We start from the raw sequence: 461373 nt of genomic DNA on the forward strand, positions 1-461373 counted from the left end.
AGCTGCTGCCGCCATGGGAGGCGATATGCTGTCGGGAGACAGCTTCAGTATGGTGGAGCTGGGTAATGGCACCTTTGCCGTCTCCATCAGTGACGGAATGGGCAACGGGGAGCGGGCCAGGATGGAGAGCAGCGCTGCGTTATCCATGCTTGAGAAGCTGCTGCAATCGGGAATGGATGAGAAGCTGGCGGTGAAATCCGTCAACTCCATTCTGCTGCTGCGCTCCCCGGATGAATTCTATGCAACAGTAGATATGGCGCTGATCGACCAGTATTCGGCGCAGACCATCTTCATGAAGATTGCTTCCGCTCCAAGCTTCATCCGGCGGGGCAGCGAGGTGATTCCCGTGACGGCCAGCAATCTGCCGATCGGCATCATCAAAGATATCGAGGTGGATCTGGTCACCATGCAACTGCGTCCCGGTGATATCCTCATCATGATGACCGATGGGATTTATGATGCGCCCGGATATGCCGTTAATAAGGAGATATGGATGAAACGTCTGATTCAGGAGCTGGAGGGCGATGATCCGCAGGATATGGCGGACGAGCTACTGGATAAGGTAATCCGTTATCAGGGGAATGAGGTTCATGATGATATGACTATCGTGGTAAGCCGTGTGGATCATTACCACCCGGAATGGTCCAGCCTGCATATGCCCGGCGTCGGCCGGATGGAGCGCCCGCGTACGGTTAGCTGACGCAGCTATCTATTGACCTGACAACTAATTAGTCTATTGGGTAAGTTAAGTAAGCTGCAAATGTTGCACATAATGCAGCTTGACGCTGAAGATACCCCGGTGTTTTAGTGGATTGTTGCATAAATTGCAATATTCATTCGGCTAATTGACTTACGGGGGGAGGATTCCTGCCTTTTGTGCAACATTTTCCATACAAGGAGGGATTATTGAGAGGAATGTTGCATTTTAGGCAGGATTACTGGATTCGGCGAATGCATTCCAGCCACTCGCCAGCCCTTGCTCCGCTCCGTTTCAACCGCCGCCGGCTCGGCGGCGATTGCCTTCGGATTGTGATCTTATCGTGAGGTTAAAGGAAAGGGAAGAAATTGTGGAACTGTAGAAGCGTCAGCGTTCGCCTGAAAGCTTTCCGCAGGAAAGCTCGCTTCGGAAGCATATGCAGTCTTCCGATTTCAACCGCAAACCGCGGTCTCAAATCAGGAAATCGGAAGACAACAGCGATCGGAAGTCCACAATTCTTGCAGTGACCCTTAGCTCACCTAGATTTCATTCCAAAGTTTTTCAGCTATAGGCGGCGTTTGAAATCTCTCTACCTTGGCAATGCTAGTAACTAGACAAGGAAGGGAGGAACGGTCATGAAGCAAATTCTGCTGATCACGGACGGTTGTTCAAATGTGGGGGAGAGTCCGGTGCTGGCGGCTGCACACGCCCGCCAGGAAGGTATCACGGTCAATGTTGTAGGGGTCGTAGATTATGGAACCATCGGTGAGCTGGGCAGCCGGGAGATTGCCGATATTGCCAAGGCAGGGGGCGGGATCAGCCGGATCGTGGGAACCCCGCAGCTGGCCCAGACCATTCAGATGATGACACGCAAGACAGTGGTTCAGACCATTCAGCAGGCGGTTAATAAAGAGGTGCAAAAAATTCTCGGCGACGGCTCGCTGGCGGAGTTGCCTCCGCTGCAGCGTTCACAGGTGGTTACTGTGGTCGACGAGCTGACCGAAACCTCGCCGCTGCGCATAGCGCTTTTAATTGACGCAAGCGCCAGCATGAAGCCGAAGCTTGGTGCGGTGGAGGACGCCATCCGTGATCTGGCGCTCAGCCTCGAGGCCCGGGAAGGGAGCAGCGAGATTGCCGTGTTTCATTTTCCCGGACGCTCGGGCAGTGAGGATGCCATGCTGGATATCGACTGGACCCGGAATGTGTCCGAGGTCCGTTCCCTCTTTTCCAGATTGAAGATGCGGGGAGCTACGCCGACCGGACCGGCTATTTTCAAGGTGCTGGAACATTATCGTTATGATAAACTGGAGAAACATCGCAATTATCTTCCAGGGGAAGATGACGGGGCAAGAGAAGGGATGATTGATGGGTATGTCGTCTAATCCATCCTATCCGGCAGGCACAGTGATTACCGGCAAATGGCGGGGGAACCGTTATGTCGTGGAGCGTGTGCTGGGGAAGGGGGCAAACGGAACCGTATATCTGGTGCAGCGGGAAGGCAGACGGGAGCGGTATGCGCTTAAGATCGGATACGATACGCTGGAGCTGCAGTCTGAGATTAACGTGCTGACCTCCCTGCAGTCCTGCCGCAAGCGCAGCGAGCACCGGGCCCGCAAGGAGTCGCCGTTATCCTCCTATCTGCTGGAATCGGATGATTTCAAGGACCGGGACCATACGCCCTTTTATGTGATGCGTTATGTGGAAGGAAGGCCGCTGCACCATTTCCTGTCCAGGAACGGCGCCTCCTGGCTGGGGCTTGTCGGAATGACGATTCTGGAGAAGCTGCAGACGCTGCATGAGTGCGGCTTCGTATTCGGAGACCTGAAGCCGGAGAATGTCATGGTATCCAGCTACGGGGAAGCCGAACTGATTGATTACGGGGGAGCAAGCCCTATCGGACGGAGTGTGAAGCAGTTCACCGAATGGCATGACCGCGGATTCTGGAATGCCGGCAGCCGGACAGGCGACCAGAGCTATGACCTGTTTGCTTTTGCCGTCCTGTGCCTGCGTCTGCTTAATGAAGAAGGGCTGAAGTCTGCCGCCCAGCAGCTTCCGCAGACAAGGAGCGTAGAGGAGCTGATGAAGCTGGCCCGGGAGCTGCCGGATAAGAAGCTGTCCTCCTGGCTATGCCTCGCGCTCAAAGGCGGTTTCCCCGGTTCCGCGCAGGCTGCGGAGATCTGGAAAAGCCACATCTACAGAGGACGGAAGACCGGACATGAGACGATGGCAACCCCGCGCTGGCTCAAAAATGCGTTCGCGTTGTCTTTATTTCTGCTGGCATTCACGCTATACTGGGTTTTCCGCTTCTGATATCTGTAATAAGCAATCGTACATAATCACCAAGATGCTGACCGCCGGAGCAGGCCGTGTAAGGGATGGCAGGAAAGGAAGCCCCTATGGAGCACAGGAAGGAACTGGTGGAATCCGTAATGGAGGCTGCGGCTGAATATGAGCTGTGGGCGCCTCATGACACCATCGTAGTCGCAGTTTCCGGAGGGCCGGACTCTGTGGCTCTTTTGCGTATTCTGCATGAGATCTCCCTGACCCGGATGCCGCTGGCGCTGATCTGCGCCCATGTCAATCACGGCTTCAGAGCCGAATCGGCAGAGGAAGCAGAGCTGGTGCGGGCCCTCGCGGCAGAGCTGGGCATTCCCTTCGAGCTGGGCGAATTCGATATTCCGTCCATCATTAAGGAGAGCGGGCTTGGCCCGGAAGGGGCTGCACGGGAGAAGCGTTACCAGTTCCTGATTGCTACCGCACACCGTTATCAGGCGCGCTCGGTGGCGCTGGCCCATCATGCAGATGACCAGGCCGAGACGGTGCTTATGCGGCTGCTGCGGGGGAGCGGGCCCTCGGGCCTTGCCGGCATGCGCTGGAAACGGACCGAAAAAAAGGTGGAACTCATCCGCCCCTTCCTGCGTATTAACAAAACGGCTCTTGTCGGCTTTTGCCGGGAGGAGGGCCTGGCTTATGCGGAAGATGCGACCAACCTCCTGACGCAGTACAAGCGGAATGCAGTCAGGCTGGAGCTGCTGCCTATGCTGGAGCAGCATAATCCGCAGGTGAGACAATCGCTTCTGCAGCTGGCCGAAATTGCCTCGGCGGAAGATGAATATATGGAGGCGAATGCGGCAAAATGCTTTGATGAGCTGGTTTTCACCGAGCATGGAAAATACACCTTGAAAAGAGCTGCCTTTGCGGCCATACCCTCCGCTTTACAACGGCGTTTGATTAAACTAATATTAAATTATCTGTCGGCGGATTCATCATTCATGGATTTTTCCAAGATTGAAGCAGTACGCCGGGGAACGCTGCAGGAATACCCTACCGTCTGGATGCTCGATATGGGTGGCGGTTATGTCTGCGTGCGGCAATATGATACCATTGTGTTCTCGTCCAAGCCCTTGACCCGGCAGGTAAGTTATACATACCGGCTGTCTTTGACTCATCCCCGGATTAAGCTGATGGAGATAGGAAAGGTTATGACGATGAGGGGGCTTGCGGGAGAAGTTTTTTGTGCACAGGAGGAGGATTACGGGAAGAACTCGGCTTGGTTTGACGGGGATGATCTTGTCCTGCCGCTCACCATTCGTTCCCGGTTGCCTGGAGATACCATAAGGGTTATGGGATTAAACGGAAGCAAAAAGGTAAAAGATATTTACATTGATGATAAAATACCTTCTTCCGAACGGCCTGCAATTCCCCTCGTATGTGATGCACTCGGCAATATCGTCTGGATTCCGGGCGTAAGGCGTTCGGTGCATGCCGCAGTTGGGCGGCACACGGCCACGGTTCTGCTCCTGACCCTGGAAGACATGGAACAGGGCGAAGAGTCGTAATGGCCGAAGTAAGTCTTTCATAAGTATATCTTAGGAGGTTCGCAAGTTGCAGAATGATATTCAGGAAATCTTGATCAGCGAAGAAGAAATTCAACAAAGAATCAGGGAGCTTGGCGCCCAGCTGAGCAAGGAATATGCAGACCGCACACCTTTAGTGATTTGTGTACTCAAAGGTGCGTTTATTTTTATGGCGGATCTGGTTAAAGTGATTACAGTACCCGTTGAAATGGACTTCATGGCGGTATCCAGCTACGGCGGTACAACCAAATCATCCGGCGTAGTCAAAATCATCAAGGATTTGGATACATCGGTTGAAGGCCGTGATGTTCTGATTGTCGAGGATATTATCGACAGTGGCCTTACACTCAGCTATCTGATTGACATGCTGCAGGGGCGCAATGCCGCTTCTGTCAATGTAGTCACTCTGTTCGACAAGCCGTCAGGCCGCGCAGTGAATCTTGAAGCCCAGTATACCGGTTTTGTGATTCCTGATGCATTCCTCGTAGGCTATGGACTGGACTATGCCGAGCTGTACCGGAACCTCCCTTACGTCGGTGTACTGAAGCCTGAGATTTATACCAAATGAACTACCCGACAGCCTTAGATCTACGGATCACTTTTCTGGATTTCCTGACAATTTGAGGAGTCCGGTCAGGCTATGGTACAATAACTTGAGCGTTGCGAGAGGAGGTAGGGGATGAATCGGTTCATCCGGAATTCTGGTTTTTATTTGATTTTATTTTTAGTCGTGGTGGGCATAGTCCAGTTTGTAAGCAATGGAAATGAATCCGCCGATCTCCCTAGATATGATGAGTTGCGGCAGGAGATCTCGAACAATAATGTGAAGAGCATGACGGTTCAGTTTGAGGGGAATGCATTTCTGGTTACTGGCGAATATAAAGAGCTGCCACCCGAGGCTAAATCGAAGAATTTCTCCACTTATGTTCCTCCTACAGACGAGGCCCTTAACCAGCTTGTGGCTGCCAGCGATAAGAACGGCATAGAACTTAGCCAGAAGAAAATGGAAGGTGACAGCATCTGGCTGACATTCCTCTCTTCCATGATCCCACTGGTTATTATGTTCATCCTGTTCTTCTTCCTGTTCAATAATGCACAGGGCGGCGGCGGCAAGGTAATGAACTTCGGCAAGAGCAAGGCCCGGTTATATAATGAAGAGAAGAAGAAGATCAGCTTCGAGGATGTTGCAGGAGCTGACGAAGAGAAGCAAGAGCTGGTTGAGGTTGTTGAATTTCTCAAGGACCCCCGCAAATTTGCAGCGGTGGGTGCCCGGATTCCGAAGGGGGTACTCCTTGTAGGTCCTCCGGGAACAGGTAAAACCTTGCTGGCCCGTGCAGTTGCAGGGGAAGCAGGCGTTCCGTTCTTCAGCATTTCCGGTTCCGACTTCGTGGAAATGTTCGTCGGTGTCGGCGCATCCCGCGTTCGTGACTTGTTCGAGAATGCGAAGAAGAACGCACCTTGTATTATCTTTATCGATGAGATCGATGCTGTGGGACGTCAGCGCGGCGCAGGACTTGGCGGCGGACATGACGAACGTGAACAGACCCTTAACCAATTGCTCGTTGAAATGGACGGCTTTGGCGGCAACGAAGGCATCATCATTGTCGCGGCTACCAACCGCGCAGATATTCTTGACCCGGCGCTGCTCCGTCCGGGCCGTTTCGACCGTCAGATTACGGTTGACCGTCCAGATGTGAAGGGCCGCGAAGCTGTATTGAAGGTTCACTCCCGCAACAAACCGCTGACTAAGGATGTAAGACTTGACGTTATCGCCAAGCGTACTACCGGCTTCACCGGTGCGGATCTGGAGAACCTGCTGAACGAAGCGGCATTGCTTGCTGCACGCCGTAACCGTAAGGACATTACGATGCGTGAAGTGGATGAAGCGATTGACCGTGTCATCGTTGGTACCGAGAAGCGCAGCCGCGTCATCAGTGACCGCGAGAAACGGATTGTCGCTTATCACGAAGCAGGCCATACTATTGCCGGCTACTTCCTTGAGCATGCTGATGTGGTACACAAGGTAACCATTATCCCGCGCGGCCGTGCCGGCGGATATGTCATTATGCTTCCTAAGGAAGACCGGATGATCGTTACCAAGCAGGAGCTGCTTGATAAGGTAACCGGACTCCTGGGCGGACGTGTTGCAGAAGAGCTATTCATTGGTGAAATCGGCACAGGCGCTTATAGTGACTTCCAGCAGGCTACGCGCATTGTGCGTGCTATGATTATGGAATATGGGATGAGTGATAAGCTCGGGCCGTTGCAGTTCGGTGCAACTCAAGGCCAAGTCTTCCTGGGCCGGGATATCGGACATGAACAGAATTACAGCGACTCCATTGCTTATGAGATTGATCAGGAAATGCAGAACCTTATCCGCAGCAGCTATGAGCGCTGCAGAGATCTGCTGACCAAGCACTCCAAAGAAATGCACCTGATTGCCAACACCCTGCTTGAGAAGGAAACGCTGGAACTTGATCAGATCGCAGAATTGATTGAGCAAGGCTACCTGAGTGAGGATGGCAAGCCAGAAGAAGGCGTAGCCATTACCAATGAAGCGGGCGAGCCGATTATTGATTCCATCGGTGATGTACGTGTCCGGATTCAAGGTAAGAATGGCGAAGAATCCCCATTAGACCTGTCTAAGGATATTCCGAACAAGCCGGACCCTGAAGAGGGCAACGGACCGGATGACGGGAATAAGGGCGGCGGAAGCCTAGTCTAAGCTGTATCGCACAAATTGTGTAATTTAGCCCGGAGAACCACTGGTTCTCCGGGCTTTTCTTTTACAATATAAGAATGTATAGGTTTCACATGGTAACTTGTCCTCCGGTTTCGCTCTGAAGCAGAGCACCCGCTTGGATTGACAGGGGGTGGAACGTTGTGTACATTAGTGAATAAATATTAAATTTATCATTTATAAGAAATGTATTGGCGGCAAGCCATGAAGACATAAGGGGGAGACTGACCGTGGAAGCTCTGGCGCTTGAGCGCAAGCAGGAACAGAATCGTGAACTTCGTGTGCGCCTCGAACAGCTTAAGAAGGAACGGAATGCTATTATTCTGGCTCATTATTATCAGCGTGATGAAATTCAGGAAGTTGCCGATTTCCGGGGAGACTCTTTTTTGCTGGCCCAGAAGGCAGCGGAGACAGAGGCAGATGTAATCGTATTCTGCGGCGTTCATTTCATGGGGGAAAGTGCCAAGATTCTGGCGCCGAACAAGACGGTCCTGATTCCTGACGAACGTGCGGGTTGCCCGATGGCTGACATGGTCAATGTGGATGGGCTGCGGAAACTGAAGGCGCAGCATCCGGGTGCGAAGGTAGTAACCTATATCAATTCCTCGGCAGAGATTAAGGCGGAGACAGATATTTGCTGCACCTCAGCGAATGCGGTGAAGGTGATCGAATCGCTCGATGCTGAAGAAATTATCTGGGTGCCCGACAAGAATCTGGGTCAATATGTGCAGGATCAGACCGGCAAGAAGCTGATTATCTGGGAGGGCTATTGCAATACTCATGACATGCTTACTGTCAAAGATGTGATGGAGATGAGAGCCAAATACCCGGAAGCTGAATTTGTTGTACATCCCGAATGCCGCCCGGAAGTCGTGGCAATGGGGGATTATGTAGGCAGCACTACCTCAATTCTGGAATATTGCCGGAAATCGGACCGCCGGCAGTTTATTGTGGGTACTGAGGATGGAACCGGGTATCAGCTGCGGCTGGACAGCCCGGATAAGGAGTTTCATTTTGCCACCAAATTCCTGGTGTGTCCTAATATGAAGGTTAACAATCTGAAGAAGCTGGTCAAATGCCTGGAGACAATGAAGCCGCAGATCTATGTACCGCCTGCAGTCGCCGACAAAGCCAGAACATCCCTAGAGCGCATGCTACAAGTCCGGTAGCATGCGCTACTCTTTCGTTGAAACAGGTGAAAAGTGGTCATGATTCCACAATATTTGGTTGATTTTGATCTTCAGGGACTTCCTGTAGTTAAGACAGACTGCCTGGTCATTGGTTCCGGTATTGCCGGGTTATTCACAGCAATTAAGGCCAGCGAAGACCGGAAGGTTATTATGATTACGAAGAAGACCGTAATGGAGAGTAACACACGGTATGCTCAGGGGGGAATTGCTGCCGTGATTTCGGAGGATGATTCGCCGGCGTATCACCGTCAGGATACCCTCATGGCCGGTGCAGGATTGAACTCCTCTGCGGCTGTGGATGTGCTGGTCAATGAAGGACCGGAGGGCGTCCGCGAGCTGATCCGGCTTGGCACTATTTTCGATAAAGAGAATGGAGTACTGGCCTTAACCCAGGAGGGGGCACATAGCCACCGCCGTATTTTACATGCAAATGGGGATGCTACAGGATATGAGATTGTCCGCGCACTCGCTGAACAGGCTGCGGGGCATGAGAATATTGAGACCTGGGATGACCATTATGTCATTGACCTGATTACGGAGGGCGGAGAGTGTCTGGGAGCGCTTGTACAGCGGCCTGACGGCGGACGGTTGTTCCTGCAGGCAGATGCAACAATCCTATGCTCCGGCGGAGCAGGACAGCTATACCGTTACACGACCAATCCTGAGGTGGCCACCGGAGATGGAGTAGCTATTGCCTACCGTGCCGGTGCCCATATCCGGGATATGGAGTTCATCCAGTTTCATCCGACAGCACTCAGCTATCCTGGCGCTCCGCGCTTTCTGATCTCTGAGGCTGTGCGGGGAGAAGGGGCGGTCCTGCGGAACATTAACGGTGAGCGGTTCATGGAACGTTATCATGAGCTGCAGGAGCTGGCCCCGCGGGATATTGTTGCCCGAGCCATTGTAAGCGAGATGGAATTGACCAAATCAACCTTTGTCTATCTGGATATTACGCATGAACCGGCGGATATGGTTAAACACCGCTTCCCGACCATTTATGCGACCTGCATGAGCTACGGGCTGGATATTACAAGTGACTGGATTCCGGTGGCTCCTGCTGCGCATTATATGATGGGGGGCGTGAAGACCGACCTGAGTGGAGAGAGCACAGTTGCCCGCCTGTTTGCCTGTGGTGAGGTATCATCTACTGGTGTGCAGGGAGCTAACCGGCTGGCCAGCAACTCCTTGTCGGAAGCCGTTGTGTTCGGCCGCCGGATTATTGAACGCATCCGCCAGCTTCCGCCGCTTGACCGGGATAACCTGCCCTCAGCCTATCATCAGGCAAGGGTGGAAGCTCCTGCACAGGCGATTGTAGAACGGCGGCTCAAGCTGCAAAAGGCTATGGTGCGGTATGCCGGACTGCGGCGGAACCAGGAAATGCTGAATAAAGGCCTGGATGAGATAAAGCGCCAGCTGCCGATTTTTAAGACCAGACTGACAACACGGGAAGAATACGAGTTCGCCAATATGCTTACATGCTGTCTGCTGATCACCGAATCGGCCCTGGCAAGGGAGGAGAGCCGCGGTGCACATTATCGTGAGGATTATCCGCTGCGCAGTGACGCACAATGGCAGAAGCATCTGCTCCAGATTCGCGAACTTGGAATAGTGGAGGAATTAAGTGATGATGTTTAACGGATACAATGAAGACCTGCTTAAGGCTATTAAGGGCTGGCTGCAGGAAGATGTCGGCTCTGGGGATATTACTACCCGTACAACCATACCCGCAGGGCATGAGTCCAAGGGAATTATCCATGCTAAGGAGGACGGGATTATTTGTGGAATCCCCGTGGCCGAGCTGGTGTTCGAGGTCGTTGATCCTGGTCTCGTATTCACGGCAATGGTCCAGGAAGGACAAGCTGTCTCCAAGGGCACTGTGATTGCCGAGGTAGAAGGCAGTACCCATGCCATCCTGACTGGTGAACGGCTTGCCCTCAACTTGATGCAGCGGTTATCCGGTGTGGCTTCGCGCACGGCTTCTTTTGTTGAGAAGCTTCAAGGGCTGCCGACCCGCCTGGTGGATACCCGCAAGACCACGCCGGGCCACCGGATGCTGGAGAAATATGCAGTCCGCATAGGCGGCGGAGCCAACCACCGTTACGGTCTGTATGATGCTGTAATGATTAAGGATAATCATATCAAGGGGGCCGGCGGCATCCGTCAGGCAGTAGGGCGTGCACGTGCTAATATCCCGCACACCATGACCATTGAAGTAGAGACGGAGAGTCTGGAGCAGGTGGAGGAAGCGCTCGCGGCCGGAGCGGATATTATTATGCTCGATAACATGTCTCCTGAGCAGATGGCTGAAGCCGTGAGAAGAATTCGGACCAAGGCGAAGCATGTCACCATTGAGGCATCGGGCAATGTATCTCTGGAGACGGTCCGGGGCATTGCTGAATCGGGAGTGGATGTGATTTCGGTAGGACGTCTAACATATTCCTTCGCCAGTCTCGATATCAGCCTGGATCTGAACGCCAAGAAGGAGGGAACCCTCTGATGATACTTGTCGTTGATATCGGTAATACGAACATCGTGCTGGGCGTCTACCGGGGCAGTGAGCTGCTGCACCATTTCCGGCTGAGCACTGCCCGCGGGTCCACTGTCGATGAATACGGTGTGATGATTCATAATCTGTTCAGCATGTCGAATCTGTCGTTCAGGGATGTCGAGGGGGTTATCATCTCTTCGGTTGTTCCGCCGCTCGTACAGGTCATCGTGGAGATGTGTGTCAAATTTATCGGCAAGGACCCGCTGCTGGTGGGACCCGGTATCAAAACCGGGCTTAATCTGCGTTATGAGAACCCGCGCGAAGTGGGAGCGGACCGGATTGTGAACGCCGTTGCGGCGATTGAGCAGTATAAATGTCCGCTTGTCGTCGTTGATTTCGGCACGGCAACCACCTTCGACTGCATTGATGCCGGGGCCAATTATCTGGGCGGTGCTATCGTGCCGGGTCTGGGCATTTCCACGGAGGCCCTGTATCTGCGGGCATCCAAGCTGCCCCGGATCGAGCTGGAAAAGCCGAAGAAGGTAATCGGGCGCAATACCGTACATGCGATGCAGGCAGGGATCATTTTTGGCTATGCCGGTCAGGTTGAGGGTATCGTCAGACGCATCAAGCAGGAGATGAACGCCCCCGTTCTCAAGGTTATTGCTACCGGAGGGCTGGCCTCATTGATTGCCAGTGAGACAGAATGTATCGACGAGGTTAATCCGATGCTGACGCTTGAAGGATTACGCATTATTTACAACCGTAACAAATAATCTTAAAGATGAACCTATACAGAACAGATAGATAGGAGGAGTATGCACCCAATGGATAATAAGAAGGACCGGCTGGTCCGGGGGACGGCGATGAACGGAAGAGTCAGAGCGTTCGCTGTCCGTACCACAGAGCTTGTCGATGAATTGCGGCGCAGACATGATACGTATCCGACGGCTACGGCAGCGCTTGGACGTACGGTTACGGCCGCAGCTATCATGGGGGCCATGCTCAAGGGGCAGGAGAAACTCGCGATAATGGTCAAAGGAAACGGTCCACTCGGGCAGATTACGGCTGAATCCAATGCCCTGGGAGAAGTTCGCGGCTATGTGCACAATCCGCATGTTCATCTGCCAAGCAACAGTATGGGCAAGCTGGATGTCGCAGGGGCGGTAGGAACAGAAGGCTTCATTGATGTCAGCAAGGATCTGGGGATGAAGGAGCCGTACCGCGGCAGTGTGCCTATCGTTTCAGGAGAGCTGGGTGAGGATTTCACTTATTATTTTGCCCTCTCGGAGCAAACGCCTGCTGCTGTTGGACTTGGAGTATTGGTGGAGACCGATAATTCGGTCAGAGTTGCCGGAGGCTTTATTATTCAGCTGCTGCCCGGCCTGACCGATGAGCAAATTACCGAGGTTGAGCAAGCGGTTGGAGCCATGCCTTCGGTTACGTCCGTGCTGGATCAGGGGCTTGAGCCTGAGGAAATGCTGCGGCTGCTGCTGCCGGATGCTGTGATCCTGGATGAGCTGGAGGTCCGTTTTGTGTGTCAGTGTTCACGGGAACGGATTGAGCAGACTCTGGTCAGTCTGGGTGAGCACGAGCTGGAACGGCTGATTGAAGAAGATGATACGGCAGAGGTCGTCTGCCATTATTGTAATGAGAGCTATGTATTTAACAAGGATGAACTGCAGGTAATCCTCGATCAAGCGAAGTCTTAGGGCTATGAGATGGTGACAAGACAGGAGCGCGCGCTGCGCAATGCCGTTATATTACTTGCCGTGGCAACGCTGGTACTGGGAGGATTATTATTCTGGAGCCTGCGTGCCATGGCACTGCTGAAGGCAGAGACGGCTGAAGGAGAAGCCTCGGATGTCGCTGCTGCCGGAGGCCAGCCGGTCACGGAACAGGAATGGATAGAGGAGCTTCAGAAGAAGCACGGGGAAGAAGTGCTTCTGAACATGCTCAATCATATTGTGGTGGGTAAGGAAGCCGCAGCGCTGGGAATTACGGTCACGGATGAAGAGATTGAGCAGGAACTGCTGCGCGGTATCTCCGGTTATAGCTCAGAAGAGCAGTATTATCAGCAGATGGAGTCTGAGCTTGGACTATCCCGCCAGGAGCTGCGTGAGGAGACGGCATACCGGTTGACACTCCAGGCAATAGCTACGGGCGGGATTACGGTCAGTGAAGCGGAAATTGATGATTATCTGAAGCAAAATAGCGAGAGATTCATGCCCCGCAAGCAAATGCAGCTCTCTATCATCCAGACCTCCACCTATAACGAGGCCGGTACAGTGATGGACCGCCTGGAGCAGGGGGAGGATTTTGCAGAGCTGGCCCGGGAGGTCTCGATCGACAAGGAAAGCCGCCAGCACGGCGGCAGTATCGGAACGGTCGAGGAGAAGGACCCGTTCTGGCCTGAGGAGCTGCTGGAGACAGCAGCCGGGCTTGAGAAGGGGGATATCGCAGGACCGCTGCAGATTGACGGCGGGTATGCGGTGATCCGTCTGGAGAAGCTGATCGATCCTGTGAAGCCGGACCAGGAGGAGCTGCGCCGGATGATCGGCCAGCAGCTGAGACTGGAGCAGGCAGCGCCCTTGCAGCAGGTGGAGCGTGAATTACGGGCCAAATACGATACAGCAATATATATTGACAACAGCCTGCAAGATTGATAATATGAAATTAAATATAAAACCTACTGATTTAGTCGGGAATATTAAGCGGTACAATTTCAACTGTTAGTTACCCAGGCATTGCGAACCGGGAGCTACGGTAATATATGCTGATAGCATCTGTCATAAGTTCCGCACCCTAATTCATTTATCATTCCAAGGAGGTTTTTACTCATGGCTAAAGTCGTCAACAGTGTAACAGATTTAATCGGTGGCACACCGCTCGTCCGCCTGAACCGGATTGTTCCGGAAGGTTCGGCAGAGATTTTCCTGAAGCTGGAATACCAGAATCCAGGCTCCAGTGTGAAAGACCGTATTGCCATCAGCATTGTAGAAGAGGCTGAGAAAGAGGGCCTGCTGAAGCCAGGTGGTACGATTGTAGAAGCGACCAGCGGAAATACAGGGATCGGCCTGGCGCTTGTGGCAGCTGCCAAAGGCTACAAGGCCATTATTGTTATGCCGGAAACGATGAGCCTTGAGCGCCGCAACCTGCTGCGCGCCTACGGCGCTGAGCTGGTATTGACTCCGGGATCGGAAGGAATGAACGGTGCGGTTAAGAAGGCTGAGCAGATTCTGAGCGAGAATCCGGACTATTTCCTTGCAGAGCAGTTCAAGAACAAGGCTAACGTGAAGATCCACCGCGAGACCACTGGACCTGAGATCGTTGAAGCGATTGAATCCGTAGGCGGCCCGCTGGATGCATTCATTGCCGGTGTTGGCACAGGCGGAACGATCAGCGGTGCCGGTGAAGTGCTGAAGAATCAATATCCGGGTGTGAAGATCTATGCGGTAGAACCTGCTGCTTCACCGATTCTGGCTGGAGGCAAACCGGGCCCGCACAAGATTCAGGGGATCGGCGCTAACTTCGTGCCAGAAATTCTGAACCAGGATATCTATGATGAGATTATTCATGTTGAGAATGATGAAGCGTTCGAAACTGCCCGCCGCGTAGCCAAGGAAGAAGGCGTGCTGTCCGGTATTTCCTCCGGTGCGGCTGTATTTGCTGCACTGAAGGTAGCGAAGGAACTGGGCGCAGGCAAGAAGATTGTTGTCATCATCCCAAGCAACGGCGAACGTTACCTGAGCACTCCGCTCTATAACTTTGAAGTATAATTGCTGAGAATTCCGCTCGTTAGAAGAGCCTGCCCTATCCGCTTCCACAGGGATACCGCAGGTTCTTTTTGTGAAATATAAGAATTTATATGTTGCACACGAATAATTATCCTTCTATTTCTCGCTGAAACGGTACCGTCCTTTTAAAGGACGGTAAAGCCGTTTCCACTTGAAAATATAAGAATGTATATATTTCATGCGGCGTTTGGGCTTTTCAAAGTAACCCTATGTACAGTATACTGACAGGCAATAAACTATCGATGAGGCGGGAGAATGGTTGTGGAGATCTTAACGGCTTGGCAGGACTGGGAGCAGTGGGCAGAGGCAGATGAAGCCTGGAGCACCTTGCCCCTGATCCTGAGGAAACGGCAGGACAATCAGGGCTTGCCCCGCAGCTGGAAGCAGGCCTGGGAACAGGCTTCCCCCTATTCGGTTGTCCTGGAGAGCGGCAAGGGCGGGCGCTACACCTATCTGGGTCTGAGCCCTGTCTCCATCATTGAAGGCCGGGGAGCTGTTGCACAGAGCTATACTCCCGGAGCCAAGGCTTCAGGGCAAATAGAATCTGCCGTAACGAAAGGCCAACCGCTGCAAGTGCTGCAGGAATGGATGAGGGAATATACGTCTCCCCGCCTGCCGGTTGACGGTCTGCCGCCATTCACCGGAGGCTGTATCGGATTTCTTGGCTATGATGTGGCCCGTTCCCTGGAGAAGCTGCCGTCGCTTGCCAGGAACAACCCTGAATTTCCGGATTATCTGTTCATGAGACTGGAAGAAGTGTGGATCTACGATGAGCAGGAGCAGCAGCTCTATTGTGCAGTTCATGTTCCTGTCCCGGATACTGTATCCGGTAACCTGGACGGGCTAAGGAGTCTGTATGAGGCTGCTGTGCACCGTGCGGAGCGCATGCTGGAGCAGTGGAGCCTTCTCTACGCACTGGCGGAGCCGGAAGAAGCCGCCGCTGCAAGGTTCGCCGGGCTTACCCGCAGGGTGGAGAGCGAGGCCGAGATCACCGGCGAATGGCCCGGCATGAGCTCGGATTTCTCTGCCGGGCTCTTCCAGCAGGCTGTGCTGAAGGTCCAGGAATACATCCGCGCCGGAGATGTCTTCCAGGTGAACCTCTCGCTGCGCCAGCAGGCACAGCTCAAATCCACACCCGAGGACGTCTACGAATGGCTCCGTAGACTCAACCCGTCCCCGTACATGGGGCTGCTCCGCACGCCCGGCTTCGCGCTCTCCAGCGCATCGCCGGAGCTGCTCGTCAAGCTGCACGGGGACAAGGTCAGCGCCCGCCCCATTGCCGGCACCCGGCGGCGGGGCCATACTCCCGCGGAGGACGCCGCCATGGAGGCGGAGCTGCGCGGGAGCGAGAAGGAGATCGCCGAGCATATTATGCTTGTCGATCTGGAGCGCAGCGACATCGGCCGTGTCGCTGCCTACGGAACGGTCAGCGTGCCGGAGCTGCTGACCGTGGAGCGATACTCGCATGTGATGCATCTCGTCTCGCAGGTCGAGGGAATCGTCGCACCCGGCAGGGATGCGTACGATGTCATTGCCGCCTTGTTCCCCGGCGGCACCATCACGGGCGCGCCCAAGGTGCGCACCATGGAGATTATCGAAGAGCTGGAGCCGGTCCGCCGGGGGCCATATACTGGATCTATGGGCTGGATTGACTATAACGGCAATATGGAATTAAATATAATCATACGCACGCTCGCAGTGAAGGACGGAATCGGCTACATTCAGACAGGTGCTGGAATTGTAATTGATTCAGATCCTTACCGTGAGTACCGGGAATGCCACAACAAAGCCAAAGCGGTAGTAAAAGCCATTCTCTGCAGTGAACGCGAGCAGGAAGAGCGGGCTGCCCTCGGCGCCGAAGGAGGAAGCGCAATATGATCTTGGTCATCGATAATTATGATTCCTTTACGTATAACCTGGTGCAGTATCTGGGTGAGCTGGGGGAAGAGGTTAAGGTAGCGCGCAACGATGAGATCAGCATTGAGGAAATTGAAGCATTAGCCCCGGATCATATTCTGATCTCCCCGGGACCCTGCACACCGAATGAGGCAGGCATCAGCCTCGCGCTGCTGCAGCATTTCAAGGGCATCATCCCCATATTCGGCGTATGTCTCGGACACCAGGCGATCGGACAGGCTTTTGGCGGTAATGTCATCCGTGCAGAACGCCTTATGCATGGCAAAACCTCGCCCATCCATCATAACGGTACCTCCGTATTTGAAGGGCTGGAATCTCCTTTCACAGCGACACGTTATCATTCACTGATCGTGGAGCGTGAGAGTCTGCCGGATTGTCTGGAGATTACCGCCGAGACCGCCGAGGGCGAGATCATGGCCTTGCGGCATAAGGAATACCCGATTGAAGGGGTACAGTTCCATCCCGAGTCGATCATTACGAATCACGGGCATACCATGCTGCGCAATTTCCTGAAACGGAGAGCCGGAGAACCGGCATGAAATATATAGGATTTAACAACAAAGCAGTCGACGCCAAAGACGCCGTGGTCTCCGCTCTGGATCACGGCTTTTTGTACGGCATGGGCCTGTTCGAGACCTTCCGCACCTATGGGGGACAGCCTTTCCTGCTGGAGCGCCATCTGGGCAGAATGACAGCGGGCTGCCGTCAGCTGGGCATTCCTTTCGAGCCGGATGTACAGGAGCTGCGGGAATGGATTCGGCTTGTAATGGACAAGAATGAGCTTAGTGACGCGTATATCCGCTACACCGTTACAGCCGGTGAGGATATTCTGGGTCTGCCATCTGCAGCCTATAAGCAGCCTAATCATCTGCTCTATATCAAAGCTTTGCCGGTCACACCAACCGGCTTATACACGGAAGGCAAAGAACTTCAGCTTTTGAACCACCGGCGTAATACCCCGGAGGGACCGGTAAGACTCAAATCGCTGCACTATATGAACAACATTCTGGCAAAACGTGAATTGGCCGGATATCCGTCCGCAGAGCGGGGGGCCGAGGGATTGATGCTGACCGCACAGGGAGAGCTCGCCGAAGGCATTGTGAGCAATATTTTTTTCATCTCCAATAAAAGGCTCTATACCCCCGATGTAGCCACCGGGATTCTACCGGGAATTACCCGGGAAATGGTGCTTGAGCTGGCAGCGGCCAGCCTTCAGCCGGAACAGGGCTTGTACCGCTGGGAGCAGCTTGCGGCTGCCGATGAAATCTTCCTCACCAATTCGGTGCAGGAGATTGTACCGGTAAGTACATTATGGAATGGAGACCGGCGGGTAACCATAGGCAGCGGGCGCTGCGGAGAGCAGACGGCTGGACTTATGAGGCTGTACAGAGAAAGGACGGATATGCTGATATGAAGCCGATCATCTATGAGCGGACTTACCGCTGCGGAAGCAGCGAGCTGAAATTGGGCAAGCGTACGCTGATTATGGGGATACTCAATGTGACGCCGGACTCCTTTTCGGATGGGGGGTTGTGGACAGAGCTTGATAGAGCGGTAGAGCATGCGCTGCAAATGGCGGCAGAGGGTGCCGATATTATCGATATAGGTGGAGAATCGACGCGTCCGGGTCACCAGCCGGTGAGTGCTGAAGAGGAATTGGCCCGTGTACTTCCTGTCATTGAGCGTATCCATCATGCCGCCCCGCATCTCCCACTATCTATTGATACCTACAAGGCGGACGTCGCCCGCCAGGCAATTCAGGCCGGTGCGCATATCATCAATGATGTATGGGGAGCCAAGGCCGATCCGCAGATGGCGGCGGTTGCTGCGCAGGCAGACTGTCCAATCATTCTAATGCATAACCGCCATGACCGTCATTATAAGAACTTGATCAGCGATATGACGGATGACCTGAGCGAGAGTATTGAACTAGCGCTGGCAGCCGGAGTGAAGCCGGAGAATATTATTTTGGACCCGGGAATCGGCTTCGCCAAGGACTATACAGAGAATCTTCAGGTCATGACGGGACTAGACGCACTGACGAAGCTGGGATATCCGGTGCTGCTGGCCACTTCGCGCAAAAAATTCATCCGCACCGCCCTCGGTCTGCCCGCAGATGATGTCCTGGAGGGGACTGCGGCTACTGTCGCCTTCGGGATTGCCCAGGGCTGTCAGCTTGTGCGGGTTCACGATATTGCGGCGATGAAGCGTACCGTAAAGATGTGTGACGCCATGTTATATGCAGGGTCACCTGAGCTCAGCGTATAGATAATATTCTTCAAGAGAAGGCAGGTACCCTTAATGGATAAAATGAAGCTGCACCGCATGGAGTATTACGGTTACCACGGAGTGTTTGAAGAGGAACGGAAGCTCGGCCAGCGTTATTATATCGACCTTGAGCTGGAGCTTGATTTGCAGGGAGCAGGGCTCAGCGATGATCTGGAGCAGACCGTGAATTATGCTGAAGTTCATGTTGAAGTCAAAAAAATTGTCGAAACCCAGTCCTTTAAGCTGATTGAAGCTTTGGCGGAACGTATTGCATCCGGGTTACTGGACACTTATACTGTTATCAATGCAGTAACGGTCCAGGTGACCAAGCCGCATCCTCCCTTTGATATTCATTTTCAGGGAGTCACTGTAGAATTGCGCCGGACGAGAAAGTGAGACAGACTGATGAACATACCTTCCACCTCTGAGGCATCAGAGGCTTATATTGCTTTAGGGGCTAACCTGGGTGACCGTCAAGGCACGTTGAGAGAAGCCCTGCACCGGCTGGAGCATCACGACAAGATTGAAGTTGTGCGCACTTCCCGGGTCTACGAGACGGAGCCTGTCGGCTATCTGGATCAGCCTCAGTTTCTTAACATGGCGGCTGTTCTGCGCACCACACTGGCACCGGAGGATCTGCTTCATGTGATGCTGGACACGGAGAACCAGCTCGGCCGGGTCCGGGATGTGCGGTATGGACCGAGAACGGTAGATTTGGATTTGTTGTGGGTAGAAGGGCTGACCCTGGACACGCCGGATCTGACGCTGCCTCATCCGAGGATGCTGGAGCGGGCGTTTGTCCTTCTGCCGCTAAGCGATATTCTTTCGCCGAACGAAGAGACTTCCGGATTCCGCAGACTAATTACAACAGCGCTGCAAGACATAGACGGAAAGGCAGGAATTCGCCTGTGGACAACAAACGTATGGGAAGACGGGTCAGAGCATTCCGGAAGCTGAAGGGCTATACTCAGCAGGAACTGGCGGATTCTGTCGGAATATCACTTGCTGTGCTTGGTGCAGTGGAGCGGGGCAACAGACGTTTGGAAGATCAAATTTTAAATAAAATTGCGGACTTTCTGGAAGTGACAGTAGAGGAATTGGCCCATCCGGCACCATAAGACCGGGCTGAACGTTACAAATTGAGGTAGGGAAGTGATGGGGCCATGCTGAAGATTGGTGATATTGAATTGAAGAATCAGGTCGTGCTGGCGCCTATGGCTGGCGTATGTAACCCGGCATTTCGTCTGATTGCCAAGGAATTCGGGACTGGCCTGGTCTGTGCGGAGATGGTCAGCGGCAAGGCGATCGTACATGGCAACCAGCGCACGCGTGAGATGCTGTTTGTCGATGAACGTGAGAAACCGCTGAGTCTGCAGATTTTTGGCGGGGACCGGGAATCGCTGGTGGATGCCGCGAGAATTGTCGACAAAGAAACCAATGCCGATATCATCGACATTAATATGGGCTGCCCGGTGCCGAAGGTGACCAAATGCGATGCCGGAGCACGCTGGCTGCTGAATCCGGACAAAATCTATGAGATGGTATCCGCAGTAGTCGAGGCCGTGGACAAACCGGTCACCGTGAAGATGCGGATCGGCTGGGACAGCGAGCATATCTTCGTTGAAGAGAATGCGCGTGCGGTGGAACGGGCCGGCGGAGCGGCCGTCAGCGTACATGGGCGGACCCGCGAGCAGCTCTATACAGGACGCGCCGACTGGAATTATATCCGTATGGCTAAAGAGGCAGTATCCATTCCGGTGATCGGCAATGGCGATGTGAATACGCCGGAGGATGCGCGGGCAATGCTGGACCAGACCGGCTGTGACGGTGTAATGATCGGGCGTGGCGCACTGGGAAACCCGTGGATGCTGTACCGGACGATTCAATATTTGGATAGCGGTGTGCTGATGCCGGAGCCTGGCGCAGAAGAGAAGATTAAGGTGGCAATTCTTCATATGGACCGCCTGATTGCTCTTAAGGGTGAAGCGGTGGCTGTCCGCGAGATGCGCAAGCACCTGGCCTGGTATTTGAAGGGCTTTAAGGCGGCGGCCCGCGTGAAGGACGTTATTATGGAAGAAACGAAACGTGATGAGATGGTGCGGATTTTGAATGATTTTGTCGGTCAGCTTAAGCAGGATGAGGAGCAGAATAACGCGGATAGCGCGCTTTTCGCCGTATGAGCCTCACATAATCCTGGGACTAAGCCCCGTTCCTGTGCGCTTTATTGAGTATCGCTAAACATTATATGGGGCGTCATTGACATTTTGTAGCGGTTCCAATATAATTTCACAGTATAAAATCGCCGTTACAGCAGGAGCAATGGTGAAGGAGGGTTCTGATCCCTCCGGATTCGCATATAGTATGGTGTTTTCAATAAATGTATACGACAGGAGAATCGGTTGAGATGAGCGATAAAGAAGTCATCCTTACACCGGACGGACTTAAGCGTCTGGAAGAAGAACTGGAGACCCTCAAATCCGTGAAACGCCGCGAGGTAGCGGAACGTATCAAAGTGGCCATCGGCTACGGTGATATCAGTGAGAACTCGGAGTATGAAGACGCGAAGAATGAACAGGCTTTTATTGAAGGACGGGTTCTTACTTTGGAGAAGATGCTCCGCAATGCCCGTATCATTAATAGCGATGAGATCGTGACAGATGTGGTAAGCATCGGGGTAACGGTGAACGTTGAGGATATGGAGTATGGCGACATTATGGAGTACACCATCGTGGGTACTGCCGAATCCGATCCGCTGAACAACAAAATTTCCAATGAGAGCCCTGTAGGCAGAGCGATCATCGGCAAGAAGATTGGTACGATTGTAGATGTTAGTGTCCCTGCAGGCGTCATTCAATATAAAATTCTTGATATCAAAATGAAGTAAGAAGGTTCCGAAGCTTCCTTAGGGAAGCTTTTTTCAAAAGATAAATATGGGTGAACACATACAGCTTATATTTTGTACCGGAACGGACTGTCCTCAAGATCGGGGCGGAGCCGTTTCTTCTTTTGTATAGTGAGTAAGAGAGGATGAAGAACATGACGGAAGAAATCAACAACGTCGAAGCTACTGAGAATGAATTAAGTGAATTGCTGCAGATCCGCCGGGGCAAGCTGGACGAGCTCCGCGCACTCGGGATCGATCCGTTCGGCAAGAAATATGAGCGTACCGCTGCTGCTGGCGATCTTCTGGCCAAATACGACGGGCAAACCAAGGAAGAGCTGGACGAGCTGGCGCTGGAGGTCAGTGTGGCCGGGCGAATTATGGCGAAACGGGTCATGGGCAAGGCAAGCTTTTCTCATATCCAGGACCTTAGCGGCAAAATCCAGATCTATGTGCGCCAGGACAGTATCCCTGAGTCACAATACGCAGCCTTCACTATTCTTGATCTGGGCGATATCGTCGGTATCCGGGGAACCCTGTTCAAGACAAAGACCGGCGAAACCTCTATTAAAGTGGATAACCTTGAGGTGCTGTCCAAGTCCCTGCTTCCGCTTCCTGAGAAGTATCATGGTCTGAAGGATGTAGAACTCCGCTACCGTCAGCGTTATGTGGATCTGATCATTAACCCTGAGGTACAACAGACCTTCATCATGCGTTCACGGATTATCCAGTCGATGCGCCGTTATCTGGACTCACTGGGCTACTTAGAGGTGGAGACGCCAACCCTGCATGCCATCGCAGGCGGAGCAGCGGCCCGACCATTCATTACCCACCACAATACGCTGGATATGCAGCTGTATATGCGGATTGCCATTGAACTGCACCTGAAGCGTCTAATCGTCGGCGGTCTGGAGAAAGTCTATGAGATTGGCCGTGTATACCGTAATGAAGGTATTTCAACACGCCATAATCCGGAATTCACAATGATCGAGCTGTATGAAGCGTATGCGGATTACAAGGACATTATGCATCTGACAGAGAGCCTGATCGCTCATATTGCCCAGGAGGTACTTGGCTCCCAGGTAATTAATTATCAGGGACAGGAAGTGGATCTGTCTCCAGGCTGGCGCCGCGTGACTATGGTGGATGCCGTTAAGGAAGTAACCGGGGTGGACTTCGGTGTTCAGATGACGGATGAAGAAGCACAGGCTCTGGCTAAGGAACACCGGGTTCCGGTGGAGAAGCATATGACCTTTGGACATATCCTCAATGCGTTCTTCGAGCAGTTTGTGGAAGAGACGCTGATTCAGCCAACCTTCGTAATGGGACATCCTGTAGAGATCTCACCGCTTGCTAAAAAGAATGAAGAGGACCCGCGCTTCACCGACCGGTTCGAGCTGTTCATTGTAGCCCGCGAGCATGCCAATGCGTTCAGCGAGCTTAATGATCCGATTGACCAGCGCCAGCGCTTCGAAGCACAGATTCACGAGAAAGAGCAGGGCAATGATGAAGCCCATGAGATGGATGATGATTTCATCCGTGCTCTGGAGTACGGCATGCCGCCAACAGGGGGCCTTGGAATCGGTGTAGACCGTCTGATCATGCTGCTGACCAATTCAGCGTCTATCCGTGATGTACTGCTGTTCCCGCATATGCGTAATAAAGACTAAGGGTTTCTCTTAGTCCGACCCGGATAACTAAGAGAGCTGCTCAGGCAGTTCTCTTGGCATCGGGGGATTAAATGCTCTGGTCAAATGATTTAGAAATAATGCTTGCAATGAATCTCTATCCGTGATATATTCTATTTCTGGCCGCGAAACATCAACGCCGAGCTCGAAAAGAAGTTAAAAAAGAGCTTGCATTGATCGGCTGGATGTGATATATTATAAGAGTTGCTGGTGACGCGATGAGCGGCGCTGACAACGAGCTTGATCTTTGAAAACTGAACAACGAGTGAGTATCTGGAGATCACTTCGGTGAGATCCAAATTAGAGGATGTAACAATTCTCGTCAGATGTTTCAAAATGAGCAATCGCTCTTTCTAAATACTAATTTGGAGAGTTTGATCCTGGCTCAGGACGAACGCTGGCGGCGTGCCTAATACATGCAAGTCGAGCGGAGTTTGAAAGGAAGCTTGCTTCCTTTCAGACTTAGCGGCGGACGGGTGAGTAACACGTAGGCAACCTGCCCTCAAGCCTGGGATAACTACCGGAAACGGTAGCTAATACCGGATAATTTCTTTCTTCTCCTGAGGAGAGAATGAAAGGCGGAGCAATCTGCTGCTTGGGGATGGGCCTGCGGCGCATTAGCTAGTTGGTGGGGTAACGGCCCACCAAGGCGACGATGCGTAGCCGACCTGAGAGGGTGAACGGCCACACTGGGACTGAGACACGGCCCAGACTCCTACGGGAGGCAGCAGTAGGGAATCTTCCGCAATGGGCGCAAGCCTGACGGAGCAACGCCGCGTGAGTGATGAAGGTTTTCGGATCGTAAAGCTCTGTTGCCAGGGAAGAACGTCCGGTAGAATAACTGCTACCGGAGTGACGGTACCTGAGAAGAAAGCCCCGGCTAACTACGTGCCAGCAGCCGCGGTAATACGTAGGGGGCAAGCGTTGTCCGGAATTATTGGGCGTAAAGCGCGCGCAGGCGGTTATTTAAGTCTGGTGTTTAAACCTTGGGCTCAACCTGAGGTCGCACTGGAAACTGGGTGACTTGAGTACAGAAGAGGAAAGTGGAATTCCACGTGTAGCGGTGAAATGCGTAGATATGTGGAGGAACACCAGTGGCGAAGGCGACTTTCTGGGCTGTAACTGACGCTGAGGCGCGAAAGCGTGGGGAGCAAACAGGATTAGATACCCTGGTAGTCCACGCCGTAAACGATGAGTGCTAGGTGTTAGGGGTTTCGATACCCTTGGTGCCGAAGTTAACACAGTAAGCACTCCGCCTGGGGAGTACGGTCGCAAGACTGAAACTCAAAGGAATTGACGGGGACCCGCACAAGCAGTGGAGTATGTGGTTTAATTCGAAGCAACGCGAAGAACCTTACCAGGTCTTGACATCCAACTAACGAAGCAGAGATGCATTAGGTGCCCTTCGGGGAAAGTTGAGACAGGTGGTGCATGGTTGTCGTCAGCTCGTGTCGTGAGATGTTGGGTTAAGTCCCGCAACGAGCGCAACCCTTGACTTTAGTTGCCAGCAGGTTGAGCTGGGCACTCTAGAGTGACTGCCGGTGACAAACCGGAGGAAGGTGGGGATGACGTCAAATCATCATGCCCCTTATGACCTGGGCTACACACGTACTACAATGGCCGGTACAACGGGAAGCGAAGCCGCGAGGTGGAGCCAATCCCAGCAAAGCCGGTCTCAGTTCGGATTGCAGGCTGCAACTCGCCTGCATGAAGTCGGAATTGCTAGTAATCGCGGATCAGCATGCCGCGGTGAATACGTTCCCGGGTCTTGTACACACCGCCCGTCACACCACGAGAGTTTACAACACCCGAAGTCGGTGGGGTAACCCGCAAGGGAGCCAGCCGCCGAAGGTGGGGTAGATGATTGGGGTGAAGTCGTAACAAGGTAGCCGTATCGGAAGGTGCGGCTGGATCACCTCCTTTCTATGGAGAATCGTTTCCTGCAACGGAAACATTCAAATCGGAAGCTTCGCTTCCAAACCAATCAGGTTTAGGCCTGTTACTCACTCGTTGGTCAGTTTTGAGAGTTTAAGCTCTCATCTTTACCTTTGATCCTTGAAAACTGGATACCGAAACGAATTTGCGTTTTAGAACATCTTTTAGCTGAAACTTGTGTAAGCAAGTGGAAATAGTTATTAGTTGCTACCGTGATTTTCCTTAGGGAAAACACATTGGTTAAGCTACTAAGAGCACACGGAGGATGCCTAGGCGCCAGGAGCCGACGAAGGACGTGGCGAACAACGAAACTGCCTCGGGGAGCTGTAAGCAAGCTTTGATCCGGGGGTGTCCGAATGGGGAAACCCAGCTGTGGTAATTCGCAGTTACTCGTATCTGAATACATAGGATACGCAGAGGCAGACCAGGGGAACTGAAACATCTAAGTACCCTGAGGAAGAGAAAACAATAGTGATTCCGTCAGTAGCGGCGAGCGAACGCGGAACAGCCTAAACCAAGAGGCTTGCCTCTTGGGGTTGTGGGACGTCTCACATGGAGTTACAAAGGAATATGGTAGGCGAAGAGGTCTGGAAAGGCCCGCGATAGAGGTAAAAGCCCTGTAGCCGAAATGGTATTCTCTCCGAGACGGATCCCGAGTAGTGCGGGGCACGTGAAACCCCGTATGAATCCAGCAGGACCATCTGCTAAGGCTAAATACTACCTGGCGACCGATAGTGAAACAGTACCGTGAGGGAAAGGTGAAAAGCACCCCGGAAGGGGAGTGAAATAGAACCTGAAACCGTGTGCTTACAAAAAGTCAGAGCCCTTTTTATGGGTGATGGCGTGCCTTTTGTAGAATGAACCGGCGAGTTACGTTTAACATGCAAGGTTAAGGTGAGAAGCCGGAGCCGCAGCGAAAGCGAGTCTGAATAGGGCGATTTAGTATGTGGACGTAGACCCGAAACCGTGTGATCTACCCCTGTCCAGGGTGAAGGTGCGGTAACACGCACTGGAGGCCCGAACCCACGCATGTTGAAAAATGCGGGGATGAGGTGGGGGTAGCGGAGAAATTCCAATCGAACTCGGAGATAGCTGGTTCTCCCCGAAATAGCTTTAGGGCTAGCCTCGGTGAATGGAGTGGTGGAGGTAGAGCACTGATTGGGTGCGGGGCCCGCAAGGGTTACCAAGCTCAGTCAAACTCCGAATGCCATTTACTTCTTGCCGGGAGTCAGACAGTGAGTGCTAAGATCCATTGTCAAAAGGGAAACAGCCCAGACCATCAGCTAAGGTCCCCAAGTGTGTGTTAAGTGGGAAAGGATGTGGAGTTGCACAGACAACCAGGATGTTGGCTTAGAAGCAGCCACCATTGAAAGAGTGCGTAATAGCTCACTGGTCGAGTGACTCTGCGCCGAAAATGTAACGGGGCTAAACACACCACCGAAGCTATGGCTAGATACTTTGTATCTGGGGTAGGGGAGCGTTGTATATACGTTGAAGGTGTACCGTAAGGAGCGCTGGAGAGTATACAAGTGAGAATGCCGGTATGAGTAACGAAAAGATCAGTGAGAATCTGATCCGCCGAAAGCCCAAGGTTTCCTGAGGAAGGCTCGTCCGCTCAGGGTAAGTCGGGACCTAAGGCGAGGCCGAAAGGCGTAGTCGAAGGACAACAGTTTGAAATTACTGTACCACCGTAATCCGCTATGAGCGATGGGGTGACGCAGGAGGGTAGTGACGCGGACTGATGGATGTCCGTCTAAGCAGTGAGGCTGGTGTGTAGGCAAATCCGCACACCGTAAGGCTGGGCTGTGATGGGGAGCGAAAATTACAGTAGCGAAGGTCATGATCTCACACTGCCAAGAAAAGCCTCTAGTCAGGAGAAGGTGCCCGTACCGCAAACCGACACAGGTAGGCGAGAAGAGAATTCTAAGGCGCGCGGAAGAACTCTCGTTAAGGAACTCGGCAAAATGACCCCGTAACTTCGGGAGAAGGGGTGCCTCGGTAGGGTGAATAGCCCGAGGGGGCCGCAGTGAAAAGGCCCAAGCGACTGTTTAGCAAAAACACAGGTCTGTGCGAAGCCGTAAGGCGAAGTATACGGGCTGACGCCTGCCCGGTGCTGGAAGGTTAAGGGGAGCGGTTAGGAGCAATCCGAAGCTGTGAACCGAAGCCCCAGTAAACGGCGGCCGTAACTATAACGGTCCTAAGGTAGCGAAATTCCTTGTCAGGTAAATTCTGACCCGCACGAATGGCGTAACGACTTGGGCGCTGTCTCAACGAGAGATCCGGTGAAATTTTAATACCTGTGAAGATGCAGGTTACCCGCGACAAGACGGAAAGACCCCATGGAGCTTTACTGCAGCTTGATATTGAATTTGGGTACGATCTGTACAGGATAGGTGGGAGCCGTGGAGGCAGGAGCGCAAGCTTCTGCGGAGGCGCCGTTGGGATACCACCCTGATCGTATCTAGGTTCTAACCTAGTGCCCTTATCGGGTACGGGGACCGTGTCAGGCGGGCAGTTTGACTGGGGCGGTCGCCTCCTAAAGAGTAACGGAGGCGTTCAAAGGTTCCCTCAGAATGGTTGGAAATCATTCGCAGAGTGCAAAGGCATAAGGGAGCTTGACTGCGAGACCTACAAGTCGAGCAGGGACGAAAGTCGGACTTAGTGATCCGGTGGTACCGCATGGAAGGGCCATCGCTCAACGGATAAAAGCTACCCTGGGGATAACAGGCTTATCTCCCCCAAGAGTCCACATCGACGGGGAGGTTTGGCACCTCGATGTCGGCTCATCGCATCCTGGGGCTGAAGTAGGTCCCAAGGGTTGGGCTGTTCGCCCATTAAAGCGGTACGCGAGCTGGGTTCAGAACGTCGTGAGACAGTTCGGTCCCTATCTGTCGTGGGCGCAGGAAATTTGAGAGGAGCTGTCCTTAGTACGAGAGGACCGGGATGGACGTACCGCTGGTGCATCAGTTGTTCCGCCAGGAGCATGGCTGAGTAGCTACGTACGGACGGGATAAGCGCTGAAAGCATCTAAGCGTGAAGCCCCCCTCAAGATGAGATTTCCCAATTAGTAAGACCCCTTGAAGACGACGAGGTAGATAGGTTGGAGGTGGAAGTGCAGCAATGCATGGAGCTGACCAATACTAATCGGTCGAGGGCTTATCCAAAAGCTACCCCAAAAAGTGAAGATGACGCTGACGAAGCGGATTCCGAGTACTTTCCGGGGGCCCCGTAAGAAGGGCAAACACAAATTCGTTTCGGATTCAGTTTTCAGGAATCAAATTCCTGAAGCATTTACGCTGTAAATGCCCGTTTGGTGGCGATAGCGGAGGGGTTCCACACGTACCCATCCCGAACACGACCGTTAAGCCCTCCAGCGCCGATGGTACTTGGACCGAAGGGTCCTGGGAGAGTAGGACGTTGCCAAGCACGTAAGACCACTGTTGAAATCTCAACAGTGGTCTTTTTGTATTTTCGGTGATGCCGCCGAAATTCGCTCAATTGTCCACTGGACACGGACTTTAGTCCAAGAATTCGCTTACTGGAGGGCGGATAGCCTAATCCCTTCACAGAGCGGTGTAATATTCTTGACAGGCCAAATACCCTTTGCTAAGATAGCTCTAATATATTTTTGGACAAGCCTCTCAAACCTTAACAGAAGACACAATTATGTATAACTCCCAGGCCACTACCGCTGTCTATCGGGTATGGACTTGACGCAGGAGTTTCTTTATTCATAAGTTGGCGGGCGGGTAGAGAAAAGAATTTAGAGGAGGAATGACCCAGGTGTGGGAAGATAAGTTTGGTAAAGAGGGATTCACTTTTGATGATGTGCTGCTGGTTCCGCGTAAATCCGAGGTATTACCTAAGGAAGTGGATCTAACCACTGTACTCAGCAAGAATGTGAAGCTGAATATCCCTTTGATGAGTGCAGGTATGGACACAGTCACAGAAGCCGCTATGGCGATTGCTATCGCCCGTGAGGGCGGGATCGGCATTATTCATAAGAATATGTCCGTAGAGCAGCAGGCAGAAGAGGTAGACCGTGTGAAGCGCTCGGAGAGCGGGGTTATTACCAATCCTTTCTCACTTACGCCGGACCACTGGGTATCCGATGCTGAAGTCCTGATGGGCAAATACCGTATCTCAGGTGTGCCTATCGTAGATGAAGAGGGCAAGCTTGTCGGTATTCTGACGAACCGCGATCTGCGTTTTATCCATGATTTCAATATTCAGATCAAAGAAGTGATGACTCATGAGAATCTCGTTACAGCTGCTGTAGGTACCACTCTTCAAGAGGCGAAGGGCATTCTGCAGCGTCACAAGATTGAGAAGCTGCCGCTGGTAGACGAGCATAATATTCTTAAAGGTCTCATTACTATTAAAGATATAGAGAAAGCCATCCAGTTCCCTAACGGTGCCAAGGATGCCCACGGACGTCTGCTGGTTGGAGCAGCAATCGGGATCTCCAAGGATACGCTGGAGCGGACAGAAGCATTGGTAAAAGCCGGTGTGGACCTGATTACTGTGGATTCCGCACATGGCCATCACATCAATATTATCGATGCGGTGCGTAAGCTGCGCGAGACTTATCCTGATCTGACGATCGTAGCCGGTAATGTGGCTACAGGTGAAGCTACCCGCGAATTGATTGAAGCAGGAGCTTCCGTAATCAAGGTGGGTATTGGCCCGGGATCTATCTGTACTACCCGCGTAATTGCCGGAATCGGCGTTCCGCAGGTTACCGCGATCTACGATTGTGCGACAGTAGCCCGTGAATACGGCATTCCGGTGATTGCTGACGGAGGAATTAAGTACTCTGGTGAGATTACCAAAGCCATCGCCGCTGGTGCTGCTGCAGTCATGATGGGAAGCCTGTTCGCTGGCACGGAAGAAAGTCCCGGAGAGTCGGAAATCTATCAGGGACGTAAGTATAAGGTATACCGCGGCATGGGCAGCATGAGCGCCATGAAGCAAGGCAGTAAAGACCGTTACTTCCAGGATGATGATAAGAAGCTGGTACCGGAAGGCATTGAGGGCCGTGTAGCCTTTAAAGGGCCATTGTCTGACACGGTTCACCAATTGATTGGCGGACTGCGCTCCGGTATGGGCTATTGCGGAACGAAGACATTAGAAGAGCTGCGCAATGATACCTCGTTCATCCGGATCACTGGAGCGGGCCTGCGTGAGAGTCATCCTCATGATGTACAGATCACCAAGGAAGCTCCGAACTATTCCCTATAAGCCGGGAAGACTCGCCTATTTTGTTGACAGGCAGGACTAATTTAGTCCTGCCTGTCTTTTTTTGCAGGTACCCCTGTGTTAGAATAGAACAAGCACTGATCTGAGGATTAAAGGAGAGTTAATCATTGAAGGCCAAGCGAAAACTAAGCAGTAAGCAAATTGTGATTAAGACTGTGGCAGCAGGTCTGCTTTTAAATATGTTGGCATTTCCTGCGGCTTCTGCGATGGCAGAGGCAGTGAATAAACCGGCTACCACAGAGGCTGGAACCAAGGCGGCGGCTACCCCTGCCAAAACGGCAGTAGCCAAGATTCCAACCGTGGAATCCCTAGGGCTGAAATTGAAATCTGCAGTATTGATTGAACCTACTACAGGTGAAGTTCTGCTCTCGCTTAATGCGGACCAGCCTATGCCTCCGGCAAGTATGACGAAGATGATGACAGAATACCTTGTAACAGAAGCGGTGAATAGCGGCAAGATTTCCTGGGATCAGAAGGTCATTATACAGGAGAATGCGTCCAAGCAGATCGGCTCACGTATTTTTTTGGCAGCGGGCGATGAACATACGGTTAAAGAACTCTACATAGCGATGGCGGTAGGCTCTGCCAATGATGCTACAGTTGCTCTGGCTGAACTGGTATCCGGCTCGGAGCAGCAGTTTGTGACCCAGATGAATGAGACCGCACAGAAGATGGGGATGAAGACGGCTTATTTCATTAATTCCACCGGTCTGGACCGGAAGGACATGCCTGCCAAATACCGGCCTGAAGAGGACCGTGAGACGGTAATGTCTGCAATGGATGCGGCTATTCTTGCTAAGTATATTGTTACGGACCATCCTGAGTTTACAGATTTTACGACAATTCAATCGTATAAATTCCGTGAGCGTGATTCCAAGCCGATGATTAACTACAACTGGATGCTGGAAGCCAATAAGGATATCCCCAATTTCAAGGCTTACGCTTATCCGGGACTGGACGGATTGAAGACCGGACATACGACCAACGCCGGTAACTGCTTCACCGGTACTGCGGTGCGTGACGGCATGCGTCTAATCAGCGTAGTAATGGGAGCGGACTCCGAGGCCCACCGTTTCACCGAAACGAAGAAGGTGCTGGATTTCGGCTTTAATAATTTTGAGATTAAGCAGGTAGTTGCACCTAAGGCCGTGATTGCCGGCACTGAGACTGTGCCTGTGCTGAAGGGCAAGAATAAAGAGGTATCCGTAGTGACGGATGCTGGTGTAACGTTCATGGTTCCTAAGGGTACTGTATCGCCGCAGATCAAGACTACTGTGGTCACGAATGATCCGGCTACGCTAGTCGCTCCGATTGCCGGAGCCAGCAAGGTAGGTAAGGTCACGTACTCCTATAAGATTGAAGGAATGTCTCAGACACAAGAGAAGACGGTGAACCTGATTACTGCCGAGGAAGCGGAGAAGGCGGGCTGGTTCAAGCTGCTGCTGAGAGCCATCGGTGATTTTTTCGGTGATCTGTTCAAAGGAATTAAAAACCTGTTCTAGCCTCACAGGGGCACTGGCCCCGGCTTCACGACAAAATCCCAGTAAATAGGTTGTGTATATTACAGCCTTGCGGTAAAATTACATGTTAGATTAGGTTAGATCTAACGGGAGGCGTAGATATGGAAACAGGAACTTCGCGAGTCAAAAGAGGCATGGCAGAAATGCAAAAAGGCGGCGTCATTATGGACGTCATGAATGCAGAGCAGGCGAAAATTGCTGAGGCCGCGGGCGCAGTTGCCGTTATGGCCCTGGAGCGTGTACCTTCCGATATCCGCGCTGCGGGTGGTGTCGCACGTATGGCTGATCCTACTATTGTAGAAGAGGTCATCAAGGTAGTAAGTATTCCTGTGATGGCCAAAGCGCGGATCGGCCACTATGTGGAAGCCAAGGTTCTCGAATCTTTGGGTGTAGACTATCTCGATGAGAGTGAAGTGCTTACTCCTGCCGATGAAGTGTTCCATATCAATAAACGCGAATTCACGGTTCCTTTTGTATGCGGAGCCAAGGATCTTGGGGAAGCGCTGCGCCGGATTGGCGAAGGAGCCTCTATGATCCGTACCAAAGGTGAGCCGGGAACCGGCAACATCGTGGAAGCGGTCCGCCATATGCGCCACATCAACAGCCAGATCCGCAAGGTGACTGGGCTGTCGCCTGATGAGCTATATCATGAAGCTAAGACGCTGGGTGTTCCTTATGAGCTGCTGCTGGAGGTTCACGAGCTGGGCAAGCTGCCTGTCGTTAACTTCGCAGCCGGTGGTGTAGCTACGCCTGCCGATGCCGCACTCATGATGCATCTGGGTGCTGACGGGGTGTTTGTCGGCTCGGGCATTTTCAAATCGGACAATCCTGAGAAGTTCGCCCGTGCCATCGTCGAAGCGACAACTCACTTCACGGATTACAAGTTGATCGCTGAAGTGTCCAAGAATCTGGGCGCTCCGATGAAGGGTATTGATATCGCCACGTTGTCCCCGGCTGAGCGCATGTCGGAACGCGGCCGTTAATAGAGAGAAGGCTTCCGGATGAGAATTGGAGTGTTGGCGCTTCAAGGCGCTGTTACAGAGCATATTGTCAGTATTGAGAAGACCGGCGCGCAGGGCCTGCCTATTAAGCGTATAGAGGAGCTAGACGGGATAGATGGTCTGATCATTCCCGGCGGTGAGAGTACGACGATTGGCAAATTAATGCGCAAATATGGCTTTATTGAAGCGATCCGTGAGTTCGCGGATCAAGGTAAGCCTATTTTCGGCACATGCGCCGGCATGATTGTGCTGGCAAAGCGGATTGCCGGAGATGAAGCCGGTCATCTGGAGCTGATGGATATTACCGTGGCCAGGAATGCCTTTGGCCGCCAGCGGGAAAGCTTTGAATGTGATCTGGAGGTTAAGGGGATTGCTGAGCCCGTACGGGCGGTATTTATCCGCGCTCCGCTTATTGACGAGGTGGGTCCTGATGTTGAGGTGCTTACGCTCTATAAGGATGAAATTGTAACCGCGCGCCAGGGCAATCTGCTGGCCTGCTCGTTTCACCCGGAATTGACTGATGATTACAGGCTGCATCAATATTTTGCCGGCATGGTAGAAGACAGTATTGCAGCCAATCTATAGAACCGCATATAAGGACACTTTGACTCTTTCAAAGCTGCAAGCAAAACAGCATTTTGAAAGAGTTTGGGCTGTTTTCAGGAGGGAAACTTTGTGTTAGATGTTAAAGTATTGCGCAGCGATTATGCAAGAGTAGAAGAGGCACTGAATAAAAGAGGAAAGTCGCTGGAGTTGATATCCGGCTTCCCGGCGCTGGATCAGCGCCGCCGTGAGTTGCTTCAGGAAACTGAAGGGCTCAAGAACCGCCGGAACACTGTATCCGGAGACGTAGCCAAGAAGAAGAAGAATGGTGAGCCTGCTGATGATCTGATCGCAGAGATGCGTACGGTATCTGACCGGATAAAGGAATTGGATGATGAGGTGCGTGAGCTTGAGGTCAAGATTGATGAGCTGACGATGAGCATCCCGAATATTCCGCATGAATCGGTGCCTGTGGGCACCTCCGAAGCAGACAATGTTGAAGTGCGCCGCTGGTCAGAGCCTACAGAGCTTGGATTCACTCCAAAATCTCATTGGGAGCTGGCACAGCAGCTGGATATCATTGATTTTGAGGCAGCGGCGAAGGTTACGGGCTCCCGGTTTGTCTTCTATAAAGGATTGGGTGCCAGACTGGAGCGTGCCCTGATCAATTTCATGATGGACCTGCACAGCGGGGAACATAATTATGAAGAGATGCTGCCGCCTTATATTGTTAATAAGGACAGCCTCTATGGAACAGGGCAGCTGCCCAAATTCGAAGAGGACCTGTTCAAGCTGCGGGATACAGAGTATTATCTGATTCCTACGGCCGAAGTGCCTGTGACGAACTATTACCGTGAAGAGATTATGACGGCTGGTGATCTGCCGAAGTATCATGTAGCCTACAGCTCTTGCTTCCGTTCTGAGGCAGGTTCTGCCGGACGCGATACCCGTGGTCTGATCCGCCAGCATCAGTTCAACAAGGTGGAGCTGGTGAAGCTGGCCAGCCCGGAGAGTTCCTATGAGGAGCTGGAGAAGATGACAGCCGACGCTGAGCGCGTGCTGCAGCTTCTGGGGCTGCCCTACCGCGTTCTGCTGCTCTGTACGGCGGATATGGGATTCACCTCTGCCAAGACGTATGACCTTGAGGTATGGCTGCCTGAGAGCGGCATGTACCGCGAGATCTCCTCATGCTCCAACACCGAGGACTTCCAGGCGCGCCGGGCCAATATCCGCTACCGTAAGGACCCGAAGGCTAAGCCTGAATTCGTGCATACGCTGAATGGCTCTGCGTTGGCTGTAGGACGTACCGTAGCAGCTATTCTGGAGAATTACCAGCAGGAGGACGGAAGTGTGCTGATTCCGGAATGCCTGCAGCCGTATATGCGTAATGTGAAATCCATTTCTGCAAAAACAGCTCAATAATAATAGTTGCATATTATTTGCGGGGCGTGGTATAATTCCTAATGCATGTGAAATTTCATTGCATTGGAGAGGTACCGAAGCGGTCATAACGGGGCGGTCTTGAAAACCGTTAGGGTGCAAGCCCACATGGGTTCGAATCCCATCCTCTCCGCCATTCCTTTACATCTAAATAAGTGCAGATAGAAGCCGTTCTCTCACGAGGACGGTTTTTTTGTATCCGCTAAGGTCTCTTTTTCACCGGAAGCTGTTCCAGCGGGAATAAAAATCCGGCTTTCTCCGCAATGTATTAGAGAAGGAGGCTGATGATAAAGATGGACCGACAATTGCAAGTAGATCAGCAGAGTCTGGTGTCTGCCTGGCAGGAGCGGCTGCCCGAACTGATGGAGAATGGAGATAGCTTCAGAGTGCAGGGGGATGCGGCCAACCAGAACAGTCTGCTTATTCATTTCAATGCAGCAGGACGGCAGGGGTATTCGCTGGATTTCCGCTGTACCTATGTGGATAGCCGCGAGGTTGCTGTAGATCTGCTTGACGCCGAGCAGGCCGGGGTGCATGCGGATGAACAGCTGGATGCTGTTCAGCTGTTGGCGCAGCAGTATACGAGACAGATTCATGAATGTGCCCAAGCCCTTCAGGGCTTAACCAATCCATAGGAGGCTAATCCAATGAGCAAACCCAAGAGCATGCCTGTACCCGGCGTACAGCAGGACAATCAGGGACCCCGCAAAGAGCGTCATTCTTCAGGTCCGGCGCCGTTATCCGGGTCTAAAAAGGTGAAGCAGGCCAACCATGTGGACCATCATAATCCGCAGGGTTAAATACAATTTTAAATGAAAATGAAGAGAAATGTTTCTCATAATTGCCAAATGGTTTATCATTAGGGAGGGGAAAGAATTTTTTTACATGGGAGAGGAGAAAAATAATGAACAAAAAGTGGGGGTTATCCGCTGCTGCGTTACTGTTAACTGCTGCAGTAATTCTGCCGGGATGTGCAAAGAAAGAGGAGCCTAAGGAGGCTCTGACTTCAGCTGCAGCCAAAGCTACAGCTATGACATCTTACGAAATGAAGACAAAATTAGTTATTAATGATCTGTCGATAGACACAGGTACCAATGAAGCAGATGCTTCAACGGGCCAGATGCTCAGCATGCTTAAGAACGCCGAGCTTACCATCGATGGAGTCTACCAGGCAGAGCCGATGCAGACAGAAATGACAACTGTTCTGAATCTGAAAGGGGACATGGCTATGTCCTTCACAGTTCCAATGGTGATGACCGGACAGAAGCTGTATGTCAAAATACCTTCGATTCCGTTCCTGCCGATCCCTGAGACGATCGTTAACAAATTCGTAGAGCTGGATCTGAAGCAGCTGGCTGAAGAGCAGGGGGCTGAATTCAATCCTGCACAGATGGATGCACAGAAGGTGCAGAAGCTGTCGAATGAAGTGATGAATACCTTGCTTGGTGAATACGATCAAGCCAAGTATTTCAATGATATCAAACCGAAGGATGCAAACCTGCCTGAAGGCGTAGAAGCCAAGCAGGTAGTTCAATTCCAGGTTACCAACGATAACGTCAAAGAGGCACTCACCATTCTGGTGAACAACGCTATGCCGAAGATTATTGATATTCTGGGCAAAGAAGAATACAAGGATCTGCTGCAGGTTGAGCCTGCCAAGCTGGCCGAAGCCAAGGAACAGCTTCAATCCAGTGAAGCCCGTGCAGAGTTCGACAAGAGCCTGGCTGATCTGAACAAGCACCTCACTATTAACCAGTTCCATCTGAATACCGCAGTCAACAAAGATGATTATCCGGTATACCAGGATATGCTCATGAACATCAAGGTTAGTGATCCTGACAAGGGTGAGAATGTTACCTTATCAATGAATGCAAGCAACCAATACAGCAAGATCAATGAGAAGCAGACCTTCAAGATTGGCATTCCGCAAGGCGATGATGTCATCACTCTGGAAGAGCTGCAGCAGCAGTTCGGGAACACAGGTACGAGTACTTATTAATACCATAGTTCCGCAAGCTAAAGACCCGTATGAGCGATTTCTGCTTATACGGGTCTTTAGCTTGCACATATGAAGGTTAAGGGGATTGCTGTTCCTCTGGCAGGAACTCCTCAGCCAGAATGGCGTAGGTGCGGTGATCCTGCCATTCGCCGTTGATCCGGATGAAGCGGCGTGCAATTCCTTCAGCCTGGAAGCCGTTCTTCTCCAGCACTCTGCGTGAACCGGTATTATGAGGCAGGATAGCAGCCTGTACCCTGTGAAGCCCCAGGGAGCGGAAGGCGTACCCGAGGATCAGGTGCACAGCAGCGCTGGTATGTCCTTGCCCTTGCTGCTCATGATCGATCAGATAGCCGATATCGCAGAATTGTCCGACTCCCCTCACTACGTTAGAGATCGTAATCTGGCCGATCAGCTCTCCGCTGAGCAGATAAATGCCGAACATATACGCCCGGTCCAGCCGGGCTTCCAGGATACGCTGGTTAATTAGCTGATGCTGGCTCTCCAGGGTGAAGTAATCTTCATCACGCAGGGGTTCGAATTGCTGGTGCGCGGTACGGTTGCGCAGACGAAGGCTTAGCAGCTCCTCAGCATCCTTAAGCTCCAGCAGCGAGAGATAGATCCCCTGTGCGTTGTTATACAGCTTGTAGGACATCTCGTATTCTCCTAATAAGTATAATATGTTAATGGACTTTCTAGAGCTTCGCAGGCCGCTTCCGCAGCTTGCGGAAGAAGGAGGTCAGCAGCTCCGCGCACTCCTCCTGCATCACGCCCTGGATGACCTCTGTGCGGTGGTTAAAGCGTGACTCCTCCAGCAGGTTCATCAGGGTCCCAGCACAGCCGGCCTTGGGGTCTGGCGTGCCATACACGGTAAGCGGCAGCCTGGACTGCACCATCGCCCCTGCACACATGGGACAAGGCTCCAGGGTAACATAGAGCCGGCAATCAAGCAAACGCCAGGAGCCCAGGACTGTACTGGCTTCCCGGATCGCCACCATCTCTGCATGGGCAGTGGAGTCGAGCGTTGTCTCACGCAGATTATATCCGCGGCCAATAATTTGGCCTCCGTGGACGACCACGGCACCAATCGGTACTTCGCCCAAGGCCTCAGCCTTGCGGGCTTCTCCTATCGCTTCTGTCATCCAATGTTCATGAATGGCCCGCTCCTCCGGCGGCAGTTCTTCAAGCCTGGTAATCAAATGCATCTTCCCTTCTTCTATGCCCATTGTCCAACGAACAAATATTCGTTCTTAACAAATTGTGCATAACTCTGTGGATAACGACCGACTTATACACAAAATTGTGCACATCGCGATTTAGCAAAATGTTTATATGTGCATAACCTGTGGATGGTTTCTTACCTATTGTAGAGAAAGTGTCCCGATAATTCAATATCTGCCAGCGCCCGGCTGTAGGGAAAGGCCTTTTCAAATGGAAGGGCAAAAGGTATGATTATGTTGAATGCCCGCTAGGATTTACCAGCGGATAAGAGGTGAACAATACGCTTGTCCATAAAAACGAAACTATCAGCGATTATTTTTGGCTCGGTGCTCTTAATCTTGATGCTTAATCTTACACTCAATCTTTATGCTGCCCGGAATAATCTGCGTAATGAGAGCGTAAGCAACATGAAGATCACTGCGAAGCAGGTTGCCGTATCGGTGGAGCAGAGCGGCTACAGCTCGAATTACGTGCAGGATAAAATTGCCCAGAACCTGCGGTTGACTGCCATTCTGGCGTCCTATGAGCTGGACCCGGATATCAGGAATATTACTAATCAACAATTGAAGGCGCTATCCACCAAGCTGGGGGTGTCGAATATCTCGCTGCTGGTGAAGACTGCGGATGATATTATCGTAGCCAAATCTTCAGATCCTGCAGAGATTGGACTTTCGACCAAGGGCATGGGTTTTTGGTATGTGGCTTTTCTGGAGCTGTTTGCAGGCCAGCGCGTATCTGTCGATCAGGGGCAGTCCCTGGAGAATTTCTGGTCCGGGCCGTTTGAATATTCAACCTCCAATCCGGAGTATATTGATAAATGGGGCTATTATTATGACGGGGCCCGCAATTATATCATAGATCCGTTCGTCCGGAGTACAGCGGTAAGCGATTATGTCAAAATTATGAGTCCTGATGAGATCATCCAGGAATCCAAAGCTGTAAATCCCGGGATTCTGGAGATTACGGGAATTAATCCGAAGACCTTCGGAGCCTCAAGCATGCTGCCTGATGGCACAGATCCCAAGAACACGAAGCTGCGGAACCGTCCTATTCAGTACGGCACCTATTCATATGGCAATATTACAGAGGACAAGGCGGCTATCCGTGAAGCATTGAATAAGGGCGAGCCGGTAACGCTGGATACGAAGGCGCTGGGTAAAAGAGTGCTCAAAAGCTTCATTCCGATTAAGCGCCCGGGAGCCGCGGATTATGTGATCAGTGTAGTCATGGACTACCAGGCGATCTCCTCGGTCATCCGGGAGCAGCTGTTCAATAATATCACTACCTCGGTGTTGCTGCTGATTATCTTCCTTCTGGCCAGTTATGTCCTGGCCGGTGTAGTTACACGCCCGATTCAGGATATACTGGCTAAGGTCAATGATGTGGCGAAGGGAAAATTTGAGCCTCCGCTTAATGTATCCAGCCGTGATGAGCTTGGACAGCTGGCCCAGCGCATCAATGCGATGACCTCACATCTGCTGCAGCATACGAACCGGCTGGGGCAGACACTGGAGGAGAACCGTGCGGTGAAGGAGCATCTGGAGTCAGTGATTAACGGCACTTCAGATGCCATCCACACCGTGGATATGGAGGGACGGATCATCAGTACGAACAGAGCCTTCGAGGACCTCTATGGATGGGGTGCTGCGGATGCGCTGGTCAAGCCGCCTTATCTGGTTCCTGCCACCGTGCAGCAACAGGAGAGTATACGATTGCAGCAGCTTAAGGACGGAGCATCTCTGTCGCCTGTTGAGACTGTCAGGCTGAAGCGTGACGGCTCCCTGGTAGAGGTCAGCGTCAGCAGCTCGGTTATCCGGGATGAAGAGGGCAACCCGCAGTCTGTTGTCCATGTATCCCGTGACATGACCGAGCGCAACCGGATTGAGGAGCTGCTTAGACGCTCGGAGAAGCTGACTACAGTCGGCCAGCTTGCGGCAGGCGTTGCCCATGAGATCCGCAATCCCTTGACCACCCTGCGGGGCTTCCTGCAGCTTCAGCAGGAGAAGAAGGTTCTCGTTCCGCTGCATATTGATCTGATGCTCTCGGAGCTGGACCGGATCAATATGATTGTCAGTGAGTTCCTGATTCTGGCGAAGCCGCAGGCGGTTCATTTCCAGCAGAGGGATCTGCGGCATATTGTCGGCGATGTCATCTCGCTGCTGGACAGTCAGGCCCACCTGTTCGGTATTGAATTCACCACGCATTTCTCGGGAGTACCCGCCATGGTGCATTGTGAAGAGAATCAGCTGAAGCAGGTATTTATCAATGTGATCAAAAATGCAATAGAAGCGATGCCAGACGGGGGAACGATTACCGTGGAGCAGCAGGAGCAGGCGGATTCTGTCGTTATTGTGATTACAGATGAGGGCGGAGGCGTCCCTGAGGATATGCTGCCTAAGCTGGGGGAGCCGTTCTTTACGAATAAAGAGTCCGGAACCGGGCTTGGCCTAATGGTCAGCCAACGGATCATTCAGGCCCATAAGGGCAGCCTGGAGATTAGAAGCGAGTATGGCCGGGGGGCACAGGTAATCATCAAGCTGCCTGAAGCGAAGGAGCAAGTACCTCCGGCCGGTATGAATATAGAACGGAGTGAAGACGAACATGAGAATCAATAAATTCATCAGTGAGACAGGCTACTGTTCACGCCGTGAAGCAGACAAGCTGGTTGAGGGAGGACGGGTCACCATCAACGGTGAGCCCGCTATGCTGGGCAGCCAGGCAGAAGCCGGAGATATTGTGCTGATTGACGGCCAGCCGCTTCAGACGGGCAGCAGGATCGTGTATATCGCGCTTCATAAGCCGGTGGGCATTACCTCTACCACAGAAGCGCATATTCAAGGCAATATTGTCGATTTCATAGGGCATGAGGAGCGGATATTCCCGATCGGGCGGCTCGACAAGGATTCAGAGGGATTGATTCTGCTAACCAATGACGGTGACATTGTTAACAAAATATTGCGCGCGGAAGGCAAGCATGAGAAGGAATATGTAGTCACTGTAGATCGGCCCGTTACGCCTTCTTTCCTGACCGGTATGTCCACCGGCGTGAGAATTCTGGGCAGCAAGACACTGCCTTGTGAGATTACGCGGATTAGTGAGCGGGTATTCCGTATCGTGCTGACCGAAGGCAAGAACCGGCAAATCCGCCGCATGTGCAGCGCCTTCGGTTATGAAGTGCGGCGGCTGCAGCGTATCCGGGTAATGAATATCCGCCTTGGCGCGCTGAAGACCGGAGAATGGCGGGAGCTGTCTCAAGAGGAGAAGCAAGAGCTGGGAGCTATGCTGAACTATCAGCTGCAATAAGCTGCCGGGAGCGGCGGGCAAACTAAAAGAGCTGTTCTGACGGGCCGGATAGGCCCTTCAGAACAGCTCTTTCTTTATTTGCCGGGAGCGGCCAACTGAGAGACATCCGTAGTCTCGGCAGCAGCATCCTTATATTTACGAAGGATGGACACTTCTACCCGGCGGTTCTTGGCCCGCCCGGCAGCCGTAGCATTGCTGGCTATGGGATGATATTCGCCAGAGCCGGTCGGGCTGAACTTCGTCGGGTCCAGGTTGGGATTTAGCAGAAGGATCTTCATGAATTGAAGGGCCCGGGCTACACTGAGATCCCAGTTGGAGGAGTACATGCTGTTGGAGATCGGGATATTATCCGTATGTCCCTGTACCAGCACTTCATAATCGGGAAATTGCTGGAGCATGTTGGAGATCGACTTGGCCAACTGGCGGGATTCATCCTTCACTACAGCCTGTCCCGAAGCGAACAGGGCATTATCGCTAATCGTGATCATCAGCTGGGACTGATTCAGCTTCGTGCTAAGCAGATCGGTCATTCCATTGTTCTTGATGTACTGGTCGAACTGCTTCTTCAGCTTCTCCAGATCTTCCTGCTCCTTGGCACGGAGCTTGGACAGATCGGAGGTGCCGGTATTCTTGGCAATCACGCTGTTCATTTTATCCTGCTTGCCCTGGTCCAGCTGGGTGTTGGTCGGAGAATCCGACCGGTACTCCAGGACGCCGCCGCCGCCGCTGAGTGCTGAATTGAAGGCTTCAGCCATCTGCTGGAATTTCACGGCGTCCGTAGCGCTCATGGCATACATAACAAGGAACAGAGCAACGAGCAGGGTCATCAGATCGGAATAGGGAAGCAGCCAGGATTCATCGGCATGCTCTTCATGTTCCTCATGCCTAGTCTTTTTGCTCACTGGAAGCCCCCTCCTTCTCGCTCAGCTTGGCACGCTCGGACGGAGTCAGGAAGACGGACAGCTTCTGGTTAATGGCAATGGTAGATACCCCGGATTGAATGGAGAGCAGGCCCTCCACCATCATCAGGCGGACTTCAATCTCGCGTTTGGATATCCGCTTCAGCTTGTTCGCCATAGGGTGCCACATAACATAACCGGTGAATATCCCGAGCAGGGTTGCAATGAAGGCACCGGCAATCGCATGGGCCAGGACGTCCATGTTACTCATATCCCCCAAGGCGGCAATCAGCCCGATAACAGCACCGAGTACCCCCAGCGTAGGTGCGTACATCCCGGCCTGGGAGAAAATCAAGGCTCCGGCTTTATGTCTGTCTTCAGTGGCATGAATATCTTCCATTAATACATCACGGACGAACTCCTGATCGTTTCCGTCAATAATCATCCGCATGCCGTTTCGGAGGAAGTTATCTTCAATCTCATCGACATTGGACTCCAGGGCAAGCAGCCCTTCGCGGCGGGTAATGGAAGCCCATTCCATAAACATGGTAATCAGTTCGGGCTTGCCGACCATTTTTTTCTTCGTAAAAAGGATTTTCAACAGCTTAGGGAAATTCTTGACTTCCGACATCGGAAAGGCCATGAAGATGGAGGCAGCCGTGCCAAGAAAAATAATGACATAGGCAGCGGGGTTGTTCAAGCTTGCAAGCGGAGCATGCTTGAGTATCATCCCCCAGATTACTGCGATCAGACCAAAAACCAGGCCTAGAATTGTTGAGATTTCCATTTATGCACCTCGTCCATGAGAATTAAGAAGTGATCGACTAACCGCGTAATTCGTCCTTGAACCGCGGGAGAACACTCTGTTCGTAACCAAATCACGTATATTCTTCTTTATCGACATCATTCCCTTTTTTGTGAAGTGATTTTTTCGGCTATAATAGATAAGGTAGGTTATTATTCATCAGCGAAGAAAACGGAGTGATTGATGTGGGAGTTAAGCATGGCAGAGATTACGGTGAAATTCTGGTTGAACTGACAGGAGCCGTTGGACGGATTTCAGACGGGTACATTTTTTTTGAAATGGAGCCTGAAGAGTGGACGAATCTGCCGGAGGAATCAAGGCAGGAGGTCTGGGAGGCGCTTGCGGAAGACCTGTTCTACGCGCTGGGCAATGAGCCGGTCATTCAGGTGGGCAGCGGAGTTGTAATGTACGATAAAGAAACACACCGCATTAATATTCTGCTGGGTGATGAGGATTTGGCTTCGGTCGTTCTTGTATAAAGCAGGGGAAAATGCGGCAGCGGGTTTGTCCCGGGCATCCGGCCATGTTAAAATTGGAAGTGGAGTACTAATTGCCGGGATGTCAGAATACATTTAATCAAAAATCTTTGGCCTGGCACATCCCTTGGACTTTCAGAAGCTGAGGGATGTTTTATTTGAAGGAAAGAGCAGGCTCAAGAAACCGTTAACTTAGCAAGGGAGGAAACGAATTGCAATTAACTGAGGAACAACTGCAGGAGCAGATCGGCAAGCTTGAGGGCTGGAAGCTGGAGAGGGATAGGCTGGTGCGCAAATATATGTTCAGTGAATATATGAAGGGGATTGCTTTTGTAGATGAGGTAGCTACAATTTCGGAGGCCTTTGACCATCACCCGCATATCACTATTGATTACAAGACGGTAGTTCTGCGGCTGGCTGCAGATGTGGAGAAGCTTGATCTCCGCCAGGCGCATGAATTTAATGAGGCATTCGAGAAGACCCGCTAGAGGACAAGGCCCCTATGAAGACAACAGGAATATCTGAATAATAGAAATGCCCGTGCAAGGATCATTCGTTATCCTAGTCACGGGCATTATACATTTGGAATGAGGAGCATGGTGTTAGTACAGGATGCGGATTATTTCTTCTCCGCCAGCCATAGAGCTACATTGGCAATCTCTTCAGGGGCCAGCCTGTCTTTGAAGGAAGGCATCTGTCCGCGGCCCTTGGTGACTATGCTGTAAATCTGAGCTGCGTCATGCGAAGCGCCTTCCTGCTGCAGGCTGGGTCCCGCCCCGCCCTGAAGCTGGTCACCGTGGCAGGAGATACAATTGGCCTTCACTGTGGCTTCTGCGCCCGCAGCGTCCAGCACAACTTCCGGCATAGTCGGCTTGTTCTGTTCGGCTACCTCGGATTTACCGGGTAAGGTAAACATTAAGATTACTGCAAAGGCACAGGCGGCAAAAAACAAACCGCTCATGATCCATTTCTGCATCTGCATCCGTCCCTCCATGTAAGCTGCTGACTCCATTATAGCGGATGGTGAAGCGTTATCATAGTATGTGTGTCAAAAAAATGAACACAAATGATCCATTTTTTGCAAAACAATCTGTTTCCGGTGCTATTCCTCATAGACCATGCAATAAAAAGGCTTATTGCCGGTCGGAGTGCGGCGTTCATAGGTATCCGTTATAGTGAACCCGCATTTCTGGTAAGCGCGGATGGCGCGCTGGTTCCAGGTCAGCACCTCCAGGTCGATCTCACGCTCCGGGTAACGCGCCCGTGCTGCCTGAACAATAGCTTTCATGAACAGATGCCCCATGCCGTGACCGCACAGCTCGGGCCGCATTCCAACACCAAGCCGGACTACCCCCTCCATCGGAAAGAGCTGGGCGAAGCCGCACAGATCCCCCTGTCCGTTCACTACAGATACATATTGCTCACTTCGCAGCTGCGGGTCTCCGAACTCCACGCCCAGCGCCTGCATCTGCTCCCAGGACATCCAGCCGTAAATATTATACGGAGGCTTGTAGCTCCACTCACAGATCTCAGCGGCATGCTGCGGCTCCATAGGCACCACATAAAAGGTTAGCGGGGAGCTTATCATTAGGCGAGGCCTCCTTCCAGACGAAACGGTACCATCCTTTAAAGAGGCGGCAAAGCCGTTTCTGCTTGTTCTTAATATTAATTATATACAAAAACGGCTAGTTTCGACGCAAATTCCTTGCGGAAATGCAGAAACTTGACAAACGCCAATAATTATTTTCCGAAAGTTCAGAATCGGTGTTTTACAAATATAGAGGCGGGTAAGTAATTTTATAGACAAAAAAAAGCCCTTCTCCAAGATTTCGGCAAAAATCTCGGAAAAGAGCGTTTGGTTACAAAGGATTATTGTACATCATCATTGTCTTGGGAATCCGAAGCTACATTCTTGTAAGCATCTGTACTCATGATTCGTTTGGCGCCAACGTAACGGTTGACGTAATAGCTGTCACTCAGCGAACTGATGGTTACACCACGTGAGGAAGAGGCATGGGCGAATTCGCCGTCACCGACATAAACACCGACATGAGACACGCCTTTACCATTGGTATTAAAGAATACAAGATCGCCCGGTCTCATCTCGTCACGGGACACGGCAGTGCCCATCTGATACTGGGAGCCGGATTGATGGGGCAGGTTAATGCCGATCTTATCAAAAACATACATTGTAAATCCGGAGCAATCAAACCCGTTAGTTGATGTACCGCCGGACACGTATTTGGTTCCGATGGCTTTGTCAATCACTTTATCCATTTTGGAATCCGCGAAAGCGCTTCCTGCTCCGATGGTGAAGATAATGGACAAGCTTAGTACTGCGGCTGCTAGCTTCTTCTTCAAAAGTAAATACCCCTTCCAATGCCTACGAGGTTAGCTTAAGGGTTCGGTTGAAGGTCCCCTATGACCCCTCTTAGAATAGGAGGTCAATTCACCCAAAGTGGTTCCCCCGTTTCCCTAATTCATTAGGGAACTCGGCACGACTGTTGATTAGGATTAGCGGTTCATTCAATACATGACAAAACCTTTGTTAAAAGCGATTCAATAATTACAAAAATGTTACTAAAAGCTCACTGCGATAATTGTAACAAAGACTAATGCGCTTGGCAATCACTTATAACATATTAATGCATCTTTTTTGCTGTTTTTTAGAGTTATAGCCCTTTCGAAAGACTCATATCTATGCGCAGGGATTATTTTATATGATTTTTTCTTTGTTTTTGCAATAAAATGCTGTTTCAAGGCTGTGGATTCGGGTAAAAGGTAGAATAAGGAAAAGGAAAAACCCGGAAATGATTACGGCAATAATCATCCCGGGCTCGTATAAGTTACATTTAGTTGTTAGAGGCGGAAATATTCGGGGTATGCTTCAAGGGTTCAATCGTAAGCGACAGCTTGGTAGGCTGTTGTGCTCATTACTCGTTTGGCGCCAACGTAACGGTTGGCCCAGTAGGACTGGCTCATCGAACTGATGGTTACACCACGTGAACTTGAGGACTGTGCGAACTTCCCGTTTCCAACATAAATACCGACATGGGACACTCCATTACCCAGGGTATTGAAGAACACGAGATCACCGGAACGCAGATTGCTCTTGGATACACTTGTTCCAACTTTGTACTGTGCTTTGGAGGTACGGGGCAAGGTAAGCCCGACATTTTTGAATACATACTTGGTAAATCCGGAACAGTCGAAGCCGCTGGTGGTTGTGCCCCCGGTTTTATAAGATGTCCCAATGGTTTTTGAAATCACAGTATCCATTTTGGAATCTGCGAAGGCACTGCCTGCTCCGAGTGTGAATACCATCACAAGACCTAGTGCTGCTGCGGTGCATTTTTTCTTGAAATTCTGACTAATCAAAAGATGTACTCCTTCCAGGGCCTGCGAGGTTAGCTTAAGGATTCGGTAGAAGGTTCCCCTATGACCCCTCTAAAGCGAGATCAATTCACCCAAAATATGGTTCCCCCACTTCCCGGTGCAGGGAATTCGGCGTTTTGTGCACCAGAACAGTGACTTATCGGCATTGATTAAATTGCAATAGTTACGGAAGATTTTGCTTTAAATATTACAAGTTTGTTACTACTAGTACAGCCATCATTGTATCAGAGGATTTAGCCTTTTGCAAATGCTTTTGTCCTCCGGTTCAAGCAAAAAAGAGTCCTGCTCCCTGATAAGGGGCTGTGACTCTCTTTAGTATGCCGCTTCAGCAGCTTATTATTGTGGAAATGATTTACTGGACCAGAGGTGATACTGGGCAGCGATTCCCCACATATTCAACAGCGTGGAGGGCAGCGGAGCTGCCTGGCGGAGCATAAGTGCCGGCAATCCGGGATAGAACAGAGCAGAGGCGCTGCAGAGCAGAATTACGGCCAGGCTTCCCGCCCCCAGAATGACGGAAATACCGATCGAAGGCATCAGCACCTTCAGGCAGATTAGCAGCGAGGAGAACATGCCGGTACCTGCGGTATAGCCGAACTGCATATAGAGCAGAAGCTTGCGGACAAGGAAGAGATAGAGCAGCCAGCCCATTACATAAGGCACCAGCCTGAGCAGGAGCTGTACATCGAGAACGCCGCTGAGCAGATGACGGTACATACGCGGAAGCAGCCAATAGAGCGGCAGGAGGGTTAGCGCCCATTCAGCGAGGCTGAACATCAGCACCGGCAGCCCATATTTTCTCATTCCGGGAAAAAAGAACAGTCCCCGCGCTCCGTCGCGCTCCTGGTGAAGCTCGTGCAGCAGCCCTGCACGGATAAAGGGAGTCACCAGCAGCCTTAGCACTGTCAGCGCCAGCAGCATCCATAGCCAGTGCTGGACGGCAGGGTCGGTGTGCAGCGCGGTCTGCCCTTCGATATAATACAGCAGCCTGCCTATTCCGCTGCCGCCGGCATTTGCATCCGGGTAGCGGAGCAGGACAGGGACAACCGCGCTTTTAATGAATTTGTACAGGAAATATCCCCAGAACAGCCGGTAGATAAATAGCAGAATCAGTATATAGAACTGCTCTTTCATGCTGATCCAACCGCGGGCAATTGAACTTTTCACCATTCCTTCACCTCACCAGACAAGAGTTCCGAGCAGGGTTTCAAGCAGAGCAGATGCGCTAAGCGTCCAGCGGGAGAGTGTACGCGGCTCGAGCTCCGCCATTCTGAAATTATTTAGATGCCTGCTCTCCAGCAGAATGGAATGCCCCGGATCGATCTCTGCGGAGACCAGCGGCGCTTTATATGCTAACTCAAAGGAGGTTGCCTTACCCTCGCCATTCCAGTATTGCTGCACAGTGTACCCGTCTGCGAAGGTGAATTTAACGGGAACATCGGGGTACAGGCTGCCCTTATTGCTTACATCGACCACAGCGCTATAGCGGCTGCCCCCGCCATCGCTGTTGTCCGGTTTGACCGTGAGCCTGATATCATCAACTGCGAAGTCGGGTGCACCCCCGCTATAGACATACCGTTCAAAATAAGTCTGCCAGGATTGCTTGGTCACTTTCTCCACAACCTTCTGGAAGTCGGCGGTGGACGGATGCTGGAAGCGGTATTTGCGGGCATAAGCGGCGAGGATGGCATCCATATTCTTGGTCCCCGCGATCCGTTCGATATCCTTCAGCACCAGCTTGCCGCGAATGTACACATTGCGTGTGTAGGCATCATCACCAGTATATTTCCAGGTCTCCAGCTTAAGGGGCTGTGAGGAGGACACCAGGCTGGACTGCAGCGGGAGGCTAGAGACAACACCATATTCCTGTTCCATCAGCCGGTCTTCGGCATAAGAGGTAAAGCTCTCATCAAGCCAGGCTTCTTCGAATTCATTACTGGCCACCAGACCGTAGAAATACTGGTGCCCGATCTCGTGGATGATTGTGCGCTCCAGGGAAGTGCCTGGTGAAGTATCCGTGGCGCCGAAGGCGGTAATCAGGGTCGGATACTCCATTCCTCCGGCTCCGTTGCCGGACTCCGGCGGGACAACAATCGACAAGGTTGAGTAGGGATAAGGGCCGTACCACTTGCTGAATGCCGTCAGTGCAGCCTCAGCCGCCTGGAAGTAACGTTCCTGGAGATGCTTGTGCAGCGGGTCCAAATAGAGCTTAATCTTCACCCCGGGCACCTGCGGGGCGGAGAAAGCCTTCTCCGCAACCACGAAATCAGGCGATGCCGCCCAGGCGAAGTCGTGGACGTCATCTGCATAGAATTGATAGATCTTGCGCCCCTTTACAACCTTGGCGTCCCTCACCGGAAACCCGGTTGCGGCGACCTTATACTCGGGCGGGACAGAAATCGCTACATTGTAAATCCCAAAATCACTGTAGAACTCGGAGTTGCCGTGGTATTGATGCAGGTTCCAGCCTTCTTCCTTGAGTCCTCTTCTGCCGGCAGGCTCGTAGACGCTAAGCTTCGGAAACCACTGGCCGGCCATCACGAAGTCGTCAGCGGTTCCCATCCGGGCGAAAATTTTGGGCAGCTTGACCTCAAATTTAAGCCTTACCGTCACGCTCTCACCGCCGTTCACCGGCTGCGGCAGATGGACCTTGAGCAGTGTTCTGTCATTGACATTGCCGTCGTCCGGCTGCACGTATTGTGTGCGCTGCATCAGCGAGACACCCTCGGAGGTCCGTAAATCTGTCAGCGTAATGCTCCCGTAACCTCCTGCAGGCATGGTGTCACCGCGAAGCGTACCTCCGGACTCCTTCATGAAGGTGGTGCTGGCGGATGCGAATGCATTGGGATACAGATGAAAGTAGAGCTCCTGAACCGGCTTTGCACCCGGGTGGGTCCAGGTAAGCGTCTCGGAGGCGACCAGGGTCTCCTTATCGGGCAGGAGCTCCACATCCAGGTGATATTCAACCACGCGCTGGCTTAAAGCTTCTGTCTCCGATGTGTAGATCGTATCGGAAAGATCGGACTGCACGGGCTGCTGCCGGGGGATAACGGCGGGGGACTTGGCCTCTTTTGGAACAGAGGCAGTCCATACGGCAGGGCTATGCCCTGACAGAAACCATATTCCGCCTCCAAGCAAGGTGAGGACAGCCAGTACTGCGAAGATGAGGGTATACCTTAATGAATGTGGCTTCATACTATGATTCCTCCCGTGACAAGCATCTACGGGATGTATATGTTTGCAATCGCCGCATTATTAGCTAAAATTAAATAATTAGTGAATGGAAAGGATGTGCACATGTGGATAACGTACAACCGGAGGGCAAAAAACAAATTGCCTTGAATATTGTGAACGCCAGAGCCAAGCATAAAGGCTTCGGTGCAGGCTCGATTGATCTGAACAATGTATCGCCTGTCATTATTGATCAGGGTATCGCTGTTATCGATATCGGTGCCATGCATGCCAAGAGCAAAGTGGAGAAGGGAATTAAATTCTCTATGAACCGGGAGGATGTTCCGGCGGGAAGACAGGTATGGGTCGTATGGGTCGCCGTTGACCGTACTCCGGAGGGGCAGTTCTACGGCGGAATTACCGCCTGTGAGATGTGGATTGACACCGAAGCGCGCCGCGGCTGGAAGATTCTTGCGGATCATGTCAATAAGCTGGACGCGGCCTTGAAGCGCAAGCTTATTCTGGATGGACTTGGAAGTACCGAGCGGGCAGCGCTGAAATCCCTGCTGATGGCTCATAATGAAGAGTGGTGGGCCGCTTCGCCTGAGGAGCTGAAGGCCGCACTGTCGGAATAGAACTTGCATTTGAACAAAAAATTAAGGCTTGGCCCCAGCGGGGCCAAGCCTTATCTGATGTCTAAGCAGGGATGAATGAATGAATAACGTTACTGCGGGTCTGTTCTGCCGGAAGTGTTCAGCTTGCGCTTGAGCTGGCTGACTCTGGCTTGACTGATGCCGAGAACCTCGGCAAGCTCCTTCTGGTTGGCATAAGGATGATCTTCGATCGCTTTCATAAGACGCAGACTCATTTCTTCGGTCTTGCTTCTCCGTCCCCCGCGGGCTGGCTCGGGATGCTCTTCTGCTGAACTTGGGGAGGCATGGATGGGTTCTGATCCGCGATCGGGGTCACTTAACTCCTTCAGACAGGTATTGCAAATGAACTGATCCTTATAGTAGGTCACATGATCAAGACTTCTGCAAAAGGTGCATTCTGTGGAGGTGTACTTTCGGAGGACAATGATATCCTCATCCAGTATAAAAAATTCGATAGGATCCCCAATGTCAATATTACGTGTCATGCGGATTTCTACGGGAACCACAATTCTTCCGAGACTGTCTAAGCTTCGGATCATGCCTGTATCTTTCATCCCATGTCCCTCATTTACATCATTATATTTTTTGTAGATATATATGATTATAGCAGTAATTGTAAGTTAAGAGAACGGGGGAAGCGTATACAAATAGGGGGATTTATTGTCATTTTATAGGAGTGTTTATCATTTTTTGGCGACTGAGAATGCGGAGATCAAAAATACAAGAAAAACCTCTCCGCCTGGGAAGTCCCAGGGGAGAGGCTGATTAGGGTTCTCTTATTAATACCCAATATACCACAGCCGAAACAGCAGTATAGGTCTTTAGAACAGCTTGTGGGGCTGTGCCTGCGGATCGTTGACCGAGACATAAGGATTGCCCCGCAGATAGAAGCGCCAGGGGAGCCCGGCATACTCTTCCGCATAAGGAATATTGATGCGCGGGGCCTGGACAATATCCAGGGACTCCGGGTCTTCCCCCTGCTCGATGCTCAGCGGGCCTTCCGGCAGATCGAATCTGGAATGGTTAAGACTCTTGTCAATCCGCAGCGCCCGGCACAGCTTGCCCGGCCCGCCGGAGAGGTCCGAGGGCTTCCTGACGGCAACTCCCCTGTATTCCTTCATAAGCTCGGCATCTCTCTCCGTAAGCGGCTCTACGGCCCGGATCAGAACGGCATGCGGCTCATCCAGGGCGGCAGTTACGACATTCAGGCAATGGTACATGCCGTAGATCAGGTATATATACACTGCACCTCCGGCGCTGAACATGACCTCCGTCCGGGCGGTCCGGCGGCTGCCATACGCATGGCTGCCTTTATCCTCGGCACCTCCGTAGCTCTCGGTCTCTACAATGCGGCAACGGATGTCCCCGTCTTCCGTGCGGCGGACCAGATGCTGGCCAAGAAGACGCGGCGCTGCTTCAACTGCCGCGAGCTTATAGAGCTCAGGCTGCAGCAGCTGTGGCGCTTCCGGCTCAAGGCCCGGGGAATGATTCGGCTTCATGAATGGGTGACACACCTTCCTGCGGCGGAGTTAGGCGGGCGTACGCCTCTGCCGGTCTCCCCATCGTAACGCAGGGCAGCGGGGGGCGGCAATCCCAGGTTAGTTCATCCACCAGCGCTTGATATTATTCCAAAGGGAATGCTCTTCCTTTACCGGGTCGGCAGAACCCGGAGGAGCGGTGCTGCCGGAAGTGCCGGGTTCACCGGAGCTATGCTGGTCACAATAACCGGTAGGCTCTGTGCCGCTGATGAAGGTCTCCAGCTTTTTCTCCGGACAGTCTGCTGTAGCCAGCATGCCGGACAGCGGATCGATATATACGCTGACTACGCCATCGGGAATGGGGAAAATCTTCGGCGGCACATTCTCCAGTGCTTTTTCCGTGAATCCGGCGAAGATAGGTGCTGCCCGTCTGCCGTCGGTGGTCGCAATATCACGGCCTTTATCGTATCCGACCCAGACGGCGGTTGAGAGCTCAGGCGTGAAGCCTACCATCCATCCGTCTGTATCTGTAGTGCCGGTCTTGCCGGCCACCGGACGCTTGATCATCGAGGCCACCCGGTTCCCGGTGCCTCCGCTCTCGAAGACCCCCTCCATCAGCCGGGTTAGTACGTAAGCCGCTGCCGGCTCAACCACGGGCTGACCCTCAGGCTGCGGAGCTTCATATAGAAGATGTCCGCCCGCATCGGTGATCTTCAGGACCGCAGTGACCGGCTGCTTCACTCCGCCACTGGCAATCACTGCGAAGGCTGAGGCCATCTCCAGCGGGCTGACAGGCGAGGTTCCTAGCGCCAGAGAAGGAACGCTCTGCAGCGGGCTGTTAATCCCCATGGCGGCCGCCATAGCGGCGACCTTATCAGCCCCGATCTTCATAATAGTATTCACTGCATAGATATTGTCGGACGCGGCAATGGCCTGCCGCATATTAATCTCTCCCAGATATTTATCCCCGAAATTCCGGGGCTGGTACGTCTTGCGGTTGTTATCATAATGGAACAGTGTCGGCTGACTGTTGAAGACGGATAAGCCTGTCATTTCTTTGGTCGACAGAGCTGCCAAATACATAATTGGCTTAAAGGAAGAGCCGGGCTGGCGCGTCTTCGCCAGCGCATGGTTGAAGGAGCTCGTCCGGTAATTCGTACCCCCGACCATAGCCTTCACATAGCCGGTGCGGGGATCAACAGAGACGAGGGCCGTCTCCAGATCGCTGCTGTGGTCCATGCCCTGATCCACCGCCGCTTCCGCAGCCTGCTGCATATCCGGGTCAAGTGTCGTATAGACATTTAGCCCGCCCCGGTCCAGCTCGTCACTGCTGATATGCAGGCTGTCGATCACAAGACTGCGTACATAATCGCGGAAATAGGGTGCAGCCACCGTGGTATCCTTTTGACCCTGCGGGCTTAGCTTCAGCTGCTCCTTAGCTGCCTCTTGTGCCTGCGATTCCGTAATATCCCCCGTATCGACCATAGCGGCCAGGATGATGCCTTGACGCTTCAAGGCGCTGTCCAGATGATTATACGGAGAATAATAGGTGGGTCCCTTGGGCACTCCGGCCAGGAGTGCACTCTCCGCCAGATCCAGATCTGCGGCAGCCTTGCCGAAGTACATCCGGGCCGCAGCCTCGATTCCATAAGCGCCGTGGCCGTAGTAGATCTCATTTAAATACATATTCAGGATTTCATCCTTAGAGTATTTCATTTCCAGCTGCAGGGTATATAGCGCTTCCTTAGCCTTGCGGGTCCAGGTCTTCTCATGGGTCAGGTACAGATTGCGCGCGAGCTGCTGGGTTAAGGTACTGGCTCCTTGCGTGCGTCTGCCCGCCTCCAGATTGGCGAGTACCGCTCTCCCCATGCCTTTCAGATCAAAGCCGATATGATTATAGAATTTCCGGTCTTCCACAGCCAGCGTAGCCTTGATGAGCAGCGGGGAAATCCGGTTAAGCTCAACAGGCTCGCGGCTGCGGCCGTCTGTAGTGAAGGTGGTCATCACATTGCCCCTGGCGTCAAGCAGTCTGGAGCGGACATCATCCCCGAGCGGGGGGAGCGGCTTCTGATATAGGTATCCAAGCAGAGCGCCGGCGGCCAGCACGAACAGCAGGGCGGAGACAACCAGCAGCCGAAAGAGCAGGCGGAATCGGCGTTTGCGGACTTTGGGTGTGGCGGAATCGCGCGTCATGGTATCAGGCTCCTTCGAATTCAAGCAGTAACGCAGGCTGGCACCAAGAGGGCTGCCGCTGCTTGTATCCTCATTATGGGAAAGGATGAGAAGAGATATTCACCATTGGCAGAGAAAGCGGATCTTGTCGAACCAGGCGGAGAACCGGGGAGCATGCGTCCTCTGCGCCATGTGTGATTTTGTGAACGGTTATGGTAAAATTTTAGATACTTATGAGATTGCATGTAACTATCATGCCCGGGAGGAATGCCGCCATGGCTTTTCGCGTATCTGCTGTACAATATCATCTGCACACCATCTCTTCCTTCGGGGAGTTTGCTGCCCAGTGTGAGCACTATATCAAGGCGGCCGGAGAGTACGGCGCTGAATTTATCCTCTTCCCAGAATTTCTTACGACACAGCTGATGTCGATCGGAGGCGGGGACGGGGAAGCGCTGGGGATAGAGGATCTGCCGCAGTTCACCGACCGTTACCTGGAGATGTTCTCCGGGTACGCCAGGAAGTACGCGGTACATATTATTGGGGGGACCCATGTGCTGCGGCGCAGCGGCAAGCTATATAATGTAGCCCATCTTTTTTACCCGGACGGAAGAATTGCCGAGCAGGCCAAGCTGCATATTACCCCTGCCGAGGTAGAGGGCTGGAATATGGGGGCCGGTGAGGAGCTTCAGGTATTCCAGACAGACCATGGGACCATTGCCATGCTTACCTGCTATGATATTGAATTCCCTGAGATTGTGCGCATGGCCCGGGCCAAAGGCGCAGATGTGATCTTCTGCCCGTCCTGCACGGATGACCGTCACGGCTTTCACCGGGTACGATATACGAGCCACGCCCGGGCTATCGAGAATCAGGTCTACGTGGTGCTGACAGGGACCGTTGGCTCCTTGCCTACCGTTGATCTGATGCGGGCCAACTTCGGTCAGGCAGCGGTAATTACACCCAATGACATTCCGTTCCCTCCGCAGGGTCTGCTGGCCGAAGGAGAGATCAACAATGATATGATCATCACTGCCGATCTGGATCTGGAGCTGCTGTACCGCGTCCGGGAACACGGGTCTGTAACCACGTGGCGTGACCGCCGCACCGACCTGTACACCGACTGGACGTAAGGGGGAGACTAACGTATGTATTATAAGAAGTTCTACGCTCTGGACGGCAAGACGCCGGTGCCTGCGGTGATCCGTTCCTATACGGAAGCTGACTTCACTGAGCTGATTACGATTCAGTCCGAGGCGTTCCCGCCGCCTTATCCTGCGGAGCTGTGGTGGAACCGGGAGCAGCTGCTGAATCACGTGACGTTTTTTCCGGAAGGGGCCTTATGTGTAGAGGTGGACGGGGAACTGGCCGGATCGGTTACCGGATTCCTGATGAATTTCGACCCGGAGGCGCCGGCGCTTCATCATACGTGGTCAGAGGTTACGGCAGACGGATACCTCACTTCGCATCAGCCAGACGGGAATACGCTGTACATAGCGGATTTGTGTGTCCGTCCCAAATACCGCAAGCTGGGTCTGGGCAAGGAGCTGGTCCAGTCGTTATACCATGTGGTCGTGGAACTGAAGCTGGAGCGGCTGCTGGGAGCAGGCCGGATGCCGGGCTATCACAGGGTGGCCGGTCAGCTGACAGCGGAAGAGTATCTGGCCGGGGTCGTCGCCGGAAGCTGGTCTGATCCGGTGATTACTTTTCTGCTGCGGTGCGGCCGGTCTCCGGTTAGTGTGGTCGCGGGCTATCTGGAGGACGAGGAATCAGGGAATTACGCAGCGCTGATGGAATGGCGGAATCCTTTTAAATAAATGAATACAGCCTATCACCTGGAGGAGATCCCTTGATTATGGAATATAGAAGAATTACAGATATCACAGACCCGTTGTTCAGAGAGGTGCATCAGCTGCTGTCGGATGTATTTCCGCCTGAGGAAGTGCTGGAGTATAGCCTGTGGAAGGAGCCGCTTGCCGATCCGGGAATACGTGTGTTCGCTGCAGTGCATGAAGGGAAGGTTGTGGGTACTACCGAATACCGGTATTATGCCGACTGGAATGTGGCGATGACCGATTTCACCATCATTGGCCGTGAGGGGCTGGGCATTGGCCGTTTTCTGGCGCGTCAACGCTTGAAGGATCTGGAGAAGCTGGCGGCTGAGAATCATACGGAGCTGCTGGGGATGTTCGCTGAGATCTATGATCCGTATCGTGTGGGGTATGATTTTGGCGGAATTAAGCCGATGGACCCGTACGTCCGCCGTGAAGTTCTGTCGCATTTGGGCTATAAAAGAATAGATATTCCCTATGTCCACCCTTCCTGGCAGGGGGATGGCGAGGCGGTGTCCGGTCTGGACCTCTGCTTCATGCCCGGAGATGAGGAGCTGGAGAGCATCGCGGCACCGCTGGTGGCCGATTTCCTGACCCGTTATTACGCCGTGCTTGCGGACAAGCCGGAAGCCTGGACATCGATGATCAGCCGGCTTCGCGGCAGGGAGAGTGTGGCGTTATTGCCGCTGTGAGGGCAGGGGCAGATGAAAAAGCGATTGAATTGCCCTCCTGATCTGGATATAGTGTACAATGGGAAAGCGAATATGACCTCTATGATTACAAGTACGAATAAGCGGGGAACGTGTGATGACTGAAGGACCGCAAGGCAAATACGGCGTTTCGGTAACGCTGGAGAGTGTGCAGGGTACAGAGCGCAGTGTGGTTCATGCTGCAGGAGAGGCTATTGCCAAGGGGCAGTCGCTGTACATCATTTATGAAGAGCAGCAGACCGGACCCGAAGGCACAGCGGCCGTGGTACGCAACACGCTGAAGATTTCAGAGGGCAGAATCAAGCTGATCCGCCATGGCGCTGTCCAGTCGGAGCAGTCCTTTGAGCCGGGGCAACCGCTGCCCGGATTCTACCGCTCGCCTTATACACAGTTCAATCTCACCACAGACACGAAGACACTGGACATCAAGCGCGAAGGAAGATCGCTTGCCGTTTCATGGGAATATGATCTCTACGTATACGGGGAAATATCAGGACAGTTCGCTATAAGTTTGAATATACAGGAGGAACCACAATCATGACACAATCTTTAAATCCGCTCCAGCTTGCCCATGAACGGGTGAAGGAGGCCATCGCCGATGCGGTTGTAGCCGCAGGTCTGGTGTCCCGCGAAGAGCTGCCGGCCATTGTGCTGGAAGTGCCGAAGGACAAGGCCCATGGAGATATGGCTACGAACGCTGCGATGCAGCTGACCAAGATCGCTAAGCGTAATCCCCGGCAGATCGCCGAGGCTATTATCGAGCATCTGGATACCGGCCGTGCTTCTATTGAGAAGGCGGAGATTGCCGGACCGGGCTTCATTAACTTCACTTTGTCCAAAAGCTATCTCTACCCCGTGATCGCACTTGTGGCCGAGCAGGGTGAAGGTTATGGCCGTGTGAACATAGGCCAGGGCAAGCGTGTAGAAATGGAGTTCGTCAGCGCGAACCCAACCGGCAGCCTTCATCTGGGACATGCCCGCGGCGCGGCGGTCGGCGATGCCCTGTGCAACGTGCTGGATTATGCCGGCTACAACGTGACCCGCGAGTACTACATTAACGATGCCGGGAACCAGGTCGCCAATCTGTGCAAATCCATCGAGACCCGTTACCTGCAGGAACTCGGCCAGCCGGCCGAGATGCCGGAGGACGGTTATCATGGAGAGGATATCAAGGGCTTCGCCAAGGAGCTGGTGGCGGAGAAGGGCGATTCTCTGCTCGCTATGACACCGGGCGACCGGGCGGCATTCTTCCGTACCTACGGGCTTGCCAAGGAGCTCGACAAAATCAAACGCGACCTCAGCCGGTTCCGGGTCAACTTCGATATCTGGTTCAGTGAAACCTCCCTCTATGAGAACGGAGAAGTGCTGCGTTCGCTGGATGAGCTCCGCGAGCGCGGAGAAGTCTATGAGAAGGAAGGCGCCACCTGGCTTGCGACCACCAAATACGGCGATGATAAAGACCGCGTGCTGATCAAGAACGATGGCACGTATACGTACCTCACACCGGATATCGCCTATCACAGCGACAAATACGGCCGCGGCTACGACACGATGATCAACATCTGGGGAGCCGACCACCACGGCTATATTCCACGGATGAAGGCGGCGATGGCGGCGCTCGGGAATGATCCCGAGAAGCTCGTGGTGTTGATCGCCCAGATGGTCAGCCTGTTCCAGGACGGCGAGAAGGTCAAGATGTCCAAGCGTACCGGCAAGGCCGTGACGATGGAAGACCTGATGGAGGAAGTCGGAATCGACGCGATCCGTTACTTCTTCACTATGCGCAGCATGGATTCGCACCTGGACTTTGACATGGATCTGGCGATTTCGACATCCAATGAGAACCCCGTATTCTATGTACAGTACGCACATGCGCGGATTTGCAGCATATTCCGCCAAGCGGAGGAGCAAGGGATTGTAGTGCCGGATGCTGACAAGATTGATTACAGCAAGCTGACTGCCGCACATGAATATGATCTGCTCCGCAAAATCGGTGAGCTGCCTGCGGAGATCACCATTGCCGCCGAGGGCTATGCGCCGCACCGCCTGGTACGCTATGTATACGATCTGGCTTCGCTGTTCCACAGCTACTACAAGGCAGAGCGCGTAATTACTGAGGATGCCGCTCAGACGGTAGCCCGCCTTGCCCTGCTGGGCGCTGCACGGACGGCCATTGCCAACGTCCTGCGGCTGGTCGGTGTTACCGCACCGGACCGGATGTAACTCTACTTGGAAAGCGCCGCCCCTGTTTTATGGGGGCGGCGTTTTTCTATTTCCCGCTGAAACGGTACCGTCCTTTACAGGGACAGCAAAGCCGTTTCCACTTGCGCCAAGGCATCCACATCTTAGGCCTGCCCTTAAGCTTTCACCATAGCAGCGGCCTTCGCCCCGCTGCTGCTTCCGCCGCCGCTAGCGCCGCCGCTGCCACCGGCTCCGCTGCCGGCGCTTCCGCTGCCGCGCCGGGCCCGGATGCCTACGCGCAGCAGCCGCAGCGCATCGGCCGCGCCGCCGCCCAGCGACGAGCGGCGCTGGCCCTTGCGCAGCCGCACCGGCGAAGCGGTGCGGCGCAAGAGCAGCTTCAGCTCGCGGGGCGACAGCCCCGGCCGCAGCGCGAGCAGCAGGGCCGCGGCACCGGTGACATGGGAGGTCGCCATGGAGGTGCCGCTCATTTCCTTGTACCCCTCCCGCAGCCAGCAGGAGGGGATGCCCTCGCCCGGGCCGTACACATCGATGTACGGTCCGCGGTTGCTGAAGGCTGCGACGCGCTGCCTTCTGTCAAGGGCGCCTACGGCAATAGTCTCCGGATAGCGCGCGGGGTAATCCCCGCCGCGCTTGCCGTCGTTGCCGGAGGAGGCGATGATGGCGATCCCGGCCCGGTAGGCCTTGATCACCACATCATGCAGAGCCTTGCTCCGGTTCCTCATCCCGAAGCTCATATTAATGATATCGATTTTGTTCTGCACGCACCAATCGATGCCAAGGACAATATCCGACACATAGGCGGAGCCGTTGTGGTCGAAGGCCTTGACCGGATAGAGCAGCGCCCGGGGGGCTACGCCCATCATGTTGCGCGCGCCCCCGGCTGCCGCCAGGGTGCCGGCAATATGCGTGCCGTGGCCGTTGTCATCCAGCGGCATCATGCCGCGGTTCAGCAGGTTGATCCCGGAGGCCAGGGAATGCCTGAGATCAGGATGGCGGAAATCGACGCCCGTATCGATGACGCCGATCTTCACATGCACGCCAGTAGATCTGGACCAGGCCTGCGGAGCGCGGATGGCCCTGATTCCCCAGGGCATCAGAGAGGAACCGCTTTTGTCCGCCAGGGGCGAGTGGACTTTAATCCGGTGGTCTTCTTCTATACAGAGGGAATCCGCATAACGGTTCATCAGCCGCTCTGCTCCTGCGGCGGGCACGAAGAAAGCCCGGATCAGGGTAGAGACCTGAACCTGCCGCAGGCCAGGCTTCTTACTCTTCAGAGCTTTCCACTGTGATAATGCGCCGGCATACATGCGGGGGTCGTTGAAGGTCACAATGTGCCGTGGTGCACTTTTGGAGGCAGCCTTCATTTCTTCAAGCAGCATCTGCCAAAATCCGTAATAATCCATAGGTTACGCCGTCCCCTCCTCGGTGCCGTGCTGACATATTGTATGAAAGGGGGATGGCGTCCGAATGGGAACTTGCCCTTTTTTAACGAAATAGGCTGCCCATCGTGTCAAAAGGCTGGAGTTGACATAAAATAAACAGAGGGAACCGCGAGGCGCCCTGCAACATCCCGTAAGGAGCCGATCCTTGGCGTGGATACAGTCATGCGCGGAGGGGTACCCCCTCCGCCTTTTTGGGGAAAAGTATAAGAATATATAGGTTTCACACGATAACTTATCCTTCTATTACTCGCTGAAACGGTACCGCCCTTTAATTAGGACAGTAAAGCCGTTTCCACTTGTATAAGTCTCTTCATGCTCATCCCATTTATTGCCCGGTCCAGGCGGACAAGCCTTCTGCCAGCGCCAGGGCCGCGGATTCTGTTTCCCCGATCTTGCTGCAATAGACTTGCAATTTACCCGCAAATAGGTTTTACTTAGTTTTGTTAATGGATATCATGAACGAAGCATGATTTAATGTGAACAATGCGCGAGAGGAAGTGTCCTTTAGTGAGTACGCCACTCAATTTAAAGCTGGACCCTGAGAAAGTAAAAGAAATGCCGATGGTAGACCTGGCCTTCCTGGTGCTTAAGGCAGCCAATACGCCTTACTACTACCGTGATCTGATGGTGGAGGTTGCCAAGCTGCGCGGGTTGACCGATCAAGAGAGCCAAGATACGATCGCCCAGCTATATACCGAGATTAATATTGACGGGCGTTTTGCCTGTGTCGGAACCAACCTGTGGGGCCTGAAGCGCTGGTACCCGCTCGAACGCTCCGATGACCCTGTCGGCAACACCAAGCGTGTGCGGATCATCAACGATGAAGACGACGATCTGGAAGATGACGACTTTACCGATGAAGAAGAGAATTATGCTGCTGAGGAAGAGGATTTCGATGCGATTGATGAAGATCGCGACGACCTCTATTCCGACGACGACAGCGAAGAGGAAGTTGACGAAGATGTGGTCATCGATGAAGACGACATTGACGAAGACGAATCGGATGATGAAGATTCCGAAGACGGCGAAGAAGACGATGCCGACGATGAGGACGAGGAAGATAAATTTTAGAACAGTCTTTGCAGCGGCGCAATTCCTCCCTTGACAGGGGCGGGACGCTCAGAGTAAACTATTGCATGGGCTTATAATGAAAGTTAATATTGTTTTCTAAAATAAAAAGTGCCCCGGGTCTACGGGTGTCACTTTTTTGTTTTTTTACAAGATAAGATGGATAGGATTCGCTTAATTTGTATGCCAAGAAGCTGCGGTTTTCCGCGGTTTCCAGGCTGCCGGCCTTGAATTTTGGCGAGTGGAAGCAACTTTCGGGTTCCCCGGTTGGATGATGGAAAAAAGGGATACGATAAGAGGCAAGCGTCCCCTGAATTTCTGGACTTTATTTAGGAGGGTTTTACAGTGACAAAGTATATTTTCGTAACGGGTGGCGTTGTGTCTTCCCTTGGCAAAGGCATTACCGCTGCTTCGCTGGGCAGATTGCTCAAGAACAGAGGTCTCAAGGTAACGATCCAGAAATTCGATCCTTACATTAACGTGGACCCGGGAACAATGAGTCCTTATCAGCACGGGGAAGTATTCGTGACTGATGACGGGGCGGAGACAGACCTTGACCTTGGGCATTACGAGCGGTTTATTGACATTAACCTGTCCAAGAACAGCAACGTAACCACAGGCAAAATCTATTCCTCGGTCATCAGCAAAGAACGCCGCGGGGAATACTTAGGGGGAACCGTGCAGGTTATCCCGCATATTACGAATGAAATCAAGGAACGTGTCTTCCGTGCGGGCCGTGAGACCGGCTCTGATGTAGTCATTACCGAAATAGGCGGCACTGTGGGCGACATCGAGAGTCTGCCGTTCATGGAAGCGATCCGTCAGATCAAGAGCGACATCGGCCGGGAGAATGTCATGTACATTCACGTGACCCTGATTCCTTATATCAAAGCAGCCGGAGAAGTCAAAACAAAGCCGACCCAACACAGTGTCAAGGAGCTGCGCAGCATCGGGATTCAGCCCAATGTGATCGTATGCCGTACGGAATATCCGCTCACCGACGATATGAAAGCCAAGCTGGCTCTGTTCTGTGATATCGATGCGAACGCCGTTGTGGAATGCCGCGATGCCTCGACGCTCTATGAGGTGCCGCTGAATCTGCGCGACGAAGGCCTGGATGAGATTGTCGTCAACCACTTGAAGCTGACTACTCCTGCGCCGGATATGCGTGAATGGGAGAGCATGCTGGAGCGGATTCAGAAGCTGGAGCGTACCGTTGAGATTGCTATCGTCGGCAAGTATGTGGCGCTGCACGATGCTTATCTGAGTGTGGTTGAATCCCTGTCCCATGCCGGATTTGCCTCCAATGCCGAAGTGAAGCTCCGGTGGGTCGATGCAGAGCTGGTGACCGATGAGAATGTGGACGAGCTGCTGGGCGGCATCGGCGGCATTCTGGTTCCAGGCGGCTTCGGCGACCGGGGAATCGAAGGCAAGATCTCGGCCATCCGCTATGCGCGGGAGCAGTCCATCCCGTTCTTCGGCATTTGCCTGGGAATGCAGGTGTCTGTCATCGAGTACGGCCGTTCCATGCTGGGACTGGCAGGAGCGAACAGCTCCGAGATCGATCCTGCGACTCCGCATCCGCTGATTGACCTTCTGCCAGAGCAGAAGGATGTCGAAGATATGGGCGGCACGATGCGCCTCGGTCTGTATCCTTGCAAGCTTTTGCCGGATTCCCTGGCTATGTCCTGCTATGACGATGAGCTGGTCTATGAGCGTCACCGTCACCGGTATGAGTTCAACAATGCTTACCGTGATGAGATGGAGAAGGCAGGTCTGGTTATTTCCGGAACCTCCCCTGACGGACGTTTGGTGGAGATTGTCGAGCTGCCGGGTCACCCGTGGTTCCTGTCTGTGCAATTCCATCCGGAATTCACCTCCCGTCCGAACCGTCCGCAGCCGCTGTTCCGTGAATTTGTCAAAGCCTCACTTACACATTCCGAGCAAATGTAATTATAGAATGACTAGGCCACACAGGCCTGTGGGAGCTCCCGGTAAGGGAGCTTCTTTTTTGAAAACACCTCCTTTACACAATAGCTCCCGGAATGCAAGGGGACTGTATTCCCGCTTTTTCAGCGGAATTCCTCCTTTATATGGCATAGATTTACGCATTTTAGCCAATTAGCAGGATTTTGGCTGCAAAGCACGAATAATAGGTTTCGTATAGACTAAGTTGAAGCGGGGCCGTTAGCTGTTGAGAGGGCGCGGTATGGACAATCTGCCTTAAACTCTGGGAGGGTATCGTATGGAAAAGAAGAAAGTGTTAATCGTCGACGATCAGAATGGAATCCGGATTCTTCTCATGGAAGTATTCAATAGTGAAGGTTATGCCACCTTTCAGGCAGCTAACGGGAAATTGGCGCTGGACATTGTCAGGAACGAATCGCCGGATATGGTCTTGCTGGATATGAAAATTCCGGGGATGGACGGACTCGAGATTCTCAAGCATCTGAAGGAGCTTAATCCGGCGATCAAGGTCATTATGATGACGGCCTACGGAGAGCTCGACATGATTAAGGAAGCGACTAAGCTGGGAGCCCTGATGCATTTTACCAAGCCGTTTGATATCGATGAGATGCGTGTTGCCGTCAATATGCACCTGCACAACAAATCAGTAGACCAATGCAGCTAGCTTAGAAAAATAGAGTTTGGGGACATCCTGTTATGGATACGCTAAAAGAGGAAATGATCCGCCGGCAAAGGGTTGGCTGAATATCGTCCCACCGGGACATTTTTTTGTGTATCCTATTTAGTATTTAACACAGGATGTGCTATAATAGGCCTGTATGTGATGTCGGCTTATATAAGCAACCCAATATTTTAGGAGGATTGAAACCATGCCATTAGTATCTATGACAGACATGTTGACCAAAGCACTTGAAGGAAAATATGCAGTTGGCCAGTTCAACATCAACAACCTGGAGTGGACGCAAGCGATTCTTGGTGCAGCAGAAGAAGAGAAGTCACCGGTAATCCTTGGCGTATCCGAAGGCGCAGCTCGTCACATGGGCGGCTTCACCACAGTAGTTAAGATGGTTGAAGGTCTTATTCATGACATGAAAATCACCGTTCCTGTAGCCATCCACTTGGACCACGGTTCAAGCTTTGACAAATGTAAAGATGCTATCGATGCCGGCTTCACTTCCGTAATGATCGACGGCTCCCACCACCCAATCGACGAGAACATTGAAATGACTAAAAAAGTCGTTGACTATGCTCACGCTAAAGGTGTTTCTGTAGAAGCAGAAGTTGGTACTGTAGGCGGACAGGAAGATGACGTTATCGGCGGCATCCAATACGCTGACCTTAACGAATGCGTACGCATCGTTAAAGAAACAGGCATCGACACTCTGGCTCCTGCACTGGGTTCCGTACACGGTCCTTACCTGGGCGAACCAAACCTTGGATTCAAGGAAATGGAAGAAATCCGCGATGCAGTCAACCTTCCGCTGGTACTTCACGGCGGTACTGGTATCCCGGTACATGACATTCAGAAATCCATCTCCCTGGGTACTTCCAAGATCAACGTTAACACTGAGAACCAAATCGCGTTCGCTAAGGTTGTCCGCGAAGTTCTTGCTGCTAAGCCGGATGCTTACGATCCGCGTACATTCATCGCACCAGGCCGCGATGCTATCAAGCAGACTGTTATCGGCAAAATCCGCGAATTCGGATCCAACAACAAAGCCTAAGTATTACCCTGCCGCATAACGTTTTTCCGCACAAGCTATTTCGTTTTCCTCAGAAACGGGTGCCGTCCTTCAGGTAAGGACGGCGCAGCCGTTTCTTCTTCTAATCACCAATCACGTGTAGTCCTTATGTCACCTTAAGCCACAACTGGTATTGCCACAACAAGCTGCAATACACGTAGGGGGAACCAGATAAATTTATGGAAAAATTAATGATTGGCGGCGGACGTCCGCTAGAGGGCGTTGTTACCATCAGCGGAGCAAAGAATAGCGCCATTGCGCTTATTCCCGCAGCAATTTTGGCGGAGTCTGAAGTTGTGCTGGATAATTTGCCTGCGCTTAGTGATGTTGCCGTTTACTCCGAAATTCTGGAGGAGCTTGGCGCGAGCGTGTCTTGGACAGGCAGCCAAATGAGAATTAATCCCTCCCGTATCGTATCCATTCCCATGCCTAACGGACCGGTGAAGAAGCTCCGGGCCTCTTATTATATGATGGGCGCACTTTTGGGCCGGTTTAAGGAAGCGACCATTGGATTACCCGGCGGCTGTAATTTTGAGCCCCGTCCGATTGACCAGCATATCAAAGGCTTTGAGGCGCTTGGTGCGACTGTTACCAATGATCATGGCTCGATTCACCTGTATGCCAAAGAACTGCGCGGTGCTAAGATCTATCTGGATGTATCCAGTGTCGGTGCCACCATTAACATTATGCTCGCGGCCTCCCGTGCCAAAGGCTCTACAATTATTGAAAATGCGGCTAAAGAGCCTGAGATTATAGATGTAGCTACCCTGCTCAACTCCATGGGCGCTGTTATTAAGGGCGCCGGTACCGAAACGATCCGGATTGAAGGCGTAAGTGAAATGCACGGCTGCCGCCATTCGATCATTCCTGACCGTATTCAAGCTGGAACATATATGATTGCCGCTGCGGCTACGCGGGGCAATGTCTTAATTGATAACGTGATTCCCAAGCATCTGGAGGCGCTCACTGCCAAGCTGCTGGAAATGGGAGTAGACATAGAAGAACTGGATGAGAGTATCCGGGTGATCGGCAAGGCCAAGTACCAGCACGCGGATGTCAAGGCGCTGATCTATCCCGGTTTCGCAACTGATCTGCAATCTCCAATGACGAGTATGCTGACTCAGGCTGAAGGCGTTAGCGTCCTGAGCGATTTCGTCTACAGCAACCGGTTCAAGCATGTTCCTGAATTGGTTCGCATGGGCGCTAAGATTCGTGTAGAAGGACGTTCCGCAATCATTGAAGGCGGTCCGCTGAATGCAGCCAAAGTGAAGGCCGCTGATCTTCGTGCAGGCGCAGCCCTGGTGATTGCCGGTCTTACTGTTGAAGAAGGTATCACCGAAGTGACAGGTGTAGAGTATATCGACCGCGGTTATGACAACCTCGTAAGTAATCTTCGCAGTTTGGGAGCCGATGTCTGGCGCGAGAACGAATAAGGAGAATACCCGGATTGGTATGGACAGAAATTGGCTGCTCAGTGCATATCTCCTTCCAATTCGGGTAATCCTATCCTAATAAGCATTTTCATAGACTCATAGTTTAGAACTCATCATACACAAATTGAATAGGTGGTTATAGCACATGGATCTTCAAATTTCCGATCTGGAAGAAATGAAGCTTACCGATCTGTATAAGCTGGCCAAGAAATACCAGATCCCTTATTACGGAACGCTTAAGAAGCGGGAGTTAATCTTCGCTATTCTTAGAGCACAGGCAGAGCAGAGCGGCCTAATGTTTATGGAAGGCGTGCTTGAGATTCTGCCGGAAGGCTATGGCTTCCTTCGGCCGATCAACTACTTGCCAAGTGCAGAGGATATTTATATCTCCGCATCGCAGATCCGCAAGTTTGACCTTAGAAGCGGTGACCTGGTCTCCGGGAAATGCCGGACGCCCAAAGAGAACGAACGCTATTTCGGACTCTTGCAGGTGAATGCCGTCAACGGCGAGAACCCGGCAACTGCAGCTGAACGGTTACATTTTCCGGCGCTTACGCCGCTTTATCCGCAAGATAAGCTGCCGCTCGAAACTTCCCCAACCCATTTATCGACCCGTATCATGGATTTGCTTGCTCCTGTAGGTCTGGGGCAGCGCGGTTTGATTGTAGCACCTCCCAAAGCAGGGAAGACGCTCCTCCTCAAAGAAATTGCCAACAGTATCTCTACGAACAATCCCGAGATTGCACTGTTTGTTCTGCTGATTGATGAACGTCCCGAGGAAGTAACGGATATGCAGCGTTCGGTTAAAGGTGAGGTAGTGGCTTCGACATTTGACGAGCTGCCGGAGAATCATATCAAAGTAGCAGAGCTTGTACTCCAGCGTGCGCTGCGCCTGGTAGAGCACAAGAAGGATGTTGTCATTCTGCTGGACAGCATTACCCGTCTTGCCCGTGCCTACAATCTCGTAGTTCCGCCATCCGGCCGCACGCTTAGCGGAGGGATTGATCCTGCCGCGTTCCATCGGCCAAAACGGTTCTTCGGTTCCGCACGTAACGTGGAGGAGGGCGGCAGCTTAACTATTCTTGCCACCGCACTGATTGATACCGGATCACGGATGGATGATATTATTTATGAGGAATTCAAGGGTACAGGGAACATGGAGCTCCATCTGGACCGTAAGCTGGCTGAACGCCGGATCTTCCCGGCAATCGATATCCGCCGTTCCGGTACACGCCGTGAAGAAGTATTGCTTAGCAAGGAAGAGCTGGATACAATCTGGTCGATCCGTAAAAATATGAATGAATCCTATGACTTCGTAGAAGGATTCCTGAAGAAGCTGCGTGACAGCAAGACGAATGCGGAGTTCCTGGCCTCCTTCGATGTGGCTGGAGGCAAGGACTCCTCGTCAGCAAGCGGTACGGCCAGCAAAGGCGGTACCTCGAACAGCGGCTCGTCCGCCCGCCGCACCACGCGTCCCAAGGCGCCTACTGTGCCGACTACCTGAGAATAGATAACAAGAGGAGAATAACATGTATTTGGTATATGCCGACGAACAAGGAAACGTATATGATCATCCCGAGCTGTATGGCCTGGCCCGCAGTGGCGATATGATCGTTGAGATACTGGAGGAAGAGCTGGTTCCGCTGCCTGAGGGGGCTACGCTGGTCGGGCTTCCGAGCACGCGGGCGATTGGGATGAATCCGGAGACCGGTGAGATGCTGCCCCTGCCGGCAGGTTCGCAGGCTGTCGGAGCCTTGCTGCCGCAGGGATACACCCGTCTGTGCCTTCCCGGTTACGTCAAGACAGACAAGACCTACAAGCTTCCGCTCTTTGGATATTCCGCTGTAGTATGGAAGGACGGCGGTTTCTATGTGGCGGCTGATCTTACTGATGATCCGGAGCAGTGGAACCCGCTTAACTGCGACCGGGACGATGTGAAGACCGGTGTGGGCGAACTGACTGCCAAGTACCCGGAGAACCGCCTGTATAATCACTTGTCCAACTGTGCGCTGGAATATGAATGCTTAACCTCGTCCAATACCTTCCTAGGCCGCTGGGAAGGGGCTGTTCCGGTCTCATACTCCTGTAACGCCGGCTGCTTCGGTTGTATCTCTGAACAGCCCGATGACAGCGGGTTTGTGTCCCCGCAGACCCGGATGAACTTCCGTCCGGCTGTGAACGAAGTATCGCAAGTGATGCTGGAGCACCTGAAGACGCCGGAATCCATTGTCAGCTTTGGACAGGGCTGTGAAGGTGAGCCTTCTACGCAGGCGAAGCTGATTATTGAATCTATCCGTGAAGTCCGGTCCATTACCGATATGGGCTATATCAATATCAACACCAATGCCGGCTTAAGCGATCATATCCGCGGCATTGTCGATGCCGGTCTTGATCTGATGCGGGTTAGTACCATCAGCGCGCTGGATGACCATTATAACGCCTATTACAAGCCTCGCGGGTATACGCTGGCTAACGTAGAGAAGTCGCTGAAGTACGCTGCCTCACAAGGCGTATATACCTCCATTAACTATTTGATTTTCCCGGGGGTTACTGACCGTGAGGAAGAGATTGAAGCGATGGTGGAGTTCGTCAGACGTACCGATCTTAAGCTAATTCAGATGCGTAATCTCAATATTGACCCGGAGAGCTATCTGGAGCTTATTCCCCCTGCACGGGGCGAGATCCTTGGCATGAAGACCATGCTAGAGATCTTCCGTGAGGAGCTCCCGGAGGTTGTAATTGGTTCCTTCACCCATGTTCCCCCTGCTGAGCTGGCCCGTGCCAAGCAGCGCAGAGTGCAGCTTTAGGCTTTAGGTTTTAAGAACGGCTGGCCTATTGCAGAGCCTGGGCTTCACATGCTAGAATGTAGCTTGCGTAATCATATAACTCTAGGCCCGCATGAGGCTTAGGGCGTGAGAGGTGAGATTTTATATGCAAACAACCATTCAACCCAAGTACAATGTAACGAAGGTAACCTGCGCTTGCGGCAACACTTTTGAAGCCGGCTCGACAGTACAGGAGCTTCGCGTCGAAATTTGCTCAAGCTGTCACCCGTTCTTCACCGGTAAGCAGAAGTTCCTGGATGCCGGCGGACGTGTGGACAGATTCAAGAAGAAATATGGCATCTAATATTGCACAGTTGATTTTTGCCTGTCTGTAAGCTATACTTATCTTCGCCGTGCTAGACGGGGAGGTAGCGGTGCCCTGTAACTCGCAATCCGCTGTAGCGAGGTTGAATTCCTGTTAGAGGTGCTGTCGATGTGAGGCCTTGGTTCCTATGGGCTGTGTTGACGGTTGGGTCCTCCGCAATGAGTGCTTGTGAACCTGGTCAGGTCCGGAAGGAAGCAGCCATAAGCGAGTTTGCTCTTGTGCCGGAGGGTGGCCTAGCCCGAGCAGTTTTGTAGGGTTACCGCTTGGATCGCAGCCATCAATAACAGGTGCACGGTTTAAATAAGGATGATGATAGCGTCTTTGCTACAAGCAAAGACGCTTTTTGTTTTTCTAGGTATGCTAGTTATTGTTCCTGCTCTGGCTGTTATCCTTCCTTATCGGATGGTGAGCCGCTTCTGCTTGGTCAAAGACTTGGGAATATAGTATAATAAATTAGCGACAAATGCCGGAAAGCGGCAGCCTGAGAGAGGGTAATGCATAGTGGAACATATCGCGCTGTACCGTGCCTGGCGGCCGCAGTCGTTTCAAGATATGGTAGGGCAGCAGCATATTATCCAGACGCTGCAGAATGCGATCCGTGAACAGCGGGTTTCGCATGCCTATCTGTTCAGCGGACCGCGGGGGACCGGTAAGACGAGTGCGGCCAAAGTATTGGCCAAGGCAGTCAATTGCGAGCGGGGCCCGGGTCCTGAGCCCTGTAATGAGTGTCCGTCCTGTCTGCGGATTACGGCAGGCAACATCATGGATGTCCAGGAGATAGATGCGGCATCCAACCGGGGCGTTGAAGAGATTCGCGATCTGCGGGATAAGGTGAAATATGCACCTACCGAAGTACGCCGTAAAGTGTATATTATTGATGAAGTGCATATGCTGACAACAGAGGCATTCAATGCCCTGCTGAAGACGCTCGAAGAGCCTCCGCAGCATGTGATGTTTATACTGGCGACCACAGAGCCGCACAAGCTGCCGGCTACGATCATCTCGCGTTGCCAGCGGTTTGACTTCCGACGGGTCTCGCTGGAGGAACAGACGGGCCGCCTGACAGAGATTTGCCAGAAGGAAGGCATTACAGCAGATGCAGATGCTCTCCAGTATATCGCCCGCCTGTCTGACGGCGGGATGCGGGATGCGCTTAGCATTCTGGATCAGATCTCTTCCTTCACTGACGGGAATGTGACCTATCAGCAGGTGCTGGGCATGACCGGGGGCATCCCCTCCGAGCAGTTCGCGCGTCTGGCGAACGCTATTCTTGAGAGTGACATGGGGCAGCTGCTGGAGCTTGTGGAGCAGATGATGCATGAGGGTAAGAGCGCAGATAAATGCCTGGAGAATCTTCTGTATTATTTCCGTGATTTACTGATGATCAAGATGGTGCCTGGAGCGGATCAGCTAACCGACCGCGTGTTGAATCCGGCCGATTTCCGCGATATGGCCAAGGCGTTTACCCGTGACCGGTTATTCCTGATTGTGGAGACGCTGAGCCGTTATCTGGGAGAGATGAAGTATGCTACACATCCGCAAACCATATTCGAGGTAGCGCTGATGAAGCTGTGCAGTGGTCCGCAGGATGCTGCTGCTCCGTCTGCAGGCGATCCGGCAGAGAGTTCTGCCGCGTCTTCAGCCGCGAATAGTTCTCCGCAGGTACAGTCCAGTGAGCTGGATCAGCTTAGACGGCAGATTGCCGCACTGGAGAAGAAGCTGGAGCAGGCTATTCAAGCTGGCGGAGTTGCCGGCGGCGGGCGTGAGCAGGCAGCCCAGCGCACTGCCCCGCCAAGCGCTCCGCGCGTATCCTCAGCCTCGAAGCTCCCCCCGCAGCTGGATAAGTTTATTGCGGGTAAGGACAGTCCTGATTTTAGCGCGGTCTATAAGCAGTGGAGTCTTGTTCTTCAGGGTGTGAAGGAAGAGAAGGTTACGGTACATGCGTGGTTTGTGGACGGTGAGCCTGTGGCGGTGATGGAGGATGCCGTGCTGGTTGCCTTCAAGAATACCATTCACCGGGATACCACCGAGAAGCCTGCGAACCGTCAGGTCATCGAGAACGTAATGAATGCCAAGCTGGGCAAGCCGTACCGGCTGGTTACTATGATGATGCGCGACTGGAATGAAGCGGCGACGAAGTCTGCGGCCTCGGCCGGAACAGAGGAGCTTCGTCTGGAGCATGAGCATGAGAGCGGCGAAGGCAAGTCCGAACCATGGATTGATGAGGCGATCCAGCTCTTTGGAGAAGACCTTGTTGTCATAAAAGAATAAGGATTCAGCTATCAGCGCAGAAGTGCGCATCCTAAAGGAGAGATGAAGTATGAATAATATGAACCAAATGATGAAGCAGGTTAAGAAGATGCAGGAGCAGATGCTAAAAGCCCAGGAAGAGCTGGGCAGCAAGACGATTGAAGGTTCTTCCGGCGGCGGCGTGGTTACCGTTCAAGTGAACGGACACAAGAAATTGCTGTCCATTCAGATCAAACCGGAGGTTGTTGATCCGGAGGATATCGAAATGCTGCAGGATCTGGTGATCACTGCTGTTAATGATGCTCTTACCCAGGCAGAAGAGTTGGCGAACAACGATATGGGTAAATTCACAGGCGGAATGAAGATTCCTGGCTTGTTCTAGGCTTACTCCACTCCCTGCCAAAGGAGAACCGATACTTTGTATTATCCAGAACCGCTAGCCAAGCTGATAGAAGCTTTTACACGTTTGCCCGGGATTGGTCCGAAGACAGCTGCCCGGCTGGCCTTTCATGTGCTTAACATGAAGGAGGATGAGGTGATTGATTTCGCCAAAGCCCTGGTCAGCGTCAAGCGTAATCTTCATTACTGCTCGGTCTGCTGCAACATAACGGATACCGACCCGTGCCGGATCTGCCAGGACAAAACCCGCGATGCTTCGGTAATCTGTGTGGTTCAGGACTCGAAGGATCTGGTGGCTATCGAACGAACCAAGGAATTTGACGGCTATTATCATGTGCTCCAGGGTGCAATCTCGCCGATGGAAGGCATAGGGCCGGATGATATAAGGCTGAAGGAACTGCTAACCAGACTCAGCGATGAGCGGGTGAAGGAGCTGATTATGGCGACCAACCCCAACATTGAAGGGGAAGCCACGGCCATGTATATCTCGCGTCTTGTCCGTCCTTTTGAGATTAAGATCACCAGGATAGCCCATGGCTTGCCTGTAGGCGGCGATCTTGAGTATGCGGACGAGGTAACCCTGTCGAAGGCGCTGGAAGGCCGTCGTGAGCTGTTCTGAGTGTTGTGCTGTTGTATTATAAGTGTAGGGAGCCCTCGGGCTCCTTTTTTTAATTTCGGAAGAACCGCTGATACGCTGTTAAAAGTTCTGCTAAGACCCCGCTCCCGGTTCTAAGTTTGTCCCTATTCCGATATGTATGAGATTAACGGGTGTGAATCATGGTTGCATCTGCAGTTATTCATATAACTTAGGAGGGATTGCAATGGGTTGGTGGAGTACCAAGTGGCTGAGCGGGAATACGGATAAGGCAAAGGCAGTGGAGACGGAAGAGGAATGGGGCACGGTGTACCAAGAGGTGCGTAAAGCGCAGTCTGAATGGGAGCGGGCTTACCTGATGTTTGATGAGGCACTGGGCCAGGATCAGATTGATTATGCGATCTATATTCTTGAGGCGGCTGAACGTAAATATCAGATACATCTTAAGGATGCCAAGCGGCTGGGGCTTAACCGGAGCCAGCTGCAAGTATGAACAGACCGAGTCTGCGAGGAGGAGAACGATGCTAAGAACTGTTGCTATGGGTGTACTGATTATATCTGCAGCGCTGCTGGTCCTGATTGTATTCAGGAAAAGACTGGGCTGGGCCTGGCTGAGTGTATTTGGAACCCATCTTATTTTGGCGGCGCTCGGCATTTATATCATCAATTTCTCAGGAGTTGTAAATGATCTGCACATTCCGCTTAACCCAACAACCATAGGTGCTGTGACCATTCTTGGGCTGCCGGGAGTGGTGCTATTATTGGGTTTAAAATTAACTTTGTTTTAAAGGTTGACGAAGGCTCCTGATTCATGATACATTAAGTCTCGGCCCTTTGGACAGGAGATCTTCGGATCACTTGCTGGAAGCTAAAGCGAAAAAAGAAATTAAAAAAACGCTTGACTGAAACAAGGGTGCTGTGATATATTATAAAGGTCGCTGCTGAGACAAACATCAACGACAAAAGATGAGACATTGATCTTTGAAAACTGAACAACGAGTGAGTGGGAAATCACTTCGGTGAGATCCAAAAATGAGAATGTAAATTCTCGTCAGATGTTTCAAAATGAGCAATCGCTCTTTCTAAATACCAATTTGGAGAGTTTGATCCTGGCTCAGGACGAACGCTGGCGGCGTGCCTAATACATGCAAGTCGAGCGGAGTTTGAAAGGAAGCTTGCTTCCTTTCAAACTTAGCGGCGGACGGGTGAGTAACACGTAGGCAACCTGCCCTCAAGCCTGGGATAACTACCGGAAACGGTAGCTAATACCGGATAATTTCTTTCTTCTCCTGAGGAGAGAATGAAAGGCGGAGCAATCTGCTGCTTGGGGATGGGCCTGCGGCGCATTAGCTAGTTGGTGGGGTAACGGCCCACCAAGGCGACGATGCGTAGCCGACCTGAGAGGGTGAACGGCCACACTGGGACTGAGACACGGCCCAGACTCCTACGGGAGGCAGCAGTAGGGAATCTTCCGCAATGGGCGCAAGCCTGACGGAGCAACGCCGCGTGAGTGATGAAGGTTTTCGGATCGTAAAGCTCTGTTGCCAGGGAAGAACGTCCGGTAGAGTAACTGCTACCGGAGTGACGGTACCTGAGAAGAAAGCCCCGGCTAACTACGTGCCAGCAGCCGCGGTAATACGTAGGGGGCAAGCGTTGTCCGGAATTATTGGGCGTAAAGCGCGCGCAGGCGGTTATTTAAGTCTGGTGTTTAAACCTTGGGCTCAACCTGAGGTCGCACTGGAAACTGGGTGACTTGAGTACAGAAGAGGAAAGTGGAATTCCACGTGTAGCGGTGAAATGCGTAGATATGTGGAGGAACACCAGTGGCGAAGGCGACTTTCTGGGCTGTAACTGACGCTGAGGCGCGAAAGCGTGGGGAGCAAACAGGATTAGATACCCTGGTAGTCCACGCCGTAAACGATGAGTGCTAGGTGTTAGGGGTTTCGATACCCTTGGTGCCGAAGTTAACACAGTAAGCACTCCGCCTGGGGAGTACGGTCGCAAGACTGAAACTCAAAGGAATTGACGGGGACCCGCACAAGCAGTGGAGTATGTGGTTTAATTCGAAGCAACGCGAAGAACCTTACCAGGTCTTGACATCCAACTAACGAAGCAGAGATGCATCAGGTGCCCTTCGGGGAAAGTTGAGACAGGTGGTGCATGGTTGTCGTCAGCTCGTGTCGTGAGATGTTGGGTTAAGTCCCGCAACGAGCGCAACCCTTGACTTTAGTTGCCAGCAGGTTGAGCTGGGCACTCTAGAGTGACTGCCGGTGACAAACCGGAGGAAGGTGGGGATGACGTCAAATCATCATGCCCCTTATGACCTGGGCTACACACGTACTACAATGGCCGGTACAACGGGAAGCGAAGCCGCGAGGTGGAGCCAATCCCAGCAAAGCCGGTCTCAGTTCGGATTGCAGGCTGCAACTCGCCTGCATGAAGTCGGAATTGCTAGTAATCGCGGATCAGCATGCCGCGGTGAATACGTTCCCGGGTCTTGTACACACCGCCCGTCACACCACGAGAGTTTACAACACCCGAAGTCGGTGGGGTAACCCGCAAGGGAGCCAGCCGCCGAAGGTGGGGTAGATGATTGGGGTGAAGTCGTAACAAGGTAGCCGTATCGGAAGGTGCGGCTGGATCACCTCCTTTCTATGGAGAATCGTTTCCTGCAACGGAAACATTCAAATCGGAAGCGTAAGCTTCCACAATAGAACCTTCGGGTTCGGACACTCACTCGTGTTCAGTTTTGAAAGATCAAGTCTCTTTCGTATGCGTTTGGTGGCGATAGCGGAGGGGTTCCACACGTACCCATCCCGAACACGACCGTTAAGCCCTCCAGCGCCGATGGTACTTGGACCGAAGGGTCCTGGGAGAGTAGGACGCCGCCAAGCGAACAATCAATTTATTGATTGCTTCACTACTGTAAGTTTTGTTATATGGGCTTTTAGCTCAGTTGGTTAGAGCGCACCTCTGATAAGGGTGAGGTCGGTGGTTCGAGTCCACCAAGGCCCACCATATAACACTTATGAATTGAATACCTATTTGGGGCCATAGCTCAGCTGGGAGAGCGCCTGCCTTGCAAGCAGGAGGTCAGCGGTTCGATCCCGCTTGGCTCCACCAAAACTTCTTTACAAAAGTATATGCAAGAACTTGATCCTTGAAAACTGGATACCGAAACGAATTTGCGTTTTAGAACATTCCTTTAAGCTGAACTTGTGTAAACAAGTTTTGAATTAATGGCGATGCTACGATGATCTTGATGGGAATACAGACGTTGAAGAAATTCATTGTCCGATAGTTTCCTGACGGAAAAATCGAGGTTAAGCTACTAAGAGCACACGGAGGATGCCTAGGCGCCAGGAGCCGACGAAGGACGTGGCGAACAACGAAACTGCCTCGGGGAGCTGTAAGCAAGCTTTGATCCGGGGGTGTCCGAATGGGGAAACCCAGCTGTGGTAATTCGCAGTTACTCGTATCTGAATACATAGGATACGCAGAGGCAGACCAGGGGAACTGAAACATCTAAGTACCCTGAGGAAGAGAAAACAATAGTGATTCCGTCAGTAGCGGCGAGCGAACGCGGAACAGCCTAAACCAAGAGGCTTGCCTCTTGGGGTTGTGGGACGTCTCACATGGAGTTACAAAGGAATATGGTAGGCGAAGAGGTCTGGAAAGGCCCGCGATAGAGGTAAAAGCCCTGTAGCCGAAATGGTATTCTCTCCGAGACGGATCCCGAGTAGTGCGGGGCACGTGAAACCCCGTATGAATCCAGCAGGACCATCTGCTAAGGCTAAATACTACCTGGCGACCGATAGTGAAACAGTACCGTGAGGGAAAGGTGAAAAGCACCCCGGAAGGGGAGTGAAATAGAACCTGAAACCGTGTGCTTACAAAAAGTCAGAGCCCTTTCTATGGGTGATGGCGTGCCTTTTGTAGAATGAACCGGCGAGTTACGTTTAACATGCAAGGTTAAGGTGAGAAGCCGGAGCCGCAGCGAAAGCGAGTCTGAATAGGGCGACTAAGTATGTGGACGTAGACCCGAAACCGTGTGATCTACCCCTGTCCAGGGTGAAGGTGCGGTAACACGCACTGGAGGCCCGAACCCACGCATGTTGAAAAATGCGGGGATGAGGTGGGGGTAGCGGAGAAATTCCAATCGAACTCGGAGATAGCTGGTTCTCCCCGAAATAGCTTTAGGGCTAGCCTCGGTGAATGGAGTGGTGGAGGTAGAGCACTGATTGGGTGCGGGGCCCGCAAGGGTTACCAAGCTCAGTCAAACTCCGAATGCCATTTACTTCTTGCCGGGAGTCAGACAGTGAGTGCTAAGATCCATTGTCAAAAGGGAAACAGCCCAGACCATCAGCTAAGGTCCCCAAGTGTGTGTTAAGTGGGAAAGGATGTGGAGTTGCACAGACAACCAGGATGTTGGCTTAGAAGCAGCCACCATTGAAAGAGTGCGTAATAGCTCACTGGTCGAGTGACTCTGCGCCGAAAATGTAACGGGGCTAAACACACCACCGAAGCTATGGCTAGATACTTTGTATCTGGGGTAGGGGAGCGTTGTATATACGTTGAAGGTGTACCGTAAGGAGCGCTGGAGAGTATACAAGTGAGAATGCCGGTATGAGTAACGAAAAGATCAGTGAGAATCTGATCCGCCGAAAGCCCAAGGTTTCCTGAGGAAGGCTCGTCCGCTCAGGGTAAGTCGGGACCTAAGGCGAGGCCGAAAGGCGTAGTCGAAGGACAACAGTTTGAAATTACTGTACCACCGTAATCCGCTATGAGCGATGGGGTGACGCAGGAGGGTAGTGACGCGGACTGATGGATGTCCGTCTAAGCAGTGAGGCTGGTGTGTAGGCAAATCCGCACACCGTAAGGCTGGGCTGTGATGGGGAGCGAAAATTACAGTAGCGAAGGTCATGATCTCACACTGCCAAGAAAAGCCTCTAGTCAGGAGAAGGTGCCCGTACCGCAAACCGACACAGGTAGGCGAGAAGAGAATTCTAAGGCGCGCGGAAGAACTCTCGTTAAGGAACTCGGCAAAATGACCCCGTAACTTCGGGAGAAGGGGTGCCTCGGTAGGGTGAATAGCCCGAGGGGGCCGCAGTGAAAAGGCCCAAGCGACTGTTTAGCAAAAACACAGGTCTGTGCGAAGCCGTAAGGCGAAGTATACGGGCTGACGCCTGCCCGGTGCTGGAAGGTTAAGGGGAGCGGTTAGGAGCAATCCGAAGCTGTGAACCGAAGCCCCAGTAAACGGCGGCCGTAACTATAACGGTCCTAAGGTAGCGAAATTCCTTGTCAGGTAAATTCTGACCCGCACGAATGGCGTAACGACTTGGGCGCTGTCTCAACGAGAGATCCGGTGAAATTTTAATACCTGTGAAGATGCAGGTTACCCGCGACAAGACGGAAAGACCCCATGGAGCTTTACTGCAGCTTGATATTGAATTTGGGTACGATCTGTACAGGATAGGTGGGAGCCGTGGAGGCAGGAGCGCAAGCTTCTGCGGAGGCGCCGTTGGGATACCACCCTGATCGTATCTAGGTTCTAACCTAGTGCCCTTATCGGGTACGGGGACCGTGTCAGGCGGGCAGTTTGACTGGGGCGGTCGCCTCCTAAAGAGTAACGGAGGCGTTCAAAGGTTCCCTCAGAATGGTTGGAAATCATTCGCAGAGTGCAAAGGCATAAGGGAGCTTGACTGCGAGACCTACAAGTCGAGCAGGGACGAAAGTCGGACTTAGTGATCCGGTGGTACCGCATGGAAGGGCCATCGCTCAACGGATAAAAGCTACCCTGGGGATAACAGGCTTATCTCCCCCAAGAGTCCACATCGACGGGGAGGTTTGGCACCTCGATGTCGGCTCATCGCATCCTGGGGCTGAAGTAGGTCCCAAGGGTTGGGCTGTTCGCCCATTAAAGCGGTACGCGAGCTGGGTTCAGAACGTCGTGAGACAGTTCGGTCCCTATCTGTCGTGGGCGCAGGAAATTTGAGAGGAGCTGTCCTTAGTACGAGAGGACCGGGATGGACGTACCGCTGGTGCATCAGTTGTTCCGCCAGGAGCATGGCTGAGTAGCTACGTACGGACGGGATAAGCGCTGAAAGCATCTAAGCGTGAAGCCCCCCTCAAGATGAGATTTCCCAGTATGTAAGACCCCTTGAAGACGACGAGGTAGATAGGTTGGAGGTGGAAGTGCAGCAATGCATGGAGCTGACCAATACTAATCGGTCGAGGGCTTATCCAAAATTTCTATCACGCAGATTCGTTTCGGATTCAGTTTTCAGGAATTAATTTCCTGTGCGGATTTACATGGCTACCATTAATTTGGAGAGATACCCAAGTGGCTATAAGGGGACCCTCTGCTAAGGGGTTAGACTGCGTAAGCGGTGCGAGGGTTCGAATCCCTCTCTCTCCGCCATTATAAATCCAATACTTGTAGTGTGGCGGCGTAGCTCAGCTGGCTAGAGCGTACGGTTCATACCCGTGAGGTCGGGGGTTCGATCCCCTCTGCCGCTACCATACATACCCGGAGGCTTAGCTCAGCTGGGAGAGCATCTGCCTTACAAGCAGAGGGTCGGGGGTTCGAACCCCTCAGCCTCCACCATTTTTATTTTTTGAAGATCTAATACCTTACACCGTGCCGGTGTAGCTCAACTGGTAGAGCAACTGACTTGTAATCAGTAGGTTGGGGGTTCAAGTCCTCTCGCCGGCACCATTTTTACAACTAATTGTGGAACCGTGGTGTAGTTGGCCTAACATGCCTGCCTGTCACGCAGGAGATCGCGGGTTCGAATCCCGTCGGTTCCGCCATTTTTTTGTTTTTAGGCTTTTTTCATGGCTCGGTAGCTCAGTCGGTAGAGCAAAGGACTGAAAATCCTTGTGTCGGGGGTTCGATTCCCTCCCGCGCCACCATACATGGAGGCTTAGCGAAGTGGCCAAACGCATCAGACTGTAAATCTGCTCACGTACGTGTTCGGTGGTTCGAATCCATCAGCCTCCATCCCTTTTTAGGAGCCATTAGCTCAGTTGGTAGAGCACCTGACTTTTAATCAGGGTGTCGAAGGTTCGAGTCCTTCATGGCTCATCTTAAGCCAAACGGTCATCACTTTTGAGTGGTGGCTTTTTTTGTATTTTGATACATGATTCAAGCATGCTCATAAGCGCAAATTCCGCATTTTACAGCAAAATATGATAAAATAAGCGAAAAAAGCAAAAGTGGTGGAGAATGGTGATGATGGATAGTGAGGGTTTGCGTCAAAAATTGGAGCAACTCACCGGAAAGAGGACCGGAATCAAACAGCTGGGCAGGCAGCATTCCGCTTCACTTTTTGGCATAGGTACGGACAAGGATCAGGAATTGCCGGTCATTCATGAGGGATATCTGTGGCTTCCCCTCTATGAGAATGATGGCCGTGTTACAGCAGTGTGGGTGGAGACAGAGGGGCTGTCTCCGCTCGAATTGCAGCTGGTGAATTATGCTGGGCGCAATTTTGCGGTAGCACTGAAGGCAACCGGATTCAAGGAAGAAGGAGAGATGGAGGCGAGGCAGCTTAGCGGATGGCTGAACGCTCAACTGGAGCAGGAGAAGGACGATGCGGAGATCCCGGATGAAATCTCACTGAAGGGCCGGCTGTTCGGGGATATGATTCCCTTCATGCTGGTAAGTGAGAATGTTCATAATCCGCAAATGACGTATCGCTCCTTAATGAAGCTGCTGCGCAGTTATTTTGAGAATGATGTATTGCTGGTTCCCCTGCAGGATAAGGAATGGTTAATTTTAGCCCGTAAGGAACTCCTCACAGGCGGAGATGATAAAGAGGATGAGGAAGAGAGTGCTGAGGATTTGCTGTCACAGACTTCTATGGGGTTACATGAACTGATTGCCAGCGAGTGGGTTGGCGTCTTTCATCTCGCGGTCTCTCCTGCCATTATTCCGGTTAAAGGTCTGACAGGAGCTGTGGCCTTGCTGCGGGAGACTATTCTTCTTGGACGCATCTTCCAGGTAGGGGATTATATTCATCTGCCGTGGGAGCTGCACATGGAGCGGCTGGTTAACAGTATTCCGGATGACCGGCGAAGACAGCTGCTGGGCCAGATCGGTGATTACACGGCGGTACTGGCGGATAAGGAAATGCTGCTGACGCTGGAGACTTTCTTTGAAATGGACTGCAATGTTAGTGAAACCGCCAAAAAACTGTACATTCACCGTAACACTCTGCTCTACAGGCTGGACAAAATCAAACAGGAGACAGGGGCTGATGTCCGCAGCTTCGGGGATGCCGCTATTGTGAAGCTTGCCATGTTATTGTATAAAGTGACGAAAAGAAAATAGGTTTTTTGTGAACCTTGCAAATAGCCATGAGGTCGGCTGTGGGGTAAGATAAGTGTACAAGAAAGCGTTTGATTTTCTATTCCAATAATAGACTCGAGGGGGAAATACAATGGCAGGCGTACGTTTAGAGCATATTTTCAAAAAATACCCGGGTTCCGATAAAGCAACAGTAATCGATATCAATCTTGATATTAAAGATAAGGAATTCCTCGTACTGGTTGGTCCTTCCGGTTGCGGTAAATCCACAACCCTGCGTATGATCGCTGGTCTGGAAGAAATCTCTGAAGGTAAAATGTACATTGGTGACCGTGTAGTGAATGACGTTGCTCCTAAAGACCGTGATATCGCGATGGTATTCCAATCCTACGCCTTGTACCCGCACATGAGTGTATATCAGAACATGGCTTTCGGTCTGAAACTGCGCAAAGTGAAGAAAGAAGAAATCGACAAGAAAGTACGCGAAGCAGCGAAAATCCTGGATATCGAGCACTTGCTGGATCGTAAACCTAAGGCACTGTCCGGTGGTCAACGTCAACGTGTCGCTCTAGGCCGCGCTATCGTCCGTGATCCACAAGTCTTCTTGATGGATGAGCCTCTTTCCAACTTGGATGCTAAACTTCGTGGTCAAATGCGTGCTGAAATCACTAAGCTGGTTAAGCGTCTTGAAACCACTTGTATCTATGTAACGCATGACCAGACAGAAGCCATGACGATGGGTGACCGTATCGTAGTTATGTACGATGGTATCATCCAGCAGGCAGCTTCCCCTGAAGAACTGTACAATGAGCCTACGAACCTGTTCGTAGCCGGATTTATCGGTTCCCCTACCATGAACTTTATCAACGGTACTCTTTCCGAATTGAACGGCGCTGTCCGTTTCCGTGCAGAGAATCTTGATGTTGAAGTTCCAGGCGGCAAAGCTACAATCCTGCGTAACAAAGGCTTCATCGGTAAAGATGTAATCATGGGCGTTCGTCCAGAAGACATTCATGAAGAGCCAGTATTCCTGGAAGCTTCCCCTAACACAATTTTCACTTCGATGGTTGATGTTACGGAAAACCTTGGTCATGAAATGCTCCTCTACTTGAGCGGTCTTGGCAATAACACTGTAATTGCGCGTGTAGATGGACGTTCCACTACCCGTGAAGGCAGCAAGCCTAGATTGGCCATTGACATGAACAAAGTCCACATCTTCGATAAAGAATCCGAACTTAACGTTCTGCTGGGATAAGATCTCTGCAGGGTGAACATAGTTTATAATGAAGAAAGCCGCCTGGTTAGGCGGCTTTTTCTTGTAATGATCATGGTGGAATGGAATGATAACCGCTGGGGTTAAGATTGCATTCACTGGCATAATCCATTAAGATAGCAGGAGAATTACCTGTAGCTGGAATGGATAAAGATGTAACCGGTATGCGGGGAAGCGGCATGAGCCGCGGGTGACGAAAGGACGGACATATATGGCTAAGAAGGTAAAAGTATCAGAATTGGTGCAGCATTTTCAATTAGAGGTAGTATCCGGACATGAAGGTCTGAAGAGACCGATTACAGTGGATGATTTGAACCGTCCCGGGCTGGAAATGGCCGGTTATTTCGAATATTATCCGGAAGAACGTGTGCAGCTACTAGGCAAAACAGAGCTGGCTTTTTTCTCTATGCTCTCAGAGGAAGAACGGAAAAGCCGGGTACGCGGTATCTGTAACGACAATACCCCGTGCATCGTCATTACCCGCGCGCTGGATGTTCCCCAGGAGCTTGTAGACATCAGCAACGAGAAGGGACTTCCTGTGCTGCGCAGCTCGATGGCGACGACGATTTTCTCAAGCAGACTGACCAGCTTTCTTGAGGGCAGACTGGCACCGACAGCAACAATTCATGGTGTTCTCTGTGATGTGTATGGAGTAGGGATGCTGATTACAGGTACCAGCGGCATTGGTAAAAGTGAAACCGCGCTGGAACTGGTTAAACGCGGTCATCGTCTGATTGCCGATGATGCGGTGGAAATTCGCCAGACTTCGGATAATCAGCTTCATGGTACCGCACCGGAATTGATCCGTCACCTGCTGGAGATCCGCGGCGTCGGGATTATTAATGTTATGACGCTGTTTGGGGCAGGCGCTATCCGTAATCATAAGCGGATTACTCTGGTGGTCAGACTGGAAGCCTGGCAGCAGGACAAGCAGTATGACCGTCTGGGACTGGATGAGGAGACTACACGGATTATTGATACCGATGTGCCGCTGGTTACTATCCCTGTCCGTCCGGGACGTAACCTCGCTGTCATTATCGAGGTGGCAGCGATGAATTACCGGCTCAAGCAAATGGGCTTCAATGCCGCGCTGCAATTTACGAATAAACTTACCGCCACCATCTCTGAAGATATGGATGATCTGGATTAGGAGTGTGAGAGCATGTTTTATTCACTAGCGATTGACCCGATTGTCTTCTCGATTGGTTCTCTGCCGGTTCACTGGTATGGCCTGATTCTGGGTCTTGGCGCGCTTACCGGGCTGTTCCTGTGTATTCAAGAAGGCAAACGCTTCAACATTCCACAGGAGTTCTTCATGGATATGCTGCTGCTGGGCTTGCCATCGGCTATTATTGGGGCGCGTCTATATTTCGTAGCTTTCAAGTGGGAAGACTATAAGGATAACCTGCTCGATATCTTCAAGGTCTGGAATGGCGGTATTGCGATTTATGGCGCCTTAATCGGTGCGATTATCTGCGCGATTATTTACTTCCGCTATAAAGGCTACCCGTTCTGGCGTATCGTTGATATCTGTGCTCCGGGACTGCTTGCCGGCCAGATGATCGGCCGCTGGGGAAATTTCATCAACCAGGAAGCCTATGGCGGCGTGGTAGAGGAATCGTTCCTGCGGGATAAGCTGCATTTGCCGGACTTTATCGTTAATCAAATGTACATAGGGGATGCTTTTCACCATCCGACCTTCCTGTACGAATCACTCTGGAGTCTGTTGGGCATTTTGCTCCTCTTGGTGCTGCGCCGCCAGAAGTTCGTACGTGCCGGAGAAATCTTCATGTCTTACTTCATCTGGTACTCCATCGGCCGCTTCTTCATTGAAGCTCTGCGTACGGACAGCCTTGCCTTTGACGGCAGCAGCGGTGTGGCATCCTTCATTAACGGGCTATGGAGTCCGATGAAGTGGATGGGCTTCGAGCAAGGATATCTTGATCCGGCTTACGGAAATATCCGTATCTCTCAACTGCTCGCGCTGCTCATTATTGTAGCTGCCATTGCGCTGATTATTGTACGGCGGGTAAGCGGTCAGCCGAAGGATCATTACATGGACCCGATCATCAGCACCAAACCGGCGGCAGCGGATGCTGTGGTTCCAGAGAGTGCTGCTAATACGCCTCAGAAGCCTTCTCAGCCTGTTCAGCCGGTGGAAGATCCCTCTGAAGATAAGGAAACAAAGGAGTAATACAATCAATGATAGAATGCGTGTTATTTGATCTGGACGGAACGATTGTGAATACGAATGAGCTGATTCTTAATTCATTCATGCATGCGCTGAAGGAGAATCATCTGCCGGTTCTGACCCGGGAACAGATCATTCCCCTGATGGGGACTACACTTCAGCAGCAGCTAGGCGCGTTCTCCGGCCTGGAGCTGAAGGATATAGAAGTGCTGGAACGGTCCTACCGTTCGTACAACAATGCGCATCATGATGAGCTGGTCCGCGCTTTTCCCCATGTGAATGAGACGATGGAGGAGCTGCAGCGCCGGGGAATCAAGCTTGGGGTGGTGACCACCAAGATCCGGCCTAACACATTGAAGTCGCTGGAGATGTTCGATCTGCTGAAATATATGGAGACGATTGTTACGGTGAATGATGTGACTCATCCGAAGCCGCATCCGGAGCCAGTGCTCACGGCAGTTGCCAATCTGGGTGTTGATCCGGCCAAGACACTGATGGTAGGCGACAGTGCTGTTGATATTCAGTCTGCGAAGGCAGCAGGTGTTCGTGTAGCCGCTGTGGCCTGGTCGCTTAAGGGTGAAGCTGTGCTGCGCACCTATGAACCGGATTACATCATCCAGGAGATGAAGGACTTGTACTCTATTGTAGAGCAGGAGACTATGCAACCGTGAGAAAGATAACCCGTTATCCCGTGGAGGGGCATAATGCGCTCTGGCATATTTACCGTACGGTCAGCCCATGGAAGGGTGTGCGCAATTTTATTTTTATCCAGATTGCCCGTTATTGCCCGATTCTGCCGCTCAAGAACTGGATTTACCGCCGGGTGCTCGGGATGAAGATAGGCAAGCACACTGCGTTTGGGCTTATGGCGATGGTGGATGTTTTTTTTCCGGAGAAGATCTCTATCGGGGAGAATACGGTTATCGGCTATAACACTACGATCCTGGCCCATGAGTATCTCATCAAGGAGTACCGGCTGGGTGAAGTTATTATCGGAGAGAATGTAATGATTGGGGCTAACACGACTATTCTCCCTGGGGTTACGATTGGGGATGGGGCTACGGTTGCCGCGGGATCGGTGGTTCACAAGGATGTTGCTGCTGGTTCGTTCGTCGGCGGGAATCCGCTCCGCGATCTGCGTAAACAGGAGGAATCATAATGGCTCAAAAGGAAAGAATACCACAGCTTGATATTTTTCGGGCAATCGCTATTTTTGCGGTGATCGCCATTCATGCCACTTCACGCACATTGGCTGAGACACTGGGCACTTCCATGTTCCCTCCGTTTCTGTTCATAAATAAGTTCAGCCAGTTTGCAGTGCCTTCCTTTATATTCTTAAGCGGGTTCGTCCTGTTTTACAATTATATTGACCGTCCGCTAGGCGGGAAGGTACTGGCCAAATTCTACAGCCGCAGGCTAATCTATATTATTGTGCCTTATCTTGTGTTTACGGTGCTTTATTTTGGACTCAAAATGACGGCCGGTCATACCTGGGGGATGCCTCTTCAGGAGATGGGCGGGAAGTTCTTCAAGTATCTATGGACGGGTACGGCGTATACGCATCTCTACTATATCATCATCATTATCCAGTTCTATCTGCTGTTCCCGCTGATACTCTGGTGCCTGCAGAAAGTGCGGCATCTCGCGGCCTGGGCACCAGTGATTGGACTTGCGTTACAGTGGGGCTTCGTGCTGCTTAACAAATATATGGTGAACCACGGGTATTGGCAGTTGTCCAAGGGGAGTCTGGCCATTACGTATTTCTCGTATTTCCTGCTTGGTGCGGCGATTGCGATCTACTACAGCTCTCTGAAAAAGTGGCTGGTTCCCTCCCGCGAAGGCTGGCGCTCAGGTAAAGGTATGGGCTGGATGGTACTGTGGCTGTTATGGGCCGCTGCCGGGGCTTACCATGTGGTATTGTGGTATAACAACTATACGAAGAAAACAGTAATCAACAGTCTGTGGTATGAAGGGTTCTCGAACCTGCATGCCTTGCTCTCTTGTCTGGTACTGTTCCAGCTGTCCTTCCTGCTGTACGGGGCAGGACGCAGCGTGCTGACCAGACTGCTGCTCTCGGCCGGGGCGTGCTCCTTCGGTATCTATCTGCTCCATCCGCTGCTGCTGTTCATGTACCGGAAGCTGCCGTTCCACGGCGGATCGCTGGCCTATACAGCAGCAATAGCGGGCGGCTGGCTGGTGGCCCTTCTGGGCTCCTGGCTGGTGGTTGCACTTGCCTTCCGTTATGTGAAGCCGGCCTGGATGGTGTTTGGCTCTGCACCGCAGAAGCCGGCAGCAGCGCCAAAGGCGACAGTGTAGACTTTGGCTTAGTTAATATATTGAAAGCGCCGGCTGGCCGCAGATGCGGCTGTCCGGCGCTTTGCTGTAAGCAGGCGTCTGAAGATTATGTTAGCTGGGCTGTTCCCCGGCTTGCTCGCGCTGGAAGTCGGCGATTGCCTGATACTGATCCTCCAGGCTGCGGTATACGGAGATGAAGATAGGCAGAAGCTGTTTGTAGGCTTTGGCGTGGGCAGTAACCGGCTCATGCCGGTGAGTGGAGCCAATCATGCTGTAGACAGCATCGAAGGAATCAATCCGCCGGATGGCGTATAATCCCAGGACGACTGCGCCGAGGCAAGAGCTCTCGAAGCTCTCCGGGACCACCACCTCCTGATCGAAAATATCCGCCATCATCTGCCGCCATAGCGCCGAGCGGGCGAAGCCGCCAGTTGCCAGGATTCTAACGGGCTCGCCGATGCATTCCTCCATGGCCAGTAATACGGTGTACATATTGAAGATGACACCTTCCAGTACCGCACGGATCATATGCTCCTTGCGGTGATTCATGCTTAGCCCGAAGAAGGAGCCGCGGGCATCGGGATTCCACAGTGGTGCGCGTTCTCCGGTCAGATACGGATGGAAGAGCAGTCCGTTACTGCCGGGCGGCACTTGCTCAGCGATCCTGGTTAATACTTCGTAGGGATCAATGCCCAGGCGCTTCGCGGTCTCTACTTCAGAGGCGGCGAACTCATCACGCACCCAGCGGAAGAGCATTCCTCCGTTATTCACAGGGCCGCCGATTACCCAATGCTTGTCTGTCAGGGCGTAGCAGAATATCCGTCCTTTGGGATCGGTCAGCGGATGGTCAACTACAGTACGGATGGCACCGCTTGTGCCTATCGTTGCAGCGATTACCCCCGGCTCCATGGCCCCTACGCCCAGGTTAGACAGAACGCCGTCACTGGCGCCTACTATAAATGGAGTGTCTGTGAGCAGACCAAGCTTTCCGGTAAGCTCTGGGAGCAGTCCCTGCAGGATATGAGTGGTCGGGACCGGACGGGATAGGCGCTCCGGAGTAACACCGGCAATCTGGAGCGCCTCCTCGTCCCAATCGAGCTTCTCCAGATTGAACATGCCGGTGGCAGAGGCGATGGAATGGTCAATTACATATTCGCCGAACAGCCGGAAGAAGATATATTCTTTGATAGAGATGAACTTGTAGGTCTGACGGAACAGCTCGGGCTGCTCCTCGCCCAGCCACATCAGCTTGGTGATTGGAGACATAGGGTGTATGGGCGTTCCTGTCCGCAGGTACAGCTCATGTCCGTTCAGTTCGTCCTTCAACCGCCGGGCACAGCGGCTGCTCCGGTTATCGGCCCAGGTAATGCAGGCGGTCAGCGGCTTACCCGCAGGATCTACAGCAATGACGCTATGCATAGCGGAGCTGAACGAGACCAGCAGAATGTCTTCAGGTGCGGCAAGGCTCTCCTGCATGACCGCTGCTATGGTATGAATTACGGCTTCCAGAATCTGCTCCGGGTCCTGTTCTGCGACAGAGGGGGAGGGCTGATGCAGCGGATAGCCCTGATTGCTCTGAGCGACAATCGTTCCGTTCTCCTTAAAGAGGACAGCCTTCGTGCTGGTGGTTCCAATATCAACGCCAATCATATAGGATGTACTCAAGCCGTCAGTCCTTCTTTCTGCTTCTGAATTAGATACCGGGAATACTTCATGGAGGAAATAAAGTACAATCATATTAACCTATTATATTCGCCGCTTATCCCGGTGGCAAAAGGAACTCTGGAATTCAAGCGAATTGTTGACGCAAAAGGATAGTCCGTGATACGATATTGCCACTACTTTACTTTGCTACCACTTTACCATGATAAAGCATTTAATGATACCCTTCAACATATCCGATGAGGTGAACAATGAAGATGGCCAAACCAAAGGGATTTGAAAAGCCTGCCGGCGTAAGAGATTATCTCCCGCGTGCGGTAACGAAGCTGCGCAAGATCGAGAAGGATGTACTTCACTGTATGAGCCGCTGGGGCTACCGGCAGATGATTACGCCTACTCTTGAATATTACGATACGGTCGGTGTAGCCAGCTCTACCTCCGATCAGAAGCTGTATAAATTGCTTAACAACCGTGGGCAGGCGCTGGTGTTGCGCTCAGAGATGACGGCACCTGTAGCCCGTGTGGTCTCCTCTCTATTGAAGGATGAGCCGCTGCCGCTGCGTCTGTCCTACCATGCCAACGTCTTCCGGGCGATTGAAGAAGAGGCCGGACGGGAGGCAGAATTTTTTCAGACCGGTGTGGAGCTTGTCGGTGATGATTCACCGGAGGCTGACGCGGAGGTAGTCGCGCTGGCGATTGCTTCCCTGCAGGCAGCGGGCGTAAAGTCTTTTAAAATTGCAATTGGACATGTCGGTTTCCTTGACGGCCTCTTCCAGGAGGCGGTATCGGGCTTGCCGCAGGCTCAAGAGGAGCTGAAGAGCCATCTGCTCAGCCGCGATTATGTAGCCTTCCGCGAGACGCTGCGGCGTCTTGAGCTATCCACTGCACAAAAGCAGGAGCTGGACGGACTGCTGCGGCTGCGCGGCGGGAAGGAGATCTGCGGACAGGCGCTGGAGCTGAGCAACCATCCGCTGGCGCGCGCGTCGATCGAGCATCTGTGCAAAGTATGGGAGGTACTGGTGGCTTATGGTGTCTCGCAGCATGTGCTGATTGATCTGACGATGATCGGTGATTTCTCTTACTATACAGGCATGACCTTCGAGGGGTACGCTTCCGAGCTGGGCTTCCCGGTATGCAGCGGCGGCCGGTATGACAACCTGCTGCAGCAATTCGGGCGTCCGATTCCCTCCACCGGCTTCTCTCTAAAGACCAACCGTATTTTGGATGGAGTCTCCGGGCTTCCGGAAGAGGAAGAGCTGCCGATTCTGGTCCAGTACGATGCACTGCGGCGCCAAGAGGGTTTTGCCGAAGCAGCGAGGCTGCGGTCGGAAGGGCATGTTGTGGTCACGCGGCTGGCGGCCGGTCCGGAGGAGCTGAAGACCGTGAAGCGGCTGGATGCGGATACTATTCAGGCAGAGGGCGAGCTGTACGGCGAGATCTACACCTTCGTGTCGTTTGTCAGCGAGCATGGGTGAACGGAGCAAAATTACGAAATGGAAACATGATGTCATATAGAAGCAGATGTTAAAGAAGCGGAAATACGAAACGGGGGCGGGTATTAATGGCACAGATTCTTAAGGTAGCCATGCCGAAAGGCCGGATTTATAATAAAGCGGCAGAGCTGTTCCGCCAGGCGGGACTGCCGATTCCTCCGGATGGAGAAGAGTCGCGCAAGCTGGTGATTTCATTGCCGGAGGCCGGAATGGAGTTCATCCTGGCGAAGCCGGTGGATGTGCCCACGTATGTAGAATATGGAGTGGCGGATATCGGGATTGTCGGCAAAGATGTACTGCTGGAGGAGAGCCGCGATGTGTACGAGCTGCTTGATCTCGGGATCGCCCGCTGCCGGATGTCGATTATCGGGCTTCCGAACTGGCAGCCGGGTATTCAGCAACGGGTAGCTACCAAGTACCCGAACGTGGCTTCGCGGTATTTCCGTGAGCAAGGCCAGCAGGTGGAGGTTGTGAAGCTGAACGGCTCCATCGAGCTGGCACCGCTGATCGGGCTGGCTGACCGGATCGTGGATATGGTTGAGACCGGCCAGACGCTGAAGGATAACGGTCTGGTGGAGATGAAGAGCATCTTCGAGATCACCAGCCGCCTGGTGGCGAACCGGGTGAGCTACCGGATGAAGAATGCGGAGATTCAGCAGCTGTGCGACCGGCTGCAGGCTGTGATTGCAGAACCGGGATTGCAGGTAAACTAATATAAGCAAAACTATAGAGCTCAAGGGGGAAGCGGCGGTGAAGATCCAGTCCAGTAAGGAATTTAAGCTGCAGCGTGAGGTGGAATACGGCACGCCGGAGCAGAACAAGGCCGTACGTGAAATCGTGGCCAATATCAAGCGGGAAGGCGACGCGGCGCTGCTCCGGTATACGGAGCGCTTCGATGGCGCTGTACTTACGCCAGCGCAGCTGCGCGTAACGCCGGAGGAGCTAGAGGCCGCCTATGGCCGGGTAGAGGAGTCCTTCGTGACGGCGATTCGCGCAGCAGCCGTGAATATTCGTGCGTTCCATGCGCGGCAGAAACGCAATTCCTGGATGGATCTGCAGCCTGACGGCACGATCCTCGGGCAGATCATCCGCCCGCTGAAGCGTGTGGGCGTCTATGTTCCCGGCGGCAAGGCGGCCTACCCGTCCTCGGTGCTGATGAACGTGATACCGGCACAGATCGCGGGGGTGCCGGAGATCGTGATGGTGACGCCGCCTTCGACGGGCGGCTCCGAAGGCATTGATCCTTATATTCTCGTGGCCGCCGCTGAAGCGGGCGTACACGAGATCTACCGCGTGGGCGGCGCGCAGGCGATCGCCGCCCTCGCCTTCGGCACGGAATCCATCGTGCCGGTCGATAAGATCTGCGGGCCAGGGAACATCTACGTGGCCCTGGCCAAGCGCGAGGTCTACGGCGCTGTCGACATCGACAGCATCGCCGGACCGAGCGAGATCGTCGTGCTCGCCGACGATACCGCCGAGGCCGCCTACATCGCGGCCGACCTGCTCTCGCAGGCCGAGCACGACGAGATGGCGTCGGCGATCCTCGTGACGCCGTCGCAGCGTCTCGCGGAGGCGGTGGCTGCCGAGGTCGAGCGGCAGCTGCAGGCATTGCCGCGCGAGGAAATCGCGCGGGCCTCGGTAGAGAACTACGGCGCGATTATCGTCGTAGACTCGCTTGAGGAGGGCATCTCCGTGGTGAACCGGCTGGCGCCGGAGCATCTGGAGATTGTGGTGAACGACCCGATGGGGCTGACCGGCGCAATTGAGAACGCCGGGGCGATCTTCCTCGGGCCGTACAGCTCGGAGCCGGTCGGTGACTACTTCGCCGGACCGAACCATATTATACCGACGAATGGCACAGCACGGTTCTCCTCCCCTGTAGATGTGGACGACTTCATCAAGAAGTCCAGCCTGATCTATTACAGCAAGGAAGCGCTGCTGCGGGACGGGGCGGCGATTATGGAGCTTGCCCGGCGCGAGGGCCTGGAAGGCCATGCACGCGCCATCGAAATCCGGCTTACGAACGAAGCGAAAGGTGGAGGCACAAATGGAGAACAATAACAACGATTCGGCGCTGCGTAAGGCCGGACTTAGCCGTACAACCAATGAAACGGACATTAAGCTAACCTTTGCCGTGGACGGCAGCGGGGTCTCCGAACTGGAGACCGATGTGCCGTTCCTGAATCATATGCTGGATCTGTTCACGAAGCATGGACAGTTTGACCTCTCTGTGCAGGCACGGGGAGATATCGAGATTGATGATCACCATACGGTGGAGGATATCGGCATCTGTCTCGGACAGGCTCTGCGGGAAGCGCTTGGCGATAAAAAAGGTATCAAGCGGTACGCCAGTGTCTTCGTCCCTATGGATGAGGCGCTTGCCCAGGTAGTGATCGACATCAGCAACCGGCCGCATTTTGAATACCGGGCAGCGTATCCTTCCCAGCAGGTAGGCAGCTTCTCCACAGAGCTGGTACATGAATTCCTGTGGAAGTTCGCGCTGGAGGCGAGAATAACGCTGCATGTCATCGTTCATTACGGCACCAATACCCATCACATGATTGAAGCGGTCTTCAAGGCGCTGGGACGGGCACTGGACGAAGCGACGATCGTAGATCCCCGGGTGAAGGGCGTGCCTTCAACGAAGGGAGTGCTGTAGTTATGGCCGTTGCAATCGTCGATTACGGCATGGGCAACCTGCACAGTGTCAGCAAGGCCGTAGAGCGGCTGGGGTATACGAGTCTTGTAACCTCGGATGCCGCTGAGATCTTGGCGGCAGACAGTGTTATACTGCCGGGAGTCGGTGCCTTTGGCGATGCGATGGAGCACTTACGGGAGAGCGGAATGGACGATGTCGTCCGGGCCGCAGCGTCAGCGGGCCAGCCGGTGCTGGGCATCTGCCTCGGAATGCAGCTGCTGTTCAGCAGCAGCGAGGAGCATGGCGAGCATAAGGGGCTGGAGCTTCTGCCCGGCGCAGTGGTGCGCTTCGCCCCCCGGGACGGCTATAAGGTGCCGCATATGGGCTGGAACAAGCTGAGCTTCCGCCAGCCGGAGAGTCCGCTGCTGGACGGCCTTTCAGAGAGCCATGTATACTTCGTGCACTCCTATCATGCACTCGCGGCAGACGGCGATCTGCTGGCCGTCACAGACTATGGACATCCCGTAACGGCTATCGTGGGGCGTGATAATGTCTACGGCATGCAGTTCCACCCGGAGAAGAGCGGGGAGCTTGGCATGAAGCTGCTGGGTAATTTCCTGAGGCTCCAGGCACAGCAGGCGTAGCCTGCCTGAATCACTAATTTGCAATGAAAGCGGGGAGTATTCATGTCTTCTTTTATCCTATATCCGGCGATTGATATCCGGGACGGCAAGTGTGTCCGGCTGCAGCAGGGTGATTATGCCCAAGAGACGATCTATAACGACAATCCGGTAGAGGTGGCTAAGTCGTGGGAAGAGCAAGGCGGGCAGTATATCCATCTGGTGGATCTGGACGGAGCCAAAGCAGGCTGCCCTGTGAATGATGCCATCATTGGAGCTATTGCTAAGCATGCGAATGTTCCTGTACAGGTCGGCGGCGGTCTCCGTACACTTGCCGATGTCGAGAAGCTGCTGAACCTCGGCGTCAGCCGGGTGATTATCGGGACGGCAGCCATTAATGATCAGACTTTTACAGAAGCGGTTCTTGCCAAATACGGCGACAAAGTTGCCATCGGTATCGATGCGCGTAACGGCTACGTGGCAACCCACGGCTGGCTTAATACCTCGGAGGTGCGCGCGGAAGACCTGGCTAAAGAGCTGGCTGCCAAGGGCGCTGAGACTTTCATCTATACCGATATCTCCCGCGACGGGATGATGCAGGGGCCGAACGTGGAAGGCATTCTGTCTATGGCCAAGGCAAGCGGCCGCAGCGTAATCGCCTCCGGCGGCGTGACCAGTCTTAATGATCTGCAGCGCCTGAACTTACATAGCGGCAGCGGGATCGGCGGGGCGATTGTGGGCAAGGCGCTGTATACCGGCAATATTAATCTGGCTGAAGCGCTGCAGACCCTGGGCCAATCCTCCGGATTGCGGTAAGTCTATACTAAGGAGGGGTCTTGGCATGTTGGCGAAACGGATTATTCCCTGTCTGGATGTGAAGGACGGGCGTGTGGTAAAAGGTGTGAATTTTGTGAATCTGCGCGATGCCGGAGATCCGGTGGAGCTTGCGGCGCTGTACGACCGCGAGGGAGCGGATGAGCTGGTATTCCTCGATATTTCCGCTTCTGTGGAAGGCAGGGCGACCATGATTGAAGTGGTGCGGCAGACGGCAGGTGAGATTGCCATTCCCTTCACGGTGGGCGGCGGAATCTCGACCCCTGATGATATGAAGCGGATTCTGCGTGCCGGAGCGGACAAGATCGGCATCAACACAGCCGCTGTAAATAACCCCCAGCTGATTCTGGAAGGGGCCCGTCACTTCGGCTCCCAATGCATTGTTGTGGCGATGGATGCCAAATATAATGAGGCTTGGGGCGAATGGGAAGTGTATACGCACGGTGGACGTACGCCCACGGGTATCCGGGCCTTGAACTGGGCCAAGGAAGCTGAGCGGCTGGGAGCCGGGGAGATTCTGCTTACGAGTATGGATGCGGACGGGACCAAGGACGGCTTCGACCTGAAGCTGACGGCGGCGGTCAGCGACCTGCTGAGTATTCCTGTCATTGCTTCCGGCGGGGCCGGGAAAATTGAGCATTTCTATGATGTATTTACGGAAGGCCGGGCAGATGCCGGACTTGCGGCAACCATTTTTCACTATAAAGAGATTGCTATTCATGATCTGAAGGCTGATCTGAAGCAAAGAGGAGTAGAGATCCGATGAGCGAGGACAAGAAGGATATCGCACTAAGCCAGCAGGAGGCAGTGTCCGGCATCCGCTGGAATGAAGCAGGCCTGCTGCCTGCTGTCATTCAGGATGCACGCACGCTGGAGGTATTAATGTTCGCCTATATGAACCCTGAATCGCTGCAGCGCTCACTTACGAGCGGCCAGACCTGGTTCTGGAGCCGTTCGCGCAGCGAGCTGTGGCATAAGGGGGGAACGTCCGGCAATACCCAGGCGATCACCTCGATCCATTACGATTGTGACAGCGATACGCTGCTGGTGAAGGTAGTGCCGGAGGGTCCGGCCTGCCATACCGGGGAGAACAGCTGCTTCTTCCGCGAGATTCCGCTAGATTCACCGGCAACCGTAACGGAGACTGCCGGGGCTGCCGTGAATGCTGCTGAAGCAGAGAGCGGCCGGTTTGCGGTACTCGGTGAGCTGGAGCGTGTCATTGCTGAGCGTGAGGTGAACCGTCCGGAGGGAGCGTATACCACCTATCTGTTTGACAAGGGCGTGGACAAGATCCTGAAGAAGGTCGGTGAGGAAGCCTCCGAGACGATCATTGCCGCCAAAAACAAAGATAATGCCGAGCTGCGCCTGGAAGTTAGCGATCTGATCTATCACCTGCTCGTGCTGCTGCAGGAGCGCAAGCTTCCGCTGGATGAGATTCTGGAAGAGCTAAGCGCCCGCCATGAACGGCCGCGGCGCGATTAGGAGGAGCTTTCAGCATGCACATCGATTATCATACCCATCATGAACGCTGCGGCCATGCGGTCGGGAAGCTGGAGGAGTATGTGCAGCGGGGCATCGCTCTGGGGCTTGAGCAGCTCGGGCTGTCGGATCATCTGCCGCTAATCCATGTCGATCCGGACCACTACTATCCCGAGATGGCTATGCCTCTTGCGGAGCTTCCGCGATATGTGGAGGAATGCCTGACGCTGAAGGAACGCTACCGGGGCAAGATTGAGCTGCGGGTCGGGCTGGAGGCGGATTATATTGAGGGATATGAGGAACAGATCCGCGAGCTTTTGGCACCTTATCCATGGGATTACCTGATTGGTTCGGTGCATTTCCTGGGAGAATGGGATATTACCGACCACCGGCAGACCCATGGCTGGGAAGGCCAGGATGTAATGGCGGTATACCGCCGTTATTATGATGCTGTACAGAAGTCGGCGTTATCGGGATTATATGATATTATAGGACATATGGACGTCATCAAAAGGTTCGGTTACGGCCCCCGGACGCCGGAGGGCCTGGCCGAGGCCAGAGCGCTTGAGCTGGATACGCTGAAGGTCATCGCCCGCAGCGGAATCGCCATGGAGCTGAATGCTTCCGGGCTGACCAAGCCTTGCGCCGAGATGTTCCCGGCAGAGCATGTGCTCGTCCAGGCGCTTGCGCTGGGCATTCCGCTCACGGTTGGTTCTGATGCGCATGATCCCATGAAGCTGGGAGACGGCTTACCAGAGGCCCGGGACATGCTCTGGCGCACCGGCTTCCGCGAACTGGCCGTCTTTGAAGGACGCCGCCGTACCAATGTGCCGTTAGCATTATAAATTATAATCCCAGGAGGGTACTATGCATCATCAATTACGGATTTTTTCCGGTTCGTCGAATCCGAAGCTTGCCGCTGATATTGCGGAGCGCCTTGGTGCTCCGCTTGGCCAGATCAAGCTGACCCGTTTCAAAAGCGGCGAGATTTATGTGCATTATGAAGAGAGCATCCGGAACTGCGACGTATTTTTGGTGCAATCCCTGGCTCATCCGATTAACGAGCTGTTTGTAGAGCTGCTGGTCATGATTGATGCCGCCAAGCGTGCATCGGCCAGAACGGTGAATATTATCGTTCCTTATTACGGGTACGCCCGGCAGGAGCGCAAATCTGCACCGCGTGAGCCGATCTCGGCCAAAATGGTAGCGGATGTGCTGACCACCGCCGGTGCAACGCGCGTAATTACCATTGATCTGCATGCCGCAGCCATACAGGGATTCTTCAATATTCCGGTCGATCATCTGACCGCACTTGATCTGATCAGCGGTTATCTGAAGGTGAAGGGTCTTACTGATCTGGTCGTGGTCTCCCCGGATGCGGGACGCGCATCCATGGCGGAGAAGCTGGCCAGCCGTCTGGATTCGCCGTTCGCTATCATGATCAAGAAGCGTCCGGCTCATAATGAATCGGTGATCACCCATGTCATTGGTGATGTGGAAGGCAGGACGCCGATCATTATCGAGGATCTTATTGATACGGGAACGACTATCGTCAATGTGGTGGAGGGCCTGAAGGAGCGGGGTGCGCGGAACAGCATCGTCTGTGCTACACACGGACTGTTCTCCGGAGATGCGCTTGCGCGGATGGACCATCCCAATATCGACGAGATTGTCATTACCGATTCCATTGCCCTGCCGGACGAGCATTCCAGCAGATTCGCAGTGCTTTCGGTAGCCCCCATGCTGGCTGAAGCCACGCGTATTATCATCGAGGGCGGTTCCATAGATAAGCTGTTTAGAGACGCAGGGATTTAACTCCCGCGTCTTTTTTTTGTGAATGAGATGACGATAACCAATCCTTCTATTTCTCGCTGAAACGGGTGCCGTCCCTGAAAGGACAGCAAAGCCGTTTCCACTTGAGCTTTTCCCTCCCGTCAGCACTCTCTTGAGATTGAGAATCTCGTTGCCACATGTGGTATACTGTGTGAAGAAGACAGCCGAGACCATAAATGGAAACGATCAGGTAAGGTGTAAGGCTAGGGAAGCTGACAAAAGGGAGGTGCCTTGCTTCCATGATTGAGAGAACTTCAGAGAATGTCGCGGAGAACAGTAATATCATTCCGGTCACTCTGGATGCCAATTTTTTCTTTGAAAGAGCCGTTCGGTCGCTGGACCGCTTTCAATATGATAAGGCATTAAGAAATTTTCGCAAAGCTGTTGAATATGAGCCGGATAATCCGGTGAATCATTGCAATATGGCGGGTATATTATCTGAGATGGGCAATTATACCGCATCTAACGAGATTCTTATCCATGTTTTGGAGAAGATCGACCCCGCTATGACGGAATGCCATTTCTATATGGCTAATAACTTCGCTAATATGGAAAGCTTTGAAGAGGCGGAGCGTTCGCTGGTCATTTACTTGGAAGAGGATGCAGACGGCGAGTTCATGACCGAATCCGAAGAACTGATGGAGCTCCTGCAATATGAGCTGAATCGGCCTGCTCCGCTGGTGCGTATCCGCAGCCGTGAGGGAGTTGTAGAGCATGACCGGGCGCGCAGTCTGCTGGAGGAGGGCAAGTTTCCTCAGGCTGTAGAGCTGCTGGAGGAGATCACTGCGAGCACTCCGGATTTTTTGGCTGCGCATAATAATCTGGCACTTGCCCATTTCTATATGGGCCGGTTTGCCAAGGCGAAGGAATGTCTGAATGAGGTGCTGAAGCAGGACCCCGGCAATCTGCACGCTCTGTGCAATATGGCCATCTTCCTGCAGTATGCAGGGGACAAGGAGCAGCTTGAGACGCTGCTGGGGATGCTTGAAGCAACGGTGCCGTTCCATCAGGAGCATGTATTCAAAATGGCTACAACCATGGGTATCCTGGGCCGGCATACCGCCGCTTACAGCCATTTCCGCCGTCTGCTGAAGGATGAGGAGGTCGCCGGAGACGCCGGCCTGTATCATTACTGTGCGGCGGCGGCAAGCAATAGCGGAAGACATGATGAGGCGCTGCGCTACTGGAGACAGGCAGCCAAGCTGGACCCTGCTTCCGCTGTCCCGGCGTTCTTCCTGTCCCAGCTCCAGCAGGTCCGGGCAGAAGGCCATCCGATGCCTACTGTCAGCTATAATTATCAGCTGCCCTTCCAGGAGCAGCTGAAGCAGTGGAAGGGCAATACAGGCAGGTTCACTGAAGAAGTGCGGAATAATCCGCTGCTGCGCGCCTCGTTCTTCTGGGCGCTGCGCTACGGCGATTCCGCTACGAAGCTCCAGGTGACCGAGGCGCTTCGCTGGATTGAGGACGAGGAGATGTCCGAGGTGCTGCGCGGAGTTCTGGAGCAGGAGCCGCTGCAGGAGGACCGCCTGCAGGAGGCAGCATTGTTCAGCCTCCAGCGGCTGATCGGGGAGAACCTGAATGAAGCCGGCAGCTCGCCGGGTGAAGAGCAGGAGCCTGTGGCTGCTCCCGGACCCAAGGGGATACTGCCCGGAACCGGCGGCTTAACGCCGTCCACTACCCGTATTTGAAGCCATTGTTGTTCTAAGACACACACCACTTGTAAGGAGGCCAATGTAATGTACAAAACGATTGTAATCGGAACAGGCCCGGCCGGGCTGACTGCCGCGATTTATCTGGCGCGTGCGAACCTGAGCCCGCTGGTAATTGAAGGCTTGCAGCCGGGAGGACAGCTGACAACGACGACAGAAGTGGAGAACTTTCCAGGCTTCCCTGAAGGGATTCTGGGTCCTGACCTGATGGACAATATGCGCAAGCAGGCGGAACGCTTCGGCGCTGAATTCAAGAACGGCTGGGTGGAGTCGGTGGACTTCTCACAGCGCCCGTTCAAGGTAACCGTGGACGGGATGGGTGTACTGGAAGCAGAGTCGGTTATTATTTCAACCGGGGCTTCTGCAAGATATCTGGGCATCCCGGGCGAGCAGGAGAATGTGGGACGCGGGGTCAGCACCTGTGCGACCTGTGACGGCTTCTTTTTCCGTAATAAAAAGATTGTCGTCGTCGGCGGCGGAGACTCCGCCATGGAGGAAGCCAGCTTCCTGACCCGCTTTGCGTCCAGCGTAACGCTGGTTCACCGCCGTCCCGAGCTGCGTGCCTCGAAGATCATGCAGGACCGGGCGCGTGATAACAGCAAGGTAACCTGGGCTTTGAACCGCACCCCGGTGGAAGTAGCGGTAGGGGAGACCGGAGTGAAGGGTCTTACGGTGCTTAATAATGAGACAGGTCTGACAGAGCTGGTAGAGGCAGACGGTGTGTTCGTAGCCATTGGACACACGCCGAACACAGCCTTCTTGGGCGGGCAGATCAATACGGATGCTAATGGCTATATCGTGGTGAACCCGGGTACTACCGAGACCAATATCCCTGGTGTATTCGCCTGCGGCGATGTGCAGGATACCCGTTACCGTCAAGCGATATCAGCAGCGGGAACCGGCTGTATGGCCGCCATGGATGCCGAGAAGTTCCTGGAAGGCACGATGGTGCACGACTGGAGCGAATCGCTGGACAAATAACGGGTTTACAAGAATTACCCGCACAGGTAAAATGTATTTAATTAGATAAGATACCCACTAGGGGAGCCTGAATAGGCTGAGACGGGAAAATTGAATTTCCGGACCCTTGAACCTGATCTGGATTATACCAGCGTAGGAAAGTGGAGTCGGACTTTTTTTGAATACAGTCTTATTTGGCTGTTCCTTTAATAAAGCCGCTCCAGGTGGAGCGGCTTTTTGATTTGTAAGAATCTATAGATTCTTCAGCTCAGTCTGCTGCGTGAAATCTTATCTGACAAGCTCATTAGAGCCAATAGGAGGAGATTAGAATGCCAGAAATAATGAAGAACGGCGAGGTGGATCTGTCCGGATTCCCCGCCAGCCGTAAAGTGTATGTGGAGGGCTCACGCACGGATATCCGGGTTCCGATGCGGGAGATCAGCCTCAGCAGAACCGAAGGCGTTGCCGGGGAAGAGGAGAATGCTCCGCTGCGTGTCTATGACACAAGCGGTATTTATACGGATGCCGCGGAGGAGACGGACATTCGGAGAGGGCTGCCGCCGCACCGTTCAAGCTGGATCGCGGAGCGTGGTGATTCGGAGGAATACACCGGAAGGGCGGTCCGGCCGGAGGATAACGGAATCCGCAGAGAAGGGGCAGCTGCGGAAGCTTGTCCAGGACTGAGCAGGAATCCCCGGCGGGCCTATGCAGGCGGTAATGTGACCCAGCTGCATTATGCAAGGCAAGGGAGCATCACACCGGAAATGGAGTATATTGCGATCCGTGAGAATACCCGGCCGGAGTTCGTAAGGGATGAGGTGGCTGCGGGCCGTGCTATTATTCCGGCCAATATCAATCACCCGGAGAGCGAGCCGATGATTATCGGCCGTAACTTCCTGGTGAAGATCAATGCGAACATCGGAAATTCTGCGGTCACTTCTTCTATAGAAGAGGAAGTGGAGAAGATGCGCTGGGCAACCCGCTGGGGGGCTGACACCATTATGGATCTCTCCACCGGCTCCAAGATCCATACCACCCGGGAGTGGATTATCCGCAATTCTCCTGTGCCGGTCGGTACAGTGCCCTTATACCAGGCGCTGGAGAAGGTGAACGGCATTGCCGAGAACTTAACCTGGGAGCTCTACCGTGACACCCTGATTGAACAGGCAGAGCAGGGGGTGGATTACTTTACTATTCATGCAGGGGTGCTGCGGCGCTATATTCCGCTCACTGCCCGGAGAATGACCGGTATCGTCTCCCGGGGCGGATCGATTATGGCGGCCTGGTGCCTGGCCCATCAGCAGGAGAACTTCCTGTACACACACTTCGAAGACATATGTGAGATTATGAAGACATATGATGTGGCCTTCTCACTGGGGGATGGCCTGCGTCCCGGCTCTATCGCCGATGCCAATGACGAAGCTCAGTTCGCCGAGCTGGAGACGCTGGGAGAACTGACGCTACTAGCCTGGAAGCACGATGTTCAGGTCATGGTCGAAGGTCCGGGGCATGTGCCGCTGCACAAGATTAAGGAGAATATGGACAAGCAGCTTGAGATTTGCCGGGAGGCTCCTTTCTATACGCTCGGGCCGCTGACTACAGATATTGCACCCGGCTATGATCACATCACTTCAGCCATCGGAGCAGCGATGATCGGGGGGCTCGGAACAGCGATGCTGTGCTATGTTACCCCAAAGGAGCATTTAGGCCTGCCTGACAAGAATGATGTGCGCGAAGGCGTCATTACCTATAAAATTGCTGCACATGCCGCAGACCTCGCCAAGGGGCATCCGGGAGCGCAGGACCGGGACAATGCGCTGTCCAAGGCGCGGTTCGAGTTCCGCTGGCGCGACCAGTTCCATCTCTCCCTGGACCCGGAAAGGGCGCTTGCGTATCATGACGAGACCCTTCCGGCGGAGGGGGCGAAGCAGGCGCATTTCTGTTCGATGTGCGGACCTAAGTTCTGCAGCATGCGGATTTCGCATGATATCCGTAATTCCCATAGGGTGGAGAAAATCACTGTAACTTAGCTGCTAATACAGCGGAATCATAATATTCTTAGGCTATCCCCCAAGCTGAGCGGCTTGCGGGGATAGTCTTTTTACAGTTAGTGATTACAATCACAATCCACCCCCGTACCCTATGCTAAGCTGTTACCTGAGAAGGATTCTCATTAGTGAGGTGTGCAAAAGAATGAGCAAACCGTTGAAGCTGGATGAATCGGTCTTTGAGCTGGTAACCAGGCACCCGGAAGTGGTTGAGATCATGGTGGAGCTGGGGTTCCGTGATATTGCGAAGCCTGGAATGCTGCAGACTGCAGGACGATTCATGACCCTGTCCAAAGGAATGAAATTAAAGAAAATAGAGCTGGAAACTGTTCGGCTGGCCTTTCAGCAGCATGGTTTCGAGATTATAGAATAGAAGGGGAGATTACGATGAGCGAACTGATTAATAACCGCGAGGTCGATATTCCGGAACAGACGCGCCGCCAGGCTATGCTGAGAGAAATCATCAAGGAGCTTCATGCAGGCAAAAGTGTGGAAGAGGTCAAGGCGCGTTTTGAAGAGGCGGTAGGTGATGTGACGGTCGCGGAAATCTCCGCCATGGAGCACTCTCTGATGACTGAGGAAGGGATTCCGGTAGAGGAGGTACAGCGCCTCTGCTCTGTGCATACCGCCATCTTCAAAGGCTCGATTGAGCAGATTCACCGGTCCGCGAAGCCTGAGGAGCAGCCGGGCCACCCTGTGCACACCTTCAAGCTGGAGAACCGGGAGATCGAGCGGCTGGTCAACTTCCGGCTCGCGCTGCACAAGGATAAGTTCAAGAAGAACGCTAGCGATGAGATCATCTATAAGCTGCTGGAGGACTTAAGCCTGCTGCTGGATCTCGACAAGCACTACAGCCGCAAGGAGAATCTGCTGTTCCCTTACCTGGAGAAGTACGGTATCTACGGCCCTACCAAAGTGATGTGGGGGGTTGATGACGGCATCCGCAGCATGATTAAGGAAGCCAAGAAGGTACTAAGCAGCTTCAACGGGGAGACGGAGCAGATTGCCGCCTCGCTGGAGGAGATCATCCAGGAAGTCAACGAGATGATCTTCAAGGAAGAGAATATTCTGCTCCCGATGGCGCTGGATAAGCTGACTGAGGATGAGTGGGTCCGGATCGCCCGCGAGAGTGATGAGATCGGCTTCTGCCTGGCCGCACCGGAGCAGGTGTGGGTACCGGAACGTGCGGCTGAACCGGAAGGTGCAGAGGTGCCGGCGGCAGAGGGAGAAGGACTGTCCCCGCAAGGCTTCATCCGGTTTGAGACCGGGCTGCTCTCGCTCCACCAGCTCGAGACGCTGATGAATCATCTGCCGGTGGATCTCACCTTTATCGATGAGAACGATGTCGTCCGCTACTTCTCGCATGGCAAGGAACGGATCTTCGCCCGGACGAAGGCGGTCATCGGCCGCACGGTGCAGAACTGCCATCCGCCGCAAAGCGTGCATGTCGTGGAGAAGCTGCTGGCTGACTTCAAGGCCGGGGTGAAGGATGCCGAGGACTTCTGGATCAACATCAAGGATAAATTCATCTATATCCGTTATTTCGCCGTGCGGGATGCAGACGGCCGTTATATGGGGACACTGGAATTCACTCAGAATATCGCACCGATCCGTGCCCTTGAGGGCCAGAAGCGGATTTTGTCGGAATAGCATATTTATTATAGAAGAAACATTTGGACTTTCACGCGGGTAGCGGCGCCTGAGAGTCTTTTTGCTACGCCGTGACCCGGGTGTATCGCCTTTCCTTGACCGCAGGGGAGGCTTCTATTATAGTGGGTACGTAGGATTAACTATTTTAGCATAGAAAAAGGTGGCTTGTAACATGTCTGAACATATCTACGTTGGCGTGGATTTAGGTGGTACCACGATTAAGGTTGGAATCTGTAATGCCGAGGGAAGCCTGCTGCACACTTACGAAGGTCCGACAGGGACTGCGGATGGCGTTGATGCTGTCATCGATAATATCGAGAAGTATGTACGCCAGATAGTGGAGGACTCTCCGTACTCCTGGGACCAGCTGGCTGGTGTGGGTGCGGGACTGGCCGGATTTACGAATATTCGTGAAGGTATCATCATCCTTGCGCCCAACATAGGATTTAGAGATGTGCCGATCCGCTCCATTCTGGAGGGTCGTCTGAACAAGCCAGTCAAAATAGACAATGATGCCAACGTGGCAGCACTGGGTGAAGCCTGGAGCGGGGCAGGGCGCGGCATAGAGAATTGCGTCTGCTATACGCTCGGCACGGGTGTCGGCGGCGGTATTATTATTAATGGTAAAGTGTATCAGGGCTTTGCCGGCCTGGCCGGTGAGCTGGGACATATCTCCGTGGTGCCCGATCTGGAAGCGATCCAGTGCGGCTGCGGGAACATGGGCTGTTTGGAAACCGTTTCCTCAGCGACAGGCATTATCCGTATGGCCAACGATGCTGTAGCACGCGGTGACCGGACCTCCCTGTCTACCGTTGAAAAAATCGCTGCGAAGGAAGTATTCGATGCCGCTAAGGCAGGCGATGAGGCTGCGCTGCGGATTGTGAACCGGGCGGCCTTCTACCTGGGCAAATCGATGGCTTCCGTCGCAGCGGTTCTGAACCCTGAAGTATTTATCGTCGGGGGCGGAGTCTCCAAAGCAGGAGATATTCTGTTCGATGAAGTCCGCCGGGTGTTCGCTAAGCTGGCACCAGCCCCTCTGCAGACCGGTGTTACGATTGTACCTGCAGCACTTGGCAATGACGCCGGTATTATTGGTGCGGCAGGTCTGCTCCTGCGTTCTTAAAAGACCGGAATTATTCATATACTAAACATAGGGAGGGATGCTGTAATGACCGACCTCGAGCAAACCCTGCCCGCCCATGCCACCCTGATTATCATTACAGGCATGTCGGGTGCGGGCAAGACGATTGCCGTGCAGAGCCTGGAGGATCTGGGATTCTTCTGCGTGGATAATCTTCCGCCTGTGCTCATCCCGAAATTCGCAGAGCTGATTGAGCAGTCCAAGGGTAAAATCGCGAAGGTGGCGCTGGTCATCGACCTCAGGGGGCGGGAATTCTTCACCGCCCTGTCGGAGTCTTTGGCCTACATCAAGGACGAGTCAACGATCGGGTGTGAGATCCTTTTCCTGGACGCCACAGATTCAGTGCTTGTACAGCGTTACAAGGAGAGCCGGAGGCATCATCCGCTTGCTCCCAAGGGCATGCCGCTGGACGGCATCCGCATGGAGCGCCAGATGCTGGAGGAGCTGAAGAACTCAGCTACCCTGTGTCTGGATACCAGCAGCATGAAGCCGGTCCAGCTCAAAGAAAAAATAGTGTCACGCTTCTCCCATCTGGGGAAAAGCACCCTCTCGGTTAACATTACTTCTTTTGGATTCAAGTATGGGATTCCGATTGATGCTGACTTGGTGTTCGACGTCCGCTTCTTGCCTAATCCGCATTATGTGGACCAGCTGCGGCCCAAGACAGGCCAAGACAACGAGGTGTACGACTACGTAATGAAATGGCCTGAAACGCAAGAATTCCTGACCAAGCTGCTAGATATGCTTCAATTCCTTATTCCGCAATACCGCAAGGAAGGCAAATCACAGATTATTATCGGTATCGGCTGTACGGGCGGCAAACACCGTTCGGTAGCCATCTCCGAATATCTGGGCAAAATGCTGGGGGTTAGCGAGACGGAGCTGGTAGCAGTCAGCCATAGGGACTCCGAACGTGACCGGCATTGATGAGAGAAGGGATAATTAGTGGCTGAAGAACAAGGACAGCGTCCGAAGATTGTCGTAATGGGCGGCGGAACCGGACTCTCCGTAATGCTACGGGGGTTGAAAGAGAAGCCGCTGGATATCACGGCGATCGTAACTGTCGCAGATGACGGGGGAAGCTCCGGGATTCTGCGCAGTGAGCTGCAGATGCCGCCGCCCGGAGATATCCGCAACGTACTTACAGCTATGGCTGACGTTGAGCCTCTGATGGCGCAGATTATGAAGTACCGCTTCAGCAGCGGAGAAGGCTTAGCCGGACATAGCCTGGGCAATCTGATTCTGGCTGCACTGACCGATATCTCGGGGGACTTCGTTACAGCAGTCCGGGAGCTGAGCCGTCTGTTCGCCGTTCGCGGCCGGGTGCTGCCTGCGGCCGGAGAAGCGGTAATCCTGCATGCCGAGATGGCGGACGGGACGCTGATTACCGGAGAGTCCAAAATCCCGGAGGCAGGCGGCGTCATTAAGCGCGTGTTCCTGGAGCCTGTGGATGTAGAGCCGCTGCCGGAGGCGCTGGAGGCCATCCGCAACGCAGATGCTATTCTGCTTGGTCCGGGCAGTCTGTATACCAGCATTTTGCCGAATCTGCTGGTGCCTAAGCTGGCGGAAGCCGTGGTGGCTTCAGAGGCCATTAAGATTTTTGTATGCAATGTAATGACTCAGCCGGGTGAGACGGATAATTACACAGTAAATGACCATCTACAGGCCGTATATGACCATATCGGGCTGCATCTGTTCGATTATGTAATCGTCAATGACGGGGAGATCCCGGAGCAGGTGCAGATCAAATACGCCGAGAAGGGCGCCCGTCCGGTACAGCTTGACCGTGAGGCTGTAGACGGCAACGGGTATAAGGTGATTGCCGACAAGCTGGTATTATTTAAAACCTATTTGCGGCATGATACAGATAAGCTCAGTCACCATATTTTCCAGCTGGTGAAGGATTGGATTGACAGAAAGAGTTAAATGAAAGAGGTGAGCCCCTTGTCTTTTGCGGCCCTTACCAAAAAAGAGCTGACGATGGTCGAGAGCCCGCCCTGCTGCGAGAAAGCGGAAATGTCAGCGCTGATCCGAATGAACGGTTCGGTGCAGCTTTCGAGCAAAAAGGTGGTTCTCGACATTTCGACGGAGAACGCCGCGATTGCAAGGCGGGTATATTCTTTGCTTAAGAAATATTACCAGGTCCATATCGAGCTGCTCGTGCGTAAAAAAATGCGTTTGAAGAAGAATAACGTCTATATTGTAAGAATCCCGAACCAGGTCCAGGAGATCCTGAAGGATCTGCGGATTGTCTCTGAAGGCTTTATTTTCACAGATGGGATTGATGAGGAGATTGTCGGCAAGAATTGCTGCAAGCGCGCCTATCTGCGCGGGGCCTTCATGGCCGGCGGTTCGGTTAATAACCCGGAGGGCTCTTCGTACCACTTGGAAATCGCTTCCATGTATGAGGAGCACTGCAAGGCGCTCGTTGAGCTGGCTGGTGAATTTCACCTGAATGCCCGCTGCATAGAACGCAAAAAAGGCTTCATCCTATACATCAAGGAAGGCGAGAAGATCATCGAGTTCCTCAGTCTGATCGGCGCTCATCAGGCGCTGTTCAAATTCGAGGATGTGCGGATCATGCGCGATATGCGCAACTCGGTCAACCGGATTGTGAACTGCGAAACGGCCAATCTGAACAAGACGATCAGTGCGGCAGTACGCCAGATTGAGAACATCAAGCTGCTGCAGCGCGAGGTGGGTCTGGAAAGTTTGCCGGATAAGCTGCGGGAGGTTGCCGAGATCAGACTGGCTCACCCCGATATTAACCTCAAGGAAGTCGGAGATATGCTGGGCGGGACGGTCAGTAAATCGGGTGTGAACCACCGTTTGCGCAAAATTGATGAGCTGGCGGACAAGGTCCGCGGCGGCTGATTATTTTTTTTCTAGTGCGGTATGCGTTATAATGATATAATATTATAAAATTAATGTGAAATTTTTGGGCAGATCTCAAATAGGGGGTAAGCGTTTCATGACAAAGCACCCGGTAGTTGTTCGGTTGAAGACGGGGCTCCATGCTCGGCCGGCAGCATTGTTTGTGCAAGAAGCTAATAAGTTTTCGTCGGAGATTTTCGTGGAAAAAGACGATAAAAAAGTGAACGCCAAGAGTATCATGGGCATTATGAGCCTTGCGATCAGTTCCGGTACGGAGATTCATATCAGCGCAGACGGTGCAGACGCGGAACAGGCTGTAACCGCTTTGACCAGTCTGGTAAGCAAGGAAGAGCTCGAGAATCAATAAATGCAATATGGTCTTACCAAAAGCCCTTAGGGGCTTTTTTTCATACCGGAATAAAAAATAAATATTGTACATTGCTCATGCAACTTTTACCATGCTGTCCCGTCTAGAGGGTACTAACACTTAAACGAATCGAAAGGGGATGGCAAGCATGAGAAAATGGGGTAAATCAATTGGAGCAGTATTGCTGGCAGGGAGCTTGATGATTGGAGGAATGGGGTTGAGCGGAGTGCTGAAGGGACCTGAAAAGGCTTACGCCGACGAGGTGCAGAAGAACATTGTGAGCGTTGTGGGCAAAGGTGAGCTGTCGATTAAGCCGGATATCGCTTATCTCTCCATCGGGGTGAGCACTACAGCGGATACTGCACAGGAGGCACAGAAGGGTACAGCGGCGAAAATCTCCAAGCTGACGGCATTGTTCAAAAGCACTTGGGGGATAGCCGACAAAGACATCCAGAGCAGCCAGTTCAACGTACAGCCTAATTACACCTACACGGAGAAGGACGGCCAGAAGGTCAAAGGCTATAATGCCCAGCACACTCTGGAGGTATCGTACCGTGATCTGACGAAGGTTGGGCAACTTTTGGACGCAGCCTCTGCGGCCGGGGCGAACAACATCGGCAATGTGCGGTTTGCCATTGAAGATCCCTCTGCCTTCGAAGCACAGGTGATCGAGAAGGCTATGCAGAATGCAGACGTCAAAGCAGCAGCCATAGCCAAAGCGGCGAAACGAGGAGTGGGCCAGGTGGTTACGGTGATTCAGAGCGATGACGGCAATCATCCGGTGGTCTACGCTGAAGCGGCCTCTATGCAGAAGATGTCCATGGATAACAATGCCGGCAGCTCTGTTGAACCCGGTCAGGTCAAAGTCACTACCCAATTAAATGTAACGTATGAACTGAAATAAACGTTTCGCATGAGGCGCTTGCTCTGCTGTTGTAGCGGAGCAGGCGCTTTTATATGACTATATGGATGTATATATATGCACACATGCGCTATCGAAAGCTCTCAATTTGTTTAAATTGAGGTAACAGGATCTTTAGATAATCATGGCAAACCTTAAGAAACTGTAAAGCGGATTGTAACAACCCCGGCACGTTCTTTTACTATAATAGGAACAGTGATAACGAGGAACACACATCATGAATAAACATACCACCAGGTGGAAGGAGAAATTACAATGAATATGAACTCACAGAAATACATTCGCAGATGGGGGGCAGGAATGCTCGCAGCCGGAATCCTGCTGGGTGGAACAGGAATACTCCAAGCGGGCATTACTGAGGCTGCTCCGGCAGCCGCTCAGGTCAAAGCCAAATCCTCCTCGGTAGTGCTGAAGGTTAACGGTAAAAGTACAGCCCAGACAGGGCTTCTCCAGGAAGGAAAGGTATGGGTTCCGGTAACCTTCCTGCGCGATGCGCTGGGGATGCCGCTCTCTTATGATAAAGCAGTGAAGACCTATACGATTGGTAGCGGTGCTGCGCAAATGAAGTTGGCGAACATGGATTACGGCATTATGATTAGTGTGAACAACTATTATATCGGCGAATATCAGGGCAAACAACTGAACAACCGGCTGTACGTTCCCTCCCAACTGATTAACGATTACCTGGGCTATAAGGTGGACGGGAACACGGCAGCAGGTCAGCTGAATCTGACGAAAAGAACGCAGAATGCGATCACCATCAAGACTGTGAGCTATGTGAAGGATCATAAGGATGCGCCTGTCCGGCTGGATTATCCGCAGGTCAGCGGCTTGGCAAGTGCAGAGGCAGAGAAGGCAATCAATGATACGATTAAGCAGACTGTCTTGAGCTTTGCGAAAAGCGCTGAAGATCAGATCAACAATAAAGCGAAGGATGACCGGCCGTACGAATTTGAAGGCGGCTATGTAGTCACTTATAATCAGGATGGCGTACTCAGTCTGGTGACTAATCAGTACGAATATACCGGCGGTGCTCACGGGATGACTTACCGCAATGCGTTCACCTTCTCGCTCAAAGACGGCAAGCGTCTGCTGCTGGGCGATTTGTTCGGGGCCAATCCCAATTACAAGAAGCAGCTCAATGCCAAGCTGACCAAGGAGCTTAAGGCTAACGGAGGCTATCTGGGCGGGTTCAATGGTCTGAATACGGAGAAGTATTTCTATTTAAAAGAAGGTAAAGCCGTGCTCTTCTTCCAGTTGTACGATTACACGGCATATGCTGAAGGCTTCCCGGAATTCACCTTCAGCTTCAAGGAACTCCTGCCGGACGGAAGCAGTCCGTTCGCAGCGCTTAAATAATAGATCTTCATAAGAATGCCCTTGTGCCTCCTCCGGGAGATGCAGGGGCATTCTTCATGTGCAGGGCCTAATCAGCCTGCCCTGCCGTTACCACTTCACCCGGATAGTCATAAGCTATAGAAGGCAAGCAGCTTATAACGGGGAGGAAAAGGTTATGGTCTATGCTTATACAGCAATCGGGGATTCACTTACAACCGGCTTCGGGGCACTGCCCGGTAACGGCTTCGTCCCCGTCTACCGGCGGATTGCGGAAGGGAGGCTGGGCACGCCGGTGGTGCCGGCCAATCTTGGTGTCAACGGTCTGACCACCGGGGGGCTGAAGCAACGGCTGAGGAGCTCCAATGTCTACCGGACAGCGGTGAAGGATGCGCAGATCATTACGCTGTCGATTGGCGGCAATGACTTGATTAAGGCAGCCCGGGCAGCCGGGCCCCGGCCCGGTGAATTCCAGGGCTTGCTGCAGCAGGCGCTTAGGGATTGCAAGCGTAACTACAGCGACATCATGGGTAGCCTGACACAGCTCAAAGCAGGTTCCCGCAGCCCCTATATCCTCCGGGTGGTCGGCCTTTATAACCCATATCCCCAGGTGGATGAAGCAACAGATTGGGTGCGGGAGTTCAACCGCTATGCCGCAGGCTACAGCAGTAATAATGTTGGGTTTGCTTCGATATATCATGAATTTGCCGGTAATGAGCGGGGGCTGCTGTTCCTGGACCATATTCACCCGAACGGCAGAGGCTACCGCGTAATTGCTGGCAAGCTTGATGCCCTGGGGTACGGAGGCTTGAGGTAGGCATGAAGAAAGAGGCTGTAACATGACCGGACCGGTCTGTTACAGCCTCTTCGTGTATGCATTGGAGCAGCTTACTTATACGCCTGTCGGCAGGGTCTTCTCAATTACCTTGTCGACGATGCCGTATTCGGCAGCGTCTGCAGCGCTCATGAAGTAGTCGCGGTCGGTATCCTTCTCGATCTTCTCCAGCGGCTGGCCTGTACGCTCGGACAAGATGCGGTTCAGCTTCTCACGCAGCTTGATGATGCGGCGGGCGCGGATCTCGATATCTGAAGCCTGGCCCTGGGCACCGCCTAGCGGCTGGTGAATCATGATTTCACTGTTCGGCAGGGCGAAGCGCTTGCCCTTGGCACCGGCGTTCAGCAGGAACGCTCCCATGGAAGCGGCCATACCTACACAGATGGTGGATACATCCGGTTTAATGTATTGCATTGTATCGAAGATTGCCATACCCGCTGTAATGGAACCGCCTGGGCTGTTCACATACAGGTGAATATCCTTATCCGGGTCCTCGGCAGCCAGGAAGAGCATTTGTGCGATGATCGAATTGGCTACCACGTCATTAACCTCCGTTCCAAGGAAAATGATGCGGTCCTTCAGCAGGCGGGAATAGATGTCATAAGCGCGCTCACCGCGGTTGCTCTGTTCTACTACCATAGGAATATAACTCACGTGGAAAACCTCCTTGAAATTGGTGCTTCGAATGTGTTCATTTTTTACTGTTACCGTATTAACCACATGATAAACAAATTCAAACAAAAAGTCAAAGAAAGTCAAACTTACTTTCAAAAAAAAGAGCCCTCAAGCGGCTCATTGGTTAAATATAATATAATCGGTACTAAATTATGTACAATCTTGAAAATAATGGCGCGCCCGCCAAGAATCGAACTTGGATCTCAGGCTTCGGAGGCCTACGTCATATCCATTGGACCACGGGCGCAACAGAAATTATTATAATATACTTCTCGGATAAAAGCAATGCGTATTAGGCATCCTGCGCAAAAATAGTTTTCTCTGCCTCCATTAATAGAGCCGGAAATGCGCCTCCTGCCAGTGGGCTGCCGAACAAGCCCATGTATAAGATGAAAGCGGGCTGAGAATTATAGTCTCGGAACACTTGCACTTGGCGTCAGTTTTGGGTAGAATATGGGTGGGACTTAAAAAGTTAACCCGGGACATTTTGAGACCACGAACAAGGGATAAGAGAAAGACGAAGTTGCAGGAGTGAAAGCATGCGTAATCTATTGGAAATCCAAAAGCAGCTTCTGCCTGATCTCATGGAAACCCTTAAGAGACGGTATACGATTCTACATCAGATCATGCTGTCCGATATTATTGGGCGCAGGACGTTAGCCGCATCGCTTGATATGACCGAGCGGGTGCTGCGCGCCGAGACGGATCTTCTGAAATCGCAGGGGCTCATTGAGATCGAGAGCGTCGGTATGCGCATTAGCGATGCCGGTCGCAGACTGCTTGACCTGCTGGAGCCGGTCGCCAAGAGCCTATTCGGCCTGGATGATCTGGAAGAGAAAATTCGTACAACGTACGGTCTCACCAAAGTAATTGTGGTACCTGGCGATTGTGAGACATCGCCGTTCACCAAGCGTGAGCTGGGGCGCGCAGGCTCCAAGGCACTGCTCAGCGTACTGCGCAGTGACGATACGATTGCCGTCACAGGCGGATCAACACTGGCCGAGATGGCCGATCAGCTGACCCCGCCGCTATCCCTTTCCTATAAGAACGCCTGGGTTGTTCCGGCGCGTGGAGGACTGGGAGAGAGCATGGAGATACAGGCCAACACCATTGCTTCAACCATGGCCAAACGGATTGGCGCCAATTACCGTCTGCTGCATGTGCCCGATCTGCTTAGCGGAGACGCATATGAGTCGCTTGCGCAGGACTCCAATATTGGAGAGATTGTACAAATTATCCGCAGATCGCGTATTATTGTACATGGAATAGGCGACGCCATTGAAATGACCCACCGCCGCAAGCTGGACTCCGGGACGATCTCAGAGATTCAGAGCGAGGGAGCCGTAGCCGAGTCATTCGGATACTATTTCAATGAGAATGGCGAAGTGGTTCATACGATGCGGACCATGGGGCTGCGCCTGGAAGACATTATCCGTACGGAAGTCGTTATCGGTATTGCCGGCGGCAAACGCAAGGCTAAGGCCATTCATGCGATGCTGCGGTTCGGGCAAGAGGATATTCTCGTGATCGACGAGGCGGCGGCTGTTGAAATCGGCAAGGAAATCGACACACAGCTACAAAAGGCCCTATAGATTCCATTAAATGGGGCGCGCGCAAAGGGTTTATGCATTATACTTAACATTGTTGTCTTGACGAGCCTCACGGCCTGTCTTGAATAAATAAAACGAACTCTAGGAGGAACTATTCAATGAGTGTAAAAGTTGGTATTAACGGTTTTGGACGTATTGGACGCCTTGCATTCCGCCGTATTCAAAATGTAGAAGGTATCGAAGTGGTAGCAATCAATGACTTGACTGACGCTAAGATGCTTGCTCATTTGCTTAAATATGATACAACTCAAGGTAAATTCCAAGGCGATGTTGAAGTGCATGACGGCTTCTTCAAAGTTAACGGTAAAGATGTTAAGGTTCTGGCGAACCGCAACCCTGAAGAGCTTCCTTGGGGAGAGCTTGGCGTTGATATCGTTCTGGAATGTACTGGTTTCTTCACAACTAAAGAAGCTGCTGAGAAGCACCTGAAAGGCGGAGCTAAGAAAGTAGTTATTTCCGCTCCTGCTACAGGCGACATGAAAACTGTTGTGTACAACGTTAACGATGACATCCTTGACGGTTCCGAAACAGTAATCTCCGGTGCATCTTGCACAACGAACTGCCTGGCTCCTATGGCCAAAGTTCTGAACGACAAGTTCGGTATCATCGAAGGCCTGATGACTACTATCCACGCTTACACAGGTGACCAGAATACTCTTGATGCTCCACACGCAAAAGGCGACTTCAGACGCGCCCGCGCTGCTGCTGAGAACATCATCCCTAACACTACCGGTGCAGCTAAAGCCATCGGCCTGGTTATTCCAGAACTGAAGGGCAAACTTGACGGTGCAGCACAACGTGTGCCTGTAGCTACAGGTTCCCTGACTGAGCTGGTTACTGTTCTGGATAAGAGCGTAACCGTTGAAGAAATCAATGCAGCCATGAAAGAAGCTTCTGACCCAGAAACTTACGGCTACACTGAAGATGAAATCGTATCTTCTGACATCAAGGGTATGACTTTCGGTTCCCTGTTCGATGCAACTCAGACTAAAGTACTGACTGTTGGCGACAAACAGCTGGTTAAAACTGTTGCTTGGTATGACAATGAAATGTCCTACACTGCACAGCTGGTTCGTACTTTGGAGAAATTCGCTAAGCTTGCTAAATAAGACCGATTTCATATAAGCAGTACAATAGAGCGGAAACAAGGAAAGTCTGTTTCCGCTCTTTCTAAATGAACTGAACTGGATTCGTTTGAAATGGCTTCGTGAAGGAACCAATTTTGGGTGTGGAGGAAATGTTAATCATGAACAAAAAAAGTGTCCGTGATGTAGAAGTAAAAGGCAAACGCGTATTCGTGCGTGTAGATTTCAATGTGCCAGTGGAAGACGGCAAGATCACTGATGATACCCGTATCCGCGAAACCCTTCCAACAATTAAATACCTGATTGAGAACGGTGCAAAGGTCATTCTGGCCAGCCATATGGGCCGTCCTAAAGGCGAATTCGTTGATTCCATGCGGTTGACTTCCGCTGCAGTCCGTTTGTCTGAATTGCTCGGCAAACCGGTAGCCAAGGCTGATGAGGCCATTGGCGAAGCGGTAAAAGCAAAAATCGCTGAACTGAACGATGGCGATGTGCTTGTGCTTGAGAATGTCCGTTTCTACAAAGGTGAAGAGAAGAATGATCCTGAACTGGCTAAGCAGTTCGCTGAACTGGCTGACCTGTTCGTCAATGACGCATTCGGCGCAGCTCACCGTGCCCATGCTTCGACAGAAGGAATCGCTCACTTCCTGCCTGCAGTATCCGGTCTTCTGATGGAGAAGGAATTGTCCGTTCTCGGCAAGGCACTTTCTAACCCGGAACGTCCTTTCACTGCCATCATCGGCGGTTCCAAGGTGAAAGACAAGATTGACGTTATCGACAACCTGCTGAATCTGGCTGACAATGTACTGATTGGCGGCGGCCTCTCGTACACGTTCACCAAGGCTCAAGGTTACGAAATCGGTAAATCCCTGGTAGACAACGACAAGATTGATGCAGCACTTGGATTCATTGAGAAGGCCAAGAAGCTGGGCAAGAACTTCGTGCTTCCGGTTGACGTTGTAGTCGCTGACAAGTTCGGTGCAGATGCCAACACCAAGATTGTAGATGCAACCGAGATTCCTGCAGACTGGGAAGGTCTGGACATTGGTCCTAAGACTCGTGAAATCTATGCCGATATTATCAAAAACTCCAAGCTGGTTGTATGGAATGGACCGATGGGCGTATTTGAAATCGACATCTTCGCTGAAGGTACAAAGGCTGTAGCTCAGGCTTGCGCTACTACCGAAGGCTACACTGTTATTGGCGGCGGTGATTCCGCAGCAGCTGCTGAGAAATTCCACCTCGCAGACCAGATGGATCACATCTCCACTGGCGGCGGCGCATCGCTCGAGTTCATGGAAGGCAAGGCTCTTCCAGGTGTAGAAGCACTGAACGACAAGTAATACCGAAGAGGGAGGCAATACATCATTATGAGTAGAACACCTATTATTGCAGGCAACTGGAAAATGTTCAAAACCGTTCCGGAAGCCGAAGGCTTCATCGCTGAAATCAAAGGCCAGGCGGAAGTGGCAGGCGTAGAGACTGTTATCTGCGCGCCATTCACTAACCTGCCTGCACTGGTTGCAGCAGTACAAGGCACCACCATCAAAATTGGTGCACAGAACCTGCATTTCGAAGATAACGGCGCTTATACAGGTGAGATCAGCGGCGTAATGCTGAAGGACCTTGGTGTAGAGTATGTTATTATCGGACACTCCGAACGCCGTGCTTATTTCGGTGAGACGGACGAAATCGTCAACAAAAAAATGCATGCGGCCTTCCGTCACGGCATTACTCCAATTGTCTGTGTAGGCGAAAAGCTTGAAGAGCGTGAAGCTGACCAGACTAAGGACGTATGTAAGGTTCAGACTGAAGCAGCATTTGCCGGTCTTAGCGCAGAGCAGGCAGCAAGTGTGGTTATCGCTTATGAGCCAATCTGGGCCATTGGTACAGGTAAATCCTCCACTTCCCAGGATGCCAACGAAGTTATTGCTTATATCCGCACCCTTGTTAAAGGCCTGTACGATGAAGCAACAGCTGAAGCCGTACGTATTCAATACGGCGGCAGCGTGAAGCCTGAGAATGTAACGGAGTACATGAGTCAAAGCGACATCGACGGCGCTCTAGTCGGCGGTGCCAGCCTGCAGCCTGCTTCCTTCGTTTCACTCGTTGAGGGGGCGAAGTAAGAATGTCAGCTCCAAAACCTGTAGCACTGATTATCATGGACGGCTTCGGACTGCGGAACACGGATGAAGGCAACGCGGTTGCCCAAGCCAACAAGCCGAACTACGACCGTTACCTGAAGCAATATCCGAATACTACGCTTACCGCTTGCGGCGAAGCTGTAGGTCTGCCGGAAGGCCAAATGGGTAACTCTGAAGTAGGGCACCTTAACATTGGTGCCGGCCGGATTGTATACCAGGACCTGACCCGCATCGACAAGTCGATACGCGATGGGGAATTCTTCGAGAATGAAACGCTGGTGGCTGCCGTAAGAAGCGCCAAATCAACCGGCAAAAAGCTTCACCTCTATGCACTGGTATCTGATGGCGGCGTACACAGCCACATCAATCACCTGTTCGCCATGCTCGATCTGGCCAAAAAAGAAGATCTGCATGAAGTCTATATTCATGCCTTCATGGATGGCCGTGACGTACCACCCGACAGTGGACAGAAGTTCATCCAGGACCTGGTCGCTAAGATTGAAGAGGTTGGCGTAGGGACGATTGCTACGGTATCCGGACGTTACTTCGCCATGGACCGTGACAAACGCTGGGACCGTGTAGAGAAGGCTTACCGTGCAATGGTATATGGCGAAGGCCCTAAATATACCGATGCCCTTCAGGCCATCACTGCATCCTACCAGAATTCTGTGTTCGATGAATTCGTGGAGCCAAGTGTAATTGTGGACAGCCAGAACAACCCGGTAGCGACAGTGGAGAGCGGCGATTCCGTCATTTTCCTTAACTTCCGTCCTGACCGTGCGATTCAGCTGTCACAAGTGTTCACGAACTCGGATTTCCGCGGCTTCGACCGTGGTCCTAAGTTCCCGCAAGGCCTGCACTTCGTATGCCTGACTACCTTCAGTGAGACCGTTCAAGGCTTCGTGGCTTACTCCCCGAAGAACCTGGACAACACGCTCGGCGAAGTGCTGGTTCAGCAGAACAAGAAGCAGCTGCGTATTGCAGAGACCGAGAAGTATCCGCATGTGACCTTCTTCTTCAGCGGCGGACGTGATGAGGAGCTTCCGGGCGAGACCCGTATCCTGATCAACTCGCCGAAAGTGGCAACCTATGATATGAAGCCTGAGATGAGTGCATACGAAGTGGCGGCGGCCTGCGTAGCGGAGATCGAGGCGGATAGACAGGATGCCATTATCCTGAACTTTGCTAACCCTGATATGGTAGGACACTCCGGCATGCTGGAGCCTACAATCAAGGCAGTTGAAGTAACGGACGAATGCGTAGGCATGGTTGTGGATGCTGTAGTTGCCAAGGGCGGCGTTGCCATTATCATTGCCGACCACGGGAATGCGGATATGGTATTCGATGAGAACGGACGTCCGTTCACAGCCCATACCACTAACCCGGTTCCGTTCATCGTTACCACTGAAGATGTAGTACTGCGTGAAGCTGGTATTCTCGCAGATGTGGCACCGACGATCCTGGATCTGATGGGACTTCCGCAGCCTGCGGAAATGACCGGACAATCTATGATTGCCAGCCGCAAATAAGCAAGACATCTGTTTTTGTAAACCCAAAAAACCATTGTATAAAAGGAGATTAAACTTACATGACTATTATTTCTGATGTGTATGCACGCGAAGTCCTTGACTCCCGTGGTAACCCTACTGTAGAGGTTGACGTATATCTGGAGTCCGGCGCAAAAGGCCGTGCTATCGTTCCTTCCGGCGCTTCCACTGGCGCTCATGAAGCTGTAGAGCTTCGTGACGGCGACAAATCCCGTTACATGGGTAAAGGCGTTCTGAAAGCTGTTGAGAACGTAAACGAAATTATTGCTCCTGAAGTAATCGGTATGGACGCTCTTGACCAAGTGGGCATCGACAAGCTGATGATCACTTTGGACGGAACTCCTAACAAAGGCAAGCTGGGCGCTAACGCAATCCTGGCTGTATCCATGGCTGTAGCACGTGCTGCTGCAACTGCTCTGGACATTCCTTTGTATGTGTACCTGGGCGGATTCAACGCCAAGACTCTTCCAGTACCAATGATGAACATCATCAACGGTGGTGAGCATGCCGATAACAACATCGACGTTCAAGAGTTCATGGTTCTTCCAGTAGGTGCTCCAAGCTTCAAGGAAGCTCTGCGTACTGGTGCAGAAATCTTCCACAACCTGAAATCTGTACTGCAATCCAAAGGTCTGAACACAGCTGTTGGTGACGAAGGCGGCTTCGCACCGAACCTGGGTTCCAATGAAGAAGCGATCACTACAATCATCGAAGCTATCGAAAAAGCCGGTTACAAACCAGGCGTTGACGTATTCCTTGGTATGGACGTTGCTTCCACTGAGTTCTACAAAGATGGTAAATACACACTTGCAGGCGAAGGTAAATCTTACACTTCCGCTGAGTATGTTGACCTGCTGGCTTCATGGGTTGAGAAGTACCCAATCATCACTATCGAAGACGGTATGTCCGAAGATGACTGGGATGGCTGGAAATTGCTGACTGAAAAATTGGGCGATAAAGTCCAATTGGTGGGTGACGACCTGTTCGTTACGAACACTGAGCGTCTGGCAACAGGTATCGAAAAAGGTATCGGTAACTCCATCCTGGTTAAGGTTAACCAGATTGGTACACTGACTGAAACCTTCGATGCGATTGAAATGGCGAAACGTGCCGGCTACACAGCTGTAATCTCCCACCGTTCCGGTGAGTCCGAAGACAGCACTATCGCTGACATCGCTGTAGCTACCAACGCTGGCCAGATCAAGACTGGTGCTCCTTCCCGTACTGACCGTGTGGCTAAATACAACCAACTGCTTCGCATCGAAGACGAGCTGGGCGAATTGGCTCAATACAACGGCCTGAAATCCTTCTACAACCTCAAAAGATAATTTCTTTTGAATCTATAGGTACTATGAGCCTGCCGGTTTCCGGCAGGCTTTTTGCTGCAGCCTGCTTGGTATAGAGAGAAAGGTAAGATTTTCATAGAGAGATAGGCGGGAATGCCGTCTGGAAGGTTGTATTCATTCTGTGGCTATGATAAAATAAGAATGCTGTTTATGAAACGGAAATTCTAATTTAGCATAGATAGTGATGCTTGGACGTAGGAGGTGGAAGTGAATGGATATCTTTTTGAAAGTGGTGCTTCTGATTTTTGCCGTAGGTCTGATTGCGGTCGTTCTTCTGCAAAAAGGGAAAAGTGCAGGTCTTTCCGGCGCCATCTCCGGCGGTGCTGAGCATCTCTTCGGTAAAACAAAGGCGCGCGGTATGGAGCTTGTGCTGCAGCGTGTAACAGTTGGTCTGGCCGCAGGATTCTTCATTATGTCAATCGTTGTAGCCATTGTAGTTGAATAACGGGTCTATAGTAAGCCTTCGCTCTGTTCTGAATGGAATAGACGGGGGCTTTTTTGTATGCAGATTTAATATTGTGAACATCATAACAGGGATGCCCGGGATTGATTTCGTGTATACTAGGGTATGAAGTATATAAAGGTAAATTTTACTTGAAATGATTACTGTGCAATAGGACAAGGCATACAGTATGCCGATGCATAGGAATGCAGCAGGAGGCTGAGGTGACGAACATGATAACACAGGAAATCTTACTTGATTTCATGCGGGAGACCGCTTATAAACCACTAACTTATGAAGAACTGGTGAGCCATTTCGCCGTTGAGGATAGTACCGATTTCAAAGCCTTTGAGGCTCTATTGATTGAACTGGAAAAGGACGGCCGGATCATATTGACCCGGAGCAGCCGCTATGGTGTGCCTGAGCGGATGGATTTGCTGCGCGGACGGCTGCAGGTTCATGCGAAGGGCTTTGCTTTTCTGATTCCCGATAACCGGGAGCACCCGGATGTGTATATCCACGCGAACGATCTGAAGGGCGCAATGAACGGGGATACCGTCTTGATCCGTATTACTTCGAAGAGTCCGTCCGGCGGGCGTATGGAAGGCGAAGTGGAACGGATTCTGATCAGAGGCGTGTCGCAGACGGTGGGTGTCTTCCAGAGCCTGGAGACCTATGGCTTCGTGCTGCCTGACGATAAGCGGATTAACCGGGATATTTTCATCCCCAGGGAGTCTTTCAAGGGTGCGGTTGACGGGGAAAAGGTGGTTGTCCGCATTGTGAACTATCCGGAGGGCCGTGCAGCGGCTGAGGGTGAGATCATTGAGATCCTTGGCCATAAGGATGATCCGGGCGTGGATATTCTGTCGGTAATCCGTAAGCATCAGCTTCCGGAGGCTTTTCCGGCTGAGGTGATGGCGGAAGCGGAGCAGGCGCCGGATTCGATCACAGATGAAGAGATTATCGAGCAGGGGCGGCGTGATCTGCGCGGGCTTAATATCGTGACGATTGACGGCGCGGATGCCAAGGATCTGGATGATGCGGTGAACGTAGAGCGTCTGGAGAATGGTCATTATAAACTGGGTGTTCATATTGCTGACGTAGGCTATTATGTGCGTGAAGGCTCTGAGCTGGACAAGGAAGCCTATGACCGCGGGTGCAGTGTGTATCTGGTGGACCGTGTCATTCCGATGCTCCCGCACCGGCTGTCGAACGGTATCTGCAGCTTGAATCCGCAGGTTGACCGTCTGACGATGTCCTGTGAAATGGAATTCGACGAGCAGATGAAGGTCGTGAAGCACGATGTCTTCACCAGTGTGATCCGCACGAAGGAGAGAATGACCTACTCTGACGTACGGAAGATTGTCGAGGATGAAGATCCTGAGCTGCTGGAGCGGTATGCTCCGCTAATCGGGGATTTCCGGCTGATGAAGGAGCTGGCGATGAAGCTGCGTGGTGCCCGGATGCGGCGCGGGGCGGTGGATTTCGATTTTGAAGAGAGCAAGATTATTGTAGATGAGGCCGGTAAGGCTATCGATATTGTAAAACGTGAGCGCTCTGTGGCAGAGCAGATTATTGAAGAGTTCATGCTGATCGCTAATGAGACGGTGGCGGAACATTTCCACTGGCTGAAGGTTCCGTTCCTGTACCGGATCCATGAGGACCCGGACCCGGAGAAGCTGCAGAACTTCATGGCTTTTGCGGCTAACTTCGGTTACCACGTGAAGGGCAGGGGTAATTCGGTTCACCCGCGTGCGCTGCAGGATCTGCTGGAGCAGATTCAGGGAACGAAGGAGCAGACGGTAATCAGCACGATGATGCTGCGCTCCATGAAGCAGGCGAAGTACGATGCCGAGAGCACCGGGCACTTCGGTCTGGCAGCGGAATTCTATTCCCATTTCACCTCACCGATCCGCCGTTATCCCGATCTGGTCATTCACCGTGTCATGCGTGAGGTCCTTGAGAATGGCGGAGCGCTAAGCGAGAAGCGTCACGAATACCTGGCCACCCGGATGCCGGATATTGCCCAGCAGTCCTCGGAGCGTGAGCGTGTAGCTGTTGAAGCCGAGCGCGATACCGAGCAGCTGAAGAAAGCGGAGTTCATGCAGGACAAGGTTGGCGAGGAATTCGAAGCTATGATCAGCAGCGTGACCAGCTTCGGGATGTTCATTGAGCTGGACAATACGGTCGAAGGTCTCATTCGCCTCAGTGCGCTGACGGATGATTACTACCACTTCGATGAAGCTCATATGGCGCTGATCGGCGAGCGTACCTCCAAGGTCTTCCGCATCGGCGATGAAGTGAAGATCCGCGTGGCCAAGGTCAACATGGATGACCACACCATTGACTTCGAGCTGGTTGATATGAAGCCGCGCGCGGCCGGAGACCACCGGAGCTACGGCGGACGCGGCGGCAAAGGCGGCCGTCCGGGCGCCGGAGGCTTCAGCAAGCCGTTTGCCGGTAAGGCTGGAGGCGGCAAGGGGCGGGGCGGCAAAGGCAAGCCCGGCAGCGCTGCTGCCGGAGGCAAGAACGGCGCCGGCAAGAAGAAGGGCGGCGCTTCGGGCGGCAGCTTCGGTGCTGCCGGTAAGGGCAAGGGCGGTGCGGCCGATGGCTTCGGCGGCGCTGTAGCAGAGCCGCGCCCGGATGGAGCGGCGGCGTGGGACATCGCCGGCGCAGCAGGCAGCGGCCGCAAGCGCGGGCGCGGGCCGGAAGCAGCAGCGCAGCGCGGGCTTGCCGCCGCGTCTTCGGCAGGCGCGGCGAAGGGTGACCGCCGGGGCGAAGCCGGCGGGTCTGGCGCTCCGCGCGAGCGCGGCAGAGGCCGCGGCGCGGAGGGCGGTGTCGGTGCCGGGGGCCGCGGCATCGCGTTCGGCTTTGGCTCGGGCAAGGGCGGCTACAGCGCGCCGAGCGGTGGCGGGTCTGAGCAGGCGGGCGGTGAGCTGCGCGGCGTAGACGCGGGCACACGGTTCCGCAGCCGCGAGGACCTGGGGCCTGACGGGCGCGGCGCAGCGCCCGAGGGCAAGGGCCGCCGCAAGAAGAAAGGCGGCGTGTTCATTGGGCCTTCCGTGACGCCAGGCAACGGGGAGTCCGCAGGCCAGGCAGGAGCTGATACTGGCGAGAAGAGCGGGCGCCGTAAGCGTAAGAAGAAGCCTAAGGCGTAGGTTGAACCACAAGGCTGGGGCGTAACCTAAACCTCTAGATGAAAAAAGTGGAATCTTAATTTAGATTCCACTTTTTTCATTAAATTCACAGCCATAAGGGCAAATCACACTTCATGTTCATTTTTTGCTTTTCATCACCCAATCTCCTGTATACAACCATAATTCTTCTTCTTCATGCATTAATTTTAGCTCCTGCCAGTCCCTTGGATCATCACTTTCTAACGTCTCCACAATTTTATATTCTGAAAATGCATTTTTTGTTTCTGGTAGCTTGGCAAAAATGTAGTCTTTGGGAGGATGTAATTGTAATAAATCGATTTGCTCAAGCCACTGAATAGCAGTGTCAAGTTCCAGCTTTTTTTCTAGTATTTGAGCATGATCCGCCTCGTGAACTGATTTTAGTGCATAAATGAGCTGTTCCCGTTCTACTTTTAGCCCTTGAATTACATTATCCATGTTTACCTCCTTGATAAGTAAATCCTTCAAATATATTGGCATGGTGAACATGAAAATACAATATTAGAGCAGCTATATAATAAACTTCGCACAGCCGCAGCATAGAGCGTTCCTTCCTTGCGCTGGCCGCTTGCCTTTTGATACAATATAGACCTGGTGTCCGTAAAGGATTGCCGGGAATTCAATGCAAGGAGTGACGCTCATGGGTAAAAAAGCAGACGGGAAAGTGCTCGCCCAGAACAAAAAAGCTTCCCATGATTATTTTATTGAGGATACGTATGAGGCCGGGCTGGTTCTGACAGGTACAGAGATCAAATCACTGCGTAATGGCCGCGCCAATATAGGGGATGCGTTCGCTACTATTCGCAATGGCGAGATTCATATCCACAACATGCATATCAGTCCTTTTGAACAGGGAAACCGCGCCAATCCTACCGACCCTACGCGCACACGTAAGCTGCTTATGCATAAGGAGCAGATACACAAGCTGCTGGGCTCGTCCAAACGGGATGGCTTCACCATTGTGCCGCTGAAGATTTATGTGCGTAATGGCTATGCCAAACTGCTGATTGGTCTGGGAAAAGGTAAAAAGGAATACGACAAACGGGATTCCGCCGCGAAGCGAGACGCTCAGCGTGATATCCAGCGTGTGCTGCGCGACAAACAAAAGGTAGCCAGATAGACGGACTGCTGCACCCACACCAAGGGGTTCCAGATTCAACCTTCAATTCCTTTAACCCGCGTGTTAAAGTGTTGATAAATGTGTTATACTGGGTAAGTAGATTTTTGCTTCTGAACAGCCATCTTAAGTCAGATCGCTGTGTACCGGATCAGCATTTGTGCTTGTGATTGATCCGTTAATCCGAAGCGCCCTTTCTAATGAGGGGCCGTTCTTGGATTCGACGGGGATAGTTCGAGCATGAGTAGCGAGTAGTGGGGACGCGTCCGCTTCATCAACGCTAAAGCCTATTAAACGGCAAACAACAAAACAACTACGCTTTCGCAGCCTAAGAAACTGTGTGCGTGCTTCTACTCTGCATCGTCCATGTGACAGGGCTAGGGGCTAACAAATAGTGGAATACGCTGTCTCATCTCCGCCTGGGGTGAGCTGAAGAAGATAATCAGGCTGACCCGAAGGGGACCCGGTTACGGGGGGCTTCTAGGGTGACATCAAAACTGTAACTACACTCGTAGAAGCTTATGTGCCGTTATCTTCGGACAGGGGTTCGACTCCCCTCGGCTCCATATGGAGTATCAGTGAAAGACACCTTAACGGGTGTCTTTTTTCGTTATAATGATTGTTTTATCATTTTTGGGATATCTGAAGAGGAGGGGGTCATCAGACAAAATACATTTGTAAACAAGAAGCATATGATCAAGCCATAGATAAGCTGAGTGTAAAAGAATATGAAGATTTGTTCAGCAGCAATTGCGGGCAAGGAAGCTATCCGATTGGCCAGAGAGTGCATTCGTCATAGGCGAGATTCTTCGATTGAAACGACAATAGCCGGCAATAATGCCACTCGTCTCATGCGTGAAGCATAGGCTGGCGAGTTTGAAATTAGTGGATTCGCACTCCCATGCGAGTGCGTGGATTGAAATTATTCATTGGATATTTCTAATGTCTTTGAATTTTTAAGCAGCGGACCAAACTGTCGAGTAAATTCTCGGCAGTTTGGTTTTTATTCGTGAGATTCAAATTGAAAATTGGAAACGCTTACTGATTCTGTTGGCCATAGTTGGACGGACGCTTGTGCGAGGCGGGGTTATTCGTCGCCAAACATTCCGTCCAGCAGCGCGAGGAACCGGGTAGCCGCGGGTGAGAGGTGGATGCTGCGATGATAGGCGTAACGGATGCCTCGCAGCAGCGATACTCCCGCGATTGGTACCACGACCAATTGGCCGTTCTGCACCTCATGACGGATCGCCAGGCTGGACACGATCGAGATGCCCAGTCCGTGGACGACGCTTTGCTTGATCGCCTCCAGATTACTGATTTCGATCCGCTGAGGGGGGGAGAAGCCGTAGCGACCGAACTCGCGCTCAAGGTAACTCCGGGTCGCCGACTGGTGAGGCTTGAGCACCCACATCTCATCCGCAAGCTCGGCTAGCGTGCAGCCAGACTCGTGAGCAAGGCGGTGTGCAGGATTGACGATCAACACCAGCTCGTCCTGGTAGAAGGTCCGGGCATGATAACGGTTCTCGTCGATCGGAATATGATCGGAGACGATCAGGAACTCGACCTTGTTGTTCTCCAGCATGGCGGTCAGAGCCCCTGAGGAGGTTATGTTCATATTGATCTTGATGCCGGGGGACAAGCTGTTGAACTCGCCAAGCACAGCGGGCAGCAGATGAGCGCCGACGAAGTTACTGGCGCCGAATGAGAGCGTCCCGAAGCTCAGGTCATCGAGTTGCCGGACATGCTCCTTGGCTGAGTGATACAGATTAATAATTTGCTCGGCATATGGCTTGAAGTGCTGTCCATGCTTCGTCAGATAGAGTTTTTTGCCGATCCGGTCGAACAGTGGCACCCCTATATCCTTCTCCAGGCTCTGAATCTGCATGCTAACCGCCGGTTGGGAGCAATAGAGTTGCTCGGCCGCCTCTGTAAAGCTCAAGCAATCCGACAAGGTGATAAAGGTTTGCAGTTTGCTAAAGTTCATCGGGGTCCTCCTCTGCAGACGATCTCTGCACGGCTCGTCGCGTGATCGTCCTTGTTTTTATTATACTATAACGTTTCCTTATAGTAATTCAAATTAAATCAAATTGTTTTATAGTATCTCCTTTCTTATACTGAAAGCGAATACACTTATGACCCGAGGAGGTTAAAGCATGGCCGACGAGAACATGCAGAAGAGCGGAGAGGCTGCTCCGCTCAAAAAGAAAGGACGCTTCGAAGCAGGAATGAAACGATGGGGTATCCCCTTGGCCGTGCTTGCGATGTTATTGCTCTTGATTATGCCGACGCCGGAAGGTCTTGATCCGGCTGCGCAGAAGTCGATTGCGATTTTCGCCGGTGCTTTGATTTTATGGGTGACGACGCCGATTCCGATTTACTTGACGTCGCTGATTGCGATATTGCTGCTGCCGCTCGTCGGAGCCGTCGAGGATCAGGAGGTCGCGTTCAGCACGCTGGGCTTTGACGTCATCTGGCTGATGGTATCGGCCTTCGTGCTGACCTCGGCGATGACGAAGTCTAATCTAGGGCGGCGGTTCTCGCTATGGATGGTGACAATGTTCGGCAAGACGCCAACCCAGACGCTGCTAGTGCTGGTGATCATTAACTTTATTCTTGCATTTTTCGTCCCGTCGACGACGGCGCGCGCAACGCTGATGATGCCGATCTGCCTGATCCTGTTAGATGTGTACAAGGCGATCCCGGGCCAGAGCCGACTAGGCAAGGTAATGATGCTGCAGGGACTGCAGGCGGATGCGCTGGCTACCTCGGGCGTCATGACCGCTACCGCAGGCAACATTATCGCTGTGGGCTTTATCAACGAGCAGGCAGGGGGAAGTATCGGTTACATGGATTGGCTGTTCGCGTCGATGCCCTCGGCTATTATTACGATGTCGCTGATCTTCCTGATCGGACTGAAGCTATTCTCGATCAAGGCAGAGGGCACGTTCGTCAACGTCATGGATTCGCTGAAGAGCGAGCTGCACAAGCTCGGGGCATTCTCGGTGGCGGAGAAAAAGGCGATGGCTATCTTCATCCTCACCGTCGTGCTATGGGCAACTGGGGATTATCAAGACGCCTGGTTCGGCTTCGAGATCAGCACTGAGCAGACGGCCGTACTCGCAGCGCTGCTCTGTCTGTTACCTAGGATAGGGATGCTGCAGTGGAAGGATGCCAATATCAAGTGGGAACTGATGATCTTCGCAGCAGGCGCTTATGCGGCGGGCAATGCGCTGGATAAGTCGGGCGGCGCCCAATGGCTGATCGGCAAGGTTGTGGATGGACTGGGCATCGACCGGATGAGCCCGGCCATGGTGGCGATCGTCGTCATCTTCCTCAGCATGTACAGCCATCTGATCTTTACGAGCAAGACCGTGCGGGTGACGATTCTGATCCCGGCGTTCATCGCCCTGGCGAAGACGCTCGGTATGGACCCGGTACCGTTGGCGCTGGCGGCAGCGACGACGATGACCTTTACGATCACGTTGCCGCCACATTCCAAGGTCAATACGATTTATTTCTCCACCGATTACTTCACAATCATCGATCAAGTCAAGTACGCTATCGTCACTTGCTTTATCGGAGCGTCAGTTATCTGTGTCGGGTACTTCACCTGGTACGGCTGGCTTGGCTTGTAAGCCCGCTGTTGATCACGTAGTTTGAATTTGTATAAGAGGAGGTGGGCGCATGCTCAGACGAAAAATGATCCTGGCAATTGCCGATGGACTGGGCGACAGGCCCCATCCGAAGCTAGGGAATCTGACACCGCTACAATATGCCGATACGCCGAATCTGGATCGGCTGGCTGCTGAGGGCATCTCCGGAATGATGGACCCGATCGCGCCGGGCATTCCGGTCGGCACGGATATGGGACATCTGATCTTGTTCGGCTATGAACCGAATTGTTATCCCGGCCGCGGACCGATCGAGGCGCTGGGTATCGGCATGGAGGTTCGACCGGGAGATATTGTGTTCCGCTGCAACTTTGCTACTGTGGACGACCGCTGCGTCGTCGTCGATCGGCGGGCGGGCCGGATACGGCAGGGGACCGAAGCGCTCGCCCGGGCGCTCGACGGTCTTGTGCTTGAGGGAGGCGTGACCGCCTACTTCAAGCAGGCTACAGAGCATCGCGCCGTATTACTTCTCCGAGGAGAAGGACTGAGCGACCAGGTCAGCGACTCCGATCCGAAGGCGCCCAATGACGGTCAGCCGTACCTCCGTATCCGGCCGCTCGACAAATCGGACGAAGCGGTCAGGACAGCGTCGGCACTCAATGCCTTCTTACAGCACGCGCATCGTATCCTCTCCGGGCATCCGGTCAACGATGAGCGGGTGGCCGAGGACAAGCTGCCGGCCAACTTCATCCTGACCCGGGGTGCAGGGCGGATGGTAGAGCTGCCGCCGCTTGCGGAGCAGCGCGGCATGCGCGTTGCTTGCATCGCAGGCGAGAGTACTGTGTTGGGCGTGGCGCGGCTGGCAGGCTTCCGGGCCTTCACCAATGCGAGCATGACTGGCAATCTCGATACTAATATAGCATTGAAGGCCAGCATGGCGGTCGAGCAGCTTACAGATCACGATCTCGTCTACGTGCATATGAAGGCGCCGGATGTGAAGGGGCATGATAACGATCCGCTCGGCAAGGCGCATGCGATCGAGCGGTTCGATGAGCTGGTCGGACGTATCTGTGAGCAATTGCCGGACGATGTGTACGTGACGCTGGCGGCCGATCATTCCACGCCATGCGAGTACGGCGAGCATACCGGCGAGCCGGTGCCGGTCCTCATCTCCGGTCCGAGCATTCGCCGCGACCAGGTGCAGCGCTACAGCGAGATCGACTGCATGGCGGGCGGATTGGGGCGGCTGAACGGCGCCGACTTCGTCAGAACCGCCCAGGATTTGCTGGGCTTTGTGAAGAAGCAAGGAAATTGATCTAGCCCCTTCAGGAACCATGCCAATATCTGTAGATATCCGCATTCAAAAGCGTGCTGGCAGGGGCTGTGATTGACTCCAAAGCAATGGAACTAAAAACAGGGGCTACTAACCGGCGACTGTGAGCAGTTCTAACAACCGTTCCCGCCGGATTGTGGTTCTGCATGTCCACGCCTCGGCTCCATATGGAGTATCAGTGAAAGACACCTTTAGGGGTGTCTTTTTGTTTTATGGATATGGATTAGGAAACTTTCAGAATCTGCATGCCGAGTATGCTTGCACAAATTTTATTTTATTGGTTTAATTTGTTTATTCATAGAAGGAAGAAGATGGATAACAACGATTGATATTTTGAAAATGGTAATGTCACTCCACCAGCTTTTCCCGTAAAACGTGAACGAACCGACTTTTTCGGCCTCTTCCTTTCTTTTTGATCATTCGTAAAGACTATTTCAGTAAGAGATAAAATGGAATTAAACATAAATTCATTGTAACGTTTCTTTGTTTGGTCAGTCTTATATATGTAAGGTGGTGAACCCTTGGACGAATTAGAGGAACTAGAGGGAGTCTATGATCAATATTTCCGAGATGTATATATCTTTGTGCTTTCATTAAGCAGAGATGAGCAGATCGCCGAGGAAATTACACAGGAGACCTTTCTTAAAGCGCTGAAGCGAATTGAACAGTTCAGGGGGGACTGTAAAATGAGCGTTTGGCTGTGTCAGATTGCGAAAAATACTTATTTCTCCTATATGGACGAGCAGCGGAGGTACGCTCCGATGGCTGAGCAAGAAGCAGAAGCCGGTATTAACCTGGAGCAAAAACTTATTAATCAGGCTGAGGCTCTGCATGTTCATAAGGTTCTGCACGGATTGAAGGAGCCGTATAAGGAGGTTTTTATGCTCAGGTTATTTGGAGAACTGTCTTTCGATCATATTAGCCAGATTTTTGGCCGAACGGAAAGCTGGGCGAGAGTGACCTATCACCGGGCCCGGATGAAGATACATAATCTGTTAATGGAGGATACAAGATGAGCCGTATCTCATGTGACATTATTCAAGATCTACTGCCCCTGTACTATGATGACATATGCAGCGAAGCCAGCAGGGAACTAGTGGAAGAGCACCTTGTTGGTTGTGCAGAATGCCGCGCTTCTCTGATACAGTTAAATTCTAGCCTGAGTTTACCCACACAAGAGATGGAAGTGAATATACTGGAGGGAAACGGGTTGCGTAGTATTAAAAGGATGTGGATCCGTACCCAATCGCGGGCTTATTTGAAAGGAATACTGCTGGCTGCTTCCGTATGTGGATTTTTGATTCTTGGCTACTTTGGTCTGTTCCGATGGAATTTCATACCGGTGGCATCCGATCACATTACTATTTCTAATATAAGAACCATACCAAGTGGTGAAATTGCCTTTAATATTCAAATCAATGACGGGTATACCTTCAATCGTGTGAAAAATACCGTTAAAGATGACGGGAGTTACTATATAACCCCTGTCCATACTCTACTCAAATCGAAGGATTATGTTGTCTCGAGTCTTGCCAGTGGCGGGGTATACGTCAATCCTGTGAGTGTAAGGGCCTACCAGAAGGCGCATGGAAATGATGTGGAGATTACGGCCATCTATTACGGTGCACCGGATGATCCGATTCTGATTTGGAAGAAAGGCATGGAACTGCCGGCAGCAAACCGATAGTCAGGGCGATTCTAGGGTGACATCAAAACTGTAACTACACTCGTAGAAGCTTATGTGCCGTTATCTTCGGACAGGGGTTCGACTGCCTCGGCTCCATATGGATTACAGTAGAAGACACCTTGAGAGGTGTCTTTTTTCATGCCTGAGGATGTATTATTAATTCCTTAGAATATAAGAAGCCGTTTCCTGTGGATGGTTAAGAGGAAAATGATGACCATAGGGAACAACATCAACCTCACCAAGCTGTACTGGAGCGGAATAGCGCCGATCTTGATCACCCCAAATAATATGAAGATTAGACCTTGGTGCTTTGGTGAAATCACCCTGATAGTTTTTCGACAGCAAACGGTTGAGCTGAAGAGTGGTATTCACAATTCTAGGCGAAGTAAAGCTGTTGCGTACTTTGGCAATATAATGTTTTGGAATACTATCGGTATTTTCAAATAAACCGTTACCTATTAAATAACGTTCTAATGAACTAGCCGTTGCTAACTTCAATGCCCATTTATTCAACAATTGAGGAGCATGAAACGATTTGGAATTTTTTTTGGCAACAGGTGGTTGAAGTAAAGTGATCGTATTCTTCGTATCTAGGTACTCGTGCGCTAACGCTTCCAGCAGAATAACCGCTCCAAAGGAGTGGCCAATCCAATGTGCGCCATGAGTAGCTTTTCCTGATAACTCCTTCATTAGATTCAAGTTGAGATCCATAAGATTTGTCTCCCGCTTAAAAGGGGAACGTCCTAAACCCGGGAGATCCGGAATCCATACCGGTTGACCCGTTTGTTCATGAAGCTCTAACCCTAAAGGAAATAAATCCTCTCCATCACTGAGCAAACCGTGGAATAAAATAAATGGCTTGCCCTCACCTGGTATTTGATAAATCACAGTGTTTCCGATTAAGATTCGTTCAAATGCATGATTATGCTGGTCATTTGGGTACATCAGGCGGTAATCCAAATCTGCGACTACGGCCGGGAAAAAATTCATCACACTCGTCTTAGTAAACCAATCTTCCCCCATGATTTTTTTCGGTAAATCATTTGAAAAGGTTCTATTTGTAATAAAATTCAGTCCATCCGATGGAATTCGTGTGATTTTACTGATCCCGCTGTTCATAAGAGCCTTCATGAAGCGAAGGGGTACAGAGATTGTAGGTGCTGCCATGTTCATACTTTCTGACATCACGCCTAATAATTCAGATATATCCGGATCATGCTGGTTGTCTGGAACGAGTGTATAGGTTTGAATAGACGATGTCTCCAGCTTAACAACCTGAACAATAAATTTCGCCAGCGCATCGTTTGAAATAAGCGGTAATTTATACCCCTTGCCTCCAGGAATAACCGGCATCAGCCCTCTGCGCATACTCTCCACAAGCAAGCCTAAGCCGGCTACTTGCTCCGTACTTCCTGTTGTACTGCTGCCGACTACAGTGGGCGGATTAATCACAGACAGCGGATAGCCTACTGCGGATGCCTGCTGGCGAATATACAGATCTGCTAGAAATTTTGTTCGTTCATAAGGATTTTTTATTTTCAAATAGTCGTGCCCTTCTTGGAACACATCAATTGCAACCTTGCTGTTAGTATTATCAAAGGGGCTCATATATCCAACGACATGAATAAATTGCTGCAAACCCTTCAATAGATGGATACGTTTAGCGAATTCACCGATATGCTTGGCACCATTTAAAAATACAGAGGTTGCCTCTTGCATTGTCACTTGAATATCCATTTGTCCGCCGGCGTGAATGATAACATCCGTGCTCAGTACCCTCTCCTTATCTTCATCACTTAGATCTAAATCTGGTTTCGTCAAATCACCTTCAATAAAGTGCATCGCTGCCTCGTTGAGAATACCTTTTTCCTGAAAAATACGTTTTGCTTTACCTTTCGACCTCACTAAAAGAAAAATTATAACCTCCTCTTTAAGCAGCTCCTCCACGAGTTGCCTCCCGATAAAGCCTGTTCCACCTGTTAAAAATATTTTTGTCATATCATTCATGCTCCTTTTTAGTACTGAATGGTACTAATTTTCACGTAAAAAAAATGCTTCTTATCGAAGCAAGTTGAAAAAGTGGCTGGCTGTTTGCGTGATCACCGTTGCATCCTTCAATGTCTCAGCAAGAAACAGCGCTCCTTCCAGATTCGTGATAAAAAGTGCCGCTACCTCGTCAATATGAATCGTATCTCTAAACTCGCCTTTTTCTGCTCCTTGCTTAAGTAATAGAGAGATTTTCATCTGTAATCCTGTAAAAAAGAGCCCTATTTTTTCTTTGATATGCGTAGCTTGTGCCGGAGTTTGAATATAAAGCGTAATAAACGGACAGCTCCCCTTATACTCTCTGGATTGAACGCCCTGTGATAAATGCTGTAAAAACATCTGGACACGCTCTTCCACGGATAATTGGTTCTGGGAAAGGATATCATCCATTGCACGCTCATACGTTTCAATCCAATAATCCACGACGCCTGCTAACAATTCCTCCTTATCCGCGAAGTGATAATACACATTCGATTTGGACACTTTGCTCACACGAACTAATTCATCCATGCTGGTATAAGCAAATCCCTTTTCTAAAAATAAGGCTGCCGCGACTTCAAGCACACGTTTTTGATTCATTATTTTCACCTTTGTCATGACTAGAACTATATAGTACTAATTTGAACATTGCAAGTATTTTAATTTTTGCATAACCCCTATTTATCCTCTATAATTGTAGGCTACTATGCACCTGTCAGGAGGAAATGATGAATTTTATTAAAGAACACCTTGCAGGATATGGCGTGAGCGAGCAAATGAGTGTGTATCTCTCGAACATCATCATGGTTTTATTTATTGCTATGCTCTCTGTAGTGGCCAATCTTGTCGCCAAAAAAATCGTACTGAAGATCATCATCCATATCATTAATAACAACCGGTATACGTGGGATAATTTCTTTTTGGAGAAAAAAGTATTCCACAAGCTGTCGCATCTCGCTCCGGCCTTTATCATCTATTACGCTGCACCTATTTTTCCGCTGTATCAGTCTTTCATTGTAAAAATCGCCTTAACGTATATGATTATCGTAACGATCACGGTGTTTAATGCCCTGCTTGACGCCATCGATGCTATTTACCGTACGTATGAAGTGTCCAAGATTAGGCCGATCAGGGGTTACATTCAGGTTGCGAAGATTATTCTGTATATTATTGCTGCGATTGTAGTGATTTCTAACCTCATGGGACAGAATCCGCTGATTCTTCTTAGTGGGCTGGGCGCTTTATCGGCTGTTCTTATGCTGGTCTTCAAAGATTCGATATTGGGCCTCGTGGCAGGGGTGCAATTATCCTCTAACGATATGGTCCGAGTCGGCGACTGGATTGAAATGCCTAAATATAATGCTGACGGCAATGTAATTGACATTACGCTGAATACGGTAAAGGTGATGAATTTCGATAAAACCATTACCATGATTCCAAGCTATGCTTTGATCTCAGATTCTTTTAAAAATTGGCGGGGCATGGAGGCTTCCGGCGGCAGAAGGATGAAACGAAGTGTCTGTATTGATACGAGCAGTATATGTTTCTGTACCAAAGAAATGATTGAGGAGTTCCGAAAGGTCCATTACCTTAGCGATTATATTATGACAAGATTAGATGAAATTAACTCCTATAATATCGAACATCATATCAATATGGAGAGCAAAGTGAATGGTCGACAGCTAACGAATATCGGAGTATTCAGAGAATATGTCCAAGAATATCTGCGCAATCATCCAAAAATTCATAAGGATATGACGCTCATTGTCAGACAGTTGGAAGCAGGAGACAGCGGACTGCCCTTAGAAATTTATGCGTTCAGCAATGAGACGACCTGGGGCGTGTATGAGTCGGTGCAGTCGGATATTTTTGATCATATTTTTGCGGTTATCCCTCTGTTTGGGCTTCGTGTATTTCAGAATCCAACGGGACAGGATATTGTTAATTTAAAAGAAAGAAGGGAGTATTCGGCTTGGTTAAGCTGATTATAAGAAGCCTCCCTTTAGTGTATAATAAAGCAAATTGAAGCCCTATCCCTGTCCCTGGATCCGAACGGACAGGAAGCTGAGGAGGAATCGTTGTGGCCAGCATCAGACAGAGAATTGTTCCGCATCTTTGGTATGACAAGGAGGCGGCAGAAGCCGCCCGCTTTTACGCTACTGTGTTTCCGGATTCCAAGGTTACGAGTGTGAACACCATTCATGATACGCCGTCCGGCGATGCGGGTCAGGTCTCTTTTGAGGTCTGGGGGCAGCCGTTCATGGCGATCAGCGGAGGTCCTTATTTCAAGCTGAATCCATCGGTGTCTTTCTTTGTGAATTTTGATCCCTCACGGGACAAGGATGCAGCTGAGAGAATGGATGAGGTGTGGGATAAGTTAGCTGAAGGCGGTACCGCCCTGATGCCACTCGGCAAGTATCCATTCAGTGAGCGGTACGGCTGGATTCAGGATAAGTTCGGAGTGTCCTGGCAGCTGATTCTCACGAACCCGGCAGGGGAAGAGCGGCCTGCGATTATTCCTTCCTTATTGTTCGTCGGGGATCAGTGCGGGAAGGCGGAGGAGGCGATGTCCTTCTACTTATCCGTATTCAAGGACTCGCGCCAAGGGAATATTGCCCGATACCCGGCAGGCTCTGCGCCGGATCAGGAAGGAACGATTATGTTCGCGGACTTCATGCTGGAGAATCTGTGGTTCACGGTAATGGACAGTGCGCATAATCATCAGTTCAGCTTCAATGAAGCTGTCTCCTTCATGGTATCCTGCGATTCTCAGGAAGAGATTGACTACTACTGGGACAAGCTGTCCGCAGTTCCTGAAGCCGAGCAATGCGGCTGGCTGAAGGATGCCTTCGGTATCTCCTGGCAGATTATTCCGGCGGAGATGAATGAGATGATGAAGAAGGGCACGCCGGAGCAGCTGGCGCGTGTGACGAAGGCTTTTCTGCAGATGAAGAAGTTCGAGCTTGCGGAGCTGCGTAAGGCCTATAAGGGAGAATAAAGCGGCAACTTCATGGAATACCAACACAAGCGATAAGGAACATATCCTTATCGCTTCTTTGCGCACAAATATAAGAATGTATAGGTTTCACTTGCCCTACACCTTCCCCCCGCCATCCCCCGTACGGTACTTCTTCCGATACTGGGCGGGAGTCATGCCGTATACCTTTTTGAAGCTGGAATAGAAGGTGTTCAGGGACGAGAAGCCGAAATGCTGCACGATGGGCTCGATCGGTGAGTCGGAGGCAATGAGCTCCTGGCAGATGAAGGTTAGCCGCTTCTCGGATATTTTATCGGTGATGGACTGGGTGGTCTCTGCTTTATAGAGACTGCGGAAATAATTGACGGACAAGCCCAGATGATCGGCCAGCATGGTGGCAGACAGATTCGGGTCGGTAAGATGACTCTCGATGAACTGGTCCACCTGTCCGATCAGGGCGATATTCTTGGATTGGCTGCGGGCCGCCGCAATGTCTTCGAGCGTCTTGGTAATCAAAGCCTCCATCCAGGGCATGACATTATCCATCGTTTCCTGCCGGATGATCTGCTTCTCGACGGACGTCAGTCCCCACGAGCTGGGCAACGGCTGGGAGGAATGCTCCTGGATGAGCCGGCGGATGTCCATGAACAAGGTGATCAGAGACATTTTACATTCAAAATAAGGCAGTTCCCGCAGCTTCACTACCGCTGAGCGTAAGACCTCCAGAATGACGGCGGCGTCCCCCTTGAGTATGGCCTGGGCGATCTGCCGCTCCTGGCTCACAGGCAAATGATATAATTCCCCGGGTGCAGCGGGCAGCCATTCCTTCACAATGAGCGACCGGTGTCCGAACCGGAACCTCTCCTGCGTCAGATCATAGGTCTCCAGATACACCTCATGCATGTCGGTTAAGCCAGGCAATGTCCGGCCCCAGGCCACAGTGGTTCCCACGGACAAATACTGCTGGATCAGCTGCCCTGCCACTTGCAGCTCCTTCGCGAATTCCTCTGACAACGGAGCCGATAAGACTACAGCCACGTGGTCGTCTCCCATATCTACCGTCTGCAGCTTGTGCCTGGACGATTGCAGCGACTCCTGAATGATATTGGACATCGCGAACCGGAGCAGCCGCCGGTCCTTCTCCGGGTACACTCCCGAGAATTCCGCGAAGTGGTCGATCCGGAAGATGGCTACGGACAGCTGATCGCTTGGCAGATCAATCCCCCATTCCACGAATTGAGCGCGGATCTCCGCTGCCGAATGGTACGTCTCCCCCAGAAAATCCCTTAAGAACCGCTCTCTGCCCAGGAATTTATTATGCCGCCATTGCTCGGTCAGCTCGTGAATCTGATTATGCTGCGAGGTGAAAACGCTGGATAAGTATTCGAGTTCATTGGCGTTCGCGCCAAGGCCCGGCTTCTCCGCCTGATGCTGCCGCATGACCCGGCTGATCAGCTCCTGAATGGGTGAGTACACCCGTTTGGAGATTAGAATAATCACCGCGAGGGAGGCTGCGAACAAGACGAGGAACAGGATCAGGCTGGTATCGCGCAGGACCGTGATTTTATTCAGAATGGCGGACTTCGGGATCATCTCAATGAAGGTCCAATCCTGGATGCCCTTAACGGAGGAGTCGGCATAGACCACCAGCTTCTCCCCCTGATCCTGGGGCTGGAACAGCTTCCAGCCGCTGGCCCCCTTCATCCCGTGGCTTCTAAGCTCGGCAATCTGCTGCGGATTCATTGGTGTGCTGCTAAAAATCGTCTCATCCCGGTCATTCAGCACGGTGATCGAACGGCTCGCGAAGTTTGAATTATTCTGCAGCAGGGTCATGAGATTATGGGTATCCACATTCATGACGAACGCGGAGATAGAGCTGCCTTTTTCATAAAATCTGACGATGGTCATCACTTCTTTGGGTGTATTCCCGGTAAGCGGGAGGGACAAGGTTCTCGGAATAAGCACGCTGTGGTTCGCTGTTTCCGGGTCGCGTAAGCGCTTAATAATATCCTGATCGTAAAAGGCAGCGGTATCATTTAACCCAAGTCTGGAGTCAATGACCGTATTCGTATAATCGTTAATGAGGTAGACCGAATCAATAGAGGGGTTGGCGTTCTTAATGTCCGTCAGCTGGCTCCATACCTCATAGGTCTCGAAATCGCTGTAATGATCCGAAAGGGCATACACCTTAAGCGCACTGTCATTGCTGGAGGAGAAGCTGAAATCAAGAGCCCATTCCATCAGCCGCGACGTATTCCGGGCCCCGTTCACGAGGAGGGATTCCGAATGATCTCCGATTTCCTCCAGCAGCGTCTTGGAAGATTGCCCATAGAGCAGTACGAAGGATATTCCTAAGACCAGAACGTTCGCACTGACAAAGTAAAAAATAAGCTTCATGTAGGTAGGGTGCCGCTTCAGCGAGGCGAAGAACGGTTGTCTGAATTTCATGGCTCTGGAACCTCCGTAATCATAACTGTCCGGCTCATTATAAGTAGATTTATTATAGCACACAGGGTATTTTCGTCTGCCGAATCGTTTGTTTTGGGAAGAGTGTTGTTTTTGGGAAGGCGGTAAATCTGCACTTGCGGGAAGGATTGGCGTTTCTCGGAATTGCTCAGGGCACAAGGGCTTGATAAGGTGACGGCATAGATAACGGAACGCTCCTTAAGCGATTACCGGTCTTGAGGAAGGGGGGATGTACAAATGAACTACCCGCTTAACGCAGGTAAACGTTCAAAATGGAGGCATATCACGCAGAATCCTTTTCTGTATGTGATGGCTGTACCGGGGCTGTTGTTTTTCCTCGTGTTCAGTTATTTTCCCATATACGGGATTATGATTGCCTTCAAAGATTATGATTTTGCCAAGGGGATCACGGGGAGTGACTGGGTAGGATTTAAAAATTTCGATTACTTTTTCACATCAGATGACTTCTGGACGATTCTGCGGAACACACTGCTGCTAAACGTGCTGTTTATTGTGTTCACGACAGCGGCGGCCGTTCTGATTGCACTCATGTTCAATGAGATCCGCAATAAGTATTTCAAACGGATATCGCAGTCGCTTATTTTCCTGCCTTATTTCATGTCCTGGATTGTAATTGGGATGATTGTCCAATCCTTATTCGGCGGGGAAGAGCCCATGATTAATGTCTGGCTGCAAAATATCGGCATGGAGCCGGTCAACTGGATGTTTGAGTCGAGTCTGTGGCCTTATATTCTAACGGTGATCCGGGTGTGGCAAGGCGCTGGTTATCTCTCGATTATTTTCCTGGCCGCCATTACGGGCATATCGGAGGATCTGTATGAGGCGGCCCGCATCGACGGGGCTTCTAAACTGCAGATTGTGACACGCATTACGCTGCCGCTGCTGGTGCCGACGATTATGATCATGACGCTGCTGGCCGTGGGTAAAATTTTCAACGGGGACTTTGCGATGATCTATGCGATCATTGGCGACAACTCGATGCTGTATCCGACTACCGACGTCATTGATACGTTTGTCTTCCGCTCCATGCGGCAGCTGCACGATTTCGGCATGTCTTCGGCAGTGGGCCTGTTCCAGTCTATTATGGGTCTGATCTTCGTCATTGCTGCCAACTGGGTAACCCGCAGGGTATCTAAAGAATCTGCTTTATTCTAGGAGAGTAACTATGAGACAGAAACATAGCGCTGCGGATCGCACCTTTACGGCATTCGCCCATACGTTCATTTTGCTGTTTACTTTATTTTGTCTGTTTCCTTTTCTGCTGATGATTGCCGGTTCCTTTACGGATGAGGAGGAGCTGATCGCGCACGGCTATACCTTATTCCCGCAAAAGTTATCGCTGGCCGCGTATAAGGCGGTTCTGCAATCAGATGTACTGTTCAATGGCTATGGCGTTACCCTGTTTATCACGGTTGTCGGGGCCTTAAGCGCCCTGTGCATTTCTGCCATGCTCGGCTATTCACTGGCGAATAAACGAAATGTTCTGCAAACGCCCTTTCTGTTTTTTTGCTACTTGCCTATGCTCTTCTCGGGAGGTATCATTCCGTTCTATATTGTAGTCAGCCAGTGGCTGCATTTGCAGAATACAATCTGGGTGCTCATTCTGACGATGTTATGCCAGCCGTTTCTCGTCTTCCTGCTGGTCAGCTTCTTCCGCACTATACCTGAGGAGCTAGAGGAAGCTGCCAGAATCGACGGAGCGAATGAGATGAGAGTGTTCTTCCAGATTATGATTCCGATCTCCAAGCCGATACTGGCTTCTGTCGGCCTCTTCTATGCGCTGAGCTTCTGGAATGACTGGTTCATGGGACTGATGTTCATTGATAACGAGAAGTTATTCCCGCTGCAGTTAATTCTGCGCCGGATGGTTTCCAATATGGAAGCGGCCAGGAATCTGATTCCTTCCGGTGCAGCGATTGCAGTGACTCCACCGACGTACGGGGTGCGGATGGCGACCACGGTACTGACCATCGGCCCGATTGTACTGCTGTATCCGATGCTTCAGAAATATTTTGTCAAAGGTCTAACGGTAGGCGCTGTCAAAGGGTAAGTTATTCAGATTGTCCATAGATACGGGAGGGTTACGAGATGAGGTTAAACAAATGGTTCGGCACGGCAACAACAGCGGTATTGGTGTCGTCACTGGTGCTGGCAGGCTGCGGGGGAAATGCGAAGAACGAAGGCAGTACAGCGAATTCTACGAATTCCCCTTCCAGTTCAGAGGGTGCAGCGCCTGCTTCCAAAGAAGTAGTGACGCTGAAGGCTTATTTCCCGGGAGATAAACCTGCGGGGTTCGATGCTGTGCTGCAGGCGGTCAACGACAAGCTGAAAAAGGATAATATCGGAGCCGCTCTGAATATCAACTTCATGCCTTGGACCGATTACGGGAATGCGGTATCCGTGAAGATGTCTGCCGGTGAAGAGTTCGATATGTACCTGGATGCCCCATGGCTATCCATGAACCAGATGATCGAGAGTAAATCGTTGACGGAGCTGGATGCGGCAGTGGCTGCACGGCCTGAGCTGAAGTCATCCATTCCGGAGGAAATGTGGGAGTATAACAAATTCGGCGGCAAAATTATGGGGATTCCGCTCGGCACCACCCAAGGCCAGCTGTATGGCGTACTGATCCGTAAGGATTTACGCGAGAAATACGGGCTTCCTGAGCTGAAGACCCTCGATGACCTGGAGAAATTCCTGTATGCAGTCAAGGAAAATGAGAAAGACATCAAGCCTTTTGTCATTAATGGAATTAAGGCCGATAAGCTGCCATTTATCCTGAGTAACTCTGCGAATCAGGCACAGGATGAAGTGCTGGAGATTGGGGTCAACATGTTCTCGTATGCGATCAAGGATAAGAAGGTCATTGGCCAATGGGAGAGCCCGACGATTGCCGATGCTTATGAACGTGTTACCAAATACTACAAGGATGGGATTATCTCCAAAAATATTGCCCAGGAGCAAAATGCCGAGACGCTGTTCAAGCAAGGTAAATATGCGGCGACCTACTATGCAGCTGATGGGGTCGAGGGGCTGAAATATTCGGAGATGCTGAAGGACGGCAGCGACAAGCTGGAGATTTTCATTCCGAACGGGGAGCAGGCTAAGCCCTATACGGCTTATCAGCAATGGAACTTCCTCTGTATCCCGACGACCTCCAAGCATTCCGATGTCACTATGGATGTAGTGAACTGGCTGTCGATTAAGGAGAACCATGACCTGATGGAATACGGCATTCAAGGGAAGGACTGGGAGCCTGTCGGTGATTCGAGCTATAAGGCGCTGTCCGGCTATACATTCCCTGGTTATGTGCTGACCTGGCGGCCGACGCTCAACCGAACACCTGACACCATGATGCAGGATGACAAGAAGTGGTTCGACTTCTCGACCCAGACGTCCAATTTCACACTGAGTCCGATCGCAGGCTTCAACTTCAATGCTGAGAAGGTAAAGACAGAATATGCCAAAATCACGCCGCTGCACGATTCGATCTTCCTGCCGCTAAGCCAAGGCCTGATCCCTGCAGCGGAAGGAAAGAAAACGATGGAGGACAAAATGGCCAGTCTCGGCGGGCAAAAAGTGATCGATGAAATCCAGGCTCAGATTGATGCCGTCACCGCCGGGAAATAACAGCATTTCAAACACAGAAAGAGGTTCTTTCAATGAAAATAATACGCAGCGCGCATAATCCTCTGATCGAAGCCCGGGATGTTGCCCCCTCCCGTCCCGATTTCCGGGTGCTGGGCGCGTTCAATGCAGGCGTGGCGCAGTTACAGGAGGAGACGATCCTCTTGCTGCGCGTTGCCGAAGCGCCAATATCAGACCGGGCGGACGAGGTGCTTGTTCCCCGGTTGAATGAAGCAGGGACGGAGGTGCAGGTAGAACGTTATGACAAGAACGATCCGGGCTATGATTTCGCCGACTCGCGCTTCGTCGCCAAGGATGGACAGACGGTGATGCTCACCTCCTTGTCCCATCTCCGGGTAGCACGGAGCCGGGATGGCGTTCATTTCGAGGTCGAGCCGCAGCCGGCCCTGTTCCCGGAGCATCCTCTGGAGGCCTGGGGGATCGAAGATCCGCGGGTGACCCAGATCGGGGACACCTATTACATCACTTACAGCGCGGCCTCCGCGCGCGGTGTTGGTGTCGGGCTGGCGGAGACCCGCGATTTCCGGACCTTCAAGCGGCGCGGGCTGATGCTGCCTCCCGAGAATAAGGATGTTATGATTTTCCCGGAGAAAATCAACGGCAAATACTACGCGCTGCATCGTCCGGTGCCGAAGTCCTTCGGCGCGCCCGAGATGTGGATCACGGAATCGCCTGACCTCGACCATTGGGGGAACCACCGCTTCCTGATGGGACTCGGCGAACAGGGCTGGGACTCGGCCCGCATGGGCGGCGGGGCGGTTCCGATCCGCACGCCGCAGGGCTGGCTGGCGCTGTACCATGGTGCGGACAGCAGCCACCGCTACTGTATGGGGGCGGTGCTGCTGGATCTGGAGGACCCGTCCCGGGTCATTGCGAGATCGCGTGTCCCGGTGCTGGAGCCGGAAGCTTCCTATGAGGTGAACGGATTCTTCGGCAAGGTCGTGTTCTCCTGCGGCGCGTTGCTGCTGGACCAGACAGTCCGTATGTATTACGGCGCGGCAGATGAAGTGATGGCTGTGGCGGACATCCCGCTTCAGGATATATTAGATACTCTTGTGTAAGAGGAAGGAGGCAGTGGGAGCTGCCTTCTTTAATCTAAAGTTTAGAAAGCGCTAACAAAAACCTGGTGCAGATAAGCGAAGGAGCGTGTACATGACTGGTAAGATGCAAAGCAGGATCAAAAGATGGATATGTCTCGTGCTGGTGGGTTTGATGATCTCGACCCTCGGGTTCAATTACCCTGTATCGGCGGATAGCTCATCGCAGGAGCTGGCTGAAATGAAGCTGATGAAGCAGCGGGTGGTGGATTTCTATATCTCCAAGGACATCATCAATGACGGAACCAATGGCCGGGTGGAATGGACTTTTAAATCACAGGCCGGAACTTATTTATCGACTCAAAAAGCGGATGGAAGCTGGAGCGATGTAGATTATACCAGTACGGCCTCCAGTGCCAACGGGCGGGCGTGGTCGCCTTACCTTGCGCTGGACCGGATGCAATCGATGGCCCAGGCTTTTGCAGATCCGAAGGGGCCTTACTATCACGATGAAGCCATATTAGCCGGTATTCAGAAAGCGCTGGATCACTGGTTCAAGGTCAAGCCGACCTCCACCAACTGGTGGGAGACCGGCATCGGGAAGCAACTGCGGCTTAGCAAAATTGCGCTGCTGTGCGAAGGCTATCTGACTGCGGAGCAGGCTGCCAATATTGTCGGCACGTTAGACAGCAAACCGAATACAATCGATGGAGCCAACTCGTCCTGGTACAATCAGAACTATATGATCCGCGGCTTATTGCTGGAGGATGCCCAGAATGTCCGCAGCGCTGTAGAGGCGTTTAACGTGCTCTCGGCGGTGACGGAGACGCTCACGGGAATCCAGTCTGACATGTCCTTTTTCATGCATGGGAAGACGAATTATACCACGGGCTACGGAAGAAGCTTCGCGAGAGATATGTCCTTCTGGGCTTATGTCGTCTCGGGCACAAGCTTCGCTTACAGCCAGGCGGCCATTGACTCGTTGTCCTCTTATGTGCTGGATGGAACCAGGTATCTGGTGAGAGGCGATGTTGCCGATCTGGGCATGGGGATGAACGGACCGGAGTGGCCGGATTATGAGAGCTCCGCGCTGACCTTCTATGAAGATCCGCTGGAGTGGATGCAGGCGGCTAACCCGAAGCGGGCGGATGAGTTCGCTGTTTTCCTGAATAATATCCGGGGTATTGGCACGGTCTCGGGCAATGGACTGGATGCGAACAATATGACGCAATGGCAGACCCTGGTCTCCTCTCATATGCGGAAGGATTACGGAATTACAGTGAAGATGTCGTCCAGCACGGTCAAGGGCGGCGAAATGAGAACCATTAACCCAAGCGGATACAACCTGCTCTACTGGACTCCGCAAGGCGCCACGGCTATCCAGAGAACCGGGGATGAGTATAGAACCGTGTACCCTCTGATGGACTGGAATCATGTTCCGGGAACAACAGCTCCCTACGTTTTCACGAAGGAGAATAACTTCAACAATCCGAAGACCTTTGTCGGCGGCGTAACCAATGAGCGGTACGGAGCCACGGCGTTTGACTTCAACAAGCTGAGTACCAGCGGGAAAAAGGGCTACTTCTTCTTCGATGATGAAATGGTCGCGCTGGGCGCAGGCATCACTTCAACAAATGCCGCTCCGGTCCATACCACGCTGAATCAGAGTCTGGCTGTAGGCGATGTGCTTGTAGACGGCAAAGCTGTTGCAGACGAAACGTTGCAGGTGAACGGACGCTGGGCGTATAACGATCATACCGGGTACGTGTTTCCGGACAAGACGAATTTCCAGGTGAAGCAGGGGACGAAGACCGGGAAATGGAGCGATGTGGTTACTGGCAGTTCTACGGAGCCCATCACTAAGCCGGTGTTCTCGATGTGGCTGGATCATGGCGTGAAGCCGGTCAATGCCTCTTATCAATACATCGTATTGCCGGGTAAAACCGCGGGAGAGGTTAGCAGTTACGCGGAAGCAAGTCCTATTAGTATTCTGGCGAATACACCGTCCGTTCAGGCGGTCCGGCACCGTTCGCTTGGCATTGCGGAAATGCTGTTCTATCAGCCGGGTACAGTCACGCTAAGAGAAGGACTGACCGTCACCGTGGATAAACCGTCGATGGTGATTGTGGATGAATCCGCGGACCCTGTCCGCATCTCGGTGGCGAATCCCGAAACGCCGGGAATTACCGTCAATGTAACGCTGAACCGGAACGGAGAACAGACCACAACCACGTACAGACTCGGCAAAGATACGTTTACCGGCCGGAGTATGACGCTGAGCGAGGGAGCTTCTATCGATGATAGAGGGTATGATCTGGCTTACAGTAAAGGTGCGGTGGCTTCCTCCAGCGTGGGCAAGCAATTTGCATCAAACGCTACAGATCTGTACAGAACCTCCAGTTGGAGCTCAAACGCTTCAGACGATGAATGGATTTATGTGGATCTGCAGGATCAATATATGATCAATAAGGTTAGACTGCATTGGGAGAAGGCGTACGGCAGAAGCTATAAAATTCAAGTATCTGATGATGCGGCCACCTGGAAGGATATTTATGCGACCTCGATGGGGGATGGCGGTATCGACGACATTTCTTTCGGTAAAACCAGTGCCAGATTCGTCCGCATGCAGGGCGTTCAACAGGGCACCGGAGACGGCTACTCGCTTGCAGAATTTAATGTCTATGAAGCGGTTGTCCCTAACCTTGCGGAAGGCATGACGGTAAAAGCAAGCTCGTCCAAAGCCGCCGATGTATCAGTGGAGAATGCGGTAGACGGCTCATTGACGACCCGCTGGGGGTCTAACTATGCCGATCCGCAGTGGATTTACGTTGACCTTGGCGCAAGCCAACCCATTTCCAAGGTTATGCTGCATTGGGAAAGCTCCTATGGGAAGGAATACCGGATCGATGTCTCCGATACGCTGGAGGATTGGAAGACAGTATATAGTACGTCCAGCGGAGACGGTGAAATTGACGAGATCTCCGTAGGTCCGGTGAATGCCAGATATGTGCGGATGTATGGAACTCAGAGAGCAAGCAAATACGGATACTCGCTCTGGGAATTTAAAGTCTTTGGACCAGAGACGCAGGAAACTGTTCCTGCCCGGGTTGAGCTTGCGGCAACGCCATCTTCGGTGGTGCCTGGAGGCAAAGTATCCGTTATGGGGGCCGTCTACGCCGATGGCAATCTTCCGTTATCCGGTGTAGATGTTGAACTCACAGCAGCCGAGGGAAGCCTTGAGCCTGCAAAAGTTACTACAGATGTGTACGGCAAGTTCAGTACGGTCTTTACCGCACCGTCTGTCCCTGGAGATGTCTCCATTGTAGCCGTACTGCCGGCAAGTCCATCCGTAGCAGGGACGATTAACGTGTCTGTAGAAGAAGAGGCCGTGCCTGTATCTGCCCGGATCGAGCTTGAGGCCACACCGGCCTCCGTAACCGCTGGAGACAAAGTGTCCGTTACGGGAACCGTCTATGACGGTGAAGAGCTTCCGTTAGCAGGCGCTGCGGTCAGTCTTATGGCAGCATCAGGAAGCTTTGTGCCTGCCCTTGCGGTAACGGATGAGCACGGCCGGTTCAGCACGGTCTTTACGGCACCGTCCGCAGCCGGGGATGTGGTCATTACGGCTGTACTGACTGACAATCCTTCCGTGACGAATAAGGTTACCGTCTCTGTAAGCAAGGCCATACCAGTTCCTGCCCTTATTGAACTTCAGGCGGCACCTTCTGCCGTGAATACCGGAAATGACGTATCCATTACAGGAATCGTCTTGGGCAGCGACAATCTTCCGGTCTCCGGACTTGAAGTCGGACTCGTGGCATCCTCGGGCAGCCTTGAGCCTGCTCATGCTGTAACGGACGCAAACGGCCGGTTCAGCGCGGTCTTTACGGCACCGACCACACCTGGAGAAGTGACGATTACGGCAGCTTTGAGTGCGTATCCGTCCATTACAGGAAGAATTAACGTCTCGGTTAACGAGCGTTCGGGCGGCGGAAACGGCGGCGATCCCGGAGGCGAAGCGCCAGTGACACCGACAGTACCAGTGCCGCCGGTTATTGTTGGAACATTGGGTGAGCCGGATGAGAGCCCGCAATCCCCGGTTACTCCTCCGGTGACTGGTCCATCCCTCACAGATATTGCCGGCCATTGGGCCGAAGCCAGTATCCGGGAAGCTGTCCGGCAGGGCATCATTACAGGTTATCCGAACGGCTCGTTCCAGCCTAACCGTAACGTGACCCGTGCTGAATTCACGGTGATGCTGGCAAAGGCACTGAAGCTTCAGAACACAGAAGCAGCGTTATCCTTCAAGGACAGTGACCGTATTGGTTCGTGGGCTAAGGCAGCCATTGGGCAAGCGGTAGACCTGGGAATCATCCAAGGGGATAACAACAGCAATTTCCGCCCGGATGCGCCTGTAACCAGAGCGGAAATGGCTGTCATGCTGGCAAGAGCATTACGCCTTGCTCCCGCTGCGCATTCCGCTGGATTCGCGGATGACCGCGATATCCCGGCCTGGGCAGTTGGAGCAGCAGCCGAGATGAAGAAGTCAGGATTGATGCAGGGTAAGGGCAACAACAACTTCTTCCCGAAAGCTGCCGCAACGCGGGCAGAGACCGTCACAGTTCTGCTCAGAATGCTGGCAGCCCAGTAAATATAGCCAACCTTTCATTTGTATACATTAGAACACAGCAAAGCAGCGATTCTCCTGTTAATAGGGAATCGCTGCTTTGTATTTTTGGCCATGTAATCGGCTATGATCATAAGGAGATCAGTGAAAACCAGTACACTTATGCTATAATTTAAATAACTGTTTTTGTGCTTAGAGAAAATTGGATAAAGGATGCATTGACCAACCATGTATGAGAATCAGACTTCTACGCACCACAAGCTCTTTATTATCGGCGCAGGTGCAGCCGGACTAATGGCCGCTGTTACTGCGAGTGATATGGGGATCGATACTGCCATTCTGGAGAGTAACGACCGGATTGGCAAGAAGATCTTAACGACAGGCGATGGCCGCTGCAACATTACGAATGAATCCACTGTGACAGCTGAGGATGAAGCAGCCGCTTTATCGCGCAAGTATCACAGTAATCAATCCGGATTTCCGCTTGCGGTAGTGCAGCAATACGGCGTCAGCCAGACGATTGATTTTTTCTCCTTTCTTGGGCTTCCGCTTACAAGACTGAAGGGGGGCTTGATGTATCCGATGTCGCTGCAGGCAGCGGCGGTACTGGATATTTTCCAGCTGGCGCTAGAGGATCGGAATGTTCCCGTATACCTTAAGAATAAAGTGGTGGATGTTACTGTCTCGGCGGACCATCCGCGCTTCACGATAAAATGCCAAACGGAGACAGAGGAAGAGGTTGTTTATACCAGCGACTATCTGCTTCTGTCTACGGGTGGCAACACTGGTCCCAATGCAGGAAAAGAACCTCCCGGTTATACCCTTGCCGAACATCTGGGGCACACCCTGATTGAGCCTTTTCCGGCCATTGTGCAATTGAAGCTGCAATATCCGAATATGAGGGCTCTGTCCAGTATCAAATCTCAGGGACAAGCTCATATCATTGTAAAGGGTAAAGTCATCGGCAGTGAACAGGGTGAGCTGGCCTTCACAGACTATGGAATTACCGGTCCGCCCATTCTCCAGCTAAGCAGGAAGGCTGCGTATCATCTGGCAAGAGGAGAACAGGTGAAATTATCGGTGGATCTGATGCCGGGCCGCACAGAGGAAGAGGTAGTAGAGTTCCTTGAACGGCTCTGGGAGACCTTTGGGCACCGGACCGTGGCGGATTCCCTCGTGGGTATCTTCAACAAGAAGCTTGTTACTGTCCTGCTTAAGGAGACGGGCTTAGATCAACAGCCACAGCTTCTTTGCCAGAACCTTCCGGCGAGAATTAAAGAGAATTTTTATCGGCTCTTGAAGCGTTGGGAATTCAAAGTGACGGATACCAATGGCTTTACGAATGCGCAGGTGACAGCTGGCGGCATTGATACGTCCGAACTTACCCGGGGAACGCTGGAATCCAAGCGGGTGCCCGGGCTGTATTTGGCCGGCGAAGTGATGGATGTGGACGGAGATTTCGGCGGCTATAACCTGCAATGGGCCTGGAGTTCCGGATATGTGGCCGCCATGGCGATAGCTAAGTCCATTCAATAAATTTATTAGGAAAAGGGATGCATCAATTAACATGTATAAGGATCAGACTTCTAAGCACCACGAGCTGTTCATTATCGGTGGGGGTGCTGCAGGTCTAATGGCTGCAGTTACAGCGAGGGATCAAGGTATTGATACAGCCATTATTGAAAGCAATGACCGGCTCGGGAAGAAAATTATAACGACGGGTAACGGGCGTTGCAACATTACGAACCAATCCACCGCCACCGGTACGGATGAAGCAGCCGCTTTATCCGTCAAGTATCACAGCAATCAGGCAGGCTTCCCAATACATGTACTGCGGCAATTCGGTGTCCGCCAGACGATCGAATTTTTCTCTTCGCTCGGGCTTCCTTTTATGAGCCTGGAGAATGGCCGGATGTATCCGATGTCGCTGCAGGCGGCTTCGGTGCCGGGTGTGTTTAAGCTGGCGCTGGAGGATCGGAATGTTCCCGTATATTATAAACATAAAGTGCTCGATGTGGCCGTTTCGGCGGGACATCCCCGGTTCGCGATAACCTGCCAGACGGAGACAGAGGAACAGGTAGTGTATACCAGCGACTATCTTTTTCTATGTACCGGCGGCCTTACCGCTCCCAAAACAGGAACAGACGGCTCCGGTTATACGCTTGTCCAGCGTCTGGGGCACACCATGATCCACCCGGTGCCAGGCATTGTACAATTGAAGCTGGATTATCCGTATTTGAAGGAACTGTCGGGCATCAAATTTGAGGGAGAGGCTCATGTTATCGTAAACAATGAAGTCATCCGTACGGAGTCTGGCGAGATTCTTTTTACGGACTATGGGATCTCGGGCCCGCCTATCCTTCAGCTAAGCAGAAAGGCTGCGTATAATCTCGGCATAGGAGAATCCGTGACCCTGTCGGTCGATTTGATGCCGGAGCGCACGGAGGAAGAGTTAATTGATTTTCTGGAAGTCCACTGGGGGATCTTCGGACACCGGACAGTTGCCGATGCCTTCGTCGGTATCGTCAGCAAGAAACTGATTCCTGTGCTGCTGAAGGAAGCTGGAATTGATCAACAGCTGCATCTGCTGTGTCAGGATCTAACCTGGAAAACCAAGAAAATATTCTATAAACTATTGAAGCGTTGGGAATTTAAAATCACCGATACCAACAGCTTCACGAACGCCCAAACCACAGCCGGAGGCATCGATACAACGGAGCTCATCGAAGGAACGCTGGAATCTAAGCTGGTGCCGGGGCTCTATTTGGCCGGTGAGGTGATGGATGTAGACGGAGATTGCGGCGGCTATAACCTGCAATGGGCCTGGAGCTCCGGATACGTCGCCGCGATGGCGCTTGCGGACCGGCGTGCCCGGACCACGTAAGGGTAGAGGGCCGCTGACAATACAGTACTAATGAAGATACCTTTAAGGGTGTCTTTTTTTTGGATTTTCAGACCTCCGAAAGATCAATCTCTTTATCAAAAAAGAGCCGAATTAAACAGATATACTTCGGTTATAAAACAAGGGCAGGGGCCGATTGCATGGTAAAGGTGAGAATAGAAAGCAAACCAGAATTTAAAATTTATGGACGCAGAACATGGGTGGAACAGGATAACGAAATGTTCGGCCAATTCTGGGAACAATGCAGACAAGAGGGTTTGACGGACTTGTTCTGTAACAGCCATAATACTCTTGAGGATTCGGACAGCGATCTTTAATGTTCGCTTTTTTATATTTTTCCAGCGACACAGTGTGCTTTAATAAGTTTAGTTAATGCTTGAAGTTCATATTTATGGTTAACCATATCAACAGTGAAGTCTTCTGCTTTTTTGACATCCATATTAAAGAACAAGTCATTATAGCTTAGGAAAATAACAAGTGCTGTGAAAGCAGTACGTTTATTTGCATTGTGAAACGGATGGTTTTGACCCAGTGACTCGAACAAAGCGGCGGCTTTTTCAAAAATGGTAGGGTAAGCATCTTCTTCAAAAGCTGAAGATTGTGGGCGAAGGACAGCAGATTCGAGCAGTCCCGGCTCTTTTACACCAACTTGTTCACCGGGACTATAGCGTTGAATCATTGCGAGATTAATGGCTATGACTTCTTGGACGGATAAATAACGGGTTTGAATCATCTGTCTTTGAGACCATGTAAGGTCTGATCGTATTGATTAATAACATCTGCCAAAGAATCCATAAAATCTTCACTAATTCCATGAGGAAGCGATACCTTTGTTGACTTTTTTATAATAATTTCTCCAGTGGACTGGTTTATGTCGATAAGAACGGTATCCCCTTGATCTAGCCCTATTTGCTTTAGTGCATCAGTCATTGTTATACCTAAGCTGTTTCCGAATTTAGTGACTTTTCGTTCCATTTCAACCATCCTATTCATTAAAAGTCCTCCTCAATATTGTATTCAACTGTTATAACAATTATACATTAGGGATGGCTTAACGTAAATATGCTAAGCAACTGTCAAGCCTATCCTGATCGTCCATGTTAACAGGTTTTTAAGGACCTAAAGAATTGTTGATAGGACTAGATTTAAATGAATAACTTCAACTAAGCCAAGGAGGCCATATTATATGAGCAGACAGGCTGAGAAGCCACTGAACGATGGCCCTATCATCCACAAAGAAAAAATAATTGCTTCAAAAATGATCCGTATCTATTGCAAGAAAAAACATCATAAGAAGGAGCTCTGTGAGGAATGCCGGAATTTAAATGAGTATGTCATGAAAAGACTCTCCTACTGCAAATTTGGTGAAGAGAAAACCGCTTGTGCGAAGTGTCCGATTCATTGTTATACACCCGTCTACCGCCAGAAAATCAAGGGAGTTATGCGTTTCTCGGGACCCTGGATGCTGTTGTATCATCCATTAGAATCGATAAGGCATATCCCCATGCCGGAGAAGTTAAAAAGACCGCTGTCCCGATAGTCGGCAGCCACCTCCCACGGTTGCCGGACGATTGATGCTACACCTGCCCCAACCCCAGCCATTCCCGCTTCAATATAGCGAATTGCTGGGTATTCTCATACTTCGGCGTTCCGTCTTCGTTCGTGGTGAAGGAGATGAATTCGAGGAAGCAGCCCTCCCTGCGCATGCCCAGCTTCTCGCAGAGCTTCTGCGATCTGGAGTTGTCGTCCTCGACATAGGCATAGATGCGTCTGGCTTCCTGCTCCAGGAAAAGGTAGCGCAGCAGCGCACGGGCGCTTTCACTGGCATAGCCGACGCCTTCGTAGGCCGGATTGAAGTGCCACCCTACGCTGTAGGTATCAGGCTCCTCTTTCATGCAGAACAGATCGCCAATAATCGCCCCGGTCTCCTTCAGCGTGACGGCCAGATGGGAGTCGTCCTGACTCCGTTTGCTGGCGTCCGCGATGGCTTCTTCTAACGTGGAGAGGCGTTCGCTAAGGAAGCAGTTTACCCGCGGATTCGCTAGGTACTCCAGCATCCCCGGTGCATCTGCCTCCCGGAAGTTTCTGATGATTAATCGGTCAGTACTGATGTCTTGCATGATGGTTCCTCCTTAAGGTTGGGTGGGCGTGGTATTTACCGGCAAACGGATGTGAACGGAATACCTGCCGCCAGTGCTTGTAAAAGTGATTTCGCCCTTATGCTGGCTGATGATTTTGTGGCAGGTCTTGAGGCCGATCCCGGTGCTATGGATTTCCTGGGCCTCCCTTTTAATAACATTCGTGATATCCATCAACAGCCAGCGGCCTTCAATCCTATACGCAGTAGTGACGGGCGCAGATGTATCGGCATACTTCGTAATGTTGGAGAAAAGATTATCGAATACCCGCCTGAAGGAGATCAGGTGAAGCTCCACGCGGAAAGGGACAGGGGACGGCTCCCATGCTACCTGGAAGCCGTGATTCTCCAGCAGCATCGACTGCTCATCGATTAACTGATCCATCAGCTGAATCCCATCGTAGGACTCGAACTCCAGGTCATTCTCCTCTGTGTTATACACGGTGAAGTACTCGAATAGCTTATCGGACAGATGCTTAATCTGATAGGCTTTTTCCCTGCTGTTATGAATGTATTTCGCTAACGCTTCCTGATCCTGATACTTCTTGTATTCGATGATGTCCAGGTAGCCGACCAATGCGGTGAGCGGTGTCCGCAGATCGTGGGACATGGCAGTGACCAGCTCGCTGTTGGCCAATCTGGCCTGCTCCTCGCTCTCCAGACGCTCGATGAATGACTTCCTCATCTCATTGATGCTCTGGGCCAGCGACGACAGCTCATCCTTCCCCTTGAGAGTAATCGGATAGTCCAGATTCCCGCCCTCCAGAATTTTAATCTCCTTCTCCAGCACGCCAATATAAGAGGTCTTCTTGTTGATGAAGAACAGAACCAGGACGATGAAGAAGATGAACGACAGAATCACACCGAGAATCGTAATGAGGTTGTAGTACTTGTATTCAAAAAAATACTCCATATACACCTGAGCAGCCGTATCCGCAAAGGTAACCGTGGAATACTGGGATTTGCTGAAAATGTTAGGGTCGGGCAGAAACCTCGTATTCTCGGTCTTGATCGTATACCCGTCCGTAGAGTAGAGGAATTGGTTGTCCTTATAGAGATAGAGATTCACGTACTTGGCGTCTCGGACCCATGCGGCTATCTTAGCGTCATCCTTAAGCGAAAGATGCTGCCCGGAGATATATGCTTGAAGTGCCGGAAGGGCGTGCTCTTCTTGCTTGTGAATGAACGAGCTTCTGGTCCGGTAATGCTCCAGCAGATCTTCGCCTGTGGACTGCAGCAGCAGGAATAATCCTGCAGAAGCCACGAACGAACCGATCAGGCACAGAATTAATTTCAGTTTCAGCCTGCTCAACCGTAGCTTATGATTCAATCCGGTACCCCTTTCCCCAGACGGTTCGGATGAACTTGGGATTCTGCGGGTCCTTCTCCAGCTTCATCCGCAGATTGCGGATATGAACCATCACCGTATTGTTGCAGCTGTAAAAGTAAGGCTCGCCCCACACACTCTCATACAGATTCTGCGCCGAGAAAATCTTATTGCGGTTGCCGGCCATCAGCGCCAGTAGCTTGTACTCAATTTCGGTTAGGGTCAGCTCCTTCCCATTCATCATGACCTCGTTAACAGCAGGATTAATGCTTAGTCCGTTGAAGGTGATCACATCTGAGGGGGCGGAGGTATCCTCCTTGCCTTTGTATACATAATACCGCCTAAGTAAGGCCTTCACCCGGGACACCAATTCGGTGTAGGAAAAGGGCTTGGACAGGTAGTCGTCACTTCCGGCCGAGAAGGCGAGCGTTTTGTCAGAGTCTTGAGTCTTAGCTGTCAGGAAAAGAATAGGCGCACTGGTCATCTCACGAATCTCCACGCAAGCCTTGAAGCCCGATTTCCGGGGCATCATAATATCGAGAATAATCAGATCGATGGTATCGTCTACTTTATTCACGGCATCTTCACCGTCTACAGCCTCAATGACACGGTATTGCTCGCTCTCCAGCAGCACCCGGACAATCTCCCGGATCTCGTGGTTGTCATCCGCTATAAGTATGGTTTTCGCAGGATTCATCATTCTTCCATCCCTCTCCTTTCCCGGGTACTCGTCGTGCTTACATTATAGATTGTCCATTGCGTTTAAACCACCGGATGACAGGCGACTTAAGAATTCTTAAGGAATTCCATGCCCGGATCTTAAGAATATTTACCTAAGCTGGTACTATCATAAGCCAGTGAAGAGAGGGATTCGAAATGGATGGGTTATTACACAAAAAGCGGGTCAGCAAGGTTCTCCTCGCTTGCGCAGGCCTTGTAACTACGATCATATTCATCAGATACCTGCCGGAGCTTCTGCGCCTGACGATGTCGCTGGATGCCTTCCGGGACTATATCCTTTCTACAGGAAAGCTAGGGCCGGTTATGCTGGTTCTCTTCCAGATTCTCCAGACGGTGATCGCGCCCTTACCGGGAGAGGTCGTTCAAATTGCCGGGGGATACATCTATGGAACAACGCTAGGGGCGGTCTACGTGACTGGGGGGATGATGCTGGGGGCGGTGATTGCCTTCTATTTCACCAGATTCCTGGGCGGGTCTTTCATTGAGCGGCTGCTGCAGAAGGATAAGTTCAAGTGGATGCGGGGGATGATGGATAATAAGAAATTCTCAATCTTCCTGTTCATTGTTTTCATTATTCCCGGATTCCCCAAGGATATGTTCATCTATGCCGCGGGATTGACGACGATGAAGCCCCTAAGATTCTTTATGATCCTGCTCTTTGCCAGATTCCCGTGGCTGCTGGCCTCCGTGAGCGTTGGGGCTAATATTTATGATAAGAATTATGGCCCCACCATCGTCATCTCCGTTATTTCAGTCATAGCCTTTATCTTGGGATTAATCTATAAGGACAAGCTGATTGACAAATTATCTTCCTTCAAAGGCGGCAAAAGCGGGTCGTAGCCTCAACATCTAGGAATGATGTCTGTAACTTGGACATAGAGTGGAACTACAGGAGGCGTTGCATATGGTTATCCAACTTAGTGTTGCTTTGGCTGCGGTTGCTTTTGTTGGACTGGTGATATTCGTGATTCTTACGCTGCGCAAGGGAATGACCACGCTCGGGGAGACCAACAAGACGCTGGGCGAGGTGAGAAATGCCATCCATGGATTGACGGGAGAGGCGACTCAGCTCATACACACGGCGAATCAGGTCACCCGGGATGTGAAGGGGAAGATCAAGACCATTGATCCGATCTTTGAATCTGCGCACAATGTGGGCGAAGTCATTCAGACGGTGACCGAGACCTTCAAGAAGAACGCTACCGACATCGGCCAAAGCTTGAACCAGGAGCCTGAGAAACCCACGGCTTCCGTCAAAAGCAAAAGCGGCCAGATCCGCGTCAATACGAAGTTTCAGTAACCTTTGTATCATTGATAAGAAGCGTCAGTTCCAGGCACCCCGGGCGGGTGTCTTTTTGTATGTAGTTATCATTACGCTGCAAAATAATCATTTTCTCATAATAGCGCATAATTGCAGGTGAACTGAGCAAATGATTGTTTCGACACTATTTGGCTCTCTGCTATGCTCGGGATATCCGACAGGTTCATTTCCGTCTACTTCAAGGGTTCGGATCAGCCGGGATAAGAGGAGGGCAGAACAGAAATTCCACGGTAACTTGCAAGCGGTTACAATAATATCTGCAACAACCTAAATCGGGAGGCCAATCTATGAAAAGAATCGTTGCAAAGGTAACCAGTATGACTTTGTTGTTCACTCTTGGACTCACTCTGCTATTCAGCGGGTGGGGGACTGCGGTGGTACATGCTGCGGGACTTACGGTAACAGGCAGTGGGGGCGGAAATGAAGCGGCATTTGTGGAGTGGTCACCAGTCAGTAATGCGTCAGGGTATAAGGTATATGTCAAGGCTGCAAGTGCAGCAGATTCCCAGTATCAGCAGCTCCATAATGAATTAATCCGCAGATATGCCTCCTACTGGAGAGCAGATGCCGTAGGATTGGCCGCTGGTAATTATGTGATGAAAGTCGAAGCTGTGCTGTCCGGCGGGGGGACGGCAAGTGCGGTTACGGGAACGCTGACTGTAGCGGCGTATGACCGGTCGGGGTTTTCTTTTTCCACAGCATCACCTTATGGTACAGGCTCTGGTGCTTATAATGACAATGGAACGCTGAGAAGCGGCGCACAGGTGCTGTATATCACCTCTCAGAACGCGCAGACCGTAACGCTTCCCGTAGTGGTCAGCAGCTCAGGTACAGTGCAGACGGGGACAGGGCTTGGCAGCATTCTCGCTCTCCGGCAAAAAGGCTATGACACCACCCCGCTCGCCATCCGGCTGATCGGAAAGGTGACAGCCGCCGACCTCAGCGGACAGCTGAACAGCAGCGGATATCTTGAGCTCAAAGGCAAAAACAATTATACGGAAATGAACATTACCCTCGAAGGAATAGGAAAAGATGCGTATGCCTACGGCTGGGGAATGCTGCTCAGGTATACCGGGAATGTAGAGGTAAGGAACCTGGGTGTGATGTTATTCCCGGATGACGGCATTTCCATGGATACAGGCAACGCGAATGTGTGGGTGCATAATAATGATATTTTCTACGGATCAGCGGGAAGTGACGCTGACCAGGTCAAAGGAGATGGCTCTACGGACCTCAAAAAAGGCTCCAGCTATATTACCATCTCGTATAACCACTATTTCGATTCCGGCAAAGCGGCTCTCGTCGGACTGAGCGAATCCGCCGAATTCTTCGTCACCTTCCACCATAACTGGTTCGATCATTCCGACTCCCGCCACCCGCGGATCAGAGTAGCTTCGGTCCATGTGTATAATAACTTCTATGACGGCGTATCCAAATACGGTGTAGGCGTGACGACTGGCTCTTCTGCCTTCGTGGAAAGTAATGTGTTCCGTAACGCTAAATATCCGATGCTGAGCTCCCAGCAGGGTACGGATGCACTGGGCGAAGGCACATTCTCCGGGGAGACTGGCGGGATGATTAAGGCCTACAATAACAGTATTACGGGTGCGTCCGGCCTTATCTATGCGAACTCCAATACCGGAACTGCTCCGGCAAATGCAGCCTCTCACGATGCTTACCTGGCCTCATCAAGAAGCGAAGCCGTTCCCGGCTCGTACAAAGCACTTGTCGGCGGAACAGCATATAACAACTTCGATACGAGCGTGGATACAGGCGTCAGCGCAGCTGCGGTGGATAGCGTAAGCGCAGTACAACAGAAAGTGACAGCGGGAGCGGGACGTCAAGGGGGCGGGGATTTCAGCTGGACTTTTAATAACGCTGTAGACGACACCTCCTATGCCCTCAACGCGCCGTTAATGTCGGCCATCCGAAGCTACACCTCAGGACTGGTGTCTGTGGGAGGCAATTCCGGCCCGGTAGGACCGACACCTGCACCAACAGCGACACCTGCGCCAACGGCAACACCGGTGCCAACAGCGACGCCGGTACCGACAGCAACACCAGTGCCAACGGTAACGCCTGTGCCAACAGCAACGCCTGCTCCGGGAGCGGCGGTTCACAATTTTACAACATCCGGCACATCAAGCAGCTTCTTCACCATTCAAGGCAACCTCTCCACCAGCAAGGGAACGGTACTCTACAACGGCCTGACCCTGACCCAATGTCTGAAAATCGAGAGCACCACCAGCATCCAGTTCACCGCCGCCAAGGCCTCAACGCTAACGTTAGTCTTCAACTCCGAGGGAACCAAGATTAAGGTGGATGGGACAAGCTATCCAATCACGAACGGCATAGCTACCGTCTCCCTTGCGGCTGGCGCGCATACGATTACGAAGGATAGTACGGCTAATTTGTATTATGTGGTGGTGGAATAAATAGGGGATTTCTTTCGCTGAACCGAACCGAATTAAGGCGACCTGTAGGGGTCGCCTTTTACTCTATTCTTTTACTCTATTAGTGATTTACTATACACTTTTAAACTTCGTATTATGTAGTAACATGATTTTTAAAAAAGGATTTAATTCCATCATATATAACAACTAATCCAATAATTAATGCCAAACTTCTTACCACAAACTCAGCAACATAGAGGTTCCCTTGGTATTGTGTTGAACTAAAGGTATGCCCTGTGATAAATCCTGGTGATACCATCACAAGCACACCTAAAACGACACTTGAAATTAAAAGCACGACTTTACTCACAAATATCCCCCTTTTTTATTCTTTAGATGTAAAATCAATTACTTTCTTTACTGTCAACCAAATCAATAATCTCTCGTATGTCCTGAATATCTAGAGCTTCTGCAATTCTAACGATATGACTGAAGCTAATGCTTTCTCGCTTACCATTGGCTAGTTCGCTTAATGCGGCGTGCCGGACCCTGGATATTCGGGACAACTCCCGCATCGAAATCTTATGCTGAGCAGTCAATTCAGATATTTTCACTACAATATTTTTCCCCACTGCAATTCCACCTTATCCTGAGCATTTGTTATCGGCTGTACACAGCTAAGCTCACCGTAAATAATTTAAGATTGGCACGCATGTGCGTACCGAGTTTCCTCTGTAATTATGCTACGCTGATGTATATCATAAATCTATAATGTAGCTTATAAAGGAGGCCCAATGCCCAACATTCTCGAATCGCTATATCATGGTAGTCTATTTCCTAGTGAAGATATAATCTCCAAGGACCCCAATTATCGTCCGCTTAATGGTCAGATCACCGAATCTCTCGAAGCTTGGAAGCAGAAGCTGTCCGTGAGCGAGTTCGAGGAACTGGAGTCTTTATTGGAGCTATATTCACAAGTGCAGGGAATGGATATGACGGCTGCATTTGTGTCAGGGTTCAAGGTCGGTGCTATGACGATGATAGAAGTGCTGGTAGAGTAAGAGACCTGGGTAAGTGGTTCTATGTTAAAAACAAACAGCTTTGCTCTTCAATAGCGGGTTATCCCTCCCCATACCGCCCCACCGCCATCTCCGCCGACTTCAGCATACGCTGCTTGAGCTGCTCGCCCTGGGTGATCTTCACGCGCAGGCCCAGGAAGCGGATGCGGGAGAGCAGGAACTCGCTGTCGTCTCTCATGTAGTGTACGGTGATGTGGTAGATCCCCGTAGCTTCATCGAAGGACACGGACTTATCGAAGCAGGAGAAGGTGGACAAGATCCGCGACAGCTCGGCATTGTAGACAGGAATGACCTGAATGCAGGCCGATTCTCTCAGACCGTCCAGGAGCCGGGCGATCCGGGCCTTGAGGCCATCTATCCGGTGGGCGGGGATGGGAGCAGGTTCGGCAGACACGATGTTCCGCAGCTTGGTGGACATGAGTGAGCGCTGCCGGGTGCTGTACCACTGCAGATACCACTCCCGCTTATACATATTGTACTCCAGCTTGTGAGGGAAGCCGGACGGATCGGTCCGTTCCCCGCCATGCTTGATCGCATACGTGATCTGAATTCCCTGATTCTCCATGATGATGCGGCGCAGGGGGCGGAGCAGCGGATGATAGACCTGGCGTTCCTTGCTGCGGGCTTTCTCGATAATGATCTCTCTTACTTCAATAGAAGCTTCGGCCTCCAGCAGGAAATTCAGTTTACGTAAGGTCTCCATTGAAAAAGCTTCAGCCGCCGCCGGATGCCCCAGCATCGTCCTCAGCCAGGAACGCTCCTGCGAGGTCAGCGCCAGGGAGCCTGCTTCCTCCAGGCGGGAGATGATCTGGAAGTTGAATATTTTCTCAAAGGGATTCATAGTAGCTCTTAATCTCCTTCCATTCCTCCATGAACTGCTTGCGCAGCCAGCGGGGCTCCAGAATCTCGCAGCTGGAGCCGAAGCTTCGCAGCCACGGCTTGATCTCAAAAATCTCGTTCACCATAATCTCGTACAGGAAGGTCGTATCGGATTCCTCCGTAATGGTTCCCCACTGCCCTTGCGCCTCCACCCGCTCCCGGATGAAGTTAGCGCCGGACCGGCTGGGATTATAGAATCGGACGGCCACCTTAACTGTACGGTTGGTATCCGTCACCCAGCTATACTCCAGCTGAGCCCCCAATTGCTGAAGTCTCTGCGCGAACTCCTCTTCTTCTACAGGCTCGCCCTCTTCAACCTGGGTCAGGCCGTCCATCCGCAGCTTCTTGATCCCCGTCCGGCTATGATAGCCGATCAGATACCAGCGCCCATACTGATGATCGTAGACGACACGCAGCGGAAGCAGACTGTCCGTAATCCCTGCCGATTCCCGCTCGAAGAGGGGGTTGGTATTCTGGGAGGTGTAGTTCATGCCTTTTTTTGGCGACAGATAGAGGAATTTGATTCTCCGGCGCTGCTGAACCGCCCCGAAAATCGTATAGAGATGCGCTTCATCCAGAATCCGTGAATGGTAATGGTATTTGTAGCGGTGGGTCTCTGTGGCTTCGGGAAGAATGCCCCTTATCCGCAGCGCCTTCTTCAAGGTGTCACGCAGCAAGTAGCCTTGGACAGACGGAATCTGCGTATTGGCAATGACATCTACATAATCGAACAGGTCGAGCAGCTCGTCATCCGTCAACTGGTCCAGCAGATCGTTGGCGGCTTTGTAACGGTAAGGGCGCTTGTCATTCACTCTTACAATCACGCCGACCTCCTCCAGGTATTTCAGGTCTCCCCGGATGGTCTTCTCGTCCGGCAGCGGCGAATCGGCAGGCATCTGGTCACAGCAGCCGTCGTGCAGCTCCTTGGCCGTCAGCTCCTTGCTCTGAAGTGCTGTTAACAGCAGCGTAAGCCGGATGCTCTCCGTCTCCTTCAGCGATTTGGCCCGGAAAAGGAACAGGAGCAGCGGATCGGCAGATTCATAGTAATTATAGCGAAGCCAATCGGATAGCTCGGTGCCTTGTTCTGCGGTCAGATCCTGCTGCAGGACGGTTACCATCTCTTTGAGATTGCGCAGCGTTTTGTCATAAGTATGTACGGAAATGCCGAGCCGCTCGGCGAATTGCTGCCTGCTGTAAGCGCCCCCGGCTAGTGACAGCATACGGAGAAACTGTATTTCTTTATCGAAGCTTTCCTTGGCCATATGTAACCCTCCAGCCTGTAACGCATTCATGAGTTGTAATAGTTAATACCTCTATTAAGCACCAGAGTTGCATGAAATGGAAGATTTTTGTCCGCCGCCATACTTACACCCTGTTCCACATTGGCAAAATGAGGGAAGATAAAGCCAGCGAAACCGACTTGGAACGGAGGGATGGCATGAACCCTATTAATACGCTCATTTATGAGCAATTGAAGCAGATTGAACAAGAGGAGCAAGTGACGATCCTCTATGCCTGTGAGTCAGGCAGCCGGGCGTGGGGATTCCCCTCGCAGGACAGTGATTATGATGTGCGGTTCATTTATGTGCATCGGCCAGAGTGGTACTTATCAATCTGGGATGCGCGGGATGTCATAGAGCGTCCTATTAACAAAATGCTGGATATTAGCGGCTGGGATCTGCGCAAAGCGCTGAAGCTGTTCCATAAATCCAACCCGCCGCTGCTGGAGTGGCTGCAGTCCCCGATCCAGTATGCTGAGAAGTTCAGTATGGCGGAGCAGCTCAGGAGGATCTCACCGTATACCTTTTCGCCGAAATCCTGTATGTACCATTACCTGAATATGGCCAAAGGCAACTACCGGGATTACCTCCAAGGGGAGCAGGTCAAGATCAAAAAATATTTCTACGTGCTGCGCCCGGTGCTGGCCTGTGAGTGGATTCACCTGTACGAGGAGATGCCGCCGATGGAGTTCGAGGTGCTGGTGGACCGGCTGATTCCAAGGGATAGTGAGCTGTGGCAGGTTGTGCAGCATTTGCTGGACCGGAAGAAGTCGGGAGAAGAGCTGGACCTGGAGCCGCGGCTGAGTGCGATTAACGAGTATTTGGAGGAGCAGCTGCAAGCGCTGGAGCAGACAGCGGCGGCATATCTCAGTGCTAGGACGGACAATCGGAATGGGCAGCTTGATGCTCTGTTCCGGGATGCTTTGCAGGAAGTGTGGGGGTTGAATTTAAACTAAATAGATTGAACTAAATAATTTGAGTTAAGGGAAAAGTGGCGGAGGGGAATTTTGGAACTGGAGGAGCGTTAGCGACCGCCTGAAAGCTTTCCGTAGGAAAGCTCACTTCGGAAGCATCAGCTGTCTGCGGATTTCCACCGCGAAAAGCGGTATAAATCTAGAAATCTGCAGACAACAGCGGCCGGAAGTCCAAAACTTCTCTGTAGTGACGACTTAACTTTAAGTTAGGCTTGGCTGATAAAGAACGACCGACAGGAGGAAGACAATCATGGCTATTGTACAACTGAGATCAACGAACCCGCAGCTGAGCTTCATCATTAAAAAGAATCCGCAGAGCGGCATGCAGCTTCGCCCGGTCCGCCAGGGTATCGCTTACGGCTGGTATTCGGATGAGGCTACCTATAATGTGTATTTTAAGGACGCTGACAATGAGGTCTCCTATAAAAAGAACGAAGGCGAGAGCTTCGAGTACCTCAATGTCTCCCGCTATTACACTCCGTTATTCCCGCTGAATGCGGTGAATGAGTTCTTCACTGCACCTTTCAAGGCGCGGGATGAACGGGATGCGGAGGGGTATGAGCACTCTTTTACCATCCAGATGATTCATGTCGAGCGGCTGCATTATATCCGGTTCTTCGAGCAGCATCTGAAGGATTATACGTTCACCCTGGAACACCAGGCGCATAAGAGCTATTCCCTGACCATTACTACGCAGCTAAGCTTATATCACCTCCTGCATGTGGTCAGTGTGCTGTCATTGTTCTTATCTATCTTTGGGGATGAGTATATCGATATTTCGGACCGGATTCTGGACAAATATATCCGCAGTCTGAATGTGATGGATGCCCCCTTCTACATCCGCAGCCTATTCGCCCGAAATCTCCTGAAGACCCGGGAGCAGTTCAAGCGGTATAAGGCGGCGGTCGAGCAAACGGAGCTGTACCCGATCGGTCTGGAGTATGGCAGCACGGCGATGCAGCGGCGGACGTTCATCTCGGGTGTGCTTCCGTTTGATAAGCCTATTCTGGATATCGGCTGCGGGGAAGGCTTTTACGCCATTCCGTATGCCGGGAAGATTGAGGGCGCTTATTATGCGGTGGACATCAACGAGGAGCTGCTGGAGGTTGTGAACCGGAAGGCAAAGGCCAAGGAGCTCGACAACATCGTCACCTTCCGCTCGCTGGAGCATTTCCTGGAGCTCTACAACGGAGAGCAGGTGGATGTCATTCTGACCGAGGTGGTGGAGCATATGAGTGAGACGGAAGCGGCTGCGCTGATCCGGCAGATCATCCGCCATGTGGATTTCGGGCAGCTTATTGTGACTACGCCGAATGCGGACTTCAATCCTTACTATGAGCTGGAAGGCTTCCGGCATGAAGATCACAAGTGGGAAAAAGGCCAGGCGGCGTTCCAGGAGTGGCTGACGGCCGCCCTGCAAGGGCTGGGCGTAGAAGCCGAATTCTCGCTCGTGGGCGACCGGGTGGGCGAGATCCGCACCACACAGAGCGCAATTGTGCGCAGACAGGAGGGTTAGACCATGGACATTCAGACGAAGGTACACACGATATTCATGCTGGTGGGTGCGACGGAGTGCGGGAAGTCTACTTTTGCCAAAGAGGTACTGATCCCCCAGCTTAAGCTTGCGGATAGCAACACAGGTCTGCGCACAAATGTGCAGTACCTCTCCTCAGACCTCATCCGTCAAGAGATCTTAGGCTATGACTACGATAAATACGACCAGGTCATGCTGGAGGCCAGCTCGCATACGTTCGTGTTGTTGTTCGAGCGGCTGAAGCGGATCACCTCCTGGCCGATTAATGCGGAGTTTGTCATTATGGATACGATTGGTCTCGCGGAGGATTATCGGAGTAAGGTGCGGGCGATTGCCCAGGAGAACCAGTATAATCTGGAGGTCATTCTGTTCGATTACCGCAAGCGGGAGGATTATTATGCCTCAGAGCGCTCGAAGAAGCTGATCTCCAGCCACCTGAACCGGCTGCGCCGCGAAGTGCTGCCTGTGTTGTCCCGCGAGGGCTACCATAGTATTCATAAGGTGCGGGCCAAGGATTTTCTGCTGGAAGGTGTTGAAGGTACTGAAGGTTCTGGGGAAAAGTTGCCGAACCCGGATTACCGGGTGCACATTCAGGATTGGGAGGCCTATGCCGCTGCTGTGCTTCCGCAGGAACAGGAATACATCGTAGTCGGAGACGTACACGAGTGTGTTCAAGAGCTGCAAGGGCTGCTGCGCAGCTACGGCTACCGGATTGAAGAAGGGATGCTAAGTGCTACGGATAAGCTGAAGAATACACGGATTATCCTGGCGGGCGACTGGATCGATAAGGGCAAGCAGACCCGGGAGATTACAGAATTCCTGTATGACAACCGTGAGCATTTTCTGCTGGTGATGGGCAACCATGAGAATTTCGTCTACAAGTACCTGCGCGGCGAGATTCAGGGTACCGACCCGGAGTTGTTAAGAACGTATTTTGATTCGACCCAGGTGTTACAGGAAGATGCGGAGCTTCACCGTAAATTCGAAGTGCTGGTGGAGAGTGCCAAGCCCTTTTACCGCTATATAGGGATGCGGGGCCCTTCCTTCTATGTAACCCACGCTCCTTGCCGCAACAAATACATCGGGAAGCTGGATGCGTATTCGCAGCGCCATCAGCGCAACTTCCGGTTGGACCGTGAATCTGCTTACGAGCAGCAGCTTGAGTTCCTGAAGGAGGAGGCGGAGGGGAATCATCCGTTTCACCTGTTCGGACATATTGCCGCCAAGCAGACGTTCCGCATCAAGAACAAGCTTCATCTGGACACGGGAGCCGTGCACGGGAACGGGCTGACTTCAGTCCAAATAACGTTCAAGCCATTCTACAAAAGCCATAAATCCCGGCAGCAGCTATTTCAGGAGGATTTGCCGGTTCTCTTCCGCGAAGTGAATACGGTCTCTGTGGAGGAGTTGGATGCGGAGTCCATACGCAGGCTGCATTACTCCTCGCAGAATAAGGTCAACTTCATCTCCGGGACGATGTCGCCTGCGGATAAGGATGAAGTAGAAGGCGAGCTGGAGTCGCTGCGCAAGGGTCTGGATTACTTTGCCGAACGCGGGGTACATGAGGTGGTCCTTCAGCCTAAATATATGGGATCGCGCTGCACGGTGTATCTGTACCGGGACGTAGAGCATTGCTACGCGGTTAGCCGTAACGGCTATAAGGTCAAGGCTGTAGATTTGACGCCAGTCTATGAAGGCCTGCTGGAGCGGTTCGAAATATATATGGCGGAGCAAGGCATCCGTGTGCTGGTGCTGGACGGGGAGCTTCTGCCCTGGAAGGCGCTGGGGGAAGGGCTGATTGAACGCCAGTTCCAGCCGATTGGGCGGGCACTGGAGAACGAGCTTGCGTTCCTGAGAGAGCACGGGTTCGAGGATTCGCTCGGTGAGTTGATCCAGGCGTATGAAGCCAGCGGATTCGAACAGGATCAGCATCACCTGACCAAAGAAGCGCTTAGCACCAGCTACGGCGCTCACGTATATCAGACATATAAGCATGTCCGCAGTATCCGGGATGCCTATGTGGGACTCGACCAGCGGGACGAAGCGTACCGGGTATATAAACAGCAGTTGGAATTGTATGCCGGAGATGCGGAGCTGGACTATAAGCCTTTTGCCATCCTGAAGGAAGTGCTGGAGAGCGGGAAGGACCGGGTGCCTGAGGGGATAACCTCGGAGCAGTACCGCTTCCTGAATGACGACGAGATCCTGGTGCTGGACCTTCAGGAGCCGGAGGCTTACAGCCGGGCTGAGGACTATTTCGCCGCCATAACCATTGAGCAGAAAATGGAGGGGATCGTCATCAAGCCGGAGCGCGAGCAGCCGGGAGTGGTCCCTTACTTGAAGGTCCGTAATCCGGGTTACCTGTCGATTATTTACGGCTACGACTACAGATTCCCGCACAAGTATGCCAAGCTGATGAAGCAGAAGAATATCGCACCTAAGCTGCGTACTTCCCTGGCTGAGCATCGGCTGGGTAAGCAGATGCTGGAGATTAAGCTGGAGGATATTTCGGCGGACAACAGCGACTATAAGCAGATTGCCGCGAACCTGTTGTTCGAGGTGACGAAGGAGAAGGAGATTGATCCGAGGCTCTAAAAGGATCGTCAGGCAGGCTGCCGGGAAGCTCCCGGCAGTCTTCTTCGTGCGTCCGGCTGGCCGCAGGCAGCGCTCTGATGAAACAAAACGCCGGATTCCTGCAAGTAAACGCAGAATGATGGTCAAGTCTCTTTTAAGATAATAATATGGGTGTTGAGAGGAGGCAGTGACAGTTGGAGATTAGATTTGAAGCAGACCCAGGCATGGATCGGGGATGGGCCAAGGTGGTCACTCATCCGGCGGAACAGGAACAATGGAAGAAACTTGAGACTGCGATTCAGGCGGCAGAGAAGCGGATCACCGTCATCAATGCCGGCAATAACCGCCAGGTCACTGTGGAAGCCGGCAAGGTTGCAGCTGTAGAGGCGGAGGGCCGGATGTGCAGTGTGCGGCTCATTACCGGGGAGATGTACCTGCTCAACACGAGACTGAAGTTCGCGCTGGAGGTGCTGGATACGCCCGGGTTCATTAAGATCAACAATCAGACCATTATAAATACCCGCTATATCAAAGAATTCTCGGCAACCGCTAATGCACGGGTGGAAGTCCGGCTGACAGATAATACTTTCTATACTGTCAGCCGTTACTATATCAATGATTTTAGGAGGAATTATCATGGCTAATCAGATCAGGCAAGGATTCTTTCAGGTATTTACTCTTACGTCGCTTTGGGTCACGCTGCTGTTAACGGTGTTCTTCAGAGATCAGCCGGTGGAGATGTTGTATCTGTGGCGTCTGGCGGGTATTGCCGCTGTAGCTGCCGTAATATTCGGGGTTATGTATAATATGCTGTGGAATCACTTCACGCTGAAGCCGCTGTGGAATATCCTGATCGGTTCACTGCTCAGCATTACCGGCGGAATGGGCATGGTATGGCTTTTCTCCATCGAGATGTTCGATTCTATCAGCGCCTGGTGGCCTGGAATGCTGCTGTTATCCGTCATCCTGCATACGATTGCGTTCTACTTCTATGCCAGAGCGAACAGCAGGAAGTCAGCGGAAGAGCTGAATAGGATTTTGAAGTAGTCGGAGAGCACGCTTAGCCGGGGTTGCAGACTTGAAGTATACATTAAAAGAAGAAGGAGAGCACCCCGTGGGTCAGCTCTCCTTCTTCGTATCTATCTATGCCGTTCCTCGGATCGGCGTGAAGTTAACCCATCACAACCAGCACTTCGTTCTCTGTAGCCATCCGGGACACTGGAATCAGGTTGCCTTCGATCTCCTCGCCGTTGATGACGATGCGGGAGACGCCTTTCTGGACGCCGTTTTTGTTCTCGACCTGGATGTTCAGCTTCTTCCCGCGGAATTCGCGCACCATGGAGAAGTTGGTCCAGTCCGAAGGGACACACGGGTCCAGACGCAGGCCGTCCTTCTGGGGCTGAACGCCCATAATGCCCTCTGCCAGTGAGACCATAACAGTGGAGGCCGTGCCGGTCAGCCAGTGGACATGGGCTCGACCCTGATACGGGCTGTCCTTGGATTCCACGAATTGGCCGTGAACGTAAGGCTCCAGCTTGCGGACCTCCGCATTCTCGTTCATGGTGGCCGGGCTGCAGTTCAGGAAATACTCGAACGCGCGTTCACCGTTGCCGATCACTGTCTCCGCCAGGATAAGCCAGCCCTGCGGCTGACTGAAGATGCCGCCGTTCTCCTTCGTTGAGGCATTGAACAGCGCCATCAGTGCTACCGGCAAGCCGTATTTGCGGAATGGCGGGTAGAACAGCATCGTGCCGTAATCGGTCCGCAGATTGTCATAGACCTTGTCCATAGCTAGCTTGGCCTGATCCGGGCGGGCCGCGCCGCTGAGCACCGACCAGCTCTGCGGATTGAGCCAGATTCGGCCTTCATCGTTCTCCCAGGAGCCGATGGTATAGTTATCCTCGGTGAAGCCTCGGACGAACTGATCGTTCTCCCAGGCATACTTCTGGATGTTGCTGTCCAGCTCCTCCAGCAGCCCTTGGGCCCATGCCGTATCCTCTGGCTTGTTCTTGTTCTCCGCGATATCCATGAATACCTTGAAGCCCATGTACAGCTGGAAGGCCACGAATAGGGATTCGCCCTTGGCGCCAAGCCGCAGACAATCGTTCCAGTCGGCATGGAGGCCGACCGGCATCCCGTGCGCGCCCATCCGGTCCAGGCTGAATTGAAGCGCCTGCCGCAGATGCTCATACACCGTTGCTTCGCCCTGATCTGAATAAGGAATGACCTCATCGGTGAAGTCCCAGTTCCCGCTCTCATTCAGGTACTTGATAACTGTCGGGAACAGCCACAGGGCATCGTCGGCCCGGTAGTGCGGATGTCCGGTCTCCCGCACATACTCAGGGTCGTCAGGTGTTCCCTCATGGCCCGGGTTATGGTCGAATTTCACCAGCGGCAGCCCGCCGCCGTTGGATACCTGGGCAGAGATCATCAGCCGCAGGCGTTCGAGAGCCATCTCATGGTCCAGATGGATAATCCCCTGGATGTCCTGCACCGTATCCCGGTAGCCGAGCCCGTTGCGCAGGCCGGAGTACTGGAAGGAGGCGGCACGCGACCAGATGAAGGTGATGAAGCACTGATATGCGTTCCAGGTGTTGATCATATGGTTCAGATTACTGCTTGGAGTCTGCACCTGGAAGCGGTTAAGCTTGCTGTGCCAGAAGGTCTTCAGTTCTTCAAGCTCCCGGTCTACCACGGACAAATCCTGATAGTGGCTAAGAATGCCGGAGGCTCCCTCTTCATCATATTGTCCCAACAGGAAGGCAATTTCCTTCTCTTCTCCCGGTTGCAGCTCTACATTCATCTGCAGGGCACCGCATGCATTGGCATTATAGTTCAGTGAGTTCGAGCATTGTCCGTTCTCCACGGAGAGCGGATTCCCGTAGCTGCGGTAATCTCCAAGGAATGTATCGCGGTCCCCGTCATAACCGGCCACCTCTGCTCCGGCCGCGCCGAAGAATCTCCAGGTCTGTTCTCCCGCGATATTTTCATTGATGACTTGAAGAATTTTATCGTGCTTGAAGTAGGTCCGGGAAATAAACAGCGTGTATTGCAGGTTCACGGTATCCTGCTCATAGTTGTTGTCATTGGTGAATTCGGCGAAGCCGAAGAGAGCCAGCTTACGCGGAGTGGTGCCATCATTGCGGATCTTCATGCGCCATACCTCATAGGTCTTGTTCAGCGGTACATAGTATAAGGACTCGGTATGAATGTTGTCATAATCTGAGACGATGTTCGTGTATCCGGTTCCATGATGGCAGACGGATTTGTATTGCTCCAGATCCTTGCCTACCGGCTGCCAGGAGCCGGACCAATAATCACCGTTCTCCAGGTCTTTGATATAAATGTAGCGCCCAGGCTCGTCCTTGGAGTTGAAATGATAGCGGATATGTCGTCCGTTGGCCCCGGATTTCACGAAGCTGTAGCCTCCGGCATTGCCTGAGATAATCGCACCGTATTCCGGTGAACCGAGGTAGTTGGCCCAAGGAGCAGGCGTATTCGGCTTCGTAATCAGATACTCTTTGTTCTTGTCGTCAAAATGACCGTATTGCATAACCATTCCTCCTCATGATAGATGACAGGCAGGGTTATGAACGCGCGTTTATAAACGACCGAAGAATCCCGCCTACTTCCATTATAAGACAATAATGGTCTGACAATATAGCCTATATTTGAGAAAAAAACAAACAGTAGAGTCTTTCTATAGCAGTTTCCTATATTTGAACGGGAGCATGGTGCTGATAAGATCAAGAGGAAGGAGGATTGCAAGATGAGTGTGAAGCAATGGTCTGAAGCTACAATATCCTATGATCTAAATGGTGAATGGTCTATCCGTAGAGCAGAGCCCGGGGAGTGGGGCGTATATTGCTCCGTCTACTATAACATGAAGTATAGCGGTTTTTTTAGAGAGGAAAGCTATGCGAATCCGCGAAGGAATGCCTTTTGGATATACAAGGGGGAGAGTAAAATCGGCGGAGTCCGGATGTCCCCGAATGTGATCTACCATCTCTTTGTAATCCCGCCCTTTAACGATTCATTTGGAGTATTGAAGCAGCTTAAAGCACTGTTGATTCAGTGGTCTGACCGGAAGGAGCCTGTACGCACCTATGAGATTCTGCCGGATCAGGTTCAGCTGTATGCCCGGGCAGGCTTCTGGCCGGATGAATTCAGGTGCCGCTGGATGCAGCGGCCTACAGAATATTTTCACATCAAATGGGAGGATGATCTGAGGATAGAGAGTCCAGAAGTGGAAGGAACTGAGGACGGAGGCAAACGGTTCATCCTTGCAGAAGAGATTGCCCGTTGTGATTTTGAGAGTTTTAGAGGCGGACTGGATGCAATCCGGAGGAAGCAATTTGCTTTAGAAGATTTTATACCCGGTGAAGATCCTAATTATTCCAATGAAATATTGATACAGGCTTCCACGCTGGTATTCGATAACACCACTGATCAGCTCATTGCCAACTGCCGGCTGTGTCTGCAGGATCATGTGGCGGCAGTCTACAGCATCGGCGTTAACCCCGCCTATCGGGGAAAAGGGCTGGCTACACGCATGCTGCAAAGAGCCCTCACCACTCTAAAGGGAACGTATCCGCTGCTGAGATTGTATGTAATGGAGGGAAATGTTGCGGAATCTGTGTACTATAATCTCGGGTTTAAGTCCGGGGTGCAGGAGATTCAGAAGATGTATATCCCGGTGGATTAACGCAAATAAGCGATCCGCAAGATCAGCGAAGGCACCCTTAGGGGTGTCTTTTTTTAGCTATAAAAATGAATGGAAACACAAAGAAAAGGGATCTTTCGCAATTATGCAATGATTTTTGTCACAATAAAGGAGAATTGTAGAGTTAATGTAGAGGTCTGTCGGATAGTATTAGAAACTAAGAGATTATGATACACAACCTGTCGGTATCCGTATCGCACGATTTGGTGAACGCCTGCATAAGAAGGGAGGAAAGTACAGGTAACAGGCAAGCGGTCTATGAATAATAGGAAGTGTCGGCTGATCCCATAAAAGTCCCATTAGATGAGGAGAACAAAAAAAGATGACAACATCGAAGAAATGGAATAAAAGAGGTTCCCGCGCTCTGGCAGCCTCGTTGTCGATTGCGCTGGTTGCTGCCAACTTTGCGCTGGCCGGACCCGTGGCACATGCTGCTGTAGCGGATAATGATGGTTCGGAAGAAATTTTCACTTCAGAAGAGTACCGGAACTTCACCAAAGATGGCGGGGGTGCTGTAAGCTTAACCTTCCCGGAGCTCTCTATCACAGCAGATCCCGGTGAGATGATGGCAGGGGCTACGGTTGTCATTAACGGATATAAAACGGGCGATCAGATGACATTCGCTACATCCGGTACAGGAATTACAGTTACCTCCAGCGGGGACAACGGAGCTTACATCTTAACTGGCAATGCGCCAGTCGAAGTCTACCAGCAGGTATTGGAAACTGCCCAGTTTAAGATGACTTCGCCGGGTGAACGTAGCCTGACGTTCGGTCTGGGACCTGTTCTCGCTTTTAACAAGAATGGCCATTTCTATGAATATGTTACAGATCCAATTGTGAAGTGGACGGATGCCCGGGTGAAGGCCGAGCAGCGCACCTACTATGGACGCCAAGGGTATCTGGCGACGATTACCGACCCGGATGAGAACGCTTTTATTGCGGAGAAGGCTAGAGGGATTGGCTGGATTGGCGGGAAAGATGTAGCTCGTTCCGAGACGAACGGAAGGGCCAATACACGTGTTTTCACCTTGCAGAACAACAAATATAATGGTTATGGCGATTGGCGCTGGGTAACCGGACCTGAGGGAAAGCTACAGTACGAAGGCAAATCGGGACTTCCTTTCTATAAGGGTTACAATGCTAGTGGCGGGAGGAATGATTCTGCCACAGTGACGGATCTTACTTATGGGATTGGTACTAACCATATCATGCATAACAACTGGGATACAGGGGAGCCGAATGACTCTACCTACGAACATGTGGTGCATATCTTTGCAAGCGGAAAGTGGAATGATTATCCAATAGATAACAGGGTTGATGCCTACCTAGTAGAATACGGCGGTATGCCTGACGATGCCGATACTAGCATCAGTACCACCATTACACTAGTGGACAAAACCCCACTTAAGCAGGGCAACAATACCGCAGAGGGCTATCTTAATCTTGAGCCGCAGGAATATACTAAAGCTTCTCTAGCGGTTCTCAAGAATGCATCGGATGCAGCCAAAGCTGTTCTCGATAATGACCATGCTTCCCCGGAAGAGATTGAAGCCGCCCGCAAGGGTCTGGAGGATGCAATTGCCGGGTTGGTGAAGCAGCCGCCGGTAGCTAACAGCGCAAGCTATACAGCCGGAAGCAACAATCAGGTGTCTATCAAGTTCGACAAGGACATCAAGTTTAACGCGGACGATGCGGATACTACAGATGACTTCAGAGTAACATTGGACGGAAAATTGGTCGATGTTACGCATGCTGTAGTATCCGACCAAGATCCTAGTGTCATTATTCTGACCCTGGCCAGCCCGTTGTCCAATGACCCTGTGGTTCGAATCGAATACAATGCCGCAGAGTCGGCAATCGAGGCTCAGACGCCGGGAAAAGAGCCGGTTTCAGACTTTACGCTGATCGCTAACGGTCCGTTCGGTGACTCTTTGCAGATTCAAGAGCCTGCGAACGGAACCGAGGTATACGGAGCAGACTTCCCGCTCCCAGTAACCGGACAAGCTGCACTAGACTCGGTAGTTACGGCTGCCGTCTATAAAGTGGACGTTCATCCTAATGCCTATCTGTTCGATCTTGAAGTAGGCATTACGGTAACTGATGATGTCTATAAGTGGGACACCAAGCTGCCGGGACCGCTGGCACCAGGGTCCTACCATGTAGCGGTGACTTCTACCAAGACATTCGGTGATGAGGTAAGAAAAGAAACGAAGCTGGTACCGTTCACCGTGCCGCAGCTGGAATTGACCCATGTGGCGGTAAATGAAGGGCAGCCGGATCATGCTGTGCTGACGTTCAACCAGCCTGTAGGTTCTGCTTTGACCGATGCTGATTTCACCGGGCTTACCGTCGATGGACGGAAAGTGATTGCTGTGAAGTCCGTACAGGGCGATAAAGTAGAAGTCGTTCTCGAGGAAGCGCTCGGTCCAGATGATGCATTGGTCGTAGGGTACGACCCTGCTGCCGGTAATGTTACGGCTGAAGGCAATGTCCTGAACGAATTGAAGCCGATTCAGGCAGGCGACCAGTCCGGCATTACCAAGGATAATAATGTGATTCCGCTTCAGCTCGTTGCTGCTTATCCCGAAGCCGGCAAGCTCAAGCTGGTATTCAACAAGCCAATCAACGATCTTACCGATCTGTCCGGATTCACTTACGGCGGAGTGCCGCTCAAGGAGCCTTTTGAAATCAACGGCAATGAACTGATCGTTTCCATTCCGGAAGATCATAAGGGCGGTCTGTTGAGCTACGATCCAGAGCTTGGCAACGTAACGGAGAATGGCAACAAGAATAACCCGCTTACGGGTCTTCAGCCGGGAATTGATCTTGGCGGAGATTCCAAGTATATCTCAGAGGCAGGCAAGCTGCCTGAGAACGGTCTGGGATTAAGTGCCGGAGATAAGCCGGTATCGCTGCATCCGGGCTTCCAGCCGGATGTACCAAGCGGCTATCAGGCAACCGTGCCTAATGAGACCGGTACCATTGCCCTGAATCTTGCCCCGGCAGGAGATAACGATACACTGCGCAAGGTTAGCTTAAATGGTGTAGAGGTTCCTGATGGAGACTGGAGCAAGCTGCCGCTTCAGGAAGGGCTGAACATCATTCAGGTGGACATTGTGGATGCGAAGCGTCCGGGCGTTAAGCTGGGTCAATACCAGATTCAGGTCATCCGCGCAAGCGGGAAGCTCGTATCGCTGGAGCCTTCAAGCGGCACCCTGCAGCCGGAGTTCAAGCCTGAAACTACAAGTTATGATGTAACTGTAGGGAACAGTGTATATGAAATGTCATTCAAGCCGGTAACACTTGACCCGGGTGCGGTGGTAACACTCAGCATTGCCGGTGAAGCTCCGGTAGAGGTGAAGAACGGCGAATGGAGCAAAGCGCTCCCTCTGAAAGTAGGCAAGAATGAAGTCCTGGTTACCGTCAAGGATTCTGCTGGCAAAACGAACACTTATACGATGATCGTTACCAGACAAGAGCCTGCTCCATCAGGCGGAGGTTCTGCACCGGCTCCAGCAGCTCCTGATACATCCAAAACCGAACTCATCCAGGTGGATGTAGCCATCGGCGGAGCCAATGCGGCTGGAATCACGAAAGTGCCGGTACAGCGCACCACTCAGAGCAATGGTACAATCACCGATTTGGTCCGCTTCACCAAGGATAAGGCTGAAGAAGCGGTGAAGATGGCGAAAGAGACAGGACAAAGCATTGCCCGTGTAGTCATCCCGGATGCGGCGGACAATGTCAGCGAAGTGAATGTCCAAATTCCGGCGGAGACCGCCAAATTGCTGAAAGAGAATGGCATTGTGCTGGAAATCTATACGGAGAACGCGATTGTACGTATTCCGAATGAATCGCTCGAAGGAATCACGCAGGACTTCTATTTCCGGCTGGTGCCGGTGAGAAGTGCAGCAGAGCGTAGTGAAATCGAAAAGAGAGCCACGCTCGAAGCTGTGGTCCGTGAAGTGGCGAAGGACAATAAAATCGAAGTGGTTGCCAGACCGATGACCATTGAGACGAACCTGTCCAGCCGGGCGGTAACTCTGATTCTGCCACTCAAGGATGTGAAGCTGCCTGCGAATGAAGCAGAGCGCAATGCGTTCCTGGCACAGCTGGGTATCTTCATCGAGCATACTGACGGCACGAAAGAGGTTGTGAAAGGGAAAGCAGTTACCTATAAAGACGGACTGCTCGGACTGGAATTCTCCATCTCGAAATTCAGTACTTTTACTATCATCAACTTCAATAATCAGTCGCCTGCGAAGCATGTATCCTATATCGTTGGCTTCCCGGACGGTCAATTCAAGCCGGATGAACGCGTAACGCGCTCACAGATGGCCCTCATGATTGCCCGGAATCTGGGCTATGATGCCAATGCTGCTGTAGGTACGTCTCCCTTCCCGGATGTGGCTGTCCGCCATTATGCGGCAGCAGCCATTGCCTTCGTGAATGCACAGGGCGTAATGAAGGGTGATTCGTCCGGACAATTCCGGGGAGCTGCTCCGATTACGAGAGCGGAAATGGCCGCAGCTGCTGCAAACTACCTGAAGCTTGCCGTACCGGCAGACGGAAAATCAAGCTTCAGCGATACCACCGGACATTGGGCACAAGGTGTCATTGAGGCCAACGTGAAGGCAGGCCTGCTTAAGGGCTACCCGGACGGCAGCTTCAAGCCGAACACCTACCTGACCCGTGCGGAAGCTGTAGTCATCGTCAATCAGATGTTTAACCGGGGTCCATTATATGGAGCCGATGCTATTAAATTCCCGGATGTATCCAAGAATCACTGGGCTTACCTGGATATCCAGGAAGCCGTAATCGATCATCAGTACCGGATCGACAGTGAACAGAAGGAACAGCGGGTTACAGAATAACTGAATGGGGGTTGGAGGAGAGATCATTCTTCTCCAGCCCCTAAATCATTAAATTTGAAGTATAATGGTTATAACACCGTACTGATTTCCAGCTGCGAAGGAGATCCGAATGAAAGCAATCCTGATTGACGATGAAGAATTGGCACTAAAGGCCTTGGAGCGTCAGCTTCATGCGCTTGGCGATTTTGAGATTATCGGCAAATATACCGATCCGCTGTTAGGGCAGCAAAAGGTGGAGGAGACCGAGGCCGACATTGTGTTTCTCGATATCCATTTACCGGAGCTGAACGGGATTGAGCTGGCGGAAAGGCTGCTGGAACAGAGGCCCGACCTGCAGGTTGTATTCGTAACGGCATATGATAAGTATGCTATCAAGGCCTTTGAGCTGAACGCCCTGGATTATGTGCTTAAGCCGATTCATATGGATCGTCTGAAGCTTACGGTCAATAGATTGAATGCCCAGCAGAAGCCTGGACCGGCAGTCTCAACAGCACCATTGCAAGCGAGCTGGAGGATGCTGATGTTCGATGCCTTCCAGATCTACGAAGGAGAGCAGGAGCTTGCACCGCTGCAATGGAGAACGGCGAAAGCGCAGGAAATCTTCTTTTTTCTGCTGCATCATCGCGGCAAAGTGGTCAGCAAGGCCACTCTGATTGAATTGCTGTGGGCTGATTTTGATCTGAATAGAGCCTATCCGCAGTTATATACCGCTGTGTATCATATCCGTAAGATGCTGGAGCCCTTCAGCAGAGAACGGATTCTCCTGCAAAATACGGCAGACGGCTACCTGCTCAAGCTGGAAGGAATCTACCTGGACGTTGATGAGTTCGACCGCTTTATCCAAGCTGGGATTGAGCTCTCGGACGACACGCTGCCCGAATATGAACGAGTCCTGAAGCTGTTCAAGAGCGAATATCTGGAGGGGTACGATTATGTGTGGGCGGAGCTTGAACGGCAGAGATTCCAGCTGCAGTGGATTCGGCTGAAGCTGAATCTGGTCCGCTGGTATATGGATAATGCAGAATATGAACAGGCCTTCAAGCACATTGAACAGGTCTGCACCCGCTATCCGTTAGAGGAGCAAGCGCAATTATTGTACATGCAGATTTCGGACAGAATGGGCTTTCATTTTCTGGTGCAAAGACAGTATGTATTGCTGGAAACGGTGATGGAAGCAGAGGTTGCGGAGAAACCAAGCCGGGAGATTGTCAAATGGTATAGGGATTGGGATAACAAGCGTCAAAAAGGGTGAGTCCTTGGATTCATCCTTTTTGCCCTATCTAAATTATGATATATTTAATCTTGAATATTTCGTTCTGCAAAGTTCCGGCGAAGGAGAACCCCATGACCCAATTTGTCTACAAGCAGATTATTGCTGACCTCAAAACGAAGATCTTTGCCGGGCAGTACGCCGATATGAAGCTGCCGGATGAGCGCAGTCTCAGCGAGGCGTATCAGGTTAGCCGCAGTACCATTAAGCGTGCGCTGATGAAGATGGAGAGCTCGGGCATTATTTTCAAGAAACGTGGCTCCGGCACCTTCATCAACCCGTTATACATAAAGAACGATTCGATCTTCAACTACGAAGGCTCTAACCTGGGGGTGTCGGATAACTTCCAGATGCACGGCAAGAAGCCGGAGATCAAGGTGCTGAGCTTCGAGGTCATCCGGCCCACGGAGGAGCTTCAGCGGGATTTGTTCCTGATGCCCCATGATTTCGTGTATAAGATCGTGCGTCTGCGCCTGTTTGAAGGTGCGCCCTTCATGATTGAGACGGGATATATTCCGATCAAAATTGTGCAAAATCTCGACCAGACGATTATCGAGGGGTCGATTTTTCATTATCTGGAGGAGTCGCGCAATTTGGCGGTGACCAAATCCTTTTTGTCTATTTTTGCCGAGCCTTCGCTGCCTGAAGATCAGGAATTGCTCCATCTGAAGGAGAATGAACCTGTGGGGATTATGGAGGGGATCTTCTTCCTGGATAACGGCACACCGTTCGAATTCTCGCATATGCGGTTCCATTATGAGTATCTGAAGTTCAACACGTTCGTATCTGTGCATTAACGGACGGACGGTGTAAATAGCCTAACTGAGGTAGAGCAGGCCGGGAGGAGTCCCGGTCTTTTTTTGCATCTTTTATTTATACCAAATTAATACATAATTATAAAAATGAACATCTTTTTGTGTGTGATTTGCAGCGAATTTCATACTATGTTCAAAATTTCACAATATTGGACCGTATTAATTTCTAAAAAGATTGAATTTCTGAAATGCCGATGTATGATGTAACTGTAGAAGTGATACATTCAATTTACAAAGAAAAAGATTAGGGAGTGGAAGACATGGGATTAACAATCGAACAGGTGGATTATTCCTCCAAAACGTATCTGGCAAAGCTTGACGCTTACTGGCGTGCAACGAACTACATCTCCGTAGGCCAGCTTTATTTGAAGGATAACCCGTTGTTAAGAGAACCGCTGAAGGATGCAGATGTCAAAGTGAAGCCGATCGGACACTGGGGCACCATCCCTGGGCAGAACTTTATCTATGCACACCTGAACCGTGTAATCACTAAATATGATCTCAACATGTTCTATATTGAAGGCCCGGGCCATGGCGGTCAGGTTATGGTGTCGAACTCTTATCTGGATGGCAGCTACACCGAAATCTATCCGCAGATCACTCAGGACATTCCTGGCCTGAAAAAGCTGTTCAAGCAGTTCTCCTTCCCTGGCGGTGTTGCTTCCCATGCTGCTCCCGAAACACCTGGATCCATTCACGAAGGCGGCGAGCTGGGTTACTCCCTGTCGCATAGCGTGGGTTCGATTCTCGATAACCCTGATTTGATCTCTGCAGTCGTTGTAGGTGACGGCGAAGCAGAAACCGGCCCTCTGGCCGCTTCCTGGTTGTCCAACCGCTTCATCAACCCGATTACAGACGGTGCTGTATTGCCGATTCTGCATTTGAACGGCTTCAAGATCAGTAACCCGACCATCCTCTCCCGGATGAGCAGAGAAGAATTGACCGCCTATTTTGCCGGAAACGGCTGGGAAGCATTCTTCGTAGAAGGCGAGAACCCGGATCTGATGCACCCGGAAATGGCTAAGGTGCTGGATACGATCGTAGAGCGCATTGCCGCAATCCAGAAGAATGCCCGTGAAAATAACGATACTAAACGCCCTGTATGGCCGATGCTGGTCTTCCGCTCCCCTAAAGGCTGGACCGGTCCGAAATCGTGGGACGGCGTGCCGAATGAAGGCTCCTTCCGTGCCCACCAGGTGCCGATTCCGGTCGATCAGAAGAACATGAAGCATGCTCCGGCCTTGCTTGAATGGCTGAACAGCTACAGACCTGGAGAATTGTTCGATGAGAACGGCCGCCTGAACGCAGAGCTGGCTGAAATTCTGCCAACCGGCGACAGACGTATGGGAATGAACCCGGTAACCAATGCCGGCAAGCTGATCAAAGACCTGCACAAGCCGAATTTCCGTAACTACGCCCTGGATAATTCCGTTCCGGGTCAAGTGATTGCGCAGGATATGGCTGTACTGGGCAAATACCTGAAAGAGGTTGTTACCCTCAACGAAGAGAACCGCAACTTCCGGATTTTTGGACCGGATGAGACGATGTCTAACCGTCTGGGACCTGTATTCGAAGTGACCAAGCGCCAATGGATGGATGCCATTCAGGAACCGCAGGATGAATTCCTCGCTCCATACGGCCGTGTCATTGACTCCCAGCTGTCTGAGCATCAGGCTGAAGGGATTCTGGAAGGTTATGTCCTGACTGGACGCCACGGTTTCTTCGCCAGCTATGAAGCCTTCCTGCGCGTGGTCGATTCGATGATCACCCAGCACTTCAAATGGCTGCGTAAAGCGACAGATCAGACCTGGAGAGAAGATATTCCTTCCCTGAATGTGATCGCTACATCTACCGTGTTCCAACAGGACCATAATGGCTATACCCACCAAGATCCGGGTCTGCTCGGCCATCTGGCTGACAAGAAGCCTGAATTCATCCGTGAGTATCTGCCGTCTGATGCGAACAGCCTGCTGGCCGTATTCGACACGATCCTGAATGACCGTCAGAAGATCAACCTGATCGTATCCTCCAAGCATCCGCGTCCGCAGTGGTTCTCGGCTGACGAAGCTCAGGAGCTGGTAACTAAAGGCCTCAAGATCATTGACTGGGCCAGCACCGACAAAGGCGGAGAGCCTGATCTCGTCATTGCTTCTTCGGGTACAGAACCAACTATGGAAGCCTTGGCTGCCATTTCGATCCTGCATGAGAAGCTGCCTGAGCTGAAGATCCGTTACATCAACGTGGTCGATCTGCTGAAGCTGAGAAGCCAGAAGCTTGATCCGCGCGGCTTGTCTGACGAGGAGTTTGATCAATTTTTCACAAAAGATAAACCGGTCATCTTCGCCTTCCACGGCTATGAAGGCCTGATCAAAGACCTGTTCTTCGACCGCCACAACCACAACCTGCATGTGCATGGCTACCGCGAGAATGGCGACATCACGACACCGTTCGATATGCGCGTACTCAACCAGATGGACCGCTTCGATCTTACGAAGGAAGCAGTACTCAGCCTGCCGGAAGCAAGCAAATACCAGGCTATCGCTGACGAGATGGATGCCATCGTGCAAAAGCATCATGCATATATCCGCGAAGAAGGCATCGACCTTCCAGAGGTTGAGAACTGGGTATGGAAGGCTTTGAACTAAGCTTCATACGATAGTGTTATTTCATTAATAATATAGCAAGCTTCAATCAGGGAGCGCCCCGGTTAGTCATGTTGATGGCTGCGGGGCGCTTTTTGTGTCTGATGATTGAAGTTGGATGTCCGGGATCGATGAGGTCTCCGGCTGCAATGCCTTCTTCTTCTGCCCCGCAGTAAGTACAGGCACACCGCCCCTGCCGTTCATCTCCACCATGTGCTTCCAGTAGCGCTTCGGCATTAGTGAGGAACGCAGCCGGTCGTTGTAGCGCTCCTTGATGCCGATGGCATTGTAAAAGCCGGTCCATAAGCGGCGGTACGCTTCCTCCGTCTCATCGGGCTCGGGCGGGGTCCACCCGCTTAAGGGCACGATGGCCTCCCGCCCGGGCTCATGAATCAGCGCCGCTCCATGCGTCTGATCGTAGATCATGAAGCTCTCCCCCTGGAACCGGTCGCAGAAATGCTCCTGAATTACAGGAAGCACATAGCCCTGCGGTTCAATGACTGCGGCCATGACCGGGCCGTATACGGAGAAGCGGACGAAGCCCGTATACAGATGCGCCTCATGCCGGAGCTGCTGAACAGCCTTCATCAGCGTGTTAACGGTGTCATCGGCCAGCATATTCATCACCTTACGGCCATGCTTGAAGCCGAGATACAGGAAATTCAGCAGCAGCATTTCCTTATCAGGGGTGCAGCTCCAGAAGCCCAGACGCACCAGTTCCTCAGCTTCGCGGCTGATCCGCAACGGCAGGGATTTCAGTACCCGCGCGGCCTTGTCCTTGTCGGTCTCGATCCATTTTGCTTCCAGCAGCAGGCCTATTTCCCCGCCCTCAGCATGAATTGCCAGTGGTATCTCCTTCCAGGCATAGCTCTCAAATACACAGCACAGCAGACCCTCGAAGCTTCCGTCATAGGTGTACGCCAGTGCGGACGGCTTGAACATCAGGCCTTCGCTCCTTTCTTGAGCAGGTTCCAACCATCCGCTGCCGGAAGGGCCGACAGGTTAAAGTCGTCGAACAGCGTGAGCTGCTCCACCTTCGGCTGCTGGAGAGCAAGCTGTTCCCCGGACATGAGTGAGCGAAGCAGCGTATGTTCGCTTACCTTCAGCCCCTCCAGCGGCTTATCCTTACAGGTGATGAAGAACTGGGCACGCTTCAGGACCACTCCCAGCTTCTTCAACGCATGGAAATCGAGCGATCCGGCCCGTCTGGCCTTTACGATCCGCTGTGCGCTTCTTACGCCGATGCCGGGCACACGCAGCAGCATTTCGTACGGGGCGCGGTTGATCTCAACGGGGAACTGCTCCCGGTGGTTAACGGCCCAGCTGCATTTGGGGTCCAGCAGCGGGTTGAAGTTCGGCACGGCCTCATCCAATAATTCATTCGCCTTGAAGCCGTAGAAGCGCAGGAGCCAATCGGCCTGATAGAGCCGGTGTTCCCGCAGCAACGGCGGCTTGGTGTCTAGAGCGGGCAGGAGGGAATCCTCCACAACCGGGGTGTAGGCGGAGAAAAAGACGCGCTTGAGCGAGTATTTACGGTATAAGCCTTCCGTCAGATTAAGGATCTGGTAATCTGTATCTGGCGTTGCACCCACGATCATCTGGGTGCTCTGTCCAGCCGGAGCGAAGCGGGGTGCATGATTATACCGGACGATATCGGAGCGGTTCTCCTTGATCCGGCTGCTAATCAGCCCCATCGGCTTCAGGATGGACACCTTGCTCTTATCGGGAGCGAGCCGTCCGAGGCTCTCCTGGGAGGGCAGCTCGATGTTGACGCTCATGCGGTCGGCGAGCAGACCAAGTCTGGACAGCAGGGCTTCGTCTGCTCCAGGGATGGCTTTTACATGGATATATCCGTTGAAATGATAGACATTGCGAAGCAGCTCAAGTGCAGCAATTAACTGCTCGGTGGTGTAGTCCGGACTGCGCATAATGCCTGAGCTGAGAAATAATCCTTCTATATAATTACGGCGGTAGAATTGCATGGTGATATCTGCGATCTCTTCGGGGGTGAAGGCCGCCCGGCGGATGGGGTTGGACTTGCGGTTGATGCAGTACGCACAATCATACACACAGCCGTTGGTCATAAGTACCTTCAGCAGCGAAATACAGCGGCCATCCGCCGCGAAGCTGTGACAGATGCCCATTGCGGAGGTGTTGCCGAGTGCCCCGGCCTGGCCTTTGCGGTCGGAACCGCTTGAAGTGCACGCCACATCGTATTTAGCTGAAGCGGTCAGAATCTCTAGTTTCTCCATTACATCCACGGTCTCAATCCCCCTCATATGTGAGCATTATATACCGAACATACGTTCTTGTCAAAAGTATAAACCACCACTCCGGCCGCCTGCAAAATGTATGCGCATTCCTTCTTGTGCTATAATAGAAATTGATGGTTCACGGAATGAGGAATCATACGGTTATTGAAAATCAGGTTAGGAGTGTTGCTGAAGTGAGAGGATATAACATCTGGCGGCCTATTATGCTGATAGCCGTCGCCCTGCTGACAAGACAGCTAGTGACAAGTGTGTGCCTGATGTTCGGTATGTCGCAGGAATCGGCAGGCAGTGTAGCCATGCTGGGTATGATCGTCGCTGCTCTTATTATGTACAACCGCATGATGAAGGGCCGCCGCCGCAGATAAAATAAACAGAAGATCCGGACGTATCTATTCAATACGGTACGGATTGCATAGGAACAGGCTTAAGAGACGCCCGCACAGGTGTCTTTTTATTTTAGATGTGTCTTTTTTACTAAAAAAGTTTATACAAACACGTGCGAATCCCGGCGATCCGGCAAGCGGTGCTTGAATAATATGGCTGAAGCTTATATTCTTAGAAGGATATGCTATATGAAGGACCATACAGATTCAAGGTAACGTACATTCCCTTCGGGAGGGCGTTATTTATAGAATCAACCCACAGCATGGGAAATGAACATACAGGAGGAAACCAATTGAGTACACAGAACATTGGAGTGCCGTTAGAGGGTTTTGCAGAATTTAGCCGGACGGTAGCCGCAGAAGGTGCGGTACTGCTGAAGAATGAGGGACAGGTGCTTCCGCTGGGTAACGGTGAGAGCGTTGCTGTTTTTGGCAGAATACAGGTGAATTATTACCGCAGCGGTACTGGATCGGGCGGTAGCGTTCACGTTGCATATACGACGAATCTGCTGGATGGACTGCGCAGCAAGAAGAACATTAGCGTGAATGAAGAACTGGCTGCAGCCTACGAGGCCTGGATCGGGCTTAACCCGTTCGATGACGGCGGCAAGGTATGGGCTGCGGAGCCGTGGAACCAGAAGGAAATGCCGCTTACGGACGAGCTGGTGAAGCAGGCACGAAGCCAGTCAGCCAAAGCGGTTGTGGTGATTGGACGTACGGCGGGCGAGGATCAGGATAATGCCGACACCGCAGGCAGCTACCGGCTGACGGAAGATGAGAAGGCGATGCTGGTCTCGGTTACGGCTTATTTTGAACAGACAGTTGTGGTACTCAATGTGTCCAATATCATGGATATGAGCTGGGTAAATGACGCTGCTTATGTGAATCCTATCTCTGCTGTGATCTATTCCTGGCATGGCGGCATGGAGGGCGGTCACGCGATTGCTGATGTTCTGGCCGGAGAGGTTACGCCAAGCGGCAAGCTGACGGATACCATTGCCTATTCCATTGACGATTATCCGTCGACCCGCAACTACGGCAATGAATTCAAGAACCTGTACGAGGAAGATATCTATGTAGGCTACCGTTATTTCGAGACCTTCTGCCCTGATAAGGTTCAGTATGAATTCGGCTACGGGATCTCGTACACGACCTTTAAGCTGGAGCCGGGGGAAGCGAAGCTGGTAAACCAGGCGGGTGAGCCGCAGATCGAAGTCGGCGTCACTGTAACGAATACGGGAGCCGTATATGCTGGTAAAGAAGTCGTGCAGGTGTATTACGAAGCGCCGCAGGGACAGCTGGGCCAACCGGCCAAAGCGCTGGCAGCCTTCGCTAAGACCAAGCTGCTGGAGCCTGGTGAGTCTCAGCGCCTTACCGTGAGCTTCCCGCTCCATTCCATGGCTTCCTATGATGACGCCGGAGTGACCGGGCATGCTTCCGCTTATGTGCTCGAAGCCGGTACCTACCGTTTCTATGCAGGCACCAGTGTCAAAGCGGTGTCAGCAGTGCTTCTGGACGGACAAGAAGGTTATGTGCTGGAAGAGCTTAAGGTCGTGGAACAGCTGGAAGAAGCAATGGCGCCTACTGAGAGCTTCATGCGGATGAAGCCGGGTGCCCGTAAGGCAGACGGTTCGTATGAGCTTGTCTCGTCTGAGGTACCTACACGCAAGGTGGATCTGGCGGAGCGGATTGAACGCAATCTGCCGCAGACGCTTCCGCAGACCGGCAATCAGGGATATACTCTGAGAGATGTTCATGACGGAAAAGTCAGCATGAGCACTTTCATTGCCCAGCTAAGCGACCAAGACCTGGCGGCGATTGTCCGGGGCGAAGGAATGAGCAGCCCGCTGGTAACTCCGGGTACGGCGTCTGCGTTCGGGGGCGTCAGCGACAGTCTGTTCAGCTACGGCATTCCGGTTGCAGCTACAGCGGACGGCCCATCCGGTATCCGTATGGACAGTGGAGCGAAGGCTACACAGGTATCGATTGGCACCCTGCTCGCCGCTACCTGGAATGCAGAGCTGGTGGAAGCACTGTATGTCATGGAAGGCCAGGAATTATTGCGTAACCAGGTGGATGCGCTGTTGGGACCGGGGCTGAATATCCGGCGCAGCCCGCTGAACGGGCGTAACTTCGAATATTTCTCCGAAGACCCGCTGATTTCGGGGATCTTCGCTGCCGCATGCACACGCGGAATTATGAAGGGCGGCTCTAATGCGACGCTGAAGCATTTTGCCTGCAACAACCAGGAGAAGCACCGCAGTAAGGTCGATGCTGTCGTATCGGAACGTGCGCTTCGTGAGATCTACCTGAAGGGCTTCGAAATTGCAGTCAAGCAGGGCGGAGCCAATTCGATCATGACCTCCTACAACCCGGTGAACGGGCATTGGGCGGCTTCTAACTATGACCTCAACACCACGCTGCTTCGCGGCGAGTGGGGCTTCCAGGGGATCGTCATGACCGACTGGTGGGCGATCATGAATGATGTGGTGAACGGAGGACCGGCAGACCGTAAGAATACGAACTGGATGGTTCGCGCCCAGAACGATCTGTACATGGTTGTTAGTAACTATGGGGCAGAGGTTAACGCTTACGATGACAATACAATCGCATCTCTGGAGAACGGTACGCTTACCCGCGGGGAGCTTCAACGCTGCGCGATCAACATCTGTGAGTTCATTATGAAGGCTCCGGTATTCTCCAGAAAGCACGAGATTATTGAAGCGGTTGATACGTTCAAGGCTGATCCGGCTATCGGAGCTGAGCAGGTGCAGGTACTGAGCGAGAACGCACAGGTAACCCCTGCGGTGTCCGGGCCGACCTACATTCAGGCTGACGAGGCGGGCCAGTACCGCATTATTGTCAGCATCATGTCTCCTGAGCCTGAGCTTGCACAGAGCGCCTGCAACCTGACGCTGAATGGACAAGCGGTAACCACTATTCAGACGAACGGAACGGAAGGCCGGTGGATCCGGCAGAAGCTGGTCAAGGTGGAGCTGGAAGCCGGACGGTATGAGCTGAAGCTGGACTTCGTCAAGCCCGGCCTGCAGATTGAATGGATTGAATTCAAGCAGGTATAGTGTCAGCACCATTTATAGCAACAGTATTAAGGCACCCTCCGGGGTGTCTTTTTTTGCAATATAAGAATTTACATGAGCGGCCTGATTTCGCATACCCGCAGGGCCGCCGAATAAAATAGAGATAAAACGGCTACTATGAAGGGATGGCAGGAACGTATGCAAATACATGTAGTGCAGCCGGGCCAGACGCTGTATGGCATTGCGCAGGCCTACGGAACCAGCACGGATACGATAACTGAGGCGAATCAGCTCTCTGCGCCGGGAAGGCTGGTGGCGGGGCAGGCGCTGGTAATCCCGATTGCCGGGCAATATTATTGGGTGCAGCCTGGAGACAGCTTCTATAGCATCGCCAAGCGGTTCGGCCTGAAGGCAAGCGAGCTGGCGGAGGTGAACGGGCTGACGCTGAATCAGCCGCTGCAGGCCGGGCTCCGTCTGTACCTTCCCCCTGGACCCAGGCGGCAGGCGGAAGTGAACGCATATGTGGAGCCCCGGGGGGAGAGTGTCTCCCAGCCGCTGCAGAATGCTGCACGTGAGGCCGCTCCTGAGCTGACGTATCTCGCACCGTTCAGCTTCCGGATCAAACGGGACGGAACACTGGTGCCGCCGCCCCTGGACGGCCTCGCTTCCATTGCCGCAGAGCATCAGGTGACGCTGATGATGGTCGTGACGAATCTGGAGGATGCCCAGTTCAGCTCAGAGCTCGGGCGCATCATTCTGAACGATCAGGAGGTCCAGGACCGGCTGCTTGAGAACATCATCGCGGAAGCGAAGCGGCTGAACTTCCGGGATATCCACTTTGATCTGGAGTTTCTCCGGCCGGAAGACCGTGAGGCATACAATGCTTTTCTGCGGAAAGCGGCACAGGTCATTCACAAGGAGGGCTTTCTGCTGTCCACCGCCCTTGCCCCTAAGACCAGCGCGTCACAGGTTGGGGCCTGGTATACGGCGCATGACTACAAGGTTCACGGTGAGGTGGCCGACTTCGTCATTATTATGACGTATGAATGGGGCTACAGCGGGGGACCGGCAATGCCTGTATCGCCCATCGGGCCTGTACGTCAGGTACTGACCTATGCAGCAAGTGAGATGACCGCCGGTAAAATCATGATGGGCCAGAATCTGTACGGTTATGATTGGACGCTGCCTTTTGTAGCAGGGGGGCAATATGCCAAAGCGCTCAGTCCGCAGGCAGCCATTGATCTGGCCAGGAACAGGAATGCAGCCATTCAGTATGACTATAGAGCCCAGGCGCCGCACTTCAATTACACCGATGACGAGGGGCGGCAGCATACGGTATGGTTTGAGGATGCCCGCTCGATTCAGGCCAAGTTCGATCTGATCAAGGAGTTAGGGCTGCGGGGCATCAGCTACTGGAAGCTGGGACTGCCTTTTCCGCAGAATTGGCTGCTGCTTACGGATAACTTCAAGGTGGTCAAAAAATAGACCGGAGACGCTGCGGCCAGCGGCGGCGTAAGAAGCTCCGCAAAAAAACGGATGTGCCCATGCGAAATGGCGGCACATCCGTTTTTTTGAGCATATACGTGTTAGCCCATTAAGCCCTTGAGCCCGCCCAGAAAAGGCCGGATGGACTTGATCATGTTGTAGCCCATCTTCATCACCGGCATCGCCTTCTGCACCATTCCGAACATGCCCATGAACCGTCCGAGACCCCCGCCGATACCGGCCGCCCCGCCTCCTCCGCCCATCAGCGAGCCGAGTAAAGGCATGAAACTGGACACCTCTGCTCTGCGCGCAGATGAAGAGGATTTGCGTTTCGAAGGTGGCCCCTTACGCGTGCTGGGTCTGGACAGAATCACCGCCTCCTGGTTCAGGTCTGTAATCCACCCTACGTAGGAACGCCCATTATGCAAAGTGATGCAGACCGGCTGGCCTTTCAGCTGCTGTGCCCGCTTGCGGAGCTTTGTTGAATTTGCCATTCGTCATTCACCTCACTGTTCTATTTACTTTATTTTACTCAGAACCTGGGGGGCGGCTTGTGCGGGTATGGAGTTCTGCGGATTATTTTTGAACAACCCGGGGGTGTCTTTGGGAGCGGGATAGCGTACTATTAGTAGGTAGGTGGAATTATATTACAATAGTCATTCAATAATTAGGGGGAGAAGCGTGCTCTTATTCAACTATCTGAGTGAGACCGCTCAAGCTGGAGCTATAAGGTACGTCCATCTTTTTATTAGTGATGATAATACTGCGCTCATTGAATATGTTGCCCGCTATCGGGCCGAGAAGGTGAACACGCACTATCACTACTCGATCGCTACGGCATCAGCGCCTGACAGCCGCCGCCACATGCACCCTGGCTTGTCCGTGCTGCCCGTCACAGAGCCTGCCTCCAGGTGGACCGGCCAGATTCTCGATCTGCACAATCAGCAATTTCAAGGCGCAATTCTCACCCCGGAGGAGATTACTGCAGAGATAGAAGACAGCAGCAATAGTGAATATGACGTTTACGCTGTCCTTAACGAGGGCCTATTCACCGGATACATAATCGTTAGAAAAAATGCGCGGACCGGCACCCTTCATCTGGAGTACCTATGTATCCGGGCAGGAGAGAGAAGCCGGGGCATAGGCAGGCAACTGATTGCCTGTCTGGCAGAGAAATACAAAGCGCTGGGTTATTCGGGTATCAGTTTGGTTGTCAGCGAGGAGAATACAGCCGCCATCCGCTTCTACGACAAGAACGGATTCACCAGGGACCGGGTCATGAGGCATATCCTTATTCGGGGCGGGATGTTCTAAAAATATACAAATTGTGAAGATACAAATAGGATTAAAGGCACCACAACTCAAGTCATATCTACACTCTAGGCCTCTGCTAAAATCAGCAATGGAAGGAGGAGAACAACAATGTACGAATGGAATGAGATGGTTCAGCGCATGATTGACTGGGTGGAGGAGGATCTTGCGGCTTCGCCCACCCTATTGAAAATGTCTGAGCAGCTGGGGTATTCGCCGTATTACTGCACCAGGCAATTTCATGCGCTGACCGGGATGACGCTGCGGGATTATGTCTGGCAGCGCCGAATTGGCCGGGCGGCACTGGAGCTTAGGGACACGGAGGCGCGCATCCTGGATATTGCCGTGATGTTCGGCTTTTCCTCCCAGGAGGCGTTCACACGGGCCTTTCTCAGAGCCTTCAAGCTCACTCCCCATGCCTTCCGCAAGGCTCCACAGCCGATTCCGCTGGCCATTCGTGCCGAGGTGTTCTCTCCTTATCATTATCTGATGAGGGAGCGGGATAGAATGAGACAGGTGCATTTGCAGGAAGCGGAGATTAAGCTTGAGTGGATACCGGCGCATAAGTTTATCGGCATCCGCGATATTGGCTCTAACAACTACGGAGGATTCTGGGAGAATGGGCATGACTGCGATGAGGTCTCCGGAACTCTGGAGAGTATGTCGCACCATACACTTTCTGGCCAACTGGGCCAGACGGCAGGCTGGTTCTACCAGGACGGGTGCAAAGGCTATCTGTATGGTATCCTTGTCGCGGCTGACTACGACGGGGTGGTTCCGGAGGGCATGGAGTGCTGGGATATCCCGGAATCGGAGTATCTGGTCTTTTTTCATCCTCCCTTTGATTATTTGCAGGACAATGGGCAGGTGATGCGTATTGTTGAGGAAGTGGCCTGGAATTATGATCCTGCGGTTATGGGCTATATGTGGGACGAAGAGGAGAAACAGGATTATCAGCGGCATTTTCCGGAGGGTTACGGGTATGCGGTGCTGCGTCCGGTGCGTAAATTAGACTAACTCTGAACAGTAGCAGTCTGGCTTAAGCAAAAGCGTCCGGCGCTTTTGCTTAAGCTGCTGCCTGTTGCACAACAATTCTACGTCGGGCCAGACCCGGCACAAGAGTCGTTATACATCCATACTCTATTAGATTAGGCTCAGAACCGTTTGTGCAAGTGTATCTCCCCGATGTTCCAGCGAAGCGATCATCGCCAGCAGCTCTGCCTGCTCTTCACGCTGCCGGGTCGTCCAACTGGCTCTGGGGGCAGCGCCGGTTGTGCGGAGAACTGTCGGGTCGGACATCTCCTTATAGTATCTATCCAGCAGACCAGCCATCTCTTCGTAGATCTCAGTCATCTCCGCTAAGGCAGCATTTTGTTGCAGATCATGCAACAGCGGCAGGGATTCACGCAGGTAAGCGGCGCCACAGCGGCGGGCATCTGCCAGGGCCATCATGCAGAAGTGATTAACGGATAACCTGCGGCTGAAGGCTGCTTCGTCCGCTGCGGCATACCATGAATAATCCAGTAGCCCTTCTCTCCATAGCTCCAGTGCTTTGTATCCTACAGAATATGTGCTGTTGTTGGCTATGGTCTCAGCCTGCATAGATTCGAGCTTAACGCGGAGCGATGCATACAGATTCTCAAGCGCAGACGGGGCTTCTGACTGATCGCCAAGGCGGAGCAACCGGTAAGGCCATTGATCCACATAGAGATACCCTTGGCTTATCCTCATATGAGCCTGGAATTCAGGATCAGCTTCAAGCTCACTGAAGGTCTCATCGTCAAAATAACTGCGGCACAGCAGCACATCCCCCTCCGCCAGATATCCTGTAATGACTCCCCACTCCGGCGCTACCCTGAGGTTAATGGCAAGGGGCAGCCTGCCTTGGTGGATATCCTCCAGAATCGCCAGCTTCTCGGCTGTGCGCTGCTGCGGCTCTAACCGGTTGGCTTGGCGGGTGATTAGTCCATAAGCCTTGCAGGCGGGGATAGAGTAGTCATAGATGACAAGGGCATCTGCAGCGCTGTAATCCCATACCGGTTCAAAAGCCACTCGCCAGCAGGCTCCCGAATAGCCCATCACCTGCTCATAGGTGGTCTCTATGCCTCTGGCGGTAAGAGCGAGCGTCATGGCCCCTGCCCAGGAGCAATCCTGTCGCCGTCCGAAGCCCAGTCGCGGAATCCCTTCAATGATGCATTGATCCCGGGAGGAGCGGATCTGAGAGAGATGACTACGGTCCCGGCTGTAATGAATCTGTTCGCCTTCCGCGCAGCTTACGGCATGAATACCTTCGGCATTCAGGTAGACCAGCAGCAGGTAGTCTTGACCCCCGCAGTCGATCAGACTGGGAAACAGCTCATGTGTGGCGGTGAACTGAGTCCACCGGAAATGCTCGTAATGCTTCATTTTGGCCGCAACGCTGCGGTGTGCCTGTTCATTCCCATAATGTGCAGCAATAATCTGCAGCTCATTACTGCTTGAGACATACCCGTTCGAATGGATATTTATCGTAAGCAGCTGGTCCTTCAGCACAAAGGCCGAATACATGCCGTCAGGGGTCTCGTAGGTAACAAGCAGCAGCTTCAGGCGGCTGTCATTCCATGAGTGGGGAAAGAGGTGCTCCCCGGGGATTAAGCTTAAGCGGTATGAAGCTACGAACTGGTTCACAAGCTGGGTAACATCCAGCTCCTGCTGTCCATCCGTATAGATTGCAGAGAGCACTACAAGCTCCTGGGGCAGCAGAATGCTGTCAATCGAGTGATTCAATGCGGAGGATAACAGGGGGAGGGTGGCCGTCTCCGGCAAGGACTTGCCGGTCTCCCATTTGGATACCGCCTGGGCGCTGACATGGAGTAATTCCGCTAATTGTTCCTGGGATAAGCCTTTTGTTTTGCGGAGGGTAGCAATCCGTTTGCCAACTTTTTCGCTAACGATCATGTGCAGTACAACTCCTATAATGGATTCCGACGTCGTAAGTCTATTATAATATCAGCTCTAGAAATAACCCATATACTGGAGTAGGGCGCGCGGTATAACAAAATCAACCATTAGTTGAAGCAAACTGTGATGCGCCAATTAACCCTTCCCAAAGCGGATATTTTCCTCTTAAAAACAGATAAATAAAAAAAGACTTGTTCTTCTGAAGAATTCATGATATATTACTTCTTGCGTTGCATTGAATGTTTTCTTTGCGGTCATGGCGGAATTGGCAGACGCGCTGGCTTCAGGTGCCAGTGGTAGCAATATCGTGGAGGTTCGAGTCCTCTTGACCGCATAATGGTTTTAACCGTAATGCAAGCGAAGGCCCTTCTTAAATGAAGGGTCTTTTTTTGCTGAGAAAAGAATGTATTCGAACACAATGTGCTGCCGTGAAGGTGAACGTTACAAAGCCCCTTTTCCCCACATCCAAGTGGTAGAAAGGGGGCTTCTGCATGATCGCACATGGTTCATCGCTGCTGCGAGACCATGGCCACGCGCCAGACTATGCCTTCCAGATGTCGTCTATTTTCACCGGCTGGCCGGTCTTCATGGAGCGGTTAGCGGCAATGCCAGTCATAATCGACATCGCGCCGTCCTCGTGTGAAGCCGCGCGATTGAAGCGGTCCTCCTGCTTTTTGTCAAAAATATCGCTCAGCAGCACCGGATCACCGCCGCCGTGTCCACCGCTGCTGCTCTCGAACTCTACGCGGTAAGGCTCCTTGAAGTGCGGATAGATCATAATGCTGACGCCTTCCAGCGCGCCTTCGTTTTCTTTTTTGCCGCCGGAATTGACGTAGGATTGCTCGGTAATCCGGACTTCCATCCGTCCCTGTGTGCCGTTGAACACGATGATGAAGCCCTCCCACGGCATATATGCGTTAAGCGAATAGTTCATGACGGTCTTGTTCTTGTATTTGACCATGACATTCATGGTATCCTCGATGCTGATATTGTCCCCGAATACACTCTGGTCGCGCTGGTACCCGTCCTCGTGTTCAGCATCCAGGTACATGCTCTTCAGATGTTCGTTACGGTCCAAATGTAGCGCGAACGGGTCGTTCTCGGCAGCCTTGCTGCCGTAGGCACGCTGGTAGAACTCGGTGATGCCCCGTTTCTCGGCATTCTCTCTGCCGTAGAAGCGCAGGTCGCCCATGGCGAAAACGGTGTCCGGCTGTGACCCCAGCCAGAAGTTCATCAGGTCAAAGTGATGTGTCGATTTGTGCACCAAGAGGCCGCCGCTGTTCCGCTTGTCGCGGTGCCATCTGCGGAAATAGTCCGCTCCATGCTGGGTATTCAGCAGCCATTCGAAGTTCACGGACAGAATTTCGCCCAGCACACCGTCCATAATGACCTCACGGATCTTCGTGTTATGCGGCGCGTAGCGGTAGTTGAAGGTTACCCGCAGATTCTTGCCGGTGCACTCGATCGCATCGAAGATCTCCCGGCATTTCTCCTCATCAATTGTCATCGGCTTCTCGGAAATGACATCACAGCCCAGTTCCATCGCGCGGATGATATACTTGTGATGCGTCCGGTCAATCGTAGTCACCAGCACGAAGTCGGGCCGGGTCTCGGTGATCATCCGGTCGAAATCCTCGGCCTTGTACGTAGGCACCTCGTGGTAATCGTATTTGCCTGTAAGCATATGATTGGCGAAATTCATCCGTGTCTGATTGACATCACAGAAGGCCACCAGCTCGGAGGTTTCGTTGTAAGCGGTAACAAGAGCGCCGTAGAAAAATTCAGCCCGGCCGCCGGTGCCGACAAGTGCATATTTCTTTTTGGACAAGGGGATCACTCCATTTACTTGGATTTGATTCTATTTTATAGTATAGAAAATGCAGAAAGTGAACGGTTTTTAGTCTCTTTTACTCCAAAGTGTGCATATCTTATCCTGGCAGGGGGCTTGGTGCAGGGTGGAACCTATTTTCCAGATTGAGCAGCTGAAGCGCATCGGGCATTTCAATATGGATACTGACCATTTCCATGATTTCTACGAAATATATTATCTGCTGTCCGGCCAGCGGCACTACTATATCCGCAACCGCATGTACGCGCTGGAGGCCGGAGACCTCGTGTTTATTAATAAAAATCACCTGCACCGCACAACCGGCGGAAGCCGTCTTCCGCATGAGCGGGTCCTGATCAGCTTCGATGATGCCTATCTGGAGCCTGTGGCTCCCGGCCCGGGCTGGATGAATGTGTTCGAAGGGGAGAGCTTCCTGCTGCGGCCCACGGCGCACGAACAGGGGGGAATCGCCGATCTGCTCCAGGCCATGCTGGAAGAACAGAAGGACGGTCAGCTCTGGAGCACCGAATATACGAGACTGCTGCTGCAGCAACTGCTGATTACGCTGGAGCGGATACGGAGGGCGAAGCCGGCCCTGGTCTCACCGGAGCAGAGCGAGGGACAGCGCCGGGTGTACAGTATCATCGAATATCTGGACAACCATTACAGCGAGCGTCTGAGCCTTGGGGGAATTGCCGAGCGGTTCTTCATAAGCGCAACGTATCTGTGCCGGATTTTCAAGCAAACGACCGGCTTCACGATCATCGAGTATCTGAATTATGTGCGCATCCGTGAGGCGAAGGTGCTGCTTACACAGACGGATAGGCCGATAACCCGGGTGGCGGCGGAGGCGGGATTTGAGAGCATTGCGCATTTCGGTCGGAAATTCAAGGCCATTACGGGGCGTTCCCCTCTCCAGTACCGCAAGCAGCACAGGGGGTGACGACTACGGCTCGCATCCGATGTTTCATTCGACAATAGCTGTGGGGGATGCTACATATCTTTCTATCTTTTGACACAGAGTCTGTCTTATAATAAATGAAGGTTGAAATACAGATATTGGAGTGTGTTATGAAAATCCAACCAGGGAGTCTCTGGCTTGCTGCTGCTATGCTTGCGGTAACCGTAACCGGCTGTTCTTCGGGCAGTGCAGGCGCTGGCAGAGAGCTCACGGAGAAGCTGAAGGCAGAGATTAGTGAGCTGAAGAAGGAGAATAAGTTTTTAAAGGAAGAGAATGAAGCGCTGAAGAAGGATCTTGTTGTAAGGCCTGTGACAGCGAAAGAGGAAGGCGGCACGGCTGAACTTCTAAGTACCGGGGACAGCCCGGCAGCCGCTGATTCCGGCGATGAATACAAGCGGATCGTAAAGGGCACGCCACTCAGGATTGATGATACGGGTGAATATACTATTACCAAGACATCATTCAGCAAAATAGTTTATCCGTCGAATCCGGGTTCATACTACACCTACTATGAAGCCAAGGAACCGGGGACAACCTATCTGGCGATCACCTTGAAGGTGAAAAATCTGGCAGGCCAAGCCATCAATGCGGGTGGAGTAGCGGATGTGGAAGTGACATATGACAACAAATATGTGTACAGCACCTTCGCGACGATGGAGAAGAACGGTGGTGAAGAATTCACCTATACCAATATCTCGACGATTGGACCGCTGAAGTATGGTACGCTGGTGTTCCTGGCCGAGGTTCCTGATGAAGTGAAGTCGAGCGGCAAGCCGCTATATGCGGATTTCGAGATTGAGGGCGAAACCTACCGTTATACCATAAAGAAATAAGAGAAGAGCCTGTGCGGCCGCAGAGTGAACTGTGGTTGGCACAGGCTTTTTTATCAGAAGAAGGAAATTATAAGACGGGTGCAGGGGCGGCCGCTTCTCCGAAAAAGGCCGGCAGATACTCCCTATTCGCCTCCAGCATCTCATCCAGCATGGCGATGGCTACTTCCACAGAAGGGACGAGCGGGTGGTGGGCTAACGCCTGGATCGCCAGGCTGCGGTCTCCGGTGACAGCGGCGTCGATGGCTAGCTGCTCATAGGTTTTCACGGCGTGGATCAGTCCTGTGGCCATCGGCGGAATCTTGGTCAGCGGGAGCGGGAGGGGGCCAGTCTTAGTCACGACACAGTTGACTTCGATGCTGGCATCATCCGGCAGGAAGTCCAGAATGCCCCGGTTCGCCACATTCAACGTCTGAATGTCATTGGTCCCGTTGTAGAGCGAGCGCATCAGGTTCACGGCTGCTTCCGAATAAAAGGCTCCGCCGCGCTGCTCCAGCTGCTTCGGCTTCTCATCCAGCGCAAGGTCGCTGTAGATGGCGAACAGTTCCTCTTCCACACGCTTGACGACTTCGGCGCGGTTCCCGCCTTGCGCGGCGGCTTCCTGCTGCTCTGCGAGCATCGCATCGGTCATGTAGAAGTACTTCAGATAATACGAAGGCAAGGCGTGCAGCGACTGCAGGAACTCGGGGTTCCATTCGCGTGCCGGAACATTCTTTGCACTGTAGCCAGCGGTATCCTTCAGCATCTCCTGCAGCTTGTCTTCACCCTCCACATCAATGCGGGTAATCCAGTGCAGGTGGTTCAGGCCGACGAACTCGGCATAGATCCGGTCCGGGGCAGTGTCATACTTGGCTGATACCTGCTTAATCAGGCCAATCGGGGCATTGCACAGGCCGATACTCTTCACCTTGGAGTACCGCAGCACGGCTTCGGTGACCATGCCTGCCGGGTTGGTGAAGTTGAGCAGCCAGGCGTCCGGCGCCAGCTCCTCGATATCCCGGCAGATGCCGAGAATGACCGGGATGGTGCGCAGTGCCTTCAGCATGCCGCCGGGACCGGTCGTCTCCTGGCCGATCACGCCATATTTCAGCGGAATCGCCTCGTCGCGGGCGCGGGCATCCAGCATACCGACGCGAATCTGCGTGCTGACGAAGTCCGCCCCGGCAATCGCTTCGCGGCGGTCGGTAGTGAGGTGGACCTTGATCGGGAGGCCGGACTTCTCCACCATGCGCTTCGCCAGAGCGCCTACGATATTCAGCTTGTGCAGGCCTGCTTCAATATCTACAAGCCATAGCTCCCTGACCGGGAGCTCCTTATAATGCAGAATGAAGCCTTCTACCAGTTCGGGGGTATAGGAGGAGCCCCCGCCAATTACGGCAATCTTAAGACCTTGGTTCGCTGTCAAGATGAATCACTCCTGTCTGGTGATGATCGTTGGAATAAGCTCAAATTCCTTGTAAGCACGCATCGTCTCATACATTTCCTGGCTGACGGTGATCCCGTCACTCTCCAGCGCCGACCAGAGAGCGCCGACTACAGGCTCGGTGGACAGTGTGACCACTGCCCCCCTTGGTGCCGCTTCGCGCACTGCCTGCTCAATCGGGCCGCGAATCCAGCCGCGGTCGCCCCGGGTCAGCAGGCTTCCGGCCAGCACCACATCGAACTCATCATTCTCCATGCCGAGCCGATGAATGACAGCCGCCGCCGATTTGCCCAGCTCTACGCCCTGGCGGTTCAAGATCGCCAGCGCGGCGGCATCGCCCTCCGCCGCTGCCGGGAACAGCAGGCGGGCCGCATCCAGCGGCACCTGCTTCCCGTGATCCAGGAAGTCGTCGTACATGTCTTCCACATGCTCATAGCCAAGCAGCCTGAGGAGCGGCTGCGTCAGCAGCGTAGGAGCCTCGCGGCCGTCCCAGGCCCGGATGACCGTGCGGAACACCTCGATATTCAGCGCGCCGCCGCCGCCGAAATCTCCGTACATATAATCGAAGCCGCCGCACTGGAAATGTCGGCCCTGCGGACTCAGGCCTGCCGCATTGGTACCGGTGCCGCAGATCAGGGCTACGCCGTAGGGGCGGTCTGTCCCCGCCCGCAGGCCGATCATCGTATCGCCGCTGATCGTGTACTGCGCGAAGCCGATCCGGCGGATCAGCGGATGCAGAATGTTATAATCGGTCTGGCGGTCCGCCCCGGCCAGCCCGAGGTAGGCCTGGCGGAGCTGGTCCAGCCGGAGCCCGGCTTCGGCCAGCGCGCTGAAGGCTGCTTCGCGGATGCTATTCTCTGCCTGCGTTACGCTGGTCTGGTGATTGCCGTTGCCGCTCCGGCCTTTGCCGAGGATGCGGCCTTGTTCATCGCATATGAGGGCGTAGGTTTTGCTGCCTCCCCCGTCGATCCCCAAGTAGTAAGCCAATGTTTGTCACTCCTAGAGTTTTGTCTTCGTGGATTCCCGTACAATAAGCTCCGGATCAATCCGGATACTGGAGCCGCGCTTCATCTCCCCGCTGATCCTGCGCAGCAGCATGTCGGCGGCTGCGACTCCGATCTTGTCCGCCGGCTGGCGCATGGTGGTCAGATGCGGGTGGAGCTGGGAGGCGATATAGTGGTCGTCGTAACCGACTACAGCAACCTCCTCCGGCACCTGTACGCCCGCCTCCATCAGGGCATTGATCACCCCGAGGGCGATATTGTCATCTCCGGCGAATACGGCCCCAGGCAGCTTGCCCTCCGCGAGCCAGCGCTGCGCCGTGTCGTAGCCCATAGCGATCTCGAATTCGCCGGGCACGATTTCGAACGGGGCGAGGCCCTGCTCCTGCAGCGCTTGCAGGAAGCCCGCGTGACGCTCCCGCGTACTGCGGAACATCTCCTGCCCGCAGAGATGGGCGATGGAGGTATGCCCCAGCTCCAGCAGGTGGCGGGCTGCGGCATACCCGCCTTTGAAGTTGTCGATGGTAATGGAATAGCTGTCATTCTCCGGCAGCTGGTTGTCGATCAGCACATAGGGAATGCCCCGCCGCTTCAGCTCGACAATATAATTATCCTCTTTGATCGGGGAGAGCAGGATGAGCCCGTCTACCCGGTCTTCCTGGATCAGATAGTGGCTCTCGCCGGAGCCAATGCCATCCGACACAGAGATGGCCAGATAATATCCATGCAGGGCCAGTGTTTCATTCAGCTCCTTGACCACTGCATCGAAAAAGGAGTCCTGCAGGGTCGTTACGATCAGGCCGATAATGCCGGTCTTGCCGCTGGCCAGACTGCGGGCTGCTGCATTGGGGCGGTAATCGAGCTCCTTGATCGCGTCGAGCACCTTCTGGCGGTTGTTCTCCCGCACAGACGTTGCTCCGTTTAATACCCGCGATACGGTAACCACGGACAGCCCTGATTTTTTGGCTACATCAAAAATACTTACTTTCATCTCAAGCGCTCCTTGCGGCGGATTTGCCGGTGCTTATAGTCTATCTCCAGTATACAGGCCGCACCGGGGTTCCGCTAAACATATCACCATCGCCAGGCCGCTACCGCTTGATGATCTCCGTAACCTTTTTCTGAATCACCGGCATCACCTCTTCCAGGGTCTTGTGTCCCGTCTCGACCGGCTGCAGCTCATTAATGAACATATCGTTGATCTGCGAGTAGTTGGTAATCAGATGGTTGTAGGATTCATAGCCGTATTTGACCGCGCCCTCGTAGACCTTCTTCACATCCTCCGGATCAATGCCGTCAAAATGCTTGTAATACACCTCAGCCGCTTCCGTATTGACTGGCGGATTGCCGCCGCTCAGCTCGATGGACTTCTCCTGGACTTCGGTGGTCATCAGGTATTTGATCCATTCAAAAGCCTCCTTTGGATGCTTCGAATCCTTCAGAATCAGCAGCGGATCGACGTACAGCGTGCTGCGCACCTTGTCATTGCCTCCCCATGGCACGGCGGCTACGCCGACCTTAAACGGGAAGTCATTGGCCCCGGCGAGGTTCCAGGAGCCGCCGATCGACATACCGATCTTGCCGGCGACGAACGGGTCGCCGTTCTGTCCGGCCACACTTTTGCTCCACTCGGAGGTCGGGGACACCTTATCCTTGAACACAAGGTCGAACAGCTTGTGGTAAGCGGCAATCACCTCGGGGGAGTCGAAATGCGTCTCGGAAGGAACACCGCCGTTGGTCCAGGTATCTTCAGAGTAAGGCTCTGCTCCGAAGTACAGCGGCCGCATATCACGCTCCGCCCAGGTGAAGTCGACGCCGTATTGTGTTTTGGCAATATCGTCCGAGACGAGCGTCATCTTCTTGGCATCCTCCACCATACGGTCAAACGTCCAGTTCTTATCCTCGTAATCGCTTGGCGGATAGGACACGCCTGCAGCATCGAACATATCCTTGTTGTAGAGCATCAGGGTGACGTACATATTGACCGGTATGCCGTAGGTATGACCGTTTACGGTATAGATTTTCATCAGATTCTCGGGGATGTTGTAGTCCTCCGCCTTGAAGCCGTCTTCCTTAATGAGGTCCGTCAGATCCAGCAGCATATCCTTGTTATAATATTCGGCAAAGCCGCCGTATCCGTAATGACTCGTCACATCCGGGGAATTACCGCCGGCAATCAGTGTCTGCAGCTTGCTGTCGAACTGCTCATACGGTGCCTTCTCTACCTTGACCTTGATGTTCGGGTGCGCCTTCTCGAAATCCGGGATCAGCTTCTCGATAAAAGTCCGGTCCTCGGAGTCAATCGTATAGTGGGATATCGTCACTTGCTTCCCCGGATCGCCGGTACTCCCGGCTCCGCTGTCCCCAGCCGCCACATTGCCTGCCGACTTGCCGCCGCCACAGCCCGCCAAGACTGTCGTTACTGTCAGGGCTGTTGCCAGCAGCAGCGCATACCTCTTGCTCTTCATCATATTCTTCATTGTCTAATCCCTCCTGATTTCAAGTGTGGTAACCCGGGATTACTTGATACCCGTCAGTACAATGCCTTCTACGAACTGCTTCTGGGCGATGGCGAACAGGGTGACGATTGGAACCATAGCCAGTACCGAAGCGACCATCAGCAGATGCCACGGCGGAATGCGGAAGCGCGATGAGGTGAGGGAGGCCATGCCGACGGGAAGCGTGAATTTGTCCGACGAGCTTAAGTAGAGCACAGGGGTCAACAGATCATTCCAGCTGTAGATAAAAGCAAAGATTGCCACGGTTGCCAGCGCCGGTGCAGACAGCGGCAATGCGATGGTCCGCCACATCCTCAGCTCGCCGCAGCCGTCCATCCGTCCGGCGTCGAACAGCTCCTCAGGCAGCGTGGAGAAGAACTGCCGCAGCAGGAAGATGTTATACGCCGAGCCGAAGAAGGCGGGAACGATCAGCGGCAGGAAGGTGTCGATCCACTGCATTTTGGAGAACAGGACGAACTGCGGAATCATGATCGCCGGATACGGCAGCATCATCGTGCTCAGGAGCAGGATGAACCAGAAGTTGTTGCCGCGTCCCCGGTATCTGGCGAACCCGTAAGCGACCAGAGCCGAAGAGAGCAGGGTGCCGAATACGGAGAACCCGGCGATGATCAGGCTGTTTTTGTACAGTGTGCCGAACTGGAGCGTCTCAAAAATATCGGTATAATTGCTCCAGGCCCAGCTCTCCGGGAGAAAGGTCGGCGGGAACTTCAGCATCTCCCGTTTCGACTTCAGCGAGGTAGAGACCATGAAGAACAGCGGCAGCAGCATTAGGAACGTTGTAAGGAGCAGTGCGGTGAAGCTGGCAATCTTAACGGGTTTGATTCTCCGGCGCGGCCGGGAAGCCGGGCCAAGCGGGCGGGTGGCCTTAACAGTACTCATCGGCGGCTCCCTCCTTCATAGTGGACATAACGGCGCGACAGCCTCATAATGACCGCCGTGAACAGCATGACAACAATCAGCAGCACCCAGGCAAGCGCGGAGGAGTATCCGGCACGGTATTCCTTGAAGGCGCTGGTATACAGATTGTAGACGTAGAACCAGGTGGAATAATTGGGGCCGCCCTGCGTCATGACGAAGGCCTGCGTGAAGACCTGGAAGGAGTCGATCAGACCCATAATCAGCTGGAACAGCAGGACAGGCGAGATCATCGGCAGCGTAATATTCAGGAAAATGCGGAAGCGCCCTGCGCCATCCAGATTGGCGGCTTCGATCAGGCTGGCCGGGACGCCTTGCAGACCGGCGAGGAAGAGAATCATGCCCGAACCTGCTGTCCAGAAGGACATGATAATTAGGGCATACAGCGCCGTATCGGGATTCATCAGCCAGGCCGGGCCGTGAATGCCGAACCAGGAGAGCATATAGTTGAAGAGGCCGATCTGCGGATTGAAGATCCAATACCAGAGGAGTGACATGGCCACGCCCGAGACCATGCTGGGGAAATACATCGCTGTCCGGAAGAAGCCGCGCCAGGGAAGAGTCTGATGCAGCAGCAGGGCGAAGCCCAGGCCAAGCAGCAGCTGGACCGGAACGCTGATGAAGGTGTACCTTAAGGTGACTGTCACGGAACGCCAGAACAGCTCATTGTGGAACATCTCCGTATAGTTGGCGAGGCCGATGAATTGGGGCGGATGAATGATGTCATAGTCGGTGAAGCTGTAATACAGCGATGACAGGATCGGGTACAGGGCGAAGATCAGGAAGCCGACCAGCCAGGGGGAAATGAACAGATACATGTAGAATGTCTGCCGCCGGCTCTCACTCTTAATCACGAACACACCAGCCTTTCTTCCTATAAAGTATAAGCGCTTTAACTTTAGTGATAAATAAAAATATAATTTGCCGATATAATTACATTGGATAAGTTAAAAGTTAAACCGCTTTAACTTTTTGACGTCCGTTGATCTAATCATAGTGGATGAATTGGAAATAATCAACCCTTTATTTCGTGAATAAAGCGCTATCAGTCAACAAATATAACAAAAGAGTTGATAGTTTTGCTGAAAATGATGAAAATCCGAATGTGAATAGGAGTTTTGTGTGAGGTAATGTGACTTGTGCGGCGTTGTTTCGGGAACAGCACGCCTACGGGCGACCGATTGCCCACACGCCACCCAATGTAATCGGTTTTCCGATGACAATCCGCCTGATAGCCCACACGCCGCCCGATGTAATCGGTTTTCCGATTACATTCAACCCGATAGCCCACACGCCACCCAATGTAATCGGTTTTCCGATGACAATCGCCCCGTCAGCCCGCGCGCCGCCCGATGTAATCGGTTTTCCGATTACATTCAACCCGGTAGCCCACACGCCGCCCAATGTAATCGGTTTTCTGATGACAATCGCCCCGTCAGCCCGCGCCGCCCGATGTAATCGGTTTTCCGATTACATTCAACCCGGTAGCCCACACGCTGCCCAATGTAATCGGTTTTCCGATGACAATCCGGCCGGTAGCCCGCGCGCCGCCCAATGTAATCGGTTTTCCGCATCCCTATCATTTCCTGAACGGCAAAAACCCGTACGGCATTGCCGGACGGTCCTTGCACCCGAATCAGCCGGTGCGGCTTAATGCCACTGGTGATCGCCGGACAGATACTTCTCGGTCAGTACGGACAGCAGCTCGATTCCGACTTGATTCTGTCCGCCTTCCGGGATGATCAGATCGGCGTATTTCTTGGAGGGCTCGATGAAGGCCTCGTGCATCGGCTTCACCGTGGTGAGGTATTGCGTATGGATCGAACGAATGGTCCGCCCGCGTTCCTCGATATCCCGCAGCACCCGGCGCAGGATGCGTACATCAGGATCGGTGTCCACGAACACCTTGATGTTCAGCTGCTCGCGCAGCTTCTCGTCGGACAATACATGTAACCCTTCGAGAATGACGATATTGTTCGGGGCAAGCTCCACGGTCTTCTCGGTGGAGCGGGCATGAACTGTGAAGTCATACACCGGGGCGAAGGCGGCTTGTCCCGCTTTGAGACAATCCAGATGCTCGATCAGCAGTTCCGTGTCGAAGGCCAGCGGGTGGTCGTAGTTAATCGCCCCGCGTTCAGCCATGCTGAGGTAAGAATGGTCTTTATAGTAGTTATCCTGGGATATGAATGTTACTTTGTCAGAGCCAAGACGGTCAATCACGGAGCGAGCTACCGTTGTCTTGCCGGAACCGGTCCCGCCGGCGATACCAATAATGAGCATGGTGTAATTATAAACCTCCCTAAGCGATTGCCTTTGCAATTCCAATATTGTAGCACAGCGTTCAACTTATTTCACCTTGATCGAGAGGAATATCATGTGAACATTCAAAACATTCGGTTATTTTGTAGGAGAATGATATAATTTCAAGGATTCATACAGATCGGGCGCTACGGAGAAGGGGGCTAGGATAACAAAATGAACGAGGAGAATGCTTTAATGGAGGCGTTCGGCCGGACGCAGGTGCAGCTTGCAGGCCATGGCGGACGGGACGCAGCCGTACTCAAGAAAGCGCTGGCTAGTGTAGAGGATAGCCTTGCTGCGGACATGTACGGGACAGGAACGGTGATTGAGGAATTCCAGGCGGAGATGGCAGAGGTGCTGGGCAAAGAATGCAGCGTGTTCTTCCCCAGCGGCACGATGGCACAGCAGATTGCTCTGCGGATCTGGAGTGACCGTGAGGGGAGCAAAAGGGTCGCTTATCATCCGCTATGCCATCTGGAGATTCATGAGCAGGACGGCCTGAAGGAGCTGCATCATCTGGAGCCGTTGCTGCTGGGCAGTGCAGACCGCCTGATTACCCTAGAGGATGTGCAGGGGATGGGGCCTGGAATCGCCTGTCTGCTGCTGGAGCTGCCACAGCGGGAGATCGGCGGACAACTGCCGGAGTATGCGGAGCTGGAAGCGATATCGGCGTCTTGCCGGGAGCAGGGAATTAAGCTCCATCTGGACGGGGCGCGGCTGTTCGAGGTGCTGCCTTACTACGGCAAGACGGCGGCCGAGGTCTGCGCGCTGTTCGATAGTGTGTATGTCTCCCTGTACAAGGGCATCGGCGGGATTGCCGGAGCGATCTTAGCCGGAAGCCGGGAGTTCACGGAGGAGTCGAAGATCTGGAAGCGCCGCCACGGGGGCGACCTGATCAGTCTCTATCCCTATATTGTCCCGGCCCGGTATTATTACCAGCAGCGAATCGCCAGGATGTCAGAATACTATGAGCAGGCCAAGGAGCTGGCGGCCTTATTCAACAGCTGCCATAAGGTATCCACGCTGCCGGAGGTTCCGGTCTCGAATATGTTCCACATCCATTTCGCACTGCCACGGGAACAGCTTGCCCCTGTATTGATTGGGATCTATAACGAGACGGGCATTGGCCTGACACCACGGCTCAAGCCAACCGGTGAGAACGCCTGTTATTACGAGCTGAACATAGGCGATGTCTACGGCGGCGTCTCGGGGGCGGCGCTAAGGGAAGCGTTCCGGCTGCTGGATGAGCGGCTGAAGCCGCTCTGACTCTGATAGATAAGTAACAAGCCTCTGCGGAAGCCCGCAGAGGCTTGTTTGCTGATGGCAGTACAGGTGGAAGCAGGAACAGCGAAAGGCAGCGACTTGGTTCAAAGAATAAGAATGTATATGCATCGCGCAATAAAAATTTCTTATCTTTCTTCTTGGAGGTGCAGGCTACGCCTGGCTCCGCAGAGTCATTTTTCTCACCGGTCCGGCCACCATCTGCTTCTCTGCCCCGTTCAGTCCGAACAGCCACATGGTAAGCACATAGATGAGGGAGTACAGGATGACATACATACCCAGGTACACGTAAGAAGTGATACTCACGAAGCTAAGCAGGAACCCGCACGCACCGGTCAGCAGCACCACCGGAATGAAGACGCGGATGATCTGCAGCCAGAAATGAAGAATATCGAACTTCAATTTATATTTGTAGTACACATTATTTAGGCATACATTGATGATCATCCCGATAGCCGTAGCAATGGCGCAGCCTGTAATCCCCCAGATCCGGATGAACCAGAAGGTTAAAGCCACCTTCAGAATAGCAACAGAGAAATAGATGAAGGCCTTCACCCGGTGCATATTCATCGCTTCCAGCATGGTGGCGAACAGCGATTGCACAATCGATGTGATCTGGGGAATGATGATGATCAGCGCAACCGTGTATGCATATTTGTAATCCGGACCGAGCCAGATCAGAATGAAGCTCTGTCCGAATAACACGAAGCCCGAGACGATGTAGCCTACGATCAGCGCCTGGATTCTGCCTATTTTGACCAGCTCCAGCATTAAAGCCGCCTGATCTGCACCCTTGACGATCATCTTGGTGAGCTTGGGCAGATAGAAGCTGGCCAGCACATTGGAGAAGTTGAGAATATACGTGTTGAGCTGGGCGGCGATGGCGAAGACGGCGATAGGCGTAGCCCCCAGGAACATCCCGATGATCAGCGGATCAGCATTCGTATAGATCTGGAAGGCGATCGAAGACAATAAGATATACGACGAATAGCTGAAGATCTCCTTGAACAGCTTGGTATCGAAGCCGTGGAACCGGACCCGCAGATTCAGCTTGGTGCGGCAAAAGACTACATTAATCACGCCGATTGCCAGGTTCAGCACAAGTGCGACGGTGACCATTCCTGTTGATCTGAAGCCGAACATCAGGACCAGCACCATCATGGCCGGAGACAGGACCACGCGGATCAGGTTGATGATTTTGAGATAGACGAACCGCTCATAGGCCGTAATGATCGAGCTGAAGATATTCAGCGGGAACGAGACAGCCACATTGATGGCAGCAATGATGAATATGGTCTTCAGAATGCCGAGCTCAGCTGCATCGAGGCTGCTGAAGATCGAATCGAAATTGAACACCAGAATCACACTGGCAAGTAAGGAGAGGAATCCGATGGCAGAGAAGAGCAGCAGGAACATTCCGTTTATATTGCGCTGGCCTGTGGAGTCATTCTCAGAGATGTATTTCGCATTGAAGCGGATGACCGCGCTGCCGAAGCCCAGATCCAGCAGGACGATATAGGCGATGATGGAGTTCACCAGCGCGAATAATCCATATTCGGATTTCCCCAGGGTCGACACAATGAACGGCGTCGAGCCCAGGGAGATAATAACGCCTAAAAATACGGAAGCATAGGTTATGATTGCAGCAAGTTTAATATTGGTTTTCAAACAGATCGCTTCCTCGCTACAGAGAGTGTCTTGTGCTTATTTTAAGCGGTAACGATGGACGAAGCAGGTTCTTCAGCGCTGCTGCTTGCCATGGATTCAATGATCTGGCTGTAATGCTGGACCGAGAATTCATTATTGTACCGTGGGCGCCGGATCGTTTTCAGTTCTTCCAGCAAGGCCGGGATTTGCTTTACATCGTTCGTGAATTTCACATAGCCCAGATGCTTGATCCATTCGTAGCTGCCTACCACTTTATAATTGTAATTCCCCAGCGCAATACAAGGTGTGGATGTAATCGCCGCAAAAATCATCCCGTGCAGACGGTCCGTAATCACAACCTCGGCCTCCTTGAACTGATTCCATAAGGTATTCAGCTCGTGGTCCCGGTCTTCCAGGGAGACAGGGCGGAGGATGCAGGTATCCGTGAAGGTAGTGGAGCTGTAGTGCTTGGAGGTGTATTCCTGGATGACCTTTTTATCCTGCTCGCTGAAAATACTCTCCTTATCCGCTCTAATGCACAGAAGGGCACCATGGCGCTCCTTAGGAGGATCTGTGATGTCGAGGGACATTACAATGTCCGGCGTTAACAGCACTGCGTTGTTTCTGAAACCTGCTTTCATAATTTCGTACGACGTTGCCTCTCTGGCGACCAACGTGAGGTCCTTGTGGGAGCCATAGAGGTCCTGTGTCTTCTTGAACTCCGCGCGCCCAAGCTCGGTATCACCGAAGTAGATGGTCTGCGGGAAGACGATGATTTTGTTATTTGGGAACTCAGAGATAATCTTGCGGCGTACCTCTTCCTCGCGGAAATACTCGATCCCGAAGTTGCCTCCGCCCTGAAGCACGAAGATATCCTCCGGCGAACAGAACTCCTCCAGACACTTCATGTTATGCATCAGCCGGTTGGCGACAATCTCAATCAGGGTATAGTCAGGAAAAGCTTTCCGCAAAAAATTCATCTGCGCATAAGTGATGGCGTGATCGCCCAGATTGTCATGCTCAGGGGAGCCGACGACGTAAATGGCTTTCGTCTTGTCTTTATATGCATTCCGGTAGCTCAGATAGCCCTTATAGTATTGGTAAACGGGAATATTGCTTACATAATTGCGGAAAGACAGCGGCAGGATCTTCTCAAGGGCTTGGCTCATATCATATTACTTCCCTTCAAACGGAGTTTGGAATAATACAGCATTTTGTATACCGTGGAGCTGGTCAGAATAAGCAGGGCTGCAGTCTTCATCTCCCGGCGGATGATGCGGTTGCGCAGGATTGCGGAGGTATGCTTGCTCAGGAACCCGCCCAGCTCGGTCAGATATTCCTTGTTAACTGCAGTCTCGCCGGTAATCAGCTGGAAGTTGCACAGCTCAATGCCTTCGGTTACGGTCCGGGATAACGAGATTTCTTTGGCGACCGGATAGTTTTTATCCTGAATCGTCTCGTAGATCTCCAGCGCCGCACGGAAGCGGTCGTAATATTTCCGGTTGTTCATCGCTCCGGTGATGCTGTCGCTTCGCTTGAGATACAGGTATTTGGGGGAGTCCAGCGAGACGGTCTTGTTCGCCTGGAGGAATAATTTATAGGTGGTAAAAATGTCCTCGAAATACCGGCCGACCGGATATCTCACCTGGCTGAACAGCTCAGCCTTGTACAGCTTATCCCAGGCAAGGTTCTGGATCTCGGTATCCTCAAGCAGCTTGTCAATGGCTTGCGCATTATCGTATACACGCACCTGGTGCGTGAAGGACTTTTCCAGCTTGACATCATCCTGTACCTCGCAATGGCCGCATACAGCGATATCTGCATTGTGGGCGGTGATGAGTCCGTACAGGGCTTCGTACATGTCCGGTTCAATCCAGTCATCGCTGTCGACGAACCCGATATACCGGCCCTCTGCCACATCAATTCCATAGTTGCGGGCATCGGACAATCCGCCGTTCTGCTTATGAATGACGACGACACGCGGGTCCAGCTCCTTGTAATACTCGCAAATCTCGCCGCACTTATCGGGTGATCCGTCATTGACCAGAATCAATTCAAAATTGCGGAAGGTCTGCGCCAATATCGAATCCACACACTTCCTCAGGTACAGTTCCACGTTGTAGATAGGCACAATAATACTTATCTCTGGCTTCACTCGAGCAGTCACTTCCTTTCCCGGTTCTGATTCGGGTCTACGCGTCACTATATTTGTGATAATCTTACTATCCGGGTCAAAAGGTTGTATATACTACTAAAGTGTACTTATCGCTTGAGGAGGGGCGTGAGCTGCCTGACGGGAAGCCGCTGTTCCGCAGCAAAAAGACCGCAGCACCATGGGGTGACTGCGGCCTTTCGCCTGCTGAAATTTAGTTAAACGTAATCGCCAGCGCGCTGGTAAACTGGCCGCCCGGCGGCAGGGAGATGGCGTTCTGCTTCTCCCGGAAATCGCCGGTGAAGCCTTCGAGATCGGCCACGCCATGCCAAGGCTCGATACACACGAACGGTGCATTCTTCGGCTGCCAGATGCCGAGATCAGGGAAGCCCGTGAAGGCGACCGTTACGCTCTTAGCAGACTGTTTGCTTTTCAGGGCAACCGATTTAGACTGGACATTGCGGAACACAAGGGCGTCATGCGCAAACATCTCGTGGTTCAGCGGCAGCTTGTTATCCCCGTCGAGCATGGCCTCGCCCTGGCCCGGAGTGATCAAGCCATTCTCATTCAGGAACAGGCGCTCCAGGCGTTCCGTCTGCTCAAATTCAAGATAGTAGTCGGTGAAGCGGCCTTCTCCGCCAATCGGGCAGTTGAACGCCGGATGGGTGCCGAGCTGGAAGAACATCTCCCCTTCACCGGGATTCTCCACCCGGTAACCGATGTCCAGCGTGCTGCCGTTCAGATTATAGGTGAGATACAGATGGAATGGATACGGGTAGCTGGCCAGCGTGTCCTCGCTGTGCGATAGCCGGTAGACCGCTTGCGTCTCGCTTGCCTCCACCAGCGTGAATTCGTTGCGTCTGGCGAAGCCGTGCCGGGCCAGCGGATAAGTCTGTCCATCTACACGGACCACTTCGCCTGCGGCTCCCCCGATCATCGGGAACAACACCGGAGAACGGCCTGTCCAATAGGCGGCGTCTCCGTTCCACATATATTCAGTATCTGTATCCGTTCTTCTGAAGCTGACCAGCTCAGCACCGAGTGAACTGATCTCGGCCACGGCCAGGCTGCTGCGTAAAATAGTGTTCATGCTTTTACCCCTCTCGCCCTGCAATATGTAATCCTGATGTCTCATATTCTAACAGACTTCCCCGCAGGTGCCAGCAAATAACGGAAATTCTCCAGCCTATAATTTTTACAGTATGTACAATGACAAACAGGTGGAATTCGTTAACATAGAAGGATAGCAATGATTCCATATCAGCGGAAACGGGGGAATAAGCCGATGCAGGTGAAGCAACTATTGGTGAACGGTGAGCGGCTGAAGAATACCATTGAGGCCTTTGCCGATTTCGGGCGGACAGACCATAACGGAGTTACCCGGCTATCGCTGTCAGAGCAGGATGTGCGGGTGCGCGGCTATTTCACCGCCTGCTGCGAAGAGCTGGGCATGACCGTGAAGGTGGATGATATGGGCAATATGTATGCCACTCTGGCTGGCAGTGAAGAGGGCCCCCCGATAGTGATGGGCTCACATCTGGATACCGTGAAGAAGGGCGGCAGATTCGACGGTGTGCTGGGGGTGATTGCCGGCCTTGAGGTCGTGAGAACCCTGGTAGATCAAGGGATTAAGCCCCGGCTGCCTGTCACGGTGATGAACTTCGCCAATGAGGAAGGTGCCCGCTTCGAGCCGTCCATGATGGCCTCAGGTGTCTTATCCGGCAAGTTCGATAAGGCAGCCATGCTGGAGAAGAAGGACGCGGAGGGCGTCAGCTTCGGCGAGGCGCTGGAGGCCAGCGGCTATGCCGGCGATGCAGAGAACCGGATCAGGGAAGCGGCGGCTTATCTGGAGCTGCATATCGAGCAGGGCCCTGTGCTGGAGAAGGAGAACGTTAAGATCGGCCTGGTTGACTGTGTCGTGGGCATGGCCTGCTATGAGATTGAAGTGACCGGGGAATCGGATCATGCCGGAACTACGCCGATGGATATGCGCCGGGATGCGCTGTTTGCCGCTACGGATATTATTGCGGAGCTGCGCCGCAAGCTGTCCGTGCTGGACCCTGAGCTGGTCTATACGATGGGACGGATAAATGTGCTGCCGAACATCCATACCGTGATTCCGAACAAGGTAATCTTCACCGTGGAAGCGAGACATAAGGACATGGATGTGGTCCGGGAGGTCGAGGCGGTCATTCACGGCCTGCCGGAGGAGCTGTTGGATTGCAGCGTGTCGAAGACGAAGCTGTGGGGCCGCGACACGGTATGGTTTGATCCGGGGATCTGTGCGCTAGTGGAGCAGGCTGCGCAGAAGCTCGGTTACAGCAGCCGGAAGCTGGCGAGCGGTGCGGGGCATGATGCCCAGTTCGTGGCCGGGTTCCTGCCGTCGGCGATGATCTTTGTCCCAAGCGTGAACGGGAAAAGCCATTGCGAGGAAGAGCTCACCTCCTATGAGGATTGTGAGATGGGCGTGAATGTGGTGCTGGAGACTTTGCTGTCGCTGCTGTCCCGGGACTGAGGGGCGGGCAGGGCAAGCTACGCCGGGTTAGGCGAATTCCATAGATTGGCGATAAAGACACTTAAGGGTGTCTTTTTTTCGTGTTGCTGGCGGCGCGTGGGCTAAATGTAATCGAAAAACCGATTACAACGGGACCGGGGGCGAGGCGTGGGCCAAATGTAATCAAAAAACCGATTACAATGGGAATGGGAGCGGCTTGTGGGCCAAATATAATCGAAAAACCGATTACAACGGGACCGGGAGCGGAGCGTGAGCCAAATGTAATCGAAAAACCGATTACAATGTGACGGCGAGCGGCGCGTAGGCCAAATGTAATCGAAAAACCGATTACAATGGGACCGGTGGCGGCGCGTAGGCCAAATGTAATCGAAAAACCGATTACAATTTGCTGACGCGATGCTGCGTGGGGTCGGATACAGCCCAAAGGGAGCGAATGTGGAGCACTACTGCACTAAAATCGGCCGGAATAGGGCGGTAAATGTGCTCCCCTAGAAGGCTGGCCGACTGGGTTAAGTTAATTAGCTGTAAAGTTAAGGGAAAAGTGGCGGAGGGGAATTTTGGAGCTGTAGGAGCGGTAGCGTCCGCCTGAAAGCTTTCCGAAGGAAAGCTCGCATCGTAAGCATCAGCTAGTCACCGGATTTCTACCGCGAACAGCGGTTCTAATCAAGAAATCTGGGGACAACAGCGGCCGGAAGTCCAAAACTTCTCTGGAGCCGCGGCTCATCCCAAAACGCAAAAATTCCTTAGCTCAATCTCTCTAAACAGATTCAATCCCAATTTATCAACATCCATATGCAATTCCTGTGATGGACAGGGTATAAGCAAGATATCGATATCGCGGCAAGAATGGGAGATGGTCAAGGCGGGGGCGGAAACGTTAAGTTAGATGAGCGGGAGGGCTGAACATACCAGGGCGGCAAGCGTATCGAAACAAATCGAGTTGTTCACCTCCGGCAACAGCATAGCAATTACGAACAGATGGGGGAGATGAGAAGATGAAGAGAGCTTGGAGAAGGCGGATGCTGCTGAGTGCCAGCTTGCTACTGACGATAGGCGGATTGGCAGGCTGCTCGGGTGGCGCGGACGGCAACAAGAATACAGAAGGAGCAGCGGCGGATGGGCCTACACCCATCTCGATCTGGGCTTCGCTGAATACGAATGTCTCGATCACGCTGAAGAATATGAGTGAGATTACGGCGATCAAGGAGTGGGAGAAGAAGACCAACATTAAGACAGAATTCCAGCATCCGGCGGTGGGGGCAGAGACAGAGCAGTTCAACGTCATGCTGGCCTCCAATAAGCTGCCGGATGTGATGTTCGTCTATGGCGATTATTCCAAGCTGTACACGGACGGCAGCATCATTAAGCTGAACGACCTGATTGACCAGTATGCGCCTAACCTGAAGAAGATTCTGGACGAGAATCCCGAGGTGGCGAAGCAGTTGAAAGCGGATAACGGAGATATCTATGCCATCCCGCATCTGCGGCTGGGCAAGTATAAGACCTTCGGCGGCATGTTCATCCGCCAGGACTGGCTGGATGAGCTGAAGCTGCCGCAGCCGGAGACGATTGCGGAGTGGGAGACGGTCCTGAAGGCCTTCAAGGAGAAAAAAGGCGTCACCGCTCCGCTCCTGTACGGCGCTCCGCCCAAGCTGACAACGATGGGTCCGGCGGCCGCGAATTTCCTGGAGGCCTACGGCATCACCAATACGATCTTCCTCAAGGACGGCAAGGTGGTGTTCGGGCCGGTGGAGCCGGAATTCAAGGAGTTCCTGACCACCTTTCACCGCTGGTATCAAGAGGGGCTGATCGATCCAGACTTCGCTACCAACGATCAGAAGACCTTTGATGCCAAGATTCTGAGCAGTCAGGCCGGGGCCTTCTTCACCTACATCGGCGGCGGCATCGGACGTTATCTGCCCGCCCTCCAGGAGAAGGAGCCGGAGGCTAACCTTACGGCCGTCCAGTTCCCTGTAGTGAACAAGGGCGATGAGCCGATGTTCACCGGCCGGTCCTGGGAGTGGAGCGGTGCCGGAGCTACGATCACCAAGAGCAACAAGCACCCGGAGGAGACCGTGAAGGCGCTGGATTATTTCTTCAGTGAAGAAGGCCATATGCTGAAGAACTTCGGCGTAGAAGGCGTGACGTACACGATGAAGGACGGGTATCCGACCTATACGGATGAGATTCTGAAGAATACGGACGGGCTGTCGGTGGTCCAGGCGATGGCGAAGCATTTCATTGCCAACTATCCGTTTGTCGGGGAGGATGACGACCGGTACAACGAGCAGTATTACCAGTACCAGCAGCAGAAGGACGCGGTAACGCTTTTTTCGAAATACAGTGACAATACGCTTAAGGTCGGTCTACCTCCGGTCAGCCTGACTAATGAGGAATCCAGCGAGTACAGCAAAATCATGAGTGACATCACCACCTACCGCGATGAAATGTTCATCAAGTTCGTCATCGGCGCTGAACCGCTGGAGAACTTCGATAAGTTCACAGCCCAGATCGGCAAGTTCAATGTGAAGCGGGCGATTGAAATTCAGCAGGCGGCGGTTGACCGCTACAATGCAAGATAAATCAGGCTGAAGGCCACCTGCGGAGCGGCAGATGAAGCTACTTGTGCCCCCGCAGGCCGGTCCTGCAAAAGAAAGGAGGGAGACTTGTGACCCGTAAGTTATCCCTGGTATGGCTGAATTACAAGCAGAACAAAGTGATCTACTGGATGGCGCTCCCCGTGGTACTGTATTTTCTGGTCTTCAAGTATCTGCCGATGTATGGCGCGGTCATCGCTTTCAAGGAGTACACCGTCGGCAAGGGCATCTGGGGCAGCGAGTGGGTGGGGCTGCAGCATTTTCAAGATTTTTTTCAGAGCTATTATTTCTGGCGGGTGCTCAAAAATACACTGATCCTCAGCTTCTACCAGCTGTTATTCGGCTTCCCGGCCCCGATCCTGCTGGCGCTGCTGCTCAATGAGCTGAGGCATGAGATGTTCAAGCGCACGGTACAGACGGTCTCTTATATCCCCCACTTCATCTCCCTGGTGGTCATTTGCGGGATGGTGGTTGATTTCTCCTCCCGTGACGGGCTGTTCAATTCGATCATCACATTCTTCGGCGGGGAGAGCAGCGCGCTGCTGAGTGAGCCGGGGAATTTCCGCACGATCTACACGGCTTCCTCCATCTGGCAGGAGCTTGGATTCTCGACCATTATTTATCTGGCTGCGCTCAGCGGAATTAATCCCGAGCTCTACGATGCGTCGATGGTGGACGGGGCCAGCCGGCTTCGCCGGGTCTGGCATATTACACTGCCGGGGATTATCCCGATGATTGTGATTCTGCTGATTCTGCGCATAGGCGGGCTGATGGAGATCGGCTTCGAGAAGGTGATCCTGCTCTATAACCCGAACGTCTACGATACAGCGGATGTCATCTCCACCTTCGTCTACCGCAAAGGGATCAGCGAAAGTGCAGAGTTCAGCTATACGACGGCTGTCGGCCTGTTCCAGTCGCTGGTCAATTTCATTCTGCTCATCGGCGCCAACCGCCTCTCCAAGGCGGTATCCGACAATAAGCTGTTCTAAGTGGAGGATGCTCATGACGATTAAACGAACGATAGGGGAAAAGCTGTTTGACAGCCTCAACGTGCTGCTCATGGTCCTGCTCATTATCATCACCTTGTATCCGCTGTGGCATGTGCTGAACGCCTCGCTCAGCGACTCCAACCGGCTGATGGCCCACAGCGGGCTGCTGCTGCTCCCGGACGGGTTCAATCTGGACAGCTACAAGCTGGTGCTCAGTAATCCGAGCATTCTCTCCGGCTACAGAAATACACTGGTGATCGTGGTGCTGGGCACGGCGCTCAATTTGCTTTTTACCATCCTGGGGGCCTATACCCTGTCCCGCAAAAGCTTCATGCTGCGCAATCCGATCATGCTGGCCATTGTGTTCACCATGTTCTTCAACGGCGGCATTATTCCGACCTACCTGCTGATCAACAATACGCTTCACCTCGGCAATAATCTGCTGGCACTGATTGTACCGGGGCTGGTCAGCAGTTATAATCTGATCATTATGCGTACAGCCTTCCAGGGAATCTCCGAGAGTCTGCTGGAATCGGCCAGAATTGACGGTGCGGGAGAGATGCGCATTCTCTGGCGGATTGTTGTACCCTTGTCGATGCCGGTCATTGCGGTCATGATTCTGTTCTATGGAGTAGGCCACTGGAACTCCTGGTTCAGCGCCATTTTGTATATCCGCGACCGTGATTTGTATCCGCTTCAATTGGTGCTGCGTGAGATTCTCATCCAGAACAGTACGGATTCGATGACCACCTCGGCCGCCATGGGCGACAAGGAAGCAATCGGAGAAAGCGTGAAGTATGCAACCGTGATAGTGGCGACGCTGCCGATTCTGTTTATATATCCGTTTCTGCAGAAGTATTTTGTGAAGGGCGTCATGATTGGCGCAATCAAGGAATAGACCAAAGCCAGGCCAGCACTGTACTCACATCATGAACAAGGAGGAGGAGCGCCATGAAAAAGAAAAGCATCCTGTTGTCCTGGGGCCTCTCTTATCTGGTCATCCTGCTCATCCCCGTTGCCATCGGGGCGGCAGTCTTTGCGGAGTCCCGCAATCTGCTGAAGGAAGAGGTGAACCGCTCCAATATGGTGCTGCTGTCCCAGGTGCAGGAGACGATCGACAGCCAGATTCAGGATATCAGCAGCATCAGCAGCCAGCTCATGGCCGATTCTCAGCTCAGCAGCTTCATTAATCATGCGTCCGAGCAGGATGCCAGGTGGCGGCTGATGGGGCTGGAGCTGATCAAGAACCTCAAATCGATCCGGATCGGGAACGGGCTTATCCGCGAGCTGTACATCTATGTGAAGTCCTCGGATGTGGCGCTGTCCTCCTCTTCGCTGGTGTCCAAGAAGCTGCTGTATGAGATTTATTATGAGGGGACCGGGGTTAGCGGGCCGGAGTGGACCAAGCTGATGGAGCAGTCAGACCAGAGCGCCTTCCGCAAAATGAAAGTCCTCAGCGAGGACCTCCGCATAGAGGAGACATTGGTCTACCTTCAGCCTTATCCGGTTCAGGTGTCGCCGGACAGCCCGGCTACCTTTGTGGTTATGCTGGACCCGGAACGGTTCCAGCAGGCGATCAACAATGTGCGGCTGGAGCCGGAGAGTATAGTATTCATCCTGGACCGTGACGGGCGTACGCTTTTCTCCACAGGAACGGTTGAAACCCCTTACACCATACATCAATATTTGCAGCAGAATAAGGACAGCGAACGGCGGACCGGCACGGCCGACTGGAATGGGGAATCGGTGACGGTCTCGCAGATCTCCTCCCAGGTGGAGGACTGGCAGTACGTCTCTGTCGTCCCGACCCGGATCTATGCCAAGAAGCTGATGGTCATCCGCAGCATCACCTTCGCCGGCGTGGCTGCGGTCCTGCTGCTGGGCGGTGTCGCCGCCTGGTGGTTCACCCGGCGGAATTACCGGCCGCTGGGCCGGATTATGAATATTATCTCCGACAAGGTCAAGGGGAAGCTGGAGCAGCCGGATGATGAGTTTGGCATCCTGCAGACGGTGCTGACCCGGGCCTGGGAGGAGCAGGACCAGTTCGCCACGCGGCTGAAGGAGCAGCAGACGATGGTGCGCAGCAGCTTCCTGGCGAGGCTGCTGAAGGGACGGGTGCAGCCGGGCGAGGAGCTTGTCGGGGAGATGGAGCGCCTAGGCCTCTCTTTGGAGAGTGATTCCTTCGCCGTGCTGCTGGTACACATAGAGAATTATGAGGGTCTGTTCCGCACAAGGGCCCCGGAGGACAAGGAGGAGAAGCGCCAGTTCGTGCATCTGATTCTAACCAATGTGCTGGAGGAGCTGCTGGGTCCGGCTGGTCCGGTCTATTCCGCCGAAATGGATGGCCGGATCGCGCTGCTGGTCAATCTCCGGGGGGATACGGCGGAGGCCATTCCGCAGCTGATCCGGGCGACTGGAGAGGCGCAGCATTTTATCCAGTCCCGCTTCCTGATTTATTTCTCTGTTGGCGTGAGCAGTGTCCACACCTCTCTGGCAGACATCTCCGCCTGTTTCCGGGAGTCGGAGGAGGCGCTGGAATACCGGCTGATTCTCGGCATCGGCCAGATTATTGACCAGGACCGCATCCGGCAGCCGAAGGAGGAGCTGTATTATCCGCTCGATCTGGAGCGCCAATTGGTCAATTATATCGCCACAGGCAACTATGCCCGCTCTACCGAGGTCATGAATGAGATTCTAATGACTAATTTTGCCGGGGAGCCCTTATCCGTTGAGCTGGCCCGCTGTCTGATGTTCGAGCTGATCGGGACCATGCTGAAGGCTACGGAGCAGCTCAAGACCGATGACCTGAAGGAGCTGACCCGGCGCAATGAGCTGATCCGGCGGCTGTTTGCCTGTGAGACCTTCGAGGAGATAGAGACGGAGCTGCTGCAGATTCTGGAGACGGTCTGCCAGATGGTGCATGAACGCAAGCGTTCCCACAACACCGAGCTGAAGGAGCAGCTCCTGGAATTCATTCATGAGAATTACAATGATGTGAATCTGGGGCTGACCCACATCTCGGAACGCTTCCGCTTCCATCCAACGTATGTCTCGAAGTACTTCAAGGAACAGACCGGCACCAACGTTATCGATTATATCAACCAGTACCGGATCGAAGAAGCCAAGCGGATTCTGGAGGCGGATGAACTGAATGTGCAGGAGGTTTCAGAGCGTGTGGGCTTCCTGAACAGCAATTCCTTCATTCGCGTGTTCAAGAAATATGAGGGGATCACTCCGGGCCAGTATAAACAGGCCAATCGGCTGATCCAGCAAGGGTAACCTATAACAAGGAGGATATTCTGACATGTGGCAACAAGCGATTGAAGACGCACTACGCGTAACGAAACGTAATATTACAAGATTCGGGGACCGGTTCCCCCATGTGAGTGCCGGGGATGAGCATTATACACTGAATGACAATACCGAGTGGACTGCGGGCTTCTGGTCCGGCATCCTCTGGCTCTGCTCTGAGTACAGTGAAGATCCGGTCTACCGCGAACAGGCGTTAAGAACCGTCCAGAGCTTCCGCCGCCGGATGGACCACAAAATTATTTTCGATCATCATGATATCGGATTCATGTACTCTTTGTCTTCCAAGGCCCACTGGATCATCGAAGGGGATGAAGGGGCCCGGCAGCTTACGCTGGAGGCGGCGGACATGCTGATGAAGCGCTGGCGCGAAGGGCCCCGCCTGATCCAGGCCTGGGGACGGGAGGGCGATGCTGTCAACGGCGGGCGGATCATTATCGACTGTCTGCTCAATCTGCCGCTGCTGCTCTGGGCGCATGAGCAGACCGGCAATGAAGATTACCGGCGGGTGGCCGAGCTTCATGCCCTGAAGTCCCGCCGCTTCCTGGTGCGCGGGGATGATTCCAGCTATCATACCTTCTTCTTCGATCCTGTGACCGGTGACGCCATCCGCGGCGGCACACATCAGGGCTACAGTGACGGCTCCACCTGGACGCGCGGTCAGGCCTGGGGCATCTATGGCTTCGCCCTGATCAGCCGTTATCTGACAAGCCCGGAGATGCTGGAGACGGCGAAGCGGCTAGGCCGCTACTTCGTGGCCCATCTGCCGGAGGATGGGGTCGCATACTGGGATTTCGACGCTCCCGTTGAACCGGGAACGAAGCGTGACAGCTCGGCCTCAGCCATTGCTGCCTGCGGGCTGCTGGAGATTGCGGCGCAGCTGGAGACGGCTGATCCGGAGCGCCTATTCTTTCAGGAGGCGGGAGAGGCAGCGGTGCGGGCACTGGCAGAGCATTATTCGACCCACGGCAGCGATCAGGCCGAGGGTCTGCTGGAGCACGGCGCGTATTCGGCCAGAGCCGGGGACTCGCCGGATGATTACACCATCTGGGGCGACTATTATTATTTGGAGGCGCTGATGCGGCTGGAACGGGCGATTTCGGGGTATTGGTATGAGCGGACCGTGCTATAGATCCCAGCTATGTGGGATGGCGGTTTCCGGGGCCCGGCCCTGATAATCGGTACATGACCTGTTGGGGTCATGTACCGATTATCATTTTCGGAGGGGATGGAATGAACAGCAGCACATCTAACACAGCCAATACAGCCAATTTAGCCAATGTAGCCAATACAGCCAGCCCGTGGCAGAAGGCAGACGGGGATCAGTATGTACAGAATATCAGCCGCAAAATCCCCGGGTACGCGCTGCAATATGACCTGATGGATACGCTGTTAACAGCGCGGCTGGATAAGCAGGACAAGCAGGACAAGCAGGACAAGCAGGACAAGCAGGACAAGCAGGACAAGCCAAGGCTGTTGGTCGTGGGAGCAGGCGGGGGACAGGAGATACTGAAGCTGGGCCTGAGCCACCCGGACTGGAGCTTCAGCGGCCTGGATACCTCGCAGAGTATGCTACAGGCTGCCAAGCAGCGGCTGGCGGCAGCGGGTCTTATTGATAGAGTGCGGCTGCATCATACAGAGATAGCCGCTTGGAGCAGTAATGCGCTGCATGATGCCGCAACCTGTATGCTGGTGTTGCATTTCTTGCAAGGGCGGGAGAGTAAGCTGACAATGCTCCGCAGCATTGCCGCGCGGCTCCGGCCGGGCGCACCGCTGTGTATTTCCGCCATCTGCGGGGTGCCGGGCACGCCTGCATGGGAGCTTCAGATGGCGGGCTGGCGGCTGCATATGCTGGGGAACGGGATCGCAGAGGATGAGTGGCAGACCTTCGAGCAATCGTTCGGAGTCACCTCCCATCCTCTCCCTGCTCAAGAGATGGAGGTTTTGCTGCTGGAGGCCGGGTTTACGGCCGTATCCAGATTCTTCGGCGCTTATCTGATTGACGGCTGGGTAGCCGTGAAGGCGTAGGAACAGCAGTTGGAATAACGCATCTTAATTCGCCGAATTTACAGGAATAACCGGAAGCAGGTGGAGAAACAACATCTATTCATGCAAATCCTCGCTGCTTTGGTTGAAATGGGATGATGTAAGTGTTGTTTATCTACCTGTTGTTATGGCAAGAGCCATCCGTTCATCAGCAAATGTAGGCAATCCACTTAATTTCTTCTGCCCGGTATCGGGCTAGATTAATCGGTAACTGCATTTTGTACAACAGAATGCTGTAAAAAAGGCTTCGAAATAGAATCTATTGTATTCCGTACAATGGAATATTGAGCAAAATCCACTTTTCACCCAAAACACAATATTCTACTGTATGAAATACAATAGAACCTCATTTAGCGGTCAGCAATGCGTATTCTATTGCAGGAAATACAATCAACTACTTGAATTGAAGAGTGGAAGTCGGCAACGGGTGCAGTATCAACCTAATAGTAGCTCGAACTTCATGCTCAATCATTGCAGTAAGGTATGAAGCTGCGTTTGCAGCGAATAATCAGAGCTAAGTGTATTTTGTGCAACTAAAAACAGTGATACCGAAGGCCTTCCCCTTGCACCTGGATAGGGCACGATCAGGCGCGGCAACCCCCAGCAAGCGATGAGCTAAAAGTAATGTTCACAGGTTTAAAGCTAATGCAGTACAATTTCATAGTTCCCGTTCCCGTTCCCGTTCCCGTTCCCGTTCCCGTTCCCGTTCCCGCCCCGTCACCCCTTCACCGCCGAGCTGGCCACTCCTTCAATAATGTATTTCTGGCCGAGCAGGAAGACGAGAATCATCGGAATGATCCCGGCGGTGGCGGCAGCCATCATGCCGTTGTAATCAACATTGTTCTCCAGGATGAAATTCTGCAGCCCGAGCGGAACGGTGAACAGGTCCTGGTCGATCAGGAAGACGAGCGCGTTCTCGTAATCGTTCCAGTGCCAGGAGAAGTCGATAATCGCCAGTGTCGCCAGCGAGGGCTTGGCCATCGGCAGGATAATCCGCGAGAAGATGCGGAAATGGCCTGCGCCGTCGATGAAGGCGGCCTCCGAGATTTCATGAGGGACGGAGAGGAAAAACTGCCGCATCATGAATACGCCGAAGATGGTGAACATGCCGGGCAGAATCAGCGCCCAGTGGGTGTTATAGATGCCGGCCCAGTCGAACATGATGAACTTGGGCACGAACAGCACCTGCGGGGGAACCATCATCATAGACAGATAAACCAGGAACATCGTGTTGCGTCCCTTGAACTCAATCCGGGCAAACCCATAGGCTGCCAATGCGGACAGGGAGACAGCGCCGATGGTACTCAGCACAGCGACCTTAAGGGAATTCAGATAATAAGGCACGAAGCTGCCCTGGCCGGACCAGACCTTGATATGATGACTCCAGTTGAAGTGGTCGGGAATCCACTGGATCGGATAGCGGAAGACCTCTGCAGGGGTTTTGAAGGAGGTGCTGATCATCCAGAGGAAGGGCACAATCATGACGATGCTGAAGAACAGCATGATTAATGTGGTGATGATTTTGATAACGGCGGCTTTATTCATATTCTCAGCTCCTTAGTAGTGAACCCAGCGTTTCTGGCCCAGCCATTGAACGACGGTGAAGATCAGAATGATCAGGAACAGGGCCCAGGAGACCGCTGACGCATAGCCCATCTCGTAATAGCGGAAGGCATTCTGATAGATGAACAGGGATAATACGGTGGTACTGTTCCCGGGACCGCCCTGCGTGATCGCCTGGATGATGCCGAACTGCTTGATCGACATGATCAGCCCGGTAATCAGCAGCAGAAAAGTAGTGGGGCTCACCAGCGGCCACAGGATGCTGCGGACCGTCTGCCAGGTGCGGGCACCGTCGATAGTGGCTGCCTCCAGCAGCTCGCCGGACACTTCCTGCAAGGCGGCGAGGTAGATAATCATGTTATAGCCGAGCATGAACCAGATCCAGATGATATCAATCGCATACATGGACGTATCCATCGTGGACAGCCAGCCGGGAGGGTTCTCAATGCCCATAGAGCGGAGAATGCCGTTGATCGGCCCGTTATTCGGGTGGAACAGCAGCATCCAGACGAAGGCTACGGCTACGCCGCTGGTAATATAGGGCATGAAGTACAAGGCGCGCAGCAGCTTTTTGAGATAGACAGAACGGTTCAGGATGACAGCCACCAGGAACGCCAGCCCAATGGATACAGGAACAGAGAGCAGGAACAGCAGCGTGTTCTTGATGGCAATATAGAAGACCTCATCCCCCAGCATCCGCCGGATATTGGCCAGCCCGATGAACTTGGTATTAGGACTCATAAACTTGTAATCTGTAAACATGAGATAGAACGAATACATAGCCGGTATGATAAAAAACAGTATCACGCCAATCATATTGGGCCCGATAAACAGATAGCCCAGCAGCTGCTGACGTCGCATCCAGGTTGCCTTCACAATAGCCCCACTCCTTTAGTCTTATAAGTACATTACAAGCATAGCAAGCGTTCCCGTGAGGGTTAAGGAACAAAACCACCCACTTCATGGCACAGAAATATACAATTACACAAGCGGCAGCAGGCACTTCGGTCTTAGTTATGTTCTATTGGCGTTCCGGCAGCAAGAAAAAAGCGGCATTCCCCGAAGGAATGCCGCTGGAGTGACACAATGCTCGTTATCCGAAAAGAAACAGGCTACAGGCTTAAGCTATCCGGCTTCTCCCGCTGTTGATGCCGGTACTGGCTGGGCGTCTGCGCGGTCAGACGCTTGAAGATCTTAATAAAGTAGTTATCGCTCACGAAGCCGACCCGGTTGCCGATCTCATAGACCGGCAGGTCGGAGCCGGTCAGGAGCCGGATCGCCTGATCTACCCGTACACGGTGCAGATAGTGGATGAGGGTGTGGCCGGTTTTCTTTTTGAACAGGGTGCTGACATAATTCTCGGCCATCATGACATACTGGGACATCGACTTCACGGTAATATCCTCAGCGTAGTGTTCATGCAGATAGTGCAGGATCTTCTGAATCTCCGGGTGGCTCGTAATCTCCTCATGGGCCGGCGGTGGCGGGGGAGACTCCTGAGGGATATCCGGTTCAACCTTGCGGTTCTTCTCCAGCTCTCCGCTGACCTTGCGCAGTGTGTCCCGGAGTGAATTGACGCTCATCGACAGCTTCAGAATATAATTGGACGCCCCGTATTCCATGGCCTGCCGCACATTCTCGAAGTCATTCATGCAGGTCAGCATGACGAAGCGGGAATCGAACCCCTCCTCACGGGTTCTGCGCAGCAGCTCGACGCCATCCATCTCCGGCATGACGATATCCGAAATCACCAGATCGGGTACATCTTCGCGGATCATCTCCAGCGCCTCTGCCCCGTTGCCCGCTTCCCCGCTGACCGTGAAGCCAAGCTCTTCCCAGGCGATAATCTCACGCACGCTTTCCCGTACGAATACCTCATCCTCCACCAGCAGTACCTTCCACATGTGTAATCCCTCCCTTAGTTATGCGCTTCAAGCCGGATGTTCGTTGCCGTAAGGTGTGGACATTAGCAGCGGCAGCGTTAAGCGGACCGTAACGCCTTCGCTGGTAGAGAGAACCTCAAGCTGTCCCTCTTCCCGGAACAACAGCCGCAGCCGCTCCTGAATGTTACTCAGTCCGATGCCCGGACGCTTGCGCGGAGCCTTGGGCCCCCCGCCCTGCTCCATGCCTACGCCGTTGTCCCGGATCTCGACAATCAGCCTGTGCTCTTCGCGGCGGACGTTCAGCTCAATGAGGCCGTGGCCGGGCAGCCTGCTGATTCCATGGATAATGGCGTTCTCGACCAGCGGCTGGAGGCTGAGCTTCGGCACCAGGGCATACAGAATGTCCTCGTCATACATGAAGGTACAGTCGAATTTGTGGGCGTAGCGGACCTGCTGAATATGGACATAGGCCTCTACAAGCTCGATTTCATCTTTGAGATGGATCAGATCCTTATCGGTATTCAGGCTGGCCTCCAGCAGCTTGCCGAGCGACAGGGTCATGTTCGTAATGTCCTCGTTATGCTCGCGGATGGCGATCCATTTGATCGTATTCAGCGTGTTCAGCAGGAAGTGGGGATTCGTCTGGGCCAGCAGCATCTGAAAATGCACCGCCTCCTTCTGCCGCTCCTCCGCCTTCAGCTTCTGGATCAGCAGGTTGGTATCGTCCAGCATCGTATTGAAGGTCCGGGTCAGCTCCAGGATCTCCCCGCTGAACTTGTGCTCCGGCAGGCGGATCTTCAGGTTCTTTTGCACCGCCGCCTTCATCTTGTTCTGCAGATGGGACAAGGGCCGCGTTATGGTCGTAGCAATCACGAAGGTCATCATCAGGAAAATGCTCGTCAGCACCAGAAACGTAAGGAAATACTGCTGCTTCAGCCCCTCGATCTCCACGAACAGCACGGACAGCGGAATCCGGTTGACGATATACCAGTCCAGCGACTCCACATAGATATAATTAATCAGGGCGTTCGAGTCCTTGTCGATGTAATACTGCTGTCCCGGCTGCCCGGCGAATCCTGCCTTCACCTTGTCAGACAAAAGGCTGCCCGGAACCGACTGGGAGATATCCTCGCCCGAGCGGGTAATCAGGAAATACTGCTGCTCCAGATCGGACTGCTTGTGAATGGAGCGCAGCCAGTACGTATAATCAATGCTGATCCGGGCCATGCCATACGGCTGGTTCCGGGCATCCTCCAGATAGGCATATAAGGAGAGGAGATAGGCGCTGGTAGAGACATCGCGCAGCACATAGTTGGTATCATTCGGCACCCAGTGATAGGAGCTGTTATTCATCTGCGCTCTGTCGAACCCCGGATTTCCCCGCAGATCCGAATAGACCAGTGAATCCTTGGGCGGATATGAGGTGTATGCGCTTTCAGATAAGTCCAGAATCATGAAGTAGACCGAAGGATTATACAGGAAGAAGCTGTTGTTCAGGTTCTTGAAAATATTCTCCATCAGCCTCTTATTCTCCAGCTCATTACGCTGTTCAGGATGGAGCAGCACAGACTTCACAGTGTCATCCTGCTTCAGGAACAGCAGCGTCTTGAAGGCAATGCTGATCTGGTCCTCCAGCGTGCGGTACATCTGCTCCAGCTGATAGTGGCTCTGCTGGCTGATTTTCTTCTGGACGAGCGTCTCAATACGCTGATAGTTATAGATATTCAATGCGCCGAACGGCAGCAGAATCAGGCACACGAACGCGGTGAACAGACGGTATTTCAACTTCTGGGGAATCAGCACACGCAGCAGCTGTGACACAGGGAAGCACCTCCAAGCCTGACTGAACCTGCCCGGTTCGGGCCGGTTGATATGCTAGATTATAGCATAATCCCTCCGCCGGATTGGCGATATTTCAAATTGCATGGTTTTGTTCCAGCGGACAGGGGAGGATGGCGGAAATGCATAGTTTTGTTCTATCCGGGCTGCTTGACAGCGGCAGAAGAAAGACGGAACGGATGGTTATCCGCCCCGTCTTGTCAAGGGACCTCTTGGAGTATACTGGGGGAGAAGATGTCAGTTTAAACGAATGATGTTGTACTTCAGCGCAAGCAGAAGGAACACGCCAGCCAGGAGAAAGCCCCCCGCCGATACTAATCCGCCTATAATGATTGTCCTGTCAAAGGGTTTGAAGCTTTTGAGCATTTCATCCCTCCTTTGCGAAGATGGTCCCTCCTCCCAGATTATAAACGATCTTCCAGTGTGCGTGGTAATTAGGGTTACCGGGCGCATGTGCCGCCTATGTTTGTGGACCGACGGACGCAGGTGCTCTTATCTGGCGAAATAATCAGCTTTATGCCGGTGGGCGGACTCAGAGGCCGCTATATCCCCCAGGTAACCGGAAATGAGGAGGCAAATGGTGATTAAGCGCATCTGAGTCCGCGTAGCCTCCAAAATAGCGCGATTCGGCCAAATAAGCGCATCCCAGTCCGCAAGCAAACTGCATTCCTCTATGGCTTCACTAACATCACTATCTTCGCTAACTCCGCTATCATCGCTAACTCCGCTATCTGCACCCGAGCCGCTACTTCTTCTGCTTCAAATACTCGTTATGCCGTGCTGCCATGGCCTGCACAGTCTGGTCGAGCGACTGTGAGCCGAGGAAATATTTCTCGTACTCCTGTGAGCGCAGGTCCATCACCTCTTGCGGCAGGCTGCGGACGTAGGTTGGCGTCTTGTTGTCGAACATCACGTACATCAGGGAGTCCAGATCGTAGGAGTCACTTTTGTCGCCGATGAGGCTCTTGAGTGCATCTTCCTGCTTGGCATCTTTGGAGGCCGGGAGTCTTCCGCCCGCTGCCATCGGGGACATGCCGCCATCGGAATACCACTTCAGGAACTCCCAGGCCGCTTCCTGCTTCTTGGACTTGGCATTAATGGAAATGTAATCGCCGAGGCCCCCGCGGGTTACGTAATCACTGGCGGATTCAGTGAGCCGGGGTACCGGAGCGAAGGCGATTTTGAAATCACGCGGGAAGTCGGTGAAGTTATTGGAGCTGCGCAGCAGCCACGCCCCGATATTGAGCATTGGCACCTCTCCGCTGAGGAAGACCTGCTCCACCGGCATCTTGGAAGTTAATTGCTCGCCGAGCGGCGGCGTGGTCTTGTCGTCCTGCATCATCCCGTTCAGCGTCTCCAGCCATTGTCTGACCAGCGGATGATCCAGATTGGAGGTGCCGTCCGGCTTGGTGTAGCCCTCCTGGGAGAGCACGGAGTCGATGGGGTCCACGAAGGGCTCCATATTTTGAATAAAACCGTACGAATTGCCGCTCTTCAGCTTCTTCGCATACTCCCGCAGCTCATTCCAGGTCCATTCCTTCGGAACCGGCAGACCGGCCTTGTCCAGGGCGTCCTTGTTCAGGGCGATGAAAAACGGGCTTTTGGTCGTCGGAACGCCGTAGAATTTGCCGTCAATTTTCCAGCTCGCGGTGTCTGCGCCCATCTTCTCTTCAATGTTGTAATCGGAGAAGCCGCTGAGGTCCAGGGCCAGCCCTGATTCCACCCGCTTGGCGGCATGGGAGATCGTATAGTTCACAAACAAATCCACATCCTGGCCGGTAATCATCGCCGTGTCCAGCTTCAGATTGCCGTCATCATCATTAACATAGCGTACATATTCCACCTGAATATCGGGGTGCTCCTTGTTCCAGTTGTCCACCACCTGCTGCGGACCGGATTCCGGCGGGACACCGCCCCACATTTTGAGCGTAACCGCTGTATTCTTACCTGTAGCAGAGCTTCCATTGTCCGCTGAAGATGAATTGCTGCTGTTCCCGCAGCCTGCGGCCAGGCCCATGATCAGAACGAGTGAAGTGATTCCGGCAATAACACGGCTCTTGTTCAAAAGCGACAACCTCCCTGTGTGTACTGTATAAGCTTGCAACTCAAGAATAGCAGATGGCCGGAAGCGTCAGAAGGAACAAAAAACAGGAGAATATGGAACATAACTTTACATTCTCTCCCCGGATTAGGGCAAGGGCGGCGATAGTGCAGGGAAACGTTCTATTCCGGGGCAGCCGTTACAGAGCTTCAAGCCCATTGTGTAAAAACACAATCATGTCAGATCATGTTTTTCTTTTTACCCAAAATGCAACTGAAGATCTTATGTTATGATTCTTCACATAAGAGAACCCTAACCTGACAGGAGCGATGAAAGATGATTATTGGCGTACCGAAAGAAATCAAAAACAACGAAAATCGTGTAGCGATTACCCCAGCCGGTGTGGTAAGTCTAAGCGCAGAAGGACATAAGGTGCTTGTTGAAGCCGGAGCGGGTGCGGGCAGCGGGTTCCTGGACGAAGAGTATGCCGCAGCGGGTGCAGAATTGGTTGCAGAAGCTGCCGCAGTGTGGGCTGCCGCTGAAATGGTCATGAAGGTGAAAGAACCGCTGAGCAGTGAATACGGCTACTTCCGCCCGGGGCTTATCCTCTTCACTTATCTGCATCTGGCTCCAGAGCCGACTCTTGCTGCCGCCCTCAAAGACAAAGGCGTATTCGCTATCGGCTATGAGACTGTAGTGGATGGACGTACCTTGCCGCTGCTCACCCCGATGAGCGAGGTGGCCGGACGCATGGCTGTACAGCTAGGTGCACAATTCCTGCAAAAGAACTACGGCGGACAGGGCATCCTGCTCTCCGGGGTTCCCGGCGTAAGCCGCGGCAAGGTCAGCATCATCGGCGGCGGAGTGGTCGGTACCAATGCCGCTAAGATGGCCATCGGCCTCGGCGCTGAGGTGACCATTATCGATTTGAGCGCAGACCGGCTCCGCCAGCTCGACGATATTTTCGGTGCCCAGATCAGTACCCTGATCTCCAATCCGTACAACATCGCTAAGGCCGTTGCTGAAGCGGATCTGCTGGTAGGGGCAGTGCTGATTCCAGGCGCGAAGGCGCCTAAGCTCGTAACGGAAGCGATGGTGCAGACGATGAAGCCGGGCTCCGTCATTGTCGATGTGGCGATTGACCAGGGCGGGATTGTGGAGACGATTGACCGGGTGACCACGCACGACAACCCTGTATTCGAGAAGCATGGGGTCCTGCACTATTCGGTCGCCAATATGCCGGGCGCAGTCGCCAAAACCTCCACCATCGCCCTAACTAACGTCACCGTTCCATACGCCCTGCAAATTGCCAACAAAGGCGTATTCCAGGCCATCGAAGACAATGCCGGTCTGAAGAGCGGCGTCAACGTAGCCAACGGCAAAATCACCTGCCAGGCCGTAGCCGAAGCGCTTGGGGAAGAGTACTTCACGGTTGAAGCTGCTGTAGAGCAGGAGTTCACGCTGATTTAACCTGCGTAAGGTAGAGTCGGGTAGAGTAGAGGAGTATCGCAATAGACAAATCAGGGAATAGAAAAGTAGACAGGAAAGAGTACGTCTATGCCTATTGCAGTCCGGTGAGTGATCACCGGGCTTTTTTTGTGGTGAGCGGGCCGGATGTAGTCGAAAAACCGATTACAATGGGCACGTCGAGGGTGCGAGGGCAGGTGTGCCAAATACAACATCCATGTAAGCTATCGCTGCACACTATTTTGCTTTTGACGCAAATTCTTCATTGGATGTCAGGTTTCCTCCACATTTCTTGCATCTGCCTATAGGCAACTGCTAGGCGCTGTAATATAATGTAATCACTTATATAAGCTTCGGCTATTCTTTGGGGTTGGGGTGGGAGCATTGACAGAAGCAGAGCCATCATTTGACCGTTTTTTTGACAGTATGGAATCCTTGGCGGATACCCTCAGTGAATCGCTTCAGGCTCAGGTTACGATTGAGGACAGCAATCATCATGTGATCGGCTACAGCTCCCATCAGTTTGAGAGCGATCCGGCGCGAATCTCGACCATTATCGGCAAAAGAGTACCGAGTACCGTGATCATTGGCCTCCGCAAAAAAGGTGTGATGCACAATCTGGAGAATACCGCCCATCCCATCCGCATCCCCGCCGTGATGGAGGTCGGTCTGGGTCCCAGACTTGCCATGTGCATCCGGCACCAGCAGGAGATTCTCGGCTATATCTGGGTAGTGGACGGCGGGAATCTTTCCGAAGGTCATGCAGAGCGTATCGTGGAGAAGGCTGCCGGGATTGCCGGACGTTATCTGCTGAAGCAGCGCGGCTGGAAGACGAAGCAGGAGAAGACGTTCGAGGATTTCTTTTGGAAGCTGCTGACCTCACATTATGAGAGTGAGCCGCGAATTCGGCAGGAGGCAGAGGCTGGGGCGATTCTGCTGCCGGAGCGATATTATATCGGGGTGCTGGAGAGCAGCAGGCCGGTGGATGAGCATTTTTTGCAGAGATTCCGCAGGGTGATGGATGCCTATACCGGGCAGCGGCTGCTCTTTCAGACCGCCGAGCAGAACCGGCTGATTATTCTGTTCTCCTTTATGTTTCCGGTGGAAGGGACGGGGCGTCTGTCTTCGTTCCTGCACAAGCTGCTAGGGGAGCTGGGTCAGAGCGAAGGCGGCAGGCTTACGGCAGGCTGCAGTCCTGAATACCGCGAATATACCTCGGCCGCCGAAGCGTACCGTGAAGCGCAGCAGATTCTGGAGTTGAAAAAGCTGCTGCCTTATCACACCCGTGAGCTGCTGCTCTATGAAGAAATCGGGTTCTGGACGTACCTTCCGGCTATTCTGGAACAGAAACGGAGCCGCCCCCGCCGGAGCCTGCTGCTCTATCCGCTGAAGGAGCATGACCGTGAGCATAAGAGCGATTTTCTGAAGACCGTCGCTGTATATCTGTCGCTGAACGGAAATCTGAAGGAGTCGGCTGCTTTTCTGCATATTCATACCAATACCTTAATGTACCGCCTGAACCGGATCGCCGAGATTACAGGCCGGAGCCTCAAGGAGACGGATTACCGCACCTCCATTTACCTGGATCTTCTGACCGAAGAGACCGCGCAGGTGAACCTGTGGTTCCAGGAGGCTGCCGGTTCCAGAGCGTAGCTAATGTTTGCGGGCAATCCGAAACGCATTGGTAGCCTGTTCAAAGCCGATTTGAGGATAGAACGTTAAAGCCTCCTCAGAAGACAAAAGCACGATGGATACTTGATCTCCTAAGGTCTGCTGAAGGCGTTCTACCAGGTCCTTACCTATATTTTTCTTCTGATACTCTTTGATAACCGCCAAGTCTGAGAGGTAACAGCAGTAACAATAGTCCGTAATGGCCCGTGCTACTCCGACTACCCGGCCGCCATCCCAGCAGCTAATTAGGATATCGGCCTGATCAATCATTTTTCCCATACGGTCTAAATCATGGTGAGGTCGTTTGAGTCCTGATAATCTAAACACCTCGGCCATTTGTTCAGGCAGCAATTTCTCGTTGACCTTAAATTCTAATGCCATAATGACGCTCCTTTTACATTCATTTTTATTATTCTAAACTATACATGAGCAAGATTGGATGAAGAATACTCTTGCATCGTCTATGATTAAGAATATAAAGAGCCTACCTTTCTAATGGGTGGGTTCTTTATGTTGAAAGGACTTTCTTGACCCGGAGGAAGCGAGGGCCTGATACAGGAAACGTTGACATAAATTTAACTTTATACGTAAATAATGTTATTATTACGTCATTCCTCTAACAGTTCGCTCTGATATAATTTCTGCTAGGTAAGGGAAAGGAGATTAGAATATTGAAAAAAGAGCTAGGATTATTGATGTTATTGAGTGCCATTTTGCTTTCAGGATGTGGATCAGATAAGCCTGCAACAGTTACACAAGGTGCAGACGATTCTCCCAGTAAACAAGTAACAACACAGCGAAATAGTGATTACTGTACTACAGAGAGTACAAGTTTGGATAGCGAAACTGAAAATTATTTCTATGGAACTTGGAAAGTTGAAAAGCTTTTAGGATTTGCAAATTCATATAATGATGCTTCTGAATATCCAACAGGGCAGAAGTTTATCGGAGATGAACTCATCATCAAAAAAGACTTATTTTCATCAAAAGGAATTAAAGACTACAGTCAATATCAAACTGAACTAAGAAACCCATTATATGAAATTACAGCGACATGCAATAATAAAGATTCTTTTTATAGATCATTTAAAATAGATATTCCAGACTTAAATGAAAATGATGTGGTAAAAGCAATAGATGTAAGTAACCCTTCTACAAAAATGAGTATACCTGTAAGTTTAAGCTTTTTTGTTGTTAATAACGAGAGGCTTATCTTGATATCAGAGGCTACTATTTTTGAGCTTAAGAAGCTCTCGGATACAGTGGATTAAGGTTATGTATAGGTTCTGCGCTGCGCCGAGGAATCCTATAAAATTCTGAAAATGCAAGAAGGTCAGCCTAAAGGCTGACCTTCTTGTTATGTTACAACATGATTGATACTAAAGTGAGTACACTGGATATTTGTGAGTATAAGGCTGCCCGGAACAAAACAAAGTTGCTTCTTCATTTCTTCGTCTCGTTAAGCTTGTGTCATATGAAAATGCTTTGCTGACCAGTCTCGAACAATTATCTTTTTCTACCTCTGAACGAGGGCCTTGAAAGGACGAATATATCAACTTGTATGCAAGCAGATTTTTTACATCAGTGGTTTCAAGCACTTTAGGACCTCCATTAAAAGTCAGCGAAACAAGTGCATCAAACTGAGATTGTGACAAAGACATACCAGCAGGAAGTGTCAACCGATTTACTCTTCCTACAGCTTCTGCGGTATCATTGTTAAAAAATGTATTTGCCTGAGTCTGAGAAATTGGAGAAGTATAATTTAGTCCCAAAGAAGTTGATAGAGCATTAGCTTCTGCTTGGGTTAGAAGAGAATCATTTGGATTACCTGTTGTGTTTTTCTTATATGTTTTGCTCGATGTTATAAGATGTCCCCATCCAACTGTTGGATACCCCTTGGGGTCTCCATAGAATTTTAAAGAAAATCCCTCATGCGATTTAATAAGGGCTGCACCACTAGAACCTAAAGATGCCATAATGATCACTCCTTGAATTAGTTTTGGTAGAAGAACAATAGGGAGGAATCAAAGCCAGAGCACCATTCCCAAGTATTCTGCAATGCCGTATTGTCTTCACATTATATAAAGAGAAATGAGTCTCTTTATTTACAACCACGCTCCTAATTTTATTTCAATTCACTAATATCAAAAGTTTGTATAACCTCAATCATTTTGACATAGAGTTCCTGTTTTAAATCATCACGATAATCGGCGGGCACTTGCCGCAAGGAGGCTTTGATTTTTGGGGTGAAAGACTCCAGGATGTGCAATGTCGCCCCCGAATCCTTGTCTCGTTGTGCTTGTACTAATAATTGAGAAAACATGCAATCACTTCTTTACATTTTTTTGTATTTCATTTTTCAGACTATTAATAGCTTCACTTAAATCAGATATTTTCTTTTCGAAACGGATTAGCAAATACAGGGTTATTCCAATAGGGAAGCCTAAATTAGCAACTAGTGTGGCAATATCAATCTCGGGCATGCTTATCATCCCTCCGTTAGTAACCGGCGCAATTTTTCTAAAGCTTTTAATCGGTGTTTGGAGATATTTTGTTGGGTGTAACCTAATTTTTTGGCTATTTCCTCGTCCTTAAGGTTGTGGACATAGGCTAGTGATAGAATCTCTTGTTGTCGGGATGAAAGGGTCTCATAAGCTTGAAAAAGTGCATAGTCTGTGATGTGATCTCTGAGATTTGCATGTATAACATCTGGATCATAAATAGTTAATAGGACAGATTCCATATTGTCATCGTTGTCTAGTGTTAGAGGAAACCGAGTGTCCTTCATTCTTCTTTTTTTGTCATAATTAATAGAGTTGTAATAAATAAGATTGGCCATGTACGAAATAAAACGGCGATTTAAACTATCATCCGGTTTCATTGTCTGCCCCTCCTTTTGAAGAGTTCCTTCCTACACTATAAAGAGAGATTAGATTCCTTTTTTACAACCATTTCCCAAATAATAAGAACAAATGTTCCTATATTTTATCACTCTAAATACTAGAGTCAATGTAAATTCCCTTTTGCGAACCACGGCAAAAAAATTTATCGTTCTGGTTGTAATCCATCTGTGTAATTTACCTTATATAGTGAGGGCATCTGTTTTGAGCCTATCTGCTAACTAGAGGAGTGAGATAGAAATGAAGAATGTACTATATGTACCGCTGGATGATCGGCCTGTGAATCTGGATGATGTGATTGTGCAGGGGAAGTCGGCGGGGATTCATGTGATCACACCGGATGTAACAGACCTTAAGAACCGCTTGGATTCGCAAAAGACAGCATCGGGCACAACCCTGCTGACCACAGGTTCACCGGCTTATGGAGACACAGCCAAGATCCGGCAATTTATTCGGGATCATGCGGCTTCAGTGGATGGCTTCATCCTGTCGGCGGACATGCTGGCCTATGGGGGGCTGATTGGCAGCCGCCGTCTGCGTACGGATGCAGGGGGTGCTTATCCCGCTTATGATGCAGCAATTACAGACTTGCTGGACGTCATCCGTGAAGTGAAGCAAGCCTGCCCGGACAAGCCGATGTATGTAATGGACACGATTATGAGGCTGGCGACCACCTCGTTTGCGGGAGGACTGGACCTCGCGGCTTATACGGAATCCCGTAATTTCATGCTTCAGCCGCGCAGAAGCTTCACGCAGTTCGACGATATTCTCAGCGGATATAACCTGTCCCCGACCGGGGACTATGGGAGTACGGCTACTTTTGATAAAGAGCAGTATTACAATACCAGAGCGCATAAGTTCAAGACGAACCGCTATATTCTGGAGGTGCTGGCGCAGGAAGGCTCTATTGATTTCCTTGCAGTCGGTGTGGATGACGCCAACACTCAGGGCGTACAGATTAACGAGATTCACTATATGGAAGCAGGCATTAATGAATGGCTGGGCGGGACCCAGGGTCAAAATCCGCACCGGGCCGTCATTCTCCCGGATGCAGACGGACTGGGGCAGTCCCTACTGGCGCGGATGGCGAATCAGCTCTACCGGAATGGGGCAACGACCAGATATACTGTTGAATATTTCGGACCGCATGGCTCTACCCTCACGAGTCCGTATGAATATATGGATGTGCACCAGAACATCCTGCGCCATCTGGATATTGTGAGGGGAGAGGCGGTAGGCGATGCCAGGGAGGTGGAGATTATCGCAATTACCGCTGCGGATCAGGCACTGGCTGCGGTTAACCGCATCGAAGATAACTATTCCCGCCTTATCCCGTCGGTAGTGATTGACTGTGTCGGCGCGGGTGCAGCAGCTGCAAGTATCACTGAGACTCTGCTGGGCAGCAGGCATACTGGCGCGCTATTAGGATATAGCGGCTGGAACACGCCGGGGAACAAAATCGGCCTCGCACTGGGCATGGCCCAGGCCCGGTATGTTTATGTCGTTACAGAGACCGATGCGGCTGCGCTGGATCTTGCGGTTAACGCTCACGGCTCACTGCTGTTCAAGCGCTTCCTGAAGGACTATTTCTACAAAAGACTGGCGATTGGTGAAATCCGGACGTACTCCAGAGCCCATTCGCTCTATGAGAATGTTGCAACATTTACAGATCAGAATATGTTGTTGTTCAACAGCCCGGAGGACTACGCTCATCTTCAGGCTCTGCTGAGAGAACGGATGCAGACACACACAGCCACGCTTGCCGGGACGGAGGCCTTCCTGATCGGGAGTGCTGAACCGGCGTGCAGTATCCGGCAGATTAACGGGGGGAACTGGGTCTTCTCGGAATATGCCAGCGCTGTCCTTCCGTACGATAACCCCGATTATCTGTGGGGCCGCGCCTTTGAAATTACTTTGAATCCTCATGTCACGTTAGAATCATAGGTGTTTCTGATCGGCAGCTCTCCGTGGATAGATTACGGGGGGCTGTTTACGCACCAATAGGAGGCCCGACACGTACAATAACCTATATTTCATGGCAAGGAGACGAAAGGGGGAAGCAGAATGGGGTATGGATACGCGGCTCCGGCAGATCCGGCATTTGAGAGCAGAATGCGGGGGGAGATTATTGCGGCAGCCCGGGCAATGAATGTTGGAGGGACAGATTTCTCGACCTTCGAGAATTCCCGTTGCAATCCGAGGTACTGGACCCGTACAGGAGGCGGTGGATTTGAGCTGAATTCAAATGTCACGCCTTCGGCGGCGATTAATGATATTTTTCTCAATGGACAGCTGTATGCCTTCGAATGTGCTATGGCGATGGTGATGATTCTCTATAAAGCGACCATCAACATGATCGGGGAGGCGGCCTTCAACCGTAATTTCACCGGCCTCTACCTGTGGGACTGGAACTATGACAGCAATCTGAAGCTGATTACCACGTTCAACAGGAATGAACTGCAGCCGGGCGATGTGGTCTATTTCAAGAATCCCGACCATGATCCGGCTAAGCCGGAATGGCAGGGGGAGAACGCGATTATGTTGTCCAGGGACAGTTACTACGGACACGGGCTCGGGATCAAGAATGCCACTCAGATGATAACCTCGCTCAACAGGGAGCGGGTGCCGGGCAGCCGGACCTCGGCTTATCTGGCGGATGAGGGGCTTCACCCGGACTTTGCCTATATTGCTTCTCTCGGCAACGCACGCCTGAGCCCGCCAGTCTCCGCCAAAGTGAATGCAAAAACCGCCATCTACTCTAGAATAGGTACGAAATCCTATATTATCCGCTAGCGCGGGGGAGGCTTAATCCTTGGCCGAACGGAATTTGAGCGGGTGCAGGCCGGTGGTTTTTTTGAAAACAGTACTGAAATAATGGGGATTCTCATAGCCGACCCGCTCCGAGATCTCCATGACCTTCAGGTCCGTGGTCAGCAGCAGCTCCTTCGCCTTGCCTATGCGGATCTGGGTGATATAGTCGGTAATGGTTCCGCCGGTCTCCTTCTTGAACAGCAGGCTGATGTAGTTAGGCGTCAGAAACACCTCCTCGGCAATCCTGGACACGGACAGCTCCGAGGCGTACCCCTCCTGAACGATGGTACGGATGCTGCTGACGATCCGGCTGTTCCTGGAGGTATTCTTGCCTGCCACATAAGCGCTTAAATCATGCAGGAGCGACAGCATATACGCCTTAAGGCCGGTGATGGTGGTCTGCTGATACAGCTTATCCATGATGCTAATCCGGTCGCTCAGCACCTGCCCGATATCCTCATCAATCTCATATAGAGCTCTGGCGGAGGTGAAAATCATCTCTGCGCAGAGGCTCTGCACATATTCAATTCTATGCTTGTGCCCGGCCAGCCCGCTAAAGAGCTGCTCCATCAGCCGGGTGACGGTGTCCGTATGTCCTGCCTTCAATTCATTCATCAGCCGGGCCTGGAGTTTATAGATAAAGGTGCTCTGCAGCTTCTCCGTGTCGGGCTGAATATCCTTGATGTAGAGGACGGAGGCAGGCCCGGTATAGAATTTGTACACCAGCGCGGCTAGCGCATCCTTATAGGAATCCTCAAGCTGGCCCGCCAGCGGACAAGCCCGCCCGATACCGACGGAGGCGTCCAGCCGCAGATACTTCTGAATGTTGGCGATAATCTGCCCGCAGGTCCCGGAGATGGAGTGGGACGGAGGCGTCTGCGGGGTGCAGAACACCAGGATGAACTCGTTCTCGCTAGCCACGAAGCTGATGGCACAGGGGTGGCTGTCCAGGCTCTCCTGAATGATATTCTGGATGGAAAAATAAAGCAGCTGCTTGTGCTCCTCCGAGTATTTATCCACCGCGCTCCGGTATTCATCCAGCTGGAGCACACATACGCTGAGAGGTGTCCCTTGCTGGAAGGGCAGGGAGAAATACTGTATCTTCTGCCAGATCTCCTTCTCCCTGCGGTAGAGGCCGGCGATCAGATTCTGGAGGAATTTCTCCCGCAGCAGCGGCATATTGTCTTGAAGCTGCTGCTTAAGCTGCTCCATATCCAGCTGCTGCCCGCGTTCCTCTGTCAGCTTCGCCACCGCCTGGCGGAAGACACTGCGGATCTCGGGCAGCTTGACAGGCTTCAGAATATATCCCTCTGCATTGACCTTCAGCGCCTCCCGGGCGTAGGAGAAGTCCTGGGCGCCGCTGATAATAATGATCCGGGCCCTGCAGCCTGCCTCCCGCAGCTTCTCCGCTACCTCCAGGCCTCCCATTAATGGCATCATAATGTCGGTGAACAGGATGTCCGGCTGGAGCCTCAGGCATAATTCGTAGGCTTCCAGCCCGTCCGAGGCTTCCCCGATAATCTCTATCCCGAACTCTTCCTGCCAATCGAACACATGGATCAGACTGCTGCGGATAAACGGCTCGTCATCCGCTACGATCATCGTTAACATCTTCATTCACCTCATTCCAAGTAGTGACCACCGGGAACCGGAGGACAGCCAGCAGACCGCAGCCGTCTTCGGTATTGTCGTAATAACGGATGCCGTAGGACTCTCCAAAAAACTGCCGGATCCGCATATGCACATTGCGGATGCCGTAAGACTGGTTGCCCGGCTGCGGGTCTGCCAGCAGCTGGTTCAGCCGTACAGGATCTGCGCCTATTCCATCGTCGAACACGGAGATGCTAAGCAGCTCCTGCGTCTGCTCCACCCGGATGCGGATCGTGCCTGTGCCCCGCCGCTGCTGAATCCCGTGAATCAGGGCATTCTCCACCAGCGGCTGGAGACTGAGCTTCACCACCAGACATTCCTCTGCCAGCGCCGGGTCCGTCTCCTCCAGCTCATAGTGGAGCCGGTCCTGGAAGCGGAACTGCTGAATCTGCAGATAGCTCTCGACCTGCCGCAGCTCATCGCGGAGCGGGATGATATTGCGGCCCTTGCTCAGGCTGTACCGGAAGAAATCCGAGAGCGAGGTGACCATGCTGCTGATCTCGGGAATATCGTGGTTAATGGCAATCCAGTTAATGGAGTCTAGGGTATTGTAGAGAAAATGCGGATTGATCTGGGCCTGGAGCATTTGCAGCTCTGCTTCCTTTTTACGCAGCTCGGTGACGTAGAGCTTGTCGATCAGCGCCTTAATCTGCTGGAGCAGCTTGTTGTAGCGGTTGAATAAATAGGAGAATTCGTCCTTGCGCCGGTAGCGGATGGGGATATTGAAGTTCCCGCTCTCGGCATGCGACATCGACTGGATGAACTTGCGGATGGGTGCGGAGATATTCTCGGACAGCAGCAGCGCCATCAGGAAGGAGACTAGCATGCAGATGACAATTACGGCGTACATCACCCGGCGGAAGGAGATCAGCTCCCCGTTAAGCTCGCGGACAGGCGAGAAGGACAGGATGGTCCAGCCGGTGTTCTCCAGGGTTTTGTATGAGACGAGCATCTCCTCACTGCCGATGGAGTGGCGGAAGGAATGCAGAGCGGACGGGTAATCTGGTGGGAGCGGGTTACCCGTGTTGTCAGTATGGTCTGTAGTCAAGCTAAGCTTGCTGTAATAATCCTGGGCAGCAATATTCTGGCCGATGAGTGACGGCTCGGGGCTGATCGCGATGGTTCCGGACTTGTCTGCGATATAGACCTTGCTGCCGGGCGTGGGCTTATAATGCTCCAGGAGCGTGCCGAATTCGGCCGCCGGGATATCCAGGGTGAGCAGTCCGACATAGGGCAGTTGTGCATGCCGGATACCGAACAGGCGCTTCGCGAATTTGAGGGTGAACCGGGAATCCAGCGAGCTAAGGCCGACCACGGCAAAATCTACTTTGGCCGGAATGCTTAAATACCAGGGCTTCAAGGTGATAAGATCAATATTGAATACACGGCGCGAGAAGTTATATTGGGTATATTCCGGCCGGTTCAGCATATAGAGCATAGGAACGAAGTTGCTGCCGGAGGTCCCGTTCGCGGGGAAATCCTCAAGGATTTTGCTAAGGGCGGCCAGTTCATTAATGATTCCGGTACTGTCTGTTGGCCGGTTGGAGGAGATGAGGTCCGCGAATTCAGAATTCAGGTACAGCGCAGTCATGGCTTGATTGGCGGCTTCGAACCGGCGGGCCAGATTATCCTGAACCAGATTGAAGTTATTCTCAATCGATGTATTCATATTCCGGGTAATGATCCCGGCGGATTTGTTATAGATGGTGACCGAGATGATCGTAGTCGGGAGAAGAACGAGGAAGAGGAAGTAGAGAATCAGGCGGCTGCGGATGCTGAAGTTATAGAGGAAGAGTGCCTTCGACAACGAATCGTAATATTTCTTCATCGGAGTTCTCCTTCCGGGGTAATAATTGGTATACATTGTAAAACGCGTGAAGTCAGGATGTCAACGCAGGAGGTGCGGTGTGAAAAGGTTACTGTTCTATTTTATTGCCGTCTTAGGCTGCGGGCTGGCTATTTACACTCTTGGTTATAACCGCCCGCTGCTGCCGGACCTCACCCCGGACGAGGATGCCGTACCAGCGGAGCAGACCACCAGGGTGAGGGTCGCCCTGTCTGACTGGACGGAGAATCTGGAAGTGAAGAATGCCATCAGCCATTACAATAAAACAAATTCCGATCAGATTGAGATTGTGCCCATGAACCTTGCAACAGACGCCTACGACGATACCTTGAATATGCTGATGACCTCCGGGCAGGGGCCGGATGTGTTCAATCTAGATAACGCCTGGCTGGCCACATATGTAAACAAGGGGTATCTCGCTAATCTGTCTGCGGAGCTGGATGCCGGATGGCTGCTCCGGTTCCCCGTATGGGCCAGAAAGTACGCGTCCGGCTCGTTGTTCAAGGGCGGAATCTACTTCATGCCCTCCAGTATTGATACCGTGCGCCTCATCTACAATAAGCAATTGTTCCGGACCGCCGGACTAGACCCGGAGCAGCCTCCCCTTACCTTCGCCGCACTGGAGCAGGCCGCCCTGCAGATCAGCCGGGCCGGAGCACCGGTGAACAAATACGGCTTCGCGTTGCCCGCCGGGGATAGCCGGGCCAGCCTCCAGGCTGGGCTGGAGCTATCGAATACCTACAGCGGTTATTATCTTTATGATTACCGGTCGGGCCGTTATGACCTGAGTGTGTATGCTCCCTGGCTGCAGATGGTGCGGGAGATGAAGCAGCAGGGCAGCCTCTATCCGGGAGAGACTCTGCTGAAGCTGAGCAGCGCGCTCCGGCAATTCGCAGACGGCAATATCGGCATGATGTATGTTACCAGCAAAGATTATGTCAAGCTACAGGAGTATATGCCTAAGGATGATTGGGGAGTAGCGCTCCCTCCGGCAGCGGACCTGTCACGGCGCGGGGCCGGGGCCCTGATGATGGTCCCCCACGCTCCGCTGGTAGTGAATAGTGCAGCGCAGAGCCGGGAGGCTGCGGTGAAGGTCTGGCGTTTTCTTCAATCGAAGGAGTTCCTGGGCATGCTGTACCAGCAGGCGCTCGCCCTCCCGGTGACAGACGGGATTATGGATCAGCCGGGCGCTTCACGCGGGCTGCGCCACTTCAGGGAATTCTATCCCACCGCAGCAGAATCGATCTACCCGCTCTCCCCCCAGATCATGGACCAATATGACCCGAATACGGTGTCGATGGAACCGCGTTATTCAGGTGACCGTCCAAGAATGCAGCTGTACCTGCGGATCATCGCGGGGGACATTCCGCTGGATCAGGCACTGGGCAGCGAGAGTGAGCGGCTGAATCAGATGCTGGATATTGCAGCTACCGGATATTCTTTTCGGCGTGAGGAGTATATCTATCCGCAGTTCGATCCCCGTTCCCCGTTATTGGGGGAGAGCCAGCAGAGCCGTTCAAGCAGCGGACGCGAATAGAATAGGCTTATATTCAGGGACCTTTCCCGGCCAGTGCGGCTCGCGGGAGGGCCCTTTTGTGTTGTCTCCTATTTATATGGGATGCCTGCCGGAATCTAGCTCTACTGCACACACCGTGCCGGAATCGCAGAATATTACTATATTGATCCATCTTTCTGCTGCTAGCTTCTATGTAGTCAAAAGATAGATTAAGCGAGGAAAGGACAATCTATCAGAACAATACAAATCTATCGTTAAAGGAGACTGGGAAATGACTCTACTATCCACAGGACCACTGGAAAACAATGCGGTTGGAGGAGTAAGACCCACTACACAGGTTACGGTCAGAATTGATAACCGCAGTAGTGTTGCAGCTTCTACAGTATCTTTACAAGGCTATTACATGCAGGGAGGCATGCGGGTACTGTATGTCAGTCAATCACTTAATGTAGCTGCCAATGGATCTATTACTAATACTTACTATGCGGATCTGGACGCTTTTGAATTTGTGTTTGACACTCCGGCTATTGTAGATGATCCGGTTCAGATTTCTGTATGGGGGAAAAGCAGCACCGGCCAGCTCGTCACCGCCCACCGGCTGGTCTCGGCTGAATTATTGGGCGATACCAGCGGAACGGGGGCGACTGGGGCTACTGGAGCGACCGGCGTGACCGGGGTGACAGGTCCGACCGGAGCCACTGGAGCAGGAGTGACCGGGGCGACGGGAGCCGGGGTGACTGGAGCGACCGGCGTGACCGGCGTGACAGGTCCGACAGGTGCGACGGGCGTAGGAGTGACTGGGGCGACGGGAGCTGGGGTGACTGGAGCGACCGGCGTGACAGGTCCGACAGGTGCGACGGGCGTAGGAGTGACTGGGGCGACGGGAGCTGGGGTGACTGGAGCGACAGGTGCGACAGGTGCGACCGGCGTGACGGGTCCGACAGGTGCGACGGGCGCAGGAGTGACCGGTGCGACCGGCGTGACAGGTGCGACAGGTGCGGGGGTGACCGGTGCGACCGGCGTGACGGGTCCGACAGGTGCGACGGGCGCAGGAGTGACCGGTGCGACCGGCGTGACAGGTCCGACCGGAGCAACGGGCGTAGGAGTGACTGGGGCGACGGGAGCTGGGGTGACTGGAGCGACAGGTGCGACAGGTGCAGGAGTGACCGGGGCGACCGGCGTGACAGGTCCGACAGGTGCGACGGGCGCAGGAGTGACCGGGGCGACCGGCGTGACAGGTCCGACAGGTGCGACGGGCGCAGGAGTGACCGGGGCGACCGGCGTGACAGGTCCGACAGGTGCGACAGGTGCGGGGGTGACCGGTGCGACCGGCGTGACAGGTCCGACCGGAGCAACGGGCGCGGGAGTGACCGGAGCGACCGGAGCAACGGGAGTGGGAGTGACTGGAGCGACTGGAGCAACGGGCGTAGGAGTGACCGGAGCGACCGGGGCGACCGGCGTGACGGGTCCGACAGGTGCGACGGGCGCAGGAGTGACCGGGGCGACTGGAGCAACAGGCGTGGGAGTGACAGGAGCTACCGGAGCAACGGGAGTGACCGGTGCGACTGGTGCGACTGGTGCGACTGGAGCAACAGGGGCAACAGGTGAAACGGGAGCGACGGGGGTAACTGGTCCAACAGGAGTAGCGGTGGCAGGCGTGACCGGAGCGACCGGCCCGAACTTTGCGTCAGAAGGGTTTTCCGCCTTCCTGCCGACGTTCTCAGTCACGACCAGTACTCAGCTTACCGGCTGGACTGTGACTACGCCTTACTATGATAGTGCAACATTTAATGAGACTACGGGCAATTACACGATACCGGTATCCGGCAGATATTCGTTTGAGGCAACCATTAACTACAGCACTACGGCTGCCATCTCGGTTGCATTGGGAACGGGAATTGATCCGGCTTTTGTAGTGCGGAGAACATCCCCGACAGTAACGGATCTGGTAACCGGATTGTTCCCGCTGCTGAATGTAAATATTGCACTGGTGTTGTCCCTCCGAACTATACTGGGCAACGGCACGGTAACCTTGACGGGTGAGTTCGACTTAACAGCAGGTGATGTCATCGGCCTCTTTTATGCAGCAGATGGATTAACCGTGCCGTTAGATCTTGGAGGTGTCTCCTCGGGCATTGTGTGGTCTGTTCACAGACTGACCTAATCCCGGCAGGCAGATCCAGCGCATAAGCTTCAGTTAAAAGAGCGTTCCACAGCGGTCATCGTGGAGCGCCTTTTTGTATTTTATCGATGCCTCTGCAAAGCTTCCGGTACGGAAAATAATTGGATTTTCGCCACTAATGTACCTCATGCCAGAGCGAGGAGGGGGCGCGCCGTCCACCTTGCGCCAGAATTAGGACGAGAGCAGCGCTCTCTCCCCTCCCGTGTGACTGCCGTTTCGGCTTGGCTGGAAGCGAGGCCCTTCCAAACTCCGTAGGATTTTGAACTTTTATTATAGATGGCCTTATTTAGGATGGGGCCGCCTGCAGGTACACTTAAGTCAGGGAAGAGAGGGATCGCTGAAGGAATCAGGAGGCGGAAGGAATGATTACAGAGAAGAAGAGAAGTGTGGCGGGTACAGGCAGCAACAGCTTGCCGGCAGGCCGGAACACACAGAAGAGACACGGGCTCAAGCATCTGCTGAAGCATAAGGTGCTGCTGCTGATGCTGCTGCCGGGTGTAGTATTTTTGCTGATCAACAATTATCTGCCGATGTTCGGAATTGTAATCGCGTTCAAAAATATCAATTATGTGGATGGGATTCTAGGCAGTCCGTGGGTGGGGCTGGATAACTTCAAATTCCTGTTCGCCACCTCGGATGCCTGGATTATCACGCGCAATACGGTCCTCTACAACTTCGTGTTCATTGTGCTCAATCTGGTTTTTGCCGTATCCATTGCGGTGGCCCTGAATGAGCTGAGGAACAAGCTGGCCGCCAAATTCTATCAGAGCATCATGTTCTTCCCCTACTTTCTGTCGATGGTGGTGGTGAGTTATCTGGTGTTCGCTTTTCTGAATGTTGAATACGGTTTCATCAATAAAGGGGTCTTCGCCCTGTTCGGGCTGGATGAGCTGAACTGGTATTCGGAGCCGAAGTACTGGCCGTTCATTCTGCCGCTGATCAATCTCTGGAAAGGGGTGGGCTATGGCTGTGTCATCTACCTGGCGGCCATCATCGGCATTGACAACGAGTACTATGAAGCGGCCCTGATCGACGGTGCCAGCAAGTGGAAGCAGATTCTGCACATCACCATTCCGCTCATCCGGCCGGTCATTATTATTACAACGATTCTGGCGATCGGGGGCATCTTCCGCTCCGACTTCGGGCTGTTCTACCAGACCACACTGAACTCCGGGGCGCTGTACCCGACTACGCTGGTCATCGACACCTACGTCTATAACGCGCTGATTAACATGGGCAACCTCGGGATGTCCGCAGCGGCCGGATTATACCAATCGGTGGTCGGCTTCTTCCTGGTCCTCGGCTCGAACTGGATCGTGCGCAAGGTCGATAAGGATCAGGCGGTGTTCTAGATAAAAGTCTGGCGGCGCACGTACCCTGTAGAAGGAGTGGAAATCCGTGGCTAATAACGAAATATCCCGCTTCACTAACGTTCTCCTCCATATTATTTTTATTATCCTGTCCCTGGCCTGTCTGCTGCCGATTGTACTGGTCTTCATGATCTCTATTACCGATTACGATTATATCGTCCGCAATGGCTATCAGTTCATTCCGGAGAAGCTTAGCCTGGAGGCTTACGCCTATATATTCAAGGATTACAGTGTGGTGCTGCGGGCCTACGGCATCTCCTTCTTCGTCACGATCACCGGAACGCTGGCCAGTGTGTTCCTCTCTTCCCTGTATGCGTATCCGATCTCGCGGGCGGATTTCCGGTACCGGGGGGTGTTCGCTTTCCTGATCTTTTTCACCATGCTGTTCGGCGGCGGGCTGGTGCCTTGGTATATGGTCTACACCCAGGTGCTGGACCTCAAAAATTCGATCTGGGCGCTGGTCGTGCCGATGCTGCTATCCCCGTTCAATGTGCTGATTATGAAGACGTACTTCCAGATGAGCGTGCCGCCCGCGCTGATTGAAGCCTCTACGATTGACGGGGCGGGGGAGCTGCGGACATTCTTCAAGATTGTATTTCCGCTGTCCCTGCCGGTCTTCGCTACGATTGGGCTGTTCAATACGCTGCATTACTGGAACGACTGGTTCAACAGCATGATCTTCATCACCGATACAGACCTCTATTCCCTCCAATATCTGATGTACAAAATGATCTCCCAGGCCGATTACCTGAGCCGCAACGGGGCACTCATTCAAGGCTCGGCCACCGAGCTGGCCAAATTGCCGGGCGAGACGATCCGCATGGCGATGGCGCTGATCGGCATTGGGCCGATTGTGCTGGCCTATCCGTTTTTCCAGCGGTATTTCATCAAAGGACTGACGCTCGGCTCGATCAAAGGCTAACCTCGGAACCTACCGATTAGCATATATTCGTTCCATCAAGGGGAGGAAAAAAGTATGGCAGGTAAAAAAGTCACAGGTCTGCTGTTATCGCTTGTACTGATAGCCGGATTCACCCTGGCCGGATGTGCGGGGAACAATGGCAATACAGCTGCGCCTACAGAGAAAGCGGGAGAAAGCACCACAGCTCCGGCGGCAACGAAGGAAGCCACAGGAACGGAAGCGGGCGGAACGGAGGCGCCGGGTACGCTTGCACCGGTGGAGCTGTCCCTGTATCTGCCCGGCGGGCCGGATACGGATGTGGCATCCGTAGAGCAGGAGATCAACGCCTACTTGAAGGATAAAATCAACGCCACCCTCAAGATCAACCAGCTAAGCTGGGATAAGCCGGCCGACAAGGTTAACCTGATGATCCAGTCCGGCGAGGTGTTCGATATGGTCTATACCTGGAACTTCATGACCAATGCCGCGAAGGGGGCGTATCTGCCGCTGGAGGAGCTGCTGGACACCTATGCCAAGGAGACGAAGGCGCAGATCAATCCCGCTTACCTGCAGGCAGCTACCGTCAACGGACATTTGTATGCGGTTCCAACGGAGAAGGAGCTGGGGCAGTCGGTCGGGTTTGCTTTTGACAAGGCGATTGTGGATAAATACGGCTTCGATGTGAACAGCCTGCAGAAGCTGGAGGATATTGAACCTATGCTGAAGACGATTAAGGAGAAGGAGCCGGCCCTCTCTCCGCTGTTCATGAACCATACCGACAGTCTGCACTGGTTCACCGCGTATCCTGACAGCGAGGACTTAGACGGCAGCAATGATATCCCGACCCTGCTTGATTACAAGACCATGAAGGTGTTCAACGAATACGACACGCCGGCAATGACGGAGCGGCTGAAGCTGATCCGCAGCTGGTATGAAGCGGGCTATATTAACAAGAACGGAGCCACTGACAAGACCGAGCTGAAGGATGCGGTCAAAAGCGGCAAAGCCTGGTTCGTCTACGGCAATATGAATCCGACGTCCACCAATGACTGGACCCGGCTCGCCGAGAAGCCGATGATCATCAAGACGCTGCTGCCTGTTCAGGTCAGCACCAAGAGTCTGCAGGGCTCGATGCTCGCCATCTCCAGAACCTCGAAGAACCCCGAGCGGGCCATGATGTTCATGAACCTGCTTCACACCGATCCGGTGCTCTACAACCTGCTGACCTTCGGTATTGAAGGTAAGCACTACAAGAAGCTGGAGAACAACACCGTGGAGTTCATTGCAGACAGCGGCTATAACTCCGTATCCTCCTGGATGATCGGCAATGTGCTGCTGAACTACCTGAATAAGGATGAAGATCCGAAGCGCGTGCAGCTCTATACGGACTGGAATAAGAATTCGAATATTTCACCGGTCATCGGGTTTGTGTTCGATTCGACCAAGGTGCAGTCACAGATCGGTGCGCTGATCAACATCACGAAGCAGTATAAGAACACCCTGTTCTCCGGGGAAAAGGACCCTGAGCCGGTCCTGAAGGAGATGAACAGCAAGCTGAAGGCCGCAGGTCTGGACGCTGTGATTACGGAAATTCAAAGTCAGCTCGACGCTTTTCTGGCCGCCAAGTAAGCAGTAGAGGCCATAGCACGCCCGGTATCCGGCAGCAGCAGTCACGCGGCCGCCTGCGGCAGGTACCGGGTATTCTCTTTCGCAAATCCAGCCTTTGGGGAGCCCCTATCTGATCAAGAGAGGGTGTTACTATGCGAATTCAGAGAATCACAGGCAAATTGCTCATTGCAGCTCTGGTATGGATGTCCGCATCATTGCCCGGAGCACCGATCAGCTCCGCCGAAATGCCGCCTGCACAGGTGGTTGTAGAAGAACATGCAAATAACACTACAGTCACAGAGGATACCTACCAGCCGTCCCCGCTGCTCTGGCAGGTGGGCGAGCAGGATAACAGCTCGGCAGAATTTACAGTGTACCAGGATGTGTACAGTGAGAATATTACTCTCCCCGTCAATCCCCTGAACTGGAATACGATCTCCCGCGGCATGAAGCTGGACCGCAATGCGGCGATGGAGCTAAGCTTCAATCTTACGGACGTCCCCCCCTATGGTGTAGAGTTCAGCTTCAAGGTACTGGATGCAAGCACAGCTATTCCGCAGCTGGCCGTATTCACCAATGGCAGCTTCAGCGGGCTGATTCAGATTACCGGGCTGAATGACGGAGAGACCCCCCTTACGAACACATGGAAAGAAACCTATAGACTCTACATTCCCTCAGAACAGCTGAAGACCGGCAGCAATGAGCTGAAGCTGACTGTGGATCGCGGGCTATACGCTGATCCGCTGTCACCCGGATATGACGGTGACAAGTATCTGTGGTTTGAATGGGATTATCTCAGGCTGGATGCATTAACTGAGCCGGCCGCTGAGCCTATTCACGGACGGTATGTCCACCTGGGAAGCACGATTGCCGCCTCGACCTTCCGGTATGACGAGCATGCGATCCGCCATCTGGCCCCGATGGCCAAGTGGCTGGGCATTGCCTACAGCGGCAACTGGATGCGCACCTCCTTCTGGTCCGATACCAGTGCAGGCTGGGACCCGCAGGGCCGCAAGTACCTGGAGACGCTGCGAGACCTCAACCTTGCGCCCATGGTTAATATCATCGGCGGCAACTGGAAGACTAACAGCGAGCTGGCGGCAGGGACGATTAGCTCTGCGCTGAGGAGCTATTACAGCGGCTTTGTCAACAAATTCGGCGATCTGTATCAGTATGCCGAGACAGGCAACGAGCCGGGACTGTTCGGCTGGGCGCAGAAGGCGGTGCTGGCGCTTCATGAAATGATGGACGAGGAGAGGCAGACGAACAGCCAGCCGTACCTGAAAATTGTCGCCCCGGGCTGGGCATACTGGCCGTATAATGGAAGCCCTGACGGCTGGGAACGGGATGCTGCCCAGCGTGCGCCGATTGAAGCGCTGTCGGATGTGACCAACGGACACAGCTATGGCGGGACCGGCGTCCAGCCGTTGCCGGGCGGAAGCCTGTATGAGAATCTGCGGGTGTACAGTGATTCAGAGGAAGGCTTCGGCAAAGAGATGGCCATGAGCGAGACCGGCAGTAACGACAATCATTCCGACAATACGAAATACGGGACGTATGCTTACCGGTTCGCTTCTGCTTTTGACCGGGAACTGCGGGGGAATATCGGTTATGCCGACCATATTATGCAGCACGCTGCCTTCTTCAATGACGGGACGGAGTTTGGCCTGTTCGATTCCGCGATCAACTGGAACACACACCGCTATGAGGATACAGCAGTGGTACCGGCCAATATCAATGAATCCGGGGAGACCCGGCTGAAGACGTTCCGCAGACTGGCTGCTGCTTACGCTACACATGGAAGCCCACTGGGCTACGAGGTGCTGAATGCGGCTGAACTGACCGGAGTGAAGGCGTATTTCCGCGCAGTGGATACCTCGGCGCTGGGCACTTCAGCCATCGGGGCCGCTTCGGATAAAATTCTGCTGAACTTCGTGAACTTTGAGAAGACGCCGGTAACGATGCAGGTCCGGGTGGCCCTGCCGTCCAGCGGAGTATATACAGGGGAGCGGTTCGGACCAGGGGAGACGTACGCCGCCGCCTACTCCCGGGTGGAGCTTACGGCAGATCCCTACGTTACCCTTACAGTGACACTGGACGCGGGAGAGACGGTCCAGTATATCCTGGATGAGCAGGAGAACACGCTGCCTGCTGCTCCGGGCAATCCTGCGGCAACAGCCGTAAGCCATGAGCAGATCCGGCTGAGCTGGGCGGCTTCGACAGATAACGATGCTGTCGTCAGCTATAACGTCTACCGTGACGGCGGAGCGGCTCCGGTGATCAATATTCCAGGTAGGCTGACCTTCTGGAGTGACTATACCGTAGCGCCCCAGACCACTTACAGCTACGCAGTGCAGGCCGTAGATGACTCCGGCAATGTATCGCCTCTTAGCGCAGCCGTATCAGCGACTACACCGGTCATGCCCATTACACCGCATGCCGCAGGCGATCCGGCCAAGTTCGAGGCCGAAGCTACCGCCTTTGCCCTGCCGCTGAGAACCGGTAATAACAGCAGTGCCTCGGGCGGTAAGGTCGTGGAGCAGACGCATAGCGGAGGCTTAACGATCCAAGGCTTCCATTCCGTGAACGGAGGCAGCTATACTCTGACAATTGTATACGCTTCCAACGAGGAGTCTAAGAAAAACATCCTCGTGAACGGCGTGAAGCAGTCCACAGTAACCCTGCCTTCTACAGGAAGCTGGACCGCGAATCTGACGGCACGGCAATATGGGATTACCCTCCAGCCGGGCTATAACACGATCAGCTTCACCTCGGCCGGGAAAGGGGCAAATCTCGACTACTTCAAGCTGGAGGAAGGGCTGTATGTTCCCCTCTCCCACTGGTATCCGGCCGCACATGATCATCCTTACATTGACTATGCCGGATTCACGACTGCACCCAATGGCGTCTCCCATGTGACCTATGAAGAGGATGCCACAGCCGCCTTCAGCTTCAATGGCATCGGTGTCCGCTGGAGATCAGATATCAAGAGCGACATGGGCAGTGCGGATGTCTACGTCGATGGCGAGTATAAGGAGACTGTAGTCATTCCGCAGGCAGGGCTGGAGGGCGATCATAAAATTGTCTACGAGCTGACGGGTCTGGAATATGGGCTGCACCGGATAGAGATTGCAGGCAACGGCGGAAAGGTAATGGTCAGCGGGCTGGAGTATGAGAGCTATGAGTCTGCACTGCCTGTACCGGGACCGGATCTGACCGTGACGGATATCGGCTGGCATATTGTGAACAGCGACGGCAGCCCTTCCGCGCACAGCACACCGCAGCTGGGCGACTCCCTGATCTTCTGGGCCAAAGTGAAGAACATCGGCGTCCGCCCCACGCCGCTGAATGCTTCGACCGGACTCGGACAGATTACCGGCGGCGCCTTCTCTGTCAACGGCGGGGTGGTCTCGTGGACGGACACGAATACCAGTGTGATTCAGCCGGGCGAGGAGATTACACTGACGGCTAACGCCAGTGCACAGGGAACGCCCCGGTGGACGGTGCCGACCATCGGTGAGTTTACTGTCAGCTTTTTTGTGAATGATATCTGGCGGTATGCGGAGATGAATAAGGAGAATAACAAGCGGGCACGGGCGCTGGAGATTAGCCTGCCCTGACCGGATAACCAGCTGCCGAGAATATCCGCGCAGACAGTTTGTAGAATATTGAACTTATATTATAGCTGGCTGTATGTAGAGCAGCTTCGCGATCCGGTACACTGGACTCAGAATAGAACCTGCCGGGAGGAGCCTTAAATGATGCAGAAGCCGTTAAGCAAGGAAGAACAGGAGTGGGTAGAGGGTACGCTTGAAGCGATGAGCCTCCGTGAGCTGATCGGGCAGACGATGCAGGACCACGCGGGCAGACTGCCGTTCAAGGGAGATGATGAGGCAAGTCTCCGCAGGTATCTGGAGCAGTATCCGGTGGGCAGCTTCTTCATCGGCGGGGAGGTCATTCAGAAGGCTGCGGGCAAAGCGGAGGATTACCGGGACTGGGCGGGAATGCTGCAGGGCATCAGCAGGTTCCCGCTGCTGTTCTCCGGTGATCTGGAATTCGGGGCAGGCTCGGCCGTGAGGAGTCTCACGGCCTTCCCGCCGCTCCTCGCGCTTGCCGCCGCCGATGATGAAGCCCTGGCTTATGAATACGGCAAATATACCGCGCTGGAAGGCCGGGCGGCCGGGTTCACCTGGGCGCTGGCCCCGGGTACCGATTTGCTGCTGAACTGGATGAATCCCGTGATTACGACCCGTTGTCTCGGCGATGAGGCCGGACGGGCGGCACGCCTGGCTGCCGCTGTGATGCGTGGCATGCAGGAGCATGGCCTTGCGGCATGCGCTAAGCATTTTCCCGGTGACGGGGTCGATTACAGGGATCAGCATATCATTACTACGGTGAACAGCTTATCGGAAGAGGAGTGGTTCGCCACTTACGGGCAGGTGGCTCAGCGGATGATCGATCAGGGTGTGATGTCCTATATGACCGGACATATCGCCCTTCCCTGGATGGAAGACGGGGCAGGCGCCGGATCAAAGCCGGTTCCGGCAACCGTCTCGGAACGGATTACCACAGGATTGCTGCGGGAGCGGCTGGGTTTCGACGGAGTGGTGTTGTCAGATGCGCTCGATATGGGCGGGTTCTTATCCTGGGGAGACTACACGCAGCGTATCATAGACTGTTTCAATTGCGGTACGGATGTGCTGCTCTGGCCGGGCGTGCGGTATTTCGCGGTGATGGAGCAGGCGGTGGAGGACGGGCGCGTCAGCCGGGAACGGCTGAAGGCAAGTGTCCGGCGGATTCTGGAGCTGAAGGCACGGCTTGGCATGCATGCTGCCCGCGCCGGGGGAGAGGACGCTAGGGCGTTGCCGCTGCAGGACGACAAGCTGCTGCCCAGTCTGGACCGGCAGGTCAGACAGTTCAGCCGCGAGCTGGCCGGGCGCTGCATTACCCTGGTGCGCAACCGCACCGGCCAGCTGCCGCTGAATCCGCAGAAGGTCCGGCGGGTGCTGGTCATCATGCTGAATAAGGTGACGGAGGGACGCAGATATGAGCGGATGAATCTGTTCGTAGAGCAGCTTAAGGGCAGGGGGCTTGCGGTCGATATTCTGGATGAATTCGAGCCGCTGACGACGCTGCGGCAATGGGAGCTGTCCGGGGTACGCTGGGATGCTGCCTTCGCCCCTTACTTCCTTCCGCTGCACGGAATGATGAACACTGCCCGTCCGGTGGGCGAAGCAGCCAAAGCCATCTGGGCCATGCAGCATGCGGAGACAGTCCGGCCCATCGGTATTTCGTTCGCTACGCCGTATCTGCTGCAGGATATTCCTTTTTTAGATACTCTGGTGAATGCGTACTCTCTGCATGAAGATACGGTAGAGCTGACGGTTAAAGCGCTGTTCGGAGAGATTCCGTTCCAGGGAAGCTCTCCGGTAAAGGCAGAGATCCAAGAGGGCGATTACGGTTCAGGGAGGCTTCAGACGTTTTGACGATCAAGCGGGAGTTAGCGAACAGGCAGGCATTAGAGCAGAGGCTGGAGCGTATCTGGGAATACATGCGCTCCGAACGGCACCAGGGCAATTGGGCCATGGATATAGATCATTGGGACTGGGTGCCCGGCGTGGGTGTAATCTCATTGCTGGAATACGGTACAGTTGCTGGTAAGGGTGAGGTGATTGAATACCTGCTGCACTGGGTGGGCCAGAATAAGCAGCAGGCCGAGGGGGTTCGGGTCATTAATTCGCTGGCTCCTTATGCCGTGTTTCCTGAATTGTACCGGCTGACCGGGGACCCTTGGTATCTAAGCACGGCTCAGGAGATTGCCGGATGGATACGGGAGACTGCCCCCCGGACCCGGGAAGGGGCACTGGAGCATACGGTGACAGAGGCGGTGGAATTCCCGGAACAGGTATGGGCCGATACGGTGTATATGGCCGTGTTGTTCCTGGCCCGGCTTGCCGGGCTAACCGGAGACCGGGAGCTTGCCGCCGCCGCTGTGCAGCAGACGCTGCTGCACCTTCGGCTGCTCCAGGACCCGTCGACGGGGCTGCTGTTCCATGGCTGGAACAGCCGGGCAGGCAGCCATATGTCGGCAGCCCGCTGGGCCCGGGCCAATGCCTGGGTGGCACTTGCGGTCCCGGAGATTGTGGCCGGGACCGCAAGCCTGACTGTTATTCCGCAGGAGCTGTACAGCCGCTACCGCAGGCTTGCTTCTGCGCTGCGGCAGGCTCAGGGGGCCAGCGGCTTGTGGCATACGGTGCTCGATCAGCCGGATTATTACGAGGAGACCTCGGCCAGCGCCGGGATTGCCTGCGGCTTCCTGAAGGCGGTGAAGAGCGGACTGCTGGAGGAGGATTATCTGGAGAACGCGGAGGCGGCCCTTGCGGGGATTGTTCCACTTATCTGCGAAGACGGTGAGGTGCAGGGGGTTTCGGGTGGCACCCCGGTCATGCCGTCGATAGCTGCCTATAACGCCATCGGGAGATATCCGGCACTGTACGGGCAAGGGCTGGTGATGCAGCTGCTGACAGAGGCATTGGAGCTGGGGGGATGACCGTGAAGAGTAACGCAGAAGCTGCGGGTGGAGGGCCGGATCAGCGGCAACGCCTAATTCATAAGATGGCCGGACTGGAATCCCGCTATGATCCGGCGATCTGCATGCTGCGCTCCCCGTTCAGCAGCCCGGGTTATCATACGACGCTGAAGCAGGCGGAGTTCATCCACTCCACCAGAGACTCGCTCAGCTATGCGCTGGGACTGCTCGACACGGAGCTGACCGGTTACGAAGAGCGGGCCTTCGATATTATCCGGCAGGTAATCTCCTTGCAGGATACGGACCCGGCGCATGATACCTTCGGCATCTGGTCCTGGTTCTATGAGGAGCCGTTGGACCAGATGGCTCCGCCGGACTGGAATTGGGCGGACTTCTGCGGCAGCCGTCTGGTGCAGGCCCTTTCACGCCACGGCCACCGCTTCCCGGACGATCTGCGGGAGGCGGCCGTCTTGTCCATAGAGTGTGCCTGCGAAGCCATTATCCGGCGGAATGTCGGACCGGATTATACCAATATTGCAATTATTGGTGCGTTCGTGACCCGAATCGCCGGGGAGAAGCTGGGGCGTAAGGATTATGCCGACTATGGGCTGGAGCGGCTAAGAAGGCTATATGCTCATACACTGAAGCATGGGGCTTTTCAGGAGTACAACAGCCCGGTCTACACCTACATTGCCATTCTGGAGCTGTCGAAGCTTCAGTCCGAGACCTCGGACAGCAGGGTCAGGGCTTGGACCAGGGACCTGCTTGAGCTGACCTGGAGGACCGTGGCCAGGTATTATCATCCCGCCACGGCCCAGTGGTCCGGGCCGCATTCCCGCTGCTACGGGGTGCTGCTGGAGGACCAGAGCAAGGCGTTTCTGCAACTGGCAACAGGAGGAGCCGCGATGTTCTTCCCATGGGAGGAGTTGCCCTACGAAGAGGAATGGTATAAGAGCGGCATCCGTTGTCCCCCTGCCTATCTGGAGAGCTTCAAGGTTACTGAGACGAAGGAGGTAAGGCAACGCTTGGAGGGGGAGGGAGAAAAAGAGGGAGAAGAAGGAAAAGAGGGAGGGGAAGGTCAGGAGCGTGAGGAAGGACGGAGGGGGGAGCAGGGTCAGGAACGGGAGCAGGTGCAGGTGCAGGGTCAGGTGCAGAAACTGGAGTCTAGTCAGGTGCAGGGGCAGGTGCAGAATCAGGGGCATGACGGCAAGTGGGCGGTCACTTATATGACTCCGCAGTGGAGCATGGGTTCCTTCACCCACAGTGACCTGTGGAACCAAAGACGGCCGCTGCTGATCTATGCAGATCATTACGGCCAACCGGCCTATATCCGGCTCCGGTGCCTGCATGACGGCTATGACTATTGCTCCGCACGCTTCCAATCGCTGCAGGAGGCAGGCCATGTGCTGTTCGGGATCGATTTCATAACGGATGGCGGGGATACCCATCCGAATCTGGACCGGACCGGCGGTGTGATTGCGTGCTCGGACCTTCGGCTGCGCCTGGAGGTTGGCGGCGCTCTGGAGGGAGTTACAGCCGGATTCACTGAGGAAGGTGCGGTAATCAGCATCGGAGGCACGGAGTTTAGCCTGACCACTTGGTTCGCAGCATTCAGCGGGCCGGCGGATGCAGGGAACCGCTTGGCATGGGAGATTCATAGGGCAGACGGCCGGATGAATATCGATATGATTCTCTACGCCGGTCCGCGCAGGATGATGGACTTCACCTCCATGCAGCAGGCCGCGCTGGTGTTCTCTCTGGCGGCTGGGGAGGAGGGGGAATTGAACTCTGCCCCGCTTCTTGAGCTGACGGATGAGGGCGGGCTGCGGGTTAGCAGCGGCGTAGAATACGAAGAGGAGGGAGCGCAGGGAACTGTAGGAAGGAAGGCAACGGGTGGTGGTGGGGCGAAAAGCGTAAAAAGCGTAAAAAGCGTAAAAAGCGTAAAAAGCATAAAAAGCGTAAAAAGCATGAAAGGCGGGTTCGTACTTAATCTGCGGCCCGCTCCGGGAGAGTAGCTGATATCACCGATCAAAGGCCAAATGTATTCAAAAAACCGATCACATTCGGCGCTGATTGGGCGCGTGGGCTGAATGTAATCGAAAAACCGACCACAATTGGATCGGGAGCGCCACGCAACATAAATGTAATCGAAAAACCGACCACAATTAGACTGGGAGCGCCACGCAACATAAATGTAATCGAAAAACCGACCACAATTAGACTGGGAGCGCCACGCAACCCAAATGTAATCGAAAAACCGACCACAATTGGATCGGGAGCGCCACGCAACATAAATGTAATCGAAAAACCGACCACAATTAGACTGGGAGCGCCACGCAACCCAAATGTAATCGAAAAACTGACCACAATTGGACTGGGAGCGCCGCGCAACACAAATGTAATCGAAAAACCGAACACAATGCGTAGGGCGGGCTGTCCATGATGAAAATGTGAGCAATAACAGTAATTCCTTGCAGAGGCGGAGCGGATAACGGACAAAGCGATGGTATTGCTGCTTTCCGCTCCGGCATCTCTACAGACTGTACGGTCGCCGCTTCGTCATAGGTCTGCGAACTTCATCTCAGGAAAGCGGGGGTCCGGCTGGTTCAACAACATCCCGCCTTCCTTTTTCAAATATTTATCAAAAAAGTCCAGTATATACGCATTCGTAATGGCCTCCGCTCTTTCAGGCGCAAGTTGTCCGGTGGCACCGAGTAATTGAAAGATCGGCGAAATAAACTGTGCATTCGTAAAGTTCAAATGCTCTGTATTGTCGATGTACAGCACTTGTCCTCCTGCTTCTAGCGCTTCGCGCATCCGTTGAAGCTCTAATTTTTTGGCTTGCGCCGTTTGATTCTCCCATTCTCTAGTAGAGCCCATCTGTTTAAGCTCTGCATCAGTATAGACCTTGTTCTCTATCACCCGCTGGAACGACTTGAAATTACTTTCCGAATTCATGAACATAAACGGCTTTTGCAGGCGGCCCCGGTCGTGCAGCCGATACAGTCCTCCATCCAGATCTATTCCAGCGGTAATGCGCGGATCATACGAAGCATCATATGCGGTAGCCCCGCCGATTGAATGGCCGAATATGCCTACATGGGCCAGATCCATTTTCCCTTTGAAACGGCTTGCGGTCTGCCCGGATTGGAGAAGCTCGAACTGATCTAATACAAATGACACATCCTCAGTGAAAACTGCGCCTAACTTGTCGCGGGTCTGGCTTTCGGTCCGGTAATCATTGTTGGACGAAAATAGCTTGTCGGTAGTGTTGGCCGCGATCCGTCCATCCGGAAATTCAGTAGCAAATGTATTATACGTATGGTCTATCGCAGCAACAATATATCCATGACTCGCAAGCTCTTCAGCCTGAGTGGTATGAAGGAAGCGGGAAGAGCCATTACCCGGATTCACAATAATTAACGGATACTGGTTACTTGCCGAAGCGATCTCTGCCCCCGGATAAGCGTGACTGGCCACAAACTTCAGATATTGAAAAGTAACCCCCGGAAGACCGTATTGCTCAGCCATGTAGCTTAAAATGCCTGGACTTGGGATCCAGGGAGCATAAGCACCGCGGGTACTGGCTTCCGCCGGATACCACACCTGAACCATCAGTTCCCTGCTCTGCCCTCCAGTACTGTCGAAAGTCTCTTTCCGGGCTGTATCTGCAAAATGAAAAGCTTGTGTACCCACCTTAAATTCCCCTGTCGGTGCAGGCAGCTTGAATACAGGGAAAATATACATAAGCCCCGCCGTTGCAACGAGCATCATCCCTATAGCGGTATTTGCTAAGCCCCGTAGAAAGCGTGGGATTCGGGGCAGTGCGTTCCTTTTAACATAACGATACACGGAAACAGCCAACGACATCATCGTTACGCAGTACAGCAGCAATAGCTGAATCCGGTAGCCTTCTGCCATCCAATGAATGAACATAAGGAGTGTAGCGATCCCGCTTGCGGTGAGTAAGGGCATGATCCGGCGGTCCTTATGCAGTAAGAATGTTAATACAAGCACAATAATATCCGCGAAAAAAAGCAACATTTCGAATGCTCTCATGTTCAATCTCCTTTTAACTAATGTTCATTTGGTTTCTTATCTGCTTACATAAAGACGGCGTTGCCCGCTAAAATATATCAATCCCCTGTATTTTGCGATAAACGACAAAGAAGCCACTGGTACGCCCAGCGGCTTGGTTGTATCGTATTCAGGTCCCCGATCAGGAACATATTTCAAGGAGCTGGCCCCGCGATACGGGGACAAGCTCCTGTGACATCCAGCGATTTTATTGCGGCAGCTCTACAAAATCATCTCTGAACCGCTCGTAATCGGCGGCCCGGCATTCCAGCTTCAGGCGTGTGCCCTGCTCCTCGTAGCTGACGGACTGCACATCGGCATGTTCGTTGAAATAGGAGACAATGCTGCCCCGGTCGAACGGGACCAGGATCTCACACTGAACATAGTCGGTGAAGATGCGGCTGCGGATCAGAGTGACCAGCTCGGCGGTCCCGCGGTTTTTCTTAGCAGACAGGGTTACAGAGTTCTCCTCCACCTGCGGGTAAGGCTCCTCCCTGAGATCAGCCTTGTTGTAGGCGTACAGGGTAGGGATTCCGTCAGCGCCCAGCGCCTTCAGGGTCTCATTCGTAACAGCCATATGCTGCTCATGCTGCGGATCAGCAATATCGACGACATGAATCAGCAGATCGGCTTCCGTTACCTCCTCCAGGGTCGAGCGGAACGCCTTCACCAGATGATGGGGCAGCTGGCTGACGAAGCCTACGGTGTCGGTTAGCAGGAAGGTTTTGTGATCGGGCAGCGCAATGCTGCGCACTGAGGTCTCAAGCGTCGCGAACAGCATATCCTTGGCGAGCACGCCTTTGCCCGAACCGGGATGATAGGTCTCGACCAGGGTGTTCATTAAGCTGGACTTGCCGGTGTTGGTGTAGCCGACCAGACAGACCACAGGCACCTCGTTCTTATGCCGCTGCTTACGCTGGATCTGGCGCCTTGCGACCTGCGTCTGCAGCTCTAACTGCAATACGGAGATCCGCTCTTCAATCCGTCTGCGGTCCAGCTCCAGCTTGGTTTCCCCGGCCCCTCTATTCTTCAGACCGGCCCCGCCGCCTTGTCTGCCAAGAGACTCACGCAGACCGCTCAGGCGGGGCAGCATATATTGCAGCTGTGCGACCTCTACCTGAAGCTGGGCTTCCTTGGTCTTCGCCCGCGAGGCGAAGATATTCAGAATCAGAATGGTCCGGTCAATGACCTGGCGGTCCAGTGATGACTCCAGATTGCGGATCTGGGAGGGAGACAGCTCATCATTGAAAATAACGACCGGTGCATCATGCTGCTCCATCAGCAGCGCCAGCTCCTGGATTTTGCCGGACCCGATGTAATGCGACGGGTTCACCCGGCTGGATTTCTGGCTAAGCTCAGCCACGACCTCAATCTCGCAGGCGGCTGCCAGATTACGCAGCTCCTCCATGGAATAAGCGAAGTTCGTGTCGTTCTGCAGCTGTACGCCGACGATAACGGCTTTCTGTTGTACGGGTTCCATATATAGATCAACCTCCATAGTGTAATTTGGGCATCAAAAAAGCACAGGCAGTCTGCCTGTGCTAACAGTAGGTGGAGGAACAACAGAATAAAGTCTGGTATAGCCCGCTGCGCGGGAGCAGCTATACGGCCATGCTTGCCATAGACACCATGAAGGTTTAAGCAACAGGGGCGAGGGCCCCGGCAACTTAAAAAGATATAAAGCTAATCCTCCCGGTAAACACAGATCCTGGCTGCCTATACAAGACAGAAGACATTCTTGCATAAAGGATACAAGGCTATCAGGCACAGTGTATCATTTACAGGTATCAGTGTACGGTTTGCGGATTAACAGGTGTATGCTATGGGTTACGTGTTATGGACAGACTTATCCTGAGTCCTCTGCACAAGGCAGAGCTTTCGCGCTATGGGAAAATAATTAGCCGCGCAAAGTGCGAATCCGGATATAGTCTATCACACGCAACCCTCCGTTCTAAAAAAGTTACATTGATTTTAGCACAGTCCTTGTCATCTGGCAACAACCCCCAGTAAGCGGGAGTGTGTGTGATTTGACATGTGCCATGGTCTGTCAACCGACCAGAAACTTCCATTTTCATCTGCATATCCTATGGAATACGGCTCTAATCGGAGGGTGATAACTATGCCTATATTAACAACCAATATGTTAACAAAGAACCCTACCCCGGGAGCAGGGCCCATCAGTCAGGCTGTGGTGAAGGTAGTGAACAATGGTGTAGCCCAGGGAACGGTCTATTTAACCGGGTTAAATAATGATGTAAGCCCCGCAACGCTGTTCGCGCAGGAGCTGTTTGAGTCGAACTATCGGGAAGTTATGACCAAAACGTATAATATTACGCAGAATTTTTTTCAATTCAACATTGCTTACTCCCAGGAGCAGATCCGGGTCCGGATCTATCTGGTGGACAGCGGCGGGCTCTGGATTCCCGTTTCCCTGCAGCCCATAGCGGTGAGCCGGATTACCTCTGAATTCCGTAACAATATTCCCGTAACCGGCAGCGACACCGCAGCCCTCAGCTTCCGCAGAAGCACCACGATCGCCGTTCCTGAGGCAGTGGCATCCGAGATCGTTCCAGACGGGCTGGAGATTCTGGCCTCCACCCCCATCCGCTATAAGGTGATAGCCGGGGGGACCGTTAACGGGGCTTTCGTGAATTACCCTACGCCGACTACAGCTATCCCTGTCACTGAAACAGCGTTGCTGGTGAACTATACCTGTACATCGGTCACAGGCGGACGGGTGCTGACTCAAGGCATCGGCTCCGGCATATCCGGGGCGTACCAGAATGTGGCGGCGAATCTGCTGAATCAGCGGCTCGCTTACGATCTTCAGCTATTGCCGGTCACGCTGGTGGTCAGCTCGCTTGCCGGTGAGGACAATGTGGCGGTTACCTTCAGAATGTCTGAGCAATGGTGAAGACCGCCGGGTGAACGCCCGTTACTTGCCACGCCGGCTGACTGGTAACAGACCAATGCCAGGCCTGTAGCAGATAAAAGATAGCCGGAACAGGGGGTATCCGCAGCAGCGGGTTATCCCACCCATTCCCGGCGCAGCGTGAACAGATCCTTCAGCGCGTCCGTGGACAGCTCGGTGATCCAGCCCTCGGAGCCGGAGATGACATCGTCGCTGAGTTGCTGCTTGCTCTCCAGCATCTCGTCAATCTTCTCCTCCAGCGTGCCGAGCGAGATGAACTTGTGCACCTGCACATCCCGGGTCTGGCCCATGCGGTAGGCACGGTCAGTGGCCTGATTCTCCACCGCCGGATTCCACCAGCGGTCGAAATGGAACACATGGTTGGCGGCCGTCAGGTTGAGGCCAACCCCGCCCGCTTTGAGCGAGAGGATGAATACATTCGGCTGATCGGACGGCTGCGCTCCGGCGGCTGCATCTGCAGCCGATTCGCCCGCAGGCAGCGCGGGAGCCTGGAACCGCTCAATCATGCGGTCGCGCATACTCTTCGGCGTGCTGCCGTTCAAGTACAGCACCGGTTCCTGAAGCTCCTGTTGAAGTACGGCCTGGAGCATCTTACCCATGCCTACATATTGGGTGAAGATCAGGCAACGCTCGTTCTCCTCGCGCAGCTCGCGGACCATGGCCAGCAGCCGTTCCAGCTTGGCGGAGCGTTCGATCAGGGAGGTGGTGTCCAGAGCACTGCCGTCTTCCGGCTCAGGCAGTGCCTCCTTGGTCAGCAGCATCGGATGGTCACAGAGCTGCTTCAGGCTGGTCAAGGCGGCGAGAATGGCCCCCTTGCGTTCGATGCCCTCCAGCTTCTGCATCCGTTCAAGCAGGCTGTTCACGTTCTGGTCGTAGAGAGCGGCCTGCTCGGCTGTCAGGTTGATATAGGTCTTCATCTCATTTTTATCCGGGAGATCAAGCTGGATCGCCGGGTCCTTCTTCTTGCGGCGCAGCATGAACGGCTTGACCAGCCGCTGCAAATCGGCGGTCCGCTCGGCATTGCGCTCTTTCTCGATGGCATTTGCGAACCGGTCCTGGAACCCCTTCGGGCTGCCCAGATAACCAGGTGTAATGAAATCGTAGATCGACCACAGCTCGGACAGCCTGTTCTCAATCGGCGTTCCGGTCAGGGCGATCCGGTGCAGGGCCGGGAAGCTGCGCACGGCGGCGGACTGCTTCGTTCCGGCATTCTTGATATTCTGTGCTTCATCCAGGCATACGGTTGCCCAGGTGAACTGCTTCAGCAGCTCCTGGTCCAGTGCAGCGGTAGCGTAAGAGGTAAGCACGACATCCGCCTGCGAAGCCGCGCCGTAGAAGTATCCGGCATCCAGCCGTCTGCTTCCGTAATGCAGCATCACGTTCAGAGAAGGCGCAAAGCGCTGCAGCTCCTTCTGCCAGTTGCCCAGCACCGAGGTGGGGCAGATGATCAGCGAAGGCCAGCCGGCCGGCTCGGTCTGCCGCCGGGCTACGGGTGCGCCGGAAGCTGCGGCTTCTTCCTCCTGCTCCTTCAGATGGAGCAGGTAGGAGATCAGCTGCACCGTCTTGCCAAGCCCCATGTCATCGGCCAGGCAAGCGCCCAGCCCGAAGCGGCGGAGGAAGACCAGCCAGGCGAAGCCCTCATGCTGGTAGCTTCGCAGCTCGGCATGCAGACCGGCCGGCACCTCCGGCTTCGGCCACTGGCTGCGCTGGCCCAGCTGACCGATCAGCTTCACGAGATGCTCGTTCAGCTCGACCTCCAGCCGGACGCGGACCGCTTCCTCCTCGGCACGCTGTGCTTCCGCTTCCTCTAAATCGCCGTCTGCACCTTCGTTCAGCAGGTGCAGCTGCAGCACATCCTGGAAGGACAAGCCGCGCGACTTGTCCATCCCGGCCATGGCCCGCTGAATCTGCGCCAGCAGCGCAGGGTCCAGCGGAATCCACTTGCCGCGGAACTGGACGAGGCGTTCCCCGCGCGCTACGAGGTCGGCGAACTCCGCCTCGGACAGGTCGGCGTCGCCGATGGAGATGCGCCAGTCGAAATCGACGAGCGCATCCAGGCCGAACAGCGACTGCCCGCGGCTGCCCTCAGCCGTGCCGGAGCTGATCTTCGCGCGCAGGCGCGGCTTCCTGCGGCTGGCGGCTTCCCACCACGCCGGCAGCAGCACCTGCCAGCCGGCCTCCAGCAGGAGGCGGCTGTCGGCCGTGAGGAACCGCCACGCGACCTCGTCGCTTAGCGGCTCTGCCAGCACATCGGCGCCGCGCCCGATGTGCTCCGGAAGGCTGTCACGCAGCCGTGACAGCCACCCGCCCGCGCGCTCGTGGACATGTGCTGTCCACGCTGCGGGCCAAGTGCCATGCGGCTCGCCGTCCCCGGTGAGCCGCAGCGGCACAAGCGCGGACTCGTCGCGCTTGTCCTGGAGGAGCAGCTGGAGCCGCCAGTGCGGCAGCTCATCGTCAGGCTCAAGCAGCTGCAGCACCGGCCGGAACGGCGCGGTGTCTGCCTTCCAGCCGATGGACATCAGCCAGCTGTCCTCGTCCATACCGGCTGCGCTTCTCCCGCCTGCGCTGAACAGCAGCGGGAATTCACTGCGCAGATCACCGGCCTGCGCCTCGGTGCTGTAGTACCGCTGGAAGACCGCCGCCGAGAAGGCGGCCTGCAGCCCTTCGGCGAACCCGCTGCGCTCCTGAAGACGATGCAGCGCGGCCGCATCGTCCCAGTCTGCCTCGGCGGCTTCTGCCAGCACTTGCTCCGTCCAGGCCCAGCGGAGCTGGCCTTCACGGTAGGCTGCGAAGCTCGGGGCATATTGCCGGGCCTCCAGCATCCCGGCCAGCAGCGGGGCCAGCCGGGTCAGCAGCTGGGCATCGCCCTGCCAGCTCCAGCCGACGTGCCGGAGCAGCCGCAGGTCCGCAAAAAACGGCAAGACCTGCTCGGCAGGCAGCACCACCAGCTCGACCTCATCGGCCTTCGAGGTGCTAAGCTCCGTGCCGTAGAAGGATTCCTCATGCCAGGCGAACAGCATCTGCTTGAGCTGGACACCGGGCATATAATCATCGCGGTCATCCACGCCATAGATCAGCGCATCGCCATACTGGGTAAGGGCGAGCTGGACGGTAATATTACGCATCTTCATATTCATGGAATCAGTTTTCCTTTCCGCAGCTCCTCCTGCAGGGCGCGCAGGCGGCTGTGCCTATCCGTGAAGCCGTCCAGGAATACTTCCCAGCGTGCTTCGCGTTTCAGTTTTTTGTACAGCTTGGCGAGCCGCTTGAGCAGCTTCACGGCCGCTTTGTAGCTGTGCCGGTTCTTCTCCAGCACGAAGCGCTCCACCGCCTGATGGTAGAACGGCAGGAGCAGCTCCGGCGCATTCTTCTCGATCGGCTGCAGGTCGCTCACCCGGAAGTCGGCAGGCTGATGACCGGAGGCGATCTGCATATCCATCCATTCCTGCCATTTGCCGTAGGCGAGCAGCTGAGCTTCATAGATCTCGCGTGAGTGCGGCAGCATCCCCGACAGCGTCTCCCACATCAGCGGCTCTTCTTCGGGCAGGTGACGGACAGTCTCATCCCAGTAGCCCGCATAATCCAGCAGATTGTACATCCGGCTGTTCAGCAGCGGGCCGAGCGCAGCCAGCCACAGGGTCAGGCGTCTCCACTCGCCGGCTTCGGCCAGCGGAGGCAGGAAGCTGATCAGCTCCTCCGGGTGCAGCCCGGGCCGTTCGGACGCGGCGTTCAGCTTCTCAATAGCGGCCGCATCCTCATGCAGCAGCGCATGCATCCGGCTCTCAGCCAGCAGCAGGGCATGGCGGGGAGCAGCGGCACTCAGGTTTTCTCCGGCCTTGTGCAGCTCCGCCAGCTCCTTGGTATACAGCTCCGGTCCGCTTAGATTCGGGGTAATCCAGTTGATCCACAGCAGGCTGTAACATGCTGAGAAATAAGGCTGTTCTCTGGCGCGGTCGCGCGTTTCGTTCAGCATCTCGGTCCGCAGATAGGCAATCGTATCGTAGACTCTCGGCCACTCCTCAGGGGCCTCCGCCAGCGGCAGACCTTGCTCCATCAGCTTTATGATATGTTTTTGCAGCTCGGAAATGGCAATAGAGGTATAGTAGCCCACGGAATAACCAAGGGACATGGGGTTCGCCGCGGGGGAATGCCCGCCGGGTCTGAGGATGCTCTCCAGCACACAGAGATGAGCATGGAGCTTGAACAGCTGGGCAGCAGCGGGAGGCAGCTTAGGCTGGCCCCCGGTGATGGCGGCAAGCGCCCGGTCCGCATACTGCGGGTTACGCACCGTATGAGCAAGCGGCTCCACCAGCAGCGCCATGTATTCCCGCCACTGCTGCACCGTAGCCTCAGGAATCAGGGCGGCCAGCTTCTTCAATTGTTCCCCGCGCCGTCCCGGAACAGCGGACGCCGCAGCGGAATGAATCTTGGGCTGGTTGACCAGCGCCTTGGCGTTCGCGATGGAATGCACAGGCTGCGCCTGCTCCTCAGCGTATCGCATCAGCACCGCCGCCATATGCTTGCACATCCCGGATACCGGGCAATCACAATGACTCTCCTGCAGATCGTCCAGGTCAATGGAGACCGCATAATCCTCCCGGCCTTCGACCAGCGCCATAATTCTGTGCGGCGTGATCATTCTATAGACTTGCACGCGCTGCTGCTTATAATATTGAAATCCCCGTTTCAGGGTCAGATCATCGAAAGAATGGGCAACCTCCGAGATGAGCTTATCCCACCCGGCAGCATCCATCATATAATTTGACTGCATCGCTATCGTTCTCCTGTAGCAGATTGGGTGAATCCGTCGTTCCATTATATCATTATTGTATAGCGTATCCCGCAAAAGTCTGAAATCCTGGCAGGTATGATATGCCCCATATTGAAATATTAGGAGAACATGCTAATCTGAAATCTAAACCTATGAGCAACCGCTGGAAGGATGAAACTTAAGCAATGCTGCGATTTAAATTGAAATACCTGCTGCAGAGCAGACAGAACCGTCTAATCCTGATGCTGACAGCCGGGGTATCTCTGCTGATTACTGTGATTGGTCTATTCTCCTATAGAGAGTACCGCAATGCACTGGACACCGAGCTGAATACACCGAATATTGAACTGCTGCAGATTAATGTAGATGTTACGAACCGGGCCTTCCGGGAATCCGACAACAAGGCGGTGGATCTGTCCTTCCATCCTGCTGTGCTGAGCTATATCGATGCGGCTAAGGCGGATAACCGCGGCAGAGCCGCAGCGGCGCAGGAATACCTCAAGGCGCTGGCGACAGAGCCGGATGTACACGCAATCAGTGTGGTCAAGTTCAAGGACCGGTCTGTGCTCTCCAGCCGCTACGGCTATGTTCCGTCCTGGGGGGAGGCGCCTGAGCATGAATGGGAGTCCTGGATCGGGGGAATGAAGGAGAAGCCGCTTTTGATCAAAAGAAGACTCAACACCGGAACCGGTTCCCGCCCCGGTGATACTGAGCTGTTATCACTCGCCCGGCCGGTCGTGGTGAACGGGGAAGTGGCCGGTGCCGTACTGATTGATCTGGATTACGATACACTGTTCTCCAAAATGTACACCCATCTCTCCAGCTACCAGCTCGTATATAACCTGGAGGGAGAGCTTATCTACCCCAAGCTGAATCTTCCGTTCCCGCTGGCGGAGCTGGGGAAGGTGCTGGAGGACATCGATGTCAGTCCCTTTGCCCATGTCACCATCGGAGGCCAGGCCTATATGGCGAATCAGACCTTCTCCAATGTGACCGGCTGGCGCCTGCTTTCGCTCGTACCCATGGAGCAGCTGCTCAAAAATGTGAAGATTGCCCGCAATATGATGCTGATGCTGTCACTAATCTCCATCGCCGTAGGTCTCGCTGCCATGTATTATTACAATTTTGCCGCCTTCCGGCCGCTCAAACGGATTAACAAGCTGCTGCTTCCTGAGCAGAAGGCATCCGGGCAGGGCGGGCTGTACGATCTGGAGCCGGTCATCGGCAAGCTGGTCGGTGACTTCCGCAGTAAATCGCTGGTGGCGGACTGGAGTCTCCCGGAGCTGCGCTCCAAATTCCTGCAGGACCTGATCACACGGAGTATCGGCACCCAGGAGACACATACGCGGTTTGAGCACTATTTTAACGGCTGGAAGGAAGGTCCGTTCGAGCTGCTGGTCTTATCCATAGACCGGCATACCCAGTGGTCTGCGGGCTTTAAGGAAGAGGATCAAATGCTGCTCAAATACGCGATGATTAACATGGCCTATGAAATCTGCGAAGCCTCCTGGCGGACCGTGGTCGCTGCACCGCAGCAGGACAGTCTCGTCATCCTGTTACAGGCGGCAGGCGGGGAAGAGCAGGAGCTGTACGCAGTTGCCCGGAAGCTGGCGTCTGCCATGCCCGAAGTGCTGAAGATTCCGGTGTCCGTTGGCATCGGTGAACAAGCGGGCTCCATTACCCGTATCGCCCAGTCCTACTCAGAGGCGCAGACTGCGCTCTCCTACCGGTTATATGAAGGGTATTCCCATGTACGGGTCTATTCCCGTGCAGAGAATAAATATGAAGAGAGCATCGGGGCTGCGGATGAGGTCTGGAAGCAGGAAATGCTGAACGCCCTTAGAGCATCCGATGCTGCCGCTGCACAGGATTGGGTCCGCAGAGGTATCGCCGAGACCCGCAAGCGGGGAATTCAGCCGCTTAAAGTATTCCGCTCGCTAAGTGACCTGCTGGAGGAGATTCTGCATATAGCTGCTGCCGGGGGATACCCGGTACCTGCGGAGCTGGCAGACTACACCTGGCATCAGGTGACGACAATGGAGCTTAATGAGATTGAGCAGATGCTGTGCAGCATAGCGGTTCAGCTATCGGAAGCCTTTGGGGCGCACCGGCAATCGAAGGAGTTCCTGCTGGTTCAGGATCTTATAGAGTATATGAAGGACAATCTGCAATTCAATATCGGGCTGTCTGATATCGCCTCCCATGTGAACATGGGAGTATCCTCGGTGAGCACCATCTTCAAGGAAGAGACCGGAACTACGGTATATGACTATCTGACCAATCTACGAATCGATAGAGCCTGTGAGCTGCTGCAGGACAGCAGTCTGAGAATTGCCGAAATTGCCCAGCGGGTGGGTTATCAGAATGAGAACAGCTTCATCCGGGTCTTCCGCAAGATTAAATCGACCACACCCGGCAAGTTCAGGGAGAGCAGCAAATCTTCCAAGGAGTATGCAGATCGGCCAAAACCGCACCATTCCGGCGTTTCTGAGGATTCGGAATAGGATTATACGATTGAAGAAACACCCCCGATTACGATAAAGTTCTATTTGAGAAAACTTTCACATCCTCCAAGGCAGGGTGCGGATACTCAAAGTAAACGGGGGTGAGGGGATGGGCGCAAGGCCAGGCATAGGCATTAAGCATCTGCGGGCTGCCCGATTACTTCTATATTAGAGAAGAGGGATGGATTTGAAACGATCAACTCAAATAGGGCTATGGACAGCAGCTGCAGCAGCTTTGGTCCTGTTGATTCTTAGAATCGGTAATCCTGCAGATGGCGGCTCGGGCCAGGAGACTGCCGGCACCGGTTATCCCGGACGGCCCATCACACTGCTTGTGCCATATGCCGCAGGAGGAGGAACGGACGCCACCGCGCGAGCGCTCGCCACCGCGGCAGAGAAGGTGCTGGGCCAGCCGGTAATTGTGGTTAACCGCACCGGCGGCGGGGGCTCCGTAGGACTGATGGAAGGCGCGAATGCGAAGGGAGACGGCTATACCGTTACTTTTTTGCCGGCCGAGCTGACGATTCTTCCGCATCTGGGGTTATTGCCGATTACCTATGAGAGATTCAAACCGATCGCTCAAACGAATTTTGATCCTTCCGCCATCACCGTAAGACAGGACGCGCCATGGCAGGACGTTAATGAATTTCTCGACTTTGCGAAAGCGCATCCAGAGGAACTGAAAATGGGAAACGCAGGCACGGGGAGCATTTGGCACTTGGCCGCCGTAACCCTGGAACGGGAGACCGGTGTGAAGTTCGCGCATATTCCCTTTGAAGGTGCAGGGCCGGCCGTCTCCGCCTTAATGGACGGATTCGTGGATGCGGTACCGGTCAGTCCCGCCGAGGTGAAGAAGTATGTGGATGAAGGCAAGCTGCGGATGCTGGCAGTCAATGCCGATAAGCGCTCAGAGGCGCTGCCGGATGTGCCAACCCTGGAAGAGCAGACCGGCATACACGTGAACTTCACGGGAACATGGAGAGGACTGGCTGTGCCGAAGGATACGCCGGATGCGATTGCGGAGGTATTAGCCGGGGCATTTATCAAAGGGACTGAAGACAGGGAATTCCGCGAATATATGAACTCGAACGGGCTGGGGCTGCTGGTGAAGGACGGCAAAGCCTTTGCGAAGCAGCTCAAGGAGAGCGATGATCTGTTCGCCGCCATGATTCCCGAGCTTGGACTAAGCCGCAAGTAGATAATACACACTCATCATGAGTAAGAAGGGTATGGTAATCATATGAAAATCAAAAAGACACTGGATCGGATCCCCGGCGGAATGATGCTAATTCCCCTATTTCTGGGAGCGATCATTCACACTGCTTTTCCGGATGCGGGCGAATATTTCGGAGGGTTCACCAAAGGTCTGATGACGGGCACCGTGCCGATTCTGGCCGTGTGGTTCTTCTGTATGGGAGCCGCAATTGATGTCAGAGCTACCGGAACCGTACTGCGCAAATCGGGTACGCTGGTATTGACCAAGATTGCCGTAGCCTGGGTTGTTGCCATGATCGCCATCCAGTTCCTGCCCGAGGGCGGGGTGCAGACGGGCTTCTTCGCCGGACTGTCGGTCCTCGCTATCATCTCCGCTATGGATATGACCAACGGCGGCTTGTACGCCTCTATTATGCAGCAGTATGGGACCAAGGAAGAATCCGGTGCCTTCGTGCTGATGTCACTCGAATCCGGGCCGCTCGTAACCATGCTTATTCTGGGCAGCACCGGTGTGGCCGTGTTTGAACCGCATCTCTTCATCGGCGCTGTCCTGCCGTTCCTCGTCGGGTTCATTCTGGGTAACCTGGATCATGATCTGCGCGCTTACTTCGGCAAAGCTACCCAGACGCTCATTCCCTTCTTCGGCTTCGCCCTGGGCAGCTCGATCGACCTTGGCGTGATTGTGGACACCGGCCTGCTCGGCATTCTGCTTGGCGTTGTCGTTATCATTATTACCGGTATCCCGCTGATTCTGGCCGACAAGTTCATTGGCCGCGGTAACGGAACTGCCGGACTCGCTGCCTCCAGTACCGCCGGTGCTGCTGTCGCCAACCCTATGCTGGTAGCGAACATGAAGCCCGAATTCCTGCCGGCCGCCCAGTCTGCTACAGCGCTGGTAGCCGCATCTGTAATCGTTACGTCCATTCTCGTCCCGATCATCACCGCTTACTATTCCGACTACATGAAGAAAAAGAACCCTCCGGCAGCAGAGGGACCTATAGGTGCTAAAACTCAGAAGGCAGCAGGTTAAACAGCGGATAACAACGTGATCTCAACATATTAGAGTGAATTAATTCTATGTCAATTAGAACCCCCGGACAGCGTTAGGGCTGCTCCGGGGGCTTTTTTTGAATCATCTGAATGAAGAGTAGAACGAGAAATCCTGCAAGAAGTGCAGCAATACTGCCCCAAAGAAGCGCCAGATGCTGAAATCGTGCATAAAATGCAACAATGTGATCCATACATGCGGTCCGTGAGAGGAAACGCTCAGAATTGGCAAGTGATAAGCGGAGCACCACCATGAAAGGAACCGGAGCGAATAATTACATAATTTTGATTTTATAGAAACAAATATACTTGAGCGGCGTCTAAGATAGAAATCTGTCATCCAAGGAGAGATCAAAAATGAACAAACTTTTGAAAATAGGCATATCAGGATTAGCCTTGACGCTAGTGTTTAGTGCGGGAGCCTTTGCCGCTACAGTCGCTCCAAAAATAATCGTAAACGGTAATCAAGTGAAAACTCAGACGCAGCCTAAAATTATTAATGGTACCGTATATGTCCCGATTCGGGCCGTTTCAGAAGGATTTGACGCCAGTATTCAGTGGGATAATACAAGTAAAACCGTGTATGTGGATTCTGATCCGAATTTCGGAATGGAGCGCAGCAGTGTGGCTTATGTGGCGAACCGGAACCTGGCGTACAGATGGATTATGGCGTATGACGAACGGGATCAACAGGGAGTGCTTGATGTAGTTACGCCTGATTTTAAGACCGACATCTATAACGAAAGTTTCCCGGCGGGAACGTATAATATGGAAACGATTATTGATATGAAGGCTGTTGCAAGTACAGACAGCACCTTAACCGTGCGGATTGTCCAGAGAGTGACTGCGGAGGATGAATACAAGGTGAAGGTGGAGCGGTGGAATTTTGTTTTTGGGCAGGGGAAAATCAAGTCCGTGAAAAGGGTACCGGACACGGCAAAATATCTGGACCGGTACACCCTTTTCCCGGGGGCTAACTTTGGCATATAGGTTCCTTACTCCGGGATGGCCCGGATCAGCTCCGTGTAAGAGAGGCCGGGGAATTTAAATGTAGCAACAGTGCCGTCGCTAAGCCTCTGATAACCGCTATACACCCCGTTGTCGTAGCTAAAAGAATCCTGAAACAGATCGGAAATATACGCTGGCTGCACACCGCCGAACGTAGTTGCCGGATAACCGGGGATATCTGCCTCCGAAGCCTGCCATATGGCTGTTGCCGTTGTGCCTGTAATCTCAACCACTGTGGTTATTTCTCCATTGCTGTAGGCATAGCGGGTGGCGTCCTTTGAGGCAAAGGAATAGCTATAGTATTGGGAGTGGTCACTTTGTACACTTGCACCGGGCTTGAAAGAGTAGCGAACCGGCAACGAAATGGCCGCCAGGCGGGCCTGCTTAAGATCTGCTGAATGGATGGCCTGGGTATCAGGAGTGAAATTCTTGGACTGAATGAAGATGATTTCCCTTATTTTTTCATAGTACACACTGTATCCAAATGCCTCACTGATAAACTTTGCGGGAACCATGAGTCGTCCGTTGTAATTATTGGCTTCACTATCCATTTGTAACGGTACGCCATTCTTATAGGCAATCGATTGTCTCTGAGTCATTTCAAATTGGTCATTGGAGGAATTCGTAATCGTTACTGTATGGCGGATACCATCCCAGGAATAGTGAAGCCCCAGGGAAGCAAGCGTGCGGATGGGAATCATCGTTCGGCCAGCCAGTATGAAGGGACTGCGATCAGCGGAGATAAAAGCACCATCGATGTTGACCTGTATAGGTCTTGTGGTTGACCGGGCCGGGCTGGAAGCAGGGGCTGCCAGAATAACGTTGGGAAGCATAAGCATGAACAGCATAATGCAACAGGCAGGAAGCCACCTTTTGAATGAAGACATTGACCAATCATTCCCTTCCAGTAATTAGTATATATTGATTATAACGTGAAATCCAAATTAGGATAAGTATGGGGGAAAGCATGAACAAAAAGGACTGGATTTTAGTAGCTTTAGTAGTTTCTCTATTCGGAAATGCTATGTTTTTTATGGAGTTTAAGCGTGTCAGTAGGAATGAAGAGTTGAGACATGAATTACTGAATGCTTATATTCAACGAGATCTAACTCAACTTGAGGCAACTATACAGTATCAACAAGATCATAATTGGGAAAATGAAACTCTTGTTACACAGAAACTAGATGATGCGATCGATTCGATTATCTTACACAGTGGAATGGAAAGCGATAAAGAGAAGGAAAATATTTTAATGAAATTGTACGATTATATAAATGCGTTTAAGGTGGGTGACGGTACTTTTGATGTTAGCCTAAATGATAAGCAACGTGCTGATTACATCCATTTAGCTCAAAGGCTGCGTACTAACGGATGGAATTACGGTGTTGGATATGATACAAGCTGGGATGCTTTTGCTTCAAAAGTAAACAAGCTCGTAGGAGAATCATAGAATTCATTACCCTGGCCCGAAAAAAAGCCCTCCAGATGCCGTTATGGCTGATAGAGGGCTTATCAGTAATCTTGTATTTATTTCTTCACCACAGGAATCCATACCTCGCAGATTGACTCCTCATGTGTGTCGTCCGTCCAGTAGTACTTCTCCAGACAAGGCCCTTCCACTTGCTCAAAGCCTGACGACGGGAACCATTCCGAATAGATCCGCCGCCACACATCCAGAATCGCAAGGCCTAACTCTGTGTCCCCGGAAAACGAATCACGGCTTTCGAATACAGCATACGTCTGGTCAAGCACAGTCAGGTGGTCAAGCTCCTCCGGGACGTCCTGTCCTTCCGGCAGTTCCGTTCCCATGAGATACCGTTTGGTCCCATCTTCACGGAAGTCGTAATAATAACCGAACAGCAGTGAACCTGCGGGTCTTCCGGCACATTCGTTAATCCGGTCATGCGTTCCATCGTTCCAGATTTTCTCAACGAACGCGGGTATTTCTGTGTAAGCATCCTTGTGAACGACAACCTCTTTTCCAATGACGAGGCAACCCTTCTCTTCAACCATCCGATAATTCATTTCAGTTTCCCCTTTGATCTGAATTTGAAAGGAGAGGCGGGAGAACGATTTGAGCTTCACGTTCTTTTTCTTCGCCATATTGGGGGTCACTCCATGCACCCGCTGAAACGCTCTTGTGAAGGCCTCCGGCGTCTCGTACCCATACTTCAGCGCAATGTCGATTACCTTCCCGTCCGTTCCAGCCAACTCTTCCGCCGCCAGTGTGAGCCTCCGGTTGCGAACATATTCGGTAACAGTGAATCCTGTCAAGGCATGGAACATCCGCTGAAAATGGTACTTCGAGGTCATCGCCGCTCCGGCAATATCCTCGACGCCGATGGCGTTTTGCAGATTCTGCTCTACGTAATCAATCGCCTGCTGGAGCAGCCGTATCGTCTCCATCTCCTCATCTCCCTTTCACTATTCATTGTAGAGAAGCGGGCAGGGAGGGGCCTGACCGGGAATGCTCTGAGTTGTCCGGACTTTTTATCATATACTCCATTCGATGCGTTTCCTGAAATCCGAGGCTGTTATACAAATGTATGGCTTCATTCCCAACGACGCAGGATAGGGTAACGCTTGTATAGCCGCGCCGGTAGATCTCATTACATAAGTACTTCACGAAGGTTCGTCCGATTCCGCGTCCCTGAAGGTCAGAACGTACACTAACACTGCTGATTTCATTCCTGTGGATGTGGCTGTAAGCAACGACTTCCCCGTCAAGCTCATAGACCAGCCGCTCGTGCGCATCCGCTGCCCAGGCATTTCGTCTGCCTTCATTAGGCTCTGCAACCACAGAATCGGGGAAGCAGCCGACCCGCACCCGCATTTCATGAAAAGCAGTAGCATACAGCGAATGGGCGTCAACAAAATCCTCATCTCTATACAACCTTGCTGAAGCCGTCTCCTGAGGAAAAGCACTGCCGGTCCGCTCCATATAAATAAGTGAATAGTACGGAGCATAGCCAAGGCTGCGGGCAAACGCAAGGGAAGAGGACACACCGGACCGGACAGAAGTACTGACCTTTCGGGTTCCGCCTGCCTGTAATTGAGTTTCTGCCGCCTGGATCAAGGCCCTGCCAATGCCTTGCCGGCGATGCTGCGGGGCGACGAATACATTTAAATAAGACTGAGGGGCAGGCGCTTCCATTTGGACTAATGCAATAAGCGTCTCTTCCGCATAAGCGGCAATAAACAGTTCCGGCTCCTCTTCCAGCACCTTCAGGAGGTCAGGACCCGTATCCGCGTCCAGGCTTAATAGTTTTGCGGCTGCGAGAGAATCCTGCTTACTTAGGCGTTCGCAGCGGATATCTGATAGCTTCATTGGGTTTTGTGTCCTCCCCTGACTTTAATTCAAGCAGTCAATAATAGCATTACTAGCTGCTATTTTTCCACTTGCTTCCGCACATTGATTTGGAAACTGGCTAGGTAAGATACATATTTCACATTTTTCCAATTGTTTGTTGAAAAGTAGGGACTGTCGTAATCTTGCTCTCCTATTTCAATAGGCTGCATAAGCCGAAAAGAATCGTTTATACTGGCGGTAAGAGGTGATGGGGATGGACCCGCAATTGTTCGAGCATATCTATGAAACGGTGGTGCGGCGCGAGCCGACCTATGACGGGATTTACTATACGGCGGTGCTGACAACCCATATTGTCTGCCGTCCGTCCTGCCGGGCGAGAACGCCGAAGGCAGCGAATGTTGTATTCTATGGCTCCTTGCAGGAGGCTATTTCGTCAGGCTTCCGTCCCTGCAAAAGATGCCGGCCCGAGGAAGGCGGCACCCTCCGGCCAGACGCAGTCCTGGCGGCGCAGGCGGATGCCATTATGGACGGGCGGTTCGGCAGCAAGCTGACCCTGCAGTCGATGGCGGAAGAGCTGAAGGTCAGCCCGTTCCACCTGCAGCGCACCTATAAGCGGGTTACCGGCCTGTCACCTGCTGCCAGACTGGACACACTGCGCACAGAAGAAGCCTGCAGGCTGCTGACGCAGACTGCGGCGGGGATAGCTGAAGTCGGCGGGGCTGTGGGTTTCCGTACACCCTCTCATTTTGCCGCCTGGTTCGTGAAGAAGACGGGGCTGTCCCCTACAGAGTACCGCAGCAAGCATAACGAAGGAGGAAATCAACATGAATCCAAACCGGAATAACAGCCGGAGTACAGATACTATCACGATTTATCATCATACCCTGAATCCCGGAAACGGGGAGTGGACCCTGTGGGCCAGCGATAAAGGCCTGATCCGCATATCCTTCCCGCAGGACGAAGGGCAATTACCCGCCTCCTGGTTGAAAATGTATGCGCCTGCCCATGAGCTCATAGAGGATGCCGGGAGATTTGAGCAGCTTGGGGTGATAACGCTGCTGGAGCGGTATTTTGCCGGAGAGCCGGTGGATTTCAGCAGTGTGGAGCTGGATCTGTGGGGCACCCCGTTTCAGCAGGAGGTATGGCGGGGGCTGCTGACCATCCCGCATGGCGAGACAGCCAGCTACAAGCAATTGGCTGAGCGGATCGGCAGACCGTTGGCGGTTCGCGCTGTCGGCGCGGCCAACGGGCAGAACCCGGTGCCGGTTATTGTACCCTGCCACCGGGTGATTGGTGCGAACGGTACCTTAACCGGCTTCCGGGGCGGACTCCAGATGAAGCAGGAGCTGCTCCAGCTGGAGGGGATTCTGAATGTAAAGGCGGCGGGTCATGAACGATTTGCTTTTTAAGCTGCCGCTGCCGGAAGACTTCGACCTGGGGGCCTGTCTGGAGTACATGAACCGCTCGCCGCTGGAATGCCTGTTCCGCACGGATGAAGCAGGCGTCAGCCGGATGTTCAGGATAGAGGGCGGCCCGCTCCTGGTGAGACTCAGTGTGTCCGAGGATCGCAAGCTGAGTGTAACCCGGCTGCATGGAGCGATCCCTAGTGTGCTGGAGCAGGAGGCGCTGGCCCGCTACATTGTGGAATGGTTTGATCTGGACCGTGATCTTGCCCCGTTCTACAGTCTGGCGGCGGCGGACCCGCTGCTCGGACCCCTGGCAAGCGAGCACCGGGGGCTGCGGATCATCGGCATCCCGGATCTGTTCGAGGCGTTATGCTGGGCGATTCTGGGGCAGCAGGTGAATCTGGCTTTTGCCTACAGGCTGAAGCAGCGGCTGACCGCTGAATATGGGGAAGCGCTGGAATGGGAGGGGCAGACCTACTACCGTTTCCCTGGCCCGGAGGTGTTCACAGAGGTGCAGATCGAGGAGTTATGCGCCTTGCAGCTAACCCGCAGCAAAGCACAGACAGTGCTTACCGTAGCCTCGCTGATCACGAGCGGGGAGCTAAGCCGGGAGGAGCTGCTGGCGCTACCGTCCCCGGCCGCCGCCGAGCAGCGGCTGCTGCAGATCCGCGGGATCGGCCCGTGGACCTCGCAATATGTCCGCATGCGCTGCCTGCGCGATGCTTCCTCTTATCCGGTCGGCGATGTCGGCCTGCAGAACGTGATCAAGCATCTGACCGGCATGGACCGCAAGCCGACACCGGCGGAGCTGCTGGAGCTGGCCCGGCCCTGGCAAGGCTGGGAAGCATACGCCACCTTTTACTTGTGGCGGGCGTTATATTAGAACAAAGCACGGTCCCCTTAAGTATGGCGGAACCGTGCTTTGTTTGTGTTGTTGCGGCTGAGCTGCCAATGCGGATGTGGTGGAAAAACCGACCACAATTAGACGGCGCGATGGCTACCGGGGCGAATGTAATCGAAAAACCGATTACATTAGACGGCGCGATGGCTACCGGGGCGAATGTAATCGAAAAACCGACTACATTAGATGCCTCGATGGCTGACGGGCTCAATGTAATCGAAAAACCGATTACATTCGGCCAGCGCACAGGCACATCGGCTTTGAGCATAGTATTTCCCCCAATGTGTGTTGCCCGCAATGCCCATCGGCCCAATGTTACCTCAGCCTCCCCAGCCTCACCGCCCCTTCATCATGAAGATCTGGAAGCAGACGCCGAACTTATCGGTCACCATGCCGTAAGCGGGACTGTAATAGGCCGGGGCCAGCTCGATATCGACGGTGCCACCTGCCTTCAGTGAGTTGAATAGCTGCTGTGCTTCAGCCTCGGTCTCCACCGTGAGACAGATGTTGATGCTGTTGCCCCGGCTGCGCGGCATACCCGGCTCATAATCGGCCACAAAAAACTTCGTCTCTCCCGCCAGCAGCACCGCATGGGCGATCTGCGCCTTTTCCTCCTCCGTCATCGGGGCGTCCGGGTTCTGTGGGCCTTCGCCCATCGTCTGCTTGAAGAGGACCACTGCGCCCAGCGCCTCCTGATAAAAGGCTATCGCCTCAGCGGCAGATCCGTCCACCAGAATATAAGGATTCATTTGCAGTTTCATGTCTTGTTCGCTCCTTGGAATATTTATTTGCCTGTACTAACCGGCTATGGTTATAGTGTAGACTATAATAGTGACAGGTCTTGTCATAGTTAAAATAATAGATGGAGTGAAACCTGTGTCGAAATCCAAAAGGCTGCTGGACCTGATGATGACCGTCAACCGCAAGCGCAAATTCACTGTCAGGGAGCTGGCTGACGAATTCCAAGTCTCTTCACGCACAATCCTTAGGGATTTGCAGGAGCTGGGGGAGCTGGGCGTACCGCTCTATTCCGAAGTGGGACCGCATGGTGGGTATCAGGTACTAAGCGAGAGAATCCTGCCGCCGATTGCGTTCACGGAGGAAGAGGCGGTGGCGATTTTTTTTGCCAGCCATGCCCTGCGCCATTATAAATATCTTCCCTTCAAGGAAGAATCCTTATCCGCCCTGCACAAGTTCTATAACTACATGTCTGGGGATGTCCGTGACCGGATTGATGAGATGAAGAACAGGATTGATTTTCTGACCCCGGCGCGGCAGGCGGAATTCCCTTATCTGTCTCAACTGCTGGAAGCGGCCACCGGGCAAAAAGTGCTGCTGATCGATTACCAGTCGAAGGGCCGCCGGCAGCAAAGGTGGATTCAGCCCGTCGGGATCTACGCCAGTAACGGCCTGTGGTATTGTCCGGCGCATTGCTTCCTGCGGGGCGGCATCCGGATCTTCCGCTGTGACCGGATCCAGTCTGCCGGGTATGATGAAGCGGGACCGGCCGCGCTTGATCTGCGTCATATCCACTTGGACAATACGGAGGAATACAGCAGCCCGCCGCAGCAGCAGGTGGAACCAAGCCTTATCCGGCTGTACATAGAGCTGGGCAGTGAGGGGGTTCAGGCCTGCGAAGGGGAGGTATGGTCCCCGGTGCTGCTGCATATGCGTGAAGATGGCACAGGCTGGCTGGGGGGCGAGATTCCGGGAAGCGATCTGGGCTTCTTCGCGCGGTTTGTGATTGGCCTGTGCAGCGAGGCAACGGTGCTGGAGCCGCCGGAGCTGGTGGCCGAGGTGAAGCGGACGCTTGCGGATATGCTGGAGAAGTATAGTTGATTTAAAAGCCCTGAAGATATTAGGCAGCTCCTGCACCCGCCACCAACCTCTCGTGAGAGATAAAAGTAGCTCATTGTATTTCCTGCAATAGAAAGCTTATATTTGGCCGTGAAATGATATTCTATTGTATTTCGTACATTGGAATATGGCATTGTGGGCGAAAAACAGCCTCTGTTCAACAATCAATTGTACCGAATACAATAGAATCTATTTCAAAGCTGTTTTGACAACAATCCGTTGTACAGAATGCAGTTACTGCTGTCCCATCGCCTAGAATAGTATCCGAATGACTGCGCAGGAATGAGGTTTAATCTGATGCTCTGCTAACCCAGCCACGCCCCCGCCAATCTGCGGATGCCCTCATCGATCAGGTCCTCAGCGATCCCGCCGAAGCCCAGGATGAATTCAGGCTGATCGTAGTCCGGCTTGCCCCACCAGGTGTAGGACATGGGGGTAACGCGAATGCCTTCAGCTTCCGCTATTGCGGCAAGCTCCTTGGCGCTGATGCTATTGCTGACTCTGTTGCTGACTCTGGAGCCAACTTCTGCTGCGGGCGGCTTAAAGGTCATCAGCAGATGGAATCCGGCATCCGTTCCGCTGAGCACTGCGGCATCGCCGAAATGCTGCCTGACTGATCGCAGCAGCAGGTCATGCTTGCGCTGATAGAGCAGGCGCATCCGGCGCAGGTGCTTTTCGAAATGCCCCCGCTCCATGAAATAGTGCAGCGCGATCTGATGAAGCCGGGAGGCCGAATGCTCCAGGTACAGCTCACTTCTCAGGCTGTGGTAGTCCGGCAGCAGCTCCTCCGGCAGAACCATGTAGTGAATACATAAGGCAGGAGTCACCGACTGGGCGAAGCTGCACATATAGATCACCGGGCTGCCCTCGGCCAGCCCTTGAAGCGCCGGAATCGGCCGCCCGTGATAGCGGAACTCCCCGTCATAATCATCCTCGATGATATAGCCGCCTGTGGACCGGGCCCATTCCAGCAATGCGAGGCGTTTGGTAATCGGCATGGTCATCCCCCGGGGAAACTGGTGGGACGGCGAGATGTACACAGCATCTGCCCCGCTGCTGTAGAGCTTGTCTGGCTGTAATCCATCCTCCTCCAGCGGAATCGGCAGGATACTGTATCCGCTGCGCCGGAATGCCGCCGGCAGCAGGTGGTACCCCGGATCTTCGATACCCAGTCCGTTAACCCTTCCCTTCAGCAGCAGACACAGCAAAGAACACAGCGTATATTGGTCGCCGCCGACTACAATCTGCTTCTCCGTGCAGCGCAGCCCGCGGAATTGCCGCAGATGGGCGGCGATGCTTGCGCGGAGGGCAGGCTCTCCTTGGGGGTCGCCGTACTGGAGCAGGTCTGGATTCGCCAGCTGCTCCTGGTAGAGGCTGCGCCATATTTTGTGCGGGAACAGGGAGAAATCATTGCGCGACATATGGAAATCATACGCATAGAGCCGTGAATCACGGGGCGTGATTGGGCGGGGTGCCGGACGGAGCCGTTCCCCGGCAGGAGCAGGGCTGCCTTCCTGGTGAACGGGCAGGATGTAATAGCCGCTGCGCGGCTTGCTGGCGATGAAGCCCTCTGCCAGAAGCTGCTGGTAGGCCAGCTCCACCGGAGTGGCGCTGATTCCGCATAACCCCGCCAGGCGGCGGATAGAAGGCAGGCGCGTGCCGCTCTGGAGGGCGCCGCTCAGGATTGCTTTTGCCAGATAATCATAGAGCTGTATGTAGTAAGGGGTCTCGCTGTGTTCATTCAGATCCGGGACAAGCAGCATGCTTCACCTTCCATCTGTCCTTTGAAACCGGACGTTTCTGTATATTTTATAGTATACAGATTTATATTACGATAAGGGCAATTACGACAGTGGGAGTGGACAGAGATGAACAGTAATTCAAGGCTTTTAACAGGGGATAAGGTATATTTGCGCTCCCTGAACGGGGAAGACGCCGGGCTGTATTATGAGATGTTCCACGGCGCGGAAGTCCGCAGGCTGACCGGTACCAAGAATCATGTCACCAAAGAGCAGATTGAGCAGTATATCGCCCGTAAATCCGGGGATGACAGTACGGTGCTGCTGCTGATCGCGCTGAAGGAGAACGACAAGGTGATCGGCGACATCGCCATTCAGGATATCGATGGGGATAACCGGAATGCCAATCTGCGGATCGCCATCGGGGACGAGCGGCATCAGGGACAAGGATACGGGCGCGAAGCGCTGCTGCTTATGCTGGATTACGGCTTCGGCATTCTGAATCTGCACAGGATTGAGCTGGAGGTCTACAGTTATAATGCCCGTGCTGCGCATGTCTATGAGTCCATCGGTTTTGTGCAGGAGGGGGTACGGCGCCAGACGCTGTTCTATAATCATGAGTATCATGATGTGATTATGATGGGCATGCTGGAGAGTGAATACCGGGAGCGTTATTTGAAGTAGAACAGAAAGGTCAAATAAGGTCAAATATTTCATAATGTTAAAATTTATTATAAAAAACGAGCCGAAACGCCGGATTTTCCCGGATTTTCGGCTTATACCGGTTTTGTTTTCTCCGGGGGTGCAGGCTATAATAAAGACATAGGTCAGACAAAGTCAAAGACTGAGTAAGACCAAATTCAAAAAACAAAAGTCAAATGAGAGGAGAATGAAGGATGTTTGATTTGGTTCCTTTTGGTAAACGCAGAGATGATGCTTTTGGTGTGCTGGCGAAGTCGCTGAACGAAATGTTTAATGATGATTTCTTCGCACCGTTGACCAGTAACGCGCTGTCTTTCCGGACGGACATCCGTGAGCGTGAAGGAGCATATCTGATCGAGGCCGAGCTTCCGGGCTTCCGCAAAGAAGAAATCGACATTGATTATTCCAGCCCTTACTTGACGATCAAGGCCGTCCGCAAAGAAGAGAACAGCGAAGAGAATAAGGAGCATCAGATGGTACGCCGCGAACGGCGGTATGGGGAATATGTACGCCGGTTCTACGTCCAGGATATTGCAGAGGAAGACATCCGTGCTTCTCTGAAGGATGGTGTACTGAGCCTGGAGGTGCCGAAACGGCAGAAGTCGCAGGGCAAGCGGATTGAAATTCAAGATGGCGGAAACGATACTCCAGACCGGAAAGAGCTTCAGTAAGCGGAAGGGGAGCCTTAAGAAGCAGATGGACATTCAAGTCCGGCTGAAGCTGCCGCTTCCGCAGTAGCTCAGGGCTTAGCGGCTGTAGCCGCTGGCCAATCCGGTTCACTGGGCGGCAGCAGGATTCCACCGGACTTTTCATATAGCACTTCATAATTAGACGCATTGTAGTGGGGGTTCCGGCTATAATGCGTCTTTTCCCGGAGGAAGGCAGAAGGTTCCCATTACACGAAAGGAGGAGGTCCCGGTGGCGGCAAATTATTATGAGCGTCTTGGGGTAGATCAGAAGGCGTCGAAGCAGGAGATCAAGAAGGCCTATCAGAAGCTGGCCAAAAAATGGCATCCCGATGTCAACAAGGCCCCGGAGGCAGAGGCGAAATTCAAGGAAGCAGCCGAGGCATATGAGGTGCTGGGCGACGAAGAGAAGCGCAAAATCTATGATGAGGAGCTCCGCTATGGAGCCGCAGCAGGCTCGCGGGGTCAGCGCAGCTACGGATCAGCCTCCTCTGCGTCATGGGAATCGCCATTTGGCGCGGGCTGGAGCAGCGGAGCCGGCTCTGCCGGTGGTATACCCGAAGAGGATCTGTTCGGGATGTTCTTCGGCAGCCGGGGCGCGGCTGACCGCGCCGGCTTCTTCTCGGGCAGCAGTGGTGCCCGTCCAGGCGGAAGCCCGTGGGGGGATGAGTTCAGTACGATGCAGGCCCAGCTTGAGATTACGCTGGAGCAGGCCTACAAAGGCGGTAATATCAGCGTTCAGGCGGCAGGCAAGGACCTGAATGTACAGATTCCCGCACGCTCGGCGGAAGGGACCGTCATTCGGGTACCGGGCGGCGGAAGCGGAGCGGGCCAGGGCGGCGATCTGCTGATCTCGCTGCATCTCCTGCCGCATGAGATCTATGAGCCGGACGGCGGCGATCTGCTCGGCACGGTTGAGATCGCCCCCTGGCAGGCTGTGCTTGGCGGGGAAGCCAAGGTGGCGCTGCCGGATGGCAGCAGCGTGAAGCTGAAGATCCCTGCCGGGATAGCCAGCGGCGGAACGCTGCGCCTCTCCGGCAAGGGGCTGAGACGTCCGGACGGAACGAATGGTGACATCCTGTTCCGGATGGAGATGGTCATTCCGGCCGGAACGACCGAGGCAGAGAAGAAGCTGTACCGCCAGCTGGCGGAGTCCGGCAGCTTCCAGGCCGGGGCGAAACGGCGTACCACAGGCGGAGCGCAGCGGCGCAGAGCCGCAACGCGGTAAGGCAGATTCTGATTCAGTAAATAACAGCCGGGCATCCGGCTGATTAACATATACATTGTAGAAAGGCGATGATCCTAATGGATTTCAATAAACTTACCCAGAAGCTGCAAGAGGCCGTGGCGGAGGCACAGTCGCTGGCGGGTTCCAGCGGGCATCAGGAGATTGACAATCTTCATCTGCTGAAGGCACTGCTCCAGCAGCATGAGGGCCTGCTGCCCCGGCTGCTGCAGAAGATGAATGTTCCCGCAGCAGAGCTGCTTCAGGGAACAGAAGCGCTGCTCCAGCGCAAACCCAGTGTAAGCGGGAGCGGAGCAGGCACCATGCGGCGCTATGCCTCGCCTGCGCTGATTGCTATGCTGGAGCAGGCGGAGCAGGAAGCGGCCAAGATGCAGGACGAATTCGTTGCGGTAGAGCATGCTGTTCTGGCGATGGTCTCGGATGCAAGCAGCGGGAACCGCGAGCTGCGCGGATTATTCACCAGCCGGGGCGTTACCCGGGAGAAGCTGCTCGGTGTGCTTGCGGAGATCCGCGGACACCAGCGGGTGACCAGCCGGGAGCCGGAGGCCACCTATGAGGTGCTGGAGAAGTACGGCCGCGATCTCGTAGCCGAGGTGCGGGCAGGTAAGATCGATCCGGTCATCGGGCGCGATGCCGAGATTCGCCGGGTGATCCGCATCCTCTCCCGCAAGACCAAGAATAACCCTGTTCTGATCGGGGAGCCGGGGGTCGGCAAGACAGCGATTGTGGAAGGGCTGGCCCACCGGATTGTCCGCCGGGATGTGCCGGAGGGACTGAAGGACAAGACGATTTTCTCGCTGGATATGAGCGCGCTGATTGCCGGTGCGAAATACCGCGGGGAGTTCGAGGAGCGGCTGCAGGCGGTGCTGAAGGAGATCCGCGAGAGTGACGGGCGGATTATTCTGTTCATTGACGAGCTGCATACGATTGTAGGTGCCGGTAAGACGGAGGGGGCCATGGATGCGGGCAACATGCTGAAGCCGATGCTGGCCCGGGGCGAGCTGCACTGTATCGGGGCGACCACGCTGGATGAGTACCGCAAATATATCGAGAAGGACCCGGCGCTCGAACGCCGCTTCCAGCAGGTGCTGGTCAGTGAGCCGGATGTCGAGGATACCATTTCGATTCTGCGGGGCTTGAAGGAACGCTTCGAGGTGCATCACGGGGTCAAAATCTACGACAGCGCCCTGGTCGCAGCCGGTGTGCTGTCCAACCGTTACATCACCGACCGCTTCCTGCCGGATAAGGCAATTGACCTGGTCGATGAAGCCTGCGCGATGATCCGCACGGAGATTGACTCTATGCCCGGCGAGATGGATGAGGTGACCCGCCGCCTGATGCAGATGGAGATAGAGGAAGCGGCGCTCAAAAAAGAAACCGACGACGCCAGTGCGCGCCGTCTGGAGAACCTCCAGCGGGAGCTGGCCGACCTCAAGGAGAAGCATCTGGAGATGACGGCCCGCTGGGAGAAGGAGAAATCGGCCATTCAGGGCATCCGTGACCTGAAGAAGCGGCTGGAGCAGGCCCGCAAGGATCTGGTCGATGCGCAGGAGATTTATGATCTCAACAAGTCGGCTGAATTAAGCTATGGCATTATTCCTGATCTGGAGCGGCAGCTTAAGGCCGCGGAGGAAGCGGCCCAGCAGGATCAGGAGACCCGGCTGCTGCGTGAAGCCGTGACGGAGGAGGAGATCGCCGATATTGTCTCACGCTGGACGGGTGTTCCCGTAAGCAGACTGGTGGAAGGCGAGCGGGATAAGCTGCTGCGGCTGGAGGATACGCTGCATGAGCGGGTAGTCGGGCAGGATGAGGCGGTCCGGCTGGTATCGGACGCTGTTCTTCGGGCAAGGGCCGGCATCAAGGACCCGAACCGTCCGATCGGCTCGTTCCTGTTCCTCGGGCCGACCGGGGTCGGGAAGACGGAGCTGGCTAAAGCACTGGCGGTATCGCTATTCGACCGCGAGGACGGCATGATCCGTATCGATATGTCAGAGTATATGGAGAAGCATAGTGTCTCCCGTCTCGTGGGCGCTCCTCCCGGATATGTCGGCTATGAAGAAGGCGGCCAACTGACTGAAGCGGTGCGCCGCCAGCCGTATACAGTAGTCCTGCTGGATGAGGTGGAAAAGGCTCATCCGGATGTGTTTAACATTCTGCTGCAGCTGCTGGATGACGGGCGGCTGACCGATTCCCAGGGCCGGATGGTCGACTTCAAGAACACTATTGTCATCATGACCTCCAATATCGGCTCACCGCATCTGATTCAGGGCACCGATGACAACGGCGAACTGACTGAAGCCGTGAAGGACCGGGTTATGAAGGAGCTGAGCGGGCATTTCCGTCCAGAGTTCCTCAACCGGGTGGATGATATTGTAATGTTCAAGCCGCTGACACTGGGCGAGACCCAGAGAATTGTAGTTAAGCTGGTAGATGGACTGCGTCTGCGTCTCGCAGAGCGGAATATCGGTCTCATGCTGAGCGACCGGGCAGTGCGCTTCATTGCGGAGGAAGGCTTCGACTCGGTGTATGGCGCCCGGCCGCTGAAGCGGTTCATCCAGCGCAGCCTGGAGACCCGGGTAGCGCGTGCGCTGATCGCCGGAGAAGCGGAGGAAGGCTCAGTGATGACTGTCGATGAAGCGGACGGAGAGCTGACCGTTGCAATAGCGAAATCAGAGTCTGCGAAGACAGTAGGATCGATGTGAAATGTAATGGGCCCCGGCGTCACCTCCTAGTATAGTGTCAACGGACCGAAGAGACCTTATCCCCACGAGAACGCCACCTTTTGCAGCGTAACGGACTCAGTGGACCTTATCGTCTTTCTGCGAGACGTTTTGGAGCTGAATGGCAGGGGATAAGGTCTTTGCGGTCCGCTAATCGCCCAAGTGAGGACTTTCTTCCCGGATAAGAGCACCTCAGTCCGTTACGCTAAGCCAAATGCCCCCAAATAACAAAATAAGGTTCGTTAGAAAGCGAAAAAAGCATATCTTTGTAGATGATATAAATATGGACTGGAACTGCCGTTGGAAGCGGTGCGGGGCAACGCTAGTACGGGCCTTTGGCGCTTTTACAGGCCTCCCGGCTAGGTCTTTGGTATAGTCCAATCAGCATCTTACTGAGACTATGTGACGATTTTTTGTAAATATGTGGTTGAAATGTTGTCATGGCGGAGGGTGCCGGGTAATAGAAATGATTAGAACTTTCGAATATGGCGGGATTTGAAGCAGAAGCCAAGGAAACGGAGGGAAAGATCATGGCGGCACAGACGGTATCCGGTATCAGCCCGGTACAGGCCACTACAGCTTACGGCAGCACACAGAGTGATGTCAGTTCTCTGGAGAAGCAGCGCAACCGGCTGCTGATGGAGCTGGACAAGGTGAATGCGGCGCAGGGCGGAGAGATGCAGACTCCTTATCGCCGGGAGCAGCTACAGCGGCAAATACGGCAGCTGGAGGCCCATCTGGTGCAGAAAAGCGGGAGTACCGCTTCGGCTTCATTTGTACCGGCTCCCCCGCTTCAGGATCATACTCCGCCCTTGGGGATTGAGGGAAAGGGAGGCTTTAAGGGCATCGGTCTGACCGATCCCCGGACAGCGACGGTAGACGCAGAAGGTCATTTTGATGCGTTGATTTAGATAAGGGAGTAGTGAACCCAATCCTTCCCTTTGACCGCGTTCATGTTTTCAAAGAAGCTTTGAGCGCGTTTGTTATTAGTAGAAGTAATCCAAGTCATGTTGGCATAGCCATGATTCTGTGAGTACTGTTGACATGCCAGGAATAGTTGTGATTCCACTTCGGTATCTCTAAAGGCTTCTCTTACGAAGAGGTCGTTCATAACAATGATTTTATCTGCTTTCATAGTGCTGAATGTAAAGAATAGGGTAGCAAAGCCGACCAACTCTCCATTCTGCTCTGCCACGAACTGCACCCCCTGCTGCTGGTCAAAAAGGGTCTGGATTAAAGAGTTGATTTTATCGGCAGAAGGTTTAGGGTTCTGATAAAAACCAACGATGTATTCATACATCAGCTCGGTCAGACTGCTTACATCATTAGGCTCAGCGTTTCTGATTATCAATGGCATAGGTGTGCTCCTTTTTCGTGAATAATGAATAATAATACAACTATCAGTATAATAACTCAATATGTGATAGACATATCCGTACAAAAAAGGCCATCCATAAAGGATGACCTTATCCAAAATCTAAAGGATTCTCACTATATTGTTAGAAACTGCCGGATAGTGTTCGAATATTTGCAGATCATGAATGCCGGTCTTGCCTGATAGATTAGCTATTCCTAATAGATAACAAGCGGGCAGCGCCACGGTTAGGGTGGCGTTTGCCCGCTTGTTCATGTGCTATCCCCGGCCTGTATGAAGTTAAGAATCTCCGTCACAATATGAGAAATGGCATCCTCCCGCGGGAGAAGAATGCATTGACTGACTATTTCAATGTCCTCCTGAAATAGCTCAATGATCTGGAGCATGGCCTCGGGCTGTTTTTGACGGACACCGGTCAGAAGGTCTGCGAATTCGCTGTCTGTGATAGCTGCTGGAGCATTTTTTGCTTCCATTTATTAACCCCCTGTTGACTCATGTGCAGCTGTGCCGCGACCTCAGCCTCTGTCATTTCCTGCAGATAAATCTTCTGCAGAATCACCTTTCCTTTGGTTGGAAGTGTATTTAATAGCTGCTCTACGGACAACCGGTTAATCATCTCCTCCGTTTCATCCCGCTGAGCCGGGCGGATATCCATGAAGGTACATTCATGCCGGCGGGTTCGCTTGCTGCGGTATTGTAAGCGCCAGCCGATTCGATAGATTTCCTGCCGGTAACGCTGTATCATTTGCTGTTCCATTGCCGTTACGCCTCCTCTTCTATATATCTTTCTAATAATAGGGAAATATTAGGTTATATTTTACAACCAAAATACGAACTTATGTTCTGTTATTTTAGCATATTTATCTGCGCACCTATAGTGATTTATTTCCTGTGGCTTATCCGCAAAAAAAGAAGAAGCCCCGACAGGGAGCCTCTTTCTCTCTTCATATGACTAATTTTCCGCATTATTCGCTCCAAGGCACCAGCCGGGGATGCGGGTCAAGGATGGATTGATATTGCTCCTTCCAGCCGTACCGGGCGTCCGGGTCCAGCAGCATATAACGCAGATACTTCTCCAGCCGGAATTCCGGCTTCGACCAGCCGAGATGCTTCAGACGCAGGTTGCTTAACTGATGGGGCAGCTCGAAGATATTCTCCGGCAGCCGCCCGCAGTGCTGCGGCAGATCATTCCAGGCATAGGTGAAGTCTTCCCGGTAACGGAGCAGGAACGGGCGGTAGCTCTGGTGAGCCTGCCAGTACCTGTCCTCGCGGTAGCTGGCCTCATCCCAGAAGTCGTAGAGCCGGAAGCAGAATAAGTCGCAATCTGCTGTACGCAGCAGGGAATCAACCTCCTCTGGAAAACAGGACTCGAACAGCTCATCTCCGTCCAGATTAAGAATCCACTCGGGCCGGGTCCTAACCACCGCCTCCCACTGCTGCCTGCGCAGCTCTGATTCATTATGGAAGCGGGAGACAGGGTTCTGTATCAGGTGGAGCGGAATCCCCTCCAGAGCCTCGCGGCAGATATCGGCTGTATCATCTGTGCTTGCATCGTCGATTATGACGGCCTCATCGATATACTTGCGATGCTCCTGCAGCACCTGACGCAGGAACCTGGTGCCTTCATTCTTGACGATCATGGTGAGAGTCAGCTTGGGCCGGCGGGAAGCAGGAGCTGCCGGATAAATCTTTTCCGCTCCGGTTGCGTCAACAGGCGGAGGCTCTTTGGACAAGTGCTGCCGGGCTTCGGCTTCGGTCCACAGCACCTCCCACTGCGCTGCTGCCTCCGGCACTCTTTTGTCAGCGGGGGGCTGATCCGTCTCTGCGCAATCTGGCAGATCTTCAGCAGAGGTTACATTGCTGTCTTCAATGCTCGCTGCTTCGTGTGAGGCATCCGGCTCTGCTTCCGTGCCCGAGGTGTGCCGGATGAACTCCGCTACCAGATCCAGATCGCTGTCTCTGTAGAGGTGCAGCGCCGGGAAGTGGGTATCCACGAAGAGCGGAAGGCCGAGCGCCGCTGCACGGATGCAGAAATGACGGTCCTCTCCCCAGTAGGAGATGTTGTGCACCCGGTCGTAGCTGATTCCGGAGCTGAGGGCTGAGCTGCTGATCAGCGTGCAGGCGCCAAGTCCGCCAACCTCATAGATTCCGGGCTGCTGCATCTTCTGCAAAAAAGCAAAAAAGCGGTGCTGAATCTCCTCCGGCGTGAGCTGCTCTCCCGGATGAATCTCCCACTGGTTGTATTCGTCATGCATCCATACCTGCGGCTGCAGCATTGTATTCGGCTGCCACTGTGTCCAGAAAATCTCGGAGATAATATCCTTGCCTGTACCGATCAGGTGCAGCAGCGTCTCCGGGTGGAGAATGAGATCGGAATCAATCAGGAACAGGTAGTCATAGCCGAAGGCCTCGGCCCGCCGGATCATCAGATTCTTAAATCCGGCTACCTTCCAGATCAGATTGGAATGCCAGACATGCGTATGCTCATCACGGATATAGTCATCATGATAGCCGGAGGATTGCAGGAAGACGGATCTGCCGTTCCGGGCGAACTGCTGCAGCAGCTGGCTTGCGGCTTCATCCGGGTTATCATCAATCAGATAGAAATCAAGATCGATATCCTTCAGGTTCAGACGCAGCAGAGCTTTCAGGAATTGCTCCAGGATCGCCGGTTTTTGATGGATCGGGCTGCCTAGCAGCACCCGGGTTCTATTCGAGTTCATAGCAGGCCACTCCAGAATAAGGTCAACATGATAGAACATCCCCTTGGATTCGCAAATAGTTGATATAAATTATATGTATTCGATATTTTTAGAGAAGTACCGGACTTTCCCCATTTCCCTGAAATAATAACCTGCATGTATAGAGGAGAGCCGTATTGCCGTCTGCCCTGAGCTGTTGTACAATACCGCTAATATATATAATCCCCGGAAGAGGGCAGGCAGGAGTGAGAGGATGGACAAGCCAACGTTAAAAGTACAGCAATTGATCAATGTCCTCCTGGCGATGAATCCGCGTGCCGAGGTGTTCCTGCATACGGAGGGCGGAGAGCTTAGGCCGCTCGTGGACGAGGATATTGAGGAGATTTATGCGCCGCTGCATGCTGCCAAGACGGCAGTTTATATCGGTGCACCGGCAGACATTGCAACCCATGTAGAGGAGGAGGCGCCATGAAGCAGGCTCTAATCCGTCTGGAGCAGGGACCGGAGATTCAGCTGGAGCTGTTCGAACAGGAGGCGCCGGGAACCGTAGCCAATTTTGAAAAGCTTGCGAACAGCGGCTTTTACAACGGTCTGGCCTTTCAACGTGTGGTTCGCGGCTTCGTCGCCCAAGGAGGCTGCCCGGAGCGCAACGGCAGAGGCGGCACAGATCCCATTCCCTGTGAGACGCAGGGGAATCCCCATAAGCATGTGCGCGGGGCGCTGTCTATGGCGCATTTTGGACCGGGTACGGGGTCCTGCCAGTTTTTTATCTGTTATGATACGTTCGATTATCTGGATGGCTGGCATACGGTATTCGGCAGGGTCACAGAAGGCATGGAGCATGTCGATGCCCTGCGGCGCGGAGCGGTGATGCAGGAGGTCCGCGTCTGGTAGAGATCATGGTAAATTCATACATTGTAATTCCGAGTATTCCGATATATAATTGCTCAACAACGAGTAAGAATGCTCATAGACATGGAGGAAGAGACAATGCGTAAAGGGATAACTGGGGTTGCTATTCTACTATTATTAACACTGGTGATCAGTGCATGTTCCAATGGGAATAACGCTTCATCTACTAATGCCGCACAGACACCGGCTGCATCACAAGAGCCAGCCGCCGGCGAACCGAAGGATGGAGGCAGTCTGATTATAGGGGTCGCTTCCGATCCGGTAGTACTGAACCCGAACTATGCGGGCGACCGTGTCAGCCTAACCATTGACCAGGCGCTATATGCTCCGCTGTTCCAGGTGAACAACGGCAAGAAGACCTTCTACCTGGCAGACAGCCTGACACCTTCAAGCGATAATCTGACGTATACATTGAAGCTTAAGGATGGATTGACCTGGCATGATGGAGAGAAGCTGACGGCAGATGACGTTGTGTTCACCATCGACAGCATTCTTGATGAGAAGCAGAACAGCTTCCTGCGTGCCAACTTCCTGATTGGCGACAAAGCGATTAAGGCTGTCAAGGTCGATGACCTGACTGTGGAGTTCAAGCTGCCGCAGGTCAGCCCGGCTTTTGAAGCTACGCTGGTACAGGTAACCCCGATTCCTAAGCATATTTTTGAGAATGAGACCAACATCGAGAAGAGCACCAAGAACGCTTCTCCGGTAGGCTCCGGTGCCTTCAAGTTCAAGGAATACAAGGCCGGCGAGTACCTGACGCTGGAGCGCTTCGACAACTACTTCGGCGGCAAGCCGCATCTGGATTCGGTCACTTACCGGATTGCCAAGGATACCAATGCTGCGAATCTGGCTCTGCAGAACGGCGAGATTAATGTGCAGTATCTGGACCCGAAGGATGTTCCTACGATTCAAGCGACGAATAATTTTGAGATTCTCCCGTATAGCGAAGGCCGCCTCGCTTATCTCATGTTCAATGCGAACAGCGATACCGGCGCCCTCGCCAAAAAAGAAGTCCGCCAAGCCCTGTCCCTGGCCCTTAGCCGCGACGAGCTGATCCAGACGGCGTACACATCCAGCGAATATGCTGATCCGGCAAAGTCCTTCCTGACACCGGATGCGCTGTACTTCACGAACGAGGTCCCTACCTTTGACAATGATGCTGCCAAGGCGAAGGAACTGCTGGCTTCTGCCGGTGAGAGCAACCTGAAGCTCCGGTATATCGTACAGAGCGGGAACAAGGCGCAGGAAGCCATCTCGCTGTATGTGCAGCAGAAGCTGAAGGCAATCGGCGTAGAGGTTGAATTGCAGAACATGGATTCCTCGGCCTGGGTGCAGAAATTCATTGATCTGAAGGCGACCGATTATGAGCTGGCGTTGACCGGCTATATCATGGGCTATGATCCGGATGCGTACCGTATCCTGTTCACTACGGGCAGCTCATCTAATTACTCGCATTATTCCAACAGTGAAGTTGACAAGCTGATGAATGACGGTGCAGGCGAAGCAGATCCGGCCAAGCGTGCAGAGATCTACAAGAAAGCACAGGAACTGGTAGCCGAAGATGCACCGATCTATCCGATCGCCTATACTAAGACTGTGGTAGCGGTATCGAAGAACTACGGCGGTATTGATGAAGCGGTACTGAAGCCTGTCGTCATCTTCGAAGACCTGTCCAAGATTTACAAGAAATAATCTGCCTCACAAAATAAGCAAGGCAAAAAAATAAGCTGGTTTTCCCAGCTTATTTTTGCCTGTTAAGAGCTGGGAGAAGCTGCGTATGAGACAACTCATCGTCCGAAGGTTGCTGCAAACATTGCCGATGCTGTTTTTCGTATCGGTGGTCTGTTTTACTATGATTAAGCTGGCTCCGGGAGATCCGGTGCTGTCATTTGTGACGCCCAATATGCATGCCGATGATATTGAGCGTATCCGCCATAATCTGGGGCTGGATAAGCCTGCTTATATCCAATATTTCATCTGGGTCAAAGAGATGGTCCAGGGTAATTTCGGCTATTCCCTGGTCAATCACCAGCCCGTGCTGGGCCAGATCCTGGAACGTCTGCCTGCGACAGCGGGACTAATGGGCAGCGCCATCGCGCTGGCGGTAATCCTGGCAATTCCGCTAGGCCTCGTGGCCGGTGCGAACCGCAACCGCTGGGTAGACAAGCTGATCAATTTTATCGCTTATATCGGCATCTCCATCCCCTTATTCTGGCTGGCGATCCTGCTGATGTATCTGTTCGCGATCAAGCTGCATCTGCTTCCAAGCATGGGGATGCGCACCATTGGTGTGGAATCGCCGCTTGATGTGCTGAAGCACGGGATATTACCTTGTACGGTGCTGGCCTTCAGTTTCCTGTCCGGGTATGTGCGCTATATCCGCTCCAGTACCATCGGACAGCTTAAGGAGGAGTATGTGCAGATCCAGTACGCTTTTGGCTCGAAGAAATCCACGATTCTGTTCCGCCATGTGCTGAAGCATGTCCTGCTGCCGGTCATCACTCTAATCGGTATGTCGATGGGAGATCTGGTGGCCGGGGCGATTGTTACGGAGACGGTGTTCTCCTGGCCGGGGATCGGCTCCCTGGGAATGACGGCGGTGAAGGGGATGGATTATCCTGTCATTATGGGGATTACTTTGTTCTCTTCCTTAATGCTGATCTTCGGTAATCTGGTGGCAGATATTCTCTACAGCTTTGTTGATCCAAGAATCAAACTGAAGGGGTGACCTCATGAATCGCAGTAAATGGAAAAACCTGCAGTCCGAGCTGTTTACGAACGGTCTGGGTGTCGCTGCTCTTGTCATATTGATGGTGTTTACACTGGGGGCGGTCTTTGCCTTCCTGTCCGGTCATGATCCGAATGCCATGGACGCCATGGCCCGCCTCACGAAGCCCGGCGCCGCGCATCTGTTCGGTACCGATGATTATGGCCGCGACTATTTGTCCAGAGCCTTATACGGGGGCCGGGTTTCACTGCTGGTCGGATTCGCCTCCATGATCGTAGCAACCTTTGTAGGCGTGCTGGTTGGGGTGATTAGCGGATATTTTGGCGGCTGGATCGATAATCTGCTAATGCGGATGCTGGATATTATCATGTCGATCCCGTCCTTCCTGATCCTGCTGCTGCTCAGCGTCTACCTGAAGCCGAGCATCGGCAATCTGATTATTATTATTGCTCTCTTGATGTGGATGAATGTGGCCCGTGTCGTCCGTGCGGAGACCCTGACAATCAAGGAACGGGAGTACGTGTTATATGCCAAGGCCTCGGGACAGAGTGCCTTCGGCATGATCTGGCGGCATATCCTCCCGGGACTGGTCCCGGTAATTATCGTAGGGGCGACGAATAATATTGCCTCGGCTATTATGATGGAATCGTCGCTGAGCTTCCTCGGCTTCGGGGTGCAGCCGCCGAATGCCACGTGGGGGAGTATGCTGAACAGCGCACAGGGGTATATTGCCCAGGCGCCTTATCTGGCGCTGTTCCCCGGGCTGATGATCCTGTTTACTGTGCTGAGCTTCAATGTGCTGGGAGATATTTTGCGGGTCGGCTTTGAACCCAAGCTGATCCGGAGATAGGAGAGTGGAACATCATGACTGAACGGCTGCTGACTGTTGAGGATTTACAGGTTTCTTTCGCTACCCGGGACGGAGAGAATCAGGCCGTCCGCGGCGTTAGCTTCCATATTGATGCGGGTGAGACCGTAGGCATTGTCGGGGAATCCGGCAGTGGTAAAAGTGTTACAGCCAAGGCGGTCATGTCCCTGATCACACCGCCGGGGCATATGACTGCCGGGAAGCTGGAATTCCGCGGCAAGAGCCTGAAGGGGCTTACGGAGAAGCAGTGGCGGTCCTTACGCGGTAACCGGATTGCAATGGTCTTCCAGGACCCGATGACCTCGCTGAATCCGGTCAAGCGCATCGGCCAGCAATTAACAGAGGTTATCCGCAGACACCGGGGACTGGATAAAGCGGCGGCCTATACCGAAGCGGCGGAGCTTCTCCGCCAGGTCGGCATCCGTGATCCGGAGCAGCGGCTGAAGCAATATCCGCATGAATTCAGCGGAGGGATGCGCCAGCGGGTGATGATCGCGATGGCACTCTCCTGCCGCCCGGAGCTGCTGATTGCCGATGAGCCTACCACCGCACTGGATGCGACCATCCAGGCGCAGATCCTTGATCTGTTCAAAGAGCTGAAAGAACGGGGAGATACAGCAATTGCGCTTATAACCCATGATCTGGGAGTGGTAGCCCAGGTCTGCACGCGTGTCATTGTCATGTATGGCGGACTGGTTATGGAGGAGGGGACGGTGCAGGACATCTTCTACCGGCCTCAGCATCCGTATACACAGGGCTTGCTGCGTTCCATACCTAAGCGCGGGGGCGGTGAGCGTGAGCGGCTGATTCCGATCGAGGGCACACCGCCCGATCTGCTGAATCCCCCGCCCGGCTGCCCGTTCATGGACCGTTGTCCGCATGCCTTCGCCCGTTGCAGTGAACGTCCTCCGGTAGTCGAGTTTGCACCGGGGCACCGCTCGATGTGCTGGCTGACCGAAGGTACAGAAGAGAAGACGGCAGTTACAGCGGGGAGGGATTTCACTTGAGTGAGCGCAAGGTGCTTGTAGAGGTTAACAATCTGAAGAAGCATTTCCCGAAGGGCAAGGATCTGCGCGGACGGGATAAGGGTGTACTTAAGGCTGTGGACGGGGTCAGCTTCCAGATCCGCCAGGGCGAGACCTTCGGCCTGGTCGGTGAATCCGGAAGCGGCAAGTCCACGGTCGGGCGCTGTCTGCTCCGTCTGTACGATTATACGGACGGCGAGGTGTTCTACGACGGGCGTCCGCTAGGGAAGCTGGGCGAGAAAGGGCTGAAGCCCTTCCGCAGGCGGATTCAGTCCATCTTTCAGGACCCGTATTCCTCGCTTAATCCGAGCCTGAACGTACTGGAGCTGATCAGTGAGCCGATGCGGATTCACGGTCTCAATCCGGGCGAAGAGCGCAAGGAAGCGGTGGCAGAGCTGCTGGAGAAGGTGGGGCTGAAGCGGGAGCATCTGTACCGCTTCCCTCATGAATTCAGCGGCGGGCAACGCCAGCGGATCTCCATCGCCCGGGCGCTGTCAGTCCGGCCTGAGTTCGTCGTCTGCGATGAGCCCATCTCTGCGCTGGATGTCTCTGTTCAGGCCCAGGTCGTTAATATGCTGGAGGATCTGCAAGCCGAGTTCGGGCTGACCTATTTGTTCATCGCCCATGATCTGTCGATGGTCCGCCATATTGCCGACCGGATCGGCGTGATGTATGGCGGCAGGCTGGTGGAGGTGGCTCCAAGCGATGAGCTGTATGATAATCCGCTCCACCCCTACACCAGGGCGCTGCTCTCCTCCATTCTGGAGACAGACCCGATGAAGGCCAGCCAGCGGATTCAGCTGGAGGCTTATCCGGCTACGCGCGGGACAGAGGAAGCCGCTGTACTGCGGGAAGTGAGTCCTGGACATTATGTGGCCGGAGAATATGCAGACTAATATTGTGAACGAATCTTAGGAGATATACATCTGCGAATCAAGGAGGAGATACAATGACAATACCGACTAGCAAGGTCAAATTATCACAATGGGATGCGCTTCTGCTGGAATCGCTGCGCGCGCTGTCCGGATCTGACGAAGAGCTGCTGCGCAGAGTCAGTGAAGGGGATCTGCCAGCCGATGAGAGTAAATACGAGTTCGATTACGGGCAGTTGTCAACCCTTGCTGATGAGCAGCCCGAGTTGTTCCGTCAGGCTGTAACGGAAGGCTATCAGATCAAGTACAATACCATCCGCGGAATCCGCAGCTGGATAGAAGTTGCCTTCGGCATCGAGCCAAAGCTGGAGCTTGAGGAAGGCTGCGAAGCAGTCGAGGCGTTGTTATCTGAATCACAGAAGCGACAGCTGGAGGGTGTATTATCCTTCGGCTGGCACATTACAGGTAGCGGATCATCCGCAGATGGCGGGAATGCCGCTTACCGGATCGAGCCGATCCAGAGATAGATCGGAATTGCCGGGCGATCTTTGTTTAAATATAAGAATTTATATGTTGCATATGATAACCTATCCTTCTATTTCTCGCTGAAACGGGTACCGTCCTTTACAAGGACGGCAAAGCCGTTTCCACTTGTTTGGATTGGAGCAGGACGTTGGTTCGTAGATGATAGGCTCTAGTAAAGTGAAGGGGGACGAGAGATGAGCTTGATCCTGAAACACATCTTCACAGTGCTGCTAGCACCACTTATGCTGATTAATGCGGGCTGCGGATCTTCCGCGGACACTTTACCTGCGGAGAACACACAGGTTACCGAGCCGGTCAAACTGGATTGGCAGGAGATGCAACCTACGCTCAAGCCTGAGGCTTGGGCAGGTCTTCCTTCAGATGCGGAGATCATTTCGGATCAGCATCTGGAGGCATTCGGAGGAATCCGGCTTACCTTCTTCACGAAGCCAGGGGATGAGGATTATGTATATGCAGGACTGGAGTCTTCGGCCGGATCTTACTTTCTCGGTCCGTCAGGGACTTACAATTACCGGGAACCCGGTGATAGTACTGCCGCTGCTTGCGTACTGTTTGACGGTGTGGCCCTCAAAATCACCGGCGGGCTTGGAGCAAATCTGTCGCTCAGCAGTTATTACAACATTGATGCTTTAGGAATACCGGCTGGAGTATTGCAGGTGAGTACCGGGCATACCCGTGAAGTGGATGTGGACCGGGATGGAAGTACGGAGGTGGTTGCAGCACATGGCACCCCTATGTCGGCCTATGTGTACCGCTGGCATAACGGACATGCCGAGGAGGCTTATCTGAATGATGCCCTGCAGGCCGATTCCGTGATGCTCAGGGATGATCTCGTGTACGAGACTGCTGATTTGGGTGAGAGTCAGGTAATGGAATACCGGCTCATTCCCGAAGAATTGATTCCGGTAGATGCTGAATAAATGAAACGGTGTACTCCCGACAGTAAGAAGTCGTGTACACCGTTCATTAATATTCAGCTGCTTACACAGTATGTTTACATATTTAATTGGATTCTGCGCGTGCTTAGTACGCCTTCCAGTCCAGTAGGGTCGGTGCTGACCTTGCGGGCCACGAAGGCTTCGGCCCGCTCCGAGGTGCGCAGGCGCAGCGGCTTGGTCTCAAGCTGTACCAGCTCCCACATCACATCCGCAACAGAGTCTGCCGTCTGCGGCTCCACATTACGCTCCAGGAACGCTGCTCTGTAAGCATCCAGAATGGGCTTGTACTCGTCCTCCAGAACGCCGCCGGTGCTGGCGACATGCCCCATTACGGTTGAATTGAATTCCGTGGCGATTGCCCCTGGCTCAAGCAGGGTGATGTCGATGTTGAACTGCGGCTTGTAGTAGGTGGCCAGACTCTCCAGCAGCCCTTCCACTGCGAATTTGCTGGCGCAGTACACCTCGTTCATCGGTTGCCCGACCAGTCCGCCGACACTGGAGGTCGCTACAATATGGGCGTAGCCAGTCTTTTGCAGCAGCGGCAGTGCAGCCCGGATCGTATGCATGACCCCGTACACGTTGGTATTGAAGACCTCCTCAATCTCAGGGAACGGTGCCTGCCCAAGCGCTCTCAGGTAGCCGAAGCCGGCATTGCAGAATAATAGATCCAGCTTGCCTTGCTCCGCTTCTATCCGTTCTATAACCTGCCGAATACTCTCCGGCTGTGTTACCTCCAGCTCTACGAACTGCAGACCCTCTACATTCTGGTACAGCTCCTGTTCACGCTTCAGATGGCGTGTTCCGGCGTAGACCGTCCAGCCCTCATGGGCGAACTTCAGTGCAGTGGCAAGGCCAATGCCGGAGGATGCTCCGGTGATGCAGATTACTTTTGACATACTAGCTTTCGCCTCCATTAGTTTGAACTTCATTGATTTGGACCTATTGAAAAAGGTATAAATGTTCCAGTTTTGCCCACATTATAGCATATAGAAATAGAGCTACCTGAAAATCGACATAAAGTTCGCTGTTTCGCGGGAATTGGGCTGTGCAAAGTTGCTATAATTGTTTTCAGTACGGTACACTATAACTAAAATCTTAATCGCCTGCGAATGGAGAGGAACAAGGGAACAATGGAAGTATTCAAGCGTTATATCGCCAATTTAACAGTCCGGCGCTTCTTGATTCTGGGATTGATTGGACTGCTGCTGTACAGTATCAGGGATATGCTGAATCTGGTGCTGTTGACGTTCCTGATCGCTTACGTGATGAACAGCTTTCAGTTGCTGCTGAGCAAGCGGATCGGCAAGTTTGTGAAGGTGAACAGCAAGGTTATCATCATCATACTGTATGTGGCGCTGATCAGCATGATCGTCATGGCACTCGTCAAATATATGCCCAAGGTATTCTCGCAGATCAAGCAGTTAACCACCTTTCTCGGCACGCTGACCTCCGATGATATTCCGCAGAATGAAATTATGCAGTACTTGTTCCGAAAGGTCAAGGAGCTCAATTATCAGAGCTATTTGAATCAGGGGATCGAATATGTCTTCAAAATCAGCAACTGGGGAACCACCTTCGTCCTGTCCACGATTCTAAGCCTTGTGTTCATTCTGGAAAAGAACCGGATCGTCAACTTTACCTCCCGTTTGAGAGACAGCAAAATCTCCTGGTTCTATGTGGAGCTTGAGTATTTCGGCAGAAAGTTCATCTCCTCCTTCGGCAAGGTCATTGAAGCGCAGATTCTGATTGCGCTGTTCAATACTTTGTTTACCGTGGTCGGGCTGTGGGTGCTTGGTTTCTTTTTCGAGCCGTTCCCGTATCTGTTTGCCCTCTCTATTATGATCTTCATGCTCAGCCTGATTCCGGTCGTTGGCTTTGTCATTTCACTGATTCCGCTGTGCATTATCGGCTATAACACGGGCGGACTGGTGCTGACAATTAACATTCTGGTGATGATTGCCATTCTCCATGTCATTGAAGGCTACTTCCTGAACCCTAAGCTGATGTCCTCCAAAATGAACCTGCCGATGTTCTACACGCTCGTAGTGCTGCTGTTCTCCGAGCATTATATCGGGGTATGGGGACTGATTCTCGGGATTCCGATCTTCGTCTTTTTCCTGGATATCCTGGATATCAGCCGGGACAATAAGCCTTCACTGGAATGACGCAGCTAATTATATAATCCGTAGTACGCATAGGGCGATATTCAACCTGCACAAGGTTCGGGTATCGCCTATTTTCATATTAAGCATTGGAGGAGACATAAGATGATCAGATATCCGGTATTAGAAGCAGAAGCCGTTATTGGTGTAACTGCACCCTCATCTGGAGTGGGGGAGGCGCTTCGTGAACTGCTTGAGCTGGCTGTAGAACGGCTGCAAAAAAGCGGGTACGGCGTAGTCTGCGGACCCACAGCGTGGACACAGGAGAAGGCCAAATCAGCCCCGGCTGCTGTACGTGCCGCTGAATTCAACAAGATGATGGCCGATGAGTCCATCGGACTCATTGTGCCTCCCTGGGGCGGGGAGCTGCTGATCGAGATGCTGGAGCAGGTGGACTTCGGCAAGATGAAGTGTAAATGGATTCTCGGGTATTCCGATATCAGTGTGCTGCTGCTGGCTGTCACTCTGAAGACGGGGATGGCTACAGCCCATGGTACGAACTTCATCGACCTCCGTGGGGAACAGACAGACCCGGTAACTGCCATGTGGGAGAAGGTATTGTCTACGCCAAGCGGCGGTGCTGTAGTTCAGCAATCCTCACAGCAATATCAGCTGGAATGGGGAGGCGAGCCGTCGCCCTATGTGTTCAACCTTACAGAAGCGACTAGCTGGAAGACGGTGGGCAATCAAAAAGTGACGATGCAGGGCCGCCTGCTGGGTGGCTGCATTGACGTTATCCGGCATCTGATCGGCACCCCTTACGGAGATGTCCGGCACTTCCAGCAGCACTATATCAACAACGAACCGATTCTGTGGTACTTAGAGAACTGTGAGCTGTCCGTGACCGACCTGCGCCGCTCCCTGGTGCAGATGAAGCTGGCGGGCTGGTTCGAGCATTGCAGCGGCCTCCTGTTCGGCCGCAGCGCGGCTAACCGCCCTATGGACAACTATACCGTAGAGGATGTCTACCAGGAGCTGGCCGATGAGCTGGGCCTGCCGGTCGCATACGATATCGACTGCGGACATCTGCCGCCGCAGGTTACTTTGATCAATGGGGCCTATGCAGAGGTAGTGGTTGGGGCAGGTAAGGGAACGGTGACGCAGCACTTCCGGGAGTAGAGGAACTTAGTAATATGCTCCTACGAACTCTAATTTCCGCCTGTTCCCATACCATAATCAAACCTCTCATAAACAGGTATATTCGTCATATATAATGTGAATTTATGTCGAATTTAGTTGAAAAAAAGTGATGGGATTATTCAAGGAATGCTCTACGCATAGCTGGCATCCTGTATAATTTATGAATATACAGACAGCCATAGCTGCCGATTCCTGAGCAGTGAATCCCTCACGAAAGAGAGTAGTGACTATGAAATCCATCGCCTGGGTGACTGACAGCACCAGCACCATTGATTCTGAATTCGCTATGAATAACCATGTGTATATCGTTCCCCTCCGTCTAATCGTCAATAATGAATGTTATAGAGAAAATATAGATATTAACGCCGATCAGTTCTATGACAAAATGCGGCAGCAAGACAAGGTGGGCAGCTCCCAGCCGCCGATTGGCGAGTTCGTGGAATTATACGAGCGTCTGAAGGAAGAGTATGACGAGATTATTGCGATCCACTGTTCCTCCGAGCTTAGCGGGACCTTCAACACCTCGATGCAGGCGGCGGATATTGCTGGAGTGAACGTAATGGGTATCGATTCCAAAGTAGGTGCATACCCCATCCGTGAGATGCTGCTGCGCGGTATTCACTGGCAGCAGGCAGGCTGCTCTGCACAGGAGATCAAGCACAGAATTGATAATATAATTGAGGAAATGTCCTTCTATATCATCCCGGCCAGTCTGAGCCAGCTGCACCGCAGCGGACGGCTCTCCGGCTCTCAGTTCCTGCTGGGCCAGCTGATGCGGATTCATCTGCTTCTGCGGTTCGATGAGGGCAAAATTGTCGTCGTTGATAAAATCCGCACCTTCAAGAAGACGAAGCAAAAGCTGCTGGAGACCATCCAGGAGGAAATCGGCCGCTTCCAGGATGTATGTATTATGCACGCGAACAATAAAGAAGAGGCGCTGAGCCTGGAGTGGGCTATTAAGGCCATGTCCCCTTCGGTGCGTACAGAGATTATGCCCTTTATCCCGGTGGTAGGTGCTCATATGGGCGAGGGAACACTGGCGCTGTCTTGGATTAACCGTACGGCTCTGAATAGTATTGATGCTGAGGATGAAGTGCTGGAGTCTGTGCTCTAGAAAAGGAGCGGAACGATGTTCTTATATCATTATTATGATGCATCTGTAGGCCCGTTTGTCAGTCTATCCGATTTGCCGGGTGATCAGGCGAGGGCAGTGCTGGAGACGATTAAGCAGACCAAACCCAAGGCACAGAGCGCCCAAAGACACGATAAGTATGTGGAATATCGGCGGAACTGCGAGAGCATCATCCGGTCGGAATTTATACGTAAGGGCGGTCTGGTCCAGCGGTCCTCCCCGCATTATATGGTAGTTGAACACAGTCCGTGGCTAAGCACGTGGTTCGAGAATGGCGCATCGCTCAAGATTCCGATAGAGGATTTTGATGTGAACACGATTTCTTTTACCTATGGGGACTCCATGCCGACCTTCAGCCCGCTGATTAACGATGGCAAAGAGTACAGGCACACCCTGTATACCTATTCCGAGATCGTGAGCATCATTGACAGGTACGGATTACCGCAGAATTGGAACAATGACGGAAAATACGGTCCCGAGCGGTACGTCGAAGCGCATGTCTGGAGTGACGGGGCGGTTAGGCGGTACCTGAGCGAGCGGAGCTGGGCCCGATAATGTAGTATCGAAGTAACCAGAAAACGGCTGGATCAGGGAAACCTGACCAGCCGTTTTGTTATGGAATAGTATTATTATCAAGACTTCAATCTAAATGATAACAGAACTCAAATGAATAGTCTAGTAATTTATGGGCGAAATGCTAACATAAGGTTACCGGTAAAATAAAATGTGAGTGCGCACTGATACATGAAATGGAGTCTGCATATGAAGGGTTTAGACTTGAGCGAGGAGTTCTATTGGGAGATTGTGAGGCCGCTGATCGCCAGACGTTTCCCGCAGCTAATGGAGAAGCATGCTGCCGGATTGATAGGATATGGTTCGGATGTTCTGGGTTATGATGACGTTCTTTCCAGAGATCATGAATGGGGGGCGAGGTGCTACATTTGGCTGCTGGACCCGGATTACGATAAATATGCAGTAGGCCTTGACCAAGCATTCGATGAAGAGGTGCCAGCCTTGTTCAAAGGATATCCCTCCCGGTTTTCGGTAGATGAATCTCATGAGGTGCTTGTACCCTACAATGGGCGCAACAACCTTCATCATATTGCAATTACCAGCGTCTCCCGGCACATGCACATCCAGTTGGGACTGCTAACCCCATATCCATCCTTATACGAATGGTTAGTCATTCCCGAGCAGAAATTGCTGGAGTGGACAAGGGGACGAATGTTTACAGATCCCATTGGGGAAATGACAGAAGTGCGAAGAGGACTGGCTTATCTGCCCGATGAGATATGGCGGTACAAATTGAAATATGCCTGGAGTTCATTCCGGCAGCTGTATGTGGCAGGACTTGCTGACTTCCGGCGCGAACCGTTGTCGGCCAGGTTGCTTATCAACCGCATGGTGGAGCAGGCAGTTCAATTGATTTTTCTCTATAACAAAAGACTCCGGCCTGGAACCTACAAATGGATATCCAGGGAACTGGCGCAGATCAGCCCGGAGGTTAGCCGGCAGGCCAAGCAGCTTGAAGCCATCTTGCTGGAACCTTCGGTTACTAGGGCGGTTGGACAAATTGAAGAGATATTAACGGAATTAGTGAATCAACATAACGCGATGAAGCTGACGGATCATATTGAGCTTCAACCCTCCATTTTCTACGCAAGAGGCTTGCAATCCTATTCTTATATCAATTTGGAGGATGCTCTATTCGCTGCGCTGCCCAGAGAACTCCAGCAGCTTGAAATCCCGGGTGCGCTGGATCAGTTTATTACAAGTGATCACGTGTTGATCTGGGCGGATCATTATTCCAAATTCGGGCCAGTATACAGTGCCAAGTCTGAGATTGAGAGAACTGGGGTGGGGGATATGATTGTATAGTGAAGAATGCGCTTCGTGCAGGCAGCCTTTAGGCTATCAAGCTTATGCTTGATGGTCTTTTTTTAATCTTTCTCCTCCAATATTCCAATTTATACAATTTACTAGTATCAATATACATAGTAAATTTTCATAGTCCTATTGTAGAATCAAGAAGTTGTCGAATTATGGAGCGATATTCCATCCTTGGAACTCTGTAGGGCGATGGTTATTTATGAATTTTTTAGAGAAAGAAGGGGGAAAAAATTTTGTTATTCCAAGCAGCACGCCGTAAACTCAGTCTGGTGATGGTAATTGCCCTGCTAATAAGCAGCCTTACGCCACATCTGGTGTTCGGGGAATCCGCGCAATTGAAAGATATCGCAGGCTCTTATGCTCAGAAGGAGATTCAATCCTTAACAGAAGCAGGAATAATCTCAGGGTATGAAGATAATACCTTCAAACCGAATAAGGCTATGTCGCGCGCCGAACTGGCGAAAATTATAGTCCTGTCGTTAGGCTTGGAAGTAAGTGGTGATCAGGCCGCACCATTCAAAGACGTTGCCGCCACCAGCTGGTATCGCGGTTATGTGGGAGCGTTGGTGAAGGCAGGCATCACAGAGGGGACATCGGCGAGCACATTCAGTCCTAATTCGAGTGTAACCCGGGAAGAGCTGGTTGTATTTTTCATCCGGGCCTTTGAATTAGATGAAACAGCGAAGAAGCTTCCGCTTGGCAGCAAGCTGTCCGATATGTCAGAGGTGTCTGAATGGGCAAAAGCTCAAGTATCGCTGGCCTTCAACAATGGGTTCATCAACGGGGTTCAGGGCATTGACGGCACGCTGAAATTCAAACCTAAAGAGCGTGCAGAGCGCCAGGCTCTGGCCCGTCTCGCATATGAGTTCAAGACGAATAAGGCAGTATATGTTGAGAAGTCCAAGCAGCTTCTTGCTGAAGAGACTGATAAGGGTAAGACTCCAGTGGTAACTCCGGCTCCCACAGCGACACAAGCTATCCGTGATACGTCTGTGAGTGCTCCGGCAGCCCCGGGTCCAGGAACGCCAGCATCGGCAACACCTGTACCAGCAACACCGGCACCAGCGGAGCCGACTCCAGTACCCGCTACTCCGGAACCGGTAACCCCGGCACCGGCCAATGCTCTCCAGGTTGTAGTGAACGGCGAGAGTACAGATGCTATTTATGCTGAAGAGTCCACAGAAGTTATTTTCCGCTCGTCGATTCATGCGGCAGAGACCGTAGCTGCAAGTGTCTATCAGGTAGATGACAGCGGCAAAGTGATGTCACAGATTACCCTGCTGCACGATGATGGTCAAGAAGTTCATGGAGACAGCCTTGCGGCAGACGGACTCTATAGCGGCAAAGCAGTATTATCTGAAAGCACGGAGGGTTACATAAATCTCCAGGCCTTTGCTGGAGATGTGCCTAGCAGTGCAGTCCTTAAACTGTCTGTACTGAAGCATCTTACAGATGAACAGCTTGCACAAACAGAAATGATTGAAAATAATACACAGAGTAAGCTTGATCAACTGGCTGCTTCTACTGGTAATTTGCAAAAGGCCAAGGAAGAAACAGTGGCTTGGCTTCAAACCCAGGACGAAGTAGAGCATGCAGGAATATCGGGTGAAGGAGGAAGCATCTGGTATTTGCTGGACAACGGGATTCTGGGCGGAATCTCCTCGGCCCCTGAGAATACAAAAGGGTTAAGCAACACTGCAGAAGAGGCCGCTTCCAATAATACATTGACGGCGCTCACGCAGGATGTGGAACAAACCGTAGCTACCATAGGAAGCCAGCAGGTTGCTGTGGTCTCCCCGTTCTACGGCACACTTCCATCTTCGACGGTGTATGACGCCGTATATCAAAGCTTCGAGCAGTCGAATTACCCCTTCCTAGTGGAGAGGGTAAAGGACAGCGCAGCGGGCGTTAACTTCTTCAAAGGTCTTAATCAGTATGGTGTGGTGGTCTTAGATTCCCATGGGGATACGTACTATGATGAGATTGTGCTCCAGAAATTTCATGATAAATACGGTGTTGATTTCAAATATGCGGGACCGCAGGCCATATTCCTGACCGGAGAGAAGGCAACGGCAGAGAACAACAAGACCTATGAACTGGATCTGAAAAAGGGCAGACTGGCTATCATATCGGGCTATTATGCGATTACACCTTCCTTCATTACACGGTACAATGATATGCTTCCCGGCACCATCGTATATAACGGCAGCTGCCGCAGCGCATACAACGATTCCATGGCGGATGCGTTCATCAACAATGGGGCCAGCACTTATTATGGTTACACCGATTATGTAAAGCTTGCTTATGATCAGGTCATTGCTCCATCCGTATTCAACGCCTTGAACAATGAGAATATGACAACCGGACAAGCTTTTGAGGCAGCAGTAACTGCTCACGGAGCCAATGACGGGTTGGCAGCATTCGTCATGAAAGGCAGCAGCATTGGTACGAAGACCGAAGGGATCATCAACGGAACCTTTGAGAACGGAAAGTGGACCGGCTGGAATGGAAACGGAGATGTCCGGGTCATCTCAAAGCTGGGGCCGCTTAAGCCTACAGAGGGTAAATACATGGCGATTATCAGTACTGGCCTTGGGTTTGAAAACAATGACAAGGGAGGATATGACTACAATTCGAATAGTTATATCGAGCAGAGCTTCATGGTCCCGGCGGGAGCCACAACCTTGTCGTTCGATTACAATTTCATTTCTGAGGAGCCGAAGGAATATGTTGGAACCAAATATAACGATACATTCAGAGCAACAGTAACTTCCAGTGTATACATCAATCCGGCTTCCCTCGTGACCTCACACTTGAATGGCGGACCTACGGTGACATCCAGTGTCTACGGACAGGAATCTGTGATTGTCGGTAAGGAATCGATTAATGAATCCACAGAGTATTGGATTGATGCGAATAAAGTAGACGTTAATTTCTACGGCGGGGATGATACGGCCTACATGACGAATTGGAAGCATGTCCAGTTTGATGTGAGCCAATTCGCCGGCAAGGGCTCCATTGTCCTCAGGTTCCATGTATGGGATCAAGGTGACAGCATCTATGACACGGCAGTATTGATCGATAATGTAATGTTGAAATAACCGTAAACGGCTGGATCAGGGGAACCTGACCAGCCGTTTTTTAATGGAATGAGCATTCAGGATCACTACATAGCCTTGTGCAACCAAGAGTTGCAAAAGATATTTAGAATACTCAACTTACACTCGATTTCGATATCAGCTCCACTATGCTACTATCGGCTGTGTTAAGAGTGATAGTGGAGTGGAGGTGTCGTCACGTTGATAGATAATAATATAGCCGGGCAGAATATATTGAACTCAAAGGGAAGCACCTGGGGAAGACTTACTGTGTCTACAGTCCGAGCCGTTTTGCAGCAGAATGGTTATATCACCGCTATTCTAATTTGATTGTACCGATTCTTGAAGATATCACAGGCACATCCAGCCTTAAGGTCGAGTTCTGCTCTATGGGAGCGTGGGACATCGACCTAAGGACTAGGTTTCGGACCGGTAGGTTTTGCCGAGCTGGTGACCCAGACCAAAATAATGGCGGAAATTGTAGATGAGCGGACTCCATTTCAGAGGGTCGATATGATTGTCATTCAAGATAATATCCTGATGGGCATGTACATGAACAGCTTGTGCCTCAATAATTGCAAAACCAGGCGAATGATCAGGTATCCGAATATGTTGGATGCTTGCTTCAATTTGTAACGGACACTCCATAATTCGTGAAGGCTTAACTGTTTTGGACGCCACGGGTGTGAGTCCGCTGGCAGCATACTTATCCTTTTGATAGGAGTAGCCATGTTGTTGCTTGTAATCAGGGACTGGATTCTTGCCCGTATAGGGAGCAAGCTGCTCCACATTCTCCCACAGAGATGGGCCGGGGATGTTAATGACGCATTCGGGGAGCCGTTCCAGGTTCTCGATGGCTTTTCCCCCAAGACCAACCCCTAGTACTATACAGTCTCCCAAGGCCCAGGAGGATGAAATAGGACTGATATTTACAGTTTCATCCTCATTCAAGGTGTTCAGTAAGATGACAGGAGTTCCATAATATAAAATCTTGGGTTGTATCGTTTCAGTGTTCAGCATTTGCTTCATAGGGTCCATTGTATTTCTCCTCCACTTTTGTAGATCCTACTTCAGTGTATAATATAAATAATTCAATACTCATCGAAGTATGGAATGCAAAAAGGAGGGTTAGGATGCAGGCAAATCCGAATGTTGCTATAATCGCAGCTCTAGTGAGTGAAGCTTCCCGGGCGGCAATCTTAACCGTTTTACTGGATGGAAGATTCCATTCGGCGAGCGAGTTAGCCTATATGGCCAGAATCAAGCCTCAAACGGCAAGCTTTCATTTGGCAAAATTGATCGATGCTAACGTAGTCGCCGTTGAGAAACAAGGGAGGCATCGTTACTTTGCGATTCGGAACCTGGAGGTGGCGCGGGTGATGGAATCCTTATTGTCTATTGCTCCGCCTGTTACAGTTAAATCTTTACGGCAATCCTCACAGGACAAGGCGTTGCGTTATGCCAGAACATGTTATGATCATCTCGCCGGGAATGTGGGGGTGCAACTAACTCATGCATTGCTAAGCGGCGGTATTTTACTTGAAGAAGAGGACAGGTATACGGTGACGGAGCATGGTGAGAAGTTTTTTGCCGACTTTGGCGTTGATTTGAATGAAGCTGCAACGAAACGCCGTCTATTCTCCCATCAATGCCTGGATTGGAGCGAACGCCGCCATCACCTGGCCGGAGCCCTGGGAAATGCCCTTTTGGAGAGAGTCTTGGAGCTGGACTGGGTGCGGCGGCTGCCGGATACACGTGCGGTACAAGTCACCGATGAGGGGAAAGCGGGTTTTGAAAAGGTATTCTCGTTGGATTTGAATTAGCTGCAAGGAATGAAGCTACCACTCCATGAAATTCTCTTCAATCAGCGCAGCGAACGATTCGGCAATCACCTCATAATCTCCATTATCGTGGTCGATGAGCAGCACCCGGCCTTCAGGGTCAAGCAGGATCGGATTGCCAGAGCCGTCCATGGAGAAGACTGCACTTCGCGCGAGCAGCCCGCTCATAAGGGTATCCCTGTAATCCTCGCGGAAGGACAACGTTAACTCGGTCACACTCTCCCGCCCGATGGAGGAACCGTTGCTGAAGGCGTGTACGGATAGTCCGGCATAGGCGCCCCCAAAGCTTCGGATGAATTGAACATAATCCTGATCCAGCGACAGACCCAGTTGCTTCTCTGCCTCAGCAATCTGCTCCTCGGTTGCCGGTATGCCGAGCAGACTCTGATTCCCCTCTTTTGTCAAAAAAAGCTGCAAGCGTTCCATTAGCGCATCATTCATAGCTATTCCTCCATTTCTAAGAATATCTATTCATCATAACAAGAGAGGCACCCGAGTCAATAGCCCGGGTGCCTCTCTTGTGGATATTCGCTATGTCAGATGCTTCACTCACCCAAACGAAGTTTCGACACTCTGCGCGACAATCTCCCTAAGCTCAGCCTTCTGTGCGTTGAACTGCTGCGGGGTGATGCTGCCGCTGGCGAGTCTGGCTTCGAGCTGCTGGGTCAGCTGCTTGACCTGCAGGTTAATGACCTGGGTCACGTTGCCGCCATTCTCTTCTGCGATGTTACGCAGGGACTTGCCGTCATACAAGGCGTCGTATAGCTCTTCGTCAGAGGTCGGGTTCAGGTTCAGGGCATCCAGCAGCTCATCGGTATCGGCCACATCAGAGGTGGACCATTTGGCTACAGGAAGGGTATGTAAAGCCGGCTTGCCCCAGGCCGTTCCTCCGAACGACATGGCTACGATCATTGTTCCTACAATCATTACACGCTTAATATTCATATGTTTTATATTCATGTGTATAATCCTCTTTTCGTGGTTGGTTATATCGTTCAAGGTTCATCATTTAAGGCAGCTAGTGAACTTCATCTAAATACAGTTTACCCAACAATACTGAAATGAAGCTTAAGTCTTCTTAAAGATAACCTAAACTTTGCTTGTCTCTGCCGGTTCCTTGCTCCGGCTTCTTCATCTGCGTTATTCTTGAAGGACATTACCCGAACTGAACAAGCGAGAGCGGAAGGATGGGCCGTCTATGAAAAAAATACTGGTAGTCGATGACGAACCGGCCATTGTGAGTGCGATAGCCTACGCGCTGCGGCGTGAAGGCTATGAGGTCGATACTGCCGGTGACGGGGAGGAAGCGCTAAGCAAGGCGAATACCTTCCGTCCAAATGTGCTGGTGCTGGATGTAATGATGCCGAAGCTGAGCGGTTATGATGTCTGCCGCAAGCTGGAAGACCGGGATGATATTGGAATTATCCTGCTGACTGTCAAGAATGATATTGTCGATAAAATTGTCGGTCTGGAGCTGGGTGCAGACGATTATATGACCAAGCCCTTCGAGATCCGCGAGCTGCTGGCCCGGGTGAAGGCACTGCTGCGCCGGCTGGAGAAGAATACGGTTGAGGTCCGAAGTGAGCTGATCGAATACGGCCTCTTGCAGGTTCACCCGGACCGGCGTAGCGCCGAGCTTGGCGGGGAGCCGCTGGAGCTGACCCCGAAGGAATTCGATCTGCTGCATCTGCTGCTCTCGCACCCGCAGCGGGTGTATATGCGCGAGGAGCTGCTGGAGCAGGTCTGGGATATGGACTATGCCGGGGGAACGCGCACCGTAGATATTCATATCCAGCGGCTGCGCAAAAAGCTGGGCGAGCCCTACCAGAATATCCTGCAAACCGTCTACGGTGTAGGCTATAAGGCAGTGCCTGCGGGGAGCTACTCATGAGAATCAGCATTAAGCTGAAGTTCAGCCTGTTCCTGGCGGCGCTGCTGATTCTGGCCGTCGGCGTGCTGAGCTACTTCGTCCTGCGCGGCGTGGAGCGCAATGAGCAGGGCCAGACGGAGCGCAGTCTGGCCCAGCATGTCAACACGGTCAATCTGCGCGTGAAGCAGACGTATTATACAGGCGCGCGCCTTACGCCGCAGGTCTTCATGCACCAGCGCGGCAAGGCGCTGGCTGCCGAGCTGGCCGGATTCACCGGCCTGGAGGTGACCCTGTACGACAGCCAGGGACAGCAGGCGGGCACCTCGGCGCAAGGCGAGTCTGGGACGGGTCCGGGCAAGCCGGATCTCAGCACAGCGCTGGACTACGCGCTGAATAACAAGGTCGCCTACCAGAGTGAAGGCGACAAGCTGTTCTACCTGGCCCCGCTGCAGGGACCGGAGGGACAGATGGGCGTGGTGCAGCTGCAGTATTCCCTGGAGGGCGCCCGCAGCTTCCAGCAGACACTGCTCAATCTGTTCCTGACGACAGGCGGCGCCGTGCTGGTGTTCAGCTTCATCCTCGGGTATCTGTATTTCAACCGTGCGGCTGCCTCCATCGGGCGGCTGAAGAAGGCAGCGGAGGATATCCGCGGGGCCAACTATATCACGGCTCCGCCGGTGAGGCGCAAGGATGAGCTGGGGGAGCTGGCCGAGGGCATTTATTTCATGAGCCGGGAGATTGAGCGCAGCATTGCCGCCAAGGATGAAGAACGGCACAAGCTGCAGCTGGCTGTGGAGAAGCTTCAGGCGCTGGAGCAGCAGCAGAAGCAGTACATCGGGAACATCAGCCATGAATTCAAGACGCCGCTGACCTCGATTAAGGCGTATGTCGACCTGCTGAATATGTATGACGATGACCCCAAGCTGCTGCATGATGCCAAGCTGAGTATTGCCAAGGAAACAGAGCGGCTGTACGAGATGGTGGAGAAGGTGCTGCAATTGACGGCGCTGGAGAGGTATGATTTTGAATCCCAGGCAGAGCTGCTAGAGGTTGAGAGTACGCTGCGCGATATCTGCGGACGGATGAAAGGCAAGGCGGAGCGCTACGGCCTCACAGTCACGCTTGACGCCCAGCCCGCGCATATCTGGATTGACCGGGAGAGCTTCATGCATATCTTCATCAATCTGCTGGACAATGCAATCAAATATAATGTCCCTCAGGGGAGTATCCATCTGCACAGCGAGGTCAGGGATCAGCGGGTGTGGATTACTGTACGGGATTCCGGCATCGGCATTCCGGAGGCGTCGCGGGAGAAGATCTTCGAAGCGTTCTATACGGTCAATCGTGACCGTTCCAGAGCCTCGGGCGGCACAGGGCTTGGCCTCTCGCTGGTCCGTAATCTGGTGGAGAAGCAGGGCGGAACCATTATCTTGCTGGAAGGCTCAGGCGAAGGGGCGGCGTTTGAGCTGTCTTTTCCGCTGGTGACCTGAAGGGTTAATGTTTACAAGTTGGATATAGTTGAGATGCGGTTTGGAAATAAGCGTCCGGTATGCTGAAGAGGCAACATGAGCGATGAGCTGGAGGGAAGCCTGAATGAATCATATGAGCCATAGAGCCTGGGGCAAAATCTGGAGCATTCTGCTCTGCGGAGCTGTTCTGCTGTCGGTTACTGCCTGTAGTACTGAGAACACAGATACACGTGAGGTTGTAGAGAAGGCGGGCCGCAAAATTACAGTCCTCGACAATATCAGCGAACCGGTCTATACAAAGCTGAAGCTTGAGGGCATACAGAAGGTGGAGGGGGTGCGGGGGACGGATTTTGCCGGTGAGGATGTAATGGTAGTGACCAAGGAGAACCGCAGTCTCCCCTCGCAGGTGATTGAAGGACAGGAACGGTATCCGCTGAATCTCTATCTGCATACCCTGTCCACAGGTGAGGAAGCTCCGCTGCAGGTTGGAGAGCTGAATTATGGCGCGCCGCAAATCTCCCCGGACAAGACGCATGTCTTCTTCAAGGAGCTGTCCGAGATGACTGGGATCGGATACATTATGGACCTGGCTGGCGGCGCTCCGGTGAAGGTTAGCGAGACGGAGTTTCAGATCGAGGAAGGGAAATGGGCGGATGACGCGCATGTGATTTTTCCCGATATGGAGGGCAATATTCTACGCTCAGATCTAACCGGCAAGCAGGAGACGATCTTGAAGACGGGTATTCCTTATGTGCATGAGGTAGTTCAGACCGGCAGCCGGATTCTCTATGTTACAGGTGAAGACAGCCAGCTAAGCGCCTATGACACAGTGACGAAGCAGACTAAGGTGCTGCTAAAGAATGTGATCTGGGCCGTTCCCTCCCCTGACGGAAGTATGCTGGCGATTGTTGAGCGTACCGGACGCGGAGAGATGACGTTGAAGCTCTGTGACAGCGAGGGCAATGAGCAGTCTAAGCTAGTTTCGGGGCAGCAGATCTTCGGCACCAGCTGGTCGCCGGACGGCAAGCTGCTGGCTTATGCAGTCACGGCGTCTGGTTCAACGGATGACCAGCAGGACCTGTTCATTACCGAGGTGGAGACCGGAGAGCAGACGCCTGTGCTGAATGATTTTCATCTGTCTGATCCTCTCCACTGGAGTCCATCCGGTAAGAAGCTGCTGGCCACAGCCACAGTGTTGAAGGATAATATCTATCAGTTTCTGACCTATGTGGTCAGCCTGTCGTAACGCTTTTATACGCCAAAAGCAAAAGGCTGCCCGGGATCAGCCGCGTGACGGCTACCCGGACAGCCTTGCTTTTTAGATGATGAACAGCATGAAGCGGGAGAACTAATACACTAAGGCTGGAGGGTGATCGTGGTCTCCAGATTCTTCAGATAAGTCCGTTTGCCCAGATTCCCGCGTCCCGGCAGAATGTTGCCGTTACTGTCTTTTTTCTGCCCCGCAATGGTGAAGTCATCGCTCTTAACGGTCAGCGTATACGGCTTGATGGTAATGGTCTTAGGTGTGTTAGCAAAAGGAGGATACAGCTCATTCAGATAGTATTCTGTCTCCGGTTTGCTGTCGTAAAATCCGTATCTATTCGGGTCAATAGAATTGCCCTGGTCGTCTACAAGCTCATAGTACATCATGCTGGCATGAAATTCGCCGGACTGCTCTGCGGATTGCGGCACCTCACCCTGACTGTTCAGAACCAGACGGGTGGATACCGGAGTGACCTTTAATTGCTCGACAGTATAGCTGAAGGCACCCTCTGTTTTGGTGATGTTCGGGGTAACCGTGAGGGCGGTATCCATGATTTTTACAGGTGCAGTGAATGTGAAGGTCTCATTCATTTGCTTGACCTTAGCCTCTACCGTCAGGGTGAATTCATTCGGCAGATTCAAATCGCCCGACAGCTCGGCAAGATAAGCATGATCCTGATAAGGAATATCGCCGAAGGCTCCTGAAGTGAACTTAATCTGCTGCCCGTCAGCCAAGACGGCCGGTGGCTCAATCAACTGCCCTATAGATTCGCCCGAGAAATCTAATCCGCCCTCATGCTCAAGCTGGAAGCTGAGCCGTGTGCCGTCATAGAGCAGATCGGTCAGCTTGAGTGTAACTCCGTTATGGGTTACGCTGAGACCCGGCTGTGACAACATCCCCTGACTTTTTGCAAGCTCAAGCGACTGCGGAGTGGTTCCCTGATAGAGAATGCCGATCCCCGGAATTTTCTTAAGCGTATCTGCCATTGCCGGTGACACGAAGCCTGCGCCCAGAATGCCTGCCCCTAGAACCCCGGCGATGGTGGCGGCGATAGCTGTTTTTTTGAAAATCCCCGGTCTGGCCTTCGATCCTCTTGATCTTGTTATGCTGCTCATTTCTTCCTCTCCAATCTTATTCATAATGATCGTGCTTAACTCCGCTCTTGGCTTAACGGATTCCCGAATATGTTGTTCAATAGCCTTCATCTCACGATGTCTTGTTCGCTCCCGATATTGATCCATGCTTCCTCGCTCCTTTTTGGGCGGCACGCTCCAGCAGTTTTTTGCGCAGCCGTTCGTATTTTTTGCGGATGGTTGTCGCCTTGATTCCCATAATTTCGCTGATCTCCTCGAAGGTGTACTGCTCTACGGCCTTCAGCAGCAGGATGTGGCGCTCCTCTGTGGTCAGACAGGCCATTAGCTCGGAGGTTACCGATTCACTTGACGGGATTTGCTCCTGCCGCTGCTGCTCCTTGTAATGCTCTACTAATCTAAGCCAACGGCTTTGTTTTTTCTTCAAATTGATTAAATGGTGGTAAGCCATTTTGTACAGCCAGGCTGAGAAGGAAGTGCTGCTGCCATAGCGGTGGAGGTTCGCATAGGCGCGGATGAAGATTTCCTGAACGGCATCTTCTGTTTCGGTATGGTCTTTGAGAATATAGAAGCAATAGGTATAAATCTGGCGTTGAAACCGTTTAATGATGATCTCATATGACTGCTTATCTCCAGCCTTCACAGCCTCTACAGCCTGCTCGATCATTAAGCTTCGTTCGTCCGCTTCCCCGGGGACGGTTAATTGCACTTACCTCACCTCCTTTGGTTGGATACCTATATAACAATCGGAATGCCGCGGATTGTGACACAATCTTATACATAAGGGAATTGTGGCTATTAGCCGGTTAGCCGGTCCACACTTGTTTTTATAATTCATACTTGACAGGTATGTTTAAGGGGGTATATGATAACAGCAATCATTCACCGCTAATTAAATGAACAGTGAAAGAATCGTTGTCAACATCATACCTGAGATTTGAGCTGATTGGACCACCAAAGGCTCCCGCTACAGTTCCCGAACAGGGAATGGACCGGGGGCCTATTTGCGTCCCGTGGATGAATAGCAGAGGAGAGAGGGCATGGAGGATAGACAGTGGGAGCAGCTGGAGCAGGCGGATCATCTGTTCCGTAAGCTGGTACGCAGGTTCGTTAAGGAGCGTGACCGCGTATACGTGGAGGGAGTAGCCTTGCCGGGAATGCTGATTCTGCACAAAATCATCCGTGACGGGGAGCAGCGTCTGGGCGATCTGGCGGAGCAGCTTGATTTCACCTCAGGCGCCATAACGGCGCTGAGTGACAAGCTGGAGGCGGGCGGATATACGGTACGCAGGCGTAAGGAGGATGACCGCCGGACTGTGCTGCTGGATATTACCGCCCGCGGCCGGGAGATGGCGGAGCGGAACGGAAACATCGGTGCCAGGTGTATTATGCTTCTGTTCGAGGGCTTTACGGAGGAAGAGCTGGAGCAGCAGAGCCGGTTCTATCAGCGGATGATCGGGAATCTGGAAGGGTTCTCGGAGACGCTGCTGGAGCTGGCCCGGCAGAATGCAGCCATACCCGTTCCCGCAGAGCCTGAACAGAAGCTGCGCGGAGGCACGAAGAGTAATTATCTCAGCTATTGAGAAATGAAGAGAATACCAACCCAATGATGAGGAGAGATAAGTATGGGACATTCCACAATATATCCGACAGGGGCAACCGTATATAACCCGGCTAAGGCATGGAGCGGCTACACGGTATTTCAGGCAGGCGATGAGGGCGTAGTGCTGATCGACATGAGCGGCAAGGAGGTACATCTATGGCAAGGACTGATCGGTTTCCCGGCCAAAATCCTTCCCGGCGGCTATGTCCTGGGCAGCACCGGCAGAAGAGATCCCAAATTCGGCATTCAGGATAATGTCGATCTGGTGCAGGTGGACTGGGACGGCAATGTGGTCTGGAGATACAACAGCTATGAGCAGATCGCGGACCCGGGGGCTGAGCCGCTGTGGTATGCCCGCCAGCACCATGATTACCAGCGGGAAGGCAATCCTGCCGGATACTATGCTCCCGGGCTTGAACCTTCGGTTAACAGCGGGACAACGCTAATTCTGGCGCATAAAAATCTGCATAACCCTGAGATTTCCGACAAAGAGCTGCTGGATGACACGATTATTGAAGTGGACTGGGAAGGCAATATCCTCTGGGAGTGGGCAGCCAGTGATCATTTCGCGGAGCTGGGATTCGACCAGGCGGCGCGCAATGTCTTGTTCCGCGACCCCAATACCCGCTCCTTCGGGGATCTGGGCGGCGGCGTAGGCGACTGGCTGCATATTAATTCTGCGTCTTATGTGGGGCCGAACCGGTTCTATGATCAAGGCGATGAGCGCTTCCACCCGGAGAACATTATCTGGGATGCCCGCGAGGCGAATATTATCGCCATCACCGATAAGCGCAGCGGTGCTATCGTCTGGCGTCTGGGCCCGGACTATTCCCTGCCCGAAGTGAAGCATATCGGCTGGATTATCGGCCAGCATCACGCCCACATCATTCCGAAGGGACTGCCGGGGGAGGGCAATCTGCTTGTATTCGATAACGGCGGCTGGGGCGGCTACGGTCTGCCGAATCCGGCATCGCCGTTCGGGCAGAAGAATGCGCTGCGTGATCACTCACGCGTACTGGAGATTAACCCGGTGACGCTGGAGATTGAGTGGCAGTATACTTCGGCGGAGGCCGGATTCTCCATTCCGACGGATTCCTATAAGTTCTACAGCCCGTATATCAGCTCGGCGCAGCGGCTTGCGAACGGCAATACGCTGATTACCGAAGGCTCCAATGGACGGCTGTTCGAGGTCACGGCAGCGCATGAGCTGGTCTGGGAGTATATCTCCCCGTACACAGACCGCCGCAATACGAATATGGTCTACCGTTCTTACCGGGTACCCTATGCCTGGGTGCCGCAGCTTACGAAGCCGCAGGAGAATGCGATTGAGCCGCTAGATGTGTCCAGCTTCAGGGTACCAGGGGCCGCTCCGAAGGGATCGGATTCGGTCGTGCAGGTAGCGACGACGCTTCCTTTTACAGAGGGGGCAGCCTGTGTAGCCACTACGGATGAAGGCGTCCGGCGGGCCAGGTAGAGACTCAGGCAGGCTTCAGAAATTCATAGACGAAGAGGTGTGTTCTTGTGACAAAATCATGGTACAGCTCAAGCCTTCTGCTCTTATCCTTATCGCTGGTACTGGTGCTCTCCGGCTGCAGCTCCAAGGGAGATGCGGCGGCCTCTGCGGGAGGGGTCAGCGGTACACCGGAGGCCCTGAAGATCAGGATTGCCGATATCAACACGAATCCGACCTTCCGGGTAGCCCTTAAGCAAGGCATCTTCGCAAGCCATGGTATTGATGCGGAGATTATCAACTTCGGGACACCGGCCGAGGGAGTGAATGCGCTGTTCATCAAGCAGGTGGATGTGGCCTTCGGTGCGGACTTCCCGGTGCTGAACGCCGTTGCCAAGGGCGAATATTCAATCATTGCTTCCGCTGGTCAGGCCACGGATCAGGCAGCGGCAGTATGGAAGCTGTACGTCAGAGACGATATTCAGTCTGCCGCGGACTTGAAGGGTAAGAATCTGAGCTTCCTGCGCGGGACGTTCCTGCCGTATCTGTGGGACGAATATCTGAAGGAGCAGGGCATCGCACTCAGCGGTGTGAAGCTTACAGGACAGGGTGCTTTCGACGAAGCCTTCATCGCCCTGAAGCAGGGGGATGTCGATGCCGCCTGGTTCAGCGGTTCAGCGCTGACCGATAAGCTGGCTGCGCTTAAGGGCGTGCATGAGCTGACCGATATGTCGAAGACTCCGGTGCGGCTGGGGATGGGAATCGTAGCCGCGGATGCTTTTGTAGAGGAGCATGGTGAAGGCATTGGAGCCTTCCTGGCAGCGGTGGATGAAGCCTCGGCGTACGTACAGGAGCATCCGGAGGAAGTAGCGGAGCTGATGTACAAGGAAGTGAAGCAGCCGAAGGAAGCAACGCTGAAGGATCTGCCGGCGAATCCGTGGAAGGTGGGCTTCACCCAGGCTGCATACGACAGCCTCGCCGGACAGAAGAAGTATATGGTGGATACAGGGATTATCACACAGGATTTTGACCTTGGCAGCAAGCTGAAGCTGGAGCCGCTGAAGCAGGTGCTGCCGGATAAAGTGACCTACCCGAAATAAATAAAACTACAGGAGGTGCACCATGTCTTTATCTGCTAAACCAGCGGCAAGGCAGCATGCTATTCATATCGAGCAGCTGCGCAAGAGCTACAGTGAACCGGCAGCCGGAGATGTCCACTATATTATTAAGGATGTAGATCTGGTGATCAAGGGCGGAGAATTCTTCGTGCTGCTTGGCCCAAGCGGCTGCGGCAAATCCACGCTGCTGAATATGATTGCCGGGTTCGTCTCCAAGTCTGGCGGACATTTGCGGGTAGACAACATCGAGGTGGATAAGCCGGGCCGGGACCGGGCGGTGGTGTTCCAGCAGGCCGATTCGTCCCTGTTCCCCTGGCTGACGGTGCGCGAGAATGTAGAGTTCGGACTGCGGATGAAGAAGACGGCGAAGGCCGAACGCAGGCGTCTGTCTGACCGCTACATCGGGCTTGTCGGGCTGAACGGCCATGAGGACAAATTCCCGAAGGCGCTGTCGGGAGGAATGAAGCAGCGGGTACAGCTGGCCCGGGTGCTGGCGAATGATCCGGCGATCCTGCTGATGGATGAGCCGTTCGGCGCGCTGGATGCCATGACCCGGCGGACGATGCAGAAGGAGCTGGTGCAGATCTGGCGGGAGACGCATAAGACGGTGATCTTCGTGACCCATGATATTCAGGAAGCACTGCTGCTGGGGGAGCGCATCGGCATTATGTCGGTAGGGCCCTCCTCCAATATTACAGACATCTACGACAATACGCTGCCCTTCCCCCGGGATGTGGCTTCACCTGAATTCTATTCGCTGTATAGCCGGATTCAGAGCCATTTTGAAGAATAGGAAGGGAGGTGATACCTGATGGGATGGTTGGAAAAGAAATGGGTATCCGTATCCCTGCTGTGGCTTGCCGTACTGCTCCTCTGGCAGCTTGGCGCCTGGGTGTATGGTCCGGATATCATTCCCGGGCCGTGGGCCACGGTCCGGGGCGGGCGTGAGCTGGTGGAGGACGGGACGCTGGTGCAATATATCGGGGTCAGCTTGTACCGCGTGCTGATCGGCTGGGTGCTCGGCAGTCTGCTGGCTATTCCGGCAGGACTGATCACCGGCAAGGTGAATGTAGTCCGCCTGTTCGCTGAGCCGTTCCTGAACTTCATCCGCTTCATTCCGCCGATTGCCTTCATTACACTCTTCCTGGTCTGGTTCGGCATCGGGGAGCAGTCGAAGATCGCGCTGATTATGTACGCCACCTTCTTCATTGTGGTGCTGAATACCCTGACCGGGGTCATGTCGGTAGAAGAGGACAAGATCCGTTCCGCACGCAGCATGGGGGCCAGTGAGTGGCAGATTCTGCTGCATGTCATTGTGCCTTCGACGATTCCGTATATTTTCACCGGTGTGCGGCTGGCGATGGGCACCTCCTATATGGCGATTATCGGCGCGGAGATGATTGCCTCGAACGAAGGGGTGGGGTACCTAATCTGGAATTCGCGGCTGTTCTTCCGTACCGACTGGATCTTCGTAGGGCTGATTAGCCTCGGCTTCATGGGCTTCTTCACAGACCGGGCCTTCGGCTGGTTCGGCCGGAAGGTGCTCTACCGCTACGGTGTAGTCAGCGTGGGTGCGCACAGAAGATAAAGGAGCGGATTGGACGGTTAGAAGCAGCGGGATTCGTGATATAATGGGGGAATCTGCAAGCAAGCAGGATGAACAGGAAGGAGCAGTGCCCCAAGTGGAAGTAACCGCACAGGAAGTAGCGGAGTGGATGGTGAAGGAAATCCAATTTACAGGAACCCTGTACCAGACCGCTGCGATTGAATATGTGAAGGCAAACTTCGGTGAACAGTTTGTATTCGTGAATGAGAACGGCAATGCTTCGTTATCCAAGGAAGTGAAAAAGGCGTTTCGCAAGCTGCATGGCGGCAGAATCGCCTGGGACCGCGACGGATTCTTGTGGGCCTGGACCTGAGGCTGAGCTCACAATAAGACCTGAACATAACAAAGGGAGCGTTGCTGATAACAGCGGCGCTCCCTTTTGTATGCAAGTAAGACGTACAATATTTATATCTGCAGCACTTAATAAGAGTTCTTCATTGTAGAGGCAACAAATCTTATACATACTCCAGCATTCCCTTTTCCTTCAGAAGATCGACAATATCCTTCACCGACTGCGCTTTATCCTTGGGGCAGATCATAACGGCGTCCCCGGTATCGGCGATAATGAAGCTGTCAACGCCGATGGTGGTGATCAGCCGCCCGTTGCCATAAATGATGGAGTTGCGGGTGTCGATGCCGACATGGTTCGCTTTGATGATATTGCCTTCATCGTCAGGCGGGAAAATCGCACCGAGTGCGTCCCAGCTGCCGATGTCATTCCAGCCGAACTGCCCGGACAGGACCACTACCTCGTCGGAACGCTCGAGAATGCCGTAGTCAATGGAGATGTTCTGCAGCAGCGGATAGATCCGGTTAAGGGTCTCCTGCTCCTGATCTGTACCGAGTGCATCGCGGAGCGGCAGCATGGTATTGTACAGACGCGGCAGGTAGCGCTTGAAGTTATCGATAATGACTGAAGTTTTCCAGATGAAGATCCCGCTGTTCCACAGATAATTGCCGGAGGCCAGATACCCCTGTGCCTTCTTGAAATCCGGTTTCTCCACGAATTCGGCTACATCATATACATCAACCGGCTTGATTGCGATCGGCTCTTTGTCATAAGCGATGTAGCCGTAGCCGGTGGACGGGAAGGTCGGTTTGATCCCGATGGTGACGATGGCATTACTCTCCATCGCGACAGTACAGGCTTCATCCAGCGTAAGCCGGAACTGAGGCTCATCGGTAATATAGTGATCGGAAGGCAGTACAACCATCAAGGAATCCCCTTCACTCATCTGCTCAATGGAGAAAGCGGCGAACAGGATACTTGCTGAAGTATTCCGGGCCACCGGCTCGATCAGAATATTGCTTTTCTGCACACTGCTGTGCATAATGCTCTCCAGCAGCACCGCCTGAGTGCGGTTCGTTACAATAACGGTATTCTCCTGAGGGATGATGCCCTTGAAGCGTTCGATGGTATCGTTCAGCATAATGTCGTTGCCGCTGATGTTCAGCAGCTGCTTGGGGATTTCCTGTCTGGAGAGCGGCCAGAAGCGGGTGCCTCCCCCGCCTGCAAGTATGGTTGCGTATTTATCCATGATGAGTCACCAGATGGGCAATCGAGAAGGATATAATGCTCTCCGACCCCTGATTGAGGTTCAGCCCCGAGCTGTGAATCCCGTCGTAGCAAGCCCCGGTCTGGGGATCAATCAGGGAGAGCTGCAAGGAATTATTCCCTGTATACCAGGCGTAGCACAGGTCAGCCTGCTGCAGATAAGCAGGGTCTTTCAGCACAACGGCAGCTTCGTCGCAGGCCAGCAGCATTTCGCAGGCTTCAATCGGCTGCTCGTCATATAGAGCGGGAGTCCCGCCGCGCAGCAGCCAGCCGTGGCTGCCGATGGGCTTGTAATAGCCTTCCGGCGCGAAGGTCCGCGAGATCAGGAAATCGAGACTTTCCTTAGCCGTGATTCTCAGCGCCGGATTGCCGGATATCTTGTAGGCTTTGAGCAGCGCCCAGGGCAGCATGGAGTTGCCATACGTAAGGCTGTCTTCATACCAGTTCCAGCCTTCGCCCTTGGTGAGATTGTATTGGTCATTCAGCCGGACGGCAACAGATTCTATAAGTTCTGTGATGAAGGCTTCGGGCAGGAAAGCCCGTTCTTCTTCTGTGCTTGGTGTATGCGGATAAGGGAAGGAGTAGGTAAGCGCTCCGGGAGTCCCGGGCAAATAGCTGAGTCCGATCACGGCATACGCCAGAGCCCGGGGAGACCGCAGGCCTCCGATATGCGGCAGCGCCTGGTTGATCAGATAACGGCAGGTGTTCAGCAGATTGTCCGGTAGAATGGAGGAATAGGAGAGTACGAAGCCCAGCGCCCAGAGGGTGCGCCCCTGACAATCCTCAGAGCCGCGCTCCTCCAGGAAGGAACGGCTATAGTCCATGAAGTTCCTGAAGTTACCTTCTTCAGTCTGTGCATGGTGGACAAAAGAAAGGTACGTATGAATCAGGTCAAGGGAGGCGCTGTCCTGATTTTTTTTGTACATCAGAACGGCTGCAATTAGAGCCCGCGCATTGTCATCGGTAGTGTAGCCCTTGGTACGGTCGGGAATCCCGAATTTGGTATGCTGGAAAATCCCCGTATCATCGGTAATCCGGCGCATATAGTCCGGTTTGAACTGAAGCGCTGCGGATGTCTGCATCAAATCACACTCCGGCCAGCCGGGATGGAGAGGGCTATTTTATCCTGAAAGATGGCTGCATAGGTCTTCGCAACCTCACTCCACATCATCGTACTGCCAAGCTCCTGTGTACGTTGCTCCATATCCTTGACCTTGGCCGGATCATCCAGCAGCTCCAGAATACAGGCTTCCAGAGAAGCTGAGTTGCGGAATTCCGCCAGCAGCCCGCGGCCTTCAGCAAGCATCTCTTCGGCATAGCGGTAGGGGGTAGAGATTATTACTCGGCCGTAGCCGACACCGTAAGCAAGAGTGCCGCTGACTGCCTGATCCTTGCCCAGATAAGGAGTCATATAGATATCCGACATCACCAGCGACTGGATAACCTCTTCCTGGGTCAGCAGTTTGTCGACGAACAGTACATTATTGACCAGGCCCAGCTCGTGCACCAGTTCGGTCAGCTTTTGCCGGTAGACTTCACCTGTCTCCTGCTTAACGACCGGATGGGTCTTGCCCCAGATAATATAGAGCGCATCCGGATGCTGCTTCACTACTCCGCTCATCGCCTCAATTGCATATTCGATACCCTTGCCCGGACTGAGGAAACCGAAGGTAGAGAGGATTTTGCGGTCTCCGAATTTATATTGGATCTTCAGCTCTGCACGGGTAGCAGTCTGGACAAAAGGCACCCCGTGGTGAATGAAGGCGATGTTGGCGGCGTTGATATGATAGACAGAAATGAGATCATCTACAGTGGACTGGGCCATGGTGACCACCTTGACACTTCCCGCGGCGAGCCGGGTAATGATCTGATGCTGCTTGGGTGTAGGCTTGGTTAATACAGTATGGAAGATGACCACATAAGGGACTTGAAGCTCCTCCGTGAACTGCAGCAGATATTCGCCGCTCTCCCCGCCGTAGATGCCGAATTCATGCTGAATGACGAGCAGGTCGGTACCCGACTGATTGATTTCCCGGGCTGAATCTATATAATCAGATAGCTGATGCTGGTTGATTTCCCTCATGACCTGATCCGTATAACGGTAATTTCCGTTGTTGTTCATCGCTATGATCCGCGGTTTGTTGAAGCCCTCAAGCTTCGTGAACTCATCCAGCAGATCCTGGGTGAAGGTTGCAATTCCGCATTCTCTCGGCAGGCTGGTGGACAGGAATACGATGTTTTTATTACGGTTGCTGTGGTTCATGATAGAGCCTCCCTATTGATAATCGTAATTTGGGGACAAAAAAAGAAAATAAAGAGGACTTTATTTTCCGGAGATGAGTGGTATGAAATTTCGTTTCTGCAATTTATTTCCTGAACCGACTATAACATGACCATTTTATCTTGTCAATTTATTGACTCTCCTAAAATCTCCAGATATAGTAATGTAGGAGGTGTATGGATGCCAGTCATTCGCAGTAAATTAAGTGAGGTTATGGAAGAGCATGACCCCAAATTATCGATCCGCAAGCTTGCCAAAGACATTAACTACCATTTTGATTCCGTCCGGCGGATGTACAAGGATGAGATGGTGCAGTATCCCCGGGATCTGCTGTTAAAGCTCTGTACCTACTTCAATATTCAGCCTGGGGAATTGATCCGGATGGAATCAGATGAGAACGATTGGGCAATAGATAAGGCAAATGAATATGAGGAGGAAGGCAATGACAAGGAGCCCGGCAATGGCAGCAGCCTGTAGCGAACTGCTGGATACCTTTTACGCCAATCTCCGTACCGTACACGTGGAGAAGCTGGTCTTCTCCGGTGTAGGCGGGCGTGATGTATACAATATAACGGCCCCTTTCCCGCATGACGGGGAGGAGGTCATACTGGGAAGAGTTGAGGAGCGCGACAGTGAGTTCTCTCAAGTCTTCTTTTTTACATCCCGAGGGGACGGGGTGTGGGTTCCCAGGGCACATACGCATACCTATAACCTGCAGGACCCCTGTGTCACCCGGATTAAGGGCGAGCTGATTGTCGGCGGAGTTGAAGTCATTACGGCCGGGGATCATCCGCCGCAAATCGTCTCCTGGGTCACGCAGTTCTACCGGGGGTACCGGATCGATTCGATGCACCACTTCGCCTCCGGTCCGGAGATGATGAAGGATATCCGGCTGATAGAACTGCAGGATGGGAGAATCGGTGTGCTTACGAGGCCGCAGGGAGAGCGTGGCGGCAGAGGGCAGATCGGCTTCACGGTTATTGATTCACTGGAAGAGCTGAATGAACAGACGCTGGACGAGGCAGACATTCTGCAGCATCAGTTCGTGCCGGAAGAGTGGGGCGGAGCCAATGAAGCCCATCTGCTTAAGAATGGCCATGTGGGGGTACTTGGGCATATTGCCTGCTTTGACCCTCTAGGGAAGAAGCATTATTACGCTATGGTCTTCTCGCTCGATCCGGACACCTTCGAGACAACTCCGGTCAAAATCATTGCAGCCCGCAGCGATTTCCCGGTTGGTCCAGGCAAACGGCCTGATCTGCAGGATGTCATCTTCAGCGGCGGACTGCTACGCGGAGCGGCCGGGCGGGCGGTGTTGTCTGTAGGCGTCAGCGATGCGGAAGCTTACAGAATTGAGCTTCCTGATCCTTTTGCCGAATACGAAATGTGATCCTCACTGGTTTGACTAGATTCTATGGTCATGGTACACTTTGTTTGACAAGAATTTATGGTCAAAGAGAGCGGGAACCAAGCAATGAGTACATTTATTCAATTAATCAATCGTACATCGGAAACAAAGTCCAACCTGAATGCAGCAAGAAAGCAAGGCCGCATACCGGCTGTACTGTACGGCATTGGTAAAGATACTCTCAGTCTTGAAGTGAACGAGAAGGAACTGCTGGAGATGCTGAGAACGAATCCGCGGGCGATTCTGCAGGCGAAGCTGTCGGATGGAACGACCCTTCCGGTAGTGGTTCAGAACATTCAGAAGCAGTCGATGTCCGGTAAAGTGCTGCATGTCGATTTCCAGCATGTGAATATGAGCATCAGTATGGACAGCAAGGTTACGATTCATTTTGCAGGCGAAGCTGCGGGTGTCAAAGAAGGCGGCGTACTGCAGGTGGAAATATATGAAGTAGAAGTCCGCTGCATGCCGGGAGTTCTGCCGAAATCGATGGAAGTGGATATCAGCGGCCTGGCCATCGGCGACCAATTGCTGGTGTCTGATCTGATCTTCAAGGATGGAATTGAAGTGCTGACTGATCCGGGCACAGTCATGATTCAGATCAAGACGGTCCATGAAGAAGCACCAGAACCGGAAGTCACTCCGGCTTAAATACAGATTGACGAATAATAGCCTCTTCGGGCAGAACTACTCGGAATTCATGATGATATCATGACTCCGGTTACGTCTGCTGGAAGGGGCTTTTTGTTATTGTTTGGGTTGAAGCTTACATGTGGTAGGTAGCCGAAAAGGCAGCTTAACGTTCGCTTACACCGGCACTTCCCGGGTGCTTGATTCCATCGGCGAGCTGCACAGCGGACACGGCTTCGAGGTTAGGTGCTCCTCAGCTCCGCCCGCCTTCTTCCGGGTCCAGCCCGGGCAGGCTTTGCCGGTGCACTTCCAGACCGGGACAGTATGTGTTCGCACTGCGGCTGAACCCGGGGCGCTGCTGCGGGTTACAGGCGTTCTGCCCGGGCTGCTGGCTCCGGCAACTGGAGCCGGTGCCTGCGGGCGTGCCGCCGAGCGGAAGGCCGCGAGCATGAAGCGCGAGACCTCTGCCTTCTTGCCCCGATGCCTGGCGGGTGAGCTGATGAACAGCTCCTCCTTGGCCCGGGTAACGGCCACATAAGCGAGCCGGCGCTCTTCTTCCAGTGCGGCAATGCCCGCTTCGGCTGCGGCCCTTGCTGCGCCCGGGCTGATCACCTTGACCGAGGCCTTCACTGGCTTGCGGTCCTTCACGCGGTTCTCCTCCAGAGCGGAGCTATGCGGCAGAATACCTTCGGAGGCTCCGATCAGGAAGACTACGGGGAACTCCAGCCCCTTGGATTTGTGGATGGTCATCAGCGCCACCCGGTTGCCTTGCTCCTTCAGCCCCGGCTGCCGGTTCTGCATATTGCGCTCTGTTACATTGTCGATGAATTCGAGGAACAGCGGAATCGTAGCGAACCGCTCCGCCGAGGCCTCCAGCTCATCGAGCATTTCCTTCAGCGTCTCCCGGTGCAGTGTAGCCTGATGGCGCTCACTGCCTTCGATGAAATAATCGTAGAATACGGTGCGGATCTGGCGGATCGCTTGTAGCGGTGTCAGCTCCCGCAGGCCGCGGATCAGGTCCAGCCGCTCGCGCAGCTTGACGCCCTTGAAATCCTCCATACCCGGCATGGACAGCAGATGAATCAGCGGGCCCTGCTTCGCCTGCACCGCCTCCATGCGCCGGATATGCTCCATTCCCTTGTCCCGGTTCAAGTAGAGTGTCGGCAGAATATTCTCCATGGCGGCGAAGTCGCGGCGGTTCACCGACAGGCGCAGGTGATCCAGCACCGGAGAGATCAGCCAATGCTCATAGAGCAGTTGGCCTTCTCCATAATCTATATAAGGAATATCGTGCAGCAGCAGCAGCTCCAGGACCGCCCGGTTGCTGCTTGTCGCGCGGTATAACAGGGCGAAATCACGGTATTCCCGGGTTCCGCTCTGAGTCTCACGCTCAATATGCTCTACAATCTGCGCGGCCTCGTCATCTGCCGTCAGCGGACGCAGATAACGGGGCGGAAGACCGCTACTGCGGGCGGCCTGCAGCGTCTTGGCGCGGCGCCGTGAATTATGGCGGATGATGCCGTTGCCCAGCCCGATGATTGCCGGGCCGGACCGGTAGTTGATATCCAGCGTAATCACCTTGGCCTGCGGATACAGCTTCTCGAACTCCAGGATGAACTCGCTGCGGGCTCCGTTGAAGGAATAGATTGTCTGGTCATCGTCGCCGACTACCATCAGATTATCCTGCGGTGCAGCAACCATCTTCACCAGCTCATATTGCAGCGCATTCGTATCCTGGAATTCATCGACCATCACATATTGATACTGCTGCTGCAGCTCCCGCAGCAGCGCAGGCTGTTCACGGAGCATCTGGTAGGCGAGCAGCAGCACATCGTCGAAATCGATTTTGAAATGATCGGTCTTCCACTGCTCGTACAGAGCAAGGATAGCCTTCATCTCCTTCTCTGCTTCTGTAGTCTCCGGCAGCTGTGCAGGCAAGCCCATGTTCATCTTCCAGGCGGAGAGCAGACTGAGCAGATTCTCCGGCGGATAGGCATCCTTCGGCAGTCCCAGCTCACGCATAATCTGCTTCAGCAGAATATGCTGGCGGCGGGTCTCGCTGAAAATATCCTGTCGCAGCCCCTGCCGCCGCAGGAAATAAAGAAAGAACGAGTGGAACGTACGCGCCGTAAGGCGCGCGGCATCCCCCTCGTTCACCCCGGGCAGCAGGGCGATCCGCTCGCGCATCTCTGCAGCTGCCTTGCTGGAGAAGGTCAACAGCAGCAGACGTCCGGGAGCGATGCCGCGCACAGACAGCAAATACCCGGTTCTGCAAATCAGCACCGAGGTTTTGCCGGAGCCGGCTCCAGCCAGTGTCAGCAGCGGCCCGAGATGATGGCGCACCGCCGAGATCTGCGGCGGATTGAGCAGAATGCCGCCTGCCTCCAGCCGCCTGAAATAAGCCGCATCGCTGTCCCCCGGCTGAACCGTCTCCCGGCTCGTCCGGGCCGAGGCTACCTTCGCCTGGGGGATATTCTCACCGCTGGCTCCCAGCGGAATATTATGAAATAAGAGCTTGTTCATTATGTTCACCTTCGTTTGCTTCTGAATGCGTAATCAGTCATGCGGTTTTGGCCAGTATACACTATACCATTCTGCACTCTTTTCTGCACGAAGCTATCTCCCGGATGTATTCAGCTTGGCCAGAAAGGAATTCACCTTGCGCTCATACAGCCGCGGCTGATCCTCCTTGATCTCCTCCAGCAGGAAGGCCAGGCACTGCCGGATTCTTGGGGGCATGCGCACAGCGATCTCCGCGTAATCCCTGCGGAAAGTGTCGTCCTGGAGAATTCTTTGGTTCAGCACAATCGCCCAGTTACGGGCATGCTCCAGCATTTCCGGCAGCGATTCCAGCAGCTGGGTCAGATACATCTCCATCTGGACACTCTCTACAAAATGAACAAGGCTGAACATGACCTCTTCCTGCTCCGTATCATCGTCGAATACTTTGAAGATCTGGTGAATCACGGCATCCTCCGTATCACCGGCCAGACCCTCCAGTGCCTGATCGAACTGCTCGCATTCCAGCTCGGTGCGCAGCAGCCGGTTCTCATATAGCCGGGCAATCCCGGGGTATAGGTGGTTCATAGAGTAATTCCTCCCAGCAGAAAATAACGCCATTTATCATAAAGTCCACTTTTTGGCAGATAATACTAATATATTGGACAAAGGACTAGCTGATTGTAACAGATAGATGAATAAAAGTGAGGTATGGAGGGATATCATGTTTATTCCGGTGCTTATGGAATTAACCAATGCCGAACGGTTGATGCTCATTCTATATTTGGCCCTCAACCTGGGAGCCATCTCATTATGCTTCTTCCGGCGCTCGGGAACCGACCGCCGCTAGCGAGACAGCCTTCATTTGAAGGCTGTTTTGCTGTCCAGAAGATGCCGAAGTCCCGCCGCTACACCATTCTCCGTATTACTTGTAGTAATGAAGTCGGCGGTCTGCTTCAGCACGGGGGCGGCATTCTCCATGGCAATCTTGTACCCCGCCATCTCGAACATAGGCAGATCATTGTAGCTGTCGCCCATCACCGCTACTTGCTCCGCTGGAATCCCGTAATGAGCCGCTAGCATGCGTACACCGGCGCCTTTATTCGCTTCCTTATGATTGATCTCGATATTGTTGACATGCGATGCGGTAATAATGAGTCCGGGAATGGCGGCGAACCGCACAGAGGCTTCCTTCAGCAGCTCACGGTTCAGCGAGAAGACCAGGGTCTTATAGATCAGATTCTCTTCCTTGCTCCAGACGTCCTCCATCTTCTCCACGTAGGTCACCGCTGCCTGCTGGAACTGCTGGTCGACCATCGCCTGGAGCAGCCAGGCCAATTCCTCGGGAACCTCAGTATCCTTATGAGTAGCCAGCTTTTCCAGCTGTACCCGCTTGTCGAGCTCTACATATACGTTATCCTCAGTGTATACCTCGTAATACAATTCAGGGATTTCATTCATCCAGCGCAGTGCGGGGATAATATCCTCTTTATTCAGCGGAGTGCTTGCTGCTACGCTACGGTCAGCCAGCGTGATTACAGCGCCGTTAAGGCTCACCACAGGACACTCCAGATCAGCCAGCCGCAGCTGCCGCTCAGCGTCCATATAGGACCGGCCTGTAGCAATAATCACGATATGCCCCAGGCGCTGTGCTTGAAGAATAGCCTCTTTGTTCTCGTTGCTGATTTCACCCTCCGCATTGAGCAGTGTTCCGTCCATATCGAGTGCAATAAGCATGTGATTGTTCTCCTGTTCTAACTATATATTTTAATTTCCCCTTCAAGGGCGGGCGCGTAGGCTTTGCCTGTATTTTATCATGATTGACCGGAAGATTTGAAATGAAAGTCTTCATCAAGAGGATTTTCAGAAAAGAGTACTCACGTGGTACAATGTAAGGCAGACCTGTAACCTGACAGCCTGGTTCGTCTTCTGCATGTGCAAGGGACGATGGCCGGGATGCAAGCGGCATAGGGTCGCTATGTAAGGGGGAAAAGATACTGATGAAATCCAGAAATTTAGCTACGATCTCTCTGGCTATTATGGCCTGCGGCTTTCTATTCACGTTGTTTCTGCCGGAGAATTTGGCAGTTATTCTGCTGAGAGGCGGCTTCGAGGCAGGTCTGGTCGGAGGCATCGCCGACTGGTTTGCCGTGACGGCGCTGTTCCGCCATCCGCTGGGCCTGAGAATTCCGCATACCTCGCTGCTGCTGAAGAATCGGGATAAGCTGATCCAGTCCCTGATCTCTGCGATGGAGAATGAGCTGCTGAACAAGGAGAGCATTGAGAATAAGCTGCGCACATTCAATATAGTCTCGCTCGGAGCTACCGTGCTGACCCGGTTCTTCTCCAGAAAGAAAGCCCGGCAGGAAGTACTGGAGCAGCTCAAAGGCTTCGTGCTGCGGCTTCCGGTAGAGCAGGCCGTTCCGTATATTCAATCGGCAGCGGCAAGCTATCTGCGTGAAGCTAAGCTCGGAGCCGCAGCAGACACTATTGCCACCAGCCTGATGAATGAGGGTAAGGACATTGCAGCCCTTGATTTTGCGCTGGAGGGGATCTCTGCCTGGAGCGGACGCCCTGAGACGCGGGCCATGCTGGGTAAGATCGCCAGTGAGAAGCTGGCCGAGGTTAAGCTTGGCGGACTGAAGGGGATGGCTTTCCAGGCCTTCGTCGGTTTCGTGGATGCCGATATGCTGGGGGAAATGCTCCAAGGTATGGTGCAGTCTACGATCCGTGACTTTAAGGAAGAGGATAGCCCCTACCGGGAGGAGGTCATCCGGGAGATCCGGGTGGCTCTGTTCCAGCTGCTGAGCGATGAAGAACGGATTGCCTCACTGAAGAATTGGGCGCTGAATGAGCTTCAAGGAGAAGCGGCCGCCACATTTGTGCTGCAGCAGCTGCAAGGGCTGCGCGGCAAGGCGGTTACCCTGCTGGAAGAGGACCGGAGCCGGGGCGGGCGCAGGCTGTTCTCGCTGTATGCCGCGCTGGTCCGGCGGGTAAGCCAGGAGAAGGAATGGATTCAGACATCGGAGGACCGGATTCGCGGTACGCTGATCTCCTTCGTGGAAGCTAATCATTACCGGATCGGGCAACTGGTCAAGGAGAACCTCGATCAGATGGACGATGCCGCGCTGGTGAATATGCTGGAGGAGAAGGTCGGCAAGGATCTGCAGTGGATTCGTGTCAATGGGGCCGTCTGCGGCTTTGTAGTCGGGCTGGTGCTTACCGTCATCCAGCTGATCTGAGATTGTTATATCAGGAATTCATAAAGGCAGCAAGGCAGTCCCCGGACGTCCGTGATGACGGAGAGCGGGGGGATGCCTTGCTGCCTCTTTCATAGGCGGTTTATAGCTGGTTCTTGCCGTTGCTGATGGTGAAGACCTCCTGTACCGGCAGGACAAAGATTTTGCCGTCGCCGAAGGAGCCATGCTCACCGGTTCTAGCTGTACGCATAATAATGCTGATCACGTCATCCTTGTCTTCGTCCTGGATGACGATCATCAGCAGCTTCTTGGAGATTTGATTATAATGGTTGGTTCCAACCTGAATGCCCTTTTGCTTGCCGCGCCCGAGCAGATCCATTTTGCTGATGGAGGGGAAGCCGGCCAGCAGCAATTCAGCCATCACGTCATCCGCTTTCTCAGGTCTTACTATAGCTTTGATCATTAACATAACGATGCACCCTTTCTACAGCGAATAATAGGTTGTAGGGGGTTGCCAATATCTCGGTGGCTTAATGTAAAGTGCAATTGTTTAATGGCAACGCTTACATGTGTGGTATATTATTAACTCTCAGCTGCATCCTGCGAGAAGGATCACAAAATCCGTATGACACATTGTCGCATCCTGACTGAGCTTACATGCTGGCAACGTCCGCCCTCCAGAAGAGCATTGCAAGGTAAAGTGTTATGCCTCTTCGTTAACCAAAGGAGCCCTGAAGAAGAAAGCCTCCTCTGGTTAACGTGATCCCGCCAGCTTCAGATAAATATTCTCCAGCAGCTCTGCGGTGTGCTGCCACTCATACATCTGCAGCGCATCGCTTCTTCCCTGCAGTCCGATCCTTGCGGCAAGGTCCGGATTGCGGCCGATCTGCAGCATGCGGCTGGCAAAAGCAGCAGGGTTCCTGTACTGCTTCACCAGATAGCCGTTACGGCCCGAAACAATAATCTCCCGGATTCCGCCGTTGCTGGAGGCAATCACCGGCAGCCCCGAGGCCATCGCCTCTACATTCACCAGCCCGAAGGCTTCATGCTGCTGGGAGGGGCAGATGAAGCAGTCGGCAGCCTGATACATACTGTGGATATCCTCATGGGGAATATTTCCGAGAAAAGACACTTGTACCCCCAGCCGCTGGGCAAGGGCTCTCAGCTGCCGGAGATACGGCGGCTTCCCTTTGCCAGCGATCAGCAGCCGGGCGGGCATATGCCGGTTCAGGCGGTGCATGGCCCGGAGCAGCACAGGCACTCCCTTGCGCGGAATGACCCGGCCAACGAACAGGACCGTGAAGCCGGGGCCAAGACCATGCAGCATGCGCAGACGCGCCTTCTCCTGCGCAGACGCAGGGGTGAAGCGTGACAGGTCTGCCCCCAGAGGAACCACGCGAAGCTTGCTGCGGATACCGGGGAATCTTCGGATAAGCCGCTGCTCCAGGGAACTGCTGTTGGCCGTTACGGCATCGGCCAGGGCGAGGCTGCGGGCAATGCCGCGCTCCTGCGGCACAAATGTGAGAGAGTGAAGGAATATCATCAGCGGAGTGCCGGGGTACTGCCGCTTCACAGCCGCCGCCAGCCGCGGCCGGTTATCGATCTGAATAAGGTCGAACGGTTCGACGGTTTCCAGGAACATGAGAACGGAGCTGCGGTACCTGGAAGGGGTGCCTGAGGGCAGCCGGATGAACTGGACCTGCTCGAGCTCATCCGTGTCAGGAAGACCGGCGGCTCTGCGGCTTAGGACGGTTACCTTATGTCTCTTGGCCAGCCTCCGCGCGATATTCCAGATGCAAATCTCTACAGAGCCGTCCCCGGGAACCGTGAACTGCTCCGGTGCAATCATGCAGATGTGCATTGTAGCTGCTCCTCCCGCTGCATAGTAGATAGGGTTCTTAACCTAACATATGCGTTCAGGTGTGCAGAAGACACAGAAGCAAGCAGGGAAAGACCGTCTGCGGCCTAGCCGCCCGTCTGTTTAAGAGTAACGGCAATGACTCCGGCAATCGTCTGCTCATACTCCAGGATCTTCAGCTTTCCCGCCGCGATCTGCTTGTACCCGGCGACCATAGAAGATAAGGATTGTCCGGCCAGAGCCGGATTCTGCTTGCGGATAGCCGCTTTGAAGTCGCTCCAGTCTGCTGTTAGCCGCTTGTTCAGGGCAGAGACTGCGCTTTTCTGCGATTTGATTAAGCCTTGTGGCCTGTCAATGCCGGACAGAGTCTTGCGGGCAGCAGCCATCCGGCGGGTACGGGTATCCTTGGCGGCCTTGAGCAGCGCTTCCTTGTCGCGGATCTCCTGGCGGGCTATCTGGACCAGCAGCTTCATGGCTTCTGACTGGGCCTTCAGGACGGAATTCAGCGTCTTGTCCTTCAACCCCTTGAGCAGGGAGATCCGCTTGTTCAGCGCACTGTATTGATCGAACAGCGGCTGATATCGCTGCTTGGCAGTGCTGACGGAGGCGCTCAGCTTGGTGATGGTAGCTTGGTCCATATTCTTGATTGATTCCCGGACTGTATTCAGCGCCTCTGTATTCTGATCATGAAGTGTCCTGATCTGCACCTCCCGGCTGTCATACCCGGCAGACAGGACGGTTAACTCTGTGAACTGGCTCTTCATCCGGGCGCGTGCAGTGCTGTCCGCCTTAGCGGCAGTCAGGTCAAAGGAAGCCTGAACCGATGAGGTAATCACTGTCGTTGCTGCCAAAGCCAGATCTGCCGGGAAGCTTAGGGCAATGGCAATCAAGAGAGACAGCAGCAGACAACTTGGCTTATACAGATTGTTCATTATACATTCCTCCGCTTGTCTTCATGTCCCGGAACACAAAGAAAGCACCCGCAGTAAAGGCCAACAGGCCTCTATTACGGGTGCTTCCGGCGTAATGAGTCACGAAGATAGTTTTGCTTTTAAATATAGGGATAACCGTATATTTTGTCAATGATTTCAATTTTAACTTTTAGAACTCAAGGGCTGGGCTTCCATTTCATTCTGTGACAGTCATAGCGTATACTGTGAAGGTAGAAATGGCAGATGAAGAACAGCAGAGGTTCTGCGGAAGCGAACGCCAGCCCGGGATGAAGGAGGTCTTATGTAATGGATAACTTGGCTAGTAATAACAGCATTCCCGATCAAGCCTTCGACTTATCTCCGGTGGGGATGGCAGTATTGTCTCCGGCAGGAGGCAGATGGATGAAGATTAACCCTGCTTTTTGCAATATGCTGGGCTGCACTGAGGCTGAGTTTCTCGCAGGGACTCTATTGGGGGCCGGCCAGGAATTGCACGAGCAGTTCTCCATTCAGCGAATCGTGACAGAGCTTGCACAGCAGCAAGGACAGCCTCTCCAGGTGGAGCAGCGGTTCTCCGGCCGTGACGGGCATCCGTTCTGGCTCTCCCTGACCTTCATTCCGGCGCATGAGGAGCCGTCCGGCCAGACTGTTATTGTATATGCACAGGATGTAACAGACCGCAAAATTGCAGATCAGCTAACCGTAGACAGCCGTGATCTGTACAATTTATTCATAAAAGACGATCAGAGCATGATCTCTTTCTCCCTGCCGGACGGGACGATAACGTTCATATCGCCGTCCTCCTACTCCCAGATCGGGTATCATCCGGAGGAGATTATCGGCAGGAACCGCGCAGAATTCTATCACCTGGACGATGTTGAGGCTATTAACAGCTCCGGCGGTCTGTTGAAGAACGATATCTCCATCCGCCGCCTGCGCCATAAGGAGGGTCACTATCTGTGGTTCGAGACCTCCTTCCATGTGATTCGCAATGAGAAGGATGAAATCACACGGATTATGGGAATTGGCCGTAACGTCACCCGGCGCAAGCACAGCGAGGAGGCCCTTGCGTCCGCTCAGCGGGTAGCCAGAATAGGCTCATGGGGCTGGGACCTGCTAAAGGGTAGAGTCACGTTCTCCGATGAGCTGCGGCGTATTCTGCAATACAGTGTGGAGACAGGCCATGTGAATCAGAATGCCTTTCTGGCACTGGTCCATCCGGAAGATGTTCCGATTCTGAAGGAGGCCGTCGAACGGGCTAGGGGACTGGGTGAGCCGGGGAATACGGCTTTCCGGATGATTCTGCCGGATGGGGAGGTCCTGATGGTGCATGTCCAGTGGGACGTTATCCCGGGACCGGAAGGCCGGCCGGCCCAGCTGTTCGGCATGATGCAGGATATTACCGAGCGTATGCATATGGAGGAGCAGCTGCGGGAGAGTGAACGGAACTTCCGGCTGATGTCAGAGAATTCCCTTGACCTGATCTCCCGCCATGCGATAGAGGACAGCATCTTCCTGTACTGCTCGCCGGCCAGCCGGTCGCTGCTCGGCTATGAGCCTGAAGAGATGATCGGCACCAGTGCCTACGATTATTTGCATCCCGATGATCTGGAAATGATTCTGAATCAGATGGCGGAGAGCGAAGATTCTGGATTGATTCCCCCGGCGTCCTACCGCTATCGCCACAAGAACGGTACCTATGTCTGGTTTGAGACGAACAGCCGTTATATTTTTGATGCGCAGGGCCGGAAGACAGAGATTATTGCGGTAGGACGTGACATTACTGAACGCAAGCAATTCGAATCGAAGCTGCAGGAGAGTGAGCAACGCTACAAATCCCTGTTTGAGTATAATCCTGCGGCGGTATATTCCATGAATCTGCAGGGGGATTATCTGACGGCGAATGCCCATCTGGAGCAGCTGAGCGGCTACTCGCTGGAGGAGCTGCTGGGGAATTATTTTGGACCGCTGGTCGCTGACAAAGATATTCAGAAGACGCTGCATCATTTCACCCTTGCCAGCCAGGGGGAGCCGCAGAGCTATGATCTGACGCTGATTCACAAAGACGGGCACCCGGTGGAGATCAATACGATTAATATTCCAATTGTTGTAGATCATCAGGTGGTAGGGGTGTATGGAATTTCCCGCGATATCACAGATCATATCAGGTACACGGAGCAGATCGAGAAGCTGAGCAATGATTACACTCTGATCCTCAATGCCGTGTCCGAAGGGATATTCGGTCTGGACAACGAGGGGAAGGTCACCTTTATTAATCCTGCGGGGGCGCATATGCTGGGCTTCGAATGTGATGAGATTACCGGGCAACCTTACCTGGACCCTATCCAGCAGACCGCGCTTGACGGCAACCATTACCGGCCGGAGGAGTCTCCGCTGATGCGGGCAGTCCGGGCAGGAGAAGCCCATCAGAGTCTGGATGCGGTGCTTTGGCGCAAGGATGGCTCCAGCTTCCTGGCCGAGTACCAGGTTACCCCTCTGTTCGACAAGGGTGAGCGCAAGGGTGCGGTCGTTGTCTTCCGTGATACTACCGGGGAGAAGGAGATTATCCGGGCCAAGGAGCTGGCGGAGAAAGCCGACCAGGCCAAATCGGAATTCCTTGCCATCATGAGCCATGAGCTGCGTACACCGATGAACGGAATTATGGGTATGACCGATCTGCTGGCTGAGACGGAATTGACGGAAGAACAGCGGGGATATGCGCAGATTATCAGCGATAGCAGTGCATCCTTGTTATATATTCTTAATGAAATTCTGGATTTCAGCAAAATCGAAGCCGGTAAAATGACGCTTACCCACGAACCGGTAAGTCTGGCGGAATTGCTCGACAATATTACGGAGCTGTTCATGCCGAAGGCCCGTGAAAAGAATATAGAGCTGTCCTGCCGCATGGCTGCGGATGTGCCGGAGCTGATTATGGGAGATGCGGCCCGGCTGCGCCAGGTGCTGGTGAATCTCGTCAGCAATGCCGTGAAATTCACCGAGACGGGACAGGTCTCCATTCTGCTGAGCAGAGAATATAGCAGGGGCCGCAGGAAGCTGACGCTCAAATTCAGCGTGGCCGATACAGGCATTGGCATCCCTCCTGAGAAGCAGCCGCTGCTGTTCCAGTCCTTCTCGCAGCTGCACCCGTCTATTAACCGCAAGTATGGGGGAACCGGACTGGGCCTGGCGATCTGCAAAAAGCTGGTGGAGCTGATGGGCGGTGCCATCACAGTAGAGAGTGCCGTCGGGCAAGGATCTAATTTCTATTTCATCCTGCCAGTAGATATGGAGCTGGAACCGGAGGGCGGCTGGGAAGATACGGTGACCGTCTCTGATCCGGTGTCGGCCTCTGAACGGATTAGCATCCCGGAAGAAGGAGAATCTGCTGAATTCGGGCCTCTGCGTATATTGGTGGCGGAGGACCATCCGGTGAATCAGAAGCTGCTGTTGACCATGCTGGACAAAAGAGGCTATGCCGCCGATCTGGCCGATCATGGCGAAGCGGCGGTGCAGGCAGTGCTCCGTGAGCGGTATGATCTGGTTTTCATGGATGTTCAGATGCCAGGGATGAGCGGGCTTACGGCAACGGCCAGAATCCGCGAACAGGCCCCTGCTCCGCACCAGCCGTATATTGTAGCCGTGACAGCCTATGCCAGAAAAGAGGACCGGGAGCGCTGCTACGCGGCGGGCATGGATGACTTTGTCAGCAAGCCGTTCCTGGCTGCCGATATTGACCGGGTGCTGGAGCATTGCAGCCATAGGGTATCCCTATGAGCCGGAAGCCTTCCGGGGAGCGCCTGAAGGCAAAGGCGTATACACAGTGGGAGACAGGCGTAGCCTCGCCTTCCTCAGCCTGCGGGCCGGCAACCATGGCCGCCCTCGTGGAATATTGGCATTCGCATAAGGGCCGGACGGTTATTCCGGGTATCCGTCATTTTGATTCCATGGCCGCGCATATCAACTACATCTACGCCCATCATGGCGGGACGCCCTGGGGCATGAGCACACGCAGCTTTGTCAGAGGCCTCCGGGCGTACATCGGCGCAGCCCTGCCGCTTTTAAACAACCGCTCCGGCCTGATTGAGGTATCCGTGTTCAATGATATCGGGCGCTACCGGGCCGAGATTGATGCCGGGCGTCCGGTCGCGCTCAAATTCGACAAATGGTTCAGCCTCCGCTGGCGCGGAAGATATGCGTATGACTATCATTGGGTGCTGGGAATCGGCTATGAGGATGAGGAGGACGGCTCCTGCAAGCTGGTTGTCCATGACAACGGGGTGCAGCATCCGGGCGGCGGTTATACTCCGGGCAGAGAACGGCAGATCTCCTATTCAGCGAATAAAAGAATACTTACGATGGTGTCGCTCAACCTGCCGGGAATTCCAGATGTGCCGTAACAGATTACATCTTTTTTCCAAGCGGGCGTTGTTCTTCAGGGGCGTTTGGCTTAGCGTAACGGACTGAGGTGCTCTTCTTTGGGAAGAAAGTCGCCAACTGGGCGATTAACGGACTCCACAGGCCTTATCCTTTTCACTTCAGCTCCGAAACGTCTCATAAAGAGACTGTAAGGTCGCCTGAGTCCGTTACGCTGCAAAAAGTGGCGTTTTCACGGGGATAAGCTCTCTCCGGTCCGTTAGATTTTGGATGGATAGATAGTGGCCGGGCCGGGGCAGGATATCTGCTGTGTCCCGGCCTTTTTGAAAGATAAGAATGTATATGCTTCGCGCTATCATTATCCTTCTATTTCTCGCCGAAACGGTACCGTCCTTACAAAGGACGGTACCGTTTCCACTTGCAGAGTGTGATTCAAACGTTTGCACAAACATGGCGGTTAGGATAAAATTTCATATAGAGAAGAACAGAGTTGAATAAATCCTTGAAATTGTGCCGTATATTTAGTTAAGGGTAAAGGAGGCGGTATGCCTTGTCAGTACAGAAGGAAATGAAGGAACCAATTCATTACGGGGACCCGGCGGCTACCAGCGGAATCTCCGTCTTCGACCGGAGTTTCGATGAGCTGTTCAGCTATGACGGAGAGGATCTTGGCCTAACCTATTCGGCGTCCGGCTCAGCGTTCTGTCTGTGGGCCCCGACGGCCCAGGAAGCGGAGCTGGTGCTCTATCCATCCTGGAAGGATGCTGCGCAGCGGCAGATTCCCATGGTGCGTGACGTCCGGGGAACCTGGAGACTCAGCGTCCCGGGCGATCTGGACGGAATGTTCTACACCTATAAGGTGCGCATTGGTGATCTATGGAATGAAGCGGTGGACCCGTACGCCCGCGCGGTCGGTGTGAACGGGGACAGAGGGGCTATACTGGATCTGCGCAAGACCGATCCCGCGCGCTGGACGCAGGATAAGCCGCCGCTTGCGGACCCGGTGGATGCGGTGATCTATGAGCTTCACCTGCGCGACTTATCGGTTCATCCTGCCAGCGGGATTACGCATACAGGGCAATACCTGGGTCTTGCCGAAGCCGGTACCCGGGGTCCTGAGGGCATTGCCACCGGTCTTGATCATATTGCCAGTCTCGGTGTTACCCATGTGCAGCTGCTGCCTATCTATGATTATGCGACAGAGAGCGTGGATGAGACCCTTCTTACGGAGCCTCATTATAATTGGGGATATGATCCCAAGAATTACAATGCTCCTGAAGGCTCTTATGCGTCAGATCCGTATGTTCCGGGCCTGCGCATCCGGGAGCTGAAGACGATGATTCAGGCACTTCATGACAGCGGCCTGCGTGTCATCATGGATGTGGTCTACAATCATGTCTATGACGGCTTCCGGGTGAACTTCACCAAGCTGGTTCCCGGTTATTATTTGCGCTACACCGCAGATGGCCGGTTATCCAACGGCTCCGGCTGCGGGAACGACACTGCTTCTGAGCGCAAGATGATGTCCCGTTTCATCGTGGAATCCGTGTTGTACTGGGCTAAGGAGTACCATATTGACGGCTTCCGCTTCGATTTGATGGGACTGCATGATGTAGGGACCATGAATGAGATCCGCCGCCGTCTGGATGAGCTGGACCCCTCGATTATGACCATTGGCGAAGGCTGGGTGATGGATACGGAACTGGCAGAAGAACTGCGGGCGAACCAGCGTCAGGCCAATCAGATGCCGGGCATCGGACACTTTAATGACGGCTTCCGCGATGCGGTGAAAGGAAATATATTTCTCCATGACCAAAAGGGCTTCATCAGCGGCGGGTTTGGCTTCGAGCGCAATGTGAAGGCAGGCATTGCCGGAGCGATCTACTACGGGCCCGGCCTCGGGCAATTCGCCCAGGAGCCGCAGCAGAGTGTGAACTTCGTAGAGTGTCATGACAATCATACACTGTGGGATAAGCTGGTATTGTCAACGGCAGGAACGGAAGACAATCAGCGCCGCGCTATGCACCATCTGGCCTCGGCTATCGTGCTGACGAGTCAGGGGATACCGTTCATTCATGCCGGGCAGGAGTTCCTGCGGACCAAGGACGGTGTGGAGAACAGCTATAAATCACCAGTGGAAGTGAACTGGCTGGACTGGGAACGCTGCGCGGAGCATGCTGAATCAGTAGCGTACATGAAGCAGCTGATTGCGCTGCGAGCGGCTCATCCCGCCTTCCGTCTGCGTACCGCTGAGGAGATCCGTGACCATCTGGTGTTCGAGGACGCACCGGCGAAGGCGGTGGCCTTCACACTCCGCGATCATGCCGGAGGAGATTCTGCGGAGCATCTGTACGTTCTGTACAATGCCAACCCGGAGGGTGCAGCCCTGAAGCTGCCCGAACTGGGCACATGGGACATTGTATTCGGCGAGGAGCAGATCAGCGGGCTGGAGGGCGGTATTTTAACCGCTGCAGGAATAGGAATGATTGTACTTGCTGTGAATTGACTGATGGGTATCACGATGATAGGTTCGCGCTCAAGCAGGCTGTCGGGGCAGTCTGCTTTTTGCTGAGCCATTATGATCTGAATCGGATATTATAGGTAGATATCAGAGCTGAAATGACAGTAAGCAGCCAAACCAGCAAACAGAGGACGGTAAGTATCGGGAACAAGCTAACTTCAAACATAGAATGGCCAAGACTGGTCTGAATGGCTAAAAACATTATGCCAATCAACCAAGCTATGCAGCCTGTGTGTAGGAGCAGACGCTGTTTGCCGGGCAGTAGATTCGAATGTTCCAGCAGCCAGGCGGGTAACAGCAGGGTTTGGAGCGAATGGAGGCCAATTCCATGTAGTACAATATAATTGCCCCCAGCTCCGAAAAAACGGCCTTGTAAACTCATCATGATCAGTCCTGCCAGATTAGCTATGAATACCGACAGCAAGGCATAACGGATACCGGTGATAAGTACAGGGCGCGATAATGGAGCCTTCATTTTCAGAAATTGGACAGCAAGCAGGATGCCCGAGATGACAAAAGAAAGAGATACGACGCCAAATAAAGCTCCCGCAAGGATATCCACCGGTCCTCCGGCTTTAGAGAAACGGGGATTGAAGCCCCGGAAATTTTGCAGGGTTTCGATTACATAGCTGTAGGAAGCAGCGGCGATAAAAAGCCGGCGAACCACTTTTCTCATGCGAATGGTAAAGCCTGCAAAGGGCAAGATGGCAGCAATGGATGACAGGAAAATTCCTAAGGCTGCTGCAAACGAGAATACATTTTTAATATTACCCTCCGGCAGAACAACTGCTCCTTGAAAGAACATATAGACAGCAGCACATCCCGCAATAACAAACCCAAGCAGTCCAAGCATAACGAGCGCTTGTTCACGCTTGAAAATAGATACGGCAGATGTCATCAATTCGTTGAACATAGTAGGCACGATTAGATCACTCTCTCAAATTTATTTATCGATTAATAAATAATTATCAAAATAATTGCAAGCAGTAACAGATACGAATCTATCCGTTTGCTGCTTGCCCCTGATTCAATCTTTAGTCATTAGTATGGATTGTTTTATTTCTGGTAAATCAAGCACCTCGGATAACGTGACCAGCAGCCCCATGCTCATAAAACGGATTGCATATTCTTCGGCATTGGGTAACCCGGATTTCTGAAATTTGGCAGTCACTTCATCAAAAATAGTCTTATAGAGCTTAGCAGAATGTTGTTTGATCCCTGCTTCCGATATGGTGTAAGCCTGCATGACCATCAATACTTCGGAACGGTGTGTCTGCATTAAGTTGAAAAAACTGGCACCCATAGCGCCAACCAACTGATCAGCAGGTGCTTGAACTTTCATAAAAGTGTCATGAATCCGATCGTAGGCACGTTTTAACACAGCTATATATAAGTCTTCTTTGTTGTCAAAAAAATGAAAGATGTAGGGCTGTGTAACTCCCGCGGCTTTAGCTACCATAGCAGTGGTTGTCCTGTAGTAGTCATTTTCTGCAAAAAGGGTTAATGCACTTTCCATAATTTTTTGCTTTTTATCTTCCTTTGCTGCCATTGTGATCAGTTCCAATCTTTTATTTATCGTGCGATAAATAAATCATATAAAAGTATGATTTATCTGTCAATGCTATACTAAGGTAAATACAGTCGAACTTATAAGGACGTGAGGCACATGACCAATTATATTAAACAACTTCGCACCTTAGTCGGAACTCATCCCATCATTATGGCAGGAGCTTGTGTGATTTTGTTGGATTCCCAGGGGCGATTATTATTGCAACAGAGAACAGATAACGGCATGTGGTGATTGCCTGGAGGTTCTATGGAGCCGGGGGAAGAGATGATAGAGGTTGCGAAGCGGGAGCTTTTGGAGGAGGTAGGATTAGAGGCGTTAGGCTTAGAGCTACTGGATTTATTTTCTGGGCCGGAATTGTATTACCGGTATCCCAATGGAGACGAAGTACATAACGTTGTTGCAGCATATCTGTGCAAGGGTTACCGGGGAACCATTAGAGGAGACGGAGATGAGGTGCAGGATATTCAGTTTTTTGAGCTAGATCAACTGCCAAGTCACATAAGCCCTCCAGATCGGCCCATCATATCAAGGTTTCTAAGAGATCAGGTGTAGCACCCTGAAGCAAGCAAGTTGATGTAAAAACGGGACAGTAAAGTCCAGGAATAAGATTCAGTTTAAGCGTCCTTTGGAGGAAACTCTCCAAGGGGCGCTTTTATGTCAAGGGTTTATCCGAGCCTGCTTTAGCACGGAAACCGCCCATAAGCCCGCTTTTAAAAATAAATAGTATTTCCACGTAAAAACTACTTCATCTGTCGTAGTAATTGTGCTAAACTGAACTTAATTACTACGACAGATGAAGTAATAGGAGGCAGGCAATTGATCAGCAGTGATGTGATTAGGGGATACAACGACACGATGATCCTCTACATGCTTCTGGACGGGGAGTCTTACGGCTATGAGATTTCCAAGAATATACGGAAGCTATCGGATGAGAAATACATTATGAAGGAGACCACACTCTATTCGGCATTCACCCGGCTGGAGAAGAACGGTTATATCGATTCCTTCTATCTGGATGAGACATTTGGCAAAAGACGCACCTACTACCGCATCACTCCCCTGGGCCTGGCCTACTACCGGGCAAAATGCGAAGAATGGCAGGTAACGCAGGAAGTTATCAACAAATTCATAAAGGAGCTGTGAGGAACTTGGATACCATCATTGGATACTTGAACAATATGTTCGCATCTCTGCCCAGAACAGAACAGATGGCGATGCTGAAGCAGGAGCTGCTTGGCAACATGGAGGAGAAATACTATGAACTGAAGCATGACGGGAAGTCGGAGAACGAAGCGGTAGGCATCGTTATTTCTGAATTCGGCAACATTGATGAGCTGGTCAGCGAGCTGGGGCTTGGAGAGGTTCGTAAGGAGGAAGAACCAGGGCTGCCCATGCTGGATGAGCTTGCTGTAGAGGGATTTATCGCTGCCAAAAAAAGAGCAGGCCTGCTCGTAGGCTGGGGTGTAGGGCTGATTTTGCTGGGTGCTGCGCTGCTTATCCTTTTCTCGGGTCTTGGGGAGAACGGGGTCATGGGAAATGTATTCTCTGAAGATGCGATGAGCATGATCGGGCTGGTCTCTCTGTTACTGCTCCTCGTTCCTGCTATCGCCTTATTCATCTACAGTGGCACGAAGATGGAGAAATACAAATACATGGAGTCGGGTTTCAGTCTGCCGTATCCGTTGGAGGCGTATATTGAGCAGAGACAGTCTGCTTTTGCTGCAACCTATACATTATCGCTTATTATGGGTGTCGGTTTATGCGTATTGTCGCCGATTGCCATCTTTGTAACTTCTGCATTCGGAGATGAATTTAGCTCATACGGGGTGGCCGTACTGCCAATAATAGTGGCTGTCGCCGTGTTCCTCTTCGTGTATTACGGGAATATCCGGGGGGCTTATCAAAAACTGCTGAAGACCGGTGATTTCAGTGAAGCGAAGAAGGAGGAGGACCGGTTTGTCGGTGCGGTTGCCGCTGTGATCTGGCCGTTGGTTACTTGTGTTTTTCTGGTGAGCGGTTTTGTGTTCGACCAGTGGGAGATCAACTGGATCGTCTTCCCGTTAACTGGCATTCTGTTTGGGGTGTTCAGCTCGGTCTACAATATGTTCAAGAAAAAAGATGCTGCCTGAGTCTGCTGTACACGATTTGCCACATAACGTTAACACAAAAGGTGATATTGCTCATGTTCCCTCTCTGCGGATAGGTGGTAATATGAAGGCATTTATTCCCCTTATTATAACCGTGCAAGAGCCTGTACCGGGGTGATATGAAGCCCCGTTATAGCCTCTTGCTTCGCTGCTTTACAGTGACAGAATAACGGACGGTGACAGAAGAGTGTGTTTCTTTTTGGAGCCGGGTGTGGGCATGAATGCCGTCTATTACCTTTCGGCGGCCAATCAGAGAGACTCGGAGGATGACAGGGATGGGTAAAACAACCGGATTTATAGAATATCAGCGGCGCACGCCTGCTGAATGCGAGCCGCTGGAGCGGATTAAGAACTGGAATGAATTCTCGGTTCCGATGGAGGAAGAACAGCTGCGTGAGCAGGGTGCCCGCTGTATGGATTGCGGAACACCGTTCTGCCATGTCGGGCGTATGTTGTCGGGGATGGCCAGCGGCTGTCCGCTGCATAATCTGATTCCAGAGTGGAATGACATGGTATACCGCGGCAACTGGCAGGTTGCGCTGAAGCGCCTGCATAAGACGAATAACTTCCCGGAATTTACAGGACGCGTCTGCCCAGCGCCTTGTGAAGGCTCTTGCACAGTAGGGAAGAACGGTGATTCGGTAACGATTAAATCGATCGAAAAAGCGATTGTAGATAGAGGGTTCGCGGAAGGCTGGATCGTGCCTGAGCCGCCGCTTACCCGGACAGGCAAGAAGGTTGCCGTCGTCGGCTCCGGCCCTGCCGGGCTGGCCTGTGCTGCCCAACTGAACAAAGCGGGACACAGTGTAACGGTCTATGAGCGGGCTGACCGGATTGGCGGACTGCTGACCTACGGCATTCCGAACATGAAGCTGGATAAGAAGAAGGTGCAGCGCCGGGTAGATCTGCTGGCTGCGGAAGGCGTGACCTTCGTCACCCGGACTGAGATCGGCAGAGATATTACTGCCGCTCAGCTGCAGGAGGAGCATGATGCCGTTGTCCTCTGCGGCGGATCGACCAAAGCACGCGATCTGCCGCTCGAAGGCCGCGAGCTGCGCGGCATTCATCAGGCGATGGAGTTCCTGACGCTGAACACCAAGAGCCTGCTGGATTCCGAACTCGCGGATGGAGAGTATCTGTCGGCGGCGGGCAAGGATGTGGTCGTCATCGGCGGCGGAGATACGGGGACGGACTGTGTAGCGACCTCCATCCGCCATGGCTGCCGCAGTGTGATCCAACTGGAGATTATGCCGCAGTCACCGTTGACCCGCCAGCCGGGTAACCCGTGGCCGGAATGGCCGAAGGTGCTGAAGGTGGACTACGGACAGCAGGAGGCGGCTTCGTTATATGAAGAAGATCCGCGCCGCTATTTGGTCAATACCAAGCGCTTCGTGGGCGATGCAGGCGGACATGTGCAGGAGCTGCATACAGTGCGTATTGAATGGAAGCGTACGGAAGACGGGCGGATGGCCCCGGTAGAAGTACCGGGCAGCGAAGAGGTTGTTCAGGCGCAGCTCGTGCTGCTGGCGCTGGGCTTCACCGGACCGGAGGAGACGGTGCTGGAACAGCTCGGCGTGGAGCGCGATGAGCGCTCCAACGTGAAGGCAGAGTTCGGCGCGCAGGCAACGAATGTGGAGGGCGTTTTCACAGCCGGCGACATGCGGCGCGGCCAGAGCCTTGTGGTCTGGGCGATTAACGAGGGCCGCCAGGCTGCCCGCGAGGTAGACCGCTTCCTGATGGGCTCGTCCAATCTGCCTTGAGGCTTGCTGACTAAGGTAGTTGCGGGTAGACGCCAAGGCAAGAGGTACGCTTCAAGAAATGTCTCATCGAGAGATGCTCTGTGAAGGGGGCGGCCTGGCAAGAACCGTCCTGTTAGGAGACGGACCGCTAAGAGACGCCCTGTTATGAAACATCCTGTTATGAAACGCCCTGTTAAGAAACGCCCTGTTAAGAAACATCCTGCATAGAGACGCCCGCCAGGGCGTCTTGCTTTGCGTTCACTCGGCTGAGGCGTTTACAATGGATGCAGAGGTGTGACGAACCTCTTTCACTAATTTTCTGTTAATACATTGTGCAAACCGTGATGTGACCAATTGTTGCATATATTGCAGTTTTGGTGCATTGATACATGGGAGTTTAGGCGAAATGTTGCACAAATAGCAGGAAATCATCCCGCAATTCAGCTTGAAGGAGAAGGAATCCTGCCTTTTATGCAACAATAGCTGATTTGTGCCGGAATGGTGCGCGGAATGTTGCATTTAGGGCAGGATTTTATAGAGAGTCACAGCAGTTGTTCAACCTATATGGATAGAGAGGAAGCGTAAGAATGAAGCTGATGTTCATTTCCGATATTCACGGATCACTGTACTGGCTGGAACAGGCGCTGGCGAAGGCGGACGAGGAGCAGCCGCACACGCTGGTTATTCTGGGGGATTTCCTGTATCACGGACCGAGGAATCCGCTGCCGGAGGGATATAATCCGCAGGGGGTCGCCGACAGGCTGAATGCTTATAGCGAATCGGGCAAATCGTTGGCGGCGGTAAGAGGTAACTGTGATGCCGAGGTGGATCAGATGCTGCTGCACTTCCCGATGATGGGCGACTATGTGCTTATTCTGCATGAAGGCCGCAAAATCTACGCCACCCATGGGCATGGCTTCAGCATCGATCACTTACCTGCGCTCGCCCCGCAGGATGTGTTCATTCAGGGGCATACGCATCTGCCGGTGGCAGAGGTGAAGGACGGCATTAATGTGCTCAACCCCGGATCGATTGCGCTGCCCAAGGAGAACAACCCGAACTCCTATGGCGTTCTGGAGAACGGTGAGTTCAGCATTAAGGATTTTGAGGGCAACATCATCAAGCATATCACTCTGTAAAATCGATTCATCCCTGAGGTCCTCTGATTGTAGTCTCGCAATCTATCTGATTAGAGTCTCACAGTTTTTCTGATTACAGTCTACAGATTATTATGCTTCTATGGCAGTCCCTCTGGATATTTCCAGAGGGATTATTGCTGCGCAGCAATTGAGCCCACCGGCATATTAATGTATGATGGGTGAGGAGCTTGCGGGTAGATTCCCCGGCTTCAAAAACTAAACAGCAGAGGTAACTAAATGATGCATCCACGTGATTTACACTATACAATGCCAGCCGAATGGGCCAAGCATGAACGGACCTTCATTTCCTGGCCGGTGAAGGACTCGATGGTACACCCTGATAATCATGAAGCGGTTAGCGGGGGCTATGCCGAGATTATCCGCGCGATTGCCGAATTCGAGCCGGTGACCGTTATCGTCAATCCGGATGAGCTGGAAACTGTTGAGGAATTAGCACTTGGCGCTAACGTGACGCTACTCCCAATTAAGCACAATGATGCCTGGCTGCGGGACAACGGACCGACCTTCCTGGCAGGTCCCGATGGGAAGCTGGCCGGGGTCAACTGGAAGTTCAATGCCTGGGGCGGCAAATATTCGCCTTGGGATCTCGATGATGAGGTGGCTCCGCAGATTCTGAAGCACCTGGAGGTCAATGCGTTCGATGCTCCGCTGGTGATGGAGGGCGGCTCCATTCATACAGACGGTGAAGGCACGATACTGACCACCGAGGAATGCCTGCTGAACCGCAACCGCAATCCGGAACTCAGCCGCGAGGAGATTGCCGCGTACGTCAAGCAGTATACCGGAAGCGAGTCGATCATCTGGCTGAAGCAGGGCCTCAGCGGGGATGAGACGGACGGGCATGTCGATAACATCGCCTGCTTCGCGGCACCGGGCAAGGTGATTATCCAGGTCTGCGAGGACCCGCAGGATGAGAACTATGCGATTACGCAGGAGAATCTGCGCATCCTGGAGCAGACAGTTGATGCCAAAGGCCGGAAGCTGGAGATTATCCGCATTCAGCAGCCGCCCCGCGTGGACTTCGAGGGCAGCCGCCTGACGCTGAGCTATCTGAACTTTTATTTTGTGAACGGCGGAATTATCCTGCCGGTCTTCGGCGGTACAGCGGCTGAGACGGACAAGCTGGCTGAAGAGACGCTGGCCGGGCTGTTCCCGGACCGCCGCATCCGTACAGTGAACGGCATGGCCGTCATCGGCGAAGGCGGCAACGTGCACTGCACCACCCAGCAGATGCCTGCGGTGAATGGAGCTTAACGAAAAGCGAAAAGAAGTGGAGGGGAAATTTGGAACTGTAGGAGCGTTAGCGACCGCCTGAAAGCTTTCCGTAGGAAAGCTCGCTATCTCCAGCATCAGCTGTCACCGGCCGGAAGTCCAAATGTTCACCGCAGCGACGACCAAGCTTTGAGTTCTAAGTGTAATAAGTTCATATAAGGAGGAACAACCATGAGACAAGTAAAAGTAGCCGCGACGCAAATGAGCTGTTCCGGCGACATTGATGAGAATATCCGCAAGGCGGAGACACTGGTTAGAGAGGCAGCAGCCCAAGGCGCGCAGATTATTTTGCTGCAGGAACTGTTCGAGACGCCGTATTTCTGCCAGAAGGAGAAGTCCGATTACTATGCCTATGCTACGGAGCTTGAGCAGAACAAGGCGGTGAACCACTTCAAGGCTATCGCCAAGGAGCTTGAGGTGGTGCTGCCGATCAGCTTTTATGAGAAGAAGAATTATGCGCGGTACAACTCGCTGGCGGTAATTGATGCGGACGGAACCGTGATGGGCAAATACCGCAAGAGCCATATTCCTGACGGTCCAGGCTATGAAGAGAAATTCTACTTCAACCCGGGCGATACCGGCTTCAAGGTGTGGAATACCCGTTATGCCAAAATCGGAGTCGGCGTATGCTGGGACCAATGGTACCCGGAAGCTGCCCGGGTGATGAGCCTGATGGGTGCGGAGATTCTGTTCTACCCTACAGCTATCGGCTCGGAGCCGCAGGATGGGTCGATTGATTCCAAGGATCACTGGCAGACCTGCATGCTGGGTCATGCGGCCGCTAACCTGATTCCTGTCGTAGCCTCCAACCGGATCGGGAAGGAGACTGACGAGGATTCCAGCATTGATTTCTACGGCTCGTCGTTCATCGCTGGTCCGCAGGGCAACAAGATTGTCGAAGCCGGACGGGATGAGCAGACGGTGCTGGTCAGCGAATTCGACCTGGATGCCCTTGAGGTAGGCCGGATTGAATGGGGGATCTTCCGTGACCGCCGTCCAGAGCTGTACCGGATGATTGCTTCCTATGACGGCGATTTGACCTTCTAAACGATTTGCTAATATGTATTGACCATTCAGTAAGCAGCCAGAATGCTGCCGGAGCTCTCTCCGGGACGTTTTGGCTGCTTTTTTGCATAATATGTTACAATATATCGATAATAGTGTCATATTATATTACACAAAAGGATAAAGTTAATTGTCATCATCACTTTAATCTGATAAAATCTCCTTAAGTTATTTGACAAATAAGTAGGGGGATTGGAGAATGGGAATCCGGAAAACATGGGCGATGTCAGGTATGGTAGCACTCCTGGTCTTGGCGATAGCGGGTTGTGGCTCTGATAATGATGCAAAAGGCGGCAGTGCGGACGGGCAAAGCCTCAAAATCGCTACCGATGCCAGCTATGCACCAATGGAGTATATGGATACCGATACGATCAAGGGCTTTGACATTGATTTCATCAAGGCGGTAATGGAGGAAGCCGGCATCGATTACACGGTCACCAACACAGGCTGGGATACTATGCTGACCAGTGTGAAGCAGGGCACTGAATATCAGGCGGGTGTATCCTCGGTATCGATTACAGATGAGCGTAAGGAAACCTATGACTACTCCATCCCTTATTTCGAATCTACGAACATGATCATGGTGAAGGAAGGCAGCGATATCAAATCCGCCCTGGACCTGAAGGGGAAGAAGGTTGCCGTTCAGGCAGCCACGACAGCAGATGAGCTGATGAGCGGCATTATGGGTGTCGACAACGGCAACCTGAAGCGGTTCGACAGCAATGCGGTAGCGCTGATGGAGCTGAACGGCGGCGGCGCGGATGCGGTGGTTGCCGATATCGCCATCGTGAACGAATACATCAAGAACAATCCGAAGGAGAAGCTGACAGGCATTATCGACAAGGAGAATTTCGGCTCCGAGTACTACGGTATCCTGTATCCGAAGGGCAGCGAATGGAAGGCTAAGCTGGACCCGGCGATCAAGAAGGTGATCGAGAACGGCAAATATGCGGAGATCTACAAGGAATGGTTCGGCGAAGAGCCGGACACGGCGGCGCTTATGAACGCGAAGTAGCCTAAGAACCGGCAACAATTAAGCATGCGTAATGATTGCTATTGCGCATGCTTCTTTTTTTGAGCAAGCCACAAGCAGAAGAGAAGGGAAGAATTCTATGGATTTCAGATTCGACATCATCATTCATTATTTACCGGTTTTGCTAAAAGGGACCTTGTTCACCATCGGCGTATCGCTGGTCTCCATTCTGTGCGGCTCTCTGCTGGGTCTGATTATCGGCTTCGGTAAAATGGCGCCCAAGTGGTATTTCCGCTGGCCGTTTCATGCCTATATCAACATCTTCCGGGGTACGCCGCTCTATGTGCAGATTCTGATCGTCCACTTCGGGCTGATCCCGTTGTTCTACGGCAAAACCTATGCGCTGATGAGCGCATTCGTGGCGTTGTCCCTCAATTCCGCCGCCTATTCCGCGGAGATCTTCCGCGCCGGTATCCAGTCCATCGACCCCGGACAGCGGGAAGCGGCCTTATCCCTCGGAATGACCCGGCGGCAGGCGATGCGCTTCATTATTCTGCCCCAGGCCATCAAACGGATGGTTCCCGCCTTCGGGAATGAATTCATCGTGCTGGTGAAGGACTCCTCGCTGCTGGCACTGATTGCCGCCCCTGAAATTATGTACTGGAGCAATACCATGAAAGGCCAATACCTGCGGATCTGGGAGCCGTATCTGACCGCTGCACTGATCTATTTCATTCTTACTTATTCGCTAAGCAAGCTGCTTAATTATATCGAACGGAAGGTGTAACCCCTATGGAACCGGTTATTTCAGTCAAGCATTTGCATAAATCATTCGGTGCCCATCAGGTACTGACGGATATCAGCGTCGACATTCACAGCCGGGAGGTTGTGGTAGTCATCGGGCCTTCAGGCTCGGGCAAATCGACCTTTCTGCGCTGCCTGAATCTGCTGGAGCAGCCGCAAGCAGGCGATATTATCATTGAAGGCACTTCCTTGATGGCCAAGAGCACAAGGATTAACAATATCCGTACCGAGGTGGGGATGGTCTTTCAGCAGTTCAATCTGTTCCCGCACCGTAAAGTGATCGAGAACATCATGCTGGCCCCGATGAAGGTGCGGAAATGGACGGCGGATCAAGCGAGGCAGAAGGCTTTGGAGCTGCTGCAAAAGGTAGGTCTCAGCGAGAAGGCTGAGATGTATCCTGCCTCGCTCTCCGGCGGTCAGGCACAGCGGGTGGCGATTGCCCGGGCGCTGGCGATGGAGCCGAAGATCATGCTGTTCGACGAGCCGACCTCGGCCCTGGACCCCGAGATGGTGGGCGAGGTGCTGGCGGTTATGAAGGAGCTGGCAAGTGAGGGGATGACCATGGTTGTGGTGACTCATGAGATGGGCTTCGCCCGTGAAGTGGGGGACCGGGTGCTTTTTATGGAGCAAGGGGCCATTGTCGAACAGGGTGCGCCCGGGCAGCTGTTCGGCAGCCCGTCGCATGAGCGTACACGGGAGTTTCTGTCCAAGGTGCTGTGAGAACCGCCCAAAGTAGAATATTGTTATTTAATCGGTTATATTAGAAGAGTAAGAAATAGGCAATAAGACCATGAATGATTAGCTGCCCAGGGTGGCGGGGAGGAGGCTCGGGGATATCTTTTTTTAAAGTATAAGGATGACAGCGGCTCTGCATAATGATTTATCCTTATATTTCCGGCAGAAAAGGATAGGGTGCTTAATAAGCAGGCATAGTCTTCTGCTGGTCATAATTCCATAATGATAGAAGGAGAATACGATGAGCACATTCAAAAATTGGCTGAATACCACCAAAAACGGACTGACGGATCAAGTGAAAAAATTTAAAAATAAAGACTTTATGAACGCGGTAGTAGCGGGCTGTGCGCTGGTCGCTGCGGCTGACGGCAAGATTGAGGAAGCTGAGAAGAACAAGATGGCGGGATACATGAATCTCAGCAATGAACTCAAGGTATTTGACATGAGAGATGTTATCACGCAGTTCAATTACTATGTGAGCAACTTCGAATTCTCGCCGGAAATCGGCAAGCAGGAAGCGCTTAAGGCCATCGGAAAGTTTAACGGCAAACCGGAGGTTGGACGCTTGATCGTAGGCGTATGCTCGGCGATTGGTGCAGCGGACGGCGACTTCGATGAGCATGAGAAAGCGGTTGTGCGGAATATCTGCAGCGTATTGGGACTCAGCCCAAGTGAATTCAGCCTGTAATTACAGGCTGAATTTCATTTGCTAATTCCTGAAACTTTAGGCGATGGACCGCCGTATCACTGATGTAACACCCGCAAGCACACTTCTATCTGGAAACGGAGGTACTTCAAGTTGGCTGGAATTAATCTGGTAAAAGGTCAGAAGATCGATTTAACCAAAGGCAATGCCGGACTGTCTAACGTAATCGTAGGACTGGGCTGGGACCCTGCCGAACCGGCAAGAGGATTCTTTGGGGTTAAAAAACAGGCGAATGTTGATTGCGATGCTTCAGCGCTGCTGCTGAATGAGAACGGCAAGCTGACGAACAAGCTGAACCTCGTCTGCTTTCACAACAAACAGAATGCGAATAACTCTGTAGTTCACTCGGGAGATAATCTGACGGGTGAGGGAGACGGGGACGACGAACAGATCATGGTGAATCTGAAGTCGATTCCTGCCGATGTTCATAAAGTCCTTGTTGTGGTTAACATCTACGATGCGGTGAACCGCAAGCAGGATTTCGGCATGATCAAATCTGCGTATATCCGTATTATTAATGCGGCAGGCAATGCAGAATTGGTTAAGTTTAATCTGACAGACAATTATACAGGCTTCACGGCACTGATCTGCGGCGAGCTGTACCGTCATGGCGATGAGTGGAAATTCGCAGCCATCGGTGAAGCGGCCCACGCCGCGCATATCAACCAGCTGGCAGAACGTTACATCTAAATCTAAATCCAATTTGAGAAAAGAGGGCTCTATTCATGGCTATTAACTTATCCAAGGGACAAAAAATTGATTTAACCAAAACGAATCCAGGCTTGTCCAAAATTACAGTCGGCCTCGGATGGGATACGAATAAATATGATGGCGGCAAGGACTTTGACCTTGATGTGTCGGTGTTCCTGACCAATGCCAGCGGTAAAGTGGACAAGGAGTCCAACTTCATCTTCTTCAACAACAAGCAGAACGAGAACGCTTCTGTCGTGCACACCGGCGATAACCGCACAGGGGAAGGCGACGGAGACGATGAGCAGGTTCAAGTCGATTTGCTTAATGTTCCTGCAGATGTGGACAAAATTGCCTTCACCATTACCATCTATGAAGCAGAATCCAGAAGCCAGAACTTCGGACAAGTATCCCGTTCTTATGTGCGTATCGTTAACGATGCGAATAGTGAGGAACTGATCCGCTTTGACCTGGGTGAAGATTTCTCCGTTGAAACAGGTGTAGTTGTCGGTGAATTGTACCGTAACGGCGCAGAATGGAAATTCAACGCGATCGGCAGCGGCTATAAGGACGGTCTGGCCGGCTTGACCCGTGATTACGGTCTGCAATAAGGCTCTGACATTACGGGAATTAAATCTGTAAGGAAAGAGGGTTTTTGACAGTGACGATCAGTCTTTCCAAAGGACAGCGGATTGATCTTACCAAGACGAATCCGGGTCTGACCAAAGTTGTAGTAGGACTGGGCTGGGATACAAACAAGTACAGCGGCGGCAAGGATTTCGACCTTGATGCATCCGCATTCCTGCTGCATGAGGACGGCAAAGCCAAAAGCGAAAATGACTTTGTATTCTATAACAACCCGACTGGCGGTACAGGCTCTGTAACCCATACAGGCGACAACCGTACAGGTGAAGGTGACGGGGATGATGAACAGATCATCGTAGACTTCAGTCTGGTGCCTGCCAATATTCAGCGGATCGGGATCACGGTCACGATCTATGATTATGAGGCCCGGGCGCAGAACTTCGGACAAGTCTCCAACGCTTTTGTCCGCGTTGTAGATGCATCCAGCGACCGTGAGGTGCTGCGGTTCGATCTGGGCGAGGATTTCTCCACCGAGACGGCTGTAGTCTTCTGTGAATTCTACCGCCAGGGGGCGGATTGGAAATTCCAGGCGATCGGCAGCGGCTTCGCCGGCGGACTAAGCGCATTATGCAAAAACTACGGGCTGGACGCGCAATAAGAGCTTCAAAGGCGGGATCATCATCGATCCTGCCCTTTTTATACACAAAATCTGATAAGTTGCGCTCTTATCCATGTATAAAGGTGGCGTAAGAATGAATACAGAAGTAGTCAAAGGACAGAAAGCAGATCTGACCAAAGGAAACCCGGGGCTCCGCAGCATTACGGTTGAGATCGGGTGGAAAGCTCCGTCTTCCATGGATATTGATGCTTCCGCATTCCTGCTTGGAGCTGGCGGTAAAGTGGGCAGTGACGACGATCTGATCTTTTACAATAACCCGTCTACTCCCTTTATCACCTATAAAGATGTGCCGGGTACGGCTGCGGGCGGGACGAAGCAGTTTGAGGTCTCGCTGGACAGAATTCCGGCAAACATAGTGAAGATTGCCTTCACGCTTACTCTGTATGACGGAGAAAACCGCAAGCAGATGTTCGGACAAATGAGTGAAGCGGAGTGCCGGATCGTGAATCAGGCGACAGGGGCACAGCTTCTGCGGTGTAACCTCGGAAATCAGTTCTCTGTGGAAACGGCTGTTGTAGTTGGAGAATTATATAGACATGGTGAAGAATGGAAATACAGTGCAATTGTTGCGGGCTTCTCGGGCGGGCTTAAGGCGCTCTGCGGCAATTATGGCATAGAAGTTGAGGACGAGCCTGCACCGGCAGCCAAGCCGCCGGAACAGACACCGCCGGCACGCCCGCCGCTTCAGGTGCCGCCGCCCCGCGCAGAGTCATCCAGACCGAATATTGTGATTCCGCCACCGCCCGCACCGGCACCGCCTAAGCAGGAGGCTGCCCCCGCACCGGCGCTGAATCTCAATCTGAAGAAGATTGAACTGAAGAAGAAGGGCGACTCGATTAACCTGAAGAAATCGGCCTCCGGACTGGGTGAGCTGCTGATTAACCTGAACTGGAACCAGAAGCAGGGCGGAGGACTGTTCAGCCGTAACAAGGGCGGGGTGGACCTCGATCTGGCTTGTCTGTATGAGCTGAAGAACGGCAGCAAAGGCGTGGTGCAGGCTCTGGGCAATGCGTTCGGCAATCTCCAGCAGCCGCCTTACATCATGCTTGATGGAGATGACCGGACCGGCTCCGTAACATCCGGCGAGAATCTGCGTATAAACGGAAGTAAGGTAGCCCAGATCGAACGGATTCTGGTGTTTGCCTTTATTTACAAAGGAGTTACCAATTGGTCTGAGGCGGATGGAGTGGTTACCCTGAAGCAGGATGGAGGACCGGATATTATCGTGAATCTGGACGAGCATAACAACCGTAAAGGCATGTGCGCCATCGCGCTGATCCGCAATGTGGAGGGCGAGACCTTCAGTATTGAACGGCTCGTGCAATATTTCAGCGGTCACAAAGAGATGGATGAGGCTTATGGCTGGGGGCTTCGCTGGGTAGCGGGAAGCAAATAATTTGATATTACCGGAGGCGCAAGTGGAATGGACTGGTTCAGTGATTTTTTTAGGAGTATCGGTGAGAATTACGGGCATTTCTTCTCATGGAGTGATATTGCAGGGACACTATCCGACCCTGTCAGCTGGGGGATTATCGGAAGTCTGATTCTGCTGGAGGGTCTGTTGTCAGCAGATAACGCGCTTGTACTGGCGGTTATGGTTAAGCACCTGCCGAAGGAGCAGCAGCGTAAGGCTTTGTTCTACGGGATACTCGGCGCTTATTTATTCAGATTCCTGGCCATTGGTCTGGGGACCTATCTCGTCAAATTTACGCTGGTTAAGGTACTCGGGGCCTTGTATCTCTTCTATATTGCCTACAAAGGGTTGTTCAAGGGCAGCGGTGAAGATGGCGAGATTAAGAATAAAGGTGCCTCTTTCTGGAAGACGGTCCTCCTGGTTGAATTAATGGATATTGCCTTCAGTATTGACAGCGTGGTAGCAGCATTCGGTCTTAGTTCTGAAGTCTGGGTACTCTTCCTTGGCGGTATTCTCGGCGTACTGATGATGCGCGGTGTGGCACAGGTGTTCCTCAAGCTGATCGCAAGATATCCTGAACTGGAACAAACGGCATTCCTGCTTATTGCACTGATTGCCGGTAAAATGCTTGCCGGAGCCTTCGGCTATGAATTGCCGCATGTAATTTTCTTCGGTATTCTAATTGCGGTGTTTGCAGGTACTATCGTGTATAGCGCAAGCAAACGCAAGAAGGCTGAGAACCACAAGGCCTGATGCCTGATTGAGTTGCAGGCTTCATCTCTTTATCCTTTATAGCTGTGCAGGAAGGCGCGGGGTTCACGGGAAGGGTGGACTCCGGCACGCCTTTCGGGTAATCGTAATAGGTTTATAGCATGGCCTTTGCTTGGGTTCAAAGAAAGCCGGATACCGTCCCCGAGAGGACGGCATAGCTGGTTCTGCTCGCAGCCAAAGGCCATTTGTATTGTGCTGGCACAACATTAAGGGGGAAGGGCCTTGAGATATTTCGATTACCTCACACAAGAACAGGAAGCCTCATTATTCCATGTTCCGCCGGTTTCATTTGATCATACTACCCGCAAGGATTTACTGGCTTATGCCGTCGGAGCAGCCCTTTATATGCCGGCCACCCGTGCCAGTGTTGCCGAAGATATTATTAAGCTGAGAGCCTCGGGGCTTATCACGGTAATCATAGATTTGGAGGATGCCATCGGGGACGGTGAAGTGGATTATGCCGAAGAGTCCATCGTCAGGCATCTGGCGTTTCTGTCTGCTTATGCAGAGAATGAGCCGGACCAGCGCGGCAGTCTTCCGCTGCTGTTCATCCGCGTACGTAACCCTGCACAGCTGAGAGATCTGATTTTCAGGCTCGGATCATTAATCACCATGCTGACCGGCTTCGTCTTCCCCAAATTCTCCGTAGAGAACGGTACGGATTATTTCGAGGCTATTGCCGATTACAATGACACACGCAGCTATTCCGCCCCGGTGCTGTACGGGATGCCGATTCTGGAGAATGCGCCGATCATCTACCGGGAGAGCCGGATGGACACGCTGCTTGGGGTCCGGGATCTGCTCGGACAATACCGCGAGTATGTGCTGAATGTCCGGATTGGAGCAACGGACTTCTCCAGCCTGTTCGGACTGCGGCGCAGCCCGGATATCAGCATCTATGATCTGACACCGATCCGCGACTGCATGTCGGATATCATTAACGTATTTGGCCGTGTGGAGGAAGGATACGTGATCTCGGGTCCTGTGTGGGAGTATTTTGCCAGCAAGGGGCACCGGGTCCTCCGCCCGCAGCTGCGGGAGACGCCCTTCGAGGATACCTACGGCAAGCATGGCCGCGAGATGCGCAACAGCTTCATCTCAAGCTCCATGGACGGGCTGATCCGGGAAGTGATTCTGGACAAGGAGAACGGCATTGTGGGCAAAACCATTATCCACCCTTCCCACCTCAGACCGGTGCAGGCAATGTATACTGTAATGCATGAAGAGTATGTGGATGCCTTAAGTATTGTAGACAGCAACGATGGCAGCCGCGGCGTGTTCAAGAGTGAATACTATAACAAAATGAATGAAATCAAGCCTCATTTGAACTGGGCCAGACGAATTTTATTACGATCTCAAATATACGGGGTGTTACATGAACAACAGCATTTTGTCGGATTACTACCCGAGAACGAATACACACACGTTTAATATCGTCGAGAATTTGCAGGTTACGGTAACAGAAACCTCGAATCCTTTTCATATGCCTGTGGAGTCCTTGTTCTCCATGGCTGCACGAATCAATAAGAAGCGCTCCTTCCTGTTTGTCAGCAAAGTCCTTGGCAAGCATATTCCCGTAGGTCCGTATACCCCGCTGCTCAGCGGAGCGGCACTCGCCTTGCTGCTGTATCTGGAGATGAGCGCGGATACCGCTGACCGGGAGGTTATGGACCCGCTGATGAACCAGGCCGTTCATGGTCTGATCCATCCTGAAGTTGCGGAAGAAGCTTATCATGCGCTGCTAGCTGCGCAACTGGTTCTGCCGCAGCCGGTTCTGTTTATCGGGTTCGCCGAAACCGCTACCGCCTTGGGCCATAGCATGTATAATGCGTTCGCTGGCGGTGCGTCTTATATTCATACCACGCGTGAGCTGATCCCTGAGCTGGAATCGGTGGTCACTTTTGAAGAGGAGCATTCCCACGCCGTAGATCATCTGTGCTATGCCTTGAATGCTGAACTGTTATCGGGGACAGAGCCGATTGTGCTGGTGGATGACGAGATTACGACCGGTAATACGGCGATTAATACGATCCGGGACATCCAGTCCAAATTTCCGCGCAGGGACTATGTAGTGGCCTCTCTCCTGGACTGGCGGAGTGAAGCTAATATCCAGGCTTACCGTGATCTGGAGCAGGAGCTGGGAATTCGTATAACCGCTTTATCCCTGCTTCAGGGAAGTATCAAGGTGGAGGGAATACCGCAGCTGCAGGCCGCAGCTGATAGCGGAGCCGCTGCTTCCACAGACGCAGAGCTTGTAACCACTTATGCATTCGACGGCTTAGAACGGCTTCTTGTAACCTCGGCGGATGGGCAGGGCGTTATCAATCCATCGCCATATCTGAAGCACAGCGGCCGCTTCGGTCTGGAGTCTGCGGATAATGCGCAGATGGATGCAGCTGTCAGCCGCGTGGCCAGGCAGCTCCGGGGACTGCGTGAAGGAGCCCGTACGCTGGTGATGGGCGTAGGCGAGTTCATGTATCTGCCGATGCGGATCGCCGCAGAGATGGGAGAGGGCGTGTTGTACCAGTCCTCAACCCGCAGTCCGATCCATCCCGAGCGGCGTGCGGATTACGGTGTGCACAGCGCCGCTGCCTATCCGTCCGCAGGCGATACGGAGATCACGAATTTCATCTATAATGTGGACCCCGGCCAGTATGACGATATCTTCGTCCTGCTGGAGCGCGAGGTGCCCCGGCAGCGGATTGCGCCGATGACGGATATTTTACAGAGGCTGGCGGGCAATAAGGTACATCTTGTTGTGCTCAGCCCAGAACCAGTTACGGGAGGCTCAGGGCTATGAAGGGAATAGATATCGAAGCCATTCACAATAGAAGAATATCTCCTCCGGTGGCACTGGGCAGTTATCCTGCTTCCGACGTTACCTTTCTGCTCAAGGATCTAAGCAATGTATCCCTGGAGCGGGGGACGGCGGAGCGGGAGGAAGCGATCCAGTCCGGCGTGCATTATTCGGAGATGCTTCCGGTGGAATACCAGCCGACAGAACAGTATATCGAATTGTTTCATGAGACGCTGCAGCAGACTGCGAGAAAGGTGGCGCTGGCTGTAGCTGTGGTGTCCGAGATGATTGTTGCCCGGCGGGGAACGGCGAATACCGTGCTGGTCTCCCTGGCGAGAGCGGGCACTCCTATCGGGGTACTGATCAAACGTTATATTCTTGAGAAATATGGAGCGGATCTTCCGCATTATAGCATCTCGATTATCCGCGGTAAGGGAATTGATGAGAATGCGGTGCTCTACATGCTACAGCAGCATGGAAGGGATGCCGAGCTACAATTTATCGATGGCTGGACCGGCAAGGGGGCCATCCGGCAGGTGCTGATAGAGGCCTGTGAGAGTATGTATAAGAAATATGGCATTACGCTAAATGACGATCTGGCGGTACTTGCTGATCCCGGTCACTGCTCGGGAACCTACGGTACCAGGGAGGATTATCTGATTCCAAGCGCCTGCCTTAACTCTACGGTATCCGGCTTGATGAGCCGTACGGTGCTCCGCGATGATCTGATCGGGCCTGAGGAATTCCACGGGGCCAAATTCTACAAGGAATGGCTGGACAGTGATCTGTCCAACGTATTCGTTGATGCAATTACCCCGTATTTCGCTGAAGTAGCGGCAGAGGCGTTAGCGCAGGCTGCGGAGATGCTTGAGCATCCGCCGGAGCTTACCTGGCAGGGGCTGGCCGATATCCGCAGTATTCAGGATACCTTCGGCATAGATAATATTAATCTGGTGAAGCCCGGAGTGGGGGAAACGACGCGTGTACTGCTGCGCAGAGTGCCCTGGAGGATCCTTGTCGACAGGCTGGACAATCCCAACCTGCGGCATATTCTGCTGCTGGCTGAGGACCGGGGCGTGCCGGTAGAGGTCTATCCCGGGCTGACCTACTCCTGCTGCGGAATCATCAAGCCGCTGAAAGGGGAGAGTGAATGATCTACGCCAGCGATCTGGACCGCACGCTGATTTACTCTCTTAGCGCAATAGGCGTTCCTGAGGATACCCCCGGTCTGGTTCCGGCAGAGGTCGTTGACGGCAGGACGGTATCGTATATCTCACAGCAGGCTCTGGCTACACTGATAGAACTGGCGGCGAAGATTGTCTTCATGCCGGTGACTACACGTACGATTGCCCAGTACCGGCGGATTAACCTGTTCCAGGAGACGGTCATTCCGGATTATGCCATCACCAGCAATGGAGGCAATATTCTTGTGAACGGGGTAGTGGATCAGGAATGGCGGACGGCTGTAGGCAGAGCGGTGGAACGCGGCTCTGCTGCGGCTGAAGAAGCCGAGGGCATCGTGCGCGCGGTCGTCCGGGAAGAATGGATCCTTAGCCGGCGTTATTGCGATGAGCTGTTCTATACCTTCGTGGTTCACCGGGATCTGCTGCCGCTGGAGGAGATTGCCCGGATGGCGCAGCGGCTGGGTGAGCTTGGCTGGAAGGTATCCCTACAGGGGCGCAAGCTCTATATCGTGCCGGAGGCGGTGAACAAAAGCGATGCTATTCTCCATGTCCGCCGCACCGTGCACTCAGAGCCGATGGTCGCCTCCGGGGACTCCCTTCTGGACAAGAGCCTGCTCGCCGCTGCCGACTATGCGATAGCCCCCTGCCACGGAGAAATATTTGCCGAGCAGCAGGCGGGTTTAGTACACTTAGAGTATCCGTTTACTGAGCGGCCGGGAGTATTTGCCGCGGATGAGATTATGCAGTATGTTCACAGGATTTATACACATTTGACAGCATTGGGAGTTGGACCGCCACCATGAAAAAGGTAAATATATATTTCAACCGCTGGTTCTCTGTTGCCTATCACTACATGAATCTCATCCGGGGCAATGAAGACGGGATTCCGGTGCAAATCTTCGCGACCCACCCGGATATCCACCATATGTCGCTGCAAGGCGCGGATGTGGCCGGGACCGAGCCGGCGCTCGAAGGCATTGAATATGTGCAGTTCTGTGTTGACTTCTGCCGCCGGAACGAGATTGATATCTTCATCCCCCGGCTGCATATGCTGGATATCGCGCTGCATGCTTCGCTGTTTGATGAGATCGGGACGAAGGTGCTGGTCTGCCGTGATCTGGATCTGCTGGAGATGATCATGGACAAAGGCAAGTTCTACGAGAGTGTGAAAACCACCGGGATTATGACAATCCCTGATTATCACGTAGTTAGTAATGCAGAGGAGTTCAGGGAAGCTTATGAAGACCTCGCAGCTAAAGGACACAAGGTCTGCTTCAAGCCTACCGAGACGGAAGGCGGACTCGGATTCCGGATCATAGATAATGACCGCAGTCCCGTGGAGGAGCTGTTCGGTCATGTGACTCCGCTGATCTCCTTCGAGGAAGCTTACCGCATCCTTGCAGAAGCCGGGAGTTTTCCTAACCTGATGGTGATGGAGCTGCTGGAGGGATATGAATATAGTATTGATTGCCTGTCGGATGAGACGGGCAGGCTGCTGGCTGCAGTCCCCCGCCGGAAGGCAGGCGGCCGTCTGCGGTTGATGGAGTATATCCCGGAGCTTGCGGAGGTGGCCCGCAGGGTGGCTGAGACCTACCGGATTCCGTTCAATTTCAATATCCAGATGAAATACAGCGGCGGCGTCCCCAAGCTGCTGGAGATTAACCCGCGGATGTCCGGCGGCCTGCATATCTCCTGTCTGTCCGGAATTAACTTCCCCTATCTGGCTGTCAAAAGCGCGCTCGGCGGCGAGGTTCTGCCTGCATCGTTCGAGCATAACGTCCTGGCCAGCCATGTCGAGCAGCCGCTGATCATGAGAATAAACGGAGAATCCGTCATTACGGATTCCGTGAATTGAGCGTGTAGCATTCACGCTCATAAGAGGTGAGAAGGAATGCAAGCTAAATTCAAAGTACTGGCGTATGCCGGTGCCGGTTATGTCGTAGCCGTACTGACCAGCGGCTTCCTGCCTGAGCTGGTCTCGCTGCTGCTTCCGGTAATTGGGGCAGCACTTGCAGTGCCGGAGCTCAGGCGCACAAGAGTGAATCTCCCGGTGGAGGTGATTCCTGCCGGGCAGGAGCCGCAGGCGATTCCGGCGGCGTCCGCCGCCGCGCTGCAGGCTTCGTCTGCTGCCGCTGCTGCTCCTGCAGCTGCGGCGGGACAGGCTTCTACGGCCCATCCGGGAGCCGGGCACAGGGAGGAAATACAGATCGGGGCAGAGTTCGCCCCGGTGGTGGAGTATCTCGGAATCCTGGAGGATATGATTATCTCCGAAGGGCAGAAGGATACGCTGGACAATGAGATTGTCGAGAAGTCGCTGGCACTGTTCGCCAGACTGCAGCGTGTTATTCCGCTGCTGCAGGAGCTGGGCAACGGCGAGATCAACCATACCGTCCGCAGGCTGGTGCTGAAGGACCTTAATGGAGTAATCAACCCGTTCCTGCGCCTGGGCGGCGAGGCCAAGACAAGAAACCGGAGAATGCTGCTGAACGGTCTGCGTGATGTCGATGCCAAAATTTCCGATATTGCGTCCACGATCGAGCACAAAGACCTGATGGAACTTCAGACCAAGGCGGAACTGATACATCAGCGATATAGCAGTTCCGAATTATAGGAGGAGGAGAACCATGTCTACGCAGTTAATTGAGCTTAGAAAAGAAGATGAGCAGAAGGTAGTTCAGGAGGCTTCCCAGCTAATTGAACAGGTAGCCAAGACAGACACGGTGGCACTGGATTCCCTGATGGATGATATCGGGAAGCTTGGGGTGAAGACGCAGGAGAAGGCAGGCCAGACGCTGAAGCTGCTGGACCGCCCCGTCAATGATCTGATGAGCGGCAAGCGGGTGGAAGTGCCCAATATGATTATGAAGCTGCGTAATGAGTGCGAGACCCTTCAGCAGAGCAAGAATGTCAGCTTCTTCGGTAAAATGCTGCGCAAAAGCCCGCTCAAGAATTATGTCTACAAATATCAGTCGGTCCGCACCAACATTGATGCCATTATCACCGGTCTGCGTGACGGCCGGGATACGCTGGAGGAGAGCATCGTTAACATGCGCCAGCTGAAGCGTACCTCCATGGAGGAGATCTATAACCTCCAGACCAAGATCGCCTTCGGCAACAAGCTGAAGGAGCTGTTCGAGGTTGAGATCGCCAAGCCCGAGAATGAATTCCGCAAAGCGTATCTGGAGCGGGGGCTGCGCAAGGTTATGGTGCGGATTCAGTCCATGACCGAGATGATTCTGCTCTACAATCAGGCGATTGCGGCAACAGATATCATCAATGACAATAATGACAAGCTGATTGATTCGGTAAACAACGCGATTGATAAGACCTCTAACCTGATCACCGTCTCGGCGATGATTGCCATGTCCCTGGCCGATCAGGAGAATGTAATCAATGCGGTGGAAGCGACCAACAAGACCATCGAGGACCAGTTCAAGGAGAATGCGCGGCTGCTGCGCACGACGACCGAGAAGACCACGGAGCTGCTCTCCAAGCCGTCCATGTCCCTGGAAGCCGTGAATCAGGCCATTGGCGACCTGCTCAGCGCCCTGGATACCTCGGAGCAGTCCAACCGGCGGATCATCGAGAGCTGTCAGGACTATACGTCCAAAATGACCACCATCAACACCCAGCTGAACAACCGGCTCGGGCTTAACGAAGGCTCACAGCCGCAGGCTTTGAAGCAGGCGGAGAGCGGGCTGAGCAGCTTTTTGAACTGATGATTTGAATGTGGCTGGTACAATTTTTATAGAATGATGGATAAGCCTGCTGATAGGTATTCAGCAGGCTTTTTTACTGTTAAATTTCTAATTTACTAATATATTCCGGTGAGCTATTATGAGAAGGTTCTAGTCGTACATACAAGGAGAGAATATTGATGGTCAGGAAGCTAACAGGAATATTGGCAGGTATAGTTGGAGCGGGGATACTGTTTGGTTCTATGGGGATAGCGGCAGCCGAGTCTGCAGTGACAAAGGATTATGAGGGGCATTGGGCTCAGCAAACGATTCAGAGCTGGCTGGATAACGGCTTGCTTAAAGGCTTCGGGGATGGATCGGTTAAACCGAACCAGACCATAACCAGAGCGGAGTTCATGACACTCATCAACCGTTCTTATCATTTTACGGAACAGAGTAAGGTGAAATTCACCGATGTGCAGCCTGCCAGTTGGGCGTATAGTGAGGTTGCGAAGGCTGTAGCGGCTGGATATATCCAGGGCTTCAACAATGAGATGCGCCCGAATGCCCCGATTAACCGCCAGGAAGCGGCAGTTATAGTCACTAAGCTGCTGAAGCTCAGCGCGGGTGACACAGAGGTCTTGAAGGGTTTCAGTGATGCGGGTCAGATGGCATTCTGGAGCAAGGGGAGTATTGCAGCAGCAGTCACGGCGGGAGTCCTTAAAGGATACCCGGATGGAACCTTCGGGCCCGTCAAAGCCTTGACCCGTGCAGAATCCTTGGCGCTGATTGATGCGGCAGTCTCTCGAACGGGTCAATCTGCACAGGGAGCGGTGACGCCTGCTCCAGCCGTAACACCATCGGCTCCTCCCGCAGCTACAGCTGCACCAACTGCAACTGCTGCTGTAGCTGCGGGAGGAAGTGGCGGTGGTAGTGGCGGCGGCGGTGGTGGTGGTCCTCAGGTGACACCAACCCCGGCTCTGGCTACAACACCAACCCCGGCTCTGGCTACAACACCAACGCCGGTTCCAACACCAACACCAAGCCCGGAACCTGTTAATGAATTACCGGTTAAGGAGCTCCCGGCCCTTGATATCAGCATTACCTCTCGTCCTGACAACACAGTGACGAATACTGTTTATCTGGAAATTGATTATAGCAGAGTGCTTGGGAGTGCGGTGGGCCTAAATGACCGTATTACTTATTATGTAACCGCGAAGCCGATCAGCTCTAGAGATCTCCACTGGGAGCTTACCAATCTCCAGTACGCTTCTATTAGTACGGGCTACTCATTGAGCAAGCAGACGGGCATCTGGATTCCTGCCAGTAAGATTGGCGCAGCAGGCGATAAATATGTCTCGGTTGTAGTACGGAATTCATCTAATGAAGTGACCGGATTCTATACTCAACAGGTGAATTTGCAGCCTACAGTTACTGAGGCCTCTAACAGTATGATGTTACTGCACAGTGGTGTGACTATTACCCAGGAGAAATTCAGCACCGTGTCTTCCCAAGTATATTATCGGGATACTATTGATGTGGAAGATGCTGCTCTGCAATTTGGCGGAAGAGCAGTGGGATATACAATTACACCGAAGTACTATATGGACAGTAAACTGAATTTGGAATTGAATGATATGATTCATGCTTCGCGTAAAGTGTACAGAGACGGCTGGGTCAGTGCAGTTGATGCCACAGTATCCTCTAATGCAGCAGTAGGTGCTTCATCACCGGGCTATATCCCTTTTTCCTATGACACATTATATAATTTCAAAACATATAACGAAGACGAATACACCATTATTTTCCTCGATTCCGAGATGAAGGCGTTGGGATATTACACCGGCAAGGTGATGCTTAGCACAGACCTGAAATTAGAAGCAGCCATGAAAAGAATTGACGAGCTTCCTTCGAATGTAACTTTAATGGATGAAGATGCAGTGAACAGGGCTTATAGAGCCTACTTGCCTTTTGATGATTCTTTCAATTGGGGAGAACGCAAGACTAAGCTTAAGAATGCTGTATCAGCTCTTATGGACGCCAAGAGATCGGGACCACTTCAAAATATGGATCTGGTTCAATCCGCAATTATTGACGGGTATAATCAATTCAACGGCAAGACAATAAGTATGAATTTAATGGGTTTCCCGGATGAATTGAAGGGAAGCATAGGCAGCTTCTCGTATTATATTACAGCCAATCCTGTTCATGCAGAAGATTTAGAGCAACCAAGCCCCTATGGGAAAATTAATATTGCTGATGTTCAGACTTCCGTTCTTGCGGTAACAGATAAGAGCGGACAGAATTATGTGACTGTGGTCTACTATAACAAAGAAGGACAAGCCATACGTTACGCCACAAAGCTGGTTGATTTCACGCCTAAGCAGCCTGTATGGGATGGTACAGCGACCCAAATTCACGACGGCATTAAGTTAGTCCGGGATTATAACAACGGTACCCGTATAGATTATGTATCTGTAAAAGATTATCAGAAAACGCATCCCGAGGCGGTCTATTTCACAGCGACCTATAAATCAGCGTTAGTTGCAGCTAAGCAAGAATTCACTGCAGAATCCGCAGTGAAGTATTTAAATGATTACCGGAATATTAACAGTATCTATCCTTATGAGCGAATTCAGTTATCTGATGATGCGGTGCAGAACGGACAACCGGAAGACTACATTATCCTGTTCTATGATGCTAATTATAAGGCGCTTAATTATTATATTGGCGGTTTGACTGACTGATTCTCCGCTAATCCTACTCATATTATCCCGCTCCTCCACATACGTTGTCACTAAGGCGACCTGTGGAGAAAGAGGGGATAAGCGGGATGATTCTGGGATGCTTGATCGTGGTGCTTATCGTCGTAGCCAGCAGTGAGAAGGCGGAGGCGATTGCCAGCCTGAATGATCGGGAGGATAACGGCCTGTGAAAAGGGTGCGGACAGTGTGCAGAATCCATAAATTATTGATGCTCTGTGATTCAAGCAATTTCCAGTGGTTTATTGGGTATAATAGCCTGGAGGCTGTACATCAGTCTTCCGGCACCGCTGAAAATATAAAGTGAATACGGAGGTCAAATGGAGAACGAGGCACTGCTGCAGGTAGAGAAGCTTGCACTTAAGAAACAGAAGATTTTCCGGCAAAGCGTATGGCGTTACATTGCCAGGGCCATGCTCGCCAGCATGTTTATCGGATTCGGCGTAATCGTAGCCTTTAAGACCGGCAACTTCTTCTATATGGAACAATCGCCGATGACCTATCCGATGGCTGCGATCACGTTTGGCGCAGCCATTATCCTGATTTCCTACGGCGGGGGTGATTTGTTCACCGGGGATACTTTTTATTACACCTATGCGGCACTGAGGCGCAAGCTGGCATGGACCGAGGTTGTGCGGATGTGGGTCGTTAGCTATCTGGGCAACATTCTTGGAGCTACGGCGTTTGCGCTGCTTATTTTTCTGACCGGATTGTTCTATGATTCCTCTGTCAACGGGTTCCTGCTGAATGTGGTGGCCCATAAGATGGAAGCTCCGGCGATGCAGCTGTTCTTCCGGGCGATTCTCTGTAACTGGCTCGTCTGTCTGGCCTTCTTCGTCCCGATGTCAATGAAGAACGACGGTGCCAAAATGTTCGCTATGGTGCTGTTCGTGTTCTGCTTCTTCATCTCGGGGTACGAGCATAGTATTGCCAACATGTGTACCTTCGCCATTGCCCTGGTCCTGGACCATCCCGGAACGATCTCCTGGGGAGGCGTCGTGCACAATCTGGTTCCAGTCACACTGGGCAATCTCATCGGCGGTGGTGTGCTGATGGGGGTTATGTATTATTATGTGAACAAGCCGTTTCTGGAGGATGAGCCTCACTGAACGGCAATATAATCGACACACAGCAGCGATTCTCCGGTGAATGGGGAATCGCTGCTGTGCTGTTGTGTATCTGTTGAGCGGAATTAGGGAGCTTGGAGATATTATAGTGAGTTGTCAGATACATTCCAGTATAGAGGTGCATTCTCCTTAAGAGTCCCCTCCAGAACTCCTCCTTCCTTACGCCAATACTCTATGCCTCCGAGCATTTCCTTCACCAAATACCCCTGTGCGGCGAGCTGTGCAGCGGCTCTGCTGGCTCCATTGCAGGCAGGTCCCCAGCAATATACCACCAGAACCTCCTCCTTGGACCACTCCGGGGAAGTGCTGTGTATGTGGCCTCCCGGCAGAGAGAGGGCCCCCGGCAGATGTGCTTCCGCATAAGAACGGGGATCACGCACATCGATAAGCTGGAAACCTGTAATTCCTTCGCTCAGATCATAGGCAACATCGGCGACATCCGTTTCGAATGCTGCTTTTGCTGTGAAATGCCTTACTGCATCCGCCGGGTCTGCGGCCTGTGTAGCCAGTACTTGAGATTTTGCCTGTCTTTTCATACGCATTTCCTCCTTAAATTAAGTTGGTTTAAGTATACAGGGAACTTATAATTGGAGTTATTTATAGTCTGTAATATCAAATATCGAAAAGTTTGATCATTCAGGAGGCCTGCATATGGAATTAACGTATTTACGGACCTTTTGTGCTGTGGTGGATCACGGGAGCTATACGCGGGCGGCCGAGGTCCTGGGGTATGCCCAGCCGAGTGTAACGGCACAGATTGCCAAGCTTGAGGAGATGTATGGAGCCACTTTGCTGGAACGCTCGGGCAGAGGGATGATTCCAACCTTCGCCGGCCATAATCTGCTCCCGTATGCCCGGCAGATGCTGGTTCTGAGTGAAGAGGCTAAAGCGGTAATTACCGGCGGTGACCAGGGTACGCTGAACATTGGTGCTATTGAGACACTGGCCGCCTACTTTCTGCCTCACCGGCTTCATCAGTACCGGCTGAGTTATCCGGGCATGCAGCTGCGGGTACAGCCTGGCTCTGAAGAGGATATTATTGCGGCAGTCCTAGCGAAATCCGTTCAATTCGGTCTGATCTTCGACGTTCCTTTTCATACGGGCGAGCTGATCACTCTGCCGTTGCGTGAAGAAGCGCTATATGTCGTTACCCATCCGGGGCACCCCTTGGCGGCCGAAACGGCAGTCACTCCAGAGCAGTTGAAGGGAGAGCCGCTGGTGTTGACAGAGCACACCTGCACTTACCGGAAGCAGCTGCTCCAGGTATTCAGAGAATCCGGCGCTGCTGCCCATGTAGGCATGGAGTTCGGGAATCTGGAGGGCATTAAGCAGGCGGTGAAGCATAACTGGGGGACGGGCTTTCTGCCGCGCTATGCGGTGGAGGAGGAACTACATACGGGGGCATTGACGGGTATTCCCTTGGCGGGGCAAAAGGAACGTTTCTATATTCAGCTAATCTACCGCAAGGAGCTGCAGCTCTCCCCAGCCTTCACGGATTTCATTGCCATGATGCAGGAGGGATATAATTAGCTGGAGCGAGGATGCGCGGGACGGTTGAAGTTCGAAGACAGCAAAAATCAGGGACACGAATGCCCCTGATTTCGCTTAATGCCGCAGAATAAGTTGTTACATCACCCAACTGTTAGGGTTAGTATGTGCTGTAGCGGCAAGCTGCTGCTCACCACTTAGAGCCGCCGGAGCTCCGGCCGGATTTGCCGCCGCCAAATGAAGAGCCGCCGGAGGAACGTCCGCCACCACCGCCGCCGCCCCAAGAAGAGCCGCCGGAGGAGCGTCCGCCGCCGCCAAATCCTCCGCCCGGCGGGCCGGAATTGCGTCTGCGGGCTTGCTCCCGGCGCTGCTGCTCCCGCAGCATAGCCATTCTGGCTGCGCGTTCGGCCTCTTCCTTCTGGCGGACCAGCCGGTTCGCTTCTTCTACGAAGGAAGCGATTTGCGAAGCATAGGAGCGTCCTGTCTCCTCCAATTGATCCAGATCGTAGGGACCTGAGGCCAGACGCTGCTCCAGCTCGGTATACTCTGGCAGCAGGGACAGCTGGAAGCGGTTCTGCGAGGCAATTCCTCTGCTGTGCAGCAGATTGTAGGCGGCATCCACCCGGCTCTGCCCTTCCGTGAACAGTCTGTTCAAGCTGTCCAGGCGCTCCTCCAGAGAGTCTAGACTGCTGTTAATGCTATTCATGCTATTTGCCGTCTCATCCTGCAAGGCAAGCAGCCGGTCCAGCCCGCTGCGGGCATTGTCATACTCTCCGCGTGCATCGCTGGTCCAGGTCTCAAGCTGCGGCACTTCCGCCGCGCCTTGCCGCAGTGCCCCGCCAGCCTCCTCCAGCAGCTTCTCCAGAGCGTCCAGGTGCTGCCGCGCGAACCTGTTCTTCGCCCCGGCAAGCCGGCTCTGCAATTCGTTCCGCCGCTGGCTTAGTGTTGCCCATGTGCTGCGTACAGTCTCCAGATCCCTGAGGTTACTCTGCCGGATCATAGCCTGGCGTTCCGTCATAGCCACGGCTTCAGTCAGAAGGGCATCCATATCAGCGCCAATCCGGCGCACTTCGTCCATATCTCCGCTGTGCAGCGGCGCTTCCATGGAACTTGCGGCAGCCGAAGCCTGCTCCAGGCTGTCGTAAGGCTTAACCTTCATATTGTGCAGGGAGTTCTGGTCAATCAGCCCGGCAATCCGGCTGCGGGCAGCCGCCAGGACACCGGGGAAGCCCTTCAGCTTATCGTCAAAGGCCCCCGCATCCTGCACATCCTGTTCAATTTGCTTTTGCAGCTTCTGAGCTTGTTCTGTGATCTCCTGCGCGGCGATCGGGTCGAACAGCTCGAGCTGATCTGCCTTGGCTGTCTCTTCGGCCAGCTCCTGAAGATCTTGGGCAATCTCCTCCAGCGTATAGCCGGTCTCCCGGACCGCTTGCTGCCGCTGTTCCTCGAGCTCAGGGGCAGCCTGCTTCAGCTCGGTAATCTGCTGCTTGACGTTCCGGTCGGCATCGCTGATGACCGCGACCTTCTTCTCCTCTTCCTCCAGGGAGGCGCGGAATTCCCCCTCTGTCTGCTGAAGCTGCTCTGCCGCTGCCTTGAGTGCAGACAAGCGGTAGAACGGCGGCATTGGTGCTTGCCCGGCGGCCTGCAATGCAGAGATTTCAACCAGCCGGGAGGTCAATCGCTTCGAGATGCCTTCGACCATCTCCCCGGTCTTGCCCTGCACAATCCCCTGGAAAGGCTGAAGGGATTCCAGAGCGTGGTTCGCCCGTACCAGCAGGTCGGCGAGCTGCTCACGCTGTACGGATAGTTCCTTGCGGCGGCGCAGTCCGGTAATTAGCACATACAGCAGCAGTATCAGCAGCGCGGCCAAGACAAGGCCGCCTGCGACTGGCAGGAGAGGGAATCCGCTACCGCTGCTGTTAGCGCCTGAGGCAGCTCCTGCCGTCCCTGCGGCAGCACCTGATGTACCGCTGCCGGTACTGCCGCTCTGTCCGCTGCTGCCAATGGCTTGCATCTGCTGAATCACAGAACGTATGCCTTCAGGGATATCTCCGTTTCTGGCATAAGGATTGAAATATTTCTCCAGCAGCTTGTTAATTGCTGCGCTGCCCGCAGCTCCGCCCTGTTGTCTGGACCAGGCATCGAGCGCATCCTGCAGCCCGGGGTTAATGAAGGTGATCTCGGTCAGATGATCTTCGTAAGCAATCAGGAGCAGGATGTCCCGGGACTTCAGCCCCCAGGTATCATATACATCCGCAGCATAACTGGAAATGTCGCTCTCGGCCAGCGAATCAACGGTTAAGACATGGAAGGTGTACCGGTCTGTAGTGGCAATCCGGGTGAGGCTCTCTGCTTCTTGGGCAGACAGCAGCCGGGCTTCATCCGTAATTACTCCCTGCTGTGCAGGAACATTCGCAGCATAGACCCCCGGAATCCACAGCAGCGATAATATCAAGACCAAGACGAGGGTGAGGTTTTTTCTCAATCTGACACACTCCGATCTATAGGCTATTGTTCGTTATAGTATGCTAATCATTATACTATATCATTAAACAATCTAAGCTCCGCAGATGCAGGTGCCGCCGAAATGCGGAAGATTGCGTCCACCCGAGTGCCCACGTTAATCCGTATTCCAATTCAAAAGCTCCAAATCAAAAGGCGGTTCCCACCAGCCATTGCATGGCTTTTGGAACCGCCTCTTCTGTAAGAAGTAAGCTATATTCATCTATTTCTGTATGAAATGGACTATCGGGTCTGCAGGCACAGGATATACTGCAACCGGGACTTGATTTCTTTCTGCCATTTCATATCTCCGACTTTCACAGCAAGATTGAGCAGGTCCAGGTAATCGTCAACCTGCAGGGCGGTCCGGGTAGTGGCTGCGTTCATGGGTGTTCAGTCTCCTTTTAGCTCAAATATAGAAAATAATGAATGTTACACATCCAATAATGATAATCATTATCAACCATTACTGTTATTATCCACATTTTAACCGCAAAAAGCAATACAAATCTAAAGTTTTTGATTAAATCTAAGATGATGCACTAAAGAGTCAAGGTTATAAACCCGCAGGATGTGCACAAATTATCGGAAATGAGAAAAAAGGAGCAGGAACCCTACCATATTTTGTCGAATAAGCTTGTATACATAGTTAGGCCGATCTTACTTGGGATAAAGGAGAATTGCGATGAAGCGGTGTAAATTGTTGCTTCTAATTAGCATTGTGCTCATGCTTGCACACCCCGCTGCCGCTTATGCCGAAAGACAGGAAATTAAGTATCAGGCAGAACTGGAGTATCCGCCTTATAAGTACATACAGAATGGTTATCTGACGGGCTTCGATATTGATCTGACAAGCATGGTCTTTGAGAAGAATGAGTATCTCGTCCACTACAGCACCGGGAATTGGGAGCAGACGTACCGGAGGCTGACTGAGGGCGGGATTGATACCACCGGGCTGATGGCTGTCAGCGAGGAGAGGAAGCAGGACATTCTTTTCTCAAAGCCCGTGCTAAAAAGCTATATTTCCGTCTATTCGCGTCAAGGACTCCAGGGTGAGGTGACGCTGGGTACACTCCGTAAGTACAAGATCGGTGTTGGTAAAGGACAATATGCAGAGTCTGTCCTGCAGAATGAGGCGGGTATCCCGCCATCAGAATACATAGAATATGCAACCGTACCGGAAGCGCTAGACGCTCTGCGTCAGGGTGAGATCGACCTGCTGTTCGAGAATCAGGGGGTTGTCGATTATCTGATTGTAGAACAGGGCTTAACCGGTAATATTATCCGCAGAATGAGCAATTTATATCCGCAGGATGTGGCCTACGGCATCACCAAATCCAAGCCGGAGCTGGTGTCCTACGTCAATGCAAGGCTAGAGCGTCTGGTAAGCTCCGGTGCCTTCGAAGAGCTGTACCAGCAGTATTTCTTCGTGCATTCCGACCATTATAATGAAAAGATGCGTAACCGGATTTTTACCGTGTTCTCCATTGGAACCATTCTGCTGGTGTTCGGTGCCGTCCTGCTCCGGATGTATATCCGGCGGCTGCGCCGTACGATTCACTCTGAACAGGAATTCTTCAAGGATGTGATCGAGAATACCGGGGTGATTGTGTGGGCTGTTCACGGGGACAAACGGAGCGTGCGCTTCAATAAATATGCCGAGCTGATGACCGGGCTGAAGGAGAAGGAGGTGCTTGGTGTAAGCATAGATGAGCTGACCGGCCTGGAAGCTGGAGCAGCTGTGCTTAGGGATCTCCTTGCCAAAGCGGCAGCTCAGGATTATGTGACCAATGTCGAGCTGAGACTGCCCGACCATTCTCCGGGTGCGCATTATTTCTCCGTACGCACGGCCCTCATTAAGGGGATGGACGAACAGGCGGAGAATATCTTCGTGCTGGTCGGCATCGATATTGATGAACGCAAGCAGAATGAGCTTAAGCTGCAGCTTAGCTATGAGGAGCTGGAATCCACTTATGAGGAGCTGGCGGCCACAGAGGTGGAGCTGCAGGATCAGTTCAATAAGCTGGGGGTCAGCGAACGGCGGTTCCGCCTGGCCTCGGAAGGCTCGGGTGCTTACATGTGGGAGCTGGACTGGGACAGCGGCTTCTACAAGCTCTCGGACCGGTGGTACGAGGTGATGGGATATACCGAGGCAGAGATCAACTCCTTTGAGGGAGGTGTCCTCAGCATTATTCACCCGGATGACCAGGAATCCGCGCGTAAGGCCAGACAGGAGCATCTTACCGGACTGACCCCGATCTATGAAACCGAATACCGGATGAGAACGGGACAAGGCGAGTACATCTGGTTCGAGGTGCGGGGGAAGGCGATTGTTGATCCGAAGGATCAGATTGTCCTGTTCCTCGGCTCCCTGATCGACATCAGTAAGCGCAAGCAGGCTGAATTCAAGCTGAATAACAGCTACCAGGAGCTGGAGGCGACCTATGAGCAGCTTACAGCGACCCAGCAGGAGATTGTCGGGCAATATGATATGCTGCTGGAGAATCAGAAGAATATGCACCGCCTGGCGTATATGGATTCGCTCAGCAATCTTCCGAACCGGCTCAGTCTGCTGGAGACGATGGAGAGTTATTTCCGCCGGACGGGCGGCAGTGCGGCGCTGCTTTTTGTAGATATGGATAATTTCAAATACATCAATGACACGCTTGGACACAAGTCCGGCGATATTCTGATCCGCAAGGCCAGTGAGCGTCTCCAGTCTGTTGTGCGCAGGGCGGATATGCTGTCGCGGCTGGGCGGAGATGAATTTGTGATTTTCCTCAAGGATATTGAGAGCCGGGTGGATGTGCTTAATCTGGCTGAGGATATTATGCGTGCGTTCCGCAAGTCTTTTCTTATCGGTGAGAGCAATCTGTATGTGTCCTCCAGTATCGGGATCTCCTTCTACCCGGAAGACGGCGAGACAACGGAAGAGATTCTGAAGAACGCCGATGTAGCGATGTACCGGGCTAAGGAAGAGGGGAAAAGCACCTACGTCGTATATGATAAATCGATGCATACCGCCTTCAATGACCGGATGAATATTGAGAAGCATCTGCGCAGTGCGATGAATAATAACGAATTCGAGCTGCATTATCAGCCGCAGGTACAGATGGAGACCGGGCTAATCTCAGGCTTCGAGGCTCTGATCCGCTGGAACAGTCCGGTCCTCGGCTTCGTCTCCCCGCTCACCTTCATTAAGATCGCCGAGGATTCCCGGCTGATTATCTATATCGGCGAATGGGTGCTGCGGGAAGCCTGCAAGTTCATGAACAGCATCCATCAGCGGACCGGCATTCCCTACAAAATATCGGTGAATATCTCCATTATTCAGCTTCTGCAGGATGATTTCGTAGAGATTGTGCTGGACAGTCTGGAGGAGAGCGGCCTTGCGGCATCCAGTCTGGAGCTGGAGATTACAGAGTCCGTCTTCATGGAGTCGTTCGGGAGTACGGTCAGCAAGCTGGAGTTCCTGAAGTCCCGGGGGATACGGATTGCCCTGGATGATTTCGGAACGGGGTATTCCTCCCTTAGCTATCTGCAGCAGCTGCCGATCTCTACCCTTAAGATGGATAAAATCTTCATCGATTCCCTGGCCGATAAGGCCTTTAGCGAATCTTTTGTGCAGACGATTATTATTCTGGGCCATAAGATGGGCCTGGATGTAGTAGCCGAGGGCGTTGAGGATGCCAGCCAATGGGCTTTCCTCCAGGAGGCACACTGCGATAAGGTGCAGGGATATCTGATCAGCCGGCCGGTGCCGCAGCGCCAGGTGATGGAGTTGCTCGTTCCGCAGCGAAGGTATGGAGCGGACGAGCTGGAATAGAGCAGAGAATGGGCTTAGATGACAAGCGGGTCCCCAGCATAGGCAGCTATGCACGGGGGACCCGCTTTTTTGAAATATAGAATATATATGTGACCTTACTACAGAGTGATGATTTTGTTCTTGCCGGTCTTCTTGGCCTCGTACAGGGCGTCGTCCGCCTGCTGAAAGATAGAGCTTTTGGAATCCCCGCCGTTATATTCATGCATTCCGATGCTCACGGTAACCGATTCATTGTCCATTTCGCTGATTGGAAGGCTCGCAATTCCTGCGAGGATATTCTCCATAATGCGGCTCGAATCCTCCAGCGTCTTGGATGTCAGAATAATCACGAATTCTTCCCCGCCGTACCGGGCTGCGAAATCATCCGAGTCGATATGCTGGAGCATGACAGCGGCGACCTGCCGGAGAACGATGTCTCCGACCCAGTGTCCGTACTGGTCATTGACCTTTTTGAAATTGTCGATATCAATAACAGCCAGCTGCATCGGAAAAGGATTGCTCTCTTGATGGTCAATCAGCCAGCCCAGATATTCATGAAAGGTCTTATGGTTGTACAGGTCGGTCAGCGGGTCAATCTTGGACAGACGGTCCATAATGATGTTCTGAATGCGCAGCTCCTGCTCTGACTTCACTGAACTCTCAAGCGAGCGCATCAGCTCCTTGCCCCGCGCAATCACGGCGAAGCCGGTCAGAGAGACAGCCGCGAAGATCAGGGTAATGATGATGTTCTGGATGCGCAGAGTGAAATCGTAAATAGATGTGTTCAGGAACAGGATGATAATGTAGAACAGACAGATCACTGAAGAGGCCTTAAGGTAGTTCTCTTTGAGATAGACCATAGATACCAGCAGCGGAAACAGCATAATCAGCGGCTTCACATGGTAGTCCGAACTCAGATTCAGAATGATCAGGATGCCGTACAGATGGCTTGTAAGAAGGATTAAGAATTCGGATAACACCGGCTTATATCTATGAATACTCTCCAGAATGACCAGCAGGATGAACAGGATAGAATCCGGTATCAGGATATGCATGATGAGATGCTGCTTGCCGGAGAACTCGGGCTGGTGGCTCCACATCGATAAGGTTACATAGAACTGGCTGGCGAGATATACAAATAGCACCAACCAGAACGTGTTGAGGAGGGCGCGGTTCCAGTACATTTGGCGAGGAGTTGGCGGTGGGATTTGCATAAGATGTTCCTCTTTTCCAGTGGCAATGTACTTATATATTCGACAATGTTCACGTTTCTCCTTCTAGGTCTTATGTCTGGGAATAGGTCTGTAATAACGTTCGTGTTTGTAAGGAGTTTGTGAGGTTATCAATATGTGTGATTCCGGGTATTGCTATAAACACGAACTATTAATGCTATTCGTCATTGACACATTCGGATTTATTCGGTAAAATTCCAATTGGCCCGTAATAACGGGTAAAGCTGTTCGTATATCCTCAATGATAAGGTTTGAGGGTTTCTACAGGGGACCGTAAATTCCTGGCTACGAATAGGGTGCATTTTGCATACCTATGAAGAGGCCGGGATTTTTTTGTGTGCTGTTGGGTGCTGCTTGGATAAGTGGACGAATATACCGCAGAGACGCTTCGCAGCCCCTGTCAACTGCAGGCCGAAGCCGTTTCACCTGGGAGGAACAGAGAAGATATGAGTAAATATGATGTGATTGTTGTTGGAGCCGGTCCGGCTGGAATATTCGCCTGTTATGAATTAACGCTGAAGGCCCCTGAGCTGAAGGTGCTGCTGGTGGACAAGGGACATGATATCTACCGCCGCAACTGCCCGATTCTGGAGGAGAAAATCAAGCTCTGTCCGCCCGCCTCCGGCCGCAAGGAATTCGCCGGTTGTCTGCCGGCCTGCTCCATTACTGCGGGCTTCGGCGGTGCTGGGGCGTACAGTGACGGCAAATTCAACATTACGACCGAATTCGGCGGCTGGATGACGGATTATCTGCCTCCTTCCAAGGTGATGGAGCTGATTGAATATGTAGATGGAATCAACCTGGAGCACGGGGCAACCCCGGTCATTACCGATCCGACCACGGAGAGCATTCGCGGTATTGAGCAGCGGGGATATGCCGCCGGGTTGAAGCTGTTGCGGGCGCAGGTCCGCCACCTCGGAACCGAGCAGAACCTGGAGATTCTGAAATCGATCTATGAATATCTGCGGACACGCATTGATATGTTATACAAGACAGAAGTAGAAGATATCGTTACCGTCAAAGAGAACGGAACGCACCGCATTACAGGCATTACACTGAAGAATGGGGAGAGTCATGAAGCGGGTCTGGTGATGATTGCTCCGGGACGGGACGGCTCGGCCTGGCTGACAGAGGTACTGAAGAAACGCAGGCTCAAAATGTACAATAACCAGGTCGATGTCGGGGTGCGTGTAGAGACCTCGGATGTGGTGATGAGGGAGATCAATGAGCATCTGTACGAGGGCAAATTCATCTTCAATACCTCCGTGGGTACACGCGTCCGCACCTTCTGCAGCAATCCCTCGGGGCATGTGGTGGTAGAGAATCACAGCGGGGCGATGGCTGCAAACGGGCACTCCTATAAGGACCCTGCATTAGGCTCGAAGAATACCAACTTTGCGCTGCTAGTCTCCCATACCTTCACTGAGCCGTTCGATAAGCCGAACGAATATGCCCGGGAGATCTGCAAGCGGGCGAATGATCTGTCCGGCGGCGGGGTCATCGTGCAGAAATACGGGGATATCCTGCGGGGCCGCCGGTCTACAGAGACCCGGATCAAGGAAGGGTTCCTGGAGCCGACGCTGAAGGAAGCGGTGCCCGGCGATCTGGGTCTGGTGCTGCCGTACATCACAATGAAGAGTCTGATCGAAATGGTGGAAGCCCTGGAAAAGGTAACTCCTGGTATCGCCTCCGAGCATACGCTGTTCTATGGCGTGGAAGCGAAATTCTATTCTGCCCGTCCGAAGCTGACGGATGAGTTCGAGACCGAAATCTCCGGCCTCTACTGCGGCGGCGACGGGGCAGGCATTACCCGCGGACTGGCCCAGGCCGGAGCAGCTGGCGTCTGGATTGCCCGCGGCATGATGGCGAAGAATGCCCAAGAGGTTAGCGTACAACCGGCAGGAGTATAATCCTGGGCGGGAAGACGCCGGAAGGACAGCCGTACCCTCAGATGCTGGGGGCGGCTGTTTTTTAAGTATGCTTAAAACCCAATGGCAATTGGCTGGTAGAGCGGAGCACGGACCGAATGTATGTGCGGCCGGAAGTCCATAACTTCTCTGGAGTCGCGGCAAACCCCTAACAGAAAAAATATAAGTCCAATCTATAGAGTAGTGGTTTCCTTAATTTAACTCTGCTGATATAATGTTAGAATACATAACATGATAGAGTGGAGTGAACGTGCAGAATGGGAATTCGCCGGAGCAAGGCCGCTATCGTTATTATTTTGCTGCTGGGTGTGGGGATGTATGGGTTATGGATAGAGATGTACTGGGTACATAAGGTTGTCTATCTGCTGCTGATGGCAGCACTTGCCGGGCTTGCGCTGGATATCCGCCGGGGCGGAGTGGCCGGAGCCGGGCAACTGGCAGAAGCCCGGAGCAAGGTGGAGCTGCTGGGCAATGAAATTGTCGTCACCACGGACCGGCTGCATGGTGCTCTGGAGGAGATTACCCGTCATACCGAAGGACTTCAGCAGACAGCGGACTATTCACATGCCTATGAGGTGGAGCTGCAGACCCGGAGCAATGAGGCGAAGGCCAATATTGAGGGTGCTTTTGCCAGAATGGGCGGAGTTGCAGCGGTTACCGGACAGATTGGAGAGCTGACTGGGCGGCTGAGTGCGGCGATGCAGGCAGCACGTACAGGGATGGCGGGGATGGTGGATTCCCTGAAGAATACTGATGAGGTCATGGAGGAATTGCAGGAGCAGAGCGGAGACATGCTGAGCAAATTCACCATGTTAAGCGGACATATTGCGCTGGTGGAGGAGATGAACGCCCTGATCGTAGGCATCGGCAATGAGACCTCGCTGCTGGCGCTGAATGCCTCGATTGAAGCTGCGCGGGCCGGAGAAGCGGGCCGGGGGTTCGCTGTGGTCGCAGGCCGGATCAGGCAGCTGGCCGATCAGAGCCGGGATTCCGTGGAGCGCTCTACGGCGGTGCTGCTGGATCTCAATCATGGAGTACGGCAGGTGCTGGAGTCAGTCACGAAGGAGCAGACAGCGGTTGCGCATGGCGTGAATGAAGTGGCGAAGGTGAAGCAGCGCCTGGGGGATATCTCGGCCCGGGTGGAGGAAGTTGGGATCATCGTTACGGAGTCAGCGGCTGCGGCCGAGCGGCAGAGCAGGCTGATCGAAGAGGTGACCGGCGAGCTGAGCGGTGCAGTGGGGATTGTTAATGAGACCATTGCAGGCGTAGACCTGACCCTGGAGCAGGTAACCCGACAGCGGACTCAGATCGGGCAACTTAATGGGATTAGCGCAAGTCTACTGCTGGAATCTCAGACCCTGCAGCAGTCGGTGAACGGCATTGCCGGACGCGAAGTCATTGAGCTGGGCCAATATTCGGCGCGGCTTGAGGAAATGCAGGCGGTGCTGGAGGAGATAGCAGCCAAGCAGGAGATGTGTGCAGCGGATGCGGACATCCATGGCAGAGTTCTTACAGCCTGCAAGCATAAGGTGCCGGATGTGCAGGCCATCTGGTCCAACCGGACAGATGGCACCTTCATCTACTCCGAGCCTGCGGCCGGGCTGCTGAATGCGAAACGCCGTGACTGGTGGAATGGAGCGATGGCGGAAGGGCAGTACGTCTCGCAGCCGTATGTCTCAGCCATTACCAAGCGTTCCTGCATCACCCTCTCCAGAGCAATTACGAACAGCGACGGGGAAATTGTGGGTGTGGTGGGGATTGATCTGGCAGTCTAGAGCAGTGAATAGTGGGCGCAAACGGCGCAGGCGCAGTAAGGGAAGATAGCACGGTGAGAAAACTCAGCCTATCGCGGCAGCTCTGAATGAATTACAACATCATAGACTGCCGCTATGATGTTGAACTAACGTTCCCTGTTAGTTCAATAAACAGTTCATCAAAATTATCACTTCACTCGTTCGGAAATATTTTTACTTATTTCTTCAGGATTTTCAACACCGATGATCAACTTTGATATTTTGAACTTACCAACTTTAAAGCTATTCAAATCTAAATGAAGAGTATCATGCTCATTTTCAAAAAAGTGTAGTTGATAACCACCGTTTGATCTAAATAACCCGTTTCGCATTCCTCCTAATAAAGCACCATATAGTTTAAAAGCATTTGGTATCGGTCTACCAGTTGTTATTCCTGTGATTGAAGAGTATGGAATTTGCAACCCTTTATCTAATTTTAAAAAGGGAGAGTTTCCAAAGTCGATATTTACGTAGGTTTCCATTAGTTGAATTTTACGTTCCATATTTTGATTCCCCCATTTTCAAATAATCCATTTATTTCATAACTCATAATTACATATAATACCACGAACACCTCTTTTCTTCATAAAGGTCTTAACTACTCTTTAGTTGAATGGCGACGGATTCTAAAGCTGATCCGTCGCCATATCTAGTTTCCTTCTAGAGAGAGGTTTTAGTCTGACTGCTGTATTAAACTAGCGTTTCCCGTTAGCTTCACCAATTTTAGTTTTGAACAAATTCAGCAGATACAATGGTTTTGTTCCAATCCACATGTATTGTGTATGAGCCAGGCTCCAATTTCGAAAACGTCTTTATACTGATTGTTGCACAGCCCGAAGAAAAGGTGCACCAGTTCTTTTGAGGGGCTGTTATAGCCCCTATAGATTACTTTCGTTTGGTACGGCCAATTAAGCCGCCGACTATCCAAAAGATCAAAATGCCAACAAAGGCAAATACAATCCAAAAAGCTATACGCACAAGCTATCACTCCTTTAAAGAAACCATACGATAATAGTTAATTTTCCGCAATAGAAGGGCTTTTATACCCGGGGAACAGACATGCCCGGTTTGGAAATCCAATAGGATTACCTCAACTATTAGAGGCGGCTGCGCGGATTGCTATAACCATTATCCCATCTTATAATGGACCGATAGCTTGTCCTATGGAGGCGTGAGTGTGCAATATAATTTGAGTATTCTGCTGCAATTATTTGAGCGGGCAGCGCTGCTGCTGATGTGTCTGTTCGTGCTGAGCCGGGTGCCGCGGTTCAAGGAGATTTTTGCCAAAGGGGTTCATGCCCCTCAGGAGCTGGCGATTGTCACGGTCATCTTCAGCCTGTTCGCCATCTTCGGAACCTACAGCGGGATTAATGTGGAAGGGTCTCTGGTCAATGTGCGGATTATCGCCATCATCGCTGGCGGAATCCTGTTCGGCCCTTGGGTCGGGCTGATTACCGGGATCCTCTCGGGCGTACACCGCTTCCTGATCGATATCGGCGGGGTTACCTCGCTCCCATGTCTGATTACCAGCATTACAGCGGGTGTGGTATCCGGGATCATCTACCGGCGCACTTCGCCTGAACGGCGCTGGATCGCTGCCATTGCTGCCGGAATGGCCTGCGAGGCATTGACGATGCTGCTGATTCTGGTGATGGCTGATCCCCATTCGCTGGGGGTGGATATCGTGTCCAAGATTGCTTTTCCGATGATAATGGGGCAGATCTGTGCCGGGCTGATCGTTACGCTTGTGCAGAGTGTAGAAGGGGAGAAGGAACGGATTGCCGCGAAGCAGTCCAAGCTGGCGCTGGATATTGCCAATAAGACGCTTCCGTATTTCCGCAGTATTAATCCCGAATCGCTGCGTACCATCTGCGGAATCATCCAGAAGGATATCGGGGCGGATGCGGTGGCCATTACCGATACCAGAGTCATTCTGGCCTACGTGGGTGTCGGGGAAGAATATTATGCCGAAGCTAATGAGATTATCAGTGAGGAGACGAAGCAGACCCTGAGCAGCGGGGAGATTACCATCCGTGACGACGATACCGAGTACATGAACCGGGACATCCGATCGCTGATCATTATTCCGCTGAAAGAGAAGGGGGAGGTGACGGGATCACTCAAGATCTACTATACCCACGCGCATAAAATCACCTATTCCCTCCAGGCTATGGCTGTTGGGCTATCCCAGATCATCTCCACACTGATGGAGGTGTCACGGGTTGAGGGGATCAAGGAGATGGCTAACAAGGCCGAGCTGAAGGCACTGCAGACCAGCATCAACCCCCATTTTCTGTTCAATGCACTGAATGCGATTATCTCCTCGATCCGGATCGACCCGGACAAGGCGCGTGAGCTGATCGTCAATCTGTCGGGGTATATGCGGTATAATCTGGAGCTGACCGATGAGTCCATAGATATCCGGCGTGAGCTGCAGCAGGTACAGCATTATGTGGAGATTGAGAAGGCCCGCTTCGGCAGCCGCCTGAGCGTACTGTACGATATAGATGAGGTGGCGGTACGCATTCCGAGTCTGGTCATTCAGCCGCTGGTGGAGAATGCGATTATCCACGGGATTTTGAAGGGGAAAGGGAACGGAACTGTAGAGATCTCGGTCAAGGACCACGGAGACAGCGTAAGGGTGCGAATTGCCGATACCGGAGCGGGGATCAGTGAAGAGACGATTGCGAAGGTCTATAGCGGAAGCATGGAAGGCAACAAAATCGGCCTCAACAACGTACACCAGCGCATCAAGCTGATCTATGGCACGGGTCTGACCATCCGGCGGCTGGCTAAGGGGACGGAAATCTATTTTGATGTGATAAAGGAGCAGCGATGAGAGCGATCATTGTCGAGGATGAAGTGCTGGCAAGACAGGAGCTTACGTATCTGATTCAGACCCACAGCCGGATCAGGATTGCGGCGGAATTCGAGGACGGACTGGATGCGCTGAAGTACCTGCAGACGGATACGGTGGATGTGATTTTCCTGGATATCAATATCCCTTCGATTGACGGGGTGCTGCTGGCCCATAATATCAGCCGGTTCGCGGTCAAGCCGTATATTGTGTTCATTACAGCCTATAAGGAGCATGCCGCCGAGGCGTTCGAGATTGAAGCGTTCGACTATATTCTGAAGCCTTACAGCGAGACGCGGATCAGAGCGATGCTGCAGAAGCTGGAGGGTGCCATCGCGGCCGGGAGCCGCCAGGGGGAAGAGGGACCGGTGAAGCTGGGCAGCGATAAGGTCAATCTGTGGAAAAATGAAAAGATTATCGTCATCGATGCAGACGAGATCTATTATGCTTCGGCGCAGGAGAAAACAACGAGTGTGATCACCAAAGGGGAGGAATACAGCATGGCCCTAAGTATCAGTGAATTCCATACCCGTCTGCCGCAGGAGCAGTTCTTCCGCTGCCACCGCTCCTATCTGGTCAATCTGTCCAAAATCAAGGAAATCATCCCCTGGTTCAACAATACCTATCTGCTCCGGCTGCGTGATTTGAACGCCGAGGTGCCAGTCAGCCGCAGTAAGGTGAAGGAATTCAGGCAGATTATGCGTCTCTAACGGCAGTTCATTCCCCGTAAGTGTCATCTCATTCCGGATTTCTCTCAGGAGGAGCTCCTTTCGCTACAATGAAGAGGCCAAGTAAGCCTTGAAGCGACTTCAGCGACTTCAGAGAGAAAGAGGGAATTCTGATGATAACGGATACAGCCAGTAAACGGTGGCTCATCGTACTAGGTACAGTAATTATGCAAATGGGACTCGGTACCATCTACACCTGGAGCCTGTTCAATGCACATCTTGTCAGTACATTTGGTTTTGAGCTTAGCTCAGTTTCGATAACGTTTTCTATTACCAGCTTTGCCTTGGCCTTCGCCACACTGTTCGCAGGCAAGCTGCAGGACCGGTTCGGTCTCCGCAGACTGACCGCAGCTTCCGGTATCCTGCTGGGGCTTGGGCTGATTCTAAGCTCGCAGGCCAGTTCCCTGCCGATGTTCTACCTGCTGGCTGGCGTAGTAGTCGGGTATGCGGACGGAACGGCGTATATTACTTCGCTGTCCAATCTGATGAAGTGGTTCCCGAAGAATAAGGGGCTGATCTCCGGGGTGTCCGTGGGTGCTTACGGAACGGGCAGTCTGATCTTCAAATATATCAACGGCGGCCTGATTGAATCGGCGGGGGTGTCGAATGCTTTTCTATACTGGGGCCTTATAGTCATGATGATGATCCTCATCGGCTCGCTGCTGATCCGGGAGGCTCCGGTGGCTGCGCCTGCTGTAGCTGCTGCGGGAAACCGGACATCGTCCGCTTCCGGGGCGGCTCTGCTGCCCAAGGATTATACTGTGAAAGAAATGCTCCGCACGAAGGAAGCATACCTGCTGTTCGTAATCTTCTTCACCGCCTGCATGAGCGGTCTCTACCTGATCGGTATCGTGAAGGATATCGGTGTGCAACTGGCGGGGATGGATGTGGCGACGGCGGCGAACGCTGTGGCGATGATCGCTATTTTCAACACGGCTGGACGCCTAATTCTTGGCGCATTATCCGACCGGGTAAGCCGGACCAAGCTGATTAGTATCACGCTGGCGGTAACGGCTGTGGCGATGTTTACACTAAGCTATGCCGCGCTGAGCTATGGCCTGTTCTTCGCCTGTGTGGCGGCCATCGCCTTCTGCTTCGGCGGCAACATTACCGTCTTCCCGGCGATTGTCAGTGACTTCTTCGGCTTGAAGAATCACAGCAAGAACTACGGCATCATCTATCAGGGCTTCGGGATCGGCGCGCTGTCCGGTTCGTTCATCGCCGCCTTCCTCGGCGGGTTCAAGCCCACTTTTAACATCATCGGTCTGCTGTGCATTGTGGCTTGCATCCTGGCGGTTTCGCTGAAGCCTCCGGTAGCCAGAGCAGCCTCAGCCAAGGGGATGAGCCTGAAGCCTTCACGGCATACGGCTTAACCATATATCGGCTTACGTCGGCTTAGAGTAGTATAGACAGATAAGAGTACCATAGAAAAATTAGAGTACCATAGACAAACAAGAGTACTACAGACAAAGAGAATAGTTCGGAGAAGATGAGATGTCCTCCGCCCGCGTGAGCGGGTGGGGGATGTCTTTTTTTGTGGATGGGGGGATGTGGGAAAGAGAATAGGATGTGGTGGAGGTGAGTGACGGGGGATGTGAAAAAGCGAATAGGGTGGAGTGGCGTGGGGTGAGTGAGGTAGGTGGATGCGAAATACTGAATGGGGTGTGTTGGAATGAGGGGGGCGGAAGTGTCGAGTAATATTGGTATTGTTCGGTAATGTTGTAGTTATTACAACTTAGGTCCGCGCATCTCTGGTTATTTCGTGAGATTGTTGCAGAGAATGCAGGATTTAGCGTGCTTAATCGCTTGGATGAGAGGGAATCTTGCATTTCGTACAACAATTGATAAGTTTGATCCCTTTTATAAGGGGAATGTTGTATTCTGTGCAGTAGTTTCACTAATTAAAAACAGAAAACAGGCATCCGGCAGGGCGGGTAAGCTCTGCGGATGCCTGTTTGCCTATGAATATGTGTATAGGAAGGAGGGGAAGGCTGCGAGCGGAAGGGTTAGCCTTCCAGCAGCAGGGATTCCGGGTCCTCCAGCAATTCCTTGACTCTGACCAGGAAGCTGACCGCTTCTGATCCATCCACGATCCGGTGATCGTAGGACAATGCGATGTACATCATCGGACGGTTGACCGTGCGCTCCTCATCCAGCGCGATGGGGCGCAGCTGAATCTTGTGCATGCCGAGAATGCCGACCTGCGGGGTGTTGAGGATCGGTGTGGACAGCAGGGAGCCGAACACTCCGCCGTTCGTGATCGTGAAGGTTCCGCCCTGGAGCTCCGGCAGACTGAGCGTATTGGCGCGCGCCTTGGAGGCCAGCTCGCCGATCCGCCGCTCGATCTCTGGGAAGCTAAGCCGGTCGGCATCGCGGACGACCGGTACAACCAGGCCTTCCTTGGCAGCTACGGCAATACCGATGTCATAATATTTCTTCAGCAGGAGATCTTCCCCGTCGATCTCGGCATTCAGCATCGGGTAAGCCTTGAGCGCGCCGATGACGGCCTTGGTGAAGAAGGACATGAAGCCGAGTCCGACCTCGTGCTTCTCCTTGAAGGCATCCTTGCGGCGCTTGCGGATGTCGAGAATGGCGGTCATGTCCACCTCGTTGAAGGTGGTCAGCATCGCAGCCGTCTGCTGCGCTTCGACCAGGCGGCTGGCAATCGTCAGCCGCCGCCGCGACATGCGCTTGCGCTCGGTGGCTTTGCCGTCCTCGGCGTGCGGCGCCTTGCCCGCAGCCGGCGGCGCGGGCTTCGCCGGCTCCGGCCGTGCAGCCGCCGCCGGAGCCGCCGGCGCAGCGGCCTGCGGCCCGGCTGCGCCATGACCATCTACATCGGCCTGACCGATCCGGCCGATAGGGTCGCGGGCACTGACCTCGCCGAGGTCGATGCCCCGCTCCCGTGCCAGCTTGCGCGCCCCCGGCGAAGCCAGGGCCGCAGTGCCTGCCGCCGCACCTTCGGCGGCGGCTGGAGCCGTTACCGCAGCGGCCGGTTCAGCCGCTGCGGCACTTGCGGCAGCAGCAGGCGCGCTGCCGCCCTGCGGTGCGCTGTCTGCTGCTGGCTTGCTGGCAGCACCAGCCCCGGCGGCGCTGCCGATGATGCCGATGGCTTCGCCAACGGCAACGTTCTCGCCCGCCTGGCGCAGGATGGAGGAGATGACGCCGTCCTCCTCCGCACTGATCTCGAGATTGACCTTGTCAGTCTCAAGCTCGGCAAGCACATCCCCCTGGCCGACAGTGTCGCCCTCTTTAACCAGCCATTTGTAGATCGTTCCTTCGGAAATCGATTCGCCCAAATCGGGTACTTTTATCTCGGACACAGGCCGTACCTCCCCAAATATAGTGGTGTGCGTGATATTGGATGACCGCCTTGCTGTGCTCAGGAAGACGGTACAGGTGCTTGCACTGCTGCATTCAATTTCAGGGCTTCCCGGACAATGCGCCGCTGCTCGAAGCTGTGGACATCGGCGTAGCCGCTGGCTGGGCTGGAACGGTCCGGACGGCCGATGTACTGGACAGTGACCTTCTGCGGTGCGATGGCGCGCAGCCGGGATTCGGCATACGTCCACCCGCCCATATTCTTCGGTTCTTCCTGCACCCAGACGATCTCCTCCAGCGAGCTGAAGCCGCTAAGGTGGGCGCCAAGCTCGCGTTCCGGGAACGGATAGAGCTGTTCCATGCGCAAAATGTGCAGCCAGGAGAAGTCCTGTCCGCGCGTTGCTTCCAGCTCCGTCTGCAGGTCGATGGCCACCTTGCCGCTGCATACCACGAGGCGCTTTACGGCTTCCGGCTTACTGCCGAGCAGCGGCTCGGGAAGAACCGGCTGGAAGGTGCCCGAAGCGAGGTCCGCTCCGGCTGAGGTGCTGCGCGTGTTACGGATCAGGCTCTTCGGCGCCATGATGACCAGCGGCCGGGCATCCGGTTGTCCGCAGAGCGCGGCCTGACGGCGGAGCAGATGGAAATATTGCGCAGCGCTGGTCAGGTTGGCTACAGTCCAGTTCTCCTCGGCGGAGAGCTGCAGGAACCGTTCCATTCTGGCGCTGGAGTGCTCCGGTCCTTGACCTTCATAGCCGTGAGGCAACAGGATTGTCAGATTGCTGCGCTGCGTCCACTTGGCGCGGCCGGCAGAAATGAACTGGTCGATAATGACCTGAGCCGCATTGGCGAAGTCGCCGTATTGAGCCTCCCAGATAACGAAGGTCTCCGGTGCGAACACATTATAACCATATTCGAAGCCGAGGACAGAGGCCTCGGACAGCGGACTGTTGTAGACGCCGAATGAAGCGCCGGCATCACTCAGCTGATGCAGCGGAGAATAGAGTTCACCGTTCTCGCTGTCATGCAGCACCAGATGACGGTGGGCGAAGGTACCGCGCTGTGAATCCTGCCCGCTGAGGCGGATCGGCGTGCCATCCTTCAGGATGGTAGCGAAGGCAAGCGTCTCTGCCAGAGCCCAGTCCACCCGCTCGCCGTCATTCAGTGCATCCTTGCGGCGCTGCAGAATCCGTTCCAGCTTCGGATAGACCTTGAAGCCGGCCGGTACGCGCAGCAGCTCGCGGTTAATCTCCTGCAGCCCGGCCAGCGGGAAGGCAGTCGGACGCTGCTGGGGACTGTCGTTATCCAGCGCGACGGCGGTTTTGGACTCCGCATTCTTCTGTTTGCCTTCCTTCATCTGGTCAAAGGCCTGCTGAAGGACGCTCTCCGCCTCCGCAATCATGTTCTTGACATCATCCGCTGTGATTACCTTCTCACGCTCCAGGCGTTCAGCATAAGCGCGGTACACCGTAGGGTGGTTCCGCACTTTGCCGTACACAATCGGCTGGGTTGTCTCGGGATCATCCATTTCATTATGCCCGTGGCGGCGGTAGCCGATCAGATCAATCAGGAAGTCCTTCTTGAACATATGGCGGTAAGCACTGGCCAGACGGACTGCGGCAATACAGGCTTCCGGGTCATCGGCATTGACATGCACGATTGGAATTTCATACCCTTTGGCCAGGTCGCTGGCATAATGGGTGGAGCGGGAATCCTCGCTCTCTGTGGTGAAGCCGATCCGGTTATTGACGATAATATGCACAGTACCGCCATTCTGATAACCCTGCAATTTGCCGATATTAAGCGTCTCTGCGACAATGCCCTCTCCAGGGAAGGCGGCATCGCCGTGCATCAGCACAGCCATAGCCTTGCTTGTGTTCAGCTTAGGCAGTCCCGGAGCGTTGCGCTCTTCCTGTGCGGCGCGGGTGAAGCCCTCGACGACAGGATTGACGAATTCAAGATGGCTCGGGTTATTGGCCAGCGTGATCCGGGTGCGAACGGTCTCGCCTTCGCGGACGGCACGGTCAGCCCCGAGATGGTACTTCACATCACCGCTCCAGCCGTAGGTCACGCCCATGGAGCCTTCCGAAGGGAACAGCTCCTTGTTCGGCGAGTGATGGAATTCCGAGAAAATAATATCATAAGGCTTGCCCAGAATATGAGCCAGCACATTAAGTCTTCCGCGGTGGGCCATGCCCATCAGGATATGCTCTGCGCCGTCATGCGCGGCGGCCCGCACAATCTCATCCAGCATCGGCACGAGGGCATCATTGCCCTCCAGGCTGAAGCGCTTTTGGCCGACGAAGGTCTTGTGCAGGAAGGTCTCGAAGTGCTCCACCTGAACCAGCCGCTTCAGCAGCTCTTTGCGCTCTGTATTATTCAGCGGGGCAGGGGAGGTCATCGATTCCGCCTGGCTGTTGAGCCAGCGCAGCTCGCGTTCATCATGTACATGCCCGAATTCGTAGGCAATGGTCTGGGTATAGGCCTGGCGCATTCTGTGGACGGCATCCATCGCGGTATGCACATCCGCAGGGGCATTATCCCAGATCAGCGAAGCAGGCAGAGCATTAAGATCCTCGCGGGTAAGCTCGTAGGTCTCCAGCTCCAGCCATTTGGCCATCGGGTTCGTGCTGCGCTCCAGCGGGTCAATGTCTGCGGCCATATGGCCGTATATCCGAATATTGGCGATCAGCTTCGAGGCCTTAACAGCCTTCTTGAGCCACTGCGCATCTGCTGATACGGCAGGGCTCGGAGCCCTCTCGGCATCGGGTGCCAGCGGAGGGGGGCCGGATACGGTGAAGAGATCACGGTAATGTTGTTCAACAGAAGAGGGGTCCTTGACAAATTGCTCATATCTTTCTTGGATGTAGCCCAGGTTGGGGCCGTAATATTTGCTCCATACTGTGTCGTTATAGGGCTCTTTGACTGCCATGAATAGGTCCTCCTAACGGATAAACTCCACGCGAGGCATCCAGTGTGCCACTTGGCGGAGCTGCAAATGTTTGCGGTTTCATTCTCACCTTATTGTGCTACTTTCCGGCGGGGTAATCAATTCATACTTTCGGTCAATCCGTTCGCAATTTGGCATGATTCATTACAGTATTCATACGGAACTATCATAAATAAGCAAAATTCCCCTCCGCTTCTTTTGCTTTTGTTAATTCTTAAGTGCTATCTAACTATAAATTCCTATCACAGTCCGTCATCTATACAAATGGGTAATTGTCTCTATACGAGGTTGCGCGCAGCGGTAAGGCGGAGCAGTTAGAGTTCCCTTTAGTATATTTAAACTATTAGCTAGGGTTTGAACTTGGGACTGGAAATATTTATACAAGACGCTGGCAATTTCAGCTAAGTTTCCTCACATTTTATCATAAAAAAATTCCAGAAAACGACACACTAATCGCGCATGATCTTGTATAATGTTATTGCGGAGAACGGTTTCATCGATTCTTGCCAGATCCTTTCATGATGGAGAGGGTCCAGTTAAAGGTAAACCTGCCGAAAGACAGGGGCACAAAGTCTCGGATCTAAAGTAGAGATACTACAAAGTAGCAATACTACTATGATGGCCGGACTGCCTGGGGACGCGAAAATTCTAGGAGGAGATTTCTTGGATATGTCCAACCAGGGGAATGACGAGCTGCAGGCAGTAGATCTGGATTTAGAATGGGTGCACTTGCTGATGTCTGCCAAGCAGGCGGGGATCGCGGCGGAGGAGATCCGCCGGTTTCTAAGTGAGAAGGCGCTCCAGGCGATGTAAGGCGGTCATCATTGTTCGGATACATACAGAAAAGGCACAGCGTCCGGTACGCTGTGCCTTTTCTGTATGCCGCTTGAAAGCATGCCTTCGCCGAAGGCGGCCTCCCTGCCGTGCGGAGTCTTCCCTGTGACATACAATGCTGTGTTTAGTTGTCCTTTTGTTCCATGCGCCATTTCTGGTAATCGAGGAATTCCTTGAATTCACGTTTGCTTATACCGGAGGCCATAGCCTCCTGAACCAGCCGGAACCATTCCCCGTCCAGGGCCTGTTCTTCCGTCTCTGCCAATCCGCCATACAGCAGTGCATGAATGGATACCTGAAGCGCGTCAGCGATTTTTTCGATGAATTGAATGGAGGGGTTGGATTGAATATTCCGTTCCACATTACTGAGGTATGATTTCGCCACATCAGCCTTATCCGCAAGCTCGGATAGCGAATAGCCCTTCTCCAGCCGGAGTTTGTGGATGCGGCTTCCCATAGTATCTGACACGATTACAACGCCCTCCGTACTTTTTTGGTAAAAGATAAGAAGTGATATGCTTCGCGCTATACCGTATCCCTATCTCTCTCGCGGAAACGGCACCGCCCGTTCATAGGAGGGACGGCAAAGCCGTTTTCACTTGTCAGTATAACAAAAAACCGCAAATCGGACAAAATCATTGAGCCGGCAGCCTGTAGAAAAGAAAATAGCACACCCGGCCCGGTTGGGGAAGGATGTGCTGTCTTGATGGATTCCTGATCTACTTGGCTTCTCCCACTCCTTGAAGAGCATCGAAGGTCCAGTTCAGAGCTAAGCCGTCACCCTGAAAAATGTTCTGATCGAGCGTATTGTCCACGAACTCGAAGGCGATCTTAAAGGTCTTGGAACCGGCTGCGGCAATCCCTCCCGGCAGGATACCTGCTGCTACGAGATCGTAGCTTGGGGTGTTCTTCAGATCCTTCAGGGAGATCTCGGACAGCACATGACCGCTTAGTGAACCGCCGGTGTACGAATTATCCAGGAGCTTGACCTTGAAGTGGTCTCCGAGATCCTGGCCCGCATTGTCGCCCTTGGCATCGGTTACGGTGTATGTGGTAGCGAGCTTGAGGAATTTGATATCCAGTGTGCCGTCATTGGACAAGGTAAAGGTGCGGACGGTGTAGTCTCCCGGCTTCAGATTCGTCAGCGCTACCGGAGTATTGAAGGAGGAGCCGAGCTTCAGCGTACCTGCGGCGAAGGTTGCGGTGCTTGTGGCTGTGGAGCTGAAGTAAGCGAAGGTGCCCCCGCCGATTAAAGACAAGCCCAGTGCTGCCGATGCTACGCCAAGACCCAATGTTTTTTTGATACCCATGATTGATTTCCTCCTCGAATGGTTTGTTTTGTTGGTAAATTATTTGAGACTGCCTTTTTCCTGGTTGGCTTCAAAATTCAGCGTCAGCGCAAGCGTATCGCCCTGATAATAGTTCTGCGGCTGGAGGGTTTCCTTGAAGGCAAACTGGATAGTCAGGTTATCCGAGGTACCGGCTTTAATGCCGGATTTCTCTCCGCCTAAGATCGCTCCGACAATTCCCCGGGCCACGAGATCGGGACTCTCTTTCTCCAGATCGGCCAGCGAGATGACCAGGAGCGGCAATTCTTGCTTATCCTTGTTCGCGAGGAAGGTCACAATAATATCATCCTTGAAATTATGGGAGCCGTTGTCTCCCAGAGCGTCTGTAATAGCCGATGAGGTGTGCAGTACCACTTTGGGAATGTTAAGCGTCCCGTCATTTATAAGCTTGAAATCTCTTAAGATGCTGTCTCCCGGCTTGAGGTTGCTGAGATTAACAATGACAGAGGGATCAGATTTAAGTGATAAAGTTCCGTTGTTAAAAGAAGATGAAGAAGTAGAAGTACTGCTGAAGTAAGCGAAGGTGCCTCCGCCGACCAGGGTCAAGCCTAATGCTGCCGATACAACTCCGAGACCTAATGTTTTTTTGACGTTCATTTGTTCATCCCTCTCTTAATGAGTCTATTGGGTGCATAGCCGGTGCTTCCGGCAAGCTGTATTGTGGCTCCGCGTTTCGTAAACGGGAGAGGACAATCGGTCATTGTACAAGGTCAGTCAAAGTATCAGGGGTGCCGGCGCTGGCTGCGGATGAGGAGACATTTTTCTTTTCCAGTGCCGCAACGGCCTTCCAGGAAGAATACAGCGCGTAGAGGAGCAGCAGCAGTCCGGGAATAATCATCAGCACTACGCTTCCGGCTTTGGAGACTGCGAAGCTCATGGCATAGCCCACATAGGGTACGGTTACACCGGTGTACTCACCTACTACATTCGTGGAGCTGACGGCTGCTGTGTCGGCGGCATCATTATTGTCGCCCTTGGTGGTGTAGCTGGCTTCCCCCAGTGCATTGTTCAGCTCGGCATCGACCACGCGGTGGGTGATCAGAATATTATCGGGATTCAGAAAAGTGATCACATCGCCTTTCTGAAAACGGGTCATGTCCCCGCCCGGCTTAATGGCTACAATGGAACCGGTCTGGATGCCGGGCTCCATGGAGCCGGACAATACCGTTTTGATCTGATAGCCGAAGAAGGAGGGCTCGCCGCCGGAGGCTTTGGAGATCACAACGGCTGTGATCAGCACCAGGAACACTAGCAGAATCAGTGTGGAGATGATCGTATTGGCTATTTTTCGGATGCGCATCTTATTCGCCGCCTTTGCTGGTGTCGGATTGTGGAGACGGTGTAGCTGTAGGAGAAGGCTGCCCGCCGTCCACGACAGTACCTGGAATTACGCTGCCTGGTTCATGATCTGGAGTTGCCACCGGTAAAAGAATCTCAGGCGCAGGCGTGGCCACTGGAGCAATAACCTCTGCTGCTGCTGAAGCTGTGGGGACTGGATTGTCCTGTACAGGAGCTGTTGGAGCGGGCTCCTCTGCCGGCTGGCTTTTGTCGGGAGGACTGGTTGCGGGCGGCTGGTTCTGGGCTTGTTCATGCTCCAGCTTCAGCGCTTCGTCAGCAGCCTTCTGCTTCTCTAGGGCGAGCCGTTCGGCTTCCTCCGCTCTGGCTTTCTCGGTCTTTTCAAGTGCCAGGCGTTCCTCTTCCTCTTGCTGTGCCTTCGCCTTGTCCTCAAGGGCCGTCTTGGCGTCAGCGATTTCTGCCAGCCGTTCCTGCAAGGTGTGGATTGTGGAGGACAGGGTATCCTTGGACGCCGTTAATTCGGTGTTCAACTGCTCGTACGCGGCCAGCAGCGTGGGGGAGACCTGCGAATCTGCCTGATAGGCGCTGGTTACGAACGAGAGGATAGGCTCCTCGGCTGGGAAGCTGTAGTCATCCTGCCGGAGTAAGATGCGGTCGGGATTGCCGGTAGGCAAGGATCCGCCGATATCATGAATCGAGCCGAGGTATTGCACAATTCCGCTTAACGTCTCCGCCAGCGTCTCCGACAGAATCCCGCTTTGATGAAGACTCTCTTGAATCTGGTCGAAGAACTGTGCATCACGGATTTCCAGACAGTTAGGATCGAGATTCACCATATAACCTCCGAGCTTGTGCAGGATGGCCGCTGCGTAGCCAATTTCCTGCAGGATTTGTTGCCAGACCGTCCCGTTGAAGCTTAGTTGCTTATCCAGCAGATCGATCTCGCTGCCAGCTTGAGTGAGCTCAGACGAGAGTTCGTCCGCAGCCTGACCCAGCTCTGCAAGCGATAGCTCTCCGGTAGCGGCTGAGGAGGTGTTATACACTCCACTGATGCTATGGCTGCCAAGGGAAGATTTCAGCTCTATGAGGGTGCTTAGGTGCCCGCTGAATTCGGACAACAGCTGTTCAATCTGACCCGGGAATACCGAGCACAGCCCGATGGAGCTGATCTGCTCCTGTGAGGTGTTGAACTCTCCATAGGTGCTGCCGATCTGGCCCGAGGTGTAGATCAGAAGCACAGAGACAGCCATACCCGATTGCAGAATCCGCAGGCCGAGCCTCCTGGTTTTTCGTTTGCGCCGCTTGGCAGATCTGGGGTACATAGCTAAGCCCCCTCTCAACTTGCTAATGAGTTATTCGTTATATTCGTTCTTAATAAAGAACGATATCGTAAACAAATCATACACTGCGCCGCTTGAAAAAGAAAAATCTTAATTTCAGCGGAATGTTCGCAATAAAGTACGAATTGGGTGCGATATCTCGCTGTATCTGCGGTTATCGCTGTTTTTCACAAATGTTCTTTATAAAGAACGAACGGGACGGGTGGGAGGAGCGGAGAAAGGTGAGAGAAAGATGAGGGGGAGATGAAGTGAATAGGCGTTGTTCGCAGATAGTGGGCGGTTAGCGGAAATGAGGGGCACAAGTGCACCTTAATGGGGCGAAAGTGGGGGAGAGCGGAAATGAGGAAGGTAATCGGGCTCAATGTATGCGAAAAAGCGAATACAATCAGTCAGCTGCATCAGTTGGCTAAACGAAGGGGCTGTCCCAAAAGCAGCGATTCTTCCGTTAATGGAGAATCGCTGCTTTCTTTTTTGGGAAGAGAATTCAAATGATATTCTCTTATGATTTGGGTGTTTCGTATACCGCTTAAACAGCGATTGGAACAACGTTCTATTTGCGGAGCGTCCACCTAAGTGCTTACGTTGATCCTACTCCACAATAAAGAGCTGTCCCAAGCAACCAATTCATCGCTTTTGGGACAGCCCTCTCCGCTAGTTTTATGAAAATGTCCGGTTTCGCCGAATCTGAACCTGTTCAATCAGGTGATTTCTGGTGAAATCCAAGTTCAGGGTAGCTTCTCCCCGCGCGAGGTGACGTACAGCTCATACCATTCCTTGCGGGATAGCTCTAGCTGGTCCGCGCCTGCACAGGCAGCGATCCGCTGCGGATTCACTGTGCCGATAACAGGCTGAATGGCTGCGGGATGCGTCATCAGCCAAGCCAGCACGATAGCCTCGGGTGTCGCGTCCTTCTCGTCAGCAAGTCTCCGTACCATGGCCGCTGTATTCACGACATTCTCCGGCTGGCCTTCAAGCGGCCGTCCGCTGAAGAGTCCCTGGGCCAGCGGGCCCCAGGCCTGTAGCTGGATATTCCCGGCACGGCAATACTCCATGGTGCCCTCCGGGAACGTAATGTCCTTCCACGGGTCGCGGTTCACGCTGAGTACGGCGTCGACCCAGCTGATCCGGGACAAGCTCATATGCAGCTGGTTGACAATGAACGGCTCGTCGCAATAGGTCTGTAACAGCTGGATCTGGGCGGCGCTCATGTTGGAGACGCCGAAGTGGCGCACCTTGCCGGAGGCCTTGAGCTGATGCAACGCTTCCGCCACCTCTTCGGGGTCCATTAACGGATCGGGCCGGTGCAGCAGCAGAATATCAATATACTCTGTGCCCAGCCGTGCGAGAGTTCCATCAACGCTGGACAGAATGTGCTCCCTGGAGAGGTCGAAGCTATTGGAGAGGTCTCCCGGCTCCATCAGCTTGATGCCGCATTTAGACTGGAGGAGAATGTCCTCGCGCAGCCCCGGACGTTCCTTGAAGATTTGCCCGAACACCTTCTCCGCCTTGCCCCGGGTATAAATATCCGCATGATCAAAAAAATTAATACCTATAGACAGCGCCGCATCCAGTGCCTCATGTCCCTGCTTCATATTCGCAGCTGTGACCGGTTCGCGGTCCCAGCCTCCTCCCAGTCCCATGCAGCCCAGCGCGATACGGCTGGCAGGTATGCCGCGCCGGTTAAGGGGTAACGCCTTCAGCAAAGTGATCCCTCCATAGTATTCAGCTTGAGAATGCTCCGGTTATGCTACCGGACAAGCCTACACCTTTAGAACCCGGTGTGGTATCGCTTGTCGCTGGAGGAACGGTGCTTCGTGGTCTCTTTATCCTTCTCTTCCTCTTTCTCGAGTGTCAGGTCCTCTACGGGTATCGGGTCCACATGCTGCTGGCTCTCATCTACATCGAACAGGCTGGGCTTGTCTGTAGGGTATTGCTCCGGGTGGTCACGCTCGTCTCTGATCGGCTTTTTGTCATCGCTCATAGCGGCTTCACTTCCCTTTCCAGAGTATCCGTCAGGCGGGGGTTGGCATTCAGTCCAGTTGCCTAAGCCGCTCGCCGGCGGTTTGCTCCCTACATAAACACATATTGTCTTCGCTAAACAGTTACAGCGGCTGAAATCCGCGATACGAGGACGTACTCCAGACACCAAAGGGACTGCCTGCTGCCGGTAACGGCAGAATAGACAATCCCCCTGGTTCATAGGTGTTTTATTAGTCTCCGATAATCGGTCTGCCGATATCATCCAGTCTGCGGACGGCTACATCCTCATACAGGCGCTTCAGCCATTTCAGCTCGGTCTGGCTATGTTCATATCTGCCGTACATCATATGCAGCACCGAGCGGGGCACGATGGAGATATGCTCCTCGTATACTTGATAGGCATAATTCACCTGATGCTCCGCCTCCCGGATGCGTTCCTCCAGCAGCTTCGCCACCTTGCCCTGGTCGATATGACGCGCGAGGGCAAGGGCCATGTACAGCGGATGATACGGCGGATCACTTTTCTTAATCTGCTGGAGAATGAGCTGCTCCATCAATTCTTTGCCTTTATCCGTAATGCGGTAGATGGTCTTATCCGGCCGGTCCGGGCTGTGAATGATCTCCACCGCCTCGATGTGGCCGCCTGCGGCCAGTTTGTCCACGGCGTAATATAAGGAACCGGTCTGAAGCTTGATGACTTGATCCATAGAGCGTTCCTTCATGACCAGGGTAATCTCGTAGGGATGCATATTCCGCTCCAGCAAAAGTCCCAGAATCAGCAGCTTCATCGGCATGGGCTTACCGCTGACCTTGATTTGCACCATGCTGGCTGCCCTGCGGCAGCAGACGGTCCTTCGGCATCAGAAGGACGAACACCACCGTAAGCACCGCCGGAACGATGGCCCACAAGAAGGTATGTGAGATCGACGAAGACAGTGAGTTCGTGATTTTCTCCAGTACAGGCGCCGGAATCTGTGCTCTGGCCTCGGGTGTTAACGCGGAACGCGGGTCGCCGAAGGAAGCGGCCTGCCCGCTGTCTCCGAAGGCTGTGCTCAGCTCGGAGGCGAAGTGGTTACGCTGGATAATGCCGAAGATTGTAATCCCCAGCGTCATCCCGAGCGAGCGCATGAAGGTACTGGTGGACGTTGCCGAACCGCGCTGGCGCATGTCGAAATGCTGGATCGAAGACAGGCTGAGCACGGAGAAGGAGAAGCCCACACCGAAGCCGGTCAATGCCATGAAGGCATTAAGCGCCATCCGGGGGGTCTCCGGGGTCAAGGTGCTGAGGGAATAGATCCCGCCCACGAAGCAGACTGCTGACAGCAGCATGATGTTGCGGAAGCTCGTTTTGGTGGTAAGCAGGCCGCCGGACTGGCTGCCGATTACGGTGCCAATCATCATCGGCATCAGAATCAGGCCTGAGTTGGTGGCGGAGCCGCCGTATACCCCCTGGACGTATATTGGGATATATACCGTGGCTACGATGAATGCTGAACCATAGAACAAGCCAAGTATACTGCTGGTTGCGAACAGGCGCCCCCGGAACATGGCGAAGGAGATGACCGGCTCTGCCGCGAATTTTTCAATGATAATGAAGGCGATCAGAAGCACGGCGAACGCAGCGAACAGTCCGAGAATGGCCGCAGAATCCCAGGCATACTGATTACCGCCAAGCTCCAGGGCGAACATCAGGCAGATAATCCCTGCCACCAGGGTGAACGCGCCGCCCCAGTCAATCCGTTGCTTGGAATGCGTGATGGATTCCTTGTAGGAGGTCATAATAAGGAAGAACGAGACAATCCCGATGGGCAGGTTAATATAGAAAATCCAGTTCCAGCTCACATACTCGGTGATATACGCACCAAGCAGAGGCCCGATCACACTGGAGATTCCGAAGACAGCACCGAAGAGTCCGGTGAGCTTACCTCTTTTCTCAGGCGGGAAGATGTCAAAGACAATCGTGAAGGCAATCGGCATGAGTGCTCCGCCGCCAATCCCTTGTATCGCACGGTAAATACTGAGCTGGGTAATGCTCGCCGACGTTCCGCACAGGGCGGAGCCGATCAGGAACACGATAAGCCCGAAGATGAAAAACCGTTTGCGTCCGTACATATCGGACAATTTGCCGAAGATTGGGGTTCCGGCCATAACCATGACCATGTAGGCGGAGGTGACCCAGACGATTTTATCCAGTCCCCCGAGGTCGGAGACAATCGTGCCCATAGCTGCGGCAACAATGGTGTTATCCATGGCTGACATCAGAATACCGAGCAGCAGTCCGACAATGACGAGCTTGAGATTACTTTCTTTGCTGTGCATGTTAAGCTCCTTTATGTTTAAAATTCAATGGAATTTCATTATAGTCAAATTTGAATAGGGTGGCAATTGTTTTTTTTCAAGAGGACCTACAGGTTGGGAGCTGCTGGGAACTTGCATGCGTGTACTTGGTATTCCTTATCTGCCGGTCCTTTATTCCTGCTGAAATAGGGCAAAGTATCTGGAGGAGGGAAAAAAGGCTGCTTGTCACCTGAGGTCTTGACATACCCGTGGGGGGTATATTATATTGGTACATAAGGAGGCTGATTCCTGTGTCTACAAATGAGAAGGACCCTGCCGGACAGGATTGTGCAGAAGCCTGCCATTCTACTGCTTCCGGTGTGCGTAAGAGTCATCATTCTCCGGAATTCAAGAATGGGCTGACGACCCGGCTGAACCGGATTGAAGGGCAGATCCGCGGAGTCAAAGGCATGATTGAACGGGATACCTATTGTGATGATGTGCTGAATCAGCTGGCGGCGGTGCAGGCGGCCCTGAACAGTGTGGGCAAGCTGCTGCTTGAAGGCCATATGAAGAGCTGCATTATCGAACGGATCGAAGCCGGTGAGCATGAGGTGATTGACGAACTGCTGGTTACGGTGAACAAGCTGATGAAATAAAGGTTGTGCTTTGTATGGGATTTAATAGTTCGAATTCTCCAGGCTGTGGTGAGGAAGAAAAAAGAATAACGACCAAGGGTCTGATTGTACTTTGTGCAATAGAATTCCTGCTTAACGATTAAAATATCCATTCTATTGTATTCCGTACAATTGAAGTCAGGGAAATAAGCTGAAAGAGCCTAAAAGCAGAAAATCTACTGTACAAAATACAATAGATTCCATTCAAAGGCTGATTTATCCGGCATCTGTTGTACAAAGTACAATCAAGCAGAGCTATCCCTTCCTCACGTAACAATCTATATTTCCGGCTGTAGAATATGAACACAAATTAAGCCTGTACCAACAATAATTAGGAGGTTATTCAAATGTCGAACGTAACACTGAAGGTTGAAGGAATGTCCTGCGGTCATTGTGTAAGTGCTGTAGAGAAGGCTGTCGGCGGCTTGGGTGCAGCGGCGAAGGTAGATCTGCCGGCGAAGACGGTGGCTGTTGAATTCGATGAGAATAAGGTAAGCCTGGATAAGATCAAGGCCGCTATTGAAGATCAGGGCTACGACGTAGTGTGAGCTAATTGTTGTAATATAAGGGCTTGGAGCAGGGAACCCTGGGGTACAGGGCCGGGCGCCAATGCCTTTTCTTTTCAAAATAAATATACCCCTTGGGGGTATGTGGAGGTGCGTGAGAATGGAAAAGAGTACAGAGTCCGCCCCGCAGCAGCAGGCCACGCTGCAAATTACCGGAATGACCTGCTCCGCCTGTGCGACGCGGATTGAGAAGGGCTTGTCCCGCATGGAGGGGGTATCCCGGGCGAATGTCAATCTGGCGCTGGAGCAGGCTACGGTAGGCTTCGATCCAGCCGCTATGGATGTGCCGCAGATTGAGGAGAAAATCCGCTCCCTTGGCTACGATACGCTGAAGGAGTCGGCGGATTTCGATATAACAGGAATGACCTGTGCGGCCTGCTCGTCGCGCATTGAGAAGGTGCTGGGACGGATGCCGGGGATCGCGGCTGTGAATGTCAACCTGGCGCTGGAGACTGCCCACGTGGAATATTCGCCGGGCAATGTCAGTACAGCCGAGATTATGGATAAGGTGAGCAGCATCGGCTATAAGGCGTCACTTAAGCAGGACCGGAAGGATATCGCGGAGCAGCGCAGTGAAGAGATTACACGCAAGCGGAATAAGTGGATGATCTCCGCGTTGTTGTCTCTCCCGCTGCTCTGGGCCATGGCGGGCCACTTCTCGTTCACAACCTGGATCTGGACGCCTGAGCTATTCATGAATCCCTGGTTCCAGCTTGTGCTGGCGACCCCGGTTCAGTTCGTGATTGGCTGGCAGTTCTATGTCAGCGCCTATAAGGCGCTCAAGAATGGTAGTGCCAACATGGATGTGCTGGTGGTGCTGGGCACCTCTGCGGCGTATTTTTACAGCTTATACCTGACGATTGATTCGCTGAAAATGAGCGGGATGCACCACACCGTGGAGCTGTACTTCGAGACCAGTGCGGTTCTGATCACGTTAATTCTCTTAGGCAAGTGGTTAGAAGCGCTGGCGAAGGGGCGTTCATCGGATGCGATCCGCAGCCTGATGGGGCTTCAGGCCAAGACAGCGCTGGTGCTGCGTGACGGCGCAGAGCTGAGTATTCCTGTGGAAGATGTAGTGATCGGCGATATTGTGCTGGTGAAGCCCGGCACGAAGGTGCCTGTAGACGGTGAAGTCGTTGAGGGATTGTCCTCCGTCGATGAATCCATGCTCACAGGCGAGAGTATCCCGGTGGAGAAGAAGCCGGGGGATTCCGTAATCGGAGCTACGATGAACAAGAACGGAATGCTGCGGGTGAAAGCCCGCAAGGTCGGCCGTGATACGGCGCTGGCACATATCATTAGAGTCGTGGAGGAAGCGCAGGGCTCGAAGGCACCGATCCAGCGGATTGCTGATGTCATCTCCGGGATCTTCGTGCCGATTGTGATTGGTATTGCTGCTGTAACCTTCGGGGTCTGGTATATCTGGGGAGCGCCGGGGCAGTTTGCAGAGGCCCTGGAAAAAGCCATTGCGGTGCTTGTCATCGCCTGTCCTTGCGCACTGGGACTGGCGACGCCAACCTCCATTATGGCCGGGTCCGGCCGGGCCGCCGAGTTCGGCATCCTGTTCAAGGGCGGGGAGCATCTGGAAGCTGCGAAGGGCGTGAAGGTGGTGGTCGTGGATAAGACCGGGACCGTGACCAACGGCAAGCCTGTGTTGACCGATATTGTAGCAACTACCGCAATTGCTGCGCAAGGCCGGGTGCTTGGCGAGAACCGGCTGCTGGCCATAACAGCGGCTGCGGAGAAGCTCTCGGAGCATCCGCTGGCGGAGGCCATTGTGGCTGGAGCACAGGGCAGAGGAATCGACCTGCCGCCTGCGGGCCAATTCGAGGCGGTACCGGGCCGCGGGGTATCGGCGGTTGTAGACGGCCAGCAGGTAAGTGTAGGCACACGGCGGATGATGGTGGAGAACGGGCTGGATATCGAGCCGTGGACAGGGATCATGACCAAGCTGGAGCAGGAAGGCAAAACAGCGATGCTGGTAGCTGTCGATGATGCGGTAGCGGGAGTGATTGCCGTGGCTGACACGATTAAGGATACCTCACGCGAGGCGGTAGCCCGGCTGCATGCTATGGGTATTGAGGTTATCATGATTACCGGAGACAACAAGATTACGGCCCAGGCGATTGCGGATCAGGCGGGCATCCGCACGGTTCTGGCGGAGGTGCTGCCTGAGGGCAAGGCGGAAGAGATCCGCAGGCTCCAGAGCGGCGGAGTCAAGGTAGCCATGGTCGGTGACGGCATCAACGATGCTCCGGCGCTGGCAACCGCGGATACGGGCATGGCGATCGGCACCGGCACGGATGTGGCGATGGAGGCGGCGGACATCACGCTGATGCGCGGCGATCTGATGAGCATCCCGGATGCGATCCTGATGAGCCGCAAGACCATGCGCAATATCAGGCAGAATCTGTTCTGGGCGCTGGCCTACAATACGCTCGGCATCCCGATTGCGGCGCTCGGCTTCCTGGCCCCTTGGCTGGCCGGAGCCGCGATGGCGTTCAGCTCTGTATCCGTTGTACTGAACGCGCTGCGTTTACAGCGCGTCAAGCTGTAAGAATGATGCGGCCAGCCGCAGCCGGATTCATCCGGACGGACAGAAGGCCGCAACGCAAAGAATCGCCGGCGTGTATCTGCCGGCGATTCTTTTTTAAAAAATATAAGAAGTTATATGTTTCACACGATAACTTATCCTTCTAGGCGAATTCAATCTATGCTGCTTTATTCGCTGGCTGCTGCGGAAGCCGCAGCGTGCTTTTTCCGGCCCAGCAAGTTCGTGCCAATGACCCCGGCGATGATCAGGAAGGAACCGATCCAGTGATAAACCGTGATCTGCTCTCCCAGGAAAATTGCTCCGGCTGCAATGGATACGATGGTGGAGAGGTTGGTGAACACGCTCATGAGTGAGGCCTCGATTTTGGATAAAATATAGGTGGAAGTCAGTGTTGTGACCAGCGAAGCTACCACCCCCAGATATACGGCGGACAGGACAAACGTTGCGCTTCCCAGCGGATTCAGGAACTCCCCAAGCGTCCCGCTGACGGTATGTCCGGTAAGCGAAATGATCAGGAAGGTGGCGAAGCCGACCCCCATCATCAGGTAGCTGAGCTCAGCGGGGCTGAAGTGGCTGGAGAGGGAGCGGGCCAGCACACTGTACCCGGCAAAAGCGAGACAAGTCATGAACAGCAGCACAATTCCGGTCATATTAGACAGCTGGATGCCGCTTCCCTTCATGACGAAGATGAACACTACGCCGAATACCGAGAGGAAGATGCACAGCTTTTGCAGCAGAGTGGTCTTCTCTTTCAGGAATATCCCGGCGATGATCATAGTCACCACCGGAGTGAACGAATAGAGGATGCCTCCCTCGGCTGAGGTGGCGCGCTGAAGTCCGAAGACTTGCAGGGTGAAGAAGCCGAGCGGATACATCGCGGCGAGCAGCAGGGCCCGGCCAATCGGCTTGCCCCGGTAGGATACCTTAACCCAGCCGAGGGCGACCGGAACTGACATCACGGCAAAGGAGGCAGCGAACCGGAAGGTCAGCGTGTCGAGCGGCCCGGCATGAACCAGAGCTACTTTGGTGAACAGGAAGGAGAAGCCGATAATGACCGCATTGAGTACGGCGAAGCTGTAGGCCAGCTTGAGTCCTTGTTTGTGCATGGGTACATCTCCTTGTAGGTTAGTGAAGATTGGATGCTGTAAACATTCGATCTATTACTTTAAAATTAAAGGAAAAAGCGTACACCAACAATACAAGGTTTCCCCAACTGTACCGGTACAGTCTGCCGTGATCCCTATATAATAAGGGAAGAATAATAGGATAAAATACACGGCATAGCATGGTAATGACGGCGAACGGAGGCGGGCGATGAACAAGTATCATCAGGTGATCACAGAGCTGGAGCGGCAGATGAAGGAAGGGCAGTACCGCCCGGGAGATAAGCTGCCGTCTGTGCGCAGGGCTTCAGAAATCTACGGCTGTAGCGTCAGTACCATACTGAAGGCTTACGGGGAGCTGGAGCGGATGCATACGATCTACTCTATTCCGCAGAGCGGATATTACATGGTGGACAAGAGTGATGATTCGGCAGCGGCTAGAAGCGAAGGGACAGTTGATTTTGCTTCGGCATCGCCGGATCTGAACGTTTTTCCTTACCTGGACTTCCAGCATTGCCTCAATAAGGCGATTGACCAGTACAAATACCATCTGTTCACCTATGGGGATGCCCTGGGGCTTGCGACGCTGCGCCGCACCCTGGTATCGCATCTGGCCGAGTATCAGGTGTTCGCGAAGGCGGAGTCGATCCTGATTACCTCGGGGATTCAGCAGGCGCTGGAGATACTGGCGAGAATGCCTTTTCCCAGCGGCAGGACGGAGATTCTGGTGGAACAGCCGGGGTATGATATTTTTTTGAGGTATTTGGAGGCTGAGGGGCTGCCGGTGAGCGGAATCGGGCGTTCGGCGGCGGGCATTGACCTGCAGGAGCTGGAGGAACGGTTCGCCAGCGGGAGATTTAAATTTTTTTACACGATGCCCAGATATCACAACCCCCTTGGGACAACCTACAGCACAGAAGAGCGCAAGGCCATTGCCGGACTGGCAGCCAAATACGATGTCTATATCGCCGAGGATGATTATATGGCGGATCTGGGGATCGGACGGCGCTATGACCCCATTTATGCGTATGACCAGACTTCCCATGTCATTTATCTCAAAAGCTTCTCCAAAATCATCTTCCCGGGCCTTAGGCTCGGTGCGGTGGTGGTACCGGAGCTGCTGCTGGAGAGCTTCCGCTCCTATAAAGGCTATACAGATACCTCGCTGCTGTCGCAGGCTGCGCTTGAGGTATACATCAAGAACGGAATGTACGGGCATCACAGGCACAAGATCAAAGCCATGTACGCCAAAAAAATCCGCGCGGTATACGAAGCGCTCGGGCAGCATAATACAGACGGCTTAATCGAAGCTTCTGCGGACAGCTCCGGCATCTATATCCAGTTCAAGCTGCCGCTTACCGTTAATCTGGAGCGTCTGGTTAAGCGTCTGGGGGAACGCAAAATTCAGGTGGTACCCGGTAACGGCTTCTATCTGCCGGGCTACCAGGCCCGGGACAAATTCCTGCGCATCAGTATTTCCCGTGCGGGGCTTACGCAGATTGATGAGGGAATCCTGGCGATTGTCCAGGAGGTGAAACGCGGGAGCGGGTGGTAGAGGCGGAAGAGGCGAAAGGGGAGGAAGAGGAGGAAGAGGCGAAAGAGGGCGGAAGAGAAGGAAGAGGCGAATGAGGGACGAAGAGGCTGGAAGGAAGCCCCCCCCCTTGTTGTCTGAGCTGCGAAATGGGATCATAATAGGCTTATTATAGGAGTGAAGAAAGGCGGAACGATAATGAAACCTACGAATGAAACCCTTGAGCTGTTGAACCGTCATACCTCTGTCCGCCAGTATCAGGACAAGCCGGTCAGCGACGAACTGCTGGCAGCAGTCATTGGAGCGGGGCAGATGGCTTCGACCTCCAGCAATGTCCAGGCGTACACGGTTATTGCTGTAACCGAGCCTGCGCTTAAAGAGCAGCTATCCGTTTTGTCCGGTAATCAGGGCTACATCAAGCAGTGCCCGGTCTTTCTGGTCTGGTGTGCGGACCTGTACCGGCTGCGGGAAGCGTCGGCTCCGCATTTGCAGGGGAAGCCTTCCTATGAGGACACGGCCGAGAATCTCATTGTAGCGACTGTCGATGTGGCGCTGGCTGCGCAGAATGCTGCCGTTGCGGCAGAGTCGCTCGGCCTTGGCATTGTCTACATTGGCGGCATCCGCAATGAGATCGCTGCGGTATCTGAGCTGCTCGGCCTGCCGGAGCTGGTCTATCCGGTCTTCGGCATGTGCCTCGGGTATCCGGCCGCCGCGAACGGCATCCGCCCGCGTCTGCCGCAGGCGGCGGTGCTGCATCATAACGGCTATAATGCCGAAGCCGCAGTGGAACAGGCCCGGGTGTACGACGCGATCTCCAGCGACTACATGCGCGAGCGTACCGGCGGCCAGAGCGCAGCCTCCTGGTCGGAGATGATGGCGGGCCGGCTGGCTCAGCCTGCCCGGCTGCACATGAAGGAATTCCTGCTTAGCAAGGGATTCATGCAGAGGTAGTGAACAGAAAGGCCTTCTCCAGAGTCTGTGGGGGAGGCCTTTTTTTGATTGGAGGAGGATAGACCGAACGTATGCGTAAAGCCCAATATTGTAGGCTGGCGCGAAGGTACATAGGCTCAATACGCCACAGCCAGTAACAAATATTGAAATTTCCTGCACGAATTGCAACAATGCTGCCCAATATAAGCGGCCTATGAAGAAATGCTGCACAAAATGCAACAAAGCCAGCACACACGTGCTCAAAACACCGAAATTCCTGCAAATGATGCAACAATGCACCGCAGCCAGTGACATGTCTATAGAAATCCTGCAATAAGTACAACAATGCTGCCACATACAAGCGGTTACTGGGATTGCAAACCATCAAAATTGGCCATAGATAGGCAGAACATTGCTATGATGTGCTACTGCGGGGATATCTTAGGTAAATGTATGCCGAAAACAACATACAATGTGCTACTGCGGGGTGACCGAGGTAAATGTATACCGAAAACAACATACAATGTGCTACTGCGGGGTGACCGAGGTAAATGTATGCCGAAAACAACATACAATGTGCTGCTGCTGAGGTGACCGAGGTAAATGTATACCGAAAACAACATACAATGTGCTACTGCTGAGGTGAGCGGGGTGAATGTATACCGAAAACAACATACAATGTGCTACTGCAAGGGTGAGTGAGCCGAAGCGAGCGGAAGGGTATACTCCTGTTTGATTATTTTGCGTGCATAGAAAAATTGCATTTAAAGAAATATTGCGTGTTGCGCAAAAATATGGAAAGTGCTAAAATCTGGTTAGAGGTTGGATTTCGCTGGACGCCAACACCCGGGCCCGGAATCGCGCCGTAGCCTAATTCCCTCTCCGCTTCGCGGCTGTGTCTGCTGTGGATGATCTTGAAACGATAGATTCGAGAAGGAGGAGAATGGTATGGTACAGGTAGACGGGCAAGAGACAAAGGTGGCTGCACGATTAACGCATAAGGTATTCTTCGAGCGGGATGACATTGAGTTCACGTTCCAGTGGCTGCTGTCGTTCGTACATTGCGGCGGTGTGTCGCAGGGTGAAGTATTTAAGCTTGCACGGAACATCGATCCGAACTCTTTGGCCAGCTGGAAGACTGAATTCGAGAAGGAAGCCGTTAAAATCGAGGCAACGGCAGAGAACTGCCTGAAGAAGGGACATCTGATCAGTGCCAGCGAGGCTTTTATCCGTGCCCACTCGTATTACCGGGCAGCCTTCTATGGAGCTTTTCCCGGTGAACCGGATTTCGCGCGGTATCACGGCAAAAGTGTGGAATGTTTCCGCAAGGCGCTTGATGCGAAGTCTGAGCAGATTCCCCATGAGTGGGTCGAGGTGGAGTACAAGGGGTATAAGTTCCCGGGGTGCTTCCTGAAGGCGGAGCACGGTAATGCGCCTAAGCCAACGATTATCTTTCATAACGGCGGGGAGACACACAAGGAAGACACTTATTTTCTCGGAGGGCAAGCGGCTATTGACCGGGGATATAACGCGCTGATCGTAGATCTTCCTTATGATGTATGTGTCCGGTTCTATGAACCTGAGGCGACCGCCAGAAACTTCCCGCGGGAAGAGCTGTATAATGTCTACAGAGCCACCACGGATTTCGTCCTGGCCCGTCCGGATGTGGACCCTGAGCGGCTGGTTGTCAGCGGTATGAGCTATGGCGGGGCCAAAACGATGGTTCATGCAAGCTGTGACGACCGCTTCGCAGCGGCAGTGCCCAACTCACCGGTGTACTCCATGGCGTCCTTCATTGAACGCGGAATGCCTTCGTTCCTGCGTGGCACCGCGGAGGAAGCGAAAGAAGCGAGCAAAAAGATGCCGTACACCGGCCAGGTCCTGTTCGCCGGATTAGCCTGGTCCCATGGCTTGGACAGCATTGCCGGGTGGCATGGTTCAGCCGGAGAAGTGATGGAGGTTGATCCTAAAGACGTCAAGTGTCCCCTGCTCTCCATGTATTCGGAAGCGGAGCATCCCGAGATGCAGCGGCAAGCGATCGACACTTACGAGAAGGCTCCGAACAAGAAGAATGCGATCTTCAAGGGGACGGAGGAGGATGGTGCCGACCTGCATTGCCAGCTGAACAATCTGCCGCTCAGCTACCAGGTAATGTTTGACTGGCTGGATGAGGTACTGGATTATAACATTCAGCTACAACCGGCGCAGTAAGCCATTCCGCAGGATTAGGGCCGGATCTGCGGTGCTGCCCTTTCAGCACCGCAGATCTTTGACTACATATAAGGATTGGAGCAATTGAGTGACATGACGAATGAAAAACAGGGCTTGAGAGAACGCAAAAAAGAAGAGACCAGGCGGACGCTGAGCGATGTAGCCTGCAGACTTGCCATGGAGAAAGGGGCCAGCCAGGTCCGGGTGGAGGATATTGCCGCAGCTGCGAATGTCTCCATGCGGACGTTCAATAACTATTTTGCGTCCAAAGAGGCTGCGATTGTCGGCAATGCGTACCAGCGTTCCGAGCGGATAGCGGCTACCCTTGCCAGCCGTCCGTCCGGGGAACCGCTGCAAGACTCGATCCGGGCTGCTGTGCTTGACGGATTCGCCGAGACAACGGACCGGCAGTGGTATGCCCGCGTCGTCCTCCTTCGTGATGATCCGGCATTGTTCGGCGCCACACGCAAGGTGGAGATCGAGATTGAGCGGGAGCTGGCCAAGGTGATTGCGGAACGTACACATAAGGATGTGAAGCTCGACCTGTATCCGGACTTATTGGCCGCGCTGCTTATGGCAGCGATACGCACAGCGGTTTTCCATTGGGTAAGTGCACCTCCCGGAGGACAGACGCTGAACGACATGCTGGAACAGGCGATTGGGCAATTGAGGTTTGAGTAATATGCACACGGAGGCGCTCCTGCTACGATATCGAAATCGTGGACAGGAGCGCCTTATTTAAATATAAACTTATATGTTTCACATGATAAATTATCCTTCTATTTCTCGCTGAAACGGTACTGTCCTTAAAAGGACGATAAAGCCGTTTCCACTTGTTGCCGGGTGACAGTTGTCACTTTGAATCGGTGACAGTCCATACTGATGCTTCTCTCCGGTCTCCGGTACTATAGCAATATAGCCAACAGGGCAGAAGGACACGGAGGGATACACGATGGAACATGTCATTGAAATGAACAATGTCAGCCGCAGCTTCCAGGAGAAGCAAGCGGTGAAGCAGGTAAGCTTCACGATTAGCCGCGGCTCGATCACAGCGGTGCTTGGCCCTAATGGAGCCGGCAAAACCACTACACTGGCGATGCTTCTGGGCCTGCTTGAGCCTTCGGAGGGCAGCGTGAAGGTGTTCGGTCTTAAGCCGGCAGATGTCAGAGTGAAGCAGCGGACCGGAGCCATGCTCCAGGAGGTCAGCGTCATGGACCGGCTGAAGGTCCGGGAGATTCTGGCCCTGATCCGCAGCTATTATCCGCAGCCTATGGAGATGGAGGTGCTGCTTCAGGCGACGGGGCTGGGGCCGGCGGATCTGAACCGCTATGCGGAGAAGCTTTCCGGCGGACAGAAGCGCAGTCTCAGCTTCGCGCTGGCGCTGGCGGGCAACCCGGATCTGCTGTTTTTTGACGAGCCGACGGTGGGGCTGGATACGACAGCCCGGCGGCATTTCTGGGAGAGGGTGCGGGGACTGGCCGACCAGGGCAAGACGATCCTGTTCACCACCCATTATTTGCAGGAGGCGGAGGATATCGCGGACCGGATTCTGCTGTTCAACCGGGGAATGCTGGCGGCGGACGGAAGCCCGGACGAGATTAAGGCGAGACTGGTTAAGAAGTCGCTGTCCTTCCTGGCGTCCGGCGACCCGGCACTGCTGCGCAGTCAATTGCTGGAGCTGCCAGCCGTGGAAGGCTGCTACGAGAAGGATGGACGCCTGCATGTGACGACAGAGAATACGGATGAGGCGCTGCGCGCTATTTTCGTGAACGGACTGGCTGTGCAGGATGTACGGATCGACCAGGGGAAGCTGGATGAAGCGTTCGAGCAATTGACCCTGAATCAAGAGGAGGCGGCAGTATGATGAAACCAATGATGGCCCAGTGCAAGGCAGAGCTGCTGCGGATTATCCGCAATCCCTATTATGTATTCTGGTCGCTGCTCATGCCGATTATGTTCTACTTCATTTTCACCCGGGTGGTGAATACGGGGACGGACGATACGAAGCAGTGGCAGGCGCATTATCTGATGTCGATGGCGGCCTTCAGCGTGATGGGCTCGGCGATTATGACCCTCGGCATCCGGCTGGTGCAGGAGCAGACGCAGGGCTGGAATACGTTTATCCGCATTACTCCGCTGCCGTCCCCGGTATATTTTTTCGGCAAAATGTTCGGTCAGAGCGTCATGCATCTGTTCTCGATCCTGTGTATTTTCGCAGCCGGGTATCTGATCAACGGGGTGTCGCTGACAGCAGCGCAGTGGCTGCTTAGTGGCCTGTGGCTGCTTGCGGGCTCGCTGCCTTTTCTCGCGCTGGGTACGATTATCGGGTCCATGAAGCGGGTGGATACGGCGAGCGGGGTGAGCAATGTGCTCTATATGGGGCTGGCGGTGGCCGGGGGCATGTGGATGCCTCTCGACATTATGCCTAAGCTGATGCAGAAGATCGGGCACTGGCTGCCGTCCTACAATTATGGAGGTGGAGCCTGGGCGATTGTAGCGGGAGGTTCCCCGTCGTGGAAGGCTGTGCTGCTGCTGCTCGGTTACCTGGCCGTATTTATGTTATTATCGGTCTATATAAGGCGAAAACAGGAAGCGGTGTAATGTACAATGGCTAGTAAGCAGTTCCGGTTCTTTCCGCAAAAATTCGGCTTCTTCCCCTATATCTGGCTGATCTATCTGGTGTTCCCGATTCTTAACCTTCAGGGGTATAGCGGGGTCAAGCTGATGGCGGGGTATGGGCTGGTCCTGCTGTTCCTGGTGACGTACCGTCAGCTCTACTGGACGGAGGGTAGAACGTACACGGCCTGGATGGGAGTGCAGCTGCTGATTATTGTCGTGCTAACCGTAGTCTATAGCCCCTACAACATGTATATGGGCTTCTTCTCCAGTAACTTTATTGGCTGGTATACTGATACGCGCCAATTCAGACAGGCTCTTGCGGTGTTCACCGCTGTGCTGGCCGGACTGGGCCTGTTCTACCTGCCGCAGGTGTATGGCCCGGATATCCTTTTCATGCTGCCATTTGCGATAATGATGCTGATCACGCCCTTCGGCATCCGCTCCATTAACCGGCGGCGGGTGCTGGAGAAGGAGCTGGACCAGGCTAACGAGCAGATCAAGGAAATGATCAAGCGCGAGGAACGGATGCGCATCGCCCGTGATCTGCATGACACGATGGGGCATACCCTGTCGCTTATTACCTTGAAGAGCCAGCTTGTTGAGAAAATGGTGGTGAAGAATCCCGAGCGGGCGCAGGCGGAAGCCCGTGAGATCCAGCGGACCTCGCGGGCCGCGCTGCGCCAGGTGCGGGAGCTGGTCTCTGAGATGCGTGCAGTCTCAGTTGCCGAAGAGCTGGCTGAGGCGGCGGAGATGCTGCGCAGCGCGGAGATCGCACTTGAGGTAGAGGGAGATGCAGCGCTGCCGGGTGTATCCGATCTGACGCAGAGTATTCTCAGCCTCTGTATCAAGGAGGGGATTACCAACATCGTTAAGCATAGCCGTGCGGACCAATGCCGGATTAGCATCGTAATGACACCCGGCGAGGTACAGATTACGCTGGAGGATAACGGCATAGGGGTAGAAGCGAGCGGTTCAGGGGGGGCGGAGCGCCGGGACGGCAACGGCATGAAGGGGATGGGCGAGCGGCTGGCCCTGATTGACGGCTCGCTGACGCTGGCTCCGGGACCCGGCGGGGGAAGCCGGCTAACGGTGGTTACACCAAGAGTAGTGAAGGATGGAAAGGATGGGGAAACAGCATGATCAGGATCATAATTGCCGAGGATCAGCGGCTGCTGCGCGGCGCGATGGCATCGCTGCTCGATCTGGAGGATGATATTGAGGTGGCGGGCGAAGCCGGGGACGGGGCGGAGGCGCTGGCCCTGATCGAACGTGTCCAGCCGGATGTATGCCTGATGGATATTGAAATGCCGCTGATGAGCGGCCTGGAGGTGGCAGAGATACTGAAATCGCGGGGCTGCCGTACCAAAATCATTATCCTGACCACCTTCGCCCGCCCTGGTTATTTCGAGCGCGGAGTAAAGGCCGGAATTCAGGGGTATTTGCTGAAGGATGAGCCGGTGGATAAGCTGGCCGATGCCATCCGCCGTGTGATGGCCGGGGGGCGCGAGGTCTCGCCTGAGCTGGTGTTCGGCAGCCTGCGCGAAGAGAATCCGCTCTCGGACCGGGAGCGTGAGATTCTGAAGCTTGCCGCCGCGGGCCGCAGCGCCGGTGAGATCGCCGCGGCGCTCCACCTCTCCTACGGCACCGTCCGCAACTACATCTCGGAGATCCTCAGCAAGCTTGCGGTCAAGACCCGGATTGAAGCCGTGCGGCTGGCGGAGGAGAAGGGCTGGATGTAAGACAGCCTGGGGTACTCTGTACAACTAAATCATCTGATGTACCGCCGAATCTCTATATAGCTGTATTTGGTGCAATTAAACTAACTGTTTATCCTGGATTTCATCCATTTGGGGCTAACTTAGTTGTACCAATTGCAGCTATAGAAGACAAACTATGTTTTTGGCTGCTTTTAATCGCACGTAATACAGCTATGGATGGAGTGGTTAGCTCAATTGTAATTTATACAACAGATGTCCCCCGAATCCGCAGCAAAACCGATTCTGTTGTACTCTGTACAGCAGAAATCTGCGAAAGTGGTGCTTTGCGGCAAATAAACAAAAATCTGCTGTACGAAATACAGCAGAAGTGAATTTTGAATGGAATATAGCAGATTCTATTGCAGTAAATACAATCAGGATGAGTTATACCGCTACTGACAAGGCAGTGCCGAGTCACGAAGGCTGTTGTTAGGCACAGCGAGGAGCCCGATCGTTCCTGCAATTTCACCTTAGCAGCAGCTTGCTCCTTATGTCTGGCTCTTCGCCTGCTCCTCGCGCATCCACTGGGAGAGCTGGCGCCGCATCCGCAGGAACTCCGGCGAATCGGCGATCTCTTCGCGGCGCGGACGCGGGAAGGGGACCTCCACGGTATGGAGGACGGAGCCGGGCCGTCCGGAGAAAACGTAGATGCGGGTGGAGAGCAGCAGCGCCTCCTCGATGTTATGGGTAATGAACAGCACGGAGCGGCGGTTCTCCTCCCACAGCTCCAGCAGCCAGCGCTGCATCTGCTCGCGGGTCAGCGCGTCGAGTGCGCTGAACGGCTCATCGAGCAGCATCAGCTCCTGCGGCGCGAGCATGGCCCGCAGGAAGGCGGCCCGCTGCTGCATGCCGCCGGACAGCATGTGCGGGTAGGCCCGCTCGAAGCCGCCGAGGCCGATCTTCGCCAGCCAGTGGCGCGCTGCCTCGCGGGCCTCCCGCGGCGGGGCGCCTTGCAGCTCGGCGCCAAGCAGGACGTTGTCGAGCGTGCTGCGCCACGGGAACAGCGCGGGCTGCTGCGGCATATAGCTGATCTTGCCGCGCTGCCCGGTCACCGGGATGCCGTTCATGCGGACGGTTCCGGTATCGGGCAGCGTAAGGCCGCCGATAATATGGAACAGCGTGCTTTTGCCGCAGCCGGACGGGCCGACAATGGAGACAAATTCCTGCGGCTCCACAGTCAGGGACACCTGATTCAGCACCTGCGTCTCCCGGCGGCGGTGCGTGAACGATTTGGAGATGCCGCTGACTTCCAGCGCAGGCGGCACACTCTGAGTGCGCAGGCGTCCGTCTCCGTCCGCCTTCTCCAGTTCAATCCTCGTAAGCTCAGACACTTCGCCCAGCCTCCTTCAGTTCATTATGGTTACTTCTGTTGTGGATGATCCTTCTGTACACATTAGGCATCCTTACGCGGCTTCCAGCGCACCAGCCATCTCTCCAGCAGGGCAATGAGCGCGAATAATACGAGACTCAGCAGCACGATGATGGCGATGGCCACGAACATCCGGTCCGCACGGTAAGAGGACTTTTGCAGCAGCATATAGTAGCCGATTCCTTTGTCGGCGCCGATCCATTCGGCCACCACTGCACCCATCACCGCATAGGTGGCGGATATTTTGAGCCCGGAGAACAGGGAGGGCAGGGAGCCGGGAAGCTCCAGCCGGGTGAAGATCTGCCACTTGCCCGCACCGGCCATCTTCATATAATTCATCATCACCCGGTCGCTTTGGGCCAGCCCGCCCATGGCTGCAACAGCTACAGGGAAGAAGCAGACGAGGGTGATCAGGATGATTTTGGGCAGCAGGCCGAACCCGAACCAGATAATCAGCAGCGGGGCCAGCGCAATGGAGGGCACATTCTGGCTGAGGATCAGCAGCGGATAGATCGCCCGCTTGACCCAGGGCAGCAGATGCAGCAGCAAGGCGGTGAGCAGGCCGATGCCTGTGCCGACCGGGAAGCCGATCAGGGTCAGCCGCAGCGTGGCGGCGGTGTGCTCCCAGATCCCGGAGGCATTGTTCTTCGACTCACGCGCGATATCTGCGGGGCTGGGCAGCTGGTAGGCTGGGATGTCGAACAGCATAACCGATAACTGCCATATCCCGACAAAAAAGAGGACCGCCACAAAGGGCGGCCACACTAGCTTCCAGGTGCTTCTCACGGCCGGTATTTCTCGGTCAGCTTATCCATGCTGATGCCGCCCGGATTATGGGCGATCTTGATCTGTGAGATGACACTCGGGCTGCCGGAGGCGATCAGCGCCTCATGCATGTCACGCACAATATCCAGCAGCTCGGACAGCTCGCCTTCCATCGTGGTCTCCAGCGGATTCACCTGATGCTTCACGCCTGATTTCTGAATGACCTCAATGGCCTTGTCCACATAAGGGATAGAATCCTCGTTGTTCGGTGTCTTGGGAATGACCTGAATGCTGAGCAATGTATTAGCCATGATGAATCCTTCCTCTCAAGTTAAGTATAAGATTCCCGCTATGCGGGTTGATTATGATTCCGGCAAAAATTCATTCGTAAACGTGCTCTCCGCATCCAGCGGCTTATCCAGCAGCTTCAGGCCGTACATCCAGTCGGCGTAATTCTTCCAGATTTCAAGCTTCTGCTCGCCCCAGCGCGGGGCGTCGTCCTTGTATTTCGGGCTAAGCCATTTCTGGCTGGCCAGCACCAGCTTGGGGTCCAGATCAGGTACAGCATCGGACAAGACCGTCGCGGCTTCTTCCGGGTTATCGATCGCGTACTGATATCCCTTGGACGTAGCCTTAAGGAAGGCCTTCACCACTTCAGGGTGCTGGGCGATTTCCTTCTCGCTAGTGGTTAGCACCGGGGTGTAGTAATCCAGCTGCGGAGCGTAATCCTTCAGATACAGCATATCCAGCGGCTCGCCGCGCAGCTCGGCCTCTACCCCGGTCCACGCATAGAAGATCCAGGCAAAGTCAATATCCCGCTTCACGGCTGTGAAAAAGTCCGCTTCGCCGATATTCACCAGCTTCACCTTGGAGACATCCCCGCCTTCGGGGTCCATGATGGCTTTCATGGCAGCCTGCTCCGCAGGGGAGCCCCAGCCTCCGTAGGTTTTGCCTTCGAAATCCTTCGGCGTCTTAATATTGCGGTCCTTCGGAGCCGCGAAACCGGAGGTATTATGCTGAATGATTGCAGCAATCGACACCAGCGGCACATCCTGCAGCCGGGCCAGGGTTAGGGCTTCCTGGGCACTTATGCCGAACTGAGCTTCGCCGGAAGTGACCATCGTATCGGACCCGGCAGCGCCAGGCTGTACAATCTGCACATCAAGACCTTCCTCCGCGTAATAGCCCAACTCCTTGGCAGCATACAGGCCGGTATGATTCGTGTTCGGTGTCCAGTCCAGGGCAATCTTGACCGGGGTCAGAGCCTTAGGTGCATCCGTGGGTGCGGCTGCGGTTGCATCAGGTGCAGCCGTGCTGTTCCCGGCAGCAGGTGCGCTGGCCCCCGCATTGCCGCTGTTGTTCCCTCCGCCACAGCCCGCTACGGTGAGCAGCAGCATGGAGCTGAGCAGTAGTGTGACTGTTTTTTTGACTCCCATTTCTCTTTCTCTCTCCTTCCAGCAACCCCTGGTCTTCAGAGCTTACAGAAACCTTATTCCTGTACATCCTTAGAATCAAAAAAGCGTCCCGATGATCGGGACGCCAGTGACTTGCGTGAGGGGACTTCAGCTGCAGTACCGCTTAAGGCACTGTGCCGAATGAAGATTCCTACGCTGGCATTATCCAGATCAGGTATAAGGGTCAGTATCTTGTGGGATACAATCTCAGCCGGCCAATTCCAGCACCCCTGGTTCTATAAAGTTCACAGGTATTGCTATGTTCTTACGGTGTATTATAGACGGCAGCCCCGCCGTTGTCCACCCTCTCTGTCTTAATCCTCCAGTTTGAGCGGCAGAGTCCAGGGACCTTTCCATATAAAAATGGGCTTCGAAAGTATAAAACGCAGCTTATCCGCGCCCGGCTCTGTAATCAGGTTAAGAGTCTTCATGACACGCGGTGTGCCTTCACTCTCCTCCCACCCAAAGGAATAAGGCTCCTTAGAGCCCGGATAGCTGACAGAGAAATGGGTAAGTGACTTTGCCCCCGCCGGGTTAAATTTCAAGTCTATATCTACATTGACCTCTGTCTCACTGCTGCGGGTGATGCGGGTGAAGTCTACCGGATATCCGGCGATCTCAGCAGTAATATCCAGCGTTCTGCTCTCTCCGATAGCGGGCAGCGGCAGGGTAACTTTCTGGGAGACGGCTTCCTGATCGGATACCTCGATGTAAGGGATGACGACTGTATAAGGATGTCCTCCGGCTTCCTTCTGTTCACGGAACAAGAGCTCAGAATAGTAGCCTATAGAGGATGGAGAGTGCTCGGTAGAGACTTTTACTCCTGCTGCATTCTCGACATAGGTGCCATTCCAGGGCATTAGCGGCTCTAGTGTATAAGAAGATGCAGCGGATGCGGTTTTCTGAAGAGCCGGGACCAGTTCAACACGGACAAGCCCATCACCCAGCCGTACCGGAAAAGCGGAAACCCGCACATCCTGCTGGACATCGCTGACCCCGAGCTGCTGCAGGTCATCGGCGGTCTGCGGCGGCCCCAGGACAAGCGGTCCAATGACCGTGCTATTAATGTATAAGGTTACCGCTTCTTCAGCCTGTAAAGTGAGATCATGGGGAAGAAGAGCGCTGTAGCTTGCATCCCAGTCGAGACCTCCAGAGGAAGTTCGCGAATTGAACATGAAGGTATAGCGGGTTCCTCCGATGTCTGCCTGAAATTCATTAATAATGCGAGTCTTCTGCCCCCGAAGATTAATGGTTGCGCGGTTCTCTTGCACAAGGATAGCGTTGACAGTCAGTTCACCCCGACCTACAGCAGCGGTGAAAGGCTTCTTCAGCACATATAACGGGCTGTCGGGACTATTCTCCACTACGGTGTGAAGGCCGGGCAAGAAGCTGAACACTTGCTTCAGGCCCGCCTGGACGCTGGGCGAAGTGAACACCAGCCCTGCGCCAAGCAGAAGGGCTGCGGCAACTCCGGTATAAGCCTGCCGGCGGCTTCTGCGGACGGAAGGCAAGCGGCGCTGTACGTCAGGAGCGGTCCCGGTCCGGGACAAGGTGCGCACTTTGATTCTGCTTATGGCTTCAAGCTCCTCTTCCGATGGAGCGGCTGATTGAGGCTCGGCGGTCAGCGTGTTCAAGGCCAGCTCCGCTTCACTGAACTCCAGCGCATCGAGCTGATCGAACAGCTCCTGCTCACCGGTGGTCAACTCTTTCTTCATGGCCTAAGTCCTCCTCTCTGTTTGGTTTAGTCTGCTGCAGAGTTTGCTTCAGAATGGTTCGGCACCGGTACAGCCGGTTCTCTACAGCTTTTTTCGTTAAGTCAAAAGCCTCAGCCAGTTCATCCAGACTCTCATAGAGATAATACCGGCGCAGAAACAGGCTGCGGTCCGGCTCCTGAAGCTGCTTGATATGGTGCAGCAGTTCTTCCGCTGCCTCACGCCGCAGAATTTCCTGCTCGGTGTTGCTGCTGCTCCGGACGGGGATGGCTGCCTCGCCCATCGTCTGATCAAGCCCGGGCTGTAATTTACGCCGCAGATTCAGCGCCTTATATTTGGCAAGGATTAGAATCCATGTGCGGAATGAGGCCCGATCAGGATCGTACTGTCCGATGTTGTTCCAGGCAGCTAAGAATACATCACTGACACATTCCTCAGCATCCTCTGCCCGCCCGCAGCCGCCCAGAATGCGCTTGACCAGCCTAAGCACATCCGTTCCATAGTAATCCATAGCATCGGCAAGTGCCTGCTTATCTCCTCTGCTGAACCTGCCGGGCCAGGAGAGGCTGTCATAGTCTTTAGGTGTCATATGAACCTCCGGTAATTCTTCCCATCCCTCAGGTGGAAGCTAGTGCTGATTATGTCTAACTACTGGTTACTACGCTTGATGGCAGACAAATCACTCACAAGATCTCTGAATGCGTACCAAAAAACAGCGATACTCCCCTGGCGGAAGCATCGCTGTTTTTTTGTTTATCTATTCGGATGTGTCTTAATCCCTCGTATAATGCCGCTTCTTGCGGCGGCTGCGGATGCCGTTCCAGATCTCTCTCAGCGTTAAGCCGACACTGACGGTGATCCCGGAGAAGGTCAGGAACAGAGCCAGATACTCGAACGCGGAGTACTCCAGCATTTTGCTCCAGTCGATCTGTCCCTTCAGATCCTCGATCACCTGATTCATCCCGTAAATCCCGCTGATGACCGTAAACACGGTGAGCACCATCAGGAGCGTATCCCGCCGTTTGGCCTGGAATTTGTCCTGATACTGGAACAGGTCATTCAGGGTCATTTTCACCTCATCGAACAGGGCATCATTGCCATACACCTTACGCAGCTGAAAAAAAATCTCCCGCCCCTGCGACTGCGAAATCAGCTCCAGGAAGTAGAATTTGGCCGAGAATTTGTTGATCAGAAAGATCAGATTCTCGATCTCGTCGTAATCGTGGTTGATGCGCAGCCGGGAATGCAGATTGGCGAGCTTCAGCAGTACGATTTTATGAAATATACTCAGCAGCAGCCCATAATAATACTCTCCGTACATCTGGTTGGCCAGCTCCGTGGCAATATCGGGCTTCGCCCGGCTCAGGCAGCAGAAGGTCTGCTCGTTCGTCATATAATAGGTGTCCGGCCCCCAGCGGTTATAGCAATGCTCACGGGTGTACTGCTCGATATACTCAGGATCACTCGCGCTGGTAAAAGGCCTGCCCTCCAGATTCAGCCCATCCAGCTGGGAGGCACGGTAGCGCAGCCTGACACTGATCTCATCCAGGTTTTCCTCACGGTTGAAGCCATAGAAGGCCTGCACCAGCATCCGTTCATCTACGAAAAAGGGCAGGGTCTCGAAATACGCGCCATCAATTTCGGCCGGGTCGAGAAACGGCTCTAGGCCGGAGACGAGATTCTTGAACACGAAATCCTCCACCCGGCCGAAGGACTTCTCCTGACAATGGATAAAGGTATGTTTATCCTGATGACACACATCCTCCAATGTACGGAACCGGTCGGCGAATTCCAGCACGGTGCTGAAGGGAAGGTTCTCCTCCTCGATAGCCACTCTTATAGTCAGAAAGCCCAGCTCAAACGGACAGAGGAACACATCGGTGGACAGAATCCGGAAATCAACAGACTGGAAGAGCATTTCCAGCCGGCACTGCAGATCGTTTACCCGGGAAAAGCGGCGGAAGGAATCGCTGTCCTTCTCACGCGGAAACAGCACATGAGCGGCAAACGGCAGATAGCTGCGCTCCATTTTCTCATGGGACACGCAGTAGCCTTCTCCGTAATAGGCATTCTCCAGTTCCTTGTTGTCGAGAAAAAAACGCGTAAACCCGTCCTTCTGCAGACTTGCTATCAGCTCTTTATCCTGCCCAGGCTTGATCGAGAAGGGGAAAATGAATTGCAGCAAGGCGGTATGCAGAGTGGGCTCGGATTGCAGTTCAGCCAGCAGTTCAGCCATATATGAATTCCATCCTTATTCGCAGAATATGAACCTTGTCAGTTCCAATTACCCGATTCTCCAGGCGGTCACACTTAACAGAAATAATAAGGCGGCAAAAGCGGCCAAAAGTCCCGAGGTCTGGGCGATCTGCAGATGATCCATGGACCAGCCGGTCAGCAGCGGCAGCACCGCGCCGCCAATTCCGCCGGAGGCGATCATAATGCTGGGCGTCGATTCTTCTGCGCCGGGCAGGAGCTTGCTGGAGAAGACCAGTGCGATCGAGAAGATGCCGGACATGAACAGGCCAAGCAGCAGAATGATCGCAAAGGCGGCAAGCCGGTGACCGGCGTACGGGAAAATGATAAGCAGCAGCAAAGCGGCAAAGCAGCTGACGAGCACATAGATGCGGTAGGAAATCCGCTCGGCGATAACACCGGCGAACAGTCTGCCCGCTGACATGGCGAGCCAGAAGAAGGTGACTGTGAGCGCTGCCGAAGCTTCGCTCATGCCCAGCTTGGCAATGAAGATCGCCGGCATGAAGTTCACCAGACTCATCTCAGTGCCTACATAGAGAAAGAAGAACAGAATGAACAAGCCAAGCACGACCCACTGCTTGCCCTTGTAGGGCAAGGACAATCTTCTGGCGGTTCCTGTTGCCGCAGCGCGGTCAGGGCGGGGGGGCCGCTCATCCAGCGCGCTGTCCAGCGGGCCGAATCTGCTCTTCGCCCAGAAGAGCAGCGAGAGGAGGGAGAAGGCGGCAACGATCAGGAAGGCCAGCCTCCACTGCCCTGCGGCAATCAGCGGACTGGCCGCCAGCGGCATGAGCAGCGCCCCGACACCGAACAGCACCTCCAGCCGGCTCATGGCAACCGCTGTTCCTTCGGTGACTGCGGCTATAATAATCGTGCCGATGACGGCTTCGATCATCCCGAAGCCGAACCCTGCGGCTACGGCAATGACGTACATCCAGCCCCAGGGCGGGAGGAAGGCATAAGCAATCTCGGCGCACAGCAGCAGGCCGGTGGCAATCATAATGCCGCCGCGCTTGCCGAACCGCCGGTTCAGCAGCGGCGAGACCAGTACGCCGGCCAGGAAGCCCGCGAATTGGCTGAAGATCAGCTCGCCCCCTGCACTGTAGCTGCGGTCATAATGCTGGAGCAGCACTGGCAGAATGGAGCCCAGGACGACATGGGCGAGGCCGATTACGAAATAGGAGAGACAGCCGATCCAGATTAGTTTTTTCAAGGATAAGACTCCTTATGAATCAATTTATGAGCAGATGGCAGGATTCAGAATGAACGGGAAGGGTACACTATATTAGGCACAGGTTAATCATAAATCCAAACCGCGGACGTGAATATATAAACTTATATTCACATGAATTTGAAGGGAGCTGTGACGTCAATGGACAACAAAGAGCTGGAGAAAACAATCATACAGGTGCTGGACGACAACAGGTTCGGTTCCTTCGGCACGATTGAAGCCGGTAACAAGCCTAAGGTGCGTTACATGGCAGTATTTCATGACGGGCTGTCCATCTATCTGGCAACTAACCGCAAGACTCATAAGGTAGAAGAGCTTCAGGATAATCCGAATGCTGCTCTGCTGCTCGGCTATGAACAGGGCGGCGGCAAGGATGTACTGGAGATTGAAGCCACGGTTGCTGTAACGAAGGACGACAGCTTGCGCTCTAAGGTATGGAATGAGTCCCTGGAGAAATGGTTTAAGGGGCCGGATGATCCTGATTATGTCATTCTTGAGCTGTCACCTTCACGGATTGAATATATGGGCAAGAACGGCGAGCATGGGGTATGGCAATCTTAAGTAGCTGTCTCCGGCAAAAGGTGGCGTTACCGGTAGCGGATGAGTTCCGCCTAAGCCTACGTACAATATAGTCCGGCGACCCGGGCCTCTTAGGGACTTCATGGTCCATAGGAGGCCCTTTCTGCTGCTTCTCTCCTGATTGTGGCAGAGGAATCATGCTATAATGACCTCAGGTTATCGACATCATGAGGCGGAGGGGATTGCCATAAACTGTGTTGACTGTGCTGACATCGACCCGATAGAGGATCAAGGGGAGCTGAAGCTCCGCCCTTGCTCAGATCCGCTGGCTGCTGCCATCCGAAATGCCGGTTATGAAATATATCAGACAAGCAAGACCTGTATCATTCCATATCATCGTAAGGAAGAGCTGTTGAAGCTTATAGAACTGCTGGTGGCGGCTAAGGACATAGCGGATTCCTTAGCGGTATGCGTTAAGAGCAAAGGTTCCCCTGCGGCCCCGGAGCGGTGGCTGACCTTCGAGCAGCTGAAGGTCCGCTTTGCTAATGAGAATCTGGTGTCCATCATTATGAGTCATGATTTTTGCAGCCACATGCAGCCGATTGTGAATTTCAGCGAGGAGATTGTCGGCTTTGAATTTCTGCTGCGCCCGCTGCCCCAGGGCAGTTATTTTCAGCCCTATGAGCTGTTTGAGATTGCCCGGCGGACAGGGTTTCACTCCTTCCTGGACCGGGCAGCCCGGATCTCGGCGATAGAGACCGGCAGTAAGCTGCTGCCCAAGGGCATCAAGCGGTTCATTAACTTCCTGCCCTCTTCTATTTATAATCCCAAGTATTGTCTGACTCATACCTTCGAGGCGATCCGGAGGCTGGACCAGAACCCGGAGGATTATGTATTTGAAGTTGTGGAGACAGAGCAGATCAGCGATATTCCGCATCTGCGCGCCATCTTCGCCGAATACCGCCAGCAGGGGATGCGGGTTGCGCTGGATGATGTGGGCGCGGGCTATTCGACCATTGAACTGATGTCCAGCCTCCAGCCGGATTATGTCAAGGTGGACCGCAGTCTGATCAGCTTCTGTGACCGGGATGAAGGGAAGCAGCGGATGCTTAGGGAGATTATCTCCAGGGCCGGAGAATTCGGTGCAAGCCTGCTGGCCGAAGGCATTGAACGCCGGGAGGAATTCCTGGTCTGCCGTGATCTGGGTATGGATCTGGGACAAGGCTATCTGTTCGGGCTGCCGGAGGATAAGCCGCCGGGACGGTTCGGAATTACGGCCTGAACAGCAAGGATCATTCTCCCCGGATACCGGCAGATCTCAAGACTGCCGGTATCCGGGGATTTGTTGTGCTATTTGAAGAAAGAAAGGACGGTTAACAACGTGAGTGTGACCCTATTGTACGTAGAAGACGACCGGGAGATCGGCAGTGCCTTGGCGGCTGATCTGAGGGAACGGGAATATGCAGTGCGCTGGCTGGAGAGCGGAGACGGGGCGCTTGAAGCTGCAGAGGGCTGCCAGCTTGCGATTCTGGATGTGATGCTGCCGGGGCTGGACGGCTTCACCGTCGGCCAGCGGCTGAAGCGGGCCTATCCGGAGCTGCCGGTTCTGATGCTCTCGGCGCGCACCTCCATTGACGATAAGCTTCAGGGGCTGGACTTCGCGGATGACTATATGACCAAGCCGTTTCATCCCGATGAGCTGGCGGCGAGAATCGAGGTTCTGCTGAGAAGAAGCGGCGCTGCCTCGCCCGCTCAGCTCACGCTTAAGCATCTGGTTGTCAGACCGGGAAGCAGTGTGGTCACGGAAGCTGCGACCGGACGGGAGATTATGCTTACCGGCAAGCAGTTCCAGATCTTCTCTTATCTGCTGCGGCATCTGGGCCAGATTCTAACCAAGGAGCAGATCTATGAGGCGGTCTGGGGGGAGAGCTATATCGAAGGCGACAAGACGCTGATGGTACATATCCGTTATCTGCGCGAGAAGCTGGAGCTTGATCCGGCCGCGCCGGAGATTATTGAGACGGTCCGGGGGATCGGCTACCGGGTGAGAGGGTGAAAGGGGCCGGGCGTTTCCAGCTGCTGCACCGTTCGCTGCTTTTTCGTTATCTGCTGATTATTGTAGCTGCCCTGCTGTTCGTGCCCGTTGTTATTCCGCTGACGATTGCTGTGTACAGTATCTTCGGGGGGATCACTCATACAAGTCCACCCAAGGAATATGAGCAGTATTCCAGTATAAAAAAGCTGGAGATGATGTGGCATGAGGAAGCCCGCAAGCTCCTTGGCCAGTCTCCTGCGGATATTACCCGGCGGCTGTCGGCCTTAAGTGAAGCCTATCCGTTGTCCAGAATATTCTGGGTCGATCCTGCGGGCACAACACAGCTGGTGACCGAGCCTTCAGGACCGCCGCTGCTCTTGACGGGAGAGGCTCCGGCTGTTCCCTCTGAGTGGAGCGCCGCTGAAGCGGTATCCTTCATGAAGGACAGCGCGGCGCTGAAGCCGCTGGCGATTGTCGCCTTCATAGGAGACCGGGCAGAGGCCGCCGGGGGCTTCATGGTTATGCAGATTCCTGAGGACATTACGAAGACGAAATCTGCTGCAGGACTGGATAAATGGTATACGATTGCCATGCTGGTGTTCTTCCTTCTGTTCATCACAAGCTCCTGGTTCTTCTTCATCATGATCCGCAGAAGGCTGCTGCGCCTGCAGACCGCTATGGTGTTCACCGGTGAGGAGGGCTTGCCGCAGATTGTTCCGCCGGGGAAGCCGGATGAGATCGGGCATCTGGAGGAAGCCTTCAATACCATGGTGACGGAACTTAAGGCAGGCCGTGCCAGAGAGGCGGAAGAAGAGGCGCTGCGTAAACGGCTGGTGGCCGATCTGTCGCATGATCTGCGGACTCCGCTTACCGTCATTCGCAGCCACCTCCATGTACTGGGCAAGGAGCCGTTGTCACCGCGCGGCCAATCCTCCCTTGAGCTGATGGATCAGCGGATTGAGAGCCTTGGCATCCTGATTGAGAACCTGCTGTCCTACAATCTGCTGAACAGCGGACGCATTGCGCTGCACCCGGAACGCCGGGATGTGCTTAGACTGGTGCGGGAGAGCGCCGCCGCCTGGTATCCGGTGTGGGAGAAGGAGGGGTACCGGATTGATATTGATCTGGAGGCTGCGCCGCTGTATTGGGAGATCGATGAAAGCTGGTTCCGCAGAGTGCTGGATAATCTGTTCCAGAACATTTTACGTCATGCACGCAGCGGGTTATATGTAGGAATACTTACAGAGATCCGTGAAGGCAACCGGGTGATTATCATCTCCGATCACGGCGGCGGCCTTGCGCAGAGCACTGACTCCGCAGGAGCAGGCCTGGGCCTGTCGATTGTCGATCTGCTGCTGAAGCGGATGGACCTGGAATGGAGCATGGAGAGTACGGCGAAGGGGACCGAGGTTGTGATCTGGAAGCGGGGCGCCTGAACAATTTAAACGAAATTTAAACTTGCTGCTTCCGTGCTTTTAACCTTGGGGCGTTATGCTGTTACCGAGGTGAAGAGAAGAATGAAGGATACAGTGATAGAGACAAGAAATCTGCTTAAGGAATACCGCGGCCGTGCAGCTGTGAAGAACCTGAATCTCAATATAACAAAAGGGGAAATCTACGGGTTCCTCGGACCGAACGGTGCCGGCAAAACAACAACCATCCGCATGCTGCTCGGTCTGATCAAGCCGACCTCCGGCAGCATTGAAATCTTCGGCAAGGAGCTGCGTGCGAACCGGATGCAGATTCTGCGTAAGGTAGGCTCGCTGGTGGAATCACCGTCCTACTACGGTCATCTGAGTGCCTGGGACAACCTGGAAGCGATCCGCCGCATTCTGGGTGTGCCCAAGGTGCGCATTGCCGATGTGCTGGAGATCGTATCGCTTACCGGGGAGGAGAAGCGGCCGGTCAAGGGCTTCTCACTCGGTATGAAGCAGCGGCTGGGGATAGCGGCAGCTCTGCTGGGCAGCCCGGAGCTGCTGATTCTCGATGAGCCGACCAACGGGCTGGACCCGTCAGGCATACAGGAGATCCGCTCCCTGATTAAGCGGCTGCCCGCAGAGCAGGGGATTACGGTATTGGTATCCAGCCATCTGCTGAGCGAGATCGAGCAGATGGCCGGTACGGTCGGCATTATCCGCGAGGGGCAGATGGTCTATCAGGATACCATTGCCCATCTCCAGCAGCAGGCGGCCGGCCATCTGCGCCTGGCGTTATCCGAGCCGGAGACCGCGCTGATGACGGCAGTGCGGCGAGGCTGCGGCGGCGAGCTGCAGGAGGGCCGGCTGGTCCTGCCCCGGATGAGCGATGCGAGAGTATCGCTGCTGGTCAAGGAGCTGGTCGAGGAGGGCCATGCGATCTACAGGGTAGAGGAGCACAGGCAATCTCTGGAGGAATTCTTCCTGCAGGTGGTTGGGGGAGGGGAGCTATGATGTGGCGTGCGCTGTCGGCGGATTGGCTTAAGATCCGCGGCAAAGGCATATGGTTCCTCGCCTTTCTCGGTCCGCTGGGCCTCATCGCCATGCAGGGACTGAATTTCGGCCTCCGCTATGACTATCTTCGCGGGCAGTACCGGGAGGACCTGTGGGGTGGCCTGCTTAGTGAGGTTATACCCTTCGTACCGATTGCCCTCTATCTTGGAGGCACACTGATTCTCTCTCTGATTGCGAATGTCGAGCATCAGACCAGCGCCTGGAAGCAGCTTCTGGCGCTGCCTGTCTCCAGAACGGCTGTGTTCATGGCGAAGCTGCTGCTCTGCCTGCTGCTGCTTATCGTGTCTTGTCTGCTGCTGTCGGCGGGAACAGTCATTCTCGGGCTGCTGCTCGGCTTCGGTATTCAGCCGATACCGCTAACGGATGTCCTGCGGATGGGCTTCGCCGCTTATGCTGCGGCCATGCCTGTCATTGCACTCCAGCTGTGGCTGTCTCTAACCAGCCGGAACCAGACCCTTCCGGTATCGGTGGGGTTGACCTTGTCGCTGGTCAGCCCGTTCGGCTCGTACTTCACGCAGTGGTTCCCGCTCTCCTGGCCGGAATTAGCCTGGAGTGATCCGCGTCCTTGGCTGTTCAGCGGAGCCGGCCTGGTGCTTGGACTCCTGGTAATCCTGCCTGGAGCCATACATTTCGCGCGAAAGGATGTGGACTGAACATGCGGACTTTTCTGCGAATGATCTCGGCGGAATGCCTGAAGATAGCCGGATTCCGTACTTGGCTGTTGATTCTGCTCAGTCCGCTGGTCTCCCTCCCGATTGGTGCGCTTTCGGACATGCGGGAAAATCAGACAATTACCTGGCAGGTTCTACTGAGTACGATGTCAACGATACATGCGCTGCTGTTTCTTCCGGTGCTCTCAGGACTTTTCGCTGCCTTAATCTGCCGCAATGAGCATAGTGACGGCGGCTGGAAGCAGCTCCTGGCACTCCCGGTGACGCGGACTTCTGTATACTTTGCCAAATATGTATTGATTATAGCGCTGCTTGGTGCGGTGCAGCTGCTGTTTGTTGGAGGGGTTCTGGGGGTCGGATGGTATCGGGGCGCAGAAGGTGGAGTACCCTGGGAACTGCTGCTGAGCAGTCTGTTCGGTGGCTGGTTTGCCTGCCTGCCGCTGGCTGCCCTGCAACTGGCGATATCCCAGGGCTGGAGCAGCTTCGGCGCTCCGCTGGCGCTTAATGTTTGCTTCACCATTCCCAATATACTGATTGCCAATTCCTCCACCTACGGCCCATATTATCCATGGGTACAACCGATGCTGGCCATGTCCCCCTTCGGCGAAGAGCGGTTCGGCGCTTTTAACCTGCCGCTGGAGAGCCTGATGATTGTCGTGGCGGGGAGCCTGCTTCTGTTCCTGGGTGCTGGCTTGATAGCCTTTTGGCGTAAGGCGGTATAAGGTTAGCAGGTATCGGAATGCGGCTGGCGTGAAATGAATGCTCGAAGCGAACCCGAACGCAAGGCTATACACCGCCGCATGTTTGAATGAATTCCTTTGCACATTTCCCTTCTCCATGGACATTGGACGCCATTTTTTCTATAATTAATCGTAGAAGATACTATTAAGCGCCGGTGATGCCGGATGAGCATATGGAGGAGGGCGGGAGCATGGAACCAGCGGCACTTGAAGAATGCGACAACACCTGTAATGGTTCCGAACTGGAACCGGAATCTATGGCCTTGATTCTGCCGGACCGTGAGATTACAGATAAGATGGCAGAAATGTTCAAGGCACTGGGTGATCCGACAAGAGTTCGGCTGATCTACGCGTTATCCCAGCAGGAGCTATGTGTGCATGACTTGTCCTCCATACTGGATATGGGACAGTCGGCAGTCTCCCATCAGCTCCGCTATCTGCGGAACCTGCGGATTGTGAAGCGCCGCAAGGAAGGCAAGACCGTATATTATTCGCTGAACGATGCACATGTGGAGCAGATCTTCCTGCAGACTCATGAGCATATCCGGCATGAATAGATTGTCCTGATAGGAAAAGGGCTGTCCCAACGCCAGGTAGTGGCTTGGGGCAGCCCTTTTATATTATGATGTGCGATAAACCAAATGTAGGTGGAAAACAGCATACATTTGGTGGTCGTGAGGGCAAGTGGTTCGAATATATGTGGAAAACAGCATACAAGTGGTGGTCGTGAGGACAAGTGGCCCGAATGTATGTGGAAAACAGCATACAATCGGTCGTTGTGAGGGCAAGTGGCCGAATGTATGTGGAAAACAGCATACAATCGGCAGGCCTACAGAATCGTTCCTCGGACTCCCACAAAATTCCTCGGACTCTATCAGAACCCCTCGGACTCCCTCATTCTCCCTTACCTGCATACCACCTCTTCCTCAAACCGGAAGGTGGCCATGCTTCACAGCAGAATTCTCAATTTGCAATGTGGAGTGCTGGATGCCGAAATTCTCTTCCACTAATTGAAGTGCCTGCTGCAGCACCTGCTCCGTATTCATCCCGTCTCTGATCAGCAGATGACCGCTGAGAGCATCCAGGCCGGAGGTGATGGTCCAGATATGCAGGTCATGCACATCCTGAACCCCTTCAATTTGTAGTAGCGCCTTCTTGACCTCTTCGGCATTCACGCTAAGCGGAGTTCCTTCCATAAGGATATGGAAGGCCTGCTTGATGACGCCCCAGGCGCTGCGCAGAATCAGCAGGGCGACCAGCACACTGATGATAGGATCTGCGACATACCAGGAGAACAGGTTCATGATCAGGCCAGCCGCCAGCGCGCCGACGGAGCCGAGAGCATCACTGATGACATGCAGGTAAGCGCTGCGGATATTGATATTGTCTTTAGCCCCGCTTTTGCGCATCAGTGACCACGCGCTGACGAGATTGGCCAGCAATCCGACACTGGCAATCAGCATCATCGTTCCGCTGGCTACCGCCGGAGGGGCGGAGAAGCGCTGGAAAGCTTCATACATAATGAATCCGGCAATGACGAACAGGGTTACCCCGTTGAACAAGGCTGCCATAATCTCGAACCGGTGGAAGCCGTAGGAGTTCTTGGCGGATGCCGGCTTCACCGCGATAATCATTGCCACAAGACTAAGGGCAAGGGACGCGGTGTCGCTGAGCATATGCCCCGAGTCAGACAAGAGAGCCAGGCTCCCGGTGAACAGGCCGCCGAAGAATTCAAGGAACATAATGCCGCCGGTGATGATTAAGGCGATCAGCAGGCCCTTTTTATTATCCGGTGCGTGGGAATGTGAATGGGAGTGGGAATGTGAATGCCCTTCAGAGTGCGAATGAGCGTGTGAATCGCTGTGCGTATGCTCTGCATTCTCATGACCGGCGTGCTCCGATCCACTGCTGTTCGAAGCTGTTACATTCTGATGCTGTCCAGAAGGTATAACGTTGTTCATTTTGGAATTGTTCATTAGATAGGACCTCTTTTCAGTTAACATATGAATGATTGCTCATATGTTAATATTATGTCGTCTGCAATTAAATTACAAGCTTTTCTTATTTTTATTTTGCCACAATCTGTGGGCTGAATGCATTGACACTGTATGTTTCAGGAGAATATAATAGGTGTAAGTTAACATATGAACAAATACTCATATATAGGGACGATCAAGGGAGATGAGTCATTTGAGTACGGTAGAAGACAATGTGAAGCGGAAATGGGTACTGGATGGGCTGGACTGCGCGAACTGCGCAATGAAAATCGAGAATAAGGTCAAGAAGATTGAAGGTGTGTCCTCCTGCACCGTCAACTTCGCCACCAAGACCATGACACTGGAGACAACGGCTGCTGCTGCGGATGAGATCGCCGGGCAGGCTGAGCAGACGGTAACCAAACTGGAGCCGCATGTGAAGCCGCGGGCGGTTCAAGCTTCGCGGGCTGTTAAGAAGCCCTTGTCTGCGGAGGGTGCAGCTCAGGTGCGCGGCGTAGCGGTTCAAGGACAGGGCCATGTTCATAACCACGGCGAACCGCACGGTCATGAGCATACCCACGGGGAAGGGCATTCCCATGAAGACGGGCACAAGCATTCACATGCTGCTGAGCACAGCCACAGTCATGAGGATTCCCATGGCCACGGACACAGCCACGAGCATGGGGAGGGCGATACGCGCCGCATCCTGATGCGGCTGGGCGGCGGTGCCATTCTGGCTGCTGCCGGGATGTTCCTGCCGGTCAGCGGGATCACCGAGCTGCTGATTTTCCTGGCAGCCTATCTGATTGTCGGCGGTGAGGTTGTCTTCTCCGCTGCCCGGAATATTGTAAGAGGCCAGGTGTTCGATGAGAACTTCCTGATGGCCCTTGCGACCATCGGTGCCTTCGCTATCGGCGAATATCCTGAAGGCGTTGCGGTTATGCTCTTCTATCAGGTAGGAGAGCTGTTCCAGGGTATGGCTGTGAACCGTTCACGCCGTTCGATTACAGCGCTCATGGATATCCGGCCGGAGTTCGCCTATCTGAAGGAAGGCAATAATCTGCGCAAGGTGTCCCCCGAAGAGGTTAGAGTAGGAGACAGCATCGTGGTTAAGCCCGGCGAGAAGGTTCCGCTGGACGGGATTATTCTTGAGGGCAGCGCGATGATGGATACCTCGGCGCTGACCGGAGAATCGGTTCCCCGCTCGACACAGCCGGGAAGCCAGGTGCTGAGCGGATTCATTAACCGCAATGGCGTGATTACCATTGAAGTGACTAAGGACTTCGGCGAATCCGCCGTCTCGCAGATTCTGGAGCTGGTGCAGAATGCTACGAATAACAAAGCGAAGACAGAGAACTTCATCACCAAATTCGCCCGTGCCTATACGCCGGTTGTAGTGATAACAGCGCTGCTGCTGGCAGTGGTTCCGCCGCTGGTGCTGAGCGGAGCCACCTTCTCGGACTGGATCTACCGTGCACTGGTCTTCCTTGTTATCTCTTGCCCTTGTGCGCTGGTCGTGTCGATTCCCCTCGGGTTCTTCGGCGGTATTGGGGCCGCGTCCAGAAACGGGATTCTGGTGAAGGGCAGCAACTATCTGGAAGCCTTGAATGATGTGAAGATCGTTGTGTTCGATAAGACAGGAACCTTGACCAAAGGCCAGTTCACGGTAACCGGCAATGTTCCGGCGGAAGGCTTCACAAGGCAGGAGCTGCTGCGGGTAGCGGCTTATGCAGAGAGCCATTCCAGCCATCCGATTGCGGAATCTATCCGTGCAGCCTATGGCGAAGCTATTCCTGGCGAAGCCATTACCGACTATAACGAAATCTCCGGCCACGGCATCGCCGTTACCGTGGAGGGGAAGGCAGTGCTGGCCGGGAATGCGCGGCTGATGGAGCGTGAAGGGATTGCCAGTGTAACCCCGCAGGAGTACGGGACGATCGTTCATATTGCGGTAGATAAGCGCTACGCAGGCTATCTCGTCATTGCAGATGAAGTGAAAGACGATTCCCTTAAGGCCATTCAGGCTCTGAATGCACTGGGAATCCACAAGACGGTTATGCTGACTGGTGACGCTGCTCCGGTAGCCGAGTCTGTCGGCAGACAGCTGGGCATTCAGGAGATCCATGCAGAGCTGCTGCCGGGAGATAAGGTCGCGGCGATTGAACAGCTGGAGCGGGAAAAGGGGCCGAAGGAGAAGATCATTTTTGTCGGGGACGGGATTAATGATACTCCGGTGCTGGCCAGAGCGGATGTCGGAATCGCCATGGGCGGACTTGGCTCGGATGCGGCCATCGAGGCTGCGGATATTGTAATTATGACGGATGAGCCTTCCAAAATCGCCTCAGCCATCGGCATCGCCAAGCGGACGCGGACCATTGTCTGGCAGAACATTGCTTTTGCGCTGGGAGTCAAAGCGGTCTTCCTGCTGCTGGGAGCATTCGGGATTGCCACCATGTGGGAGGCCGTATTCTCAGATGTCGGAGTCACTGTACTCGCTGTACTGAACAGTATGCGCGCCTTACAGCCGCCGAAGCCGGTATAATCTTGTGATAGGAATCGATAATGAAATAATTATGAAAAGTATAAGCCTTAATGATCCTAATTTTTGGGTCTTAAGGCTTATTTTTATTGCATGTATTATGCTTTTTGTCTATTTATGCCGATATATCAATATATATTTACAGCATATGGAAGACCACAATGGGTTTCTAGGGGGATTTTGCGGTGAATGAGGCAAGTGTACGGTCAAAATTGAAAATGAATGCAAAGAATGGAAAATCATTATCTCTGCAAAGCAAGTATTCGCTTGTTATTTTGGCAATTGCTATTGTACCTCTGCTTGGTGTCACGATTTTTTTCATGCAGTACTTCGGGGGTGTAACCAGAGACGACAGTGAAGAGCTCGCCCAGAATATTCTGGAGATGAATACCACACGGATCGTAGAGTGGCTGGATACGCGGACGTCTGCGGTTCAGGAGCTGATTGCGCAGCATCCTGAATTCGATACCGCAAGACCGGATACTATTTTTCCTGTGGTCAAGGTACTCGAAGAGAGCGATACTCAGTCTGAAGGCTACAGCGTCATTAACAAGCAAGGCATTCTGGCCAATTCCCTTAAGCTTACGGCGGATGTAGGGCAATCGGCATATTTCCTGCAGGCGAAGGAGAGTCTTGCTCCGGCGGTAGCGGAGATGTCTTATCTGGAACAGCTCAGCAAATATATTATCCCGGTATTCGTTCCGGTTGTGGACAAGGACAAGCAGTTTGGCGGCGGTATCGCCTTCTCGGTGACACCGGACATTCTGATGGAAATGGGCAAAAATATCCACGTGGGCGATACCGGCTACGGATACGTAATCTCGGGCAAGGGGGATTATTACGCCTACTCCGAGACCGAGCGGATCGGCAAGAATATCGCAGATTACGCGAAGACAACAGAGATGAAGCAGGCTGTAGAGCATATTCTCGGCAAGGAAGCAGGCTCGGAGGCCTATAAGGGAGAGGACGGCAAACAGGTGATTACCTATTTCCGTACCGTCCCGGGCACAGACTGGAAGCTGCTGATTACGGTTCCCAAAAGCGAGATTACCGCCAAAGTCACCTCAGCCCAGCGGATATCCATATTGTTCATTGTAATCATCATACTGGCGGTCATTGCCTTGGCCTTGTATCTGACCCGTCTGATTGTGAAGCCGATTGTGGCGATCTCCGGGGTGATGAAGAAAGTAGCGGACGGCCATCTCAGCGAGCGGGTGACCGTGCGCTCGGGTGATGAGATCGGCCAGATGAGCCAGAGCATTAATGATATGATCGGATCATTGTCCGGCATTGTAGGCAAAATCGATGCCACTGTAGCGCAGGTTGCTGTCTCGGCAGAAAGCGTACTGAATTACGCCAGTCAGACCTCGAATACGTCAGCGGAGATTGAGACTGTCGTCCAGGAAGTCGCTCAGGGAATGAGAGAGCAGTTCAAGGGCTCGGAGCAGGCGGCCAGAGCTACGGAGGAGATGGCGATCGGGCTGCAGCGGATTGCGGAATCCTCCGTCAATGTGTCCGACCAGGCAGAGACGGTCAGCACCGAGGTCGAGAATGGCTATGTGGAGATTCAATCCACGCTTAAGCAGATGACTGTCATTAGCGGCGCTGCGGAGGAGACTTCGGCTCTGATCAGCAATCTGAGCGGACAATCCGAACAGATTGGGCAGATTGTTGATGTAATCTCGGAAATCTCCAATCAGACGGGGCTGTTATCCCTCAATGCGTCGATTGAAGCGGCGAGAGCAGGCGAGCACGGGCGCGGGTTCGGCGTGGTGGCGAATGAAGTGAAGAAGCTGGCGGAGCGCACGAACAGTGCCATTGTGAACATTGTGGAGCTGATCCGTCAGATTCAGGAATCGACCAGAGCGGCCGAGGTCTCTATGGAGAAGAGCATTGCTGAGATCGGAGACGGGATGGGGAAAATGCAGAACGTAGGCACCTCCTTCGACCATATCCGTTCGTCCATCCGTGAGGTATCGGTTCAGATCCAGGACGTTTCTGCCGTTAATGAGCAGATGTCCGCCGGGACAGAGGAGATTACAGCCTCTATCTCCGATATGCTGATTATTGCCAGAGATTCTGCCGAGAGCGCCGAGATGGTGGCGGAGGCTTCTACCGAGCAGCGGAATCTGATGGGCCAGGTCGTCACCTCAGCCGAATCCCTCAACCAGTTAATGAGCGAATTGCGGAGCGAGATCGAGAAGTTTCAATAATATCGGTTAAAATTATCGCAAACACCCCTCAGCCGCACAGGTTACTGTGTGAAGCAGAGGGGTGTTTGCTGTATAGGCTGTGCTGTTAAGCTTAGTGCTGCTCCTCCAGCGTGAGGCTATCAATTCCCGCGCGGATGATGCTGCAGGAGGCGGTGAATTTGGCCATCTCCGTATCGCTGAGATTCAGCTCCAATAGTTCCTGAATGCCGTTGCTGCTAATAATGGCCGGCACTCCGGCACATACGCCGCTTTGTCCGTATTCCCCGTCCAGGATGGCGGAGACGGCGATGATTTTGTGCTCGTCATTCAGAATGGAGCGGGTGATATAGGCGAGCGCGCTGCCGATTCCGAAGTGAGTTGAGCCCTTGCGTGTAAAAATCTCCCAGCCGGCATCCTTCGTCTTGCGGGCGATATCCTCGAGGTCCAGGCTGCTGAAGCGCTCGCGGTGCTGCTCCATAATCTGCAGAATCGGCTTGCCGCCGATGGTTACATGGGACCAGGCCACAAACTGCGACTCTCCGTGCTCGCCAAGGGCGTAACCGTTGACGCTGCGCGGATCGATCGTGAACACCTCCGACAGCAGTGTCTTCAGCCGGGAAGAGTCAATGGAGGTGCCTGTGCCGATCACCCGGTGCCGCGGCAGGCCGGAGACCTGCCAGACCATATAAGTCACAATATCTACAGGGTTCGCAGCGACGACGAAGATACCATCGAAGCCGCCTGCCATAATCTCGGTGATGATCTCCCGGGTAATTGCAGCAGCGGCATCCAGTACATCCAGCCGGGTCTGCCCCGGCTTGGGATTGGCGCCTGCCGTCAGAATGACGACATCCATCCCCGCACAGTCGCTTGCGGTGCCGGCATAGACCTTGGTGCGTGTTCCGGTGAAGTCCATGCAGTGCGAGAGATCAAGCGCTTGTGCCATGGCGCGGTCGTAGGTGCGGTCGATCATCATGATCTCATCGCATACGGCTTGATTCACCATGGAATAGGCAACGCTTGAGCCGACCATGCCGGAGCCGACGATTGCTACTTTTCTCGATTTACTTTTCAATTGCCCCGTCCCCACTCTCTACAAGTATGGTACTATTCTAACCGATCTCATCGCAAGTTACCTGACATAGCACCGAAAATGCCCGCTGCCCCCGTCCGTTATTTAGCCACAATTCACATGGAAGGTAAGAGTATCAGGGTTCTTATGAACTATAATATGCAGCTGATGGGCATTTGGGAAGGCAGAAGGAAAGGGTGTCCCCGGCAGTCATCCCTAAGGCTGCCGGGGACACCCCCCCTTTTTTTTACATGAAATCAATGTCTTAACCCTCTTCGCGCCTAGACCCGGGGCTGCGGAATCTGCGGCTCGGCAGGCAACATTCCGGTATAGTGCTTATACATGAACAGTCTCCAGTGGAGGATCATGCCGAAGGCCAGAATGAAGAATAATCCGCCGGACTGCGGAACGGATACATACCGGTTGATGAACTCATGGAGCAGGGTGCGGACCAGCAGCAGTCCAAGCAGAATGAACGCGAAGCTCTTGGAGCGCTGGGCATAGATCAGCCCTTCACGTTCTTCGAACCGCGTACTGCGGATTAGCGGATAGGCAAAAATAAACCAGCCGACCAGGAAAGCCGCGGCCGCCCACCACCAGGGGAAGCGCACTTCCGGTACTACGAACATGGCGAAGCCGGTGGACATGCCAAGCGGCGGAATCCATATTTTGCGGATGGTTACCGGGCGGGCACTGGCCTTCATGCGGATGAAAATCACCATCAGCGCCATGAATACGGCCCCCAGCGTGGAGCCCACATGCAGAAGTGAGGGGTTGATGTTACCCATAATTCACTGTCCTCTCTGTGATTTCGGTCACTATTGTCTTCATTATAGCAGATAATGAACGGATTTCAGAATGAGATACACACAGCAAACCCGCCTGGGATCTAACCCCCGGCGGGTCTGCTTGCTAAGTATAGTTCAGCAGCTTCATCAAAGAATGCTGCCATAGAGCTTAAGAACGGCTACGTCCGCCAACCGAACGCAGAATCAGGCTTACGATAAAGATCAGAACCACGGCACCGATCAATGAAGGGAAGACATAGTAGTCGCTGACCTTAGGTCCCCAGCTTCCCAGCAGCATGCCGCCCAGCCATGAACCGAGAATACCAGCGATAATGTTGCCAATAACTCCGCCCGGAATGTCCCGACCCATAATCAACCCGGCCAGCCAACCAATTACGCCACCAACAATCAACATCCATAGTAAACTCATTTACTTTCAGCTCCTTTTGTGTTTGTTGTCTTCGATGGTTACTATTAACCTCATGCTCAGCGTTTAAACCAGTGTTAAATTTTGCCGGCACACATTTATTTAGTATTCCAGTCTGTCCAATTTTATGCTGTTTAACCCTGATAAGGTTGCGGGTACATAAAGATGTTATAGTGAATTAATGGATGGCCCGCTGAGTAAGAATAGGGCTGTACAGGTTATATAAGATTATATACTTTATAATAAAAAGGAGCCGCAGCCATGCACCAGCCAAATGAAGTATTATTCTATATTGGAACGTACAACAGTAAGGAGAAAGAGGCCATCCTGCTCGGTGCGCTGGATAAGGAGACCGGAGAAATGAGGCTTATGGGCGGTACCCGGGGGACCCGGAATCCTTCCTATCTGGCGGTCAATGCGGCACAGACTGCATTATATGCAGTGAGCGAGCAGGATGAGGGTGAGGTTCATGCCTATGCGATTGATCCCGGCAGCAAAGCTCTGCATCCGCTAGGCAGCAGAGCGACCGGAGGCGGCGCACCTTGTTATGTCTCGGTGGCTCCGCAGGGAGATTACATAGCCGTGTCTAACTATACGGGAGGCAATGTCAATGTGTTCCCGCTGAACCCGGACGGGTCCTTGCAGGAGATGTCTTCCCAGGTGAAGCATGAGGGCTCGGGAATCCGCAGCGACCGCCAAGAGGCGCCCCATCCTCATTCGGTGATCCCGGACAAGACGGGTGAACATGTGCTGGTCTGTGATCTTGGTCTTGACCAGATCGTGATCTACCGGGTGGAGGACGGAAAACTGGTCACTCACCGGGAGGTGGACCTTCCTCCAGGCTCAGGACCGCGCCATCTGGCGGTGCATCCTTCGCGGCAATGGATCTATCTGGTCAATGAACTAAATAACTCGGTCACCGTGTTCGCTAATGACGAGCTTCAAGGTAATCTGAAGCTCCTGCAGAGTATCAGCAGCCTTCCAGAGCACTATACGGCGGGAAGTGATGATACGGCTGCCGATATCCATGTATCGCCGTGCGGACGCTACCTCTACGTATCCAACCGGGGACATGACAGCATCGCACTATTCTATATCGATAAGGCTACAGGTCTGCTGGAAGCGGAGGACTGGGTGATCTCCGGAGGACGGACACCGCGCAACTTCGCTCTGATCGGCGGCATGCTGCTCGCCGCTAACCAGAACAGCGGCAATATTGCCTCCTTCCGCATAGACAGCGAGACCGGGCGGCTGATCCCTACCGGCAATGAGCTGGAAGTGCCGGCACCTGTCTGCCTTGTAGCCCTGGATTAACCAGCATAAGGACCGCTGTGCAGGAGCAGCAAAGCCCCCTGTCCGCAGTATGGCGGACAGGGGGCAATTTAGGCTGTTGTTATTTATTTTATAGATAGAATGATGTCCGGTTAATACACTCCTGTCAGCGGGTCCTCCCGCTCGTAGAAGCCGATGTCGTCCAGCATGATCTTGTCTTCTGAGCCTTGCAGATAAAAAGTGATATCAGTCAGACTATCCGGATCAAGCTCCGGTTCTTCCTCAAGGAACAGCTCGAAGGGCAGCTTGTACGTCTGGTAGACTGCTTCCGAAAGGTTGCTGAATTTGCCGTCACTGATCCGCTCCTCCAGCCACGGACTAAGCGTGAATTCAGTCTGCGGGAGCGGCAGAATATCCATCACCTCGTCCAGGGGGATTCTTGCGGCGGTGTCGTTGCTGTCAGTCAGCTCCACCTCCACATCCGGGGAGAGCCCAGCTTCCGGCAGCGGCCCGGCATCGCCGTCCTGGTTAGGATCGGAGTTATGGTTCGCCAGGGAGAAGGTGAGCCCCTCTACAGCTGGGGATTCCGCAAGCGTCCGGGTCAGCGTATCGCTGAGCCTAATGCTGTAAGCAGCCTCGGCGTCCGCAGACTCCTGCTCCGGGCTTGCGCTGCGCTCCAGCAGGATACCGTAAGAGGGCTTATTGTTCCGTTCACGGTCCTTCGCGGCCTCTTCGCTCCATTGAAGCCCCGTAGTCGCAGAGACGGTCCCGCCCTGAACGATGCCTCTGTTGCGGTCTTCATCATAGTCCGCTACCGTGATATAGGACCCGCTCTGGAAGCGGTTATAATAGGCGGTATCCGGCAGCCACCGGGCGCCGCTGCGGTAATCGCGGAACAATTGCCGGTACTCGGTTCTCCCGTGCAGCGTGTTCTCCAGGAAGGCAGAGACATAGACCTTGGCGATTCTCCGCTGCTCCTCCCCGTCCATGATCCGGGAACGCTTCAGGAACAGGCCGGTCGGCAGCGTCTGGTCATATAGCCCCCAGTCCGTATTGAACTGGCTATGGTTGGCATCGGCGATGTAGAGCGAGCTTTTGAAGCCGGGGGTATTGCCGGTGTAGGAAGAACGCATATATTGCCGGTCCCCGTAGAAATCATGCACATCGCCGTCACGGGCGCCCTGCAGTGTCAGATAGCTCACATCGGTTAGACGGGCCTGCTTGCTGTCGATCATTTTATCCGTAGGGGCCAGGGCAATGACCGAAGAGATATGGAACTGCTGAATAGCATCCAGAACCGGATCACTGCTGAACCAGCGTGATGCATCCGCAGCCATGGCTACAGCCTGGCCGCCCCGACTGTGGCCGAGCAGCGCAACAGAGTCATAATCTACCTTCTGATAGAAGGGAGTGCCGGGCTGCTCCGCGAAGCTGCCGATCTGCTGCAGATGCTTCAGAATCATCCAGGTCCGCGCTTTGAAGTCATTGTCCGGAATACCTGACCAGGCTGAATAATTCAGGAAATTCTCATCCAGGGTGACCGCGATGAAGCCCCGGCTGGCCAGTAATTCACCAAGATAGGCGTAGCCGCCCTCGGAGAAGTCCTCCATCATATGGTTGCCATGCACCATGAGCACCAGCGGATACGGCCCGTCCCCGTCCGGCATCCATACTCTGGCATTCAGCGGGAGGGAAGCGGGATCGAATCCCCAGAACAGAGTCCGCAGCACAGGCCAGGAAGAGATATACCGGGTAGCATCCACGGAAGCAGAGGTTAGCAGAACATCCTTGCTGTACTCCTTGCGTTGCAGATCCTTGCCGCTTCCATAGGTGAAGCTGTGGAATGTATAGCCGCCCGGCTGTGCGGGATCATCTGCAAGTAAGGGAAGCACCTGTCCGTCCGCCGCCAGACTCTGAAGCGAGGGTACCGGTACCGGACTGCTCCCCGTCCCAGAGCCATAGGCCAGTGCGAAGGGGGAGAGGAGGAGTGCCGCTGCCAGCAGACTGCCGCTGAGCATTCTGCGGGTCCGCAGCAGGCCGGCCGCAAGTCCCCCTAACCCGAAGGCCAAGGCTGCGATACAGGCGATAACGGCTGCAGCTTCAAGCTCCAGATCGGAAAAATATAAGATTAGCAATACAGTCCCATAGGTGCTGAGCAAAGAGCCTGCGAACAGATGCGGAAACCGCAGTCCGGTTAGAGAGAGCAGCACAGCCAGCAGATTGCTGGCCAGCGCCATAACAAGCGTTCCTGCGCCAACTGCCAGCATAATATCTGCTGCGCTTCCGAGTCCGGTAGGAATACCCATAATAACTATAGAAAAAGCCAGAATGCATAGCGTCCAAGGGCCGCTGAGCGCAGTCCTCCATAAATTAGTATCATACCTGTACGTTTCCAGAATGCGTCTGCCCAGTTCTTTGAGTACGCGCCTGTGCAGCCGCGGTCCCTGCGGCGCGGGGCCATACTCCAAATCCATTCCCATGATTATTTCCCCCGGTGCTTTTTTCACTCTATTTTTTCACTCTATTAGATGTAAGCAATGATATTACTTTGGGGCAGCAATAACAAGTGGAGCTTACAGGAACGGGCGCCACTTCCTGCCCGGGGCCCGTCGATCGACGTCTTTCATTCAAAGTGAAAAAAAGGTTTGACAGCGCGGAAGGTGTTCAGTATTATATCTGTATAACCTACTAAATGGGTAGGAATAATCAAATAAGTTCTTACCGTACAGACGGAGGAACGCCTGCTTCAGGCTCGCAGATACGTGTCTACAAGACCGGTTTGACTTGCCGCAAGCGGGCTTTCCTGCGTCTGTTGCTTGTTACAAGACTATTATGGGGGAGTGGGCTAAGATGACAAAAGGGATCAAGAAGGGGCTTCTAGCCGGGTTTGCATTGATATTGACGGCAGGGCTTACAGCTTGCGGGAACAGTAATGCAGGGAATAGTGCGGGTGCAGGAACGGCGGCCCCGGCCGCGGCAGAAGCGGCTGCGAATGCATCTTCCGCACCGGAAGCCACCCAGACACAGGCCAAAGATCCGGTCGAGCTGCTGAATGTATCCTACGATCCAACGCGTGAGCTGTATGAGAACTACAACAAGGCCTTCGCCGCCTATTGGGAGCAGGAGACCGGCCAGAAGGTAACCGTCAAGCAATCGCATGGCGGATCGGGCAAGCAGAGCCGGGCTGTGCTGGATGGCCTGGAGGCAGATGTCGTTACGCTGGCGCTTGGATATGACATTGATGCGCTTCAGGAGGCTGGGCTGATCGGCGCGGACTGGCAGAGTAAATATGAGCATAACAGCTCCCCGTATACCTCCACCATCGTCTTCCTGGTCCGCAAAGGCAACCCGAAAGGCATCAAGGACTGGCCCGATCTGCTGAAGGAGGGCGTAGAGGTCATCACTCCTAACCCCAAGACCTCCGGCGGTGCCCGCTGGAACTACCTGGCTGCCTGGGGCTATGCGCTGGACCACAATAATAATGATGAAGCCAAGGCCCAGGAATTCGTGCAAAAGCTGTTCAAGAATGTACCTGTCCTGGATACCGGAGCGCGCGGCTCGACCACTACCTTCGTGGAACGCGGCATCGGAGATGTGCTGATTGCCTGGGAGAATGAGGCGTATCTGTCCATCAAGGAGCTGGGTCCGGACAAATTCGAGATTGTGAATCCGTCAGAGAGTATTCTGGCTGAGCCGCCGGTTGCAGTGGTGGATAAGGTGGCCGATAAAAGAGGAACGCGCGAGGTAGCAGATGCCTACCTGAAATATCTCTACACCGAGGAAGGCCAGAAGATTGCTGCCGAGAACTATTACCGTCCGACCCTGGATAGCGTGAAGGCCGAGTTCAAGGATCAATTCCCGGAGATCAAGCTGTTCACCTTGGCGGATAAATTCGGAACCTGGAAGGAGACCCAGGCGAAGCACTTCAATGACGGCGGGATTTTCGACAAAATCTACGTGCCGGGCAGCTGATAGCGGAGTTTTGAAAGGATGAATGGGCACATGAATGTCACGACCAAAGCTGCTGCAAGGACGGTACGGCGCAGGCTGCTGCCGGGGTTCGGGATTACAATGGGGTTCAGCGTACTCTATCTGAGTCTTGTGGTCCTGCTGCCGCTGTCCGCACTGCTCTTCAATTCAACGGGGCTGAGCTGGGCCAAGTTCTGGGATGTGGCTACGGATGCCCGCGTCCTGGCCTCCTACCGTGTCAGTCTGAGTACGGCGGGCGCTGCGGCCTTGATCAATGTATTTCTGGGACTGCTGCTGGCCTGGGTGCTGGTGCGGTATGAATTCCCCGGTAAAAGAATCTTCGACGCCCTGATCGACCTGCCGTTCGCGCTCCCTACAGCCGTAGCGGGCGTATCGCTGACCGCCCTCTATTCCCAGAACGGCTGGATCGGCTCCCTGCTAACCCCGCTGGGGTTCAAGGTAGCCTTCACCCCGCTAGGCATCACGCTGGCGCTGATGTTCATCGGCATTCCCTTTGTCGTCCGCACAGTGCAGCCGGTGCTGGAGGATCTGGAGCGGGACATGGAGGAAGCCGCTGCTACGCTGGGGGCAGGACGCGGGCGCACCTTCCTGCGGATTGTCCTGCCGGAGCTGCTCCCCCCGCTGCTTACGGGCTTCGCCCTGGCGTTCGCCCGGGGCATCGGCGAGTACGGCTCTGTCGTGTTCATCTCCGGCAATATGCCGATGCGCACCGAGATTGCCCCGCTGCTGATCATGTCCAAGCTGGAGCAGTTCGATTACGCCGGAGCGACCGCTGTAGCCCTGATTCTGCTGCTGCTCTCCTTCCTGATGCTGCTGGTCATCAACAGCCTTCAGCACTGGGCGCGGAGGAGCTCCCGATGAGGGAGGGCGAGTTTTATTGCGAAGTTAATCAATGAAGTAGGGCTTCATAAAACTTTAGGAGGAATAAATATGGCCGATACGGTTCCCTTGCATGTCCCCGGGCCGCGAACGGGCGTATCATCGCCCGCGGCAACAGAGTCACCGGCGGTTAAATGGGTGCTCATCTCCCTGGCCGGGCTGGTTCTGCTCTGGCTGATTGCGCTGCCGCTGATCATTGTGCTGGTGGAGTCGCTGAAGCGGGGGCTGGATGTCTACTGGGCTGCATTGACCGACCCGGACGCCGCCTCGGCGCTGAAGCTGACGCTGCTGGTCGCTGCGATTACAGTTCCGCTGAATACGGTCTTTGGGGTAACGGCGGCGTGGGCGGTGACCAAGTTCCGTTTTCGCGGCAAGGGATTTCTGATTACGCTAATCGATCTGCCTTTTGCCGTATCCCCGGTAATTGGCGGGCTGATCTTCATTCTGGTGTTCGGCTCACACGGCTGGTTCGGCCCCTGGCTCAGCGACCATGATATCAAAATCGTCTTCGCCCTGCCGGGCATCGTGCTGGCTACGCTGTTTATCACGTTCCCGTTCGTAGCCCGCGAGCTGATTCCGCTGATGGAGGAGCAGGGCACACAGGAGGAGGAGGCTGCGATTACGCTCGGTGCGCACGGGTGGCAGATCTTCTGGCGCGTAACGCTGCCGAATATTAAGTGGGGCCTGCTCTACGGCATTATTCTCTGTAATGCACGGGCCATGGGCGAGTTCGGAGCCGTATCCGTAGTGTCCGGGCATATCCGCGGGGAGACGAATACGTTGCCGCTGCATGTCGAAATTTTGTACAACGAATATCAGTTTTCGGCATCCTTCGCGGTGGCTTCTCTGCTGCTCCTGCTGGCACTGGTGACGATGATTGTAAAAAGCGTACTTGTACGCAAAAATGCTCATTGACAGCTATTGGGAGCCGTGCTAAGTTAATTCATAGTATACAAGGTGGTAATAACGGAATTTAGGCAGAGTTACTTCCCTAACCGGGAAAGGGAGGCTTGCGAATGGCGAAACCACTGAAGGTGGATGAGGTATGGCTTGCGCGGATAACGGAACTTCTCGACGATATGGAATTCGGCTCCTTGCACATCGTAGTGCATGAAGGTCAAATCGTACAGATGGAGCGCACGGAGCGCAAACGTTTCGAGAACAGCACAGCAAATTCACGTGGTAGTGGAGAGACCGGAAGCCGGCGGACCGATACCCGTACTGGAGGACGAGGATAATACAGAAAGACCTTCCATTGGGCAACCAATCGAAGGTCTTTTAGGTTTAACTGTCAGTAACGCGGATTGCGCCGTGCTCCGCTCAGCCCTTCTACGAGCAGAATGATAGCGGTAATGGCATGCATCACCCAGCCGACGAAAGGAATCAAGGCCACCACCGAAGTAACTACGCCCACTGCATTTCCGATAATCGGACCGCGCTCTCTCAGCAGAATGATTATGGCTACGGCATGCAGCAGAAAAGCGATTCCGAGCGGCGCCCAGGCATTTGCTACCACAAAGCTTCCCCCGATAATCGGCAGCGCCAGAAAAGCCTCATAAGCGAAAGTTCCCCATTTAAACAGTTTCCCTGTAGGAGACATAATTACTTCACCAACCTTCCAAAATAGTAGTGTTGCTTGTCTATCCACAGTTTACCCAAGGATACGGGGTAAGAATAACCTGCCCGTCCGCAGAGAGCAAGTTCTGTGTTTTGAATTATTGTACGCTGGAGGAGGCGGGGCGTTTCAATTTTGAACAAATACATATATATTGGTATCAGTATGGCAGCGGGGCTGTGTGTAGATTGCAGGGTACAGGAGGAGTAATATGACAAATTCAGTACAGGCGGAGATCCGGCAGGAGCTGCCCTCAGTTGAGGATTATCTGGCGCTGCGGCAGGAAGCCGGGCTTAGTCCGATGAGCATAGAGGGGGCGTCTGCCGGGCTGCCTAACTCCGCTTTTGCGGTGACCGTATATGCAGGAGAGCTGCTGGTGGGCATGGGCAGGGTTATTGGGGACGGGGGATGTTTTTTTCAAGTGACGGATATTGCGGTGAAGCCTTCCTTCCAGGGACAAGGTCTCGGAAAAAGCATCATGCGGGAAATCCGCGCGTTCCTGGACAGCGTTCCGGAGAAGGCGTATATCAGTCTCATCGCTGACGGGGAAGCGGCAAAGTTGTATGCCAAATACGGGTTCACGCCGGTGATGCCTGCTTCACAGGGAATGTTCCTGCGGCGATAAATAGGGTGAATTCGTGTAAAGATAAAGGATAGCAAATTAGGAAAGTGAGGCAGCGGGAGAATGGATATTGTAGTGTTTGGAGCATCGGGCAGAGTTGGAAGTGCCATCGTACAGGAAGCGTTAAAAAGAAAACACGAGGTCACGGCTGCGGTACGCAGACCGGAAGCCTTCGGCCTTCAGCATGAGCGGCTGCAGGTAGTGGCTGCTGATCTGCTGGACCCGGCCTCGGTAACGGCAGCGGTGCGCGGGCATGAAGAGGTAATCAGTGCGTTCGGCCCGGCGGCGGGGCATGAGAATGATCTGCTGCGGGCAGCGGATTCATTGCTGGAAGGGATGCGGGCGGCTGGGCTTGAGCGTCTGATCATTGTCGGCGGAGCGGGCAGTCTGAAGACGGAATCGGGAGAATGGCTGATGGACACCGCCGGATTCCCGGAGGACTACCGCGCGCTGGCTTCGGCTCATGCCAATGCCTATGAGATCTATAGAGGATCAGAGCTGGATTACACGTATCTTAGTCCGCCTGCCGCTCTGATAGACGGGAGCCGCACCGGCCAGTTCCGTATCGGCCTCGACCGGCTGATTGTAGATGAAGACGGCCGGAGCGGCATCAGCATCCAGGATTTCGCTGTGGCGGTCATCGATGAGCTGGAGGAAGGCAATTTCAGCAGAGCCAGGTTTACTGTAGGGTATTGATAGGGAGATTGTACTGATCGTAGGGTGAGGATTTGCGCGCAGTGCTTGGGGGGCGCGTGTGCGTGTGGACGGAGGAGGACGCGGGAGAGGAAGAGGAGAGGGCAAAGGTAGTGGCAGAGGCAACTGCAGAGGCAACTGCAGAGGCAACTGCAGAGGTGAAAAGGGCAAGGGTAGTGGCTGAGGCGGAAACTGCAAAAGTAGCGGCAGGTTTAATCGCACTCTGTACAACTAAAACAGCTGATTTTACAAGGATTCTGCGTTTAGTTGTAGTTTGTACATTTAAAAATCCCATTGAGCTGGGATTCTCCCCAATCGGGCAGATTTAGTTGTACAAACTACAACTGGAAGAGGCAGGCTGTGCTTTTGAGTGTTTTTAGGTGTATGGAATGCAACTAAGGAATGCAAGTATGCTTAAGGTCCTCTTCGTAGCGGGAGGACTTTTTGCTGTTTAAGCAGATTGTTACTCGTCACTGATTGGCCGCCATGAGCTGCCTTAGTTATTTGCTTGCTGAAACGGGACTTAGTACAATCGAAGCAACTATGAAGGAGGTCTGACCCATGGATGTAGTGACAGCGGAGGAGATGCGGGAACTTGACCGCGACACGATTGAGCGGCTGGGCATTCCGGCCATCGCCCTGATGGAAAATGCCGGACGGGCCATTGCCGAGGAGGTCATCGCCCTGTGCCGCCGCCGGGCAAGCGTAGCTAGTGTGGCTGGTGGCGGGGCGTGGTGGGATGGAGCGGTTGGTGGTGGAGTACGGAGTAATGAAGCGGGAGTTACAGGTGGTGAAGTACCCGGAGATGGAATGAGGGCTGATGGTGCGCGGAGAAACGGAGCGGTAATACCAGATGGCGGAATGCGGTGGGACGGAACGGGAGCTATTGTTGATGGTGCGCGGAGTGATGGGTTAGACACGGCTGGAGATGGTGCGCGGAGAAACGGAGCGGTAATGCCAGGTGGTGGAATGCGGTGGGACGGAACGGCATCAACTGATGGCGTAGCATATGCGTCAAGCGGGTGCGGTGCCCCAGGCTTCGGCGCTGGCGCTGCGGGCTTCTCCGTCAGCGGCGATGCAGCGCTGACGCTTGCCGGTGCCGGTGGAGAGCATTGGCTCGTCCTCGCCGGCAAGGGCAACAATGGCGGCGATGGCCTCGCCGCCGCCCGGCACCTGCGAGAGGCCGGCATCGCCGTCACGCTGGTGTACGCGGCCGCGCCGGAGTCGCTGGCCGGCGAAGCCGCGCTGCAGCGTGATGCCGCTGCAGCCATGGGCATTCCTGCCGTAGTCTGCGGCAGGGACGCCCTGGACCTTGCCGCATGCAGCGGCATCATAGATGCGCTGCTCGGCACAGGCAGCGCGGGAGCCCCGCGCGGTGCCTATGCGGAGCTGATTGCCGCTGCGAACGCCAGCGGCAGAGTCATTGTGTCCGCGGACATCCCCAGCGGGCTGGATGCGGACACGGGGGAGACGCATGAGCCCTGCATTCATGCGTCAGTGACCGTCTGCCTCGCGTTCCTGAAGCGGGGGCTGCTGCAATATCCCGGCGCGGAGGCTGCCGGGCGGGTCGTGGTCCGCTCCATCGGCATACCCGCTGCACTTGCCCGGGAGGGCGGCGTCAAGGTCAGCCTCCTGACGCCGGAAGTACTGACGGCGCGCCTGAAGGTTGACCTGGCGCGCCGCCGTTCGCCCGAGGGCCACAAGGGCACCTACGGGCATGTCCTGCTTGCAGCAGGAAGCCTGCGCATGAGCGGCGCAGGCCTGTTGTCTGCCCGCGCTGCGCTGCGTGCAGGCTGCGGGCTGGTAACCTGGGCGCTGCCGGAGAAGCTGCTGCCCTATGTGATCGGTTCTGTACCGGAGCTGATGCTGGCCCCGGTCACCGGTGGTGACGGGGAGTGGAACGCAGGTACGGCCGCTGAAGTGCTGCGGCTGAGTACCAGCCGCGATTGTACAGCCATCGGCCCCGGCCTGGGCCGCTTCGAAGGAGATACGGAGTGGCTCCGCAGACTGTGGGAGGAGACGGATGGTCCTATGGTTATCGATGCGGATGCGCTGAATATACTGGCAGATGCCGATTACCGGAGCTGGAGGCGCCGCCATCCGGTTATTCTGACCCCTCATCCGGGGGAGATGGCCCGTCTGGCGGGGATATCTACAGCAGAGGTGCAGCGGGACCGGATCGGGCTGGCATTGTCTTACGCAGTTCAGTATGGGGTAATCCTTGTACTCAAAGGAGCCCATACCGTAATAGCAACGCCTGAAGGGCAGGCCTATATTAACATCACCGGGCATCCCGGTATGGGCACCGGCGGTGCGGGGGATGTGTTGACGGGCATCATCTCCGGTCTGCTGGCCCAGGGTCTGGAGGCGGATCAGGCTGCTGCGTTTGGAGTCTATCTGCACGGGCTGGCCGGAGAACGCGCCGCCCGGAAGCGGGACCATCCTGCCGCCCTGATCGCCGGGGATATTATCGAAGCGCTGTAAGTGTAAGCAACGGCTTGAAGTCTCCAACCAACATCCCTTTAACAAATTCAAGCTCTTGCTCGCTTTGGCGCACGGCCCTGCTTCGAGGTCAAAGTCTATATTAGTTTGCTGTCTGCTTTAGCGGATAAGAGGTGGATTTTGTCCACCTGCTGTTGAGCGGATGAGCGCTGGCGGGACGTTAGTTGAATAAAAGGCACTTAATTTGGCGCATTTCACCCCAGGCGGAGAAACTAACTCTATTAGTTGTAGTTTTTCCACCTGCTTGCCTGTAATCGGCAGAAACGGATGAATTAAGACACATTTCTCCAATTGTTTGCTGCGGGCATACAATAGCGCGCGATGCGCCGGAGGATGGGAGTTAACACGCTGTGCTTGAGGAAGGTCACCGGGCCCAACGTATGCGAAAACCGAACACAATAGTCTGTGGTCTCCTCTTACTGAGCCAATCTATAAATTTAGAGGTTACTTTACTCCGCTAGCCGGGATACCAGCCTACTCAATGTTACAGCCCTAGCTGGTATACCAGCCCTCCGGCTATCCGAGCCTTACCCGCTCTCCAGCCTTACCCGCTCTCCAGCCTTACCCGCTATTCCAGCCCTGCCCAGTACCCGGCCTCCCCTGAAACCGTCCAGGTCAGAATAGAACCAGACAGACCAGCGGAATGAACAGAGCGAAGAAGGGAAGCAGGATCGGGAAGCGTTCGCCCGCGATCTGGGCGATGCGGAACAGCAGCAGGATTGCGAGTCCGGTAAGGCCGGAGACGAGGGCGTCGCCGCCCTGCTCCGCAGCGAGCCACAGCCCGGCGCCATAGCCGGCAATGGCGTACAGGGCCAGTGAAGGGCTGAGTGAGGTGGAGCGGAACATGCGCAGCAGCGCATCGGCCAGGATGGCAGCCGGCAGGCCGTAGGCGTAGATGGCATAAGGCACCGATACCGGCCAGCCGGACGGAATTCCGTTCTCATAGCCATGGATCAGCATGAACAGGGAGAGCAGAATGAAGGTCAATCCGGCGGCCGACAGCTTGGTTAGAGCGTACATGCCCGCATTCAGGCGGACAGAAGGCAGGTTGAAATCCTTGTGTTGATTCATCGCTATACATCCTTTCAGGGTGGGGGATGAACACGGCCGGAATGACCGGCTGAAGCCTGGACATGGATTAACTGGTAACCATGTCCCCGCCGTTAACATGAATGCAGGTGCCGGTTACATAAGAAGCATCATCGCTGGCCAGGTAGACATAGGCTCCTGCCAGTTCGTAAGGCTGTGCCGCACGCTTGAACGGAGTCTCTGTGCCGAAGACACTGACCTGACCTTCTCCGCAGAGAAGCTGGCAGGAATCAGCGGCGTCCAGACCGGACCGGGAGCTACGCTGTTGATGCGGATGCCGCTGGCGGCGAGAGACAAGGCGAGAGGACAGGTGAAGGAGACGATAGCGCCTTGGTGGACGAATAGTCAATCAGCTCCTTGTGTCCCCGGTAAGCCGTTATGGAGGCGGTGTTAATGATGCAGCTCCCTGGGTGCAAATGCGGAAGTGCCCCCTGAGTCAGGAAAAGCACTGCCTAGCAGCTGCCCGCTGATTGGAGGCGGCTGCATCACGCTCTCCAGTCCGGGCTGGCGGTCCTGGTGCTGAGTGGGAAGAGCGACAGGCTGCACATGGCCTACCGTCTTTTCAAAATATAAGAAACTTATAGGTTTCACACGATAACTTATCCTTCTATTTCTCGCTGAAACGGTACCGTCCTTTCAAAGGACGGCAAAGCTGTTTCCACTTGCCATAATAAGGGTACACGGGGTTCATCGGCGGTTACTCCTCCTTGCCTGCTCAGCTCTTCCGTATATGGGTATGCATGCGCCCAGAAAAGCGTGCGGCGTGAAGCGGAGTCATAAACATAGAAATGGGGAGAATACATGATATATAGAGCAATGACAGGGGAAGATTACGAGGCGGCTTACCGGTTATGGGAGAATACGGACGGAATGGGTCTCAGTGAAGCCGACTCGCGTGAGCATATTATCCGTTATCTGGAGCGGAATCCGGGGATCAGCCAAGTGTGCGTGAAGGAGGGCGGCACCCTTATAGGCACAGCGATGTGCGGGCATGACGGACGCCGGGGTTATATGTATCATGTGGCGGTTGACAGCGCCAGCCGGGGAATCGGTGCAGGCCGTGAGCTGGTGAGGCGTTGCCTCGCGGAACTGCGGGAAGCGGGCATAACGAAATGCCATCTCATGGTGATCGGAGATAATGCCCCGGGCCGCAGCTTCTGGACCCGTATCGGCTGGCAGGAGCGGGACGGGCTGGTACTGTTCTCAAAATAAGAATTTATAGGTTTCACGCTATACATTATCCTTCTATTTCCCTCACAATTCATGTAATAGTGTAGCTTTGGTGCGGACGCAGTATAATATATAAGTGCTGTACAATTAACGGATGGACATCATTACATCATTCGCTGTACAGGGCCGAATTTAGATAGCGGGAGACCAGAACTATGAGATTTAAAGATGTATTCTCAATTATAGGTCCGGCCATGGTCGGGCCTTCCAGTTCTCATACAGCGGGAGCCGCACGGATCGGACGGGCGGCAAGACAGGTGCTTGGCGAGCTGCCGCGAGAGGCCGAGGTTACGTTCTTCGGTTCTTTTGCCGCGACTTATCAGGGACATGGGACAGACCGGGCGATCGCCGGGGGGCTGCTTGACTTCGCCACGGACGATCACCGGCTGCCGGATTCCATTGAGCTTGCGGCCGAAGCCGGGATGAGCATCTCCTTCGGTCAGGGAACGGGGCTGTTTCCCCATCCCAATACGGTTCGTCTGCGACTTACAGGCAGGGAGAGCGGGACGGAGATGACCCTTACCGGTACATCCATCGGCGGCGGCAATATTGAGATTGTGGATATTGACGGCTTCAGTGTGAAGCTGACCGGCATGTACCCGACCGTACTGATTCAGCATATGGATTATCTGGGTGTGCTGGCGAGTGTTACGGATGTCATGCGGGAGGGACAGTTCAATATCGGACATATGTCACTGGACCGGAAGAACCGCAGCGGGGCGGCCTTGACGGTGCTGGAGCTGGATGAGTCAGCCACGGCGGAGCTGCTGGAGAAGCTGCGGGCGCTTCCGGCAGTGAAGAGCGTCAAGGTAGTCGATTTGAACGGCAATACACAAGAACAGACACAGAAGGGGAAGGACATCACAACATGAATTTTCAAACACTCAGCCAGCTGGCTGTACTATGCGGGGAGCGGGAGCTTGGGATCGGCGCACTGATGCTTGAGGAGCAGAGCGCAGAATCGGGCCGTTCCAAGGAGCAGGAATTCGCCACCATGCGCGAGTATTACGGGGTGATGAAGGAAGCGGTGCAGCGCGGCATGACCGAAGACACCACCTCACGCAGCGGACTGACAGGCCTGGATGCCCAGCGTGTGGCCGCCTATAATGCAGCGGATGAGCCTTGTCTCGGGGGACCGGCAGGCCAGGCGATGGCGTATGCCCTTGCCGTATCTGAAGTGAACGCCTCTATGGGCCGGATTATTGCCACACCGACTGCCGGTTCATGCGGAATTATCCCCGGTGTGTTCCTGAGCTGTCAGGAGCGCTTCGGCTGGGACGATGACTATATGGTTTCCGGTTTGTTCGCGGCAGGAGCGATAGGGTATGTTATTGCTAATAATTCTTTTGTATCGGGCGCGGAAGGCGGCTGTCAGGCCGAGGTGGGGTCAGCGATCGGCATGGCGGCCGGAGCGTTGACCGAGCTGCGCGGCGGGACTCCGGCACAGGCGGTACATGCGGTAGGTCTCGCGCTCAAAAATACACTCGGGCTGATCTGTGATCCGGTAGGCGGACTCGTGGAGATTCCATGCATTGTCCGCAACGGCTTCGGTGCCGTTACGGCACTTGCCGCGGCGGATATGGCCCTGGCTGGCGTCCGCAGCGTGATTCCGTCCGATGAAGTGATTAAGGTCATGCTGGAGGTCGGTTCTGCGATGCCCGAGAAGCACCGGGAGACGGCAGGGGGCGGGCTGGCCCAGACCCCGACCGGCCGCCGGATTATGAAGGATCTGCGGAACCCGAAATAACTGCCCGGTCACAGGCGCTCCGCCGTCTGCGGTTGATCAGAGCATACGGAAGCGTTCCAGCTGCTCCCATAAGCCCTCCTGGCGGAGAATCTCCGCCTGCTTCGGGCCCATAAGGTCGAAGTGGGGGAACGGTTGGCGGTTATGAATATACCGCGCCGGGAGACCGTGCTTCCTGCACCACTCCCGCAGGCGGGGCAGATCACTGCACCCTACCTTGGTGACAGTCGTGATCTCAGGGTAGCGTGCATCGATCCAGTAATGGGTCAGGAAGGCAATCTCCCCTGCGGAGACGGCCTGCTTCCAGCGGGTTAATTCTGCCCGGTTGATTCCAAAAGCCATGGCTGTTCATCCTTATCTGTAAGAGTAAGTAGACTATATATAACGTAAATATTACCGGAAAGGAGAGTGTATTATGAACGGACAAGTTAGAGCGGATATCCGCCCCGGCATTCAGGTAGACATCGTGCTGAAGCAGGACCAGGCCAGCGGCAAGCTCACGCACGGCACAGTGAAAGACATCCTGACCAACTCGCCCCGCCATCCGCACGGGATCAAGGTGCGGCTCTCGGACGGCCAGGTTGGACGGGTCAAGAACATTACCGGCTCATGAATTGCTCCACCGACTGGTCGGCCTTCGTTTGATTGCACAAGTTGCAAGCGCAGACGCAGTTATCCGGCGTAGTATGCCCTCCCTTGGCGCGGGGGAGCAGATGATCGATGGTATCCCCGTATTGCCCGCAGAAATAACAGGTATAGCGGTCCCTCGTCAAAATATAGACGCGGAAGTCCTTGTTGCTGTATAAGCGGCGGATCGTACGCCGGTTCACAACGATGGCCGCATGCTCCTTGACCAGCGTCACGGCAAGCTCAAGGTCGATCTCCTGATGCCAGCGGCGGCCCTTATCGCTATGCCCGCGCATGAGAATCATGCCCTTGGCCGAAGGGATCAGGGCAGAGGCATCCTGCGGATCGGGCTTCGGCCCGCGCTGCTGCGGAAGGCTGCGCCCGGTCTCGGCGGCATGCCGGGGCCGGGCCTTGCCCTTAAGGCCGGCCGCTCCCGCGCTGCCTCTTGCGTCCCGGGCACGTTCCGGCCGGGCGGCTTGCCGGGGCTGGGCCATGGGCGGCTGTGCCTTCCCGGGCGCAGCTGCCCCGGAGACAGAGGCCGGCCCCTTGTCCCGCTTGAGGGGACCGGCCGGTCCGGCCTGGCGCTCCGGCAGGGCAGGCGCTAAGCTTGCCCGCACCGGCGGCAAGGAAGCCTCGACCTCGCGGAGCTTGCGGCATTCCCGGCAGGCTCCGCGCCGGGACAAGCCCTTGGCGCGCTTGCCTGTGCGTCTGCGGAATTCAGCGAGCGGCTTAAGCTGATGGCAGTACGCGCATTTTTTGGTTGGAGGTAGAGTTGTCGTCTCAGTCATAAGTGTACTTGGCAGAAGCAGCCTTAAGCCGCAACCGTCCAATCCCTTCTGTATTGTGAATGATAAGTGCATCTGCTTGCATGCGTCTGCTTGAATGTTAATAGTTGTCCTAATTGATACTAGTATAGCGTAAACTGCAGACATTCACACAGGCAGGCACATCATGCGAATTTCCCGGAGGGTGAACTGGGCTGCTGATTCAGATCGTGACGCTGCTGCCTGAGGTCCAAGGATATTTTATGCTGGACGGCTGTGCCGAAAGAAGTTAGAATGTCAGTGAACATAAAAGGGCTTTCATTGAGCTGCGGGAGTGAACCGGAAATGACCACAATATACGATATTGCCAAAAGGACCGGCTACTCGCCAACCACAGTGTCCAAGGCGTTCAATAACTATTCCGATGTGCGGGAGAAGACGCGTGACGAGATTCTGCGTACCGCCCGGGAGATGGGGTATCTGCCCAATGCGCATGCACGTACACTGACGACCAAGAAATCCTGGACCATCGGTGTGCTGTTTGTGGAGAATACGGGGGCGGGCATCCGCCATCCTTTTTTCAGCGCAGTGATTGAGAGCTTCAAGCAGGTTGCCGTAGCCAAGGGCTATGCCCTCATGTTCATCTCGAAGGATGTCGGCGGCAAGAGAAGCGGATATCTGGAGAACTGCCGGATTCGCGGCGTCGACGGGGTAGTAGTATTCCTCTCTGATTATGATGACCCGTATTTCCGGGAGCTGCTGGAGAGTGATATTCCGACCGTGGTGCTCGATTTCGAGACGGAGCTGTCGCATACCGTCTGCTCGGATAACATGACCGGTGCCCTGCAGGCCGTGGAGTATCTGGTCAGTCTTGGACACCGCCGGATTGCCCACATCTCGGGAGGCGGGAACACCTATCCGGGACAGCAGCGGGAGCTGGGGTACAGAACGGCGATGGAGCAGCAGGGACTTGAGGTGCCGGATGAGTATGTGGCAGAGGGAGCCTTCTACGCGATGGAGAACGGTTATGGTGCAATGAAGCGTCTGCTGGCGCTGCCGGAGCGGCCGACGGCTGTTTTTGCTTCGGGTGACTTGCTGGCCTTGGGTGCGGTGATGGCGGCTAAGGATCAGGGGCTTGCGGTACCGGAGGATGTCTCGGTGATGGGCTATGACGACATTGAGCTTGCCGGATACGTCACGCCTGCGCTGACCACTGTACGCCAGAATACCGAACTGCTGGGGACCCGGGCGGCGGAGCTGCTGCTGGCATCTATGAACGGTCCAGGTACGGCTCAGGAAGCACTTGTGCTGCCTGTAGAGATTATTGTGAGGAATTCCTGCGCCGCGCCGCGCATGTGATGAAGATGCGTTCATTCAGGAATACCTTTTTTTTCGGCAAAATCGAAACCGGTTTCGATTTCTTTCGTCCCTGATTTCGCTTGGCAAAAATAATAAAGGAGCGATGAACATGACAACAGTACAAACCGTAGTGACCGCCAAAGATACAGGGGATCGCCTGACTCCCAAGGAAGGCATTCATTTTAGTGCAGAGGGCGCCGCGGCAAAAGCAGATATCTTGTTGCGGCCGGAGCAGGCTTTCCAGACCATTATTGGTTTTGGCGGCGCATTCACAGAAGCAGCGGCGTATACCCTGTCCCGGATGAGTCCGGCGAAGCGTACAGAGGTCATCCGGCGGTATTTCGACCCGGTAGACGGGCTGAATTACAGCATGGGCCGTGTGCATATCCATAGCTGTGACTTCGCACTCGGTAATTATACGTATGTGGAGGATGGGGATACGGAGCTTAAGACCTTCGATATCTCGCGTGACCATAAGTGGGTTCTGCCGCTGATTAAGGATGCTATGGAGGTCCGGGGCGGACCGTTCACCATGCTGGCCTCCCCGTGGAGCCCGCCCGCATGGATGAAGACCAACGGGGAGATGAACAACGGCGGCTCGCTGAAGCCGGAGTATGCGCCGGTCTGGGCGCGGTATTATACCAAATTCATCGAAGCTTACCGCAAGGAAGGCGTTCCGGTCTGGGCGGTCTCTGTACAGAATGAGCCGGCAGCGGTGCAGACCTGGGATTCCTGTGTGTATAGTGCTGAGGAAGAGCGTGATTTTGTCAAAAACCATCTCGGCCCCGTGATGCACGAAGCCGGAATGGGTGATGTGAACATCGTGATCTGGGATCATAACCGCGACATTATGGTCGAGCGCGTGACCCCGATTTTGTCGGACCCGGAAGCTGCACAGTATGTCTGGGGGACCGGAATTCACTGGTACGGCGGCGAGGAGTTCGGCAATGTGGAGCAGGTGCATGAGCTTTTCCCGGATAAGCATGTGCTGTTCACTGAAGGCTGCCAGGAGGGCGGCGTGCGTCTGGGCGAATGGTTCACGGGCGAGCGCTACGGCCGCAATATGATCGGCGATCTTAATGCCTGGACCGAAGGCTACCTGGACTGGAATCTGGTGCTGGACGAGACGGGCGGACCGAACCATGTGGGCAATCTCTGCGACGCTCCGGTGATTGCGGATACGGCTACAGACAAGGTCCACTACAACAGCTCGTATTATTACATCGGGCATTTCAGCAAATTCATCGCTCCGGGTGCAGTGCGGATCGGCCTGGATTCGGCGGCAGAGGGTGTACTGTCAGCCGCATTCCGTAATCCGGACGGCAGCCTCGCTGTGGTGCTGATGAACGAAGGCGGGGAAGCCCGTACGCTGACGCTGGAACTGGGCGGCGAGACTGCTGAGTGCACGCTGCCTGCGCACTCTATTGCGACACATGTGATTACACAGGCTTAGGCCTGCGGGCTTGTAAAAAGGAGGAGTGGATGGTGGTAGCGGTTGCTGCATCAATGCTAAGCACCAGTACTACCGCACCTGTGTCACTTACCTGTGCACTTCTTACCTGCGCCGCTCACCACACTCGCATCTT

General features: G+C 53.3%; 391 protein-coding genes, 13 tRNA genes, 6 rRNA genes, 2 other RNA genes, 2 pseudogenes and 6 riboswitches (1 of these 420 only partly in view). Of the genes and pseudogenes, 287 read left to right on the plus strand and 127 right to left on the minus strand.

The window, feature by feature from the left end:
• From spoIIE to NSS83_RS20245, 35 genes are all read left to right on the plus strand, one after another.
• Positions 1-700: the final stretch of a stage II sporulation protein E gene (gene spoIIE, locus NSS83_RS20075; protein ID WP_341346347.1), read on the plus strand. Its footprint begins 1808 nt before the window's first position; only the last 700 of its 2508 coding nucleotides appear in the window; its start codon lies off the left edge, out of view; it ends in the stop codon at positions 698-700.
• Positions 701-1332: 632 nt separating this feature from the next.
• Entirely contained in the window at positions 1333-2079 is a 747-nt protein-coding gene (locus tag NSS83_RS20080) for a hypothetical protein (protein WP_341346348.1), read from the plus strand.
• Positions 2063-3007, plus strand: coding sequence for a serine/threonine protein kinase (locus NSS83_RS20085; RefSeq protein ID WP_341183144.1), 945 nt, complete (start codon positions 2063-2065; stop codon positions 3005-3007). Before NSS83_RS20080 ends, NSS83_RS20085 begins: the two co-directional genes overlap by 17 nt.
• Positions 3008-3093: 86 nt before the next feature.
• Complete coding sequence (tilS, locus tag NSS83_RS20090) at positions 3094-4536, plus strand: tRNA lysidine(34) synthetase TilS (protein ID WP_341348751.1); 1443 nt, start codon at positions 3094-3096, stop codon at positions 4534-4536.
• A 46-nt stretch (positions 4537-4582) separates the two neighbouring features.
• Positions 4583-5122 carry a hypoxanthine phosphoribosyltransferase gene (gene hpt / locus NSS83_RS20095; protein ID WP_036696450.1) on the plus strand — a complete coding sequence of 180 codons (540 nt, stop codon included), beginning with the start codon at positions 4583-4585 and terminating at the stop codon, positions 5120-5122.
• Between the two features lie 111 nt (positions 5123-5233).
• On the plus strand, positions 5234-7279 hold the full coding sequence (gene ftsH, locus NSS83_RS20100; RefSeq protein WP_341346349.1) for an ATP-dependent zinc metalloprotease FtsH: 2046 nt from the start codon (positions 5234-5236) through the stop codon (positions 7277-7279).
• Between the two features lie 245 nt (positions 7280-7524).
• Entirely contained in the window at positions 7525-8463 is a 939-nt protein-coding gene (nadA, locus tag NSS83_RS20105; RefSeq protein ID WP_036696456.1) for a quinolinate synthase NadA, read from the plus strand.
• Between the two features lie 39 nt (positions 8464-8502).
• Positions 8503-10119, plus strand: a complete 1617-nt coding sequence (gene nadB / locus NSS83_RS20110; protein WP_341346350.1) for an L-aspartate oxidase — start codon at positions 8503-8505, stop codon at positions 10117-10119.
• Positions 10109-10981: a carboxylating nicotinate-nucleotide diphosphorylase gene (gene nadC, locus NSS83_RS20115; protein WP_341015431.1), complete on the plus strand. Its 873-nt coding sequence runs from the start codon at positions 10109-10111 to the stop codon at positions 10979-10981. The genes nadB and nadC overlap by 11 nt, the downstream gene beginning before the upstream one ends.
• Positions 10981-11748: a type III pantothenate kinase gene (locus tag NSS83_RS20120; protein WP_036723925.1), complete on the plus strand. Its 768-nt coding sequence runs from the start codon at positions 10981-10983 to the stop codon at positions 11746-11748. The genes nadC and NSS83_RS20120 overlap by 1 nt, the downstream gene beginning before the upstream one ends.
• A gap of 51 nt (positions 11749-11799) precedes the next feature.
• The gene (gene hslO / locus NSS83_RS20125; protein ID WP_341183140.1) at positions 11800-12684 is read left to right on the plus strand and encodes an Hsp33 family molecular chaperone HslO; all 885 of its coding nucleotides are present in this window, start codon (positions 11800-11802) and stop codon (positions 12682-12684) included.
• A 9-nt stretch (positions 12685-12693) separates the two neighbouring features.
• Positions 12694-13638, plus strand: coding sequence for a peptidylprolyl isomerase (locus NSS83_RS20130; protein ID WP_341183139.1), 945 nt, complete (start codon positions 12694-12696; stop codon positions 13636-13638).
• A gap of 174 nt (positions 13639-13812) precedes the next feature.
• On the plus strand, positions 13813-14751 hold the full coding sequence (gene cysK / locus NSS83_RS20135) for a cysteine synthase A (protein WP_339252702.1): 939 nt from the start codon (positions 13813-13815) through the stop codon (positions 14749-14751).
• 273 nt (positions 14752-15024) lie between these two features.
• Entirely contained in the window at positions 15025-16647 is a 1623-nt protein-coding gene (locus NSS83_RS20140) for an anthranilate synthase component I family protein (RefSeq protein ID WP_341346351.1), read from the plus strand.
• On the plus strand, positions 16644-17225 hold the full coding sequence (gene pabA, locus NSS83_RS20145; protein ID WP_076082822.1) for an aminodeoxychorismate/anthranilate synthase component II: 582 nt from the start codon (positions 16644-16646) through the stop codon (positions 17223-17225). The genes NSS83_RS20140 and pabA overlap by 4 nt, the downstream gene beginning before the upstream one ends.
• A complete protein-coding gene (locus NSS83_RS20150; RefSeq protein WP_341183137.1) occupies positions 17222-18100 on the plus strand; it encodes an aminotransferase class IV in 879 nt (292 codons plus the stop codon). Before pabA ends, NSS83_RS20150 begins: the two co-directional genes overlap by 4 nt.
• The gene (gene folP, locus NSS83_RS20155) at positions 18097-18954 is read left to right on the plus strand and encodes a dihydropteroate synthase (protein WP_341185165.1); all 858 of its coding nucleotides are present in this window, start codon (positions 18097-18099) and stop codon (positions 18952-18954) included. The genes NSS83_RS20150 and folP overlap by 4 nt, the downstream gene beginning before the upstream one ends.
• 33 nt (positions 18955-18987) lie before the next feature.
• Positions 18988-19350 (plus strand): dihydroneopterin aldolase, encoded by a 363-nt coding sequence (gene folB, locus NSS83_RS20160; RefSeq protein ID WP_341183136.1) that lies wholly within the window; start codon positions 18988-18990, stop codon positions 19348-19350.
• Positions 19351-19359: 9 nt separating this feature from the next.
• Positions 19360-19911: a 2-amino-4-hydroxy-6-hydroxymethyldihydropteridine diphosphokinase gene (gene folK, locus NSS83_RS20165; RefSeq protein ID WP_341183135.1), complete on the plus strand. Its 552-nt coding sequence runs from the start codon at positions 19360-19362 to the stop codon at positions 19909-19911.
• Complete coding sequence (locus NSS83_RS20170; protein WP_341183134.1) at positions 19863-20072, plus strand: helix-turn-helix transcriptional regulator; 210 nt, start codon at positions 19863-19865, stop codon at positions 20070-20072. The genes folK and NSS83_RS20170 overlap by 49 nt, the downstream gene beginning before the upstream one ends.
• Positions 20073-20117: 45 nt before the next feature.
• Positions 20118-21134, plus strand: coding sequence for a tRNA dihydrouridine synthase DusB (gene dusB / locus NSS83_RS20175; protein ID WP_341346352.1), 1017 nt, complete (start codon positions 20118-20120; stop codon positions 21132-21134).
• Positions 21135-21358: 224 nt separating this feature from the next.
• Positions 21359-21838, plus strand: a complete 480-nt coding sequence (greA, locus tag NSS83_RS20180; protein WP_341015412.1) for a transcription elongation factor GreA — start codon at positions 21359-21361, stop codon at positions 21836-21838.
• 152 nt (positions 21839-21990) lie between these two features.
• Positions 21991-23505 carry a lysine--tRNA ligase gene (gene lysS / locus NSS83_RS20185; RefSeq protein ID WP_341183132.1) on the plus strand — a complete coding sequence of 505 codons (1515 nt, stop codon included), beginning with the start codon at positions 21991-21993 and terminating at the stop codon, positions 23503-23505.
• 380 nt (positions 23506-23885) lie between these two features.
• Positions 23886-25446: ribosomal RNA gene (locus NSS83_RS20190) — 16S ribosomal RNA — on the plus strand.
• Positions 25447-25696: 250 nt separating this feature from the next.
• Positions 25697-28622 (plus strand): 23S ribosomal RNA (locus NSS83_RS20195).
• A gap of 145 nt (positions 28623-28767) precedes the next feature.
• Positions 28768-28884: ribosomal RNA gene (gene rrf, locus NSS83_RS20200) — 5S ribosomal RNA — on the plus strand.
• Together the 16S, 23S and 5S rRNA genes form the textbook arrangement of a ribosomal RNA operon.
• A 357-nt stretch (positions 28885-29241) precedes the next feature.
• A complete protein-coding gene (gene guaB, locus NSS83_RS20205) occupies positions 29242-30699 on the plus strand; it encodes an IMP dehydrogenase (protein WP_076084859.1) in 1458 nt (485 codons plus the stop codon).
• Positions 30700-30824: 125 nt separating this feature from the next.
• On the plus strand, positions 30825-32219 hold the full coding sequence (locus NSS83_RS20210) for a D-alanyl-D-alanine carboxypeptidase family protein (RefSeq protein WP_341183131.1): 1395 nt from the start codon (positions 30825-30827) through the stop codon (positions 32217-32219).
• Positions 32220-32338: 119 nt separating this feature from the next.
• Entirely contained in the window at positions 32339-33220 is an 882-nt protein-coding gene (gene pdxS, locus NSS83_RS20215) for a pyridoxal 5'-phosphate synthase lyase subunit PdxS (RefSeq protein ID WP_341183130.1), read from the plus strand.
• A gap of 18 nt (positions 33221-33238) precedes the next feature.
• Entirely contained in the window at positions 33239-33823 is a 585-nt protein-coding gene (pdxT, locus tag NSS83_RS20220) for a pyridoxal 5'-phosphate synthase glutaminase subunit PdxT (RefSeq protein WP_341346353.1), read from the plus strand.
• Between the two features lie 90 nt (positions 33824-33913).
• Complete coding sequence (gene serS / locus NSS83_RS20225; RefSeq protein WP_341183128.1) at positions 33914-35203, plus strand: serine--tRNA ligase; 1290 nt, start codon at positions 33914-33916, stop codon at positions 35201-35203.
• 65 nt (positions 35204-35268) lie between these two features.
• A tRNA-Ser gene (locus tag NSS83_RS20230) sits at positions 35269-35357 on the plus strand.
• 157 nt (positions 35358-35514) lie between these two features.
• Positions 35515-35856 carry a hypothetical protein gene (locus NSS83_RS20235; RefSeq protein ID WP_341346354.1) on the plus strand — a complete coding sequence of 114 codons (342 nt, stop codon included), beginning with the start codon at positions 35515-35517 and terminating at the stop codon, positions 35854-35856.
• 12 nt (positions 35857-35868) lie between these two features.
• A complete protein-coding gene (locus NSS83_RS20240) occupies positions 35869-36021 on the plus strand; it encodes a small acid-soluble spore protein P (protein WP_340750421.1) in 153 nt (50 codons plus the stop codon).
• A 104-nt stretch (positions 36022-36125) separates the two neighbouring features.
• On the plus strand, positions 36126-37220 hold the full coding sequence (locus tag NSS83_RS20245; RefSeq protein WP_341183127.1) for a DUF6612 family protein: 1095 nt from the start codon (positions 36126-36128) through the stop codon (positions 37218-37220).
• 76 nt (positions 37221-37296) lie between these two features.
• Here the strand turns inward: NSS83_RS20245 and NSS83_RS20250 are convergent, their stop codons facing one another.
• On the minus strand, positions 37297-37872 hold the full coding sequence (locus NSS83_RS20250; protein WP_341346355.1) for a GNAT family protein: 576 nt from the start codon (positions 37870-37872) through the stop codon (positions 37297-37299).
• 40 nt (positions 37873-37912) lie between these two features.
• Complete coding sequence (gene tadA / locus NSS83_RS20255; protein WP_341348752.1) at positions 37913-38413, minus strand: tRNA adenosine(34) deaminase TadA; 501 nt, start codon at positions 38411-38413, stop codon at positions 37913-37915.
• Positions 38414-38845: 432 nt separating this feature from the next.
• Here tadA and NSS83_RS20260 point away from each other — a divergent pair, with 432 nt between their 5' ends.
• Together NSS83_RS20260 and NSS83_RS20265 are read left to right on the plus strand one after the other, a co-directional pair.
• Positions 38846-41053 (plus strand): ATP-binding protein, encoded by a 2208-nt coding sequence (locus NSS83_RS20260; RefSeq protein ID WP_341346356.1) that lies wholly within the window; start codon positions 38846-38848, stop codon positions 41051-41053.
• Positions 41040-41741, plus strand: coding sequence for a pseudouridine synthase (locus NSS83_RS20265; protein WP_339252725.1), 702 nt, complete (start codon positions 41040-41042; stop codon positions 41739-41741). Before NSS83_RS20260 ends, NSS83_RS20265 begins: the two co-directional genes overlap by 14 nt.
• A gap of 74 nt (positions 41742-41815) precedes the next feature.
• Here NSS83_RS20265 and motB read toward each other — a convergent pair whose 3' ends face one another.
• Together motB and motA are read right to left on the minus strand one after the other, a co-directional pair.
• Entirely contained in the window at positions 41816-42643 is an 828-nt protein-coding gene (motB, locus tag NSS83_RS20270; protein ID WP_341183123.1) for a flagellar motor protein MotB, read from the minus strand.
• Positions 42627-43427 (minus strand): flagellar motor stator protein MotA, encoded by an 801-nt coding sequence (gene motA / locus NSS83_RS20275; RefSeq protein ID WP_036724422.1) that lies wholly within the window; start codon positions 43425-43427, stop codon positions 42627-42629. The genes motB and motA overlap by 17 nt, the downstream gene beginning before the upstream one ends.
• A 203-nt stretch (positions 43428-43630) precedes the next feature.
• Between motA and NSS83_RS20280 the strand changes: the two genes are divergently transcribed.
• Both NSS83_RS20280 and NSS83_RS20285 read left to right on the plus strand, forming a co-directional pair.
• On the plus strand, positions 43631-43924 hold the full coding sequence (locus NSS83_RS20280; RefSeq protein ID WP_341015392.1) for a hypothetical protein: 294 nt from the start codon (positions 43631-43633) through the stop codon (positions 43922-43924).
• A gap of 209 nt (positions 43925-44133) precedes the next feature.
• The gene (locus NSS83_RS20285) at positions 44134-44409 is read left to right on the plus strand and encodes a 4a-hydroxytetrahydrobiopterin dehydratase (RefSeq protein WP_036724424.1); all 276 of its coding nucleotides are present in this window, start codon (positions 44134-44136) and stop codon (positions 44407-44409) included.
• Between the two features lie 131 nt (positions 44410-44540).
• Here NSS83_RS20285 and NSS83_RS20290 read toward each other — a convergent pair whose 3' ends face one another.
• The 6 genes from NSS83_RS20290 to NSS83_RS20315 all read right to left on the minus strand — a co-directional run bounded on the left by NSS83_RS20290 (position 44541) and on the right by NSS83_RS20315 (position 50512).
• Positions 44541-44897, minus strand: a complete 357-nt coding sequence (locus NSS83_RS20290) for a cytochrome c (RefSeq protein ID WP_209879520.1) — start codon at positions 44895-44897, stop codon at positions 44541-44543.
• Positions 44898-45023: 126 nt separating this feature from the next.
• A complete protein-coding gene (locus NSS83_RS20295; RefSeq protein WP_036698915.1) occupies positions 45024-45509 on the minus strand; it encodes a GNAT family protein in 486 nt (161 codons plus the stop codon).
• A gap of 281 nt (positions 45510-45790) precedes the next feature.
• On the minus strand, positions 45791-46282 hold the full coding sequence (locus NSS83_RS20300; protein ID WP_341183122.1) for a C40 family peptidase: 492 nt from the start codon (positions 46280-46282) through the stop codon (positions 45791-45793).
• Between the two features lie 4 nt (positions 46283-46286).
• Positions 46287-46429, minus strand: a riboswitch (cyclic di-AMP (ydaO/yuaA leader).
• A gap of 387 nt (positions 46430-46816) precedes the next feature.
• Positions 46817-47245, minus strand: a complete 429-nt coding sequence (locus NSS83_RS20305; RefSeq protein ID WP_340946785.1) for a C40 family peptidase — start codon at positions 47243-47245, stop codon at positions 46817-46819.
• A 57-nt stretch (positions 47246-47302) separates the two neighbouring features.
• Positions 47303-47441, minus strand: a riboswitch (cyclic di-AMP (ydaO/yuaA leader).
• Between the two features lie 212 nt (positions 47442-47653).
• The gene (locus NSS83_RS20310) at positions 47654-48487 is read right to left on the minus strand and encodes a hypothetical protein (RefSeq protein ID WP_341346357.1); all 834 of its coding nucleotides are present in this window, start codon (positions 48485-48487) and stop codon (positions 47654-47656) included.
• A gap of 9 nt (positions 48488-48496) precedes the next feature.
• Positions 48497-50512 carry a M1 family aminopeptidase gene (locus NSS83_RS20315; protein WP_341183120.1) on the minus strand — a complete coding sequence of 672 codons (2016 nt, stop codon included), beginning with the start codon at positions 50510-50512 and terminating at the stop codon, positions 48497-48499.
• Positions 50513-50616: 104 nt separating this feature from the next.
• On the opposite strand from NSS83_RS20315, the gene NSS83_RS20320 reads away from it, so the two are divergent.
• Positions 50617-51123, plus strand: a complete 507-nt coding sequence (locus NSS83_RS20320) for a YwhD family protein (protein ID WP_340945686.1) — start codon at positions 50617-50619, stop codon at positions 51121-51123.
• Between the two features lie 89 nt (positions 51124-51212).
• Here the strand turns inward: NSS83_RS20320 and NSS83_RS20325 are convergent, their stop codons facing one another.
• The 3 genes from NSS83_RS20325 to NSS83_RS20335 form a co-directional block, all read right to left on the minus strand.
• Entirely contained in the window at positions 51213-51695 is a 483-nt protein-coding gene (locus NSS83_RS20325; RefSeq protein ID WP_340750394.1) for a winged helix-turn-helix transcriptional regulator, read from the minus strand.
• A 267-nt stretch (positions 51696-51962) separates the two neighbouring features.
• Positions 51963-52640: a DNA-3-methyladenine glycosylase gene (locus NSS83_RS20330; RefSeq protein WP_341346358.1), complete on the minus strand. Its 678-nt coding sequence runs from the start codon at positions 52638-52640 to the stop codon at positions 51963-51965.
• A 99-nt stretch (positions 52641-52739) separates the two neighbouring features.
• Complete coding sequence (locus NSS83_RS20335) at positions 52740-54812, minus strand: PBP1A family penicillin-binding protein (protein ID WP_341183118.1); 2073 nt, start codon at positions 54810-54812, stop codon at positions 52740-52742.
• A gap of 254 nt (positions 54813-55066) precedes the next feature.
• Between NSS83_RS20335 and NSS83_RS20340 the strand changes: the two genes are divergently transcribed.
• The 5 genes from NSS83_RS20340 to argS all read left to right on the plus strand — a co-directional run bounded on the left by NSS83_RS20340 (position 55067) and on the right by argS (position 59556).
• Positions 55067-55924, plus strand: coding sequence for a carbon-nitrogen hydrolase family protein (locus NSS83_RS20340; RefSeq protein ID WP_341346359.1), 858 nt, complete (start codon positions 55067-55069; stop codon positions 55922-55924).
• A gap of 15 nt (positions 55925-55939) precedes the next feature.
• Entirely contained in the window at positions 55940-56608 is a 669-nt protein-coding gene (locus NSS83_RS20345) for a GNAT family N-acetyltransferase (RefSeq protein ID WP_341183116.1), read from the plus strand.
• Between the two features lie 38 nt (positions 56609-56646).
• Positions 56647-57315, plus strand: a complete 669-nt coding sequence (locus NSS83_RS20350) for a GNAT family N-acetyltransferase (RefSeq protein WP_341183115.1) — start codon at positions 56647-56649, stop codon at positions 57313-57315.
• A 115-nt stretch (positions 57316-57430) separates the two neighbouring features.
• Positions 57431-57874, plus strand: coding sequence for a DUF1934 domain-containing protein (locus NSS83_RS20355; RefSeq protein ID WP_341183114.1), 444 nt, complete (start codon positions 57431-57433; stop codon positions 57872-57874).
• Positions 57871-59556 (plus strand): arginine--tRNA ligase, encoded by a 1686-nt coding sequence (gene argS, locus NSS83_RS20360; protein ID WP_341183113.1) that lies wholly within the window; start codon positions 57871-57873, stop codon positions 59554-59556. Before NSS83_RS20355 ends, argS begins: the two co-directional genes overlap by 4 nt.
• Before the next feature lie 134 nt (positions 59557-59690).
• Here the strand turns inward: argS and NSS83_RS20365 are convergent, their stop codons facing one another.
• The gene (locus NSS83_RS20365; RefSeq protein WP_341346360.1) at positions 59691-60938 is read right to left on the minus strand and encodes a S8 family peptidase; all 1248 of its coding nucleotides are present in this window, start codon (positions 60936-60938) and stop codon (positions 59691-59693) included.
• A 546-nt stretch (positions 60939-61484) separates the two neighbouring features.
• Between NSS83_RS20365 and rpoE the strand changes: the two genes are divergently transcribed.
• The 34 genes from rpoE (at position 61485) to NSS83_RS20535 (ending at position 87673) form a co-directional block, all read left to right on the plus strand.
• Positions 61485-62048 carry a DNA-directed RNA polymerase subunit delta gene (gene rpoE, locus NSS83_RS20370; RefSeq protein WP_036724449.1) on the plus strand — a complete coding sequence of 188 codons (564 nt, stop codon included), beginning with the start codon at positions 61485-61487 and terminating at the stop codon, positions 62046-62048.
• Positions 62049-62390: 342 nt separating this feature from the next.
• The gene (locus tag NSS83_RS20375; RefSeq protein WP_341149806.1) at positions 62391-63998 is read left to right on the plus strand and encodes a CTP synthase; all 1608 of its coding nucleotides are present in this window, start codon (positions 62391-62393) and stop codon (positions 63996-63998) included.
• A gap of 292 nt (positions 63999-64290) precedes the next feature.
• Complete coding sequence (locus NSS83_RS20380) at positions 64291-64677, plus strand: response regulator (protein ID WP_036698896.1); 387 nt, start codon at positions 64291-64293, stop codon at positions 64675-64677.
• Between the two features lie 205 nt (positions 64678-64882).
• On the plus strand, positions 64883-65737 hold the full coding sequence (gene fba / locus NSS83_RS20385) for a class II fructose-1,6-bisphosphate aldolase (RefSeq protein ID WP_341015360.1): 855 nt from the start codon (positions 64883-64885) through the stop codon (positions 65735-65737).
• Between the two features lie 197 nt (positions 65738-65934).
• Positions 65935-67188 (plus strand): UDP-N-acetylglucosamine 1-carboxyvinyltransferase, encoded by a 1254-nt coding sequence (locus NSS83_RS20390; RefSeq protein WP_340750375.1) that lies wholly within the window; start codon positions 65935-65937, stop codon positions 67186-67188.
• A gap of 145 nt (positions 67189-67333) precedes the next feature.
• On the plus strand, positions 67334-68692 hold the full coding sequence (gene rho, locus NSS83_RS20395; RefSeq protein ID WP_036724456.1) for a transcription termination factor Rho: 1359 nt from the start codon (positions 67334-67336) through the stop codon (positions 68690-68692).
• 25 nt (positions 68693-68717) lie between these two features.
• Entirely contained in the window at positions 68718-69995 is a 1278-nt protein-coding gene (locus NSS83_RS20400) for a radical SAM protein (RefSeq protein WP_341183111.1), read from the plus strand.
• A gap of 124 nt (positions 69996-70119) precedes the next feature.
• The gene (rpmE, locus tag NSS83_RS20405) at positions 70120-70317 is read left to right on the plus strand and encodes a 50S ribosomal protein L31 (protein ID WP_036698887.1); all 198 of its coding nucleotides are present in this window, start codon (positions 70120-70122) and stop codon (positions 70315-70317) included.
• 47 nt (positions 70318-70364) lie between these two features.
• An RNA gene (ffs, locus tag NSS83_RS20410) (signal recognition particle sRNA large type) lies at positions 70365-70633 on the plus strand.
• A 206-nt stretch (positions 70634-70839) separates the two neighbouring features.
• Positions 70840-72609: a DNA polymerase III subunit gamma/tau gene (dnaX, locus tag NSS83_RS20415; protein WP_341183110.1), complete on the plus strand. Its 1770-nt coding sequence runs from the start codon at positions 70840-70842 to the stop codon at positions 72607-72609.
• A gap of 49 nt (positions 72610-72658) precedes the next feature.
• On the plus strand, positions 72659-72970 hold the full coding sequence (locus tag NSS83_RS20420; RefSeq protein ID WP_036698884.1) for a YbaB/EbfC family nucleoid-associated protein: 312 nt from the start codon (positions 72659-72661) through the stop codon (positions 72968-72970).
• 36 nt (positions 72971-73006) lie between these two features.
• Entirely contained in the window at positions 73007-73606 is a 600-nt protein-coding gene (recR, locus tag NSS83_RS20425) for a recombination mediator RecR (RefSeq protein WP_036698882.1), read from the plus strand.
• Positions 73607-73808: 202 nt separating this feature from the next.
• A complete protein-coding gene (locus NSS83_RS20430) occupies positions 73809-74075 on the plus strand; it encodes a DUF2508 family protein (RefSeq protein ID WP_341183109.1) in 267 nt (88 codons plus the stop codon).
• Between the two features lie 28 nt (positions 74076-74103).
• Positions 74104-74370, plus strand: a complete 267-nt coding sequence (locus NSS83_RS20435; RefSeq protein ID WP_341183108.1) for a pro-sigmaK processing inhibitor BofA family protein — start codon at positions 74104-74106, stop codon at positions 74368-74370.
• Positions 74371-74673: 303 nt separating this feature from the next.
• A 16S ribosomal RNA gene (locus tag NSS83_RS20440) occupies positions 74674-76234 on the plus strand.
• Between the two features lie 125 nt (positions 76235-76359).
• Positions 76360-76476: ribosomal RNA gene (rrf, locus tag NSS83_RS20445) — 5S ribosomal RNA — on the plus strand.
• Positions 76477-76523: 47 nt separating this feature from the next.
• Positions 76524-76600, plus strand: a tRNA-Ile gene (locus NSS83_RS20450).
• Positions 76601-76629: 29 nt separating this feature from the next.
• A tRNA-Ala gene (locus NSS83_RS20455) sits at positions 76630-76705 on the plus strand.
• Positions 76706-76903: 198 nt separating this feature from the next.
• Positions 76904-79829, plus strand: a 23S ribosomal RNA gene (locus tag NSS83_RS20460).
• Between the two features lie 82 nt (positions 79830-79911).
• Positions 79912-80003: transfer RNA gene (locus NSS83_RS20465), tRNA-Ser, on the plus strand.
• A gap of 24 nt (positions 80004-80027) precedes the next feature.
• Positions 80028-80104 (plus strand) — tRNA-Met (locus NSS83_RS20470).
• Between the two features lie 9 nt (positions 80105-80113).
• Positions 80114-80189, plus strand: a tRNA-Val gene (locus NSS83_RS20475).
• A gap of 35 nt (positions 80190-80224) precedes the next feature.
• Positions 80225-80300 (plus strand) — tRNA-Thr (locus NSS83_RS20480).
• A gap of 17 nt (positions 80301-80317) precedes the next feature.
• Positions 80318-80395 (plus strand) — tRNA-Asp (locus NSS83_RS20485).
• 26 nt (positions 80396-80421) lie between these two features.
• Positions 80422-80497 (plus strand) — tRNA-Phe (locus NSS83_RS20490).
• A 5-nt stretch (positions 80498-80502) separates the two neighbouring features.
• Positions 80503-80585, plus strand: a tRNA-Tyr gene (locus NSS83_RS20495).
• Positions 80586-80596: 11 nt separating this feature from the next.
• Positions 80597-80669, plus strand: a tRNA-Lys gene (locus NSS83_RS20500).
• A 165-nt stretch (positions 80670-80834) separates the two neighbouring features.
• The gene (locus NSS83_RS20505) at positions 80835-81917 is read left to right on the plus strand and encodes a helix-turn-helix domain-containing protein (RefSeq protein WP_341346361.1); all 1083 of its coding nucleotides are present in this window, start codon (positions 80835-80837) and stop codon (positions 81915-81917) included.
• 109 nt (positions 81918-82026) lie between these two features.
• Positions 82027-83148, plus strand: coding sequence for a sn-glycerol-3-phosphate ABC transporter ATP-binding protein UgpC (gene ugpC, locus NSS83_RS20510; protein ID WP_340750364.1), 1122 nt, complete (start codon positions 82027-82029; stop codon positions 83146-83148).
• 229 nt (positions 83149-83377) lie between these two features.
• Complete coding sequence (gene hprK / locus NSS83_RS20515; protein WP_036726232.1) at positions 83378-84316, plus strand: HPr(Ser) kinase/phosphatase; 939 nt, start codon at positions 83378-83380, stop codon at positions 84314-84316.
• A gap of 12 nt (positions 84317-84328) precedes the next feature.
• Positions 84329-85360: a prolipoprotein diacylglyceryl transferase gene (gene lgt, locus NSS83_RS20520; RefSeq protein WP_341346362.1), complete on the plus strand. Its 1032-nt coding sequence runs from the start codon at positions 84329-84331 to the stop codon at positions 85358-85360.
• Between the two features lie 8 nt (positions 85361-85368).
• Positions 85369-86028, plus strand: a complete 660-nt coding sequence (ppaX, locus tag NSS83_RS20525; RefSeq protein ID WP_341183104.1) for a pyrophosphatase PpaX — start codon at positions 85369-85371, stop codon at positions 86026-86028.
• Positions 86025-86516 carry an acyltransferase gene (locus tag NSS83_RS20530; RefSeq protein WP_341183103.1) on the plus strand — a complete coding sequence of 164 codons (492 nt, stop codon included), beginning with the start codon at positions 86025-86027 and terminating at the stop codon, positions 86514-86516. The genes ppaX and NSS83_RS20530 overlap by 4 nt, the downstream gene beginning before the upstream one ends.
• Positions 86516-87673 (plus strand): acyltransferase family protein, encoded by a 1158-nt coding sequence (locus NSS83_RS20535; protein ID WP_341183102.1) that lies wholly within the window; start codon positions 86516-86518, stop codon positions 87671-87673. Before NSS83_RS20530 ends, NSS83_RS20535 begins: the two co-directional genes overlap by 1 nt.
• 90 nt (positions 87674-87763) lie before the next feature.
• Here NSS83_RS20535 and gntK read toward each other — a convergent pair whose 3' ends face one another.
• Positions 87764-89317, minus strand: a complete 1554-nt coding sequence (gene gntK / locus NSS83_RS20540; protein WP_341183101.1) for a gluconokinase — start codon at positions 89315-89317, stop codon at positions 87764-87766.
• Positions 89318-89571: 254 nt separating this feature from the next.
• On the opposite strand from gntK, the gene NSS83_RS20545 reads away from it, so the two are divergent.
• The 23 genes from NSS83_RS20545 (at position 89572) to NSS83_RS20655 (ending at position 112034) form a co-directional block, all read left to right on the plus strand.
• Complete coding sequence (locus NSS83_RS20545) at positions 89572-90789, plus strand: ATP phosphoribosyltransferase regulatory subunit (protein ID WP_341183100.1); 1218 nt, start codon at positions 89572-89574, stop codon at positions 90787-90789.
• 86 nt (positions 90790-90875) lie between these two features.
• Positions 90876-91520: an ATP phosphoribosyltransferase gene (gene hisG, locus NSS83_RS20550; protein ID WP_341183099.1), complete on the plus strand. Its 645-nt coding sequence runs from the start codon at positions 90876-90878 to the stop codon at positions 91518-91520.
• 37 nt (positions 91521-91557) lie between these two features.
• A complete protein-coding gene (gene hisD, locus NSS83_RS20555) occupies positions 91558-92868 on the plus strand; it encodes a histidinol dehydrogenase (protein WP_341346363.1) in 1311 nt (436 codons plus the stop codon).
• Positions 92855-93466: an imidazoleglycerol-phosphate dehydratase HisB gene (hisB, locus tag NSS83_RS20560; RefSeq protein ID WP_341346364.1), complete on the plus strand. Its 612-nt coding sequence runs from the start codon at positions 92855-92857 to the stop codon at positions 93464-93466. Before hisD ends, hisB begins: the two co-directional genes overlap by 14 nt.
• A 2-nt stretch (positions 93467-93468) precedes the next feature.
• On the plus strand, positions 93469-94089 hold the full coding sequence (gene hisH / locus NSS83_RS20565) for an imidazole glycerol phosphate synthase subunit HisH (protein WP_341183096.1): 621 nt from the start codon (positions 93469-93471) through the stop codon (positions 94087-94089).
• Positions 94090-94131: 42 nt separating this feature from the next.
• Entirely contained in the window at positions 94132-94881 is a 750-nt protein-coding gene (gene hisA / locus NSS83_RS20570) for a 1-(5-phosphoribosyl)-5-[(5-phosphoribosylamino)methylideneamino]imidazole-4-carboxamide isomerase (protein WP_341183095.1), read from the plus strand.
• Between the two features lie 25 nt (positions 94882-94906).
• Entirely contained in the window at positions 94907-95665 is a 759-nt protein-coding gene (gene hisF / locus NSS83_RS20575; protein ID WP_341183094.1) for an imidazole glycerol phosphate synthase subunit HisF, read from the plus strand.
• Entirely contained in the window at positions 95662-96381 is a 720-nt protein-coding gene (hisIE, locus tag NSS83_RS20580; protein WP_341183093.1) for a bifunctional phosphoribosyl-AMP cyclohydrolase/phosphoribosyl-ATP diphosphatase HisIE, read from the plus strand. Before hisF ends, hisIE begins: the two co-directional genes overlap by 4 nt.
• A gap of 14 nt (positions 96382-96395) precedes the next feature.
• Complete coding sequence (hisJ, locus tag NSS83_RS20585) at positions 96396-97223, plus strand: histidinol-phosphatase HisJ (protein ID WP_341183092.1); 828 nt, start codon at positions 96396-96398, stop codon at positions 97221-97223.
• A gap of 22 nt (positions 97224-97245) precedes the next feature.
• The gene (locus NSS83_RS20590) at positions 97246-98193 is read left to right on the plus strand and encodes a ribose-phosphate pyrophosphokinase (protein WP_036690058.1); all 948 of its coding nucleotides are present in this window, start codon (positions 97246-97248) and stop codon (positions 98191-98193) included.
• 257 nt (positions 98194-98450) lie between these two features.
• Positions 98451-99899 carry a tetratricopeptide repeat protein gene (locus NSS83_RS20595; RefSeq protein ID WP_341346365.1) on the plus strand — a complete coding sequence of 483 codons (1449 nt, stop codon included), beginning with the start codon at positions 98451-98453 and terminating at the stop codon, positions 99897-99899.
• A gap of 48 nt (positions 99900-99947) precedes the next feature.
• The gene (gene trxB, locus NSS83_RS20600; protein ID WP_341346366.1) at positions 99948-100901 is read left to right on the plus strand and encodes a thioredoxin-disulfide reductase; all 954 of its coding nucleotides are present in this window, start codon (positions 99948-99950) and stop codon (positions 100899-100901) included.
• A gap of 49 nt (positions 100902-100950) precedes the next feature.
• Positions 100951-101057, plus strand: a riboswitch (TPP riboswitch).
• Between the two features lie 152 nt (positions 101058-101209).
• Positions 101210-102910, plus strand: coding sequence for a phosphomethylpyrimidine synthase ThiC (gene thiC, locus NSS83_RS20605; protein ID WP_341346367.1), 1701 nt, complete (start codon positions 101210-101212; stop codon positions 102908-102910).
• A 163-nt stretch (positions 102911-103073) separates the two neighbouring features.
• Complete coding sequence (locus NSS83_RS20610; RefSeq protein ID WP_341183089.1) at positions 103074-103301, plus strand: DUF1858 domain-containing protein; 228 nt, start codon at positions 103074-103076, stop codon at positions 103299-103301.
• 14 nt (positions 103302-103315) lie between these two features.
• Positions 103316-104578 (plus strand): DUF438 domain-containing protein, encoded by a 1263-nt coding sequence (locus tag NSS83_RS20615; protein ID WP_341346368.1) that lies wholly within the window; start codon positions 103316-103318, stop codon positions 104576-104578.
• A gap of 172 nt (positions 104579-104750) precedes the next feature.
• A complete protein-coding gene (locus tag NSS83_RS20620) occupies positions 104751-105701 on the plus strand; it encodes an ROK family glucokinase (RefSeq protein WP_036690067.1) in 951 nt (316 codons plus the stop codon).
• Positions 105702-105746: 45 nt separating this feature from the next.
• Positions 105747-106646, plus strand: a complete 900-nt coding sequence (gene rapZ, locus NSS83_RS20625) for an RNase adapter RapZ (protein ID WP_341183087.1) — start codon at positions 105747-105749, stop codon at positions 106644-106646.
• 57 nt (positions 106647-106703) lie between these two features.
• Positions 106704-107645: a YvcK family protein gene (locus NSS83_RS20630; RefSeq protein ID WP_200869550.1), complete on the plus strand. Its 942-nt coding sequence runs from the start codon at positions 106704-106706 to the stop codon at positions 107643-107645.
• 18 nt (positions 107646-107663) lie between these two features.
• Entirely contained in the window at positions 107664-108593 is a 930-nt protein-coding gene (gene whiA, locus NSS83_RS20635; protein ID WP_036690073.1) for a DNA-binding protein WhiA, read from the plus strand.
• A gap of 97 nt (positions 108594-108690) precedes the next feature.
• Positions 108691-108960 (plus strand): HPr family phosphocarrier protein, encoded by a 270-nt coding sequence (locus NSS83_RS20640; protein WP_036690075.1) that lies wholly within the window; start codon positions 108691-108693, stop codon positions 108958-108960.
• A gap of 148 nt (positions 108961-109108) precedes the next feature.
• Complete coding sequence (locus tag NSS83_RS20645) at positions 109109-109864, plus strand: SIMPL domain-containing protein (RefSeq protein WP_341346369.1); 756 nt, start codon at positions 109109-109111, stop codon at positions 109862-109864.
• Between the two features lie 273 nt (positions 109865-110137).
• Positions 110138-111241 carry a DUF4163 domain-containing protein gene (locus NSS83_RS20650; protein ID WP_341346370.1) on the plus strand — a complete coding sequence of 368 codons (1104 nt, stop codon included), beginning with the start codon at positions 110138-110140 and terminating at the stop codon, positions 111239-111241.
• 154 nt (positions 111242-111395) lie between these two features.
• Positions 111396-112034, plus strand: a complete 639-nt coding sequence (locus NSS83_RS20655; RefSeq protein WP_341183084.1) for a GDSL-type esterase/lipase family protein — start codon at positions 111396-111398, stop codon at positions 112032-112034.
• Positions 112035-112109: 75 nt separating this feature from the next.
• On the opposite strand, the gene clpP is transcribed toward NSS83_RS20655, so the two are convergent.
• Positions 112110-112706, minus strand: coding sequence for an ATP-dependent Clp endopeptidase proteolytic subunit ClpP (clpP, locus tag NSS83_RS20660; protein WP_036690083.1), 597 nt, complete (start codon positions 112704-112706; stop codon positions 112110-112112).
• A 193-nt stretch (positions 112707-112899) separates the two neighbouring features.
• Positions 112900-112974 (minus strand) — tRNA-Arg (locus NSS83_RS20665).
• Positions 112975-113266: 292 nt separating this feature from the next.
• On the opposite strand from NSS83_RS20665, the gene NSS83_RS20670 reads away from it, so the two are divergent.
• From NSS83_RS20670 to rnr, 8 genes are all read left to right on the plus strand, one after another.
• Positions 113267-114319 (plus strand): sugar-binding domain-containing protein, encoded by a 1053-nt coding sequence (locus NSS83_RS20670; RefSeq protein WP_036726264.1) that lies wholly within the window; start codon positions 113267-113269, stop codon positions 114317-114319.
• 116 nt (positions 114320-114435) lie between these two features.
• Positions 114436-115446 carry a type I glyceraldehyde-3-phosphate dehydrogenase gene (gene gap, locus NSS83_RS20675; RefSeq protein WP_036690087.1) on the plus strand — a complete coding sequence of 337 codons (1011 nt, stop codon included), beginning with the start codon at positions 114436-114438 and terminating at the stop codon, positions 115444-115446.
• 137 nt (positions 115447-115583) lie between these two features.
• Complete coding sequence (locus NSS83_RS20680; protein ID WP_036726266.1) at positions 115584-116765, plus strand: phosphoglycerate kinase; 1182 nt, start codon at positions 115584-115586, stop codon at positions 116763-116765.
• 27 nt (positions 116766-116792) lie between these two features.
• On the plus strand, positions 116793-117548 hold the full coding sequence (gene tpiA / locus NSS83_RS20685) for a triose-phosphate isomerase (protein ID WP_036690091.1): 756 nt from the start codon (positions 116793-116795) through the stop codon (positions 117546-117548).
• A gap of 2 nt (positions 117549-117550) precedes the next feature.
• A complete protein-coding gene (gene gpmI, locus NSS83_RS20690; RefSeq protein WP_341183083.1) occupies positions 117551-119095 on the plus strand; it encodes a 2,3-bisphosphoglycerate-independent phosphoglycerate mutase in 1545 nt (514 codons plus the stop codon).
• A gap of 59 nt (positions 119096-119154) precedes the next feature.
• On the plus strand, positions 119155-120441 hold the full coding sequence (gene eno, locus NSS83_RS20695; RefSeq protein WP_036726271.1) for a phosphopyruvate hydratase: 1287 nt from the start codon (positions 119155-119157) through the stop codon (positions 120439-120441).
• A 229-nt stretch (positions 120442-120670) separates the two neighbouring features.
• The gene (gene secG / locus NSS83_RS20700; RefSeq protein ID WP_036690096.1) at positions 120671-120904 is read left to right on the plus strand and encodes a preprotein translocase subunit SecG; all 234 of its coding nucleotides are present in this window, start codon (positions 120671-120673) and stop codon (positions 120902-120904) included.
• A 230-nt stretch (positions 120905-121134) separates the two neighbouring features.
• Positions 121135-124059: a ribonuclease R gene (rnr, locus tag NSS83_RS20705; protein ID WP_341348753.1), complete on the plus strand. Its 2925-nt coding sequence runs from the start codon at positions 121135-121137 to the stop codon at positions 124057-124059.
• Between the two features lie 117 nt (positions 124060-124176).
• Here rnr and NSS83_RS20710 read toward each other — a convergent pair whose 3' ends face one another.
• Positions 124177-124515: a hypothetical protein gene (locus NSS83_RS20710; RefSeq protein WP_341346371.1), complete on the minus strand. Its 339-nt coding sequence runs from the start codon at positions 124513-124515 to the stop codon at positions 124177-124179.
• Between the two features lie 202 nt (positions 124516-124717).
• Here NSS83_RS20710 and smpB point away from each other — a divergent pair, with 202 nt between their 5' ends.
• Both smpB and ssrA read left to right on the plus strand, forming a co-directional pair.
• Positions 124718-125197 (plus strand): SsrA-binding protein SmpB, encoded by a 480-nt coding sequence (smpB, locus tag NSS83_RS20715; RefSeq protein ID WP_036690100.1) that lies wholly within the window; start codon positions 124718-124720, stop codon positions 125195-125197.
• 201 nt (positions 125198-125398) lie between these two features.
• Positions 125399-125763, plus strand: a transfer-messenger RNA (tmRNA) gene (ssrA, locus tag NSS83_RS20720).
• Between the two features lie 518 nt (positions 125764-126281).
• Here ssrA and NSS83_RS20725 read toward each other — a convergent pair.
• Entirely contained in the window at positions 126282-127178 is an 897-nt protein-coding gene (locus NSS83_RS20725) for a LysR family transcriptional regulator (RefSeq protein ID WP_341346372.1), read from the minus strand.
• Between the two features lie 169 nt (positions 127179-127347).
• Here NSS83_RS20725 and NSS83_RS20730 point away from each other — a divergent pair, with 169 nt between their 5' ends.
• The 4 genes from NSS83_RS20730 to NSS83_RS20745 all read left to right on the plus strand — a co-directional run bounded on the left by NSS83_RS20730 (position 127348) and on the right by NSS83_RS20745 (position 131825).
• Complete coding sequence (locus tag NSS83_RS20730) at positions 127348-128829, plus strand: DASS family sodium-coupled anion symporter (RefSeq protein ID WP_341183080.1); 1482 nt, start codon at positions 127348-127350, stop codon at positions 128827-128829.
• Between the two features lie 49 nt (positions 128830-128878).
• Positions 128879-130120 (plus strand): 2,3-bisphosphoglycerate-independent phosphoglycerate mutase, encoded by a 1242-nt coding sequence (locus NSS83_RS20735; RefSeq protein ID WP_341183079.1) that lies wholly within the window; start codon positions 128879-128881, stop codon positions 130118-130120.
• 539 nt (positions 130121-130659) lie between these two features.
• Positions 130660-131154, plus strand: a complete 495-nt coding sequence (locus NSS83_RS20740; RefSeq protein ID WP_341183078.1) for an RNA polymerase sigma factor — start codon at positions 130660-130662, stop codon at positions 131152-131154.
• Positions 131151-131825 carry a zf-HC2 domain-containing protein gene (locus NSS83_RS20745; protein WP_341183077.1) on the plus strand — a complete coding sequence of 225 codons (675 nt, stop codon included), beginning with the start codon at positions 131151-131153 and terminating at the stop codon, positions 131823-131825. The genes NSS83_RS20740 and NSS83_RS20745 overlap by 4 nt, the downstream gene beginning before the upstream one ends.
• A 156-nt stretch (positions 131826-131981) precedes the next feature.
• Here the strand turns inward: NSS83_RS20745 and NSS83_RS20750 are convergent, their stop codons facing one another.
• Together NSS83_RS20750 and NSS83_RS20755 are read right to left on the minus strand one after the other, a co-directional pair.
• On the minus strand, positions 131982-133823 hold the full coding sequence (locus NSS83_RS20750; RefSeq protein ID WP_341346373.1) for an alpha/beta fold hydrolase: 1842 nt from the start codon (positions 133821-133823) through the stop codon (positions 131982-131984).
• Positions 133824-133883: 60 nt separating this feature from the next.
• On the minus strand, positions 133884-134450 hold the full coding sequence (locus NSS83_RS20755) for a TetR/AcrR family transcriptional regulator (RefSeq protein ID WP_341346374.1): 567 nt from the start codon (positions 134448-134450) through the stop codon (positions 133884-133886).
• Between the two features lie 128 nt (positions 134451-134578).
• Here NSS83_RS20755 and NSS83_RS20760 point away from each other — a divergent pair, with 128 nt between their 5' ends.
• Both NSS83_RS20760 and NSS83_RS20765 read left to right on the plus strand, forming a co-directional pair.
• Positions 134579-135835 (plus strand): mechanosensitive ion channel domain-containing protein, encoded by a 1257-nt coding sequence (locus NSS83_RS20760; protein WP_341348754.1) that lies wholly within the window; start codon positions 134579-134581, stop codon positions 135833-135835.
• A 95-nt stretch (positions 135836-135930) separates the two neighbouring features.
• Positions 135931-136848 (plus strand): VOC family protein, encoded by a 918-nt coding sequence (locus tag NSS83_RS20765; protein WP_341346375.1) that lies wholly within the window; start codon positions 135931-135933, stop codon positions 136846-136848.
• A gap of 96 nt (positions 136849-136944) precedes the next feature.
• Here the strand turns inward: NSS83_RS20765 and NSS83_RS20770 are convergent, their stop codons facing one another.
• Positions 136945-139275, minus strand: a complete 2331-nt coding sequence (locus tag NSS83_RS20770) for a helix-turn-helix domain-containing protein (protein ID WP_341183073.1) — start codon at positions 139273-139275, stop codon at positions 136945-136947.
• A gap of 255 nt (positions 139276-139530) precedes the next feature.
• On the opposite strand from NSS83_RS20770, the gene NSS83_RS20775 reads away from it, so the two are divergent.
• The 7 genes from NSS83_RS20775 to NSS83_RS20805 all read left to right on the plus strand — a co-directional run bounded on the left by NSS83_RS20775 (position 139531) and on the right by NSS83_RS20805 (position 151510).
• The gene (locus tag NSS83_RS20775) at positions 139531-140469 is read left to right on the plus strand and encodes an ABC transporter permease subunit (RefSeq protein ID WP_036726287.1); all 939 of its coding nucleotides are present in this window, start codon (positions 139531-139533) and stop codon (positions 140467-140469) included.
• 10 nt (positions 140470-140479) lie between these two features.
• Positions 140480-141364: a carbohydrate ABC transporter permease gene (locus tag NSS83_RS20780; protein ID WP_209994846.1), complete on the plus strand. Its 885-nt coding sequence runs from the start codon at positions 140480-140482 to the stop codon at positions 141362-141364.
• 38 nt (positions 141365-141402) lie between these two features.
• On the plus strand, positions 141403-142944 hold the full coding sequence (locus NSS83_RS20785; protein WP_341346376.1) for a DUF3502 domain-containing protein: 1542 nt from the start codon (positions 141403-141405) through the stop codon (positions 142942-142944).
• Positions 142945-142976: 32 nt separating this feature from the next.
• A complete protein-coding gene (locus NSS83_RS20790; protein ID WP_341346377.1) occupies positions 142977-144023 on the plus strand; it encodes a glycoside hydrolase family 130 protein in 1047 nt (348 codons plus the stop codon).
• A gap of 91 nt (positions 144024-144114) precedes the next feature.
• Complete coding sequence (locus tag NSS83_RS20795) at positions 144115-148650, plus strand: polysaccharide lyase family 8 super-sandwich domain-containing protein (protein WP_341346378.1); 4536 nt, start codon at positions 144115-144117, stop codon at positions 148648-148650.
• A gap of 204 nt (positions 148651-148854) precedes the next feature.
• Positions 148855-150162, plus strand: a complete 1308-nt coding sequence (locus tag NSS83_RS20800; RefSeq protein WP_341346379.1) for an aminoacetone oxidase family FAD-binding enzyme — start codon at positions 148855-148857, stop codon at positions 150160-150162.
• A gap of 31 nt (positions 150163-150193) precedes the next feature.
• The gene (locus NSS83_RS20805; RefSeq protein ID WP_341346380.1) at positions 150194-151510 is read left to right on the plus strand and encodes an NAD(P)/FAD-dependent oxidoreductase; all 1317 of its coding nucleotides are present in this window, start codon (positions 150194-150196) and stop codon (positions 151508-151510) included.
• A 346-nt stretch (positions 151511-151856) separates the two neighbouring features.
• Here the strand turns inward: NSS83_RS20805 and NSS83_RS20810 are convergent, their stop codons facing one another.
• On the minus strand, positions 151857-152261 hold the full coding sequence (locus NSS83_RS20810; protein ID WP_340995309.1) for a type II toxin-antitoxin system death-on-curing family toxin: 405 nt from the start codon (positions 152259-152261) through the stop codon (positions 151857-151859).
• On the minus strand, positions 152258-152521 hold the full coding sequence (locus NSS83_RS20815; protein ID WP_340945558.1) for an AbrB family transcriptional regulator: 264 nt from the start codon (positions 152519-152521) through the stop codon (positions 152258-152260). The genes NSS83_RS20810 and NSS83_RS20815 overlap by 4 nt, the downstream gene beginning before the upstream one ends.
• Before the next feature lie 193 nt (positions 152522-152714).
• Between NSS83_RS20815 and NSS83_RS20820 the strand changes: the two genes are divergently transcribed.
• Positions 152715-153068, plus strand: a complete 354-nt coding sequence (locus tag NSS83_RS20820) for a nitrous oxide-stimulated promoter family protein (RefSeq protein WP_341346381.1) — start codon at positions 152715-152717, stop codon at positions 153066-153068.
• Between the two features lie 37 nt (positions 153069-153105).
• Here NSS83_RS20820 and NSS83_RS20825 read toward each other — a convergent pair whose 3' ends face one another.
• Genes NSS83_RS20825 through NSS83_RS20835 form a run of 3 tightly spaced genes read right to left on the minus strand, consistent with a single transcriptional unit; the run spans position 153106 to position 155692 of the window.
• The gene (locus NSS83_RS20825; protein ID WP_341346382.1) at positions 153106-153648 is read right to left on the minus strand and encodes a GNAT family N-acetyltransferase; all 543 of its coding nucleotides are present in this window, start codon (positions 153646-153648) and stop codon (positions 153106-153108) included.
• A 12-nt stretch (positions 153649-153660) separates the two neighbouring features.
• Positions 153661-154995, minus strand: coding sequence for a HAMP domain-containing sensor histidine kinase (locus NSS83_RS20830; protein ID WP_341346383.1), 1335 nt, complete (start codon positions 154993-154995; stop codon positions 153661-153663).
• A complete protein-coding gene (locus tag NSS83_RS20835) occupies positions 154985-155692 on the minus strand; it encodes a response regulator transcription factor (protein WP_341183062.1) in 708 nt (235 codons plus the stop codon). The genes NSS83_RS20830 and NSS83_RS20835 overlap by 11 nt, the downstream gene beginning before the upstream one ends.
• A gap of 176 nt (positions 155693-155868) precedes the next feature.
• On the opposite strand from NSS83_RS20835, the gene NSS83_RS20840 reads away from it, so the two are divergent.
• The 3 genes from NSS83_RS20840 to NSS83_RS20850 all read left to right on the plus strand — a co-directional run bounded on the left by NSS83_RS20840 (position 155869) and on the right by NSS83_RS20850 (position 159489).
• Positions 155869-156573 carry a VTT domain-containing protein gene (locus NSS83_RS20840; protein WP_341346384.1) on the plus strand — a complete coding sequence of 235 codons (705 nt, stop codon included), beginning with the start codon at positions 155869-155871 and terminating at the stop codon, positions 156571-156573.
• Between the two features lie 64 nt (positions 156574-156637).
• A complete protein-coding gene (locus NSS83_RS20845; protein ID WP_341183060.1) occupies positions 156638-157033 on the plus strand; it encodes a DUF948 domain-containing protein in 396 nt (131 codons plus the stop codon).
• A gap of 308 nt (positions 157034-157341) precedes the next feature.
• Positions 157342-159489, plus strand: coding sequence for a pectate lyase (locus NSS83_RS20850; protein WP_341183059.1), 2148 nt, complete (start codon positions 157342-157344; stop codon positions 159487-159489).
• 112 nt (positions 159490-159601) lie between these two features.
• Here NSS83_RS20850 and NSS83_RS20855 read toward each other — a convergent pair whose 3' ends face one another.
• Both NSS83_RS20855 and NSS83_RS20860 read right to left on the minus strand, forming a co-directional pair.
• The gene (locus tag NSS83_RS20855) at positions 159602-159817 is read right to left on the minus strand and encodes a hypothetical protein (protein ID WP_341183058.1); all 216 of its coding nucleotides are present in this window, start codon (positions 159815-159817) and stop codon (positions 159602-159604) included.
• 34 nt (positions 159818-159851) lie between these two features.
• Positions 159852-160079, minus strand: coding sequence for a helix-turn-helix transcriptional regulator (locus tag NSS83_RS20860; RefSeq protein WP_341183057.1), 228 nt, complete (start codon positions 160077-160079; stop codon positions 159852-159854).
• Positions 160080-160241: 162 nt separating this feature from the next.
• On the opposite strand from NSS83_RS20860, the gene NSS83_RS20865 reads away from it, so the two are divergent.
• A complete protein-coding gene (locus NSS83_RS20865; RefSeq protein ID WP_341183056.1) occupies positions 160242-160508 on the plus strand; it encodes a DUF6809 family protein in 267 nt (88 codons plus the stop codon).
• Positions 160509-160566: 58 nt separating this feature from the next.
• Here the strand turns inward: NSS83_RS20865 and NSS83_RS20870 are convergent, their stop codons facing one another.
• Positions 160567-161367, minus strand: coding sequence for a WYL domain-containing protein (locus tag NSS83_RS20870; protein WP_341346385.1), 801 nt, complete (start codon positions 161365-161367; stop codon positions 160567-160569).
• A complete protein-coding gene (locus NSS83_RS20875) occupies positions 161354-162667 on the minus strand; it encodes a WYL domain-containing protein (RefSeq protein WP_341346386.1) in 1314 nt (437 codons plus the stop codon). The genes NSS83_RS20870 and NSS83_RS20875 overlap by 14 nt, the downstream gene beginning before the upstream one ends.
• 176 nt (positions 162668-162843) lie before the next feature.
• Here NSS83_RS20875 and NSS83_RS20880 point away from each other — a divergent pair, with 176 nt between their 5' ends.
• The 5 genes from NSS83_RS20880 (at position 162844) to NSS83_RS20900 (ending at position 168814) form a co-directional block, all read left to right on the plus strand.
• The gene (locus tag NSS83_RS20880) at positions 162844-163641 is read left to right on the plus strand and encodes a nucleotidyltransferase domain-containing protein (RefSeq protein ID WP_341346387.1); all 798 of its coding nucleotides are present in this window, start codon (positions 162844-162846) and stop codon (positions 163639-163641) included.
• Between the two features lie 268 nt (positions 163642-163909).
• On the plus strand, positions 163910-165175 hold the full coding sequence (locus tag NSS83_RS20885; RefSeq protein WP_341346388.1) for a class I SAM-dependent methyltransferase: 1266 nt from the start codon (positions 163910-163912) through the stop codon (positions 165173-165175).
• Between the two features lie 3 nt (positions 165176-165178).
• The gene (locus tag NSS83_RS20890; protein WP_341183051.1) at positions 165179-167788 is read left to right on the plus strand and encodes a metallophosphoesterase; all 2610 of its coding nucleotides are present in this window, start codon (positions 165179-165181) and stop codon (positions 167786-167788) included.
• 173 nt (positions 167789-167961) lie between these two features.
• Positions 167962-168411, plus strand: a complete 450-nt coding sequence (locus NSS83_RS20895) for a LytTR family DNA-binding domain-containing protein (RefSeq protein ID WP_341183050.1) — start codon at positions 167962-167964, stop codon at positions 168409-168411.
• Complete coding sequence (locus NSS83_RS20900) at positions 168404-168814, plus strand: hypothetical protein (protein ID WP_341183049.1); 411 nt, start codon at positions 168404-168406, stop codon at positions 168812-168814. Before NSS83_RS20895 ends, NSS83_RS20900 begins: the two co-directional genes overlap by 8 nt.
• A gap of 124 nt (positions 168815-168938) precedes the next feature.
• On the opposite strand, the gene NSS83_RS20905 is transcribed toward NSS83_RS20900, so the two are convergent.
• Positions 168939-171320, minus strand: coding sequence for a N,N'-diacetylchitobiose phosphorylase (locus NSS83_RS20905; protein ID WP_341346389.1), 2382 nt, complete (start codon positions 171318-171320; stop codon positions 168939-168941).
• Between the two features lie 216 nt (positions 171321-171536).
• Between NSS83_RS20905 and NSS83_RS20910 the strand changes: the two genes are divergently transcribed.
• The 5 genes from NSS83_RS20910 (at position 171537) to NSS83_RS20930 (ending at position 182096) form a co-directional block, all read left to right on the plus strand.
• The gene (locus NSS83_RS20910) at positions 171537-172472 is read left to right on the plus strand and encodes a GNAT family N-acetyltransferase (protein ID WP_341183047.1); all 936 of its coding nucleotides are present in this window, start codon (positions 171537-171539) and stop codon (positions 172470-172472) included.
• Between the two features lie 340 nt (positions 172473-172812).
• The gene (locus tag NSS83_RS20915) at positions 172813-177366 is read left to right on the plus strand and encodes an S-layer homology domain-containing protein (RefSeq protein WP_341346390.1); all 4554 of its coding nucleotides are present in this window, start codon (positions 172813-172815) and stop codon (positions 177364-177366) included.
• Between the two features lie 109 nt (positions 177367-177475).
• Positions 177476-178618, plus strand: coding sequence for a response regulator (locus NSS83_RS20920; RefSeq protein ID WP_341183045.1), 1143 nt, complete (start codon positions 177476-177478; stop codon positions 178616-178618).
• 92 nt (positions 178619-178710) lie between these two features.
• A complete protein-coding gene (locus NSS83_RS20925) occupies positions 178711-179433 on the plus strand; it encodes a GntR family transcriptional regulator (RefSeq protein WP_209994046.1) in 723 nt (240 codons plus the stop codon).
• Between the two features lie 278 nt (positions 179434-179711).
• Positions 179712-182096, plus strand: coding sequence for a phosphoketolase family protein (locus NSS83_RS20930; RefSeq protein ID WP_341183043.1), 2385 nt, complete (start codon positions 179712-179714; stop codon positions 182094-182096).
• A 66-nt stretch (positions 182097-182162) separates the two neighbouring features.
• Here NSS83_RS20930 and NSS83_RS20935 read toward each other — a convergent pair whose 3' ends face one another.
• Positions 182163-183035, minus strand: coding sequence for a TIGR03915 family putative DNA repair protein (locus tag NSS83_RS20935; protein ID WP_341346391.1), 873 nt, complete (start codon positions 183033-183035; stop codon positions 182163-182165).
• Entirely contained in the window at positions 183035-184345 is a 1311-nt protein-coding gene (locus NSS83_RS20940; RefSeq protein ID WP_341183041.1) for a putative DNA modification/repair radical SAM protein, read from the minus strand. Before NSS83_RS20940 ends, NSS83_RS20935 begins: the two co-directional genes overlap by 1 nt.
• A 194-nt stretch (positions 184346-184539) precedes the next feature.
• On the opposite strand from NSS83_RS20940, the gene NSS83_RS20945 reads away from it, so the two are divergent.
• From NSS83_RS20945 to NSS83_RS20955, 3 genes are all read left to right on the plus strand, one after another.
• A complete protein-coding gene (locus tag NSS83_RS20945) occupies positions 184540-184731 on the plus strand; it encodes a hypothetical protein (protein ID WP_036691301.1) in 192 nt (63 codons plus the stop codon).
• 311 nt (positions 184732-185042) lie between these two features.
• Entirely contained in the window at positions 185043-187829 is a 2787-nt protein-coding gene (locus NSS83_RS20950) for a glycoside hydrolase family 3 C-terminal domain-containing protein (RefSeq protein ID WP_341183040.1), read from the plus strand.
• Between the two features lie 156 nt (positions 187830-187985).
• Positions 187986-189272 (plus strand): glycoside hydrolase family 18 protein, encoded by a 1287-nt coding sequence (locus NSS83_RS20955; RefSeq protein ID WP_341346392.1) that lies wholly within the window; start codon positions 187986-187988, stop codon positions 189270-189272.
• Between the two features lie 101 nt (positions 189273-189373).
• On the opposite strand, the gene NSS83_RS20960 is transcribed toward NSS83_RS20955, so the two are convergent.
• Positions 189374-189766, minus strand: coding sequence for a hypothetical protein (locus NSS83_RS20960; RefSeq protein ID WP_341183038.1), 393 nt, complete (start codon positions 189764-189766; stop codon positions 189374-189376).
• Between the two features lie 187 nt (positions 189767-189953).
• Here NSS83_RS20960 and NSS83_RS20965 point away from each other — a divergent pair, with 187 nt between their 5' ends.
• Both NSS83_RS20965 and NSS83_RS20970 read left to right on the plus strand, forming a co-directional pair.
• The gene (locus tag NSS83_RS20965) at positions 189954-190586 is read left to right on the plus strand and encodes a GNAT family N-acetyltransferase (protein ID WP_341346393.1); all 633 of its coding nucleotides are present in this window, start codon (positions 189954-189956) and stop codon (positions 190584-190586) included.
• A gap of 108 nt (positions 190587-190694) precedes the next feature.
• Positions 190695-191600, plus strand: a complete 906-nt coding sequence (locus tag NSS83_RS20970) for an AraC family transcriptional regulator (protein WP_341346394.1) — start codon at positions 190695-190697, stop codon at positions 191598-191600.
• A gap of 126 nt (positions 191601-191726) precedes the next feature.
• On the opposite strand, the gene NSS83_RS20975 is transcribed toward NSS83_RS20970, so the two are convergent.
• Positions 191727-193520, minus strand: coding sequence for a helix-turn-helix transcriptional regulator (locus tag NSS83_RS20975; RefSeq protein ID WP_341346395.1), 1794 nt, complete (start codon positions 193518-193520; stop codon positions 191727-191729).
• Positions 193521-193773: 253 nt separating this feature from the next.
• On the opposite strand from NSS83_RS20975, the gene NSS83_RS20980 reads away from it, so the two are divergent.
• Positions 193774-193857, plus strand: a tRNA-Leu gene (locus NSS83_RS20980).
• A gap of 207 nt (positions 193858-194064) precedes the next feature.
• Here NSS83_RS20980 and NSS83_RS20985 read toward each other — a convergent pair.
• Positions 194065-195351 (minus strand): Gfo/Idh/MocA family oxidoreductase, encoded by a 1287-nt coding sequence (locus NSS83_RS20985; protein WP_341346396.1) that lies wholly within the window; start codon positions 195349-195351, stop codon positions 194065-194067.
• A 127-nt stretch (positions 195352-195478) separates the two neighbouring features.
• Between NSS83_RS20985 and NSS83_RS20990 the strand changes: the two genes are divergently transcribed.
• Positions 195479-196294, plus strand: a complete 816-nt coding sequence (locus tag NSS83_RS20990; RefSeq protein ID WP_341346397.1) for an AraC family transcriptional regulator — start codon at positions 195479-195481, stop codon at positions 196292-196294.
• 128 nt (positions 196295-196422) lie between these two features.
• Positions 196423-197145, plus strand: coding sequence for a bZIP transcription factor (locus NSS83_RS20995; protein WP_341183032.1), 723 nt, complete (start codon positions 196423-196425; stop codon positions 197143-197145).
• A 67-nt stretch (positions 197146-197212) separates the two neighbouring features.
• Here the strand turns inward: NSS83_RS20995 and NSS83_RS21000 are convergent, their stop codons facing one another.
• From NSS83_RS21000 to udk, 7 genes are all read right to left on the minus strand, one after another.
• Entirely contained in the window at positions 197213-198547 is a 1335-nt protein-coding gene (locus NSS83_RS21000; RefSeq protein ID WP_076155730.1) for a 6-phospho-beta-glucosidase, read from the minus strand.
• 6 nt (positions 198548-198553) lie between these two features.
• Positions 198554-199552: a BadF/BadG/BcrA/BcrD ATPase family protein gene (locus NSS83_RS21005; RefSeq protein ID WP_341346398.1), complete on the minus strand. Its 999-nt coding sequence runs from the start codon at positions 199550-199552 to the stop codon at positions 198554-198556.
• A 12-nt stretch (positions 199553-199564) separates the two neighbouring features.
• Complete coding sequence (locus NSS83_RS21010; protein ID WP_341346399.1) at positions 199565-200557, minus strand: LacI family DNA-binding transcriptional regulator; 993 nt, start codon at positions 200555-200557, stop codon at positions 199565-199567.
• A 100-nt stretch (positions 200558-200657) separates the two neighbouring features.
• Positions 200658-202046, minus strand: coding sequence for a sugar ABC transporter substrate-binding protein (locus tag NSS83_RS21015; RefSeq protein ID WP_341346400.1), 1389 nt, complete (start codon positions 202044-202046; stop codon positions 200658-200660).
• Between the two features lie 39 nt (positions 202047-202085).
• Positions 202086-202964 (minus strand): carbohydrate ABC transporter permease, encoded by an 879-nt coding sequence (locus NSS83_RS21020; protein ID WP_341346401.1) that lies wholly within the window; start codon positions 202962-202964, stop codon positions 202086-202088.
• Complete coding sequence (locus NSS83_RS21025; RefSeq protein ID WP_341183027.1) at positions 202961-203860, minus strand: sugar ABC transporter permease; 900 nt, start codon at positions 203858-203860, stop codon at positions 202961-202963. The genes NSS83_RS21020 and NSS83_RS21025 overlap by 4 nt, the downstream gene beginning before the upstream one ends.
• A 790-nt stretch (positions 203861-204650) precedes the next feature.
• Positions 204651-205280, minus strand: coding sequence for a uridine kinase (gene udk / locus NSS83_RS21030; RefSeq protein ID WP_341183025.1), 630 nt, complete (start codon positions 205278-205280; stop codon positions 204651-204653).
• Between the two features lie 195 nt (positions 205281-205475).
• Here udk and NSS83_RS21035 point away from each other — a divergent pair, with 195 nt between their 5' ends.
• The gene (locus tag NSS83_RS21035; RefSeq protein WP_341183024.1) at positions 205476-206567 is read left to right on the plus strand and encodes a beta-eliminating lyase-related protein; all 1092 of its coding nucleotides are present in this window, start codon (positions 205476-205478) and stop codon (positions 206565-206567) included.
• Between the two features lie 168 nt (positions 206568-206735).
• On the opposite strand, the gene NSS83_RS21040 is transcribed toward NSS83_RS21035, so the two are convergent.
• The 4 genes from NSS83_RS21040 to NSS83_RS21055 form a co-directional block, all read right to left on the minus strand.
• On the minus strand, positions 206736-208250 hold the full coding sequence (locus NSS83_RS21040; RefSeq protein WP_341183023.1) for an oligosaccharide flippase family protein: 1515 nt from the start codon (positions 208248-208250) through the stop codon (positions 206736-206738).
• Positions 208251-208291: 41 nt separating this feature from the next.
• Complete coding sequence (locus NSS83_RS21045) at positions 208292-209398, minus strand: polysaccharide pyruvyl transferase family protein (protein WP_341183022.1); 1107 nt, start codon at positions 209396-209398, stop codon at positions 208292-208294.
• Positions 209395-210384, minus strand: a complete 990-nt coding sequence (locus NSS83_RS21050; RefSeq protein WP_341183021.1) for a glycosyltransferase — start codon at positions 210382-210384, stop codon at positions 209395-209397. Before NSS83_RS21050 ends, NSS83_RS21045 begins: the two co-directional genes overlap by 4 nt.
• A 211-nt stretch (positions 210385-210595) precedes the next feature.
• On the minus strand, positions 210596-211471 hold the full coding sequence (locus NSS83_RS21055) for an aldose 1-epimerase family protein (RefSeq protein WP_341183020.1): 876 nt from the start codon (positions 211469-211471) through the stop codon (positions 210596-210598).
• Positions 211472-211666: 195 nt separating this feature from the next.
• Here NSS83_RS21055 and NSS83_RS21060 point away from each other — a divergent pair, with 195 nt between their 5' ends.
• From NSS83_RS21060 to NSS83_RS21090, 7 genes are all read left to right on the plus strand, one after another.
• Entirely contained in the window at positions 211667-212896 is a 1230-nt protein-coding gene (locus tag NSS83_RS21060; RefSeq protein ID WP_341185161.1) for a Zn-dependent hydrolase, read from the plus strand.
• Between the two features lie 995 nt (positions 212897-213891).
• Positions 213892-215478, plus strand: coding sequence for an extracellular solute-binding protein (locus NSS83_RS21065; protein WP_341346402.1), 1587 nt, complete (start codon positions 213892-213894; stop codon positions 215476-215478).
• Between the two features lie 86 nt (positions 215479-215564).
• The gene (locus tag NSS83_RS21070) at positions 215565-216482 is read left to right on the plus strand and encodes an ABC transporter permease subunit (RefSeq protein WP_341183018.1); all 918 of its coding nucleotides are present in this window, start codon (positions 215565-215567) and stop codon (positions 216480-216482) included.
• 13 nt (positions 216483-216495) lie between these two features.
• Entirely contained in the window at positions 216496-217380 is an 885-nt protein-coding gene (locus tag NSS83_RS21075; protein WP_341183017.1) for a carbohydrate ABC transporter permease, read from the plus strand.
• Between the two features lie 53 nt (positions 217381-217433).
• Entirely contained in the window at positions 217434-219761 is a 2328-nt protein-coding gene (locus tag NSS83_RS21080; protein WP_341346403.1) for a helix-turn-helix domain-containing protein, read from the plus strand.
• Between the two features lie 25 nt (positions 219762-219786).
• Positions 219787-220923, plus strand: a complete 1137-nt coding sequence (locus NSS83_RS21085; RefSeq protein ID WP_341346404.1) for a glycoside hydrolase family 88 protein — start codon at positions 219787-219789, stop codon at positions 220921-220923.
• 101 nt (positions 220924-221024) lie between these two features.
• Complete coding sequence (locus NSS83_RS21090; RefSeq protein ID WP_341346405.1) at positions 221025-221819, plus strand: methyltransferase; 795 nt, start codon at positions 221025-221027, stop codon at positions 221817-221819.
• Positions 221820-222554: 735 nt separating this feature from the next.
• Here NSS83_RS21090 and NSS83_RS21095 read toward each other — a convergent pair.
• The 5 genes from NSS83_RS21095 to NSS83_RS21115 all read right to left on the minus strand — a co-directional run bounded on the left by NSS83_RS21095 (position 222555) and on the right by NSS83_RS21115 (position 229187).
• Entirely contained in the window at positions 222555-223382 is an 828-nt protein-coding gene (locus NSS83_RS21095) for a carbohydrate ABC transporter permease (RefSeq protein ID WP_341346406.1), read from the minus strand.
• A 12-nt stretch (positions 223383-223394) separates the two neighbouring features.
• The gene (locus tag NSS83_RS21100; RefSeq protein WP_341183012.1) at positions 223395-224276 is read right to left on the minus strand and encodes a sugar ABC transporter permease; all 882 of its coding nucleotides are present in this window, start codon (positions 224274-224276) and stop codon (positions 223395-223397) included.
• A gap of 236 nt (positions 224277-224512) precedes the next feature.
• Positions 224513-225304, minus strand: coding sequence for a response regulator (locus NSS83_RS21105; protein ID WP_341183011.1), 792 nt, complete (start codon positions 225302-225304; stop codon positions 224513-224515).
• Positions 225305-225331: 27 nt separating this feature from the next.
• A complete protein-coding gene (locus NSS83_RS21110) occupies positions 225332-227104 on the minus strand; it encodes a histidine kinase (protein ID WP_341183010.1) in 1773 nt (590 codons plus the stop codon).
• Between the two features lie 763 nt (positions 227105-227867).
• Positions 227868-229187 carry an extracellular solute-binding protein gene (locus tag NSS83_RS21115; RefSeq protein WP_341183009.1) on the minus strand — a complete coding sequence of 440 codons (1320 nt, stop codon included), beginning with the start codon at positions 229185-229187 and terminating at the stop codon, positions 227868-227870.
• Positions 229188-229499: 312 nt separating this feature from the next.
• Between NSS83_RS21115 and ald the strand changes: the two genes are divergently transcribed.
• Positions 229500-230633, plus strand: a complete 1134-nt coding sequence (ald, locus tag NSS83_RS21120; RefSeq protein ID WP_341346407.1) for an alanine dehydrogenase — start codon at positions 229500-229502, stop codon at positions 230631-230633.
• Between the two features lie 381 nt (positions 230634-231014).
• Positions 231015-232283, plus strand: a complete 1269-nt coding sequence (locus NSS83_RS21125) for a helix-turn-helix domain-containing protein (RefSeq protein ID WP_341346408.1) — start codon at positions 231015-231017, stop codon at positions 232281-232283.
• Here NSS83_RS21125 and NSS83_RS21130 read toward each other — a convergent pair whose 3' ends face one another.
• Positions 232284-232682 (minus strand): GNAT family N-acetyltransferase, encoded by a 399-nt coding sequence (locus tag NSS83_RS21130; protein ID WP_341346409.1) that lies wholly within the window; start codon positions 232680-232682, stop codon positions 232284-232286. It lies immediately after the preceding gene.
• 290 nt (positions 232683-232972) lie between these two features.
• On the opposite strand from NSS83_RS21130, the gene NSS83_RS21135 reads away from it, so the two are divergent.
• Positions 232973-233572 carry a hypothetical protein gene (locus tag NSS83_RS21135; RefSeq protein ID WP_341346410.1) on the plus strand — a complete coding sequence of 200 codons (600 nt, stop codon included), beginning with the start codon at positions 232973-232975 and terminating at the stop codon, positions 233570-233572.
• A 108-nt stretch (positions 233573-233680) separates the two neighbouring features.
• On the opposite strand, the gene NSS83_RS21140 is transcribed toward NSS83_RS21135, so the two are convergent.
• The 4 genes from NSS83_RS21140 to NSS83_RS21155 form a co-directional block, all read right to left on the minus strand.
• Positions 233681-234277, minus strand: a complete 597-nt coding sequence (locus NSS83_RS21140) for a lysozyme (RefSeq protein ID WP_341183004.1) — start codon at positions 234275-234277, stop codon at positions 233681-233683.
• A 149-nt stretch (positions 234278-234426) separates the two neighbouring features.
• A complete protein-coding gene (locus tag NSS83_RS21145; RefSeq protein WP_076155698.1) occupies positions 234427-234624 on the minus strand; it encodes a helix-turn-helix domain-containing protein in 198 nt (65 codons plus the stop codon).
• Between the two features lie 4 nt (positions 234625-234628).
• Complete coding sequence (locus NSS83_RS21150) at positions 234629-234784, minus strand: YvrJ family protein (RefSeq protein ID WP_076155695.1); 156 nt, start codon at positions 234782-234784, stop codon at positions 234629-234631.
• Positions 234785-234789: 5 nt separating this feature from the next.
• Positions 234790-235182: a sigma-70 family RNA polymerase sigma factor gene (locus NSS83_RS21155; protein ID WP_341183003.1), complete on the minus strand. Its 393-nt coding sequence runs from the start codon at positions 235180-235182 to the stop codon at positions 234790-234792.
• A gap of 259 nt (positions 235183-235441) precedes the next feature.
• On the opposite strand from NSS83_RS21155, the gene NSS83_RS21160 reads away from it, so the two are divergent.
• Positions 235442-237145: a DUF4127 family protein gene (locus tag NSS83_RS21160; RefSeq protein ID WP_341183002.1), complete on the plus strand. Its 1704-nt coding sequence runs from the start codon at positions 235442-235444 to the stop codon at positions 237143-237145.
• A gap of 120 nt (positions 237146-237265) precedes the next feature.
• The gene (locus NSS83_RS21165; protein WP_341183001.1) at positions 237266-237994 is read left to right on the plus strand and encodes a protein-glutamine gamma-glutamyltransferase; all 729 of its coding nucleotides are present in this window, start codon (positions 237266-237268) and stop codon (positions 237992-237994) included.
• Positions 237995-238006: 12 nt separating this feature from the next.
• Here NSS83_RS21165 and NSS83_RS21170 read toward each other — a convergent pair whose 3' ends face one another.
• Positions 238007-239623 carry a response regulator gene (locus NSS83_RS21170; RefSeq protein WP_341183000.1) on the minus strand — a complete coding sequence of 539 codons (1617 nt, stop codon included), beginning with the start codon at positions 239621-239623 and terminating at the stop codon, positions 238007-238009.
• Complete coding sequence (locus NSS83_RS21175; protein WP_341182999.1) at positions 239598-241490, minus strand: sensor histidine kinase; 1893 nt, start codon at positions 241488-241490, stop codon at positions 239598-239600. The genes NSS83_RS21170 and NSS83_RS21175 overlap by 26 nt, the downstream gene beginning before the upstream one ends.
• Before the next feature lie 79 nt (positions 241491-241569).
• Between NSS83_RS21175 and NSS83_RS21180 the strand changes: the two genes are divergently transcribed.
• From NSS83_RS21180 to NSS83_RS21220, 9 genes are all read left to right on the plus strand, one after another.
• Entirely contained in the window at positions 241570-243045 is a 1476-nt protein-coding gene (locus NSS83_RS21180; RefSeq protein WP_341346411.1) for an extracellular solute-binding protein, read from the plus strand.
• A 250-nt stretch (positions 243046-243295) separates the two neighbouring features.
• A complete protein-coding gene (locus NSS83_RS21185; protein WP_341346412.1) occupies positions 243296-245188 on the plus strand; it encodes a hypothetical protein in 1893 nt (630 codons plus the stop codon).
• Between the two features lie 380 nt (positions 245189-245568).
• On the plus strand, positions 245569-246558 hold the full coding sequence (locus NSS83_RS21190) for an ABC transporter permease subunit (RefSeq protein ID WP_341182996.1): 990 nt from the start codon (positions 245569-245571) through the stop codon (positions 246556-246558).
• Positions 246559-246604: 46 nt separating this feature from the next.
• Positions 246605-247498: a carbohydrate ABC transporter permease gene (locus NSS83_RS21195; protein WP_341182995.1), complete on the plus strand. Its 894-nt coding sequence runs from the start codon at positions 246605-246607 to the stop codon at positions 247496-247498.
• Between the two features lie 54 nt (positions 247499-247552).
• Positions 247553-249106 (plus strand): ABC transporter substrate-binding protein, encoded by a 1554-nt coding sequence (locus tag NSS83_RS21200; RefSeq protein ID WP_341182994.1) that lies wholly within the window; start codon positions 247553-247555, stop codon positions 249104-249106.
• Between the two features lie 131 nt (positions 249107-249237).
• On the plus strand, positions 249238-252705 hold the full coding sequence (locus NSS83_RS21205) for a carbohydrate-binding domain-containing protein (RefSeq protein WP_341182993.1): 3468 nt from the start codon (positions 249238-249240) through the stop codon (positions 252703-252705).
• Between the two features lie 138 nt (positions 252706-252843).
• Positions 252844-254571, plus strand: a complete 1728-nt coding sequence (locus NSS83_RS21210; protein ID WP_341182992.1) for a glycoside hydrolase family 3 N-terminal domain-containing protein — start codon at positions 252844-252846, stop codon at positions 254569-254571.
• Positions 254568-255635: a glycoside hydrolase family 88 protein gene (locus NSS83_RS21215; RefSeq protein WP_341182991.1), complete on the plus strand. Its 1068-nt coding sequence runs from the start codon at positions 254568-254570 to the stop codon at positions 255633-255635. Before NSS83_RS21210 ends, NSS83_RS21215 begins: the two co-directional genes overlap by 4 nt.
• Before the next feature lie 2 nt (positions 255636-255637).
• The gene (locus tag NSS83_RS21220) at positions 255638-257629 is read left to right on the plus strand and encodes a hypothetical protein (protein ID WP_341346413.1); all 1992 of its coding nucleotides are present in this window, start codon (positions 255638-255640) and stop codon (positions 257627-257629) included.
• Positions 257630-257642: 13 nt separating this feature from the next.
• Here NSS83_RS21220 and NSS83_RS21225 read toward each other — a convergent pair whose 3' ends face one another.
• From NSS83_RS21225 to hflX, 3 genes are all read right to left on the minus strand, one after another.
• Positions 257643-258113, minus strand: coding sequence for a hypothetical protein (locus tag NSS83_RS21225; RefSeq protein ID WP_341182989.1), 471 nt, complete (start codon positions 258111-258113; stop codon positions 257643-257645).
• A 60-nt stretch (positions 258114-258173) separates the two neighbouring features.
• Positions 258174-259673, minus strand: coding sequence for a dienelactone hydrolase (locus tag NSS83_RS21230; RefSeq protein WP_341182988.1), 1500 nt, complete (start codon positions 259671-259673; stop codon positions 258174-258176).
• 226 nt (positions 259674-259899) lie between these two features.
• Positions 259900-261171, minus strand: a complete 1272-nt coding sequence (gene hflX, locus NSS83_RS21235; protein ID WP_341182987.1) for a GTPase HflX — start codon at positions 261169-261171, stop codon at positions 259900-259902.
• A 639-nt stretch (positions 261172-261810) separates the two neighbouring features.
• On the opposite strand from hflX, the gene NSS83_RS21240 reads away from it, so the two are divergent.
• Positions 261811-262605, plus strand: coding sequence for a hypothetical protein (locus tag NSS83_RS21240; protein ID WP_341182986.1), 795 nt, complete (start codon positions 261811-261813; stop codon positions 262603-262605).
• Between the two features lie 113 nt (positions 262606-262718).
• Here NSS83_RS21240 and NSS83_RS21245 read toward each other — a convergent pair whose 3' ends face one another.
• Entirely contained in the window at positions 262719-265760 is a 3042-nt protein-coding gene (locus tag NSS83_RS21245; protein WP_341346414.1) for a DEAD/DEAH box helicase, read from the minus strand.
• A complete protein-coding gene (locus tag NSS83_RS21250) occupies positions 265757-267394 on the minus strand; it encodes an SWIM zinc finger family protein (protein WP_341346415.1) in 1638 nt (545 codons plus the stop codon). Before NSS83_RS21250 ends, NSS83_RS21245 begins: the two co-directional genes overlap by 4 nt.
• 185 nt (positions 267395-267579) lie before the next feature.
• On the opposite strand from NSS83_RS21250, the gene NSS83_RS21255 reads away from it, so the two are divergent.
• The 4 genes from NSS83_RS21255 to NSS83_RS21270 all read left to right on the plus strand — a co-directional run bounded on the left by NSS83_RS21255 (position 267580) and on the right by NSS83_RS21270 (position 273150).
• On the plus strand, positions 267580-269898 hold the full coding sequence (locus NSS83_RS21255; protein WP_341346416.1) for a helix-turn-helix domain-containing protein: 2319 nt from the start codon (positions 267580-267582) through the stop codon (positions 269896-269898).
• Between the two features lie 181 nt (positions 269899-270079).
• Positions 270080-271096, plus strand: a complete 1017-nt coding sequence (locus NSS83_RS21260) for a tripartite tricarboxylate transporter substrate binding protein (protein WP_341182982.1) — start codon at positions 270080-270082, stop codon at positions 271094-271096.
• A gap of 42 nt (positions 271097-271138) precedes the next feature.
• Positions 271139-272143, plus strand: coding sequence for a 2-keto-3-deoxygluconate transporter (gene kdgT / locus NSS83_RS21265; RefSeq protein ID WP_341182981.1), 1005 nt, complete (start codon positions 271139-271141; stop codon positions 272141-272143).
• 374 nt (positions 272144-272517) lie between these two features.
• Positions 272518-273150, plus strand: coding sequence for a copper amine oxidase N-terminal domain-containing protein (locus NSS83_RS21270; protein WP_341346417.1), 633 nt, complete (start codon positions 272518-272520; stop codon positions 273148-273150).
• Between the two features lie 5 nt (positions 273151-273155).
• Here the strand turns inward: NSS83_RS21270 and NSS83_RS21275 are convergent, their stop codons facing one another.
• Entirely contained in the window at positions 273156-274055 is a 900-nt protein-coding gene (locus NSS83_RS21275; protein ID WP_341346418.1) for a copper amine oxidase N-terminal domain-containing protein, read from the minus strand.
• An 80-nt stretch (positions 274056-274135) separates the two neighbouring features.
• On the opposite strand from NSS83_RS21275, the gene NSS83_RS21280 reads away from it, so the two are divergent.
• Entirely contained in the window at positions 274136-274618 is a 483-nt protein-coding gene (locus NSS83_RS21280) for a hypothetical protein (RefSeq protein WP_341182978.1), read from the plus strand.
• 77 nt (positions 274619-274695) lie between these two features.
• On the opposite strand, the gene NSS83_RS21285 is transcribed toward NSS83_RS21280, so the two are convergent.
• Together NSS83_RS21285 and NSS83_RS21290 are read right to left on the minus strand one after the other, a co-directional pair.
• Positions 274696-275574, minus strand: coding sequence for an AraC family transcriptional regulator (locus NSS83_RS21285; RefSeq protein WP_341182977.1), 879 nt, complete (start codon positions 275572-275574; stop codon positions 274696-274698).
• 22 nt (positions 275575-275596) lie between these two features.
• Entirely contained in the window at positions 275597-276496 is a 900-nt protein-coding gene (locus NSS83_RS21290; protein WP_341346419.1) for a GNAT family N-acetyltransferase, read from the minus strand.
• Between the two features lie 235 nt (positions 276497-276731).
• On the opposite strand from NSS83_RS21290, the gene NSS83_RS21295 reads away from it, so the two are divergent.
• Genes NSS83_RS21295 through NSS83_RS21305 form a run of 3 tightly spaced genes read left to right on the plus strand, consistent with a single transcriptional unit; the run spans position 276732 to position 278767 of the window.
• Positions 276732-277322, plus strand: coding sequence for an Ada metal-binding domain-containing protein (locus NSS83_RS21295; RefSeq protein WP_341182975.1), 591 nt, complete (start codon positions 276732-276734; stop codon positions 277320-277322).
• The gene (locus NSS83_RS21300; RefSeq protein WP_341346420.1) at positions 277303-277887 is read left to right on the plus strand and encodes a methylated-DNA--[protein]-cysteine S-methyltransferase; all 585 of its coding nucleotides are present in this window, start codon (positions 277303-277305) and stop codon (positions 277885-277887) included. The genes NSS83_RS21295 and NSS83_RS21300 overlap by 20 nt, the downstream gene beginning before the upstream one ends.
• Positions 277868-278767 carry a DNA-3-methyladenine glycosylase gene (locus NSS83_RS21305; RefSeq protein ID WP_341346421.1) on the plus strand — a complete coding sequence of 300 codons (900 nt, stop codon included), beginning with the start codon at positions 277868-277870 and terminating at the stop codon, positions 278765-278767. Before NSS83_RS21300 ends, NSS83_RS21305 begins: the two co-directional genes overlap by 20 nt.
• Positions 278768-279120: 353 nt before the next feature.
• Here the strand turns inward: NSS83_RS21305 and NSS83_RS21310 are convergent, their stop codons facing one another.
• On the minus strand, positions 279121-279546 hold the full coding sequence (locus NSS83_RS21310) for a VOC family protein (RefSeq protein WP_341182972.1): 426 nt from the start codon (positions 279544-279546) through the stop codon (positions 279121-279123).
• 115 nt (positions 279547-279661) lie between these two features.
• On the opposite strand from NSS83_RS21310, the gene NSS83_RS21315 reads away from it, so the two are divergent.
• Positions 279662-280624, plus strand: a complete 963-nt coding sequence (locus NSS83_RS21315; protein WP_341182971.1) for a YafY family protein — start codon at positions 279662-279664, stop codon at positions 280622-280624.
• Between the two features lie 323 nt (positions 280625-280947).
• Here the strand turns inward: NSS83_RS21315 and NSS83_RS21320 are convergent, their stop codons facing one another.
• A complete protein-coding gene (locus tag NSS83_RS21320) occupies positions 280948-282405 on the minus strand; it encodes a PLP-dependent aminotransferase family protein (protein WP_341346422.1) in 1458 nt (485 codons plus the stop codon).
• A 105-nt stretch (positions 282406-282510) separates the two neighbouring features.
• Between NSS83_RS21320 and NSS83_RS21325 the strand changes: the two genes are divergently transcribed.
• The 5 genes from NSS83_RS21325 (at position 282511) to NSS83_RS21345 (ending at position 288646) form a co-directional block, all read left to right on the plus strand.
• On the plus strand, positions 282511-283065 hold the full coding sequence (locus tag NSS83_RS21325) for a GNAT family protein (RefSeq protein ID WP_341346423.1): 555 nt from the start codon (positions 282511-282513) through the stop codon (positions 283063-283065).
• A 212-nt stretch (positions 283066-283277) separates the two neighbouring features.
• Entirely contained in the window at positions 283278-283754 is a 477-nt protein-coding gene (locus NSS83_RS21330) for an Hsp20/alpha crystallin family protein (protein ID WP_341346424.1), read from the plus strand.
• Between the two features lie 247 nt (positions 283755-284001).
• The gene (locus tag NSS83_RS21335) at positions 284002-284997 is read left to right on the plus strand and encodes a DnaJ C-terminal domain-containing protein (RefSeq protein ID WP_341346425.1); all 996 of its coding nucleotides are present in this window, start codon (positions 284002-284004) and stop codon (positions 284995-284997) included.
• A gap of 77 nt (positions 284998-285074) precedes the next feature.
• Positions 285075-287717: an ATP-dependent chaperone ClpB gene (clpB, locus tag NSS83_RS21340; protein WP_341346426.1), complete on the plus strand. Its 2643-nt coding sequence runs from the start codon at positions 285075-285077 to the stop codon at positions 287715-287717.
• 548 nt (positions 287718-288265) lie between these two features.
• Complete coding sequence (locus NSS83_RS21345; protein ID WP_340757560.1) at positions 288266-288646, plus strand: hypothetical protein; 381 nt, start codon at positions 288266-288268, stop codon at positions 288644-288646.
• Here the strand turns inward: NSS83_RS21345 and NSS83_RS21350 are convergent.
• The 4 genes from NSS83_RS21350 to NSS83_RS21365 form a co-directional block, all read right to left on the minus strand.
• Positions 288643-289092, minus strand: coding sequence for a GNAT family N-acetyltransferase (locus tag NSS83_RS21350; RefSeq protein ID WP_341182965.1), 450 nt, complete (start codon positions 289090-289092; stop codon positions 288643-288645). The genes NSS83_RS21345 and NSS83_RS21350 overlap by 4 nt on opposite strands.
• A 269-nt stretch (positions 289093-289361) precedes the next feature.
• Positions 289362-289583 carry a hypothetical protein gene (locus tag NSS83_RS21355; RefSeq protein ID WP_076077403.1) on the minus strand — a complete coding sequence of 74 codons (222 nt, stop codon included), beginning with the start codon at positions 289581-289583 and terminating at the stop codon, positions 289362-289364.
• Positions 289526-289867, minus strand: a complete 342-nt coding sequence (locus NSS83_RS21360) for a sigma factor-like helix-turn-helix DNA-binding protein (RefSeq protein ID WP_341182964.1) — start codon at positions 289865-289867, stop codon at positions 289526-289528. Before NSS83_RS21360 ends, NSS83_RS21355 begins: the two co-directional genes overlap by 58 nt.
• Before the next feature lie 208 nt (positions 289868-290075).
• Positions 290076-291833, minus strand: coding sequence for a glycosyltransferase family 2 protein (locus NSS83_RS21365; protein WP_341346427.1), 1758 nt, complete (start codon positions 291831-291833; stop codon positions 290076-290078).
• A 232-nt stretch (positions 291834-292065) separates the two neighbouring features.
• On the opposite strand from NSS83_RS21365, the gene NSS83_RS21370 reads away from it, so the two are divergent.
• From NSS83_RS21370 to NSS83_RS21410, 9 genes are all read left to right on the plus strand, one after another.
• Entirely contained in the window at positions 292066-292284 is a 219-nt protein-coding gene (locus NSS83_RS21370) for a hypothetical protein (protein ID WP_341182962.1), read from the plus strand.
• On the plus strand, positions 292281-292706 hold the full coding sequence (locus NSS83_RS21375; protein WP_341182961.1) for a peptidylprolyl isomerase: 426 nt from the start codon (positions 292281-292283) through the stop codon (positions 292704-292706). The genes NSS83_RS21370 and NSS83_RS21375 overlap by 4 nt, the downstream gene beginning before the upstream one ends.
• 96 nt (positions 292707-292802) lie before the next feature.
• Positions 292803-294416 (plus strand): ABC transporter substrate-binding protein, encoded by a 1614-nt coding sequence (locus NSS83_RS21380; RefSeq protein WP_341346428.1) that lies wholly within the window; start codon positions 292803-292805, stop codon positions 294414-294416.
• Between the two features lie 85 nt (positions 294417-294501).
• Positions 294502-295452: an ABC transporter permease gene (locus NSS83_RS21385; RefSeq protein ID WP_341182959.1), complete on the plus strand. Its 951-nt coding sequence runs from the start codon at positions 294502-294504 to the stop codon at positions 295450-295452.
• Between the two features lie 4 nt (positions 295453-295456).
• Positions 295457-296302, plus strand: coding sequence for an ABC transporter permease (locus NSS83_RS21390; protein ID WP_341182958.1), 846 nt, complete (start codon positions 295457-295459; stop codon positions 296300-296302).
• Positions 296303-296316: 14 nt separating this feature from the next.
• Complete coding sequence (locus tag NSS83_RS21395; RefSeq protein ID WP_341182957.1) at positions 296317-297327, plus strand: ABC transporter ATP-binding protein; 1011 nt, start codon at positions 296317-296319, stop codon at positions 297325-297327.
• Positions 297324-298241: an ATP-binding cassette domain-containing protein gene (locus NSS83_RS21400; protein WP_341346429.1), complete on the plus strand. Its 918-nt coding sequence runs from the start codon at positions 297324-297326 to the stop codon at positions 298239-298241. The genes NSS83_RS21395 and NSS83_RS21400 overlap by 4 nt, the downstream gene beginning before the upstream one ends.
• Before the next feature lie 53 nt (positions 298242-298294).
• A complete protein-coding gene (locus tag NSS83_RS21405) occupies positions 298295-298744 on the plus strand; it encodes a hypothetical protein (protein ID WP_341346430.1) in 450 nt (149 codons plus the stop codon).
• 192 nt (positions 298745-298936) lie between these two features.
• A complete protein-coding gene (locus tag NSS83_RS21410) occupies positions 298937-299683 on the plus strand; it encodes a hypothetical protein (RefSeq protein WP_341346431.1) in 747 nt (248 codons plus the stop codon).
• A 74-nt stretch (positions 299684-299757) separates the two neighbouring features.
• On the opposite strand, the gene NSS83_RS21415 is transcribed toward NSS83_RS21410, so the two are convergent.
• A complete protein-coding gene (locus tag NSS83_RS21415; RefSeq protein ID WP_341182954.1) occupies positions 299758-300597 on the minus strand; it encodes an SDR family oxidoreductase in 840 nt (279 codons plus the stop codon).
• A 234-nt stretch (positions 300598-300831) separates the two neighbouring features.
• Here NSS83_RS21415 and NSS83_RS21420 point away from each other — a divergent pair, with 234 nt between their 5' ends.
• The 6 genes from NSS83_RS21420 to NSS83_RS21445 all read left to right on the plus strand — a co-directional run bounded on the left by NSS83_RS21420 (position 300832) and on the right by NSS83_RS21445 (position 309126).
• Entirely contained in the window at positions 300832-301866 is a 1035-nt protein-coding gene (locus NSS83_RS21420) for an AI-2E family transporter (RefSeq protein WP_341182953.1), read from the plus strand.
• A 102-nt stretch (positions 301867-301968) separates the two neighbouring features.
• Positions 301969-302982 carry a S66 peptidase family protein gene (locus NSS83_RS21425; protein ID WP_341346432.1) on the plus strand — a complete coding sequence of 338 codons (1014 nt, stop codon included), beginning with the start codon at positions 301969-301971 and terminating at the stop codon, positions 302980-302982.
• Positions 302983-303232: 250 nt separating this feature from the next.
• Positions 303233-304117 (plus strand): DegV family protein, encoded by an 885-nt coding sequence (locus tag NSS83_RS21430; RefSeq protein WP_341346433.1) that lies wholly within the window; start codon positions 303233-303235, stop codon positions 304115-304117.
• Between the two features lie 15 nt (positions 304118-304132).
• A complete protein-coding gene (locus NSS83_RS21435) occupies positions 304133-304690 on the plus strand; it encodes a hypothetical protein (protein WP_341182950.1) in 558 nt (185 codons plus the stop codon).
• A gap of 207 nt (positions 304691-304897) precedes the next feature.
• A complete protein-coding gene (locus NSS83_RS21440) occupies positions 304898-306013 on the plus strand; it encodes a DUF4037 domain-containing protein (protein WP_341182949.1) in 1116 nt (371 codons plus the stop codon).
• A gap of 245 nt (positions 306014-306258) precedes the next feature.
• Positions 306259-309126 (plus strand): S-layer homology domain-containing protein, encoded by a 2868-nt coding sequence (locus tag NSS83_RS21445; RefSeq protein WP_341182948.1) that lies wholly within the window; start codon positions 306259-306261, stop codon positions 309124-309126.
• Between the two features lie 414 nt (positions 309127-309540).
• On the opposite strand, the gene NSS83_RS21450 is transcribed toward NSS83_RS21445, so the two are convergent.
• The gene (locus NSS83_RS21450) at positions 309541-310161 is read right to left on the minus strand and encodes a flavin reductase family protein (protein WP_341182947.1); all 621 of its coding nucleotides are present in this window, start codon (positions 310159-310161) and stop codon (positions 309541-309543) included.
• Positions 310162-310256: 95 nt separating this feature from the next.
• On the opposite strand from NSS83_RS21450, the gene NSS83_RS21455 reads away from it, so the two are divergent.
• Positions 310257-310946 carry a helix-turn-helix domain-containing protein gene (locus NSS83_RS21455; protein ID WP_341182946.1) on the plus strand — a complete coding sequence of 230 codons (690 nt, stop codon included), beginning with the start codon at positions 310257-310259 and terminating at the stop codon, positions 310944-310946.
• 15 nt (positions 310947-310961) lie between these two features.
• Here NSS83_RS21455 and NSS83_RS21460 read toward each other — a convergent pair whose 3' ends face one another.
• Together NSS83_RS21460 and NSS83_RS21465 are read right to left on the minus strand one after the other, a co-directional pair.
• Entirely contained in the window at positions 310962-311405 is a 444-nt protein-coding gene (locus tag NSS83_RS21460; RefSeq protein ID WP_341346434.1) for an SMI1/KNR4 family protein, read from the minus strand.
• Positions 311406-311513: 108 nt separating this feature from the next.
• Positions 311514-311924 carry a hypothetical protein gene (locus tag NSS83_RS21465; RefSeq protein WP_339312388.1) on the minus strand — a complete coding sequence of 137 codons (411 nt, stop codon included), beginning with the start codon at positions 311922-311924 and terminating at the stop codon, positions 311514-311516.
• A gap of 238 nt (positions 311925-312162) precedes the next feature.
• Here NSS83_RS21465 and NSS83_RS21470 point away from each other — a divergent pair, with 238 nt between their 5' ends.
• The 3 genes from NSS83_RS21470 to NSS83_RS21480 all read left to right on the plus strand — a co-directional run bounded on the left by NSS83_RS21470 (position 312163) and on the right by NSS83_RS21480 (position 315549).
• Positions 312163-312855 (plus strand): response regulator transcription factor, encoded by a 693-nt coding sequence (locus tag NSS83_RS21470; protein ID WP_341346435.1) that lies wholly within the window; start codon positions 312163-312165, stop codon positions 312853-312855.
• Entirely contained in the window at positions 312852-314324 is a 1473-nt protein-coding gene (locus NSS83_RS21475; RefSeq protein ID WP_341182944.1) for a HAMP domain-containing sensor histidine kinase, read from the plus strand. The genes NSS83_RS21470 and NSS83_RS21475 overlap by 4 nt, the downstream gene beginning before the upstream one ends.
• 103 nt (positions 314325-314427) lie before the next feature.
• Positions 314428-315549 carry a hypothetical protein gene (locus tag NSS83_RS21480; protein WP_341346436.1) on the plus strand — a complete coding sequence of 374 codons (1122 nt, stop codon included), beginning with the start codon at positions 314428-314430 and terminating at the stop codon, positions 315547-315549.
• 110 nt (positions 315550-315659) lie between these two features.
• Here NSS83_RS21480 and NSS83_RS21485 read toward each other — a convergent pair whose 3' ends face one another.
• The gene (locus tag NSS83_RS21485; protein ID WP_341346437.1) at positions 315660-316808 is read right to left on the minus strand and encodes a DUF4179 domain-containing protein; all 1149 of its coding nucleotides are present in this window, start codon (positions 316806-316808) and stop codon (positions 315660-315662) included.
• Positions 316774-317367, minus strand: coding sequence for an RNA polymerase sigma factor (locus tag NSS83_RS21490; RefSeq protein WP_341182941.1), 594 nt, complete (start codon positions 317365-317367; stop codon positions 316774-316776). The genes NSS83_RS21485 and NSS83_RS21490 overlap by 35 nt, the downstream gene beginning before the upstream one ends.
• A 331-nt stretch (positions 317368-317698) precedes the next feature.
• Here NSS83_RS21490 and NSS83_RS21495 point away from each other — a divergent pair, with 331 nt between their 5' ends.
• The 6 genes from NSS83_RS21495 (at position 317699) to NSS83_RS21520 (ending at position 322748) form a co-directional block, all read left to right on the plus strand.
• Positions 317699-318241, plus strand: coding sequence for a MarR family transcriptional regulator (locus NSS83_RS21495; protein WP_341182940.1), 543 nt, complete (start codon positions 317699-317701; stop codon positions 318239-318241).
• Between the two features lie 42 nt (positions 318242-318283).
• On the plus strand, positions 318284-319735 hold the full coding sequence (locus tag NSS83_RS21500) for an aryl-sulfate sulfotransferase (protein ID WP_341346438.1): 1452 nt from the start codon (positions 318284-318286) through the stop codon (positions 319733-319735).
• 47 nt (positions 319736-319782) lie between these two features.
• On the plus strand, positions 319783-320811 hold the full coding sequence (locus NSS83_RS21505; RefSeq protein WP_341346439.1) for an ABC transporter substrate-binding protein: 1029 nt from the start codon (positions 319783-319785) through the stop codon (positions 320809-320811).
• Positions 320812-320833: 22 nt separating this feature from the next.
• Complete coding sequence (locus NSS83_RS21510) at positions 320834-321622, plus strand: ABC transporter ATP-binding protein (protein ID WP_076155565.1); 789 nt, start codon at positions 320834-320836, stop codon at positions 321620-321622.
• Positions 321623-321640: 18 nt separating this feature from the next.
• Entirely contained in the window at positions 321641-322417 is a 777-nt protein-coding gene (locus NSS83_RS21515) for an ABC transporter permease (RefSeq protein WP_341182936.1), read from the plus strand.
• Between the two features lie 94 nt (positions 322418-322511).
• Complete coding sequence (locus NSS83_RS21520; protein WP_341185160.1) at positions 322512-322748, plus strand: hypothetical protein; 237 nt, start codon at positions 322512-322514, stop codon at positions 322746-322748.
• A 142-nt stretch (positions 322749-322890) separates the two neighbouring features.
• Here the strand turns inward: NSS83_RS21520 and NSS83_RS21525 are convergent, their stop codons facing one another.
• The 3 genes from NSS83_RS21525 to NSS83_RS21535 are packed head-to-tail and all read right to left on the minus strand — an operon-like array spanning position 322891 to position 326253.
• The gene (locus NSS83_RS21525; protein WP_341182935.1) at positions 322891-323973 is read right to left on the minus strand and encodes a mannose-1-phosphate guanylyltransferase; all 1083 of its coding nucleotides are present in this window, start codon (positions 323971-323973) and stop codon (positions 322891-322893) included.
• Positions 323966-325072, minus strand: a complete 1107-nt coding sequence (locus NSS83_RS21530) for a glycosyltransferase (RefSeq protein ID WP_341346440.1) — start codon at positions 325070-325072, stop codon at positions 323966-323968. The genes NSS83_RS21525 and NSS83_RS21530 overlap by 8 nt, the downstream gene beginning before the upstream one ends.
• The gene (locus NSS83_RS21535; protein ID WP_341182933.1) at positions 325072-326253 is read right to left on the minus strand and encodes a glycosyltransferase family 4 protein; all 1182 of its coding nucleotides are present in this window, start codon (positions 326251-326253) and stop codon (positions 325072-325074) included. Before NSS83_RS21535 ends, NSS83_RS21530 begins: the two co-directional genes overlap by 1 nt.
• A 198-nt stretch (positions 326254-326451) precedes the next feature.
• On the opposite strand from NSS83_RS21535, the gene NSS83_RS21540 reads away from it, so the two are divergent.
• The 3 genes from NSS83_RS21540 (at position 326452) to NSS83_RS21550 (ending at position 328327) form a co-directional block, all read left to right on the plus strand.
• The gene (locus NSS83_RS21540; RefSeq protein ID WP_063829030.1) at positions 326452-326748 is read left to right on the plus strand and encodes a helix-turn-helix transcriptional regulator; all 297 of its coding nucleotides are present in this window, start codon (positions 326452-326454) and stop codon (positions 326746-326748) included.
• On the plus strand, positions 326732-327661 hold the full coding sequence (locus NSS83_RS21545; protein WP_341182932.1) for a DUF1861 family protein: 930 nt from the start codon (positions 326732-326734) through the stop codon (positions 327659-327661). Before NSS83_RS21540 ends, NSS83_RS21545 begins: the two co-directional genes overlap by 17 nt.
• An 84-nt stretch (positions 327662-327745) precedes the next feature.
• A complete protein-coding gene (locus tag NSS83_RS21550) occupies positions 327746-328327 on the plus strand; it encodes a 50S ribosomal protein L25 (protein WP_341346441.1) in 582 nt (193 codons plus the stop codon).
• Between the two features lie 156 nt (positions 328328-328483).
• On the opposite strand, the gene NSS83_RS21555 is transcribed toward NSS83_RS21550, so the two are convergent.
• Both NSS83_RS21555 and NSS83_RS21560 read right to left on the minus strand, forming a co-directional pair.
• A complete protein-coding gene (locus NSS83_RS21555) occupies positions 328484-330829 on the minus strand; it encodes a UvrD-helicase domain-containing protein (protein ID WP_341346442.1) in 2346 nt (781 codons plus the stop codon).
• A 93-nt stretch (positions 330830-330922) separates the two neighbouring features.
• Positions 330923-331393, minus strand: coding sequence for an Imm30 family immunity protein (locus tag NSS83_RS21560; RefSeq protein ID WP_341182929.1), 471 nt, complete (start codon positions 331391-331393; stop codon positions 330923-330925).
• Between the two features lie 136 nt (positions 331394-331529).
• Between NSS83_RS21560 and NSS83_RS21565 the strand changes: the two genes are divergently transcribed.
• Complete coding sequence (locus NSS83_RS21565; RefSeq protein ID WP_340757526.1) at positions 331530-331655, plus strand: hypothetical protein; 126 nt, start codon at positions 331530-331532, stop codon at positions 331653-331655.
• Between the two features lie 11 nt (positions 331656-331666).
• On the opposite strand, the gene NSS83_RS21570 is transcribed toward NSS83_RS21565, so the two are convergent.
• The gene (locus tag NSS83_RS21570) at positions 331667-332542 is read right to left on the minus strand and encodes a Cof-type HAD-IIB family hydrolase (RefSeq protein WP_341182927.1); all 876 of its coding nucleotides are present in this window, start codon (positions 332540-332542) and stop codon (positions 331667-331669) included.
• Positions 332543-332805: 263 nt separating this feature from the next.
• On the opposite strand from NSS83_RS21570, the gene NSS83_RS21575 reads away from it, so the two are divergent.
• Entirely contained in the window at positions 332806-334047 is a 1242-nt protein-coding gene (locus NSS83_RS21575) for a DUF445 domain-containing protein (protein WP_341182926.1), read from the plus strand.
• Between the two features lie 100 nt (positions 334048-334147).
• On the opposite strand, the gene NSS83_RS21580 is transcribed toward NSS83_RS21575, so the two are convergent.
• From NSS83_RS21580 to NSS83_RS21590, 3 genes are all read right to left on the minus strand, one after another.
• Positions 334148-334474: a P-II family nitrogen regulator gene (locus NSS83_RS21580; protein WP_076161725.1), complete on the minus strand. Its 327-nt coding sequence runs from the start codon at positions 334472-334474 to the stop codon at positions 334148-334150.
• 285 nt (positions 334475-334759) lie between these two features.
• Complete coding sequence (locus NSS83_RS21585) at positions 334760-335866, minus strand: glycosyltransferase family 4 protein (protein WP_341346443.1); 1107 nt, start codon at positions 335864-335866, stop codon at positions 334760-334762.
• A gap of 104 nt (positions 335867-335970) precedes the next feature.
• Positions 335971-336795 carry a hypothetical protein gene (locus tag NSS83_RS21590; RefSeq protein WP_341346444.1) on the minus strand — a complete coding sequence of 275 codons (825 nt, stop codon included), beginning with the start codon at positions 336793-336795 and terminating at the stop codon, positions 335971-335973.
• Positions 336796-337101: 306 nt separating this feature from the next.
• Here NSS83_RS21590 and NSS83_RS21595 point away from each other — a divergent pair, with 306 nt between their 5' ends.
• The 3 genes from NSS83_RS21595 (at position 337102) to pulA (ending at position 343678) form a co-directional block, all read left to right on the plus strand.
• Positions 337102-340572 carry a PAS domain S-box protein gene (locus tag NSS83_RS21595; protein WP_341346445.1) on the plus strand — a complete coding sequence of 1157 codons (3471 nt, stop codon included), beginning with the start codon at positions 337102-337104 and terminating at the stop codon, positions 340570-340572.
• Positions 340569-341195, plus strand: a complete 627-nt coding sequence (locus NSS83_RS21600; RefSeq protein WP_341182922.1) for a C39 family peptidase — start codon at positions 340569-340571, stop codon at positions 341193-341195. Before NSS83_RS21595 ends, NSS83_RS21600 begins: the two co-directional genes overlap by 4 nt.
• A 527-nt stretch (positions 341196-341722) precedes the next feature.
• Positions 341723-343678 carry a type I pullulanase gene (pulA, locus tag NSS83_RS21605; RefSeq protein WP_341182921.1) on the plus strand — a complete coding sequence of 652 codons (1956 nt, stop codon included), beginning with the start codon at positions 341723-341725 and terminating at the stop codon, positions 343676-343678.
• Between the two features lie 70 nt (positions 343679-343748).
• Here the strand turns inward: pulA and NSS83_RS21610 are convergent, their stop codons facing one another.
• Positions 343749-344615 carry a hypothetical protein gene (locus tag NSS83_RS21610; RefSeq protein WP_341346446.1) on the minus strand — a complete coding sequence of 289 codons (867 nt, stop codon included), beginning with the start codon at positions 344613-344615 and terminating at the stop codon, positions 343749-343751.
• A gap of 105 nt (positions 344616-344720) precedes the next feature.
• Positions 344721-345242, minus strand: a complete 522-nt coding sequence (locus NSS83_RS21615) for a TetR/AcrR family transcriptional regulator (RefSeq protein WP_341346447.1) — start codon at positions 345240-345242, stop codon at positions 344721-344723.
• Between the two features lie 117 nt (positions 345243-345359).
• Here NSS83_RS21615 and NSS83_RS21620 point away from each other — a divergent pair.
• From NSS83_RS21620 to NSS83_RS21740, 25 genes and pseudogenes are all read left to right on the plus strand, one after another.
• A pseudogene (locus NSS83_RS21620) lies at positions 345360-345815 on the plus strand (NUDIX domain-containing protein).
• 264 nt (positions 345816-346079) lie between these two features.
• Positions 346080-346406, plus strand: coding sequence for a PadR family transcriptional regulator (locus NSS83_RS21625; protein WP_076161743.1), 327 nt, complete (start codon positions 346080-346082; stop codon positions 346404-346406).
• Between the two features lie 5 nt (positions 346407-346411).
• Entirely contained in the window at positions 346412-347392 is a 981-nt protein-coding gene (locus NSS83_RS21630; RefSeq protein WP_341346448.1) for a permease prefix domain 1-containing protein, read from the plus strand.
• A 293-nt stretch (positions 347393-347685) separates the two neighbouring features.
• Positions 347686-349170, plus strand: a complete 1485-nt coding sequence (locus tag NSS83_RS21635) for a glutamate synthase subunit beta (RefSeq protein ID WP_341182917.1) — start codon at positions 347686-347688, stop codon at positions 349168-349170.
• 566 nt (positions 349171-349736) lie between these two features.
• The gene (yfcE, locus tag NSS83_RS21640; protein ID WP_341182916.1) at positions 349737-350288 is read left to right on the plus strand and encodes a phosphodiesterase; all 552 of its coding nucleotides are present in this window, start codon (positions 349737-349739) and stop codon (positions 350286-350288) included.
• A gap of 240 nt (positions 350289-350528) precedes the next feature.
• Positions 350529-351563: an agmatine deiminase family protein gene (locus NSS83_RS21645; RefSeq protein ID WP_341185159.1), complete on the plus strand. Its 1035-nt coding sequence runs from the start codon at positions 350529-350531 to the stop codon at positions 351561-351563.
• A 189-nt stretch (positions 351564-351752) separates the two neighbouring features.
• Entirely contained in the window at positions 351753-352628 is an 876-nt protein-coding gene (gene aguB, locus NSS83_RS21650; RefSeq protein ID WP_036695594.1) for an N-carbamoylputrescine amidase, read from the plus strand.
• A gap of 217 nt (positions 352629-352845) precedes the next feature.
• A complete protein-coding gene (locus NSS83_RS21655) occupies positions 352846-353661 on the plus strand; it encodes a basic amino acid ABC transporter substrate-binding protein (RefSeq protein ID WP_341182915.1) in 816 nt (271 codons plus the stop codon).
• 97 nt (positions 353662-353758) lie between these two features.
• Complete coding sequence (locus NSS83_RS21660; RefSeq protein ID WP_341182914.1) at positions 353759-354406, plus strand: amino acid ABC transporter permease; 648 nt, start codon at positions 353759-353761, stop codon at positions 354404-354406.
• Between the two features lie 5 nt (positions 354407-354411).
• The gene (locus tag NSS83_RS21665) at positions 354412-355143 is read left to right on the plus strand and encodes an amino acid ABC transporter ATP-binding protein (RefSeq protein ID WP_341182913.1); all 732 of its coding nucleotides are present in this window, start codon (positions 354412-354414) and stop codon (positions 355141-355143) included.
• 256 nt (positions 355144-355399) lie between these two features.
• Positions 355400-355846 (plus strand): tellurite resistance TerB family protein, encoded by a 447-nt coding sequence (locus NSS83_RS21670; protein WP_076161751.1) that lies wholly within the window; start codon positions 355400-355402, stop codon positions 355844-355846.
• Between the two features lie 111 nt (positions 355847-355957).
• Complete coding sequence (locus NSS83_RS21675; RefSeq protein ID WP_341182912.1) at positions 355958-356554, plus strand: TerD family protein; 597 nt, start codon at positions 355958-355960, stop codon at positions 356552-356554.
• Positions 356555-356589: 35 nt separating this feature from the next.
• Positions 356590-357165, plus strand: a complete 576-nt coding sequence (locus NSS83_RS21680; protein ID WP_076161755.1) for a TerD family protein — start codon at positions 356590-356592, stop codon at positions 357163-357165.
• A 50-nt stretch (positions 357166-357215) separates the two neighbouring features.
• A complete protein-coding gene (locus NSS83_RS21685; protein WP_341182911.1) occupies positions 357216-357797 on the plus strand; it encodes a TerD family protein in 582 nt (193 codons plus the stop codon).
• Between the two features lie 94 nt (positions 357798-357891).
• Positions 357892-359214, plus strand: a complete 1323-nt coding sequence (locus NSS83_RS21690) for a TerD family protein (RefSeq protein ID WP_341182910.1) — start codon at positions 357892-357894, stop codon at positions 359212-359214.
• A gap of 27 nt (positions 359215-359241) precedes the next feature.
• A complete protein-coding gene (locus tag NSS83_RS21695; RefSeq protein ID WP_036695602.1) occupies positions 359242-359985 on the plus strand; it encodes a TerC family protein in 744 nt (247 codons plus the stop codon).
• Between the two features lie 240 nt (positions 359986-360225).
• Positions 360226-361434 (plus strand): HpcH/HpaI aldolase/citrate lyase family protein, encoded by a 1209-nt coding sequence (locus tag NSS83_RS21700; protein ID WP_051477877.1) that lies wholly within the window; start codon positions 360226-360228, stop codon positions 361432-361434.
• A 76-nt stretch (positions 361435-361510) separates the two neighbouring features.
• Positions 361511-362803, plus strand: coding sequence for a phosphoribosyltransferase family protein (locus tag NSS83_RS21705; RefSeq protein WP_341348755.1), 1293 nt, complete (start codon positions 361511-361513; stop codon positions 362801-362803).
• Complete coding sequence (locus NSS83_RS21710) at positions 362800-363954, plus strand: cysteine protease StiP family protein (RefSeq protein WP_341346449.1); 1155 nt, start codon at positions 362800-362802, stop codon at positions 363952-363954. The genes NSS83_RS21705 and NSS83_RS21710 overlap by 4 nt, the downstream gene beginning before the upstream one ends.
• The gene (locus NSS83_RS21715) at positions 363951-364787 is read left to right on the plus strand and encodes an HAD family hydrolase (protein WP_341346450.1); all 837 of its coding nucleotides are present in this window, start codon (positions 363951-363953) and stop codon (positions 364785-364787) included. Before NSS83_RS21710 ends, NSS83_RS21715 begins: the two co-directional genes overlap by 4 nt.
• Positions 364784-365839 (plus strand): ATP-grasp domain-containing protein, encoded by a 1056-nt coding sequence (locus NSS83_RS21720; protein WP_341182907.1) that lies wholly within the window; start codon positions 364784-364786, stop codon positions 365837-365839. The genes NSS83_RS21715 and NSS83_RS21720 overlap by 4 nt, the downstream gene beginning before the upstream one ends.
• A gap of 36 nt (positions 365840-365875) precedes the next feature.
• Positions 365876-366595 carry a hypothetical protein gene (locus NSS83_RS21725; RefSeq protein ID WP_341182906.1) on the plus strand — a complete coding sequence of 240 codons (720 nt, stop codon included), beginning with the start codon at positions 365876-365878 and terminating at the stop codon, positions 366593-366595.
• A 13-nt stretch (positions 366596-366608) separates the two neighbouring features.
• Positions 366609-367703, plus strand: coding sequence for a toxic anion resistance protein (locus NSS83_RS21730; RefSeq protein ID WP_036723538.1), 1095 nt, complete (start codon positions 366609-366611; stop codon positions 367701-367703).
• A gap of 158 nt (positions 367704-367861) precedes the next feature.
• Positions 367862-370408, plus strand: a complete 2547-nt coding sequence (locus tag NSS83_RS21735; RefSeq protein ID WP_341182905.1) for an S-layer homology domain-containing protein — start codon at positions 367862-367864, stop codon at positions 370406-370408.
• Between the two features lie 335 nt (positions 370409-370743).
• Positions 370744-371532 carry a formate/nitrite transporter family protein gene (locus tag NSS83_RS21740; protein WP_341182904.1) on the plus strand — a complete coding sequence of 263 codons (789 nt, stop codon included), beginning with the start codon at positions 370744-370746 and terminating at the stop codon, positions 371530-371532.
• A 101-nt stretch (positions 371533-371633) separates the two neighbouring features.
• Here NSS83_RS21740 and NSS83_RS21745 read toward each other — a convergent pair whose 3' ends face one another.
• Positions 371634-372086 carry a rhodanese-like domain-containing protein gene (locus NSS83_RS21745; protein ID WP_341182903.1) on the minus strand — a complete coding sequence of 151 codons (453 nt, stop codon included), beginning with the start codon at positions 372084-372086 and terminating at the stop codon, positions 371634-371636.
• 115 nt (positions 372087-372201) lie between these two features.
• On the opposite strand from NSS83_RS21745, the gene NSS83_RS21750 reads away from it, so the two are divergent.
• The gene (locus NSS83_RS21750) at positions 372202-373080 is read left to right on the plus strand and encodes a LysR family transcriptional regulator (protein WP_341182902.1); all 879 of its coding nucleotides are present in this window, start codon (positions 372202-372204) and stop codon (positions 373078-373080) included.
• A 148-nt stretch (positions 373081-373228) separates the two neighbouring features.
• On the opposite strand, the gene NSS83_RS21755 is transcribed toward NSS83_RS21750, so the two are convergent.
• Positions 373229-375523, minus strand: a complete 2295-nt coding sequence (locus tag NSS83_RS21755; protein WP_341346451.1) for a TPM domain-containing protein — start codon at positions 375521-375523, stop codon at positions 373229-373231.
• Positions 375524-375783: 260 nt separating this feature from the next.
• Positions 375784-375927 carry a hypothetical protein gene (locus NSS83_RS21760; RefSeq protein WP_171720322.1) on the minus strand — a complete coding sequence of 48 codons (144 nt, stop codon included), beginning with the start codon at positions 375925-375927 and terminating at the stop codon, positions 375784-375786.
• A 298-nt stretch (positions 375928-376225) separates the two neighbouring features.
• Between NSS83_RS21760 and NSS83_RS21765 the strand changes: the two genes are divergently transcribed.
• Complete coding sequence (locus NSS83_RS21765) at positions 376226-379366, plus strand: EAL domain-containing protein (protein WP_341346452.1); 3141 nt, start codon at positions 376226-376228, stop codon at positions 379364-379366.
• A 98-nt stretch (positions 379367-379464) separates the two neighbouring features.
• On the opposite strand, the gene NSS83_RS21770 is transcribed toward NSS83_RS21765, so the two are convergent.
• On the minus strand, positions 379465-380559 hold the full coding sequence (locus tag NSS83_RS21770; protein ID WP_341346453.1) for a GGDEF domain-containing protein: 1095 nt from the start codon (positions 380557-380559) through the stop codon (positions 379465-379467).
• Positions 380560-380785: 226 nt separating this feature from the next.
• Positions 380786-380885, plus strand: a riboswitch (purine riboswitch).
• A gap of 138 nt (positions 380886-381023) precedes the next feature.
• Between NSS83_RS21770 and NSS83_RS21775 the strand changes: the two genes are divergently transcribed.
• Together NSS83_RS21775 and NSS83_RS21780 are read left to right on the plus strand one after the other, a co-directional pair.
• Complete coding sequence (locus NSS83_RS21775; protein WP_036695613.1) at positions 381024-382487, plus strand: NAD(P)/FAD-dependent oxidoreductase; 1464 nt, start codon at positions 381024-381026, stop codon at positions 382485-382487.
• A 275-nt stretch (positions 382488-382762) separates the two neighbouring features.
• On the plus strand, positions 382763-384280 hold the full coding sequence (locus NSS83_RS21780) for a methyl-accepting chemotaxis protein (protein ID WP_341346454.1): 1518 nt from the start codon (positions 382763-382765) through the stop codon (positions 384278-384280).
• 167 nt (positions 384281-384447) lie between these two features.
• On the opposite strand, the gene NSS83_RS21785 is transcribed toward NSS83_RS21780, so the two are convergent.
• The gene (locus NSS83_RS21785) at positions 384448-384801 is read right to left on the minus strand and encodes a hypothetical protein (protein ID WP_341346455.1); all 354 of its coding nucleotides are present in this window, start codon (positions 384799-384801) and stop codon (positions 384448-384450) included.
• Positions 384802-385475: 674 nt separating this feature from the next.
• Here NSS83_RS21785 and NSS83_RS21790 point away from each other — a divergent pair.
• The 3 genes from NSS83_RS21790 (at position 385476) to NSS83_RS21800 (ending at position 389256) form a co-directional block, all read left to right on the plus strand.
• The gene (locus NSS83_RS21790) at positions 385476-387137 is read left to right on the plus strand and encodes a sensor histidine kinase (protein ID WP_341182895.1); all 1662 of its coding nucleotides are present in this window, start codon (positions 385476-385478) and stop codon (positions 387135-387137) included.
• Positions 387134-387865 carry a LytTR family DNA-binding domain-containing protein gene (locus NSS83_RS21795; RefSeq protein WP_341182894.1) on the plus strand — a complete coding sequence of 244 codons (732 nt, stop codon included), beginning with the start codon at positions 387134-387136 and terminating at the stop codon, positions 387863-387865. The genes NSS83_RS21790 and NSS83_RS21795 overlap by 4 nt, the downstream gene beginning before the upstream one ends.
• Positions 387866-387996: 131 nt before the next feature.
• Positions 387997-389256, plus strand: coding sequence for an OFA family MFS transporter (locus NSS83_RS21800; RefSeq protein ID WP_341346456.1), 1260 nt, complete (start codon positions 387997-387999; stop codon positions 389254-389256).
• A gap of 633 nt (positions 389257-389889) precedes the next feature.
• Here the strand turns inward: NSS83_RS21800 and odhB are convergent.
• Together odhB and NSS83_RS21810 are read right to left on the minus strand one after the other, a co-directional pair.
• On the minus strand, positions 389890-391203 hold the full coding sequence (gene odhB / locus NSS83_RS21805; RefSeq protein WP_341182891.1) for a 2-oxoglutarate dehydrogenase complex dihydrolipoyllysine-residue succinyltransferase: 1314 nt from the start codon (positions 391201-391203) through the stop codon (positions 389890-389892).
• 59 nt (positions 391204-391262) lie between these two features.
• A complete protein-coding gene (locus NSS83_RS21810) occupies positions 391263-394130 on the minus strand; it encodes a 2-oxoglutarate dehydrogenase E1 component (RefSeq protein WP_341346457.1) in 2868 nt (955 codons plus the stop codon).
• 549 nt (positions 394131-394679) lie between these two features.
• Positions 394680-394783: riboswitch (cyclic di-GMP riboswitch) on the plus strand.
• A 34-nt stretch (positions 394784-394817) separates the two neighbouring features.
• Between NSS83_RS21810 and NSS83_RS21815 the strand changes: the two genes are divergently transcribed.
• Positions 394818-394961, plus strand: coding sequence for an anti-repressor SinI family protein (locus tag NSS83_RS21815; RefSeq protein WP_341018495.1), 144 nt, complete (start codon positions 394818-394820; stop codon positions 394959-394961).
• Between the two features lie 145 nt (positions 394962-395106).
• Here the strand turns inward: NSS83_RS21815 and NSS83_RS21820 are convergent, their stop codons facing one another.
• The 9 genes from NSS83_RS21820 to NSS83_RS21860 all read right to left on the minus strand — a co-directional run bounded on the left by NSS83_RS21820 (position 395107) and on the right by NSS83_RS21860 (position 403266).
• Positions 395107-395439 (minus strand): helix-turn-helix domain-containing protein, encoded by a 333-nt coding sequence (locus tag NSS83_RS21820; RefSeq protein ID WP_036732876.1) that lies wholly within the window; start codon positions 395437-395439, stop codon positions 395107-395109.
• Between the two features lie 262 nt (positions 395440-395701).
• Positions 395702-396292 carry a TasA family protein gene (locus tag NSS83_RS21825; protein ID WP_036695621.1) on the minus strand — a complete coding sequence of 197 codons (591 nt, stop codon included), beginning with the start codon at positions 396290-396292 and terminating at the stop codon, positions 395702-395704.
• A gap of 39 nt (positions 396293-396331) precedes the next feature.
• Complete coding sequence (locus NSS83_RS21830; RefSeq protein WP_341182889.1) at positions 396332-396928, minus strand: TasA family protein; 597 nt, start codon at positions 396926-396928, stop codon at positions 396332-396334.
• A gap of 100 nt (positions 396929-397028) precedes the next feature.
• Positions 397029-397631: a signal peptidase I gene (locus NSS83_RS21835; RefSeq protein ID WP_341182888.1), complete on the minus strand. Its 603-nt coding sequence runs from the start codon at positions 397629-397631 to the stop codon at positions 397029-397031.
• A gap of 1 nt (position 397632) precedes the next feature.
• A complete protein-coding gene (locus tag NSS83_RS21840; protein ID WP_341346458.1) occupies positions 397633-398949 on the minus strand; it encodes a hypothetical protein in 1317 nt (438 codons plus the stop codon).
• Positions 398950-399692: 743 nt separating this feature from the next.
• The gene (locus NSS83_RS21845; RefSeq protein ID WP_341182886.1) at positions 399693-400670 is read right to left on the minus strand and encodes an aldo/keto reductase; all 978 of its coding nucleotides are present in this window, start codon (positions 400668-400670) and stop codon (positions 399693-399695) included.
• Positions 400671-400735: 65 nt separating this feature from the next.
• Positions 400736-400948 carry a hypothetical protein gene (locus NSS83_RS21850; protein WP_036699028.1) on the minus strand — a complete coding sequence of 71 codons (213 nt, stop codon included), beginning with the start codon at positions 400946-400948 and terminating at the stop codon, positions 400736-400738.
• A 229-nt stretch (positions 400949-401177) separates the two neighbouring features.
• A complete protein-coding gene (locus NSS83_RS21855; protein WP_305954397.1) occupies positions 401178-401771 on the minus strand; it encodes a PadR family transcriptional regulator in 594 nt (197 codons plus the stop codon).
• The gene (locus NSS83_RS21860; protein WP_341182885.1) at positions 401746-403266 is read right to left on the minus strand and encodes an MDR family MFS transporter; all 1521 of its coding nucleotides are present in this window, start codon (positions 403264-403266) and stop codon (positions 401746-401748) included. The genes NSS83_RS21855 and NSS83_RS21860 overlap by 26 nt, the downstream gene beginning before the upstream one ends.
• Before the next feature lie 338 nt (positions 403267-403604).
• Here NSS83_RS21860 and NSS83_RS21865 point away from each other — a divergent pair, with 338 nt between their 5' ends.
• The 3 genes from NSS83_RS21865 to NSS83_RS21875 all read left to right on the plus strand — a co-directional run bounded on the left by NSS83_RS21865 (position 403605) and on the right by NSS83_RS21875 (position 407024).
• On the plus strand, positions 403605-403883 hold the full coding sequence (locus tag NSS83_RS21865; RefSeq protein ID WP_235218520.1) for a metal-sensitive transcriptional regulator: 279 nt from the start codon (positions 403605-403607) through the stop codon (positions 403881-403883).
• A 365-nt stretch (positions 403884-404248) separates the two neighbouring features.
• Positions 404249-404449, plus strand: a complete 201-nt coding sequence (copZ, locus tag NSS83_RS21870) for a copper chaperone CopZ (RefSeq protein WP_341346459.1) — start codon at positions 404249-404251, stop codon at positions 404447-404449.
• A 118-nt stretch (positions 404450-404567) separates the two neighbouring features.
• The gene (locus tag NSS83_RS21875; RefSeq protein ID WP_341346460.1) at positions 404568-407024 is read left to right on the plus strand and encodes a heavy metal translocating P-type ATPase; all 2457 of its coding nucleotides are present in this window, start codon (positions 404568-404570) and stop codon (positions 407022-407024) included.
• A gap of 164 nt (positions 407025-407188) precedes the next feature.
• On the opposite strand, the gene NSS83_RS21880 is transcribed toward NSS83_RS21875, so the two are convergent.
• Entirely contained in the window at positions 407189-408127 is a 939-nt protein-coding gene (locus NSS83_RS21880) for a DMT family transporter (RefSeq protein WP_341182882.1), read from the minus strand.
• A 208-nt stretch (positions 408128-408335) separates the two neighbouring features.
• On the opposite strand from NSS83_RS21880, the gene NSS83_RS21885 reads away from it, so the two are divergent.
• From NSS83_RS21885 to NSS83_RS21920, 8 genes are all read left to right on the plus strand, one after another.
• Positions 408336-409679: a PLP-dependent aminotransferase family protein gene (locus NSS83_RS21885; RefSeq protein ID WP_341182881.1), complete on the plus strand. Its 1344-nt coding sequence runs from the start codon at positions 408336-408338 to the stop codon at positions 409677-409679.
• A gap of 174 nt (positions 409680-409853) precedes the next feature.
• Positions 409854-410606, plus strand: a complete 753-nt coding sequence (nfsA, locus tag NSS83_RS21890; protein WP_341346461.1) for an oxygen-insensitive NADPH nitroreductase — start codon at positions 409854-409856, stop codon at positions 410604-410606.
• A gap of 927 nt (positions 410607-411533) precedes the next feature.
• Positions 411534-412796 carry a prolyl oligopeptidase family serine peptidase gene (locus NSS83_RS21895; RefSeq protein ID WP_341346462.1) on the plus strand — a complete coding sequence of 421 codons (1263 nt, stop codon included), beginning with the start codon at positions 411534-411536 and terminating at the stop codon, positions 412794-412796.
• Between the two features lie 93 nt (positions 412797-412889).
• Positions 412890-413477: a TetR/AcrR family transcriptional regulator gene (locus tag NSS83_RS21900; RefSeq protein WP_341346463.1), complete on the plus strand. Its 588-nt coding sequence runs from the start codon at positions 412890-412892 to the stop codon at positions 413475-413477.
• A gap of 271 nt (positions 413478-413748) precedes the next feature.
• Positions 413749-414660, plus strand: coding sequence for an ABC transporter ATP-binding protein (locus NSS83_RS21905; RefSeq protein ID WP_341182877.1), 912 nt, complete (start codon positions 413749-413751; stop codon positions 414658-414660).
• The gene (locus NSS83_RS21910) at positions 414660-415397 is read left to right on the plus strand and encodes an ABC transporter permease (protein WP_341348756.1); all 738 of its coding nucleotides are present in this window, start codon (positions 414660-414662) and stop codon (positions 415395-415397) included. The genes NSS83_RS21905 and NSS83_RS21910 overlap by 1 nt, the downstream gene beginning before the upstream one ends.
• A 6-nt stretch (positions 415398-415403) precedes the next feature.
• Positions 415404-416555, plus strand: a complete 1152-nt coding sequence (locus NSS83_RS21915) for a sensor histidine kinase (RefSeq protein ID WP_341346464.1) — start codon at positions 415404-415406, stop codon at positions 416553-416555.
• Positions 416552-417154, plus strand: coding sequence for a response regulator transcription factor (locus NSS83_RS21920; RefSeq protein WP_076160169.1), 603 nt, complete (start codon positions 416552-416554; stop codon positions 417152-417154). The genes NSS83_RS21915 and NSS83_RS21920 overlap by 4 nt, the downstream gene beginning before the upstream one ends.
• 506 nt (positions 417155-417660) lie before the next feature.
• Here NSS83_RS21920 and NSS83_RS21925 read toward each other — a convergent pair.
• The 8 genes from NSS83_RS21925 to NSS83_RS21960 form a co-directional block, all read right to left on the minus strand.
• A complete protein-coding gene (locus tag NSS83_RS21925) occupies positions 417661-418485 on the minus strand; it encodes an ABC transporter ATP-binding protein (RefSeq protein ID WP_341185156.1) in 825 nt (274 codons plus the stop codon).
• Positions 418486-418565: 80 nt separating this feature from the next.
• Positions 418566-419327 (minus strand): ABC transporter permease, encoded by a 762-nt coding sequence (locus tag NSS83_RS21930; protein WP_340757471.1) that lies wholly within the window; start codon positions 419325-419327, stop codon positions 418566-418568.
• Complete coding sequence (locus tag NSS83_RS21935) at positions 419324-419617, minus strand: MTH1187 family thiamine-binding protein (RefSeq protein ID WP_209994420.1); 294 nt, start codon at positions 419615-419617, stop codon at positions 419324-419326. The genes NSS83_RS21930 and NSS83_RS21935 overlap by 4 nt, the downstream gene beginning before the upstream one ends.
• Before the next feature lie 51 nt (positions 419618-419668).
• The gene (locus NSS83_RS21940; RefSeq protein WP_341182875.1) at positions 419669-420742 is read right to left on the minus strand and encodes an ABC transporter substrate-binding protein; all 1074 of its coding nucleotides are present in this window, start codon (positions 420740-420742) and stop codon (positions 419669-419671) included.
• A 149-nt stretch (positions 420743-420891) separates the two neighbouring features.
• Positions 420892-421002: riboswitch (TPP riboswitch) on the minus strand.
• Between the two features lie 72 nt (positions 421003-421074).
• The gene (locus NSS83_RS21945) at positions 421075-422475 is read right to left on the minus strand and encodes a hypothetical protein (RefSeq protein WP_341346465.1); all 1401 of its coding nucleotides are present in this window, start codon (positions 422473-422475) and stop codon (positions 421075-421077) included.
• Positions 422450-423061, minus strand: coding sequence for a sigma-70 family RNA polymerase sigma factor (locus NSS83_RS21950; RefSeq protein ID WP_341182873.1), 612 nt, complete (start codon positions 423059-423061; stop codon positions 422450-422452). The genes NSS83_RS21945 and NSS83_RS21950 overlap by 26 nt, the downstream gene beginning before the upstream one ends.
• 183 nt (positions 423062-423244) lie before the next feature.
• Entirely contained in the window at positions 423245-424708 is a 1464-nt protein-coding gene (locus NSS83_RS21955) for a hypothetical protein (RefSeq protein ID WP_341182872.1), read from the minus strand.
• A gap of 48 nt (positions 424709-424756) precedes the next feature.
• Positions 424757-425935: an MFS transporter gene (locus NSS83_RS21960; protein WP_341346466.1), complete on the minus strand. Its 1179-nt coding sequence runs from the start codon at positions 425933-425935 to the stop codon at positions 424757-424759.
• A gap of 159 nt (positions 425936-426094) precedes the next feature.
• Between NSS83_RS21960 and NSS83_RS21965 the strand changes: the two genes are divergently transcribed.
• The 8 genes from NSS83_RS21965 to NSS83_RS22000 all read left to right on the plus strand — a co-directional run bounded on the left by NSS83_RS21965 (position 426095) and on the right by NSS83_RS22000 (position 432964).
• Positions 426095-426514 carry a pyridoxamine 5'-phosphate oxidase family protein gene (locus NSS83_RS21965; RefSeq protein ID WP_341182870.1) on the plus strand — a complete coding sequence of 140 codons (420 nt, stop codon included), beginning with the start codon at positions 426095-426097 and terminating at the stop codon, positions 426512-426514.
• A 163-nt stretch (positions 426515-426677) separates the two neighbouring features.
• A complete protein-coding gene (locus NSS83_RS21970; RefSeq protein WP_341182869.1) occupies positions 426678-427754 on the plus strand; it encodes an EAL domain-containing protein in 1077 nt (358 codons plus the stop codon).
• A gap of 99 nt (positions 427755-427853) precedes the next feature.
• On the plus strand, positions 427854-428528 hold the full coding sequence (locus NSS83_RS21975) for a response regulator transcription factor (RefSeq protein WP_341185155.1): 675 nt from the start codon (positions 427854-427856) through the stop codon (positions 428526-428528).
• A complete protein-coding gene (locus NSS83_RS21980; protein ID WP_341346467.1) occupies positions 428525-429943 on the plus strand; it encodes a histidine kinase dimerization/phospho-acceptor domain-containing protein in 1419 nt (472 codons plus the stop codon). The genes NSS83_RS21975 and NSS83_RS21980 overlap by 4 nt, the downstream gene beginning before the upstream one ends.
• Before the next feature lie 81 nt (positions 429944-430024).
• Positions 430025-430936 (plus strand): ABC transporter ATP-binding protein, encoded by a 912-nt coding sequence (locus tag NSS83_RS21985; RefSeq protein WP_341182867.1) that lies wholly within the window; start codon positions 430025-430027, stop codon positions 430934-430936.
• Positions 430933-431649, plus strand: a complete 717-nt coding sequence (locus tag NSS83_RS21990; protein ID WP_341182866.1) for an ABC transporter permease — start codon at positions 430933-430935, stop codon at positions 431647-431649. The genes NSS83_RS21985 and NSS83_RS21990 overlap by 4 nt, the downstream gene beginning before the upstream one ends.
• Before the next feature lie 2 nt (positions 431650-431651).
• Positions 431652-432389 (plus strand): ABC transporter permease, encoded by a 738-nt coding sequence (locus NSS83_RS21995; RefSeq protein WP_341182865.1) that lies wholly within the window; start codon positions 431652-431654, stop codon positions 432387-432389.
• A 209-nt stretch (positions 432390-432598) separates the two neighbouring features.
• Positions 432599-432964: a metalloregulator ArsR/SmtB family transcription factor gene (locus NSS83_RS22000; RefSeq protein WP_036732785.1), complete on the plus strand. Its 366-nt coding sequence runs from the start codon at positions 432599-432601 to the stop codon at positions 432962-432964.
• A 369-nt stretch (positions 432965-433333) separates the two neighbouring features.
• Here NSS83_RS22000 and NSS83_RS22005 read toward each other — a convergent pair whose 3' ends face one another.
• The gene (locus NSS83_RS22005; protein ID WP_341346468.1) at positions 433334-434383 is read right to left on the minus strand and encodes a cation diffusion facilitator family transporter; all 1050 of its coding nucleotides are present in this window, start codon (positions 434381-434383) and stop codon (positions 433334-433336) included.
• A gap of 214 nt (positions 434384-434597) precedes the next feature.
• On the opposite strand from NSS83_RS22005, the gene NSS83_RS22010 reads away from it, so the two are divergent.
• A complete protein-coding gene (locus NSS83_RS22010; RefSeq protein ID WP_341346469.1) occupies positions 434598-436925 on the plus strand; it encodes a heavy metal translocating P-type ATPase in 2328 nt (775 codons plus the stop codon).
• Positions 436926-437107: 182 nt separating this feature from the next.
• Positions 437108-439135, plus strand: coding sequence for a methyl-accepting chemotaxis protein (locus tag NSS83_RS22015; RefSeq protein WP_341346470.1), 2028 nt, complete (start codon positions 437108-437110; stop codon positions 439133-439135).
• Between the two features lie 91 nt (positions 439136-439226).
• On the opposite strand, the gene NSS83_RS22020 is transcribed toward NSS83_RS22015, so the two are convergent.
• From NSS83_RS22020 to NSS83_RS22030, 3 genes are all read right to left on the minus strand, one after another.
• The gene (locus NSS83_RS22020) at positions 439227-440189 is read right to left on the minus strand and encodes an L-lactate dehydrogenase (protein WP_341182862.1); all 963 of its coding nucleotides are present in this window, start codon (positions 440187-440189) and stop codon (positions 439227-439229) included.
• 278 nt (positions 440190-440467) lie between these two features.
• The gene (locus NSS83_RS22025) at positions 440468-440974 is read right to left on the minus strand and encodes a cytochrome c biogenesis protein CcdC (protein ID WP_036702077.1); all 507 of its coding nucleotides are present in this window, start codon (positions 440972-440974) and stop codon (positions 440468-440470) included.
• 169 nt (positions 440975-441143) lie between these two features.
• On the minus strand, positions 441144-441404 hold the full coding sequence (locus NSS83_RS22030) for a GlsB/YeaQ/YmgE family stress response membrane protein (protein ID WP_341182861.1): 261 nt from the start codon (positions 441402-441404) through the stop codon (positions 441144-441146).
• 258 nt (positions 441405-441662) lie between these two features.
• On the opposite strand from NSS83_RS22030, the gene NSS83_RS22035 reads away from it, so the two are divergent.
• Positions 441663-442715 carry a lactonase family protein gene (locus NSS83_RS22035; RefSeq protein ID WP_341182860.1) on the plus strand — a complete coding sequence of 351 codons (1053 nt, stop codon included), beginning with the start codon at positions 441663-441665 and terminating at the stop codon, positions 442713-442715.
• A gap of 110 nt (positions 442716-442825) precedes the next feature.
• Here NSS83_RS22035 and NSS83_RS22040 read toward each other — a convergent pair whose 3' ends face one another.
• Positions 442826-445153 (minus strand): alpha/beta hydrolase, encoded by a 2328-nt coding sequence (locus tag NSS83_RS22040; protein ID WP_341182859.1) that lies wholly within the window; start codon positions 445151-445153, stop codon positions 442826-442828.
• Between the two features lie 370 nt (positions 445154-445523).
• On the opposite strand from NSS83_RS22040, the gene NSS83_RS22045 reads away from it, so the two are divergent.
• The 4 genes from NSS83_RS22045 (at position 445524) to NSS83_RS22060 (ending at position 448780) form a co-directional block, all read left to right on the plus strand.
• Complete coding sequence (locus NSS83_RS22045; RefSeq protein WP_341346471.1) at positions 445524-446645, plus strand: sulfate ABC transporter substrate-binding protein; 1122 nt, start codon at positions 445524-445526, stop codon at positions 446643-446645.
• Between the two features lie 30 nt (positions 446646-446675).
• Positions 446676-447524 (plus strand): sulfate ABC transporter permease subunit CysT, encoded by an 849-nt coding sequence (gene cysT / locus NSS83_RS22050; RefSeq protein ID WP_341182857.1) that lies wholly within the window; start codon positions 446676-446678, stop codon positions 447522-447524.
• A 69-nt stretch (positions 447525-447593) separates the two neighbouring features.
• Positions 447594-448457: a sulfate ABC transporter permease subunit CysW gene (gene cysW, locus NSS83_RS22055; protein ID WP_341346472.1), complete on the plus strand. Its 864-nt coding sequence runs from the start codon at positions 447594-447596 to the stop codon at positions 448455-448457.
• Between the two features lie 101 nt (positions 448458-448558).
• The gene (locus tag NSS83_RS22060) at positions 448559-448780 is read left to right on the plus strand and encodes a YezD family protein (RefSeq protein WP_036702087.1); all 222 of its coding nucleotides are present in this window, start codon (positions 448559-448561) and stop codon (positions 448778-448780) included.
• Between the two features lie 53 nt (positions 448781-448833).
• Here the strand turns inward: NSS83_RS22060 and NSS83_RS22065 are convergent, their stop codons facing one another.
• The gene (locus NSS83_RS22065) at positions 448834-449142 is read right to left on the minus strand and encodes a hypothetical protein (protein ID WP_341346473.1); all 309 of its coding nucleotides are present in this window, start codon (positions 449140-449142) and stop codon (positions 448834-448836) included.
• Positions 449143-449368: 226 nt separating this feature from the next.
• Here NSS83_RS22065 and NSS83_RS22070 point away from each other — a divergent pair, with 226 nt between their 5' ends.
• From NSS83_RS22070 to NSS83_RS22085, 4 genes are all read left to right on the plus strand, one after another.
• Positions 449369-449782 carry a GNAT family N-acetyltransferase gene (locus NSS83_RS22070; RefSeq protein WP_341182854.1) on the plus strand — a complete coding sequence of 138 codons (414 nt, stop codon included), beginning with the start codon at positions 449369-449371 and terminating at the stop codon, positions 449780-449782.
• A 60-nt stretch (positions 449783-449842) separates the two neighbouring features.
• Positions 449843-450475, plus strand: coding sequence for an NAD(P)H-binding protein (locus NSS83_RS22075; RefSeq protein ID WP_341182853.1), 633 nt, complete (start codon positions 449843-449845; stop codon positions 450473-450475).
• A 62-nt stretch (positions 450476-450537) separates the two neighbouring features.
• Positions 450538-450801 (plus strand): hypothetical protein, encoded by a 264-nt coding sequence (locus tag NSS83_RS22080; RefSeq protein WP_341346474.1) that lies wholly within the window; start codon positions 450538-450540, stop codon positions 450799-450801.
• Positions 450802-451033: 232 nt separating this feature from the next.
• Positions 451034-452956, plus strand: a complete 1923-nt coding sequence (locus NSS83_RS22085; RefSeq protein WP_341182851.1) for an NAD(P)H-hydrate dehydratase — start codon at positions 451034-451036, stop codon at positions 452954-452956.
• 633 nt (positions 452957-453589) lie between these two features.
• Here NSS83_RS22085 and NSS83_RS22090 read toward each other — a convergent pair.
• From NSS83_RS22090 to NSS83_RS22100, 3 genes and pseudogenes are all read right to left on the minus strand, one after another.
• A complete protein-coding gene (locus tag NSS83_RS22090; protein ID WP_341182850.1) occupies positions 453590-454045 on the minus strand; it encodes a hypothetical protein in 456 nt (151 codons plus the stop codon).
• Between the two features lie 67 nt (positions 454046-454112).
• A pseudogene (locus tag NSS83_RS22095) lies at positions 454113-454512 on the minus strand (SDR family oxidoreductase); the annotation flags it as partial.
• The gene (locus NSS83_RS22100; RefSeq protein ID WP_341348801.1) at positions 454454-454654 is read right to left on the minus strand and encodes a hypothetical protein; all 201 of its coding nucleotides are present in this window, start codon (positions 454652-454654) and stop codon (positions 454454-454456) included. The pseudogene NSS83_RS22095 and the gene NSS83_RS22100, both read right to left, overlap by 59 nt.
• A 210-nt stretch (positions 454655-454864) precedes the next feature.
• On the opposite strand from NSS83_RS22100, the gene NSS83_RS22105 reads away from it, so the two are divergent.
• The 3 genes from NSS83_RS22105 (at position 454865) to sdaAA (ending at position 457040) form a co-directional block, all read left to right on the plus strand.
• Entirely contained in the window at positions 454865-455275 is a 411-nt protein-coding gene (locus NSS83_RS22105; protein ID WP_341346475.1) for a GNAT family N-acetyltransferase, read from the plus strand.
• A 173-nt stretch (positions 455276-455448) separates the two neighbouring features.
• Positions 455449-456165, plus strand: coding sequence for an L-serine ammonia-lyase, iron-sulfur-dependent subunit beta (sdaAB, locus tag NSS83_RS22110; protein ID WP_341182848.1), 717 nt, complete (start codon positions 455449-455451; stop codon positions 456163-456165).
• Complete coding sequence (sdaAA, locus tag NSS83_RS22115; RefSeq protein ID WP_341182847.1) at positions 456162-457040, plus strand: L-serine ammonia-lyase, iron-sulfur-dependent, subunit alpha; 879 nt, start codon at positions 456162-456164, stop codon at positions 457038-457040. The genes sdaAB and sdaAA overlap by 4 nt, the downstream gene beginning before the upstream one ends.
• 36 nt (positions 457041-457076) lie before the next feature.
• Here sdaAA and NSS83_RS22120 read toward each other — a convergent pair whose 3' ends face one another.
• Positions 457077-457379: a hypothetical protein gene (locus NSS83_RS22120; RefSeq protein ID WP_341182846.1), complete on the minus strand. Its 303-nt coding sequence runs from the start codon at positions 457377-457379 to the stop codon at positions 457077-457079.
• Between the two features lie 73 nt (positions 457380-457452).
• On the opposite strand from NSS83_RS22120, the gene NSS83_RS22125 reads away from it, so the two are divergent.
• Positions 457453-457650 (plus strand): YwbE family protein, encoded by a 198-nt coding sequence (locus NSS83_RS22125; RefSeq protein WP_341182845.1) that lies wholly within the window; start codon positions 457453-457455, stop codon positions 457648-457650.
• Here the strand turns inward: NSS83_RS22125 and NSS83_RS22130 are convergent.
• Positions 457637-458452 (minus strand): HNH endonuclease, encoded by an 816-nt coding sequence (locus tag NSS83_RS22130; RefSeq protein WP_341346476.1) that lies wholly within the window; start codon positions 458450-458452, stop codon positions 457637-457639. The genes NSS83_RS22125 and NSS83_RS22130 overlap by 14 nt on opposite strands.
• 321 nt (positions 458453-458773) lie before the next feature.
• Between NSS83_RS22130 and NSS83_RS22135 the strand changes: the two genes are divergently transcribed.
• Both NSS83_RS22135 and NSS83_RS22140 read left to right on the plus strand, forming a co-directional pair.
• Positions 458774-459787: a LacI family DNA-binding transcriptional regulator gene (locus NSS83_RS22135; RefSeq protein WP_341182843.1), complete on the plus strand. Its 1014-nt coding sequence runs from the start codon at positions 458774-458776 to the stop codon at positions 459785-459787.
• Between the two features lie 109 nt (positions 459788-459896).
• Positions 459897-461240: a glycoside hydrolase family 30 protein gene (locus tag NSS83_RS22140; protein ID WP_341346477.1), complete on the plus strand. Its 1344-nt coding sequence runs from the start codon at positions 459897-459899 to the stop codon at positions 461238-461240.
• Positions 461241-461373 lie beyond the last annotated feature (133 nt).

It is taken from the genome of Paenibacillus sp. FSL H3-0469 (genome assembly GCF_038051945.1).
Taxonomy (GTDB): domain Bacteria; phylum Bacillota; class Bacilli; order Paenibacillales; family Paenibacillaceae; genus Paenibacillus_AQ.

Excerpts from the sequence above, each read along its gene's own strand:
- NSS83_RS21855 (WP_305954397.1), bottom strand. The coding sequence starts at position 401,771 with ATGGTGCAAATCAAGGTCAGCGGTAAGCCCATGCCGATGAAGCTGCTG.
- NSS83_RS21995 (WP_341182865.1), top strand. The coding sequence starts at position 431,652 with ATGCGGACTTTTCTGCGAATGATCTCGGCGGAATGCCTGAAGATAGCC.
- NSS83_RS21495 (WP_341182940.1), top strand. The coding sequence starts at position 317,699 with ATGGAGGATAGACAGTGGGAGCAGCTGGAGCAGGCGGATCATCTGTTC.
- NSS83_RS20310 (WP_341346357.1), bottom strand. The coding sequence starts at position 48,487 with ATGGTGAAAAGTTCAATTGCCCGCGGTTGGATCAGCATGAAAGAGCAG.
- NSS83_RS21965 (WP_341182870.1), top strand. The coding sequence starts at position 426,095 with ATGGACAACAAAGAGCTGGAGAAAACAATCATACAGGTGCTGGACGAC.
- NSS83_RS21290 (WP_341346419.1), bottom strand. The coding sequence starts at position 276,496 with ATGAAGCTATCAGATATCCGCTGCGAACGCCTAAGTAAGCAGGATTCT.
- NSS83_RS20620 (WP_036690067.1), top strand. The coding sequence starts at position 104,751 with ATGTCTGAACATATCTACGTTGGCGTGGATTTAGGTGGTACCACGATT.
- NSS83_RS21075 (WP_341183017.1), top strand. The coding sequence starts at position 216,496 with ATGACGATTAAACGAACGATAGGGGAAAAGCTGTTTGACAGCCTCAAC.
- NSS83_RS21695 (WP_036695602.1), top strand. The coding sequence starts at position 359,242 with ATGGACTGGTTCAGTGATTTTTTTAGGAGTATCGGTGAGAATTACGGG.
- NSS83_RS21500 (WP_341346438.1), top strand. The coding sequence starts at position 318,284 with ATGGGACATTCCACAATATATCCGACAGGGGCAACCGTATATAACCCG.
- NSS83_RS21140 (WP_341183004.1), bottom strand. The coding sequence starts at position 234,277 with ATGGCATCTTTAGGTTCTAGTGGTGCAGCCCTTATTAAATCGCATGAG.
- NSS83_RS20640 (WP_036690075.1), top strand. The coding sequence starts at position 108,691 with ATGACAAAGCACCCGGTAGTTGTTCGGTTGAAGACGGGGCTCCATGCT.
- NSS83_RS21770 (WP_341346453.1), bottom strand. The coding sequence starts at position 380,559 with ATGCAAATCCCACCGCCAACTCCTCGCCAAATGTACTGGAACCGCGCC.
- thiC (WP_341346367.1), top strand. The coding sequence starts at position 101,210 with ATGCCAGAAATAATGAAGAACGGCGAGGTGGATCTGTCCGGATTCCCC.
- cysT (WP_341182857.1), top strand. The coding sequence starts at position 446,676 with ATGAATGTCACGACCAAAGCTGCTGCAAGGACGGTACGGCGCAGGCTG.
- NSS83_RS20390 (WP_340750375.1), top strand. The coding sequence starts at position 65,935 with ATGGAAAAATTAATGATTGGCGGCGGACGTCCGCTAGAGGGCGTTGTT.
- NSS83_RS21580 (WP_076161725.1), bottom strand. The coding sequence starts at position 334,474 with ATGTTAATGATCAAAGCTATAGTAAGACCTGAGAAAGCGGATGACGTG.
- NSS83_RS21365 (WP_341346427.1), bottom strand. The coding sequence starts at position 291,833 with ATGAACTCGAATAGAACCCGGGTGCTGCTAGGCAGCCCGATCCATCAA.
- NSS83_RS20150 (WP_341183137.1), top strand. The coding sequence starts at position 17,222 with ATGAAATATATAGGATTTAACAACAAAGCAGTCGACGCCAAAGACGCC.
- NSS83_RS22105 (WP_341346475.1), top strand. The coding sequence starts at position 454,865 with ATGATATATAGAGCAATGACAGGGGAAGATTACGAGGCGGCTTACCGG.
- motA (WP_036724422.1), bottom strand. The coding sequence starts at position 43,427 with ATGGAAATCTCAACAATTCTAGGCCTGGTTTTTGGTCTGATCGCAGTA.
- NSS83_RS21390 (WP_341182958.1), top strand. The coding sequence starts at position 295,457 with ATGAATCGCAGTAAATGGAAAAACCTGCAGTCCGAGCTGTTTACGAAC.
- NSS83_RS21715 (WP_341346450.1), top strand. The coding sequence starts at position 363,951 with ATGATCTACGCCAGCGATCTGGACCGCACGCTGATTTACTCTCTTAGC.
- NSS83_RS21045 (WP_341183022.1), bottom strand. The coding sequence starts at position 209,398 with ATGAGCCAAGCCCTTGAGAAGATCCTGCCGCTGTCTTTCCGCAATTAT.
- NSS83_RS22040 (WP_341182859.1), bottom strand. The coding sequence starts at position 445,153 with ATGGGAATGGATTTGGAGTATGGCCCCGCGCCGCAGGGACCGCGGCTG.
- eno (WP_036726271.1), top strand. The coding sequence starts at position 119,155 with ATGACTATTATTTCTGATGTGTATGCACGCGAAGTCCTTGACTCCCGT.
- NSS83_RS21905 (WP_341182877.1), top strand. The coding sequence starts at position 413,749 with ATGGAACATGTCATTGAAATGAACAATGTCAGCCGCAGCTTCCAGGAG.
- NSS83_RS21450 (WP_341182947.1), bottom strand. The coding sequence starts at position 310,161 with ATGGACCCTATGAAGCAAATGCTGAACACTGAAACGATACAACCCAAG.
- NSS83_RS20960 (WP_341183038.1), bottom strand. The coding sequence starts at position 189,766 with ATGGCAAATTCAACAAAGCTCCGCAAGCGGGCACAGCAGCTGAAAGGC.
- NSS83_RS20905 (WP_341346389.1), bottom strand. The coding sequence starts at position 171,320 with ATGCAATACGGTCATTTTGACGACAAGAACAAAGAGTATCTGATTACG.
- clpB (WP_341346426.1), top strand. The coding sequence starts at position 285,075 with ATGGATTTCAATAAACTTACCCAGAAGCTGCAAGAGGCCGTGGCGGAG.
- NSS83_RS21940 (WP_341182875.1), bottom strand. The coding sequence starts at position 420,742 with ATGGGAGTCAAAAAAACAGTCACACTACTGCTCAGCTCCATGCTGCTG.
- secG (WP_036690096.1), top strand. The coding sequence starts at position 120,671 with ATGGATATCTTTTTGAAAGTGGTGCTTCTGATTTTTGCCGTAGGTCTG.
- NSS83_RS20615 (WP_341346368.1), top strand. The coding sequence starts at position 103,316 with ATGAGCGAACTGATTAATAACCGCGAGGTCGATATTCCGGAACAGACG.
- NSS83_RS21985 (WP_341182867.1), top strand. The coding sequence starts at position 430,025 with ATGAAGGATACAGTGATAGAGACAAGAAATCTGCTTAAGGAATACCGC.
- NSS83_RS21745 (WP_341182903.1), bottom strand. The coding sequence starts at position 372,086 with ATGAAAAGACAGGCAAAATCTCAAGTACTGGCTACACAGGCCGCAGAC.
- ald (WP_341346407.1), top strand. The coding sequence starts at position 229,500 with ATGATTATTGGCGTACCGAAAGAAATCAAAAACAACGAAAATCGTGTA.
- yfcE (WP_341182916.1), top strand. The coding sequence starts at position 349,737 with ATGAAGCTGATGTTCATTTCCGATATTCACGGATCACTGTACTGGCTG.
- NSS83_RS21775 (WP_036695613.1), top strand. The coding sequence starts at position 381,024 with ATGAGTAAATATGATGTGATTGTTGTTGGAGCCGGTCCGGCTGGAATA.
- NSS83_RS21880 (WP_341182882.1), bottom strand. The coding sequence starts at position 408,127 with ATGCACAAACAAGGACTCAAGCTGGCCTACAGCTTCGCCGTACTCAAT.
- NSS83_RS21780 (WP_341346454.1), top strand. The coding sequence starts at position 382,763 with ATGGGAATTCGCCGGAGCAAGGCCGCTATCGTTATTATTTTGCTGCTG.
- NSS83_RS21280 (WP_341182978.1), top strand. The coding sequence starts at position 274,136 with ATGAACAAAAAGGACTGGATTTTAGTAGCTTTAGTAGTTTCTCTATTC.
- NSS83_RS22070 (WP_341182854.1), top strand. The coding sequence starts at position 449,369 with ATGACAAATTCAGTACAGGCGGAGATCCGGCAGGAGCTGCCCTCAGTT.
- NSS83_RS22090 (WP_341182850.1), bottom strand. The coding sequence starts at position 454,045 with ATGAATCAACACAAGGATTTCAACCTGCCTTCTGTCCGCCTGAATGCG.
- NSS83_RS21585 (WP_341346443.1), bottom strand. The coding sequence starts at position 335,866 with ATGCACATCTGCATGATTGCACCGGAGCAGTTCACGGTTCCCGGGGAC.
- NSS83_RS20975 (WP_341346395.1), bottom strand. The coding sequence starts at position 193,520 with ATGATCGTTAGCGAAAAAGTTGGCAAACGGATTGCTACCCTCCGCAAA.
- NSS83_RS22035 (WP_341182860.1), top strand. The coding sequence starts at position 441,663 with ATGCACCAGCCAAATGAAGTATTATTCTATATTGGAACGTACAACAGT.
- NSS83_RS21330 (WP_341346424.1), top strand. The coding sequence starts at position 283,278 with ATGTTTGATTTGGTTCCTTTTGGTAAACGCAGAGATGATGCTTTTGGT.
- ppaX (WP_341183104.1), top strand. The coding sequence starts at position 85,369 with ATGATAGAATGCGTGTTATTTGATCTGGACGGAACGATTGTGAATACG.
- NSS83_RS21155 (WP_341183003.1), bottom strand. The coding sequence starts at position 235,182 with ATGAAACCGGATGATAGTTTAAATCGCCGTTTTATTTCGTACATGGCC.
- NSS83_RS20645 (WP_341346369.1), top strand. The coding sequence starts at position 109,109 with ATGAGAAAATGGGGTAAATCAATTGGAGCAGTATTGCTGGCAGGGAGC.
- argS (WP_341183113.1), top strand. The coding sequence starts at position 57,871 with ATGACACAATCTTTAAATCCGCTCCAGCTTGCCCATGAACGGGTGAAG.
- NSS83_RS21460 (WP_341346434.1), bottom strand. The coding sequence starts at position 311,405 with ATGAATGATGCGCTAATGGAACGCTTGCAGCTTTTTTTGACAAAAGAG.
- folK (WP_341183135.1), top strand. The coding sequence starts at position 19,360 with ATGAACATACCTTCCACCTCTGAGGCATCAGAGGCTTATATTGCTTTA.
- NSS83_RS20595 (WP_341346365.1), top strand. The coding sequence starts at position 98,451 with ATGATTGAGAGAACTTCAGAGAATGTCGCGGAGAACAGTAATATCATT.
- NSS83_RS21295 (WP_341182975.1), top strand. The coding sequence starts at position 276,732 with ATGGACCCGCAATTGTTCGAGCATATCTATGAAACGGTGGTGCGGCGC.
- NSS83_RS21355 (WP_076077403.1), bottom strand. The coding sequence starts at position 289,583 with ATGGAAGCAAAAAATGCTCCAGCAGCTATCACAGACAGCGAATTCGCA.
- NSS83_RS20870 (WP_341346385.1), bottom strand. The coding sequence starts at position 161,367 with ATGAATCCCTTTGAGAAAATATTCAACTTCCAGATCATCTCCCGCCTG.
- NSS83_RS20400 (WP_341183111.1), top strand. The coding sequence starts at position 68,718 with ATGTATTTGGTATATGCCGACGAACAAGGAAACGTATATGATCATCCC.
- NSS83_RS22005 (WP_341346468.1), bottom strand. The coding sequence starts at position 434,383 with ATGAACAATTCCAAAATGAACAACGTTATACCTTCTGGACAGCATCAG.
- NSS83_RS21370 (WP_341182962.1), top strand. The coding sequence starts at position 292,066 with ATGGACAAGCCAACGTTAAAAGTACAGCAATTGATCAATGTCCTCCTG.
- NSS83_RS20850 (WP_341183059.1), top strand. The coding sequence starts at position 157,342 with ATGAAAAGAATCGTTGCAAAGGTAACCAGTATGACTTTGTTGTTCACT.
- NSS83_RS21065 (WP_341346402.1), top strand. The coding sequence starts at position 213,892 with ATGAAGAGAGCTTGGAGAAGGCGGATGCTGCTGAGTGCCAGCTTGCTA.
- gpmI (WP_341183083.1), top strand. The coding sequence starts at position 117,551 with ATGTCAGCTCCAAAACCTGTAGCACTGATTATCATGGACGGCTTCGGA.
- NSS83_RS21230 (WP_341182988.1), bottom strand. The coding sequence starts at position 259,673 with ATGAGAGCATTCGAAATGTTGCTTTTTTTCGCGGATATTATTGTGCTT.
- NSS83_RS20730 (WP_341183080.1), top strand. The coding sequence starts at position 127,348 with ATGGCCGACGAGAACATGCAGAAGAGCGGAGAGGCTGCTCCGCTCAAA.
- nadB (WP_341346350.1), top strand. The coding sequence starts at position 8,503 with ATGATTCCACAATATTTGGTTGATTTTGATCTTCAGGGACTTCCTGTA.
- NSS83_RS20940 (WP_341183041.1), bottom strand. The coding sequence starts at position 184,345 with ATGGAGAAACTAGAGATTCTGACCGCTTCAGCTAAATACGATGTGGCG.
- NSS83_RS20650 (WP_341346370.1), top strand. The coding sequence starts at position 110,138 with ATGAATATGAACTCACAGAAATACATTCGCAGATGGGGGGCAGGAATG.
- NSS83_RS21190 (WP_341182996.1), top strand. The coding sequence starts at position 245,569 with ATGATTACAGAGAAGAAGAGAAGTGTGGCGGGTACAGGCAGCAACAGC.
- NSS83_RS20235 (WP_341346354.1), top strand. The coding sequence starts at position 35,515 with ATGGACCGACAATTGCAAGTAGATCAGCAGAGTCTGGTGTCTGCCTGG.
- NSS83_RS20910 (WP_341183047.1), top strand. The coding sequence starts at position 171,537 with ATGAGTGTGAAGCAATGGTCTGAAGCTACAATATCCTATGATCTAAAT.
- NSS83_RS21455 (WP_341182946.1), top strand. The coding sequence starts at position 310,257 with ATGCAGGCAAATCCGAATGTTGCTATAATCGCAGCTCTAGTGAGTGAA.
- NSS83_RS21900 (WP_341346463.1), top strand. The coding sequence starts at position 412,890 with ATGACGAATGAAAAACAGGGCTTGAGAGAACGCAAAAAAGAAGAGACC.
- NSS83_RS22120 (WP_341182846.1), bottom strand. The coding sequence starts at position 457,379 with ATGGCTTTTGGAATCAACCGGGCAGAATTAACCCGCTGGAAGCAGGCC.
- NSS83_RS21470 (WP_341346435.1), top strand. The coding sequence starts at position 312,163 with ATGAAAAAAATACTGGTAGTCGATGACGAACCGGCCATTGTGAGTGCG.
- NSS83_RS21210 (WP_341182992.1), top strand. The coding sequence starts at position 252,844 with ATGATGCAGAAGCCGTTAAGCAAGGAAGAACAGGAGTGGGTAGAGGGT.
- NSS83_RS21725 (WP_341182906.1), top strand. The coding sequence starts at position 365,876 with ATGCAAGCTAAATTCAAAGTACTGGCGTATGCCGGTGCCGGTTATGTC.
- NSS83_RS21760 (WP_171720322.1), bottom strand. The coding sequence starts at position 375,927 with ATGAACGCAGCCACTACCCGGACCGCCCTGCAGGTTGACGATTACCTG.
- NSS83_RS20435 (WP_341183108.1), top strand. The coding sequence starts at position 74,104 with ATGCTAAGAACTGTTGCTATGGGTGTACTGATTATATCTGCAGCGCTG.
- NSS83_RS20335 (WP_341183118.1), bottom strand. The coding sequence starts at position 54,812 with ATGACGCGCGATTCCGCCACACCCAAAGTCCGCAAACGCCGATTCCGC.
- smpB (WP_036690100.1), top strand. The coding sequence starts at position 124,718 with ATGGGTAAAAAAGCAGACGGGAAAGTGCTCGCCCAGAACAAAAAAGCT.
- NSS83_RS21595 (WP_341346445.1), top strand. The coding sequence starts at position 337,102 with ATGGATAACTTGGCTAGTAATAACAGCATTCCCGATCAAGCCTTCGAC.
- NSS83_RS21875 (WP_341346460.1), top strand. The coding sequence starts at position 404,568 with ATGGAAAAGAGTACAGAGTCCGCCCCGCAGCAGCAGGCCACGCTGCAA.
- NSS83_RS21635 (WP_341182917.1), top strand. The coding sequence starts at position 347,686 with ATGGGTAAAACAACCGGATTTATAGAATATCAGCGGCGCACGCCTGCT.
- copZ (WP_341346459.1), top strand. The coding sequence starts at position 404,249 with ATGTCGAACGTAACACTGAAGGTTGAAGGAATGTCCTGCGGTCATTGT.
- NSS83_RS20655 (WP_341183084.1), top strand. The coding sequence starts at position 111,396 with ATGGTCTATGCTTATACAGCAATCGGGGATTCACTTACAACCGGCTTC.
- NSS83_RS20120 (WP_036723925.1), top strand. The coding sequence starts at position 10,981 with ATGATACTTGTCGTTGATATCGGTAATACGAACATCGTGCTGGGCGTC.
- NSS83_RS20295 (WP_036698915.1), bottom strand. The coding sequence starts at position 45,509 with ATGATAAGCTCCCCGCTAACCTTTTATGTGGTGCCTATGGAGCCGCAG.
- NSS83_RS20260 (WP_341346356.1), top strand. The coding sequence starts at position 38,846 with ATGAAGATCACTGCGAAGCAGGTTGCCGTATCGGTGGAGCAGAGCGGC.
- NSS83_RS21405 (WP_341346430.1), top strand. The coding sequence starts at position 298,295 with ATGACAATACCGACTAGCAAGGTCAAATTATCACAATGGGATGCGCTT.
- ugpC (WP_340750364.1), top strand. The coding sequence starts at position 82,027 with ATGGCAGGCGTACGTTTAGAGCATATTTTCAAAAAATACCCGGGTTCC.
- NSS83_RS20590 (WP_036690058.1), top strand. The coding sequence starts at position 97,246 with ATGCATCATCAATTACGGATTTTTTCCGGTTCGTCGAATCCGAAGCTT.
- NSS83_RS21935 (WP_209994420.1), bottom strand. The coding sequence starts at position 419,617 with ATGGCTAATACATTGCTCAGCATTCAGGTCATTCCCAAGACACCGAAC.
- NSS83_RS21615 (WP_341346447.1), bottom strand. The coding sequence starts at position 345,242 with ATGGCAGCAAAGGAAGATAAAAAGCAAAAAATTATGGAAAGTGCATTA.
- pdxT (WP_341346353.1), top strand. The coding sequence starts at position 33,239 with ATGAGAATTGGAGTGTTGGCGCTTCAAGGCGCTGTTACAGAGCATATT.
- NSS83_RS20080 (WP_341346348.1), top strand. The coding sequence starts at position 1,333 with ATGAAGCAAATTCTGCTGATCACGGACGGTTGTTCAAATGTGGGGGAG.
- NSS83_RS20430 (WP_341183109.1), top strand. The coding sequence starts at position 73,809 with ATGGGTTGGTGGAGTACCAAGTGGCTGAGCGGGAATACGGATAAGGCA.
- ftsH (WP_341346349.1), top strand. The coding sequence starts at position 5,234 with ATGAATCGGTTCATCCGGAATTCTGGTTTTTATTTGATTTTATTTTTA.
- NSS83_RS21750 (WP_341182902.1), top strand. The coding sequence starts at position 372,202 with ATGGAATTAACGTATTTACGGACCTTTTGTGCTGTGGTGGATCACGGG.
- NSS83_RS22085 (WP_341182851.1), top strand. The coding sequence starts at position 451,034 with ATGGATGTAGTGACAGCGGAGGAGATGCGGGAACTTGACCGCGACACG.
- NSS83_RS21765 (WP_341346452.1), top strand. The coding sequence starts at position 376,226 with ATGAAGCGGTGTAAATTGTTGCTTCTAATTAGCATTGTGCTCATGCTT.
- NSS83_RS20535 (WP_341183102.1), top strand. The coding sequence starts at position 86,516 with ATGGCTCAAAAGGAAAGAATACCACAGCTTGATATTTTTCGGGCAATC.
- NSS83_RS20330 (WP_341346358.1), bottom strand. The coding sequence starts at position 52,640 with ATGAAGCCGAATCATTCCCCGGGCCTTGAGCCGGAAGCGCCACAGCTG.
- NSS83_RS20835 (WP_341183062.1), bottom strand. The coding sequence starts at position 155,692 with ATGATGAATCCTGCGAAAACCATACTTATAGCGGATGACAACCACGAG.
- pabA (WP_076082822.1), top strand. The coding sequence starts at position 16,644 with ATGATCTTGGTCATCGATAATTATGATTCCTTTACGTATAACCTGGTG.
- NSS83_RS22075 (WP_341182853.1), top strand. The coding sequence starts at position 449,843 with ATGGATATTGTAGTGTTTGGAGCATCGGGCAGAGTTGGAAGTGCCATC.
- NSS83_RS20380 (WP_036698896.1), top strand. The coding sequence starts at position 64,291 with ATGGAAAAGAAGAAAGTGTTAATCGTCGACGATCAGAATGGAATCCGG.
- NSS83_RS21885 (WP_341182881.1), top strand. The coding sequence starts at position 408,336 with ATGAACAAGTATCATCAGGTGATCACAGAGCTGGAGCGGCAGATGAAG.
- NSS83_RS20745 (WP_341183077.1), top strand. The coding sequence starts at position 131,151 with ATGAGCCGTATCTCATGTGACATTATTCAAGATCTACTGCCCCTGTAC.
- NSS83_RS20680 (WP_036726266.1), top strand. The coding sequence starts at position 115,584 with ATGAACAAAAAAAGTGTCCGTGATGTAGAAGTAAAAGGCAAACGCGTA.
- hprK (WP_036726232.1), top strand. The coding sequence starts at position 83,378 with ATGGCTAAGAAGGTAAAAGTATCAGAATTGGTGCAGCATTTTCAATTA.
- NSS83_RS20820 (WP_341346381.1), top strand. The coding sequence starts at position 152,715 with ATGAGCAGACAGGCTGAGAAGCCACTGAACGATGGCCCTATCATCCAC.
- NSS83_RS21325 (WP_341346423.1), top strand. The coding sequence starts at position 282,511 with ATGAACAGTAATTCAAGGCTTTTAACAGGGGATAAGGTATATTTGCGC.
- hisA (WP_341183095.1), top strand. The coding sequence starts at position 94,132 with ATGTCTTCTTTTATCCTATATCCGGCGATTGATATCCGGGACGGCAAG.
- NSS83_RS21360 (WP_341182964.1), bottom strand. The coding sequence starts at position 289,867 with ATGGAACAGCAAATGATACAGCGTTACCGGCAGGAAATCTATCGAATC.
- hisH (WP_341183096.1), top strand. The coding sequence starts at position 93,469 with ATGGCCGTTGCAATCGTCGATTACGGCATGGGCAACCTGCACAGTGTC.
- NSS83_RS20925 (WP_209994046.1), top strand. The coding sequence starts at position 178,711 with ATGACCCAATTTGTCTACAAGCAGATTATTGCTGACCTCAAAACGAAG.
- NSS83_RS20245 (WP_341183127.1), top strand. The coding sequence starts at position 36,126 with ATGAACAAAAAGTGGGGGTTATCCGCTGCTGCGTTACTGTTAACTGCT.
- NSS83_RS20725 (WP_341346372.1), bottom strand. The coding sequence starts at position 127,178 with ATGAACTTTAGCAAACTGCAAACCTTTATCACCTTGTCGGATTGCTTG.
- NSS83_RS20995 (WP_341183032.1), top strand. The coding sequence starts at position 196,423 with ATGAAAATCCAACCAGGGAGTCTCTGGCTTGCTGCTGCTATGCTTGCG.
- NSS83_RS21060 (WP_341185161.1), top strand. The coding sequence starts at position 211,667 with ATGCAGGTGAAGCAACTATTGGTGAACGGTGAGCGGCTGAAGAATACC.
- NSS83_RS20365 (WP_341346360.1), bottom strand. The coding sequence starts at position 60,938 with ATGGATTATTACGGATTTTGGCAGATGCTGCTTGAAGAAATGAAGGCT.
- NSS83_RS20140 (WP_341346351.1), top strand. The coding sequence starts at position 15,025 with ATGGTTGTGGAGATCTTAACGGCTTGGCAGGACTGGGAGCAGTGGGCA.
- hflX (WP_341182987.1), bottom strand. The coding sequence starts at position 261,171 with ATGGAACCCGTACAACAGAAAGCCGTTATCGTCGGCGTACAGCTGCAG.
- NSS83_RS21990 (WP_341182866.1), top strand. The coding sequence starts at position 430,933 with ATGATGTGGCGTGCGCTGTCGGCGGATTGGCTTAAGATCCGCGGCAAA.
- NSS83_RS20885 (WP_341346388.1), top strand. The coding sequence starts at position 163,910 with ATGGCTATTGTACAACTGAGATCAACGAACCCGCAGCTGAGCTTCATC.
- NSS83_RS21205 (WP_341182993.1), top strand. The coding sequence starts at position 249,238 with ATGCGAATTCAGAGAATCACAGGCAAATTGCTCATTGCAGCTCTGGTA.
- NSS83_RS21670 (WP_076161751.1), top strand. The coding sequence starts at position 355,400 with ATGAGCACATTCAAAAATTGGCTGAATACCACCAAAAACGGACTGACG.
- NSS83_RS21785 (WP_341346455.1), bottom strand. The coding sequence starts at position 384,801 with ATGGAACGTAAAATTCAACTAATGGAAACCTACGTAAATATCGACTTT.
- NSS83_RS21150 (WP_076155695.1), bottom strand. The coding sequence starts at position 234,784 with ATGCCCGAGATTGATATTGCCACACTAGTTGCTAATTTAGGCTTCCCT.
- NSS83_RS21600 (WP_341182922.1), top strand. The coding sequence starts at position 340,569 with ATGAGCCGGAAGCCTTCCGGGGAGCGCCTGAAGGCAAAGGCGTATACA.
- NSS83_RS22125 (WP_341182845.1), top strand. The coding sequence starts at position 457,453 with ATGAACGGACAAGTTAGAGCGGATATCCGCCCCGGCATTCAGGTAGAC.
- NSS83_RS20710 (WP_341346371.1), bottom strand. The coding sequence starts at position 124,515 with ATGGATAATGTAATTCAAGGGCTAAAAGTAGAACGGGAACAGCTCATT.
- sdaAA (WP_341182847.1), top strand. The coding sequence starts at position 456,162 with ATGAATTTTCAAACACTCAGCCAGCTGGCTGTACTATGCGGGGAGCGG.
- NSS83_RS20760 (WP_341348754.1), top strand. The coding sequence starts at position 134,579 with ATGAATTTTATTAAAGAACACCTTGCAGGATATGGCGTGAGCGAGCAA.
- NSS83_RS21175 (WP_341182999.1), bottom strand. The coding sequence starts at position 241,490 with ATGAAGAAATATTACGATTCGTTGTCGAAGGCACTCTTCCTCTATAAC.
- NSS83_RS20085 (WP_341183144.1), top strand. The coding sequence starts at position 2,063 with ATGGGTATGTCGTCTAATCCATCCTATCCGGCAGGCACAGTGATTACC.
- NSS83_RS20955 (WP_341346392.1), top strand. The coding sequence starts at position 187,986 with ATGCAAATACATGTAGTGCAGCCGGGCCAGACGCTGTATGGCATTGCG.
- NSS83_RS22060 (WP_036702087.1), top strand. The coding sequence starts at position 448,559 with ATGGCGAAACCACTGAAGGTGGATGAGGTATGGCTTGCGCGGATAACG.
- NSS83_RS21660 (WP_341182914.1), top strand. The coding sequence starts at position 353,759 with ATGGATTTCAGATTCGACATCATCATTCATTATTTACCGGTTTTGCTA.
- NSS83_RS21515 (WP_341182936.1), top strand. The coding sequence starts at position 321,641 with ATGGGATGGTTGGAAAAGAAATGGGTATCCGTATCCCTGCTGTGGCTT.
- NSS83_RS21350 (WP_341182965.1), bottom strand. The coding sequence starts at position 289,092 with ATGCCATTGATAATCAGAAACGCTGAGCCTAATGATGTAAGCAGTCTG.
- NSS83_RS21800 (WP_341346456.1), top strand. The coding sequence starts at position 387,997 with ATGATAACGGATACAGCCAGTAAACGGTGGCTCATCGTACTAGGTACA.
- NSS83_RS21955 (WP_341182872.1), bottom strand. The coding sequence starts at position 424,708 with ATGGCTGAACTGCTGGCTGAACTGCAATCCGAGCCCACTCTGCATACC.
- NSS83_RS21740 (WP_341182904.1), top strand. The coding sequence starts at position 370,744 with ATGGAGAACGAGGCACTGCTGCAGGTAGAGAAGCTTGCACTTAAGAAA.
- NSS83_RS21430 (WP_341346433.1), top strand. The coding sequence starts at position 303,233 with ATGAAATCCATCGCCTGGGTGACTGACAGCACCAGCACCATTGATTCT.
- nfsA (WP_341346461.1), top strand. The coding sequence starts at position 409,854 with ATGAAACCTACGAATGAAACCCTTGAGCTGTTGAACCGTCATACCTCT.
- NSS83_RS21530 (WP_341346440.1), bottom strand. The coding sequence starts at position 325,072 with ATGCAGACATCCGCAGCGCTTCAGTTCAAACCGGACTATATGCGCCGG.
- NSS83_RS21655 (WP_341182915.1), top strand. The coding sequence starts at position 352,846 with ATGGGAATCCGGAAAACATGGGCGATGTCAGGTATGGTAGCACTCCTG.
- NSS83_RS21575 (WP_341182926.1), top strand. The coding sequence starts at position 332,806 with ATGAAATCCAGAAATTTAGCTACGATCTCTCTGGCTATTATGGCCTGC.
- tilS (WP_341348751.1), top strand. The coding sequence starts at position 3,094 with ATGGAGCACAGGAAGGAACTGGTGGAATCCGTAATGGAGGCTGCGGCT.
- NSS83_RS21090 (WP_341346405.1), top strand. The coding sequence starts at position 221,025 with ATGAACAGCAGCACATCTAACACAGCCAATACAGCCAATTTAGCCAAT.
- hisG (WP_341183099.1), top strand. The coding sequence starts at position 90,876 with ATGGCACAGATTCTTAAGGTAGCCATGCCGAAAGGCCGGATTTATAAT.
- gap (WP_036690087.1), top strand. The coding sequence starts at position 114,436 with ATGAGTGTAAAAGTTGGTATTAACGGTTTTGGACGTATTGGACGCCTT.
- NSS83_RS20350 (WP_341183115.1), top strand. The coding sequence starts at position 56,647 with ATGGAATATAGAAGAATTACAGATATCACAGACCCGTTGTTCAGAGAG.
- NSS83_RS21560 (WP_341182929.1), bottom strand. The coding sequence starts at position 331,393 with ATGAACCACCTATACCCCGGGATTGCCCGGCTATATGAGAACCGGCTG.
- NSS83_RS21665 (WP_341182913.1), top strand. The coding sequence starts at position 354,412 with ATGGAACCGGTTATTTCAGTCAAGCATTTGCATAAATCATTCGGTGCC.
- NSS83_RS21850 (WP_036699028.1), bottom strand. The coding sequence starts at position 400,948 with ATGAGCGATGACAAAAAGCCGATCAGAGACGAGCGTGACCACCCGGAG.
- NSS83_RS21410 (WP_341346431.1), top strand. The coding sequence starts at position 298,937 with ATGAGCTTGATCCTGAAACACATCTTCACAGTGCTGCTAGCACCACTT.
- NSS83_RS21385 (WP_341182959.1), top strand. The coding sequence starts at position 294,502 with ATGAGACAACTCATCGTCCGAAGGTTGCTGCAAACATTGCCGATGCTG.
- rapZ (WP_341183087.1), top strand. The coding sequence starts at position 105,747 with ATGACCGACCTCGAGCAAACCCTGCCCGCCCATGCCACCCTGATTATC.
- NSS83_RS21345 (WP_340757560.1), top strand. The coding sequence starts at position 288,266 with ATGGCGGCACAGACGGTATCCGGTATCAGCCCGGTACAGGCCACTACA.
- NSS83_RS21540 (WP_063829030.1), top strand. The coding sequence starts at position 326,452 with ATGCCAGTCATTCGCAGTAAATTAAGTGAGGTTATGGAAGAGCATGAC.
- NSS83_RS21415 (WP_341182954.1), bottom strand. The coding sequence starts at position 300,597 with ATGTCAAAAGTAATCTGCATCACCGGAGCATCCTCCGGCATTGGCCTT.
- folP (WP_341185165.1), top strand. The coding sequence starts at position 18,097 with ATGAAGCCGATCATCTATGAGCGGACTTACCGCTGCGGAAGCAGCGAG.
- NSS83_RS20315 (WP_341183120.1), bottom strand. The coding sequence starts at position 50,512 with ATGAAGCCACATTCATTAAGGTATACCCTCATCTTCGCAGTACTGGCT.
- NSS83_RS21485 (WP_341346437.1), bottom strand. The coding sequence starts at position 316,808 with ATGGATCAATATCGGGAGCGAACAAGACATCGTGAGATGAAGGCTATT.
- NSS83_RS21475 (WP_341182944.1), top strand. The coding sequence starts at position 312,852 with ATGAGAATCAGCATTAAGCTGAAGTTCAGCCTGTTCCTGGCGGCGCTG.
- NSS83_RS21245 (WP_341346414.1), bottom strand. The coding sequence starts at position 265,760 with ATGAATATGAAGATGCGTAATATTACCGTCCAGCTCGCCCTTACCCAG.
- NSS83_RS20355 (WP_341183114.1), top strand. The coding sequence starts at position 57,431 with ATGACTGAAGGACCGCAAGGCAAATACGGCGTTTCGGTAACGCTGGAG.
- rho (WP_036724456.1), top strand. The coding sequence starts at position 67,334 with ATGGATCTTCAAATTTCCGATCTGGAAGAAATGAAGCTTACCGATCTG.
- NSS83_RS21480 (WP_341346436.1), top strand. The coding sequence starts at position 314,428 with ATGAATCATATGAGCCATAGAGCCTGGGGCAAAATCTGGAGCATTCTG.
- NSS83_RS21590 (WP_341346444.1), bottom strand. The coding sequence starts at position 336,795 with ATGAACAATCTGTATAAGCCAAGTTGTCTGCTGCTGTCTCTCTTGATT.
- NSS83_RS22030 (WP_341182861.1), bottom strand. The coding sequence starts at position 441,404 with ATGAGTTTACTATGGATGTTGATTGTTGGTGGCGTAATTGGTTGGCTG.
- lgt (WP_341346362.1), top strand. The coding sequence starts at position 84,329 with ATGTTTTATTCACTAGCGATTGACCCGATTGTCTTCTCGATTGGTTCT.
- NSS83_RS21080 (WP_341346403.1), top strand. The coding sequence starts at position 217,434 with ATGAAAAAGAAAAGCATCCTGTTGTCCTGGGGCCTCTCTTATCTGGTC.
- udk (WP_341183025.1), bottom strand. The coding sequence starts at position 205,280 with ATGCTCATTATTGGTATCGCCGGCGGGACCGGTTCCGGCAAGACAACG.
- NSS83_RS21270 (WP_341346417.1), top strand. The coding sequence starts at position 272,518 with ATGAACAAACTTTTGAAAATAGGCATATCAGGATTAGCCTTGACGCTA.
- NSS83_RS21035 (WP_341183024.1), top strand. The coding sequence starts at position 205,476 with ATGAACGAGGAGAATGCTTTAATGGAGGCGTTCGGCCGGACGCAGGTG.
- NSS83_RS21170 (WP_341183000.1), bottom strand. The coding sequence starts at position 239,623 with ATGTTAACGATGATCGTAGCGGATGACGAGCCGTTTATCCGCAGCAGT.
- NSS83_RS21395 (WP_341182957.1), top strand. The coding sequence starts at position 296,317 with ATGACTGAACGGCTGCTGACTGTTGAGGATTTACAGGTTTCTTTCGCT.
- NSS83_RS21160 (WP_341183002.1), top strand. The coding sequence starts at position 235,442 with ATGAAGAATGTACTATATGTACCGCTGGATGATCGGCCTGTGAATCTG.
- NSS83_RS20325 (WP_340750394.1), bottom strand. The coding sequence starts at position 51,695 with ATGAAAGATACAGGCATGATCCGAAGCTTAGACAGTCTCGGAAGAATT.
- NSS83_RS22130 (WP_341346476.1), bottom strand. The coding sequence starts at position 458,452 with ATGACTGAGACGACAACTCTACCTCCAACCAAAAAATGCGCGTACTGC.
- trxB (WP_341346366.1), top strand. The coding sequence starts at position 99,948 with ATGTACAAAACGATTGTAATCGGAACAGGCCCGGCCGGGCTGACTGCC.
- NSS83_RS21165 (WP_341183001.1), top strand. The coding sequence starts at position 237,266 with ATGGGGTATGGATACGCGGCTCCGGCAGATCCGGCATTTGAGAGCAGA.
- NSS83_RS20420 (WP_036698884.1), top strand. The coding sequence starts at position 72,659 with ATGAATAATATGAACCAAATGATGAAGCAGGTTAAGAAGATGCAGGAG.
- NSS83_RS21285 (WP_341182977.1), bottom strand. The coding sequence starts at position 275,574 with ATGGAGACGATACGGCTGCTCCAGCAGGCGATTGATTACGTAGAGCAG.
- NSS83_RS21465 (WP_339312388.1), bottom strand. The coding sequence starts at position 311,924 with ATGAATATAAAACATATGAATATTAAGCGTGTAATGATTGTAGGAACA.
- NSS83_RS21830 (WP_341182889.1), bottom strand. The coding sequence starts at position 396,928 with ATGAACGTCAAAAAAACATTAGGTCTCGGAGTTGTATCGGCAGCATTA.
- NSS83_RS21320 (WP_341346422.1), bottom strand. The coding sequence starts at position 282,405 with ATGCTGCTTGTCCCGGATCTGAATGAACACAGCGAGACCCCTTACTAC.
- NSS83_RS22065 (WP_341346473.1), bottom strand. The coding sequence starts at position 449,142 with ATGTCTCCTACAGGGAAACTGTTTAAATGGGGAACTTTCGCTTATGAG.
- NSS83_RS20920 (WP_341183045.1), top strand. The coding sequence starts at position 177,476 with ATGAAAGCAATCCTGATTGACGATGAAGAATTGGCACTAAAGGCCTTG.
- NSS83_RS20545 (WP_341183100.1), top strand. The coding sequence starts at position 89,572 with ATGGCCAAACCAAAGGGATTTGAAAAGCCTGCCGGCGTAAGAGATTAT.
- NSS83_RS20290 (WP_209879520.1), bottom strand. The coding sequence starts at position 44,897 with ATGCAGAAATGGATCATGAGCGGTTTGTTTTTTGCCGCCTGTGCCTTT.
- NSS83_RS21895 (WP_341346462.1), top strand. The coding sequence starts at position 411,534 with ATGGTACAGGTAGACGGGCAAGAGACAAAGGTGGCTGCACGATTAACG.
- NSS83_RS21915 (WP_341346464.1), top strand. The coding sequence starts at position 415,404 with ATGGCTAGTAAGCAGTTCCGGTTCTTTCCGCAAAAATTCGGCTTCTTC.
- NSS83_RS21565 (WP_340757526.1), top strand. The coding sequence starts at position 331,530 with ATGTTTATTCCGGTGCTTATGGAATTAACCAATGCCGAACGGTTGATG.
- hslO (WP_341183140.1), top strand. The coding sequence starts at position 11,800 with ATGGATAATAAGAAGGACCGGCTGGTCCGGGGGACGGCGATGAACGGA.
- NSS83_RS21705 (WP_341348755.1), top strand. The coding sequence starts at position 361,511 with ATGGCTGCACGAATCAATAAGAAGCGCTCCTTCCTGTTTGTCAGCAAA.
- NSS83_RS20240 (WP_340750421.1), top strand. The coding sequence starts at position 35,869 with ATGAGCAAACCCAAGAGCATGCCTGTACCCGGCGTACAGCAGGACAAT.
- NSS83_RS20935 (WP_341346391.1), bottom strand. The coding sequence starts at position 183,035 with ATGTTCAAGCCGTCCGCACTGGCGTACACCTATGACGGAAGCTTCGAG.
- NSS83_RS20735 (WP_341183079.1), top strand. The coding sequence starts at position 128,879 with ATGCTCAGACGAAAAATGATCCTGGCAATTGCCGATGGACTGGGCGAC.
- rpmE (WP_036698887.1), top strand. The coding sequence starts at position 70,120 with ATGCAAACAACCATTCAACCCAAGTACAATGTAACGAAGGTAACCTGC.
- NSS83_RS21310 (WP_341182972.1), bottom strand. The coding sequence starts at position 279,546 with ATGAAACTGCAAATGAATCCTTATATTCTGGTGGACGGATCTGCCGCT.
- NSS83_RS20900 (WP_341183049.1), top strand. The coding sequence starts at position 168,404 with ATGGCTAATCAGATCAGGCAAGGATTCTTTCAGGTATTTACTCTTACG.
- kdgT (WP_341182981.1), top strand. The coding sequence starts at position 271,139 with ATGAAAATCAAAAAGACACTGGATCGGATCCCCGGCGGAATGATGCTA.
- NSS83_RS21710 (WP_341346449.1), top strand. The coding sequence starts at position 362,800 with ATGAAGGGAATAGATATCGAAGCCATTCACAATAGAAGAATATCTCCT.
- NSS83_RS21200 (WP_341182994.1), top strand. The coding sequence starts at position 247,553 with ATGGCAGGTAAAAAAGTCACAGGTCTGCTGTTATCGCTTGTACTGATA.
- hisB (WP_341346364.1), top strand. The coding sequence starts at position 92,855 with ATGGAGAACAATAACAACGATTCGGCGCTGCGTAAGGCCGGACTTAGC.
- NSS83_RS20130 (WP_341183139.1), top strand. The coding sequence starts at position 12,694 with ATGGTGACAAGACAGGAGCGCGCGCTGCGCAATGCCGTTATATTACTT.
- NSS83_RS22000 (WP_036732785.1), top strand. The coding sequence starts at position 432,599 with ATGGAACCAGCGGCACTTGAAGAATGCGACAACACCTGTAATGGTTCC.
- folB (WP_341183136.1), top strand. The coding sequence starts at position 18,988 with ATGGATAAAATGAAGCTGCACCGCATGGAGTATTACGGTTACCACGGA.
- cysK (WP_339252702.1), top strand. The coding sequence starts at position 13,813 with ATGGCTAAAGTCGTCAACAGTGTAACAGATTTAATCGGTGGCACACCG.
- NSS83_RS21730 (WP_036723538.1), top strand. The coding sequence starts at position 366,609 with ATGTCTACGCAGTTAATTGAGCTTAGAAAAGAAGATGAGCAGAAGGTA.
- NSS83_RS21910 (WP_341348756.1), top strand. The coding sequence starts at position 414,660 with ATGAAACCAATGATGGCCCAGTGCAAGGCAGAGCTGCTGCGGATTATC.
- NSS83_RS20800 (WP_341346379.1), top strand. The coding sequence starts at position 148,855 with ATGTATGAGAATCAGACTTCTACGCACCACAAGCTCTTTATTATCGGC.
- NSS83_RS20930 (WP_341183043.1), top strand. The coding sequence starts at position 179,712 with ATGGGATTAACAATCGAACAGGTGGATTATTCCTCCAAAACGTATCTG.
- pdxS (WP_341183130.1), top strand. The coding sequence starts at position 32,339 with ATGGAAACAGGAACTTCGCGAGTCAAAAGAGGCATGGCAGAAATGCAA.
- NSS83_RS21645 (WP_341185159.1), top strand. The coding sequence starts at position 350,529 with ATGCATCCACGTGATTTACACTATACAATGCCAGCCGAATGGGCCAAG.
- NSS83_RS21950 (WP_341182873.1), bottom strand. The coding sequence starts at position 423,061 with ATGACACCTAAAGACTATGACAGCCTCTCCTGGCCCGGCAGGTTCAGC.
- tpiA (WP_036690091.1), top strand. The coding sequence starts at position 116,793 with ATGAGTAGAACACCTATTATTGCAGGCAACTGGAAAATGTTCAAAACC.
- sdaAB (WP_341182848.1), top strand. The coding sequence starts at position 455,449 with ATGAGATTTAAAGATGTATTCTCAATTATAGGTCCGGCCATGGTCGGG.
- NSS83_RS21420 (WP_341182953.1), top strand. The coding sequence starts at position 300,832 with ATGGAAGTATTCAAGCGTTATATCGCCAATTTAACAGTCCGGCGCTTC.
- NSS83_RS21840 (WP_341346458.1), bottom strand. The coding sequence starts at position 398,949 with ATGTACCCCAGATCTGCCAAGCGGCGCAAACGAAAAACCAGGAGGCTC.
- NSS83_RS22135 (WP_341182843.1), top strand. The coding sequence starts at position 458,774 with ATGACCACAATATACGATATTGCCAAAAGGACCGGCTACTCGCCAACC.
- NSS83_RS20970 (WP_341346394.1), top strand. The coding sequence starts at position 190,695 with ATGTACGAATGGAATGAGATGGTTCAGCGCATGATTGACTGGGTGGAG.
- NSS83_RS20875 (WP_341346386.1), bottom strand. The coding sequence starts at position 162,667 with ATGGCCAAGGAAAGCTTCGATAAAGAAATACAGTTTCTCCGTATGCTG.
- NSS83_RS21735 (WP_341182905.1), top strand. The coding sequence starts at position 367,862 with ATGGTCAGGAAGCTAACAGGAATATTGGCAGGTATAGTTGGAGCGGGG.
- NSS83_RS20790 (WP_341346377.1), top strand. The coding sequence starts at position 142,977 with ATGAAAATAATACGCAGCGCGCATAATCCTCTGATCGAAGCCCGGGAT.
- NSS83_RS20750 (WP_341346373.1), bottom strand. The coding sequence starts at position 133,823 with ATGACAAAAATATTTTTAACAGGTGGAACAGGCTTTATCGGGAGGCAA.
- NSS83_RS21550 (WP_341346441.1), top strand. The coding sequence starts at position 327,746 with ATGAGTACATTTATTCAATTAATCAATCGTACATCGGAAACAAAGTCC.
- greA (WP_341015412.1), top strand. The coding sequence starts at position 21,359 with ATGAGCGATAAAGAAGTCATCCTTACACCGGACGGACTTAAGCGTCTG.
- NSS83_RS21835 (WP_341182888.1), bottom strand. The coding sequence starts at position 397,631 with ATGCGCATCCGAAAAATAGCCAATACGATCATCTCCACACTGATTCTG.
- NSS83_RS21510 (WP_076155565.1), top strand. The coding sequence starts at position 320,834 with ATGTCTTTATCTGCTAAACCAGCGGCAAGGCAGCATGCTATTCATATC.
- NSS83_RS21300 (WP_341346420.1), top strand. The coding sequence starts at position 277,303 with ATGAATCCAAACCGGAATAACAGCCGGAGTACAGATACTATCACGATT.
- NSS83_RS20795 (WP_341346378.1), top strand. The coding sequence starts at position 144,115 with ATGACTGGTAAGATGCAAAGCAGGATCAAAAGATGGATATGTCTCGTG.
- NSS83_RS21145 (WP_076155698.1), bottom strand. The coding sequence starts at position 234,624 with ATGTTTTCTCAATTATTAGTACAAGCACAACGAGACAAGGATTCGGGG.
- NSS83_RS21820 (WP_036732876.1), bottom strand. The coding sequence starts at position 395,439 with ATGGGAAGCCGCATCCACAAACTCCGGCTGGAGAAGGGCTATTCGCTA.
- NSS83_RS21085 (WP_341346404.1), top strand. The coding sequence starts at position 219,787 with ATGTGGCAACAAGCGATTGAAGACGCACTACGCGTAACGAAACGTAAT.
- NSS83_RS20630 (WP_200869550.1), top strand. The coding sequence starts at position 106,704 with ATGGGCGGCGGAACCGGACTCTCCGTAATGCTACGGGGGTTGAAAGAG.
- NSS83_RS22045 (WP_341346471.1), top strand. The coding sequence starts at position 445,524 with ATGACAAAAGGGATCAAGAAGGGGCTTCTAGCCGGGTTTGCATTGATA.
- cysW (WP_341346472.1), top strand. The coding sequence starts at position 447,594 with ATGGCCGATACGGTTCCCTTGCATGTCCCCGGGCCGCGAACGGGCGTA.
- dusB (WP_341346352.1), top strand. The coding sequence starts at position 20,118 with ATGCTGAAGATTGGTGATATTGAATTGAAGAATCAGGTCGTGCTGGCG.
- NSS83_RS21055 (WP_341183020.1), bottom strand. The coding sequence starts at position 211,471 with ATGAACACTATTTTACGCAGCAGCCTGGCCGTGGCCGAGATCAGTTCA.
- NSS83_RS21810 (WP_341346457.1), bottom strand. The coding sequence starts at position 394,130 with ATGGCAGTCAAAGAGCCCTATAACGACACAGTATGGAGCAAATATTAC.
- hisJ (WP_341183092.1), top strand. The coding sequence starts at position 96,396 with ATGCACATCGATTATCATACCCATCATGAACGCTGCGGCCATGCGGTC.
- NSS83_RS21545 (WP_341182932.1), top strand. The coding sequence starts at position 326,732 with ATGGCAGCAGCCTGTAGCGAACTGCTGGATACCTTTTACGCCAATCTC.
- aguB (WP_036695594.1), top strand. The coding sequence starts at position 351,753 with ATGAGACAAGTAAAAGTAGCCGCGACGCAAATGAGCTGTTCCGGCGAC.
- NSS83_RS21535 (WP_341182933.1), bottom strand. The coding sequence starts at position 326,253 with ATGAACCACAGCAACCGTAATAAAAACATCGTATTCCTGTCCACCAGC.
- NSS83_RS20340 (WP_341346359.1), top strand. The coding sequence starts at position 55,067 with ATGGCTTTTCGCGTATCTGCTGTACAATATCATCTGCACACCATCTCT.
- NSS83_RS21555 (WP_341346442.1), bottom strand. The coding sequence starts at position 330,829 with ATGAACAAGCTCTTATTTCATAATATTCCGCTGGGAGCCAGCGGTGAG.
- hisIE (WP_341183093.1), top strand. The coding sequence starts at position 95,662 with ATGAGCGAGGACAAGAAGGATATCGCACTAAGCCAGCAGGAGGCAGTG.
- NSS83_RS21375 (WP_341182961.1), top strand. The coding sequence starts at position 292,281 with ATGAAGCAGGCTCTAATCCGTCTGGAGCAGGGACCGGAGATTCAGCTG.
- NSS83_RS21860 (WP_341182885.1), bottom strand. The coding sequence starts at position 403,266 with ATGCACAGCAAAGAAAGTAATCTCAAGCTCGTCATTGTCGGACTGCTG.
- NSS83_RS20250 (WP_341346355.1), bottom strand. The coding sequence starts at position 37,872 with ATGTCCTACAAGCTGTATAACAACGCACAGGGGATCTATCTCTCGCTG.
- NSS83_RS21525 (WP_341182935.1), bottom strand. The coding sequence starts at position 323,973 with ATGGATAAATACGCAACCATACTTGCAGGCGGGGGAGGCACCCGCTTC.
- NSS83_RS20775 (WP_036726287.1), top strand. The coding sequence starts at position 139,531 with ATGAACTACCCGCTTAACGCAGGTAAACGTTCAAAATGGAGGCATATC.
- NSS83_RS20305 (WP_340946785.1), bottom strand. The coding sequence starts at position 47,245 with ATGGTATTCACACTCGGAGCAGGCAGTGCCTTCGCAGATTCCAAAATG.
- NSS83_RS21945 (WP_341346465.1), bottom strand. The coding sequence starts at position 422,475 with ATGAAGAAAGAGTTGACCACCGGTGAGCAGGAGCTGTTCGATCAGCTC.
- NSS83_RS22140 (WP_341346477.1), top strand. The coding sequence starts at position 459,897 with ATGACAACAGTACAAACCGTAGTGACCGCCAAAGATACAGGGGATCGC.
- NSS83_RS21305 (WP_341346421.1), top strand. The coding sequence starts at position 277,868 with ATGAACGATTTGCTTTTTAAGCTGCCGCTGCCGGAAGACTTCGACCTG.
- fba (WP_341015360.1), top strand. The coding sequence starts at position 64,883 with ATGCCATTAGTATCTATGACAGACATGTTGACCAAAGCACTTGAAGGA.
- NSS83_RS21095 (WP_341346406.1), bottom strand. The coding sequence starts at position 223,382 with ATGAATAAAGCCGCCGTTATCAAAATCATCACCACATTAATCATGCTG.
- NSS83_RS21680 (WP_076161755.1), top strand. The coding sequence starts at position 356,590 with ATGGCTATTAACTTATCCAAGGGACAAAAAATTGATTTAACCAAAACG.
- NSS83_RS20780 (WP_209994846.1), top strand. The coding sequence starts at position 140,480 with ATGAGACAGAAACATAGCGCTGCGGATCGCACCTTTACGGCATTCGCC.
- NSS83_RS21440 (WP_341182949.1), top strand. The coding sequence starts at position 304,898 with ATGAAGGGTTTAGACTTGAGCGAGGAGTTCTATTGGGAGATTGTGAGG.
- NSS83_RS21690 (WP_341182910.1), top strand. The coding sequence starts at position 357,892 with ATGAATACAGAAGTAGTCAAAGGACAGAAAGCAGATCTGACCAAAGGA.
- NSS83_RS21795 (WP_341182894.1), top strand. The coding sequence starts at position 387,134 with ATGAGAGCGATCATTGTCGAGGATGAAGTGCTGGCAAGACAGGAGCTT.
- NSS83_RS20825 (WP_341346382.1), bottom strand. The coding sequence starts at position 153,648 with ATGCAAGACATCAGTACTGACCGATTAATCATCAGAAACTTCCGGGAG.
- NSS83_RS20610 (WP_341183089.1), top strand. The coding sequence starts at position 103,074 with ATGAGCAAACCGTTGAAGCTGGATGAATCGGTCTTTGAGCTGGTAACC.
- NSS83_RS21380 (WP_341346428.1), top strand. The coding sequence starts at position 292,803 with ATGCGTAAAGGGATAACTGGGGTTGCTATTCTACTATTATTAACACTG.
- NSS83_RS20670 (WP_036726264.1), top strand. The coding sequence starts at position 113,267 with ATGCGTAATCTATTGGAAATCCAAAAGCAGCTTCTGCCTGATCTCATG.
- NSS83_RS21010 (WP_341346399.1), bottom strand. The coding sequence starts at position 200,557 with ATGAAAGTAAGTATTTTTGATGTAGCCAAAAAATCAGGGCTGTCCGTG.
- NSS83_RS21105 (WP_341183011.1), bottom strand. The coding sequence starts at position 225,304 with ATGTGGAAGGTACTGCTGGTGGAGGATGAGGTATTCGTACGGGAAAGC.
- nadC (WP_341015431.1), top strand. The coding sequence starts at position 10,109 with ATGATGTTTAACGGATACAATGAAGACCTGCTTAAGGCTATTAAGGGC.
- NSS83_RS20840 (WP_341346384.1), top strand. The coding sequence starts at position 155,869 with ATGGATGGGTTATTACACAAAAAGCGGGTCAGCAAGGTTCTCCTCGCT.
- NSS83_RS21435 (WP_341182950.1), top strand. The coding sequence starts at position 304,133 with ATGTTCTTATATCATTATTATGATGCATCTGTAGGCCCGTTTGTCAGT.
- NSS83_RS21920 (WP_076160169.1), top strand. The coding sequence starts at position 416,552 with ATGATCAGGATCATAATTGCCGAGGATCAGCGGCTGCTGCGCGGCGCG.
- NSS83_RS21015 (WP_341346400.1), bottom strand. The coding sequence starts at position 202,046 with ATGAAGAATATGATGAAGAGCAAGAGGTATGCGCTGCTGCTGGCAACA.
- NSS83_RS21815 (WP_341018495.1), top strand. The coding sequence starts at position 394,818 with ATGTCCAACCAGGGGAATGACGAGCTGCAGGCAGTAGATCTGGATTTA.
- NSS83_RS20810 (WP_340995309.1), bottom strand. The coding sequence starts at position 152,261 with ATGATTCAAACCCGTTATTTATCCGTCCAAGAAGTCATAGCCATTAAT.
- NSS83_RS22025 (WP_036702077.1), bottom strand. The coding sequence starts at position 440,974 with ATGGGTAACATCAACCCCTCACTTCTGCATGTGGGCTCCACGCTGGGG.
- NSS83_RS21570 (WP_341182927.1), bottom strand. The coding sequence starts at position 332,542 with ATGCTTATTGCACTCGATATGGACGGAACACTGCTCAATGCGGAGGGT.
- NSS83_RS20770 (WP_341183073.1), bottom strand. The coding sequence starts at position 139,275 with ATGAAATTCAGACAACCGTTCTTCGCCTCGCTGAAGCGGCACCCTACC.
- rnr (WP_341348753.1), top strand. The coding sequence starts at position 121,135 with ATGATAACACAGGAAATCTTACTTGATTTCATGCGGGAGACCGCTTAT.
- NSS83_RS21255 (WP_341346416.1), top strand. The coding sequence starts at position 267,580 with ATGCTGCGATTTAAATTGAAATACCTGCTGCAGAGCAGACAGAACCGT.
- NSS83_RS20890 (WP_341183051.1), top strand. The coding sequence starts at position 165,179 with ATGGACATTCAGACGAAGGTACACACGATATTCATGCTGGTGGGTGCG.
- NSS83_RS21240 (WP_341182986.1), top strand. The coding sequence starts at position 261,811 with ATGCCTATATTAACAACCAATATGTTAACAAAGAACCCTACCCCGGGA.
- NSS83_RS21260 (WP_341182982.1), top strand. The coding sequence starts at position 270,080 with ATGGATTTGAAACGATCAACTCAAATAGGGCTATGGACAGCAGCTGCA.
- NSS83_RS20815 (WP_340945558.1), bottom strand. The coding sequence starts at position 152,521 with ATGAATAGGATGGTTGAAATGGAACGAAAAGTCACTAAATTCGGAAAC.
- NSS83_RS20865 (WP_341183056.1), top strand. The coding sequence starts at position 160,242 with ATGCCCAACATTCTCGAATCGCTATATCATGGTAGTCTATTTCCTAGT.
- NSS83_RS20755 (WP_341346374.1), bottom strand. The coding sequence starts at position 134,450 with ATGAATCAAAAACGTGTGCTTGAAGTCGCGGCAGCCTTATTTTTAGAA.
- NSS83_RS20880 (WP_341346387.1), top strand. The coding sequence starts at position 162,844 with ATGAACCCTATTAATACGCTCATTTATGAGCAATTGAAGCAGATTGAA.
- NSS83_RS20845 (WP_341183060.1), top strand. The coding sequence starts at position 156,638 with ATGGTTATCCAACTTAGTGTTGCTTTGGCTGCGGTTGCTTTTGTTGGA.
- NSS83_RS21130 (WP_341346409.1), bottom strand. The coding sequence starts at position 232,682 with ATGGCATTAGAATTTAAGGTCAACGAGAAATTGCTGCCTGAACAAATG.
- NSS83_RS21970 (WP_341182869.1), top strand. The coding sequence starts at position 426,678 with ATGACCTCAGGTTATCGACATCATGAGGCGGAGGGGATTGCCATAAAC.
- NSS83_RS21185 (WP_341346412.1), top strand. The coding sequence starts at position 243,296 with ATGACTCTACTATCCACAGGACCACTGGAAAACAATGCGGTTGGAGGA.
- NSS83_RS21275 (WP_341346418.1), bottom strand. The coding sequence starts at position 274,055 with ATGTCTTCATTCAAAAGGTGGCTTCCTGCCTGTTGCATTATGCTGTTC.
- NSS83_RS21425 (WP_341346432.1), top strand. The coding sequence starts at position 301,969 with ATGATCAGATATCCGGTATTAGAAGCAGAAGCCGTTATTGGTGTAACT.
- hisF (WP_341183094.1), top strand. The coding sequence starts at position 94,907 with ATGTTGGCGAAACGGATTATTCCCTGTCTGGATGTGAAGGACGGGCGT.
- NSS83_RS21250 (WP_341346415.1), bottom strand. The coding sequence starts at position 267,394 with ATGCAGTCAAATTATATGATGGATGCTGCCGGGTGGGATAAGCTCATC.
- NSS83_RS20785 (WP_341346376.1), top strand. The coding sequence starts at position 141,403 with ATGAGGTTAAACAAATGGTTCGGCACGGCAACAACAGCGGTATTGGTG.
- NSS83_RS20915 (WP_341346390.1), top strand. The coding sequence starts at position 172,813 with ATGACAACATCGAAGAAATGGAATAAAAGAGGTTCCCGCGCTCTGGCA.
- NSS83_RS20345 (WP_341183116.1), top strand. The coding sequence starts at position 55,940 with ATGTATTATAAGAAGTTCTACGCTCTGGACGGCAAGACGCCGGTGCCT.
- NSS83_RS20265 (WP_339252725.1), top strand. The coding sequence starts at position 41,040 with ATGAGAATCAATAAATTCATCAGTGAGACAGGCTACTGTTCACGCCGT.
- NSS83_RS21825 (WP_036695621.1), bottom strand. The coding sequence starts at position 396,292 with ATGGGTATCAAAAAAACATTGGGTCTTGGCGTAGCATCGGCAGCACTG.
- NSS83_RS20805 (WP_341346380.1), top strand. The coding sequence starts at position 150,194 with ATGTATAAGGATCAGACTTCTAAGCACCACGAGCTGTTCATTATCGGT.
- NSS83_RS21720 (WP_341182907.1), top strand. The coding sequence starts at position 364,784 with ATGAAAAAGGTAAATATATATTTCAACCGCTGGTTCTCTGTTGCCTAT.
- NSS83_RS21020 (WP_341346401.1), bottom strand. The coding sequence starts at position 202,964 with ATGAGTACTGTTAAGGCCACCCGCCCGCTTGGCCCGGCTTCCCGGCCG.
- lysS (WP_341183132.1), top strand. The coding sequence starts at position 21,991 with ATGACGGAAGAAATCAACAACGTCGAAGCTACTGAGAATGAATTAAGT.